This window comes from Pigmentiphaga litoralis, from assembly GCF_014651835.1.
In the GTDB taxonomy this organism is placed as follows: Bacteria; Pseudomonadota; Gammaproteobacteria; order Burkholderiales; family Burkholderiaceae_B; genus Pigmentiphaga; species Pigmentiphaga litoralis.
This window is the reverse complement of the sequence record NZ_BMXQ01000001.1, coordinates 3217474-3633029: the sequence shown is the minus strand read 5'-3', so window position 1 is coordinate 3633029 and position 415556 is coordinate 3217474. Positions and strand designations below refer to the sequence as shown.

General features: G+C 65.1%; 393 protein-coding genes, 3 pseudogenes, 1 riboswitch and 1 other annotated feature (1 of these 398 running past the window's edge). Of the genes and pseudogenes, 206 read left to right on the top strand and 190 right to left on the bottom strand.

Going from position 1 to position 415556, the window contains the following annotated elements; translation table 11 throughout:
- Positions 1–132: 132 nt before the first annotated feature.
- The 5 genes from IE116_RS16595 to IE116_RS16575 form a co-directional block, all read right to left on the bottom strand.
- Positions 133–1128 (bottom strand): Bug family tripartite tricarboxylate transporter substrate binding protein, encoded by a 996-nt coding sequence (locus tag IE116_RS16595; protein WP_189614043.1) that lies wholly within the window; start codon positions 1126–1128, stop codon positions 133–135.
- 30 nt (positions 1129–1158) lie between these two features.
- On the bottom strand, positions 1159–1965 hold the full coding sequence (locus IE116_RS16590) for an aspartate dehydrogenase (RefSeq protein ID WP_189614042.1): 807 nt from the start codon (positions 1963–1965) through the stop codon (positions 1159–1161).
- Between the two features lie 47 nt (positions 1966–2012).
- Positions 2013–2864, bottom strand: a complete 852-nt coding sequence (locus tag IE116_RS16585; RefSeq protein WP_189614041.1) for an IclR family transcriptional regulator — start codon at positions 2862–2864, stop codon at positions 2013–2015.
- Complete coding sequence (locus IE116_RS16580) at positions 2861–3793, bottom strand: alpha/beta fold hydrolase (RefSeq protein ID WP_229828228.1); 933 nt, start codon at positions 3791–3793, stop codon at positions 2861–2863. Before IE116_RS16580 ends, IE116_RS16585 begins: the two co-directional genes overlap by 4 nt.
- A gap of 90 nt (positions 3794–3883) precedes the next feature.
- Positions 3884–4432 (bottom strand): cupin domain-containing protein, encoded by a 549-nt coding sequence (locus IE116_RS16575; protein WP_179582960.1) that lies wholly within the window; start codon positions 4430–4432, stop codon positions 3884–3886.
- A gap of 381 nt (positions 4433–4813) precedes the next feature.
- Here IE116_RS16575 and IE116_RS16570 point away from each other — a divergent pair, with 381 nt between their 5' ends.
- Both IE116_RS16570 and otnI read left to right on the top strand, forming a co-directional pair.
- Entirely contained in the window at positions 4814–6262 is a 1449-nt protein-coding gene (locus tag IE116_RS16570) for a DEAD/DEAH box helicase (protein WP_189614709.1), read from the top strand.
- Between the two features lie 164 nt (positions 6263–6426).
- The gene (otnI, locus tag IE116_RS16565; protein ID WP_189614040.1) at positions 6427–7248 is read left to right on the top strand and encodes a 2-oxo-tetronate isomerase; all 822 of its coding nucleotides are present in this window, start codon (positions 6427–6429) and stop codon (positions 7246–7248) included.
- Positions 7249–7325: 77 nt separating this feature from the next.
- Here the strand turns inward: otnI and IE116_RS16560 are convergent, their stop codons facing one another.
- Both IE116_RS16560 and IE116_RS16555 read right to left on the bottom strand, forming a co-directional pair.
- The gene (locus IE116_RS16560; protein ID WP_189614039.1) at positions 7326–8009 is read right to left on the bottom strand and encodes an RES family NAD+ phosphorylase; all 684 of its coding nucleotides are present in this window, start codon (positions 8007–8009) and stop codon (positions 7326–7328) included.
- Positions 8006–8416, bottom strand: coding sequence for an MbcA/ParS/Xre antitoxin family protein (locus IE116_RS16555; protein WP_373303048.1), 411 nt, complete (start codon positions 8414–8416; stop codon positions 8006–8008). Before IE116_RS16555 ends, IE116_RS16560 begins: the two co-directional genes overlap by 4 nt.
- Positions 8417–8612: 196 nt before the next feature.
- On the opposite strand from IE116_RS16555, the gene IE116_RS16550 reads away from it, so the two are divergent.
- A complete protein-coding gene (locus IE116_RS16550; RefSeq protein WP_189614038.1) occupies positions 8613–10238 on the top strand; it encodes a peptide chain release factor 3 in 1626 nt (541 codons plus the stop codon).
- Between the two features lie 71 nt (positions 10239–10309).
- Entirely contained in the window at positions 10310–11005 is a 696-nt protein-coding gene (locus IE116_RS16545) for a hypothetical protein (RefSeq protein ID WP_189614037.1), read from the top strand.
- Between the two features lie 99 nt (positions 11006–11104).
- Here IE116_RS16545 and bfr read toward each other — a convergent pair whose 3' ends face one another.
- The 3 genes from bfr to IE116_RS16530 form a co-directional block, all read right to left on the bottom strand.
- Positions 11105–11584: a bacterioferritin gene (bfr, locus tag IE116_RS16540; protein ID WP_179582979.1), complete on the bottom strand. Its 480-nt coding sequence runs from the start codon at positions 11582–11584 to the stop codon at positions 11105–11107.
- A 166-nt stretch (positions 11585–11750) separates the two neighbouring features.
- Positions 11751–12053, bottom strand: a complete 303-nt coding sequence (locus tag IE116_RS16535) for a (2Fe-2S)-binding protein (RefSeq protein ID WP_189614036.1) — start codon at positions 12051–12053, stop codon at positions 11751–11753.
- A 306-nt stretch (positions 12054–12359) separates the two neighbouring features.
- A complete protein-coding gene (locus IE116_RS16530) occupies positions 12360–13133 on the bottom strand; it encodes an SDR family oxidoreductase (protein ID WP_229828227.1) in 774 nt (257 codons plus the stop codon).
- A gap of 457 nt (positions 13134–13590) precedes the next feature.
- Here IE116_RS16530 and IE116_RS16525 point away from each other — a divergent pair, with 457 nt between their 5' ends.
- A complete protein-coding gene (locus IE116_RS16525) occupies positions 13591–14499 on the top strand; it encodes an AraC family transcriptional regulator (protein WP_189614707.1) in 909 nt (302 codons plus the stop codon).
- A 73-nt stretch (positions 14500–14572) separates the two neighbouring features.
- Positions 14573–15421, top strand: a complete 849-nt coding sequence (locus tag IE116_RS16520; RefSeq protein ID WP_229828226.1) for an NUDIX hydrolase — start codon at positions 14573–14575, stop codon at positions 15419–15421.
- Between the two features lie 23 nt (positions 15422–15444).
- On the opposite strand, the gene IE116_RS16515 is transcribed toward IE116_RS16520, so the two are convergent.
- Positions 15445–15681 (bottom strand): DUF3717 domain-containing protein, encoded by a 237-nt coding sequence (locus IE116_RS16515; RefSeq protein WP_373303016.1) that lies wholly within the window; start codon positions 15679–15681, stop codon positions 15445–15447.
- A 161-nt stretch (positions 15682–15842) separates the two neighbouring features.
- On the opposite strand from IE116_RS16515, the gene IE116_RS16510 reads away from it, so the two are divergent.
- A complete protein-coding gene (locus IE116_RS16510) occupies positions 15843–16586 on the top strand; it encodes a glycine zipper 2TM domain-containing protein (RefSeq protein ID WP_189614033.1) in 744 nt (247 codons plus the stop codon).
- Positions 16587–16712: 126 nt separating this feature from the next.
- Here the strand turns inward: IE116_RS16510 and IE116_RS16505 are convergent, their stop codons facing one another.
- The 6 genes and pseudogenes from IE116_RS16505 to dprA form a co-directional block, all read right to left on the bottom strand.
- Positions 16713–17303 carry an SET domain-containing protein gene (locus tag IE116_RS16505; RefSeq protein ID WP_189614032.1) on the bottom strand — a complete coding sequence of 197 codons (591 nt, stop codon included), beginning with the start codon at positions 17301–17303 and terminating at the stop codon, positions 16713–16715.
- A gap of 151 nt (positions 17304–17454) precedes the next feature.
- On the bottom strand, positions 17455–18003 hold the full coding sequence (locus tag IE116_RS16500) for a hypothetical protein (protein ID WP_229828225.1): 549 nt from the start codon (positions 18001–18003) through the stop codon (positions 17455–17457).
- Positions 18000–18578, bottom strand: a complete 579-nt coding sequence (locus IE116_RS16495) for a hypothetical protein (RefSeq protein ID WP_189614031.1) — start codon at positions 18576–18578, stop codon at positions 18000–18002. Before IE116_RS16495 ends, IE116_RS16500 begins: the two co-directional genes overlap by 4 nt.
- A gap of 320 nt (positions 18579–18898) precedes the next feature.
- Positions 18899–21580, bottom strand: coding sequence for a DNA topoisomerase III (locus IE116_RS16490; RefSeq protein ID WP_189614030.1), 2682 nt, complete (start codon positions 21578–21580; stop codon positions 18899–18901).
- A gap of 132 nt (positions 21581–21712) precedes the next feature.
- A complete protein-coding gene (locus tag IE116_RS16485; protein ID WP_189614029.1) occupies positions 21713–22171 on the bottom strand; it encodes a Smg family protein in 459 nt (152 codons plus the stop codon).
- Positions 22172–22449: 278 nt separating this feature from the next.
- Positions 22450–23621: pseudogene (gene dprA / locus IE116_RS16480) on the bottom strand (DNA-processing protein DprA); the annotation flags it as partial.
- A 230-nt stretch (positions 23622–23851) separates the two neighbouring features.
- Between dprA and IE116_RS16475 the strand changes: the two are divergent.
- The 13 genes from IE116_RS16475 (at position 23852) to metH (ending at position 41855) form a co-directional block, all read left to right on the top strand.
- The gene (locus IE116_RS16475; protein ID WP_229828224.1) at positions 23852–24823 is read left to right on the top strand and encodes a helix-turn-helix domain-containing protein; all 972 of its coding nucleotides are present in this window, start codon (positions 23852–23854) and stop codon (positions 24821–24823) included.
- A 60-nt stretch (positions 24824–24883) separates the two neighbouring features.
- Positions 24884–25576: a fumarylacetoacetate hydrolase family protein gene (locus IE116_RS16470; protein WP_189614028.1), complete on the top strand. Its 693-nt coding sequence runs from the start codon at positions 24884–24886 to the stop codon at positions 25574–25576.
- Positions 25577–25767: 191 nt separating this feature from the next.
- Entirely contained in the window at positions 25768–26274 is a 507-nt protein-coding gene (gene def / locus IE116_RS16465) for a peptide deformylase (protein WP_189614027.1), read from the top strand.
- Positions 26275–26297: 23 nt separating this feature from the next.
- Positions 26298–27260 (top strand): methionyl-tRNA formyltransferase, encoded by a 963-nt coding sequence (gene fmt / locus IE116_RS16460; protein ID WP_189614026.1) that lies wholly within the window; start codon positions 26298–26300, stop codon positions 27258–27260.
- A complete protein-coding gene (gene rsmB / locus IE116_RS16455; RefSeq protein ID WP_189614025.1) occupies positions 27260–28606 on the top strand; it encodes a 16S rRNA (cytosine(967)-C(5))-methyltransferase RsmB in 1347 nt (448 codons plus the stop codon). Before fmt ends, rsmB begins: the two co-directional genes overlap by 1 nt.
- The gene (locus IE116_RS16450) at positions 28603–29511 is read left to right on the top strand and encodes a DUF4390 domain-containing protein (RefSeq protein ID WP_229828223.1); all 909 of its coding nucleotides are present in this window, start codon (positions 28603–28605) and stop codon (positions 29509–29511) included. The genes rsmB and IE116_RS16450 overlap by 4 nt, the downstream gene beginning before the upstream one ends.
- Positions 29508–31961 (top strand): sensor histidine kinase, encoded by a 2454-nt coding sequence (locus tag IE116_RS16445; RefSeq protein WP_189614024.1) that lies wholly within the window; start codon positions 29508–29510, stop codon positions 31959–31961. The genes IE116_RS16450 and IE116_RS16445 overlap by 4 nt, the downstream gene beginning before the upstream one ends.
- Before the next feature lie 17 nt (positions 31962–31978).
- Positions 31979–32728: a response regulator gene (locus IE116_RS16440; protein ID WP_189614023.1), complete on the top strand. Its 750-nt coding sequence runs from the start codon at positions 31979–31981 to the stop codon at positions 32726–32728.
- Positions 32725–34101, top strand: coding sequence for a Trk system potassium transporter TrkA (gene trkA / locus IE116_RS16435; RefSeq protein WP_189614022.1), 1377 nt, complete (start codon positions 32725–32727; stop codon positions 34099–34101). Before IE116_RS16440 ends, trkA begins: the two co-directional genes overlap by 4 nt.
- 16 nt (positions 34102–34117) lie before the next feature.
- On the top strand, positions 34118–35590 hold the full coding sequence (locus IE116_RS16430; RefSeq protein WP_189614021.1) for a TrkH family potassium uptake protein: 1473 nt from the start codon (positions 34118–34120) through the stop codon (positions 35588–35590).
- Positions 35591–36066: 476 nt separating this feature from the next.
- The gene (locus tag IE116_RS16425) at positions 36067–36321 is read left to right on the top strand and encodes a BTH_I0359 family protein (RefSeq protein WP_179583036.1); all 255 of its coding nucleotides are present in this window, start codon (positions 36067–36069) and stop codon (positions 36319–36321) included.
- A 359-nt stretch (positions 36322–36680) separates the two neighbouring features.
- The gene (locus tag IE116_RS16420) at positions 36681–37925 is read left to right on the top strand and encodes a YbdK family carboxylate-amine ligase (protein ID WP_189614020.1); all 1245 of its coding nucleotides are present in this window, start codon (positions 36681–36683) and stop codon (positions 37923–37925) included.
- Positions 37926–38081: 156 nt separating this feature from the next.
- Positions 38082–41855: a methionine synthase gene (gene metH / locus IE116_RS16415; protein ID WP_189614019.1), complete on the top strand. Its 3774-nt coding sequence runs from the start codon at positions 38082–38084 to the stop codon at positions 41853–41855.
- Positions 41856–41910: 55 nt separating this feature from the next.
- Here metH and IE116_RS16410 read toward each other — a convergent pair whose 3' ends face one another.
- The 4 genes from IE116_RS16410 to IE116_RS16395 form a co-directional block, all read right to left on the bottom strand.
- Complete coding sequence (locus tag IE116_RS16410) at positions 41911–42222, bottom strand: hypothetical protein (RefSeq protein ID WP_189614018.1); 312 nt, start codon at positions 42220–42222, stop codon at positions 41911–41913.
- Positions 42223–42255: 33 nt separating this feature from the next.
- Entirely contained in the window at positions 42256–43620 is a 1365-nt protein-coding gene (locus IE116_RS16405; RefSeq protein WP_189614017.1) for an MFS transporter, read from the bottom strand.
- A gap of 68 nt (positions 43621–43688) precedes the next feature.
- The gene (locus tag IE116_RS16400) at positions 43689–44171 is read right to left on the bottom strand and encodes an aromatic-ring-hydroxylating dioxygenase subunit beta (RefSeq protein ID WP_229828489.1); all 483 of its coding nucleotides are present in this window, start codon (positions 44169–44171) and stop codon (positions 43689–43691) included.
- Positions 44172–44176: 5 nt separating this feature from the next.
- Positions 44177–45763, bottom strand: a complete 1587-nt coding sequence (locus tag IE116_RS16395) for an aromatic ring-hydroxylating oxygenase subunit alpha (protein ID WP_189614015.1) — start codon at positions 45761–45763, stop codon at positions 44177–44179.
- Here IE116_RS16395 and IE116_RS16390 point away from each other — a divergent pair.
- Positions 45762–46730, top strand: coding sequence for a Bug family tripartite tricarboxylate transporter substrate binding protein (locus IE116_RS16390; RefSeq protein ID WP_189614014.1), 969 nt, complete (start codon positions 45762–45764; stop codon positions 46728–46730). The genes IE116_RS16395 and IE116_RS16390 overlap by 2 nt on opposite strands.
- 49 nt (positions 46731–46779) lie before the next feature.
- Here the strand turns inward: IE116_RS16390 and IE116_RS16385 are convergent, their stop codons facing one another.
- From IE116_RS16385 to IE116_RS16375, 3 genes are read right to left on the bottom strand one after another with little or no spacing between them, the layout of a single operon-like run.
- Complete coding sequence (locus IE116_RS16385) at positions 46780–47097, bottom strand: non-heme iron oxygenase ferredoxin subunit (protein ID WP_189614013.1); 318 nt, start codon at positions 47095–47097, stop codon at positions 46780–46782.
- A complete protein-coding gene (locus IE116_RS16380) occupies positions 47094–48551 on the bottom strand; it encodes an MmgE/PrpD family protein (protein WP_189614012.1) in 1458 nt (485 codons plus the stop codon). The genes IE116_RS16385 and IE116_RS16380 overlap by 4 nt, the downstream gene beginning before the upstream one ends.
- Entirely contained in the window at positions 48548–49345 is a 798-nt protein-coding gene (locus tag IE116_RS16375; protein WP_189614011.1) for an HpcH/HpaI aldolase family protein, read from the bottom strand. Before IE116_RS16375 ends, IE116_RS16380 begins: the two co-directional genes overlap by 4 nt.
- A gap of 184 nt (positions 49346–49529) precedes the next feature.
- On the opposite strand from IE116_RS16375, the gene IE116_RS16370 reads away from it, so the two are divergent.
- On the top strand, positions 49530–50369 hold the full coding sequence (locus tag IE116_RS16370; protein WP_229828488.1) for a GntR family transcriptional regulator: 840 nt from the start codon (positions 49530–49532) through the stop codon (positions 50367–50369).
- Here the strand turns inward: IE116_RS16370 and IE116_RS16365 are convergent.
- The 6 genes from IE116_RS16365 to prpE form a co-directional block, all read right to left on the bottom strand.
- Positions 50366–51223 carry a fumarylacetoacetate hydrolase family protein gene (locus IE116_RS16365; RefSeq protein WP_189614009.1) on the bottom strand — a complete coding sequence of 286 codons (858 nt, stop codon included), beginning with the start codon at positions 51221–51223 and terminating at the stop codon, positions 50366–50368. The genes IE116_RS16370 and IE116_RS16365 overlap by 4 nt on opposite strands.
- 6 nt (positions 51224–51229) lie before the next feature.
- On the bottom strand, positions 51230–51691 hold the full coding sequence (locus IE116_RS16360; RefSeq protein WP_189614008.1) for an aromatic-ring-hydroxylating dioxygenase subunit beta: 462 nt from the start codon (positions 51689–51691) through the stop codon (positions 51230–51232).
- 73 nt (positions 51692–51764) lie between these two features.
- Positions 51765–53084 (bottom strand): aromatic ring-hydroxylating oxygenase subunit alpha, encoded by a 1320-nt coding sequence (locus tag IE116_RS16355; protein ID WP_189614007.1) that lies wholly within the window; start codon positions 53082–53084, stop codon positions 51765–51767.
- An 89-nt stretch (positions 53085–53173) separates the two neighbouring features.
- Entirely contained in the window at positions 53174–53923 is a 750-nt protein-coding gene (locus IE116_RS16350) for an SDR family NAD(P)-dependent oxidoreductase (protein ID WP_189614006.1), read from the bottom strand.
- Between the two features lie 38 nt (positions 53924–53961).
- Positions 53962–54927: a Bug family tripartite tricarboxylate transporter substrate binding protein gene (locus IE116_RS16345; RefSeq protein ID WP_189614005.1), complete on the bottom strand. Its 966-nt coding sequence runs from the start codon at positions 54925–54927 to the stop codon at positions 53962–53964.
- Between the two features lie 429 nt (positions 54928–55356).
- Positions 55357–57252: a propionate--CoA ligase gene (prpE, locus tag IE116_RS16340; protein WP_189614004.1), complete on the bottom strand. Its 1896-nt coding sequence runs from the start codon at positions 57250–57252 to the stop codon at positions 55357–55359.
- A gap of 126 nt (positions 57253–57378) precedes the next feature.
- Here prpE and IE116_RS16335 point away from each other — a divergent pair, with 126 nt between their 5' ends.
- Together IE116_RS16335 and IE116_RS16330 are read left to right on the top strand one after the other, a co-directional pair.
- Entirely contained in the window at positions 57379–57990 is a 612-nt protein-coding gene (locus tag IE116_RS16335; RefSeq protein ID WP_189614003.1) for a TetR/AcrR family transcriptional regulator, read from the top strand.
- A gap of 104 nt (positions 57991–58094) precedes the next feature.
- Positions 58095–58964 carry a DMT family transporter gene (locus IE116_RS16330; RefSeq protein WP_189614002.1) on the top strand — a complete coding sequence of 290 codons (870 nt, stop codon included), beginning with the start codon at positions 58095–58097 and terminating at the stop codon, positions 58962–58964.
- A gap of 8 nt (positions 58965–58972) precedes the next feature.
- Here IE116_RS16330 and IE116_RS16325 read toward each other — a convergent pair whose 3' ends face one another.
- Genes IE116_RS16325 through IE116_RS16305 form a run of 5 tightly spaced genes read right to left on the bottom strand, consistent with a single transcriptional unit; the run spans position 58973 to position 63554 of the window.
- The gene (locus IE116_RS16325) at positions 58973–59791 is read right to left on the bottom strand and encodes an SDR family oxidoreductase (RefSeq protein WP_189614001.1); all 819 of its coding nucleotides are present in this window, start codon (positions 59789–59791) and stop codon (positions 58973–58975) included.
- The gene (locus tag IE116_RS16320) at positions 59778–60464 is read right to left on the bottom strand and encodes a cysteine hydrolase family protein (protein ID WP_189614000.1); all 687 of its coding nucleotides are present in this window, start codon (positions 60462–60464) and stop codon (positions 59778–59780) included. The genes IE116_RS16325 and IE116_RS16320 overlap by 14 nt, the downstream gene beginning before the upstream one ends.
- Positions 60464–60991, bottom strand: a complete 528-nt coding sequence (locus IE116_RS16315; protein ID WP_189613999.1) for an aromatic-ring-hydroxylating dioxygenase subunit beta — start codon at positions 60989–60991, stop codon at positions 60464–60466. Before IE116_RS16315 ends, IE116_RS16320 begins: the two co-directional genes overlap by 1 nt.
- A complete protein-coding gene (locus tag IE116_RS16310; protein ID WP_189613998.1) occupies positions 60988–62322 on the bottom strand; it encodes an aromatic ring-hydroxylating dioxygenase subunit alpha in 1335 nt (444 codons plus the stop codon). The genes IE116_RS16315 and IE116_RS16310 overlap by 4 nt, the downstream gene beginning before the upstream one ends.
- On the bottom strand, positions 62319–63554 hold the full coding sequence (locus IE116_RS16305) for a dienelactone hydrolase family protein (RefSeq protein WP_189613997.1): 1236 nt from the start codon (positions 63552–63554) through the stop codon (positions 62319–62321). The genes IE116_RS16310 and IE116_RS16305 overlap by 4 nt, the downstream gene beginning before the upstream one ends.
- A 262-nt stretch (positions 63555–63816) precedes the next feature.
- On the opposite strand from IE116_RS16305, the gene IE116_RS16300 reads away from it, so the two are divergent.
- The gene (locus IE116_RS16300; RefSeq protein ID WP_189613996.1) at positions 63817–64785 is read left to right on the top strand and encodes an AraC family transcriptional regulator; all 969 of its coding nucleotides are present in this window, start codon (positions 63817–63819) and stop codon (positions 64783–64785) included.
- 11 nt (positions 64786–64796) lie between these two features.
- Here the strand turns inward: IE116_RS16300 and IE116_RS16295 are convergent, their stop codons facing one another.
- The 4 genes from IE116_RS16295 to IE116_RS16280 form a co-directional block, all read right to left on the bottom strand.
- Positions 64797–65981: an ABC transporter substrate-binding protein gene (locus IE116_RS16295; RefSeq protein ID WP_189613995.1), complete on the bottom strand. Its 1185-nt coding sequence runs from the start codon at positions 65979–65981 to the stop codon at positions 64797–64799.
- 161 nt (positions 65982–66142) lie between these two features.
- On the bottom strand, positions 66143–67426 hold the full coding sequence (locus IE116_RS16290; RefSeq protein ID WP_189613994.1) for an arsenic transporter: 1284 nt from the start codon (positions 67424–67426) through the stop codon (positions 66143–66145).
- A 69-nt stretch (positions 67427–67495) separates the two neighbouring features.
- Positions 67496–68002, bottom strand: a complete 507-nt coding sequence (locus IE116_RS16285) for an arsenate reductase ArsC (RefSeq protein ID WP_189613993.1) — start codon at positions 68000–68002, stop codon at positions 67496–67498.
- Positions 68003–68039: 37 nt separating this feature from the next.
- The gene (locus IE116_RS16280; RefSeq protein ID WP_189613992.1) at positions 68040–68381 is read right to left on the bottom strand and encodes an ArsR/SmtB family transcription factor; all 342 of its coding nucleotides are present in this window, start codon (positions 68379–68381) and stop codon (positions 68040–68042) included.
- Between the two features lie 44 nt (positions 68382–68425).
- Between IE116_RS16280 and arsC the strand changes: the two genes are divergently transcribed.
- Positions 68426–68851, top strand: a complete 426-nt coding sequence (gene arsC / locus IE116_RS16275; protein ID WP_189613991.1) for an arsenate reductase (glutaredoxin) — start codon at positions 68426–68428, stop codon at positions 68849–68851.
- 9 nt (positions 68852–68860) lie between these two features.
- The gene (gene arsH, locus IE116_RS16270) at positions 68861–69604 is read left to right on the top strand and encodes an arsenical resistance protein ArsH (RefSeq protein ID WP_189613990.1); all 744 of its coding nucleotides are present in this window, start codon (positions 68861–68863) and stop codon (positions 69602–69604) included.
- 257 nt (positions 69605–69861) lie between these two features.
- Here arsH and IE116_RS16265 read toward each other — a convergent pair whose 3' ends face one another.
- Positions 69862–70017 (bottom strand): small membrane protein YohP, encoded by a 156-nt coding sequence (locus IE116_RS16265; RefSeq protein ID WP_189614767.1) that lies wholly within the window; start codon positions 70015–70017, stop codon positions 69862–69864.
- 147 nt (positions 70018–70164) lie between these two features.
- Positions 70165–70217: a sequence feature (sul1 is cis-regulatory element that is thought to sense ions involved in sulfur or methionine metabolism; They are found in Alphaproteobacteria), on the top strand.
- Between the two features lie 87 nt (positions 70218–70304).
- On the opposite strand from IE116_RS16265, the gene IE116_RS16260 reads away from it, so the two are divergent.
- From IE116_RS16260 to IE116_RS16225, 8 genes are all read left to right on the top strand, one after another.
- Entirely contained in the window at positions 70305–71792 is a 1488-nt protein-coding gene (locus IE116_RS16260; RefSeq protein ID WP_189613989.1) for a SulP family inorganic anion transporter, read from the top strand.
- Positions 71773–72657 (top strand): universal stress protein, encoded by an 885-nt coding sequence (locus tag IE116_RS16255; protein ID WP_229828222.1) that lies wholly within the window; start codon positions 71773–71775, stop codon positions 72655–72657. Before IE116_RS16260 ends, IE116_RS16255 begins: the two co-directional genes overlap by 20 nt.
- 172 nt (positions 72658–72829) lie before the next feature.
- Positions 72830–73372, top strand: a complete 543-nt coding sequence (locus IE116_RS16250; RefSeq protein WP_229828221.1) for a sigma-70 family RNA polymerase sigma factor — start codon at positions 72830–72832, stop codon at positions 73370–73372.
- The gene (locus IE116_RS16245; protein ID WP_189613987.1) at positions 73362–74138 is read left to right on the top strand and encodes an anti-sigma factor family protein; all 777 of its coding nucleotides are present in this window, start codon (positions 73362–73364) and stop codon (positions 74136–74138) included. Before IE116_RS16250 ends, IE116_RS16245 begins: the two co-directional genes overlap by 11 nt.
- A 49-nt stretch (positions 74139–74187) precedes the next feature.
- A complete protein-coding gene (locus tag IE116_RS16240) occupies positions 74188–74793 on the top strand; it encodes a DUF2076 domain-containing protein (RefSeq protein ID WP_189613986.1) in 606 nt (201 codons plus the stop codon).
- Between the two features lie 143 nt (positions 74794–74936).
- On the top strand, positions 74937–76502 hold the full coding sequence (locus tag IE116_RS16235) for a TerC family protein (RefSeq protein WP_189613985.1): 1566 nt from the start codon (positions 74937–74939) through the stop codon (positions 76500–76502).
- 285 nt (positions 76503–76787) lie between these two features.
- Positions 76788–77882, top strand: coding sequence for a 2Fe-2S iron-sulfur cluster-binding protein (locus tag IE116_RS16230; RefSeq protein WP_189613984.1), 1095 nt, complete (start codon positions 76788–76790; stop codon positions 77880–77882).
- Between the two features lie 107 nt (positions 77883–77989).
- On the top strand, positions 77990–78871 hold the full coding sequence (locus tag IE116_RS16225; protein WP_189613983.1) for a manganese catalase family protein: 882 nt from the start codon (positions 77990–77992) through the stop codon (positions 78869–78871).
- A gap of 31 nt (positions 78872–78902) precedes the next feature.
- Here IE116_RS16225 and IE116_RS26190 read toward each other — a convergent pair whose 3' ends face one another.
- Entirely contained in the window at positions 78903–79265 is a 363-nt protein-coding gene (locus tag IE116_RS26190) for a chemotaxis protein CheB (protein WP_373303013.1), read from the bottom strand.
- On the opposite strand from IE116_RS26190, the gene IE116_RS16215 reads away from it, so the two are divergent.
- Positions 79146–79442, top strand: a complete 297-nt coding sequence (locus IE116_RS16215; RefSeq protein ID WP_189613981.1) for a hypothetical protein — start codon at positions 79146–79148, stop codon at positions 79440–79442. The two genes, IE116_RS26190 and IE116_RS16215, sit on opposite strands and share 120 nt — an antisense overlap.
- A 142-nt stretch (positions 79443–79584) precedes the next feature.
- A complete protein-coding gene (locus tag IE116_RS16210; RefSeq protein ID WP_189613980.1) occupies positions 79585–80700 on the top strand; it encodes a sensor histidine kinase in 1116 nt (371 codons plus the stop codon).
- Positions 80701–80746: 46 nt separating this feature from the next.
- Here the strand turns inward: IE116_RS16210 and pdxR are convergent, their stop codons facing one another.
- Positions 80747–82174: a MocR-like pyridoxine biosynthesis transcription factor PdxR gene (gene pdxR / locus IE116_RS16205; RefSeq protein WP_189613979.1), complete on the bottom strand. Its 1428-nt coding sequence runs from the start codon at positions 82172–82174 to the stop codon at positions 80747–80749.
- Between the two features lie 89 nt (positions 82175–82263).
- Between pdxR and IE116_RS16200 the strand changes: the two genes are divergently transcribed.
- From IE116_RS16200 to IE116_RS16190, 3 genes and pseudogenes are all read left to right on the top strand, one after another.
- The gene (locus IE116_RS16200; RefSeq protein ID WP_189613978.1) at positions 82264–82695 is read left to right on the top strand and encodes a GNAT family N-acetyltransferase; all 432 of its coding nucleotides are present in this window, start codon (positions 82264–82266) and stop codon (positions 82693–82695) included.
- A gap of 66 nt (positions 82696–82761) precedes the next feature.
- The gene (locus tag IE116_RS16195; protein ID WP_189613977.1) at positions 82762–83196 is read left to right on the top strand and encodes a carboxymuconolactone decarboxylase family protein; all 435 of its coding nucleotides are present in this window, start codon (positions 82762–82764) and stop codon (positions 83194–83196) included.
- 45 nt (positions 83197–83241) lie between these two features.
- Positions 83242–83637 (top strand): annotated as a pseudogene (locus IE116_RS16190) (FMN-dependent NADH-azoreductase); the annotation flags it as partial.
- 31 nt (positions 83638–83668) lie between these two features.
- Here IE116_RS16190 and IE116_RS16185 read toward each other — a convergent pair.
- From IE116_RS16185 to IE116_RS16175, 3 genes are read right to left on the bottom strand one after another with little or no spacing between them, the layout of a single operon-like run.
- A complete protein-coding gene (locus tag IE116_RS16185) occupies positions 83669–85081 on the bottom strand; it encodes an MmgE/PrpD family protein (RefSeq protein ID WP_189613975.1) in 1413 nt (470 codons plus the stop codon).
- Between the two features lie 12 nt (positions 85082–85093).
- Positions 85094–86467: an MmgE/PrpD family protein gene (locus tag IE116_RS16180; protein WP_189613974.1), complete on the bottom strand. Its 1374-nt coding sequence runs from the start codon at positions 86465–86467 to the stop codon at positions 85094–85096.
- 35 nt (positions 86468–86502) lie between these two features.
- Complete coding sequence (locus IE116_RS16175) at positions 86503–87480, bottom strand: Bug family tripartite tricarboxylate transporter substrate binding protein (protein ID WP_189613973.1); 978 nt, start codon at positions 87478–87480, stop codon at positions 86503–86505.
- A 180-nt stretch (positions 87481–87660) separates the two neighbouring features.
- On the opposite strand from IE116_RS16175, the gene IE116_RS16170 reads away from it, so the two are divergent.
- The 4 genes from IE116_RS16170 to map all read left to right on the top strand — a co-directional run bounded on the left by IE116_RS16170 (position 87661) and on the right by map (position 90151).
- Complete coding sequence (locus IE116_RS16170; protein ID WP_189613972.1) at positions 87661–88260, top strand: TetR/AcrR family transcriptional regulator; 600 nt, start codon at positions 87661–87663, stop codon at positions 88258–88260.
- 106 nt (positions 88261–88366) lie between these two features.
- Positions 88367–89050, top strand: a complete 684-nt coding sequence (locus tag IE116_RS16165) for a type 1 glutamine amidotransferase domain-containing protein (RefSeq protein WP_189613971.1) — start codon at positions 88367–88369, stop codon at positions 89048–89050.
- Positions 89051–89079: 29 nt separating this feature from the next.
- On the top strand, positions 89080–89361 hold the full coding sequence (locus tag IE116_RS16160; protein ID WP_189613970.1) for a ParD-like family protein: 282 nt from the start codon (positions 89080–89082) through the stop codon (positions 89359–89361).
- A gap of 1 nt (position 89362) precedes the next feature.
- Positions 89363–90151, top strand: coding sequence for a type I methionyl aminopeptidase (gene map / locus IE116_RS16155; RefSeq protein WP_373303012.1), 789 nt, complete (start codon positions 89363–89365; stop codon positions 90149–90151).
- Between the two features lie 24 nt (positions 90152–90175).
- Here the strand turns inward: map and IE116_RS16150 are convergent, their stop codons facing one another.
- Positions 90176–90928, bottom strand: coding sequence for a sulfite exporter TauE/SafE family protein (locus IE116_RS16150; RefSeq protein WP_189613969.1), 753 nt, complete (start codon positions 90926–90928; stop codon positions 90176–90178).
- A 5-nt stretch (positions 90929–90933) separates the two neighbouring features.
- A complete protein-coding gene (locus tag IE116_RS16145; protein WP_189613968.1) occupies positions 90934–91485 on the bottom strand; it encodes a MarR family winged helix-turn-helix transcriptional regulator in 552 nt (183 codons plus the stop codon).
- Positions 91486–91783: 298 nt separating this feature from the next.
- Here IE116_RS16145 and IE116_RS16140 point away from each other — a divergent pair, with 298 nt between their 5' ends.
- The 6 genes and pseudogenes from IE116_RS16140 to IE116_RS16115 all read left to right on the top strand — a co-directional run bounded on the left by IE116_RS16140 (position 91784) and on the right by IE116_RS16115 (position 97918).
- Entirely contained in the window at positions 91784–92773 is a 990-nt protein-coding gene (locus IE116_RS16140; protein ID WP_189613967.1) for a Bug family tripartite tricarboxylate transporter substrate binding protein, read from the top strand.
- A 32-nt stretch (positions 92774–92805) separates the two neighbouring features.
- A complete protein-coding gene (locus tag IE116_RS16135) occupies positions 92806–95100 on the top strand; it encodes a xanthine dehydrogenase family protein molybdopterin-binding subunit (protein ID WP_189613966.1) in 2295 nt (764 codons plus the stop codon).
- Positions 95093–95974, top strand: coding sequence for an FAD binding domain-containing protein (locus IE116_RS16130; RefSeq protein ID WP_189613965.1), 882 nt, complete (start codon positions 95093–95095; stop codon positions 95972–95974). Before IE116_RS16135 ends, IE116_RS16130 begins: the two co-directional genes overlap by 8 nt.
- Positions 95971–96447, top strand: coding sequence for a (2Fe-2S)-binding protein (locus IE116_RS16125; RefSeq protein WP_189613964.1), 477 nt, complete (start codon positions 95971–95973; stop codon positions 96445–96447). Before IE116_RS16130 ends, IE116_RS16125 begins: the two co-directional genes overlap by 4 nt.
- Positions 96437–96875, top strand: a pseudogene (locus tag IE116_RS26230) (SRPBCC family protein); the annotation flags it as partial. The gene IE116_RS16125 and the pseudogene IE116_RS26230, both read left to right, overlap by 11 nt.
- A gap of 650 nt (positions 96876–97525) precedes the next feature.
- The gene (locus IE116_RS16115; RefSeq protein ID WP_229828219.1) at positions 97526–97918 is read left to right on the top strand and encodes a winged helix-turn-helix domain-containing protein; all 393 of its coding nucleotides are present in this window, start codon (positions 97526–97528) and stop codon (positions 97916–97918) included.
- A 12-nt stretch (positions 97919–97930) separates the two neighbouring features.
- Here IE116_RS16115 and modC read toward each other — a convergent pair whose 3' ends face one another.
- From modC to modA, 3 genes are read right to left on the bottom strand one after another with little or no spacing between them, the layout of a single operon-like run.
- On the bottom strand, positions 97931–99028 hold the full coding sequence (gene modC, locus IE116_RS16110) for a molybdenum ABC transporter ATP-binding protein (RefSeq protein WP_189613963.1): 1098 nt from the start codon (positions 99026–99028) through the stop codon (positions 97931–97933).
- Positions 99025–99705, bottom strand: a complete 681-nt coding sequence (modB, locus tag IE116_RS16105) for a molybdate ABC transporter permease subunit (protein ID WP_229828218.1) — start codon at positions 99703–99705, stop codon at positions 99025–99027. The genes modC and modB overlap by 4 nt, the downstream gene beginning before the upstream one ends.
- 12 nt (positions 99706–99717) lie before the next feature.
- A complete protein-coding gene (gene modA / locus IE116_RS16100) occupies positions 99718–100482 on the bottom strand; it encodes a molybdate ABC transporter substrate-binding protein (protein WP_189613962.1) in 765 nt (254 codons plus the stop codon).
- A gap of 308 nt (positions 100483–100790) precedes the next feature.
- On the opposite strand from modA, the gene IE116_RS16095 reads away from it, so the two are divergent.
- The 3 genes from IE116_RS16095 to leuA all read left to right on the top strand — a co-directional run bounded on the left by IE116_RS16095 (position 100791) and on the right by leuA (position 105307).
- Positions 100791–101984 carry a multidrug effflux MFS transporter gene (locus IE116_RS16095; RefSeq protein ID WP_189613961.1) on the top strand — a complete coding sequence of 398 codons (1194 nt, stop codon included), beginning with the start codon at positions 100791–100793 and terminating at the stop codon, positions 101982–101984.
- Between the two features lie 148 nt (positions 101985–102132).
- Complete coding sequence (locus IE116_RS16090) at positions 102133–103218, top strand: hemin-degrading factor (protein ID WP_373303008.1); 1086 nt, start codon at positions 102133–102135, stop codon at positions 103216–103218.
- Between the two features lie 397 nt (positions 103219–103615).
- Positions 103616–105307 (top strand): 2-isopropylmalate synthase, encoded by a 1692-nt coding sequence (gene leuA / locus IE116_RS16085; RefSeq protein WP_189613960.1) that lies wholly within the window; start codon positions 103616–103618, stop codon positions 105305–105307.
- Between the two features lie 115 nt (positions 105308–105422).
- On the opposite strand, the gene IE116_RS16080 is transcribed toward leuA, so the two are convergent.
- The 3 genes from IE116_RS16080 to IE116_RS16070 form a co-directional block, all read right to left on the bottom strand.
- Positions 105423–106007, bottom strand: a complete 585-nt coding sequence (locus IE116_RS16080; RefSeq protein WP_229828217.1) for a DUF924 family protein — start codon at positions 106005–106007, stop codon at positions 105423–105425.
- A 6-nt stretch (positions 106008–106013) separates the two neighbouring features.
- Positions 106014–106337 (bottom strand): DUF1840 domain-containing protein, encoded by a 324-nt coding sequence (locus tag IE116_RS16075; RefSeq protein ID WP_189613959.1) that lies wholly within the window; start codon positions 106335–106337, stop codon positions 106014–106016.
- A gap of 160 nt (positions 106338–106497) precedes the next feature.
- Positions 106498–106791 (bottom strand): DsrE family protein, encoded by a 294-nt coding sequence (locus IE116_RS16070; RefSeq protein ID WP_189613958.1) that lies wholly within the window; start codon positions 106789–106791, stop codon positions 106498–106500.
- Positions 106792–106980: 189 nt separating this feature from the next.
- Between IE116_RS16070 and IE116_RS16065 the strand changes: the two genes are divergently transcribed.
- Entirely contained in the window at positions 106981–108711 is a 1731-nt protein-coding gene (locus IE116_RS16065) for a tannase/feruloyl esterase family alpha/beta hydrolase (RefSeq protein WP_189613957.1), read from the top strand.
- A 115-nt stretch (positions 108712–108826) separates the two neighbouring features.
- Here IE116_RS16065 and IE116_RS16060 read toward each other — a convergent pair whose 3' ends face one another.
- Genes IE116_RS16060 through IE116_RS16050 form a run of 3 tightly spaced genes read right to left on the bottom strand, consistent with a single transcriptional unit; the run spans position 108827 to position 111405 of the window.
- Positions 108827–109567 carry an ABC transporter ATP-binding protein gene (locus IE116_RS16060; RefSeq protein ID WP_189613956.1) on the bottom strand — a complete coding sequence of 247 codons (741 nt, stop codon included), beginning with the start codon at positions 109565–109567 and terminating at the stop codon, positions 108827–108829.
- Positions 109555–110331, bottom strand: a complete 777-nt coding sequence (locus IE116_RS16055; protein WP_189613955.1) for an ABC transporter permease — start codon at positions 110329–110331, stop codon at positions 109555–109557. The genes IE116_RS16060 and IE116_RS16055 overlap by 13 nt, the downstream gene beginning before the upstream one ends.
- Before the next feature lie 6 nt (positions 110332–110337).
- Positions 110338–111405, bottom strand: coding sequence for an ABC transporter substrate-binding protein (locus tag IE116_RS16050; RefSeq protein ID WP_189613954.1), 1068 nt, complete (start codon positions 111403–111405; stop codon positions 110338–110340).
- Between the two features lie 268 nt (positions 111406–111673).
- Between IE116_RS16050 and argS the strand changes: the two genes are divergently transcribed.
- The 5 genes from argS to IE116_RS16025 all read left to right on the top strand — a co-directional run bounded on the left by argS (position 111674) and on the right by IE116_RS16025 (position 115966).
- Positions 111674–113359 (top strand): arginine--tRNA ligase, encoded by a 1686-nt coding sequence (gene argS / locus IE116_RS16045; protein WP_189613953.1) that lies wholly within the window; start codon positions 111674–111676, stop codon positions 113357–113359.
- A gap of 7 nt (positions 113360–113366) precedes the next feature.
- A complete protein-coding gene (locus IE116_RS16040; protein ID WP_229828216.1) occupies positions 113367–114014 on the top strand; it encodes an SPOR domain-containing protein in 648 nt (215 codons plus the stop codon).
- Positions 114015–114175: 161 nt separating this feature from the next.
- Entirely contained in the window at positions 114176–114778 is a 603-nt protein-coding gene (locus IE116_RS16035) for a thiol:disulfide interchange protein DsbA/DsbL (protein WP_229828215.1), read from the top strand.
- A gap of 375 nt (positions 114779–115153) precedes the next feature.
- Entirely contained in the window at positions 115154–115525 is a 372-nt protein-coding gene (locus IE116_RS16030) for a hypothetical protein (RefSeq protein ID WP_189613951.1), read from the top strand.
- Between the two features lie 162 nt (positions 115526–115687).
- Positions 115688–115966 carry a hypothetical protein gene (locus tag IE116_RS16025; RefSeq protein WP_189613950.1) on the top strand — a complete coding sequence of 93 codons (279 nt, stop codon included), beginning with the start codon at positions 115688–115690 and terminating at the stop codon, positions 115964–115966.
- Between the two features lie 30 nt (positions 115967–115996).
- Here IE116_RS16025 and IE116_RS16020 read toward each other — a convergent pair whose 3' ends face one another.
- A complete protein-coding gene (locus IE116_RS16020; protein ID WP_189613949.1) occupies positions 115997–116899 on the bottom strand; it encodes a LysR family transcriptional regulator in 903 nt (300 codons plus the stop codon).
- A gap of 89 nt (positions 116900–116988) precedes the next feature.
- Between IE116_RS16020 and IE116_RS16015 the strand changes: the two genes are divergently transcribed.
- A complete protein-coding gene (locus IE116_RS16015) occupies positions 116989–117780 on the top strand; it encodes an NAD(P)H-dependent oxidoreductase (protein ID WP_189613948.1) in 792 nt (263 codons plus the stop codon).
- 137 nt (positions 117781–117917) lie between these two features.
- Here the strand turns inward: IE116_RS16015 and IE116_RS16010 are convergent, their stop codons facing one another.
- Positions 117918–119387: an FAD-binding oxidoreductase gene (locus IE116_RS16010; protein ID WP_189613947.1), complete on the bottom strand. Its 1470-nt coding sequence runs from the start codon at positions 119385–119387 to the stop codon at positions 117918–117920.
- 151 nt (positions 119388–119538) lie between these two features.
- Between IE116_RS16010 and IE116_RS16005 the strand changes: the two genes are divergently transcribed.
- Together IE116_RS16005 and IE116_RS16000 are read left to right on the top strand one after the other, a co-directional pair.
- Positions 119539–120303 (top strand): SDR family oxidoreductase, encoded by a 765-nt coding sequence (locus IE116_RS16005; RefSeq protein WP_373303007.1) that lies wholly within the window; start codon positions 119539–119541, stop codon positions 120301–120303.
- 30 nt (positions 120304–120333) lie between these two features.
- Positions 120334–122034 (top strand): SulP family inorganic anion transporter, encoded by a 1701-nt coding sequence (locus IE116_RS16000; protein ID WP_189613945.1) that lies wholly within the window; start codon positions 120334–120336, stop codon positions 122032–122034.
- Between the two features lie 121 nt (positions 122035–122155).
- On the opposite strand, the gene IE116_RS15995 is transcribed toward IE116_RS16000, so the two are convergent.
- Positions 122156–123208: an MBL fold metallo-hydrolase gene (locus IE116_RS15995; RefSeq protein ID WP_189613944.1), complete on the bottom strand. Its 1053-nt coding sequence runs from the start codon at positions 123206–123208 to the stop codon at positions 122156–122158.
- Positions 123209–123279: 71 nt separating this feature from the next.
- Here IE116_RS15995 and IE116_RS15990 point away from each other — a divergent pair, with 71 nt between their 5' ends.
- From IE116_RS15990 to def (IE116_RS15955), 8 genes are all read left to right on the top strand, one after another.
- The gene (locus IE116_RS15990) at positions 123280–123720 is read left to right on the top strand and encodes a MerR family transcriptional regulator (protein ID WP_189613943.1); all 441 of its coding nucleotides are present in this window, start codon (positions 123280–123282) and stop codon (positions 123718–123720) included.
- A gap of 32 nt (positions 123721–123752) precedes the next feature.
- Positions 123753–124934: an acetyl-CoA C-acetyltransferase gene (locus IE116_RS15985; protein ID WP_189613942.1), complete on the top strand. Its 1182-nt coding sequence runs from the start codon at positions 123753–123755 to the stop codon at positions 124932–124934.
- Positions 124935–125068: 134 nt separating this feature from the next.
- A complete protein-coding gene (locus tag IE116_RS15980) occupies positions 125069–126055 on the top strand; it encodes an NAD(P)H-dependent flavin oxidoreductase (RefSeq protein ID WP_189613941.1) in 987 nt (328 codons plus the stop codon).
- Positions 126056–126060: 5 nt separating this feature from the next.
- The gene (locus tag IE116_RS15975; RefSeq protein WP_189614696.1) at positions 126061–126858 is read left to right on the top strand and encodes an IclR family transcriptional regulator; all 798 of its coding nucleotides are present in this window, start codon (positions 126061–126063) and stop codon (positions 126856–126858) included.
- A 55-nt stretch (positions 126859–126913) separates the two neighbouring features.
- On the top strand, positions 126914–127930 hold the full coding sequence (gene ybiB / locus IE116_RS15970) for a DNA-binding protein YbiB (RefSeq protein WP_189613940.1): 1017 nt from the start codon (positions 126914–126916) through the stop codon (positions 127928–127930).
- 68 nt (positions 127931–127998) lie between these two features.
- Complete coding sequence (locus IE116_RS15965; protein WP_229828214.1) at positions 127999–128424, top strand: CbiX/SirB N-terminal domain-containing protein; 426 nt, start codon at positions 127999–128001, stop codon at positions 128422–128424.
- 31 nt (positions 128425–128455) lie between these two features.
- The gene (locus tag IE116_RS15960) at positions 128456–129076 is read left to right on the top strand and encodes a glutathione S-transferase family protein (protein ID WP_189613939.1); all 621 of its coding nucleotides are present in this window, start codon (positions 128456–128458) and stop codon (positions 129074–129076) included.
- A gap of 13 nt (positions 129077–129089) precedes the next feature.
- Positions 129090–129620 (top strand): peptide deformylase, encoded by a 531-nt coding sequence (gene def, locus IE116_RS15955; RefSeq protein ID WP_189613938.1) that lies wholly within the window; start codon positions 129090–129092, stop codon positions 129618–129620.
- Positions 129621–129722: 102 nt separating this feature from the next.
- On the opposite strand, the gene IE116_RS15950 is transcribed toward def (IE116_RS15955), so the two are convergent.
- Positions 129723–130106 carry a hypothetical protein gene (locus IE116_RS15950; RefSeq protein WP_189613937.1) on the bottom strand — a complete coding sequence of 128 codons (384 nt, stop codon included), beginning with the start codon at positions 130104–130106 and terminating at the stop codon, positions 129723–129725.
- A gap of 269 nt (positions 130107–130375) precedes the next feature.
- Here IE116_RS15950 and prpF point away from each other — a divergent pair, with 269 nt between their 5' ends.
- Positions 130376–131545, top strand: coding sequence for a 2-methylaconitate cis-trans isomerase PrpF (prpF, locus tag IE116_RS15945; protein ID WP_189613936.1), 1170 nt, complete (start codon positions 130376–130378; stop codon positions 131543–131545).
- Positions 131546–131585: 40 nt separating this feature from the next.
- Here the strand turns inward: prpF and IE116_RS15940 are convergent, their stop codons facing one another.
- Both IE116_RS15940 and IE116_RS15935 read right to left on the bottom strand, forming a co-directional pair.
- Positions 131586–132809, bottom strand: coding sequence for an alpha-hydroxy acid oxidase (locus IE116_RS15940; RefSeq protein ID WP_189614694.1), 1224 nt, complete (start codon positions 132807–132809; stop codon positions 131586–131588).
- Positions 132810–132873: 64 nt separating this feature from the next.
- Positions 132874–133869: a Bug family tripartite tricarboxylate transporter substrate binding protein gene (locus IE116_RS15935; protein ID WP_229828213.1), complete on the bottom strand. Its 996-nt coding sequence runs from the start codon at positions 133867–133869 to the stop codon at positions 132874–132876.
- A gap of 161 nt (positions 133870–134030) precedes the next feature.
- Between IE116_RS15935 and IE116_RS15930 the strand changes: the two genes are divergently transcribed.
- Complete coding sequence (locus IE116_RS15930; protein WP_189613935.1) at positions 134031–134900, top strand: LysR family transcriptional regulator; 870 nt, start codon at positions 134031–134033, stop codon at positions 134898–134900.
- Positions 134901–134948: 48 nt separating this feature from the next.
- On the opposite strand, the gene IE116_RS15925 is transcribed toward IE116_RS15930, so the two are convergent.
- Both IE116_RS15925 and aspT read right to left on the bottom strand, forming a co-directional pair.
- Positions 134949–136565, bottom strand: a complete 1617-nt coding sequence (locus IE116_RS15925; protein WP_189613934.1) for a bifunctional aspartate transaminase/aspartate 4-decarboxylase — start codon at positions 136563–136565, stop codon at positions 134949–134951.
- A gap of 60 nt (positions 136566–136625) precedes the next feature.
- Positions 136626–138317 carry an aspartate-alanine antiporter gene (aspT, locus tag IE116_RS15920; protein WP_189613933.1) on the bottom strand — a complete coding sequence of 564 codons (1692 nt, stop codon included), beginning with the start codon at positions 138315–138317 and terminating at the stop codon, positions 136626–136628.
- Between the two features lie 269 nt (positions 138318–138586).
- Here aspT and IE116_RS15915 point away from each other — a divergent pair, with 269 nt between their 5' ends.
- From IE116_RS15915 to cls, 9 genes are all read left to right on the top strand, one after another.
- A complete protein-coding gene (locus tag IE116_RS15915; protein WP_229828212.1) occupies positions 138587–139306 on the top strand; it encodes a Crp/Fnr family transcriptional regulator in 720 nt (239 codons plus the stop codon).
- Between the two features lie 328 nt (positions 139307–139634).
- Complete coding sequence (locus IE116_RS15910; RefSeq protein WP_189613931.1) at positions 139635–140366, top strand: DUF4198 domain-containing protein; 732 nt, start codon at positions 139635–139637, stop codon at positions 140364–140366.
- A 1-nt stretch (position 140367) separates the two neighbouring features.
- Positions 140368–140652, top strand: a complete 285-nt coding sequence (locus tag IE116_RS15905) for a DUF3649 domain-containing protein (RefSeq protein WP_189613930.1) — start codon at positions 140368–140370, stop codon at positions 140650–140652.
- 8 nt (positions 140653–140660) lie between these two features.
- Positions 140661–142472 (top strand): PepSY-associated TM helix domain-containing protein, encoded by a 1812-nt coding sequence (locus IE116_RS15900; protein ID WP_229828211.1) that lies wholly within the window; start codon positions 140661–140663, stop codon positions 142470–142472.
- Positions 142469–142771, top strand: a complete 303-nt coding sequence (locus IE116_RS15895; protein ID WP_189613928.1) for a DUF3325 domain-containing protein — start codon at positions 142469–142471, stop codon at positions 142769–142771. The genes IE116_RS15900 and IE116_RS15895 overlap by 4 nt, the downstream gene beginning before the upstream one ends.
- Before the next feature lie 321 nt (positions 142772–143092).
- Positions 143093–144100, top strand: coding sequence for a Bug family tripartite tricarboxylate transporter substrate binding protein (locus IE116_RS15890; protein ID WP_189613927.1), 1008 nt, complete (start codon positions 143093–143095; stop codon positions 144098–144100).
- An 11-nt stretch (positions 144101–144111) separates the two neighbouring features.
- Positions 144112–145323 (top strand): amidohydrolase family protein, encoded by a 1212-nt coding sequence (locus IE116_RS15885; protein ID WP_189613926.1) that lies wholly within the window; start codon positions 144112–144114, stop codon positions 145321–145323.
- Between the two features lie 10 nt (positions 145324–145333).
- Positions 145334–146065, top strand: a complete 732-nt coding sequence (locus IE116_RS15880; RefSeq protein WP_189613925.1) for a class II aldolase/adducin family protein — start codon at positions 145334–145336, stop codon at positions 146063–146065.
- A 106-nt stretch (positions 146066–146171) separates the two neighbouring features.
- On the top strand, positions 146172–147608 hold the full coding sequence (gene cls / locus IE116_RS15875) for a cardiolipin synthase (RefSeq protein ID WP_189613924.1): 1437 nt from the start codon (positions 146172–146174) through the stop codon (positions 147606–147608).
- 111 nt (positions 147609–147719) lie between these two features.
- Here the strand turns inward: cls and IE116_RS15870 are convergent, their stop codons facing one another.
- Positions 147720–148904 carry a glycerophosphodiester phosphodiesterase gene (locus IE116_RS15870; protein ID WP_189613923.1) on the bottom strand — a complete coding sequence of 395 codons (1185 nt, stop codon included), beginning with the start codon at positions 148902–148904 and terminating at the stop codon, positions 147720–147722.
- 497 nt (positions 148905–149401) lie between these two features.
- On the opposite strand from IE116_RS15870, the gene IE116_RS15865 reads away from it, so the two are divergent.
- From IE116_RS15865 to IE116_RS15855, 3 genes are all read left to right on the top strand, one after another.
- Positions 149402–150631, top strand: a complete 1230-nt coding sequence (locus IE116_RS15865; RefSeq protein WP_189613922.1) for a LysR family transcriptional regulator — start codon at positions 149402–149404, stop codon at positions 150629–150631.
- Between the two features lie 174 nt (positions 150632–150805).
- The gene (locus IE116_RS15860; protein WP_229828210.1) at positions 150806–151663 is read left to right on the top strand and encodes a metal-dependent hydrolase; all 858 of its coding nucleotides are present in this window, start codon (positions 150806–150808) and stop codon (positions 151661–151663) included.
- 78 nt (positions 151664–151741) lie between these two features.
- Positions 151742–152743, top strand: a complete 1002-nt coding sequence (locus IE116_RS15855) for a Bug family tripartite tricarboxylate transporter substrate binding protein (protein WP_189613921.1) — start codon at positions 151742–151744, stop codon at positions 152741–152743.
- A gap of 31 nt (positions 152744–152774) precedes the next feature.
- Here IE116_RS15855 and IE116_RS15850 read toward each other — a convergent pair whose 3' ends face one another.
- Positions 152775–153797 carry an aromatic ring-hydroxylating dioxygenase subunit alpha gene (locus tag IE116_RS15850; protein WP_189613920.1) on the bottom strand — a complete coding sequence of 341 codons (1023 nt, stop codon included), beginning with the start codon at positions 153795–153797 and terminating at the stop codon, positions 152775–152777.
- On the bottom strand, positions 153794–154852 hold the full coding sequence (locus tag IE116_RS15845) for an ABC transporter substrate-binding protein (RefSeq protein ID WP_229828209.1): 1059 nt from the start codon (positions 154850–154852) through the stop codon (positions 153794–153796). Before IE116_RS15845 ends, IE116_RS15850 begins: the two co-directional genes overlap by 4 nt.
- Before the next feature lie 135 nt (positions 154853–154987).
- Between IE116_RS15845 and IE116_RS15840 the strand changes: the two genes are divergently transcribed.
- Positions 154988–155896, top strand: coding sequence for a LysR family transcriptional regulator (locus IE116_RS15840; protein WP_189613919.1), 909 nt, complete (start codon positions 154988–154990; stop codon positions 155894–155896).
- A 23-nt stretch (positions 155897–155919) separates the two neighbouring features.
- On the opposite strand, the gene IE116_RS15835 is transcribed toward IE116_RS15840, so the two are convergent.
- Positions 155920–157074, bottom strand: coding sequence for an alpha-hydroxy acid oxidase (locus tag IE116_RS15835; protein WP_189613918.1), 1155 nt, complete (start codon positions 157072–157074; stop codon positions 155920–155922).
- Between the two features lie 131 nt (positions 157075–157205).
- Between IE116_RS15835 and IE116_RS15830 the strand changes: the two genes are divergently transcribed.
- From IE116_RS15830 to IE116_RS15820, 3 genes are all read left to right on the top strand, one after another.
- A complete protein-coding gene (locus IE116_RS15830) occupies positions 157206–157706 on the top strand; it encodes an acyl-CoA thioesterase (RefSeq protein WP_189613917.1) in 501 nt (166 codons plus the stop codon).
- 107 nt (positions 157707–157813) lie between these two features.
- On the top strand, positions 157814–158755 hold the full coding sequence (locus IE116_RS15825) for a LysR family transcriptional regulator (RefSeq protein ID WP_189613916.1): 942 nt from the start codon (positions 157814–157816) through the stop codon (positions 158753–158755).
- Positions 158756–158862: 107 nt separating this feature from the next.
- The gene (locus tag IE116_RS15820; protein ID WP_189614690.1) at positions 158863–160431 is read left to right on the top strand and encodes a gamma-glutamyltransferase family protein; all 1569 of its coding nucleotides are present in this window, start codon (positions 158863–158865) and stop codon (positions 160429–160431) included.
- Between the two features lie 93 nt (positions 160432–160524).
- Here IE116_RS15820 and IE116_RS15815 read toward each other — a convergent pair whose 3' ends face one another.
- Entirely contained in the window at positions 160525–161511 is a 987-nt protein-coding gene (locus tag IE116_RS15815; RefSeq protein WP_189613915.1) for a Bug family tripartite tricarboxylate transporter substrate binding protein, read from the bottom strand.
- 234 nt (positions 161512–161745) lie between these two features.
- Between IE116_RS15815 and IE116_RS15810 the strand changes: the two genes are divergently transcribed.
- Positions 161746–162399, top strand: a complete 654-nt coding sequence (locus IE116_RS15810) for a YbhB/YbcL family Raf kinase inhibitor-like protein (protein WP_189613914.1) — start codon at positions 161746–161748, stop codon at positions 162397–162399.
- Between the two features lie 114 nt (positions 162400–162513).
- Positions 162514–163416, top strand: a complete 903-nt coding sequence (locus IE116_RS15805; protein WP_189613913.1) for a LysR family transcriptional regulator — start codon at positions 162514–162516, stop codon at positions 163414–163416.
- Between the two features lie 62 nt (positions 163417–163478).
- On the opposite strand, the gene IE116_RS15800 is transcribed toward IE116_RS15805, so the two are convergent.
- Both IE116_RS15800 and IE116_RS15795 read right to left on the bottom strand, forming a co-directional pair.
- Positions 163479–164330, bottom strand: a complete 852-nt coding sequence (locus IE116_RS15800; RefSeq protein ID WP_189613912.1) for a PA4780 family RIO1-like protein kinase — start codon at positions 164328–164330, stop codon at positions 163479–163481.
- A 61-nt stretch (positions 164331–164391) separates the two neighbouring features.
- Positions 164392–164748, bottom strand: a complete 357-nt coding sequence (locus IE116_RS15795) for a winged helix-turn-helix transcriptional regulator (protein WP_189613911.1) — start codon at positions 164746–164748, stop codon at positions 164392–164394.
- Positions 164749–164853: 105 nt separating this feature from the next.
- Here IE116_RS15795 and IE116_RS15790 point away from each other — a divergent pair, with 105 nt between their 5' ends.
- Positions 164854–165867: a zinc-binding alcohol dehydrogenase family protein gene (locus IE116_RS15790; protein ID WP_189613910.1), complete on the top strand. Its 1014-nt coding sequence runs from the start codon at positions 164854–164856 to the stop codon at positions 165865–165867.
- Here IE116_RS15790 and IE116_RS15785 read toward each other — a convergent pair.
- The 3 genes from IE116_RS15785 to IE116_RS15775 form a co-directional block, all read right to left on the bottom strand.
- Positions 165864–166853: an isopenicillin N synthase family dioxygenase gene (locus IE116_RS15785; protein WP_189613909.1), complete on the bottom strand. Its 990-nt coding sequence runs from the start codon at positions 166851–166853 to the stop codon at positions 165864–165866. The genes IE116_RS15790 and IE116_RS15785 overlap by 4 nt on opposite strands.
- A 12-nt stretch (positions 166854–166865) precedes the next feature.
- Positions 166866–167930: an ABC transporter substrate-binding protein gene (locus tag IE116_RS15780; protein WP_189613908.1), complete on the bottom strand. Its 1065-nt coding sequence runs from the start codon at positions 167928–167930 to the stop codon at positions 166866–166868.
- Between the two features lie 138 nt (positions 167931–168068).
- Complete coding sequence (locus tag IE116_RS15775) at positions 168069–169001, bottom strand: LysR family transcriptional regulator (RefSeq protein WP_189613907.1); 933 nt, start codon at positions 168999–169001, stop codon at positions 168069–168071.
- A gap of 142 nt (positions 169002–169143) precedes the next feature.
- On the opposite strand from IE116_RS15775, the gene IE116_RS15770 reads away from it, so the two are divergent.
- Together IE116_RS15770 and ppk2 are read left to right on the top strand one after the other, a co-directional pair.
- Positions 169144–169836, top strand: coding sequence for an MBL fold metallo-hydrolase (locus tag IE116_RS15770; RefSeq protein ID WP_189613906.1), 693 nt, complete (start codon positions 169144–169146; stop codon positions 169834–169836).
- A 75-nt stretch (positions 169837–169911) separates the two neighbouring features.
- A complete protein-coding gene (gene ppk2 / locus IE116_RS15765) occupies positions 169912–170829 on the top strand; it encodes a polyphosphate kinase 2 (RefSeq protein ID WP_189613905.1) in 918 nt (305 codons plus the stop codon).
- Positions 170830–170889: 60 nt separating this feature from the next.
- On the opposite strand, the gene IE116_RS15760 is transcribed toward ppk2, so the two are convergent.
- Positions 170890–171543 (bottom strand): glutathione S-transferase, encoded by a 654-nt coding sequence (locus IE116_RS15760; protein WP_189613904.1) that lies wholly within the window; start codon positions 171541–171543, stop codon positions 170890–170892.
- Positions 171540–172490 (bottom strand): oxygen-dependent tRNA uridine(34) hydroxylase TrhO, encoded by a 951-nt coding sequence (gene trhO, locus IE116_RS15755; protein WP_189614689.1) that lies wholly within the window; start codon positions 172488–172490, stop codon positions 171540–171542. The genes IE116_RS15760 and trhO overlap by 4 nt, the downstream gene beginning before the upstream one ends.
- Before the next feature lie 223 nt (positions 172491–172713).
- Between trhO and IE116_RS15750 the strand changes: the two genes are divergently transcribed.
- Positions 172714–173553 carry a hypothetical protein gene (locus IE116_RS15750; protein ID WP_189613903.1) on the top strand — a complete coding sequence of 280 codons (840 nt, stop codon included), beginning with the start codon at positions 172714–172716 and terminating at the stop codon, positions 173551–173553.
- Here the strand turns inward: IE116_RS15750 and IE116_RS15745 are convergent.
- The 4 genes from IE116_RS15745 to IE116_RS15730 all read right to left on the bottom strand — a co-directional run bounded on the left by IE116_RS15745 (position 173532) and on the right by IE116_RS15730 (position 179541).
- Positions 173532–175466, bottom strand: coding sequence for a sensor domain-containing diguanylate cyclase (locus IE116_RS15745; RefSeq protein WP_189613902.1), 1935 nt, complete (start codon positions 175464–175466; stop codon positions 173532–173534). The genes IE116_RS15750 and IE116_RS15745 overlap by 22 nt on opposite strands.
- A gap of 139 nt (positions 175467–175605) precedes the next feature.
- Positions 175606–176886, bottom strand: coding sequence for a Zn-dependent hydrolase (locus IE116_RS15740; RefSeq protein ID WP_189613901.1), 1281 nt, complete (start codon positions 176884–176886; stop codon positions 175606–175608).
- A gap of 72 nt (positions 176887–176958) precedes the next feature.
- The gene (locus IE116_RS15735) at positions 176959–178215 is read right to left on the bottom strand and encodes a voltage-gated chloride channel family protein (protein ID WP_189613900.1); all 1257 of its coding nucleotides are present in this window, start codon (positions 178213–178215) and stop codon (positions 176959–176961) included.
- A 63-nt stretch (positions 178216–178278) separates the two neighbouring features.
- On the bottom strand, positions 178279–179541 hold the full coding sequence (locus IE116_RS15730; RefSeq protein WP_229828208.1) for a lytic murein transglycosylase: 1263 nt from the start codon (positions 179539–179541) through the stop codon (positions 178279–178281).
- A gap of 228 nt (positions 179542–179769) precedes the next feature.
- On the opposite strand from IE116_RS15730, the gene IE116_RS15725 reads away from it, so the two are divergent.
- The 3 genes from IE116_RS15725 to IE116_RS15715 all read left to right on the top strand — a co-directional run bounded on the left by IE116_RS15725 (position 179770) and on the right by IE116_RS15715 (position 184658).
- Entirely contained in the window at positions 179770–181038 is a 1269-nt protein-coding gene (locus IE116_RS15725) for a calcium:cation antiporter (protein ID WP_189613898.1), read from the top strand.
- 221 nt (positions 181039–181259) lie between these two features.
- Positions 181260–182027, top strand: coding sequence for a hypothetical protein (locus IE116_RS15720; protein ID WP_189613897.1), 768 nt, complete (start codon positions 181260–181262; stop codon positions 182025–182027).
- Positions 182028–182261: 234 nt separating this feature from the next.
- Positions 182262–184658 carry a DUF3772 domain-containing protein gene (locus tag IE116_RS15715; RefSeq protein WP_189614688.1) on the top strand — a complete coding sequence of 799 codons (2397 nt, stop codon included), beginning with the start codon at positions 182262–182264 and terminating at the stop codon, positions 184656–184658.
- 6 nt (positions 184659–184664) lie between these two features.
- On the opposite strand, the gene IE116_RS15710 is transcribed toward IE116_RS15715, so the two are convergent.
- Both IE116_RS15710 and IE116_RS15705 read right to left on the bottom strand, forming a co-directional pair.
- Positions 184665–185291, bottom strand: coding sequence for a glutathione S-transferase family protein (locus tag IE116_RS15710; RefSeq protein ID WP_189613896.1), 627 nt, complete (start codon positions 185289–185291; stop codon positions 184665–184667).
- A 77-nt stretch (positions 185292–185368) separates the two neighbouring features.
- Complete coding sequence (locus tag IE116_RS15705; protein ID WP_189613895.1) at positions 185369–185650, bottom strand: DUF427 domain-containing protein; 282 nt, start codon at positions 185648–185650, stop codon at positions 185369–185371.
- A gap of 217 nt (positions 185651–185867) precedes the next feature.
- On the opposite strand from IE116_RS15705, the gene IE116_RS15700 reads away from it, so the two are divergent.
- The 9 genes from IE116_RS15700 to IE116_RS15660 all read left to right on the top strand — a co-directional run bounded on the left by IE116_RS15700 (position 185868) and on the right by IE116_RS15660 (position 195400).
- A complete protein-coding gene (locus IE116_RS15700) occupies positions 185868–187403 on the top strand; it encodes an ATP-binding protein (protein WP_189613894.1) in 1536 nt (511 codons plus the stop codon).
- A 58-nt stretch (positions 187404–187461) separates the two neighbouring features.
- Complete coding sequence (locus tag IE116_RS15695; protein ID WP_229828207.1) at positions 187462–188148, top strand: response regulator; 687 nt, start codon at positions 187462–187464, stop codon at positions 188146–188148.
- A 132-nt stretch (positions 188149–188280) separates the two neighbouring features.
- Positions 188281–190161, top strand: coding sequence for a potassium transporter Kup (locus IE116_RS15690; protein WP_189613892.1), 1881 nt, complete (start codon positions 188281–188283; stop codon positions 190159–190161).
- Positions 190162–190252: 91 nt separating this feature from the next.
- On the top strand, positions 190253–190759 hold the full coding sequence (locus IE116_RS15685; protein WP_189613891.1) for an LEA/WHy family protein: 507 nt from the start codon (positions 190253–190255) through the stop codon (positions 190757–190759).
- Positions 190760–190847: 88 nt separating this feature from the next.
- Positions 190848–191699 (top strand): tellurite resistance TerB family protein, encoded by an 852-nt coding sequence (locus tag IE116_RS15680; protein ID WP_189613890.1) that lies wholly within the window; start codon positions 190848–190850, stop codon positions 191697–191699.
- A gap of 87 nt (positions 191700–191786) precedes the next feature.
- Positions 191787–192422, top strand: a complete 636-nt coding sequence (locus tag IE116_RS15675; protein WP_189613889.1) for a CDP-alcohol phosphatidyltransferase family protein — start codon at positions 191787–191789, stop codon at positions 192420–192422.
- 41 nt (positions 192423–192463) lie between these two features.
- On the top strand, positions 192464–193579 hold the full coding sequence (locus IE116_RS15670; protein ID WP_189613888.1) for a hypothetical protein: 1116 nt from the start codon (positions 192464–192466) through the stop codon (positions 193577–193579).
- Between the two features lie 59 nt (positions 193580–193638).
- A complete protein-coding gene (locus tag IE116_RS15665) occupies positions 193639–193854 on the top strand; it encodes a VF530 family protein (protein ID WP_189613887.1) in 216 nt (71 codons plus the stop codon).
- 82 nt (positions 193855–193936) lie between these two features.
- Complete coding sequence (locus IE116_RS15660; RefSeq protein WP_189613886.1) at positions 193937–195400, top strand: CoA transferase; 1464 nt, start codon at positions 193937–193939, stop codon at positions 195398–195400.
- A 5-nt stretch (positions 195401–195405) separates the two neighbouring features.
- On the opposite strand, the gene IE116_RS15655 is transcribed toward IE116_RS15660, so the two are convergent.
- Positions 195406–196155 carry an SDR family oxidoreductase gene (locus IE116_RS15655; RefSeq protein ID WP_189613885.1) on the bottom strand — a complete coding sequence of 250 codons (750 nt, stop codon included), beginning with the start codon at positions 196153–196155 and terminating at the stop codon, positions 195406–195408.
- Positions 196156–196253: 98 nt separating this feature from the next.
- On the opposite strand from IE116_RS15655, the gene IE116_RS15650 reads away from it, so the two are divergent.
- From IE116_RS15650 to IE116_RS15625, 6 genes are all read left to right on the top strand, one after another.
- Positions 196254–197192, top strand: coding sequence for an AraC family transcriptional regulator (locus IE116_RS15650; protein ID WP_189613884.1), 939 nt, complete (start codon positions 196254–196256; stop codon positions 197190–197192).
- 111 nt (positions 197193–197303) lie between these two features.
- Positions 197304–197681, top strand: a complete 378-nt coding sequence (locus IE116_RS15645) for a COG4315 family predicted lipoprotein (RefSeq protein ID WP_189613883.1) — start codon at positions 197304–197306, stop codon at positions 197679–197681.
- Between the two features lie 41 nt (positions 197682–197722).
- Positions 197723–198235 carry an RNA polymerase sigma factor gene (locus IE116_RS15640; protein ID WP_189613882.1) on the top strand — a complete coding sequence of 171 codons (513 nt, stop codon included), beginning with the start codon at positions 197723–197725 and terminating at the stop codon, positions 198233–198235.
- Between the two features lie 2 nt (positions 198236–198237).
- A complete protein-coding gene (locus IE116_RS15635) occupies positions 198238–199089 on the top strand; it encodes an anti-sigma factor family protein (protein ID WP_229828206.1) in 852 nt (283 codons plus the stop codon).
- A 144-nt stretch (positions 199090–199233) separates the two neighbouring features.
- On the top strand, positions 199234–200340 hold the full coding sequence (locus IE116_RS15630) for an NADH:flavin oxidoreductase/NADH oxidase (RefSeq protein WP_189613881.1): 1107 nt from the start codon (positions 199234–199236) through the stop codon (positions 200338–200340).
- Between the two features lie 14 nt (positions 200341–200354).
- Entirely contained in the window at positions 200355–201224 is an 870-nt protein-coding gene (locus IE116_RS15625) for an oxygenase MpaB family protein (protein ID WP_189613880.1), read from the top strand.
- Between the two features lie 32 nt (positions 201225–201256).
- Here IE116_RS15625 and IE116_RS15620 read toward each other — a convergent pair whose 3' ends face one another.
- Both IE116_RS15620 and IE116_RS15615 read right to left on the bottom strand, forming a co-directional pair.
- On the bottom strand, positions 201257–202183 hold the full coding sequence (locus tag IE116_RS15620; RefSeq protein WP_229828487.1) for a DUF2145 domain-containing protein: 927 nt from the start codon (positions 202181–202183) through the stop codon (positions 201257–201259).
- Between the two features lie 14 nt (positions 202184–202197).
- Positions 202198–202659: a hypothetical protein gene (locus IE116_RS15615; protein ID WP_189613879.1), complete on the bottom strand. Its 462-nt coding sequence runs from the start codon at positions 202657–202659 to the stop codon at positions 202198–202200.
- Between the two features lie 332 nt (positions 202660–202991).
- On the opposite strand from IE116_RS15615, the gene IE116_RS15610 reads away from it, so the two are divergent.
- The 4 genes from IE116_RS15610 to IE116_RS15595 are packed head-to-tail and all read left to right on the top strand — an operon-like array spanning position 202992 to position 208304.
- On the top strand, positions 202992–203987 hold the full coding sequence (locus IE116_RS15610) for a tripartite tricarboxylate transporter substrate binding protein (protein ID WP_189613878.1): 996 nt from the start codon (positions 202992–202994) through the stop codon (positions 203985–203987).
- A gap of 39 nt (positions 203988–204026) precedes the next feature.
- Positions 204027–204845 (top strand): enoyl-CoA hydratase/isomerase family protein, encoded by an 819-nt coding sequence (locus IE116_RS15605; RefSeq protein ID WP_189613877.1) that lies wholly within the window; start codon positions 204027–204029, stop codon positions 204843–204845.
- 4 nt (positions 204846–204849) lie between these two features.
- The gene (locus tag IE116_RS15600) at positions 204850–206964 is read left to right on the top strand and encodes an acetate--CoA ligase family protein (RefSeq protein ID WP_189613876.1); all 2115 of its coding nucleotides are present in this window, start codon (positions 204850–204852) and stop codon (positions 206962–206964) included.
- On the top strand, positions 206961–208304 hold the full coding sequence (locus IE116_RS15595; RefSeq protein WP_189613875.1) for an MmgE/PrpD family protein: 1344 nt from the start codon (positions 206961–206963) through the stop codon (positions 208302–208304). The genes IE116_RS15600 and IE116_RS15595 overlap by 4 nt, the downstream gene beginning before the upstream one ends.
- Before the next feature lie 36 nt (positions 208305–208340).
- On the opposite strand, the gene IE116_RS15590 is transcribed toward IE116_RS15595, so the two are convergent.
- The gene (locus IE116_RS15590) at positions 208341–209135 is read right to left on the bottom strand and encodes an IclR family transcriptional regulator (RefSeq protein ID WP_189613873.1); all 795 of its coding nucleotides are present in this window, start codon (positions 209133–209135) and stop codon (positions 208341–208343) included.
- A gap of 188 nt (positions 209136–209323) precedes the next feature.
- On the opposite strand from IE116_RS15590, the gene IE116_RS15585 reads away from it, so the two are divergent.
- Together IE116_RS15585 and IE116_RS15580 are read left to right on the top strand one after the other, a co-directional pair.
- On the top strand, positions 209324–210322 hold the full coding sequence (locus IE116_RS15585) for a Bug family tripartite tricarboxylate transporter substrate binding protein (RefSeq protein ID WP_229828205.1): 999 nt from the start codon (positions 209324–209326) through the stop codon (positions 210320–210322).
- Between the two features lie 15 nt (positions 210323–210337).
- The gene (locus IE116_RS15580; RefSeq protein ID WP_189613871.1) at positions 210338–211714 is read left to right on the top strand and encodes an MmgE/PrpD family protein; all 1377 of its coding nucleotides are present in this window, start codon (positions 210338–210340) and stop codon (positions 211712–211714) included.
- Here IE116_RS15580 and IE116_RS15575 read toward each other — a convergent pair.
- Entirely contained in the window at positions 211674–212576 is a 903-nt protein-coding gene (locus IE116_RS15575) for a LysR family transcriptional regulator (protein WP_189613868.1), read from the bottom strand. The two genes, IE116_RS15580 and IE116_RS15575, sit on opposite strands and share 41 nt — an antisense overlap.
- A 98-nt stretch (positions 212577–212674) precedes the next feature.
- On the opposite strand from IE116_RS15575, the gene IE116_RS15570 reads away from it, so the two are divergent.
- Entirely contained in the window at positions 212675–213547 is an 873-nt protein-coding gene (locus IE116_RS15570) for an alpha/beta fold hydrolase (protein WP_189613866.1), read from the top strand.
- A gap of 74 nt (positions 213548–213621) precedes the next feature.
- Here the strand turns inward: IE116_RS15570 and IE116_RS15565 are convergent, their stop codons facing one another.
- Positions 213622–214554, bottom strand: coding sequence for a pirin family protein (locus IE116_RS15565; RefSeq protein WP_189613865.1), 933 nt, complete (start codon positions 214552–214554; stop codon positions 213622–213624).
- 164 nt (positions 214555–214718) lie between these two features.
- Here IE116_RS15565 and IE116_RS15560 point away from each other — a divergent pair, with 164 nt between their 5' ends.
- On the top strand, positions 214719–214952 hold the full coding sequence (locus IE116_RS15560) for a LysR family transcriptional regulator (protein ID WP_189613863.1): 234 nt from the start codon (positions 214719–214721) through the stop codon (positions 214950–214952).
- On the opposite strand, the gene IE116_RS15555 is transcribed toward IE116_RS15560, so the two are convergent.
- Entirely contained in the window at positions 214915–215322 is a 408-nt protein-coding gene (locus tag IE116_RS15555) for a RidA family protein (RefSeq protein ID WP_189613861.1), read from the bottom strand. The two genes, IE116_RS15560 and IE116_RS15555, sit on opposite strands and share 38 nt — an antisense overlap.
- 141 nt (positions 215323–215463) lie before the next feature.
- Between IE116_RS15555 and IE116_RS15550 the strand changes: the two genes are divergently transcribed.
- Positions 215464–216408, top strand: coding sequence for a LysR family transcriptional regulator (locus IE116_RS15550; protein ID WP_189613859.1), 945 nt, complete (start codon positions 215464–215466; stop codon positions 216406–216408).
- A gap of 202 nt (positions 216409–216610) precedes the next feature.
- Positions 216611–216943, top strand: a complete 333-nt coding sequence (locus tag IE116_RS15545) for a hypothetical protein (RefSeq protein WP_189613857.1) — start codon at positions 216611–216613, stop codon at positions 216941–216943.
- 152 nt (positions 216944–217095) lie between these two features.
- Here IE116_RS15545 and IE116_RS15540 read toward each other — a convergent pair whose 3' ends face one another.
- From IE116_RS15540 to mdtD, 4 genes are all read right to left on the bottom strand, one after another.
- Positions 217096–217731, bottom strand: coding sequence for a ribonuclease T2 family protein (locus tag IE116_RS15540; protein WP_229828204.1), 636 nt, complete (start codon positions 217729–217731; stop codon positions 217096–217098).
- Between the two features lie 370 nt (positions 217732–218101).
- On the bottom strand, positions 218102–218446 hold the full coding sequence (locus IE116_RS15535) for a DUF4148 domain-containing protein (protein WP_189613853.1): 345 nt from the start codon (positions 218444–218446) through the stop codon (positions 218102–218104).
- Positions 218447–218652: 206 nt separating this feature from the next.
- On the bottom strand, positions 218653–218958 hold the full coding sequence (locus tag IE116_RS15530; RefSeq protein WP_189613851.1) for an SDR family NAD(P)-dependent oxidoreductase: 306 nt from the start codon (positions 218956–218958) through the stop codon (positions 218653–218655).
- 120 nt (positions 218959–219078) lie between these two features.
- Positions 219079–220479 (bottom strand): multidrug transporter subunit MdtD, encoded by a 1401-nt coding sequence (gene mdtD / locus IE116_RS15525; protein WP_189613849.1) that lies wholly within the window; start codon positions 220477–220479, stop codon positions 219079–219081.
- Positions 220480–220603: 124 nt separating this feature from the next.
- Here mdtD and IE116_RS15520 point away from each other — a divergent pair, with 124 nt between their 5' ends.
- From IE116_RS15520 to IE116_RS15475, 10 genes are all read left to right on the top strand, one after another.
- Positions 220604–222055, top strand: coding sequence for a M81 family metallopeptidase (locus IE116_RS15520; RefSeq protein ID WP_189613848.1), 1452 nt, complete (start codon positions 220604–220606; stop codon positions 222053–222055).
- Positions 222043–223269: a LysR family transcriptional regulator gene (locus IE116_RS15515; protein ID WP_189613846.1), complete on the top strand. Its 1227-nt coding sequence runs from the start codon at positions 222043–222045 to the stop codon at positions 223267–223269. The genes IE116_RS15520 and IE116_RS15515 overlap by 13 nt, the downstream gene beginning before the upstream one ends.
- 168 nt (positions 223270–223437) lie before the next feature.
- Positions 223438–224637 carry an ABC transporter substrate-binding protein gene (locus IE116_RS15510; protein WP_189613844.1) on the top strand — a complete coding sequence of 400 codons (1200 nt, stop codon included), beginning with the start codon at positions 223438–223440 and terminating at the stop codon, positions 224635–224637.
- Between the two features lie 9 nt (positions 224638–224646).
- The gene (locus IE116_RS15505; RefSeq protein WP_189613842.1) at positions 224647–225519 is read left to right on the top strand and encodes a branched-chain amino acid ABC transporter permease; all 873 of its coding nucleotides are present in this window, start codon (positions 224647–224649) and stop codon (positions 225517–225519) included.
- Positions 225520–225548: 29 nt separating this feature from the next.
- Positions 225549–226550 (top strand): branched-chain amino acid ABC transporter permease, encoded by a 1002-nt coding sequence (locus tag IE116_RS15500; protein WP_189613840.1) that lies wholly within the window; start codon positions 225549–225551, stop codon positions 226548–226550.
- Positions 226547–227299 (top strand): ABC transporter ATP-binding protein, encoded by a 753-nt coding sequence (locus IE116_RS15495; RefSeq protein WP_189613838.1) that lies wholly within the window; start codon positions 226547–226549, stop codon positions 227297–227299. The genes IE116_RS15500 and IE116_RS15495 overlap by 4 nt, the downstream gene beginning before the upstream one ends.
- Positions 227296–228009, top strand: a complete 714-nt coding sequence (locus IE116_RS15490; protein ID WP_189613836.1) for an ABC transporter ATP-binding protein — start codon at positions 227296–227298, stop codon at positions 228007–228009. The genes IE116_RS15495 and IE116_RS15490 overlap by 4 nt, the downstream gene beginning before the upstream one ends.
- A 39-nt stretch (positions 228010–228048) precedes the next feature.
- Positions 228049–228768 carry an alpha/beta fold hydrolase gene (locus IE116_RS15485; RefSeq protein ID WP_189613834.1) on the top strand — a complete coding sequence of 240 codons (720 nt, stop codon included), beginning with the start codon at positions 228049–228051 and terminating at the stop codon, positions 228766–228768.
- Positions 228769–228853: 85 nt separating this feature from the next.
- The gene (locus tag IE116_RS15480) at positions 228854–229858 is read left to right on the top strand and encodes a 2-hydroxyacid dehydrogenase (protein WP_189613832.1); all 1005 of its coding nucleotides are present in this window, start codon (positions 228854–228856) and stop codon (positions 229856–229858) included.
- The gene (locus tag IE116_RS15475) at positions 229855–231498 is read left to right on the top strand and encodes an L-lactate permease (RefSeq protein WP_229828203.1); all 1644 of its coding nucleotides are present in this window, start codon (positions 229855–229857) and stop codon (positions 231496–231498) included. Before IE116_RS15480 ends, IE116_RS15475 begins: the two co-directional genes overlap by 4 nt.
- Before the next feature lie 98 nt (positions 231499–231596).
- Here IE116_RS15475 and IE116_RS15470 read toward each other — a convergent pair whose 3' ends face one another.
- On the bottom strand, positions 231597–233369 hold the full coding sequence (locus tag IE116_RS15470) for a tannase/feruloyl esterase family alpha/beta hydrolase (protein ID WP_189613831.1): 1773 nt from the start codon (positions 233367–233369) through the stop codon (positions 231597–231599).
- Positions 233370–233498: 129 nt separating this feature from the next.
- Entirely contained in the window at positions 233499–234380 is an 882-nt protein-coding gene (locus IE116_RS15465; RefSeq protein ID WP_189613828.1) for a LysR substrate-binding domain-containing protein, read from the bottom strand.
- Positions 234381–234506: 126 nt separating this feature from the next.
- Here IE116_RS15465 and IE116_RS15460 point away from each other — a divergent pair, with 126 nt between their 5' ends.
- The 6 genes from IE116_RS15460 to IE116_RS15435 all read left to right on the top strand — a co-directional run bounded on the left by IE116_RS15460 (position 234507) and on the right by IE116_RS15435 (position 239908).
- Positions 234507–235055 (top strand): carboxymuconolactone decarboxylase family protein, encoded by a 549-nt coding sequence (locus tag IE116_RS15460; protein ID WP_189613826.1) that lies wholly within the window; start codon positions 234507–234509, stop codon positions 235053–235055.
- Positions 235056–235089: 34 nt separating this feature from the next.
- Positions 235090–235890, top strand: a complete 801-nt coding sequence (locus IE116_RS15455; RefSeq protein WP_189613824.1) for an SDR family NAD(P)-dependent oxidoreductase — start codon at positions 235090–235092, stop codon at positions 235888–235890.
- 72 nt (positions 235891–235962) lie between these two features.
- Complete coding sequence (locus tag IE116_RS15450; protein ID WP_229828202.1) at positions 235963–237027, top strand: Bug family tripartite tricarboxylate transporter substrate binding protein; 1065 nt, start codon at positions 235963–235965, stop codon at positions 237025–237027.
- A gap of 43 nt (positions 237028–237070) precedes the next feature.
- Entirely contained in the window at positions 237071–237883 is an 813-nt protein-coding gene (locus tag IE116_RS15445) for an amidohydrolase family protein (protein WP_189613822.1), read from the top strand.
- 50 nt (positions 237884–237933) lie between these two features.
- Complete coding sequence (locus IE116_RS15440; protein WP_189613820.1) at positions 237934–238872, top strand: SMP-30/gluconolactonase/LRE family protein; 939 nt, start codon at positions 237934–237936, stop codon at positions 238870–238872.
- 67 nt (positions 238873–238939) lie between these two features.
- Complete coding sequence (locus IE116_RS15435; protein ID WP_189613818.1) at positions 238940–239908, top strand: Bug family tripartite tricarboxylate transporter substrate binding protein; 969 nt, start codon at positions 238940–238942, stop codon at positions 239906–239908.
- A 111-nt stretch (positions 239909–240019) separates the two neighbouring features.
- Here the strand turns inward: IE116_RS15435 and IE116_RS15430 are convergent, their stop codons facing one another.
- The 4 genes from IE116_RS15430 to IE116_RS15415 form a co-directional block, all read right to left on the bottom strand.
- A complete protein-coding gene (locus tag IE116_RS15430) occupies positions 240020–240997 on the bottom strand; it encodes a Bug family tripartite tricarboxylate transporter substrate binding protein (protein WP_189613816.1) in 978 nt (325 codons plus the stop codon).
- Positions 240998–241134: 137 nt separating this feature from the next.
- Positions 241135–242328 (bottom strand): formaldehyde dehydrogenase, glutathione-independent, encoded by a 1194-nt coding sequence (gene fdhA, locus IE116_RS15425; protein WP_189613814.1) that lies wholly within the window; start codon positions 242326–242328, stop codon positions 241135–241137.
- Between the two features lie 90 nt (positions 242329–242418).
- The gene (locus IE116_RS15420; protein ID WP_189613811.1) at positions 242419–243513 is read right to left on the bottom strand and encodes a Rieske 2Fe-2S domain-containing protein; all 1095 of its coding nucleotides are present in this window, start codon (positions 243511–243513) and stop codon (positions 242419–242421) included.
- Between the two features lie 54 nt (positions 243514–243567).
- A complete protein-coding gene (locus IE116_RS15415; RefSeq protein WP_189613810.1) occupies positions 243568–244545 on the bottom strand; it encodes a PDR/VanB family oxidoreductase in 978 nt (325 codons plus the stop codon).
- Positions 244546–244816: 271 nt separating this feature from the next.
- Between IE116_RS15415 and IE116_RS15410 the strand changes: the two genes are divergently transcribed.
- From IE116_RS15410 to IE116_RS15375, 8 genes are all read left to right on the top strand, one after another.
- Positions 244817–245545, top strand: a complete 729-nt coding sequence (locus tag IE116_RS15410; protein WP_189613808.1) for a GntR family transcriptional regulator — start codon at positions 244817–244819, stop codon at positions 245543–245545.
- 31 nt (positions 245546–245576) lie between these two features.
- Entirely contained in the window at positions 245577–246461 is an 885-nt protein-coding gene (locus tag IE116_RS15405) for a gallate dioxygenase (RefSeq protein ID WP_189613806.1), read from the top strand.
- The gene (locus IE116_RS15400) at positions 246458–246850 is read left to right on the top strand and encodes a protocatechuate 3,4-dioxygenase (protein ID WP_189613803.1); all 393 of its coding nucleotides are present in this window, start codon (positions 246458–246460) and stop codon (positions 246848–246850) included. Before IE116_RS15405 ends, IE116_RS15400 begins: the two co-directional genes overlap by 4 nt.
- A 98-nt stretch (positions 246851–246948) precedes the next feature.
- Complete coding sequence (locus tag IE116_RS15395) at positions 246949–247614, top strand: response regulator (RefSeq protein ID WP_189613801.1); 666 nt, start codon at positions 246949–246951, stop codon at positions 247612–247614.
- Positions 247595–249076, top strand: a complete 1482-nt coding sequence (locus IE116_RS15390; protein ID WP_189613799.1) for a sensor histidine kinase — start codon at positions 247595–247597, stop codon at positions 249074–249076. Before IE116_RS15395 ends, IE116_RS15390 begins: the two co-directional genes overlap by 20 nt.
- Positions 249077–249084: 8 nt before the next feature.
- On the top strand, positions 249085–250251 hold the full coding sequence (locus IE116_RS15385; RefSeq protein WP_189613797.1) for a Bug family tripartite tricarboxylate transporter substrate binding protein: 1167 nt from the start codon (positions 249085–249087) through the stop codon (positions 250249–250251).
- Between the two features lie 107 nt (positions 250252–250358).
- The gene (locus IE116_RS15380; protein WP_189613796.1) at positions 250359–251369 is read left to right on the top strand and encodes a Bug family tripartite tricarboxylate transporter substrate binding protein; all 1011 of its coding nucleotides are present in this window, start codon (positions 250359–250361) and stop codon (positions 251367–251369) included.
- Positions 251370–251446: 77 nt separating this feature from the next.
- The gene (locus tag IE116_RS15375) at positions 251447–251806 is read left to right on the top strand and encodes a hypothetical protein (protein ID WP_189613794.1); all 360 of its coding nucleotides are present in this window, start codon (positions 251447–251449) and stop codon (positions 251804–251806) included.
- A 56-nt stretch (positions 251807–251862) separates the two neighbouring features.
- Here the strand turns inward: IE116_RS15375 and IE116_RS15370 are convergent, their stop codons facing one another.
- On the bottom strand, positions 251863–252570 hold the full coding sequence (locus IE116_RS15370; RefSeq protein ID WP_229828201.1) for a GntR family transcriptional regulator: 708 nt from the start codon (positions 252568–252570) through the stop codon (positions 251863–251865).
- Between the two features lie 60 nt (positions 252571–252630).
- On the opposite strand from IE116_RS15370, the gene IE116_RS15365 reads away from it, so the two are divergent.
- From IE116_RS15365 to IE116_RS15325, 9 genes are all read left to right on the top strand, one after another.
- Positions 252631–253488: a fumarylacetoacetate hydrolase family protein gene (locus IE116_RS15365; protein ID WP_189613792.1), complete on the top strand. Its 858-nt coding sequence runs from the start codon at positions 252631–252633 to the stop codon at positions 253486–253488.
- 1 nt (position 253489) lies between these two features.
- Positions 253490–254338, top strand: a complete 849-nt coding sequence (locus IE116_RS15360) for a polysaccharide deacetylase family protein (protein ID WP_189613790.1) — start codon at positions 253490–253492, stop codon at positions 254336–254338.
- A 127-nt stretch (positions 254339–254465) separates the two neighbouring features.
- Complete coding sequence (locus IE116_RS15355) at positions 254466–255437, top strand: tripartite tricarboxylate transporter substrate binding protein (RefSeq protein ID WP_189613788.1); 972 nt, start codon at positions 254466–254468, stop codon at positions 255435–255437.
- A gap of 75 nt (positions 255438–255512) precedes the next feature.
- A complete protein-coding gene (locus IE116_RS15350; RefSeq protein ID WP_189613787.1) occupies positions 255513–256493 on the top strand; it encodes a Bug family tripartite tricarboxylate transporter substrate binding protein in 981 nt (326 codons plus the stop codon).
- A 44-nt stretch (positions 256494–256537) separates the two neighbouring features.
- Positions 256538–258238, top strand: a complete 1701-nt coding sequence (locus tag IE116_RS15345; protein ID WP_229828200.1) for a CocE/NonD family hydrolase — start codon at positions 256538–256540, stop codon at positions 258236–258238.
- A 93-nt stretch (positions 258239–258331) separates the two neighbouring features.
- Positions 258332–259474, top strand: a complete 1143-nt coding sequence (locus IE116_RS15340) for a protein NO VEIN domain-containing protein (protein ID WP_189613785.1) — start codon at positions 258332–258334, stop codon at positions 259472–259474.
- Positions 259475–259585: 111 nt separating this feature from the next.
- The gene (locus tag IE116_RS15335; protein WP_229828199.1) at positions 259586–260581 is read left to right on the top strand and encodes a Bug family tripartite tricarboxylate transporter substrate binding protein; all 996 of its coding nucleotides are present in this window, start codon (positions 259586–259588) and stop codon (positions 260579–260581) included.
- Between the two features lie 34 nt (positions 260582–260615).
- Positions 260616–261458, top strand: a complete 843-nt coding sequence (locus IE116_RS15330) for a transporter substrate-binding domain-containing protein (protein WP_189613782.1) — start codon at positions 260616–260618, stop codon at positions 261456–261458.
- A gap of 97 nt (positions 261459–261555) precedes the next feature.
- Complete coding sequence (locus tag IE116_RS15325; protein WP_189613780.1) at positions 261556–262077, top strand: cupin domain-containing protein; 522 nt, start codon at positions 261556–261558, stop codon at positions 262075–262077.
- A gap of 83 nt (positions 262078–262160) precedes the next feature.
- Here IE116_RS15325 and IE116_RS15320 read toward each other — a convergent pair whose 3' ends face one another.
- On the bottom strand, positions 262161–263261 hold the full coding sequence (locus tag IE116_RS15320; RefSeq protein WP_189613778.1) for a DNA alkylation repair protein: 1101 nt from the start codon (positions 263259–263261) through the stop codon (positions 262161–262163).
- A gap of 196 nt (positions 263262–263457) precedes the next feature.
- Between IE116_RS15320 and IE116_RS15315 the strand changes: the two genes are divergently transcribed.
- Positions 263458–263832 carry a glutaredoxin family protein gene (locus tag IE116_RS15315; protein WP_189613775.1) on the top strand — a complete coding sequence of 125 codons (375 nt, stop codon included), beginning with the start codon at positions 263458–263460 and terminating at the stop codon, positions 263830–263832.
- A 176-nt stretch (positions 263833–264008) separates the two neighbouring features.
- Here IE116_RS15315 and IE116_RS15310 read toward each other — a convergent pair whose 3' ends face one another.
- The gene (locus IE116_RS15310; RefSeq protein WP_189613773.1) at positions 264009–264962 is read right to left on the bottom strand and encodes a LysR family transcriptional regulator; all 954 of its coding nucleotides are present in this window, start codon (positions 264960–264962) and stop codon (positions 264009–264011) included.
- Between the two features lie 231 nt (positions 264963–265193).
- Between IE116_RS15310 and IE116_RS15305 the strand changes: the two genes are divergently transcribed.
- The gene (locus tag IE116_RS15305; protein ID WP_229828198.1) at positions 265194–266534 is read left to right on the top strand and encodes an MFS transporter; all 1341 of its coding nucleotides are present in this window, start codon (positions 265194–265196) and stop codon (positions 266532–266534) included.
- Positions 266535–266620: 86 nt separating this feature from the next.
- Positions 266621–268636 (top strand): AsmA family protein, encoded by a 2016-nt coding sequence (locus IE116_RS15300; RefSeq protein WP_189613771.1) that lies wholly within the window; start codon positions 266621–266623, stop codon positions 268634–268636.
- Positions 268637–268670: 34 nt separating this feature from the next.
- Here IE116_RS15300 and IE116_RS15295 read toward each other — a convergent pair whose 3' ends face one another.
- The 6 genes from IE116_RS15295 to IE116_RS15270 all read right to left on the bottom strand — a co-directional run bounded on the left by IE116_RS15295 (position 268671) and on the right by IE116_RS15270 (position 275728).
- Positions 268671–269651: a Bug family tripartite tricarboxylate transporter substrate binding protein gene (locus IE116_RS15295; protein ID WP_189613769.1), complete on the bottom strand. Its 981-nt coding sequence runs from the start codon at positions 269649–269651 to the stop codon at positions 268671–268673.
- Between the two features lie 38 nt (positions 269652–269689).
- Positions 269690–270874 carry an FAD-dependent monooxygenase gene (locus IE116_RS15290; RefSeq protein WP_189613766.1) on the bottom strand — a complete coding sequence of 395 codons (1185 nt, stop codon included), beginning with the start codon at positions 270872–270874 and terminating at the stop codon, positions 269690–269692.
- Positions 270875–270883: 9 nt separating this feature from the next.
- Positions 270884–272602, bottom strand: coding sequence for an AMP-binding protein (locus tag IE116_RS15285; protein WP_189613764.1), 1719 nt, complete (start codon positions 272600–272602; stop codon positions 270884–270886).
- A gap of 21 nt (positions 272603–272623) precedes the next feature.
- Entirely contained in the window at positions 272624–273514 is an 891-nt protein-coding gene (locus IE116_RS15280; RefSeq protein ID WP_189613762.1) for a VOC family protein, read from the bottom strand.
- A 23-nt stretch (positions 273515–273537) separates the two neighbouring features.
- Positions 273538–274815: an alpha/beta fold hydrolase gene (locus tag IE116_RS15275; protein WP_189613760.1), complete on the bottom strand. Its 1278-nt coding sequence runs from the start codon at positions 274813–274815 to the stop codon at positions 273538–273540.
- A 178-nt stretch (positions 274816–274993) separates the two neighbouring features.
- Positions 274994–275728 carry a TetR/AcrR family transcriptional regulator gene (locus tag IE116_RS15270; protein WP_189613759.1) on the bottom strand — a complete coding sequence of 245 codons (735 nt, stop codon included), beginning with the start codon at positions 275726–275728 and terminating at the stop codon, positions 274994–274996.
- Positions 275729–275969: 241 nt separating this feature from the next.
- Between IE116_RS15270 and IE116_RS15265 the strand changes: the two genes are divergently transcribed.
- The 3 genes from IE116_RS15265 to IE116_RS15255 are packed head-to-tail and all read left to right on the top strand — an operon-like array spanning position 275970 to position 278777.
- Positions 275970–276437 (top strand): DUF4126 family protein, encoded by a 468-nt coding sequence (locus tag IE116_RS15265; RefSeq protein WP_229828197.1) that lies wholly within the window; start codon positions 275970–275972, stop codon positions 276435–276437.
- Entirely contained in the window at positions 276434–277810 is a 1377-nt protein-coding gene (locus IE116_RS15260) for an FAD-containing oxidoreductase (RefSeq protein ID WP_189613755.1), read from the top strand. Before IE116_RS15265 ends, IE116_RS15260 begins: the two co-directional genes overlap by 4 nt.
- A 7-nt stretch (positions 277811–277817) precedes the next feature.
- Positions 277818–278777 carry a LysR family transcriptional regulator gene (locus tag IE116_RS15255; RefSeq protein WP_189613753.1) on the top strand — a complete coding sequence of 320 codons (960 nt, stop codon included), beginning with the start codon at positions 277818–277820 and terminating at the stop codon, positions 278775–278777.
- Between the two features lie 8 nt (positions 278778–278785).
- Here IE116_RS15255 and IE116_RS15250 read toward each other — a convergent pair whose 3' ends face one another.
- From IE116_RS15250 to IE116_RS15235, 4 genes are all read right to left on the bottom strand, one after another.
- Positions 278786–278998: a hypothetical protein gene (locus IE116_RS15250; RefSeq protein WP_189613752.1), complete on the bottom strand. Its 213-nt coding sequence runs from the start codon at positions 278996–278998 to the stop codon at positions 278786–278788.
- A gap of 3 nt (positions 278999–279001) precedes the next feature.
- Positions 279002–279982 carry a Bug family tripartite tricarboxylate transporter substrate binding protein gene (locus IE116_RS15245; RefSeq protein WP_189613750.1) on the bottom strand — a complete coding sequence of 327 codons (981 nt, stop codon included), beginning with the start codon at positions 279980–279982 and terminating at the stop codon, positions 279002–279004.
- 120 nt (positions 279983–280102) lie between these two features.
- Positions 280103–280978 (bottom strand): PhzF family phenazine biosynthesis protein, encoded by an 876-nt coding sequence (locus tag IE116_RS15240; protein ID WP_189614678.1) that lies wholly within the window; start codon positions 280976–280978, stop codon positions 280103–280105.
- A gap of 1 nt (position 280979) precedes the next feature.
- On the bottom strand, positions 280980–282014 hold the full coding sequence (locus IE116_RS15235) for a Bug family tripartite tricarboxylate transporter substrate binding protein (RefSeq protein ID WP_229828196.1): 1035 nt from the start codon (positions 282012–282014) through the stop codon (positions 280980–280982).
- A gap of 135 nt (positions 282015–282149) precedes the next feature.
- Here IE116_RS15235 and IE116_RS15230 point away from each other — a divergent pair, with 135 nt between their 5' ends.
- The gene (locus tag IE116_RS15230) at positions 282150–283001 is read left to right on the top strand and encodes an AraC family transcriptional regulator (protein ID WP_189613747.1); all 852 of its coding nucleotides are present in this window, start codon (positions 282150–282152) and stop codon (positions 282999–283001) included.
- Here IE116_RS15230 and IE116_RS15225 read toward each other — a convergent pair.
- Positions 282998–283807, bottom strand: coding sequence for an IclR family transcriptional regulator (locus IE116_RS15225; RefSeq protein ID WP_189613746.1), 810 nt, complete (start codon positions 283805–283807; stop codon positions 282998–283000). The two genes, IE116_RS15230 and IE116_RS15225, sit on opposite strands and share 4 nt — an antisense overlap.
- Positions 283808–283979: 172 nt before the next feature.
- Between IE116_RS15225 and IE116_RS15220 the strand changes: the two genes are divergently transcribed.
- The 4 genes from IE116_RS15220 (at position 283980) to IE116_RS15205 (ending at position 289007) form a co-directional block, all read left to right on the top strand.
- Positions 283980–285224, top strand: coding sequence for a cytochrome P450 (locus tag IE116_RS15220; protein ID WP_189613744.1), 1245 nt, complete (start codon positions 283980–283982; stop codon positions 285222–285224).
- A gap of 97 nt (positions 285225–285321) precedes the next feature.
- Positions 285322–286668 (top strand): homogentisate 1,2-dioxygenase, encoded by a 1347-nt coding sequence (gene hmgA, locus IE116_RS15215; protein WP_189613743.1) that lies wholly within the window; start codon positions 285322–285324, stop codon positions 286666–286668.
- Entirely contained in the window at positions 286665–287954 is a 1290-nt protein-coding gene (gene fahA, locus IE116_RS15210) for a fumarylacetoacetase (protein ID WP_189613741.1), read from the top strand. Before hmgA ends, fahA begins: the two co-directional genes overlap by 4 nt.
- Positions 287955–288026: 72 nt before the next feature.
- Positions 288027–289007 (top strand): Bug family tripartite tricarboxylate transporter substrate binding protein, encoded by a 981-nt coding sequence (locus tag IE116_RS15205; RefSeq protein WP_189613739.1) that lies wholly within the window; start codon positions 288027–288029, stop codon positions 289005–289007.
- A 76-nt stretch (positions 289008–289083) separates the two neighbouring features.
- On the opposite strand, the gene IE116_RS15200 is transcribed toward IE116_RS15205, so the two are convergent.
- Positions 289084–289725 (bottom strand): TetR/AcrR family transcriptional regulator, encoded by a 642-nt coding sequence (locus IE116_RS15200; RefSeq protein WP_189613737.1) that lies wholly within the window; start codon positions 289723–289725, stop codon positions 289084–289086.
- A 176-nt stretch (positions 289726–289901) separates the two neighbouring features.
- Here IE116_RS15200 and IE116_RS15195 point away from each other — a divergent pair, with 176 nt between their 5' ends.
- Positions 289902–290918 carry an MBL fold metallo-hydrolase gene (locus tag IE116_RS15195; RefSeq protein WP_189613735.1) on the top strand — a complete coding sequence of 339 codons (1017 nt, stop codon included), beginning with the start codon at positions 289902–289904 and terminating at the stop codon, positions 290916–290918.
- 19 nt (positions 290919–290937) lie between these two features.
- Here the strand turns inward: IE116_RS15195 and IE116_RS15190 are convergent, their stop codons facing one another.
- From IE116_RS15190 to IE116_RS15175, 4 genes are read right to left on the bottom strand one after another with little or no spacing between them, the layout of a single operon-like run.
- The gene (locus tag IE116_RS15190) at positions 290938–291264 is read right to left on the bottom strand and encodes a DUF3325 domain-containing protein (protein ID WP_189613734.1); all 327 of its coding nucleotides are present in this window, start codon (positions 291262–291264) and stop codon (positions 290938–290940) included.
- Entirely contained in the window at positions 291261–293000 is a 1740-nt protein-coding gene (locus tag IE116_RS15185) for a PepSY-associated TM helix domain-containing protein (RefSeq protein WP_189613732.1), read from the bottom strand. The genes IE116_RS15190 and IE116_RS15185 overlap by 4 nt, the downstream gene beginning before the upstream one ends.
- A gap of 12 nt (positions 293001–293012) precedes the next feature.
- The gene (locus tag IE116_RS15180) at positions 293013–293384 is read right to left on the bottom strand and encodes an iron transporter (RefSeq protein WP_229828195.1); all 372 of its coding nucleotides are present in this window, start codon (positions 293382–293384) and stop codon (positions 293013–293015) included.
- A gap of 1 nt (position 293385) precedes the next feature.
- Complete coding sequence (locus IE116_RS15175; protein WP_189613730.1) at positions 293386–295500, bottom strand: TonB-dependent receptor domain-containing protein; 2115 nt, start codon at positions 295498–295500, stop codon at positions 293386–293388.
- Positions 295501–295691: 191 nt separating this feature from the next.
- On the opposite strand from IE116_RS15175, the gene IE116_RS15170 reads away from it, so the two are divergent.
- Both IE116_RS15170 and IE116_RS15165 read left to right on the top strand, forming a co-directional pair.
- The gene (locus IE116_RS15170) at positions 295692–296510 is read left to right on the top strand and encodes a response regulator transcription factor (protein WP_189613728.1); all 819 of its coding nucleotides are present in this window, start codon (positions 295692–295694) and stop codon (positions 296508–296510) included.
- Positions 296507–298045, top strand: coding sequence for an ATP-binding protein (locus IE116_RS15165; RefSeq protein ID WP_189613725.1), 1539 nt, complete (start codon positions 296507–296509; stop codon positions 298043–298045). Before IE116_RS15170 ends, IE116_RS15165 begins: the two co-directional genes overlap by 4 nt.
- Here IE116_RS15165 and IE116_RS15160 read toward each other — a convergent pair.
- The gene (locus IE116_RS15160; protein ID WP_189613723.1) at positions 297991–298719 is read right to left on the bottom strand and encodes a UdgX family uracil-DNA binding protein; all 729 of its coding nucleotides are present in this window, start codon (positions 298717–298719) and stop codon (positions 297991–297993) included. The genes IE116_RS15165 and IE116_RS15160 overlap by 55 nt on opposite strands.
- A 233-nt stretch (positions 298720–298952) precedes the next feature.
- Between IE116_RS15160 and IE116_RS15155 the strand changes: the two genes are divergently transcribed.
- The 3 genes from IE116_RS15155 to IE116_RS15145 all read left to right on the top strand — a co-directional run bounded on the left by IE116_RS15155 (position 298953) and on the right by IE116_RS15145 (position 303053).
- The gene (locus IE116_RS15155) at positions 298953–299360 is read left to right on the top strand and encodes an Hsp20/alpha crystallin family protein (protein ID WP_189613721.1); all 408 of its coding nucleotides are present in this window, start codon (positions 298953–298955) and stop codon (positions 299358–299360) included.
- Positions 299357–301783 carry an endopeptidase La gene (gene lon / locus IE116_RS15150; RefSeq protein ID WP_189613718.1) on the top strand — a complete coding sequence of 809 codons (2427 nt, stop codon included), beginning with the start codon at positions 299357–299359 and terminating at the stop codon, positions 301781–301783. Before IE116_RS15155 ends, lon begins: the two co-directional genes overlap by 4 nt.
- Before the next feature lie 145 nt (positions 301784–301928).
- Complete coding sequence (locus IE116_RS15145; RefSeq protein ID WP_189613717.1) at positions 301929–303053, top strand: catalase family protein; 1125 nt, start codon at positions 301929–301931, stop codon at positions 303051–303053.
- 9 nt (positions 303054–303062) lie between these two features.
- Here the strand turns inward: IE116_RS15145 and IE116_RS15140 are convergent, their stop codons facing one another.
- From IE116_RS15140 to glmS, 3 genes are all read right to left on the bottom strand, one after another.
- A complete protein-coding gene (locus IE116_RS15140) occupies positions 303063–303782 on the bottom strand; it encodes a GNAT family N-acetyltransferase (RefSeq protein ID WP_189613714.1) in 720 nt (239 codons plus the stop codon).
- A 425-nt stretch (positions 303783–304207) separates the two neighbouring features.
- A complete protein-coding gene (locus IE116_RS26080) occupies positions 304208–304477 on the bottom strand; it encodes a helix-turn-helix domain-containing protein (protein WP_189613712.1) in 270 nt (89 codons plus the stop codon).
- A gap of 33 nt (positions 304478–304510) precedes the next feature.
- Positions 304511–306343, bottom strand: a complete 1833-nt coding sequence (gene glmS / locus IE116_RS15130) for a glutamine--fructose-6-phosphate transaminase (isomerizing) (protein ID WP_189613710.1) — start codon at positions 306341–306343, stop codon at positions 304511–304513.
- A 142-nt stretch (positions 306344–306485) separates the two neighbouring features.
- Between glmS and IE116_RS15125 the strand changes: the two genes are divergently transcribed.
- Positions 306486–306986, top strand: coding sequence for an Lrp/AsnC family transcriptional regulator (locus IE116_RS15125; protein ID WP_189613708.1), 501 nt, complete (start codon positions 306486–306488; stop codon positions 306984–306986).
- Between the two features lie 36 nt (positions 306987–307022).
- Here the strand turns inward: IE116_RS15125 and glmU are convergent, their stop codons facing one another.
- Entirely contained in the window at positions 307023–308408 is a 1386-nt protein-coding gene (glmU, locus tag IE116_RS15120) for a bifunctional UDP-N-acetylglucosamine diphosphorylase/glucosamine-1-phosphate N-acetyltransferase GlmU (RefSeq protein ID WP_189613706.1), read from the bottom strand.
- A gap of 60 nt (positions 308409–308468) precedes the next feature.
- On the opposite strand from glmU, the gene IE116_RS15115 reads away from it, so the two are divergent.
- Both IE116_RS15115 and IE116_RS15110 read left to right on the top strand, forming a co-directional pair.
- The gene (locus tag IE116_RS15115; RefSeq protein WP_189613703.1) at positions 308469–309323 is read left to right on the top strand and encodes a DUF6279 family lipoprotein; all 855 of its coding nucleotides are present in this window, start codon (positions 308469–308471) and stop codon (positions 309321–309323) included.
- Between the two features lie 66 nt (positions 309324–309389).
- A complete protein-coding gene (locus IE116_RS15110) occupies positions 309390–310247 on the top strand; it encodes a DUF3014 domain-containing protein (RefSeq protein WP_189613701.1) in 858 nt (285 codons plus the stop codon).
- Positions 310248–310293: 46 nt separating this feature from the next.
- On the opposite strand, the gene IE116_RS15105 is transcribed toward IE116_RS15110, so the two are convergent.
- The 6 genes from IE116_RS15105 to IE116_RS15080 all read right to left on the bottom strand — a co-directional run bounded on the left by IE116_RS15105 (position 310294) and on the right by IE116_RS15080 (position 316797).
- Positions 310294–310821: a chalcone isomerase family protein gene (locus IE116_RS15105; RefSeq protein WP_189613700.1), complete on the bottom strand. Its 528-nt coding sequence runs from the start codon at positions 310819–310821 to the stop codon at positions 310294–310296.
- Positions 310818–311480: a glutathione peroxidase gene (locus tag IE116_RS15100; protein WP_189613698.1), complete on the bottom strand. Its 663-nt coding sequence runs from the start codon at positions 311478–311480 to the stop codon at positions 310818–310820. The genes IE116_RS15105 and IE116_RS15100 overlap by 4 nt, the downstream gene beginning before the upstream one ends.
- Before the next feature lie 102 nt (positions 311481–311582).
- Positions 311583–313298 (bottom strand): DUF4394 domain-containing protein, encoded by a 1716-nt coding sequence (locus tag IE116_RS15095; protein WP_229828193.1) that lies wholly within the window; start codon positions 313296–313298, stop codon positions 311583–311585.
- 162 nt (positions 313299–313460) lie between these two features.
- Positions 313461–314669, bottom strand: coding sequence for an FIST signal transduction protein (locus tag IE116_RS15090; protein WP_189613696.1), 1209 nt, complete (start codon positions 314667–314669; stop codon positions 313461–313463).
- Positions 314666–315778, bottom strand: coding sequence for a PhaM family polyhydroxyalkanoate granule multifunctional regulatory protein (locus IE116_RS15085; RefSeq protein WP_189613694.1), 1113 nt, complete (start codon positions 315776–315778; stop codon positions 314666–314668). The genes IE116_RS15090 and IE116_RS15085 overlap by 4 nt, the downstream gene beginning before the upstream one ends.
- Before the next feature lie 29 nt (positions 315779–315807).
- On the bottom strand, positions 315808–316797 hold the full coding sequence (locus IE116_RS15080; RefSeq protein ID WP_189613692.1) for a fumarylacetoacetate hydrolase family protein: 990 nt from the start codon (positions 316795–316797) through the stop codon (positions 315808–315810).
- A gap of 343 nt (positions 316798–317140) precedes the next feature.
- Between IE116_RS15080 and IE116_RS15075 the strand changes: the two genes are divergently transcribed.
- From IE116_RS15075 to IE116_RS15040, 8 genes are all read left to right on the top strand, one after another.
- The gene (locus IE116_RS15075) at positions 317141–317926 is read left to right on the top strand and encodes a DUF3108 domain-containing protein (RefSeq protein WP_189613690.1); all 786 of its coding nucleotides are present in this window, start codon (positions 317141–317143) and stop codon (positions 317924–317926) included.
- 144 nt (positions 317927–318070) lie between these two features.
- Entirely contained in the window at positions 318071–318622 is a 552-nt protein-coding gene (locus IE116_RS15070; protein ID WP_189613688.1) for a sigma-70 family RNA polymerase sigma factor, read from the top strand.
- A complete protein-coding gene (locus IE116_RS15065) occupies positions 318619–319674 on the top strand; it encodes a FecR family protein (RefSeq protein ID WP_189613686.1) in 1056 nt (351 codons plus the stop codon). The genes IE116_RS15070 and IE116_RS15065 overlap by 4 nt, the downstream gene beginning before the upstream one ends.
- A gap of 77 nt (positions 319675–319751) precedes the next feature.
- Positions 319752–322148 (top strand): TonB-dependent siderophore receptor, encoded by a 2397-nt coding sequence (locus tag IE116_RS15060; protein ID WP_189613685.1) that lies wholly within the window; start codon positions 319752–319754, stop codon positions 322146–322148.
- A 224-nt stretch (positions 322149–322372) separates the two neighbouring features.
- Positions 322373–323521, top strand: coding sequence for an efflux RND transporter periplasmic adaptor subunit (locus IE116_RS15055; RefSeq protein WP_189613683.1), 1149 nt, complete (start codon positions 322373–322375; stop codon positions 323519–323521).
- Positions 323522–323595: 74 nt separating this feature from the next.
- Complete coding sequence (locus tag IE116_RS15050) at positions 323596–325662, top strand: ABC transporter permease (protein ID WP_229828483.1); 2067 nt, start codon at positions 323596–323598, stop codon at positions 325660–325662.
- 2 nt (positions 325663–325664) lie between these two features.
- Positions 325665–327110 (top strand): efflux transporter outer membrane subunit, encoded by a 1446-nt coding sequence (locus tag IE116_RS15045; RefSeq protein WP_229828192.1) that lies wholly within the window; start codon positions 325665–325667, stop codon positions 327108–327110.
- Between the two features lie 57 nt (positions 327111–327167).
- Positions 327168–327755, top strand: coding sequence for a flavin reductase family protein (locus IE116_RS15040; RefSeq protein WP_189613678.1), 588 nt, complete (start codon positions 327168–327170; stop codon positions 327753–327755).
- 93 nt (positions 327756–327848) lie between these two features.
- Here the strand turns inward: IE116_RS15040 and IE116_RS15035 are convergent, their stop codons facing one another.
- The 8 genes from IE116_RS15035 to IE116_RS15000 all read right to left on the bottom strand — a co-directional run bounded on the left by IE116_RS15035 (position 327849) and on the right by IE116_RS15000 (position 335587).
- The gene (locus IE116_RS15035) at positions 327849–329021 is read right to left on the bottom strand and encodes an HPP family protein (protein ID WP_189613676.1); all 1173 of its coding nucleotides are present in this window, start codon (positions 329019–329021) and stop codon (positions 327849–327851) included.
- Positions 329022–329188: 167 nt separating this feature from the next.
- Entirely contained in the window at positions 329189–329872 is a 684-nt protein-coding gene (locus tag IE116_RS15030; RefSeq protein WP_189613675.1) for an SOS response-associated peptidase family protein, read from the bottom strand.
- Between the two features lie 94 nt (positions 329873–329966).
- Entirely contained in the window at positions 329967–331226 is a 1260-nt protein-coding gene (locus IE116_RS15025) for a cystathionine gamma-synthase family protein (protein WP_189613673.1), read from the bottom strand.
- Positions 331227–331288: 62 nt separating this feature from the next.
- Positions 331289–331978, bottom strand: coding sequence for a GntR family transcriptional regulator (locus IE116_RS15020; protein ID WP_229828191.1), 690 nt, complete (start codon positions 331976–331978; stop codon positions 331289–331291).
- Complete coding sequence (locus IE116_RS15015; RefSeq protein ID WP_189613672.1) at positions 331959–332822, bottom strand: alpha/beta fold hydrolase; 864 nt, start codon at positions 332820–332822, stop codon at positions 331959–331961. Before IE116_RS15015 ends, IE116_RS15020 begins: the two co-directional genes overlap by 20 nt.
- The gene (locus tag IE116_RS15010; protein ID WP_189613670.1) at positions 332815–333402 is read right to left on the bottom strand and encodes an amino acid synthesis family protein; all 588 of its coding nucleotides are present in this window, start codon (positions 333400–333402) and stop codon (positions 332815–332817) included. The genes IE116_RS15015 and IE116_RS15010 overlap by 8 nt, the downstream gene beginning before the upstream one ends.
- A gap of 45 nt (positions 333403–333447) precedes the next feature.
- Complete coding sequence (locus IE116_RS15005; RefSeq protein WP_229828190.1) at positions 333448–334452, bottom strand: Bug family tripartite tricarboxylate transporter substrate binding protein; 1005 nt, start codon at positions 334450–334452, stop codon at positions 333448–333450.
- Between the two features lie 217 nt (positions 334453–334669).
- The gene (locus tag IE116_RS15000) at positions 334670–335587 is read right to left on the bottom strand and encodes a LysR family transcriptional regulator (protein WP_189613668.1); all 918 of its coding nucleotides are present in this window, start codon (positions 335585–335587) and stop codon (positions 334670–334672) included.
- A gap of 192 nt (positions 335588–335779) precedes the next feature.
- On the opposite strand from IE116_RS15000, the gene IE116_RS14995 reads away from it, so the two are divergent.
- Positions 335780–336817 carry a Bug family tripartite tricarboxylate transporter substrate binding protein gene (locus IE116_RS14995; protein ID WP_189613666.1) on the top strand — a complete coding sequence of 346 codons (1038 nt, stop codon included), beginning with the start codon at positions 335780–335782 and terminating at the stop codon, positions 336815–336817.
- A 77-nt stretch (positions 336818–336894) separates the two neighbouring features.
- Here IE116_RS14995 and IE116_RS14990 read toward each other — a convergent pair whose 3' ends face one another.
- From IE116_RS14990 to IE116_RS14955, 8 genes are all read right to left on the bottom strand, one after another.
- Entirely contained in the window at positions 336895–337728 is an 834-nt protein-coding gene (locus tag IE116_RS14990; protein WP_229828189.1) for an NADPH-dependent oxidoreductase, read from the bottom strand.
- Between the two features lie 35 nt (positions 337729–337763).
- Positions 337764–338804 carry a Bug family tripartite tricarboxylate transporter substrate binding protein gene (locus IE116_RS14985; RefSeq protein WP_189613665.1) on the bottom strand — a complete coding sequence of 347 codons (1041 nt, stop codon included), beginning with the start codon at positions 338802–338804 and terminating at the stop codon, positions 337764–337766.
- Between the two features lie 96 nt (positions 338805–338900).
- Positions 338901–339338: a nuclear transport factor 2 family protein gene (locus tag IE116_RS14980; protein WP_189613662.1), complete on the bottom strand. Its 438-nt coding sequence runs from the start codon at positions 339336–339338 to the stop codon at positions 338901–338903.
- Between the two features lie 7 nt (positions 339339–339345).
- The gene (locus tag IE116_RS14975) at positions 339346–340125 is read right to left on the bottom strand and encodes a fumarylacetoacetate hydrolase family protein (RefSeq protein ID WP_189613661.1); all 780 of its coding nucleotides are present in this window, start codon (positions 340123–340125) and stop codon (positions 339346–339348) included.
- A complete protein-coding gene (locus tag IE116_RS14970; protein WP_189613659.1) occupies positions 340113–341336 on the bottom strand; it encodes an alpha-hydroxy acid oxidase in 1224 nt (407 codons plus the stop codon). Before IE116_RS14970 ends, IE116_RS14975 begins: the two co-directional genes overlap by 13 nt.
- Before the next feature lie 7 nt (positions 341337–341343).
- Entirely contained in the window at positions 341344–342279 is a 936-nt protein-coding gene (locus tag IE116_RS14965; protein ID WP_189613657.1) for a TauD/TfdA dioxygenase family protein, read from the bottom strand.
- 115 nt (positions 342280–342394) lie between these two features.
- Positions 342395–344599: a putative bifunctional diguanylate cyclase/phosphodiesterase gene (locus IE116_RS14960; protein WP_229828481.1), complete on the bottom strand. Its 2205-nt coding sequence runs from the start codon at positions 344597–344599 to the stop codon at positions 342395–342397.
- Positions 344600–344933: 334 nt separating this feature from the next.
- A complete protein-coding gene (locus IE116_RS14955; RefSeq protein WP_189613652.1) occupies positions 344934–345359 on the bottom strand; it encodes a hypothetical protein in 426 nt (141 codons plus the stop codon).
- Positions 345360–345656: 297 nt separating this feature from the next.
- Between IE116_RS14955 and IE116_RS14950 the strand changes: the two genes are divergently transcribed.
- The 3 genes from IE116_RS14950 (at position 345657) to IE116_RS14940 (ending at position 348872) form a co-directional block, all read left to right on the top strand.
- Entirely contained in the window at positions 345657–346610 is a 954-nt protein-coding gene (locus IE116_RS14950) for a LysR substrate-binding domain-containing protein (RefSeq protein ID WP_229828188.1), read from the top strand.
- Between the two features lie 107 nt (positions 346611–346717).
- Entirely contained in the window at positions 346718–347785 is a 1068-nt protein-coding gene (locus IE116_RS14945; RefSeq protein ID WP_189613650.1) for an aromatic ring-hydroxylating dioxygenase subunit alpha, read from the top strand.
- A gap of 88 nt (positions 347786–347873) precedes the next feature.
- A complete protein-coding gene (locus tag IE116_RS14940; RefSeq protein WP_189613649.1) occupies positions 347874–348872 on the top strand; it encodes a Bug family tripartite tricarboxylate transporter substrate binding protein in 999 nt (332 codons plus the stop codon).
- 15 nt (positions 348873–348887) lie between these two features.
- On the opposite strand, the gene IE116_RS14935 is transcribed toward IE116_RS14940, so the two are convergent.
- From IE116_RS14935 to IE116_RS14885, 11 genes are all read right to left on the bottom strand, one after another.
- On the bottom strand, positions 348888–351116 hold the full coding sequence (locus tag IE116_RS14935; RefSeq protein ID WP_189613647.1) for a phosphocholine-specific phospholipase C: 2229 nt from the start codon (positions 351114–351116) through the stop codon (positions 348888–348890).
- 19 nt (positions 351117–351135) lie between these two features.
- Complete coding sequence (locus IE116_RS14930; protein ID WP_189613645.1) at positions 351136–351279, bottom strand: hypothetical protein; 144 nt, start codon at positions 351277–351279, stop codon at positions 351136–351138.
- Between the two features lie 222 nt (positions 351280–351501).
- Positions 351502–352380 (bottom strand): hypothetical protein, encoded by an 879-nt coding sequence (locus tag IE116_RS14925; protein ID WP_189613643.1) that lies wholly within the window; start codon positions 352378–352380, stop codon positions 351502–351504.
- 173 nt (positions 352381–352553) lie between these two features.
- A complete protein-coding gene (locus IE116_RS14920) occupies positions 352554–353993 on the bottom strand; it encodes a DUF2254 domain-containing protein (protein ID WP_189613635.1) in 1440 nt (479 codons plus the stop codon).
- Between the two features lie 198 nt (positions 353994–354191).
- On the bottom strand, positions 354192–354419 hold the full coding sequence (locus tag IE116_RS14915) for a hypothetical protein (RefSeq protein WP_189613633.1): 228 nt from the start codon (positions 354417–354419) through the stop codon (positions 354192–354194).
- A gap of 72 nt (positions 354420–354491) precedes the next feature.
- Positions 354492–355514 carry an ABC transporter substrate-binding protein gene (locus tag IE116_RS14910; RefSeq protein ID WP_189613631.1) on the bottom strand — a complete coding sequence of 341 codons (1023 nt, stop codon included), beginning with the start codon at positions 355512–355514 and terminating at the stop codon, positions 354492–354494.
- A gap of 37 nt (positions 355515–355551) precedes the next feature.
- Entirely contained in the window at positions 355552–356328 is a 777-nt protein-coding gene (locus IE116_RS14905; RefSeq protein ID WP_189613629.1) for an ABC transporter permease, read from the bottom strand.
- Positions 356325–357125, bottom strand: a complete 801-nt coding sequence (locus tag IE116_RS14900) for an ABC transporter ATP-binding protein (protein ID WP_373303003.1) — start codon at positions 357123–357125, stop codon at positions 356325–356327. The genes IE116_RS14905 and IE116_RS14900 overlap by 4 nt, the downstream gene beginning before the upstream one ends.
- A gap of 1 nt (position 357126) precedes the next feature.
- Positions 357127–358122 (bottom strand): tRNA 2-thiocytidine(32) synthetase TtcA, encoded by a 996-nt coding sequence (ttcA, locus tag IE116_RS14895; protein WP_229828476.1) that lies wholly within the window; start codon positions 358120–358122, stop codon positions 357127–357129.
- Positions 358123–358190: 68 nt separating this feature from the next.
- A complete protein-coding gene (folB, locus tag IE116_RS14890) occupies positions 358191–358562 on the bottom strand; it encodes a dihydroneopterin aldolase (RefSeq protein WP_189613622.1) in 372 nt (123 codons plus the stop codon).
- A gap of 12 nt (positions 358563–358574) precedes the next feature.
- On the bottom strand, positions 358575–359384 hold the full coding sequence (locus tag IE116_RS14885) for an SDR family oxidoreductase (RefSeq protein WP_189613621.1): 810 nt from the start codon (positions 359382–359384) through the stop codon (positions 358575–358577).
- A 130-nt stretch (positions 359385–359514) separates the two neighbouring features.
- On the opposite strand from IE116_RS14885, the gene IE116_RS14880 reads away from it, so the two are divergent.
- Complete coding sequence (locus IE116_RS14880; RefSeq protein WP_189613619.1) at positions 359515–360699, top strand: class I SAM-dependent methyltransferase; 1185 nt, start codon at positions 359515–359517, stop codon at positions 360697–360699.
- A 54-nt stretch (positions 360700–360753) separates the two neighbouring features.
- On the opposite strand, the gene IE116_RS14875 is transcribed toward IE116_RS14880, so the two are convergent.
- On the bottom strand, positions 360754–361617 hold the full coding sequence (locus tag IE116_RS14875) for an HpcH/HpaI aldolase/citrate lyase family protein (RefSeq protein ID WP_189613617.1): 864 nt from the start codon (positions 361615–361617) through the stop codon (positions 360754–360756).
- Positions 361618–361900: 283 nt separating this feature from the next.
- Here IE116_RS14875 and IE116_RS14870 point away from each other — a divergent pair, with 283 nt between their 5' ends.
- The gene (locus IE116_RS14870; RefSeq protein WP_189613615.1) at positions 361901–362938 is read left to right on the top strand and encodes a LysR family transcriptional regulator; all 1038 of its coding nucleotides are present in this window, start codon (positions 361901–361903) and stop codon (positions 362936–362938) included.
- 9 nt (positions 362939–362947) lie between these two features.
- On the opposite strand, the gene IE116_RS14865 is transcribed toward IE116_RS14870, so the two are convergent.
- The gene (locus tag IE116_RS14865) at positions 362948–363427 is read right to left on the bottom strand and encodes a carboxymuconolactone decarboxylase family protein (protein ID WP_189613613.1); all 480 of its coding nucleotides are present in this window, start codon (positions 363425–363427) and stop codon (positions 362948–362950) included.
- Between the two features lie 241 nt (positions 363428–363668).
- Here IE116_RS14865 and IE116_RS14860 point away from each other — a divergent pair, with 241 nt between their 5' ends.
- Positions 363669–364361: a pentapeptide repeat-containing protein gene (locus IE116_RS14860; protein ID WP_189613611.1), complete on the top strand. Its 693-nt coding sequence runs from the start codon at positions 363669–363671 to the stop codon at positions 364359–364361.
- Positions 364362–364431: 70 nt separating this feature from the next.
- Here the strand turns inward: IE116_RS14860 and IE116_RS14855 are convergent, their stop codons facing one another.
- On the bottom strand, positions 364432–365646 hold the full coding sequence (locus IE116_RS14855) for an MFS transporter (protein ID WP_189613609.1): 1215 nt from the start codon (positions 365644–365646) through the stop codon (positions 364432–364434).
- Positions 365647–365790: 144 nt separating this feature from the next.
- Between IE116_RS14855 and IE116_RS14850 the strand changes: the two genes are divergently transcribed.
- Complete coding sequence (locus tag IE116_RS14850) at positions 365791–366720, top strand: LysR family transcriptional regulator (RefSeq protein WP_189613607.1); 930 nt, start codon at positions 365791–365793, stop codon at positions 366718–366720.
- A 47-nt stretch (positions 366721–366767) separates the two neighbouring features.
- Here the strand turns inward: IE116_RS14850 and IE116_RS14845 are convergent, their stop codons facing one another.
- A complete protein-coding gene (locus IE116_RS14845; RefSeq protein WP_189613606.1) occupies positions 366768–367769 on the bottom strand; it encodes a Bug family tripartite tricarboxylate transporter substrate binding protein in 1002 nt (333 codons plus the stop codon).
- A 97-nt stretch (positions 367770–367866) separates the two neighbouring features.
- On the opposite strand from IE116_RS14845, the gene IE116_RS14840 reads away from it, so the two are divergent.
- The gene (locus IE116_RS14840) at positions 367867–368724 is read left to right on the top strand and encodes a LysR family transcriptional regulator (protein ID WP_189613604.1); all 858 of its coding nucleotides are present in this window, start codon (positions 367867–367869) and stop codon (positions 368722–368724) included.
- Here the strand turns inward: IE116_RS14840 and IE116_RS14835 are convergent.
- From IE116_RS14835 to IE116_RS14820, 4 genes are read right to left on the bottom strand one after another with little or no spacing between them, the layout of a single operon-like run.
- A complete protein-coding gene (locus tag IE116_RS14835; RefSeq protein WP_189613602.1) occupies positions 368714–369115 on the bottom strand; it encodes a YkvA family protein in 402 nt (133 codons plus the stop codon). The two genes, IE116_RS14840 and IE116_RS14835, sit on opposite strands and share 11 nt — an antisense overlap.
- The gene (locus IE116_RS14830; RefSeq protein ID WP_308428236.1) at positions 369112–370284 is read right to left on the bottom strand and encodes a tRNA nucleotidyltransferase/poly(A) polymerase-related protein; all 1173 of its coding nucleotides are present in this window, start codon (positions 370282–370284) and stop codon (positions 369112–369114) included. The genes IE116_RS14835 and IE116_RS14830 overlap by 4 nt, the downstream gene beginning before the upstream one ends.
- A gap of 6 nt (positions 370285–370290) precedes the next feature.
- The gene (locus IE116_RS14825; protein ID WP_189613599.1) at positions 370291–371268 is read right to left on the bottom strand and encodes a complex I NDUFA9 subunit family protein; all 978 of its coding nucleotides are present in this window, start codon (positions 371266–371268) and stop codon (positions 370291–370293) included.
- 21 nt (positions 371269–371289) lie between these two features.
- On the bottom strand, positions 371290–373269 hold the full coding sequence (locus IE116_RS14820) for a lytic transglycosylase domain-containing protein (RefSeq protein WP_229828187.1): 1980 nt from the start codon (positions 373267–373269) through the stop codon (positions 371290–371292).
- Between IE116_RS14820 and IE116_RS14815 the strand changes: the two genes are divergently transcribed.
- The gene (locus IE116_RS14815; RefSeq protein ID WP_268249237.1) at positions 373268–374002 is read left to right on the top strand and encodes a 5-formyltetrahydrofolate cyclo-ligase; all 735 of its coding nucleotides are present in this window, start codon (positions 373268–373270) and stop codon (positions 374000–374002) included. The two genes, IE116_RS14820 and IE116_RS14815, sit on opposite strands and share 2 nt — an antisense overlap.
- On the opposite strand, the gene IE116_RS14810 is transcribed toward IE116_RS14815, so the two are convergent.
- The gene (locus IE116_RS14810) at positions 373971–374987 is read right to left on the bottom strand and encodes a LysR family transcriptional regulator (protein WP_189613595.1); all 1017 of its coding nucleotides are present in this window, start codon (positions 374985–374987) and stop codon (positions 373971–373973) included. The two genes, IE116_RS14815 and IE116_RS14810, sit on opposite strands and share 32 nt — an antisense overlap.
- A 232-nt stretch (positions 374988–375219) precedes the next feature.
- On the opposite strand from IE116_RS14810, the gene IE116_RS14805 reads away from it, so the two are divergent.
- Complete coding sequence (locus IE116_RS14805) at positions 375220–376206, top strand: tripartite tricarboxylate transporter substrate-binding protein (RefSeq protein ID WP_189613593.1); 987 nt, start codon at positions 375220–375222, stop codon at positions 376204–376206.
- Positions 376207–376278: 72 nt separating this feature from the next.
- On the opposite strand, the gene IE116_RS14800 is transcribed toward IE116_RS14805, so the two are convergent.
- From IE116_RS14800 to IE116_RS14775, 6 genes are all read right to left on the bottom strand, one after another.
- A complete protein-coding gene (locus IE116_RS14800) occupies positions 376279–377517 on the bottom strand; it encodes a type II toxin-antitoxin system HipA family toxin (protein WP_189613590.1) in 1239 nt (412 codons plus the stop codon).
- Positions 377514–377885 carry a helix-turn-helix domain-containing protein gene (locus IE116_RS14795; protein ID WP_189613588.1) on the bottom strand — a complete coding sequence of 124 codons (372 nt, stop codon included), beginning with the start codon at positions 377883–377885 and terminating at the stop codon, positions 377514–377516. Before IE116_RS14795 ends, IE116_RS14800 begins: the two co-directional genes overlap by 4 nt.
- Positions 377886–378087: 202 nt before the next feature.
- Positions 378088–378960 (bottom strand): methylenetetrahydrofolate reductase [NAD(P)H], encoded by an 873-nt coding sequence (gene metF, locus IE116_RS14790; protein ID WP_229828186.1) that lies wholly within the window; start codon positions 378958–378960, stop codon positions 378088–378090.
- Positions 378961–379002: 42 nt separating this feature from the next.
- Positions 379003–379341, bottom strand: a complete 339-nt coding sequence (locus IE116_RS14785) for a phage holin family protein (RefSeq protein ID WP_189613586.1) — start codon at positions 379339–379341, stop codon at positions 379003–379005.
- A gap of 85 nt (positions 379342–379426) precedes the next feature.
- Positions 379427–380845 carry an adenosylhomocysteinase gene (ahcY, locus tag IE116_RS14780; protein ID WP_189613584.1) on the bottom strand — a complete coding sequence of 473 codons (1419 nt, stop codon included), beginning with the start codon at positions 380843–380845 and terminating at the stop codon, positions 379427–379429.
- A gap of 124 nt (positions 380846–380969) precedes the next feature.
- A riboswitch (S-adenosyl-L-homocysteine riboswitch) is annotated at positions 380970–381071 on the bottom strand.
- Positions 381064–382152 carry a glycosyltransferase family 4 protein gene (locus tag IE116_RS14775; protein WP_189613582.1) on the bottom strand — a complete coding sequence of 363 codons (1089 nt, stop codon included), beginning with the start codon at positions 382150–382152 and terminating at the stop codon, positions 381064–381066. It overlaps the preceding riboswitch by 8 nt.
- A gap of 182 nt (positions 382153–382334) precedes the next feature.
- On the opposite strand from IE116_RS14775, the gene IE116_RS14770 reads away from it, so the two are divergent.
- Positions 382335–383186, top strand: coding sequence for a DNA-binding transcriptional regulator (locus IE116_RS14770; RefSeq protein ID WP_189613580.1), 852 nt, complete (start codon positions 382335–382337; stop codon positions 383184–383186).
- Here the strand turns inward: IE116_RS14770 and IE116_RS14765 are convergent.
- The 10 genes from IE116_RS14765 to IE116_RS14720 all read right to left on the bottom strand — a co-directional run bounded on the left by IE116_RS14765 (position 383159) and on the right by IE116_RS14720 (position 392353).
- Complete coding sequence (locus tag IE116_RS14765) at positions 383159–384028, bottom strand: cupin domain-containing protein (RefSeq protein WP_189613577.1); 870 nt, start codon at positions 384026–384028, stop codon at positions 383159–383161. The two genes, IE116_RS14770 and IE116_RS14765, sit on opposite strands and share 28 nt — an antisense overlap.
- A gap of 46 nt (positions 384029–384074) precedes the next feature.
- Positions 384075–384953, bottom strand: a complete 879-nt coding sequence (locus IE116_RS14760) for an amidohydrolase family protein (protein WP_189613575.1) — start codon at positions 384951–384953, stop codon at positions 384075–384077.
- 14 nt (positions 384954–384967) lie between these two features.
- Positions 384968–385924 carry a tripartite tricarboxylate transporter substrate binding protein gene (locus IE116_RS14755; protein WP_189613574.1) on the bottom strand — a complete coding sequence of 319 codons (957 nt, stop codon included), beginning with the start codon at positions 385922–385924 and terminating at the stop codon, positions 384968–384970.
- Positions 385925–385941: 17 nt separating this feature from the next.
- On the bottom strand, positions 385942–386931 hold the full coding sequence (locus IE116_RS14750) for a Bug family tripartite tricarboxylate transporter substrate binding protein (RefSeq protein ID WP_189613572.1): 990 nt from the start codon (positions 386929–386931) through the stop codon (positions 385942–385944).
- On the bottom strand, positions 386928–387986 hold the full coding sequence (locus tag IE116_RS14745; protein ID WP_189613570.1) for an ABC transporter substrate-binding protein: 1059 nt from the start codon (positions 387984–387986) through the stop codon (positions 386928–386930). Before IE116_RS14745 ends, IE116_RS14750 begins: the two co-directional genes overlap by 4 nt.
- An 8-nt stretch (positions 387987–387994) precedes the next feature.
- Positions 387995–389011: a Bug family tripartite tricarboxylate transporter substrate binding protein gene (locus IE116_RS14740; RefSeq protein WP_189613568.1), complete on the bottom strand. Its 1017-nt coding sequence runs from the start codon at positions 389009–389011 to the stop codon at positions 387995–387997.
- 114 nt (positions 389012–389125) lie between these two features.
- Entirely contained in the window at positions 389126–390229 is a 1104-nt protein-coding gene (locus IE116_RS14735) for a porin (protein ID WP_189613566.1), read from the bottom strand.
- A 188-nt stretch (positions 390230–390417) separates the two neighbouring features.
- Positions 390418–391047, bottom strand: a complete 630-nt coding sequence (locus tag IE116_RS14730) for a flavin reductase family protein (RefSeq protein WP_189613564.1) — start codon at positions 391045–391047, stop codon at positions 390418–390420.
- Positions 391048–391098: 51 nt separating this feature from the next.
- The gene (locus tag IE116_RS14725; RefSeq protein WP_189613562.1) at positions 391099–391539 is read right to left on the bottom strand and encodes a YybH family protein; all 441 of its coding nucleotides are present in this window, start codon (positions 391537–391539) and stop codon (positions 391099–391101) included.
- Positions 391526–392353 (bottom strand): amidohydrolase family protein, encoded by an 828-nt coding sequence (locus tag IE116_RS14720; RefSeq protein WP_189613560.1) that lies wholly within the window; start codon positions 392351–392353, stop codon positions 391526–391528. The genes IE116_RS14725 and IE116_RS14720 overlap by 14 nt, the downstream gene beginning before the upstream one ends.
- Positions 392354–392524: 171 nt before the next feature.
- Here IE116_RS14720 and IE116_RS14715 point away from each other — a divergent pair, with 171 nt between their 5' ends.
- The 3 genes from IE116_RS14715 to IE116_RS14705 are packed head-to-tail and all read left to right on the top strand — an operon-like array spanning position 392525 to position 395747.
- Positions 392525–393388, top strand: a complete 864-nt coding sequence (locus tag IE116_RS14715) for a DNA-binding transcriptional regulator (protein ID WP_189613558.1) — start codon at positions 392525–392527, stop codon at positions 393386–393388.
- Positions 393385–394974 carry a class I adenylate-forming enzyme family protein gene (locus tag IE116_RS14710; RefSeq protein ID WP_189613556.1) on the top strand — a complete coding sequence of 530 codons (1590 nt, stop codon included), beginning with the start codon at positions 393385–393387 and terminating at the stop codon, positions 394972–394974. The genes IE116_RS14715 and IE116_RS14710 overlap by 4 nt, the downstream gene beginning before the upstream one ends.
- Positions 394971–395747 (top strand): SDR family NAD(P)-dependent oxidoreductase, encoded by a 777-nt coding sequence (locus IE116_RS14705; protein ID WP_189613554.1) that lies wholly within the window; start codon positions 394971–394973, stop codon positions 395745–395747. Before IE116_RS14710 ends, IE116_RS14705 begins: the two co-directional genes overlap by 4 nt.
- 23 nt (positions 395748–395770) lie before the next feature.
- Here the strand turns inward: IE116_RS14705 and IE116_RS14700 are convergent, their stop codons facing one another.
- Both IE116_RS14700 and metK read right to left on the bottom strand, forming a co-directional pair.
- Positions 395771–395995 (bottom strand): DUF1289 domain-containing protein, encoded by a 225-nt coding sequence (locus tag IE116_RS14700; RefSeq protein WP_189613552.1) that lies wholly within the window; start codon positions 395993–395995, stop codon positions 395771–395773.
- Positions 395996–396015: 20 nt separating this feature from the next.
- Positions 396016–397185 (bottom strand): methionine adenosyltransferase, encoded by a 1170-nt coding sequence (gene metK / locus IE116_RS14695; RefSeq protein WP_189613550.1) that lies wholly within the window; start codon positions 397183–397185, stop codon positions 396016–396018.
- 281 nt (positions 397186–397466) lie between these two features.
- Between metK and IE116_RS14690 the strand changes: the two genes are divergently transcribed.
- The gene (locus IE116_RS14690; RefSeq protein WP_189613548.1) at positions 397467–398318 is read left to right on the top strand and encodes a lysophospholipid acyltransferase family protein; all 852 of its coding nucleotides are present in this window, start codon (positions 397467–397469) and stop codon (positions 398316–398318) included.
- Between the two features lie 38 nt (positions 398319–398356).
- On the opposite strand, the gene IE116_RS14685 is transcribed toward IE116_RS14690, so the two are convergent.
- The 7 genes from IE116_RS14685 to IE116_RS14655 form a co-directional block, all read right to left on the bottom strand.
- Positions 398357–401593, bottom strand: a complete 3237-nt coding sequence (locus IE116_RS14685) for a PAS domain S-box protein (RefSeq protein ID WP_189613546.1) — start codon at positions 401591–401593, stop codon at positions 398357–398359.
- Positions 401594–401807: 214 nt separating this feature from the next.
- Entirely contained in the window at positions 401808–404039 is a 2232-nt protein-coding gene (locus IE116_RS14680) for a xanthine dehydrogenase family protein molybdopterin-binding subunit (RefSeq protein WP_189613544.1), read from the bottom strand.
- Positions 404040–404048: 9 nt separating this feature from the next.
- Positions 404049–404501, bottom strand: a complete 453-nt coding sequence (locus tag IE116_RS14675) for a (2Fe-2S)-binding protein (RefSeq protein ID WP_189613542.1) — start codon at positions 404499–404501, stop codon at positions 404049–404051.
- 104 nt (positions 404502–404605) lie between these two features.
- Positions 404606–405877: a cytochrome P450 gene (locus tag IE116_RS14670; RefSeq protein WP_229828185.1), complete on the bottom strand. Its 1272-nt coding sequence runs from the start codon at positions 405875–405877 to the stop codon at positions 404606–404608.
- Between the two features lie 90 nt (positions 405878–405967).
- Positions 405968–406585, bottom strand: coding sequence for a DUF4142 domain-containing protein (locus IE116_RS14665; RefSeq protein WP_229828184.1), 618 nt, complete (start codon positions 406583–406585; stop codon positions 405968–405970).
- A 58-nt stretch (positions 406586–406643) separates the two neighbouring features.
- Positions 406644–407549 carry an NAD(P)/FAD-dependent oxidoreductase gene (locus IE116_RS14660; protein ID WP_189613539.1) on the bottom strand — a complete coding sequence of 302 codons (906 nt, stop codon included), beginning with the start codon at positions 407547–407549 and terminating at the stop codon, positions 406644–406646.
- Between the two features lie 72 nt (positions 407550–407621).
- The gene (locus tag IE116_RS14655; protein WP_189613538.1) at positions 407622–409250 is read right to left on the bottom strand and encodes an ATP-binding domain-containing protein; all 1629 of its coding nucleotides are present in this window, start codon (positions 409248–409250) and stop codon (positions 407622–407624) included.
- 140 nt (positions 409251–409390) lie between these two features.
- Here IE116_RS14655 and dapF point away from each other — a divergent pair, with 140 nt between their 5' ends.
- The 7 genes from dapF to IE116_RS14620 all read left to right on the top strand — a co-directional run.
- The gene (gene dapF / locus IE116_RS14650) at positions 409391–410266 is read left to right on the top strand and encodes a diaminopimelate epimerase (RefSeq protein ID WP_189613536.1); all 876 of its coding nucleotides are present in this window, start codon (positions 409391–409393) and stop codon (positions 410264–410266) included.
- Positions 410267–410318: 52 nt separating this feature from the next.
- Positions 410319–411011 (top strand): DUF484 family protein, encoded by a 693-nt coding sequence (locus IE116_RS14645; RefSeq protein ID WP_229828183.1) that lies wholly within the window; start codon positions 410319–410321, stop codon positions 411009–411011.
- Between the two features lies 1 nt (position 411012).
- Complete coding sequence (gene xerC / locus IE116_RS14640; RefSeq protein WP_189613534.1) at positions 411013–412050, top strand: tyrosine recombinase XerC; 1038 nt, start codon at positions 411013–411015, stop codon at positions 412048–412050.
- Positions 412051–412166: 116 nt separating this feature from the next.
- Positions 412167–413180, top strand: a complete 1014-nt coding sequence (locus IE116_RS14635; RefSeq protein ID WP_229828475.1) for an asparaginase — start codon at positions 412167–412169, stop codon at positions 413178–413180.
- 111 nt (positions 413181–413291) lie between these two features.
- Entirely contained in the window at positions 413292–414485 is a 1194-nt protein-coding gene (locus IE116_RS14630; RefSeq protein ID WP_189613530.1) for a class I SAM-dependent rRNA methyltransferase, read from the top strand.
- 293 nt (positions 414486–414778) lie between these two features.
- On the top strand, positions 414779–415309 hold the full coding sequence (locus tag IE116_RS14625) for a Fur family transcriptional regulator (RefSeq protein WP_189613529.1): 531 nt from the start codon (positions 414779–414781) through the stop codon (positions 415307–415309).
- A 3-nt stretch (positions 415310–415312) separates the two neighbouring features.
- Positions 415313–415556: the start of a CobW family GTP-binding protein gene (locus IE116_RS14620; RefSeq protein WP_189613528.1), read on the top strand. Its footprint extends 902 nt past the window's final position; only the first 244 of its 1146 coding nucleotides appear in the window; the start codon lies at positions 415313–415315; its stop codon lies off the right edge, out of view.

Genomic DNA, 415556 nt, shown 5'->3' with positions numbered 1-415556 from the left:
TGCCCGGCTGCATTGCGGGCGATCAGATCGCCAGCTGGTTATAGGGGCGGCCCGGACGGTCGACGTAAAAAAGCCGGCCCCCGCGTGAGAGAGACGCGCGGGGCCGGCTGGCAGCGGAACGGAAAGGGCCGTTTATTCCGCCGTGATGTTGCGTTCCTTGATGACCTTGGCCCAGGTGGCCGTCTCGACACGGATCGCCTGGCTGAAATCGTTCAGGCGCAGTGGCGACACGCTCAGGGCCTGCGCCGTCAGCGTATCCAGGGTGGCGGGTTCGCTCATGATCGCGGTCACGTCACGTGCCAGTTGCGCCGCAATCGCCGGCGGCGTGGCCTTGGGGGCGAAGAGGCCATACCACGACGTCACTTCCACACCCTTGATGCCCGTCTCGCCCAGCGTGGGCAGGTCGGGCATGAGCGGGGTGCGGGTCGCGTCGGTCACGGCCAGGGCGCGCAGCTTGCCGGACTTGATGTGCGGCATCAGGGTCGGCAGGTTCGCGAAAATGACCTGGATCTGGCCGCCCAGCACGTCGTTCAGCGCCTGGGTCGTGCCCTTGTACGGCACGTGCAGGATGTCGGCGCCGCTGGCCTGCTTGAACAGTTCACCGGCCAGGTGCAGGCCGCTGCCCACGCCGGGCGATCCGTACGACACGGTGCCCTTGTTGGCCTTGCTGTAGGTGACCAGGTCGGCAATCGACTTGACCGGCACCGACGGGTTCACCGCGATCACGTTCGGGGCCTTGGCGATCATGCCGATCGGCAGGAAGTCCGCTTCGACGTTGTAGGGCAGGTCCTTGAGCAGCGTCGGGTTGATCGTCATGTTGCCGGCCGGCACGACCAGCAGCGTGTGACCATCGCCCGCCGCGCGCTTGACGATGTCGATGCCGATGTTGCCCGCGGCGCCCGGCTTGTTCTCCACCACGGCGCTCTGGCCGTATTTGGCCTGCAGACCGGTCGCGAAGATGCGCGCCAGCACGTCGATCGGACCGCCGGGCGGGAAGGGCGCCACGACACGGAAGGGCGCCGACTTGAGCGCGGTCACGGCGGCGGCGTCATCGCCCTGCTGGGCGTGGACGGTGGTGGTGGCCAGGGCCGCGACGACGGCGGCAACGAAAGTGCGACGGGTAAACATGGGAAACAGACTCCTGGCAGACAAAAAAAATCAGATGGCGACGGCGTGGGCCATGTTGCCGATGGCGCGCACGACGCTGTAGACCGTCAGGGCAGAGGTCTTGGGATTGGCGGCAAGCGGGCGGCCACGCATGGTCAGTTCGAAGCTGCCGAAGGCGCCGCTGGCCTGCACGTGATGCACGTTTTCCTTGCTGGTGGGATCGGCGATCAGGCGGACCTGGGTCTTGTCCAGGCCTACGCCAGCCAGCGACAGGGTCGCGGCCACGTTGGCGTTCTTGGGATACAGGCGGGCGGCTTCGCCGGCCGAGCCTTCAAAGATCACGGTGGGCTGGGTCAGCGCGTCCAGATCGAAAGCGCCGTCAGCCGGCGTGTCCTTCCAGGCATTGGCAGGCTTGCGGCCCGTGTAGACCACGGAATCCAGACCGCCGATCCGGGCTGCGGCCAGGGCGTCGATCCCGCCGATGGCGCCCGACAGCAATTGCACCTGCGTCTTGCCTTCCCGCGCGGCAACTTCGAGCTTCGCGGCAATGTCGGTGTCCGACAGCGCGCCGATCGACACCACGACGCAAGGAATGCCCTGCTGCAAGGCCGGAATGACGTGCTCGGCCAGCGCGCTATGACCGGCGCACTCCACCAGCAGATCCGGCCGCTCGCCGGCTTCGGCCAGACGGGTCACGACCTTGGCCTGGGGCGCCACGCGCGCCAGGGTGTCCTGCGCGGCGGCGCGGAACGCTTCGCCCACGATCACACACGAGACCGAGATCTCGGCGTCATTTTTCAGGATTTCGAGGACGCTGGTGCCGATGGCACCGCATCCGATCATCGCGACTTTCAACATGGTCAGGGCTCCTGGACAGCGACGGCTGTCCGCTACAAGGGGTAAGGCTAATTGGGGTGCGGCGAGTAATCCAGCAGCCGCGACAGGTCGTCGGCGGTGCCGCGCACTTTCTGGATCAGTTCGGTCAGGCGGCCCTGTTCGACGCGGGCCGACGGCAGCGCGGCGCCCATGGCGGCGATGATCTGGCCGCTGTGGTTGCGCACGGGTGCGCCGATACTGGTAATGCTGGGCTCGTAGAAGCCCGATCCCATCGCATAGCCTTGGCGGCGGTCCTGCTGCAGCAGGTCATGCAGCGCCGACACCGTGGTGGGCGTGCTGGGCGAAAACTGCTCCAGTTCGTCGGAGCGGTACAGGTCGCGCAGTTCGGCCAGCGTCAGGTCCCACAAGGCCACGCGGCCCAGCACGGTGGCATGGGCGGGCAGGCGGGTACCCAGACTGACCGCGCTGGGGAAGAGGGTGGGCGCCGACACCTTGGCCACGTACACAATCGACCGCGCGTCGCGCACCACCAGGTTGCACGAATAGCCGATGTCGTCGCGCAGCCGCTGCAGCAACGGCGTGCCCAGCTCGGTCAGTTCCAGCGAGGCAAGATATTCGAAGCCGAGGCTCAATACCGCCATGCCCAGGCGATAGCTGCGGCCGCCTTCGGCGCGTTCCACGAAGCCCAGGCTTTCCAGGGTCGTGAGCAGGCGGAAAATGGTGGAGCGGGGCAGGCCCAGCCGGCGCGCAAATTCCGGCGCCGACAGGGTCTTTTCCTGGCGGCTGAACTGGCACAGCAGGCGCAGGCCGCGTTCCAGTCCCGGAACGATATAGCGGTCGGCGTTGGCGGTGTCGTCGGTACTGTCGTCCGCGCCGTTGTCGCCCGGCAGGGATTCGACGTGCAGCGATTGTTCGGTCATGGCCGGGCCTGCAGGTCGGCAAACGCCTGGCCCAGGATCGCGGCAACCGCCTCGGGCCGCTCGATGTGGCAGGCGTGGCCCGACCGCGCAATGCCCGCGTACGGTGCGCCGAACTGGTCGGCAATGGCGCGGCAGCCGGCAGGCGGCGTCACGCTGTCTTCGTCACCGGAATGCACCTGCACCGGCAGGCCGGCGGGCAGGTCGGTGTAGCGGCCGATGTCGTCGCCGCACAGCAGCTCGACGGCCTGGCGGTAGCCGGCCAGGTTCAGCCGTTCCATGTTCCAGCGCACCCAGGCCAGCGCCTCGGGTTCCTGCGCTGGCGAAAGCATCTTGTTGGCGCGTTTGAGCGCCATCTGTTCGATGCCAAGCTCATCCAGCGCGCGCAGCCTTTCGCTGCGCACCACCGGCTGGCGCTCGGCCATGGCCGGATTGCCATAGCCCCACGCGGGGCTCAGCAACACCAGGCTTTTTACGATGTCCTTGCCCAGGCCGTGGGCGTAACAACTGGCCATGATGGCGCCAAGGGAATGGCCCGCCAGAATGCAGCGGTCCACCTTCAGCGCCTGCAGCAGCGCGTGCACCTGCGCCGCGTAGTCCGCGGCGACAGGGGCGGCGGGCGACAGCGGTGTCGATGCCCCATACCCCGGCGCGTCCCACGCAATCACGCGGGTCGTGTCCGACAGCCCCACCGCGGCGCGCAGCCACGAGCCGGCGCCCGAACCGATGCCGTGTAGCAGAACGATCGCCGTGCCGTCCGCGCTCAATGTTCCCGCCTCTCTATAACAGAGCGTGCCGCCGGCGGTGACCACGGAACGTTCCGGAAAGCGGTTGTCGAGCAGATCCAGGGTCTCGCGCGAGGGCAGGCCTGGCGCGGGGGGACTACCGGCAGGTCCCGGCTTCTGGGCGTCATTCTGGGCGGCGTTCGACACAGCGTATTCCTGATGAGGTTTCGCGCGGGATGGACAGCTGCCAGCAACTTGCGGATGGCAAGTGACTGGCGGCACGCAACGGGCAGTGGATTACTTGCCCAGGTTGCGCTTGATGGCCGCGAGCGGGTGCTCGGGCGGATACGTCGGGGTGACCGGCTTCTTGGCGCCGAGCATCACGCACATCAGGGCATCTTCGTCGCCAATGTTGATTTCTTCGCGATACACGCCTGGCGGCACGGACACGAGGTCACGGTCGGTCAGGATGGTTTCGAAGCGCTCGCCGTCCTTTTCCAGCACGACCTTCAGCTTGCCGCGGATCACGAAAAAGATTTCTTCGACGTCGGTATGGATATGCGAAGGGCCTTCATGGCCGGCCGGGATCACCATGGTCGAGAACGTGAAATGTTCCGACGGCACGGTGTTGGCGTCGGCGGCCACGCCGGTGCCGCCCGTGCCCACGTAGCGCATTTGCGCCCGGCGGTACTTGGGATCGAAGTCGGCCTGGAACTTGAGCGCGTCCCAGTCATATTTGCGCGTCGAGAACCGCGCAACGCGCGAGTTCATCCAGGATGCGAAATCCGTGCCTTCCGGCTGGGTCAGCGTGCTGGCGACCTGGCCTTGTTCCGACATGTCCGTCATGGTGTTCTCCAAGGGGTATGAGTACTGTGAGGCGCAGCGGCTAACCCGCGCCACGTGTTTTATATGTAAAACACGGATTTAATAGTGAAACAACAGTGCTGAATATACTGCCGTCCCCTGTCCAAGTCACTAGGGTAAACACTTAAAAAGCGTTCCCAGGTACAATGGTCAGAACGGCATGCGGCTCCAATCCGCATACGAGCTTCCAGTTTCGCCACGGCTGTGGTCACCCCGGCGGTCATCTTTCCCCGCGGTTCACCCACACGGTCGGCGCCTCCACTGGCTCACCTCCCTATTCCCCTTCCGGCTGCCTTGATTGGAGTCGCTTGCCTCGTCAAGCGACCGGCTGTCGCTGGAGTTGCTTTGAACACAACAGACATCATGTTTGCCGATCTCGGATTGGCCGACTCGCTGCTGCGCGCGATTACCGAAGCGGGCTATACCAGCCCGACCCCGATCCAGGCCCAGGCCATCCCCCAGGTGCTGCAAGGCGGCGACCTGCTCGCGGCCGCGCAGACCGGTACCGGCAAGACGGCCGGCTTCACGCTGCCCATCCTGCACCTGCTGTCCACCCGCAAGCCCGCCAACGTCAAGCCGGGCCGTCCGCGCTGCCTGATCCTGACGCCCACGCGTGAACTCACCGCGCAGGTCGAAGAGTCGGTCAAGACCTACGGCAAGTACCTGCCCCTGACCTCGATGGTCATGTTCGGCGGCGTCAACATCAATCCGCAGATCTCGGCGCTGCGCAAGCCGCTCGACATCCTGGTGGCCACGCCCGGCCGCCTGCTCGATCACGTCGGCCAGCGCACGCTGGACCTGTCGGGCGTCGAAATCCTGGTGCTGGACGAAGCCGACCGCATGCTCGACATGGGCTTCATCCGCGACATCCGCAAGATCCTGCAGCACCTGCCCAAGCAGCGTCAGACGCTGCTGTTCTCGGCCACGTTCTCGGACGAGATCCGCACCCTGGCCAAGGGTGTGTTGCACAACGCTGGCGAAGTGTCGGTCGCTCGCCGCAACACCACGACCGAACTGGTCGAACAAAGCGTGTTGATGGTGCCGAAGGAACAGAAGCGCGACCTGCTCAGCCACCTGATCCGCACCCACAAGTGGGAACAGGTGCTGGTGTTCACGCGCACCAAGCACGGCGCCAACCGCCTGGCCGAAAAGCTGGCGAAAGACGGCATTACCGCCGCCGCCATCCACGGCAACAAGAGCCAGTCGGCGCGCACCAAGGCGCTGGCCGGCTTCAAGGAAGGCAATGTCACGGTGCTGGTCGCGACCGACATCGCTGCGCGTGGCCTGGACATCGACCAGCTGCCGCAGGTGGTCAACTTCGAACTGCCCAACGTGCCGGAAGACTACGTGCACCGCATCGGCCGTACCGGCCGCGCCGGTTCGTCGGGCGCTGCCGTGTCGCTGGTGGATAACGGTGAAGAAGGCAAGTTCCTGGCCGACATCGAACGCCTGATCAAGCGCAAGATCGACCGCATGGACCTTCCCGAATTCGTGGTCGGCGCCCCCGACAACGACGAGCGTCCCCCGCGTCCGCAAGGCCAGCGTCATGGCCGTCCATCGGGTGGTTCGTCGCGCAGCGGCGCGCCAGGCGGTCGTTCGGGTGCACCGGGCGGCTCGCGCTCGGGCGCACCCAGCGGCGCGCCGCGCAACGCGTCGGGCGCTGCTCCACGCGGCGGCAATGGCGTTGCGCCCTCGCGCAGCCCGTCGGCCCAGCCGGCCCGTGCGCCGCAAGGCCAGGCGCCGCGCAATGCCAACGGCAACGCCGCGGCCGCACGCCGCCCGGCGCTGTTCAGCAAGACGCCCTCGCGGTAATGCGCAAGGGGTGACGGCATCGTGGTAGCGGTGGTCGTCAGGGTGTAGAAAAACAGGCCGCGATTGCGGCCTGTTTGTATTTGGGCGGGTGTCTTGGCCGCGGTCCGTCTGCAATCGGCTATCGTGCTGCGGATCGATCCCCGATGCGCATACCAGGACCGCCCATGCCCCGCTTTGCCGCCAACCTGTCCATGATGTATGCCGAGCACGCCTTTCCCGACCGTTTCGCCGCGGCGGCGCACGACGGATTCGAGGCGGTCGAATTCATGTTCCCCTATGACTGGCCACAGGCCGCGCTGGCCTTGCGCCTGCAGGATGCCAGCCTGACGAACGTGTTGATGAACGCGCCGCCGGGCGATTGGGTCGCGGGTGAACGCGGCCTGGCCGCCTTGCCCGGCCGGCAGGACGACTTTCGCGGCAGCATCGATGCGGCCCTGACCTATGCCGAAGCGTTCGCTTGCCCGCGTATCCATGTGATGGCGGGCGTCGCCCCGGCCGGCATCGACCGGTCCCTGTGTCTCGACACCTATCGAGAAAACCTGGCGTGGGCTGCCGACCAGGCGCGCACGGCGGGCCGCACGCTGCTGATCGAACCGATCAACACCCGCGACATGCCCGGCTACCTGCTCAATCGCCAGGCCGAAGCCCACGGCATTGTGTCCGATATCGATTCCCCCCACCTGCGCGTGCAGATGGACCTGTACCACTGCCAGATCATGGAAGGCGACCTGACCACGCGCCTGCGCGCCCTGCTGCCGACCGGCCGCGTGGGACACCTGCAGATCGCAGGCGTGCCCGACCGGCATGAACCGGATCAGGGCGAAGTCAATTACGCGCACCTGTTCGAGGTGATCGACACCCTGTCGGCCGAGTGCGGATGGGACGGCTGGATCGGCGCCGAATACCGGCCGCGGTATGGAGCGGAAACCGGGGGGACGACGCGGGGGTTGGGGTGGGTGCGGCCCTGGCTGAAACGAACGGGTTGATGTCGAACGCTGTTGCCGACGCCTGCCGATTGATCCTGCGTGTATCGGCGGCCAGGGCGGTGCCGGCCGCATCGGCATTACACCGGCGTGATCGCCGACTTCGAATACCAGCCGCTCATCTTGCTGCCGTCCCACACAAAGGCCACGTGCTGCGACTGGCGGCAGTTCGCCAGGGCCTTGGGCCGGAACACGGCGACGCACTGGCCTTCGGGCCGCCGCACGCTGTCGTACACGATGCCCCAGCTGTTGTCGGTGCGCAGCGTACGCGCAAAACGCTGAGCCACCGAATAATTCACGGGGTCGTACAGGCCGGGCAATTCCGCCTGCTTGCCCCGCACGTCGTGCAGGGACGCCGACAGGTTCGCCAGGTAATGGCGCATGTCGATTTCCATGGCCGGTTCGCTGGTCGCGGCCAGGAAGCGGGCGCGGTGGTACATGGTTTCGGCAATCGCGGTTTCGAGCGACTCGCCGGCGTAATACACGCCCCACGAACCATCGGTAAAGCGGCTTCCCGCCGGATTCAGATGGGTGAACGCCGCCATGATCGGTGTGGTGCCTTCACCGCTCACCCGGTCGGCCGCCGGCACCAGTTGCAGCGCGCCCACTTCGTCCCGCACCCGGGGATTGGTCAGGTTTTCGATCGCAAAAATAATGTCCAGGTCGGCCGGGTCGGCCACGCGGTCGTACAGGCTGGTGGGCGGAAAACGGCTGGGGACCAGTCGATGGCAGGTCCACCGGATACGGGTGGTCTTGACGGTCATGTCCAGCCCCCGCGTTGCGCGTCCAGATAGGCGCGGACCACATACAGATCACTTGTCATGCCACTGAGCAGCCGGTCCAGCGCCGGGCTGCCGCTGAACAGCGGCGCGGTGTTCGGCCGGCGCAGCCACGCGTCGGCACGTTCAGGTTCAGGCAGCAGCACCTGCAGCGCCTTGTAGATCCCGAAAATCAAGGACAGGCGTTCCAGGGTGTCGCGCGGCAGGGGCGCCGGCGGGCCGTCTTTTTTCCACCGGTACAGCGTCGAGCGCGGCACGCCCAGCAGGGTCGCGGACGCGTCCGGATCCAGCTGCCAGGCGTCGGCAATACGCAGGAAGGTACGCAGCGCCGCGGCCGAAGCGGGCAGGGTGTCAAGAGCGGCGGGCTTGGGGGCGATGGCAGGCATGGCGATCACTAAAGGTGAGCCGGGGATCAATCGGCCGATTCATGAACGCCCTCAGCATATTCTTATTCGAGACAAAAATCAAATATCAGTCTCACTTGAGAATAATGGTGTGGTGGCCGCCACAGTGCCCGCTCCCGTGGGAAGGCCACCTCCCCGGTCCGTTCGGACGAGGCGAGCGTGGGCAGGGTAAAATGGATACCAAATGAGCCTCTCCAATGAAGTCGCCCGGCGACGCACCTTCGCCATCATTTCCCACCCCGACGCGGGCAAGACCACGCTGACCGAAAAGCTGTTGCTGTTCGCCGGCGCGATCCAGATCGCCGGTAGCGTCAAGGCGCGCAAGGCATCACGCCACGCGTCGTCCGACTGGATGGAAATCGAAAAACAACGCGGCATCTCGGTCGCGTCGTCCGTCATGCAGGTCGAATATCGCGACACCGTGATCAACCTGCTCGACACCCCGGGTCACCAGGACTTTTCCGAAGACACCTATCGGGTGCTGACGGCCGTCGACGCGGCGCTGATGGTGATCGACGCCGCCAACGGTATCGAACCGCAAACGATCCGCCTGCTGCAGGTCTGCCGCGCGCGCAACACGCCCATCATCACCTTCGTGAACAAGATGGACCGCGAAGTGCGCGAGCCACTGGACCTGCTGGCCGAAATCGAATCGCACATCGGCATGGATGCCGTGCCGTTCTCGTGGCCGGTCGGCATGGGCAAGTCCTTCGGCGGCGTGTTCGACATCCGCCGTGACCGCATGCGGGTGTTTCGCCCCGGTAGCGACCGTATTGCGCAAAAAGACGAAGACGTCATCGACGGCATCGACAATCCGGAAATCGCGCAGCGTTTCAACTCGGCGTGGTCGCAGGCCAAAGACGAAATCGAATTGATCTCGTCGGCCTCCCAGCCGTTCGACAAGGCCGCGTTTCTTGACGCACGCCAGACGCCGGTGTTTTTCGGATCGGCCATCAACAACTTCGGCGTGCACGAAATTTTGGACGCGCTGGTCGATCTGGCGCCTTCTCCGGGTCCGCGTCATGCGCTCGAACGCGAAGTCATTCCCGATGAAGCCAAGTTCAGCGGCGTTGTGTTCAAGGTGCAGGCCAATATGGACCCGGCCCACCGCGACCGCGTCGCCTTCGTGCGCGTGTGTTCCGGACGCTTCGAGCGCGGCATGCGCCTGAAGGTCAGCCGCACCGGCAAGGAAACCCGCCCGAATAACGTGGTGTCATTCCTGTCGCAGCGGCGCGAACTGCTCGAAGAGGCCTTTGCGGGCGATATCATCGGCATTCCTAACCACGGCGTCCTCCATTTGGGCGATGTCCTGACCGAAGGCGAGACCCTGACCTTCACTGGTCTGCCCTTCTTCGCGCCGGAGTTGTTTCAGGCCGTAGAAGTCGCGGACCCCCTGCGGACCAAACAATTGCGCATCGGTTTGACGCAGTTGGGCGAAGAAGGCGCAATCCAGGTGTTCAAACCTGTTGCCGGCGGCGCGTTGTTGTTGGGCGCTGTCGGGCAGTTGCAATTTGAAGTGGTCGCGCATCGCTTGAAAAGCGAATATGGCGTGGCTGCACGGATGATGTCGACCCGATATTCGCTGGCGCGGTGGATCACGGCGGATGACCCCAAGGATTTGAAGAAATTCATGGATGCCAACGCCCAGAACATCGCTTATGACGTGGTCGATGCGCCCGCATTCCTGTCGGGATCGTCGGCACAATTGCGGGTGGCGCAAGAGCTCTATCCCAAGGTGCAGTTCCATGCGCTGCGCGAACACGGCGGCCAGGTATTCAAGACCCGGGTGGGCGATTCCGCGTTCGCCTGAGAGGCCGATTAGAAGGATGGCGTGACGACGGCAGGCTTGCCCGTCGCCCGCCATCGAAAGAGGTGAACGACATGCAACGCAAGCACATCTACATGGCGCTCGGCGGTCTGGGCGCAGTGGTGCTGGCCGGTTTCCTTCTGGGACTATGGTTGTCGTGGCACGCACCGGCCGACATCGTCACCGCTGCGGGCGCGCCGATTCCCGAAAACCGGCCCGGCTCCGCCGAAGCCCCGATCGCACAGATCGACGCCAGCCGGTTTGTTCCCGAGCCGCCGCAGCCCCGTCTGGACGGCACCCGCGGCGTTCCTCGCCGCCCCGTGCAGCCGGCCGCGCCGATTCCGATGGTGTCCGCCCTGAGCACGCCGCCGCGCGACACGGTGCTGTCGACCCAGGCGCCCGACCTGACCAGGCTGCAGCAGCAATACGACGAAGACAAGACCAGCGTGGCGCCGCCGGTCGTGGTGCAGTCCATCCCTCAGGCCCCCATGGCACCGATCGCCACCGTCGACGCCACCGACATGTCGCCCCCCGTCGCCCAGGGCCCGGTGACGCCGCCAACCCCCATGCCCGCGTCAGCTGCGGCAGCGTCGTCGTCAGGTTCGGGATCCGAAGGCTGGATCGTGGCGCTGCGCAGCGATCTTCAACGCTGTTCGGAACAGGGTTTCGTCAGCCGCGCGATCTGTGTCGAGCAGGCCAAGTGGCGGCATTGCGGCCCCAACGATGGCTGGGGCAAGATTGGCGAGTGCCCGCGCACGGGCAACAACTAAGGCGTTCCTGAACGAAAAAAAGGCCGCGTGCACCTTGTGCATCGCGGCCTTGTTTTTTCTGGCGACTGCGCGTGACTGCTGCCGCCGACGTAACAGGGATCAGTCGCCCTGTTCGTCCATCTGCGATTGCAGGTAGTTCTGGATGCCGACCTGGTCGATCAGGCCGATCTGCGTTTCCAGATAGTCGATATGCTCTTCCGTGTCGTCCAGGATCTTCTGGAACAGGTCGCGCGAGACATAGTCACGGACGCTTTCACAGTAAGCCATCGCTTCCTTGACGGTGGCCTGCGACAGCGTTTCCAGCTGCAGGTCGCAGTCCAGGATTTCCGGCACGTTTTCGCCGATCAACAGTTTGTGCAGATCCTGCAGGTTGGGCAGGCCATCCAGCATGAAAATACGCTTGATCAGCAGGTCGGCGTGCTTCATTTCGCCGATCGACTCGTCGTATTCGTGCTTGCCCAGGCGGCCGAAACCCCAGTGGTTCAACATGCGGGCATGCAGGAAGTACTGGTTGATCGCCGTCAGCTCGTTGGTGAGCTGCTTGTTCAGATGTTGGATAACGGTCTTGTCGCCTTTCATGATGCACCCCGCAGTATTCGTGAAGAACGAGAGGTTAGCACCGAAGACGCAAAAACCCGGCGACCGTACGTCACCGGGTGATTCGCACCGCGACTAACAAGCGAAATGGATATGAGACGAGGTCTCAACTACCCTGGCAGAACTGCGAGGGCAGGGACGGCTACGTTCAGGCCGCCTTGGCAATGCGGTGCACCGGGAACCGGCGCGTGGTGACGCTGGACCGCGTCGGGGCAGCAGCAACCGGCGCCACGTCGGGAGCTGGCCGATTTGCGACGACCATGTCGGCTTCAAACGCGGCATTGCATGCGCCCGCGCCAGCCGGCAGGTACTGCCGCGCCGTGTCGGCACAGCAACCGCAACACGTGGCCACGCCCAGATCGAACTGCAGATCGGACAGGGTATTCGCGCCGGCAGCTACGCTGTCGCGGACTTGACGTTCTGTAATGGCATTGCAGACACAGACGTACATAGGGCGTTACCGTTGCGGGGCTGGCAGGACCAGCCGCGTTATCGATGTGAATGAGAGTAATTATTAATAAGTTTTCGAGTGAATGCAAGTGGCCTTACATCGTAGATGCAACGGTGGACGCGGGCGGGACCCGCGTAGATGCTCGCGTTCCCGAGGGTGACGGCTCACTTTTCTAGGGGAAATCGCCTAGCGGGCGGCCACCGGCAGGGCGTTGCGCCAGCCCCACCCGGTGCCTTGAACCGGTTCGGGGCACCAGGGAGGGCGGCGTGGCAGCAGCCTTCACCTTATCTTGCGGACCCGCGTGGCTCAATACGGGCTGGCAGTCGGACGAACGATGATCTCGCTCACGTCCACGTCGGCCGGCTGGTTGATCGCGTATTCCATGGCGCGCGCAATGGCGTCGGCAGGAATGGCGATGCGGCGGAACGTGCGCATTTCTTCGCGGCCGCCTTCGTCCGAAATGCTTTCGGCCAATTCGGATTCCGTCACCCCGGGAGAAATGACAGTGACGCGCAGGTCGGCGCCGGCTTCCTGGCGCAGTCCTTCCGACAGCGCGGCCACCGCGAACTTGGTCGCGCAGTACACCGCCGCGGTCGGGCTGACCGTGTGGCCGCCGATCGACGACACATTGATCACGTGGCCGCTGCGCTGCGCCTGCATGATGGGCAAGACGGCTGCAATACCATGCAGCACGCCGCGGATGTTGACGTCGATCATGCGATTCCATTCATCGATCTTGAGTGCGTCGAGGCGGGACAGCGGCATCACGCCTGCATTGTTGACGATCACATCGATCCGGCCAAAGCGGCGCTGGGCCTCGGTAGCAAAGGCCTGGACGCTATCGAGCTGCGTCACGTCCAGCGCCTGAATGTGCACCGATACGCCGGTGGCACGCAGTTCTTCGGCCAGTGCGTTCAGGCGGTCGACGCGGCGGGCGCCCAGCACCAGCGTGTGGCCGGCTTGCGCCAGGCGGCGTGCGGTCGCTTCGCCAATTCCGCTGCTGGCGCCGGTGATCAGGACAACCTTGCGATCGGGTGCCATAGCGGTCTGGACAGGGGTGGTGGTGGCGGTCGAGGTCATGGTTCGGTTCCTTGGTTAGATGCATACAGCCAGGCATACAGCCGGTGCAGGAGGAGAACGGCACCCCGCCGTTCACCCAGGCCTCCATGCTAGGTTCGCCACGCCCCTGTGCGAATGGCCAGGGCTATGCGAGTCTTGCCTATTGCTATTCGACACACGGGCCGTATGGCGATTTGGCGCGGATTCATGGCACATTTCCATTTCGGCGGCATTGCAGCATGGCGGCTTGGCAGCACGTACCGCGCACCTGTCCGGCGATGTCACGCAGCAACGATCGTCCCGTGCCGCTCCACCACACTCCCTACCCCCTGGCAGATGCACCATGACCTCTTCGTCCGACGTCCGGAAGCCCGTGGCCCCGAACCCGCCTGAGCGCGAAGCCAGGCCGGTGTCCGGCAGCGTGCCCGACCCCGAGCCTGCATCCTCGCCGTCGCTGCCGCATACCCGTCAGCAACGCATGATCGACCTGCTGAAAGAACTCGCGCCGTCCGAGGGCTACACGCAGTCGCCGCTGGACAGCGTGCGCTACATGCGCGCCAACGGGCCGCTGGGGCGCACGCCCGTGCTGTACGAACCCAGCATCGTCATCGTCTGCCAGGGCCGCAAACGCGGCTTTTTCGGGGACCAGGTGTACGTGTATGACGCGCAGCATTACCTGGTGCTGTCCGTGCCCCTGCCGTTTTCGACCGAGACCGAAGCGACAGTGGACGAGCCCATGCTGGGCATCGCGCTGCGCATCGACCTGGCCATGTTGTCCGACCTGTTGCTGACGCTGGAACATGCGGACGTGGCGATTGCCGAGGCGCCCCGCGGCATGGTCGCGACGCGGCTTGACGACAGGCTGGCGGCCGCGGCGCTGCGCCTCCTCGAAGCCCTGCACTCTCCCGTCGAAACGCGGGTGCTCGGTCCCGCCATTGTCAGAGAAGTCGCCTACCTGGTACTGATGGGCGAGCAGGGCGGGGCGCTGCGTGCCGCGCTCACGAGCCAGGGCCAGTTCGGCAAGGTCGCGAAGGCACTACGCCGCATCCATGCGGACTACGCGTCGTCGCTCGATGTCGGGCAGCTGGCGCGCGAGGCCGGCATGAGCGGACCGGCGTTTCACGCGCACTTCAAGGCCGTCACGCATACGTCGCCCATTCAGTACCTGAAGTCGACGCGGTTGCATCAGGCGCGGCTGCTCATGATTCGGCAAGGACTGACAGCCGCCGCGGCCTCGGCGCGCGTCGGCTACGAAAGCCCGTCGCAGTTCAGCCGGGAATTCAAACGATTCTTCGGCCGCAGTCCGGTGGAAGAAGCCGGGTATATGAAAACGCTGTTTGCATTGACCCCGGCAAGGTCCGAAGGAAGGTATGTGACGGCGCATTGACATTACGTTTGGACAGACCCCGGCAGCGCCCTTTGCGGCACAATCTCTCCCACTTCATGAGGTGCCAAACAGCGTGCTGGATTTTCTTCTCGACCGGGCCCGGGTGCCGGTCCCACCGACTTCCCTGGAATTGCGCATTGCCGGCCGCGCCTGCGGCTGGGTCGCGGCCGACGTCCCTGCATTGCTGACCGATCTGTCCGCCGACTTTACGCTGGACCCCACCACGCTGCACTTCCTGCCGTCGCAGGCCCAACTGGTGCAAGCCCTGGGCTGGCCCACCGCGACCGTCAGTGCACTGATGGAACGCGTGGCCAAGGCCCTGTATGCGGCGGGCCGCCTGAACGGCTGGCGCAACGAATTGCTCGATGTGGTCGATGACAAAGGGCAGGTGTGCGGCGTCATCGAACGCGCCGCCGTGCGCCCCCTGGGCATTGCCACGCACGCCGTGCATCTGGATGCGTGGACGCCCGAGGGCGAGCTGTGGATTGCCCAGCGCGCCTTGACCAAGAACACCGACCCGGGCATGTGGGACACCTTGGTCGGCGGGCTCATCAGCGCGGGGGAAACGCCCGAATTTGCGCTGGAGCGCGAGAGTTGGGAAGAGGCCGGCCTGCCCGCATCGGCATTGGCCACAGGCCATCGCGTGGGCCAGTTCCGGGTCGAGCGCGTCTTGCCCGAGGGCTATCAGGTCGAGATCGTGACCGTCGTGGATTGTGTGCTCGACAGCAGCATCCAGCCAGACAACCAGGATGGCGAAGTCGTGGCCATCCGGGCCGCGTCCGTGCAGGAAGTGCTGAGCATGCTGGCCGACAGCGCCTTTACGCTGGAGGCGTCCCTGTCATTGTTGTTGAGCCTGGACGCGCGCGGGATCGAGACAGGCGTTGGTCGGGATGCGCTGAGGCGGCTGGCGCTGCCGCGTTGACCGGGTGACGACTTCGACGCGTTTTACTGCTGCGCCTGCTGCTGCGCCTGGCGCGTCCGATGTTCGAACCACACGGCCAGCGCACGTTGCGCGGTTTTCGGCAACGTCTCCAGGTCGATCTCGCGCTGATGCGCCATGATCATTAGCGCGTACGGGGTCGCCAGCGCGTTGGCTTCGGCGCATAGCCGCTGCTCTTCACCGGTCGATGGATGGCGCTGCCGCCAGAAGTTGATGGCTTGCTCGATGTCGTTCAAGGTCATGTGCATGTTCCTATTCTGGCCCATCCACGCGGCACCCGCGCAACAGCCCGTCACATTTGGACATGCTCGAAACACAAACCTGCCGAGCTTGTGCGTGCCGGAAACAGCCTTGGAACAGGCTTGGATGTACCTTACGTGAATCTTACGTGCGGAGCATCATCATGTCCCCATTCAAACGCCTTGGCGCCCCATTCCCCGTCCTGAAGCGCGAACGCGGCGCAGTGTCCCTGCACCCGCTGATCGCCGCTGCAGCGGTCTGCCTCATCATCATGTCGGGCGTGGCCGTTGCCGTCATGACGGGCGTGCTGCCTTCGCCCATGGCCAAGTCCGGTCCGGAAACGCAGCTCAGCGCCGATGCGCGCGAACGCGAAGCCGATACCGTGGCCAGCCGCTTCGGCAAGAGTCCCACCACAACTGCCGCCGCGCCGGTGCGCAGCGCAGCACCGGTAGACCGTGCACCCATCGAGCGCGCACCTGTTGAACGTGCACCCGAGCCGGCCCCTCAACGGCTTGCTGCCGTGAACCGTTGCTCGGATTGCGGCGTCGTCACCAGCGTGCGCGCCGTCAAGGTTGAAGGCCAGGGCAGCGGCGTGGGTGCAGTGGGCGGTGGTGTGGTCGGCGGTCTGGTCGGTAACCAGTTCGGTGGCGGTAACGGCCGCACGGCACTGACGCTGCTGGGCGCCGCTGGTGGCGCATTGGCCGGTCACGAAGCTGAAAAGCACGTGCGCAGCACGACCAGCTATCAGATGACCGTTCGCATGGACAACGGCACGACGCGCACCTTCCGCAGCGCCTCGCCCTACAACTGGCGCGAAGGCGATGCCGTGCGGGTGAACAACGGCCGTGTCAGTGCGCGCAATGTCGAGTCCGGCATGCAGTCGGTGCGCGTGAACGACGCCGGATAAGGTCCGCGCCTTGCGTCTTCCCGAAAGGCAGACATCGGTCAGTGCCTGTTGCCGCGACGCCAGCTGACGCGGGGCGCCTTCGTCTGATCAATCCGTGCACTGACTTGATCCGTCAGTGCACGGATGTCATTTGCGCTTGCGCGCCTTGGGCGCGAGCATCGTGCCGCGGCAATGCGCCGAGCCGCACAGGCACTTGTACTCGTCCTTCAGCTTCTGCGTGTAGCGCGCGTCGATCACCAGGCCGTAGTCGTAGAACAATTCTTCACCGCGCGGGATCGGCTGCAGGGACACCACGAAGATGCGGCCATCGTCCGTCTCTTCGGTCTCGCAGTTGGGCTCGCAGGAATGGTTGATCCAGCGCGCATCGTTGCCGCCCCGGCTGCCATCGATCACCTTGCCGGTACCCAGCGCAAAAAAGAACGTGTGGAAAGGATCGTCCGGATTGACCGGGTGACGGCGGTCCGCTTCGGCGCTGCTGATCAGCTCGCCGATGTACTCCATGATCCGCACGCCCGCCGGGATCTTGCGTTTGGCATAGATACCGTTTCCGTGAATGCGAGAGCGCTTGACCACATGCCAGGTCTTGGGCGGGATGCCGTTCGCGTCGAACGTGTCGTTGGCGTCGTCGGCTAAAACATCGAGCGCAGCGTCGGTGGACGTGTCAGCCGGCCTCTTGGAGGACGGCTTGCGGGAAGAAGTGGCGGGCTGGCTTGTCATTGACGCATCAAGAAAAAAAGCGCTGAAGGACGAAAGAGTGCAAACCCTGGCGGCTCGATGGTCGGTCGATGCGCCGGGTTCGCGGATTGTCGCATGGCATGCTGCCTGGGCAGTCGTGTATGCGGTCAGGATGGGCGATCAGGACAGGCTATCAGTGCAACGATCCCCACCGCTCGACGGCCGGTTCGGCCGCGGCCCACTGCCAGGCGCCGTTCGAATGCTGGCAGACCTGCGTCGTGAACCACTGCCACGTGACCGCATCCTTCTTGCCGCCCTCGACCGATACCGCGACTTCCTTGCACGCAGACAGCGCGTTGTCGATGTTGCGCAAGACCGTGACTTCGCCTCGCGCGTCGTTGTACGAAAAGCGGTGATGCACCGACCACAGCCGGCTTTCACCCACGGCCATCTGGCCGGCGGCCTGCGCGACCTGGTCCTGCTCGGCCCGCTGCATGTCGCGGAACACCTTGGCCATGCCCGCATCGGTCGCGGAACGCACGGCCACACCCACGCCGATACCGATGGCCGGGTTGCCCGTCGCCGCGCCGGTCACGATGCCGGCCGCCGCGCCCGTAAAGCCCCCGACCGATCCGCAGCCGCTCATCACCACCGCAACGGCCGACATCGACGCTGTCATGACGGCAACGCGCAGCCAGCGGCGGGGCTGCGCCTGCGCGGTACACGCTACGGCGGGGATCACTGCAAGGCTCCCCAACGCTGGGTCGCCGGTTCAGCCGACGCCCACTTCCACGCGTTCACATCGCGGCAGATCGTCGCCACGTAAAAGCCACTGCGCGGCACTTCGTCTTTCACGTCATCGACGGAAAAGACGATCTCCTTGCACATCAGCGCGCCGGATCCCATCTCGCGATTGACGGTCACGCGGCCACGCACGTTGGGTTCTATCTCCAGGCGGTGATAGCTTTCCCACTGCGCGACCTGGCCCACCGACAAGCCGCCGGCGACTTGCGCGATGCGGTCCTGCTGATTGCGGTGATAACGTCGTTCGACATGTTTTACGCCTGCTTCGGCAGCGGCCAGCACACCCAGGCCAATGCCCGATGCAACGGTGGCGTTGGTCGTGACCTGCGACGCAATCGCCGCACCGCCGATACCGGCTGCGGTCGATGCGCCTTCATGGAAGAGGGAACTGCACGCACTGGTCGACAGCGCGGCGATCAATGTCAGGGCAAGCAGCGGGACGGACGGCATACGACGCGTGTCGGCGTTGCGGGCCGCCAGCAGGGCGGTGATGGGGGGGGCATTGAACGACATGCTGACCTCGTGGGTAACGGGTGAAGACGCGCGGGTGGAACGTGCGGCGAGAAACGTGCGTGGGCAAAGCTTGCAGCAGGAAACGGGCGCGTACGAGCGCATTGAGTCTACCCCGTGCCTTCCGGTTGGACTGTGGTGTGCAACCGTTCAAGGCGCTCCGGGGTTGTAAGGAGAACGGGGGGAGTTGTTGCTGATGGTTAGAGCGCTCAGGGTCGTGCTCTGCCATGCGAAAAAAAGCCCATGCATGGGCATGGGCTTTTGACTTCTGCGGCTTGAAGGTCGAGACCTGGAACGGCGCCGGTCCTGGGTCTCAAGCCGTCTCAGGCTGCGGCTTTCTTGACTGCCGCTTTCTTGGCGGCTGCCTTCTTGGCCGGTGCTTTCTTTGCAGCGGTCTTCGTTGCAGCGGTCTTCGTTGTGGCGGCTTTCTTTGCTGCGGTCTTTTTCACCGCAGTCTTTTTTGCGGCTGCCTTCTTCGCTGGCGCCTTCTTGGCCGGCGCGCGGCTTGTGCCAGCTTCGGCTGCGTCGCCCGTCGCGGTCTTGGCAGGCGCCTTGCCCGGCTTGGCTGGACGTGGCTCGAATTCGAAGCCGACCTTGCCGTCCGGACCCCGCGTCAGGAAGGCCTTGAACTTGCGGTTGGTGCGGCTGGACACGAAGTTCTGCAGCAGGTCGGTGCGGCCTTCGTTCAGGAGCTTGCCCATCTGCTCGGCCGAGATGTCCTGCTGCAGGATGACCTTGCCCGACTTGAAGTCGCAACTGCGTTCCGGCCCGACCGACTTTTCGCACAGATAGCTCATGCCCCATTCGAACACCCGATGCGAGCATTTCGGGCACGGGCCGACCGGTGTGTGGCCTGAGAAATCGATGGCTTCAGCCGCTTCATCATCGGCTTGGCCAAAGTCGAATTCCAGCTTGAATTCGTCGGTGATGCGCAAGATCGCCGAGAAGGGCCGGCCCATCTTGCTGATGAACCCATTGAGCGGACCGATCTCTTTCTTGGCCAGCAGTTCTTCGACCTCGGATTGCTCGAACGTCCGGCCGCCCGGGTGCTTGCCGATCGAAAAATCGCACGCCGTGCAGGCATAACGGCGGTAGTTTTCTTTCACGACCTTGCTGCACTTGGGGCAGGGCGTCGTCAACGTCGCGTAGTCGCCGGGCACGGTGTCGCGGTCGTATTCCTTCGCGCGCTTGACGATCACTTCCGTCATCCGCGCGATTTCCTGCATGAAGGCTTCGCGCGCCAGCTGGCCTTGCTCGATCTGGCTGAGCTTGTGTTCCCACTCGCCCGTCAGTTCGGGCGACGTCAGTTCGTCCACGTCCAGACCCGACAGCAGCGTCATCAATTGACGCGCCTTGGCGGTCGGCACCAGTTCGCGGCCTTCGCGGCGCAGGTACACCTCGTTGATCAAGCCTTCGATGATGCCTGCCCGTGTTGCCGGCGTACCCAGTCCGCGTGCCGACATGGCCTCGCGCAATTCTTCGTCTTCCACCAGCTTGCCGGCGCCTTCCATGGCGGACAGCAGCGTGGCTTCGGTGTAGCGCGCCGGCGGCTTGGTCGCCAGGCCTACGGCTTCGACGTTCTGCGTCCTGACCTTCTCATCGGGCGCCACGGCCGTCAGCGTTGCGTCCTCGCCGACCGTATCGCGGCCATACACCGCCATCCAGCCGGCATTGACGAGTACCTTGCCTTCGGTCTTGAACCGATGCGTATTCACTTCCGTGATGCGGGTCGTCAGCAGGAATTCCGCGGCCGGGAAGAACACGGCCAGGAAGCGCTTGACGATCATGTCGTACAGCTTGGCTTCGGCCTCGCTCAGTTCGCGCGGGGCCTGCAGGGTCGGGATGATCGCAAAGTGATCCGACACCTTCTTGTTGTCGAAGATGCGGCGATTGGGCCGCACCCACTGATTCTTGATGATCGTGGACGCATGCTGCGCATAGGCCGGCTTGCTTTCGGTCAGCGTCTGCATGGTCTGCTGGACCGTCTGGATATAGTCTTCCGGCAGATAACGCGAATCGGTCCGCGGGTAGGTCAGGGCCTTGTGGCGTTCGTACAGCGTCTGCGCCAGCGACAGCGTGGTCTTTGCCGAAAAGCCGAACCGCGAGTTGGCTTCGCGCTGCAGCGTGGTCAGGTCATACAGCAGGCCGGAAAGCTGGCTGGACGGCTTGGATTCTTCCGTGACACTGCCCACGCCATCGCGGCATGCCGCCACGATTTCGTCGGCCGCCGCCTGCGTCCAGACGCGCGAGTCGCGCTTTTCCGGGTCGAGGGGGTCTTTCGTGTGCTTGGGGTCGAACCAGCGCCCGTCATAGGTGCCAGCGGCTGCCGCGAACTGCGCCCGGACTTCCCAGAAGTCGCGCGACACGAATTTGCGGATGCGTTCCTCTCGCTCGGCCACGATGGCCAGCGTCGGCGTCTGCACGCGCCCGACCGGCGTCTTGAAGAAGCCGCCGTCCTTGCTGTTGAACGCGGTCATGGCCCGCGTGCCATTGATGCCGACCAGCCAGTCGGCCTCGGCGCGCGACCGTGCTGCCGCTTCGAGCGGCTGCATGATGGCGTCGCTGCGCAGGTCGTTGAACGCGTCGCGGATCGCCTGCTGCGTCATGGACTGCAGCCACAGGCGCTGGATCGGCTTGTTCGTCTTGGCGTACTGGACGATGTAGCGGAAGATCAGTTCGCCTTCACGTCCCGCATCGCAGGCGTTGATGACGGCGTCGACATCCTTGCGCTTCAACAGGCGCACCAGCAGGCGCAGGCGTTCTTCCGAACGCTTGTCGGCAGGACCCAGTCCGAATTCGGGCGGAATCACCGGCAGATGGGTAAAGCTCCACTTGCCCTTGACCGGGTCGTTGGGTGCGACAAGCGTCAGCAGGTGGCCAACGCTCGAGGAAAGGACGTGTTCGTCGCTTTCGAAGTATTCGCCCTCGCGCTTGAAGCCGCCCAGGGCTCGCGAAATATCCAGCGCTACCGAGGGTTTCTCGGCGATGATCAGTGTCTTGCCCATTGAAATCCAGTTGAACAGAGCCGACGCCAAATAAAGTGCGTCGAAGCGCCGGATGATACGGGGGGATTTTTAAGCAGTGCAAGTCGGGGGTGCTCGGCATGGCCGGCAACGCAAGACTGCGAGTGCGGAAAATCAGTGGATTTGGCGCGCGCTGCCGTCTTCGAGCAGCTCTTCCAGGATCAGGTTGTCGATCTCGGTTTCCTGGCTCCACAGTACCATCAGCACAATAATTTTGAGTTTTTCGATGGGTACCGGGGATTCGATGAGCGCAGTTGCCCGATCGATGATGATCTCGCGCAAGGGGGCCGACAGGACGCCGGCAGACTCGAGAAAACTCACGAAGCCGATCGCTTCCGAACCGAGCGCGCTGTATTCCGCATCGGCGTAGATGCGGGTACTTTGGCTTGGAACCAGGGCAAGATCGACGCAACGATGCGTGGTTTCTGCCAGGCCGGACAGCCACGACAGAGCATCGTCGATTTCGTCGTCTTCGAATCCGGCAGCGGCGAGTTTTCGCGCCAGCGTATCCGGGTCCGGACAGGCTTCCGGCGTGAAGTAGTTCTCGAAGAGGTAGACGAGAATATCGAACATATATCACAGTAAAGGCTCGCTTAACTCTACGCTGAAACGCCGCCCTAGGCAAATATGCACCAAAGCGTTGCGTGGTTTGCACGACGGGTGTGGCGTTTTGGACGTCAGGCATGGAAGTCCGCCTTGATCGGCCGGGCAATCGGGTTCGAGTCCGTGGCCGGTACCCCGTCATCACCCGTCAATCCCGGGTCCTGCTCGCCGTCGTCACCCTCGGGTCGCATGGCTTGAGCTTCCTGCGCCATCTGCGCTGCCAGTGCCTTGGCCACCTGGCTGTCGACCTGGTAGCTGCCGCCGGACAGCCGGTCCACCCGGTTCTTCAACTCCAGCGGCAGCAGCCGCGCCTGCACCTCCTGGATGGGTACGCCCAGGCGCTGCGCAAGCATGTCAGGGCTGATCGCGCGAAAGCCCATCGCCCGCAGCAGGGCCAGGTCCTCAGTTGAAAGCGGGGGCAGCGCCACCGACGCGTTCCGGCTGCCCGCGCCGCTGCCCCGGGGCGCCGCCCCCGCGTCGAGTTGCGGGTCGAGCGGCAACGATCCTTGCGCGCCAGGCGGCTGGTCAGCCAGCTCATCCACGATGTCCTGCGAACATTCCACCAGCTTGGCACCTTGACGCAGCAGGACATGGCAGCCGCGGGACAGCGGCGAATGGATCGATCCCGGGATGGCGAACACGTCACGGCCGATGTCGGCGGCGATCCGGGCGGTGATCAACGATCCGCTATGGACGGCGGCTTCGACCACCAGCACGCCCTTTGACAGCCCGGCCACCAGCCGGTTGCGGCGGGGAAAGTGGTGCGCGAGGGCGCGCGTTCCCAGCGGCAGTTCGGACACGATCGCGCCCTGGTCGGCGATCCGCTGGGCAAGCCCGCGGTGCTGCGTGGGTAGACGACATCGGCGCCGGTGCCGACGACGGCGAGCGTGCCCCCGCCGTCGGCGCCTGCTGCAAGCGCGCCTTCGTGCGCGGCGGCATCGATGCCCAGCGCCAGCCCGCTTACGATCGTATAGCCCAGGCCCGCCAGGTGCTGGGCGAACTCGCGCGCATGGCCCAGGCCGTCCGGCGTGGCATTGCGCGAGCCGACAATGGCCAGCCCGTGGCGTCCCAGCAGCGGCGGCAGCCCTTTTACATACAGCAGGGTCGGGGGATCGTGGGTGGCCAGCAGCGCGGGCGGGTAGTGGCGGTCGTTCAGCGTCATGAGGTAGTTTCCGGGCCGGTCGGCCCACGCAAGGGCGTCGTCGATGCGCCGCCGGGTCGCATCGTCGGCAGGCGCCGCCAGCTGGCGCGCCAAGGGCAATGGCAGCTTGGCGGACAGGGCGTCGAGGCCCTGCGCGTACAACTGGTCGGGCGGCCCGAACTCCTGCAGCAGGCCATAGGCGGTGATCGGACCGACGCCAGGTTCGAAAGACAGCCGCAGCCAGGCGGCGAGGGACTTGGAAGCAGAAAGGGAAGGCATGGCAGGACAGACGCCGCAAAGTCGTGAAAGGTCGTGATGACCGTGTTCGTCACTAGACCACGGCAGGGCAGCCGGGCAGGGCGGTTCCGGACAGAAGTGTCCAAGGCCATTTCTACGCATGGACATAAACGTCCGTGGACGACGGGAGGCGGTGTCGAAGTGGCTATACTTTTTCTGTCTGGCCACGGTGTGCGTGCGCCGGCACCAGGACACAAGGACAAGGAAACAGCATGGGCCACATGGCCGCCGGGATCCGGACCTACACGATGCAGGAACGGGCGCAGCACCTGGATTTCGACATCCGGCGCGAAAACGCCCGCGACCCGCTTGCCGCGCCGCATCGTCATGCGTATTTCCAGATCCAGATCAACCTGGCGGGCGATACGCAGCAGCATATCGGCGCCACCGTGCGGCCATTCCGCCCGGGCATGCTCTCGTTCGTGCTGCCGTATCGCATGCATTGCGTGCCGCATCCGCCGGGGTCGCTCTATTACATCCTCAGCTTCGGCCAGCGCTTCCTGCGCAGCGATCTCGACGTCGATCCGCTCGACCTGGAAGACGTTCCCCTGGCCCGCGCGCCGGAACTGGCGCCGTTTCTTGCCCAAGAATCCATGGATTTCGAGCTTGATGGCGACGACCGGGCCGAGATGCTGCGCCTGTGCGAGCAAATGAGCGCCGACAACGCCCAGCGCGGCTTCTACACGCTCGAAACGCTGCGCGCGCGCCTGCTCCTGCTGATCGGCCTGGTCTGCCGGAAGTATGCCGGCCAGATCGAACAGGCAGCAGGCGCAGGCACGTCGCATCATGGCCGGCGCGAGGCCATGGCCCGCGTGATCCGGCATATCCGCGAGCATCTGGCCGAACGATTGACGCTGGACAGCGCGGCCGCCGCGGCTTGCCTGTCGCCGAACTATCTGGCCCACCTCATCAAGAAGGAAACCGGCCGCACCTTTGTCGATCTGGTCACGGAACGGCGGATCGAACAGTCCAAGGAATTGCTCATGCAGACGTCGCTGCGCGTCTCCGACATCGCGCGCCAGGTGGGATTCACGGACGAGGCCTATTTCTCCCGCCGATTCCGCCAGGTCTGCGGCGCAAGCCCGGTCGCGTTCCGCGCCACGGCCCGCCAGGCGGTCGAGCCCCCGGTTTTGTCCAAGCGAATCACACATGCGTCCCTGTCGCTGTCTTCCGAAGACCGATAAGCTGGCGCCCACATTCAACGCCCGGGTGGCAGGCCGCCCGGCAGTCCTACAGGAAATGTCATGAATTTCGTCATCCCCCAGCCGTCCATCGCCGCGATTCCCGTGGAAGGGACCGACGCCGTGTTCCCGGTCCGGCGGATCTGGTGCGTCGGCCGCAACTTTGCCGACCACGCACGCGAAATGGGTCACGACCCCGATCGTGAACCGCCGTTCTTTTTCTCCAAACCGTCTGATGCCGTGGTGCCGAACGGTGGCGACCTGCCCTTCCCGGTGCAGACACAAGACCTTCACCACGAAGTCGAACTGGTGGTGGCATTGGGCAAGGGCGGCACGGACATCGACGAGGCAGACGCCCTGTCGCACGTGTTCGGCTACGGCGTCGGCATCGACATGACCCGCCGCGACATCCAGTCGGTCGCCAAGAAAATGCAGCGCCCGTGGGAACTGGCCAAGGGCTTCGATCAGTCGTGCCCCGTGTCCGCCCTGAAGCCGGCCAGCGAGATCGGCCATCCGGACGCCGGTCCGATCTGGCTCAAGATCAACGGCGACATCCGCCAGGAAGGCGACCTGAACCAGCAGATCTGGCGCGTCGAGGAAACCATCGCCTACCTGTCGCGCTTCGTGACGCTGGAAGCCGGCGACATCATCCTGAACGGCACGCCCGCTGGCGTCGGCCCCTGCGTAGCGGGTGACACCCTGCATGCGCACATCGATGGCGTCGGTGACCTGACCGTGCACTATGTAGCACGCTGAAGCGGCACGCGGTATCGCCGCAGCGACTCGCTTTGACGCGCCCTGCAGCGTGCCCGCCCCGGACCCGCCATGGCGTCCGGGGCGCCAACTCGCGACGACTCGGACGCTTGTGGTATCTTGGGCTTGCATTCATGGGGCCCTGACCCCATTTTCCCTGTATCAAAGATCCCTGCGAATTCGTTGTTGTTGCCATGGCCCTGCTTCCTATCCTGACCTATCCCGACCCGCGCCTGCACAAGAAAGCCAAGCCGGTGGCCGTCGTGGATGACCGAATCCGCCGCATCGTGCGCGACATGGCCGAGACCATGTATGACGCCCCGGGCGTTGGCCTGGCCGCGACGCAAGTGGACGTGCATGAACGGATCGTCGTGATCGACGTGTCCGAAGACAAAAGCGATCTGCTGGTCCTCATCAATCCGGAAATCACCTGGAAGAGCGACGACACGAAGGTCTATGAAGAAGGCTGCCTGTCGGTGCCTGGCATCTACGATGAAGTGGCACGGTCTTCCCAGATCACGGTCCGGGCGCTGAACGAAAAAGGCGAACCCTACGAATTCGACGCCGAAGGCCTGCTCGCCGTCTGTGTCCAGCATGAGCTCGATCACCTGGAAGGCAAGGTGTTCGTGGAATATCTGTCGAACCTGAAGCAGACGCGCATCAAGACGAAAATGCGCAAACTCGAGCGGCTACCCGCTTAATTTCTTTCAGATTCAGGATTCAGATGCGCCTGGTTTTTGCCGGTACGCCGGAGTTCGCCAGGGTGGCGTTGCGAGCCCTGATCGACGCCGGTCATGACGTCGCCTTGGTGCTGACCCAACCCGACCGTCCGTCCGGTCGCGGGCTCAAGCTCACTCCTTCCCCAGTCAAAGCCGCCGCGCTCGACGCCGGCATTGCCGTGGCGCAGCCGCGCAGCCTGCGGCTGGACGGCAAATATCCCGATGAAGCCCGCGCCGCGCACGAGACGCTCAAGGAAGTGAACGCCGACGCCATGATCGTGGCCGCCTACGGCCTGATCCTTCCGCAATCGGTGCTGGACCTGCAGCGCCTGGGCTGCCTGAACATCCACGCGAGCCTGCTGCCGCGCTGGCGCGGCGCGGCGCCCATCCAGCGCGCGATCGAAGCAGGCGATGCCGAAACCGGCATCACCATCATGCAGATGGACGCCGGCCTGGATACTGGCGACATGCTGCTGGTGGCCGCGACGCCCATCCTGCCGACGCAATCGGCCGGGCAATTGCACGATGTGCTCGCCACCCTGGGCGGCACGGCCATTGTCGATGCCTTGGCGCGGCGCGAGGCGGGCGATCTGCCCGCCACCCCGCAGCCTGCCGACGGCGTGACCTACGCGGCCAAGCTGGACAAGGCCGAAGCGCCGCTGGACTGCACGCAGCCCGCCGCCGTCCTGGCGCGCCGCGTCCGCGCCTTCGATCCGGTCCCTGGCGCAACGCTGCGGCTGCCGATGCTGCCCGATCCCGTCAAGGTGTGGAAGGCCGCGGCAGTGCCCGGCCAAGCCCCTGTATCTGAAACCGATCCCACCCCCGGCACGGTCGTGCGCCTGGCGCCCGATGGCATTGACATCGCGACCGCCGATGGCACGCTGCGCCTGCTCGAATTGCAAAAAGCTGGCGGCAAACGCCAGCCCGTCGACGTGTTCGTCCGCGGCCTTGGTGGAGGAACCCCCTGATGTCGTCTACCCCTCCCCGGCCTGGTCCGGCCACGACCGGTCAATCCGCTCCCCTGTCCGACATTCTGCTGGGCGCCGCCAAAGCGCTGCAGGCGGTGCTGGCCGGCACGTCGCTGACGGACGCCATCGCCAGGACCCCCGCTGCCAACCGGCCGGCGGTGCAGGCCGTGTCCTTTCACGTCATGCGGCAGCTGGGCCGCGCGCGCGCAGTCAAGCAGGCACTGATTCCCCGCAATCCGACCGACCCCCTGCTCGACGCGCTGCTGCTGGTCGCCTTCGCGCTGGTGGTGCCGGGGGACGGCATGGAGCAGGCTGCCGGGTCAGCGGGCGCTCACTATGCGCCGCATACCGTGGTGGACCAGGCGGTTCGCGCCGCGTCCGGTCAGCCATCGCTGGCGTCCTACAAGGGACTCGTCAACGGCAGCCTGCGCCGCTTCTTGCGGGAACGCGACGCGATCATGGATGGCCTGGCCAATAATGGCGAAGCCACCTGGAATCACCCATCCTGGTGGGTGCGCCGCCTGCGCATCGATTATCCGGACAACTGGCAGGACCTGCTGCGCACCGCCAACCGGCAGGCGCCGCTGACCTTGCGCGCGAACCGCCGCAAGATGTCGCGCGATGCGGTGCTGGCCGCGTTCAACGAACAGGGCATTGCTGTCGCTCCGGCCGGGGACGACGGCATCGTCGTGCTGCAGCCGCGTCCGGTCCAGCAGCTGCCCGGCTTTGCCGAAGGCTGGTGGTCGGTGCAGGATGCCGGCGCGCAGCTGGCGGCGCCGCTGCTGCAGGTCAAGGACGGCATGCGGGTGCTTGACGCCTGCGCCGCGCCGGGCGGCAAGACCGCCCACCTGCTCGAACAGGCCGATATCGACCTGCTGGCCATCGACGTCGATGCGACCCGCCTGCGCCGAGTGGATGAAAACCTGGCGCGACTCGGGCTGACGGCACGTACGATGGCTGCCGACATCGCCGATGTGGACGCCTGGTGGGACGGCAAGCCGTTCGACGCCGTGCTGGCTGACGTGCCGTGCAGCGCATCGGGTATCGTGCGCCGGCATCCGGACATCCGCTGGCTGCGCCGTGAAGAAGATGTCACCCGCACCGCCGTCCTGCAGGCCAGACTGGCCGATGCGCTGTGGCGGGTGGTGGCCCCCGGTGGTAAATTGCTCTACGTGACGTGCTCGATCTTTCCTGCCGAGGGCGCGCGTCAGGCCGAAGCCTTCCTGACCCGTCACTCCGATGCCACCCGATTGCCCGCACCCGGTCAATTGCTGCCCAGCCCAGTGTCCGCACCGCCTGGCGAGCAGCACGACGGTTTCTTCTACGCGTTGTTCGCCAAGGTGTGACACTGCTACGCATCGTTCGCTTCCTGCTGGTGGCCGCTGCCGTCATGCTGCTTCTGGGCGGCAGGGTAAGCGCCGCCGATGCACCCATGGTCCAGGCCGTCTCGCTGGCCGAACGCGGCCGCGACCTGGTCCTGAACGCCGACGTCTCGCTCAACCTCAATAACCAGCTCGAAGACGCGGCCGAACGGGGGCTCCCCCTCTTCTTTACGGTCGAAGTCGAGATCAACCGGCCGCGCTGGTACTGGTTCGACGAAACGGTGCTCAGCGCCACGCAGACCTGGCGGATCGCCCACAACCCCCTTACCCATCAATGGCGGGTCAGCAGCGGCAGCCTGGCGTTGCCGGTCAGTTCGTTGTCCGAAGCGCTGTCGGTGGTCCGGCATGTCCGCAACTGGCGAATTGCAGACAAGGACGCGTTCAAGCCCGGGGCCAATCACGAAGGCCGTATGCGGGTGCGCTTTGACGTCTCGCAACTGTCCAAGGCCTTCCAGGTCAACGCGCTCAACAGCAGCGACTGGTCGTTGGCCACGCCGTGGACGGAATTTTCGGTACAGGTTGTGCGCGAAACGCTGCCGCCCGTGCCCGTCGCGCCGCCAACGCCCCCGCCCCCGCCCCCCGTGCCGGACCGGCCCGCGGACAAACCTGCCGACAAACCCGCCGACAAGCCCAACGGCACGACGCCGTCCAACGGCACGTCCCCTGGCATGACCCCGACCCCCGGCGGGTCGATGGGGGCACCGTCGCTGTCCAATGGATCGTCCAGCCTGGGCCTGGCCTTGCCTGACGGCACCCGCGGGAGCGCCAGCGGCAGCACGGTGCTGCCCAACGCCAGCAGCCCGGCGCCCGCCGGTACCCACAATGGCAACGCCGCCCCTTCCGGCACGCCGCCGGCCGAGGCGCCATGAGCCGGCTGATGCGCATCCTGCTCGGCATCGCCGCGGTCAGCGCCCTGGCGCTGCTGTTCCTGCTTGCCTGGTCCACGGGCAACTCCAGCCGCCTGGAGCAGCAGTACAACGTGCTGCTGGGCCTGAACGGCGTCGTTGCCCTGATCCTGTTCCTGTGGGTCGCGGCACTGGCCTTGCGGCTCAAGGGCCAGTTGCGCAAGCGTCAGTTCGGCGCCCGGCTCACGGCGCGGTTTGCGCTTGCCTTCGCCCTGGTGGGCGTGGTGCCCGGCGTGCTCATCTACATGCTGTCGGTGCAGTTCCTGTCGCGGTCGATCGAATCGTGGTTCAACGTCAGGGTCGATGCCGCGCTGGAATCCGGCTTGAATCTGGGCCGCGCGGCACTCGACTCCCAGTTGCAGGACCTGAACGCCCGTGCGCGGACCATGTCGCTGGAACTGGGCGACACGGCCGATGCGAGCATGTCGATGGCATTGACCCGCCTGCGCGAGCAGGTCGGCGCGCAAGACGCCATGGTGTTCACCGCCAGCGGCCGCATCATCGCCTGGTCCACCAGTGTGTACGGCACCCTGGTGCCCGACAGCCCGCCGCCGCAGATCCTGCGCCAGTTGCGCATCTCGCGCGGCTACAGCGCCGCTGAAGCAAACAGCGCCCCCAGCACCCTGACCCTGGAAAGCGAGCAGGGCCCGATGGGCACCACCCGCGACGCGCAGAACACCGACGCCTTGCGGCTGCGCGTGATCATCCAGATCGCGCCGCAAAGCTCGCTCGACCTGCCCACCGTGTCGCCGGCCGAGTCGCGCTATCTGCAACTGTTGCAGCCAGTGCCCGAGCAGATCGCGCTCAACGCCGAGGAAGTCCAGGCGGGCTACCGCGACTATCAGGAACTGTCCCTGTCGCGCACGGGCCTGCGCAAGCTCTACGGCATCACCCTCACGCTGGCGCTGCTGCTGGCCGTGTTCTCGGCCATCGGCGCGGCGTTTGCGCTCTCGTCCCGCCTGGTTCGCCCGCTGTTGCGGCTGGCCGAAGGCACGCAAGCCGTCGGCGTGGGCGACTTCCGGCCGATTCCCGAGCCGCCATCCAAAGATGAAGTCGGCCAGCTGACTCGCTCGTTCAACGCCATGACGCGCCAGCTCGACGACGCGCGGCATATGGTGGAAACCAACCGCCGCCAGCTCGAACGCACCAACGTCTACCTCGAAAGCATCCTGTCGAACCTGTCGTCAGGCGTGCTGGTCTTCGACGAAGGCTTCCGCGTCGCGACCGTCAACCACGGCGCGCAGCGCATCCTGCGGGTGGACCTGCGCGCGGTGACCGGGCGTCCCCTGGAAACCGTCGACGGCCTGACGACCTTTGCCAATGTGATCCGTACGGCGTTCGCCGAACATGCCGCGGCCGACACCGGTCGCACGCATTGGCAGCAGCAGTTCGAAATCGTGCGCGCGCCCGCGGGCGAGACCCCGTCGGGCGGGGCTGGCGAAGGTAACATGTCGTTCGCGCGGCCTGACGACAATACGATTACTCTGCTGGCTCGAGGATCGCATCTGCCGGTCAACGGCGGAAGTGGGGGCTATGTGGTGGTGTTCGACGACATTACCGAAGTGATTTCCGCCAACCGGGCCGTCGCGTGGGGAGAAGTGGCGCGGCGCCTGGCGCACGAAATCAAGAATCCGCTGACACCGATCCAGCTCTCGGCCGAGCGCATTGCGATGAAGCTGGCCGACAAGCTGGAAACGACCGACGCGCAGATGCTGCGTCGCTCGACCACGACGATCATCAATCAGGTCAGTTCGATGCAGCGGATGGTGGACGACTTCCGCGAATACGCGCGGACGCCGCCAGCGCAGATGCAGCAACTCGACCTGAACGAACTCGTGGCCGAAGTCCTGACGCTGTACGGCTGGGACAGCACCGACGGCATGCTGCGCGATGGCGCGCGCCCGACATTGATGTCCGTTGACCTCGCACCCGGGCTGCCAAAGATCGAAGGGGATGCGACCCAGCTGAGGCAGGTGATACATAATCTGATTGCCAATGCCAAGGACGCCATAGAAGATAGGGCAAAGGACATGGCCAAGGCTGAGGAGGCGGGGCAGCCAAAGCAGGTCCTGGAAGAGCGGGTGGGCGTCAGCACGCGGCTGATCCATAAGCGGCTGCCGGATGGCCGGGAGCACGCGACGGTGCGGTTGATGGTGACGGACACAGGCGCGGGATTCGCGCCACGCATACTCCAGCGGGCCTTCGAGCCCTATGTAACGACCAAGGCACGGGGGACGGGACTTGGCCTGGCCATCGTGAAAAAAATTGTCGAAGAGCACGGCGGTCGCATCGATCTGGCCAATCGGCCAGAAGGTGGAGCGATGGTCTCTATACTTCTTACCAAGCTGGTGGATGAGCCGGCAGCGCCGGGGTCTGCCCGGTTGGCCGTAGCAGCAGGGTCGCAATCCGCGTAACAGAGGTTTCTAAAAATATGGCCAGAATTCTAGTGGTCGACGACGAAGTCGGCATTCGCGAGCTCCTGTCGGAGATCCTCTACGACGAGGGTCACACGGTGGATCTCGCAGAAAACGCCGCCGCTGCGCGCGCGCTGCGCAACCAGCATCGGCCTGACGTGGTATTGCTCGATATCTGGATGCCTGATACGGACGGCGTGACCCTGCTCAAAGAATGGGCGTCACAAGGTCTGCTCGACATGCCGGTCATCATGATGAGCGGCCACGCGACCATCGATACCGCCGTCGAAGCGACCCGTATCGGCGCAACCGACTTCCTTGAAAAGCCGATCACCATGGCGCGGCTGCTCAAGACGATTGCGTCAGCGCTCGACCGAGGCCGCGCGGGCCCCAAGCCCGTTGCACAGCCGGTCACCGCGATCCGCAGCAGCAGCCCGCCGCCGTCGTACGTGCAGCCGCCCATGCTGACCACCGGGTCGGAATACGGCCGCGCGCCCATCGGTGCATCCAGCGCCGCCGAATCGCTGGCCGAGATGGGGCAGGTCGGGGGCGATACCCGTCCGCGCCAGCCGCTGCATGAACTGTCTCTGGATCTACCGCTGCGTGAAGCACGCGATGCCTTCGAGCGCGTGTACTTCGAGCACCATCTGGCGCGCGAAGGCGGCAGCATGACCCGGGTCGCCGACAAGACCGGCCTGGAGCGCACCCACCTGTATCGCAAGCTCAAGCAACTGGGCATCGAGCTGTCCCGCAAACGCAGTCTATGAAGATCCTGATCCTCGGCGCGGGCCGGGTGGGAACGAGCGTCGCCGAAAACCTGGTGTCCGAACACAACGACATCACGGTGATCGATACCGACGGTCCTCGCCTGGCCCTGCTGCAGGAACGGTTCGACCTGCGGGTCGTGGTCGGCAGCGGCATCCACATGTCCACCCTGGAGCAAGCCGGCGCGCGTGACGCCGACATGCTCATCTCGTGCGCCACGGCCGACGAAACCAATCTGGTCGCCTGCAAGATCGCCAAGCAGGTCTTCAATGTCCCGCGCCGCATCGCGCGGGTGCGCTCCCCGGAATTCCTCGATAACGCCACGCTGATGGGCGACGACGGCTTCTGTGTCGACAACCTCATCTGCCCGGAACGCAGCGTCACCAGCTACCTGACCAACCTGATCGCGATTCCTGAAGCGCTGCAAGTGGTGGAATTTGCCGATGGCCGCGTCAGTGCCGTGACGGTCCGCGCGCACGCAGGCAGCCCGCTGTGCCAGCATCCGATCGAAAGCCTGCGCGAGCACATGCCGGGCGCCGATATCCGCATCATTTCCATCTTCCGGCAGGGCGAACTGATCACGCCCGAGGGCCGCACGGTGATCCAGCCCGGCGACGAGGTCGTCTGCCTGGCCGCGACCCATGAAGTGCGGCGACTGGTGCGCGAACTGCGCGAGCGCGACAAGCCCGTGCGGCGGCTGATGATCGCCGGGGGCGGCAACATCGGTCTGCGGCTGGCGCGTGAAATCGGCCACCTGTACGAGGTCAAGCTGATCGAGCAGAACCGTCGCCGCTGCGAATACCTGGCCTCCCAGGTACCCAGCAAGACGCTCGTGCTCAACGGGGATGCAACCGACGAAGACCTGCTGGAAGACGAAAACGTCGGCGACATGGACCTGTTCCTGGCGCTGACCAGCGACGACGAGGACAACATCATGTCGTCGCTGCTCGCCAAACGCATGGGCGCGCGCCGGGTGATTGCGCTCATCGGCCGCAAAAGCTACGCCGAGCTCATGGAAGGCGGCCGGATCGACATCGCGATCTCGCCGTCCGAAGCGACCATCGGCGAGCTGCTGCGGCACGTGCGCCGCGGCGACGTGGTGGCCGTGCACCGGCTGCGTCACGGCGTGACCGAGGCCATCGAAGCCATTGCCCATGGCGACGCCAAGTCGTCCAGGGTGGTGGGCCGGCGCATCGAGCAGATCAAGCTGCCCGAAGGCGCCATCATCGGCGCCATCGCCCGGTCTGATGCCGTTCTGATGGCGCATCATGACACCGTCGTCCAGTCCGGTGACCATGTCATCGTGTTCGTCACGCACCAGCGCCTGGTCTCCCAGGTCGAAAAGCTGTTCCAGGTGTCGGTCTCCTTTTTCTGAGCGGCTTGCCCGTCCCATGCGCCAACTTTTCCCGGTCCTGAATGTGCTCGGCGTGGTCATTGCGCTGTTTTCGCTGACCTTCGCCATCCCGATCGGAACGTCGCTATACACGGCCGACGCTGCGTTGATGGCCTTCGTGCATGCCTTCGCGATCTCCTTCGGTTCCGGCGCGCTGCTGTACGTGGCCACGCGCCGGCAGCGCCGCGAACTGGCGCCGCGGGACGGCTTTCTGCTGGTCTCGCTGGTATGGAGCGTGCTGCCCGTCGTGGCGGCGATCCCGCTGGTGCTGTACTTCCGGGGCGTTGGCGTCGACCTGAGCCTGACCGATGCCTATTTCGAGGCCATGTCCGGCCTGACGACCACTGGCGCAACCGTCCTGACGGGCCTGGACACGATGCCGTACTCGATCAATGTCTGGCGTTGCACGTTGGTCTGGATCGGCGGCATGGGGATCCTGGTGCTGGCCGTGGCCATCCTGCCGATGCTCGGTGTTGGGGGCAGCCAGGTGTTCCGCGCCGAGACGGCCGGCCCCATGAAAGACGAGAAGCTCACGCCGCGCATTACCGGCACGGCCAAGGGGCTGTACGCCATCTACGTGGTGGCGTCCTTGCTTTGCGCGATCGCCTACCGCCTGACCGGCATGAGCTGGTACGACGCGTATTGCCACATGGCCGCCACGATCGGGCTTGGCGGCTTTTCGAACCGTGACGCGGGCTTCCTGGCCTTCGACTCCATTTCGACCGAGTTTGTCGCCATCGTCTTCATGACGATCGCCGGCATCAACTTCGCCACGCATTTCCGGGCCTACCGTGCCAAAAGCATGCGCACGTACTGGAACTGCTTTGAAGCCAAGTACTACCTGACGGTGATGTTCGGGTCGGGCATCGTCATCGGCTTTCTGCTGTACGCCGAACAGGTGTACCCGACCCTGTCCGAAGCCATGCGCCACGCCGTGTTCAATACCGTATCGGTGGCGACCACGACAGGGTTTGCAAGCACTGACTACGCCAAATGGCCCCTGTTCGCGCCAATACTGATGCTGGCACTGTCTTCTTTCGTGACATCGGCTGGCTCAACCGGTGGCGGCATGAAAATGATCCGCATGGTGATCCTGGTCAAGCAGGCGCGGCGCGAATTCACCCGGCTCCTGCACCCCCGCGCGATCAACCCGGTGCGGATCGGCGGGCAGATGATCGCCAATCAGGTCGTGTTCTCGGTTCTGGCCTTCGTGCTCCTTTACGGGGCGTCGCTGGTCATTCTTACCATGGTCATGCTGTCGACCGGGCTGGAGCCGCTGACCGCGTTCACCGCCGTGCTGGCCACCCTGAACAACACCGGCCCTGGCCTGGGCGATGTGATCGGGCCCATGGGCAGCTACAAGGGCCTGACGGACGTCCAGACATGGATCTGCTCGTTCGCGATGCTCATCGGTCGCCTGGAACTGTTCACGGTTCTGGTGTTGTTTACGCGTGCATTCTGGCGCAAATGAATACAAAGACACCCGTCGTAGTGATGGTAGGCTGTTATCTCAGGCAGGGCCGAAGCGTGGCGCTCGAGGCCGCGGCACGGTCCTTGCAGGAAGAGCAGGGCAAGCAGGCTGTGATAGTCGAAGGGGGGCCGGGAACATTGACGGCTCCACCGGGCGTCGAACTCGTCCAGTTGGCGCCAGGTTGTGTGTGCTGTGTCGGGCAGCTGCCGTTGCGAGTCACGGTGGCAAGGATGCTCAGGCTGGTCAAACCGGCCAGGCTATGGATCGAAGTGTCCCAGGCCGAGCATCTCCCGGAGTTGCGCAAGCAACTGGACGGCCCAGGCTTCGCGGGGGCAATCGATCTGCAGGATGCGCCAACGAGCAGGTAAGACTGTTTATTTAATGCGCGTTATAGATTGCCTCTTGATTTCCGGATGTGGGCACCACATTTACAGATCAGGCGGTCTTACGACCCCTGTGACTTCAGGAGCCAGGCCATGGAAATGATTTACAACAGCTCGAACTACGTCGTCGTTGAATTTGCTGAAATCGAAGGCGCGACCGCCTATGGTGGCGGGTTCGAGATCGTGGACAAGCAGTCGCGCCGCGAACTGTATATCGCAGGCGAATCGGCTGACCAGTTCCGTAACCAGGTCCAGGAGTTGATCGCTTCCGAACCGTCGATGGAAGACGTCGATGAATTCCTCAGCCAGTTCGACGACTACATGAACCACCCGGTCACGCTCCACTGATCGTTCCGCAGTTCCCTTGCCCCCGATCACGGTGATCGGGGCGCATCAGCCCTTCCTCTCCCCCTCTCCGAAAGCCCGCCGCCTTGCTGCAGCGGGCTTTCGCGCGTCTGAAGGCATTGCGCCGCGGCTCCGCAAGGGCGTGCGCGCATCAGCACGGGCTTAGGTCTTTCCCCATGCGGGTTCCTAGGGGATAACCTGAACTGTCATCTATTTCTGGCAATCTGCTCAGAACTTGTGGCTAAACTCCAGCATTCCTTACGCATGTTTCTGCCTGGACGTGGCATGGAAGGTGCAGTCTCCACCTTCTTGAACGTCCGCGGGCCCGACGCCCGCCAGGCCTCACCTTCAAGGAGACCTCGATGGAATCCATCGCATTCACGCCGTCGGCTGCGCATACCCTGGGTATCGAACTGGAACTGCAGATCGTCGATCCGCATTCGTTCGACCTTCGCGGTTCCGCTGAAGACCTGCTCGCCCAACTTGCCAACCATCCCATCGCCGATCGCGTCAAGCCCGAGATCACGCGCGCGATGATCGAACTCAATTCCTCTGTCCATACCGATCCGATCGCCCTGCTCGAAGAAATGCGCCATATGCGCGACGTGCTGGGCGACGCCGCCGACACGGTGGGTGTCCGGATTGCCGGAGGGGGTACCCATCCGTTCATGCGCTGGCAGGACCGGACCATCTTTGATTCGCCACGCTTTCAGTACCTGTCCGAGATGTACGGCTATCTCGCCCGGCAGTTCACCGTGTTCGGCCAGCACATCCATCTGGGCGTGGAATCGGGTGACGACGCCGTCGCCATGACGCATCGGCTGTCGCCCTACGTGCCGCACTTCATCGCGCTGTCGGCCTCGTCGCCGTACTTTGAAGGCGTCGACACGCTGTTTTCGTGCAGCCGCCTGAACGCGCTCAACGCGTTCCCGATGGCCGGGCACATGCCGCCGTCGGTCAATGACTGGTATGGCTTCGAGGCCTATTTCTACCAGCTTCAAAGTTCCGGCCTGGTGGACAGCATCAAGGATCTGTACTGGGATGTGCGCCCCAAGCCGGAATTCGGCACGGTGGAAATCCGCGTCTGCGATACGCCGCTGACCGTCGAAAAAGCCTGCCAGCTGGCGGCATTCGCGCAGGCGCTGGGCGTGGCGCTCAGCCGCCGGCCGCTGCCCGCGCCCGAGGCGTGGCTGGGCTACAGCACCAACCGCTTCCAGGCCTGCCGTTTCGGGCTGCAGGGCAATTATGTGGATCCGGCCCACGGGCGGATGCGCCTGATGGATCACCTGCGCATGACGCTGGAGCAGCTTGCGCCGATCGCCGCCGAACTGGGCACGACCCAGCTGCTGCAGGCGCTGAGCGAGGGCGCCCTGAAGCAGGGGTGCGACGCGCGGTGGCTGCGCACGCAGTTTCATCGCAGCCGCGAACTGCCGTCCGTGGTGCAGGCGTCGGTGGCGGCGTGGCGCGGCCATGTGCCGCAATGCATCGACATGCCGCCGCTGTCCGTCATCCCGCGTCGGCGGGTGCGGGCCGGCGCCGAGACGCTCATGCCGGTGGACGGGCTGGCGCTGCCGCAACCGGGGCAGGCGCCCGAAGCGCTGCACTGAAGCCGGCGCGCCGCTGGCCAAGGGGCGCGGGCAGGCCGCCTGCCTGCTCCCCAGTCACCGCGCCGCCGCGCTGCAGCAAGGGAAAGCCGGTTTGTTGGTAACATAGCCGATTCCCTTTTGCAGATTGCGCCGGTGGGTTTGCCCGGTTGCCCGCCCATGTCCTTCCCTACGCTGCCCTATCCGCCCGAGTCTTACACCCGGGGCGCCGAATTCGCTCGTTTGCTGACGCAGCGCATCCTGATCCTGGATGGCGCCATGGGGACCATGATCCAGCAGGTCAAGCTGGGCGAGGCCGACTATCGCGGCGCGCGGTTTGCCGGCCACGGCAAGGACGTGAAGGGCAACAACGAACTGCTGAGCCTGACGCGGCCCGACGTGATCAAGACGATCCACGAGGACTACCTGCGCGCAGGCGCCGACGTGATCGAGACCAACACCTTCGGCGCGACCAGCATCGCCCAGGGCGACTACGACCTGCCCGAACTGGCTTACGAGCTGAACGTGGAGTCGGCCCGCCTGGCGCGCGCCGCCTGTGATGCCTTCTCGACTTCTGATCGTCCGCGCTTCGTGGCCGGCGCGCTCGGCCCCCAGCCCAAGACGGCGTCCATCTCGCCCGACGTGAACGACCCGGCGGCGCGCAACGTCACCTTCGACGAACTGCACGACGCCTATGTCGAGCAATTGAACGGGCTGATCGACGGTGGCATCGACCTCGTGCTGATTGAAACGGTGTTCGACACCCTGAACGCCAAGGCCGCCGTGTTCGCGGTCGAAGACGTGTTCGAGCAGCGCGGCATCCGCCTGCCCGTCATGATCTCGGGCACGGTGACCGATGCGTCCGGCCGGATCCTGTCGGGCCAGACCGTCGAGGCCTTCTGGAACTCGATGCGTCATGCCCGGCCCATCACCATCGGCCTGAACTGCGCGCTGGGCGCTGCCTTGATGCGGCCCTACGTGGCCGAGCTGGCCAAGATCTGCGACACCTTTGTCTGCGTGTATCCCAATGCCGGCCTGCCCAATCCGCTCAGCGACACCGGCTTTGACGAAACGCCGGAAGACACCTCGCGCCTGCTCGAAGAGTTCGCGCGCTCGGGCTTCGTCAACATGGTCGGCGGCTGCTGCGGCACGACGCCCGAGCACATCGCGGCGATTGCCAACAAGGTCGGCAAGCTGCCCCTGCGTGTCGTGCCCGAGGTGCCGCGCAAGATGCGCCTGTCGGGGCTGGAAGCACTCAACATCGACGAGACCAGTCTGTTCGTGAACGTGGGTGAACGCACCAACGTGACGGGCAGCAAGATGTTCGCGCGCCTGATCCGCGAAGAAAAGTTCGACGAGGCGCTGACGGTCGCGCGCCAGCAGGTCGAAAACGGCGCGCAGATCATCGACATCAACATGGACGAGGCCATGCTGGATTCGCAGGCCAGCATGGCGCGATTCCTGAACCTGATTGCGTCCGAACCGGACATCTCCCGCGTGCCGGTCATGATCGACAGCAGCAAATGGAGCGTGATCGAAGCCGGGCTCAAGTGCGTGCAGGGCAAGCCGGTCGTCAATTCGATTTCGATGAAGGAAGGTGAAGAGCCCTTCCTGCGCCAGGCGCGCCTATGCCGCCGCTACGGCGCCGCCGTCGTTGTCATGGCGTTCGATGAACAGGGCCAGGCCGACACGCTCGAACGCCGCAAGGTCATCTGCGAACGCGCCTATCGCCTGCTGGTCGATCAAGTCGGCTTCCCGCCCGAAGACATCATCTTCGATCCCAACGTGTTCGCCATCGCGACCGGTATCGACGAACACAACCACTACGCCGTCGACTTCATCGAAGGCACGAAGTGGATCCGCGAGAACCTGCCCTACGCCAAGATATCGGGCGGCATCTCGAACGTCAGCTTCTCGTTCCGCGGCAACGAGCCGATGCGCGAAGCCATCCACACCGTCTTTCTGTATTACGCGATCCGCGAAGGCCTGACGATGGGTATCGTCAACGCCGGCCAGCTGGGCGTGTATGCGAACCTGGACCCGGTGCTGCGTGACCTGGTCGAAGACGTGGTGCTGGATCGTCCGGAGCCGGTGGGCCGCAAGGACCCCGCCGACGATCGCACGCCGACCGAGCGGCTGGTGCAGTTTGCCGACCAGGTGAAAAGTTCGGGCGTGAAGCGCGAAGAAGACCTGGCCTGGCGCGATGCGCCGTTCGGCGAGCGGCTCTCGCATGCGTTGGTGCACGGCATCAACACCTACATCACGCAAGACACCGAAGACGCACGCCAAGCCATCGAAGCCCGCGGCGGCCGGCCCATCGAGGTGATCGAAGGACCGCTGATGGACGGCATGAACGTCGTTGGCGATCTGTTCGGCTCGGGCAAGATGTTCCTGCCGCAGGTCGTGAAATCGGCGCGCGTCATGAAGCAGGCCGTGGCCCACCTGATCCCGTACATCGAAGAAGAAAAACGCCAGATCGAAGCGGCCGGCGGCGACGTGCGCGCCAAGGGCAAGATCGTGATCGCGACCGTGAAGGGCGACGTGCACGACATCGGCAAGAACATCGTCAGTGTCGTGCTCCAGTGCAACAACTTTGAAGTCGTGAACATGGGCGTCATGGTGCCCGCCGCCGAAATCCTTGCGCGGGCAAAAGCCGAAAACGCCGATATCGTCGGCCTGTCCGGCCTGATCACGCCCAGCCTGGAAGAGATGGCCTATGTGGCCGCCGAAATGCAGCGCGACGACTACTTCCGCAGCCGCAACACGCCCCTGCTGATTGGCGGCGCCACCACCAGCCGCGTGCACACGGCCGTCAAGATCGCGCCGCACTACGACGGCCCGGTCATCTACGTGACCGACGCGTCGCGTTCGGTAGGTGTTGCGCAGAACCTGGTATCGGAAACGGCCAACGCCTTCCTGGACGATCTCAAGACCGAATACGCGCGGGTGCGCGAGCAGTACGCGAACCGCAAGGCCACGCCGCTGATCACGCTGGCACAGGCGCGCGCCAACAAGCCGCCGATCGACTGGAACGGCTATGTGCCGCGCCAGCCCAAGTTCATCGGCCGCCGTCTGTTCAAGAATTTTGATCTGGCCGAGATCGCGCAGTACATCGACTGGCAACCCTTCTTCCAGACATGGGACCTGCACGGCCCGTTCCCCGCGATCCTGACCGACCCGGTCGTGGGCGATTCCGCCACCAAGGTCTACGCCGACGGCCAGGCACTGCTCAAGCGCGTGATCGACGGCCGCTGGCTCAGCGCCAACGCGGTGGTGTCCTTCTACCCGGCCAACACGGTCAACGATGACGACATCGAGGTCTATACCGACGAGTCGCGCACCCAGACGCTGTTCACCTGGAACAACCTGCGCCAGCAGACCGTCAAGCGCGAAGGCGTCGACAACAAGTGCCTGGCCGACTTCATCGCGCCCAAGTCCACCGGCATCAAGGACTACATCGGCATGTTTGCCGTGACGGCCGGCCTGGGCATCGAGAAGTGGGAAGCGCAGTTCGAGAAAGACAACGACGATTACACGAGCATCATGCTCAAGGCGATCGCGGACCGCCTGGCCGAAGCCTTTGCCGAATGCATGCACGTGCGCGTGCGGCAGGACCTGTGGGGCTATGTGCCCGACGAGACCCTGAACAACGAGGCGCTGATCCGTGAAGAGTATGTCGGCATCCGGCCCGCGCCGGGCTATCCGGCCTGCCCGGAACACACGGTCAAGCGCGCCATGTTCGACGTGCTGGCCGCCGACGACATCGGCATGGTGCTGACCGACAGCTACGCCATGCACCCGGCGTCATCGGTCTCGGGCTTTTACTTCAGCCATCCGCAGTCGCAGTACTTTGCAGTGGGCAAGATCGGCGACGACCAGGTCGACGACTACGCGCGCCGCAGCGGCCGGTCCGAGGACGACCTGCGCCGCGCGTTGATGCCCAACCTGCATTGAACCAGCGGGCGCGGGCCTGAGCCGGCGCGTGTAAAGGCGCTGCGAAGGCGCGAGCTCAGCTCGCGGTGTAGCCGAAGTCCTTCAGGCGCTTTACCGCGATGGCGCGTTCCTGGTCGCTGAACAGCGGCGCCCACTGCGCTTCAAGGATCAGCACCTCCATCGACAGGTCCAGCCGCTTGGCCAGACTCAGGTGCGTCAGATCTTCCGACAGCGTTCTGGACGCCAGCATCTGCTTGGCCGCGGCCTTGCCGCCCAGCCGCCCTACCAGTTGGTGGAAGCGGTTGGCCGAGTAGCTGGCCTCTTTTTTCGCGCGCTCGAAAATGCCGAGCATCGCGTCGTGAAATTCCTGTTCCAGTGCTGCGTTCATTCTTGGACTTGCTTGGTGGCCGGGGGTGGGATTCTACGCCGGTTGACGGGCAAGCGTAATGGGCGGCAGCGCGCGCAGCAGCAATAGCGCTGCCAAGACAAGCACCCCAAGCACCAGGAATCCTTGCCTTAGCGCGTCGACCAGATGTGCTGCCGTATCTGCGTTCGATGCGACCCACGCGCCCATGGCGGCGCTCCCGAGCATGCCGCCTGTCATGCGCGTGGATTGGAGCAGCGCCGTAAAAATGCCATACCGCGATTTGCCTACGACCTGCTGACCGAACACATTGAGGTTGTTGAGCAGGAAACCGAGCCCCAGACCACCGCAGGCCAAAGGCATGCCAAGGACCCATCCGGCCGTGCCTGCCTGGACCTGATGCAGCCCGGCAAAGCATGCGAGCAGCAGCGCGAAGCCGAGTACCAGCATGAGGACGGGGCGCTGCAGCCTGACCACGATGGCGCTGTTCACGATACTGCCCACGGCGCTGCAGACAGGCATGGGCGTAATGGCAAATCCTGCTTGCTGCGGCGTCATCGACAAGCCGTCCTGCAGCAGCAGCGGCACGAAAAAGATCAACGAAAAAAGCGCCGCGCCGCAGACCAGTGACAGTGCAAAGAAGACGACGTACCGACGCTCTGTGACCAGGTCCAGGGGCAACATGGGTTGGCGTGCTCGTTTTTCGGTGCGTATCAGCGCGAGGGTACCCAACAGCGTCATGGCTAAAAGCGCTGCCGTGAGCGCGTCGACGCCATGCCGCGGAACCCGATGGACGGCCAACTGCATCGCGGACAGCACGGCAACCATCCAGGCTGCGCCCGACCAGTCCAGCAAGGCGCCCGCCCCGCGCAGACTGGGCAGCGTGCCCGGAACACGGGGCATATGACGGACAGTACAGACCAGGCCGAACAGACCCACTGGAAGATTGACCAGAAACGTTGCACGCCAGCCGACCTGCTGGCTGAGCAGGCCTCCCAGCGTTGGGCCGGCTGCTGTTGCCACCCCGTACGACACGGCAAGAACCATCTGCCAGCGCAACCTGGCTTTCGGGTCGGGAAACAGGTCAGCAAGCGCCGCATAGGCCGTCCCGACCATCATGCCGCCGGCGACGCCTTGCAGCAGCCGTGCGCCGATCAACGCGAATACGGTGGGAGCGGCCGCGCACAACAACGACGTGATCGTGAATAGCGCAATCGACGCCACGATGAAAGGCTTGCGTCCAAAGAAGTCGCCGAGCCTTCCAAAAATGGGGATGGAGACCGCGGAACCCATCAAATACGCGATGGCTACCCACGCGTACCCATCGACGCCATTCAGCTCTGCAACGATCGAAGGCAGTGCCGTACTGATGACCGTCTGGTCGAGCGCGATCAGCAGGTTCACCGACGCGATACCCAGCATTGCAAAAAGCGATCGACGGAAGGCAGGGCGCGCCGCGGTGTCTGCCGGTTGACTAAGCAGGCCAGCCTTCACAGCATGAACGTCAGGTTGCCCAATGCCGCATTCCGTTGCAGCAACACGATCTTCTTGGTCAGGATGCGGAAGTCGTCGCCGTCGTGCTGCAAGGTGAATTGCACCGCGGCCACATGGGCAGCCATCTGTCCAAGCCCGACCTGAGTCGCGTCACCGCCGCGAATTTCATGAATGACCTGGTTGGTGTCGACAACGAGCGTGCTTCCGTCACGGCTTGCCACACGAATGTTGCTGACCTGATGCAGCGTGCGCGAGCGCGGCGTCTGGGCAGGAAACGAGAGTTCGAGGTAGTGGTGCACCCGCTCTTCGCGACTGATCGTATCGTCGTAGATGATGGATGCACTTGCGCCGCGGGGCAGGTCTTCTGCAATCGGGACCCAATACACACCTTCGGGTGCGAACAGGGCAAGCCACGCTTCCAGCTGGCAGGTGTCCAGCAGATGCGCTTCCTTGTAGAGGAAGGCCTCGATACGTTCCATCTCCGTCAAGGCTGGCCTCCGTCTGGATGGTCCATCAGGTCCCGCCATCGGCGCCAGAAGGCCCGATGCACCGTTTCGCTGGATGGCTTGCCTTCGATCTCGCCGGAATCCAGCCGGGTCTCGGCGTGCATGCCCCGCTCCATGATCAACCAGTCGTCCAGTGACGCCCGCAGGCCCTGTTGCGCCATCGCGAACACTTCAACGTCATCGGCTGCGCCATATCCCGCGGGCCCGTAGAAGCGCTCATGGCTGCGCATCAGCCCCTGGTTAAAGCTGTCGGGAACGTCTTCCAGCACATAGGGGAAGACCGTCACCTCGGTCAGGCCCGGCGCCAGGGGGCGCCACACACGAAGCTGGTTGTGGATCATGCCGAAGTTCGGAAAGATGCAGGCCGCCCCTGCGCCGACGATCCATTGCGTCTCCTCGAGACCGTGGCGGGATGTCAGCCTGGCGTAATAGTCGGCGTAAGGGCCTTCGAACAAGGCATCGAAGCCGACCGCGGGTTTCTGGTTGATGCCATGGCCATATGGCGAGCCGAGCACGTTGCCCGACAGGCGGTTGCGCCGCATGTCGGCCGTGCTGCCGCCCTTGTGGACGCCAAAGTCGCCCGTGGTATCGCCGTACTTGTTCTGGAGACTGACGAAGGCACGATGCGTGTGCATGAAGTGGTAGCCGTCAACGATGTTCTCGGACTGGAATTTCCAGTTGCCCTGATACACACCGATGAACGGTTCGCCCTGCAATCGGATGCGTCCCACAGGAGACTGCTGAAGCTTGCGGTCGATCAATTGCGCCGCGCCGCCTGCCAGGAATACGTCGATGGGCACCACGTCTGGCGAAGCGCTTGCGAATACGAAGCCGCGGTAGTTGGCTACGCTGGGCAGCTTGAACAAGCCTTCCGGCTGCTGGAAGCCCTCGGCATAACCGCCCGCGTCGTCACGGCCCGGAATGCCGGTCAGCTTGCCGGTCAGGTCGTAGCTCCACGAATGATAGGGACACACAAATGCACGCGTATGTCCCGCCCGCTCGCGGCACACCGCAACACCCCGATGCGCACATCGGTTGGACAGAACGTTGATGGCGCCGGCCGCATCGCGCACGACGATGACGGGCTGCGAACCCAGGTGCGCCGTTTTGAAGTCCCCAGGTGCCTGCAACTCGCTTTCATGGGCGACATAGATCCAGGTCTTTTCAAAGATCCGCTTCTGTTCGAGGTCGAACACCGCCTGACTTGTGTAGGCCCGTCCATTGACCCGGAACGCATCCGGCGCTTCGAGTACGAATTCGCTGCTGTCGAGGACGGCATGCGGCATGGCGCGGAACTCCTCTCTCAAAAAATCCGTCTCCACCGGCAACGCAGCGAAACGCAGAAATGAATACATTTTTAATCTAAGCGGCTTTCCCAGCCGTGTCAAGAATCTCGGGGTGAACCCCGCCTCAAGCGGCCGCTGATCAGGAAGAAAAGAAATTTCTAGTCCTGCGTTGACACCGCAAACGCTGTGACTTAGCCTAAAAATGTATCCTCTTTTGGTTTGTCGCAGGTTGGCAGGCCTGACTTGGACTAACGGTTCATCCTCGTTGGAGCACGTCATGAAGCTTCTTTGCTTTCTTGCGGCGGGCCTTGTCGGTGCAAGCGCATCGTCGGCGCTTGCGCAAACCGCGGCACCGTTTCCCTCGCGGCCTGTCACGTTGGTGGTGCCGTTTGCGCCGGGTGGTGCGTCCGACGGCATGGGTCGACTGTTCGCACAGGGTTTGACCGAGATCTGGAAGGTGCCCGTCATTGTCGAGAACCGGCCTGGGGCGAGCGGCACCATCGGCGGGGAATTCGTCCGGCGTGCCGCGCCCGATGGCCACACGCTACTGCTGGCCGGGCCCGCCACGCTCACCATCCTCGCGGCAGTCAACCCCAAGATTCCCTACGATCCGGTCAGGGATTTCGCGCCGGTTTCCGTGGCGGTGTCCTATTCTTATGTGCTGACGGTCAACACGTCCGTCGCGAAGACGCTGCCCGACCTGCTGGACCGGCTCAAGCAGCAGCCCGGCAAGCTGACCTACGCCAGTTCCGGCGTCGGAACGACGACGCACTTCATGGCCGAGCTGTTCAAGGTCATGGCGGGCGTCGACATGATGAACGTGCCTTACCAGGGCGTGGGCCCGGGCATGAATGCGGTCATGGCCAATCACGTGTCGATGCTGTTTGCGCCCGTCAACGAAGTCGGGCCGGCGCTGCAGTCAGGCAAACTGACGGCACTCGGCGTGACATCGGCACAGCGCATCCCCGAGTTGCCCGACGTGCCGGCGATCACCGAGTTTGTGAAGGGGTATACGGCCGACAGCTGGCTCAGCGTGCTGGCGCCTGCGTCGACGCCGCCGGCTCTGCTCGAGAAAATGTCGAGTGACTTGCGGCTTGCGTTGACCCTGCCCGATATCTCAAGGAAGCTGAAAGAGATGGGCCTGACCCAGGTGCTGAATCGTCCAGCTGAGGCACGAGCCGCCATCGAAGCCGACGCTGCGACGTGGCGGACCCTTGCCAAACAAATGAATATCAAAGCGCAATGATGGGCTGCGAAGTGTAGGCAGCCAGTGGGCCTGCACCTCGCAGCAGGCTCTAGCCCACTGCCGCGTCGTCCACACTGATCTGCCCGTCATCGACCCTTACCGGATAGATCCGCAGCGGAACCGAAACAGGTCCTGACAACGCTTTGCCTGTCGGGATATGGAACACGCCTTCATGCAGCGGACATTCCACGCAGTCACCCTCCACGTACCCGTCTGCAAGACTGGCCTTGCCGTGCGTGCAACGATTGTGGGTGGCATGGACGGTGCCATTGAGGTTGAACAGCGCAACGGGTTCGCCATCGACCGTAACGCGCATGGATTCACCCGGCGGCAGCTCTTGCAGCGACGCAACGATGTGCCAGGTCATGCACCCACCTTTGGTGTGATGGCGATCGGCTCTTGTGCCAGCAGAGCCGTCAGTTCGCGCACGCTGGACGCATCGGCAAGGCCAAGAATGGCTTCGTGTATCTTTGCGCTGTGCGCCCCGCCCAGCACCGGCGCCACGTTCTCGGCAAACTTTGCGTCCAGATCCGAGCGCGTGAAACGCTGACGGGCATGCCCAGGCGGTGCTGCCGCGTCGCCGACGTGCAACCGGCCTGCGTCGTCGATCAGTTCGACGCTTGCGAGAAAACCGCCGCTTGCACCCTGACTGAGCGTCTGGCTGGCTGTTACCTTGACCGTGGCATTCAGGAAAGCCTGTCGCGCTGGATCGGTGACTCGCTCCATCGCGAACGAGTCCGTGTCGATCGTGCCATCCAGAACCGCAGCGGCCACGATGTATGGCAGCGAGTGATCCGCCGTTTCCCGCGATATCGGATGCCACGGGTCGGCGCGTCGAGCCAGCAGATGCTCGTAGACTTCCTGGTCGCACGTGACACGAATTTCCTTGACCTGCGAAGGTGCTGCGACGGTTGCCCGCGCGTGCAGCGCGGCCTGGATGGCACTTTGCCCGCGTGACCCGACCGGCCACCGCTTGAATTGCGTTTCGCGGATGCGCGCGGGTGCCGTGCGCGTCTGCAGCCGCTCTTCAAGGTCCGCGATGGCATCTGGCGACGTCGTGACGTTGGACAGGAAGCCGCTCCGGCCTTCGAACGGACGCACTGCACCTTCGACACCTGCCTCGGCCAGCAGTGCGGCGTAGATGCCGTGCCGGACAGCGTGGCTTCCATTGAATCGTTTCCACATCGTCAGATCGCCACGCGCATTGAGGTCGCCGGATTCGACTTCGTCGGTCACAAAGTGCGAGATGACCGCAATGGCCACGGCCTCGGCGGTTTGCGTTTCGCTCAGGGACAGCAGTCGCGCTGCCCCGCATGTCGCGCCAATGGCCGTCAGGACGGGATAGTCCCAACGGGTGGTGTGGATGTCGATGGCATCGAGCACCATCATGTTGACTTCATAGCCAACGGCGATGGCAGTGAACAGATCGGCGCCCGATACGCTTCTGACTTCGGCAAGCGCGATCAGGCCGGGAATGATGTCGCTGGGATGTCCGCCACTTTTCTTGCCCATGTACAGGTCGTTGTAGTCGTAGCCCCGCAGGGGGACGCCGTTGACCAGCGCGGCGGTTTCCACGGTGGTCTTCTGATGCGTTCCCCACAACGTTGCGCCGTTGGCAAGCGGGTGGTTGCGGGCATAGCGCTGGGCCGGGCCGACGGCCGGATGCCGCAACGCTCCCAGCGCCACGGCAAGGGTGTCGGTCACGGCATTGCAGACATCATCGCAGGTCGCTTCGGTCAGCGTGCCCGACACGTTTGCCGTGTAGGCCGCCAGCGCCGCAAGCAGGGCGTCGTTGCGGGCGTGTTCCTGCGCGCCGTTCATGTGTAGCCCCCTTGGGCGACGGCCGCCGTGGGCGCAATGGCGCCCATCGCAACGCGGATCTCATGACGTGCAGCAGCCTGCAGCAACGACGTGTCCTTGCCCACCGTGATCAGCCCGAAGCCAAGCTCGGCATACCGTCTGCCTGCCTGGCCCGATGCGCACTGTATTCCTGCAACGATCCCGTGCCGACGGCATGCATCCAGGATGCTCTGCACGGCGGCAATGTGTTCGGGTTCGGTCTTGTCCAGGTCCGGGGGCAGGCCCAGTCCCAACGCCAGATCGGCAGGCCCGACGTAAATGCCATCCAGCCCCGGCGTGCTGGCAATCGCATCGATGTTGGCCAGACCTTCGCGTGTCTCCACCATGACAAAACACACGACCGAGTTGCCCAGCGAGTCGGCATCGCGCTTGTCGCTGACGACAGCGGCGCGGATCGGTCCGAATGAACGGTTGCCATGTGGCGGATACCGGCAGGCAGCAACCGCGATCTCTGCTTCGGCGCGCGTGCTGACCATCGGGACGACGACTCCCTGGGCGCCCGCGTCCAGGCTTTTGCCTATCATCCACGCCTGGTTCGCCGGCACGCGAGTCAGCGCGACGGTGCCGCGCGCCTCGATCGCCGTGAACATCGGAAGCGCCTGGGCGTAATCGATCAGGCCATGCTGCTGGTCAACACAAATGTATCCAACGTCAGGCGCAGCCATCAGTTCGGCTGCAAAGGGAGACGGCAGGGCTGCCCACATGCCGAATACGGGTTTGCCTGCCGTCCAGGCAGCGCGGAGTGTTGAAGCCATGGCCATCTTGATCCCCTTCACAGTTAAAAATGTATGCACTTATGGAGTAGATTCTATTCATCGTTGCCAGTGGATGCAATCTGTTCGTGAAAATGTATGCACTATCGGATGCAAGGTGTAGCGCATTCAGGCCGGTCAGCGGCACGTTAGAATGCGGCTTTAGCCAGAACAAAATGTGGACACTATGTCGGCGGGACGGACGGTAAAGACAAAGGCGACCTCGGTCGATGCGCCTGCAGATCCAGGCGCTGCGGCGGGCACGGCGGCTGGCGGCGGCCTACATGACGTCTACCGGCGGCTGCGTCAAAGCATCATCACGGGTGAATTGCCTCCGGGCGCGATCATCAATCAGGTGCACATCGCCCGCATGTACGGCATGAGCCGGACGCCTGTGCGTGAAGCGCTACGCATGCTGCAAGCCGAGAATCTGGTGGAAGCGCAATTCCAGCACCGCATGCGAGTAACCGACGTCACGCCTAGCGAAGTCGATGCGGTGTACGCCAATTGGATCCTGGTGCAATCACTTGGCACCGCGCTGACGGTGCCGCGCGTCACACCCGACGAAGTGCAGGTGATCAAGGACGCGCTGCGCGCCATGAACGAGCACAGCCCGACACGGGGTGGCGACCCTGCTCAATGGTCGCAGGCCCACTCCGTATTCCATCGCAGCCTCATGCAGCATGCCAATCCGGTCATCAGGGAAGCGATCGACAATTGCTGGTCGCGACTCGAGCGTGCTCGCCGAGCCTACATGCGCAACGCGCCTCAGTCCTGGCAGGATTCGGAAGAAGAACACATCGGTCTCGTCGCCGCGTATGAAGCCGGCGATACCGACAGGGCGGTCTATCTGGCCACGCGTCAGTTGAGCCGCATTGCCCGCATCGTCATCAGCAACATCGATCCCATGTATGAAGTCGTGGCGATACGCGAAGCCCTGCGCTTCGTTACCGGTGCGGCCGCATCGCCGGTCGTCGCAGCTCCGCTCAAAAGCGTTCGCAAGCCTCCGGCCCGCAAGACGGCCTAGTGCGATCCGGCAACGAAGGGCACGACGCGCTGGCGTTGTGTCCCCAGGCCTTCGATGCCAAGCGTCATTTCGTCGCCTGCCTGCAGGTAGCGCGGCGGTTTCATCCCCATGCCCACGCCGGGCGGCGTGCCTGTCGTAATGATGTCGCCGGGGTACAAGGTCATGACTTCACTGACGTAGCTGACCAACTGCGCGCAGCGAAAAATCATGGTGGATGTCGTGCCCTGCTGCATGCGTTCCCCGTTGACGTCCAGCCACATGCTCAGCGCGTGGACGTCGGCGACCTCATCGCGGGTCACCAACCACGGGCCGACCGGCCCGAAGGTGTCGAAGCTCTTGCCCTTGTCCCAGGTGCCACCCCGTTCGAGTTGAAATTCCCGTTCCGACACGTCGTTGACCAGGCAATACCCTGCGACATGCGCCAACGCGTCGGCTTCGGTCACCGAGCGAGCGGTACTGCCGATGACGATGCCGAGCTCGACTTCCCAATCCATTTTGGTGGATCGGCGCGGCTGGACGACGTCATCGTCCGGACCGACCAGGCATGATGTCGCCTTCATGAATACAACGGGCTCGGCAGGCACCGCCATGCCCGCTTCCTTGGCGTGATCGCTGAAGTTCAAGCCGATCGCAATGAATTTGCCAACGCGCGCAACCGGCACACCCATCCGCACCGGGGCCGGAACGATGGGCAGCACGGCCGGGTCCAGATGTCGCAAGCGGTCAAGGTTGGCGGGAGATAGTTGATCCGGACCGAGGTCGTCAATGATGCCGCTCAGGTCGCGGATATCGCCATGCAGGTCGATCAGGCCAGGGCGCTCTTTCCCTGGCGGGCCATGTCGAAGCAGTTTCATGATTGACTAGATGATGAAGGTAAGGTTGCCGTGCCATGCGTCACGGTTGATGAAGAGAATCTTCTTGCATGCGATCTTCAAGGCCCCATCCACGGAGCGGAACGTATGCTCCATTCTGGCGACCAGCGGCCGGATGTCACCCAGACCCACCTGCGCGAAGTCACCGGTCCGCATTTCATAGACGACCTGGCTGGAGCTGACGACGACGCTGTCATGGCCAGGCATCACCCGGACGTTGGAGATGCAGTGCAGAAGACGCGATCGGGGAGACTGGGCCGGGAACTCATTGTGCAGAAGGTGGTAGACCCGTTCTTCACGGCGCAGTGGCGTGTCGTACACCAGCGAGACATGGGTGGCGATATCGTCGTTCTCGTCGATCGGCGCCCAGTACAGGCCGTCATCGGTAAACAGCGTCAGCCACTCGTCAAGCTTCAGTTCGTCCAGCAAATGCGCTTCGTGGATCAGCATGTCCTCGGCCTGTGCGCGCGACAGGGACAAGGCAGGGGACGGCGTTGTAAATACGGCATTCATAAACCTGACCTCATACAGACATCAAACGGTTCCACTCACGCCAGAGTGCGCGTTGGGGCGCTTCGCTGGCCGGGAGTCCACGAAAATCCTGGCCTTCCGCTACGTCGGTATCCAGACCGCGTTCAAGGATCAGCCATTCGACTGCGTCGCCTGCCAACCCTTGCTGATTCCGCGCAAAGATGTCGACATCGTCGGCAGCGCCATGGCCGGCCGGTCCATAGAACCGTTCCTGGCTGCGCAGCATGCCCTCGTTGAACGCTGCGGGTGCGCCTTCCAATTCATAGGGGTAGATGGCGACCTCAGTCATGTCCGGTGCGATCGGCCGCCAGGTGCGGATTTGCTGGTGGATGAGGCCGAGATTGGGAAAGATGGAGGCCGCGCCTTTGCCGGCAATCCAGGCCAGCTCGTCCGCGCCGTGCTGTGCCTGCAGCGACTGGTAGAAGTCGCCAAACTCGCCGTTCAGATACCCATCCATGTCGCCTGCCGGGTTCTCCAGAATGCCGTGACCGTATTGGCAATTCCAGGTGGATCCGGCGAACCGCAGCTTTCGCATTGCCTTGATCGACCCACCCTTGTGCACGCCAAAGTCACCGGTCGAATCTCCGAACTTTGCCTGCAGCTGCACAAAGCCTTTATGCGTATGAAGAAAGTGGTAAGCGTCAACGATGTTCTCCGCCTGGAATTTCCAGTTGCCCTGGTAGCGGACGACGAACGGGCGCGAACGCAGAACGATGCGGCCAGTGGGAGACAGGTTCAGCTTGCGATCGATCACGGTTTTGGCGTGACCAAGGAAGTCAGTCAGCGCGGGTACATCCGGATTGAAGCTTGCAAAGATGAAGCCGCGGTAGGTCTCGACGCGTGGCAGCCTGAACAGGCCTTCCGGCGCGTCGAAGTCCGGCGAATAGCCGCCGGGCTCTCGCCGTTCCGACACCGCGATCAGCTTGCCGTCCGTGCCGTAGATCCAGCCGTGATAGGGGCACGCAAATTCCTGCGCGTTGCCGCGCGCTTCGCGGCACACCACGGCGCCGCGGTGTACGCAGCGGTTGACGAATACGTTGATCGCATCGTCGGCCCCGCGGGTGATGACGACAGGTTGCATGCCGACATGGCTGGTCTTGAAGTCGCCAACGGCAGGGACCTCGCTGTCGTGACCGACATAGATCCAGGTCCTGCCAAAGACCTTCTTCATCTCGTCGGCAAAGACGCCGGGGTCGGTATAGGCACGCGTATGGACGCGGAAACGATGGTCTGCGCAGTGCGTGAGCATCGATGCGTCGGGGGCGGACGCCGGCACGAAGTGTAGTGGGCTTTCGCAAGCGGATAAGGACATGAAGCACTCTCAAGCAGAGGGAAGCAGGCGTAACGCGTGGCCTGGACGGACCGGTCGCTGGGACGGCCACGCACCAGGCAGGACGGGAATCAATCCATGAAGCGGCCACCAGACAGGTTCAGGGTTTCGCCCGTGACGTATCCGGCGTCCTGGGACGCCAGGAAGAGGGCAGCATGGGCGGCCTCGCGCGACTTGCCGACGCGTCCGACCGGGATGCCCTTGACCACTTGGGATGTGTCCGCCATCGCAGCGACCTGCACATCGAACAATGCGGTAGCGATCACATTGACGGTGACGCCCGTCGGCGCCAGCTCGGCTGCAAGGGTGCGCGAAAAGGTGATCAGGCCGCCCTTCGCCGCGGCATACGGTGCGACATGGGGATGCACGCCGGTCTTGCCTGACATGGATGAAAACGAAATCAGCCGGCCGTAGCTTCGCCCTGCCATGCGGCGGCCGGCTTCGCGAAGGCACAGTATCGGGCCGACCAGTTCGGTGTCGATCACTCGCCGGAACTCGGCCTCCGGAATGTCCATGACTGGCGCGGTCTTGACGGGTGGCGCAATCATGACCAGCACGGCCGCAGGGCCGACCCTGTCTTCGCACTCGTCCAGGAATGCGGCGATCGCGGTGTCGCTCGACAGGTCAGCCACCACGTTGTGGCTGCCTGGCAGTGGTTCCTTGCCTGCAAGCTGCGCGGACAATCCATGCGTCAGCACGCCGACCGCCACCTTCGCACCTTGCGCCACGAAAGCAGAAACGACGGCCGGCCCGGTGCCGAGATGACCTCCGACGATGATCACGGCAGCGCCGGCAAATTCATTGGGTTCTTGATGTGTCAATGTTGACTCCTGGGGATGATCGCGGCGTCGGTGCCACGTTACTCCGCGGCGATGTTGTTCTGTTTGATGACGGCGGCGTAGCGTTCGTATTCGGCACGGACGATCTGCCGCATCTCGTCCTGCGTCGATGGCTTCACGTTCAGCCCGAACTTCTGCAGGTCGCCTTTGATGGCGGGCTTGTGGAGTGCGGCGGCAATGCCTTCGTATAACTTCCTGGCGACATCGGGGGGTGTCTTGGCAGGGACCATGAACCCGTACCAGGCCTCGGTCGAAATATCGTTGACGCCCTCATCGGCAAAGGAAGGAATGTTCGGGGTCAGCGGGTTGCGCTTCGGGGCAGCCACGGCGATGGCTTTCAATTGCCCGGCGGTCACATACGGCATGACGGTATGGGTTGCGACAAACATCATGTCGACCTGGCCGCCGATCAGGTCCGTGATGGCAGGCGCCGTCCCCTTGTAGGGAATGTGCAGGAATTTGACGCCGGCCACCTGTTCGAACAGGGCCATCTGGATATGCATTGGCGAGCCTGTGCCGGGCGTGGCGAACGTCAGCTTGCCGGGGTTGGCGCGGGCATACTGAAGCACGTCGGCCAGGCTGTTGAATCTGGCTTTGGAAGACACGACCAGCGTCGAGTCTCCGTACCCGGCGATCAGCAAGGGTGCAAGATCGTTCATCGCGTCGAAACTTGGCGATCGCAGCAGCGTGGCGGTAATCGAGATATTGCTGGCGGTGACCAGCACCGTGTAGCCATCGGCGGCCGATTGCGCGACGGTCTGTGCACCGATATGCCCCGCAGCGCCCAGACGGTTTTCGACCACCACGGGCTGTCCCCACTTGGCCGTCAGGTCCTCTCCAACGAGTCGTGCAATACGATCCATGCCCGTGCCGGGCGAGAAGGGCACCACGAATCGCAGACCGTGCGTCGGAAAGTCGGCAGCTTGCGCTCCAACGGAACAGAACATCCACAACGAAATCAGGCATAGCTTCCAAACGCGTCCCATCTCACAGCTCCTTGATAGTCGGGGCATCAGCCCGCAAAAGAAAAGGCGGTCGTCATCGTCGTCGCGGATGAACGGCATCCGAGGCCTGTCTCCCCCGGCAACACAAGAAATGAATACATTTTTCAAATAAGTATAGATACGCTACGCGTCAAGTCAACGAGTTTTTACGCGAGGTGTATGCACTTTCGGGTGATCGGGAAGATGAGCATGCGGGGGGCAGCCGAGCAGGCGCAGGGATTGCCGCCAACTGGACTGGGGCGTGCGGGGGGACAAAGCGGGGATTCTTAGGCGGTGGCGGAGCGGTCGGTGTCGGGCGGGCGCGCACACCGATGCGTGCATGCAGGAGCTGTCACGGCGGACGCCTGGGACAGGCGCCGACTGATAGCGAAGAAAATGTCTACATTACGTCGTGCAGCCCGTTGCGGGCCATCACGACCTCTGCATCGCATCCTTCAATTGATCGAGCGCTGTCGTGTCCTCGATCGTCGTCAGGTCGCCCGGGTCGCGGCCCTCGGCCACGGCCTGGATCGCGCGGCGCAGCAGCTTGCCCGATCGGGTCTTGGGCAGCACCGGCACGAAGATCACGCGGCTGGGGCGGGCGAGGGCGCCCAGCTGATGTTCCACCGTGCGCATCAATTCGCCTTCCAATGCAAAGCGTGCATCGGTGGTGGCGATCACGTCGGTGTTCCGGACGATGGCGAAGGCCAGCGCGACCTGGCCCTTCAAGGTATCGGCCACGCCAACGACGGCGACTTCGGCAATGGCCGGGTGGCTCGACAGGCTCTCTTCGATCTCGCGCGTGCCCAGGCGGTGGCCGGCCACGTTGATGACGTCGTCGGTGCGGCCCAGGATGAACACATAGCCGTCTTCGTCCTGCACGCCCCAGTCGAAGCTGGAATAGAGCATCTTGCCCTCGAAGCCGGACCAGTAGGTCGACACGTAGCGCGCGTCGTCGTGCCAGATGCTGATCATGCAGCCGGGTGGCAGGGGCGCCGCCACGGCCACCACGCCTTTCACGCCGGGCGGGCAGGTCTCGCCAGTGGCTTCGTCCACCACCCGCAGGTCGTAGCCGACCACGGGCAGGCCGGGGGATCCGAACTTGATGGGCAGGTCTTCAATGCCGCGCGCAATGGCGAGCATGGGCCAGCCGCTTTCGGTCTGCCAGTAGTTGTCGACCACGGGCTTGCCAATCGCATCGGCGATCCAGGTAGCCGTGGGTTCGTCCAGCGGTTCGCCCGCCAGGAACAAGGTGCGCAGGCTGGACAGGTCGTGCCGCCGCAGTGTTTCGGGGTCCTGTTTCTTCAGTACACGGATGGCCGTGGGCGCCGTGAACAGCTGCGTCACGCCATATTGCTCGACCAACCGCCACCAGATCGCGCCGTCGGGGCGGATGGGCGTGCCTTCGTACATCAGCGTCGTCACGCCCCGGATCAAGGGGCCATATACGATAAAGCTATGACCGACCACCCAGCCGATGTCGGACGCGGTGAACATGACGTCGCCCGGCCGGCCCTGAAAGATCAGGTCCATGGCAGTGGCCAGTGCCACCGCATAGCCGCCCACATCCCGCACGATGCCTTTGGGTTTGCCGGTGGTGCCCGACGTGTACAGGATGTAGGACGGAAAGTTGGAATCGAGCCAGACGCAGGGCACCTGCGCGTCAAGGTGTGCCGCGCGCAGCGGTGCGTAGTCCACATCCCGGCCGGGGGTGCGCGCCATCTCGGCCAGGCCGCGGTCGATCAGCAGCACGTGTTTGGGCGGCTGGCGGCACAGGGCGATGGCCTCGTCCAGCAGCGGCTTGTAAGGCAGCACCTTGCCCGCGCGCGACCCGGCGTCGGCCGAGATGATCAGGGTCGGCGTCGCGTCGTCGATGCGCGATGCCAGCGCCACCGAGGCAAAGCCGCCGAACACTACCGAATGAATCGCGCCGATGCGCGCGCAGGCCAGCATGGCAAACGCCGCTTCGGGAATCATGGGCAGGTAGATCAGCACACGATGGCGCTTGGTGACGCCCAGCGACTGCATGATCGCGGCAAAGCGGTTCACCTCGGCATGCAGTTCGGCAAAGGTGTAGCGGGTCTCGATGCCCGTTTCGGTCGACACGTAGATCAATGCCGTATCGCCGGCCCGCTCGGGCAGGTGGCGGTCGATGGCGTTGTGGCAGAGGTTGGTGCGCCCGCCCACGAACCACTGCGTGAAGGGCAGCCGGTCGGCATCCAGGATGCGGCCGGGCGGCGTATGCCAGTCGATGCGGGTGGCCCGGTCGCCCCAGAAGCCTTCCGGATCGTTGATGGATTGCTGATGAAGCGCAACATAACTCGCCACGGTGGTCTCCCCGCACGATGTTCAGCCTGCTAGTTTCTGCCGCCCGAGCCGGCGGGGGAATACCGGTTTACCCGTTGGCGGAAGGTCACGCTTGCATTTCGGGAACGATCAATCCAGAATTCCAGCATGATCACGCCATCCCCCCGCCTGCCGAAAGGCCGCCCCCGCGAATTCGACCCCGAGCAGGTAGTGCAGGGCGCCATGGACATCTTCTGGTCCAACGGCTACCAGGGCACGTCGCTGCCCGACCTGTTAAAGGCGACCGGGCTGTCGCGCAGCAGCCTGTATGCGGCATTCGGCGACAAGCATGGACTCTTTTTGCTTGCGCTGGATCGCTACATTGCCGAGGCCATGGCGCGGATCGACCAGGAAATGGATGCGCAGTGCGATCCCTTGGACGGACTGCGGATGTTCCTGTCCGGCTATGTGCAGCGGAACAGTGGCGCGAAGGGGCGCAAGGGCTGCCTGGTGGTGGCCACCGCCATGGAACTGGCGGGCAAGGACGCCGATGTCGAAAAGCGCGTTCGCGGGTTTTTCCAGGCGGTGGAAGGGCGGCTGGCCCACTCCTTCGAACGGGCCCGTGCACAGGGCACCCTGGCCGATGGCCTGGCGCCACAAGACGCCGCACGTGCCGTGCTGGCGATGGTGGAAGGGTTGCGGGTGATTGCCAAGACAGGTGTGGATGGCAAGGTCTGGCAGGCGAGCGTCGACGCGTTGCTCGGACGGTTGATCAAATAAGTTTTTGATAGTCGAGCGAGCATCGTGCAGCCTGTGTGGTGCCACACGCCTTGCCTCTTTGCACGTTCATTTTTGGACCTTTCAGTCTTGAATGAGGATGTTCCATGTCCCTCCTGCAGGTCATTTGCGCCATCCTCGTGCCCCTGCTGTGGGGATGCCAGTTCGTGGTGATCAAGATCGCGGTCGCCGACTTCCCGCCCCTGTTCCTGCTCGCGCTGCGGTTTACGGTGATCGCAGCGGTGTTGCTGCCTTTCGTCGGCCTGCCGCGCCGCCAGGAACTGAAACCGGTGCTGCTGATATCGCTGTTCATGGGCGGCCTGAACTTTTCGTTCGCGTTCATTGGCCTGGCGCATGGCGCGGCCAGTGTGGCCGGCGTCGCCATGCAATTGACCACGCCATTTGCCGTACTGCTGGCCTGGCCCATGCTGGGCGAGCGGCTGTCCTTGCGGGTCATTGCCGGAATCATGATCGCCTTCGTGGGCGTGATGCTGACCGCTGCGGGGCCAGGACCGGTCGCCCTTCTGCCGGTGCTGCTGATCACCGGATCGGCGCTGTCTCTGGCGATCGGCAGCATCCTGGTGAAACGGTCCGGACCGTTCGAGCCCATGAAGCTGCTGGCGTGGATGTCGGTGCTGACCGTGCCGCAGGTGCTGCTGATGTCCGTGCTGTTCGAAGGCGGCCAGCTGGCGTCCCTGCACACGGCAACCGCGCCCGGCTGGCTGGCCTTGCTCTACACGATCGCGCTGGGCGGCATCGCCGGCTTCGGCATCTGGTTCTGGCTGATCGCCCAGTGTTCGATTGCGCGGGTCGCGCCCTATGCCTTGCTGCAGACAGTGTTCGCGGTGGCGTCGGGCGTGCTGTTCCTGCATGAACCGCTGACGGCGACGCTGGTCATCGGGATGCTGGCGTGCATCGTGGGGGTGGCGATGACGCAGCGGCTTGGGCGGGCAGGCGTAGCGGCGGTGGGGAAATGACTGCCGCGCTATCCCCCGTCAGTCCCTGCCTTGGCCGCCAACGCAAACCAGTGCCTGGGTGACAGTCCCTGATCCGGCCCCAGCGACGAAAAGCCGCCATCAACCGGCACATCCACACCCGTCATGAACCGCGCGCCGTCGCTGCACAGGAACGCGACCACCTGTCCCACATCGTCCCCCCGGCCCGCACGGCCCACCGGATGAAACGGCGCTGCCACTGCATCGGCATGCGCCATCGTGCCGGCCAATGACGCCAAGGTCGGCGACCAGGTCCAGCCCGGCGACACGGACAGCACCCGTATGCCCTGCGGCGCCAGGGTCACCGCCTCGTTACGCGTCAGCTGCAGAATGCCGGCCTTGCTGGCGGGGTACAGCGCGCGTTGCGCGGCGCCGAACTTGCCGCCCGTGCTGCCCAGATTGATGACGACGCCACCCGGCTGCGTCATGAACGGGACGGCCTTCTGCACGAACACCGCGCCGCTCACCAGGTTCACATTGAGCGTGTTCAACCATTCTTCACGTGTCGACGCGATGCCTTTGTCGGCATAGATGCAGGCATTGTTCACCAGCACATCCAGCCGGCCAAACGCCGCGTGCGTCGCCGCCAGGCAGGCGTCGATGTCGGCATCCACCGTAACGTCAGTGTGCTGATAGATGACACCATCATCGAACGATGCGGCCATCGCACGGCCCGCCTCGTCATCGATTCCGGCCAGCACGACCCGGCAGCCCGCCTCGCGCAAGGCGCGTGCAATGTCGGCGCCAATGCCGCTGGTGGACCCGGTCACGATTGCGACCTTGTCGTGCAGGGATTCAATGGCGGGCATGGGCAGACTCCTCGGCAAGCACGGCCACGGCCTGTGCCGTGGTCAGGATGGTGGCGATCAGGGACATGCTGGCCAGCGACGCCTCATGCGTGGCGCGGGCGGCCGAACAGCACGCGTCTTCGGCCACGATCACGTCAAAGCCGATGTCCGCCGCGTGGCGCGCGGCATGCTCCACGGCCGAATGGGTGGATATCCCCGCGATGATCAGGCGCGTCGCGCCCAGCAGCCGCAGCACCTCTTCCAGCGGCGATCCATAAAAGGCATTGACCCGCGTGTGCTTCACGATGAACTCGCCGTCGACCGGGCCCAGCCCATCATGAAACGCGCAGCCCCACGTACCCTCACGCAGCACGCCGCTGGTGACGACATTGCGAAAGATGGCGCAGTTCTGGATCACATCCGCTCCGTCTTCGCGATAGGCGGCCCGTGCGGACACGACGGCAATGCCGCACGCGCGGGCCTCGGTCAGCAGCATGCCGGCACGCTTGACGACACCTGCCCGTTCCTCGTCCATGTCCGCGCTCAAGCCTACCCGCACTTTGCCGTCACGATGCAGCACGTCGTTCTGGTAGTGCACGGCCAGCACGACCGTGCGGGGTGTTGGCGTGGGGCGGGGCGCAGTCCCGCGAGCAATGCCGGGCGCGGCCCCGGGCGCACTCGTCACCGAAGACATCAGATGAACACCTGCAGAATGTCGTGCACCGACTCGCTGTTGATCAGGTCGACGCGCTTCAGGCGAATGCGGTAGCTCGCGCCGTCTGGAATCAGATGGTGGCGGCATGATCCGGCCAGTGACCGGTGTTCGCCCTTGCGCCACTCTGCAAAATGGAAACGCGAACTCACCACCAGGTCGCCGGTGTCGGGATCACGCCCGTCCACTATCACGTTGCCCACCACGCGCGCGCACCGCGACCGCGGCTGCTGCGACCAGTTGCGTGGATTGGTGATGCGCTTGACGCGCACTTCGCGCAGCAAGGCGTTTTCCCAGAACAAGGACACGTGGCCCAAGGGATCGGCCTGGCCCGCAGCCAGTGGCGCCCAGTACATGCCGTCGTCCGAGAACAGCGCCAGCCATTCGTCCCACCGGTCTTCATCCAGCAGGCGGGCCTCGCGATACAGATACTGCTCGATCGCCGTCACGTCGTCGCGCGACAGGTCGGTGGCCGTCAGCGAATCAAAGGAAGCTAGAGGAAATTTCATGCGGCGTCTCCGGCAAGCATGTAGCGCCGCCAAGCAGCGAACTGGTTGCGCATCGGCAATTCACTGGTGCCATTGATCGACACCGAACCATCGTCCAGCTTGCGATCAGTGCCGTGATAGCGGTGCATGCTGACCCACTCCCCACCCACCTTGTTCTGGTTGCCCAGCTGCACGCGGTTGTAGACCTCGATGTCGTCAGGCATCACGTTCGACGAAGGCGAGTTGATCACGTTCGCGTACAGCAGCGCCCGTTCGAACACGGCGGGCGGCGCCCCCTTCAAGCGGAATGTGTAGATCTCTATCAGGGTGCGGTCGACCGCCACCGGGCGGATCACGCGAAACTGCTGGAATACGGTATGGGGCGATCCGCTGCCGTAGATCACGGTGTTGTGGCGGTTCATGCCCAGGATCTCGGCCGTGCGCGCCTCGCCATAGGCGGCGTGCATCGCGGCCTTGTACTCCTGCATGGCCGGATCATTGCCCGCGTTCGGGTTGAAGATGGCTTCCATGTAGCCGTGGCCATTGTCGAACCCACGCAGCTCCAGGCTTTCCCAGAACGGATACGGTTCGCCATTGCCGTCCATCACCAGCAGTTCCAGCGGCATGGGCGATCCTTCGGGCAGCGCGCGGTACTGCTGGCGTGCTGCCACGACCGACGACTCGTGCGTCACCATCGGGTGCATGGTGTCGTGCAGGTTTTCGTAGAACACCTTCCAGTTCGACTGCTGCATCACCCGAAACACGCCACCCGCCACTTCCACTTCGCCTACCGGCGAACGGTCGCACAGGTTGTCGATCGACGTGATCGCACCCCCCAGGAACTCCTTCAGCGTCGGGCCTTCGGCAGCCATGCTCGCAAACACGAAGCCGCGATAGCGCTCCACACGCGCCAGCCGGGTCATGTGGAATTCCGGATTGGCCGGATCAAAGCAGGTGCCTTCGTATCCGTTCTTCAGCGGGGCCGTCATCATGGTGCCGTCCAGGTGGAAGGTCCACCCGTGGTAGGGGCAACGGAACAGCTTGCGGGTATTGCCCGTGCCTTCCGGCACCAGCATCGCGCCCTTGTGCGGACAGCGGTTGTAGACCACGTTCACGCTGTCGTCCGCGCCGCGCACCATCACCACCTGGTGGCCTGCGATCTGGCTGGCCACGTAATCGCCGGTATAGGGCACCTGGCTGTCGTGGCCGATATAGATCCAGATGTGGCCGTAGATGCGTTCCATCTCCAGCGCAAAAATGTCGGGGTCGACGTACACCTTGCGATGCACCTTGTCGGGCCGGACCAGGGCGTCCAGCTCGGCGTCCTGAAGCCGTGAAGTTGCTTGCGTCATGCCTGTGCCTCCCGCTTGCCCCACGCCGTCATCAGCGTGTTGGACGGCTGCGTTTCATCCAGCAGCTTGCGCGCCGTTTCCGCGCCAGCCACGGGCAGCCCGGCCGGATCGATCAGGCCCACCTGCGCCAGCACCGATGCCTGGTCCCAGTAGATGTGCTCGTGGTACAGCTTGTCGCCGCGAAACTTGACGATCGCAACCAACGGGATCTCGACCGTCTTGCCCGTGGGCGCAACGCCCGGCAGCATCCAGTCCACTTCCGTGTCGTGCGTGAAGCAGAACACCATCTCGTCCACGATCTGCGTCAGGCCGATGGTGCGCGAAATCGGGATCAGCCGCGTGTCCTTCGGCGTGCGCGGAATGAAGTGGTGCTGGTAGAAGTAATGCAGTTGCTCGTGCCCCACGCCGCCCGTCATGGTCGGAATGTGATTCACATAGGGCTCGGCCACCATCGTTGCCATCGTCTTGTCGGCATCGCGGATCGCAAATTCGTATTCGGTATGTTTATCCCACAAAGCAGACAGGTTGTAGCGCGGGCCGATCGCTTCGCGCAGCAGCTCGATCGATCGCTGGTGCGCCATCAGGGCCGACGCCTTGTCGTAGTGGTCGCCGCCGTTGCGGGCAAACGCATGGTCCACGTCGGCGTAGTCATACACGCGCACCAGGTCCGAATCGGCAAAAGCCGCGCGGATGCGTTCCTGCGCGTCAGGCGGACAAAAGGCGTCTTTCCCGGCCACATGCAGCACGGTCGGGCAGGCGATGTCGTCGGCTTCGGCCAGATAGGCATCGATGCCCACACCGTAGTACGAGATGGCTGCGTCCACCCCGCATCGCGTTGCCGCCAGGTAAGACAGCGTGCCGCCCAGGCAGAAGCCCAGTGCGCCTACCTTGCCCGTGCACTCGGGCAGGTCGCGCAAGGCGGCCACGGTGGTCGCGATGTCCTTCATGCCCAGGTCCACGTCGAACGCCTTGTACAACTCGAACGCACGCTGCCAGCTGGCCTCGTCGTAGCCCAGTTCAATGCCCGGCTCGATCCGCCAGAACAGGTCCGGCGCCAGCACCACGTAGCCTTCCTCGGCGTAGTAGTCGGCCACCTCACGCATGCTTTCGTTGATCCCGAAAATTTCCTGGCACAGCACGACGCCCGGTCCGCTGCCCGACGCCGGGACGGCAAGGTAAGCGCGGAAGGTCGCGCCCGAGGCATCCGATAGATCGATGTAACGGCCAGTCATGGCAACTCCTGTGTGGCGGTGCTGGTGCAGCACGAATGAGTAAGACGCATGGGTCAATGCTTAGGGTTGATTCTAGGTATCGCCCCATGCCCCGGCTCTCCGAGAATGGCAGCGCTTGTCCGCTAATGGCGGATATCGGCGCTCGGCAATGGCACGCAACGTGCTTGCTCCGCGGGGATAGCTGCAACGCACCCCCGTACCCCAGGCATTACTGCCCACTCTTCCCAGGGAGCCCACCGTGGCCAGCTTCAATGCTCCGCACATGGATCTCGGAACGCTCAACCACAGTGCGGCGTTCCGCTCCAAAGACGCCCAGGAAATGCACCGCTATGTGGCGGGCCAGCTCACCGATCACCGGCTGGACCTGTGCAGCGGCGGCTTCAGCGCCGTCATGCATCATGCAGCGATCGGATCGCTGGGCTTGCATCAGCTGGAGTACGGCGCCACGGTCACCATCGACCCCGGCAGCCTCGACGAATTCCTGCTGGTCCAGATGCCGCAGTCCGGCTTCGGCCGCGTCTTTCACTCACAAGGCGAGACCATCGTCTCGCGCGATATCGCCGGCGTCATCGCCCCCACTGCACCGTTCAGGATCCGATGGGAACGCGACTGCCGCCAGCTGCTGCTCAAGATCCCGCGCCGCAAGCTCGAACAGGCCTGTACGACCTATATGGGCGCGACGGTGCGCGACCCCATCGAATTCCAGTTCGACATGGACCTGCGCACGCCTGCCGGCCAGAACTGGCGGCATCTCATGGAGTATCTGCTGAACACGCTGGCGCTGGGTGACACGCAGCGGCTCAGCCCGCTGGCGCACGCGCACATGGAAGAAATGGTGGTGGCGCATCTGCTCACCCACCAGCCGCACAACTATTCGCACCACGCGGATCACGCAGCGGATGCGCGCGGCGTGGCGCCGCGCTGCGTCAAACGTGCCGAAGACTACATGGTCGAGCACGTGTCCGACCCGATCTCGCTATCGGACATCGCCGAACATGCAGGCGTCAAGGTGCGCACCCTGTGCCAGAGCTTCCAGCGCTTTCGCCAGACCAGCCCCATGTCCGCGCTGCGGGACCTGCGTCTGGAAGGCGCCCACAAGGATCTGGTGGCCGGTGCAGGCGAGTCGGTCACCGACATCGCCTACCACTGGGGCTTCAATCACCTGGGCCGGTTTTCACTGATGTACAAGGCGCGCTTTGGCGAGCGGCCGCACGAAACGCTGCGGCGCTAGCCTTTGCTGCTTCAGCTCGCTTTGAGCGGGCACTGATCCGCATACGAATCCTGATAGTTTTTCAGGATGGTGCTGACCAGCTTGTTGGTGACCTGGCCATTGGCATCCGTATCCACGACGCGCAGGTAGAAATTCTCGATCGGGAACTGGTTGTTTCCGTAAACGAACTTGCCCCGCACCGACTCGAAATCCGCCTTGCGCAGCGCCGCCAGCAAGGCTTCGCGATCATCCACCTTGCCGCCGATCTGCTTGACCGCCGCATTCATCGCCATGATCACGTCGTAGGCCTGCGCCGCGTAGCCCGACGGGTAACGGCCATACTCCTTGCGGTAAGCCGCCACGAACGCCTTGTTCGCGGGCACGTCCAGATCATGCGCCCAGTGCGACGTGTTGTAGATGCCCAGCATGGGCTTGCCCACTGCCTGAACGATATCCTCGTCCGCCGAAAAGCCGGTGGAAATGAGCGTGATCGATTTGTCGAGTCCCGCTGCCACGAACTGCTTGATGAAGCCGATCCCCATCGCGCCCGGCAGGAAAAAATACACCGCGTCTGGCTTGTCCGATCGCAGCTGAGCCAGCTCGGCCGCGTAATCGATCTGCCCCACCTTGGTATAGATTTCGTTGGTCGCGCCCTTCTCGTAGAAATGCTTGAAGCCGTTCACCGCATCCTTGCCGCCCGGGTAGTTGGGCGCGATCAGCACGACCTTCTTGAATTCTTTCTGCGTCGCAAACCGGCCCGCCGCCTCGTGGTACGCATCGTTCTGGTAAGCCGTCCCGAAAAAGTAGGCGTTGCACCCCTTGCCCGACAGCGCACTTGGCCCCGTGTTGTGCGACAGGTAAGGCACCTTCTTGCCAAACAGCAATGGCCCTACCGCCAGGGCGACGTTGGACGCCACCGGCCCGGTGAACAGATCGATATCGTCCCGCTGCAGCATGCGTTCGACCTGCTGCCGCGCGTTATCGGGATTGCCGGCCGTATCGGTCTGGATGTACTCGACCGGAAAGCCCCCCAGCTTGCCATTCAACTGCTTCATGGCCAACGCGTACCCGGTCCGCGAATCCGTGCCGTTCGCACTGAACGGACCGGAGATATCCATGGCCATGCCGACCTTGATGGTCTGGGCCACGGCGGCATGCAAAGGCGACAGGGCGAGACAGGCAAGAGCAAGACAGCGTGCAGCGGAACGCAGGCGCATGGAAATCTCCAGGGGGTCGACCAGTGGCTGCGCGTGCGCGCAGGGATGGATCGATTCTGGGGGAATGCGCCTCAAGAGCTATCCGAATCAGGCGGGGAAGGGCGGGGCTTATCCGATTCGTGCGGGAATCGGCCCGCGGCGCTCGCGTGACCCTTTGCTCATCACAGCGACAGCCGCGCCGCCAACGCCGCCAGCGTCACCAGCAACACCGGCACGGTCAGCACGACCCCGACCTTGAAGTAGTACCCCCAGCTGATGCGGATCTGCTTGCGCGCCAGCACGTGCAACCACAGCAGCGTCGCCAGGCTGCCGATCGGCGTGATCTTGGGGCCCAGGTCGCTGCCGATCACGTTCGCGTACACCATCGCTTCCTTGACGACGCCACCGGCCTGGCTGGCGTCGATGGACAATGCGCCGATCAAGACCGTCGGCATGTTGTTCATGATCGAGGACAGCACTGCGGCGATGACGCCGGTCCCGATGGTTGCGATCCACAACCCCTGGCCGGCAAGCCAGGACAACACCTGCGCCAGCCCATCGGTCAGACCTGCATTGCGCAGCCCGTAGACGACCAGGTACATGCCTAGCGAAAAGATCACGATCTGCCATGGCGCACCGCGCAGCACCTTGCGTGTATCGATCACGTGGCCGCGCGCCGCAACGGCAAGAAGGATGGCCGCGCCCACCGCGGCGACCGCACTGACGGGCACACCCAATGGCTCCAGGCCGAAAAAGCCGACCAGCAGCAGACCCAGCACCCCCCAGCCGGCGCGAAAGGTTGCACTGTCGCGAATCGCCTTGGACGGGACCGCGAGCTGCGTGACGTCGTACCGTGCCGGGATCGACGATCGGAAGTAGATGAGCAGCACAACCAGTGTTGCCAGAACGGAGACGACGTTGACCGGCGCCATGACCGATGCATAACGGTTGAATCCGATGCCAAAAAAATCCGCCGACACGATGTTGACCAGGTTGGACACGACCAGAGGCAGGCTGGCGGTGTCGGCAATGAAGCCGGCGGCCATCACAAAGGCCAGCGTTGCGGCTGCCGAGAACCCGAGCGCTGACAGCATGGCGATCACGATCGGTGTCAGGATGAGCGCCGCGCCATCATTGGCAAACAGCGCGCTGACTGCGGCGCCAAGCAGCACGATCAGTGCAAACAATGCCGTGCCACGGCCCTTGCCCCACCGTGCAACGTGCAGGGCCGCCCATTCGAAAAAGCCGGCTTCGTCCAGCAGCAGGCTGATCAGGATCACTGCAATGAACGTTGCGGTGGCGTTCCAGACGATGTCCCAGACGACAGGAATATCGGACAGCTGGATCACGCCGCACAGCAGCGCGACGATGGCCCCACCCAGTGCGCTCCAACCGATGCCCAGCCCCTTGGGCTGCCAGATGACGAGGACAAGCGTGGCGACGAAGATGGCAAAGGCAAGGATCATGGGGGTGGCAGGCGAAGCGGAAGGAACACGAAAAAGGGGCCGTAGGGCCCCTGCGCAGAACAGGTACGGTCAGGCGTCGACGGGCCGGTCGCCAATGGCGGTCAATTCTTGACGCATTGCTGTCTTGTCGAGCGTGGCGACGGGCAGGTTCACGAAGATCTTGATGCGATTGGCGATCTGCTTGAAGACCTTGTCGAACGCGCGCTGTTTTTCAGCATCGGTGCCTTGGACCGCAGCCGGATCTTCGAAGCCCCAATGTGCCGATATCGGCTGACCCGGCCAGACGGGGCACACTTCACCCGCAGCGTTGTCGCAAACCGTGATGATGAAGTCCATCTTGGGAGCGTCGGGGGCGGCAAACTCGTCCCAACTCTTGCTGCGGAGCGCGTCGGTCGGGTAACCCGCGATCCGGGCTTTTTCGACGGCAAAAGGGTTCACTTCGCCCCCTGGGTGACTACCTGCGCTGAAGCCTTTGAAGCGCCCGTCTCCCATCGTGCTGACAAGGGCTTCAGCCATGATGCTGCGCGCGGAATTACCCGTGCAAAGGAAGAGGACGTTGTAAACCTTGTCAGTCATGGAAGTTCCTTGAAAGCGTAGAGGTAAACAGAACAGGTCAATCCTGCGACGTACTTTCACTGTCACAACATGGGGCAGCCACAGGCATGCAGGGGTTGCCGCCGCAGCAGTTGTCGGTCAAAAAGCCGATCAGGTCTGTCATGGTCTGGTACTTGGCGGCATAAATCACAAAGCGGCCTTCGTGGCGCGCCTCGAGCAGATCCGCGTGCACCAGCTCTTTCAGGTGGAATGAGAGTGACGAAGGGGGCATGCCCGCGAGTTCTGCCAGCTTGCCAGCGGGCAAGCCCGCCGGGCCTGCCTCGATGAGCATGCGATAGACAAGAAGGCGGGACTCGTTGCCGATGGCAGTCAATGCCCGGGCTGCTGTTTTCATTTCCATATTTCCAGTATATTCGAATTATTGTGCAAAGAGGCAAGCTCGACATGACATCCACCACGATCTATCACAACCCCAACTGCGAAACGTCGCGCAATACGTTGGCGCTGATCCGCAACGCCGGTACCGAACCGCAAGTGATCGAGTATCTGACAACGCCGCCTGATCGGGCCACACTGGTGTCGCTGATACAGCGCGCCGGCCTGGGTGTGCGGGACGCGCTGCGCGAGAAAGGCACGCCGTATCACGAGCTTGGCCTGGGCGATCCGACCCTGACCGATGACATGCTGCTCGATGCCATGCTGGCCCACCCCATCCTGATCAATCGCCCGTTCGTCGTCACGTCCGAAGGCGTGTGCCTGTGCCGCCCTTCTGAAAAGGTGCTCGACATCCTTCCGCAGGCGCAGAACGGTGCCTTCACGAAAGAAGACGGGCAGCCTGTGATCGATGCACAGGGCAATCGTATAGGCTGATCCCTCACCATGACCGACATTGATTCTGATCTGACATTGCCCGCGCTGGACGAAGCGTTTCTTGCCGTCCCGACGTTGGAAGACCTGGAGCTGGAGCGTGGGTCGCGCCATGCGCCGCGTATCCTGCTGCTCTATGGCTCATTGCGAGAGCGCTCTTTCAGCCGCCTGCTGGTGGAAGAAGCCGCGCGGATCCTGATCCGGCTTGGCGCCGAGGTGCGTATCTACAACCCTGCCGGCCTGCCGCAACCGGATAGCGTGCCCGGGGAGCATCCCAAGGTGGCCGAACTGCGCGCCTTGTCCTTGTGGTCGGAAGGCCAGGTGTGGTGCAGCCCGGAACGGCACGGCACCCTGACAGGCATCTTCAAGAGCCAGATCGACTGGCTGCCGCTGGAGACGGGCAGCGTGCGTCCGACGCAGGGCCGCACCCTGGCCGTCATGCAGGTGTCTGGCGGCTCGCAATCCTTCAATGCCGTCAACGCGCTGCGCGTGCTTGGGCGCTGGATGCGGATGGTCACGATCCCGAATCAGTCGTCAGTCGCGAAGGCGTTTCAGGAATTCGATGCCGACGGCCGCATGAAGCCGTCCGCGTATTACGACCGCGTGGTCGACGTCATGGAAGAACTGGTCAAGTTCACTCTGCTGATTCGTGACCGCAGCGATTACCTGACCGACCGCTACAGCGAACGCAAGGGCATTGCCGCGGAAACCGCCAGGCCGGCGGCCGAGGCGATGCGCGCGGAATCAGGCAAGTGACGTGTCGGATCGAGCGACGATCGAACACCGCCGGGCGACGAAACCAATGCAGCGGGTCACGCGACGCGGCGGCGCGTGCGAAGGGGTCGATCCTGAAAAAGGATGGAGAGCAAGTAATCGATTCAAAGAATGCCCGGCGTCTCCTGAAGCGCCGGGGCACAAATGAACGCGTGATTCATGCACTTCCGGTTCCGATCGAACGCGCGCCATGGGGCGATCATTCATGATGCTGGCGTGCACTACGACTCGATGAAAGATCAGAAGAGCAGGCTGAATACACCGGTGATGGTCAACAGACCCACAACGAAGATGATCCCGATAATCCACAACAATATTTTCATTCGTCTTCCTTTGCAAAAAATGGTGGTTCCTCCGCTCAGCAAGACGCGCACCTGGACGCGTTGCACGTTCATGCTGTCGCCGAAGTTTGCTTGAGTCCATGGCTGTACATTCGAAATGTGCCCGGGGACCTCTGCAACCAGGCTTGGCAGATCGGAGTTTCGCTCATACAATCCTCATTCGACGTCCGCAATGGACGTGCATCGCAACCTGCGATGACTCGTGGACCCGGACTACCGGGTGGCTCGGCCGGGCGCCTATCCCCCGGAGAACTCCAAGCAATTCGGTCTCGTACCATTCCACGCAGTGCTCGTCATTTGGTGCGGCGACGCGTTTGCTAGCCTTGGGTTAGCTCTCTCACATGTTTTCAAACTCTTCCATTCGTCGAGAATGGATCGGCAATCCGCGTGCCGAAATTCTTGCGGGCATCGTTGTCGCCCTTGCATTGATCCCTGAAGCCATCGGCTTTTCCATCATCGCAGGCGTTGATCCCAGCATCGGGCTCTACGCTTCGTTTTCCATTGCGGTGATCATCGCATTCACTGGTGGCCGGCCCGGCATGATCTCGGCCGCGACCGCAGCCATTGCCGTGCTGCTGCTTCCGTTGATCCGCGACCATGGCGTCGAATACCTTTTCGCTGCCACGGTCGTGATGGGCGTCTTGCAGATATTGGCGTCAGTATTGCGCCTGCATCTCCTGATGCAGTATGTCTCGCGTTCGGTCGTGACGGGATTCGTCAACGCGCTCGCCATCCTGATTTTCCTCGCTCAAGTGCCGCAGCTCACGGGCGTGACGTGGGAAACCTATGCCATGGTCGCGGCCGGGCTGGCGGTCATCTACCTGTTCCCGCTGCTGACCAAGGCGGTGCCTTCTCCGCTCGTTGCCATTGTCCTGCTGACATTGTTTGCAGTGTTTGTGGGTGCACCGGTGCGCACGGTCGGCGACATGGGCACGCTGCCATCGACGCTGCCAATGTTCCACTTGCCGAACGTGCCCTTCACATTCGAGACGATCAGGATCGTCCTTCCCTACTCGCTGACGATGGCGGCGGTCGGCCTGCTTGAGTCGATGATGACCACGCAGATCGTGGAAGATCTGACCGACACGCCGAGCGATCGCAAGCGCGAGTGCCGCGGACAAGGCATCGCGAACCTGGTCACGGGCTTCTTTGGCGGCATGGGCGGCTGCGCGATGATCGGCCAGTCGGTCATCAACGTGAAGTCGGGCGGATCGAGCCGTCTGTCGACCTTCGTTGCGGGCGCGTTTCTGCTGTTCCTGATCGTCGTGCTGGGGCCCGTCGTCGCCATGATTCCCATGCCCGCGTTGGTGGCGGTAATGATCATGGTGTCGTTGGGGACGTTCAACTGGGGATCGATCAGGAACCTCAAGCGGCATCCGTGGCAGTCATCGGCTGTCATGCTGGTTACGGTCGTCGTGGTCGTGTGGACGCACGACCTGGCCAAGGGCGTGCTGGCCGGCGTGTTGCTCAGCGGTTTGTTCTTCGCTGGCAAGGTTCGCCAGATGTTCACGGTCAGTTCGTCGCTTTCGGACGATGGACGGACGCGGACCTATGTGTACGCCGGTCAGATCTTTTTCGGGTCCACCGAACGATTCGTTGATTCCATCAACTTCAAGGAAGTGCTGGATCGCGTCGTGATCGATGTGTCGAGCGCGCACTTCTGGGACATCTCGGCCATTGGCGCCTTGGACAAGGCGATCCTGAAACTGCGCCGTGAAGGAACGGAAGTGGACGTGGTGGGACTGAACGCGCCAAGCGCCGACATGGTCGGCCGCTTCGCCATCTACGACAAGACCGACGCCGACAAACATGCCGTTGGCGGCCACTGAGGAGAGCGACATGACCACCATACTTGCTTGTATCGATGCATCGCAGTATGCGAATGGCGTGTGTGACCTGGCGGCGTGGGTCGCCCGGTCCGGCAAGACGAAGCTGGAGATTCTTCACGTCGTTCAGCGCGTCGATAGCATTGCGGCGCGCAATGACCTGAGCGGCGCGATCGGACCCGATGACGGTAACGAACTGCTGGAGGAGCTGACCCGTTTTGACGAGCTTCAGGCCAAGCTGATGGTGCAGCGTGGACGGGCATTGCTTGAGACGGCCGAAGCGCGTGCGCGTGCGGCCGGCGTCAACGATGTCACCACGGTGCACCGGCACGGCGGTATCGTCGAGACGATCCTGGAATGTGAAGCGCAGGCCGATTGGGTGGTGCTGGGCAAGCGCGGCGCATCCGGGCAGTACGCGCCGCGTCACCTGGGTTCGAAATTCGAGCGTGTCGTTCGAAGCAGCGACAAGCCGATCTGGGTGGCACCGGCGGAGCTCACCACGATCGACTCGGTGGTGATTGCGTTCGACGGGGGGCCTGCATCGCAGCGCGCTGTGGCATTGGTCGCATCGTCGCCCGAGTTCTCGGGCCTGAAGGCCCGGCTGGTCATGGTCGGTGCGGCAAAGTCATCATCGACAGTGTCGATCGACGATGCAGCAGCGGTCCTTCAGCACGCTGATCGATTCGGCGGCAGCAGCGTGATTGAGGGCGATCCGGAGCAGGTCATCCCCGAGTACATGAATCAGGCCGGTGCGGGCCTGCTGGTCATGGGCGCGTACAGCCATTCGCGGCTCAAGACCTTCGTCTTCGGCAGCACCACGGCGGCGTTGGTCAGGGCAGTCGCGCAGCCGATGCTGCTGGTTCGCTGAGGCCTAGTGCTCGTATTGATTCCGTCCTTGCAACTCAAGACGACGCAACCGCGCTGATCGTAGCCTGTCGCAAGGCTTCGTTCAGCAGTTTGTAAGAGTTGTTAGCCGCATGGATTAAAGGCGCCGCACAGGCGTCTACTCTTCCATGACCCTACAGCCCGACTCATTCAACGTGGTGGCGCAGATCTCTGCGCTGCGCGCCTATGCGCACACGTTGACCCGCAATCGTCAGGATGCTGAAGATCTCGTCCAGGAGACGATGACCTTGGCCTACGAGCAGCGCAACGCGCTGCGCGCGCCTGGCCAGTTGCGCGGCTGGCTGTTGTCCATCCTGCATAACGTGTTCTCGACGAACTGGCGCCGGCAGAAGCATCATCACGACATGCACGCGCAGCAGGATCCCTTCGACGAGCCGCAGGTTGCCTCGAATCAGGAAGCGACGGTGCGGCTTGCACAGATCCATCAAGCGTTTCTGCAATTGCCCGACGATCAGCGGGCTGCGCTCCATCTGGTGTCGGTCGAAGGCCTGTCGTATCGCGAAGCTGCGACGGCGCTTGGGGTGCCGACGGGCACGCTGATGTCGCGCCTGGGTCGCGCCCGCGCGGCATTGCGGGCGTTCGAGGACGCGGGTGCGTCGGCCACGCCGTCCGCATCTGCGGCACCCGTAAAACGCGTGCAGCGTCTCAAGGTAGTGGGAGGTTCCGATGCGATCTGACGACGTGGTTTCTGAAGACGATCTGCTGGCATATGTCGATGACCAGCTTGATGCCCGCAGGCGCGCCGATATGGACCAGTATCTGTCGCGGCATCCTGCAGCGGCGCAGCGCGTCGAGGCTGACCTGCGTATCCGCGACGCGCTGCGCGTGACGGCCGCTTCGGCACCGCCCGGCGACAACGCCCAGTCCACGAAGTTGGCGCGGCGCCTGCAGCGCGAGCTGACGGCGCGCAACGGGCGTTCGCGATGGGCCAGCCTGGCGTTGGCCGCAACGGTGTTCGGCGTGGGCTGGATGACCCACATCGCCTACATGCAGGTCACCACGCCGTCGTCGATCATGCAGCCATCGGCCGCTTTTCTGGATGACGCCGTCATGGCCCATCGCACCTCGCTGCTCAGGGCAAACATGAATTCGCAGCCCGAGGTTCCGTATTTCGATGCCGACGAAATCCTGCATCTGGTCGGCATTCCCATGCCGCCGATCCCGCCGAACTGGGTGGTTCGGGATGTGCAGGTCTACCCGTCCAGTCTCGGACCCAGCGTGGAAATGGTCATCGATACCGACAGGTTCGGGTCGCTGTCCCTTTTTGCGGCGCGTGCCAAGGAAGGCGGGCGCGTCCAGGGCGTGATCACGTCACGCAAGGACGTCGCGGCGATCGCCTATTGGCAGGAAGGCACGTCGACATACGCATTGACCGGTCATCTGACCGACGTGGCGCTGGCGCAGCTTGCCAAGCGGCTGACCAGGCAGCTGGATCCGCAGTGACTATTGTCGCTCGTCATTTTTCATTCACCTGTTTTCAGGAGTACCGACCATGAATCCACAAGACCGTGCCGCCATTGATGGCATTTTTGACCGTCTCGGGCAGGTCGCCACGCAAGGCAATCGTGACAGCGAAGCCGAAGCGGTGATCCGCAGCCGGATGGATGCCCAGCCGGGCGCTGCCTACTACCTGGCGCAGACCGTCGTCGTGCAGGACCAGGCGCTGCAGGCTGCACAGACGCGCATCCAGGAACTCGAGCAGCGTGCATCCGGTGGCGCGGGTTCGCAGGCCACACGGGCCAGTGCCGGCGGCGGTGCCTTTGGGGACACCACTCCCTTGCGCGCCCCCGCGGGCGCGGCAGCCGGCTCGGCCGCGGCGGCGGAAACGGCCAAGCCTGGCTTGCTCAGCAAGGCAGGCTTTGGCCGCTCCGCGCCATCAGGCGGTGGCGGCTTCCTGGCCGGCGCCGCACAGACTGCCATGGGCGTCGCAGGCGGCATGATGCTGGGCAGCATGCTTGGCGGCCTTTTCGGTGGCAAAGACGCGGAGGCGGCTCCCGCGCCTGAGCCGCAGGCTGCCGCCGATGAGCCCGCAGCAGATGACGCCAGCTACGACGACGGCGGTGGTTTCGATGATGGCGGCGGCTTCGACGACATCTGATCGCCAGGTTGTAGATCGTTGCATGACGCAGTAGGTACGCCAGCAGGCCGACGCGGTCTGGCTGGCGTTTTTCGTGGTCGAATACAAAGCGGGCCGCGGGCCGCGGTCAGGACAGGGCGCGGCGATGCGCACAAGGAAGCTTGATGTTTTTTGAATGGATGTCGGATCCGACGGCGTGGGCTGGCCTGGCCACGCTGGTCGTACTCGAAGTCGTGCTGGGTATCGACAATCTCGTATTCATCGCGATTCTTGCGGACAAGCTGCCCGCGCACCAACGCAATCGTGCGCGGCTGATCGGCCTGTCGCTGGCCATGGTGATGCGCCTGGTATTGCTTGCCAGTATCGCGTGGGTGGTCACGCTGACCGAGCCGCTGTTCCACCTGTCCGGCTGGGGCGTGTCCGGGCGCGATCTGATACTGATACTGGGCGGCGTGTTCCTTCTGTTCAAGGGCACGATGGAACTGCATGAACGGCTGGAAGGGTCGGCAAGTGTTGCAAGCGGATCGCAGACCCGGCATGCCGTCTTCTGGCAAGTGCTGGTGCAGATCGTCGTGCTGGATGCCGTGTTTTCGCTGGACTCGGTGATCACCGCCGTGGGCATGGTCGATGACGTCAGCATCATGATGACGGCCGTGGTGATCGCCATGGGTGTGATGATGCTGGCGAGCAAGCCATTGATGGGTTTTGTCGCGCGTCATCCTACCGTCGTCATTCTGTGTCTGGGCCTGCTGCTGATGATCGGCTTCAGCCTGGTTGCCGAAGGCGTGGGATTCCATGTGCCCAAGGGCTATCTGTATGCCGCCATCGGATTCTCGATTCTGATCGAGGCATTCAATCAGATGGCCCAGCGCAACAGCTTGAAGGCCAGCGGCGCTGCGGCGTTGAGTGGACGGGATCGGACGGCACAGGCGGTACTTCGATTGCTGCGTGCCCGGAAGCTGGAAGACCAGGGAAGCGTGTCGTCGCCGGCTGACCCGGGCGACACGGACGAAGCGGCGTTCGGTCCGGAAGAAAGCTCCATGGTCGAACGCGTGCTGTCGATCGGCACGCAAGACGTGCGGGCCATCATGGTGCCTCGCTACGACATGACCTGGCTGGATGTTCGCGACGACCCGCACAAGGTCGAGGAGAAGTTTTCGCGCGGCCACAGTCGCCTGCCTTTGTGCGATGGGGATCCCGGCAATGTGGTCGGCGTCGTGCACTTCAAGGACGTGCTCGAACCGTTGCAACAGCGAGGCGCCCTGGACCTGGTCGCCCTGTCGAGGGAACCCAGGTATGTCAGCGAGAAGACGCCGGTGCTGCGAGTCCTTGAGCAGATGCGTGTGTCGCGTGATCACCTGCTGATCGTCGTGGATGAGCATGGCACCTGCGAAGGCCTGGTCACGCCGATGGACGTGCTGACCGCCGTCGCGGGCGACCTTCCGGAACACGGTGACGAGCAGCTTGCCCACGCGACGCAACTGCCCGATGGCACCTGGCTTCTGGACGGCCGGCTGCCCATCAACGAGGCGAGCCGTATCCTGCAGACCCCCGCACTGGCTCGCAAGGACATCCACGCCACCTTGGCGGGCAGCCTGCTCAGCGCATCCGGGCGCATCCCCCGTGCCGGCGAACGGGTGGACTGGATGGGCTGGGAATTCGAGATCACGCGCCTGGATGGCCGCCGGATTGACCAGGTGCGCGCCACCAGGCTGCCGACGTCACTTTGACGGCAAGGTGTGAGGCGCACCCAGCCCGGCAAACGGATGGTGATTGGCGTTGCTCCGACACTCAACCATCCAGGATGGGGGGCATGTTTGCGCGTCAGAAGAAGTAGCGGACGGACGCGCCCACCTGCGCATGCGTCTGGGTCGTGAGCCATCTGTCGATGTCGCTCCGCCATCCTCCAGACACCCGACGCGGAAACCCTTCCAGCAAGTCAGACTACGGGATGTTCCATTGGAGCGGGGCATCGGGTTTCCTTTGCCGCCAAGATGCTTGAGAAGGCAAAGTAGATGCAGGTTTCAACGACCTCCAGTGTCACCATCCAACCAAGTGGCCGCCAATTCAACGCCGCGCCAGGCCAGACCCTGTTGCAGGCCGCGCTCGATGCGGGTGTGAACCTGCCGTACAACTGCCGTGCCGGTCACTGCGGCGTATGCCGTGGGCGGGTGACCGCAGGCGCCATCCGGGTGGATGCCTTCACGCCGGGCGTGAACGATCAACAGCGCGCCGAAGGCCATGTGCTGCTGTGCAGGACGCATGCGGCAGCCGACTTGGTCGTCATCGAGATCCAGGAAACCGGATCGGCCTTGGCGCCTCCAAGGACCATTGCGTGCCAGATCACGTCCGTGGAGCAGCTTTCCGAGACGGTTGCAGTCGTCAAGCTTCGCCTGCCGATGCATGGCAATGCGTTCTTCTTGCGCGGGGAAGGCATCGACGTGCTGTTCGATGACGGACAGACGCGCAGCTATTCGATGGCTCAGCCGCCCAGGCCGCACGGCATGGTGGCTTTCGAGTTGCACCTGCAGCACCGCCCCGGCGCGCGCTTTGCCGATTCGGAATTTCACGCCGAGCTGACCGGCAAGACACTGCGAATCCACGCGCCCCCGGGCACCTACTTCTTGCGGGAGGCGTCCGCCAAGCCGCTCGTGCTGCTTGCCGGCGGAACAGGGTTTGCGTCGATCAAGGCGGCCCTGCGCTACCTGCAGGAAACCGGCGTGAAGCGGTCGGCCACCCTGTACTGGCAAGGACATGCGCCCAGTGATTTCCGCATGCGGGAGATCGTTGAACAGTGGGCGGCGGAACACAGCAACTTCCATTTCGTGCCGGTGCTTTCTGGGCAGGCATCTTCGCTGGACTTGCAAGCGTGGGCCGGCCGCACCGGCAGCATTCACGACGTTGCGCAGCAGGATCTGATCGACCTGTCGGGGCATCAGGTCTATGCCTGCGGTTCGCCCGCGATGGTGTCGGCGGCGCGGCGCACGTTCATCGAAGAATGCGGCCTTGGCGCGGGGGATTTTTTCTCGAAAACCATTGTTCCGACCCCGCGCATTCTGCGCGCCATCAGTGCACTGACGACCCTCTTTGCTCATCCATCAGCGCCTTGACGTTTCCGTTGTGCCATCTCCTGCCCGGTACAGCAAAAAAATCCTCATCAGGAACAGCCCTTGCGTGAGTCTCAGGGACAAATCAGTCACTCACCAGGAGAGTACGAATGTTCGCTCACAACAAGCGATTGCAATACACGGTCAGGGTTTCGGAAAGCAACCCGGCGTTGGCGAACCTGATGCTCGAACAGTTTGGTGGTCCCCAAGGCGAACTGGCAGCGGCCTGTCGTTACTTCGGTCAGTCCCTCGGCGAAGAGGATCCAGGCCGCCGCGACATGCTGATGGACATTGCCACGGAAGAGCTGAGCCACCTTGAAGTGATTGGCAACATCGTTGTCATGCTCAACAAGGGCAACAAGGGCCGGCTGTCGGAAGGCATCGAAGAAGAAGGCGAGATGTATCGCGCCATCAGCGGCGGCGGCAACAGCTCGCATGTCACCCAGGTTCTGTATGGTGGCGGCCCGGCCTACACCAACTCGGGCGGTCAGCTCTGGACCGCGGCGTACATCGACAACATCGGTGATCCGTCGGCCGACCTGCGGTCGAACATCGCCGCCGAGGCTCGCGCCAAGATCGTCTACGAACGACTGATCAATCTGACCGATGATCCGGGCGTGAAGGATGCGCTGACGTTCCTGATGACGCGTGAAATTGCGCACCAGCAGTCGTTTGAAAAAGCGCTTTACTCGATGACGCCGAATTTCCCGCCCGGAAAGTTGCCAGGCGACGCCCGCTTCACCAATGTGTACTTCAACATGTCGCAAGGTGAAGGCGATACGACGGGTCCGTGGAACAGCGAAGAAAACTTCACGGTGGTGTCGGACTTCGAAGCCCAAGGCGGCTTTGACGGCGACGGCTTTGCATCGACCCGCCTGAATGCGGCCGAAACCGAAGCCGTGCAGGCGATGGCCCTGCGCACGGCATCCGATCCGGCAAGCAATCCTGTGACTGGCGCCGAGCTTGGCTCGGGCAAGGTCAGCGCAGAATAAGGCAAGTCATACGCCCCCGGGCGTACGCAGTTCAAGACTTCCGGGTGGTCCGCAAATTGTTGTGGTCCGCCCGGACGACTTCAATGATGGCATGGACGATCTCATCGGTAGTGCCGATGCAGTCGATTGGTCCGCCAAATTCAGCCGCATGCTCAGGCATACCTTTCTCGGTATCGTCGCTGCGCCTGATCACCATGACATGACCGCCCGCCTGGTGGATCGCTGCCAGGCCGCGCGACCCATCATCCAGCTGACCTGACACTACGACGCCAAGGTGGTTGCCCCGTGGGGAACGCTTGAAGGCGTGCTCACCGGTGTCGCTGCACCCGCGGTCGGTTCCGCAGTGGCGCCAACCGTCGATGCGCCCTGGGCGCTCGCAGCGGAGGACGGTCATCGGATACTCATCGACCCGGACAATCCGGCCATGGAAATCTATGTGGACGGTGAGCGGCTGGTGCGACCGTCGGTACCGCCGTCTTCCGAATGGCATGGCCGGGTGAACCAACTGATGGGCAGCTACGACGAATTTCTTGCCCAGTTAAGGGAGGCTGCGCTGCGTCATCGCCGGTAGAAGTGCGGCAATAGATGCATCTCCAAGATGCATGAGCAGACAGTGAACCGGACAAGTAACCTTGCAATTGAAGAGCAAGCCGTCTCACAATGACGTGCGGTGACACTGCGTCGCCATACGAATTCATTGAAGGTAGCCTCGCATGTCGCTTGCTGATTTCATCGAGGCCAACCTCGACTCGCTCGTTGCCGACTGGGCAGAGTTTGCCAGTCAGATCGGCCTGGAAGGCACCTCCCTGACCGATCACGAACTGCAGGATTCCGCTCGGATGATGTTGACCCGCATCGCCGCGGACATGCGAACGCCCCAGAGCGAGGCGGCTCGCAAGGCCAAATCGCGGGGTGAAGGCGCCAACCCGGAGGGCGATGTGACCGATGCCGCGCAGATCCACGCGGACGACCGGCTTGCCCAAGGGTTCAAGCTGAACGACCTGGTCGCCGAATTTCGGGCGCTGCGCGCCACTGTCCTGCGGCGGTGGGCCGAACAGTCCGCGCCCAGCGCGGCGCGGATCGAGGACGTCATCCGTTTCAATGAATCCATTGACCAGACATTGTCGGACTCGATCCGGCAGTATTCGATGCAGGTCGAAGCGATCCGCGACCGTTTCGCCGGTGTGCTTGCGCACGACCTGCGCTCCCCGCTGGGCGCCATCGCCAATTCCGCCGAGTTTCTCCTGCAAGGTGACGACGTCACGGCATCGCGCATGAAGGCCGCTGCCAATGTGCAGCGAAGCGCGGCGCGGATGAAGCGGATGATCGACGACTTGCTGGATTACACGCGGACCCGGCTCGGCGATGCGCTTCCCGTCACCCTGGCTCCGCAGGACATCGGCCGGCTCTGCCTGTTTGCGGCCGATGAAGTCGGTGCTGCCTATCCCCAGGCGCAGATCGACGTGGTCCTGACCGGTGACCTGGCGGGCGCATGGGACGGCGATCGCATCAGTCAGTTGATGGGGAATCTTCTGGTCAATGCCATCCAGCATGGCAGCGGCGACATCCGCGTCGTCGCCATAGGCCGGGACAAGGTTGTCGAAGTGTCGGTCTGTAATGAGGGCGGTCCGATACCCAAGGAAGCCCTGCCTACGCTGTTCGATCCGTTGACCCGTACCCATTCCCCGCCCGAAAAACGCGGCATCGCCGCCGGGATCGGACTGGGGCTGTATATCTGCCGGCGCATTGCGCTGGCGCATGGTGGGCAGATCCACGTGGCGTCCAGTGCCGAGGCAACGACCTTCACCGTCACGCTGCCGCGCCCCTGACCGAGGCGGGCAGGGGCTCTCGTCAGGGCTCTAACCGGGTTGCAGGTCAGGCGGGCGAATCCTTGATCACCCGCAACAGCCGCTTCACCGCCTTTACCGCGTCATCTTCGCTCGCAAAGTTGGCATAGCCCATCAACAGGCCGCCCTGCGACGCCTTGCGGATCCGCCATCGGCCCAAGGCCTCGACTGCCAAGCCTTTGGCGTTGGCCGCGGTGGTCAGGGCGATATCGTCCTGGCGACTCGCGAGCCCGGCCGATACGTGGATGCCACCCGCCTGCGGTTGCACGCGCAACCAATCCGCGCCATAGCGCTCGAGCGCATCCACGAGATAACCGCGCCGTTCCGCGTAGAGCGTCCGCATCTTTCGCAGATGCCTGGCGAAGTGTCCTTCTTCCATGAAGCTTGCAACCGTCGCTTGCGGAGAGATCGACCCTGGGCCAGGAAAGATGGTGACCGCATCCTTGAACCGGCCCACCTGCGCTTGCGGCACAACCAGATAGGCCAGGCGCAAGCCAGGAAACAGCACCTTGCTGAAGGTGCCGGTGTACAGCACGCGGCCATGACCATCCAGGCTTTTCAGTGCCGGCAACGGGCGGCCTTGATAGCGGAACTCACTGTCGTAGTCATCTTCGATGATCCACGCGCGGCGCTGTGCGGCCCAGTCGAGTAGTTCAAGCCGCCTGGGCAAGGACAGGGCCATCCCTAAAGGACTCTGGTGCGTGGGCGTGACCACGGCGAAGCTCGCGTGGGAGGCGCGTTGCAGTCCTGCGGTCACATTCAGACCTTCGGCATCCACCGGCACCGGCGTGAGCCGCACGCCGATGCGTTCCAGAAACTGCCGCGCGTGCACATAGCCCGGGTCTTCGAACCAACCTGTATCGGCGGGCTTCAGCAAGGTCTGGCAGATGAGGTCCAGGGCGCCGCGATACCCCGACGTCACAAAGACCTGGTCGTGCGTGCACGTGATGCCGCGCGAGATGCCCAGGTAGGTCGCGATGGCACGGCGCAGCGGTTCGTAGCCCGCCGGGTCGGGATAGGCCATCGCAACCGTTTCCAGGGTGCGCAGACTGCGGCCGGCCAGGCGGGCCCAGGCCTTTCGGGGGAACGCATCCAGCGCCGGCAGGCCAAGCTGGAAGGGAAGGGCGGCACTGGATGCCATCCGGGCGTTGGACGGCGCGGACGCAGCGCGCGCGGGTGGGGTCTGCCCCGGGCCCGCCAGGTGTTCCAGCCGGGGCGACACGACGGTGCCTGCCGCGCCGCGCGCCACGAAATAGCCTTCGCTGACCAGCATCTGATAGGCCGCTTCGACCGTGCCGCGCGCGACGTTCAGTTCGCTTGCAAGACTGCGCACGGACGGCACGCGGTCGCCCGGCCGAAGCTTTCCCTCTGATATGGCTTCGCGATAGCGGCGATACAACTGAAGGTAAATCGGCGCGCCGTCGGTCCGATGCAGTGCCAGATGCTGCAAGTCCATATTCGATGTCCCAGTAATTCAGTGCATTCTTGCACCTATCGTATAGGACATGATTTTCCTACAGTGGATCCATTCCACGGGAAGATGTCATGACCGCCATTGCACTACGCCTAATCAACAGCGAGCCGGACTACCAGGCCGCGTTCCCGATCATGCAGGAACTGCGGCCGCATCTGGCGGACGTGGCGTCCTTCGTTGCGCAGCTGGCCCGGCAGACACAGCAGGGGTATCACCTGCTTGCAGCCTGGCGGGACAGTCGAGTGATCGGTCTGGCGGGCTATCGCTTTCAAGAGAACCTGATCTACGGGAAGTTTCTGTACGTCGACGATCTGATCACGACCGCGCACGCCCGCAGCGACGGCATCGGCGCTGCGCTGATCGAGGCCGTGCGCGAAGAAGCCAGAGGAATGGGATGCGCGCATCTTGTCCTGGATACCGGCCTGGGCAACGCCTTGGGCCAACGCTTCTACTTCCGTCAGGGCCTCCTGGCGGCTGGCCTGCACTTTCGTCAGGCGCTGTAGTTTGCTTGCCTTGCGCAACCTTTTGCGTTGCACCCCTACCGTCAATCGCTTTTCAGGAGATTCCCCTTGACCACCCCGCAACGTCTGCCGTACTACACCCTTTCGCCAGAGGCCTATCGCGGCTTTGGCGCGACCAAGGCGGCACTGGAAAAAAGCAGCCTGGGCAAACCGCTGATCGAACTGATCTGGCTGCGCATGTCGCAGATCAACGGCTGCGCGTTCTGCCTCGAGATGCACGCCAAGGCCCTGCGTGCTGGCGGAGTGCCAGATGCCACCTTGGACGGTCTGGCCGGATGGCGCGTGTCCGAGCGCTTTTCGCCGAAAGAACGCGCGGCCCTGGCCTGGACGGAAGCGCTGACCCATGTCGATCGGACGCACGCGCCTGACGAAGACTACGATCCGCTCAAGGAACACTTCAGCGACGTCGAGATCTCGGATCTGACATTCGCCATTGCATTGATGAGCGCGTTCAATCGTCTGGCCATCGGAATGCGGCAATGAGGCAACGGGGAATGAACGAGGATGACATCGCATGAAGCGGCGCAGGCCACTCGCATTTCCGAAGCGTTGATCCTTGAGGTCGAAGCCGCCGACCTGCTCGTCATCGGCACACCCATGAACAACTTCACGGTACCGTCGGTGCTCAAGGCATGGATCGACCAGATCCTGCGGATGGGACGGACCATGGGTGTCACCCCCACTGGCGACAAAGTGGGATTGCTGCGCGACAAACCGGTGTATGTCGGCGTTGCATCGGGCGGCGTGTTTACGGGTGATCGCGCAAGGCAGCCCGACTTTCCGACGCCGTACCTGAAGGCGGCGTTTGCGTGTGTCGGGCTGACCTCATTGCATTTTCTGCCGTTGCAGGCGACGGCGTTCCTGCAATTGGAACAGCTGAACGAGAACCTGCATGGACTCATCGCGGCTACACCCTGGCCTTAGGCCCCTGTTCCTGACCCACACAAACGTAGCGTCAGGCAAGGTGCTTGGACAATTCGCTCACATCCTCCATGTCCGCAAAGTTATCGAGCGCCGTCATCAGTGGATCCAGCTTGCCCACTTGATACCGCCTGCCCAGTTCCGCGCGCGCCCGGGCCTCGTGATCGGCCATCGAGAAAGGCCGCGAAGCACTGCCTTTGGGCGCGAGCACGAAGGTCGAAAACTCGTTGCCATCGTCAAGCATCACGGTCACGCGTGCGCTGACGGATTCACTGGTGCTGGTGCGTTCGACCTCTTCGTCGACAACGCACTCGACCTTGGCGGCAAGCGCCATGACCGTCGTGTCGGCCAGGCCCGCTTCGAAGTCATCGACATTCAACGCGGCGCCGGGTCCGCCTTGCTTGTGCAAGGCGAGCGCGACGCTGAAGGGGGCGCTCATCTGGGCTGCCTGAAGGTCGCCAGGCCGGTTCGATGTCAATCGCCCCTGAATCACTCTTGGGATGCCCAGCCGGATGCGGCGGACACGGCCCGCGGCAATCGTATGGTCACGGCACACCGTGCTTGCAGCTTCGATGGCGGACTGCACGCGTGCGCTGCAGGCATGCGGTTTGATCGCCACTTCGAGCAGACGAAAGTCGCGGCCAAGACCGTCGCTGACGCGGTCGAAGTCGACGGCATCGGCGTAGGCACGCGCAAAGCCATCCTGGCCTTCAAGGATGTCGGTGGGACCCGAGAATCCGCTGTCGACCAGCATGGCTGCACGCACGCCTGAACTGGCTGCCTGCGCGGCATGAATGCGTTTGACGGTCGAACCCGAGTGGTAGAACTGGGTGAGTCCGCCGCAGAACGAGGCGCCCAGGCCGATGGCTTCGGCGATACGCGTGGCGCGTTGCGGACCGTTCGACAACAAGGCCGATGCCGCGACGGCCGCACCAAAGACGCCGCAGGTCGACGTGCTTTGAAAGCCGCGCTTGAAGTGGCTGGGTTGAATCGCCAGCGCGATGCGGATCATGGCTTCGTAGCCCGCTGCCACGGCGGCGAGTACCCGGCTGCCCGGCAGATGGTGCGCCTGACCTACGGCCAGCGCTGCGGAAAACACGATGCAGCCCGGGTGCAACATGGCGCCAACGTGGACGTCATCGGCATCCAGGCTGCCGGCATACACGGTGTTCATGAACGCGGCGCTGACCGGGTCGACGGGAGCCGATGCGAACAGGACCGGCGCATGGCCCGGGGCCGCCGTCTGCTGCGCATACGTGCGCGCCCAATCGCTCCAGCCCATGCGTTCGCCGACCGACGCGACGCGCAGATAGTCGAGCAGGAATGCCTGCAGCGCGCCTTGGACTTGCGCCGGCAAGTGCCGGTACTCCAGGTCGCCAGCAAACTCGGCGATGCGCCGTGTGGGGCCGGTCGCGGTGGGTCCAGTCGGGGTGGATCCTGTCGTCATGCATGACTCCGTTCAGTGTCGCAAGGTAAACAAGGCCGTGACGTCGGGCAGGTGCTCAATGCGGCGGGCATGGACAAGCCAGTCCTGGCATGCGGCGTCACCGAGCGACGGTCCGGCAATGGCCATGAAGCGCGCGCCGACCTCGTCGGCGGTCATCGGGTTCTGCGGGCAACCCTTGGGATGTTCGATAAAGGCTTCCTGGCGGCTGCCGTCTTTCAAGGTGCAGACGACCCGTGCAGGCACTGCCTCGGCTGTCGTCAGGCGCTCCACGTCGGCGTCGACAAAGCACTGCGTGCGGCTCGACAGATCCATGATGCGTGCATCGCCCATGCTGGCTTCGAAGTCGTCAATGGACAAAGCCAGCGGGCCGCTTCGTGATGGCGCGAGTGCAATGGCCATGGCGACGGCAAAGGGCGTGCTCAGCTGAGCCTGCTGATGGTCGACCGGCTGATTCGCGGTCAGCTTGCCGACCATCGCGCCGTGCACGCCAATGTCGATGCTGACGACCTGGTCCATCGTGACGCCTTGCCTGGCCAGCACGGCCGCGGCTTCGATGGCCGATTGCATGCGCACGCTGCCCGCATGCGGCTTCAAGGAAATCCATTCGGTAGGAAAGTGCCGCCCGAGTCCGTCGAGTGTCGTTGCCGGATCGTAGCGATCCGAAAAGGCACGGGAGAATCCCTGCTTGCCTTCGATGGCGTCGTGCGGTCCGGTCAGGCCGCTGTGCGCCAGCAACGCAGCTTCAACGCCATTGGCCGCCGCCTTGCCGGCGTGCAGTCGTTTGATGTCCGAACCTGACACGAAGAACTGCGAGATGCCGCAAGCGAAGGTGGCCGCGATGCCCAGGGCGTTGCGGCACCCTTCGGGCGACAGTCCCAGCAGCCGGGCGCACGCTGCGGCGGCGCCGAATGCGCCGCAGGTGGGCGTGCCCTGGAAGCCGCGCAGGGAATGTTCGGGCTGTATGGCCATGCCGATGCGTATCGCCGTTTCGTAGCCGACCAGCACCGCAGTCAGCAGGTCGCGGCCGCTGGCCCCGGTGGCTTGCGCCATCGCCAGAGCGGCAGGCCAGATGACGACGCCGGGGTGGATGATGGCGGCAACGTGCGAGTCGTCCCAGTCAAGACTGCCGCAGGCCACGCCGTTGACGAATGCTGCCCTCGACACGTCCACCATGGTGCTTGCGAAGAACAGTTGCGCCTGCCGGTCGGACCGATGATCGCCATACAGAGCGGTTGCAGCGCGTGTCCAGGGACGGTCCTTGCCGGCGGCCGCGGCGCGGAACATGTCGATCAACAGGACAGGCATCAATTCCCTGATGTGACGCGGTACATCGTGCCAGGCCAAGGTGGCGACAAAACGGCCAAGGGCATCGGTGACGGGCGGCATGGCCGAAGTATCCGTTGCGGAATTGAGCGTGCTCATCATTCCGCCTTGATGTTGCCGTCGCGGATAACCTTGCCCCACTTGTCGTAGTCCGCGCGCAGGTAAGCGGTCAGATCGGCCGGCGTGCCACCGCCAAGCACGATGGCCTCTTCGGCAAAACGTGCCCGGTTTTCAGGCGAGGCAAGGATCTTGTTCATTTCGGCATTGAGTCGGGCGGTGATCTCGGCGGGCATGCCCGCCGGGCCGTAGAGGCCCCACCATTGGTTGGACTCGAAGCCGGGCAGGCCTGACGCTGCGATGGTCGGCACGTCTGGCGCGATGTCGATCGGATTGACGCTGGTCACACCCAGCGCACGCAACCTGCCCGACTTCATCATGCTGTTGACGCTCGCGTACGCAGCGAACAAGGCCGTGACCTGACCGCCCGCGGTGTCCGCAACCGCCGGCGCCGCGCCCTTGTAGGGCACGTGCAGCAGGTTGATTCCCGCCGATTGTTTGAACAGTTCGCCGGTCAGATGGCTGAGGGTGCCGATCCCGTTGGACCCGAAGTTGTACTTGCCTGGGGATGCCTTGGCGGCTGCGATCAGGTCGGAAACGGACTTGATCGGCGCCGATGCCGTGACGACAAGCACGTTGGGCGAGTAGCCGATGAAGACCACCGGCGTGAAGTCGGTGAACGGGTCATAAGGAGACTTGGGACCAAGGTGGGGATTGATCGACATCGTGCTGCTCGAGGTGAGCAGCAAGGTATAGCCGTCGGGCGCCGCGCGCGCCACATACTCCGTCCCGATGGCGCCGCCTGCACCGGCCTTGTTGTCGACCACGAAGGTGGTCTTGAAGGATTCCGTCAGCCGTTGGGTAACCAGGCGCAGAACGACATCGGCTGCGCCGCCTGGCGGGAAAGGCGTGACCACATGCACCGGCTTGTTGGGATAGCCCTGCGCGGATGCCCCCGCGCTGACTGCCATGGCGAGCGCGCACGTCGCTGCCTTCAGGACCAGATCTTGAATTGCCATCGTCGTCTCCTCCAAGCGGGTGTCTCCCGCGATGGGGGGCATGTCTTGCCCCGGTTTTCGGCCAATATATATACGCGTCGACATTTGCATACAACGGCGTTACGTATGGATGCATCTAGCTTGGCTGGAGGCGACATCGTTTCATAGACGACCGGTCTATTTCATATTACAGTCCACTTCATGACGACCGCAACAGTCCCCCTCGACACCCGCGAACACATCCTCGCCAACGGCCAACGCATCATGGCCGGCAAGGGCTTTTCCGCTGTCGGGATCAACGAGATCCTGACAGCGGCGGGTGTCCCGAAGGGCTCGTTCTATCACTACTTCGGTTCAAAAGATGCGTTCGGCGTAGCGTTGCTGGACACCTATTTCGACGACTACCTTGCCGAACTCGACGCCACGTTGCAGGACGGCACGCAGGCGGCCGCGCAGCGCCTGATGGCCTACTTTGCCCACTGGCAGGACACGCAGTCTTTCTTCGATTGCCAGGGCAAGTGCCTGGCTGTGAAGCTGGGGGCCGAAGTGGCCGACCTGTCGGAAGCCATGCGGCTGTCGCTCAAGCGCGGCACGGCGGGCATCGTGGACCGGCTCACCCAGGCGATCGATGCAGGGGTTGCCGACACGTCACTATCAGTGGACGGCGCGGCGCATGACGTGGCCCAGAGCCTGTATCAGCTGTGGCTGGGCGCCAGCCTGATGGTGAAGATTTCACGCACGACCCAACCGTTCGAGACGGCCATGGCCACCACGCGCCAGATGCTGCATCTTCCTCGCTGACTCGATCGGCGCGAGGGCACGAAGGGCACTTTGACCAAAGTGCTTTTTTTGCGGATAAGTTGTAGACGACCGGTCTATTCATATCAACTTTGATTAGGGCACTGCCATGAAAATCCTGATGGTTCTTACCTCACACGACAAACTGGGCAACACGGGCCGCAAGACCGGCTTCTGGCTGGAAGAACTGGCCGCGCCGTACTACGCGTTCAAGGACGCTGGCGCCGAGATCGTGCTGGCCTCGCCCAGGGGCGGACAACCGCCGCTTGACCCCAAGAGCAATGAGCCATCGTTTCAGACCGAAGCGACGCACCGTTTCGAAGCCGATGCGGAAGCGACGGCGCAACTGGCCGCCACGGTCCGGCTCGATAGCGTGTCGCAAGCCGACTTCGACACGGTGTTCTATCCCGGCGGCCATGGACCGTTGTGGGACCTGGCCGAAGACGCGCATTCGATCGCGCTGATCGAGTCCTTCCTTGCTGCCAGCAAGCCTGTCGCGCTGGTGTGCCATGCGCCGGGCGTGCTGCGGCATGTGAAGACGCCGGCGGGACGGCCTCTGGTGGAAGGCAAGCAGGTGACCGGCTTTGCCAATTCGGAAGAAGCGGGCGTGGGACTGACCGACATCGTGCCTTTCCTGGTCGAAGACGAACTGAAGGCCAAGGGCGGCGTGTATTCAAAGGGTCCTGACTGGGGTTCGTACGTGGTCAGCGACGGTCTGTTGATCACTGGCCAGAACCCGGCGTCGTCCGCCGCTGCCGCTGCCCGCTTGCTGGAACATATGTCACGTATATAATGCATATACGTTTCATATAAAGGTAGGCCATGGGCATCGTCAAAATTTCAGACCTGATGCACGAGAACCTGCGGTTGGCCGGGAACGCCCTCAGCAGGTCCATCAATGCGCAGGCGGAACACTGGATGCGGGTCGGCATGTTGACTGAAATGCATCCGGACCTCGATTACCGCGACATCTGCCAGATGTTGATCCGCGCGGAACTGGCGGGCGGGCTGGACATCGCCGCGGCGGTGTCCGACCAGGCCGCCAAGCCCAACATCGGGTCGAAGGCGGCATCGACAGCGGCACCAAAAACTGCGGGGCATTAAGGTGGGCCCGACTCCGATCCGCACGGCGGAAGAACTGAATCTTTCGCGGCGCGCGGCACGATTGGCTGCCGACGTCCTGGCCATGATCGAGCCGTTTGTCGTGCCGGGTGTCAGCACCGAGCGCCTCGACCAGCTCTGCCATGACTACATCGTTGATGTGCAGGGCGCGATTCCTGCGAACGTCGGCTACCAGGGCTATCCGAAAACCATCCTGACGTCGGTGAACCAGGTGGTGTGTCACGGCATTCCATCGCCTGACAAGATTTTGAAGGACGGCGACATCGTCAACATCGATGTGGCGGTCAAAAAAGACGGCTGGTTCGGCGACACCAGCCGCATGTATCTGGTCGGCACGCCCAGCATCCTGGCGCGCCGTCTGGTCGAAACGACGTACGAGGCATTGGTGGCGGCGATCCACCAGGTCAGGCCCGGCGCAACGCTTGGCGATGTCGGCCACGCGATCCAGTCCGTCGCGCAGCGCGAGCACTTCAGCGTGGTGCGCGAGTACTGCGGCCATGGCATTGGCGACATCTATCACGACGAGCCGCAGGTGCTGCACTTCGGGCAGCGCGGCCAGGGTCTCAAGCTGAAACCCGGCATGGTGTTCACCATCGAGCCGATGTTGAATGCGGGCAAGCGCGACACCAAGACCTTGCCGGATGGATGGACCGTGGTCACGAAAGATCGGTCCTTGTCCGCGCAGTGGGAACACATGGTGGCCGTGACCGAAGACGGGTACGAGGTGCTGACGGCCTGGCCGGGCGGGACAGGAAGCTATCCGGCGGTGTGATGCGGCCGGGTCAACCCCGTGGCGTTAAACACGCGCCAGCAACTGCGGCAATGCCGACGCGAGCAACGCCACGCCCGACGCCGTCAGCAGGCCCAGCACCACGCGCTTGAACGCGACATCGCTGATCCCGATATACAGCCTCGACCCGAGCAACGAAGGGATCAGCATGGCCGGCGCCACGATCGCGAACATGGGCCACATGTCGTGGGTGACGATGCCGCTGGCCAGGTAGGTGACCATCGTCACTGCCAACATCGACAGATTGAAGTTCTGGATGATGCTGCGCTGCGTGTCGCGGTCATAACCACGCAGGGTGCACCACAGGGTTGGAATCACGCCGGTAAAGCCACCGATGCCGCCCATGATGCCGCCCAGCGTGCCCGACACGCCGTCGGCAACGCGGCCACCGCGGTGGATGTGGGGGATCTGGCCGATCAGCAGCATGACCGGGCACCAGGTGACCAGGAAGGCGCCCAGGAAGACCTTGAAGATGACGGGGTCGAGCATGGGCAGCAGCGTGACGCCGATCGGGATGCCGACCAGGCCGCCAATGATGAAAGGCAGCAGCCGTTGCATGTCGAAGCCGCGGCGCACCGTCACGGCGGCGATGACCTGGCCGGTCAGTGCGCCAAACACCGAGAGCACCGCGGCCAGTTGCGGGTCGAGCACCCAGGCCCAGATGGCCATGGCGGTCATGCCGAAGCCGAAGCCCGACAGTCCCTGCACGAAGCCCGCCACGATGGCGCCCCCGATGATGACCGCGAGCTGCATGTCCATGCTGTCTACTTTTCCGGATGGTCGAGATCGTCGTCGCCGCAGGCATGCCGCAGCTTCTGTAGCGTCCTGTACAAGACCTTGCGTTCATTGTTCGTCAGTACACGGATCATGTCGGCTTGGGCTTTCTGCGCGACCGGCATTGCCTTTCTGTACAGCGCCGCGCCCGCCTCGGTCATGCGGCATTCCAGGCCTTGCCGGTAAGACCCGTTGACGGCTTCGAGGGCGACAAGGTTGCGCGTTTCCAACAGACGCAGGGTGCGGCTGACCAGGGATTTATCCGTGGCAGACAGACGCACCATTTCGGAGAATGGCAGCGATCCGGCCTCGGCCAGGACCGACAGCATGCGCCATTCGGCCATCGTCAGATCGAAGCTTTCGGCGTATGGCAAGGTGACCGTGCGGCGCAGGGCGTTGGCCGTGCGAACCACCAGGGTAGTAATGAAATTGTCGACGGTCAGGCCGGCGCCGTCCTCGCCCAGACCGACCCAGGGGTGGTCGTCTGCCGTGGCGAGAGAAGTAGGGGATGCGGTGGGCGGCGACGGTTTTTTGGCGGGCATGGGTGAACAAGTGGGATGCCCCAGCGTGGGGCGTATCGGCAAGCGATTATTCCATAGGGCGGCGCATGCCGCGCGCCGTGACGGTGCATGGCCCGGGGGCGAGCGCGACGGCGCGCCATCCAAGGGAAACTTCCTGTTGATGCATCAACAATAAAAGCGCATGATCTCGCCGTTCCACCAAGCCGCGTCTGTGCTGTGCTTGGCGGCACGCCACCCACTTTGATTCGTGAACCCCATGGGCTTGCCATTGCGATGCAATGTCGAAGCAAGCCCCGCCGCCGCCCCTCGGAGCACCGTGATGAATGTGAATCGCCGCCAGATCCTCGCCGCCGCCATGGCGCTGTCGTGTTCGCTGGGCCTGGGCACTGCCCATGCCGCCGCCGCGAACTATCCCGTCAAGCCGATCACCGTGATCGTGTCCTATCCCCCGGGTGGCGACACCGACGCCATTGCGCGCCTCTTCGCCGAAAAGCTCAGCGAGCGCATGAAGCAGACGGTCGTCGTCGAGAACAAGGGCGGCGCCGGTGGCGTGCTGGGCAACTCGTTTGTCAGCCGCGCGCCGGCCGATGGCTACACGCTGCTGTTCACACCCAACCCATTCACCACCGCACCCATGGTGCTGCGCCTGGCGCCCAGCGCGAGCTATGACGTGTTGAACGGATTCGAGCCGATCATCCAGACGGCCACGCAGCCGCTGATCCTGGTGGCCAACCCGAACGCCGGCTTCAAGACCGTTGCGGAAATGATTGCCGCGGCCAAGGGCGGCAAGCCCGTGACCTACGCCAGCCCGGGGGCGGGTTCGCCCATGCACGTGGTCGCCGAATGGCTGAATCGCAGCGCCGGCGTCAAGATCCAGCACGTGCCGTATCGCGGCGTGGGCCCTTCGGTGACCGATGTGGTTGCCGGTCATGTGAACACCGCATGGGTGACCATTGGCGCCGTGTCGCAGTACCTGGCCAACGGCCGCCTGGTGCCGCTCGCTATCGGCGATGCCAAGCGCACGCCGCTGGCGCCGAACGTGCCGACGCTGGTCGAGCTTGGCTACAAGGATGTGATCGTTGGCGCATGGAACGGATTTTTTGCGCCCAAGGGCACACCGGTTGACATCGTCAACCTGTTGAACAGCCACCTGAACGAGATCGTGAAGCAGCCGGAAGTCGTGACCAAGCTGGGCGTGTTCGGCGCCTTGCCCGCTGGCGGCGCGCCCTCCGTGCTGCGCAACACCAACGCGTCCGACTTTGAAGTGATGGGCAAGATCATCAAGGACCTTGGCATTACCGCCGAGTAAGTGCACTGCATGACAAGAACAAGGAGACCAGGATGAAGGTATCCACGATCGGTACGCCCGTCCCGCAAGTGACGGCGCGATCGAAAGTACTGGGCCGCGCGGTGTATGCCGGCGACATGAAAATCGCCGGCATGCTGCACGGCAAGGTCCTGCGCAGTCCCTATCCCCACGCGCGTATCGTCAGCATCGATGTCTCGGCGGCCCTCGCGCTGCCGGGCGTCAAGGCGGTGCTGACGGGCGCCGATGCGCCGCGTGCGAAGTGGGGCGTGCATCACAAGGAACGCCGCATCCTGGCAGAAGGCAAGGTGCGCTTTGCGGGCGAAGAAGTGGCTGCGGTCGCCGCGATCACGGAAGAGATCGCGCGCGACGCCCTGGACCTGATCGTGGTCGAATATGAAGAGCTGCCCGCGATCCTGACGCCCGAAGAAGGCCTGGATGACGAAGCGCCCGGCGTGCATGACGGACGCAACAATGTGTCGCACGAGATCAAGGTTGAGCATGGCGATGTCGACGCCGCGTTTGCGTCGGCCGACCTGGTGCACGAGGCCACCTACCGTTGCCACGCGCAGTATCCAGGGTATCTGGAGCCGATGGCCACCGTGGCCACCATCGATCCCGATGGGCGTCTGCAGGTATGGACGTCCACGCAGTCGGCCTTTCTGGCGCGCGCGCGGCTGTCGATGGCGCTGGAAATCCCGGTGTCGCAGATCCGCGTGATCCAGGCGACCACCGGTGGCGGCTTTGGCGGCAAGATGGTTGAAGATGCCAACAATCTGATCGCCGGTCTGTTGGCCCTGCGCACCGGCAAGCCCGTGCGTGTCGTGAACAACCGGCTGGAAGACTTCCTGGCGTGTTGTTCGAGCGTGCCGGAACAGGTCACCCTGAAGCTGGGCATGCGCAGCGACGGCACGATTGTCGGCAAGGAAGTGCGCATCATTGCCGAGTGCGGCGCCTATAGCGGCTTGTCGGCCGAGGTCATGCACGTGTCGGCCATGCGCAGCGACAACATGCACCAACTGAAGAACCTGCGGTCGCACTCGACCCTGGTGTACACGAACAATCCGCCGCATGGCGCCTTCCGGGGCTTCGGCGGCGCGCAGATGCAGTTCGCGCTCAACAGCCACATTGACACCATGGCGCGCACGCTGAATCTGGACCCGGTGGACGTGCACAAGATCAATGCGATCAACGCGGGCGACGTGTCGATCCACGGCTGGAAGATCGGCAGCACCGGTTTGAAGGAATGCCTGGATCAGTGCGTGGATGCCATTCAGTGGCACGCCAAACGGTCGGCGCCGCGCGTGGCCGGGACGGTGCGCCGCGGCGTCGGCATTGCTGCCGCCATGCACGTCAGTGGCAACCGGACGATCGGCAACTGGGACGGGTCGACCGTCATGCTCAAGGTCAATGAAGACGGCCGCGTCATGATCCACAGCGCCGAAGCCGAGATCGGCCAGGGCTCGAACACCATGCTGAGCCAGATCGTTGCGCACGAATTGAACATCCCGATATCGCACACCCATGTGGTTGCGCCTGACACCGATCTGTCGCCTTACGCCATCGGGTCGCTGGCGTCGCGCGTCACCATCGCGGCGGGCAATGCGGCGATCCTGGCTGCGCGTGCGGCGCGCGAAAAATTGCTGGCACTGGCCGCCACGACCTTGAAGACGACGCCCGATCAGCTCGAGATCGCCGAAGGCACCATCCGTATCCGTGAGCAACCCGAGAAGAAGGCGACGCTGGCGCAGATCGCCGCGCTGCATATCTGGCGCCACGATGGCGAGGGCCTGCAGGTCAGCGCCACGTGGGACGCCAAGACCGAGATGCATGCCGATGTGCATGGCAACGTGGCGCCCGCGCATTCGTTCGCGGCCCAGGCAGTCGAGGTTGAAGTGGACATCGAGACGGGCCGCGTGACCGTCGTCGACAGCTTTGTGTCCGACGATTGCGGCAAGGCGCTGAACCCGCTCGCCATTCATGGCCAGACCAACGGCGCATCGGTCCAGGCCATGGGCTGGGCGCTGTACGAAGAACTGCAGCTGGAAAACGGCCGGCTGATGAACGGGAACTTTGCCGACTACACCATGCCAACGGCCGATGCGGTGCCGATGCTGCGGTCGGGCCTTGTCGAGTCGAACGATCCGAATGGTCCGTATGGCGCGAAGGGTGCGAGCGAAACGGCCATTCTGCCGGGCGCGCCCGCCATTGCCAATGCGGTGTTCGATGCGATTGGCGTGCGCATTACCGACCTGCCGATCACACCCGAAAAAGTGCTGGCTGGCCTGCGCGCCAAGCGGGCCGCCGAAGGAGACGCCGTCCATGCGTGATTTCGAATTCCTGGAACCCACGAGTGTGGAAGAGGCGAGCCGCCTGCTGGCCGACCTGGGCGAGGACTGCCGCGTGATGGCGGGCGGATCGGCGCTGATGCTGGCCATGCGCCAGCGCATGCTGATGCCGACGCATGTCATTTCGGTGGCCAAAGTGGACGCACTGCGCGGTATCCGTTTCGATCCGCAGCAGGGTCTGCGCGTTGGCGCGCTGTCGCGGCATATCGACGTGGCGGACTCGCCCGTGGTGCGCCAGCATTACCCGATGCTGGCGTCGATGGCCGCCCGTGTTGCCAACCCGCAGGTGCGCCACCAGGGCACCCTGGGCGGCAACCTGTGTTACGCCGACCCGGCGACCGATCCCCCGACCTGCCTCATGGCACTGGATGCGCAGGTGGTGCTGGGTAGCGTGCGGGGCGAACGTGTGTTGTCGATGGAAGCCTTTCTGGTCGACTACTACGTGACCGCCATCGAACCCGACGAGATCGTGGTCGAGATCCGCGTGCCCGTGCTGCCGACCGGCTTTGCGGGCCGCTATACGCGCTACCTGCGCACGGCCGCCGAACATCGGCCGCTGGTGAACGTGGGCGTGGGCAGCCGCCGCGAGGGCAATGGCTACGCCGACCTGCGTGTCGTGGTGGGCGCATCGACACCCGTGCCGTGCCGGGTGCCGCGTGCCGAGGCCTTTCTGGCTGGCAGGGCAATCAATGCCGATGTCGTGCGCGAGGCGGCCGATATCGTTGCCGCTGACATCGATCCGATTTCCGACCAGCGCGGCGCGGCGGACTTTCGTCGCGACATGGTGCGCGTGGTCATGCGCCGCACCTTGGCGGGTGCGTTCGGTGTGGTCCTGCATGACGAGGAGACAGTATGAGCAAACACCTGATCGAGGTCACCGTGAACGGCGACACGCAGCAGGTCGAAGTACCCGCGCGGCGCATGTTGTCGGACCTGCTGCGCGACGACCTGAACCTGACGGGCACCAAGCGCGGCTGCGAAACCGGCACCTGCGGCGCGTGTTCGGTCCTGGTCGACGGCGAAGTGGTGAAGTCCTGCCTGTCTCTGGCGGTGCAGGCCAACGGCCGCAGCATCACCACGATCGAAGGCCTGGCCAAGGGCGATGTGCTGCACCCGCTGCAGGAAAGCTTCGTGCAGTGCGGCGGGTTGCAATGCGGTTACTGCACGCCCGGCATGATCATGACGGCCTGCCACATGCTGGCCAAGAATCCGAACCCGACCGAGCACGAGGTGCGCGAAGGACTCAGTGGCAATCTGTGCCGCTGCACCGGGTACACCCAGATCGTCGAGTCCATCCTTAACGCTGCGGAGAACATGCGTGGAAATTGAAAAAGTATTGGTGGTGGATGCGCCGGCAGACCGCGTCTGGAGCATGCTGCTGGACCCGAATGTGATGGGCGGCTGCGTGCCCGGCATGAAGTCGATCCAGGTGGTGAGCGATGTCGAATACATCGCGGTGATCCACGTCAAGATCAGCTTCATCAGCGCGAAGTTCAAGCTGAACACGAAGATCGTCGAGCAACGCGCGCCGCACTATTTACGCACCGAAGGCACGGGCGAAGACGCGTCGGTGGCCAGCTCGCTCAAGCAGCAAAGCGAGATCTTCCTGACCCCGCTGGATGACGGCAAGACGGAACTGCGCATCAAGGTCAAGGTCGATGTGCTGGGCCGTCTGGGCTCGTTCGGCCTGAGCGTCATGAAGACCAAGGCCGATCGCATGTGGGACGAGTTCGGCCAGAATCTGGTGAACCGCCTGAATGGCGTGGCCGGGCCGGAGAGCGTGGTGTCGGGTGGCGCGGCGACGCCTTCGCAGGTGAAGGCTGCGCCTGCCAAGGCATTGGGCACACCGGCCGATGCGACGTCCGCCGCTGTCGGTGCGGCGGATACGGCAACGACCGTGGCATCGGAAGACGGGTCTGCGCCCGCGCCCCGCCCCGCGCCCACGCAGCAGGTGGCCGGGCATGGGGTGCCGGCCGAGTCGGCCATGGCGGCAGGGCAGGCCGCCACCGGCGCGGCCTCGCGGTCGTCAGCGGCTGCCGCCGCTTCGGCATCCGCGACATCGTCCACGGTCCCGCCGCAGTCCGCCACCGCGGCCACACTGCGCGCCACGGTTGATGGCCAGCAGGCTTCCCGCGCGGTCGTTGACGATGGCAACTGGTGGACACGGCTGCTGCGTGGCAAGAATGCGGCGGCGGCATCGTCGGGCGCGGTTGCAGGTGGCCCGTTCATCCACGTTGAACTGCGTCGGGGGGACACGACCGTCAACGTGGACTGGCCGATCGAAGGGTCGCGTGACTGCGCTGCCTGGCTGACCGATGTGTTGAAGTAGGGGCTTCACGTCAGCCACCGGGCCGGCGCGCACGGGTCGGCTCGGGTAACATCGGCTCGTTCTTTCGAGTTCTTGCCGATGTCCGATCTTCCTGCTTGCCTTCCTGCCACTGATCCTGACGACCTTCCGGTCGACGTGCGCTTTCGCATGCGTGTGCGCAAGGGCGACACCGTCGCACTTGGACCGGGCAAGATCGCCTTGCTCGAAGCCATTGCCGAACACGGTTCGATTTCCGCTGCCGCCCGCAGCCTGAACATGTCGTACCGGCGCGCATGGATGCTGGTCGAAGAAACGAACCTGTCCTTGAAGACGCCGGCCACCACGTCAGAGCATGGCGGCAAGGCGGGCGGGCGCAGTGTGGTCACGCCCTCGGGTGCGGCCTTGATTGCGCTGTATCGAGAGATCGAAGCCCGCTCGTACGCCGCCGCGCAGAACGAAATCCGCACACTGGCCGATCTGTTCAAGCCCTGATCGGGCTCCTGATCACGCCAGCAGCGACACCGCCTTGATCTGCGCCCACGCCCGCATGCCGGGCGCCAGAGCCAACCGATCGCACGAATACTGCGTGATCCGCGCCAGCAGCGGCGTGCCGTCCGCATCCAGCCGCAACAGCCGCTGCGCCGTCGTGGCGCCCGGCGCGATCTCGGCCACCGTCACCGGCAGGATGTTCAGCATGCTGCCGTCCTGCTGCGGGGTGAGCGCGAGGCTGACGTCGCGCGCCATTACGACCAGCCGCGCCCGTTGCCCGATTGCCATCGGCGGGCGCACCATCCGGAAGGTCGACGCACTGCCAGGCAAGGTCATGGTGACCAGCTGATAGGCCGGGTCGTAGGCCGTGACCACGCCGTCGACCACCACCGACGCGTCATCACCCATCGCCGGGGGCAAGTCGACCCGCGACAGCAGATCGTTGATGGGGCCGCTGGCGACCACGTGGCCGTCTTTCAGCAGCACCAGGTGATCGGCCAGCCGCGCGACTTCATCCGGCGAGTGCGTGACGTACACGACCGGTATGTCCAGCTCGTCATGCAGCCGTTGCAGGTAGGGCAGGATTTCCTGCTTGCGCTGCGTGTCGAGCGCCGCCAGGGGTTCGTCCATCAACAGCAGACGCGGACTGGTCAGCAGGGCGCGCGCGATGCCCACACGCTGGCGTTCACCGCCCGACAAACGCGCCGGCATGCGGTCCAGCAGGTGCCCGATGCCGAGCATGGCCGCCGCGTCATCCAGCTGCACGCGGCGCTGCGCCGGGGCAATCCGCTTCAAGCCGAAAGCCAGGTTGGCGCGCACATTCAGATGCGGAAACAGACTGGCTTCCTGGAAGACGTACCCGATAGGGCGGCGATGCGTGGGCATGTTCAAACCGCGCGTCGTGTCGAGCCAGGTCTCGCCCGCGACCCGCAGATGGCCGCGCGCCGGGGCTTCCAGGCCGGCCAGGCAACGCAGCACGGTTGTCTTGCCCGACCCCGATGGCCCGAACAGGGCGGTCACCCCGCGGCCTGGCAAGGCAAGGTCCACGTCCAGCGTGAAGCCGTCGTAGGCCAAGTGGAAGCCCGCGTCGATGGAAGATGCGTCGCCGGTCATGGATGGAACGGCGTATGCCGCCGGCGCGCGTACAGCCACAGCAGGATCGCGAACGAAAACAGCAGCATGCCGCCCGCCAGCCAATGCGCCTGCGCGTATTCCATTGCTTCAACGTGCGAGTAGATCTGCGTCGAGACCACGCGTGTCTTGCCCGGGATGTTGCCGCCTATCATCAGCACCACGCCGAATTCCCCCACCGTATGCGCAAAACCCAGAATGGCTGCGGTGATGAAACCCGGCCGCGCCAGGGGCAGCACGATGGTCAGGAAGGTGTCCCACGGGCTTGCCCGCAAGGTGGCGGCCGCTTCAAGCGGACGCGAGCCGATTGCCTCGAACGCGTTCTGCAAAGGCTGCACCACGAACGGCAACGAATAGAACACCGACCCCACCACCAACCCTGCAAAACTGAACGACAGCGTGCCCAGCCCAAGCTGCTGCGTGAGTTGCCCGAGCGGGCCATTCGGTCCCATCACCACCAGCAGATAGAAGCCGATCACGGTGGGCGGCAGCACCAGGGGCAGCGCCACGATGGCGCCGACCGGCCCCTTCCACGCCGACTGCGTGCGCGACAGCCACCAGGCGATCGGCGTGCCAACCAGCAGCAGCAACAGCGTGGTCAGGCCGGCCAGCTGGATCGTCAGCCAGATGGCGGACAGGTCGGACGCGTCAAGGGGCATGCGGATACGTGCTCAGTTCTGGTAGCCGTAGGCGCGGATCACGGCGGCGGCGGCCGGGCTTTTCAGATAGTCGATCAACGCGCGCGCGGCAGGGTTGCCGTCGGCCTTGCGCAGCATGACGGCATCCTGCCGGATCGGATCATGCATGGACGCAGGCACCTTCCACGCCGAGCCGCTGGTGATCGCGCCGTCCTTGTAGACCTGCGACAGCGCAACGAAGCCCAGCTCGGCATTGCCGGTCGACACGAACTGGTGGGCTTGCGCAATGCTCTGGCCTTCAACAATCTTGCCGGCCATCGCCTGCGTCAGCCCGAGCTTGCTCAAGACCTGGGTGGCCGCCAGGCCATAGGGCGCGGTCTTGGGATTGGCGATGGACAGATGCGCGAATCGATTGGCTTTCAACACATCGCCACTGGCATCGACATAGCCCGGCCTGGCGGACCACAAGGCGAGGGCACCCGTTGCGTACGTGAAGCGCGAGCCGGCCACCGTCAGGCCTTCCCTGTCGAGCTTGTCGGGCGTGGTGTCGTCCGCAGCCAGGAACACGTCGAAGGGCGCGCCGTTGCGGATCTGCGCATAGAACTGGCCGGTCGCACCAAAGGCGGCCACCACCTTGTGGCCGGTCGCCTTTTCAAAGCCTGCGGCAAGCGCCTGCATCGGCGCCGTGAAATTCGCGGCGACCGCGACCTGGACGTCGGCTGCGTGTGCGGTACTGCCCACTCCCAGCAAGCAGAGGATCAGGGCGCAGAAATAACGCGGTATCGAGAGCGTGGACATCGGGCCTTTCTCTCCAGGACACGGGCGGCAATCGATGCTGCCAGCGGCGGGTTCGTTATGTTCGTCAATATACAACGACTGGCGCCGGGCGTGTCACACCGATCCGATACACTTGCCGGTGGCTCATGTGTGCCGGAGCGCGTTGGCCACCTGCTGGCCGGGGCAGCTTCCCGGCAAGGGGCCGTGTCCGCAATAACCGCCCCGCACGAACCAGCGACACCGCTGCGCTTTTGCCCTTCCCGTTCCGCCGTTCCCGTCTTCAAAGGCTTGCCGTCTTGCCCCACGCTGCGCTTCCCCGTTATCCCGTCATGGTTCTGATCCTGGGCGCGCTCGCCTGTCTGGGTCCCATGTCGATCGACGCCTACTTGCCTGCCTTTGGCGCCATCGGCCGCGACTTTCGGCTGCCGGCCGAAGTCGTGCATCTGACGCTGGGCATGTACATGGTGGCCTATGCCTTCATGACCCTGATGCATGGCACCTTGTCCGATTCCTTCGGCCGCCGCCGCGTCATCCTGACGTCGCTGCTGGTGTACGCCGCCGGATCGGTCATCGCGGCCATCGGGCTGGACTTCAACTGGCTGCTGACCGGGCGCGTGCTGCAAGGCCTGTCGGCCGGCGCCGGCATGGTGGTGGGGCAGGCCATCGTCAACGATTGTTATGAAGGCGCGACCGCGCAAAAGACCATGTCGTACATCATCATGGTGTTCGGCGTGTCGCCCGCGTTCGCGCCCATCATTGGCGGGTATGTGGCGTCGCACTCCGGATGGCGCGGCATCTTTGTCATGCTTGCGATCCTGGCCGCGCTCAGTGCAGCCTTGTGCGCATGGCGTCTGCCGGAAACCTTGCCGCCCGCGCGGCGCCAGCGTTTTGCGGTGAGGGTCCTGCTGCGCAATTACGGACGTGTACTGAAAGATCGCCAGTTCGTCGCCATGGCCATCGCCTTCGGCACCTTGTTCGCGGGCTTTGCGTTCCTGATCGGCGCGGCGCCCGACTTCGTGACGCAGGTGCTGCGTCTGCCCGAGACGGCGTTTGCCTACCTGTTCATTCCGTTGGTAGTTGGCATGATGAGCGGGTCCTTCCTGGCCGCGCGCATGGCGTCGCGCTGGTCGGCGTCAGGCATGATCGGCCTGGCCTACGCGATGATGGGGCTGAGCTGCCTGATCAACGTGACGTACACCGCGCTGGCCGACGTGCCCAGCGTGCCCTGGGCCGTCGTGCCGCTGGGCTTGTTTTCGTTTGGCCTGTCGATCGCGATCCCCAGCATGACCTTGCGCATCCTGCGCCGCATTCCCGAACTGGCAGGCACGGCGGCATCGGTGCTTGGCTTCATCCAGATGGTGTTCTTCTCGGCCGTCAGCGGCTGGTTCGTGCCACTGGTGTATGGCAGCGCGCTGAAGCTGGCCGTGGCGCTGGCCGCGGGCGTGGTGGTGAGCGGCGCGGCCTGGTGCGTGCTCGGGTGGTGGTTCCGCGAGCGGGAAGTGGCGGCGCCGGCCGCGGGGTAGGGGATGAATCGTCCAGCGGCAGCAGTGTCGCGCGGCCAAGCGACTGTCCGCGCTTGAGAACGACCCGGCCCGCTAGAATGAGCGTTCCGGTTCCTGGCCCAGGGCGCGGCTCGGAATTTCCCGCATTTTCCTTTCCTTCCGGACTTCCATGGACATCACCTCCACCTTCTCTTCCCGCCGCGACGAACTGCGCGCTCGCCACGATGCGCTGGCGGCGGCCGAGCCGAAGCTGCGTGCGCGGGACCGCGCCATGCGCCTGGGCGTGTCGGAAGCGGAGTTGGTGGCGGCCGAGTGTGGTGGCCTGTCGGTCATGCCGCTTGCCGGTGCGCCCAAGGACATCTTTCAAGAACTGGGATCGCTGGGCGAAGTGATGGCCCTGTCGCGCAACGATGCCTGCGTGCATGAACGCCACGGCCGGTATGAAGACATTCAGCTGGGCCATGGACATGTCGGTCTGGTGCTCGGTCCGGACATCGACCTGCGCGTGTTTTTCGATAGCTGGCGCACGACTTTTGCGGTGACGGAAAACGGCCGCCGCAGCCTGCAATTCTTTGATCGCCACGGAATGGCGGTGCACAAGGTGTACGTGACCGATGCCACCGATGCCGCCGCCTATGACGCACTGGTGGCCAGGTTCGCCACGTCGGCGCCAGCATGGCCGGACGTCGAGCCGGTGGTTGCGGCTGTCAACGTTGAGCAAAGCAACGATGTCACCCGCAACGTTGACAACGTCAACGATCCGCAGGGTTTGCGTGCCGCATGGCAGTCCCTGAAAGACACGCACGACTTCTTCCCCATGCTGCGCAAGTTCAAGGCAACCCGCCTGGGCGCCCTGCGCGCGGCAGGCACCGATCTGGCCCAGCAAGTGCCGCTGGATACGGCGGAAACCGTACTGACCCGCGCAGCCGAAAGCGGGTTGCCTGTCATGGTGTTCGTCAGCAACAAGGGCATCGTGCAGATCCACACCGGCCCGGTTCACAAGCTGCTGCGAACGGGGCCGTGGTTCAACGTGCTCGATCCCCGCTTCAACCTGCACCTGAACACCACCGCGATCACGTCGACCTGGGTCGTCAACAAGCCCACGGTGGACGGCTGGGTGACGTCGGTCGAGGTGTACGCCGCCACTGGCGACCTGATCGTGCAGATGTTCGGCGCGCGCAAGCCGGGCAACCCCGAACTGCCTGCCTGGCGAAAGCTGCTGGTCGGCCTGTGCAGCAACCCGTTGGCGTCGTAAGCGGCCCACGCAGGTTTGCAGTTTGGCCGGATTTATGTTTGACTAACGACTTGTCTGCTGCGCCTGGCGCGGTGGACCACTCAAGAAAGCATCCCTTCCGAATCGCATCATGGCCCACGCCTGTCACGCCATCTCGAGCATTTCCGCCGCACGCTGCCCAGCGTCGATGGCGGCTGCCCGTGCGATTCGCGTGTCGGCCGTCGTCTCGATCGCCCTGATCTCCTCGCTGCTACTACCGACCGGCTGCCGGGCCTAGTGTCCCGTGGTAGTTCGGCAGCCCCCGGCCACGCTCTCGGTCTAACCGTTCCCGGTTTAACCGCTCGGTCTACCCGATCAGACAGCCAGCGACTCAGCTGCACCTAGCGCCAGCCGATCGCACCCCTAGCAGGAGACTTACATGTTGAAGAACCCAGAGGCGAAATACCGCCCTTTCCCGGCGTACGACTTTTCTGAACGCACCTGGCCCAACAAGCGCATCACGACGCCGCCGATCTGGATGAGCACCGACTTGCGCGACGGCAACCAGTCGCTCATCGAGCCGATGAACGCCGAACGCAAGATGCGTCTGTTCGAAAAGCTCGTCGATATCGGTTTCAAGGAAATCGAAGTCGGCTTTCCTTCGGCATCGCAGACCGACTTCGACTTCATCCGCAAGCTTGTCGACGAAAACCGCATTCCTGATGATGTGACCGTCGAGGTGTTGACGCAGTCCCGCGAAGATCTGATCCGTCGGTCGATCGAGTCCGTCATCGGCGCCCGCCGCGTCATCGTCCACATGTACAACGCCATCGCGCCGGACTTCCGCCGCATCGTGTTCAACATGTCCAAAGACGAAGTCAAGCAGATCGCCCTTGACGGCACGCGCCTGATCCGCGAATTGACCGCGCAGCATCCGGAAACCGAATGGGTCTACCAGTATTCGCCTGAAGTCTTCAGCTCCGCCGAACTCGATTTCGCGAAAGAGGTGTGCGATGCCGTGTCGGCCGAATGGGGCGTGGGCCCGGGCCGCAAGATCATCTTCAATTTGCCCGCCACCGTCGAATGCGCGACACCCAACGTGTACGCGGACCAGATCGAGTGGATGCACCGCAACTTGAACAGCCGCGAGCACATCGTGCTCAGCGTGCACCCGCACAATGACCGCGGCACCGCCGTGGCCGCCGCCGAACTCGGCGTGATGGCCGGCGCCGACCGCGTGGAAGGCTGCCTGTTCGGCAACGGCGAGCGCACCGGCAACGTCGACCTCGTCACCCTTGCCTTGAACCTGTACAGCCAGGGCGTGCATCCGGGCCTCGACTTTTCGGATATCGATGACGTGCGCCGCTGCGTCGAGTACTGCAACCAGTTGCCCGTGCACCCGCGCCATCCGTATGTGGGCGACCTGGTGTTCACGGCGTTTTCGGGTTCGCACCAGGACGCGATCAAGAAGGGCTTTGCACAGCGCCAGCCCGACACGATCTGGGACGTGCCGTACTTGCCCATCGACCCGGCCGACGTGGGCCGCAGCTACGACGCCGTGATTCGCGTGAACAGCCAGTCGGGCAAGGGTGGCGTGGCGTACCTCTTGCAGCAGGAACACGGGCTGGACTTGCCGCGCCGCTTGCAGATCGAATACAGCCGCGCGATTCAGCGCGTGACCGACGAGACCGGCCGCGAAGTCACGGCCACCGACGTGTACGCGATCTTCCGCCGCGAGTACCTCGATATCGCCGTGCCATACAAGTTCGTGCGTCACCGTATCGCGAGCACCGATGACGGCATTCGTGTCGATGTCGACGTGATTTATGAAGGCCAGGCGCGCACTTTGTCCGGCAACGGCAATGGCCCGATCGACGCCTTCGTGAATGCACTCGACCTGCCGATCCGCGTGATGGATTACCACGAGCATTCGATTGGCATCGGCGCCGACGCGTCGGCCGCCAGCTATGTCGAATTGCGCATCGGTGAATCGCCCACGGGCTTTGGCGTCGGTATCGACCACGACATCGTCACCGCCAGCTTCAAGGCGGTGCTGAGCGCAGTCAACCGCCACATGCAAAGCACGGACACGGCCGACGAAGAGACCGCGGACGAACCCGTCGAAGTGTGAGGGTGAGACGGGGCGCCACGCCGCCTCGTGTTGAATACAAAAGCCTGCCGGATCGCATGGATCCGGCAGGCTTTTTTTCGTCTTTAGCTAACAGGCAAGGCCGACATGCGCGGACTCAAAACCCCGACCCGGGCTGCTTCAAAAACGCCTGTTCCTGCGACGTGCTTCCGCGCGCCAGCACCGCATTGCGATGGGGGAAGCGGCCGAACCTGGCGATGATGTCGCGGTGGCGGATCGCGAAGTCCAGGGAATTCTGCGACGCCGGGTGTTCCTGCGCCAGCGTCGTGTACAGCGCGACGGCGCGCTCCTGGATGTCAATGTTTTCGCTGTGCATCAACGGCAGGTACACGAACTCGCGCTGCACGTGCGGCAGGCGCAGGTACTGGCCGCTGTCGATCAGGCCAAGCGCGTGGGTCAAAGCCTTGGCGTCACCCGAAAACGCCGCGGGTGTGTCACGCCAGATGTTGCGGGTGAACTGATCCAGCAGCACGATCAGCGCAAGTTCGCCTTCAAGCTCGGCAGTCCACGTGTCGAGGTCACCCGCAATGGCGCGCTGGACCGAACGTTCGAAACGCGCCCGCATCTGCGCGTCCAGGGCGGGGTTCTTCTGAAACCAGACGTGGCGTGGCTTGAGGTAGCCGGGATCGTCCTTGGACAGGAACCAGAAATCAATGACAGATTGCCAGGGATGCATCGCCATGAACGATCAGCTCTCCCAGGTGACGTTGACCTTCTTCTGCTCCGACCGGCGCAGCAGGTCGAGCAGCGGGAAGGCGCGCTGGCGCAGGCCGACATATTGCGCGGCGCGGGCGGCCTGGGCAGGGTCGTCCTCGTCGAAGTCCGGGTCTTTTTCGGCGTTCAGCGCGCGTTCGATGCGGGCGATGGCGTCGGGCAATTGCTCGGGCGTAAAGACGCCGCGCTTTTCCAGGGTGTCGCCGACCGCCTTGCCCGCAAGTTCCAGCAGCGGTTTGGCATGCTCACCAAGCATGATGACTTCACCGGCAGCCTTGGATCGAAAGGTGATGATCATGGACGACTCCTTGTTGTTGTAGGTGGATTCATTATGACGGTAACAGGCACACCCACCTAACGTGGGTGAGCCCCGGTAACGGTTTGCGCGAACCGTAACGTCGGCCCTCCCCCTGATGATGGAGCGCCGGGCTGGCGGACTAGATCGGCCGGGGTCAGCCTCAGGCGCGCAGGTAGCTCCAGCCTTCGGCCTGACGTTCTGCCAGGTGCAGCACGGCGGCCGGCACGGTGGCAATGCCTTCAGGAACGGTGCGTTGAGTCGCAGCCAGCGTGTTGAGGCAGACGCGAAGGTGGGCGTCGAGAACATGCGGGGTGTCGAGCGCCGCAGCCACACCGCCTGCGTTGACGACCAGTTCGACCTGCGCGTCGGGCGCGAGCTTGAGCAGGTTGGCCAGATTGCGGCGACCGCGTTCCAGGGCGGCCGGGGTGGGGGCGTGGATGAGCAGACGGACCATAGGGAGGATTCCTGAAAGGGCGGGCGGGTGGCCGGTCAATTGTAGAAGGCGCACGTAGAAGGCGCACCCGCGCCAAGGGTAAGGCCCTAGCGACGGCAGCATGCAACTTAATGCACTATCTGCCTGCCGGATTGAGCACTAACTTGCATGCTCGGCCGTGACATTGTTAACGTTACCGAGGAGACTGCCATGTTGATCCACCCTGATGCCCTTCGTCGATGGGCCGCGCTTGCCGCCGTCGTAAGCGTGCCGGCATTGCTTGCCGGATGCGGCGGCGATGACGATGACACGACGCCCACTGCGCGTCCGGTGCCGGACGCCGCGTCGCTGCGCACGGCATGCCCGACGCTGACCGGCAGGACCGTGGCGGCTGCCGACATCGGCCTGCCCAGCGCGCCCGCGACCGTCACGGCCGCCGCAGTCGTGGCTGCCACGACAGGCGCTGCGCCAACGCCGGAATATTGCCGGGTGTCGGGGTCGATTGCGCCGACGGCGGCGGGCGCCGATCCCATCGTTTTCCAGGTCAACCTGCCGCTGACCTGGAACGAAAAGGCGGTCATGGTAGGTGGGGGTGGTTTCAATGGCAGCCTGGTGAACAGCCTGGCGCCCCTGCGCGACGCACCGGCCGGGCAGCCCCTGCCGATCACGCAGGGCTATGCCATGTTCGGCACGGATTCGGGGCACGACGCTGCGGCCTACAACGCGACCGACCCCGGCCGGTTCGCGTTGAACGACGAAATGTTCGTGAACTTCGCGCATGCGTCGTACAAGAAGGTCAAGGACGTGGCGCATAGCCTGATGGGAAGCTATTACCTGCGCAAGCCCGCCAAGCAGTACTACTACGGCGGGTCTGAAGGCGGGCGCGAAGGCTTGATGATGGCGCAGCGATATCCGGCGGACTTCGACGGCATCGTGTCGGTCGTGCCGGTCATTTATTGGACCGGGCTGTTCAATGGCTTCATCAACTTCAGCAAGCCGCAATTTACGGGCGGCGCGCTCAGCACCGCCAAGATCAGCGCCTTTGCCAAAGCCGTGAATGACACGTGCGACGCACTGGATGGCGCGGCCGATGGGGTTGTGAGCAACTATCTGGCGTGCGCATCGAAGATGAATCTGCAAAGCCTGCGCTGCGTGGCGGGCGCCGATACCGGACCGGGCTGTCTGTCGGATCCTCAATTGGCGACCTTGCAGGCGACCTACGGTCCGACCGTGTTGCCGTTCGCCGTTGCCAATGGCAGCACGACCTATCCGGGTCGCCTGTTCGGCGGTGAGATCCAGCTGGGCGGTGAGGGCCTGGGCCGGTGGATTTCCACAGGTGTGGTGCCGACGGTGCCCACACCATTGGCGACGGACGCCCGCGGTGTGATCTACGGCAGCAGCTACGCTCGGTATGTGATTGCGCGCGATGCCAATTTCGATGTGCGCACCTTCAACCCGTCCGCCTTTGAAGCGCGGATCAAGGCGGTGTCGGAACTGATGGATGCCAGCAATCCCAACCTGGCGGCGTTTCGCGCACGGGGCGGCAAGCTGATCATTCGCGAAAACACTGGCGACATGGCGCAGAGCCCGATGGCGGGCATCAACTATGTGCAGAACGTGGTGAGCACGATGGGGCAGGCCAACGTCGACAGTTTCCTGCGCCTGTACGTGTCGCCCGCGTCATCGCACGGCGGTACCGCGGCCAGCCTGACGACCGGCGCCGAAGTCCCGACCACGTATGACCTGCTGGGTGCGCTGGATGGCTGGGTGACGTCCGGTCAGCCGCCGGCCGATGCGCTGGTGCAGGTGCGCAACGCGACGACCGCGCCGTTCACGACGCTGGCATCGCGGCCAATGTGCCGCTACCCCAACTACCCGCAATATGTGTCGGGGGACGCCAGCAAGGCAGAAAGCTATCGGTGCGCGGTGTCGGCACCGTAAGCTGAAGCAGGAAAAGTCGATGCGCGGTGGACCCTTGAACGGAGGGATCCGCCGCGCCGCCAATCAATGATCCCGCCGGCCGGCATGCGATGTTTGCGTGCCGGCCGTTTTCTGTCTATTCGACGCCCAGCCGCGCCGACAAATGCGCCACGGCATCCGCAAAGGCCGGGTTCGTTCGGTCGCGTGGCCGTGGCAGGTCGATCGCCAGGTTTTCGACGACCGACGCCGGCTGTCCGCCCAACACCACCACGCGGTCCGCCAGAAACACGGCTTCATCGATGTCGTGCGTCACGAACATGACGGCCGACTGGCTCGCTTGCCACAGGCGTATGAGTTCGGCCTGCAGCTTGCGGCGGGTCAATGCATCCACCGCGCTGAAGGGTTCGTCCATCAACAGGATGTCGGGTTTGACGGCCAGCGCGCGGGCGATACCCACACGCTGCGCCTGACCGCCCGACAACTGGTGCGGCCAGCGATCGCCGTACTCGGCCAGGCCTGTCAGCGCCAGGGCTTCGGCCACGCGTTCGCGTTTCTGCGCCGCGTCGATATCCAGTGTTTCCAGTCCGTAGGCGACGTTGTCGGCCACGGTGCGCCAGGGCAGCAGGCGGCCGTCCTGGAAGACCACGGCGCGGCGCCGGCGGCCAGGGCGCTGCGGCAGCGTAAATCGCATGGTGCCGCCACCGGGTTCGATCAGGCCGGCCGCCGTGCGCAGCAAAGTGGACTTGCCGACGCCCGAGCCCCCCACCACGGCCACGAAGCTGCCGGCTTCGATGGCCAGCGACAGGTCCTGGATGACAGGGCCCGCAGCACCCGGATGGGTGTAGCTGAGGCGGTCGAATTCCATTACGGACGCCATGCGAGCACCCTCCGTTCGATCAGTCCGTACACCAGGTCGCACAGCGCATAGACCAGCGAGATGGCCAGCATGTAGATCACGACGGCTTCGTACGCGCCGACGCCGGCTGCCGCGTTCATTTCCTGGCCCATGCCGGGCACGCCCAGCAATTCGGCAGCGATCAGCGTCATCCACGCCTGGCCAATGCCAGTCCGCACACCGGCCAGCGTGCCGGGCGCAATCGCAGGCAGCGTGATGCTGCGGGCGCGGCGCCAGTAGCTGCCCTGGCCGAAACTGCGGGCCAGTTCATAAAAGCGGGGATCGATGTTGCGCACCGCGCTATAGGTTGCAAAGTAGTTGACCCAGAACACGCCAATGGCGATCACGAAGGCCGCGCCGGCATGGCTGACCTTGAACCACGCGATGGCAAACACTACCCACGCCAGCGGCGGGATCGGCCGCAGGATGCGCGCCAGATAGGCCTGCAGCATGTCAAAGCGGTGTACCGTCGCCGCTGCCATGCCGACCAGGATGCCGAACAGCGTACCCAGCCCCAGCCCCCAGAAGTAATGGATCAGGCTGGAGCCGACAGCGGGCAGCAGGCGGTCGGATTGCCATTCCTGCAGGAAGGCGTCAGGCAGCAGGAACGGGTCGGGCAGGGTGCCGGGGCGCACCCAGGCGAACACGCCGGCGGCCTTCCACAGCAGGACGAAAAGGACGACTCCGGCGACGCCATACACGATGCGCGTCACGGCGCCCGAAGAACGGGAAACAGACAAGGCCATCGCGCTTTATCGGACTGTCGCAGGCTTGGCGGCCGAGGGAGCGGCCTTTGCCGGGGCGGCCGCGGATTTGACGGCCGCATCATAGAACTGCGTGTCGAACAGCTTGGTCACGTCGACCGGGGGGCCTTCCAGCGTGCCAGTCTCGGCCTGGAACTTCTGCAGCACCAGGGTGGCCGCGATGATGGTGTTCGGGTCCGCCACGAACTGTCCCTTGGAATTGCGGATGGCCTTCTCGACGATATCGACCGGCAGACGTCCACCGCCTACGTACTTCTGCACGGCCGGTGCGGCTTTGGCGGGTTGCGTGTCCAGCAACCGGGTCGCGGCAATGTGGCGGGTCACCAGTGCCTGCACCACGGCCGGCTGTTCGCGAATCAGCTTTTCACGCACCAGCAGCACGGCGCCGGGCTGGCGCGGGAACAGATCGTTGCCTCGGGCAACCACACGCGCTTGCGGCGCGCGCGTCAGTACCGTCGTGACGGTCGGTTCCAGAATCGCGGCGCCGTCGATCGCGCCGGTCAGCAGCGCCTGCTGGATCTGCGATTCACCCTGCGTGATCAGCTTGAGGCTGTTCGGATCGGCGTTGATGCGGTTGCGAAGCCAGTATTGCAGGGCCGCTTCGGGCACGGCGCCCTTGGGATAGCTGGCGATGACCGGCTGGCGGCCCTTGTCCTTGGCGAAGCGTGCGAACGCGGTGCCGGCGTCGCCCGACGCAAAGTAGGGCGCCAGATCGCCCATCGCCACGAAGCTGACCTGCTCGACGATGTTGGACGCGACGACCTTGACGTCGGCACCCTTGCCACGCGCGACCAGCGCGGGGCCGATGCCCACGTACGCAATGTCGAGCTGGCCGGCCAGCAGCGCCTGGACCAGCGCCGGGCCGCTCTGGAACTGCACGAGCTTGGGCGCACCGCCTTCGGCCGGCAGCGTGCCCTCTTCGCGCGCAATGAATAGCTGCGCCGCGGGAATGATTGGCAGATAGCCGATTTCGAGGGGCGCGGCCGCGGCGGTCGCGCTGAAAGCGCCCAGTCCCAAGCCCAGGGCCAGCGTTGCCGACGCGAAGAATCGCTTCATGATCGTTAGAGCCTCAAGTGATATGGCGAAGTGTTTTTATGACTTTATATATTGTATTTGCCTTGATTCGACTCGTTTAATTACTAAAAGCTATATGCTTAAGACGTCGCTTTCCTGTGTCAGGCAGGGTCTGACAAGCGGTTTACACCTGGCATGAGCCACCTGGAATCCGTCCGCCAAAACACCACACCGGCGCCTCGCGCGTTAGTCCCCGACGCCTGCGGCTGTTAAGATTGCCCTCTTACTTACCCCCGCGATGTCCTATTCCATGCTCCCCGAGCAACAGGTACAACTTCTCAGCCTGATCGGCGCCGCCGTTCAGGCCGTTGCCCCCGAGGCGACTCCCACGCTGCTCCTGGAACGCCCCAAGGCTGCCTCTCATGGCGACGTGGCGACCAACGTGGCGATGCAGATCGCCAAACCGCTCAAGCGCAATCCCCGAGACCTCGCACAGCAGATCGTCGAATCCCTGATGGCCCAGCCGGGCGCCACCGCGTTGATCGCGAGCGCCGAGATCGCGGGTCCGGGCTTCATCAACCTGCGGATCGCCCCCGCCGCCAAACAGGCCGTGATCGACGCCATCCGCGTGCGCGGCGCTGAATTTGGCCGCGCGCCGTCCATCGGCCGCAAGGTCATCGTCGAATTCGTTTCCGCCAATCCGACCGGTCCGCTGCATGTGGGCCATGCCCGCCAGGCCGCCTTGGGCGACGCGCTGTGCCGCCTGTTCGGCGCCGGCGGCTGGGATGTGCATCGCGAGTTCTATTACAACGACGCTGGCAACCAGATCCATAACCTGGCCGTCAGCGTGCAGGCACGCGCGCGCGGTATCGACACCACGCACCCGGACTTCCCGGCTGACGGCTATCGCGGCGAATACATTGCCGAGATCGCCCAAGACTTCAAGGCCGGCAAGACGGTGCAGGCGGCCGATGCCGAACCGGTCACCGCGTCGGGCGATGTCGAGAACATGGAAGACATCCGGCGCTTTGCGGTGGCCTACCTGCGCCGCGAGCAGGACCTGGACCTGGCCGCGTTCGACCTGAAGTTCGACAACTATTACCTGGAAAGCTCGCTGTACACGTCGGGCCGTGTCGACAACACGGTGCAGCGGCTGATCGACAGCGGTCACACCTACGAGAATGAAGGCGCGCTGTGGCTGCGCACGACCGAGCTTGGCGAAGGGGACGACAAGGACCGCGTCATGCGCAAGTCCGAAGGCGGCTACACCTACTTCGTGCCCGACGTGGCCTACCACGTCACCAAATGGGAACGTGGCTACACCAAGGCCATCAACATCCAGGGCTCCGACCACCACGGCACCATTGCGCGCGTGCGGTCGGGCCTGCAGGCGCTGGGCGTGGGCATCCCCAAGGGCTACCCCGACTACATCCTGCACAAGATGGTCAAGGTGATGCGCGGCGGAGAAGAGGTCAAGATCTCCAAGCGGGCGGGCAGTTATGTCACCCTGCGCGACCTGATCGACTGGGTCGGCCGTGACGCCGTGCGCTTCTTTCTGATCCAGCGCCGCGCCGACACCGAATTCGTGTTCGACGTCGACCTGGCGCTCAAGCAGACCGACGAAAACCCGGTGTATTACATCCAGTACGCGCACGCCCGCATCTGCTCTATCCTGAACAGCTGGGGCGGCGATGTGGCCACGCTGGCCCAGGCCGACGCATCGCTGCTGGTGGCCGAACGCGAATTCCTGCTGATGCAGCGCCTGGCCGAATTCCCCGGCATGCTCGGCATGGCCGCGAACGACCTGGCGCCGCACCACGTGGCCTTCTGGCTCAAGGACTGCGCGGCTGACTTCCATGCCTACTACAACGCCGAACGCGTGCTGGTGGACGACGAAGCGCTCAAGCTGGCGCGCCTGTCGCTGCTGGCCGCCACCCGCCAGGTACTGGCCAACGGCCTGAGCCTGCTGGGCGTGACCGCGCCCGAACGGATGTGATCTCTCGATGCCCCTGAACTCTCCTCGCCTGCGCAGGCAACACGGCGGCACCATGTTCGGCCTGATCGCCGGGCTGCTGGTCGGCCTGGTGGTTGCGGTGCTGGTGGCGGTCTATGTGAACAAGGCGCCCGTGCCTTTCGTGAACAAGAGCGCACGCGTTCCGCCCACCAGCCAGCAGCCGGTCGACCCCGCCAACGCGCCCGACCCCAACCGCAGCCTGTATGGCAAGGACGCGCCGGCCGGTTCCGTGCCGCCATCGAGCGGCCCGCCAGCCATCTCGGCCCCGCCACCGGCGCCGGTCCCCAACGCACGCCGCAACGACGACCCCATTGCCAGTTTCTATACCGGTCCGGGATCGTCCAGCCAGACGCCGCCGGCCGCCCGTACGCCGTCCTCGCCGTCAACGCCCGCGGTTCCGGAAAGCACGGGCACGTACTATCTGCAGGTCGGCGCATTCCGCGTGATCGAAGATGCCGAAGCGCTCAAGGCGCGGCTGGCGTTCATGGGCTTCGAGGCCCGGCTGGAAACGGCCGACGTCCCGAAAGGCACCGTCAACCGCGTGCGGCTCGGCCCGTTCGCCAAGCTCGATGACATGAACCGCTCGCGCGCGCGCCTGGCCGAAAACGGCATCGAAGCGGCGGTGGTGAAAAAGTAGGAAGGAACTCGGGCCTGCCAAGGCGGGTCCGACTTACACGCGCCCATGTGGCGGCACAAGGGTGCCGCCCGGGCCGGCACTTGCATACATAGGGAAATTCCATGATCGGTCGTCGTTCTGTTAGCCGTCTTCTGACGGGTCTTGCGTTTGCCGCGGCTTCCGTGGCCCTTCTGCCGTCGATGGCTTCGGCCCAGCAATTCCGTGAAGGCACGGAATACACCCGCCTGGCGCAGCCGCAGCAGACCGAGTCGCAGGGCAAGATCGAAGTCACCGAGTTCTTCTGGTACAGCTGCCCGCACTGCAATGCGCTGGAACCCAGTCTTGAAACCTGGATCAAGAAGCAGCCTGCCGACGTCGTGATCAAGCGCGTGCCGGTCAAGTTCAACGCCGGCATGGAACCGCAACAGCGCCTGTACTACACGCTGGAAGCGCTAGGCAAGGTCGACCAGCTGCACCGCATGGTCTTCAGCGCGATTCACGAGCAGCGCCAGCCTTTGAACACGGCCGACCGCATCGCCGACTGGGCGCAAAAGAACGGCCTGGACAAGGCGCAGTTCACCGCCGCGTATAACTCGTTTGGCGTGCAGTCCAAGGTGCAGCGCGCCGCAAAGCTGTCGGAGTCGTACAAGATCGACGGCGTGCCGACCCTGGCCATCAACGGCAAGTATCTGACGTCCCCGGCGCAGGCAGGCAGCAATGCCGCGGCGCTGCAAGTGGCGGACTTCCTGATTGCGCAGGCGCGCAAGGAAGGCGGCGCAAAGTAAGACGGGTTGCGTCTCCCGGCTGTGTGCCGGGAGGTGGGGCTGACCTGCGTGTGCACAACACCTCGAAGGTGGGACGGATGTCCTCGCTTTCGGGGTGTTTTGTTTTGGGGGGACGGGGAACAGGGGGATCAGCACAGGAGTACCAGCACAGGGACTCGGGCGATACGCAGGGGCGGGCGTACGGGGATGTACGGATGCGGGCATGGCGTTACATGCAGGGCTTGGGGTGCCGGCGCACCGCGCGCTGCAGGCGCCTGACGTAGTTCCCCGCATTTACCGGATTGGGCACGTCTCTATCATCGACGCGCTGTCGCCGCCCACCAGACTGCGGCGGCGCATCCACGTGCTTATCTCCCCTCTCTGAAAGGTCCGCCCATGAGCGAAGTCATCAGCCCCACCCTGCGGCGTTCCCTTGATCAACTGATTGCGATCGACGCGCGCAAGCATGCCGCGGATTCGGGCGCTCTTGCGTCTGCGGCATCGTCGGCACACGTCGCGGTCGATTCCGGCGTTGCCGGCCCCCGCACCACCCTGGACGTGCTGGACGCCCTGCCCAACGACGATGCGTGCCGTGTGGCGGCGCTGATGAGGTTGGGTCGCGGCGACTTTCCGACCTTTGCCGAAGCCTACGATTACGCCAAGCTGGACATGCAGATCCGCGGCAAGGGCACGCTGATCGCCACGATCGTGCAGAAGCCGTTGTTCGAACTGGTGCCGGCGGCATTGCGGAAGCTGAAGCTGGTTTGAGGCGGCGGCATGTACTAAGGGAGTCGCCGATGGCGGGAACAGACGGCGGGCGCAGACAGGTGCCATCCGATCCGCCGAGTTCGAACGATCGAGTCGGTTTCCGCGCATTTCTGACGTGCTTCTTTGTCCGCAAAATCGAGTTTCACTTACTGGGACGCGGACATGGCAAACGACGATACGGCTGCAGAATCAATGGCGCGCGCGCAGGCAATTGCTGAAACGGTGGTTGCCGATCCCCAGGGCGACCTGGTGATGATGCTCTTTCAACGACTCTATCTTTCCGGCGAGTCCGAGGACACTGTGCGAAACCGGCTGATTCGCGCCGTGACGCTGGCCCGGTCGATCATGGACGAGCCACCCCAGCGGGCGATCATCGCGATTTTTGGCAAGACGTGTATCGAGGCGGACGTACGGGCGGATCCTCTGTCCCGCAGGCGGTGATCGGGGCATGGCTGCGGGGCGCGGCGCGGATCAGGGGACGGATGTGCACGTCGCCACGAGCTCGCGCAACCAGACATGCGCCGGATCGCGGTGACACCGGTCGTGCCACAACATCGCCATCTCGTACCCCGGTACGTCTACCGGGGCGTCCACCACGGTCAGTCCCGGCTCGTTGCGCACCAGCCGCCAGGGCACCATGGCAACCAGGTCGGTCTGTGCCAATACTGACCGCATGAACAAAAAATGCGGCACCGACAGCGCCACCCGCCGGGCCAACCCTGCGGCGGCCAGCACGTCGTCGGTCACGCCGTGGAAGCCACCGCCATAGGTCGACACCAGGACGTGCTCGAGCTTGCAGAATTGCGCAATGGTGGGCCGGCGCTTCAGCTTGGGATGACCGGCACGGCCGGCCAGTACATACCGCTCTTCAAACAAGGTGCGACGATGCAGGCCGGCCGGGCTGTCGGCGGTCGTGTGGAACGCCAGGTCGATCGTGCCTTGTTCCGCGCGCGAAACGACCAGCGGTATCGACAGGGGCAGGACGGCAACCCGGGTGTCCGGCGCCGCCTTCCGCAATGGACCGAGGGTGGGCAGGACGATGGTGGATTCGGCATAGTCCGACGCGGCCATGCGCCATGTGTGCGTGGCCGTCGACGGATCAAAGGGTCGGGTCGGAAGCACCGCGCGTTCCAGCGCCGCCAGCGCTTCGCGCAAGGGTTCGCGCAATTCGTCGGCCCGTGCTGTCGGACGCATCCCGCGGGGTCCGGGAAGCAGCAACGGGTCGTTGAACACGTGCCGCAACTTGGCCAGGTGCACGCTGATCGACGGCTGTGAAAAGCCTAGACGTTCGGCCGCGCGCGTGACGTTGTGCTCTGCCAGCAGCGCGTCCAGCGTCAACAGCAGATTCATGTCCAGCCGACGCAAATTAATCATGGCAATACCTGGAATGTCAGCAATTCATTTCCACTATACCGACAACGCGCCTACGCTGCCTGCTTTCGTCGTCTTCTGGAAGCCGCATCATGAATGTTCTTATCGTCTACGCCCACCCCGAACCCCGGTCGCTGAACGGTTCGCTCAAGGACTTTGCCGTGGCCCATTTGCACGCAGCGGGCCATGAAGTACAGGTGTCCGACCTGTACGCCATGCAATGGAAACCGGAACTGGATGCGCGGGACAGCCTGGATCCGCCGGTGGACGGCCGGTTCGATGCGTCAGTCGATTCGCGGCGTGCTTTTGATGCGGATCGTCAGAGTGCCGATATCAAATGGGAGCAGGACAAGCTCCGCTGGGCCGACGTGCTGATCCTGCAATTTCCGCTGTGGTGGTATTCGATGCCGGCGATCATGAAAGGATGGGTCGACCGGGTCTACGCCAACGGCTTTGCGTACGGAGTCGGCGAACACTCGGACGCACGGTGGGGCGAGCGTTTCGGCGAAGGCGTGATGTCAGGCAAACGCGCCATGGTGATGGTGTCGACCGGTGGCTGGGAATCCCACTACGCACCGCGGGGTATCGGCGGGCCGATCGACGACATCCTGTTCCCGATTCAGCATGGCATCCTGTTCTACCCCGGCTTCGCGGTCCTGCCGCCTTTCGTGACCTACCGAACCGGCAAGATTGACGATGCCAAGTTCGCAGCGCTGTGCACTTCGCTGGGCGATCGGCTGGATACATTGTCGACGACACCGCCGATTCCCTTCCGCCCCCAGAACGCCGGCGATTACGACATTCCGGCGTTAACGCTGAAGGCAGACATTGCGCCGGGAGTGGAAGGGTTTGGCGCGCATCGTGCGGCGGTCGACGAGGGGTGAAGGTGTCTTGGCAGTCTGCTCAAGCAGCAAGACCAGGACGCATCATGCCCCTGGATCCGTGTGTGTCGCCCCTGCAATTTTCAGACGCAGAACGGGCAAGTCGCGCTTGTTATACAACATGCACTGCAGCAACCCGCTTACCGCTCCGGCCCGAACCACACCTGCCCCAGCACATGCCTGGGGTCGATCGCGGACTGCACGCGGCCGGCAAATGCCTGGACGGTGTCGGCCGTGTAGCGGTGGTAGAAACGTTCGTTGTAGGGGCCGACGCCGTGTTCGGCGCTGAAGCTGCCGCCGTAGCTGCGCACGACCAGGTCGTAGATCGCGATGCGCAGGGATTCGATGGTGGCGTCGTCGGGTTTCGGGTCCGCTTCCTTGGGCCAGACGATGTTGAAGTGGCAACCGCCGTCCGCCCAGTGGCCGAAGTCGTACAGGCGCAGGAACGGGAAGCGGGCGTCCATCATCGCGATGGCTTCGGCGCGGAAGGCGACCATGGCCGAGCGGGGCACGGCGATGTCGAACGCGATCAGCTTGCCCTGGTGACGGATGGATTCGCTGATGGAATGGCGGATCTTCCAGAGGTCGGGGCCGCCGTCCAGCAGGGCGTTGGCGACCAGCACATCGAAGTGCTGCTCCAGGAAGCCATTCAGCGCTTCCTGCAGGTCCATGCCCAGGGTGTCGCGGGACGCAGTGGCGCTCAATTCCACCAGCAGCATGTAGTCGGGTATCGGTTCAGGCGCAAAGGGGTTGGACACCGACGGCATGTGATCCAGGACGGCTTCGATGCAGGTCTTGGAGATACCTTCGTAGGCTGTCAGGAAGTCGCCGAATTCGCCTTCCAGGGCAATCAGCAAGTCCAGGATGGCATCCTGGCCGGTCGGCACGATCAGCGCGGTGGCCGTCTGGCGGGGCAGGGGATGCACCTGCAGGACGGCGCGCGTGATGATGCCGCCCGCGCCGCCGGTACCCACAAACAGCTGCTTCAGGTCGTAGCCGGTGTTGTTCTTGCGCAGGCCGGTCATCAAGTCGAGCACCTGACCCGGGGGATCCGCCAGCACGACTTCCAGGCCCAGCAGGTTGTGCCGCACGTCGCCATACCGCACCAGGCGCGAGCCGCCCGTATTGGTCGCGATCATGCCGCCCACCGACGGGTTGGCGCCCAGATCGATCGGAAAGCACAGGTTGTCGGCGGCCAGCTTCTCGTTCAGGTCCTGCAGCGTGACGCCAGCGCCCACGGTGGCGGTGCGGTTGGCGCGGTCCACGATGATGTCGCCGCGCAGTCGTTCCAGGCTCATCACCACCTGAAGACCCGTTTCGTTGGGCGTGCTGGCGGCGACCAGGCCGGTATTGGCGCCCTGGGCAATGAGCGGGGTGCCGGTGCGCAGGCACAGCGCGAGCACCTCGCCGATTTCGGTGGCTGACGACGGCCGCACCACGAAACCTGCCTTGCCTTCGCCATAGCGGGCGCCGATTTCGTACCGGAGCTTGTCCGCCGCTTCGGCAAAGACGTGTTCTTGCCCGACAATACGGACGAGTTCGGTGGCAAGTTCGGGGTGCAGACGCCCCGGGGCGCCAAGTGCGGAGGTATCGATCGTGTCGTTGGGCATGGCGTATTCGTGCAGGACAGCAACTGGGTCTTCGACTATACCTCGCGATGCCTCCGCTCGCAGGCAGCGAGCCTGGACGCTTTCGTCCAGGTCACCGCACGCAACGCCGATGCGGGCGGCTATCCTTGCTTCACATCCGGGAGACAGATTGATGTTCGTATTCATTACCGGCGCCAGCAGCGGCATAGGCGAGGCGCTGGCCCGCCAGTACGCGGCCCAGGGCGCCACCATCGGCCTGGTCGGGCGGCGCCAGCAGGCGCTCGACGCGCTGGCCGCCAGCTTGCCCGGCACGCATCATTGCTACGCCCTGGATGTACGCGATCGGAACGCGCTGCACCAGGCCGCCGCCGATTTCCAGGCGGCGTGCGGGCGTGTCGATCTGGTGATCGCCAACGCCGGGATCAGTGTCGGCACCCTGACCGAAGAGATGGATGACTTCGATGGCTTCAAAACCGTGATCGACACCAATCTGGTGGCCATGGTCGCCACCTTCGAGCCTTTTATTGCCGGCATGAAGGCGCGGCGGGCCGGGCAGCTCGTCGGGATCGCCAGCGTGGCGGGCATTCGTGGCCTGCCGGGCGCCGGCGCCTACAGTGCTTCCAAGGCGGCCGTGATCGCCTATTGCGAAAGCGTGCGCAACGAACTGGTGCATTACGGCATACGCGTGTCCACGGTGGCGCCGGGCTACATCCGCACGCCCCTGACCGCGCACAATCCGTACAAAATGCCATTCCTGATGGAGCCGGACGTGTTTGCCGAGAAGGCGGCGCGCGCGATTGCCCGTGGCACCCGCTACACCGTCATTCCATGGCAGATGGGTGTCGTGGCGCGGCTGCTGCGGCTGCTTCCGGCGGTGGTGTACGATCACTTCGCTTCCAGGGCGCCGCGCAAGCCGCGCGCCTCGCGTCCTTCCTGACGCGCCTGTCCGCTTCCTCCTCGCTGGTCTATGCACGCTTCCCTGCTTCGTTGGCTTCCTTTCCTGGCGTGGCCGCGCCCCACGTCCGACACGCTGGTGGCCGATGCGCGCGCGGGCTTCACGCTCGGGCTGATCCTGGTGCCGCAAGCCGTGGCCTACGCAATGCTGGCGGGCATGCCGCCCATCACGGGGCTGTACGCGGCGTTGATTCCGCCGGTCATCAGCGTGCTGTTCGGGTCGTGCCAATTGCTGGGCGCGGGCCCGGTGGCGCTGACGAGCATGCTGGTCGCGGGATCCCTGTCCGGGCTGGCCTGGGCGGGATCGCCGCGCTGGGTCGAATTGGCGATCTGGCTGTCCCTGATTGCCGGCGCCATCCAGATCCTGGTCGGCATGCTCCGCCTGGGCATGATCGTCAACTTCCTGCCGGCAACCGTCGTGGGCGCCTTTACGCAGGCGGCGGCGGTGCTGATCGTGCTGTCGCAGCTGCCCGCCATGCTGGGACTGGACGGGCGGGCCGTGGCCGACCTGTACCAGTCCGCACGATATGCCGACATCGCGTTTTCGGTCGACTGGGCAGGCTTTGCCTTTGGCGTCGGAACGCTTGTCTTCCTGCTGGCGCTTAAAAAGTACAGCAAGCGCATGCCGGTGGTGCTGGGCGCGGCGCTGGTCTGCGGGATCGTCAGCTGGTTGACCGGGTACGGAGCCAAGGGGGGCGCGGTGGTGGGTGCCCTTCCCGCCGGGTTGCCCGACTTTGCCGTGCCGGCCTTCTTGTCCTGGGAAGACTACCGGGCGTTGTTGCCCGCCGCGGCGGTGATCGCCATCGTCAGCTTTGTGGAAGCGCTCTCAAGCGCCAAGACCATCTCGCGCAGCAACCGCCAGCGGTGGGATGAAGACCAGGAATTCATCGGGCAGGGTCTGGCCAAGCTGACGAGCGCCTTCAGTGGTGCGTTTCCGGTCAGCGCGTCCTTCTCACGCTCGGCGCTCAACTTGTATGTGGGTGCTCGCACCGGCTGGTCGGCACTGTTTGCCTTCGTCTGCGTGCTGGTCAGCCTGCTGTTCCTGACGCCGGCCATTGCGCACCTGCCCAAGGCCTTTCTGGCTGCGGTGATCGTCGTCCCGGTCATGAACTTGGTTCAGCCCGCGTTTTTCGTGCGGCTGTGGCGCACGTCGCGGCCCGAGGCGGTCATTGCGGTCATCACCGCCATCGCCACCCTGATTTCTGCCCCGCAACTGCAGTGGGGCGTGCTGGTCGGCTTCATCCTGTCGCTGAGCTACTTCATGTACGGCCGCGCGCATCCCCGCATCATTGAAGTGGGGGTGCACGAAGACGGTACCTTGCGCGATCGGGCGCGGTTTGCACTCGGCGCGCTGGCGCCCGACGTGCTGGCCGTGCGGATGGATGCCGCACTGAGTTTCGTGACCGCCACGCCGCTGGAACACTTCATCATGACGCGAGTGCGCGCCGATCCGTCCATCAAACGCGTGCTGATCTATGCCGGGCCGATCAACAGTATCGACACCACCGGTGTGGACACACTGAGCTATCTGGTGGGGAATCTGCGGGAGCAGGGCGTCGAGGTCTATCTGGCGGGGCTGAAGAAGCAGGTGGAAGACGTGCTGGTCGCGTCAGGGGCCATGGCGATAATTGCGCCGGGCAATCTGTTTCGGACCGAACGGGAGGCGATTCACAGCCTGGTGCTGCCGGCGGGCGCGGCCGCGCAGGCGCATTGACATATCGCGATCGATAGCCAGGCGGACTGCGTCCTGACCGTGGGCGGACTGCGGCAACGCTATGGCGCCGCGCCCGCTGACGTGCGGCCGCTCCCTTCGACGCATCAAGCGGTCAACGCTCTCAAGCCGCCTGAAAGCGGATGACGCCGTCCTCACCCGTGATCCGCTTGACCTTTCCCGAATACATCAGCATGTGCAGATGAGCAATTGATTCGCCCAGGGCAAACGTCATCTGGTGCAGGTCCAGCTTGCGCCTGAACAGCACCGGGACGATATCAAACGCACTCTTGGGCTCGGCACAGGCTTTCACCACGCGCGCCAGATGCTCGGCATGATGATCATGCTGCTGCTGGATGCGGGTGTGGATGCCGACAAACGGCCGGCCATGGGACGGCAGGGTCAGCGCGTCATCGGGCACGTCAACATAACGTGACAATGAATCCAGGTAATCCTGCAGCGCGTTGCCCTGCGGCTCTTCGCTGTTCACGCTGACGTTGGTCGAAATGCGCGGCAGGACCATGTCGCCCGAGATCACGACGTTCAGAGACTTGCTGTAGAACGACGCATGTTCCGGGGCGTGGCCGTAGCCGATGATGACCTGCCAGTCGTGGCCGCCGATCGGCACGATGTCGTTGTCGACGATACGGATGAAGCTGGACGGTACCTTGGGCACCAGTTGCGAGTAGTAGCTCTTGCGCTTGCGCACGCCGTCCAGGTCTTCCGGATGGGTCATGCCATGGCGTTCGAAATGCCGGGCGAGCCGCTCGCCGCCGCCGCCCGAATCGGCGCCGCAATACAGCTGCGCAACCACGAAATCCGTCATGGTCATCTGCAGCGGTGCATTCCATTTTTCGGTCAGCCAGTGCGCCAGGCCGATGTGGTCCGGATGCATGTGGGTGACGATCACGCGCACCACCGGCAGCCCGTCCAGCTCGTTGGCGAACACCTGTTCCCACATGCCCATGACTTCGTCGCGGGACACGCCGCAGTCCACCACGGTCCAGCCATCGCGGCCTTCGTAGGTGTCGCGCATCAGCCAGACGTTGATGTGGTCGAGCGCGAACGGCAAGGGCAGGCGCACCCACCGGATACCCGGGGCAACCTCAATGGACGTGCCGGCGGCAGGGAGGGTATCGTTGAACGGATACTGCAGTTGGTGTTCGAGAGGGTTCATGCCGTCGATTGCTCCTGGACGCCTGGCCGCCTAGAATGGGGTTTACGTTTACGTAAAGTGCAAGTGTACCTATGTCGGCGCCCACCTACACGATTTCCGACCTGGCGCGCGAATTCGGCGCCACGGCCCGGGCCATCCGTTTCTACGAAGACGAAGGCATTCTCTCGCCCACCCGGGAAGCCTCGCAGCGCGTCTATTCCGCGCGCGATCGCACCCGCCTCAAGCTCATCCTGCGGGGTCGGCGGCTTGGCCTGTCCCTGGCCGAAATCCGCAACCTGCTCGACATGTACGATGAGCCCAAAGACACTGTCCCGCAATTGAAGGAGTTCCTGTCGGTGCTGAGTCAGCATCGGCAGATTCTCGAGCGCCGCCGCGAAGATATCGATCTCACCCTGGCCGAGATCGATGCCCAGGAAGCCATGGGTCGGCGAATGCTGGACCAGTTGAAGGAAGGTCCGTCGGAATACGGAAGCAAGAAGAAGAAGGCGGGTTCCCGCTCAGTTACCGCATAAGTGCATACCCTCTATCGAATCAGGAGTTTTCCATGTCCGATCCCGTCGTCATCGTTTCCATCGCACGCACGCCCATGGGTGGCATGCTCGGCGAGTTGTCCGCTCTGTCCGCCAACGAGCTTGGCTCGGTCGCCATCAAGGCCGCGGTCGAGCGCGCCGGATTGAAGCCGGAACAGGTCCAGGAAGTCATCATGGGCAACGTGCTGCAGGCCGGCCAGGGCCAGGCGCCCGCCCGCCAGGCCGCGCTGGGCGCAGGCCTGCCGCAGACCACCGCGTGCAGCACCATCAACAAGATCTGCGGCTCGGGCATGAAGGCCGCGATGATCGCGCACGATGCCCTGGTGGCGGGCAGCATCGACATCGCCGTGGCCGGTGGCATGGAAAGCATGACCAACGCGCCGCACCTGCTGCCCAAGGCCCGCCAGGGCATCCGCTTCGGTCACGCCACGATCTATGACCACATGGCCATGGACGGCCTGGAAGATGCGTACGACAAAGGCCGCGCCATGGGCGTGTTCGCCGAAGACTGCGCCGACAAGTACGCCTTCACCCGCGAGCAGCAGGACGCCTACTCGCTCGAATCCCTGAAGCGCGCCCGCGCCGCCATCGAAGACGGCAGCTTCGAATGGGAAATCGCTCCCGTCACCGTGCAGGGCCGCAAGGGTGAAGTCGTGGTCGCCAAGGACGAAGCGCCGGGCAAGGCCATGCCGGAAAAGATCCCGACCCTGAAGCCGGCGTTCAAGAAGGACGGTTCCATCACGGCCGCCAACTCGTCGTCGATTTCGGACGGCGCGGCCGCCATGGTCATGATGCGCGAATCGACCGCCAAGGAACTGGGCCTGAAGCCGCTGGCACGCGTCGTCGGCCACGCCTCGCATTCGCAGGAACCGAAGTGGTTCACGACCGCCCCGGTCGGCGCCCTGAAGAACCTGTTCAATAAAACCGGCTGGAAGGCGGATGACGTGGACCTGTTCGAGGTCAACGAGGCCTTTGCGGTCGTGGCGATGGCTGCCATCGAAGACCACAAGCTGGACGCCTCCAAGGTCAATATCCACGGCGGCGCCACCGCGCTGGGTCACCCGATCGGCGCCAGCGGCGCCCGTCTGTTGGCAACGTTGATCGGCGGTCTGCGCAAGACCGGCGGCAAGCGTGGCGTGGCCACCCTGTGCATCGGCGGCGGCGAAGCCGTAGCCATGGCCGTGGAAATGGTCTGATCGTTACGGTCCAGACCATCCGGCGCACAGCGCCGCGCGTCATGCCATGCTGATCTTCAGGGGATGACGCGCACTACCGGGCCGCGTCAGTTCCTGCGCGGCCCGGCCTTGTCTTTACGCCTCCGGGTATCCCCATGTCATTGCCTTCCGTACTCAGCCGCCTGCGGCTGCCTGTCGTCAGTGCTCCCATGTTCATCGCCAGCGGGCCCGAGCTGGTCGTGGCGCAGTGCCTGTCGGGCGTCGTGGGGTCATTTCCCGCACTGAACGCCCGCCCGCAAGCCGAGCTGGACCGCTGGCTGACGGCGATCGACGCCCAGTTGGCCGCGCACCGGCAGACGCATCCCGATGCCGTGATCGGCCCGGTGGCCGTGAACCAGATCGTGCATGCGTCCAACACCCGGCTCGAGGCGGACCTGGACGTGTGTATCGCGCACCGGGTGCCCATCATCATCTCCAGCCTGCGCGCGCCGGAATCGTCGTGGATCTCGCGGGTGCATGCCTATGGCGGCATCGTGCTGCACGACGTGATCAATGTGCGGCATGCCCAGAAGGCGCTGGAAGCCGGCGTGGACGGGCTGATCGCGGTCGCGGCGGGGGCGGGCGGGCATGCCGGCACCTTGTCGCCGTTTGCCTTGCTGGGCGAGATCCGCGCGTTTTTCGACGGTCCGCTGGTGCTGTCGGGCGCAATCGCGTCGGGCAATGCGATACTTGCCGCCCAGGCCGCAGGGGCCGACCTGGCGTATGTCGGCACCCGATGGCTGGCGACGCCCGAGGCGCGCATCAGCGACGACCATCGGCAGGCGCTGGTCGACGCGCGGGCCGCAGACGTCGTCTACAGTGACTTCTTCACGGGGGTAAGCGGCAACTACCTGCGTGCGTCCATCGTGGCCGCCGGCCTGGATCCCGATCATCTTCCCAAGGCGGACAAGAGCAAATTGAACACGCTGACGAAAACCGCTGACGCCGATCCCGCCAGCGGCGCAAAAGCCTGGCGCGACATCTGGGGCGCGGGGCAGGGCGTCGGCCAGATCGATGCCGTCATCCCGGCCGCGCAGGTGGCGGACCGGCTCGAACGCGAATATCTTGCGGCCCGCGCACGCCTGCTTGGAGGCGCCGCGTGACGCGCATGCATGCCTTGACGTCAGACGCGCCGGAAGATGTTCGCCCCGGCGACGCCTACGTGCAATCCTTTGCGCGCGGGCTGTCGGTGATTCGTGCGTTCAATGCGCGCCGCGCCGCCATGACGCTGACCGAGGTGGCCGAGGTATCGGGGCTGACTCGCGCGGGCGCCCGGCGCATCCTGCTGACCCTGGTGCAGTTGGGCTACATGACGAACGAGGGGCGGCTGTTCCGGTTGACCCCCCGTATCCTGGAACTGGGTTTTGCCTATCTGACGTCGATGCCTTTCTGGGATCTGGCCGAGCCGATCATGGAAGCATTGGCTGCCGAGGTGCACGAGTCGTGCTCGGCCACCGTGCTTGACGACGTCGATATCGTTTACGTATTGCGCATTCCGACCGGCAAGATCATGTCGATCAACCTGGGCATTGGCAGCCGCCTGCCGGCCTATTGTTCGGCGATGGGGCGTGTACTGCTGGCCGGCCTGCCTGATGAGCAGATCGACGCCGTGCTGAAACGGTCAGACCTGCGAGCCCATACGCCGCTGACGCTGGTGGACCCCGTGCAGCTCAAACAGGCGATACTGGACGTGCGCAAGCAGGGCTGGTCGCTGGTGAACCAGGAACTGGAAACCGGCCTGGTTGCGATCAGCGTGCCCATCCTGGACCGAAACGGCCGGACGGTGGCCGCGCTGAACCTGAGCGGGCAGGCCCACCGGATCACCGCCGACCAGATGCGCGAGCGCCTGTTGCCTCCCTTGCTGGCGGCGGCCGACCGCATCAACGCGTTGATGAAACGGGTGTGATGCCGGCGGTGTCCTTGCCGCGATTGAATGACGAACCCTTGGGAACCCAGTGAACATGAGCGCCACCCCCTTTTCCTGCGCCGCGCTGATGCGCGAGATCGGCCGTGGCAAAGACGGATCGCGCGCACTGTCGCGTGAACAGGCGCACAGCCTGATGGCAGCCATCTTCGACGGCGGCGTGAGCGACCTGGAGCTGGGCGCCGTGCTGATCGCCCTGCGCATGAAGGGCGAAGTCGCGGCCGAGATCGCCGGCTTTCTGGATGCGGTCGATACGCGATGCGTGGCCGTCACGTCGGGCAGCGACACACCCGTGGTCGTGCTGCCCACCTATAACGGATCGCGTCACGCCCCCAACCTGGTCCCGCTGCTGGCGCTGACGCTGGCGAAGGCAGGCATTCCGGTGATCATGCACGGCCAGGCGTCCGACCCGGCTGCGCAGGGTGCCGGGTCCAACAAGACGCGCATCACCACGCTCGAAATTCTGCAGCGCCTGGGCGTGTCCCCCGCCAGCAGCGCGGCCGAGGCGTCATCCCAACTGGCCGCCAACCGCCTGGCCTATCTGCCGCTGGGTACCGCGTGCCCGGGGCTGGCCCGGCTGGTCGGCCTGCGGCGGGTGCTGGGCGTGCGCAATGTCTCGCACACCCTGGCCAAGTTGCTGCGGCCGGTGGCCGGGCCCAGCCTGCTGCTGTCGGCCTACACGCATCCGGAATTTGGCGACATGCTGGGCGAGCTGTTCACGCTCAAACCGCAAGCCAGCCTGCTGATGCGCGGCACCGAAGGCGAAGCCGTGGCCAATGTGCGGCGACCGCAGGCCGTGGTGCAATGGCTGGGCGGCGTGCCAACAACCGTCATCGACGCCGCCGCCGGCAGTCCTGCCGAATTGCCTGCGCTGCCCGATCGCGATGCCGGCGCCACGGCCAACTGGATCCGCGCGGTGCAGATGGGCGAACAGCCCTTGCCAGACGCGATCGCGCGGCAACGCGATGCGATCGTGGCGACGGTCGGGCGGATCAAGGCGGGGGAGGCAGGCGGCGCGTTGCCCGAGATGGGTCTGTCCGGGGGCGCAGCATGAGCGGCCGGCCTGATACGCGTGATGAGATGGATGTCACCGCAGGGCTTGACGTCGCTGCGGCAAACGACATGAGCGACGTTTCCGATGCCGCCACCGCCCAGGGTGCCAACCCTCGCGCGATGATTCTGTTCGCCCACGGCGCACGCGACCCCCGGTGGGCCGAACCGCTGCATCGGCTGGCCGACTCGGTCCGCGCCCGTGAACCCGGACTGCCGGTGGCCGTCGCCTTCCTTGAGCTGATGACGCCGACCCTGCAGGACGCGGTCGACCTGCTGGCCGCCCAGGGCGCCCGGCAGGTCGACCTGCTGCCCGTGTTCTGGTCGGGCGCCGGCCACGTCGTGCGCGACCTGCCCGACATGTTGCGCGCGGCGCAATCCCGTCACCCCGGCATGCGCGTGCGCGTGCTGCCGGTGCTGTCCGACTTACCTGGCGTGCTCGATGCGGTGGCCGCGGCGGCGATCGATCTGGCACGAACCGACATCCACGACGCCTGACGCGTCCACCGCTACGTTTCGGAGACACTCAATGATCAAGATCTGGGGCCGCATCACATCGATCAACGTACGCAAGGTCGTGTGGGCCGCGCGCGAGTTGGGACTGGAGTTCGACCGCATCGACGTGGGCGGGGCCTTCGGCGGCCTCGACACGCCTGAATACATCGGCATGAATCCCAACAGCAAGATTCCCACCCTGGATGACAATGGCTACATCCTGTCCGAATCCAATGCCATCGTCCGCTACCTGGCTGCCCAGTACGGCAGCGGCAGCCTGTGGCCCGACGACACCCGCAAGCGCGGCGAAGCCGACCGCTGGATGGACTGGCAGGCCACCGAATTTGGCCCCGCCTCCACCCCCGTGTTCTGGCAACTGATCCGCACCCCTGAAGACAAGCGTGACCCCAAGGTCATCGCCGACTCCATCGCCGCGTGCGCCCGCCTGGGGCGCATCCTGGACCACGCGCTGGAAGGCCGCAAGCATGTGGCCGGCGACACCTTCACCATGGCCGACATCATCGTCGGCTGTGTGGCCGACCGCTGGCTCAACCTGCCGATCGACCGCCCCGACACCCCCAACGTGCGCCGCTGGTTCGACACCCTGGCCGCCCGCCCCGCCGCGCAGGGCATCCTCAACCAGCCCCTGGTCTGATTCCGGTACGCCCATGATTCGCGAGATCCTGAAGATGGGCGACGAGCGCCTGCTGCGCGTCGCCGCCCCCGTCACCGAATTCGGCACCCCCGAGCTGCGCGAGCTGATCGCCGACATGTTCGACACCATGCGCGCCGCCGGCGGCGTCGGCCTGGCCGCGCCGCAGATCGGCGTGGATCTGCAACTGGTGATCTTCGGGTTCGAGCGCAGCGAACGCTATCCCGACGCCCCGGCTGTACCGTTCACGATCCTGCTGAACCCGGTGATCACGCCGTTGTCGGCGGATGAGGAAGAGGGCTGGGAAGGGTGTCTGTCGGTACCAGGGCTGCGCGGTTCCGTGCCACGGTGGACGTCGATCCGCTATCAGGGCGTGGACCCGGATGGCGGGGTGATCGATCGCGTGGCGGACGGGTTTCATGCAAGGGTGGTGCAGCATGAATGCGATCATTTGATCGGGCGGCTGTATCCGTCACGGATCCGGGATTTCGGGAAGTTCGGGTTTACGGAAGTGCTGTTTCCGGGGTTGGATGTGGCGGACGACTGAACGGCAGCGTCGTTGACGCTCGTGCGGCCGGCATGTATGGACCTGCATTAATGGGCCTGCATTAATGGACCTGCGTGCATTGGCCGGCTTGAACGGACTACCTTACTTTGGCGGATAGGCGGAGGTGGGTGTACCGATCGGGCGCGGGCCGGCAAATTCCACGCCGCGTGCGCAGTCCACCATGGCAATCCAGACTTCATCGGGTTGATGCGTCCTGCGCACCACCACCTCTCGCAACCGCAGCCCGGTTTGTTTCATCGCAGGCCCCTGTTGGGGCTGGACCGGCGCGAACACGGGTCCGGTAAAGCCCGCCCATTTCGCAGGTTGGCGCTGCGCCATGCGCATCATGCTGTCGGTGATGAGGCCGTCGACCTCGGCCTGCGACCATGGCCCGCAATCGCGCGGAATGGTGGCCACGTCGTGATACCGCACGGCCATGAATGCCCCGACCACAATAAAGGGTGCCAGCATGACCAGCAGAGCCACCGTCCCAGCCAGCCACCACAAGCGTCGTTTCTGCTTCGTTGTAAAAGCCATTGATGTCTCGTGCGGAATATTGAGCAACGTTTAGAAAAGGCGTCGCCCAGATCGTAAGCCAGCCGTCGCCATCCGCACAGAGGGACCACCGTACAGACAGGCCGAGCATGGCCCGCCGCACAGGGGCAGGTCATTTGAACAAGCCTGTCACTTAGCTCTCATCGCCATCTCGTTGTACGATTCTTAGCTGCCTATCCATTGTCTTCAGTGAGTCCCGCATGACTGCCTTCGTTGCCCAACGTCCCATCCGTGCCCTGTACATGCGGGGCGGCACCAGCAAAGGCGTGTTCTTTCTGCCCGAAGACCTTCCCGCAGACCAGAACGCGCGGGACGCAGTGTTGCAGCGGGTGATGGGCAGCCCGGATCCCTACGACAAGCAGATCGATGGCATGGGCGGGGCGTCGTCCAGTACGAGCAAGGTGGTGATCGTGGGCCGCAGCGCGCGGCCGGACTGCGATGTGGATTACTGGTTCGGGCAGGTGGCGGTGACGGCGCCGCTGGTGGACTGGAGCGGCAATTGCGGCAACCTGACCTCGGCGGTGGGGCCGTTCGCGATCCATCGCGGGTTGATCGAGGCGCCGGCCGATGGCGTCGCCACCGTGCGGATCTGGCAGGCCAACATCCAGAAGCGGATCATTGCGCATGTGCCAATGCGGGGTGGGCAGGTACAGGAGCTGGGTGATTTCGAGCTGGATGGCGTAACGTTTCCCGCGGCCGAAATCCGCATCGAGTTCCTGGATCCCGGTGCCGACGATGGCGAGTCGGGGGCGATGTTCCCGACCGGCAATGTCGTGGACACCATGCAGGTGCCGGGTGTGGGCGAGGTGGTCGCAACGCTGATCAATGCCGGCAACCCGACGATCTTTGTGCACGCCGCGGCGATGGATCTGCATGGCGTGGAATTGCAGCCCGACGTGAACGGCAATGCCGGCTTGCTGCAGCGCTTCGAAGCGATCCGTGCGCACAGCGCGGTCGTGATGGGCCTGGCCGAGACGGCGGCGTATGCCACCGAAAAACGTCAGCACACGCCCAAGATTGCGTTTGTGGGCAAGCCTGCGCCGTACACGTCGTCCAGCGGCAAGGCCGTGGCCGCCAATGATATGGATGTGGCGGTACGGATCCTTTCAATGGGCAAGCTGCACCATGCCATGACGGGCACCGGCGCGGTCGCCATTGCCGCGGCAGCGGCGATTCCTGGCACGGTGGTGGCGGACGTGTTGGGCGGCGCACGCACCGGCATCCGCTTCGGACATCCGTCGGGCGTCTTGGCCGTAGGCGCCGAAGCGCAAGAGGGTGATGACGGGTGGGTCGTCACCAAGGTGACGATGAGCCGTAGCGCACGCCGGCTGATGGAAGGCACGGTGTGGGTGCCTGAAGATATCGGTTAAAGCAGCGGCGGGATCCTGCGCGCCTTGCACCCGCCCGCCTTCAACCCCGCCCCGGCATCCTCACCAGATGCCGTTCCGCGCGCAGTTCCGTGACGCTATTGACCCCCAGCATCGCCATGTTGCGCGAGACTTCTGCGGTCAGCAGCTTGACGCCGTGCTGCACGCCCGGCACGCCGCCGACTGCCGCCGCGTAGCCAAACGGCCGTCCGACAAACGCCATCCTGGCACCCAGTGCCAATGCCTTCAGCACATCCGTTCCGCGCCGCACGCCGCTGTCGATCATGACGGGCATATCCGGACACGCGGCCACGACCGCGGGCAGGGCGCGCAAGGGCGCGATGGCGCCGTCCAGCTGCCGCCCGCCATGGTTCGACACGATGATGCCGTCGGCACCGCAGTCACGCGCCATCCGGGCATCGTCGGCGCGCAGGATGCCTTTGACGATCAACCGGCCGCGCCATTGTTTGCGTATGGTGCGCAGGTCGTCCCATGCCAGGTGCCCACGTTCCGAAAAATCGCGCAGCACCGACGGCGACAGGATGGGGGCGCCGCGTGTCGCGTAGTTGTTTTCGAAGTGCGGCATGCCGTGGCCGGCCAGGGTGCGCAGGAACGTGCCGAGCAGCCAGCGCGGATGGCTGATGCCCTGCCAGGCCAGGCTCAGCGACGGCCGCAGCGGGGCGGAAAAGCCCATGCGGGCCGTGTTCTCGCTGTTGGGGGGAACCGGCGTGTCGACCGTGATCACCAGCGTCTTGAACGCGGTGCGCGCCACCCGGTCGATCAGCGCTTCGATCGCCCCCCGGTCCCCCGGCAGATACGCCTGGAACCACGCGCCCGGGTGCAAGGCCGCCACGTCTTCGAGCGGGATCAGGGACGATCCACTCATGATCATGGGCAGGCGTGATTCCAGCGCGGCGCGCGCCAGCACCAGGTCGCCCCGGTAGCTCGACAGCGCCGTCAGGCCCACGGGCGCAAAGCCAAAAGGCGCCGCGTAGGTTTCGCCGAACAGCTCCGTTTGCGTGCTGCGTTTGGACACGTCCACCATGACCTGCGGCATGAAGCCGTAGTCGGCATACGCATCGCGGTTGGCATCGAAAGCGGCGCCAGTTTCGGCGTACGAACACATGTAGCCAAAGACCGGACGCGGCAGGTGGCGGCGCGCGGCGGCTTCGAAGTCGTCCAGCGCAAGCACCTTGCGCAGCGCGCGCGGGGGGCGTGCAACGGTCTTTGCCCCCGAAGCCGGGGACCGCTGGGTAGCCGGAACCATGGGCGATAGTGCCGCGCTGTCTTTCATTGCCATTCCTTCGATCTCTTTGATTGCGTGACGCCGCTTATTCCGGCTTGATGCCGGCGCTCTTGATCAGACCCGCCCACTTGGTGCTTTCGGCGTCCATGTACTTGGCAAAGTCGCGGCTGCCGCGGCCTTCCAGCGTCATGCCCTGGTCGGTCATCTTGGCGCGCAGGTCGGTGTCGCTCAGCGCCTGCTTGACGCCTTGCTCCAGCTTGCCGACGACGTCTGGCGGGGTGCCGGCCGGTGCGTACAGACCGAACCAGGTCAGGGCTTCGAAGCCTTTCAGGCCGGACTCGTTCACGGTCGGAATGGTGGGGGCGCTGGCCGCGCGTTCCAGGCTCGACACGGCAATGGCGCGCAGCTTGCCGCTCTTGATGTAGGGCAGCAGGGTCGGCAGGTTGCTGAACATCAGCGGCACCTGGTTGCCCAGCACGTCGCTGATCGCATTGGCTTCGCCCTTGTAGGGAATGTGGACCATCTTGACGCCGGCCATCGACGCAAACAGCTCGGCGGCCACATGCTGCGGACCGCCCAGCCCTGACGAGGCGTAGCTCAGATCACCCTTCTTGTCTTTGGCGTACTTGATGACGTCCTGCACGGTGTGCAGCGGCAGGGACGGGTGCACCACCAGGACAAGCGGCACCGATGCCACCAGCGAAACCGGCACGAAGTCCTTTTTTGGGTCGACCTTCATGGTGGGGTACAGGCTGGGCGCCACCACCATGGTGGACTGCGTGCCAAGCAGCAGACTGTAGCCGTCGGGCTTGGCTTGCGCGACCGCTTCCGCTGCAATGATGCCGGTGGCGCCGGGGCGGTTCTCGATCACGAAGGGCTGGTGGAACGACTTGCCAAGCGCCTGGCCCAGCTGGCGGGCCACGATGTCCACGGCGCCACCGGCCGAGAACCCGACGCCCAGGGTGACCGGGCGGGTGGGGTAGGACGTGGCGGACTGGGCGAACGCGCCCGGTGCGGCCATGACGGCGCCCGTGGCGACAAGGGCGGCAAGCACGCGGCGGCGGGGGAAGCTGGGGGTCATGGTGTCTCCTGAGGGGTTGTCGATGCAAGGCGGTGCGGGGACTCTGTGGTCTTGTGCAGCCGCTGGACGATTCGATTGTCGGACCGACAGGAATCCAGCACAATTTCATTTTTATGGATTCAGAGTCCAGTTTTTATTCATTCCCAAACTTCAGGATCCCCATGGACACCCGCTTCCTGGACAGCTTCCTGATCGCCGCCGAATGCGGTTCCCTGGCCGAAGCCGCGCGGCGCATGAGCATCACGCCCACCGCCATGGCCCAGCGCATCAAGGCGCTGGAGCGCGAACTGGGCGTGCCGCTGCTGGTGCGGTCGGGCCGAGTGGTCCGCATCACCGAGGGCGGCGCACGCCTGCTGGATCGCGCGCGGGACTTCCAGCGCAATCTGCGGGACCTCAAGGCGACCGTGTCGGCCGATGGGCTGCCTGGCGGCCTGCGCATCGGTACCGTACGAACGGCCCTGTCGACCGTCATGCCTGACCTGTTGGAATACATCGCGCAGCGTTACCCGGCGCTCGACGCCAAGTTGGAAATCGGTGTGTCGCACGAGCTGTTTCATCAGTTGGGCGCCAACAAGGTCGACGCCGCCTTGGTCGTAGACCCGCCTTTCGCCTTGGCCAAATCCTTCACCTGGCGCACCTTGCGTGTGGAGCCGCTGGTATTGCTCGCGCCCGCCCACCTTGCCCACGAAGACCACGCGACTTTGCTTGCCCGCGAGCCCTTCATCCGCTACGACCGCCGCACGTGGGGCGGCGCGCTGGCCGAGCGGTACCTGCAGCAGAAAGGCTTGCGGCCGCACGAACGGTTCGAACTCGATTCGCCCGATGGCATCCGCGCCCTGGTGGCGCGCGGGCTGGGCGTGGCGCTGGTGCCCAACTGTTTCCGGCCCGAAACGACCCCGTCAAACGTGTCGTTGATCCATTTGCCCAGAAACCGGCTGGCGCGCCGGCTGGGGCTGATCTGGGCCACGCACTCGGTGTACGGGCGGCTGTTCAGCGAGATGACACTGCGAAACAGCCCGGCGGAGAGCTGAGCTTCACGGCCAGAAAGGCAAGCATACGCCTGGCGCCCCTGCCTGTGATCAGTGGTCGGTCGACAGGGTTTTTGCCTTGTCCCCTTCCATGACGTATTGCGCGTGGAATTCGGATGCAAGCTTGCGGATCGACAGGCCAATGTTCGCGTAGTCATACTCGTTCAGATTCGCCAGCGAGATGCGGGCGGATTGATGCGCGGTGCCAAAGCCTCGGCCTGGCAGCAAGATCACACCGGTTTCCTCGGCGAGCCGGAACAGCGCTTCGTTGGGCTTCAGGCGGCCCAACATCCAGCGCGCAAAGTCGGCGTCATACATCCGCGTCGCGAGTATCTCCAGGTCGAGCAGATGGTAGTACCGCACCGAGTTGGCGTCATGAGGCAGTTCCAACCCCAAGGCCTTGTACAAGGCCTGTTTGCGACGCAGGAAAATCTGCTTCATCGACTTCTGGTACGAGTCGGATTCATTCATCAGCGAGAACAGCGCAAAAAGCGTCATCTGCGCTTGCACCGGCGTCGACAGCCCCGCCGTGTGATTCAGCGCGACGGTGCGGCTGTCGGCAACGACCCGGTCGATGAACTTGAGCTTGCGCGGCTCCGTAGTGATGGAGTGGTAGCGCGCATCGAGCGAGGCCAGGACGTCTTCGGGCAGGCTTGCGATGCGTTCGTCGAGCACATTGCTTTCGTGGGTCGCGATGACACCCATGCGCCAACCCGTCGCGCCGAAATACTTCGAGAACGAATAGACCAGGATCGTGTTGTGGGGACACATCGCGAACAAGGAAACGAAATTGTCCGCGAACGTGCCATATACATCGTCGGTCAGGATGATCAGGTCGGGCCGTTGCCTGACGATCTCGGCGATGCGCGCCATCGATTCGTCATTGATCTTGACCGAAGCCGGGTTGCTCGGGTTGACGAGGAAGAACGCCTTGATCTTCGGGTCCAGAAGCTTGTTCAGCTCGCTCGCCGTGAACTGCCAGTTGTTTTCGGGTGGCGCATCGATCATGACTTCCACGAGCTCGTAGTCGTTGAGCAGTGGAATCTCGATATAGGGCGTGAAGATGGGCATGCCCAGCGCAATCGAGTCTCCCGCTTCAAGAATGTGGTTCTCGCGCAAGCTATTGAACAGATACGTCATGGCGGCCGTGCCGCCTTCGACCGCGTAGGTATCGAATTGCCCGACGAAGGGATGCGTGCCGATCATCTCGCGGTGGATGTAGTGACCGACGATTTCTTCCGTCAGCCGCAGCATCCGGACCGGCACCGGATAGTTGCATCCCAGAATCGCTTCACACATCTCGTACAGGAAGTCGCCGGCCGACAGGCCCAGCTGGTCGCGAACGTAGGACACGGCGGCCTCCAGGAAGCGGACACCGGGCCGGCCGGCGTTTGCCGTGGCAAAGATCTCGAAACGGGCTTCGATGCCTTCGCGTTTCGGGAAACCACCCACATCTTCCATATAGATGTACGAGCGTTCGGATTCGCTCATGGCAAAGCTGCCCAACTGCAGGAAACCGTGACGCGGAAGCGTCGCCAGGAAATTCGGATTGCCACGCCCGGCGTTCAGCATCAGCCGGTCACGCTGCGTCTGCGCGGTCTGGATCAATGCATCCTTCAGTTCGAAAGGGCTCAGCAATGCCAGCTTGTCAGGGTTACTCAAATCCATGGTCGATGATCCTTGATGATGTTGCATCTGATTGAAGAGAGTCTGGCGGCGTCAGCGCGCTCAGACCAGGCCCACGATGAGTGGGCCGAGCAAGGTCAGGAATACGTTGGCAAGCGCATAGGTGATTGCGAAAGGTACGGTGGGCACCGAGTTGCCTGCCTTGTCCAACACTTCGCCGAAGGCGGGGTTGGCGCTGCGCGAGCCGCTCAATGCGCCAGCGAAGACGGCAGCGTTGTCGTAGCGCAATAGATAGCGGCCCACCAGCATCGTGAGCAGCAGGGGCACGACGGTCACGACCACGCCCACGCCCACGCCGAAAATGGTGAAGCCCTGCTGGCGTACGGTGTCCACGGCCTGCAGGCCTGAGGACAGGCCGACAACCACGACGAAGCCGGCAAGCCCCAGGTCCTTCAGGATCTGCAAGGCAGGCACGGGCATGGCGCCGAACGAGGGGTGCTTCGAGTGGTACCAGCCAAACAGAAGGCCGGACAACAGCGCCCCGCCGCCGGCGCCAAGAGAAAGCGGGATGGCGCCGATCTTCGCGGTCAGCAGACCCAGCAACAGTCCGACCACGAGTCCGGCGCCCATGTAGACGAAGTCCGTCTTGGATGTGGGAATCAGGACATAGCCCACAATGGCCGAGACACGCTTCACGTCCTGCTCGGCGCCATAGATGGAGACGACGTCGCCGGCCTGTATGACCAGGTCCGCGGCGATCGGCAGTGCGATGCCGGCGCGGCGGATCTGCGTCACATAGATGCCATGACGCACGCCGGGCGCCGTACCGCTGCGGATCGCGCTGACCGTTTTCTTGTCGAACGCGTCGTTCGTCAGCACGACGTCGTGGTGTTGCATCGTGAGCTCCATTCCGGCCACGGCTTGAACCTCCGTGCCGAGACGTCCCGCCGCGTCGACAAATCCGCTGCGGCGCCCGACGACCAGTATCAGATCGTCCTTGTTCAACACCAGTGCAGGAGTGGCCTCGATCATCTTGCCCGCGCGCTGAATCTTTTCCACAGTAAGCGCCGTGCCCGGCAAGGTGCCCTCGAGCTTTTCAACCGTGGCGCCTGCTGCCGAAACACGGTAGAGCCTGCCCACGAGATCGGGCATGGCCGCCTCTTCGCCGTCGCCCAGCAACTTGACGCCGGATTGGAGTTCGGTCTCCTTGCGGATGGCATCTTCGCGAATGCCGCGCTTCATCAGGCGCGGCAGGACATTGACGCAAAGGATGATGGCGCCGAACGAACCAAACACATAGGTCACCGCGTAGCCGATCGCCACGTTGCCCTGAAGCCGCGTCACTTCGTCTGCCGCAAGCCCGAGCTTGGTCAGCGCGTCACCTGCCGTGCCGATGATGGCGGACTGCGTCAGGCCCCCCGCCGCGATGCCCGCCGCGATTCCTTTGTCGAGTCCAAAGATCTTTGCCATGACGACGACCGTCGCCAGACCCGTCAGCGCCAGCACACCCGCAAGGACGATCTCCTTGAAGGACTGCCTGCCAAGTGAACTGAAAAACTGCGGGCCGCTCTCGTAGCCCACGGCGTAGATGAACAGGGCGAACAGAATGGCTTTGACGCCAGGGTCGACGGTCACGCCCACCTGGCTTACGACCACGGCGACCAGCAGCGAGCCTGCGACCCCGCCAAGCTGGAAGGTTCCGAACTTGAGCTTGCCGACGTAGTACCCCAATCCCAGCGATAGAAACAAAGCGATCTCTGGAGATCGCTTGAACAGTTCGTGCAGACTATCCATTGCATATACCTTGAATGCGCGCAGAAGCGAGATGTTCGGTCCGGACACGAGAAGGCGCGGCCAGACACGGAACGCAGCGTGCAAGGTACGCGGCAAGCCCCGCGCCGTCGGTACGCTGGGCAACATAGGGCGAAGATGACGGCGTGATCGCGACGGCCGCGTCGCTGCGGGTATGTGCGGTAGCGGACCCTGGCGCCACGATGCGCGTAAGATGCATCGCCAGCGACCATTCTGTCCTGTCTCATGATCGACTCAACGAGGTTGCCGCCGTGTCCAATGCCATCGAGGTGATCTACAACCATCTGCTGGCCTCGCTGCCCCCGGAACAATGGCAACGCTGGAAGCCGGATCTGGAACTGGTCGAGCTGGCGCTTGGTCAGGTGGTGTATGAGTCAGGCGGGGCCATGACGCACGTCTACTTTCCCACCACCGCCATCGTGTCGTTGCTGTATGTGATGGAAAACGGTGCGTCAGCCGAAATTGCGGTCGTGGGCAACGAGGGCATCGTGGGCGTGTCGCTGTTCATGGGTGGCGGGTCCACGCCAAGCCGCGGCGTGGTGCAGTCGGCGGGCCAGGCATATCGACTGAACGCAAGCGCCATGCAGGCGGAGTTCGACCGGGGCGGACCGGTGCTGCATCTGCTGTTGCGATACACCCAGGCGCTGATCACGCAGATGGCGCAGACCGCCGTGTGCAACCGCCACCACTCCCTGGACCAGCAACTGTGCCGCTGGCTGCTTCTGAGTCTGGACCGTCTGCACGGCGCTGAATTGCTCATGACCCAGGAACTGATCTCCAACATGCTTGGGGTGCGGCGGGAGGGGGTCACCGAAGCTGCGCTGAAGCTTCAGAAGGCAGGGCTGATCAAGTATTCCCGTGGTCACATTACCGTGCTCGACCGCGCTGGCATGGAAGAACGCAGCTGCGAATGCTATGCCGTCGTGAAAAAAGAATACGACCGCCTGCTGCCCGCCGTGCTGGCGACCTGACCCGGATCCGGACCCGAGTCCAGGCCCAGGCCCGGGCCGGTTTCGGTGCTGGCAGCCGGAGCAAGGCGACGCGACGTTGCAGAATGGGCCTCTCCCCGCCAGTCCGTCGCGTCAGTGTGACCATCGAAGCGGGCGCCCTGGCGGCCCGCGATGCGCCCGGCACACGCAAAACCATCGAATTCGCAGTTATAGTGATACTGTTTCTCATTTAGTTTTTCCAAGATGCGATGACTTCGGCCGTCGCCCGTACCGCGCGCAGTGCGTTTTCAACGCGTGCTGCCGAGGTGGCAGGCGGCTGCCTGCACGCGAACTTTTTTACGAGATACCCATGATCCTGAAACCGATTCTTGCCTCCCTTCTGCTGGCGCTTGGCGCCGGCGCCGCCCAGGCCCACCAGGTCTGGATCGAACAGCCCGCCGGTGGTTCGGCTGTGCTGCGCTTTGGCGAGTTCGGCGAGAACCTGCGCGAAACCTCTCCCGGCCTGCTCGACAAGTTCGGCAAGCCCACGGCGCTGCGTATCTCGGCGCAAGGCCAGCAGCCGCTGACGGCCACCAAGTCCGCCAACGGCTTCGTGCTGTCGGGCCGTGCCGCCGCTGGGGAAAGCCTGGTCGCCGAAGACGCGCGCTACCCGCTCTACACCATGAAGCAGGGCGACAAGGAGATCAAGGGTTGGTATCACCCGGCCGCGCGCTACCTGACGAACACCAACGAGCAGGCCCCGTCGCTGACGTTCGACGTGGTCCCGACCGGCAAGGCCGGCGAGTTCAAGGTGGTCTTCAAGGGCCAGCCCCTGCCGAAAGCCAAGGTGTCGGCGGTCGTCCAGTCGGGCTGGATGAAGGAAGCCGTGTCCGACGAACAGGGTCTCGTCAGCTTCGACATGCCCTGGAAGGGCACCTACGTGCTGGAAGCCAGCCACAACGACCGCACCGCGGGTGAACGCATGGGCGACGCCGGCGCCGAGAAATATGACGTCGTCAACTATGTGACGTCGGTCACGTATGCCAAACCCACGGGCGCCGCCGCGGTCCCGGCCGGTCCTGCCGCCAAGCCGGGCAAGTGACATGAACGCACGGCTTCGCAAGGTGATCGGCGTCGGGCCGCTGCTGTCACGCATCGTCGCCGCGCTGTTCGGCGGCTACGCGCTGGCTGCGCTGTGTAGCGTGGCGGCCGTGGCCCTGCCGATGGCGCCGACCGAAGCCGTGCTGACCGGCATGCTCGCAAGCTTTGTGGTGTATGTCTGCGCAGTCGTATGGGTGTTCGCGGTGCGGTCGGCAACGCGCGCCTGGGTCGGCCTGGCGATTGCGGCATTGCCGTTGTCGCTCGCCGCGTGGTCCGTCTGGAAATGAGCAGCACGATGTCGACAGATTCGAACGTCGCCCCGATGGGTGACGCAGCCGCCGCGGCGGCCAAGGCCGTCAAGCCGGCCAAGGCAGCCAAGGCGCCCGGCATCCGGCAGACCATGTCGGACCTGCATACCTGGACGGGGCTGCTCGCCGGGTGGATCCTGTATGCGATGTTCCTGACCGGCACGGTCAGCTACTTCAAGGACGAAATATCACAGTGGATGCGGCCCGACGTGCCGCCCCAGGCGCAGGTGGCCAACCCGGCCGAACTGGCGCCACGTCTGGTCGAGACCATGGCCAGGCTGGCGCCGGCCAGTCCGCAGTGGAGCATCGGGTTTCCCGATGAACGCAGTCCGACCGCCAATGCCTTCTGGCGGGGCGGCAAACGGTTCGAAAGCGCGACCTTCGATCCCGTCACCGCGCAACCGATTGAGGTGCGAGACACCACGGGGGGCGAATTCTTTTACCGCTTCCACTTCCAGCTGCATTACATGCCCGTGCTGTGGGGCCGGTGGATCGCGTCGATCTGCGCGATGTTCATGCTGGTGGCGATCGTGACGGGCGTCATCACGCACAAAAAAATCTTTGTCGACTTCTTCACCTTCCGCTGGGGCAAGGGGCAGCGGTCGTGGCTCGATGCGCACAACGCGCTGTCGGTGTTCGGGCTGCCCTTCCACCTGATGATCACGTACACGGGGCTGGTCACGCTGATGCTGATGCTGATGCCGTGGGGTGGGGATGCGGCCTTCAAGGACCGCGGGGCGCGCCAGTCGCTGCAAAGCGAGCTGAGCGCCTTCGTGCCCGCCGGCAAGCCCAGCGGCGAGAAGGCGCCCATTGCGCCCGTGGCCGACATGATCCGGCAGGCGCAGGATCGCTGGGGCCAGCACGGCGTGGGCCGTATCACCATCAACAATCCGGGCGACACCGCGTCGCGCGTGATGGTGGTGCGCGCCGACAACCAGCGCGTGTCGGTCAGCCCGCAATACCTGCTGTTCAACGGCACCAGCGGCCAGCTGCTCGACACCAAGGACTCGGTGGGCTGGGCGGCCGAAACGCGGGGCGTGATGTATGCGCTGCACCTGGGCCGCTTCGGTGACCTGCCGCTGCGCTCGCTGTACTTCCTTGTCAGCCTGGCCGGGACGGCCATGGTGGGGTCGGGCCTGGTGATGTGGACGGTCAAGCGCCGCGCCAAGCTGGCCAACCCCGACAAGCCCTACTTTGGATTCCGGCTCGTGGAACGCTTGAACATCGCATCGGTGGCCGGACTGTCGGTGGCGATGGTGGCGTTTTTCTACGGCAACCGTCTGCTGTCCGAAACCCTGGCCGACCGCAAGGATTGGGAGGTCCACGTCTTCTTCATGGTGTGGGGCGCAACCCTGCTGTACGCCATGGTGCGGCCCGCCAAGCGCGGCTGGATCGAACTGCTGTGGCTGGCGGCAGCCTTGCTGCTGGCCCTGCCGGTGCTCAATGCCATCGTGACCGACCGCGGCCTGTGGAACAATCTGGCGGCGGGCGACTGGGTGTTTGCGGGCTTTGACCTGGCCATGCTTGCGTTCGCCGCGTTGCATGCCTGGCTTGCGATCCGCACGGCGCGCCATCGTCCCAAGGTCAAGCCGGTGCGCAAGACGGCAGCGGTTACGGGTGGGACTGCGGCGCCTGCACAACGCAAGGCGGCGTTGCCGGTGGGAGCCGAGGTGGCCGCTGCGGTGTCGGCGTCGCCCGTCGGCGCGTTGACCGGCAGTACCTCGGGCGCCGCTTCGGGGCCCTTGTCTTCTTCCAGGTCGCCGCGGTCGGGCATGCCTGGCGTCGAGGGCGCGCGATGAACCAGGTGTGGGTATTGATCTTTTGCCTGCTGGCCTTCGCCTGCCTGGCGCTGGGCATGGAACGGCCGCAAGAAGACCTGTTCGGGCGTCATCTGTCCCGCCGGTCGATCACCTGGCTGCGGATCGCCGGGTGGGTGCTGCTGGCGCTGTCGCTGGGTGTCACGCTGGACCAGGAACGCTGGGCTGTCGGCCTTGTCGCCTGGTTCGGCTACCTCAGCGCGGGGGCAGGCATCGTCTTTGTGGCGCTGGTCGCCTGGAACCGCCTGCGTCAGCCCGACGCCAAGGCCGCGCGCCGCTAGGTCATTGCCGGCCTGCCGGGTGGGCTGCCCACCCCGGCGGGCCTGCTGTCCAGCCGGATCGGGCTTTGCCCAACCGGTTGTCGACGTCAACCATCAGAAACCGCTAGATCGCTGAACCGGCTTGGACTATCCTCGATCGGGTGGAATGCGCTCGTCCGTGCACAATGGTTGTCGCGCGCAATCATGTGATCTCTCAGCTTTCTCCTCACCTGCTTTCGTCTCACCCGCTTTCGTCTCACCGCTTACGACAAACAATAAAAACCAGATTTGGGGACTCAGTGCCAGAAGTGTTTCACCCTCTTTTTCGGCAAGGAGTATTCGATGTCTCGTATTGTGTCCCGACCCGTGGCGCGTGCCGCGGTAGTGTTGTCCTGTCTGGCGTGGGGCGCGGCGGCGGCCGTGCTGCCCTCGTTCGCTGCCGCAGCTGACGCGTATCCGGTCCGGCCCGTCACCATCCTGGTCGGCACGGCTGCAGGAGGTCCGGTGGACGTGTCCGCACGCATCGCCGCCGAAGGCCTGGCCAAGCGCTGGGGCCAGCCTGTCGTCATCGAAAACAAGGTAGGCGCCAGCGAAGGCATTGCCGCCTCGCAGGTGTCGCGCGCGGCGCCTGACGGCTACACGCTGTATGTCTCGTCCACCAACCCTTTCACCAACAACCCCTTCCTGTTCACCAAGCTGGGCTACGACCCGGCCAAGGGCTTTGCCAGCATTGGCGGGATCAGCGAGATCCCGATGGCCTTCGTCTCCAATCCCAAGGCGCCGTTCCAGTCCATGGCGTCCCTGGTGGCCTACGCCAAGGCGCATCCGGGCGAGCTGTCCTGGGCCAGCGCAGGCGTGGGCACCATGAACCACGTTGCCGGGGAATGGGCCGCGGCCGACGCAGGCATCAAGGTGGTGCAGGTCCCCTACAAGGGCAGCGGTCCGGCACTGACCGCGGTGGTGTCGGGCGATACACCCTACGGCGTGGTCTCGCTGGTGCAGGCGCTGCCCTTCGTCAAAAACGGCGCGGTGCGCATGCTGGCGGTCACCACCGGCAAACGCACGTCGATGGCGCCCGACGTGTCGACGGTGGCGGAGTCGGGTGTGCCCGGGTTCGACCTGGCCATCCGCACGGTCATGACGGCTCCGGCCGGCACGCCCGCAGCCATCATCGACAAGCTCAACGCTGACCTGAACGCGGTCCTGCAATCGCCCGAAATCAAGGCCAAGTTCGTCGGCCTGGGTGCGGACGTGATCGTGACCAGCCCGGCTGAACTGACGGCGCTGCTCGAGAAGGGGCGTGCCGACATTGGCCGCGTGATCACCAACGCGGGCATCAAGCCCGAGTAAGGCCCGCTCGCATGCCGCGCATTCTGATCACGAACATTGGCGAGTTCTTTACCGGCGATCTGGCCGAGCCGATCCAGGCAGTGCAATCCATTGCGATTGCCGATGGGCGCATCGAAGCGTTCGACCCCCCGCAAGACGGGTACAACGTGGTCATCGATGCCGGGGGCAGCGCCGTCGTGCCTGGCCTGATCGACGGCCACGTGCACCCGGTGCTAGGCGAGTGGACGCCCGCGCAGGACGCCATTGGCTGGGTCGGCAACTACCTGCATGGCGGCACGACCACCATGCTGTCCGCAGGCGAACTCCACGCGCCCGGACTCGATTACGGGGCGCTTACGCCCGACCTTGTGACCTCGCTCGCGGTGGTGACCGCGTCCACCTTCGGGTCTCAGCGATGGAGCGGCGTGAAGGTCCATGCCGGCACCGTGCTGCTGGTGCCGGGCATGACCGAAGCGCACTTCGACCGGCTGGCCGCAGTCGGTGCGCGGCTGGTCAAGTTCCTGTTCTATCCGCTGGAAAGCCATCGTGACGAAGCAAGCCGCTACGTGGCCTGGGCGCGTGCACGCGGCTTGCGCAGCAAAGTGCATACGGGCGGGGTGTCACGGTCGGGGCTGAGCCAGATCTGTGGTTACGACACGCTGTCGTGGCTGCAGCCGGACATTGCCGCGCACGTGTCGGGCGGTCCGATCCCAATGAGCGATCACGACATCGACCGCGTGGTCGACGATCTGTCGATGACGCTGGAGATGTGCTCGTCAGGCAATTATGGCTCGGGCGTGCGGCTGGTGAACCGCCTGCGCGAGTCGGGGCAACTGCATCGCCTGACGCTGGGCAGCGACACGCCCGGCGGCACCGGCATCATCCCGCGCGGCATGTGGCGCAACATCCTTTTCCTGGCGTCGGTGTGCGGCGTGCCGGCAGCCGAAGCCGTCGCGATCGGCACCGGCAACACCGCGCGGGCGCATGGGCTGGACGTTGGCATCCTGGCGCCCGGGCGGCCTGCCGACCTGCTGATCTGCGGGCCGGTGGAAGGATCGGCCGGCACGACCTTGAGCGATGCCATCACGCATGGCGACCTGCCTGGCATCAGCCACGTGCTGACGGCGGGCGAGATCATCGTGGCAGGCCGCAGCCGGCAGACGCCGCCGTCGCGGCTCAAGCCCGTCATGACGTGTTGCGGGCAGGGCATGCCTGCCGCCGGCACCCCAACCACTCAACCGTAAGAGACTGTCCATGTCCGAAGACGAACGCGCTACCCGGATCGCCCTTGCCGCCTGTTATCGCCTGCTTGCCCATCACGGCGTGGACGACCTGACCTACAACCACCTGTCGGCGCGGGTGCCGGGCGCACCCGACACGCTGCTGATCAAACCCACCGACATGATGTTTGGTGAAGTCACCGCGTCGTCGCTTGGGCAGTATTACTTCGACGGCCGGCCGGTCAAGGACGATCGTCCGCCGCTGGCAGGGGGCGCCCTGGTGATCCACGCGGGGCTGATGCAGGCGCGGCCCGACCTCAATGCCGTGTTCCATACCCACACCACGGCCAACATCGGCGTGGCGTCGCAGGCGCACGGGCTGCTGATGATCAATCAGCATGCTGTCAAATTCCACAAGCGGCTCGGGTATCACACGTTCGGCGGTTACGAATTCAACATGTCGCAGCGCGAACCGCTCATCAAGAGCCTGGAAGGCTACCGCGCCATGCTGTTGCGCAATCATGGCGCGCTGGTCTGCGGCCGCACCTTGCCCGAGGCCTTCGTGGACAACCACTACCTGGAATTCGCGTGCCGCGGCCAGATCGCGGCACTGGCCGGTGGCGCGACCTACACCCTGATTCCCGATGACGTCGCTGCGTTCGGCGCATCGCAGGTCAACTTCGACGACCCCGAAAAAACAGGCGCCAAGGACTGGGCGGCCTGCATGCGCCTGGCCTACAAGCTGGACCCGACGTTCGCCGATTGACCGACTGGCCCGATTCGTCCCGACTGGCCCCATTGCCCGGCCTTGCCCGGGCGCTTGGGTTACGCTTGCCATTCACGCGTAGACGCCACGGGGAGACGTTCGGTCCATGACCTTGGAATGGCTTTCGGTCGGCCTGGAAGTGGCCGCCATCCACATTGCAGGCATTTTCGCGGCAGGTCACGCGATCATGCACACACGCACATCGCAGGGGGCGATCGCCTGGGCCGTTTCGCTGGTGGCGGTGCCTTACCTGACGCTGATCCCCTATCTGTTCCTTGGCCGCACGCATTTTGCGGGCTACGTGGATGAAGCCACCTTCGAGATTGCCCGCCGGTCCGCGCGCAGCGTCAGCGCCACGGAACCGGTGCTGCTGTCGTTTCGCGAGCAGCAGCACCCCGCGATGGACCCGTCCTTGCATCGCTATCGCGCGGTCGAAAAGCTGGTCGGCCAGACCTTTGTCGCGGGCAACGATCTGCGTCTGCTGAAAGATGGCGACGCCACGTTCTCGGCCATTCTTGATGCCATCGGCACGGCGCGCGACTACATCCTGATCCAGTTCTTCGTGGTGCGCAGCGACCGGCTCGGCATGGCGCTGCAGGCGGCGCTGCTGGCGCGCGCGGAGGCAGGGGTCAAGGTCTACTTTCTGTATGACGGCATCGGCAGCCATTCGCTGGATCGCGGCTATATCGAAACCCTGCGGCGCGGTGGGGTCGAGATCCAGGCGTTTTCGATCCGGCGCTTTCGCAACCGCTTCCAACTCAATTTCCGGAACCATCGCAAGATCGTGGTGGTGGACGGCCGCCAGGCGTTCGTGGGCGGCCACAATGTCGGCGTCGAATACCTGGGCGAAAAGCCGCCGCTCGCACCCTGGCGTGACACCCATGTCGCGATTCGCGGCCCGGTCATCGGCCAGATCCAGCGCACCTTCAGTGAAGACTGGTATTGGGTGACGCAGCAATTGCCCACCGTGCGCCCGGCCATGGAACAGGCCGGCGACATGCTGTGCCTGGGCCTGGCCTGCGGCCCGGCAGACGCGCAGGAAACGTGTTCGCTATTCTTCGTGCAGGCCATTCATGCGGCCAAACGCCGGGTGTGGCTGGCCTCACCGTATTTCGTGCCGGACTCGGCCGTCAGCGCGGCCTTGCGGCTGGCCGTGCTGCGCGGTGTGGATGTGCGCGTGCTGGTGCCGTCGCGCCCCGACCACCTCACGGTGTTCCAGGCGTCGTTGTTCCACACGTATGAAGCGGTGCATGCGGGCGTGAAGGTGTATCGCTACCAGCCCGGGTTCATGCACCAGAAGGTCATGCTGATCGACGACGACACGGCATCGGTGGGCAGCGCGAATCTTGATAACCGGTCATTCCGGTTGAACTTCGAATTGAACGTGCTCACCGTCAGCCCGTCGTTTGCGTCGCAGGTCGAAGCCATGTTGCTGGTGGACTTCGCCCATGCGACGCAAGTATCCGCCGAAGAGTTCGCGGGCCTGACGCGGCTGCGCAAGGTGGCCATGCACGTTGCCCGGCTGTTCGCTCCGATCCTGTAGGCCGGATAACTGGATAACTGGATAACTGGACAACCGGACATCAGGACAACCGGACAACAAGCCGGTCTGGCGGCCGGCCTGCTGTCCTCTTACCTCTTACCTCTCACCCACTTACTTCTTCAGGAACGCGTCCACGGCCTGACGTCCCACCGCCGGGTCATCGGTAAAGATGCCATCGACGCCCGCCCGCAGGTACGCCGTGATCTCGCCCGCGCTGTCGCCACGCACGGTCGCATCGGCCACTGGCGCTTTCTTGAAGCTCGTGGGCAGGAAGCTGTTTTCCGGACGCAGCGTCCAGATATGCATGGGCAGGCCGGCGGCCTTGGCATTCGCCACCAGCGAGGTTGGCGCTCCCAGTGCGCCATTGACCACCGGGATCACAAGCGTCTTGTACGGGCCGATGCCATTGGCATACGACTTGATCGCCTGCAGGCCGGCCGGGGTGATCAGGTCGGCATACGAGCGGGTTTCGGCCGCGCCGCGTGCGATGAAGTCATAGGGCCGGCCGCTTTCCGAAATCAGCTGGGCCAGGCGCACGTTGGTCATCGTGCGCAGCTGCTGCAGGTTCGCCACTTCGAACGACTGCACGAACACAGGCGCATCACGCGTCGTCAGCTTGTTGGCATTCAGCACTGCGACCAACGGCGCTTCCAGCGGCTTGCCGATGCTCTGGAAAAAGGTCGGGTGCTTGGTTTCCGGATACACGCCAATGGTGCGGCCGCGCTTTTGCGACTCGCTGCGCGCCAGATCGATCACTTCCTGGAAGGTCGGGATGGCGAACTGATTGTCGTAACGGACGTTGCCCGGACGGATCGCCGGAATACGTTCGCGGGCGCGCAGGGTCTTGATTTCGGCCAGCGTGAAGTCTTCGGTGAACCAGCCCGTGATCGCGGTGCCGTCGATGGTCTTGGTGGTCTTGCGCGACGCGAATTCCGGGCGGTCGACCACATCGGTCGTGGCTTCGCGCACCGTGCCGTCGGCATTCAGAATGGCGATCGCATTTTCGTGGCGGGCGATCAGCACGCCGTCGCGGGTGATGACGAGGTCGGGCTCGATGATGTCGGCGCCGTCTTCGATGGCCTGGCGATAGGCTTCCAGCGTGTGTTCCGGACGCAGGGCCGACGCGCCGCGGTGGGCCACCACGGTTGGCACCGGAGGCCAGTTGCCGCCGCCGCTGGTTTCCCAGTTCTTGCTGTCGTCGTTATCGTCGCCGCCGCAGGCGGTCAGGGTAATCAGGGAAGCGCCAAGGCCGAGCGCAAACCTGCTGGTGGAGCCGAAAGAGGAAAAGAAGGTCATGGAGCCGCCTGTTCGAGATGTTGTAGGGACGTCAGGTGCGTGATCCGATGGATTCGCGAGCAGGTCGAGTGTGACCGCCCCATATGACAGGCAGGTGGCATGACATGCGGTCGATATGCAACCAGACACCACGACATCGCTTCTACGCCCCCCGGTGTACCCCGTCTGCGACGAAGCCGCTGCGGATGCCGCGGCGCTGGACGGCATCGCGCTGGACCGGTCGTCGTCGCCTTGTGCGTGACGCGGAGGATCGCGTTCGCTGTGTCATGCACGGCAGCTCCTTCCCAAGCGGGGCGGCGCAACTCGGCGCAAGGCTGAGCAGGGCCAGTTGGACGCACGGAGGACACCTCCAAAATCGTGTCAGCCTGATAGATAAGCGCCAGCTTATGTGTTTTAGATAAGCTGGTGCTTATCTATTGGCGCGGTCGACCTCGATAGATAAGTACCGGCGGTCATCTGCGGCCGTCGTCCGGGTCGCGCTCGGCAATAATGCCCCCATGACAGACACCGTTCCGCTGCGCGTCCTGCGCACCCTTGCTTCCGTCGCCGAAACCGGCAGCGTGACGCGTGCCGCGCGTGCCTTGCATCAATCGTCATCATCAGTCTCACGCGCGGTGCAAAGTGCAGAGGCCACGCTGGGCATCCGTCTGTTCGATCGCGGCGCGCGCGGTGTCCTGCCGACCGCGGCGGGCGAGGTGCTGGCGATGCGCGTGGCGCGCGCCATGCAATTGCTGCGTGCGGCGGCGGATGGCTTGCAGGTGCGGGGGGCGCCGGCGTCGGTGGCGGCATTGCCGCGACTGGTCAGCGATACCTCGTTGCAAGCCCTGGCGGCGCGGTCGGCGCACCTGACCGAGAGCGCGGCGGCGGTGGCCCTGGGCATGTCGCAGCCGGCGCTGCATCAGGCTTTGGGGCGGCTGGAGCATCTGGCCAAGGTGCAGTTGTTCGAACGCACCCGGATTGGCACGCGGCTGAATGAATCGGGGCGCTGGCTGCTGCTGCACACGCAGCAGGCGCTGGCCGAAATCCGCATCGGGCATGAAGAGCTTGCCCGGTGGCGAGGCTTGACGGGCCGGCATGTGTCGATCGGATCCCTGCCGATGGCGGGCGATGTGCTGGTGCCGCGCGCGGCGGCCTTGGCCCTCGCGGCGCAGCCAGACCTGCGCCTGGCCGTGAAGGACGGTACGTATGACGCACTGATCGACATGCTGCGGGCGGCGGATATCGACTTTGTCGTCGGGCCGCTGCGGGGGGCGGCGGCCGCGCCGGACCTGGTGGAAGAAGTCCTGTTCGTGGACCGGTTCGTGGCCGTGGTGCGGGCGGGGCACCCACTGCTGAGCAAGCTCCGGCGTAAAGGTGTCGCGGCCCAACTCAAACAGATGGTGGCGTATCCGTGGATCGGGGCCTTGCCCGGCACCCCAGCGCAGATGGCGTTCGACGGCCTGTTTGCCGCCGCCGGGATTGAACCGCCGCAGGTATCCCTGCAGGCGCACAGTACCGCCGTCGTCCGGTCGGTGTTGCTCTCCGGGGACCACATTGCTCTTGTCTCGCCCTTGCAGGTGCGGGCCGAGGTGGACGGCGGCCTGCTCGTGCATGCGGGCGGCCCGTTTGTCGGGACGGAGCGCGCCATCGGCATTTCCCAGCGGCGGGACGCCCTGGCGTCGTCGGCGTGCGCGCACGTCCTGGCCTGCCTGCGTCAGGCGACAGTCGAAGCCACCGGCAATAAGTAGAACGCAACGCTTGCGCCTCAGCATGCAAGGCTGGACCCGCGTTGGCGCAACCTATGCTCCGTATACTGAGTTCCCGACAGCAAGGTGCAGTTGCCCGACAGTGGGCGCTCGAAAAGCGACCCCCAAAGCAGCATCGCTGCCGACGCACGGACACGACATCCATAGGGGACAGGCATGAAGCATTGGATAAACGCAACGATCGCCATGGCGGCTGCCGGACTGATGGCGGGCTGTGCTGCCCCGACGCAGACAGCGGTGCCCACCATCCCGACCACGCCAACGATGTCCGGCTCCGTCGAAGTCGTCTGGCTCGGGCAAGCCGGCTTCAAGATCACGTCGCCGGGCGGCAAGGTCATCGTGACCGATCCGTGGTTGCGGACCAACCCCAGCGCGCCTTTGCCGTACAAGGAACTGGATGGCTTTGGCAAGATCGACGTGCTGCTGGTCAGTCACGGCCACTTTGATCACATCGCCGATGCGCCCGCGCTGTCCCAGCGCTACAACGTGCCGCTGCGCGCGCCGGGGGATCTGAGCCAGGCGCTGACGACCTTGGGTGTGCTCCCGCCTGCCATGCTGCCCCGCATGAACAAGGGCGGCACCGTGCAGCCGGCGCCCGGCATCAAGGTGACCGCCGTACGTGCCGAACATTCGTCGGTCTATGTGTGGCGCAATCCGGGATCGGGCAAGGACGAGACGCATCCGGGCGGTGAACCCGTCGGCTGGATCATCGAGCTTGAGAACGGCTTCCGGATCTATCACGCGGGGGACACGGCCGCCTTTGGCGACATGCGCCTGATCAATGAACGCTACAAGCCGGACCTGGCATTGGTGCCGATCGGCGGTAATTTCACGATGGACCCGGTCGATGCGGCGTGGGCCGTCAAGGACATGATCCGTCCGAAGGCGGTGATCCCCATCCACTACGGCACGAACCCGCTGGCGCTGGGCACTGCCGCGCAATTCCAGGAAGCGATGGGGCAGAGCGACATCCGCGTCATTGTCGCCAAGCCCGGCCAGCCGCTGACGTTCTGATACGGCCCTGGGTCGGGGAAGCTGGACCCTGCTAGATGCGCACGATCATTGATTTTGACAACAACATGCGAGACACCCATGACCTTACTTCCGCGCGCACGCCAACGCCACGTGTTGCAGACACTGGCCGCTACGTCCCTGGCGTTGATCACCGGCACCGCCCTTGCGCAGGACGCCGCCAGTTATCCCGACAAGCCGCTGCGCATGATCGTGCCCTTCACGCCGGGGGGATCCACCGACATTTTGGGTCGCACCATCGCCCAGCAACTGAGCCTCGCGTGGGGCAAGTCGGTCGTCGTGGAGAACATTCCAGGTGCGGGCGGCAGCATCGGCGCGGACAAGGTCGCCAAGGCGCCTGCGGACGGCTACACGCTCTTGATGGGGCACATCGGCACCCTGGCCGTCACGCCGTCGCTCTATTCGAAGCTGCCGTATGACCCGATCAAGTCTTTCGCGGCCGTAGCATGGGTGGCGCGTGTGCCGAACGTGCTGGTCGTGCATCCGTCGGTGCCCGCAAAGACCTTGAAGGAACTGGTCGACTATGCCAAGGCCAACCCCAACCAGCTCAACTATGGGTCTGGCGGCAATGGCAGTGCGGCGCACATTGCCACCGAATACCTGAAGCTGCAGAGCGGCGCGCAGATCCAGCACGTGCCGTACAAGGGCACGGGCCCGGCGGTGAACGATCTGCTGGCAGGGCACATCAAGATGATGTTCACGGGTGTGCCGGCGGTCAATGCGCAGATCAAGGCAGGCCAGCTGCGCGCGATCGCCGTGTCGTCTCCGCACCGCGTCAAGCTCATGCCCGACGTGCCGACCGTGGCCGAAAGCGGCTATGCGGGCTTCGAAGCCGACCAGTGGTACGGCGTCGTCGCGCCCGCCAACACGCCCCGGGCGATCGTTGAAAAGCTCAACAAACAGATCAACCAGTCGCTGTCATCGCCCGATATCGAAACGCGTCTGGCCAGCGAAGGCGCCGAGGCCACCCCCAACACGCCAGAGGTCTTTTCCAAGCTGATCGTGACCGAGATCGCGCGGTGGCGCACGGTGATCGAAAAGGGCGGGGTGAAGGTCGAGTAACGTCGAGGGACCCGCAGGCCAGCCGGATCAATCACGCGCCGCGCTGGCCCAGCAGGCGCCGCAGCCGCGCCACCCCGGCGTCGCTCGCCAGCATGATTGGCGCCGCGTCGGGGTCGGCAATCTCCTCTCGTTCAATGGCTTCGAGCAGGACCCGGTCTTCATCGAAGGTCGCCTGGTACAAGGCCTCGAACTCGCGCGTGACCTCGGCATCGTCCACTGCGATATTGCGCAGCTGGAACGAAAAGTAGTGCGTGGAATGCGCCGTCTCGGGCGTCAGGAACGCATACGAAATGGTGCGATAGGGCGCCGCATCCATCGCCGCATCGTCATGCGGCTGCCCGGCTTCCACGGCGCCAAAGTCCACTGACGACACGCAAGGCAAAGCCAACCGGTAGACCTGCCACCGGTCCATCGGCCGGTCGTGTCCCAGGAACCGCTGCATCATCGGCACAGGCGGCTCGCCATTCACCCATCGCCGGCACACCACGTCTCCGTTTTCTTCCGTTGCCGTGATCGGCGCGTCATCAGACCCCTTGCCCCCGATCGTGCGCCGATGCACGAAGCCGGTATGCGCCGGGTCCACCAGGTTGTCCAGGATGTTGGTCCAGCGGGCGGCAAACCGCAGGTAGCCGCGTGACACCGTCCAGCCCGGCGCGTCGTACTGTGAAATCGACACCAACCGCGATGGATCGGCCGGCACCGATTCGTCCATCCACGCAAACACCAGGCCATACCGTTCAAGCGTCGTGTAGCTCGTGACGCGCGCAACGGGCGGGATCCGCGATTGACCCGGTACCCGTACACACACGCCATCGGGGGCGTAGCGCATGCCGTGATAGGGACACTCGACCGTGTCGCCGACCCGCTCGCCCATCGAGAGCGGCGCAAAGCGGTGCGCGCAGCGATCGCGCAGCACAACGGGTTGCCCTGCCGCGGTTCGATAGATCACCACTCGCAGGCCAAGGATCTCGCGCGCCAGCAGGGCATTACCTACTTCGGCCGACGCCGCCACGGCGTACCAGGCATCCCGGATGAAAGCGTTCGAAGCTGTCACAGCTTGCGCTCCGCGTCGACTGGCAGGAAGGCGTCGTTGAACACCTCTTCTGGGCTCACGTAGCGTTTCAAGCCGTAGGCGTCGACGATCTGCACGATGTTGGTCCGCAGCCGGGCCTTGTCCACCCCGCCCAGCCCGGTCAGACGCACCTGCGGGGTGGCCAGGAAATTGTCGAGGAAGAAACGCAGCCGGCGCTCTTCCACGGCAGGATCGATGATGCCTTCGCGTTGCTTGACGTAGCGGATGCCTTCCTTGGGATCCCTGACCGTGTCCTTGATCCCGCGATTGAGCGCGCGCACGAAAGCGGCGACGGCTTGCGGGTTCTCCTTGATCATGCGTTGCGATGCGACCACCACGTTGCCATATAGATTCACCCCGTAATCGGCGTACTTGAAATAGGTGATGTCGGAGGCCTTGACGCCGCGCGCTTCAAGATTGAGCAAGCTTGTATAAAAGAACCCGGTAATGCCATCGACTTCGCCGCGTGCCATGAGCGTTTCGCGAAGGGCGGGATCCACGTTCAGCCAAGTCACGCTGGCGGGATCGATGCGATTGGCCTTTGCGAACAGCGGCCACGCTTTGCGGCCCGCATCGAACACCGGTGCTGCCAGCTTGCGCCCGGCCAGGCCGGCCGGGGTGTCGATGCCGGACTTCTTCATGACGAAGATCGTCGACGGCGCCCGCTCGAGCAGGACATACACGGCCTGCAGCTTGTCGCCGGAGGGATTCGATGCCAGATACTCGACCACTGAACTGATGTCGGCAAACCCGATGTCATGCGTGCCCGAGACGATACGCTGCACGGCCGCGCCTGACCCGGCGCCCGCATCGATCGACACGTCCAGTTTCTCTTGCTTGAAGTATCCCTTGCCTTCAGTCAGCAGGGCAATCGCGCCGGGACCATCGACACGCCAGTCCAGCGTGAACCGCACGCGTGTCGTTTGCGCGTGTGCGGCGGGGGGCAAGGCCCCGACACTTGCCGCGCAGACCAGGGCGGCGGTGACACGCACGGCCATGCGGCGGCGCCAGGGGGCGGAAAACAGAGCAGAGATCATGCGTCGTTCCTGTGGATGACGGCGGGCGTCAGGGAAGGGTTTGACCAAGGCTACCGGTGCGATGACAATCGGTGAAGGCGCACAATCCGATTAATCAATCGCTTTTATCGATGGTGCCCATGTCCTGGAACTGCAATGACGCATCCATTACCTAGCTCGCCAACGCTGTCGGAGCTTCGTGCCTTTGTCGCCGTGGCCGACGCGGGTCACTTCACCAAGGCGGCCGAACGGCTGGGCCTGTCGCAGTCGTCCCTCAGCGCCGCCATCGGCAGGCTGGAAGCCGCCCTCGGCACGCGCGTGTTCGACCGCCACACGCGGGGCTGCCGGCTGACCGATACAGGGAGCGAGATGCTGCCCGCGGCGCGGCGGCTGTTGCATGATCTGGATACCCTGGTCGATGGCGCGCGCAGCGCGGCCACCCTGCAGCGTGGCCGCGTCACGATTGCTGCGCCCAGCGCACAGTGCACGCTAATGTTGCCGCCGCTCGTGCGCGAGTTCACGCAGCAGCATCCGGGCGTGCGCGTCGCGGTGCATGACATTGCCGAAGAGCACGTGCGCGAGCAGGTCCGCACTGGCGCCGCCGACCTGGGAATCGCGACCCAGACCGACGAACGCACCGAGCTGATCGCCACCCCGTTCTACTCCGATCAGTACATCGTTGCGATGCGCAAGGATCACCCCCTGGCTGCGCGCAAGTCAGTGGAATGGAGCCATGTGTGCAAGGAGCCGATCATCGGGCCCTTGCCGGGCAACCCCGTAAGACGCCACCTGGACCAACGGCTTGCCCGCGAGGGTCTGCAACTCGAGTACCGGTACGAGGTGTCCCTGCCCTGGACGATGGTGGGACTGGCGCGCGAAGGGCTGGGGGTGTCGGTGCTGACGCTGGCGGTCAAGCCCCTGGTCGACTGGCTGGGTCTGGCGATGAAGCCCATCGGGCGTCCGTCGATCGCACGTACTCTGGTGGTGCTAAGGCCGCCAGGACGGGTGCTGCCGCCCGTCGCCGCCGCCTTTCGCGACCTGTTGCTGGGCAGCAAGGCCAAGTAATTGCGTGCCGGAACGCAATAGCTTCACGCCCCCAGTTGCCGCGTATCCACCAGCAAATGCCGGCCCACGTCCTGAATGTTCTTGGTTCCGGTCAGCGCCATGCTCACGTCCAGTTCCCTGCGCATCACATTCAGCATGGTGGTGACGCCTTCCTGGCCCATCGCGCCCAGCGCATACAGGAAGGCGCGGCCGATCATGACGCCGCGCGCGCCCACGGCGCAGGCTTTGAGCACGTCCTGGCCACTGCGCACGCCGCCGTCGAACATGACTTCGATATCGTTGCCAACCGCATCGACAATGGCAGGCAGGGCGGAAATGCTGGAAAGCGCGCCGTCCAGCTGGCGGCCGCCGTGGTTGCTGACGACGATGGCATCCGCGCCGCACGACGCTGCGATCCGCGCATCTTCCACATCCAGGATGCCCTTCAGGATCAGCTTGCCGCCCCACTGCGACTTGATCCAGGCCACGTCGTCCCACGACAGGGTCGGGTCGAACTGGCTGGCGGTCCACTGGCCCAGGCTGTTGATGCCGGTCGTGTCTTTCACGAAGCCGTCCAGATTGCCGAAGGTCTTGCGTTTGGCGCCGGCCATGCGCAGCGCCCAGCCCGGCTTGCTCATGACGTCCAGGATGTTGGCCATAGTGATCTTGAGCGGCACGGTCATGCCGTTCTTGATGTCCTTGTGGCGCTGGCCCAGGATCTGCAAGTCCAGCGTCAGCACCAGCGCGGAACACTTGGCAGCCTTGGCGCGCTGGATCAGCGACGCCACGAATTCGCGGTCGCGCATCACGTACAGCTGGAACCAGAAGGGCTTGGTCGTTGCGGCGGCCACGTCTTCGATCGAGCAGATGCTCATGGTCGACAGCGTGAACGGAATGCCGAAGGCTTCCGCGGCCCGGGCCCCCAGGATTTCGCCGTCGGCCCACTGCATGCCGGTCAGGCCGGTCGGCGCGATGGCGACCGGCATGGTCACGGGCTGGCCGAGAAGGGTGGTGGCGACCGAACGTTCGTCGACGTTGATGGCCACCCGCTGGCGAAGCTTGAGCGCGCTCAAATCGGCGGTGTTGGCGCGATAGGTGCCCTCGGTGTACGAGCCGCTGTCGGCATAGTCGTAAAACGCGCGGGGGACGCGCTTCTTGGCCAGCAGGCGCAGGTCTTCGATACAGGTAATGGCGGGCATGGCGATTCCAGATTGATGCGTGTTGCGAGGAGGCCGGGCGCCTCCATCCGCTATTTTGCAACAGTCCGGCATCCGCACGCGAATCGCGTCATTACAATCGCGCCACGTCCCTCTCTTTTGCGTGGCTCGCAATGAACGATCTCCAGCACCAGCTTTCGATGTCCATCCTGATGACGCCCGACATGGCGAACTTCTCGGGCAACGTCCATGGCGGCACGATTCTGAAGTACCTGGACCAGGTGGCCTATGCCTGTGCCAGCCGCTACGCGGGGCGTTATGTCGTGACCCTGTCGGTCGACCAGGTGGTGTTCCGGCAGGCGATCCACGTCGGCGAACTGGTCACCTTTTATGCATCCGTCAACTACACCGGCCGCACGTCCATGGAGATCGGCATCAAGGTCGTGACGGAAAACATCCGCGAAAAGACGGTCCGGCACACCAACAGCTGCTATTTCACGATGGTGGCGGTGGACGATGACGGGGTGCCGGCGGTCGTGCCACCGCGGGAGCCGCAGACCGAGGAAGAAAAACAACGGTTTGAAGCGGCCGGGCTGCGCCGCGAACTGCGCCAGGAAATGGAGCGCCGCCAGAAGGTGATCAAGGTCCGCACGACGGGCGCCCAGGACGGCTGATACCGCCAACGTTGTATTGACAGCAAGACCCCCGGCTGTCGTGGCGCTCCGCCGAAGTGTTTGCTATCGTCGCCGACACATTGGACCTTAAGAAAAAAGGCGCGGGGATGAGGCACGTCGGGGAGTCCGGGTTATCCAACCTGCGTATTCGTCACCTTCAACTGGTGGAGTCACTGGTCGATTCCGGGGCGCTGCACCAGGCCGCGAAAGCCATGAACATGACGGAATCGACAGCCAGCGCCATGCTGCGCGAGGTCGAGGCCGCCTTCGACATCCCTTTGTTCGACCGTACCGCCCAGGGCATGACGCTGACCAGGGCCGGCGAAATCGCCATTGGCCGGCTGCGCGGGGTGTCGAGCGAACTGGCCATGCTGACGCAGGAACTGGTGCAGCCCGAGGCGACGCCTGTGCTGCGTATCGGCGCCGTCCAGCACACCTTTTTCGGCGTTCTGCAAAAGGTCGTGCCCCAGCTGCTGGCGGAAATTCCCTGCCGTCTGGAACTGTGCGACGCCACGTCGTCCGAACTGGCGGCGTGCCTGCAGCAGGACGAACTCGACTGCATCCTGGGCCGGATGCCCGAAGACTGGATCGAATCCTTCCAGAGCCCGGCGTTCTTCTACAGCCCGCTGTATGACGAAGAAATCTGCGTTGTCGCCTCGCCCGATCACCCCTTTGCCCGCTGCGACGCCGTCCTCCTTGAAGACCTGGTGAAGGAATCGTGGGTGCTGCCCAAGGCGGGGTCGCACCTGCGGCATGTGCTGATCACGGCGTTCGTCTCCGAAGGCCTGCCGCCGCCGGAAGCGTTGATCGAGACCTCGTCGTTCGTGTTCACCCTGCCGCTGCTGACCGGGTCCAAGCTGCTGACGGTCGCCACGCGCGACCACGGCGTCAGCTACGAATGGGCGGGGCAGGTGCGGGTGCTGCCGATCAAGTTGCCGCAGCTGTCACCGCCGGTCGCCTTTGTCGCCAAGAAGCGGTCGATGAAGAATCCCGCCGTGCTGACCTTCTGGGAACTGCTGCGCCGGGCTGAATCGCCGCCATTGATCTGACGTAAAGTTGAGGTTTGCGCGCGACGTGGTCGCGCCGTCTCAGTTCAGCATTGGCAAAAGGAATCCCCGTGAATTTCACCCCGAACCCCGCCCGCGGCACGCGTGGCATGGCCGTTGCGCCCAACGCCCTGGCTTCGCAAAGCGCGATGGCCGTTCTGCGCGAGGGCGGCAACGCCGTCGAAGCCATGATTGCCGCGGCCGCCACCATTGCCGTGGTGTACCCGCACATGAACAGTATCGGTGGGGACGGGTTCTGGCTGATCTCGCGTCCAGGCGAAGCGCCTCGCGGCCTGGAAGCCTGCGGCGCGTCGGCCGCGGCGGCCAGCATCGATAGCTACCGCGCCGAGGGCATCTCGGCCATCCCGTTCCGGGGCCGCCTGGCCGCGAACACGGTGGCCGGCACCATTTCGGGCTGGGACGCTGCCTACCACTATTCGCAGCAGTCCCTGGGCGGCCGCCTGCCCCTGACCCGCCTGCTCGGCGACGCGATCGACTACGGTCGCGACGGCATTCCCGTCACCCGCAGCCAGGCTCTGTGCACCGCCGGCAAGCGCGACGAGCTGATCGACGTGCCCGGCTTTGCACGCACCTTTCTGCCCGATGGCGCCGCGCCGCAGGCCGGCTCCCGCTTTGTGCAAGCCCGCCTGGCCGCGACGCTGGACCACCTGGCCCGCAACGGTCTTGATGATTTTTATCGTGGCGAACTCGCGCAAAGCATGGCGAGCGACCTGGCCGCCGTGGGCTCGCCCGTGACGCTGGCCGACCTGAACCGGCACGAAGCCGTCTGGAAGACGCCGCTGGCGCTGCAGCATTCGCTGGGCAAGATCTACAACATGCCGCCGCCAACGCAAGGCGTGGTGTCGCTCATGATCCTGGGCCAGCTCGACCGCCTGTTCAAGGCCGACATGGACCCGCTGGGCGCGTCGTACGTGCATGCCTGCGTCGAAGCCACCAAGCAGGCCTTCAAGATCCGTGACCGCGAAATCACCGACCCCGCCCACATGCGGATCGATCCGCAAAGCCTGCTCGATCCCGCTGCGCTCGACGCCATGGCCCGGACCCTGTCAGCCGATCGCGCGCTGCCGTGGGGCCAGGGCAAGGGCCCGGCCGATACCGTATGGATGGGCGTGATCGACAAGGACGGCGTGGCCGTCAGCTTCATCCAGAGCATCTATCACGAGTTCGGCAGCGGCATCGTCCTCGACCAGTCCGGCGTGAACTGGCAGAACCGCGGCTGCAGCTTCTCGCTGGACCCGGCCGCGCGCAACCCGCTTATGGGCGGCCGCAAGCCCTTCCACACCCTCAACCCGGCCATGGCGCACTTCGACGACGGCCGGATCATGGTCTACGGCAACATGGGCGGCGATGGCCAGCCGCAATCGCAAAGCGCGGTCTTCAGCCGGATCGCCAATTTCGGCATGAATCCGCAGGCCGCCATCGACGCGCCCCGCTGGCTGCTCGGCCGCACCTGGGGTCAGGTCAGCGACACGCTCAAACTTGAAGCGCGGTTCCCGCAAGCCACGGTCGACGCGCTGCGTGCCCTGGGCCATGAAGTGGATGTGCTGCTGCCGTACGACGAAACCATGGGTCATGCGGGTGCGGTGGTGATGCACCCCGGTGGTCTGTTCGAAGGCGGTTCGGACCCCCGCAGCGATGGGGCATGCGTGGGCTGGTAAGCCTTTGATCGGCGGCTGAACCGCCGCCGATGCGAAGTTTCCTGGCAGGGGCCGGCGGGTTCAAGCGATTGAATCGACCGGCCCCTTCTGCATTCACTCGGGCCGAATGTTGGCGTTCTTGATCACTTCCGCCCAGCGCTTCTGGTCGGCCGCCATCGTGGCCGTAAAGGCCTCCGGCGTGCTCGTTTCCGTAAAGATGCCTTGCTCGGCCAGCTTGTCCTTCACTTCCGGCAAGGCCAGCGCGCGGCGCAGTTCGGCATTGAGCTTGGCAATCACCGGCGCCGGTGTCTTGGCCGGCGCAATCATCCCGATCCAGATATCGCTTTCATAGCCCGGCAACGTCTCGGCGATTGTCGGCACGTCCGGCAGCAGCGGCAGGCGCTTTTCGCCCGTGATGCCCAGTGCCCGCAGCTTGCCGCTGCGGATATAGGGCAGGGCGGAATTGATCGGGCAGAACATCATGTCCACCGTGCCCGCCAGCACGTCCACCAGCGCCGGCACCGACCCGCGATACGGCACCTGCGTCATCCGCACGCCCGTCATCGACTTGAAAATCTCGGCCGACATGTGCTGCGGACTGCCCGACCCGGCCGTTGCAAACGTCAACTTGTCGGGCGACGCCTTCGCCATCGCAATCACGTCCGCCACCGAATTGGCCTTGACCTGCGGCGGCACCACCAGCACCAGCGGCACACGTCCCATCATCGTCACGCCGGTCAGATCCCGCGACGCATCGAACGGCAGCTTCGGATACAGCACCGGATTGACCGCCACCGTCTGGTTCGGCGCAATCGCAATGGTGTAGCCATCGGGGGCCGACTTGGCGATGTAGTCGGTCGCAATATTGCCGGCCGCACCCGGCTTGTTTTCCACGATCACCGGTTGCCCGAAGGTTTTGGACATTTCCTGCCCCACGATGCGCGCGAGCACGTCGTTCGACCCGCCAGGCGGCAAGGGCACGATGATGTGGATGGGTTTGTCGGGGAAGGTCTGGGCCTGGGCGATCACAGGGGCGAGCGCCGAGGCGCCCGCCAGCACGACGCCGGCAAGGGCCAGCGCGGCGGGACGAAGGTTGGACATGGTGTCTCCAGTCTGCTTTTGTCGTTATGTAGACGCATCCTAAGAGCCGGCCACCAACTATTCAATCTTGAACCTTGAATCAACCTGTGCGCGGAAGCGCCGCGACGCGCTAGCCCCCACCGTCGAGTCTCGTAGCAACTTATCGCGCCGTGTTACGCCGCAAGCTCCTACGATGAGGATTGCCCTTGGGCGCCATACGCGCGTCTAGGGCGAGCCACGCAAGGGAGAACCATCATGTTGGAAAAACTGCCCGACAGTATCGGCCACGCGCTGCACAACCAGCGGGCCGGGCTCGACAAGATTGCTTTCAACCAGATCGGCACCGGGGCCGGCAGCGCGTCGCTGACCGTGCATAGCATGGCCTTCGTCGATCATGCGCCGATTCCCGAGCTGTATACGGCCGACGGTGTCGGGCTCTCGCCACCCGTTCAGTGGTCGGGCGTGCCGTCCAATGCGGCCGCCGTCGTGCTGATCGTTGAAGATGCCGATGCGCCGACCCCCCGGCCTCTGGTCCACGCCATTGTGGTGGACCTGCCCGTGGGCAGTGATGGCGCACTGGAAGCCGGCGCATTGGAAAGCCCCGATCACGAAGGCGATGACGGTCTGCACACCGGCCGCAATTCCTACCTGACCGCCAAGTGGCTGCCACCCGACCCGCCACCGGGCCACGGCCCGCATCGGTACGCGTTCCAGGTATTCGCGCTGGCTGCGGGCGAGCCGTTCTCGTCGACGCCTGGCCGCGACGAAGTGCTGGATGCGCTGCGCGAACGCGCGGTGGCCAGCGGTTGCCTGATCGGCACGTATGAGCGGCCCGATGGCAGCATCAAGATCGGCGCCCCGGAAGAGACCGCCGTACCCATCGCGCCGGATCGCAGTGCGTTGATCTGACCCGTATCTTTGGGGACATTGACGCCTGACAACAAGGCGGCAGCAGGTCAAGTCAGGCGCCCTGCGTTCAAGGCTTCAGGTTAATGTCTGAAGATCTTTGACGCAGGATCAAGAATGAAAACCACGCTCGACGAACTGCTCGCCTTCTGCACCGTGATCGACACCGGGTCCATCACGGCCGCGGCCAATGAACTCGGGCAGACGATTTCAGGTGTGAGCCGGGCGCTGAGCCGCCTCGAAAAGAAGCTGAGCACCGCCCTCATGAACCGCACCACGCGGCGCATTGAACTGACGGAAGAGGGCACGGCGTTTCTGGCGCAGGCCCGGCAGATCATTGCGTCGGTCGAAGATGCCGAAGAGCAGGTCGCGATCCGGCAGCAGAAGCCGTCGGGACGCTTGCGCGTCAATGCGGCGCCTGCGTTCATGTTCCATGTGATCGTGCCGCTGGTGGGCGAGTTTCGCGCACGCTATCCCGACATCACGCTGGAACTGGACAGCAGCGAAGCCATCATCGACCTGCTCGAACACCGTACCGACGTCGCCATCCGGATCGGCACCCTGCAGGATTCCACCTTGCGTGCCCGGCATCTGTTCATGAGTCGCGTGCGCTTGCTGGCCAGCCGGGAATATCTGCGCCAGCGCGGCAAGCCGCGCAACGTGGCGGCGCTGGGCGGGCATGACTTGCTGGGATTCAATCAATTGCCGGGGCTGAACCGGTGGCCGGTGCTCGATGAGTCGGGCCACCCGTTCGTGGTCGAACCGCGCATTGCCGCATCGAACGGCGAGACCCTGCGGCTGCTGGCCCTGGCCGGGCAGGGCATTGCGAGCCTGGCGGATTACCTGACCGAGGCGGACCGGGAACGCGGCGACCTGGTGCAGGTGCTGGCGAAGGACACGGTGGATTCCTTCCAGTCGATCAACGCGGTGTATTACCGGAACACGCAGATCGCGCTGCGGATCGCGTGCTTCCTGGATTTCCTGGGCGAAATGGTGGTGGACGGCAAGCGGCGGGGATAGTCAGCGGCGGGGCCCGCTGTCGCAGCACACGCTCAATATCGAGCGTGCTCAGTCCCGCGTGCTCAGTCCCGCATTTCCTGCAGGGCGCGCAGCCGCTCTTCCTCTTCGCGCCGCACCGCTTCGATATCGCGCAGCACCGCGCCCACATCGGCCGGACGGTGGTCGACTTCGACCTTGCCGGTCAGCGTCATGCCGGGCCGCAATTCGCCCGCCTCGTACGCCTTCCAGATTTCCTTGCCGTATTGCGTGTCGGCCAGTTCCGGCGCCGTCTGTGCAAAGAAGGTCGCCAGGTTCTCGACGTCGCGCTCCAGCATCACGCCCGCGTTGTTGTTGGCCGCCGCATCGATGGCCTGCGGCAGGTCGATGATGACCGGGCCGTTGGCATCGACCAGGATGTTGTATTCGGACAGGTCGCCGTGCACCACGCCTGCACACAGCATCAGCACGACCTGCTCGATCAGCATCGCGTGATAGCGGCGGGCCAGTTCGGGCGTCAGCTCGATATCGTTCAGGCGCGGCGCGGCATTGCCGTCGGCGTCCGTCACCAGTTCCATCAGGAGCACGCCCTCGTGGCACAGATAGGGCTGCGGTACACGCACACCGGCGTTCGCCAGGCGATACAGCGCGTCGACCTCGGCGGTCTGCCAGGTCTCTTCCTGCATCTTGCGGCCATAGCGGGTGCCTTTTTCCATGGCGCGCGCCTGTCGGCTGTTCTTGACCTTGCGGCCCTCGGTATACGAGACGGCCTGGTGGAACGCGCGCTGGTTGGCCTCTTTGTAGACCTTTGCGCAGCGCACGTCGTCGCCGCAGCGGACCACGTACACGGTCGCTTCCTTGCCGCTCATCAACTGACGCAGGACGTCATCGACGAGGCCTTCTTCAACGAGGGGTAGGATTCTTTTGGGTGTCTTCATCGGCCGCTGTGAATGGCGTCCGGCAAGGGCGCCGGACCGTGTGCATAGTACAACTGCAGAGCTAGGCTGCGTGCAGGGCGAGGCCTTCGTTCACGCGCGCGATCCGCGCCGTGCCCCAGGTCGCCAGCGCCGCGATCACCGGCCGCAGGCTTTCGCCTTCCGCCGACAGGGTGTACTCGACCTTGGGCGGCACCTGCGCATAGACCTTGCGCACGACCAGCCCGCACTCTTCCAGTTCGCGCAGCTGTTTGGTCAGCATGCGCTGGGTGATGCCGGCCAGCGCCTTGCGCAGCTGGTTGAAGCGCAAGGTGCCGTCGCACAAGTGGTACAGGATCACGCCTTTCCACTTGCCGTCGATCAGGTCCAGGGTGGCTTCGACCGGGCAGCCTGCCGCGCAGTCGTAGGTTTTGGGTGTCATGGGACAGTATCCAAAAGGGTACTAGATACACAAAATTGGCGTATTTACCGAAACGTCGGTATGGCCTAATTTAGCGGTTCGTCCTCTCTCTCGCAAGGCAACGCCATGAAAGCCGTCGGCTACCGCACCCCCTTTCCGATCAACGATCCCGCCGCGCTGGTGGACCTGGACCTGCCCAAACCGCAGGCCACGGGCCGCGATCTGCTGGTGGCCGTGCAGGCCATCTCGGTCAACCCGGTCGATACCAAGGTGCGCAAAAGCGCCGCGCCGCCCGAAGGCGAGGCCAAGGTATTGGGGTGGGATGCGGTGGGCATCGTCGAAGCCGTCGGGCCTGACGTGACCCTGTTCAAGGTGGGCGACGCGGTGTACTACGCCGGCTCGATTGCACGGCCCGGCGCCAACGCAGAATTCCATCTGGTCGACGAACGCATCGTTGGCCGCAAGCCCTCCACCCTGAGCAACGCCGAAGCCGCCGCCTTGCCTCTGACCGCCATCACCGCCTGGGAACTGCTGTTCGACCGGCTGGGCGCCGTGGTGGGCAAGAAGCGCGACGCGGGCCACCTGCTGATCATTGGCGGCGCAGGCGGCGTGGGGTCGATCCTGATCCAGCTGGCGCGGCGCCTGACCGGACTGACGGTGATCGCGACGGCATCACGCCCCGAGACGCGCGAGTGGTGCCTGTCCTTGGGCGCCCATCACGTCATCGATCACAGCAAGCCCTTCCTGCCGCAATTGCAGGCGCTGGGCATTCCGCATGTGGAAAAGATCGCCAGCCTGACCAACACGTCGGATCACTTCGACGGCATCGTCGACGTTGTGGCCCCGCAAGGCAAGCTGCTGCTGATCGACGATCCCAAGACGCTGGACATCATGCCGCTTAAACGCAAGGCTGTGTCGGTGCACTGGGAACTGATGTTCACGCGCTCGCTGTTCCAGACGCCCGACATGATCGAGCAGCACCACCTGCTGAACGAAGTGGCCGACCTGATCGACGCGGGCATCCTGCGCACTACCCTGGGCGAGCAGTTCGGCACGATCAACGCCGACAACCTGAAACGCGCGCACGCGCTGATCGAGTCAGGCAAGGCAAAAGGCAAGGTGGTGCTGGAAGGGTTTTAAGCGGTCTTCCAGGACGCGCGGTCGGCGCCGAATCCCTTTGCGACGAAGTCGCCGGCCACCACCGCATCGAAGGCCGGTTCGTCCGTCAACGGCAGGTCGCGGGGATCCACCACCGTGTGATAGTCGGGGTGGTGGAACTGCGGGATCGAATACCGCTCGCGTCCTGACGCATTGATGACGCGATGCACGGCCGACCGCAGCCTTCCATTGGTCCAGCGCGTCATCAACTGCCCGACGTTGACGATCAGGGCATCTTCCTTCGGCGGCACGGCGATCCACGTGCCGTCCAGCGACTGCACTTCCAGGCCGGCCTCATTGTCATTGAGCAACAGGGTGATCAGGCCGCGATCGGTATGGGCGCCCGCGCCCTTGTCGGTACGGCCCGCGATCTGGACTTGCGGCGGGTAGTGCACCAGCCGCATGTTGGTGGACGGCCGCTGGCATTGCCCGGCGAACAGCTCCGGGTCGGCTCCCAGGCCCACGGCCATGGCACGCAGCACGTCATGGCCGGTGGTCAGCAGGCGGGTGTACAGGCCTTCGATCGTGTCCCGGAAGCCCGGCATGTCTGGCCAGGTATTGCGGCCGTGGAAGGGCAGGCCTGCCACCACGCCTGGGTCGTCCGCCGGAAACGGAAACCCCATGTCGAACGATTCCTTGCCGTCAGGCGTGGCTTCGGCACGCTGTTGCGTGTCGAACATGGGCTGGTAGCCCCGGTTCTGGCGTTTTTCGCCGGCGCGGCAGGCCATGCGCTCGGCCAGGGGCAGGGCAAAGAACGCCCGTGCCGCATCGAACGCCGCGTCGATCTGCGCGCGCGGCACGCCGTTGTCCGACAGGTAGAAGAAGCCATAGGTTTCCCCGGCCGCGATGATCCGCGCCGCGATGGCCTGGCGGGTGGCCGCATCGCCATCCCGGAAGTCGCCAAAGGCAATGGTCGGAACGGTAAGCGGCGTCGCCGTTGTCAGGGAGGAAGATTTCGTGCCGGTCATGATGGCGCCTGCTCAGGGTGCGATGACGGCGCGCTCGGCGCGGGACGGCAGGAAGCGCATGTCGATCAGACTGGCGGCGTCCGGACGGGTCTTCAGCTTCATTTCGGGCGCAAGCCGGTCGATGTTTTCCAGCAGGCGCCGGGGATCGATTTCTCCGATGCCGTTGCGGCGGGACAGCGGCGTATCCACCTGCCGGTCAAGGAAGATGTTGAGGCGTGTCGTTTCCACCGGCACTTCGATCAAGGGCTCGAAAGCCTTCAGTGCACGGACGGCTTCGGCACGGTCGGCATAGATGTCCTTGAACGCACGCGCCACGGCTTTCAGAAAACCGCGGACCGCATCAGGATGCGATTGCAGAAACGCGGTACTGGCAAGCACGGCATTGCCGTAGATCTGCACGCCGTTGTCGGCATAGGGCAGGATCTGGATCTGATCGGCGGGCACGCCGAGTTTTTCGAGCGACATCAGGCCCGACGCCAGGTAGGCCGCGATGGCATCGACCTGGCCGCGGACCAGCATGGTCTCGCGCATGGCAGGCTCGATCGACATCCACGTCACATCGTTCGGCGCCAGTCCATTGGCGGCAGCCAGCAGGGGAAACACCTTGCGTGCACCGTCGTTGACCGGGCTGCCGATGGTCTTGCCTTTCAGGTCGGCCACGCGGCGGATGCCTGTCTTTTTCAAGGACATGATGGCGGCGGGCGAATTCTCGTACACCAGGAAAACCGCGCGCGCAGGCAGTTGCGGATTGTTGGCGGCAAACTCGATCACCGACGACATGTCGCCCACACCCATGTCGACCGTACCTGTCGCCAGACGCGTGACGGTGGCCGATGCGCCGGATCCGACGTTGATGCTGACATCCAGGCCTTCCTGCGCAAAGTAGCCTTTGCGCTGCGCAAGGATGTAGGGGATCGCGCTGGCTTCGAAGCGCCAGTCCAGCTGGAAGCGGATCTTGACGGGGGACGCCGTCGCGGCTTGTGCGCTGGCCACATCGGGAACGGTAACCCCGGCCGCGGACAGGGCAAGCAGGCCGAGCAGCACGGCCCGGCGGGGTAAAGAGAACAGTGACCGCATTGGAGTGGCCTTCGACGATGACTGGAGGAAGGCTGCACTCTACTATCGGCGTCCGGTGCCAACCAGCATCGTTTTTCGATGCCTGCGTTCACTTGAAAGCAACGCAGAATCCGGCCTGCCTTGACGCCGCGATCACCGTCAGCGCGCCGTTGCCCGCCCGGTGTCGTGGCCCACATAGCCGTTGAAGCGGCTTTCAAGCAGCTCGAGCAGCATGGCCGCCGCGACCGACAGGTTGCGTTCGCTGCGAACCAGCAACGCGAAGTGGAAGGACTTCACACCCTTGTCCGACAGCGGAACATGCACCAGTCGTCCTTCGCGGATATCGCGCACGATGTTGATGCGCGCCATGATGGCGACGCCCGTGCCCAGCAGCGTCAGTTGCCGCAAAGTGGCAATCGAATTGGTCTCGGTCATGGGATCCAGCCGTTCCGCCGCGCCGTGCAGCGTGCTGTCCAGCACGCGGCGCAGTTCCATGTCGTCAGTCGGCAGGATCAGCGGAAGGCGCGCGCATTCGCGCAGCCGCACGCTCTTGCGGGTGGCATACGGATGATCGGGCCGCACCACCAGGCCGATCGCCATGGCGGCGGTGCGCACGCGCCGGACGGGTGCGGAGGCCGGTGGCTCCCAGCACAGGCCGATGTCGAGTTCACCCTTGGCGATCCGATCGACGATGTCGTCCGAATTGCCGACGAATACGGTAAAGACGATGCCCGGGTATTGCGCATTGAGCTCGGTGATCAGGTCCGGAATCACCTGGTCGCTGAAATGTTGCATCACCCCGATCGAGATGCGGCCGCGGCGCAGGCCCTTCAACGCATCGACCTGCGTGATGGCGCTGTCGAAGTCGCGTTGCAGCCGATGCACCGACGCCAGCAGCAATTCGCCCGCCGAGGTCAGCCTGACGCCGCGCGGCAACCGGTCAAAGAGCTGCATGTCGAGCGCCTCTTCCAGCTTCAGGATTTGACGTGTGACCGCCGACGGCGAGATATGCAGGCGCTCGGCGGCGCGGCGCACCGAGCCTTGGGTGGCGACTTCTTCGAAGTAACGGATCAGAGGGGAAAAGGCATGCATCGAGGGGATTACACCACCGGCACCAACATGTACGCCACGGTATTGATGTCGGGTGCAACGATCCGCAGGGCTATATCCCTGCAAGTTATTTGCTTATACTCGGAGGTAATAAAGTGCGACGCCTTCCCATTGGAGTGCCTTCATGCTCTTTCGCCAACTGTTCGATGCCACCTCCAGCACCTACACGTATCTGCTTGCGTCCCGTGTCGGCGGCGAAGCGCTGCTGATCGACCCGGTCAAGGAACAGATGCCGACGTACAGCACGCTGTTGCGTGACCTGGACGTGCGTCTCGTGCACGCGATCGACACGCACACGCATGCCGACCATGTGACCGCGCTGGGTGACCTGCGCGATGACACGGGCTGCGTGACGGTCATGGGGGAGTTCTCGCAAGCGACCTGCGTGTCCCGCAGGGTGCAGGATGGCGAGCGCCTGCGCGTCGACGGCGTGGTGCTGGAGGCGCGCTACACGCCGGGGCACACCAACGAGTCCTTCAGTTTCGTACTGGACCCGGATCACCCGCGCGCGGTGTTCACCGGCGATGCGCTGCTGATCCGGGGGACTGGTCGAACCGATTTCCAGGGCGGCGATGCGGGGCGGTCCTGGGATTCGATCCAGCAACTGTTCACGTTGCCGGACGACACCACGCTGTATCCCGGGCACGACTACAAGGGCTGGACGGCGTCGAGCATTGGCGAGGAAAAGCGCTGCAATCCGCGTCTGGCGGGCAAGACGCGCGAGGCCTACATTGCGATCATGCAGGGTCTGCACCTGCCGCATCCGCGCCTGATGGACATTGCCGTCCCTGCGAACCTGGCGTGCGGTCAGCCTTGACCAAAACCTGTCACACGGTTGCAGCGCGGCGGGTGTAGCGTCGGGGTCCAACCGCCTTTTAGTCCGGACCTCGACATGTTAAGCAACGACGATGATTTGATCCGGCGCATCCGCCTGGACTTGGCCGACAGCTACGACGAAGAGCTGGAACTGGAGCTGGAAGACCGGCCGCTGGACGGGCTGTCGGACAGCCTGGCGCCGAACGCCTCCGACGAAGAACGTGCCGAACGCCGCCAGTACTTTCGCGAGCTGTTCCGCTTGCAGGGCGAACTGGTCAAGCTGCAGGACTGGGTGGTCAAGGCGCGCCACAAGGTCGTCATCATTTTTGAAGGGCGCGACGCCGCCGGCAAGGGGGGCGTGATCAAGCGCATCACGCAGCGCCTGAATCCCCGCGTGGCGCGCGTCGCCGCGCTGCCGGCGCCCAACGATCGCGAGCGCACGCAGTGGTATTTCCAGCGCTATGTCTCGCACCTGCCGGCCGCGGGCGAAATGGTGCTGTTCGATCGCAGCTGGTACAACCGCGCCGGGGTCGAGCGGGTGATGGGTTTCTGCTCCGAAGACGAGGTCGAAGAGTTCTTCCGGTCGGTGCCCGAGTTCGAAAAGATGCTGGTGCGATCGGGCATCCAGGTCATCAAATACTGGTTTTCGATCTCGGACGAAGAACAGCATTTGCGCTTTCTGGGGCGGATCCACGACCCGCTCAAGCAGTGGAAGCTGAGCCCCATGGATCTGGAATCGCGCCGCCGCTGGGAGGACTACACCAAGGCCAAGGAAGTGATGCTGGAGCGCACGCACATTCCCGAAGCGCCGTGGTGGGTGGTGCAGGCGGTGGACAAGAAGAAGGCGCGCCTGAACTGCATCCACCACCTGCTGTCGCAGATGCCTTATGAAGAAGTGGAGCATGCGCCCATCGTGCTGCCGCCGCGGGTGCGGCACGACGATTACGTGCGCAACCCGGTGCCCGACAGCATCATCGTGCCCGAGGTGTACTGACCGTCAGCGGGCTGATCATCCGGGTGCTGATGATCCGCGTGCTGATGATCCGTGCACGGATCATCCGGGAAAGGCGATGCCTTCCGTGCCCGATGCCCATGGCGTCCATTTCTGCATGACGTGGGCAAAGGCGTCGCTGTCCAGGATGCGGGCCAGCCAGGCCTGTAGCGCAGGCCAGTCCTGCTCGGCAAACCATGCGGCATCGGTATGCGCGAACTGCCGAACGAACGGTGCGATCGCCATGTCGGCCAGGCACGGGCGGCTGCCGAACAACCACGGGTGCGCCCGCAGCCGGGCGTCCAGCCCGCGCAGCCACGTGGCGCCGCCCTCGCGTTCCGCCATGGCATCGATGCCCTCATACCGATCCGGATACTTGTAGCGGTCCAGATGCCGTTTGAAGGCGCCATCGTTCTCGGCGATAAGCGCAAACATCGCGTCGGCTGTTTCCCGTTCCGGGCATAACCACTGCGCCGGATCATTGCGTCGCAAGGCCCACTGCATGATGTCCAGGCTCTGGTCCACGATGGAGCCATAGGTATCGACAAGCACCGGCACGGTACCCTTGGGCGAGGCCTGCAGCATCTCGGCGGGCTTGTTGCGCAGCACGACTTCACGCAGCTCGCAGGGCTGTCCGCTTGCCGCGATCGCCAGCCGCGCACGCATGGCGTACGGGCAGCGGCGGAAGGAATACAGCACGGGAAGGGGTGGGCTCACGATGCGTCGTCCGCATCTTTGGCGGGCACCGCCGGAAAGCGCGCGCCAATGTGCCGCTGGTTGCGCTGTCTGGCCAGTTCCACCTGCCGGTGGCGCTCGGCAATGCTGCGCTGCTGGGCGTCTGTTTTGGTGCCGTGGCAGTGCGGGCAACTGACGCCCGCTTCAAACAGTGGCGACGCCAGGTCCTCTTTGGTCAGCGGGTGGCGGCAGGCCCGGCACAGAACGGCTTCGCCCACCTTCAGCCCATGGCCCACCGATACGCGCTCGTCAAAGACGAAACATTCGCCTTCCCACAGGCTGCTCGCTTCCGGCACGGTTTCCAGGTATTTGAGGATGCCGCCTTCCAGGTGATAGACCTCGTCGAAGCCCTGCGCGCGCAGCAATGCCGTCGATTTTTCGCAGCGGATGCCGCCCGTGCAGAACATGGCCACCTTGGGTTTCGTCTTGAGCACGTCCTGCCCTTCCACCCATTCCGGCAGGTCGCTGAAGTGACGGGTGCGCGGATCGATCGCGCCCTTGAACGTTCCCAGCGACACTTCGTAATCGTTGCGAACGTCAATCACCACCACGTCGGGGTCGCTGATCAGCGCATTCCAGTCTTCGGGTTTGACATACGTGCCGGCCATGCGGGTCGGGCTGATGCCGGGCACGCCCAGGGTCACGATCTCTTTCTTCAGCCGGACTTTCATGCGATAGAACGGGGCGGTGTCGGCGAACGATTCCTTGTGCACCAGACCGGCCATGCCGGGAAAGGCGCGCAGGTGGTCCAGCACGGCATGCACGCCTGCCGGAGGGCCGGCGATGGTGCCATTCACGCCTTCTTCGGCGAGCAGGATCATGCCAAGCACGTCGTTGGCTTCACAACAGGCAAGCAGCGCCGGCTTGCGCTCGACAAAATCGGGCAGGTCAACGAATTGATAGAAGGCGGCAATCAGGTAAGCGGACATCGGGGTGGGCAGTGGGAAACGGGCAGATAGGGCGGCCATGCTTTGCTGGCAACAAGAGTGAAGTGTAGGCGACGCGGCAGGTCCGGCGCTGGCGCCAGGGCCGATTGCAGGGTGTATCGGTGCCTGCATCGGGCCAGAACCCCCGGTTATGATGAGCAGCCGTGCAGGGCCGGGTGCTGGCGCTACGCCAGCCGCCGGCGCAGCGACTGACAAGGACGACAAGATGGTGCGTGGACTTCAAGCAACGACGAACGCGATGCTGCTGGCGGCGATGATGGGCATGGCGCCACTGGCGGCAATTGCAGCCACTCCCGCGGATGCGGACGCGCCGGCGACGATGGCCCCCGGTACCGCGGCGGCGGGCGCGGCAGCTCCAGCAGCCAATCCCGCCGTCGCCGTCCAGCAGATCTTCGAGAGCGGCATGCGTGCCCTCGACGCCGGCCGATACGACCTTGCGATCCAGGAAGGCCAGCGGTTCAACGCCGACATTGCCCGCCTGATGGGCGAAGGCAACGTCAACCAGGCCTATGGCTATACCTTGATGGCGACCGGCCATTCGTATCGCGGTGACAGCGCCGAAGCGGTCAGGTACGGCGTCATTGCCTACGGTGGATTCCTGAAGGCACTGGGCCCGACTGACATCAACACCCTTGCGGCAGGTGTGCTGCTGGCCGGCGACCTGGCCAAGACAGGCGCTGCAGGCCGCGGGGCCATCCTGCTCGACGAGCTGAAAAAGAACGGCGTGGAATCCAGCCCCGCAGCCGCCGACTACTTCGTGTCGCGAGCCGTCGTGAGCCGCTTCCAGGGCCGCGCAGCCGAGGCCGAGGGGGCCGCGCGTGAAGCCATCAAACGCACGTCACCGTCGTCGGCTCCCTCGGGCGAGAGCGACGCCATTGCGTCGCGCACCTTCGTCCTTGCGCAGGTGCTGGCCATGCAGCCCACCAAACGCGCCGATGCCGAACGCACCCTGGCTGAAGCGCGGGGCCTGGCGCGCCGCACCTATGGTCCCGAGCATCCCCGCACGCGTGAGATGGAGCGCTATCAGCTGCCGGCCGCGCGGTGATGCGGGTCCGTCAAACCGGGCTGCGTGTGCACCACCACACGATCTCGCCCCCCGCGCTTGGCTTCGTATAGCAGCCGATCCGCCGCGGCGTACAGCACCTCGGGCGTCAGGTCGTCCAGCGCTTCGCCGCCCCACCATGCCACGCCGAAACTGGCGGTCACGATGCCGCGCGGACTGTCCGCATGTGGCACGGCCAGCGCATTGACCGTCTCACGCAGCCGGTGCGCCAGCGCATCGGCCTCTGCTGCGGTTGGCGTGGTGAACACTGTTGCGAACTCTTCGCCGCCCAGCCGGAAAAAGGGATGGCCTTCCGGATGCAGCACCGACAGCACGGCGTGACTGAAGCGCCGCAGCACGGCATCGCCTGCGACGTGGCCATAGCGATCGTTGTATTGCTTGAAGAAATCGATATCGAAAATGCACAGTGCGATCGGCTCGCCCCGTCCACGGTGCGCCAGGCGCTGCGCGCACTGCTGATCGAAATGCCGCCGGTTGTAGGCGCCGGTCAGCTCATCCGTGATCGACAGGGTACTGAGCTGCCGGTTGGCCTCGGCCAGTTCCAGCGTGCGCTCCACCACCCGCTTTTCCAGGCGCAGCGCCATGGCTTCCTGGTTCTCGCGCGCAGAGCGTTCGGCCTGCAACTTCTGCGTCTTGAGCGTGTTCATGGCATCAGCCAGCCCGAAACCCAGCACCATCAATTCAATCCAGGACCCCGCCAGCATGGCCCAGAAGCTGACCCGGGTCGCGGGCAGGACATCCAGCAGCTGCAGGTAATAGAGGACGGCGCTGCAGATCAGCGCCGTGAAGGCCATGACCACGTAACGCGCTTCGCGCACGTCGCGCATTGCCAGCACGGCCGCGGTCACGTACAGGAACAGCACCAGCGCCAGTCCGAAGATCGCGGCAAAACCCGCGGCCAAGGTGTAGAAGTCGAACAGGCCCAGCAGCGCGCCGCCCAGATTGGCCGCGACCAGCGCCGCCGCCACCTGCCATACCCACGGCGCGGCGGTGCGGCGCAGATGCAGATACGCCATCGTGAACGCGCCACCACTGGCGAAGATCAGGCTGGCGCTGACGCCGACCACAATGTTGTGCAGGCGCGGCGAGTTCGGCCACAAATGTTCCATGTCGAATCCGCGGAACGCGAAGCTGTTGACCAGGAACACGACCAGGTACACGACATACAGCCCGAAGTTCTTTTCACGCGTCGACACGAACAGGAACAGGTTGTAGAGCACCAGCACGATGAGCCCGCCGTGGAACAGGCTGATCAGCAGGTTCTCGTCATGCGTATGTTCGACAAAACCCTTGATGCTGAACACCCGCAGCGGCATCAACTCGAACAGCCCGTCATGCGTCGCCACCCGCAGGTACACGTCCACGGTTTCGTTGCCGTTCAGGGTATGGGCGAAGGCCAAGGTGCGGTCATGGATGCCGCGGGTCGAAAACGGCAGGCGGTCCCCGGTATGCACCTGCTGGCGCACCTGCCCATCGGACGCGACCACATAGGCATCCACATAGTCCATATTGGGCGTGCCCAGGTCGACCACCATCCGCAGCGGACCCGCTGTCACGTTGTGGATGCGGGTGCGCACCCACCACACCGACTTCGATACCCCGAAATTGAACGTGTCCGACGGCCCCGCGCGCCAGCCGGTCGTGGTCGATCGCAACTGGGTGAAGGCCAGGTCACCGCGGGTATCTTCGAAGATCTGCGCGTGTGGGCCGACGCGCATGGCGTCACCACCGCCATCAAAGGGAAGGGGCGTGATGTCCGCCGCAGCGGGCGCGGCGGCCACCGCGGCAACGGCCGTCACGGACACCCATAGCCACATGGCCAGCAGGGCACACCACCCGCCGGCCCACCGTCGCCACCCCGTCCTGCCGCCTTTCTTGTTGTCCTGTCGCACCATGCCCCGCCACACTGCCGCACTCGCATGCCGCGAGCCGTTCAGTATGGTAGCGGGTCACCCGTCAGGACGGGCGGGCCAGTGGTGACAGGATGACACGGCGCAACAGTGGCGCGGCGACGGCGGTCAGACGGTGCAGGTCCTATTCGGGCCTGGCCGGCCAGGACGGGCACAAGGCGTGGGCAAGCAGCCGCGCACCCATCGCAAAGTCATTCATATCCATGGCTTCCTCGGGATTGTGCGAGCCCCGATCGTTCCGCACGAAGATCATTCCGGTCGGTATGCCGTTCTGCGCGAACACGGCGGCATCGTGTCCGGCGCCGCTGGCAATGCGCATGGCAGGGATCCCGAGCGCTTTCGCGGCGTCTGACAGCTGCGCGATGATCGCCACGTCCATCACGGCTGGCGCCGACCCCGTGCGTTCGCCCAGAACAAACTGGACCCGGGCGCGGTCGGCAATTTCGGCGGCGCGACGCGCCAGCAGCGCATCGACCTCGATCAGCGTTTCCGGCTCCAGGCTGCGGATGTCCATGCAGATGTCGATCTCGCCGGCAACCTTGCTGAACGCGTGCTGCGCCGGATTGGTGGACAGCTTGCCGAAGGTAATGACCAGATCTCGGCCGGCATCTTCGAGCCGTTCCCAATCCTGGTCGATGGCGGCAATGAATAAAGCGGCGGCGCGGACCGCGTCGTGACGGCTGCGACGGGGCACTGCGCCCGAATGCGCATACGTACCGACGGCGCGGGCATCACGATAGCGGATTGCGCCGCGAATGCCGGTCACCACGCCCACCGGCAGGCCGGCTTCGATCAACACCGGACCCTGCTCGATATGCAGTTCGACAAAGCGCGCGATACGGTCGGGCGACAACCACGCCTGGCCAAAGGTGGCCGGGTCGCCACCGCATTCGGTCAGGTGGCTGGCCAGGCTGCGGCCCGTGTCGCTGCGCGGCAGGGCCAGCACGGCCGCGCTGTCGATCTGGCCGAATGCGCCTTTGCTGCCCAGGTACGAATAGGGAAACCAGGTGCTTTCTTCGGCGCGAACGCCCATCACGGTCATGTCGTGCGGCGGCGTCAGGCCCGCGGCGCGCCACCCTGCCAGCACGGCCATGCCAGCCACCACGCCTGCCGCGCCGTCGTAATTGCCGCCAGCCGGGACCGAGTCCAGATGGGATCCGGTCATGGTGCAGGGTGCAGAGCGATCCACCCCGGGCAGCGTCACGTACAAGTTGCGGGTGCCATCGATCGCGACTTCCAGATCCAGCGATTGCGCGGTGCGGATGATCAGGTCGTGCGCGGCCTGTTCACCTTTGCCGTAACTGTCGCGCGTGATGCCGGTGCCATCCAAGCTGTTCTGCCGCAAGGTGTCGAACAGCGTGCCGGCCAGGGTGATGTCGGGAAGGGGTAAGGAAGGTGGGGTCATGCAGCCTCGAGAAAAAGAGGGGTGGCGATGCGGGCGGCGGATCGATAGCCTGGCGCGCCCGGATGTAAAAGATCAGTCGCGTGGACCCGGGCCGTCCTGGTTCAGCCCCAACTTGCCATCGCCCATCCGCTGCGCACGATAGATCCCGCCCTGGCCGGAAAAGAGATACGCCATGATGCACGCCAGCGCCGCGAACGGCCCGATCTGCGGTCCGAACAGTTCAATCGCCATGACGGTGCCGGCAAGGGGGGTGTTGGCCGCGCCAGCGAACACGGCAACGAAGCCCAGGCCGGCCAGCATGGCAAAGGGCAGGTCGAGCAGGGGCGCCATGGCGTTGCCCAGGGTCGCGCCGATGAAGAACAGCGGCGTGACTTCGCCGCCCTTGAAGCCGCTGCCCAGGGACAGCACGGTGGCGGCCATCTTTTCAAGGAAGAGGCCCGGCGCGACGGGTTCATGGAAGGTCTGGACGATCGTGGGTATGCCCAGGCCGATGACGTCATAGGCGCCGGTCGCCCACACCGCCACGGCGAGCACCAGGCCTCCGATCACGGGCCGCAGCGGTCCATAGTGGATATGGCGTTTGAAGAGGGCGCCGGTGGCATGCGTGGCCGCGCCAAATGCGCGGCTGACCAGACCGAACACCGCGCCGGCTAGCAAGACGGCAGCCAGTGGGCCCAGGCCAAGGGCGACGACCTGGCCTATCGGGTAGTGAGTATGCTGAACACCCCAGTACCGGCCGACCATTTCTGCCAGGATGGCGGCCAGAAAGCAGGGCAGCAGGGCGTCGTATCGCAGGCGTCCGATCACCAGCACTTCGAGCCCGAACACGGCGCCGGCAAGCGGTGTGCCGAAGACGGAGGCAAAGCCGGCGCTCATGCCGGCCATGAGCAGGATGCGGCGATCGGCAGGCGACAGCCGAAACACGCGTCGCACCTGGTCGGCCAGCGCGCCACCCATCTGCACGGCGGTGCCTTCCCGGCCGACCGATGCGCCGACCAGATGCGAGACGACCGTGCCGCCAAAGATGAGCGGGACCATGCGGAAGGGCACGGGGCGGTCCGGATCGTGGATCGCTTCGATCAGCAAATTGTTGCCAGCTTCAACCGGTTGTCCGACCTGCATGTACACCCAGCCGACCACGAAGCCGGCAACGGGCAGCAGCCAGATCAGCCACAGGTTGGCGCCGCGGGTGGCCGTGACGGTGTCGAGCGCAAACAGAAAGGCGGCCGATGCGCTGCCAGCCAGGACCGCCACCACGGCCGACAGCAGCAGCCACTTGCCAAGATAGGGCAGCAGCGCGAGTCGGGCGGGAAGGCGGATCGGTGGCATCGATGGTCAGGGCAGAGCGGGCAGGCCGCGCGCGGCGGCGCACGCGCGGTCAAAACGCGAGGATCAGTTGGCGGGCGACGGCGCCACGGGGGCGCCAACCGGCGGCATGGCCGACGTGGGCGCTGGCATGACTGGCGAGGTTCCCGGCTGCGTCGGCGCAGGCATCGACGCCCGCTGACGCAAGGCCAGCAGCATCTTCATGCCGACGCGGCCATCGGTCGGCACGCCCATGGCTTCCTGTTCCTGCCGAACGGCGGTCCGGGTCATGGTGCCCGGAATGCCGTCGGGTGTGCCGATAGCGTAACCGCGTCCAACCAGCAGCGTTTGCAGTTCACGAATCTCGGCGCGCGACAGTCCGGGATCGTCCGTCGGCCAGGGCGTGACCAGCGGTGGCTCGCCCTTTAGCTGATTCAACAGCAGGCTGACGGACAAACCGTACTTGCGCGACTGGTTGTAATGCAGGATCGCTTCGAAGTTTTCGGTGGCCAGGAAAATCGGGCCTTGCGAGCCGGTTGGCGCGAACACGAACGCATTGGTATCGGCAAAGGCGGCATCGCTCAGCGGCTGGCCGTTCACGCGGGTCACGCCTTGGGCGGCCCATGTGCGCAGGCTGCGGCGATCAGCCGAATTGCTGTATTCGGCGTCGACGGCCGACGGCACGGTCGACTGGATCGCCGGCGGCACGCGCACTTCAATAATGCTGTCGAGCCCGCGCGTCCAGCGTGCGCGGCGCTTGAGCAGGTGGTTGGCGGTGGACGCCAGCGCATCGGGCAGGGACTGGTACAGATCGATGCGGCCATCGCCATCGCCGTCTGCCGCCAATTCATAGAACGAGGTCGGGATGAACTGCGTCATGCCGAAGGCGCCGCTCCACGAGCCGACGAAGGTGTCCGGGGCGACCGTGCCGTCGCGCAGCAGGCGAATGGATGCGTAGGCATTCTTTGCCCAGAGCGGATTGCGCTCGGTGCACGCGCGGGTGATCCACGCATCGACCACGCGCACCTTGCCAAGCTGCGTGCCGTAGTTGGTCTCGATACCAAAGATCGCGACCAAGGCTTCCTTGTCCACGCTGTAGTTGCGGCCAATGGCTTCGAGCTGCGCGCCATACTGTTGCAGGATCGCCTTGCCTTCGTTCACGCGCTGCGCATCGACCGTCTTGGCAATGTAGTCCCACCAGGTCTCGCGCCCTTCGGGCTGCGCCTTGGCCGACGCGACCGTGGCTTCGAGCACTTGCGCATCGGACGTGTAACGGTCGAAGTCAGCCACCGACACCCCATTGGCCACGGCCGAGCGGCGCAGGTTGCTCAGGCAGCTGGCCGTGTCCATCTGCGCGAAGGCCGGCGCGGCGGTCGCGGCAAGGCATATGGCTGATGCGGCCGAGAGGAAGAAGGAGCGAGGCGGGACGAAGCGAGGCATAGGTGGGATTCGACACTTGAGCAAGGGTCGAGGTTAGCAGCTTTGTGTTTTTGGCCCGGCGGCGCGCAATGTTTTGTTTCCGCCTCGGCTGCCTGCGGAACCCATAATGCAGGACCCCCGCACTCACATCGGATCGTCATGGTCGCCCTGCTCTTGCGAGAAAAATTCCTGTTGCTCGCGGTGTTTGCCACCGTCCTTGCCTATGCGTTCGAGCACACGGTGCTCGGGCATGGCGAGGGCACGGCACTGGTCGTTTCCGGACTGCTCATCGGCGCGATCCTGTGCGCGTCGATCCGTGTCGCGCACCATGCCGAACTGCTGGCCGAAAAGGTCGGCGATCCCTATGGCACCATGATCCTGACGCTGTCTGCCGTGCTAGTCGAGGTCATCATCCTTGCGATCATGATGCAGCACAGCGAGTCGCCTACCCTGGTGCGCGACACGATCTATTCGGCGGTCATGCTCGACATCAACGGCATTCTTGGATTGGCCGCATTGATGGGCGGGCTCAAGCATGGCGAGCAGGCCTATAACGACGACTCGAGCCGCACCTACAGCGTCATGATCCTGACGGCCATGGGGATATCGATGGTCGTGCCCGAGTTCATTCCCGTAGCACGGTGGCAGCTGTACTCGGGCTTCACCATCGTGGTCATGCTGGTCCTGTATTCGCTGTTCCTGAGGATGCAGACAGGGCCCCACAGCTACTTCTTCAGCTACAGCTATCCCGAAAAGCGCAAGCGTCGCGGGAGCGCGGCGGGTGCGTCCCGCAGCCTGCCGGCCGGTGCAATCGGCGCGTCCACTGCAACGGTCCCGGCAACGGGCAGTGCCGCCACGGCATCCAGGACCACCGCATCGGCCACCGACAAGGTCGCCGCCACCACATCGGCTGCTGCGCCGCAGGACCTGGCTGCAGACGGCGCACCGGTCGTGGCGCACGAGGCCGAGCCGACAAGCATCAAGGAATCGATCAGCGTGCTGGTGTTTGGCGTGATCGTGATCGGCGCGCTGGCCGAGGTCATGAGCAAGACCCTGCAACTGGGCCTGTCGTCCACCGGCGCCCCGCCCATCGTGACGGCGTTGCTGGTAGCAACCATTTCTGCCGGCCCGGAAATTTTGACGGCCTTGCGCGCCGCACTTGCCAACCGCATGCAGTCGGTGGTGAACATCGCGCTGGGTGCATCGCTGTCCACCGTGATCCTGACCGTGCCGGTCATGGAGGCCATGGCCCTGTACACGGGCCACCCCTTCCAGATGGCCATGACCCCCGTCCAGACGGTCATGGTCGCCATCACGCTGATCGCCGCCGCCATCAACCTGAACGACGGGCAGACCAACGCCATCGAAGGCATGACGCACTTCGTGCTGTTTGCGACGTTTCTGATGTTGTCGGTGATGGGGTTGTAGGAGGAGCGATGGGACGTTTTGGTCCACGCACTGGCTTGTTGCCCATTGCCGCCCGCGATACAAACGACAACGCCCCGTAAGGGGCGTTGGGCACTACGGGTAAGCCCAGCGTCCGCCATCAAGTGGCTGCCGACACAACCCGGGCCTTTCGCCTTCATTTTCCCCCAACGATGTTTGCCTCGTCAAGCAACCAGGGCCGCCTCGACGACAGTCAGCAGCTCGTGAAACTGCTTTCCGCCGAGCGCCTTGCGCCTTTGCTTGCGCTCACCGGCGCCTACCCAGCCGCGATCGATTTACACCTGGACATCCTCAGATTGGGCGGTACGCTGCTGACCGTCACTGGGGTCATCGAGGTGGCGCTGCGCAACGCGGTTTGCGAATGTATGGAACAGCACTTCGGCCGTCCCGATTGGCTCAGTACGCCGTTCCCGACCTTTCAATGGCTCCCGTCAGAACGACAAAGAATCCGGCTTGCCGAAAGCAACGCCCGGAAGGCCATGTATGCCAAGCTGTCGCCTGCGGCCCGGGCGGCTTTCAAAAACCTGGCGTCTGTGCCTGCCGTGTCCGGAGATGTAAGCCAGCCGGGTACGCCTGATCACGCGAGTGTTCCAAGTGGCCAGGTCGTCGCGCAGCTGACGCTCTTTTTTTGGAAGCGCCTCTATTCGGACGACTACGACAAGCGACTCTGGCGTCGAATGCTGAAATCGACGTTTCCGAACAAAGCGTTGTCGCGCGCGGACGTCGCGTCGAAGCTCGAGATTCTGTATCAGAACCGAAATAGAGTGGCTCACCACGAGCCTGTGCACGGCCGTCGCCTGCGAGAGGCGCTTCAAGCCATCGACTTCGTCGTCAATGAATTTGGGGATACGGACGCGGAAGGAAAACGGTATCTGTCCCGCCTGCTGGACCGCGATATTCAGCGCCTGAAAGCCGACGCGCGTATATTGCAGGCGACCCTGACCGGGTTCAAGAGATCCGGATCCGGTTAACCCGCACACCTTTGGCGGTTTACGACGGTTGCAAACGACCGCCCCGCTGTGGTCGACAATAGGCTGTAATCCGAAAGTTGCTCGACCTGCCACGGGGCTCAATTGCGCTCCCTGGTTGTCGCCTGCATCCTTTCTCCGCTTTCGAGTATCAATGTGCCGCACCTGAAATCCCGTTTTCGCTCCCTTACCGCAGCGTCCTGGTCATCGCTCGCCGCGCGCATCCTGCTGTGCCTGATGCTGGCCGTGACGCTGGCGCCGGCCTACGCGCAGCAGCCGACCAGCGCCGAGACGGACGTGGCGCTCGATGACGCCCGCAAGCAGATCGACGCCGTGCAGACCGGCGTGGCCGACGTCACGGACGACGCGGAACTGATCCGGCGGCGGACCACGGCGCTGGACGTGCAGACCAAGGCCGATGCGATTGCCGAAGCCCTGGCGCCGCAGTTGACCAGCGTCCAGGCGCGCCTTGGCGAGCTTGGACCGTTGGCGGCGGGGGCCAAGGAAGCGGCCGACGTGGCCGCGCAGCGGGCGCAACTGGAAAAGAGCCGGGTGGCGCTGGACGCGCAGGTCAAGCTGGCACGCCTGCTGTCGGTCGAAGGCGGGCAGGCGGCCGAACAGATTTCGGGTTTGCGGCGATCGCAGTTCCAGGCTCGCCTGGGCGAGCGGCGCGCTTCGGTGGTCGGGGCGCTGTTCTGGCGGGAATTTCGCAGCGACGCGCCGCGCGACGCCAATCGCCTGATGGCGCTGGGCGCGGAATTGGGTGCTGCGGCGGTGGCCACGCCGTACTGGGTGTGGATTGCCATTGCGCTGGCGATCGTGGTCCTGCTGGCGCTGCGGCTGGCCATCGTGCGGTTGATCCTGCGGCTGACGGCGACACGCGTGCCGCCGGGCCGCTTGCGGCGTTCCTTGTTGGCGCTTGCATTGGTCATGCTGGCGACGGCGACGCCCGGCCTGGTGGCTGCACTGATCACGCTGGGCCTGAACTGGGGCACGCCGCTGGCCAGCGACACGGAGGCGTTCATGATCGGGCTAGTCGGCATGGCCTGCTTTGGCGGCTATATCGCCGGGCTGGGCAAGGCCTTGCTGTCGCCGTTCCGGTCGTCCTGGCGCCTGTTGCCCATCCCCGACCTCGTTGCCCTGCGCATGCGCTGGTTTCCGCTGGTGCTGGCGATTGTCATCGTGCTGGCCTGGGTGGGCGAGCGGGTGCCGGTCATGCTCAATGCCAGCCTGACCATCACCATCGCGGCCAATGCCGTGGTGGCCCTGGTGCTGGGCGTCACGATCGGCATTGCCATGCTGCGGGCCGAGCGCATGCGGCGCAACGCGCTGCGCGATCCCGAAACGTTGATCGTGCCGCCGCGGCCATTCTGGCTGTCGTTGCTGATGGCCGCCACCTGGCTGGTGTTTGCCGTCAGCTTCGTCAGTGTGCTGATCGGCTATGTCGCCTTTGCCGGCTTTGTCGTCAAACAGGTGGTGTGGACGCTGGTGGTGGTGTGCTCGGGGTATCTGCTGTCGGTGCTGATCGAAGACGGCTTTACCACGCTGCTAACGTCGCCCGGCAAGGAGACCAAGGAGGGCGAGGACACCAAGAACGATCTGGCCAGCCCGCGCGTGCGCGATCAGGCCGCGGTGCTGCTGTCCGGTCTGGGACGATTGTTCGTGCTGTTGTTCGCCCTGGTCCTGCTGCTGGCGCCGTTTGGCGAAGGGCCGCTGGAACTGGTCCATCGCGCCGATCAGTTGCACAACGGCCTGTCGATCGGTGAAGTGCAGATCCGTCCGGGCGCGGTGCTGCAGGCGGTGCTGGTGCTGTTCGGATCCTTGCTGGCGGTGCGCATCTTCAAAGGCTGGCTGCAGAACCGCTATCTGCCGACCACCACGTTCGACCCGGGCATGCAGTTGTCCGCCACCACGTTGTTCGGCTACTTCGGTGTCGTGGTGTCGATCGCGCTGGCGATGTCGGCGGTGGGTGTCGGCCTGGAGCGCGTGGCGTGGGTGGCCAGCGCCTTGTCGGTGGGGATCGGCTTTGGCTTGCAGGCCGTGGTGCAGAACTTTGTGTCGGGCCTGATCCTGCTGGCGGAACGCCCGGTCAAGGTCGGCGACTGGGTGTCACTGGGCGGCGTCGAAGGCGACATCCTGCGGATCAATGTGCGAGCCACTGAAATCCAGATGGGCGACCGGTCGACGGTGATCGTGCCGAATTCCGAATTCATTACCAAGACCGTGCGCAACGTCACGCATTCGAATCCGCTGGGCCTGGTGCAGATCAAGCTGCCGATGCCGCTGGGCACCGACGCGCAAAAGGTGCGCAAGCTGATGCAGGAGGCGTTCGAGGCGCATGAAGACGTGCTCGACACCCCGGCTCCCAGCGTGGCCCTCGATGGCATCGATGGCAGCAACCTGATGTTCAACGCCAGTGGTTTCGTGAGTTCGCCGCGCGCGGCTTACGGCGTGCGCAGCGCCCTGCTGTTCGACGTGTTGAGCAGGCTCAATGCGGAGGGCATGGCCATGGCCAAGCAGAACACCACCATGTTGATCAGCGCGCCGCTGACCGGTGGCCTGCCCGGCCAGCCGGGTCTGCCCGTGCAGACGCCGCAAGCCGTCCCCCCGCCCCCGGTCGGCCCGGGCGCGTAAGGGCAGTCAGTCCAGCTTGACCTCGAACCCGCGCTTGACGGCGGGTCGAGCCATCAGGCTGTCGTACCAGCGTTGCACATTCGGAAAGTCGGCCAGGTCCACCTTGTGACGCTCGTGGCGCCAGGCCCAGCCCAGGATTGCAAAATCGGCCACCGACAGCGCATCGGCCACATATTCGCGGCCGGCCAGGCGCCGATCGAGCACGCCATACAGGCGGCGCGTTTCGTCGGAATACCGCTTCAGGCCGTACTTCTGGTCCGCTTCGTTCGCCACGCCCAGGAAGTGATGCACCTGGCCGGGCATCGGGCCGAAGCCGCCCATCTGCCACATCAGCCATTCCAGGACCGGGATCCGCTCCAGCAGGCTCGCGGGCAGGAAACGGCCGGTTTTCTCGCCCAGATACAGCAGGATCGCCCCGGATTCAAAGATGCTGACCGTCTGCCCGTCTGGGCCGTCGGTATCGACCAGGGCCGGAATGCGGTTGTTCGGACTGATGCGAAGAAACGCTTCAGCATGCTGTTCGCCTTTGCCGATGTTCACCGGAACGACGTCATAGGGCAGATCCATTTCTTCGAGCGCCACGCTGATCTTGCGACCATTGGGCGTATTCCATGCGTACAGAGTGATGGCCACGGGCGATTCCAGAGGGGTGGAAGGTCAGGGGTCGACAACGTCAGGCGTCGACAAGGTCAGGGTATGGCCAACCGGCGTCAGGCCTGGACCTGCACGCCCTTCCAGAAGGCGACACGGTCCTTGATCTCGGCGGCCGCGCTTTTGGGCTGCGGGTAGTACCAGGCGGCATTGGCATTGACCTTGCCGTCGACCACCACATCGTAATAGCTTGCAGTGCCTTTCCAGGGGCAGACCGTGGTGTGGCTGCTTTCGCGGAACAGGTCCCGGTTCAATGATGACAGCGGGAAATAATGGTTGTTTTCGACCACGACCGTGTCATCGGTCTCGGCCAGGACAGTGTCATTCCACAGGGCGCGCATGGGCGTCTCCGGTTCTTGAGGCGTAGGGGGAAAGTCTGCCTCGCACGCTACGCCTGCGACGTGGCGCTGCCTACCCCCATTTGCGATTGGTAACCGAGACGAGGGCGCGGCATACGGCGGTTTGCGCCCGGTGCCGTGCTATCGTCAGCCAGCTTTTTTCGCTCCTTCTTTGTTGCCATCCCGTCCCGTGCCCTTGCCGATCTCCGCGCCGCCCTCCATGCCGGCGCCTTCCACGATGCAACGCCTGCGGCGCCGGTCGGGGCATGGCCTGCTCCCGTTCCTGGCCACCGTCGGCGCGGTCGGGGCAGCCACGGCGGTCGCGGCCATCCTGGATCCCCACGTTTCGCTGACCGTGGTCGCGATGATCTATCTGGTCGGCGTGATGGTGGTCAGCTACCGGTTTTCGCCCGCCTTGTCGGCCATCAGCGCGGTGCTGTCGGTACTGGGGCTGAACGTCTTCTTCGTGCATCCGCGCGGCACCCTGGCCGTCGAATCGACCGAACATTTCCTGACCCTTGCCGCCATGCTGGGCGCCGCGCTGTTGATCAGCGGGCTGTCATCGCGGCTGCGGGGCACCACCGAGCAGGCCGTCTGGCGCGAACAGCGGGCCCGCAACCTTCAGGGCTTGGCCGCAAGGCTGGCCGGCTCGGATGACGAAGGCGAGATCATCGATGCGGTCGGCGCCGCGTTGAAAGAAGCCTTCGGCGATGACATCGCCCTTGCGCTGGACGATCGCGCAGGCGTGCTGAAGGGCCGGGTGCCAGGACAGGACGTGCTCGATCGCGGCCAACCGCATGCCGATGCGCTGGTGCATTGCCGGCAGTCGGGACAGGTGCTGGGCCCCGGGACCGGTCGGTGGGACGGCCTGTCGGTGCTGTATGTGCCGGTGCGCGCCGGCGCCAGTGTGATGGGCGCGCTGGCCATTCCGTCGCCCGCGTTGTTGCGCGAAGACCGCGAGCACGCCCAGGCCATCGCCGACCTGCTGGCGGGCGCCATGCAGCGCATCCGTCATGCCAGCGAAGCCGTCGCGGCGCGTGCTGCCGCCCAGTCGCAGCAGCTGCGCAATACCTTGCTGGCCGCGGTATCGCATGACTTTCGGACGCCGCTGGCCTCGATCATCGGCGCGGCGTCGTCCTTGCAGCGACAGCGTGAACTGCTGCCGCCCGGCGAACAGGACAAGCTGATCGGCCTGATCGAAGACGAGGCCTTGCACCTGACCGCCATGACCGACAACACGCTGCAGTGGGTGCGTCTCAATGCCGATACGGCCACGCTGCGGCTCGATTGGGAGTCGGTGGAGGAAATCGTCGGCAGCACGCTGTTGCGGATCCGCCGCCGCGATCCGGCCCGCCGCATCCAGGCCCGCGTTGCCACGGGCCTGCCGCTGGTGCGTGCCGATGCGGTGCTGGTGGCGCAACTGCTCACCAACCTGCTCGATAACGCCCTCAAGTATTCCGACGGCCCGGTGCAGGTCGATGCCGACGCCGTGGGCCAGTGGCTGCAGATCGATGTGCGTGACCGCGGCATCGGCATCGATCCTGCGGAACTCGATCAACTGTTCGACACATTTTTCCGGGGCGCGGGCGCTCGCAAGGTGCGCGGTGCGGGCCTGGGCCTGGCCGTCAGCCGGGCCATTGCCGTGGCGCATGGCGGCACGCTGGATGCCGAGCCGCGCGAAGGCGGCGGCAGCCTGTTCCGGCTGCGTCTGCCACTGGCCGCGGCGCCAGCCATGCCGGTGCAAGAGACCGCATGATGTCCTGTACCCCATCGCGACGCGGCCCCGTCCTCAACCCCATTCTGGAGACCATCCGGTGGCTATCAAGGTATTGATCGTCGAAGACGACAGCCAGATCCGCGGCCTGCTTGGCGCGGTGCTCACGGTCGAGGGCTTTGAAGTATCGACCGCCGTCAGCCTGAGCGAAGCGCGGGCTCTGCTTGCCCACACTGCGCCGCAATTGGTCATTCTCGACCTGGGACTTCCCGACGGCGACGGTGGCGAACTGCTGCCCGCGCTGCGGGCCGAATCCGCCATTCCGGTCCTGGTCGTATCCGCCCGCCATGACGAAGCGCAAAAGATCGCGCTGCTCGATGCCGGCGCCGACGATTACCTGGTCAAGCCGTTCGGCGTGGGGGAATTGCTGGCGCGCATCCGCGTGGCGCTGCGCCATCGCGGCACGGCGGTTGCGCCGGCGCAGGTCGCGTATCGGGTCGATGGCCTGTCCATCGACCTGGAACAGCACCGCGTCGAGCGCGATGGCGTGCCCGTGCACCTGACGCCGACCGAATTCGAGCTGCTGGCGCACCTGGTGCGCAAGGCCGGCAAGGTGATCACGCATCGCCAGATGCTGACCGACATATGGGGCGCCGATTACGCCGAGCACACCCATTACCTGCGGATCTACATGGGTACGTTGCGGGCCAAGCTGGAAAAGGATCCGGCCGAACCCCGCTATCTGCTCACGGAACCGGGCATCGGGTACAGGCTGGCCGCCGAATAAAGCAGGCGCGGGGCCAGGAAGGGGGCCGCAGCGCAAGAACGGCTGTGGTGTAAAGACCGCAGCACGGCATATTTATGCGTTCTTTACACCGCCCCTTCTATAAACCGGACATCGCAAGAATCCGGATCCACAATGCAAACGAACGATAGCCGCAAGAATCTTGCGGCGCTGTCGCTGGGCGCCCTGGGCGTCGTCTACGGCGACATCGGCACCAGCCCGCTCTACACCATGAAAGAAGTGTTTGCCGAACACACCGGCGTGCCGCTCGATCCGCAGCACATCATCGGTGTCGTCTCGGTCATTTTCTGGGCGCTCCTTCTTATCGTCACCCTGAAATATGTCGTGCTGATCCTGCGGGCCAACAACCGCGGCGAAGGCGGCATCATGGCCATGACCGCGCTGGCGGCCCAGGCCATGCACCAGCATCCGCGCCGCCGCAAGGTGCTGCTGCTGGTGGGCGTGCTGGGTGCGGCGCTGTTCTACGGCGACAGCCTGATCACGCCCGCCATTTCGGTGCTGAGCGCGATCGAAGGCATCAAGGTCGTTGCGCCGGGCCTGGACAGCTTCGTGCTGCCGATCTGCGTCGCCATTCTCGTGGCGCTGTTCCTGGTCCAGCGCTTCGGCACGTCGGCGGTGGGCAAGCTGTTCGGTCCGATCATCGGCCTGTGGTTCGGTACCCTGGCGGTGACCGGGCTGTTCCACATCTTCGACAACCCCATCATCCTGGCTGCGCTCAATCCGCTGGAGGCCATCCGCTTCATCGATGACCGGGGGCTGAGCATGTTCCTGGCCTTCGGGTCTGTGGTGCTGGCGCTGACCGGCGCCGAGGCGCTGTATGCGGACATGGGTCACTTCGGCAAAGCCCCGATCCGCCTGGCCTGGTTCAGTTTCGTGCTGCCCGCGCTGGCCTTGAACTACCTGGGACAGGGCGCCCTGCTGATCGGCGATCCGGGGGCATTGGCCAATCCCTTTTTCCACATGTTTTCGGAGGCCACGCTGATTCCGGCCGTGGTGCTGGCCACGCTGTCGTCGATCATCGCGTCGCAGGCCGTCATTTCGGGGGCGTACTCGATGACACGCCAAGCCATGCAACTGGGCTTTTTGCCCCGCATGCAGGTCTGTTTCACCTCGGCCCGCGAAGCCGGCCAGATCTACATGCCGCAGGTCAACCGCGCGCTGCTGGTCGGCGTGCTGCTGGTGACGCTGGGCTTTGGCAGTTCGTCGGCGCTGGCGTCGGCCTACGGCATTGCCGTGACCGTCACGATGCTGATGACAACCATCCTGACCTACTTCGTGGTGCGCCATGGCTGGGGCTACCCGCCCATCGTGGCCATCGGGGCCACCGGTCTGTTCCTGATCATCGACGTCGTACTGGTCACGTCCTGCAGCCTGAAGCTGATGGACGGCGGCTGGTTCCCCCTGGTGCTGGGCGCCGCCATCTTCACCATGATGGCGACCTGGAAGAAGGGCCGCGAACTGCTCTTGGTGCGGATCCGCAAGGACGATCCGGAATTGATTCCCTTCGTGCAGATGCTGTGCAACGACAGTTGCCTGCAACGCGTGCCGCGCACGGCCGTCTACACCGTGGCCAATCCCGACACCGTGCCGCAGGCGCTGACCCACAACCTGAAGCACAACCGGGTGCTGCACGAGCAGAACGTCATCCTGACCGTGGTGTTCGACGAAGTGCCCTGGGTGGCCGAAGAAAATCGCGTCGAAGTGGAAATGCTCGATCACGGCTTCTGGCGGGTGCGTGTGAACTACGGCTTCAAGGACTCGCCCGATATCCCCTATGCATTGGAGCTGTGCAAGGCGAAGGGGCTGGAGATCAACCAGTTCGAGACCAGTTATTTCCTGAGCCGCGAGACGGTGGTGCCGGCATCCGGCAACGCCATGCCGGCCTGGCAGGAACATCTGTTCGCAGCCATGTCGCGCAATGCAGGCAGCGTGATCGAGTTCTTCGGCCTGCCGAACAACGCCGTGATCGAACTGGGCACGCGCGTGCAGATCTAGGGTGCGCAAGAAGACGTGACAACGCTTGCCCGTCTCGGCTCACCGGTTGCACCATGACCGGCTACGCCGATTCGTGAGTGTGATCCTGCCGATGCTCCCTTCTTCCTTCCGCACCGGGCTTGCGCTGTTGCTGGCCGTGTCCACCCTGGCCCTGGCCGGGTGCGCCGGCCTGCGTGGCGGCGACCCGGTCCGCCTGAACGTGGTCGGCATCGAGCCTATCGACGGCGAGGGGCTCGAGATGCGCATGGCCGTGCGCCTGCGCGCGCAGAATCCCAACGACAGGTCCATCGACTACGACGGCATCAGTGTGGAACTGGACCTGAACAACCGGCCGTTCGCGACCGGGGTCAGTCCGGCCCGCGGCAGCATCCCCCGCTTTGGCGAAACGGTGCTGAGTGTGCCGGTCTCGGTCTCGGCGTTTTCCGTCATGCGCCAGGCCTGGGGCATCGTGGGCGGCATGTCCGGCGCCTCAACCGGTATGTCGGCCGGCGCAGCCATGGAGCCGATCCCGTATGTGCTTCGTGGCAAGCTGGGAAGCAGCTTCGGCAGCACGCGTTTCCTGGACCGCGGCACCCTGAGCCTGCCGGAACTGCGGTAGCGGACGGTCACCACTCGCCTGACAGCAAGCTGAACTTGTGCCGTCCAGCCCCGTCTGACTCCTTATCTTGTATGAACTGGAGGATGCCGTGAGCGCTCGTCAATTGCTGGACCAACTGTTGCAGTCAGGCCAGAGCCTGGTCAAGGAAGCCACCGGACACCTGCAGGGATCGAACGGCGGCCAGCCCGCGCGCACGCAGGATGGCGGTGCGGGGGGCGGCGCCCTTGGGGGGCTGGGAAGTCTGCTGGGGTCGGGATCGGGCTCTGGCGGCGGGCTGGGCTCATTGCTGTCGGGTTTTGGTGGCGGCGCCCTGAGCGGCAGCGCGCTGACCATGCTGCTGAGTAACAAAAAGATGCGGAAGATGGGCGGGTCGGTCGCAATGATGGGCGGCATGGCGGCGCTCGGCGCGGTGGCCTACCGTGCGTACACCGACTGGCAGCGCAACCAGCAGGCCGCAGCCGCAGGCACGCCGGGCGGCCCGGTCCATGGAACGGCCACCGTCGAGCCGCATGGCGCCGCAGCGGGTCAGGGAGCGCCCTTGAGCCTGCCCGAGCCGCAAACGCTCGATCGCGTGACAGGCGCGCAGGCCGAAGAACACAGCAACGCCGTGCTGGTCGCCATGATCGGCGCGTCGAAAGCCGACGGACACATCGGGGCCGACGAACGGCAATTGCTCGAAGCCGGGTTGCACAAGCTGTCGACCGATCCGGCCGACCGCGCGTGGCTGGAGGCCGAATTGGCCAAGCCACTGGACCCGGCCGCCGTGGCCAAGGCCGCGACCACACCGGAGATCGCGGCCGAGATGTACCTGGCCAGCCTGCTGATCGTCGACGATGAAAGCTATATGGAACGGGCCTACCTGGACGAACTGGCACGTCAGATGAAACTGGATCCGGGCCTGAAAGCGTCGCTTGAAGCGCAGCTGGCCCAGCCGGTCTGATGTCCGTCGGATGACAATCGTTACAGTGCGCAGGGCGTGTCAATGCGACACTCCCCCTCCGCCCCGACGTGCATCGCAAGGATTTTCATGAGTTCCGTCCCGCCCCGTCCTCGCAAGCATTTTTCGATGATCCGCGACTTCCGCCTGGCGGATTTCTTTACGCTGGGCAACGCGGCCTGCGGCGTCGCGGGTGTGCTGCTGGCCATGGCCTTTGTCGGCCGCGCCGACATGCTGCACTTTTACGTTGCGGCGCTGATGGCGCCGTTCGCGTTCGCCTTTGACGTCGCCGATGGCCGCATCGCGCGCTGGCAGCAGACCCACTCGGCATTCGGCCGCGAGCTCGATTCCCTGGCCGACGTGATCTCTTTCGGCGTCGCGCCCGCCGCCTTGGGGTATGCCGCCGGCATGACGGGCGGCTGGGATGCGGCAGCGCTGATCTACTTTGTCTGCTGCGGCGTGGGCCGCCTGGCCCGCTACAACGTCACCGCCGAAACGCTGTCTGAAGGCGCCGACAAAGTCCCGTATTTCGAAGGCACGCCCATTCCCACCAGCGTCGTGCTGACCGCCGTGCTTGCGTTCGCAGCGTGGCAGGGCCGGATCGGCGACCAGCTCTATTTTGGCGCGTGGACAATCGGCCCCTGGCAGTTTCACCCCCTGGCACTGCTGTTCGTGCTGTCGGGCTCGCTGATGATCAGCAAGACGCTGCGCATCCCGAAGTTGTGATTCGCAACCTGTTCTCGTCGGGGCGCGCGGGAGTCGGGCCGGTGGCGGGACCGGTTCCCGGGTCGTTGACGGGCACCGTGCTTCGTGGCCTTGGGCTGACGGCAGCTGCGGGTATCGTGCTGGCGCTGGCTGCCTGTGGCCGAGGTCCGGAAGGAACAGCCGACGTCAACGTGGACGAGACCGCTGCGGCGGGCGCGACCAAGGCGACCGCCGCCGTATCGGGTGCCGGGGCCTCGGGCGCCCCATCCGGTGCCATTTCGGGATCGTCGGCCGTCCCCGCCAACGCGTCCGGGCTGGCGGGCTCGTCCGGCACGAAGCCTGCAGCCAAGCCTGCGCCGGCCGAGCGCCATGCGCCGTTGCAACTGACAACGATCGCGCCGCCGGTCGTCATGAAGGGCGAGATCTTTCCGCTGGACTTCACCCTCAACGCGCTGCCCGATGCCGGCACCTTCGTGCCGCCCTCGGTCGACGGCCTGGAGATCACGACGGGATTGGGCGAGTTCGCCACCCTGACCGACGCCCAGGGCGAGCATGCCTCGCTGCGTACCCATGCCCGGTTCATGAAGACCGGCGTCATTACCTTGCCGCGTGCGAAGATCGACGTGCAAGGCGCGCCGGTGTATGCGGGCGAGATCAAGCTGGAAGTGATCGACAAGGTCACCGTCGCTCCTGGCGACATCCGCCTCGAATGGAAAGCGGACCGCACCCGCGTCAAGGCAGGCGATCCTGTCACCTTGCGGCTGATGCTGTACTCGCGTCACAGCGTGCGCCCGGTCAACAAGCCGGCGCCACGCCCGGCCGACGGGCAGGCTGATGCGCTTGCCGGTGGCGCGGACATCGACACGGCATCCGGCGTGCCGGGGCTGGCGAAGGCGCTGTCGGCGCACTTCGATATCGTTGACAGTGACATCGATCCGATGGCCGACAAGACCCTGACGCAGGTGGCCGGCAAGCGCTACTACGAACGCACCATGCTGGTCCTGTCGCTCAAGGCGGCACGCAAAGGCAAGGCGGTCGTGACGCCCGGCCAGATGCCGCTGATGGTGGTGACCGCGCAAAGCGGCTATTTCGCGGCCCTGCGTGGCGATCCCCAGGCCATGGCGCGCTTTCCCACGGTCAATGTCAAGACGGCCGGCCTGACCCTGCGGGTCGAGTAGCACCGTCCCGGACGGTGCGTGGTGCTAGCATGCCGGCTTGACGTTCTTCAGATCCGACCATGAGCTTGCAACCCAAGAATCCGATGCATGGCGTGACCCTCGAAGCCATGCTGGTCGCGCTGCAGGCCCACCATGGCTGGGAGGGCCTGGCCCAGCGCGTGGACATTCGCTGCTTTCGCAACGATCCCAGCATCAAGTCCAGCCTGACCTTTCTGCGCCGCACGCCGTGGGCGCGCGAGAAGGTCGAAAGCCTCTATCTCGACTTGATGCGCTGAAGGGATCGTTCCCCACTTGCGCGCCATCGGCGGCAGGCCGCCAGCCCTGGCGCCGTCTTCCTCCGACAAGGACCGCCTCGCCATGTCTCGCCCGACCGACCCTCACGCCACGCCTTTCGATCACTTCGTTTCGCAGTTGTGGACGGGTGCCGGGGGTGACTCGGCGTGGCTCGCCAAGGTCCAGGCCACGGGCGATCAACGGATGCCGTCAGCGTTTCACGCAACCGACTTCGCGGCAGCAGCGGTCGGCACCGCGGGCCTTGCGCTTGCAGAATGGCAGGCCGCGCGGGCCGGCATCCCGGTCGATGCGGCATCGTCTGTCAGCGTCGACCGTCGTCTTGCCTCCTTGTGGTTCACCGTGTCCGTCGACCCGATCGGCTGGGACCTGCCGCCGTCATGGGATGCCGTGGCGGGGGACTACCGCACGAACGACGGCTGGATCCGCCTGCATACCAACGCCGCGCATCATCGCGCAGCGGCCATGGCAGTGCTTGGCGTGACCGATACGGCAGGCGAGCCGGCGGATCGGGCGCAGGTCGCCGCCGCGGTCGCGACATGGTCTGCTGACGATCTGGAAGCCGCCGTCGTTGCACGCGGCGGGTGCGCCGCGACCATGCGGTCGGTGGCGCAATGGGGAGCGCATCCCCAAGGCCAGGCCGTCGCCAACGAGCCCTTGCTGCATTGGCATCCAGGCAGTCAGCGTGACCCCGCGCGGCCCTTGCCCACTGCGGGTGCTGCTCGCCCCCTGGCGGGCATCCGCGTCCTTGATCTGACCCGTGTGCTGGCCGGTCCGATTGCAACGCGCTTTCTGGCAGCGTATGGCGCCGACGTCTTGCGGCTCGACCCGCCCTGGTGGACGGAGCCGACCCACGAGCCCGACGTCACGCCCGGCAAACGCTGCGCGCGCCTGGACCTGTCCGATGCGGCAGGCCGGAAACGCTTCGAGAAACTGTTGTCCCAGGCCGACGTACTGGTGCATGGCTACCGGTCGGACGCGCTCAGCCACCTTGGCCTTGATGCCGCCACACGCGCGCGGCTGTGTCCCGGGCTGATCGACGTGTCGCTCGATGCCTACGGATGGACCGGTCCGTGGCAGCATCGCCGCGGCTTCGACAGCCTGGTGCAAATGAGCAGCGGCATTGCGCACGCCGGCATGATCGCGGCCGGCGCCGAGAAACCCGTGCCGCTGCCCATGCAGGCCCTGGACCATGGCACGGGCTATCTCATGGCCGCCGCCGCACTGCGTGGCCTGACGACGCGGCTGCACACGGGACGCGGGGCCGAGATCCATGCCTCGCTCGCGCGTACGGCAAAGCTGCTGGTGGACGCAACAGTGGCGGCTGGGGGAAGTGACGCGGTGTCCGCGCCGGTGACCTCGGCTGCGTTTTCCGAGCGCAGTCCGGCCGACCTTGACCCGGCTGCGATCGATACCGTGTGGGGGCCGCTGCAGCGCCTGCGCGCGCCCGTCGTGGTCGCCGGCGCCCCCATGGCGTGGGATACCGCGCCCGTGCCTTTGGGCAGTTCGGACGCGGCCTGGCGCGAGTAGGGCGATCAGCCCGCTTCCGCAGCCCACTGCACCGCGTCCGCGCCCGCCGGAATGCGCAGGGGTGAGGCAGGATCCGTCGCCGCCTGCCATACCGCTTCGGCGACGTCCCTGGCATGCGTGCCGGGACCATTGGACGCCATCATGCGGGCAATCGTCTGCTTCATGAAGTCGCCATAGACCGGATCGTCCGCGCCCTTCAGATATTGGTAAGCGGTCTCACGAAATCGCGTCTCGCCCGACGATCCCGGTAGCACCAGGTGCACCCGGACGCCGAACGGCGCGACTTCACTTGCCATCGATTCGGTCAGCGCGTTGACCGCTGCCTTCGCAGCCCGATACATGCTCACCAAGGGCAAGGGCTTGAGCGTCACACTCGACGTCACGTTCACGATCACGCCCGACTGGCGTTCACGCATCTGTGGCAGCACCGCCTGCGTGACCGCGATCGTCCCGAAGGTGTTGGTCTCGAACAGCTGGCGCACCGTTTCCATCGGAGTGAGCTCGAACGGCGCGGGAGCGCCGAAACCCGCATTGTTGACAACTACATCTATCGGACCGGCCGCCGCAATCGCCTTTTGCACGCTGTCGGAATCCGTCACGTCGAGCGCAATCACCTGCAGGCGGTCCGACGCAGGCAACAGATCTTCGCGCGGCGTGCGCATCGTCGCGATGACCCGCCAGTTGCGATCCAGGAACAGGCGCGCGGTATCCAGGCCGAAGCCCGAGGAGCAGCCGGTAATCAGAACGGTCTTCATGAAGCCACCTTCGTATCGTTGGAGTGACGTCACGATAGGCGGTCAGCGCCGTACTCGCTACAATCCACAGTCCATATATCATTTGCGAGAGTCCGGTCATGGTGGACCCGCTTGCCGAGGTCGTCACGCTGTTGCAGCCAGCGGCGCGGTTTTCCAAACATGTGGTGGGGGCAGGCGCCTGGCAGATTCGGCGCTCGGACGCCGGGCAACCCTTCTACTGCGTCGTGCTCGAAGGCGAATGCCGGCTGGCGCTGGATGGCGCCGAACCCGTCGTGCTGCAGGCAGGCGACTTCGTGCTGGTCCCGGCGGCTTTCGGCATCGCCATGTCCAGCCTCGTGCCGCCGCCCGTGCGTGGCGACACCGTGCCGGTCGCCCTGGGCAACGGGCACTTTCGCATCGGCGATCCCCAGGGGCCGGCTGACCTGCGCATCCTGGCGGGGCACTGCAGCTTCGGGTCGCCCGATGCGGCACTGCTGGTGGCGCTGTTGCCCCAGCTCGTGCATGTTCGCGGTGAACCCCGTCTGGCCACCCTGGTGCAACTGGTGGGGGACGAAACGCGCGAGCAACGGCCCGCGCGTGAGGTCGTCCTGTCGCGCCTGCTCGAAGTGCTGCTGATCGAAGCGCTGCGATCGGCAGCTGGCACGGCAGCATCACCGGGCCTGGTGCGCGGGCTGGCCGACGTGCGCCTGTCGGCGGCGATCCGCGCCATGCATGCAGCGCCCGCACGGGACTGGTCGGTGGTGGCGCTGGCCCACGAAGCCGCGCTGTCCCGCTCGGCTTTTTTCGAGCGTTTCAGCAAGACGGTCGGCGTCGCGCCGATGGCGTATCTTCTTGCCTGGCGCATGGCACTCGCCAAGGACATGCTGCGCCGCAAGCCGGCCAGCGGCATTGCGGAGGTCGCCGAGCGCGTCGGTTACAGTTCGGCAAGCACCTTCAGCGTGGCCTTTACCCGTTATGCAGGAATGCCACCCAGCCAGTATGCGCGGGGGCAGGGCGCCGAAGAGGGTGAGGTATCGGACCTGGAAACCTTGTCCTGAGTTTTTTTTTCAAATGAATGGAATAAGTGGGCATCGGCATCCGTCCATGCCCCGTACTCCCCGGTTTCAACGCGCTTTTCCACGCACGAACCACTTCATAAAGAGACCATCATGCGTATCCGTCTGCTCCCCGCCCTGACGCTGGCCATCGCGTCGTCGTTCGTCTCGCTCGCCCATGCCCAGGTGCCCGTCAAGGTGGCCGATGGCGTCCTCGTGACGTCGGCCGGCATGACGCTCTATACCTTCGACAAAGATGTCGCGAACAGCGGCAAGAGCTCGTGCAATGGCCCGTGCGCCACGTTGTGGCCGCCTGCCATGGCTGCCGCCAATGCCAAGCCCGAAGGTGACATGACCATCATCACGCGTGACGATGGCGCCAAGCAGTGGGCCGTCAAGGGCATGCCGCTCTACACCTACGCCAACGACAAGAAGGCCGGTGACAAGACGGGCGACAACTTCAAGGAAGTCTGGCACGTCGTCAAGAAGTAAGCCCCGCAAGCCCGGGATCGCGGCTTCGGTTGCGCCGTCTCATGCGTGCTCAGGACGAGGCCAATCTTGTCGCGTGCATCCCCAGCCTGCGCCGCTATGCGCGCGGGCTGACGGCTGACCGCGACCGGGCCGACGACCTCGTCCAGGACACGCTCGAACGCGCCTGGACCCGCTTTCCGCTCTGGCAGAAACGCGGGGACCTGCGCGCCTGGATCTTCGGCATCATGCACAACCAGTTCATCGACCAGTTGCGCGCGCAGCGCAGCCGCCCCGACGAAGTGGCCAAGGATGATCTGCCCGAGCAGGCCGCGCGCGCGACCCAGTCCGATGGCCTGGAAGTGCGCGACCTGGATCGCCTGTTGCAGCGCTTGCCGCCGGACCAGCGCGAAGTGCTGCTGCTGGTGGCCGTCGAGGCGCTCAGTTACCAGGAAGTCGCACAGGTACTCGGCGTGCCGATCGGCACGGTCATGTCGCGGTTGTCCCGCGCGCGCGAGCGCCTGGGCACCGCATTGAAAGACCGCGATGCGCCGGGCCGGCTGCACCGGATCAAATAACGATGAAGCACGTTCCTCCTCCTTCTTCTTCCGACACCACGGCATCGGGGCCGGCATCCGGTCACCCGGTGGCGCCCATCACCGAGGCCGATCTGCACGCCTGGGTCGATGGCCAGTTGCCGCCTGCACGTCGTGCCCAGGTCGATGCATGGCTGGCCGACCAGCCCGAGGCGCGTGCGCGTGTCGAAGGCTGGCAGCGGCAAAACACATTGCTGTGCGACCTGCTCAATCCCGTCCTGCATGAACCCTTGCCGTTACGACTGCCGCTGCGTCGCGATGCGTCGACCTTTGCGTGGCGCGGGCTGGCTGCCGGTGTGGCGATTGCGGTGGCCAGCGCCAGCATGGCCTGGTTCGCACGGGGATGGATGGACGCGGCACCGGCGGCCGATGGTGTGGCCGCATCGACCCCGGCGCCCTTGGCCGGCTTTGCCCACCGCGCGGCGATCGCGCATGCGGTGTATAGCCCCGATGCACGCCGTCCGGTCGAGATCGGCGGTGACCAGGAACAGGCGCTGGTGACCTGGCTGACCAAACGCATGGGGGCCGAGGTCAAGGCGCCAACATTGAGCACTCTCGGTTATTCACTGGTCGGCGGCCGCCTGTTGCCCGGTGGCAGCGGCCCCGTCGCGCAGTTCATGTATGGGTCCGAAGCAGGCCAGCGGCTGACCTTGTATGTGACGCCGGAAGGGGCAGGCCAGGCTTCGTCCTTCCGCTTCGGGCGCGAAGGCAACGTCAACCAGTTCTACTGGGTCGATGCCCAATTCGGATACGCGCTGTCGGGCGCAGCGGATCGCGCCGAGCTGATGCGGGTGTCGCAAGAGGTGTATCGGCAGCTGGCAAGCCCTACCCGGTAGCACTCGGTCGCATTCCGACGCATGCGGTGGCGCGGGAAATCCCGGGGTTTGACGTATCCTTTTTGGCTTGAGGGCAGCTGCATCAGCGCGCGCCCGACGTCCTTGCCGGCGCCTGGCGCCGGACGCCCACAGGAATCCCCCCGCATGAGCCAACTCTTCTCGCCCCATACCCTGGGCCGACTGCCCCTGAAGAACCGCATCATCGTCTCTCCCATGTGCCAGTACTCGTCCGTCGATGGGCTGGCCAACGATTGGCACATGATCCATCTGGGCCACCTTGCACTGTCGGGCGCGGCCGCCATGTTTACCGAAGCCGCGGCCGTCGAGCCCGACGGCCGCATCACCCCGGGGGACCTCGGCCTGTACGACGACGCCACGCAAGCGGCGCTGGGCCGTGTGATCGACGTGCTGCGCCGCCAGACCGACATGCGCCTGGGTGTGCAACTGAACCACGCCGGCCGCAAGGCATCGACGGCCGCCCCCTGGGAGGGCGGCAAACGCATCGGCGCCGATGCCGGTGGCTGGCTGCCCTGCGCACCATCGGCCGAATCGTTCACGCAGGGCGATCCGGTACCGACGGAACTCGACGACGTCGCCATGCTGCGCATCAAGGACGCCTTCGCGGCATCGGCCCGCCGCGCCCACGCCCTTGGCCTCGACATGGTCGAAGTCCACGCTGCGCACGGGTACCTGCTGCACCAGTTCCTGTCGCCCTTGTCGAACCATCGCACCGACCATTACGGCGGCTCGCTGGCCAACCGCCTGCGCTATCCGCTCGAAGTCTTCGCTGCCGTGCGCGAAGCCTTCCCGCAAGACAAGGCCGTGGGCGTACGCGTGTCGGCCACCGACTGGGTCGATGGCGGCTGGGACCTGACGCAGACGCTGGTGTTTGCCGAACAACTGCGCAAGCTGGGCTGCGACTTCATCGACGTATCCAGCGGCGGCCTGAGCCCGCACCAGCAGATCGTTGCGGGTCCCAACTATCAGGTGCCCTTCGCGGCCAAGATCAAGGAAACGACAGGCCTGCCCACCATTGCCGTCGGCCTGATCACCGAGCCCGAACAGGCCGAAGCCATCATCGCCACCGGCCAGGCCGACGCCATCGCGCTGGCCCGCGCCATGCTCTACGATCCGCGCTGGCCGTGGCACGCCGCCGCCAGACTGGGCGCGCAGGTCGATGCGCCCAAGCAATACCACCGGTCGCAGCCGCGCCAATACAAGCACCTGTTCAAGGATCTGCCAGAGTCGTAAGCCTGGCCGCCGACATGGAATTTGTCAGGACGCGCATCGAAGCGGCCGTGCTGGGCATCACCATGCCCGGCCAGACCATCGACTATCTCAACCCACCCGGCGACCCTGGCCTGTTCGGCCCGCAGTCCATGGCCTGGCAGGTGCATGGCGACTTCACCGCCATGCTCGCTGGCGGCGTCTCGGCATTGATGTTGCAGATGCTCCATCCGGCCGCGCTGGCCGGTGTCTGGGACCATTCGAATTTTCGTGTGGACATGCTCGGCCGCCTGCGCCGCACGGCCCGCTTCGTCGCGGCCACGACCTATGCAAGTCGCCAGGATGCGGATTATCTGATCGACCACGTCCGCCGCATCCACGCGTCGGTCAGCGGCCTCACGCCCGCAGGCACGCCCTACGCCGCGTCCGACCCGCATTTGCTGACGTGGGTGCATGTGGCCGAGGTGTCTTCGTTCCTGGAGTCGTTTCTGGTGTACCGGCAACCGGACTTTCCGCTCGCTGCGCAAAACCAGTATCTGGACGAGATAGCGCTGATCGCCGAGCGGCTGGGCGCGCAGAACGTGCCGCGCAACGTCGTGGACATGCGCAACTATCTGGAAAGCATGCGAGGTGAACTGGTCAACGATGCGCGCACGCAAGAAACGCTGCGGCTAGTGCTGACCGCGCCGGCTCCCGGGCCGTTGGCCGTGCCCTTCGTCAGGCTGATGATGCGGGCAGGGATTGATCTGCTACCCGGGTTCGCGCAAGACATGCTGGGCGTACGGCAACTGGGGTCGGTGCGTCAGGCAGCGCTGCGGCAGTCCGTCCGGTTGGCGGCACAGCCGCTGCGGTGGGCGGTGCGTAACGGGACGGTGCATCGGGCGAAGCGAAGGGTGGGTGTGCCGTGAATGGCTTCAATGGCTTGAATGGCTTGAATGGCTCAGTGCATCGACATCGTCGTGTCACCCGCGCCCGCCACACACCCTTCCGCCATTGGCGTCCACCCCTGATGCGTCACCACCTGCTTGCCGCTGTGGCACAACTCCGTCCGCTTCGCATCCGGATACCGTTCGCGCACAAACCCTTCAATACTTGCCGGCAAGCTGATTTTCAATTGCAGCGCATGCCGGTCTTCCATCGGGTGGTCATCCAGATGCAGCAGCGGCACAAAACCGGATGCAAACATCAACCAGTGGGATCCGACGTTGACAGGCTCGGGCGCGTAGCCCGCTGACCGCAACCAGTCCTGCGTGCGCTCCCGCAGCCCCTGTCCCCAGGCCAGCCCACCCCACGTCGCGCCCAGCATCTCGATCACCCACTGATTGCAGTTCTGATAGCGCGTGCTGTACGCGTAGGCGTTGGCGCTGTATTGCGCGGCCAGCAATTGCAACGCCAGCGGCGTGTTGCGTGCCGCGTCGCGCAAGGTGTCGGCCGCGCCTTTGGGCAGGCTGACGATGGAGATGTAGCCCACGGCCGGATCGTCGGTGCCCATGACGAAGCCGGCAATGCCTTGGTCGAAGATCCGCGGAAAGCCTTCATTGCACGCGTAGTACAGCTGGCGCGCGGACCAGACGCCGGTGTCGCTGCGCCAGGCGATGGCGGAGTGCGAGTATCGAATGCCGAAGCCCGACAGGTCCAGCCCGGACCGGCTGATCAGGACGGCGTCGTCGCCGGTGGCGGCCAGGGCTTCGCGGACGACCGCGGAAAAGCGCAGCAGGGTGTCCTGCTCGGCGGCGGTCAGTTCATGGCCGCGGTCGCAGAAGGCCGATGCGCCGAACAGCGCGTCGGTGGGGCCTGCCGTTGCGGCAGCGCTCCAGACACTGCCCGCACACGCCATCGCCAGCAGCACCGCGGCGCGGGCCGCGATACGACGCACTGCTTTCACAGAATGACGACGGGGCGCGGGGCCAGTTCGTCGAACCAGTCGTCGGCCAGCACCAGGTAGAACGCTTCCTGCGTGTCGCCGCGCGCGAACTCATAGCCATAGACGCGCTTGTGCGCGCTGACGATGTCGCCCTCGCCAAGGTTCTGCTTGGCGAAGGTTGCTGCGGGCAGCTCGAGCGTCAGGCGCTTGGTGGGCTCGACAGCCTGCATGGTAATGCGCACGTAGTCGGGCCGTGCAGGTGCCTGCGCGACGTCGACGATGCGGTAGTCGCCCTCGGCGGATTTCTTCTTGTCGTCGGACGAGCTGTCGCTTGAGCCTTCGGACGAATCGGAAACGCTGCCGCTCGACGCCGACCCGGCGCTCGATGCGGACGAGGCAAAGCTTTCGGCGTGAGCGTGGAAGGTGGCAGCAAGGCCGACCGTGAGGGCGGCAAGGCGCAGGGCAAGGTGCAGGGTCATGGTGGGGAGTGTCTGTGGTGAGGGCGTCGGTGGGCATCGAAAGGATGAGTTCCTTGCGGCCCCTGGCATTATGCCCGGCGAAACGCGAGCAGTGCGACCGGTGCGTTGTGCGGGCCACGAAACCGCGTCATACGAACGACATCTGGCGACTTTCGCCCGCGGGCAAGTCGCCCCGGCGAATCCGGGAAACCCCGGGCGGCTTGCACCACAATTCCACAGAGTGGAATTGGACCGATGCCAAGCCACACCGTCTTCCCTACAGTGACGCACCAGAAGCGAGAGCGGCAGCGCCGCGACTCGCAGGCATCCCGCCCCGTCACAAGGAGACAGACATGTTCATTTCCCGTCAAAGCGCCCGTTGGAAACACGTTGCCGGCATCGCTGCCGTCCTCATCGGCGCTACCGCAATCGCCCCAGCCGCCGTCGCCGCCTACCCCGACAAACCCATCAAGATCGTCGTGCCCTTCGCTCCTGGCGGCGGCACGGACATGGTGGCGCGCGGCATGGGGCAACCCATGGCTGAAATGCTGGGGCAGCCGGTCATCATCGAGAACAAGCCGGGCGGCGGCACCCTGATCGGCACCGATCAGGTCGCGCGCAGCGCGCCGGACGGCTACACCCTGGTGATGGCAACGCTGGCGCACGTGGTCAATCCCAGCCTCCATCCCAAGATGCCATATAGCAACGATGCGTTCGCGGGCGTCATGCTCGTGGGCCGGTCACCCAATGTGCTGGTAGTGCGTGCCGAGAGCCCGTACAAGTCGGTCAAGGATGTGCTGGATGCCGCGCGGGCCAATCCCGGCAAGTTGACGTTCGCCTCGCAGGGTGCGGGCACGTCGGCGCACCTGGCGGGTGAACTGTTCAAGAGCCTGGCGAAAGTTGACATCGTCCACATCCCCTATCGCGGCGCCGGTCCGGCGATCAATGACCTGATGGGCGGGCAGGTCGACATCATGTTTGCGACGGCGGCGTCGGTCGGCACGTCGATCGAAAGCGGCCGCCTGCGTCCGCTGGCCGTGACGACGGCGCAGCGATCGCCGGCGCCGGTGCTGGCCAAGGTGCCGACGATTGCCGAAAGCGGGGTGCCCGGGTACGTGGCCGACAGCTGGTATGGCCTGTTTGCGCCGGCCGGTACGCCGCCCGCGGTGATTGCCAAACTGAACGCCGCCGCGACACGCGCGGTGCAGACCGACGCCTTTCGCAAGCGCGTCGAAAACGAAGGCCTGGTCATCAGTGCCGGGACGCCCGAAGACTTCGACAAGTACGCCAAACAGGAAGAAGAGCGCTGGCGCAAAGTGGTGAAAGCCGCGGGCATCACCGCCGAATGAACCCCCTGACGACCTTCTGATTCCAAAGGACTGACCATCATGACGCCCTCTTCATTGATCGAACTCGAGGTGACCGCCGGCATCGCGACCTTGAGCCTGAACCGTCCCGACAAGCGCAATGCCATCAGCGACGACATGCGCACCGCGTTGATCGAGGCGCTGGAACACGTCGCCGCCACGCCCGCCATCCGCGCGCTGATCCTGACGGGCAAGGGCAAAGGCTTTTGCGCGGGCGGTGACGTGGCCGGCATGGAACGCCGCATGAACGCGCCGACCGGCGAGATCGCCTTCAACGGCTGGACGCGGCAGCAGCGCGTGCATCACACGCAGGCCTTGTTGTTCAACATGCCCAAGCCAACGATCGCAGCCGTGAATGGTGCGGCATCGGGCCTGGGCGCGGATACGGCCCTGGCCTGCGACTTCGTGCTGGCGTCCGAGGCAGCGACCTTTACCTGGTCGTATATCCATCGGGGCATCGTGCCGGATGGCGGCGGCATGTATTTCCTGCCGCGACGCGTGGGGTTGGCCAAGGCCAAGGACCTGATCTTTACCGGCCGCAAGGTCGAGCTGGACGAAGCGGTAGCACTGGGTATCGTGGACCGTACCGCGACGTCCGAGACCTTGCTGCAGGAAGCACAGGCCTGGGCAACTGCGCTGACGCACGGGTCGGCAACGGCCCTGGCGCTGAGCAAGGGCATCCTGAACCAGAGCTTCGAATCGTCAGCCCACGACGTATTTGCGCAGGGCAGCCAGGCACAGGGCATCTGCTACACCAGCACCGAGCACCGCGAGTCGGTCACGGCATTCCTGGCGAAGCGGGATGCCGCACGGGATGCCGCCCGCGCCAGCAAGGAGTAAGTCGATGAACCCCTTATCCAGACTCATCTCCCCCAAGCGTGTTGCCGTCATCGGCGCTTCCGCCGACCCGGCCAAGACCGCGAGCCGGCCCGTAGCCTACCTGCGCAAGCATGGCTTCACGGGCGATATCTACCCAGTCAATCCGAAGGCCGACACGATAGACGGGCTGCGCTGCTATCCCGACGTCGCGTCGCTGCCCGAGGTGCCCGACGTGGGCATCGTTTTGCTGGGCGCGCAGCATGCGCATCTGGCGGTGCGCGACCTGGCGGCGCGCGGCGCGGCGGCGGCCATCGTGCTGGCCAGTGGCTATTCGGAAACGGGTGAGCGGGGCGCCAGCCGGCAGCAGCAATTGCTGGGTGCGGCAGGTTCCATGCGTATCCTGGGGCCCAATACGATCGGCCTTGTCAACGTGACGGACAACATTCCGCTGTCGGCCAGCGGCGCCCTCGAAATGGATCATTTCCCGGCGGGCAATATCGGTGTCGTGTCGCAAAGTGGCGGCATCCTGGGATCGCTGCTGTCCCGCGCCGCGGCGCGCGGCATCGGCCTGTCCAAACTGGTTTCCACCAGCAACGAAGTGGACCTGGACCTGGCCGACTTCGTCGACTACCTTGCCGACGATCCGGCCACGCAGGTCATCGCCTTGTATGTCGAAAGCGTGCGCAACACAGCCACCTTCCGCGCGGCGGCACTGAAGGCTGCGCAGGCTGGCAAGCCGCTGGTGGTCTACAAGATCGGCCGGTCGGAGGCGGGCGCCCGTGCCGCGGTGTCGCACACCGGCGCGCTGGCCGGCGCGGACCGCATGTACGACGCGCTATTCAGGCAGGTGGGGGCGATCCGCGCGCAAAGCTTCAGTGATCTGCTCGACATCCCCGCGGCTTTGTCGACGGCGCGGGTACTGAAGGGACGGCGCGTGGCGATCCTGACGTCCACGGGCGGTGCAGGCACGCTGGTGTCCGACAGCCTGGGCGTAGCGGGCTTCGATACGCCCCCGCCTGACGAGGCCACGGCCGCGTCCTTGCGTGCACTGCAGACCGGCGACCATGCGGCGCTGGACCGGAATCCGATCGACGTCACGCTGGCGGGTCTGCAACCCGACTTGCTGCGCGGGGCAATCCGCACATTGCTGGCCAGCCGGAGCTACGACGCCCTGGCGATCATCGTCGGATCGTCCAGCCTGGCCATGCCGGCGCTGATGGCCGGGGCCATTGCAGACTGCCTGCCCGATAGCGACAAGCCGGTCATCGCCTATGTCAGCCCGCACGCTCCCGACGTGGCTGCCTTGCTGACGCAGCGTGGCGTGCCGGCCTTTGCCGCGCCGGAAAGTTGCACGGTGGCTTTGCAGGCGATGTGGCATGCGGCCAACCTGAAGCCGCAGGGTGGCCCGATCGAAGCCAGGCAGATCGCCATCGACGATCTGCCTGTTGGATCACTGAATGAGGCGCAGGCCAAACAGGTGTTCGCGCGCTTCGGCGTGCCGGGCGTGAAAGAGATTGTCGTGACCGATGGGGCCGGGGCCGAGCGTGCCGCGCGAGAGCTCGGCGGCAATGTCGTCCTCAAGATCCTGTCGGGCGAGATCACGCACAAAAGCGATGTGGGCGGCGTGGCGGTCAACGTGGCGCCCGACCGTATCGCGGCGCGGGTCGACCGGATGGAAGGCGATGTGCGTGAAAAGACGGGCGCCGCGCCCACCCGCTATGTCGTGCAGGAAATGGTTGCGGGTGGCACCGAGTTGATCCTGGGCATGCATCGCGATCCGCTCGGCACGGCCATTCTGTTGGGCATGGGCGGGGTGACCGCCGAGCTGCTCAATGACACGACGCTGACGATGCTGCCTGCCGCCGGCGGCTTGAGTCAGGCCGACGCGTTGGCCATGGTCCAAAGCCTGAAAACCTGGCCCTTGCTCGATGGCTTTCGCGGCCGCCCCAAGGCTGATGTGGATGCTCTGGTCGAGGCCGTGGTCGCGTTCTCGACCCTGGCGGCACAATTGGGGGATCGCATCATTGAAGCCGAGATCAACCCGCTGTTCGTGCTGCCGCAAGGGCAGGGCGTACGTGCTGCCGATGGCGTGCTCGTGCTGGGCGGCAGGGACACCTCAGTTCAGGGACAGGGATCATGACCACTACGCAAGCCTTCGGCCAATACGCCGACACGTTCGCTCGGACGCCCCTGTCCGACGAGGTCCTGCACCACGCCAAGCGGGCGGTAGTGGACTGGTATGCATCGTTGTTTCCCGGCTTCAACACGGTGCCTGTCCAGCGGCTCATGACGGTGCTTGCCGACGAGATCGGTCAGGGCTCGGCGAAACTGGCGATGGGGCAGGCTGCGTCGCCACGCACCGCGGCATTGATCCACGGCGCCGCCGCGCACGCTGCCGAAGTCGATGACAGTTTTCGCGACGCGATGTACCACCCAGGCGCCGCCACGATCGCCGCGGCGCTGGCCTCGGCGCAATCCGCCCAGGCCAGCGGCCTGGACTTTTTGCGCGGCATCGTGCTTGGCTACGAAATATCGACGCGCATCGGCGTCACGCTGGGCAGGCCGCACTACCGGTTCTGGCACAGCACAGGCACGGTCGGCACCTTTGGCGCCGCGGCCTCGGCAGGTGGCTTGATGAAGCTGGACGGCGACGCCTTCGCGCATGCGCTTGCCACGGCCGCGACCTTTGCCGCGGGACTGCAACAGGCCTTCCGTATGGACTCGATGTCCAAGCCCTTGCACGCGGGCCGCGCGGCAGAAGGCGGACTGCTGGCCGCCATGGCGGCGCGTCATGGCATGACGGGATCGCTGGACGTGCTGGAAGGGGACGCGGGCATGGGCCAGGCCATGAGCAGCGGCCCGGACTGGAGCGACACGCACGCCACGCTGGGCGAGGTCTTCAATATCTGCCGGTTGACGTTCAAGAACCATATCGGTTGCGGCCACACCTTTGCCGCAGTCGATGGCGCCTTGGCCTTGCAGCAGCAACTTGGCGTGAAGGCCGAAGACATTGTCGGCCTGGACATCGGTACCTACCGGCCCGCCCTGGACATTGCCTGCTACGACACCCCCGCCACGGACAACGAAGCGCGCTTCAGCCTGCGTTACATGGTGGCTTGCGCGCTGAATCACGGCAGCGTGCGGCTGTCCGCCTACACCCCGGAACGGCTGGCCGACCCGGTCACGCGTGGATTGATGGCACGCATGCAGGTGTCCGTCGATCCGGCCATCGATGCCGCGTTCCCCGGCCGCCGCGCGGCGCGGGTGGTGATGCGGACCGCGGATGGGCGTGTCGGCGAGTTCTTCCAGCCCGACCGGCGCGGCGACCCGGAACTGCCACTGTCGGATGCGGACCTGGGCGACAAGCTGTGTGAGCTTGCCGCGCCAGTCATTGGCGAGGCGAAGGCCAAAGCCTTGCTGGAGCGTATCTGGGAACTGGAGTCGGCAAGCGACCTGCGGGGGCTGACGATCGCGATGTGATGGCGGCACTGTTGGCTGGTCTTGTCATTGCTTCTGTTACTCCAGCCGCTGCATCGCGGCAACCAGTTGCGCAGCCAGCGCCATCAAGGCTGGCGCCAGCTCATTGGCGATCGCGTCTGGCGCCTGGGTCGTGGTCACGCTGGCATTCATCACGTGTATCGGGTACCCCTCGATCTGCACAGGCGTCGCCATGGCGACGACCTCAGGCTGCCACGACGCGACGCAATACCCACGGGTCTCCACCTGGATGATCGCGTGCCGGATTTCCGTGTCGAGCGCAGGCCAGCCACGCCCCCGTTGCTTGCGGAACCGTTCCATCAGGTCGCGCCGGCGGTCGGCAGGCGCCACGGCCAGATAGGCCCGCCCCAACGACGTCAGTTCGATCGGCACCCGCTGTCCGGCCACCACATTGCGCAGCGCCACCTTCCGGTTGTAGCGCACCGATTCCAGATAGACCATGTCGTCGCGATCGCAAATCGCCAGTCCCACATTGATCTTCAGCTTCTCGGCCACCTTGCGCATCATGGGGGCGGCGATCTGCAGGATGGGCGACCCCGAGCGCATTGCGTGCGCAAGACTCAGTACGGGCGCGGCCAGGCGATAGGCCCGCCGGCTCGCGTCGTGATCGAGCATGCCGGTTCCCACCAGGGTTTGCGTCAGCCGGCTGACCGTGGCGCGCGACAACCCGGTGCGCTCCGCGAGTTCGCCATTGCCCAGCAGATCCGACCCTTGCCTGAACGCGCGAAGAATCTCGATGCCGCGTTCAAGCGACCGGTTTTGCGCGGGCAGGTCGAGGCGGCCGGGTCGGTCGGAAGCAAGGGGAAGGGGCATCACGGGGTACCGCGCAAAAGGTCTATCGGTCGGTCACTGTCGGCCATTCTAGACACGGATCGGCGCGCCGTCTGCCTTGATCGGCCGACCCTATAACTGTGGGAGGAAGACGGTATTAGACGCCACCGACGGCGGTCCATACAGTGCACGGATCGTATCGAAGCATCCAACAAGAACACGGAGACAGCATGACAATGACCTCTTCCGCACAGCCTATTTTTCGCATTGCCGTCCTCACGCTGTGCGTGCTGGGCGCGCACCTGGGCGCCACCGCAGTCCACGCGCAAAGCTACCCGAACAAGCCGATCAAGATGGTGATCCCGTACACGCCGGGCGGGTCGATCGACACCGTGGGCCGTCTTGTGGCGGAACAGCTGCAGAAGCAGCTTGGCCAGACCATCGTGATCGAGAATCACCCTGGCGCGTCGGGCCTGATCGGTTCGGCCAATGTGCAGCGCGCCAAGGCGGACGGCTACACGCTGCTCTTCAACGCGTCCAGCCAAGTCTACATGCCGCTGGTCGTGGCCAAGAAGACCTACGATGCCGAGCGCGATTTCACGCCGGTCGCGCAGATCGGCTTCGTGCCGCTGGTTGTTGCGGTCAACAACGATGTGCCGGCCAGGACCTTGATTGAACTTGCGGCATTGGCGAGGGCCAACCCTGGCAAGTACACCTGGGCGACCTCGGGCCTGGGCACCACCAGCCACCTGAGCGAAGAGATGATCAATCGCGCGCTCAAGCTGAACATGGAGATCATCCCGTACAAGGGCGCCGTGCCGCAGTTGACGGACGTCGTGGGCGGGCACGTTTCGGCCGCGATTTCACCGATGCCGGGGGTGCATTCGTTCGTTGAAGCGGGGCGCCTCAAGCCTATCGCCGTGACCAGCAAAACCCGCGTTGAAAAGATGCCGAACGTGCCGACCGTGGCGGAGAGCGGCATGCCGGACTTTGAGTTGCTGTCGTGGTACGGCATCTGGGGCCCGGCCAACCTGCCGCCCGAGATCGTCAGCAGGCTGAACACCGAGGTCGGCAAGGCCGTCAGGGTGGCGTCATTGAAAGCACGCTTCGACGAACTCTCCTTCGTGCCGACGCAAAGCACGCCTGACGAATTCAAGGCCTTGATCCGCAAGGACATTGTCACCATCGGCAAGTCGGTCAAGGAAGCCGACATCAAAATCGACTTCTGACCCGGAGCGGCAACCATGATCACACGCACATTGGCAGGATGGGTCGCCGGGCTGACGCATGACGCCATCCCCGAAGACGTGCTGAAGACTTTGCGGTTCTTGAGCCTGGACACCTTCGGGTCGGCGCTGGCTGGCCGCGGGCTTGCATGGACCGATGCGATCGAGGCATGGGCCAAGGCGGGCGGCACGCCGCCGGCTGGCCGTGCGGCCACGGTGTGGGGCGAAGCTACCCCCTGCCTGCGTGCCGCCGATGCGGCCCTGGTCAACGGCGCGGCCGCGCATGGTTTCGAGCTCGACGACTTTCACAACGCCAAGCTGCACCTGGGCGCGGTCATGTTGCCCACCGTCTTTGCATTGGCCGAAACCTTGCCCGCAGACAGCCGCCGGATTGAAGTGGCGCTGGCAGCGGGCTACGAGGTCGCGATCCGCAGTTCGCTCGCGCTGGGTCCCGCCCAGGCACGCCTGCGCGGCTGGCATCTGACGGCGGTGTGCGGGCCGCTGGGTGCGGCGGCCGCGGCGTCGGTCATGCTCGGCCTTGATGCCGAACGCACGGCCTGGGCCCTGGGCCTGGCTGGCACCCAGTCCAGTGGTCTCTATGCGTTTTCATCCGACGGCACGGACACCAAACGCTTCCATCCGGGCCGCGCGGCGCAGGCCGGCCTTATGTCTGCCGAACTGGCCTGGCATGGCCTCACCGGGCCAACCGAGATCTACGAAGCAGCCGACGGTGGGCTGCTCAAAGCCTTTGTCGACCAGCCGCATCCCGACAGGCTAGTTGCCGACCTGGGCAATCATTGGCACGCGCCGCGCACCAACTTCAAGCCGTATGGCTGCTGCGGCAGCGTGCATGCGCACGTGGATGCGGCGCTGGCGCTACGGCCGGACTGGACCGGGTCCGGGGCGATCCGCGTCGGCATGCCCCGTGTGGTCGACGTGCAATGCGGTTATCCGTATCGCCCAGGATCGGCACTGAATGCGCAGATGAGCGGCCGGTATGCGATCGCCGTGGCCCTGCTGGATGGCGCAGTGTTGCCCGCGCAGTTCAACGACGCGCGTCTGGCCGCTGAGGATGTGACGGCCCTGGCCAACCGGATCGAGATCGTGGCCGATGCCGACCTGGACGCCCGCTATCCGGCGCAGTTCTGTGGATGGGTCGAAGTCGAGACACGGCAGGGTGGCCGGTCCAGGATAGACATCGATAACCCGTCGGGGTCCGCCGACAATCCGCGCCGCGCGGACGGCATCCTGTCGAAGTTCGAAGCGCTTGCCACGCCAGGTCTCGGGGCGGATGCCGTGGCGCGCCTGCAGGCGTGCTTCCAGTCCTTGCCCGACAGTTCGGTGCAAGAGATCCTTATGCTTGCGGCGCCGGCAGTCGCGCGGCGGGCAGGATGACCTCGGCGATCACCCGTTGGACCAGTTCCGACGGGTGGTTGTCGTGCCAGATAGCCTCGATACGAATATGACCCGAGTCCCCCTCCAGATGCCGGAAGCGCACGCCGCCAAAGGCGGTATGCGCAAAGGAATGCGGCACCAGGGCCACGCCCAGTCCGACGCTGACCATCTGCAGCACGGTCAACGGGTGGCGCGCCGTGTGGGCGATGTTGGGATGAAAGCCTGCGTTCAGACACGTAGCGATCAAGGCGTCGGACAAGGCGGGCGCATGCTCGCGCGAGAACGCCACCATGGGCACGTCCGCCAGGTCGGCCAGGGTCAAGGGTTCGCGATCCGCCAGCGGATGCCCCGCCGGCAGCACGGCTGCGTAGGGCTCCGAAAAGAGTTCGGCATGCTGCATGCCGGCACCCTGCGGGGTCGCATGGATGAAGCCGATGTCGAGCTTGTCCTGCGCCACGTGGCGAATCTGTTCCTTCGATTCCATGTCGGCCACGATCACTTCCACCGACGGGAACCGTGTGCGGATCGCATCGAGCATCTGCGGCATGACGTTGAACACGGCCGACGTCGCCATGCCCAGACGCAGCACGCCGGTGTCTCCGGCCGCGGCCTTGACCGTGCTTTTGACGGCGACGTCCACCTGGTCGAACAGCGACCGGGCGTGCTTGAGCAGCACACGTCCCGCGTCGGTCAGCTTCACTTCACGCCGTGTGCGATACAGCAGCTCGACACCCAATTCGTCTTCGAGCGCCTTGATCTGATGCGACAGCGGCGGCTGCGACATGTGCAGCTTTTCGGCGGCCCGGCTGAAGTTCAGTTCGTCGGCGACCGTGACGAAGTAGCGCAGTTGCCGCAGGTCCATGACGTGGTGTCTCGCTTTTTTTTGATGGTGTCCGGGTCGCGCGAAAGTCGCCTTGCCGAACCCGCCATCCGTTTCTTTTTCAGGTAGAGGAACTTAGCATGCCCATGCACAACACTGTGCGTCAACACGCCTTGCCCGATGCAAGCGCGCCACCCGAACTGCGCCACATGGTTGATCGTGGCAACGGTGTCACCATCGAATGCTGGGCGCGGGGCGAGGGGCCACTGGTTGTCTTGTTGCCGTCCCTGGGGCGCGGCGCACGCGACATGGACGAACTGGCTGCGCCACTGAGTGCGGCAGGCCTGCGCACGATATGCCCCGAACCGCGAGGCAATGCGGGCAGCACCGGTCCGCTTGAAGATAAGACACTGCACGACTGGGCGCAGGATATCGCCGCGGTGATCGAGCATGAAGCGCGCGGTCCGGCGTTCGTGATCGGCCATGCGCACGGCAACTGGATCGCGCGCACGCTGGCGTCCGACCGGCCCGACCTGGTGCGGGGCTTGATCCTGCTGGCCGGGTCGGCCGGCAAGGTGCCGCGCGGCATGACGGCGGCGCCCATCCCCCCGGACATTCGCGCGTCGATTGAAGGCAGCGGCAACATGGACCTGCCTGATGCCGAACGGCTGAAGCATCTGCAGCGTGTGTTCTTTGCGCCTGGCAACGACGCCCGCCCGTGGTTGCAGGGTTTCAATACGCGCCTGATGACCCAGCAGACCCTGGCGCAGAAGCGCACGCCTGTCGACGAGTTCTTTGCAGGCGGCACGGCGCCCATCTTCAATGTGCAGGCCGAATTCGATGTGGTGGCGCCGCCAAGCTACGCCACCGTGCTGAGCGACGAACTGGGCGACCGGGTCACGAACCTGACGATCCGCAACGCCGCGCACGCCCTGATTCCCGAGCAACCCGAGGCGGTCCTGCGGTGCATCCTGGCGTATCTGCGAACGACGTTCGGTATTGATGTGGGATGATGCGTGAGAGTGTGAGCACAGGGCGCCGCGCCATTGCGGCGCCCTGTTACAGCTTGCGGCATCCGGCTTGCGGGTCAGCGCAGCACCGGCACCGTTCCCGAAGCCGTGCGCCGGTCACCCAGCGCCTTGAGCGTGCGGCCGAGTTCCTTGATGCGGTTCTCGCCGATCTCCAGTGCCTTGGCCGATGTGTGCACCGAGTAGTTGCCCAAATGCAGCGGGTGCGGATGCGGCACCGCCGAACCAAGCACGAACACGACAGCCGCGTCGCCACTCGCCCGCACCTGCACGGAATCGCCGCTGTCATCGAACACCACCATGTCGCCCGCAGTGGCGCCCGGCTGCGTGGCGCCGGTGCTCAGCGTGCCTTGCGACACCGCCAGCCATCCCACCGTATGCGCGGCTGGCGGCCGATAGGTAAAGGTCTCGCCCGCCGCCAGGGTCACGAGCAGGTAGTTGATGCCTTCAGGCGCGGGCACCGGGCTGCGCACGCCGTCGTACTCGCCCACGATCACCCGTGCCGGACCGGTTTGTGGCATGTCCGCTGCTTCGATATAGCGGCTTTCCGACGGACCGTTTTCCAGTGCTTCCGGCAGCGCCAGCCACAGCTGGAAGCCTTCGATCAGCGGCACGTCGTCGGTCGTCACTTCCTTGCCGTGCCAGACGCCGCCGCCGGCGCGCATCCATTCCACGCCGCCGTAGCCGATGGTGCCTTTGCCGGCATCCGGATCCTCATACCGCATGCGCCCTTTGGTGATGACGGTCACGGTGGCCACGCCAGAGTGCGGGTGGATCGGCATGCCGCCCCGTGCTTCCATCGCGCGTTGCGTCGCCTCGTCGGCGCGAAAGAGGTCCAGGAACACGAAGGGCTTGAGCACTTCACCCAGGTCCGACGGGCTCATCAGCCGGGTGATGAAACCGCCGCCGTGGCCGCGGGTACGGTGGACGATCTTGCGCGGCGCCTGAATGGGCGCGACTTGGGTGGGGGCATAGGTAGCGGTCTGGTTCATGGCGGTCATCCTCGATAGGGTCGTGCTGGCAGCGGTCGGGAACGACACGCTGATTGCACTGTTGTCTCTATGCTAGAGGCCCGCATTCCGCCACGCTAGCCCCGGAAAAGCGACTTCAGTGTTGCGTGAACAGGAACGCTCGTGGACCTTGAAGATGTGAAAACGTGTCGCGCACGGAACGGGGTTCGACCCTGACCGAAGCCGGGGCGACCTTTCGCGAGCATGCAACCCGGGTGGTGACCGAACTGGCTGTCGCACAAGACGCGCTGTCGCCCGAAGGCGAGTTGCGCGGCCAATTGCGTATTGCCGCGCCGCTGTCGTTCGGCACCGTGTCGCTGGCGCCGGTGCTGGCGGGGCACTTCAGTGAGCAGTGTCCGCCGCCGGCACCTTCGCAATGACCTTGATCTCGAAGTCGAAGCCGTACAGCCATGTCACGCCCACGCAGGTGATGTTGGGGTAGGGTGCGTTGCCCCAGTAAGTCGGCACGACTTCCCAGATGGTGTCGAACTTGGAAGCGGGGTCGACGATGAACACGGTGACGTCGACCACATCGTCGAACGTGCAGCCGCCCGCTTTCAGCACGGCGTTCAGGTTCTCGAATGCCAGGGCCACCTGCTTGCGCAGATCGGGCTCGGGCGACCCGTCCTCGCGGCTTCCGACCTGGCCGGACACGAACAGAAGGCCATCGGACCGCACGGCGGGTGAATAACGATTGCGCTCATACAGGGCGTGGCGGCCAGGGGGAAAAACGACGTCGCGCTTGGTCATGGTGGTGCTCCAACAAGGGGTCGCGGGGAATCCGTATCGACCATGGCCGCACTGTATCGACGCCCTTGCAGCCGATAAACAGGCAAGCGCACCAAGCACTGTTTGTAGAATCCAAACAATCAATCAACGGCGGGAGACGCCATGGACCGTTTCGATGCGATGCAGGCCTTTGCCCGGGTCGTGGAAACCGGCAGCTTCACCAAGGCAGCCGATACGTTGCACATGAGCAAGACCACCGTCACGCAACTGGTGCAACAACTGGAAGCGCGGCTGCGCGTGCGCCTGCTCAATCGCACGACGCGGCAGGTCAACGTGACCGCCGATGGCGCCGCGTACTACGAGCGGGTGCTGCAACTGCTGGCGGACATGGACGACGCCGAGACCAGCCTGTCGGTCGCGGCCGCATCGCCCCGTGGCCGCCTGCGTGTCGATGTGCCGAGTCCGTTCGCGCAGATGATCCTGATCCCGGCCCTGCCCGAGTTCTACGCGCGGTATCCCGACATCCAGCTCGACATGGGCGTCAGCGACCGGATCGTGGACCTGATCAACGAAAACGTGGACTGCGTGGTGCGCGGCGGTGAATTGAAGGACCAGTCCTTGATCGGGCGGCACGTGGGTGACCTGCAATTGCGCGTGTTCGCCGCGCCGTCCTATCTGGAACGCTGCGGCACACCCGCGCACCCCAAGGCGCTGGAAGACGCCCCGCACCGCATCGTCGGCTTTCTATGGTCACGCACCGGCAAGCCCTTGCCTTACGCCATGCACCGCGGCGATGAAAGGGTGACCGTGCACGGCCGCCATGCCTTGGCGGTGGATGACGGCAATGCCTACCTGGCGGCCGGGTTGGCCGGACTTGGGGTGATGTGGCTGCCCGATTACATGTCGGTCGCGCATGTGGCCCGCGGCGCGCTCGTGCCGCTGTTCGCAGACTGGCGGCTGGATTCGATGCCCATGTATATCGCCTATCCGCCCAACCGCCACGTCAGCGCCAAGCTGCGCGTGTTCATCGACTGGATCGTGGCCTTGATGAACCTGCATGCGCCTTTGGACATGCGGCGGGACGCGCAATCTTCCAGGCAACAGTAAAACGCTGCTGACAGTTGGGATCCGCCCTGAACGACACGTTGCGATGCGCACCGCGCTGCCATGCCTTCATCTGTCACATAGCTGCTATAGCTTTCCTGTTTGACAGAAGACGTCTAGCATCTCTGTAGGATTAGTTCTTAGGTGGTAACCCTGGGCCGAAGGTCGTTGGCAGGTGGGCCGAACCAATCAGGAAGGAGCAAAAATGCTTATCGCAACGAATAATAAGATCTCCATGCACCAGCCGCCTTGGTACCCAAGTCGTTTACGAGGCGTGCAAGCCATAGAGCGCCAACTGAGCTCGCTCGCGAGCGGCGGTGCCGCCATCGTGCGTCTTGGCTTCGTGTCCGGAAGAGACCAGGCCGCCTTCCTGTTTGATGTGTTGAGAGGCAAGGGTGTACCGGCCCGGATCGAGGTCAATGGCAGTCAGGTCGAAGTGTGCGCAGAACTGAGACCGCGGAGCATGAGCGTAAGTAACGACGCAATGTTCAGAGGCGTCGTCGACATTTTCTGGAACGTGAAGTCGAAGGACTTTTGATTCCGGCGCCAAGCGGCGTCTCCTGCATGCACCGTGTCAAAGCGGTTGTCCCCGGCGCGCGTGGGCAGACAAGTCCATCACGGCGGCTGACGGCTTGCACCAAGCTGCCTTGATCGAGCCAGATGCCCATTCGCACCTTCCTGCATGGCGGCCTACCGGGACGGCGCTCTCACCCTGACCTGCTGGCTGTCGGGCGTTCCCTTGACCGGACACGCCATCGGCTTGAGGCCCTTGTCCAGGCAGATCCACAGCTCTTTGAGCCGGTTGCCCGATGCCACGTTGACCCGCAGGCTGTCAGGGGGCAACGCCGGGTTGCGCGTCAGGAATGCCTGCTTGATGTCGGCCACCTTGGCATACACCAGTTGATTCGGGCCGGGTTGGCTGCCGACCATCTCTTGCGTGGTGGGGCGACGAAGCGAGCTGTACACGTCCTGGATGTCAGCAAAGTAGCTATCCGGAGATGACCAACCGCACGTCCCGTGGGCTTGCCACTCGTTCTGCATCAGGTCGGTGCCCGGCATCATGCAGAGGTGTTGCTTGACTAACGGAGACGGCAGCGACCCGACGGTCTGGCAGTTCCGAGGATGGTCCTGATTGGACCGGGCCTTCCCGTTCTGGGGCCACAGACCATGCACCACCCATTCGAATCGGTTGTCGGAAAAGCACTGGAAGGCGTGTTTCTGTCGGGTGGCCTTGGGCTTGTTGCGCTGTGCCTCGCAATGTTCCGGCGACCACGACAGAACCATGGCCAGGTAGTCGGTGGGGAGGTCCTTGTTGACGTAGTCCACGGGCCTCGGCGGAGCGGGTTTGACCGCGCCGGGCAAGGCGCAGGTCTCCTGCGCGGATAGTGCCGTCGAGGCAGTTGCCAACAGTCCCCAGAGCAGTGTTCGCCCCCAACCCGTATTCAGTAAACCGCGTCCCATATGACCTCCCGATTCCGCGCAGTACGCCCTGCGCGCGATGTTAGTGTGCAAGCCTTGTCATTCTGTCGTCAAAGCATGACGGGAAGGCGTCCGGGATCCGTATGGCGCGTCGATCAACGACCGCGCGTGCGGACGGCACCCATAAAAAACCCGGCGATCAGGCCGGGTGGAGGGGATGCAGGTGCTTGCCAGAGGCCAAGCGCCTCCAGGGGATGCCTGGACGTTCCGCGGGTCATCAACCTTTGCGTGCCGTACGGCCGGGAACGGGGTAGGTCGCGTTGTTGAAGTAGTAGCCTTGCGCCTTCGACTGCAGCAGTTGTTGCTTGGTCTGGGCGTACGAGGTGTCGCTCTCGGTGCTCATGGGCAGCAGGCCATACAGATCGCCGTCGACCACGTCGCCGCGGGCCTTGGCTTGCACCAGATCCTGGCGAACCTGGGCGGCGCTGACGTCGCTGCTTTGCGAAGTGGACGATGCGTAGGGGTATTCGCCGGTGCGGTTGATGTCCTGGGCTTGGGCGCCGAAAGCGGCAAGGCCGATCAGGGCGGCGGAAAGGGCGCTGATGACGGTAGTCGTGTTCATGATGTATCTCGCTAAGTGGTTGAAGTGGTCGGTGCAGAAAGCTGCTTGGTGACCGTGAAACAATGATCTGCCTGTTCGCGGTATATGTGAAATCGATCCTTGGTATTCCCGCTATATATCCAGGTGATACCAGAAGCATGCGTGACCCCGGAAGCCTGCATGGGCACCAGGCAGGTGAGCGTAACGATGCCTTCCGAAACCCAGGATCACTTCAGGAACGGATTGATCGCCGATAGGGTGTCGTCGAAGCGATGCTCGACCTCGGCGGTGCGCATGAAGTCGACACCTTCGACCAGATTTCCTTGGGCGTGAGCTGCAACGTTGGCGGGATCGTCCATATCCAGCGTCAATGCGTGCATGCGTGGCCGGCTGGCCGCTGCGGTTTTCAACGTTTCCATCCGCCGGCCAGCGATGATGACGGTATTGCCGAGGCCATGGAAGCGGTGCGCAAGCGCCTCGCCAATGCCCGTGCCGCCGCCGGTAATCAGGATCGTGTTGCTCGTGGTTTGCATGATGTTTCCCTGAGAGTTGATTGCACGCCCTCACTATGGCTGGTTCAAATTCGAACCGATAGCCCATAGATTGGTACGTTGCGTCTCAGAGGTGGAACACCTGACCTGCGGGCCGTCGCCCTAACGCGCGGCCCCCGCGCTGCGCGCATCCGGAGCCGGCTTGGTGGTCGTGGCGGGATCCAGCTTGCGAAAGATCCATGCCGACACCAGCGTGATGGCGCCCACCACCAGGAAAGTGAGCGCGAAGCCCGCACCCGTGCCGGTCGGCTGGCCCGAGAACAGCGTGACCAGACCGCCGCCCAGCGTGACGCCCAGGCCCACGGCCAGCATCTGCACCATGGAAAACAGGCTGTTGCCCGCGCCGGCATCGTGAGGCTTGAGGCCCTTGAGCGTGACGCTGTTCATGGCCGCGAACTGCATGGAATTGCCTGCGCCAAAGATCGCGAGCTGGATGATTTCCAGCGCCAGCGGCCAGCCCGGCGAGATGACGGCAAAGGACATGATGGCCAGGCCTGTCACCAGGGTGTTCACGAGCAGGAAGGTCTCATAGCCGTAGCGGCGCACCAGCGGCCCGATGCAGGGCTTGGCAATCACCCCCGCAATTGCGGCGGGCAGCATCATCAGGCCGGATTGCAGCGGTGAATAGCCCAGCTGCAACTGCATCAGCAGAGGCAACAGGAACGGCACCGCGGCGCAACCGATCCGGCACACCAGATTGCCAATCAAACCCACCGAAAAGTTCGGCTCGCGAAACAGGCCCAGGCGGAACAAAGGGTGCGGACGGCGCTTGGCATGCGCCACATACAGCAGCGCCGAGATCGCGCTGATACCGATGCCAACCATCCACCACAGCGCGCGGTGCGCACCGGGCGGCGCGTCCATGGCAAGCGAAAACGCCACCATGCACACCGACAGCAGCACACAGCCGACGATGTCGAAGGGCAGCGGTTCCGGCAGGGCATCGGACTTGAGGTAGCGCCGCACCGCCAGCAGCCCGACGATGCCGATCGGCACATTGATCAGGAAAATCCAGTGCCACGATACGGCCTGCACCAGGAACCCGCCCAGGGTCGGACCGAATAACGGGCCAACCTGTCCGGCAATCGAGATGAAGGACAAGGCAGTGATGTACTGCTCGCTCGACACGCTGCGCAGCACGGCCAGCCGGCCAATCGGCAACAGCATCGACCCGCCGATGCCCTGGATCACCCGCGCCGCGATCAGCTGATTCAAGGACCCGGCTGCCGCACAGAAGACCGAGCCCAGCACGAAGATCAGGATGGCGTAGAAATAGACCTGCCGCGTGCCGAAGCGGTCGGCGAGCCAGCCGGACGCGGGAATCAGCATCGCCATCGTCAGGCTGTAGGCCACGATCACCGGTTGCATCGACAGGGGCGACACCCCCAGGTTCTGCGCCATGGCGGGCAGCGCCGTATTGACGATGGTGGTGTCCAGGGTCTGCATGAAAAACGCAGACGCAACGATCCACAGCAAGGCTTTCTGTGGCGAAGAAGAAGTCATGGGATCTCGGGGCGGAAGACGGCCGGCGGGGCGGACATGCCGGCGCGCAAAGGCGACATTGTATGTCCGGCCGTACAAGTTGGCCGGATCTGCGACAATCCGCCGAACACTCCTGGCGCCTTCCATGAAACTCTTCGTTGCCGCGCTTGGCGCGGAAACCAATACGTTCTCGCCTTTGCCCACGGGCACCGCGTCGTATCGCGGCGACCTGTATTTTGCGGCAGGCCAGCACCCCGACGAGGTCACGTTCTTTGGCGGACCCCTGATCGCTGCGCGCCGCCGCGGCAAGGCGCAAGGCTGGCAGGTGATCGAAGGCATGGTCGCCTCGGCGGCCCCCGGCGGCATCACCACCCGCGACGCGTACGAAAGCCTGCGCGACGAACTGCTGGCGGATCTGGATGCGGCCTTGCCCGTGGACATGGTGTTGCTGGGCCTGCATGGCGCGATGGTGGCCGACGGCTATGAAGACTGCGAAGGCGATCTGCTGCGCCGGGCCCGCGAGCGGGTCGGCCCGGGTGTGATCCTGGGCGCCACGCTGGACCCGCATGCGCATCTGAGCGACGCCATGGTGGCGCAGGCGGATCTGCTGATCGCGTTCAAGGAATATCCGCATACTGACATTCTTGAGCGGGCCGACGAATTGGTGGATCGTTGCATCGATCTGTATGAAGGGCGGTTGCATGCGTGTCCCGCGGTCATCGACTGCGAAATGATCGTCCCCATCCACACGACCCGCGAGCCGGCCAGGGGATATATGGCTCGCGTCCGGGCTCTGGAAGGGCAGGGTGGCATCTTCTCTATTTCCGTAGTGCAAGGCTTTGCGACCGGCGACGTGCCCGACATGGGCACCAAGGTGCTCGTCTATCACGATGGGGATGCCGTGGCGGCGACGCACCAGGCACGGCAACTGGCGGATGAATTGATCGCCCTGCGCGATGGCCTGCAGGTGGCCTTTCGCAGCATCGACGATGCCATCGATGACGCCCTTGCCGCGCCTCCCGGGCTGGTGGTGATGGCGGACCGCCCCGACAATCCCGGCAGCGGGGCGCCGGGTGATGCCACCTTCATCTTGCGGCGGTTGATCGAGCGGGGCGTGCGCGACGTCGCGCTGGGTCCGCTATGGGACCCGGGCGCGGTGCGCATTGCGTTCGAAGCCGGGGTGGGCGCGCGCTTGCCGCTGCGCATCGGCGGCAAGATCGGTCCGCTGTCGGGCGATCCGGTGGATCGGTCCTGTGTGGTGGAAGCGCTGCGCCCCGGGTACACCATGACGGGCTTGACCGGCAGCCCCGTGCCATTGGGTGACGCCGCCCTGGTGCACGCAAATGGCATCCGCATCGTGCTGGTGTCGATGCGCGATCAAGCCATGCACACCGACCTGTTCACCGGCATTGGCTGCGAGCTGGAATCCCTGCGCATCGTGGTCGTGAAGTCCGCGCAGCATTTTCATGCGGCGTTTGCACCCCTGGCCTGCCGTGTGATCTATGTGGGCGGGCCGGGCGTTGCCACGCCCGATTGGAAGACCCTGACCTACACGCGGATCCGGCGGCCGCGCTGGCCGATATCATGCGCACGCTGACACCGCATCTGAAAAAGCTGCGCGCGGTGCGCGCCGTGGCCGAACACGGCAGCACGGCGCGGGCCGCGGCGTCGCTGTTCCTGTCGCAGCCCGCTGTGGCGCGGGCCGTGCGCGATGTGGAATCCCTGCTGGACATGACACTGTTCGATCGCAGCGCGCGCGGCATGGACCTGACCGAGCTTGGCCAGGTGCTGGACGCCCGCCTGAAGCGTGCCTTTGCGCAGTTGCGCGCGGTTGACCGCGGCGTGACGCAGCTGGCGGCGGGCCACCGGCTCGCGCATCACCGCAGCGAATCGCAGCTGGAAACGCATGCGGGGTATCGACACCTCAGCACACTGATGGCCCTGGACGCGGCCGGCAGCGAAAGCCGCTGCGCCGAAGCGCTCGGCATCAGCCAGCCCGCCGTCACGCAGGCGATCGCGCAACTGGAACACCTGGCCGGAGTGCGGCTGTTTCATCGGTCCGCGCGCGGCATGCGCCTGACCGAGCCGGGCGATGCGCTGCTGCGGCATGCGCGTCTGCTGTGGTTCGAACTGGATAGCGCGAGCGCCGACCTGGCGTCGCGGGTCGGCCGATTGCAGGGCCGCGTCGTGATCGGCACCTTGCCGTTTTCCACCGGCCTATTCGTGCCCCGTGCGGTGGAACGGCTGCTGGCCAGCCACCCGGCCGTCAACGTCACCATCGTCGATGGCACCTACGAAACGCTGCTGCACCGGCTGCGTCACGCCGAACTCGACATGGTAATCGGCGCCTTGCGCCAGCCACCGCCCGCCGACGACCTGCACCAGGAACCCCTGTTCGATGATGAACTGGCCGTGGTGGTGCGGCAGGGCCATCCTTTGCAGGGCCGGCCCTTGCGTGGCCTGGCCGATCTGGTCGATGCGTCGTGGATCCTGCCCATGCCCAACACCCCGGCGCAGTCCGCGTTCGAGCGCGCATTTGTCAGCGATGGCCTGGCGCCGCCCACCAGTGGCCTGCAGGTCAACAGTCCGGCATTGACGCAGGCCCTGCTGATGGAAAGCGACCGCGTCGTGCTGATGTCGCCGCGGCAGATCAGCCGCGAGGTCAAGGCGGGTCTGCTGGCGCTTCTGCCCATCACGGTGCGCATGACCACGCGCGCCATCGGGCTGACAACCCGCACGGATTACCTGCCGTCCCCGGGGGTCGCCTTCTTGCTCGATGCCCTGCGCGATACCGCTGCTGACCTAGGGTAATCCCCCTCCGCCGCCTGGCCGGCGCTGACCAGGGGTATAAGCAAAACGCATTGCCTGCCGCTGCTTTGGCATTGGCAGCGGAGGCGTCGTGCTGGCATGCTGACGGCGGGTGGTGACACCATCGTGCACCCCCGCCAACGATGCCAGAGAGCGTCACAGGAGACGACCATGACCCCCTTTCCTTACGCCATTCCGCGCGCCCTCGGGCGATGCCTGCTTGCCGGCGCGACGCTGTTCGCCGGAAGCGCCGCCCATGCCGACGACATCAAGATCGGACTCATGTCGCAATTCTCGGGCGTGTATTCCTGGTGGGGCCAGGAGTACCAGCGCGGCGTTGACATGTACCTTGCCCAGAACGGCAACAAGGTCGGCAACCACACCCTGACCGTGCTGCCCCGCGACGAAGCCGGCACCAGCCCGCAGCGCACGCGCCAGCTCGCCCAGGAACTGACGGTGCGCGATCGCGCGCAATACCTGATCGGCGGCGTGTTCACACCCACCGTGCTCGGGACCGTTGACATCGTCAACCAGACCAAGACGCCGTACGTAGTGCTGAACTCGGGAACGTCCAGCGTGACCGACAAGTCGCCGTACTTCGTGCGCCTGGGCTTCACGCAGTGGGCCGTGAGCGTACCGCTCGTGACCTGGGCCGTGCAGCAGGGCGCAAAGAAAGCCGCGATCGTGGCCGCCGACTACGCGCCGGGCTATGACGCGCTCGAAGCGTTCGGATCCACCTTTAAGAAGCAGGGCGGCGAGGTCGCGGCCGAGATCAAGGTGCCGCTGGGCACCACCGACTTCTCGACCTACCTGCAGCGCGTGCGCGACGCGGGTGTCCAGTACGTGTTCATGTTCATGCCGGTGGGTCCGATGTCGGCCGGCTTCATCAAGGCATTCAAGGATCGCGGGCTGGACAAGGCGGGCGTCACGCTGCTGGCCACCAACGAGTCGCAGGAGTCTGATCTGCCCGTGGTGGGTGACGCTGCGCTGGGCCTGGTGACCGCGCTGCACTACACCCCCTACCTGGACAATCCGGTCAACAAGGCCTTCGTTGCGGCCTACAAGCAGAAGTTTGGCGCCGATGCGCTGCCCAGCATTGCGTCGGTGGCGGCCTATGACGGCATGCGGCTGATCGCGCAGATGGTCAAGGCGACCGACGGCAAGAAGGATGGCGACAAGGCCATGGCCGCCGCCAAGACCGCGAAATGGGACAGCCCGCGCGGCCCGATCTCCATCGATGCGGACACGCGTGAAGTCGTGCAGAACATCTACATGCGCAAGGTCGAAAAGGTCGACGGCAAACTGGGCAACGTGGCGTTCAGCACCTTCCCGGCCGTAAAAGATCCCTGGCACGAACTCAACCGCAAGTAGGCCGATTCCATGCCGAATGCTCTTGCCACGCTGATCTCGCTGCTAATCGACAGCCTGGCCTACGGGATGACGCTGTTTCTCATCTCGGTCGGCCTGACGATCACGCTGGGGGTCATGCGGGTGGTGAACCTTGCCCACTCGACCTTCGCGATGATCGGCGGCTACCTGGCGCTGTACCTGATGCAGGCGCAGGGCGTGAACTTCTATGCCGCCGTGCCGCTTGCGGTGCTCGGCACCATGCTGGTGGGGGCGCTGCTTGAACGCACGCTGTATCGCTGGGTGTATCGCAGCAACGATCTGGGCCAGTTGCTGATGACGATCGGGATGGCCTTCATTGCCACCGCCATCATCAAGAACCTGGCAGGCCCGCAGATCCAGAGCCTGTCATTGCCGGCCTCGCTGGCCGGCAACTGGCAGCTCGGGCCGATCGACGTGTCCATCTACCGTGTGTTCCTGATGGCCGTCAGCGGCATCGTGGCTGCGTTGCTGTGGTTCAGTCTGGAACACACGACCTTCGGCGCCAGCCTGCGCGCCGCCGTCGACAACCCGCGCATGGCGCGCTGCGTCGGCATCAATGTGCCCGTGGTGTTCGCCAGCACGTTTGCGATCGGCTGCGGCCTGGCTGCGCTGGGCGGCGCGCTGGGGGCGCAACTGCTTCCGCTCGAACCCTACTACGGCCTCAAATACCTGGTCCTGGTGCTGATCGTGGTGGCGGTGGGTGGCCTCGGCAGCCTGCGCGGTTCGTTCTATGCGGCGCTGCTGCTGGGCGTGCTGGATACGCTGGGCCGCTACTACGTGCCGGCCATCGGCGGCTTCGTGATCTACATCAGCGTGCTGGTCATCCTGCTTTTGCGGCCGCGCGGACTGGTGGCGCCAGCATGAGCGCGCTCAACATTCGAAAGGAGGGCGCAATGCCTGACGTCACCGCCCGGTCGTTCCGCCGGCAACGGTTCACGTGGGTCGATCTTGGCCTGCTGGCCGCTGCGGCCGCGACCTGGTTCCTGGGCGATCTGTACCTGGTCCTTGCGACCACGGTATTGATCATGATCATTTTTGCACTGTCGCTGGATCTGTCCTTGGGCTATGGCGGCATCGAGTCGCTGGGCCATGCGGCGTTCTTTGGTGTCGGCGCCTACAGCGCGGGGCTGTTCGCCTTGCATGTCAGCCCCGAACCGCTGACCGGGCTGCTGGTGGCTGCGGCCATCGCAGCGCTGGTCGGGCTGGTCTCGGGCATGGCCATCCTGCGCACGCAGGGGCTGACGCAGATCATGCTGACGCTCACGGTCGCCACTGTCTTGCTGGAACTGGCCAACGTGGCAAAGACCGTGACGGCGGGGGACGACGGCCTGACGGGCTATTCGGTGTCGTCGGTGCTCGGCCTGTTCGAGTTCGACGTGTATGGCAAGGTGGGCTTCCTGTACGCCGGCGTCGTGCTGGTGCTGGTCTACGCGCTGCTGATGTGGATCGTGAACTCGCCGTTCGGCCTGACCGTGCAGGGCATTCGCGAGAACCCGGTGCGCATGCGCATGCTCGGGGTCCCTGTGCGTGCGCGCCTGCTGGCGGTGTATGCGCTGTCGGCCGCGATCGCGGGTGTTGCCGGCGCCTTGTCGGCGCAGATCAATCGTATCGTCGGGCTCGACACGCTGTCGTTCACGTTGTCGGCCAACGTGCTGGTGATGCTGGCGCTGGGCGGCACGGGGCGGCTCTACGGTGCGTTCTTTGGCGCGATCATTTTCGTGCTGCTGTCCGACCGGGCGGCCGCGATCGACCCGACCAACTGGCTGGCCGCATTGGGCGTGCTGCTGATCCTGGTGGTGCGGTATGCGCCGCGCGGGCTGAGCGGCTGGACCGAACGCTTCCAGACGACCCGGACGCCCGACGAAGTCGCCGCAGCCAAGCGGGGTGGGGCATGACCGCGGCGCTGCAACTGCAAGGCATCAACAAGCGTTACGGGGCGCTGCATGTCACGCGCGACGTCAACCTGGAACTGCAACCCGGCGCGCGCCATGCGCTGATTGGTCCGAACGGTGCGGGCAAGAGCACGCTCGTGCATCTGATCACCGGGCTCGTCCCGCCCAGCAGCGGCAAGATGTGGCTGGGGGGTGAACTGCTGACCGGCCGCACGCCCGAGCGCCGCGTCAAGCTGGGGCTGGGCCGCACCTTCCAGATCAATTCGCTGTTCGGCAAGCTGACCGTGGGCGAAAACGTGGGCCTGGCGCTGGCCGCGGCCCATGGCGTGGATGGCAGCATGGGACGGCCTTTGCAGCATCGGCCTGAACTGATGGACGAAGCCGCGCAACTGTTGGCCTCGCTCGGCCTGATCGATCTGGTGGGCCGCACCGTCAATGACCTGGCCTACGGACAACGCAGGCTGGTCGAAATCGCGCTGGCGCTGGCCCTGCGTCCCAAGGTGCTGCTGCTGGATGAGCCCGTGGCGGGGGTGCCATCGACCGAAGGCAAACGTCTGTTCGAACTGCTGGAACGGCTGCCGCCCGATGTCGCCACCCTGGTCATCGAACACGACATGGAGCTGGTCTTTCGCTTTGCAAAGCAGATCACCGTGCTGGTGGAAGGCGCCGTGCTGCTGGAAGGCCCGGTCGACGAAGTGCGCAGCAGCAAGCTGGTGCGCGATGTGTATCTGGGCGGAGGGCGTCATCCATGAGCGATCTCTTGAACGTCGACAACGTGTTTGCCGGCTATGGCGATATCGCCATCCTGGAAGGCGTGTCGATCACCCTTCGCCAGGGCGAGGCAGTGGCGCTGCTGGGCCGCAACGGGGTGGGCAAATCCACCTTGATCAGTACACTGATGGGCTTGACCGACGTGCGCAGCGGCACCGTGCGCTATCGCGGCGAAGACATCGGAAAATGGCCCAGCCATGTGCGGGCGCGGCGTGGACTGGGCCTGGTGTCGCAGGAACGGGAAATTTTCCCGTCGCTCAGCGTCGAAGAAAACCTGGTGGTGGCCACCCGCCCCGGCGCGTGGACGCTTGCGCGCATCTACGAACTGTTTCCACGCCTGTTTGAACGCCGACGCAACATGGGCAACCAGTTGTCGGGCGGGGAACAGCAGATGCTGGCCATCGGACGCGCCTTGATCGGCAACCCGGCGGTGCTGCTGCTCGATGAGCCCTTCGAGGGCCTGGCGCCCATCATCGTCGATGGCCTGGTCGATGCCTTTCGCCGCCTGCATCAGGAAGGGGAACTGGGCATCATTCTGGTCGAGCAGCATGCGGCGCTGGCGCTGGAATTGACCGAGCGCGCCACCGTGCTGGATCGTGGGCGCGTGAGCTGGTCGGGTGACAGCCGCGAACTGCTGGCGCATCCCGAGCAACTGTCGGCGCTGATCGGGCTGGCCGAAGCCGCTGCCTGACCCTTTATTTATTCGAAGTCTTTTTAGGAGCCGGCGATCGTGAGCGCCCAACCCCTACTTTTGTTGCCCGGGCTGCTGTGCGATGCGGCCGTCTGGGAACCGCAGATTGCCGCATTGGGCGATCAGGCGGCGTGCATCGTTGCCGACTACGGCAGCGCGTCCTCGATTACCGAGATGGCGCAGGTCGCGTTGTCGCTCGCGCCGGCCGGGCCGCTGGCCGTCGCCGGCCACAGCATGGGTGGCCGCGTCGCGCTGGAAGTCATCCGGCTGGCGCCCGAACGTGTCACCCGCCTGGCGCTGATGGACACGGGCTATCAGGCCCTGGTGCCCGGCTTTGTGGGCGAAGGCGAAAAGAAAGGGCGCTATGCCCTGCTCGACACGGCACGCTCGCAGGGCATGCGGGCGCTGGGCCTGAAGTGGGCGCCCGGCATGGTGCACCCGTCGCGCGTCAATGGGCCTTTGTTCGAAGCCGTGCTGCAGATGATCGAACGCAAGACGCCCGAGATCTTTGCCGCGCAGATCCATGCGCTGATCAACCGGCCGGACGCAAGCGGGCAACTGGCAGGCATTGCCGTGCCGACGCTGGTGCTGTGCGGGCGCGACGACAGCTGGAGCCCGCTGTCGCGCCATGAAGAGATGCACGCGGTGCTGCCCCGCTCAACATTGAGCGTGATCGAAAACTCCGGCCACATGAGCACGATGGAGGAACCGGAGCAGGTAACCGCGGCCATGAAGGCGTGGTTGGTCGCGCCCGTGTAACGTCGCCGACCGGTGCGTGCTGTATGGTGTCCGTCAGGCGGCTATGGACTCTTTCCGTGGCTGTCCTGTCGAACCCGAGGTCGCCATGAAAGTTGCTGTCTTCAGCGCCCGCTCCTATGACCGCCGGTTTCTCGATGAAGCCAACGCCGCATCACCGACAACCCCCGCGACCGACATCGTTTACTTCGACGTTGCGCTCGACGCCGACACGGCTGCGCTGGCGCAGGGGTGCCAGGCCGTTTGCGTATTCGTGAATGACCGCCTCGACGCGCCGGCGCTGCATGCCCTGGAGGGACTCGGCGTCGGCGCCGTTCTGCTGCGATGTGCCGGTTTCAATAATGTCGATCTGACGGTGGCGCTCGAGCTTGGCTTGTTCGTAGCCCGCGTTCCGTCCTACTCCCCCGAAGCGGTGGCGGAACATACGCTGGCCTTGGTCATGACGCTCAACCGCCAGACCCATCGTGCCTACGCCCGCGTGCGGGATGGCAACTTCATGCTTGAAGGCCTGCTTGGCAGCACCCTGCATGGCAAGACGGTGGGGATCGTCGGCACCGGCAAGATTGGCCTGGCGACTGCCCGGATCTTTCATGGCATGGGATGCACGGTGCTCGGATGCGATCCGTATCCGTCGCCGCTGTTCGAGCCCCTTGGTCACATGGTGTCCCTGGAGGAACTGCTGGCTCGCTCGGACATCGTGACCTTGCATTGCCCCCTGACGGAGACGTCGCGGCACATGATCGATGCCGATGCGCTGGCGCGCATGAAGCCAGGCGCCATGCTCGTCAACACGTCGCGGGGGGCGCTGATCGACACGGCCGCAGTGATCAAGGCGCTCAAGTCCCGGCATCTTGGCCACCTTGCCATCGACGTGTATGAACAGGAAAGCGCGCTGTTCTTCCAGGACCGCTCGGGCCAGATCATCGATGATGACGTTTTCCAACGCCTGATGACCTTCCCGAATGTACTGGTGACCGGACATCAGGGCTTTTTCACAGTGGAAGCGCTGCAGGAGATTTCGACCGCGACCCTTCTCAATCTGCGCCATTTCATTGATAAGACGCCCTGCCCCAACCGGGTGAACGCAGCGTGAGCGGCGCACCGCCGCTGTTCTGGCAACAGATCTACGATCCTCTGGGCAGCCCCAACCTGTCGGCGCTGCTGGCCGCACTGCCGGTCGTGTTTTTCCTGCTGGCGTTGACCGTATTCAAACTCAAGGGACTGACCGCCGCGCTGCTTGCCATCCTGGTGTCGGCGGCAGTTTCCTTCCTTGTATTCGGCATGCCCCTGGACATGATCGTTGGCGCCGCTGTGCTCGGCATCGCCAATGGCGTCTTCCCCATCGGATTCATTGTCTTGATGGCGGTGTGGCTCTACAAGCTTGCGCAGCGTAGCGGCAAATTCCAGGTGATACGCAACAGCATCGCCACGGTGTCCGAAGACCAGCGCATCCAGGTGTTGCTGATCGCGTTCTGCTTTGGTGGCTTCCTGGAAGGCGCGGCGGGTTTTGGCGTGCCGATCGCGATCTGCGCGGCGCTGCTTGTCGAACTGGGCTTCAGGCCGCTGAAGGCGGCCATGCTGTGCCTGCTCGCCAACGCCGCGGCGGGCGCGTATGGGGCCATCGGCGTTCCGGTACTGGTGGGCGCGCAGCAAGGCGGCGTCAGCCTGGCAGAGATGTCGCTGATGCTGATCGCCATTGTGCAAGTCTGCACTGTGTTCGTTCCGGCCGGGCTGGTATGGGTGCTCGATGGCTGGCGTGGCGTGCGCGAAACCTGGCCGGTGCTGCTGTTCGTGGGTGTCGTGTTCAGCGGCGTGCAGACGCTGACCTTGATCTTCCTGGGACCCGAACTCACCGATATCCTTGCGCCGCTGGTGACGATGGCAGGCCTGGGGGCCTTCATGCAGTTCTGGCGGCCAAAGCGCATCTATCGCGAGGCCGACGCACCGCCGTCGGCAGCCGGAACCGAGTCCTTGAAAGACGTGCTGCTGGCGTGGTCGCCGTTCTACTTCCTGACCGGCGTCATCCGGGTGTGGAGCCTGCCTGCCTTCAAGGCGCTGTTCGCGCCCGGCGGCAGGTTGGCCGGCAGCGTCATGCACCTGCCGATCGGCCTGCTGGACCAGCGCGTGCAAGAACTTCCGCCGCTGGTTGCAGCGGTGCATACCTTACCGGCCGTCTGGCATGTGGGCCTGCTCAATGCGTCGGGCATGGCGATCCTGATCGCGGCGGTGCTGACGACCGTGTTTTCGAAAAAGCTCGGTTTGGCAGCGGCGGCAAGTGAGTTGAAATTGGCCGCGAAGGACATGTGGAAGCCGCTGGCCACGGTGTCGCTGGTGATGGCCGTGGCGTACATCACCAACTTCTCTGGCGCGTCATCGACGATCGGCTTTGCGCTGGCACAGGCCGGCGCAGCGTTCCCGCTGCTGTCGCCCGTGATTGGCTGGCTGGGTGTCTTCATGACGGGGTCGGTGGTCAACAGCAACACGCTGTTTGCGCATTTGCAGGCCGTGACGGCATCGCAGATCGGTATCGATCAGGCGCTGCTGGTGGCGGCCAACACGGCCGGTGGCGTCATGGCCAAGCTGGTGTCTCCGCAATCGATTGCCATCGCTGCGGCGGCGGTCAAGCTGGTCGGCCAGGAATCGGCCATCATGCGGTCGACGCTGACCAGCAGCCTTGGTCTGCTCGCTTACGTGTGTCTGTGCACCTTGTTGTGGTCGATGGTGCTGGCGTAAACGACGACGCCTCATGCAGACGGGGGTCCGCATGAGGCGTGCTGACACGTGTCGCCACGCGGGGTCGATCAGGTCCGGCCCGTATCAGCCTGGCCGGGTCACCCCGCCACGCATTGGTAGTTTGCCGCCACATTCCCACCCGCAGGCGTTGCACCCGTGTAGCGCGGGAACAGCGGATAGCGGCACATCGGCTTGGACGCCGTGACGGCGTAGGGCGGCAGCGCATCGCGGTTGGTCAGCGTCATGCTGTCCGCCGGCTTCACGCCGCGTTCCACCCACGCTTCCAGCGGCGCGAGCAAATCCACGCGTCCGGGAATGCCGTAGGTCGGGGCATAGGCCGAGCCGGCGGGAACGCCGCCCGACGTATGCGGCAGGCCCGTGGCCACATAGGCTGCAAAGAACTGCTCGGTCCTGTCCTTGCCCATCTTTGCGCCCACCGCGTTCCAGTAGTCCAGGCCGGTCTGCGGACTCTGGCCCTTGTCGCCCAGGTCTTCCCGCAGGATGATCTTGCCACCGCGGTTGAAGAACGCCGTCAGGTCCGGATTGGTCGCATCGATCATGGCGGACACGGCCTGCACCCGCGCCTGGAAGGCGGCCGGGTTGTACGTCAGCGCATTGAACGACGGGTTCTTGGCAATGAAGTAGCGGACGTAGTAGCTGCCGAAAAGATAGCTGCGCCCGATGCCCGCAAGGGTGTCGGGATCGCCCGCCGTGGGGGGCACCGTGCCCGTCACCCAGTTCGAAAAGTTGCCCGGCACCAGTTCCGAACCGTACACATAGCCGGCATACGACGTGATGCCATTGGCCAGCGCGAACGGGAAGGTGTAACCCGCATAGGCCCACTTCACGGCGGCCAGCTGACCGTCCGAAAAGCAGGCCGGGCCTTCGTCGGCGCCCGACGGGCAGCGCTTGGCGGCAATCGCCGCATCGGCAAGCGGCTTGCAGGTCAGGTAGTTGCTGACCACATTGTCGGCAATGCCGTCCTGCGCGTCGCAGGCCGCCGCGATGGTGTCATGGATCAGGGGGTTCTTGTTGCCCAGCCAACTGCCCGGCGCGCTTTGCACGGCGCCGAAACTGTTCTGGAAGGTCCACAGCGCCGTCGCGTTGATGACCGGATCGATGGTGATGATGCCGTCGAAATCGGCCGGGTAGCGCTGCGCCATCATCAGCCCCTCGCGCCCGCCTTGCGAGCCGCCCAGGTAATAGCTTTTGAGCGGGCGGTTCGCGTAGTAGGCCGAGCCAAGCTGCACCGCCACGTCATGCGTCTTCTTGTAGGACGCATACGCAAAGTTGGCGAGCGCCTCGTCGTTCAAGGCGAACGCGGCCGGGTGCACGGTGGCGGAGTTCTGATGGCCCGAGTCGGTCCGGGCCGTCATGTAGCCCTGGTTCAGCGGAAAGGGCGTTTCCGGACCGGCATTGCGGCTTTGCTGCACGCCGGTGTTCAACACGCCGTTGTACCCGCCGCCGCCGAACTGCAGCTTCTTGCCGTTCCAGCGGGTCGGCAGATTGACCTGCGACTTGATCAGCGGCGCGGTGGGATCCACGGGCCTGATGTCGATCAGGACTTCGCAATAGTCGGGCGTGGCCTGGTCGATGCCGGTGCCGGCAGCGTTCGGGCGATCGGGCAGGGCGGTGCGATACGCGGCCGACGTCACGACCGCGCCGGTCGTTGGCTCGCCAATGGCGGATGCGGCAACGGTCCTGCCGCTCAGGGCGGTGCAGGCCGTGGCGGCATTGGCCACCACCACGGGCGTTGCGAAGCCGGAACCGGCAGAAGGGGTGTCATCGTCGTCGTTGCCACCGCAACCGGCAAGTGCCGTCAGGGCAATCAGGGCAGTCGTACCCGACCGCAATATCAAGCGCGTAGTCATGCTGTCTCCTTATGCCAATCACCGGGTGGCGCTGGCGTTCTTGTAAGTCGTCATACAAGACAGCTTGGCACCATGCAGGCGCGCGGACCAATGCTTAAAGGCCGGGGAGTGATACGTTTTGCTTATTCGTCATATGTCCTGCGCGCCCAGCACCTGCAGGACCCGGGGAAGCACAGGCAAGGTGCTGCGCGGATTCCAGACCACCGAAAACTCCGCGCGCGCATCGCACCCGTGAATGGGCTTGAAGCACACACCCGGCACGGCCGCGCGCGAGAACGACTCAGGCACGAGCGACACGCCCCGTCCCATCGCCACCAGGCTCACGATCGACACCAGGTGCTTGGCCGAGTGCAGTATGTTGGGACTGAAGCCAGCTGCCATGCAGACCGATACGGACAGGTCATGAAACGTTGGCGCGCTCTGGCGGGGAATCGCAATGAACGCGTCGTCGACAAGTGCGGACAGGTCGATCTCGGGCTTGTCTGCCAGCCGATGCGTATCCGGCAGCGCCACGACCAGGGGCACGCGTGCGACGACATGCGATCGCATCTCTCCGACCTGCGACATCTGGCCAAAGCCAAGGTCCAGGCGGTCTTGCTGCAGGGCTTCCAGCTGTTCGTGGGATCCCATCTCTTCCCAAGCGCTTTCCACGCCGGGCAGGTCATGCTCGATCCGTTGCACGAGCCGCTCGATGCCCATGAACAGCACGGCGGCGACAAAACCGATACGAATGCGGCCGATCTCACCCCGCTCCGCCCGTTGCACCGCGCGCAGCGACCGTTCGGCGGCGGTGATCAGGCGGCGCGCTTCCTGGACCAGTTCTCGCCCCGCAGGGGTCAGCCGCACGCTGCGCTTATTGCGCTCGAACACCTGCACGCCCAGGCGAGCTTCCAGTTGTTGGATGTGTTTGGTCAGGGACGGTTGCGACATGTGCAGGCGCTGCGCCGCCCGCCCGTAATGCAGTTCTTCAGCCAGTACCAGGAAGAGTTTGAGCGACTTCAGGTCCAGCATCCGCGTCTCCACACAGTTATTCGATTCGAGTATTACTGAGTGTCCAAAAAACGATTGGACCGCTATTACCGAGGTGCGCAGAATACCGGAGCCGATACAACAACGACAACACCTCTGGAGATACGCATGCCGCGCGTGCCCGACCTCGATCCCGGTGCCATGACAGACCACCAACGCAAGGTCCACGACATGATCGCGGGCGGTCCGCGCGGGCAGGTGCGCGGGCCGCTGGCCGTCTGGCTCAACCGTCCGGGACTCGCGGAGCCGGCTCAGGCACTGGGCCAGTACTGCCGGTACGACAGCAGCCTGTCGACGCGGTTGTCGGAGCTGGCCATCCTGGTCATCGCCCGGCATTGGAATTCCGAATTCGAGTGGTGGGCGCACAAGACCCACGCCCTCAAAGCAGGCCTGCCCATCGAGATCATCGACGCCATTCGCGACCGTCAGCCGCCGCCCTTCACGACCGACACCGAAGCCGTCGTCGTCGAATTCATCAGTGTGCTGCATGCTCAGCGTCGCGTGCCGGATGAACTGTACGCACGCGCGCTTGCCTTGCTCGGGCAGGATGGCGTGATCGATCTGGTCGGCCTTGCCGGCTACTACACCCTAATTTCGATGACCATCAACGTGTTCGACGTGCAGCCGCCGGAAGGCGACCCACGCGAAATGGGTTGATGCCCTCGCATCCAACACAGACACAGGAGACACCATGACAGGACGACTCGAAGGCAAGGTTGCCATCATTACCGGCGCAGGGTGCGTCGGTCCGGGCTGGGGAAATGGCCGCGCCGCGGCGGTGCGATTCGCGCAGGAAGGCGCGCGTATTTTCGCGGTCGACCGCGACCTGGACGCAACGCAGGAAACGCTGGCGCGCATTGCCGAATTTGGCGGTGACGTCACGCCGTGGACCTGCGATGTGATGTCGGCGGACGACGTGGCCGCGATGGTCCAGAAGTGCCAGGACACCTATGGACGCATCGACATCCTGGTGAACAACGTGGGCGGATCGGCCAAGGGCGGTCCAGTGGAGCTGAGCGAAGCGGACTGGGACCGCCAGATGGACTTCAACCTGAAGAGCGTGTTCCTGACTTGCAAACACGTGCTGCCCATCATGGAAGCGCAAGGCGGCGGCTCGATCGTGAACATGTCGTCCACGTCCGGCACGCGGTGGACCGGCGCGGCGCAGATCGGATATGCCAGCGCCAAGGCCGGGATCATCCAGTTCTCGAAAGTGGTCGCCGTGCAGTACGCAAAAAAGAACATCCGTGTGAACACCGTCGTGCCGGGGCAGATGCATACGCCTATGGTCGAAGTGCGCCTGGCGGGTCAACGCGCAGGGGGCGATGTCGATGCGCTGCTGCAGCAACGGCAGGCGCGCATCCCGATGGGCTGGATGGGTGATGGGCGCGACACGGCCAACGCGGCGCTGTTCCTGGCGTCCGATGAAGCGCGCTTCATCACGGCCACCGAGATCGTGGTCGACGGCGGCATGAGCGCACGCTGCGATTGAGAAGGGTACGCGCTGTCTGCGGGTTGGTAGCCAGTGCGACATGCCCTCGATAAAAACATCAAGGAGACAAGCATGACTGTGGCCATCCACGACGGCGCGCGCGCGGCCGTCCTCCCGGCATCGCGCCGGGTCCCTCGCACGATGTCGTTTGGCCGACTGGGGTGGGCTCGACTGTCGCTGCTCGCCGTGACCGCGGCCCTGTTATCGGCCGGCGCCATGCCGGGTGCGGCGCAGGCTGCCTACCCCGACAAGCCCCTGCGCATGGTGGTGGCGTTTTCTCCGGGTGGCCCGACCGATGTGCTGGCTCGGCTGTTCGCACAGAAACTTGGCGAACAACTCGGGCAATCCGTGGTCGTGGAAAACCGTCCGGGCGCGGGCGGCAATCTGGCGTCTGACCTGGTAGCCGGCGCGCCGGCCGACGGCTACACGCTGCTCTATAACAGCTCGTCCATCACGATTTCGCCCGCGCTGTTCAATACAGCGCGGTTGGATCCGCGCAAGGTGTTCACGCCGGTGGCGTACGTTGCGACGGTGCCGCTGGTGCTGATCGTGAACCCGTCGGTCGACGCGAAGACGCCCAGGGAATTCGTTGACCTTCTCAAGCGTCGCCCGGGCGCGCTTAACTTCGGGTCGTCGGGGAACGGAACGATCGACCACCTGACGGCCGTGCTGTTCGGCAAGCAGGCCGGCGTCAGCTTTGCGCACGTGCCGTACAAGGGCAATGCGGCTGCGCTGCCGGATCTGCTAGCCGGTCGCATCGACTTCATGATGTCGGGCAGCCTCAACGCGTTCCTGCCCTTCGTCAAGGAGGGCAAGCTCCGCGCGATCGCGGCGACCACCGCGCAGCGGGTGTCGGTACTGCCCGACACCCCCACGCTTGCCGACACCGTGGCGCCCGGCTTTGACTCTGGCACGTGGCAGGGCATTGTCGGGCCGGCCGGGTTGCCCGCCCCGGTCGTTGCAAAACTCAACGATGCCGTCAACCGGGTGCTGGCACAGTCGGACACGCGTGACAGCCTGGTTGCGCAGGGTGCCATCGGAACCGGTGGCACCGCGGCCGACTACGGCAAGCTGATCGGTGCGGAATACGAACGCTGGACTCGCATCATCAAGGAAACCGGCACCCGGTCGGATTGACGATCGTGATTGCCGACCCTTTGACAGCCTTGATCGGAAACATATGACGAACACCTCCATTTGCTGGGATTGCCACACGCATGTCTTCGGCCCGTGGTCTCGTTTCCCCTTGCCCGACGCGCCGGCCTATCGTCCCGAGGCCGCGCCGTTCGACGCCTTGCGCGCCGTCCACCGCGCTTGCGGGATCACCCATGGGGTGCTGGTGCAGGCCGCCTGCTATGGCGCTGACCATGCTGCACTGTTGGATGCGCTGTCTACCGGAGACGGCCGTTACCGCGGCATTGCGTTGATCGATCCCGATGTCGATGAGGCCGTGCTGGCCGACATGCATGACCGCGGCGTGCGCGGGGTCCGGCTCGGTCTGATGCCGCATCTGCCCGCGGCGCAGGGTACGTCGCGCCTGCGTGATGTGCTTGCGCGCATCCAGCCGTATGGGTGGCATGCACTGCTGCACGCGCCCATCGATACAGCGGTGGCGACGTTGACGACACTGGCCGATCCTGGCGTGCCACTGGTTGTGGATCACATGGGTCGCCCGGCGGCGGAGGCCCGTGACAGTCGTGCGGTCGATGCGCTGGTCGATCATCTGGCGCGGCCCGACGTCTGGATCAAAGTCTCGGGGGCCGATCGGGTCTCGGCAGGCCGCCGCCCCTTCAACGACGCGTTGCCGCTGATGCGGCGCCTGTTGCGGGCCGCCCCCTCGCGCGCAATCTGGGGCACCGACTGGCCGCACGTCAACATCACGTCCGACCGCCCCGATGTGGCCGAACTGCTTGGCCTGCTGACCCAGGCCTGCGACGGCATGGCATCGTTGGACGACGTTCTTCACACCAATCCCGCGCGTCTGTACGCCTGAGGGCATCGGCCCCTCGTGCATGCGCGCCACCGACGGCAGGAGCATTCCTCATGTGGCAACCTACCCAACGTTTTCCGGACCCGGCTTATCGCGTGCTGGCACCCGCCTTCGAGAAATACCATCTGGCCTCCGCGTTCGTCGAACGACTCGCCACCGGCAGCCGATGGGCCGAAGGCCCCGTGTGGTTTGGCGATGGCCGCTACCTGCTCTGGAGCGATGTCCCCAACGACCGGATCATGCGCTGGGATGAAATCACCGGTCAGACGTCGGTGTGGCGTGCGGCGTCGTCGCATGCCAATGGCAACACGCGAGATCGACAGGGACGCCTGATCACCTGCGAACATCTGGGGCGGCGCGTCACCCGTACCGAACACGATGGATGCATCACGGTGTTGATGGACCGCTTCGAAGGCAAGCGGCTCAACTCGCCCAACGACGTGGTCGTGAAATCCGACGGCTCGATCTGGTTCACCGACCCGCCCTTCGGGATCGTCGGGTACTACCAGGGCGAAAAGGCAGAGCAGGAATTGCCGTCCAACATCTATCGATTGGATCCGGACACCGGAGCCGCGACGGTGGTCGCTGGCGACGTGCAGGGTCCGAACGGGCTGGCGTTTTCCCCCGACGAATCGATCCTGTATGTAATCGAGTCCCGCGCCCGGCCCCGACGGGTCCGGCGATTTGCCGTCAAGGCCGATGGGTCCAGCCTGCAGGACACCGGACTGTTCATCGATGCAGGGGATGGAACGCCCGACGGATTCAGGGTCGATGTCGACGGCAACCTTTGGTGCGGCTGGGGGATGGGCACGGACGAACTTGATGGCGTGCGGGTCTTCGATCCGGAGGGGCAGGCCATCGGTCACATTGCCCTGCCGGAACGCTGCGCCAATCTGTGCTTTGGCGGCAAGCACCGCAACCGCCTGTTCATGGCGTCATGCACGTCCATCTATTCCATCTACGTCAACACGCAGGGCGCGATCGGCGGCTGAGGGCTGCACGTGCCAGGGCGCAGCCCGTGACCGATCCGGCTTCGGCATCCATCACCAGGAGACATACATGTTCATTCCCTTCCCCGTCGTGCTTCGTACCGCGGCGGCTTTCGCGGTTGCGTCGGTGCTTGCCACGGCCCACGCGGCGGACCCCGTGCGGCTGGTCGTCGCCTTTCCGCCGGGTGGCCCCGCCGATTCGCTGGCCCGCGTGCTGGCCAGGCAGCTCGACACCGAACTCAAGACCAATGTCATCGTGGAAAACAAGCCGGGCGGCAATGGCGCAATCGCGGCGGCGCACGTCAAGAACTCGCCCAAGGACGGTACCGTACTGTTCCTGAGCTCGGCGGGTGCGATTGCCATCAACCCGGGCTTGTACCCAAAGCTGACCTATCACCCCACCACGGATTTCGTGCCCGTGTCGCTGGTGGTGCACACGCCTGAAGTGCTTGTCGTTGCACCAGGCAGCCCTGACGCCACCGCCGCCGATTTCATTGCGGCCGCGAACAAGAGCAAAAAGCCGCGCACGCTCGCCTCATCCGGCATCGGCAGCATGCCGCACATGGCCATGGCCTTGTTCCAGACCTCCACCAAGGCTGACCTGTTGCACGTCGCCTACAAAGGCGCGGCACCGGCGATCACCGACACCATTGGGGGCCATGTAGATGGCTTCTTCGGAGATATCTCCGGACTGCTCGGTTTCATCGCCGAAAAGCGCCTGAAGGCCATCGGCGTTGCGGCACCTCAGCGCCTGCGCGCGTTGCCCGACGTGCCGACGCTGGCCGAGCTGGGTATCAAGAATGTGGAGGCCAGCAACTGGTACGGCGTTTTCGCGCCTGCCGGCACACCCGCCTCGGTCGTCACCACGGTCAACGCCGCGGTCCACCGCGCGCTCAAGGCTCCGTCCGTCGTGGAAAGCCTGGCGGCAATGGGCATCGAACCTTCGCCTGGTACGCCCGAACAATTTGCGGCCTTGATCAAAAGCGATACGGCAAAGTGGACCAAGGTGATCAAGGACGGCAACATTCAGCCGGAATGATTGCGGCTGACGTCGTCGACTGCCCATGCGATTCGTTGACGTCCGCAAGCAATAGCGTGGCGCCTTCTTGCGCAACGCATTGCGCGCAAGTCGGGCGCCGGTCGGCTTGCCTTACTCCGGCTTGATATCCAGCTTCTTCACGATCGCGCCCCATACGCCGATTTCTTTCTGGATCGTGTCGCGAAACTGGGCTGGCGTGCCGCCTGCCGGCTCGGCGCCATCAGCCAGCAGCTTTTCTTTCGCCCCGTCGGTCTTCAGGATCACGTTGACCTCTTTGTTGAGACGATCAACGATGTCTTGGGGCATGCCCTTTGGGCCGATCAGGCCGTACCACAGCGTGGCGTCATAGCCCGGCAGGCCGCTTTCCGCCACGGTGGGCACCTGTGGCAAGGCAGCGATACGTTTGGGCGTGGTAACGGCAACGGCGCGCATCTTGCCGGACGCGACGTGGGGCAGGGCGCTCGCCGTCGCGGCGAAATAGACGTCGACCTGTCCGGCCATCAGGTCGGTCTGGGCGTTGCCGCCACCCTTGTACGGGATGTGCGTCATGCGGATGCCCGCCATGCTGTCGAAGCGTTCCGTGGCAAGGTGGATGATGCTGCCGAGACCGGACGATGCATAGTTGATGTCGCCCGGCTTGGACTTGGCGAGCGCGATCAGTTCCGGCACGGTCCGTGCCGGGAAGTTCGGGGGTGTCACGATCAGCAGCGGACCGGACGATGCCTGCACGATCGGCGTGATGCCAGTCACGGGATCGAACTTGAGCTTGTACAAGCTGGGGTTGACCGTATAGCTCGACGAGATCAGCGTGAGCGTATAGCCATCGGGCGCAGCGGCAAGCCCTGCGTCAATGCCGATCAGGCCCCCTGCGCCGGGCTTGTTTTCCACGACCACGGGTTGCTTGAGCGAGGCAGACAACTCCTTGGCCAGGTAGCGCGCCAGCAGGTCCGCGCCGCCGCCGGGCACGAAGGTCACGATCAGCTTGACTGGCTTGTCGGGGTAAGCGGCATGGAGTGCCGTCGCGGCCCCAAGCGAGAGCACGATGGCGGCGCCTTGCAAGACAGGGCGAAAGGAAGAAGTCAACGACATGATGTCTCCGGGGAATTGTTGGTTTCCCCGGAGTGTGAGAACGTTGGCCGCCTACGTCCAATACGCATTTCGTCGGTCGGTGATACCCGATTGGAATGAGTCGCGGCGGCCGCGTCCTTCCCTTAAGCCACCACGATCTAAGCCAGCATGCCGTGCGGGTCGATCACAAACTTCTTGGGCGCGCCGGAATCGAATTCGGCGTACCCCTTGGGCGCTTCATCGAGCGAGATGACTTCGACGCCGACGGTGTCGGCGATCTTGATGCGATCCCACAGAATGGCCTGCATCAGCGCACGGTTGTATTTCATGACCGGGGTCTGCCCCGTGAAAAACGAATGGGACTTGGCCCAGCCCAGCCCGAAACGCACGCTGAGCGCGCCCTTGCGCGCGGCGCTGTCGGTGGCGCCAGGGTCGTCGGTCACGTACAGGCCCGGAATCCCGATGCGGCCGGCGGCGCGCGTGACTTCCATCAGGGAATTGAGCACGGTCGCGGGGGCTTCGTGCTGCGCGCCGCTGTGGCCGTGGCCGCGCGCTTCGAAGCCGACGGCATCGACGGCGCTGTCGACTTCGGGCTCGCCCAGGATCTGCGCGATCTGGTCGGCCAAAGACACGTCCAGCGACAGGTCGACCGTTTCGTAGCCCAGGCGCTTGGGGTGTTCCAGCCGCACGGGGTTGACGTCGCCTATGATGACAACGGCCGCACCCAGCAGGCGTGCGGAGGCCGCGGCGGCCAGCCCGACGGGCCCGGCGCCGGCCACATACACCGTGCTGCCCGGCCCGACGCCTGCAGTGACCGCGCCGTGGTAGCCGGTCGGCAGGATGTCGGACAGGCATGTCAGGTCGCGGATCTTCGACATGGCCTGGTCCTTGTCGGGAAAGCGCAGCAGGTTGAAGTCGGCATACGGCACCATGACGAACTCGGCCTGGCCGCCGACCCAGCCGCCCATGTCCACATACCCATAAGCCCCGCCGGCGCGTGACGGATTGACCGTCAGGCAGACGCCGGTGTGCTGTTCCTTGCACGTGCGGCAGCGGCCGCATGCCACGTTGAACGGGACCGAGACCAGGTCGCCGATCTTGAGCATTTCGACATCCTTGCCGGCTTCGATGACTTCGCCGGTGATCTCGTGCCCGAGGATCAGTCCTTCTTCGGCGGTGGTGCGGCCGCGCACCATGTGCTGGTCAGACCCGCAAATGTTGGTCGACACGACTTTCAGGATCACGCCGTGGTCGATGCGCCGGCCGCGTGGGTCCTCGAGTTTGGGATAGGGGATGTGCTGGACTTCGACCTTGCCTTGCCCGATATAGGCAACGCCTCGATTGGATGTCATGGATCTGTCTCCTCGGTGGTGGCCCGGTGTCGGTGCCTGGCCAGGCGTGTCACGCCGGGCTCAGGCACGTGGCCGGATGGGCGGTCGGGGTCAGGCCGGGTAGCCTGCTTCCCCGGCCGCGCGTCGGTGCAGGATCCTGCGCATGAGCAGGCCCGGCTTGTCGGGGGCAAAGTTCAGGTCGAATTGCGGTTCGTCTTCCGACGTGACCACGTCCAGGATGGCTTCGAGTGCATCGACGTCTTCCAGATAGGCCTGCTCGGATGCGGCCTTGAGGAAGGTGTCGGCCTCGGCGTCACCAAGCTTGAAGTCGCGCGAGTTGAACCACCAGTAATGGATCGCGCCTTCGCTTTCGGGGGTGATCAGATGGGTGATGGTGAAGCGGTATTGCGATGGGCGCCCTTCATCGGGCTCCGGATCCACGATGCGGGCAAAGGCCACGTGCATGGCGGGCGACGCGAATTGCGAGTCCGAATAGCGGTCGACCTGTTTGTGCATGATCCCGGCCGGCACGCCGTAGATGCCTGGCGGCGGCGAGTTGCGCAGCGCACGATGGATGATGACGCGGTCGTCTTCTTCGCGTACGTCCAGCTTGGACCGCGCGTATTCCGGCGTGCCGACCGTGCCCGGATGCAAAAAAGGGAAGTGCGTCTGGTCCAGCAGGTTTTCGTGCATGGACACGTAGTCGGACTTCATGTGGAAGTCGCCGGTCACGCTGGCCCAGCCCGGATCGCTGAGCCAATGCGTATCGGGGATCAACGCGGGGTCGGCCAAGTCGGGATTGCCCATCCATATCCACACCAGCGGGCCGCGCTCCACACAGGGATAGGTGCGTACGCTGGCATGCGTGGGCGTGGTGGGCATCGATGGCATGTTCACGCACTGCCCCGACGGATCGAATTGCATGCCGTGATAGCCGCACACCAGGATGTCGCCGTCGAGCTTGCCCTTGGCTAGCGGAAACGAACGGTGCGGGCAACGGTTGCGAACCGCAACCGGGTCGCCGGCCAGGGTGCGATACAGGGCAACGTCCACGCCGAGCAGCTTGCGGCGCATCAGCTCGCGGCTGATCTCGGTGCTGCGGCCGGCCACGTACCAGCAGTTGCGCACGGCAGGCGTCGCATGGTTGGCAAAGCCGCCCGCATCGAAGGCGGGTTCGGCTCGGCGCAGGGGAATGACGGCAGGCATGGCAACTCCTTCAGACAGGGGATTCGGGCGGACGGGCGGTCGCGACACGACGCCTTACGCGTCGAGCACCAGCAGTTCGCCCTGCATGCGCGATACGCAGATACAAAGGCTCTTGCCAGCCGCGCGTTCGTCGGCCGACAAGTAGCTGTCGCGGTGGCGCAGCGGACCGTCGGCCGCCACCACCGGCATCGGGCAGAGCCCGCATTCGCCGCGGCGGCAGTCGTACAGCGGGTGCAGGCCCGCAGCAGTCAGCGTGTCGAGAATGGTCGCGCCCGCGGGCACGCGCAGCGTGCGTCCGGATGCGCGCAATTCCACGGCGAAGGCCACGTCGTCCACGGACGGCGCGGCGGCAAACACTTCGCTGCGGACGCGGGCGGGATCCCAGCCCAGCGCGGCGGCGGCGTCTTTCACGGCCTGCGTCAGCGTTGCCGGGCCGCATACGTAGGCGGTTGCGCCGGCGGGCTGGGTAGACAGGTACCCCGCCACATCGAGCCTGCCATGGGTGCTGGTTTCATGCAGGCGTCCGCGCGCGCCGGCCAGGGTTGCGACCTCATGCCGATAGGCCATGCGTTCCGCCGTCCGCGCGGTGTAGATCATGTCGAAGCTGCATCCGCGCCGCACGACACTGCGCAGCATGGACAGAATGGGCGTGATGCCGATGCCGCCGGCGATCAGCACGCTGTGGGTATCGCGGCGGTCCATGCGGAAGTGATGAATGGGGTGGGAGCACGTCAGCGCCATGCCCGCGATATAGCGGCGGTGCAGGTCGGCCGACCCGCGCGCACGGTCTTCGCGCTGCACGGCAATGCGCCAGACGCCTGGCGGATCGTCACGGGTGGCGTCGCCGCCGATCAGGGAATAGTGGCGCAGCATGGGCTCGCCGTCGGGCATCGTCCAATGCAATTCGATGTGGGCGCCGGCCTCGTACGCGGGCAGGGGGCCACCATCGGCAGCGCGCAGCAGGTATTCGTTGACCTGGGGCGTCAGGGGCCGCAACGCGGCAACGTGAACGTCAAATAAACGTGGCCGCACCGGGTGTCTCCTGAGGGCGGGATGCCCGGTCGCTGCATGGCGCCGGGTCATGATGAGTCGTTACGTGGGATCCATGAGCGGGATCCTTCAGCGGATCCCCTGGCGGGATTCTGCCTGGTCTTCTGCCTGAACATGCCGGATGGATCACGCTGGTGACAGCCTATTCGGGATCCCGAGCTTCGTCAACGGGGAGTGTTTACCCGAATGGATGCCGGTATTACGTGCTTCAGCTTACGGGTACAATCGATTCGGGATCCCAAATGGCCAAATCATGCTTCGACCGACGTCCACCACCCTGCAGTTGCGGGAGATGATCCTGAACGGCGAACTCGCGCCCGACGAACGCCTGCGCGAGGCCGAACTTGCGCTGCGCCTGGGCACCTCGCGCATGCCGATCCGGCAGGCCTTGCCGGTGCTCGCCCAGGAAGGCCTGCTGGTTCGTTCCGGCCAGCGCGGCTACGCGGTCCGCGCCTTTACGCCCGACGAATCCCTGGACGCGCTGCGTCTTCGCGCGTCGCTGGAAGGCATGGCGGCTCGGACCCTGGCCGAACGGGGCGCGTCGCCCGAGATCCTGGATGGCCTGCGCGCCTGCCTGGCCGAAGGCGATGCCTTGTTTACCCAACGGGAAATCACCGTCGATGAAGAACTGCGCTACGGCGAAATGAACGCGCGCTTTCATGCGCTGGTGCTGGCCGGCGCACGGATCCCGTTGCTGGAAGAACTGGCAGCGCGCTGCAACCTGGTGCCGTTCGCGGCGCCGCGCGCGATTGCCTTCGCGCATCTGGACAAGCGAACGGTGTTCGACCTGCTGTTCTATGCGCACCGCCAGCATCATTCGATCGTCGAGGCGATCGCGGCGGGCAAGGGCGATCGGGCGGAATTCCTGTTCCGCGATCATGCCGTCACCCAAGAAAACAGCATGCACATGGAGCGGACCGGCCAGGTTGCGGTTCGCATAGAAGAATTTCCCGAAGCCGCACGCGCGGCATCGGGCCACTGATCGTCCGCACGGCGGCACGAGGAGACCTGAAATGGCAAGAATCATCGGCGCAATCGGCACCTCGCACGTGCCCACCATCGGCGTCGCCTACGACAAGGGCAAGCAGGCGGATCCCGATTGGGCCCCCCTGTTCGAGGGCTACAAACCGGTCGCGGCCTGGCTGGCCGAAAAGCAGGCCGACGTGCTGGTCTTCTTCTACAACGACCACTGCACCACCTTCTTTTTCGACGTGTACCCGACCTTTGCGCTGGGCGTGGCCGATCGCTTTCCGGTGGCCGATGAAGGCGCGGGCTTGCGCAACCTGCCCGCGATCAAGGGCAACGTCGACTTCCAGGCGCACATTGCCGAGTCGCTGGTGAACGATGAGTTCGACCTGACTGTCTTCCAGGACAAACCGCTCGATCACGGCTGCGCGTCGCCGCTGCCGCTGCTGTGGCCGCATGATCCGGACTGGCCCGGTGCGGTGGTGCCGATTGCGATCAACGTGCTGCAGTACCCGTTGCCGACCGCGCGCCGCTGTTATCGGCTGGGCCAGGCCGTGCGCCGCGCCATCGAGTCCTATCCCGAAGACCTGAAGGTCGTGGTGGTGGGCACGGGCGGCTTGTCGCACCAGATCCATGGCGAGCGCACCGGCTTCAACAATACCGAATGGGATATGGAATTCCTTCGCCTGCTGGAAGAAGATCCTGAACAGCTGACGAAGATGACGCACGCCGATTACGTGCGGCTCGGCGGCGCCGAGAGCGTCGAGCAGATCATGTGGCTGGCCATGCGCGGCGCCATCGAAGGCCCGATCCGCAAGCTGCACCAGAACTACTATCTGGCCACCACGACCGCCATGACGGTCGTGCTGTACGAGTCGGCCGGCAGCGCCGACATTGCCGAAACCCGCGCAGCCTCGGAGGTGGCGTCATGAGCTCACCCGCGTTCACCCAACCCGTCTTCACCAATCCGCAACTGGCGGGGCTGGAAGACCTGGCGGGCACCTATGTGTTCGACATCCGGACCAGCCACCGCGTGCTCAAGCTGAACCGCTTTTTCTGGAACATGATCGGCGCCGAGGTACGCAAGGCGTTCGTGGACGATCCGGAAGCGAGCATGACAGCGGCCGGACTGACCGACGAAGAAAAGGCGATGATCCGCGCGCAGGACTGGATCGGCCTGGTGCGTCATGGCGCCAACTTCTTTGTGCTCGAAAAGTTCGCCCGGGTTGTCAGCATGCCCAACCTTAAGGTCTATGCAGCCATGCGCGGGGAAAGCTTCGAGGACTTCATGAATACCCGCAACGTTCCGACGATGCGCTAGGTATCGGTCAGGCAACTGCTGTGCCGCAATTCGGAGTCCGGGATATTCGGGACTAGAATCGCGGCTCCGACAGCTCTAGCGCGTTTGCCGCGCCCGCCATGCGCATCCTTCTAGCCGAAGACGAACGAGAACTGGGCCAGTGGCTATGCAAGGCGCTGGAGGAACTGAGCTGGCGCGTCGACTGGGTCGACGATGGGCGGCTCGTGGAGACCTCGCTCGACACCCAGACCTACGACGTACTGGTTCTCGATCTGGGCCTGCCCGGCATGGCAGGCCATACCGTTCTGCAACGCCTGCGTGCTCGCGATCTGCGGATGCCGGTGCTGATCCTGACCGCCCGCGACTCCCTTGCCGAAAGAGTGAGCACGCTCAACGAAGGCGCCGATGATTTCCTGGCCAAGCCCTTTGCGCTGGCTGAACTCGAGGCGCGCCTGACGGCCCTGGTGCGCCGCGCGCGCGGTATCAGCCACCCGCGCTTTGCGTGCGGCCCGTTGGCCTTCGATACGGTCACCCGACAATTCACCCTGCAGCAGCAACAGCTGGCCTTGCCCCCGCGCGAGTACGGCGTGCTGCGCGCGTTGATCCTGCGTAGTGGCGAACCGGTGTCCAAGCAGGACCTGGTGGACCGGGTGTTTGGCGACGACGAGCACGTTGCCCCCGAACTGGTCGAGGTCGTGGTGCACCGGCTGCGCAAGCGGCTGGAGAACAGCGGCGTGCGTATCGTTACCCTGCGAGGACTGGGCTATGTCCTGGAGCCGGTTTAGGCGGCTGAGCCTGACGGCGCAGTTGCTGTCCTTGCTGCTGCCGGCCATGTTGCTGGTGGTGGGCGCGGAACTGGTGGCAACGCGGGTGGACGCCCTGGCATCGGCCGATGCGGCGTATGACCGGTCGTTGTCGGGGGCGCTGCGGTCGCTCGATGCCAATGTCTCGACCGCATCGGGCGGGCTGTCCATTGAATTGCCGTACCGGCTGTTCGAGTTCTTCCAGCTGACGGCCAACGGTGCGGTCTACTTTCGTGTCGCCACGGCCGACGGTGTGATTGAGATCGGCAGCCCCGACCTGCCGTTGCCGCCCGAGCCGCTGCGCGACAACGTGCCGGTGTTCTACGACGCCGAATACTTTGGCGAGTCCTTGCGGCTGGGCGCCTATACCCGGCCATTGGCACAGCCGCTGAGCGGCAGCCCGGCACAGCGGCTGATCATCCAGGTGGCCGAAAACACCGTGTCGCGCCAGCAGTTCTCGCGCAACTTCGTGGTGCGCGCGGCCACGCGCGATGGCCTGGTATTGCTGGCGGTCATGGTGGCGCTGGCGCTGATCGTAGCCGTGGCGCTGCGGCCGCTGGCCCGCCTGGCGCAGCAGGTGCGCACGCGTTCACCGGCCGACATGGCGCCGCTCGATAGCGAGGGGCTGCCCGCCGACGTGGTGCCATTGGTTGGCGCCATCAACCATCAGCTGCAGCGCACGCAAAGCGTGATGGCCCAGCAACGCATCTTTCTGGATGACGCGTCGCACCAGCTTCGCACGTCGCTGGCAACGCTGCGCACGCAGATCGACTACGCCCTGCTGACCAAGGACAAGCTGGATACAGACGCGACGCTGCACGCACTGGCGCGTCAGGTCAGCCATGCCACGCGCAGCACCAACCAGTTGCTGGCGCTGGCGCGCAGCGACACCGCGACGCTGCGGTTGGGCGATTTCGATGCGGGCGAACTGCTGCGCGAGGTGGCGCTGGCCCTGCTGCCGCGCGCACGGGAACGGCGCATCGACCTGGGTGTCGACGTCGTGGACAATCTCAACTTGTTTGGCGATCGCGGCATGCTGCGCGAGGCATTGGCCAACCTGGCCGACAACGCGATCCGGCATGCGCCTGAAGAAGGTGTGGTCACGCTGCACGGCGAAGTGGTCGATGGCGAGCAACGATTGAGCGTGCTTGATAATGGACCGGGCATGGATCCGGAATTGATGGCGCGGGTAGGGGAACGGTTTCTTCGCGCGGCGCCGTCGGTGGGATCTGGCGCAGGCTCGAGTTCCGGGTCGGGGTCGGGGTCAGTATCCACCGCCAACGCGCATAGTGGCGCAGGATTGGGCCTGGCGATCGCGCGATCGATTGCCGAGCGGCATCATGGCGGCCTGACGCTGGCCGAGGCGGGCGACGCCCCCGCGCCAGGGCCGGGGCTCGTGGTCAGCATCCGCTGGCCCGCGCCGCTGGCAAAGGAAGAGACATGACAACAAGAATGAGCACGTTGAGTTTGGCCCACAGGCTGGCCGGAGCGCCAAAGGCTGCCACGGTGGGCCTGCCGGCGAAGGAGGCCAAGTCGGCCGAGGAGTCCACGGTGGCAAGGCAGGTTGCGGCCGCACCCGCACTGGCATCGGCCCCGGCCCCAGCCGCGGCCTTTGTCCTGGTACTTGCACTTGCCCTGACCTTCGCGGGGGCCACGACCGCCTGGGCCCAGGCCTCGCCCGCCGCACCCCCGGTCGCGCAGCCCGAATGCATTGCCCCGGCGAAATCCGGCGGCGGCTTCGACGTGACCTGCCGCCTGGTCCGCACGATGTTCGACGACGCGCGGCTGGTGGCATCGCCTGTCCGCATCACGCATTTGCTGGGTGGCATCGGCGCGGTCGCCTTCCACAGCATCGTTGCAACAAGACCCGCCGACCCCAGCGCATTGGTGGCCTTTTCGGCAGGGTCCCTGCTCAATCTGGCGCAGGGCAAGTTCGGGCCTTACACCGAGAAGGATGTGCGCTGGGTCGCCTCGCTGGGCATGGACTATGGCGTGGTCGTGGTGCGCAAGGACGCGCGCTACCAGACCCTCAAGGATCTCGTCAGTGCACTGAAGGCCAATCCCAACGGCGTCGTGTTCGGTGCGGGCGGCACCCTGGGCAGCCAGGACTGGCTCAAATCCGCCAAGGTGTCGCGCGCGGCCGGCGTCGATTTCAAGCTGATGCGTTTCGTCGCGTTCGAAGGGGGCGGCGAGGCCTTGACCGCGCTGACGGGCGGACACGTCCAAGTGGTTGCGGGCGATGCATCCGAGGCCGCGCAATTGCTGGCGGCCGGGGCGCCTATCCGCGTGCTGGCGGTGCTGGCATCGGAACGGCTGCCCGGTGCGCTGGCCACCGTGCCCACCGCCATGGAGCAGGGCTATGACATTCGCTGGCCCATCGTGCGCGGGGTGTATGTGGGCGGCAAGGTCAGCGACGCCGACTACCGCGCCTGGGTCGAATCCTTTCGGCAGTTGATGGCGCGTCCGACCTACCCCAAACAACGCGCGGCGGCCGGCCTGTTTCCGCAGACCCTGGTGGGCGATGCATTGACCGACTACGTGCGCAGCACCATGGCGGACTACCGGCAACTGGCCGGCGAATATGCCTTGCGCGTGCCGCGCGCGGCGCCCATACCCTGACGACTAGGCGTTTTCCACAGGTACGGCGCCGCGAAAATGAAAGGCATTTGAAAGCCTGGGGCTGCCAGCATGGCGTATCCATAACGATAAGTCCGACCGGAGACGCCATGACTTCTTCCCTGACCACCCGCCGTGCGCTGCTGAAAGCCGGGCTCGCCATGCCCGCAGCCGGCATGGGCCTTGGCAGCCTGCTCTCGACCCGCGCCTTTGCCGCCGATGCCGCCTGGCCTACCCGGGCCATCCGTTTCGTCGTGCCCTTTGCACCGGGCGGCAGTTCGGAAATTGTGGCGCGCGCCACGTCGATCGAGCTGACGAAGTTCGTTGGCCAGAACGTTTACGTCGACAACAAACCGGGCGCCGGTGGCAACCTGGCGATGGCCGACGTGGCCCGTGCCGAAGACCAGCACACGCTGGTGCTGGGGCACATCGGCACCCTGGCCGTGAACCCGTACATCTATGCCAAGCTTCCTTACGACCCGATCAAGGATTTCAAGCCCATCTCGCTGCTGGCCAAGGTGCCCAGCCTGTACGTGGTGAACGCCGATCTGCCCGTCAAGAACCTGAAGGATTTCGTTGCGCTGATGAAGTCCAAGCCGGGCAAGCTGAACTACGGTTCGGCCGGCAACGGCAGCGCGGGCCACCTGGCCATGGAATACCTGAAGATGGCGTCCGAGACGTTCATCGTGCATGTGCCGTATCGCGGTACGGGCCCGCAGTTGACCGACCTGATGGCCGGACGTCTGGACGCTGCTGCGGTGGGCGCACCGGCTGTCATGCAGTACATCAAGTCCGGCAAGCTGCGCTGCATCGCTACCGGCACATCGACCCGCATTCCGCAATTGCCGGACGTGCCCACCGTGGCCGAGCAGGGCTTCCCGGGCTTTGAAATGACGCAGTGGTACGGCCTGATGGCGCCCGCCAATCTGGCCCCTGCCGCGACCGACAAATTGGCCGCCGCGGCGGCCAAAGCGATCAAGTCACCGGAAGCGCTCGAGCGCCTGAGTGGTGACGCCGCCATCGCCGTGGGCAGCACGCCGGCTGAATTCGCGGCCTTCATTGCCGTGGAACAGAAAAGGTGGCAGACGGTGATCGCGCGGGCAGGCATCAAACCCGATTGATCGTCGGTATGCTGACGATTGCGCAAGTTGCAAGGTGTGCGTTCCGACCCGCACGGCGCGCTCGCCTGGCGCGGGCCGTGGCCTTGTCATCGTCCCTGCTGTGCTCGCTGGCGCTTGCCCATGGCGACTGGCCCGCACAGCACGCCGGCGTCATGAACGAGGGCGGTGAGACCTCGTTCGAACTGATCCAGAAAGGCCAGGCCACCACGGTCTGCCTGTCGGATCACGGCAAGCCCGTTGCCACGCGGGGCGCGAACGGCACCTTGCAGGTGTCGCGGTCCGGCAAGGAAACGCGTCATGACCTCAAAGCCGTTGCGGATGGCAACTGTCTGGCGGCCAGCGGCGCGGTGGTCAAGCTGCGCGCGGGCGACACGGCCATGACCCGCGTGCAGCAGGCCGATGGCAGCGTCGTGATCGGGCGATTCGCGGTCAGGTAAACGTTGCCGGCTGAACCGGCCGACGCTTGTCCGGTTCAATGCCCGACGGCGTTGTCTTACGACACCGCCTGCTCAAAAATGCTGGCCGTCTTGCGGTAGTGCCCGGCCAGCATCTCCTTTGCGTCCTCCAGACGCCCTTCCAGAATCGCCTCGTAGATCGCTCGATGTTCATCGAGCTCATTGCGTTGCTTGTACGCCTTCTTTGCCGCCAATTGCCGGAAGCGATAGGCGCGGTCGTACAGCTGATCGCAAAAATTCATCAGCAGTTCCGACTGGCAGCCACTGAGCATGGCGCGGTGGAATTCGCGATGCTGCCTTTCCCACTCGGGATTCTCTTCGTACGAATCCGGCGCCACCGACCGCGGCGTGCGTGACAGGCGGTGGAAGGCCAGCACCAGCTGCTCTTCCCACTGCGGGGTGCGCCGCGCGAACGCCTGCGTGATCGCCAGCGACTCCAGTTCCACCCGCGTGTTGACCAGGTCATCCAGTTCGGCCTGCGTGGCCTGCGCCACCATGAAGCCGCGCTGGTCGTTGTGCACGACCCATTCCTCGCTTGCCAGTCGGTTCAACGCTTCGCGCAGCGGGCTGGCGCCGACCTGATACCGGTCCCGCAATTCGTGCATTAACAGCTTGCGACCGGGCTTCCAGTGACCCGCCAGCACGTCGGACCGCAGACGTTCATAGGTCAGCCGCGCCAGGGTGGGCGCGGCCGCCGCGTCGACAGGCAACGGTCGGGTAATTCCTAGCTCGAGTTTTGTCGACATTTTCTAGCTCACGTACGTAATATCGCCAAAACACAATCAGCGACAGGAGACGTCGAAATTATGACCAAGTTTGCACGGGTTACGCCAGCAGGAGGTAATCCCCAGTGGGCCATGGAACACAAAGGCGAATTGCTGGGTCTGGGCGATCAGGTCCCGGCAGGCACGCATGACACTGCCTGGGTGGACCTGATGACGCAGGCGCCCAGTGACGCCATGCTGGCCAAGGCCACGCCGCTGGACCGCAGCGCCGTGCGCTGGGAAATGCCCGTCGCGCGTCCCGGCAAGATCATCTGCCTGGGCCTGAACTACGCGGCGCACGCGGCAGAAGGCGGCAATGCCGCGCCTGAATATCCGAGTTTCTTCTTTCGCGGCGCAACGTCGTTGATCGCGCATGACGCGCCGCTGATTCGGCCGCCCGTGTCCGACAAGCTGGATTTCGAGGCTGAACTGGCCGTGGTCATTGGCCGCAACGCGCATCGGCTGACCGAGTCGAATGCGCTGGATGCGGTGGCGGGCTACGCCTGCTTCAACGACGGCACCTTGCGCGACTATCAGCGCAAGACAAGCCAGTGGACCATCGGCAAGAACTTTGATGGCACGGGCGCATTCGGTCCGTGGCTGGTGCCTGCAGCGGCCCTGCCGCCGGGAGCGCACGGCCTGAAGATCGAGTCGCGCCTGAATGGCGAGGTCATGCAGAGCGACAACACTGCGCACATGATCGTGACGGTGGCGCAGGCCCTGGTGCTGCTGTCGGAGGTGCTGACGCTGGAACCCGGCGACGTGATCGCGATGGGCACGCCGTCGGGAGTCGGCTATGCACGCAAGCCACCGGTGTGGATGAAGCCCGGCGACCGTATCGAGATCGATATCGAAGGCGTCGGCGTGCTGTCCAATCCGATCCAGGACGAGGAGGCCTGACATGGAACCCGTCATCACCCGCTTGCCCGACGATTTTCGCTGGCCCGGTGGCAAGCGCCTGGCTGTCATCTTCAACATCGCGTATGAAGCCTGGTCGGATGGCCAGGCGCCCGGCATCGGGCCGATGGGCAACGTGCTCAAGCCCGGCTTCTTCGACACCAATGCGCATTCGTGGGCGTCGTTTGGCCTGGTGCGCGGCATCCATCGCCTGCAGGCGATCGCCGACAAGCATGGCGTGCGCACCAGCGTCATGGTCAACGGCGTCATCTGCGAACGCGACCCCGCCACCGTGCGGCGGCTGGCCGACGCCGGTCACGAGATCATCAATCACTCGTGGGGCATGGACGTCATTCCCGTGTACTTCGACGAAGCCGGCGAACTGGCCAATCTGAAGCGCAATCACGACCTGCTGAGCGAGACGGCGGGCGTGGCGCCGATCGGCTGGATCAGCCCCCGCGGCACGGGCAGTCCGATCAGTTCACGCTTGCTGGCCGAAGCAGGCTATCTGCACCATGGCGACGTCAACGACGACGACCGGCCCTACGTGATGGACTTTGGCGGCCAGCGCATCGTGGGCATTCCGCTGACCATGGACGTCAACGACCTGCCTACCTGCATCCGTTACGGACAGGGACCACGCCATATGCTGGACACCTTCGAAGACACCTTTGCCGCGATGCGCGCGGAAGACGCGCCCTTGATGCTGGACGTGACCGCGCATACCCATGTGATGGGTCGACCGTCGGGTGCATGGGTGTATGAGGCCATCATGGCTCGCGTCAAAGAAACCGACGACGTATGGATCTGCACGCGCGAAGAGATGGCGCGGTACGTGCTGGATTCGATCTGATGGCGATGGATCGTTTATCGCGTTGAACGGTGGTGACGTTGTGACGACGTCGACCCGTTGATGTTGCTGTTCCAGGCAGGGCCGCCACCAGAGCGGCCCGCCCATTCCTATAAAAATGGAGACAAGTATGCCTCGCCGTTTATTGCCGTGCGTGACGATGGCTGCCGCCCTGGCAGCCGTTCCGCTGACCGGCTCTGCCCAGGATGGTTGGCCAAAACAACCCGTCCGTTTTGTTGTGGCGTTTGCGCCGGCGGGACCGGCCGACATCATCGCGCGCCTGGTGGCGCAGCGCCTGACGACCAGCCTGGGCCAGAGCGTGGTGGTCGAGAACAAGCCCGGCGCGGGCGGCAGCATCGCGTCTGCCTATGTCGCGCGCGCCGATCCCGATGGCTACACGCTCATGGTCAATACCAGTTCGTACGCCGTGAACCCGTACATGCAGCGCAACCTGGGCTTCGATTCGGCCAAGGACCTGACGCTGGCGGCGCTGGTGGCATCGAGCCCCAACCTGATCGTGACCGCGCCGAACCTGAAGGCGCATACGGTCAAGGAAGTCATGGCCGATGCGAAGAACGGCGCCTACAACTACGGCACGGCAGGGGCTGGCACCACGCCACATCTGACCGCGGAATATCTGTTCAAAGTGCTCGGCAAGGTGCCGGTCACCCACATTCCGTTCCAGGGGGCCGGGCCGGCATTGAACGCCGTCATGGCCGGGCAGACCCAGCTGGCCAGCGTCGCGTTGCCCGCGGCAGTCGAACTGGTCAAGGCGGGCCGTGTGCGTGGCCTCGCTGTGACGGCCAGTGCACGTTCGTCCGCGCTGCCTGATGTGCCCACGGTGGCCGAGTCCGGCTTTCCGGGATTTGAAGACGTGACCTGGGTCGGCATCTTCGCGCCGGCCCGCACGCCCGACGCGATCCTTGAACGCATCAATGCCGAGATCACGCGCCTGCAGAAGGACCAGGATTTCCTGGCCAAGTTGTCGGCCGCCGGCTTCGAGCCATTGGGGGGAAGCGTCGCGCAGGCGAAGGACTATCTGGGCAAAGAGCTCGTGAAGTGGGAACGCGTCGTGAAGGAAACCGGGGCGCAGCAGAACTGAGCGTGCTCATTGTTGAGCCGAACGCACGCTGCTTCGCCCCGTTGATAACCGCTCTTCTACGATGGAGTCCTATCCATGATCTCTCGCAGACTTTTTCTGGCAGCCACCGGCGCCTTGGCCGGCAGCTATGGACTGCCCGCTATCGCGCAATCCGACTTTCCCACGCGCCCCATCAAGTTGCTCGTGCCGTTTTCGGCCGGGGGATCGCCTGATGTATTGGCCCGTGTGATCGGCGCGCAGGCCGGCAAGCAGATGGGCCAGAGCATGGTGATCGAGAACCGCCTTGGCGCCAACGGCATCGTGGCTGCTGAAGCGGTGGCCCGCGCGACGCCCGATGGCTACACCTTGCTGGTGACCACCGGATCGCAAGCCATCAACCCGGGCATCTACAAAACGCTGCCCTACGACACGCTGGCCGACTTCGCGCCAGTGGCGCTGTTCACCGTGGCGCCGGCGCTGACGCTGGTCGTACATCCGGACTCGCCGCTGACCACTTTCCAGCAGTTCCTGGACCAGGCCCGCAAGCCCGACGGCAACGTCAGCTTCGGGTCGCCGGGCACCGGCAACACGCTGCACCTTGCAGGCGAGCTGCTCAATGCTACGGCGGGTACCCGCATGCTGCATGTGCCGTACAAAGGCGCCGCGCCCGCCCTGGTCGCAGTAATGGGCAAGGAAGTCACCGCTTGCTTCCTGAGCACCACGGCGGCAGTCATGGCTGTCAAGGCAGGGCAGGTGCGCCCGATCGCGGTGACGAGCGCCAAGCGGATTGCCGCCTTTCCGGACGTGCCGACCATGGCCGAAAGCGGGGTGCCCGACATGGACTACAACGGCGGGTGGGTAGGCGTGTTCGCGCCCGGCAAGACACCCCCGGCCATCGTCAACAAGCTGTCTGGCGAGATCAACAGGGCGATGCAGACCACGGAAGTGAAGGACAAGATGGTGGCCTGGGACAGTCCGCCCATGAACGTGACGCCTGATGAATTTGGCCGCTTCTTCCGCCAGGAGATGGAGAAGTTTGCGCGCATTACCAAGCTGGCGAACGTGCAGGCGACATGATGGCGGGCATGCAGATGAGCAGCAACACGTCACAGGACAACAAGATGATTTCGACAACTACCACCGTGGAAGACGGCATGGTGTTCGAGCGCGACGTGGCGCTGACCATGTCGGATGGGGCTGTGTTGCGCGCCAATGTGTTCCGGCCCGAGGCGCCCGGGCAGTACCCGGTCGTCATGGCCATGGGCGCCTACGGCAAGGACGTGCATTTCGAAGATGCCTTCAATCCGCAGTGGCAGGTATTGAAGCGCATCTATCCCGAACTGGACAGCAACGGATCCACCGGCCGGTTCCTTCGGTGGGAAGTCGTTGACCCGGAACGCTGGGTACCTGACGGTTTCGTCGTGATCCAGATCGACTCGCGCGGCACGGGCCGGTCGGAGGGCTACCTGGATCCCTTCGGTCCGGTCGAAACGCGCGATTATTACGAGTGGATCGAGTGGGCCGGCGTCCAGCCATGGAGCAACGGCAAGGTGGGCCTGATCGGCGTGTCCTACCTGGCGATCAAGCAGTGGCAGGTAGCGGCATTGAACCCGCCGCATCTGGCGGCCATCGTGCCGTGGGAAGGGTCCAGCGAGTTCTTCCGTGATGGCGGCCACCATGGCGGCATCCTGAGCAACAGCTTTACCTTCGAGTGGTGGCCGCGGCAGGTGCTGTCCAACCAGTACGGCAGCGGCGACAGCAAACATAGAGATCGAATCACCGGCGAGCGCACGACCGGGCCTGCGCTGCCGACCGCCATTCTGGAAGGCAGCCGGGCCGATCACCCGAATGACCGGCTGACGCATTCGCTCGACGATGCGTGGAACCGCGCGCGCGCCGCCAACCTGCCTGCCATTACCGTGCCCCTGCTGTCGGCCGCCAACTGGGGCGGTGCGGGCATGCATCTGCGCGGCAATGTCGAAGGCTTTCTGCGAACCGGCTCCACGCAGAAATGGCTGTTTGCCCACATCGGTACGCATTACGAAAGCTTTTACTTGCCGCACTACGTGGCGATCCAGAAGCGGTTCTTTAATCACTTCTTGCGGGGGGACGACAACGGCTGGGACCGCGAACCGCCCGTTCAACTGGCGATCCGAAACACCGATGGCACGGCCGAGATCCGCAAGGAACAGGAATGGCCGCTGGCCCGCACGCAGCGCATGCCGCTGTATCTGGATGCGCGCGAAGGCGGTCTGTTGGCGACCACGCCGTCTGCATCAGGCAGCGTCACATTCGAAGCCATGAGGGGCGCCGTCAGCTTTACCACCGCGCCGTTCGATGCCGCCACGGAATTTACCGGGCCGGTCACGCTGCGGCTCTGGATCAGTTCCACCACGCGCGATGCCGACATCTTTGCGGTGCTGCGGGTGCTGGATCCGGCGGGCGAAGAGGTCACCTTCATTGGCGCGCATGAACGCGTACCGATGGCGCAGGGATGGCTGCGCGCGTCGCGCCGCAAGACCGACCCGGAACGCAGCACTGCATGGCGCCCCTGGCACACCCATGACCACGTTCAGAAGCTGGAGCCGGGCCAGGTCTATCCGCTGGATGTGGAAATCTGGCCGACGTCGATGGTGTTCCCCAAGGGATGGCGGCTGTCGCTGACGGTGCAGGGACACGACTACATCGTGACCGCGCCGGGCCGCATGCGGCACGATCATCCGGTGGATCGGCCGGCCGAGGAGTTTTGGGGGGTGACGACGATCCATACCGGCGGCGACCATGCCAGCCATCTGGTGATGCCGGTGATACCGCGGGGGTAAAAGCGATGAGCTTGAGTGGTCGCGGACTCGTGACGGTAGTAGGTATTTAAACGTAGACTGCCGTTTCCCCTTTCTAGTCGGTGAGACAGTCAATTGGCATCGAACTTTGCGGGACTGAGCAGTCCTGCGGCTGTGCAGGCCGCTTTGGACCAGTACGAATTTCTTGGCCGTACTGCATTCCTTGAGCGGCATGGCTTTGGAAAGTCGCGAGACTTCCTTGTTCGCAATCCGCGTAACGGTGAGCTCGCCGACTCAAAGGCAATCGTCGGCGCTGCGTTCAGCTTTGAATATCCCGACGCCGAACCGTTGAGGGCCGCTGATTTCTCTGGCGGTGTAGCGACCGTTGTAGCAAAACTGCGCTCGTTAGGCTTTGACGTGGTAAAGATTGGAGAGGACTGGTCGGCTGACGAAGTTCGCGCGACTGTCGCCGCGTACTTTGACATGCTTTTATTGGAAGCCAATCGACAGCCTTTCAACAAATCTGACCGCAACGCGCAACTGCGTCAAACGCTAACAAATCGGAGTAAAGGCTCGGTTGAGATGAAACACCAGAACGTCAGCGCTGTGTTGAGTGCGCTGGGCCTGCCGTTCATTTCGGGATACAAGCCGCGGGTCAATGCCCAACTGTTGCTACGGAAGATAGTTCAGGAATTCGTTCGCGCAAATACCGGCATCGTTCAACGCATTGTCGACTCAATGGAAGATTTTGAAGCACCAAGTGCGCGTATGTTCACAGCCGTTCTGGTTGATGCGCCTGCCTTAGAAGAGGTTGCGAACGTCGAAGCAATGGACGGTCGGCTCCGGCTGCCGCGTAAGGTGAACTACGCCGCACGTGATGAAAACAACCGCAGACTGGGACGCGCTGGCGAAGAGTGGGTCTTAGGCTATGAGCAACATCGGCTGCAAGCCGAAGGGTTGGCTGACTTGTACGGCCGTGTTGATTGGGTTGCGGATTCAATTGGCGATGGACTCGGCTATGACATATTGTCTTTCGATTCCTCCGAGAAAAAACGCTATATCGAGGTCAAAACGACGAATGGCTCGTATTCGTCGTCTTTTATCGTGAGCCGCAATGAACTCGACTTTGCGAAAGAGGTGGGACCTGCCTTTTATCTCTATCGGGTCTTCCAGTTCCGCGAACAGCCAAAGCTGTACATGCTTCAGGGCGATCTATCCGACAAACTGCATCTTGAGCCAATGGACTATCGAGCTTCTTTCCGGCGGCTGAGTTTATGAGGTCTGCCCCCCGGCCGTCAGTTTGGACATAACTGCTATATCGGCGGCACCGGCTTCGCAGCGGTCGGCGTGACTAGAATGGGTGCAACAAAAAACCCTCTGGAGACCGTTGTGACCATCCGCCTTTCCCGTCGTGCCTTCACCGTCACTGCCGCCGCCGCATGGTCGGCAGCGCTGGTGGCGAGCCTGCCGCTGACCGCCCTTGCCCAGGCCTATCCGTCCAAGCCCATCTCGATAGTCGTGCCATATGCGGCCGGTGGGGGCGTGGATATCGTGACCCGCGTGGTCGCGCAAGACCTTGGCACGGCGCTCGGGCAAACCGTTGTCGTTGACAACAAACCGGGCGCGTCGACCAACATCGGCATGGCGGCGGTGGCGAAGGCCGCGCCGGATGGCTATACCCTGCTGACCGCGTCGCCCACCCTGGCCAGCAACGGCGCGCTCTTCAAGCAGCTGGGCTTCGATCCCGCATCCGACTTCACGCCCATTGGCAAGATCGGCTATTCGCCGCTCGTGATCGTGGTGCCGGCCAACTCGCGCTTCAAGTCGCTCAAGGAACTGATCGAGTACAGCAAGGCGCATCCGGAAGAGCTGTCTTACGGGTCGGCCGGCAGCGGCAGTTCGGGCCACCTGGCCAGCGCGCTGCTGATCCAGGAAACGGGCGCCAAGGCGATTCATGTCCCGTACAAGGGCGGCAGTCCGGCCATTACCGATCTGATCGGTGGCCGTCTGTCGTTCATGTCGATCAACCCACTGGAAGTGCTGGCCCATGTGCAGGCCGGCAAGCTGCGCGCGCTGGCGGTCTATGGCACCAAGCCGACCGATGCACTGCCTGAATTGCCGACGACCGCGTCGCTGGGTTGGCCCAAGCTGGATGCGACGGTGTGGTGGGGGCTGATGGGTCCGAAGGGCATGCCCAAGGACGTCGTGCAGCGCTTGAACAGCGATCTGCAGAAGACGCTGGCCCGCAAGGACGTGCAGGAAAAACTGGCGGCGCGCGGCGCGATCGTCGAGACCGGTACGCCGGAGCAGTTCGCCGCGTTCAACACAGCGGAGATCACCAAGTGGCACAAGGTGATCAAGGACGCCGGCATCCAGGCCGATTGAGTCCCGTCTTGCACAACGCGTTCAGGAGAAAAGCATGAAGCGGCATCTGTTCGTTGCGGGGCTGGTCGGGGCGGTGTTGGCGGGCTGCGGTCAGTCCCCGGTGGGATCGGGCGCCAACAGCGTTCCGGTTGGTGCAGTCAGTGCGGCCGGACCGGCTGCCTCGTCATTGGCGGGCGAGCGCGCCTCGCTGGCGCCCACCGGCGCCTTGCGGGTGGGCGTGTACCGGGGCAGCCCGACGTCCATGCTGGTTGACGGCGCAGGGCAGCGGACCGGCGTGTCGTATGAGCTGGGACAGCTGCTTGGCCAGCGCCTGCAGGTGCCGGTGCAGGTCGTGGAGTACAGCCGTGTTGCGGAAGTGATCGATGGCTTGAAGGCCAATCAGGTCGACTTTACGGTCACGAATGCGTCGGCCGCGCGCGCGCAGATCGTGGACTTCAGCAAACCCTTGATCAGCCTGGAGCTCGGGTACCTGGTCCCTGCACTGAGCCCGGTGCAAACCGTGGCCGACGTGGATCGATCGGGAGTCCGCGTGGGCGTGACCGAAGGCAGTTCATCGCAAGGCGTGCTGGGCCGGCAGTTCAGGGCCGCCAAAGTCGTACCGGTGCCGTCGCTGAAGGTGGCGGCCGACATGCTGCAGGCCGGTCAGCTGGATGCGTTTGCCACCAACAAGGCGATCCTGAACGAGCTGGCCGACACCGTGCCTGGCGCGCGGATTCTTGAGGGGCGCTGGGGGCTGGAACACATGGCGATCGCCATCCCCAAAGGCCGCGAAGGCAGCCTGCCGCAACTCGATACGTTCGCGCAGCAGTTGCAGAAGGATGGCACGCTGGCAGCGGTGATCCGGCGGGCAGGGCTGCGGGGGACGGCGGCGCCTTGAACTCGGTGGCGGTGTAATCGGCACTGGCATTGGGCCACGCCGCCACAGCGGGCATGCCGCTTGCAGTCTTGCGGCGTGCCCCTTTTCCGGATCTGCCATGACTCCCCCCGACGCCTTCCTGCTGGCCGCCAATGACTGGGTCCCTAACAACGCCCGACTGCCCGTGCTGCTTTATCGCGCCGCCATCGAACCGGACAACGACGATCCTGCCGCGGCGTTCGAGCGGGCGTTCGCGGCCAACGGCTGGCCGCCCGAATGGCGCGATGGCATCTTCGACTATCACCACTTCCATTCCACCGCGCATGAAGTGCTGGGCGTATCAAAAGGCCGGGCCACCGTGATCCTGGGCGGGCCCGACGGCCGCAAGGTCGATCTTGCCGCAGGCGATGTGGTGGTGTTGCCTGCCGGAACAGGCCATTGCCTGGACCATGCGGACGACGATTTTGAAGTCGTCGGCGCGTATCCCGCAGGGCAGAAGTGGGATATCTGCCGTCATGCGCTGACGCCGGATGCCTTGCGCAAGATGCTGGCGCTGCCCGTGCCGGATCAGGATCCGGTCAGTGGGAAGGCTGGGCCCTTGTGCCAGGAATGGGACGAGCGCGGCAAGCAGATGTTGTGAGCGGGCGCGCGTGCCAGGGCGGGAAGCCTGGCCAGTAAGTAAAACGGCAAAAGGTTGCGTATCGGTGACCGAAGCGCCTTGAATTAAGGGGGCGTAAGTTCGAACCCCTCGCGCGCCAGACTCTCGCCATTCACCAGCAGTTCCAGTTCATGCCGGCCCGGCTGGTGCGTGCGGGTCGACAGGTCGCGAAACGCTTGCTTGCGGGTAATGCGCACCGATCCTTTGGCCGGCAGGGTCAGCGACTTCAGCTTGAACACCTTGCCCGACGCCACCCCAGATTTCTTCACGTAGTGGACGCGGTAGTCGATCACCAGCGTTTGCGGCCGGTCTACCTGCGACGTCAACAGGAAGTCCATGGTGACCGCGCCGCCGATCGCAATGGTTGCTGGCGTCAACGAAAAGTCGTGTACCGCGACCTCGGGTGGGTCGCCCGCGCCGATCACCGCCAACGCACGCCGGTCCCCTTGTTTGATAAGTGTGCGCAGGGCATGCCGCGCAATCCATGCCGTGCATGCATCGTCCAGCGGCCAGCTTTCGATAGTGTCGAGCACCCAGGTGGGATGAAGCTTGGTCACGTCGTTCAGATGATTGGCCACCGACTTGCGCACATACAGGCTGTCGTCGGCACGCAGCGCCTCAAGAATAGGCGCGGCCAGTTCCGGATCGTTGACGATCGCATCCAATCGGAACGACCATGGCAGGCGCGGGCGGCAGCCTTCGCTGGCCAGCCGCCTGACATGCGGGTTGTCGTCATGCGCCCAGGTCTGCATGATCGCCAGCGCGCGCTGCGGGTCCGCACGCAGGAAGGGGCGGATGCCGAATTCGGAAGACCCGAAAGGCGTGAAGAAACGCAGCGCATCCATCGATACATCGAAGTGATCCAGGCCGTGACACGCGACATAGTCGGGCAGGATCATCGAGACGAAGGCATGGTCGATGCAGGGCGCGACCGCTTTCAGGATCTTCAGTGCGCTGATGAAATCCTGCGGCAGGGTGGCGTGAAGGCTGGTGCTTGTCTGCCGCAACCTTTCCATCAGGCTGAGCGCGTCCAGGTTCGCGGTGGCCAGCGACAGAAATCGCAGGGTGTCGAAGCGCGGATACACCGCCTTGACCTGCGCCGCGATGTGCTCGAGGCGGGCTGGATCGAACATGGCCTTGAGTGCGGGCGCAGGCGTGTCGGACATGGAATGGACCCTGGAAAAGCAGCAGGTAAAGGCACGGTTGAAACAGCGGTTGCGACAGCCGTCGAATCGCAGGTCGGGACGGCGGTCGGTGACCACACGGGCTTGCGGCCGGCCCTGCAGTGTAGACGCGGGTTATCCATGAGGCCGCTGCCAGCGGGTAGACTGGCGACCTTTCAGTGCTTTCGAGGGCGCCATCATGTTTGTCAAAGCCTTGCGTGTCGGTCTGGGTCAGTTGATTGTCATCGGCGACGCACTATCGCGCCCGCGCCCCCAGAAGCGCTCGGCGCAGGGCCAGGCGCAGGTCGAAGCCGAAGCGGCCCGGCTCTCCTTGTATCAACTGCATGCCTGCCCCTTCTGCGTGAAGACCCGGCGCGCCGCGCACCGGCTGAACGTGCCGATCACCCTGCGGGACGTAAAACGCGATCCGCAAGCGCGCCTGGAACTGCAGGCGGGGGGCGGCAAGGTCAAGAGCCCGTGCCTGCGCATCGACGATCCCAAGGGCACGCGCTGGATGTACGAGTCCAAGGACATCATTGCGTACCTTGAACAGCGGTTTGGCCAGGTCGCCTGATGGGCAGCCTGCCGGGCCGGGTCCCGGTTGACCGCGGAAACCCTGGCCACCAACGAGACGGCGCAGGCGGCTGCTGCCCCGGCCGTCCGACCTGCCGGACACGCGATGGAGTGACCTGGACGCAGTGACGGGAAGGCGCCGGGGCGCGGCCAGGGGAAGGGCGACCCGCAGGCCGGCTACGTCCCTGGCGGGACGTCGATCGACAGCATGCGGTCGGGCCGCCCATACGACTGCAGCCGCTGGTGCAGCGCATCGATGAACAGCCTTCCGCCTGGGGTCAGATGCCGGCGCGACGGATAGATGGCGTACATGCCGATGGCCGGTGGCGTCCAGGCTTCCAGCACGCGGCACAGCGCGCCGTCGGCCAGATGCGTGATGCACGCGCCGGCCGGCAGCTGCGCGATGCCCAGGCTGCGCAGCGCGGCATCGGCCACCAACGCCAGGCTGTCGGCCTTGAAGCGGATGTCGACCCGCGCGTGGCCGCGTTCGCCGGTGGCGCTTTCGAACGACCATTCGTCGGGCGCATCGTGAAAGGTCCACCCGATGGCGGGCGCGCCGTCCAGGTCACGCGGTAAGGTCGCCTGCCGATACGTCTCGGCAATGGCCGGCGCAGCGACCACGATGTACGGAAAGTCGACCAGCTTGCGCGCGACGAAGCCGGCGTCCTTCAGCGGCCCGATGGCGGGCAGGATGACGATGTCGGCCGACGCCTGCTGGGCTTCCGGGCGGCCGCTGTAGGTCGAAATGCAGATGTGCAGGCGCGGGTGCAGCGCGGCCAATTCGATCGCCAGCGGGCCGACTTCGGCTACCGCCAGGGCGATGGGACACGACACCTGCAAGGTGCCGCCGGGCGATTCCAGGCTGTGCGCGGCAAAGGCGAACGCGGCCTGTGCCTCGCCGCGGATGGCGCGTGCGTGTTCGACCAGCTGCTGCCCCACCGCGGTCACGTCGAAACGCCTTGAATTGCGCACCAGCAGGCTCACGCCCAGGCGTTCTTCAAGCGCCTGCACGCGCCGGCTCATGACGGATTTGGAGCGCCCCGGCGTGCGGCTGGCGGCGCTGAAGCCGCCGGCTTCAACCACTTCCAGCAGGATCATCAGGTCGTCAATATGCTCGACGGGTGGGGTCATGGGCGGCTCGTGGGGAAAGGCGCGGGATGCAGGCATCGAAGCACGGCAGCGTATCGGCTGGCGCGGGCTTTGTCCAAGTCCGCGATCGGCACGGCATGAAATCCATTCATGGACATCCTCAACGAATGTCGTTTGCGGCGCTCAGCCATGGCTCGCACACTTCGCTGGCATGCTCGCTGACAGGACCGCAGAGCCAGTCGACTGGCCGGGTCAGGTACGCAAGGAAATTACGTGCAATCCGCAACGATCTCCACCTCCGTGGACACGCCCTGGTATCGGGCCTTGAGCAAGAAGCAGTGGCAGATTTTGATCGCATCCAACCTTGGGTGGATGTTCGACGGCTTCGAGAATTACGCCCTCATCCTGACCGCCGGCACGGTCATGCTGCAGTTGCTGCCGCCCGAGCAGCACGCGTCGCTATCGCTCTACGTGGGCGCGGCGATTGGCATCAATCTGCTGGGGTGGGGTGTCGGCGGCATGCTGGGCGGCATTCTTGCGGACTACATCGGCCGCAAGCGCATGATGGTGATCGCCATCCTGGCCTATTCGGTCATGACGGGACTCTCAGCGTTCGCGTGGAATTTCTGGTCCTTTGTGGTGCTGCGCTTTCTGGTTGGCGTGGCCGTGGGATCGGAGTGGGCCACCGGTAGTTCAATGATGGCCGAGCTGTGGCCCGACCGCGCGCGCGGCAAGGGAGCCGGACTGATGCAATGCGGCCTGGGGCTCGGTTTCTTTTTGGCGGCCCTGGCGTGGTTATTCATTGCACCCATCGGTGAACATGCCTGGCGCGCGATGTATCTGCTGGGCGTGCTGCCCGCCTTGCTGACCCTGTGGATCCGCCGCGCCATTCCTGAGTCCGCGTTGTGGGAGGCGGTAAAGGCCAAGCGTGATGCGGCGCGCGAACGCCAGCGCAGCGGCAGTGCGCTATCGGCGTCCGACGAGCAGCTGACCCGCTTCACGCTGACCGATCTGTTTACCGACACGACGGTACGGCGCCGCACGATCCTCGTGTTCCTGATGTCGCTTGCGACCACGGTGGGTTTCTGGAGCGTATCGACCTGGGTACCCCCTTTCATCGCGTCCGTGGCGGGCCGCGCCGGGTTGCCCGCGGCCAAATGGGCAAGTTATGCAGGTATGGCGTACACGCTGGGGTCCATCACGGGCTACGTGCTGCTTGGGTTTCTTGCGGATGCCCTGGGCAGAAAGCCGGTGACGATCGCCTTCTTTGTGCTTGCCTTCGTGACGACGCCTGTCCTGTTCTTTACGACCACCCATCCCTATTGGCTGCTGGTGCTGGCGTTCGTCAGCGCCATTTTTTCAAATGGCCAGTACACGTGGATGCCGGTCTGGCTGCCCGAGCTGTACCCGACGCGCATGCGGGCCACGGCGCTGGCGTTCGCCTTCAACGCACCGCGCTTCCTGGCTTTTCTGGGCCCGCTGCTGGCGGGTGCGATGATCGTGTCTTTCGGGGGCTACGGCCAGGCGGCGATGGTGCTGGTCTCGGTCTATGCGCTGGGCATCCTGGCCGCGCCTTTCCTGCCCGAGACCCGCGGCAAGCCGTTGCCCGAATAGCGCAATGAGAAGGCCGACCCCGGCCGTCTTGATGCTTCGGCATGTTTGTTGCTACATGCAAGAAAAAACTGCGAGGCTGGACTGTCATGACGACCGCTGTATCCCGCTCGCTGAAGCGGCATCCCATTGCGCTGGGCGTGCTGCTGTTCCTGATCCTGTTCGTCCTGGTGTTCGACTGGAATTGGCTGCGCCACCCGGTCGAACGCTACATCTCGAACAAGACCGAGCGCACCTTTACCCTTGGCCATCTGGATGTCGACCTGGGTTTTCCCACGGTCGTGCGTCTGCAGGACGTCTACTTCAGCAACGCCGACTGGGGCCGCAAGGAACCCATGGCCAAGGTAGGCCAGGTCGATTTCTCGGTGTCCCTGCCCAGTCTGTTTGCCGACAAGATCCTGATCCCGCGCCTTGCGGTGACGAATGCCGACGCGGTCATGGAGATGGACAAGGAAGGGCGGCGCAACTGGCGCCTGTCCGAACCGGACGACACCGAGCCTGGTCGCGTGCGTATCGGCTCGTTGGCGGTGAGCGATACCCGCTTGCGGTTCTATCAGTACGCCAAGAATCTGGAAGTGGCGGTCGATGCCAATACCTTTGATCCCAAGGCCGCGGACCAGGCGCGCGAGGGCGATGCCAAGCCCGATAACGCCGCGTTCACGACGAGGTATGCGATCCGCGGGAAATACAACGATGCCGAATTTTCGGGCGAGGCGATCGCCGGTGACACGCTGACATTCCAGGAATCCGGAACGCCGTTCCCGCTGAAGGGATACCTGGAAGCAGGCACGACGCGGTTCGATGTCGATGGGCAGATCGCCGATGTGGTCAACCTGTCGGCGATCGACGCGCGCATGAAAATCCGCGGCGAAACCCTGGCCAATCTGTACCCGTTCCTGTTGCTGCCCTTGCCGGCGTCCCCTCCGTACGCCCTGGAGGGACATCTGAAGCTGAACGGCAATCTTTACACCATGGACGAGTTGCGCGGAAAGATCGGTTCATCGGATGTCACGGGAAGTGGCACCTACGAGAATCGCGAACCTCGCCCGTTATTGACGGCCAAGCTCAGCAGTGCGCTGCTCAATGTGACCGACCTCGGACCCTTGATCGGGGTCAGCAAGAAGCACGATGGGGCGGCGCCGCCCGTCAGTCAGTCGGAAACGAAGAATCGGGCCAGCGCCAAGGCGAAGGACGCGGAAACCGACAAACGGGTGCTGCCGACCCAACAGTTCCAGCCGGAACGGTTCAAGGCGATCGACGCTGCCTTCGATCTGGATGCGACCAAGCTGGAAGTGCCGGGCAAGCTGCCGCTGGATAGCCTGAACGTGTCGCTGCGCCTGAAAGACGGCGTGCTCAAGCTCGAGCCCTTCAATGTGGGCATGGGAGACGGTGCGCTGATCGCACGCATTACGCTGGATGCCAGCGGCGAGCCGATGCGCGCCGATGCCGTGGTCGATATCAAGCAGGTGCGCCTTTCGCGGCTCCTGCCGGCGTCGAACAAAGTGGCCCCCAGCACCGGAACGTTGGGCGGACGGATCAGCCTGCGCGGCACGGGCAGTTCGGTGGCGGAACTGGCGGCAAAGGCCGACGGGCAGGTCAGCATGGCCGTGTCGCGCGGCAGGGTGTCCAACCTGATCGATGCCGCCAGCGGCCTGAACGGCGGCAAGGTCATTGCCTTGCTGGCCGGCGGTGATGAGCAGATCACCCTGCGTTGCGGCGCGGCCCTGTTCGACGTGAAGCAGGGGAAGGGCAGCTCCAGCCTGTTCGTGATCGATACCGAAGACACGCAGGTGCTGGGAGAGGGCGGTTTTGACCTGGCGGCGGAGCGCATCAACTTCACGCTGGCGCCCGAGCCCAAGAACCCGGGCTTTTTGTCGGCGCGCACCCCGCTGAACATCCACGGCAGTTTCGTGTCGCCGCAGTTCGATCTGGAAAAGAAGCCCCTGGTGGCGCGTGCCGTGGGGGCCGCGGCGTTGGCGGTCATTGCCGCGCCCCTGGCGGCGCTGATCCCGTTCATTGAAACCGGCCCGGGCGAGGACACCGATTGCAGTAAGGTGTGGGGCAAGGTGCCGGCCGCCCGGGCCGGGACCACGGGCGGCAAGTAGGCGCGGGCGACGGCCGACGTGCGCCGCGTGGGGGTCAGTCGAGCGTGATGCCCGATTCCGCCACGATTTTTGAAAACCGGGTCGAGTCCGCCGCTGCCGCCTTGGTGATGTCGGCAGGCGTGCCACGCCACGACTCGAAGCCGAAGTTCGCCATGCGCGCCAGCACGTCCGGCTCGTTCAGCGCCTGGTTGACGCCCGCATTGATCTTGTCGACAGCGGCCTTGGGCATGCCGCGTGGGCCAAACAGCGCCACCCAGGTCTTCACTTCGAAATTCGCGGGCCCGCCTGCCTCGCTCACGGTCGGGATGTCGCCATACTCGGCCAGGCGCCTGGGGGCGGCCAGCGCCAGCAGCTTCACCTTCTTTGCCTTGTAGAGCGGGCCCGCGGTGGCGGCGCTGCCAAAGGCCCAGCCCACTTCGCCATTGGCCACGGCCGTATACAGCTGCGGCAGTTCCTTGAAAGGCACATGCGTCATGCGGGCGCCGGTAGCGGTTTCGAGCATGGCGCTGCCCACATGCGCCACGCTGCCGATGCCCCAGGTGCCGTACGTCATCCTTCCGGGATTGGCCTTGGCCGCGGCCACCAGATCGGCCACTGAGTTCCACGGCGAATTGGCAGGCACCACGATAAAGAAATGCGTCCAGTACAACGGCGCGACAGGTTCGAAATCCTTGGCGGGATCAAATGGCAGCTGCTTGTACAGGTGCGGCTGCAAGGCCATGTGGGTGTTGTCGACTTCGAGCAGCGTGTAGCCGTCGGCCGCCGCGCGTTTGACCGCATCGATCGCCAGCCAGCCGTTGGCCCCCGGCTTGTTCTCGATCACCACTTGCATGCCCGCCGACTGGCTGAGCTTTTCGCCCACGTGGCGCAGGACGGCATCGGGGCCGCTGCCGGCCGAGTACGGAAGGACGGCGCGGATGGAACGGCTTGGGTAGGCCTGCTGGGCCACGGCGGGATGCAGTCCCGACGCGACGAGCAGGCAGGCGGCGGCAAGGCCGCGCAGGCTGAAGGTCATGGTTGTCTCCGGAATTATTGTGGTGTGGGGTGGGGCGATCAGGACACCGGCAGGGCGTCCGCCGGGGCGGCAACGGCAGGTGCGGTGGGGGCGGCGCCGGCCTGGGCTTCCCAGGCGCGGGTAAAGCGGGGGTCGCGCTGGCGCAGGTCGTCGTGGCTGACCTGGCCGGTGCGGCGCATGTAGTCGTAGGCAAAGGCCACCGGGTCCAGTGGCAGCTTGTCGGCAACGTTTTCGTACCAGTCGAGGCTGCGCGCCGCCGCCTGCTGGAAGCTGGACGAGGCCGGCCGGCGGGTCGCTTCGAACGCCGCAAACGCGGCGGGCACATCGCCCGGATGCGCCACCAGTCCACGGTGCAGGGCGATCGCATCCTGCATGGCCATGCGGGTGCCCGACCCCAGCGAAAAGTGCACGGTGCGCAAGGCGTCACCCAGCAGCACGATATTGCGATGGGTCCAGCGTTCGTTGCGCACGATATTGGCTTCGAACCAGAGCGACCGGTTGGTCAGCAGGTCGTTGCTGCCCAGGTCGGCACGGAACACGTCCGCGCAATAGTTGCGGCTGTCTTCTTCCGTGGCCTGGTCCAGGCCGGCCCGGCGCCAGGTGTCGGGATCGACCTCGACCAGAAAGGTGCTCAGGTCCGGGCTGTACTGGTAGGCGTGGGCAATGAACACGCCGGCCGGTGTGTCGCGAAAGATGAGCGAGACCGGGTGGAAGCGCTGATGCGTGCCGTACCACGCGAACTTGTTGCGGCGCTTGTCGAAGGTAGGCTGGAAGTGTTCAGCGTACTGAGTTCGTACCGCGCTGTTGCCGCCGTCGCTGGCGATCAGCAGGTCGCAGTCGGCGGCCAGGGCCTCGACATCGTCGATTCGCTTGCCATACACGATGCGCACGCCTTCGGCTTCGCAAGCCTGCGACAGCACGTTGAGCATGTCGATGCGCGCGGTGCGCGAAAAGTGATTGCCGTGCAGTTGCACATGCGTGTCCTGATGCACCACTTCCATGTAGTCGCAGCGTTCGTGGCGCGCAATGAACTGCTCGAAGAAGACGGGGTCGGCGTCCTTCAGGAACGCCAGGCCCACGTCCGAGAACACGACGCCCCATCCGTAGGTGGCGCCGCGCAGGTTCTGCTCGAAAATCTGGATGTCGTGCGACGGGTCATGCTTCTTGGCGAGCAGGGCGAAGTACAGGCCGGCCGGGCCGGCGCCAATGATGGTGATCTTCATGGGGCACCTTCAGGTCGTGAGTGCGGTGTGGGAAGCCGCCGGGGGCGGGGCGATGGCGGCCGGGTGCAGGGCGCCTTCCGCGTCCAGCAGCGCCGTGATGCGGGCCTTGAGCGCGGGCTTGTCGACCTTGCCGACGCGGGTCAACGGAAAGGCGTCGATGGTCTCGATACGTTCCGGGCATTTGTATCGGGCCAGTCCCTGCGCGACCAGGAATGCGCCCAGCGCCTTGACGTCCGGCGCGGCATGGCCGGGCCGCAGCACCACGTACACGCATCCCTTCTCGCCATAGAAGGCGTCGGGCATGGGCACCAGCTTGGCGTCGGCAATGGCCGGGTGCATGCTGACGAAGCCTTCGACTTCTTCGCAGCCGATCTTTTCGCCACCGCGATTGACGTTGTCGCGCAGGCGGCCTTCGAACGCGTAATAGGTGACGCCGTCAACGATATGGGCGGTCATCATGTCGCCAGTGCGGTAGTAGCCGTCGGACGTGAATGCCTTGGCGTTGGCGTCGGGCGCCTTGTAGAAACCCGGGATGGCCGACGGGCCGCGAAAGCACAGTTCGCCCATCTGTCCGGGTTCCACCGGCGTTTCGGTATCCGGCACCAGCAGCCGGATGTCGTCCAGCGGGCAGCCCGAGGCGCCTTGTGTGTGGTGGCGCGCAAACGCAGGGGCATCGGGCCCGCTGCCCAGCAACAGGCCTTCGGTGATGCCGAACAGGTTGGAGCAGGGCACGCCCAGATGCGCTTCGAGTTGCTCGGACCGGCTCATGGTGGCGAAGAGCCGCAGCGACGACAGGTCATGCGTGCCGATGTCGCCATAAGCCATGATCTGCGGCGCGATCGGCCCGATCGACAAGGCATGGGTCACCCGGTGCGTGGCGATCAGTTCGAGCATGTGCGGGACGTCGACCTTGGGCATGAGCACGGTCGTGACACCCATGGCCACGGGCGGGATGAGCGCATACAGCTGGCCGGCGTTGTGCAGCAGCGGCAGCGACCAGATGACGCGGCTGTCGGCGGAGATGCCATAGACCTTGGCCCAGCCGACGGAATGGCCGAGGTATTCGCCATGAAAGCGGGGAATGATCTTGGGCACGCCGGTCGTGCCGCCCGACAGCTGGAAGCTCAGCACGTCGCGCGGGCTCAGGCGCAGCTGCGCCAGGCGTTGGCGCGCGGAAGCCAGCGGCATGGCATCGATCAGTGTATCGAGTGACGTTTGCGCACCGGTATCGTTGCCACGCGCAACGATCAGGTGCTGGAGCGAGGCATGCCGCTCGCACATCCTGCTCGCGAATGCCACGAGGTCGAAGGCCCCGATGTCCGCCTGCACGAAGTAGCCGCGCGCGTCCGATTGTTCGGTCAATTGACCGATCTCCACGTCGCGGTGCTGCGGCACGGAACAGACCGGAATGATGCCGGCCTTGTAGCAGCCCAGCAGCGCAAGCACGGTGTCTATCGTGGTGCCCATCTGGAAGATGGCGCGATCGCCGCTGTGCAGGCCCAGGTCGAGCAGGGCGGCGGCCAGCCGCTCGGTGGCGTCATCCAGTTCGCGAAAGGTCAGGGTGCGTTCATCGCTGATGAAGGCGGGGCGGTCGGGGTACACGGCCGCCGTGTCACGCAGGGCGTCGCCCACCGTGCGGCCCTGCCAGGCGCCAGCGGCGACCCAATCTTTTGCCCGCTGCTCATTGGGGTAGACGATCCCTTCAAGGGGATTCTGTATCGGCAACATGTGTGTCTCCTGCCAGCCGCGTCAAGCGGCCAGCGGTACGATCCGCACGACATCGCGGTCGAAGGTTTCGATCGTGCCCTGCAGCCCGCCGGTGAACAGGCCATACCAGACGGCCGGCTTGAGCCCGAGCGTCTTGCGGCGAAATTCCACCGGGGCGTCGGCTTCGATCACCGTGTAGTCCGGACCCTGCTCGACGCGGCAGTCCGGGCGGCGGGCGGCATCGTCCACCAGCGACGCAAATTCGTCGACACGTGGCACGAAGATCCGCACGCTCCTGCCCTGCGGCAGGGACTGTCGGGCCGCCACCAGCTCGCCCTTGCGCGCCCAGATGTCGTCGATGTGCGTGACCCGGTCGCCACGCCGGGCGGCTTCCTCTTCGGCCTGCAGGGCGGCATCGAGCGTCAGCGCCGCATCGGTCGCATCGATGCTGTCCAGCGGGCGCAGCTTGCGGGTGAACTCCACGAAGTAGCCATTGGGATCGCGCACATAGATCGACTCGATCACTTCGTGCCGGGTCTCGACCGATACGGTCAGGCCGTGGCTTTCCAGTCGCGTCTTCCAGGCCTGCAGGGCCTCGGCGCTGTCCACCAGCCAGGCGGTATGGGTTGCGTCGGCCACGTGGTCTTCGGGCAGCGGCGCATGAAATTCGCGGCCGGTCATGGATGCCGGCGCATCCGATCCCAGGTAGTAGAAGAAGGCGATGGTGCTGCCCTGGCCGCTGTCGAAAAAGAAGTGCAGGAAGTCGGGATGCGTGGCCGGTCCCCAGCCGCGCGCCGAAATCACATGCACCAGCGGCAGGCCGAGCTTGTCGCGATAAAAGGCAATGGTTTCGCGCAACTTCCAGGTGGGACGCGCCGTGTGGTCGACGCCATGCAAGAGCAGGCGGGTCGCCGAAAGATCCATGTCGGACATGCGGAACTCCAGAAAGAAGGGCTTTAAAGGGAAAGGGGGAACGTGGCGCGCAGCCAGTCGGCCAGCAGCCGTCCGGCTTCCAGCCGGCCCGGCGATTCGCCGTCCTTGAGCGCTCGTCCGTGGTGATCGCCGCGGATGCGTTCATGGCGTTTGTCGTCCGAGCCGATGGCATCGACGATGGTGCGTACGTCACTGGGAAAGCAGGCCTGATCGCCGGTGTACTCGACCACCAGAACCGGTTGCGTGATGGCAGGCGCGGTCTTGGCCAGCGTGGCGTTTGAGCTGAGGCCCGACCACGTCGACAGCCAGCTTTCGGGCGTGCACTGCCGCGCAAAGCCGACCGCGCCGTAGTTGGAGGCGTACGGATCGCGGCCCCACAACGACCCGAAGGCGCGGTCGGACGGGTCTTTGCTCAGGTCGAAACAGCGCAGGTCGCCATCGGTGCGCCACACGTTGATGATGGGCGTGTGGGCAGCTGCGCGGCGGTCTTCGGCCGTCGCATCCAGGCCTGCCGCCTTGACTCGCTTGCGGGCCGCCAGGCGGGTGTCGATCAGCTGATGCGCGAGCCGGTCCAGCCGTTCGACGCGGCGGCGCTGGGCCACGCGATAGCGTTCGACGAATTCGTCCGCGTACTGCGTTCCCTTGGCGCCCCGATAGCCGTTGGCCGGCGACAGGGGATCGAGCGACGCGTCGACTGACAGCGGATCGCTTTCATCCACGACCGACGGATCGATGCAGTTCATGAGCAGCGCGCCCTGGCCGGGGTGGGGGCCGACCAGCACCAGGCCATCGACCCGCGGCATGTCGAGGTCGGCCAGGCCGGTCGGCCGGCCGGCCGGTGTGCGGGCAATACGCTCGGCGCCGGGCAGTGCGGACTGCTGCGTGTAGAGCGCATACAGGCCGGCGCCGCCCGAATTGCCGAGCAGCACGATCCGCGTGTACCCGCGCCGCCGGAGTTCGGCCAGGCCGGTGGCGACATCGTGCAGCGCGATTTCGTGTTCGAGCCGCAGGTCGTTGCCGACCGACCGGGGCGATTGCGACCAGGCGGCGTAGCCGGCGCCGACGGTGTCGGGGATCAGGTAATGGCACGCCATGAACTCGCGAGGGTGCATGACGCAGACCACGGTGTCGGTTGGCGTGGCCGGGGTGTACAGCGATCCGCCGGTGGCCGCGCCGTCGTCAGTGCGCAGCACGACATTGGTGGTCGTGACGCCATCGGGCAGGCCGCGCGGATTCCAGTCGGTATTGAGCAGGCCGGCGGTGGCTTGCGCGGCGGGGGCAGAGGTGTCTTGGGAGGTCATGATCGACAGCCGGCAGGCGGCGCCCGTGATTGAACTGGAGTCAATCATAGGTCGGTTTTGACACTTGTGTGAATTAATTTACGTAAGTGTCAACCCGCATAGGGCGGTCCCGGATGGGCGGGTGTGCAGGCCCTGGTCTGCGCATCGGCGGGGGCCGCCCCCTTCGATCCGGTATGGCTCAGCGGCGGCGCGTGCTGGCGTCGACCTGCTCGGCCAGCCGGGCCAACCCTTCCTGCAACATGCCGATCGATTCCGCCACGGTGGCCGGCTGCGGGGTTCGCGCGTCGTCGCGCAGCAGCGACCGCATGGCGAATTCCGCCAACGACTTGGCCACGTCTTCGGCAGGCATGCCCGCATCGGGCTTGAACCACCACGCCGACCAGTTGCACATGCCCAGGATCGCAAAGGCGGCAACGCGTGCGTCGGGCGCCCGGAAATCTCCGCTGGCCACGCCCCGTTCAATCACGTCGACGAAGTGTTCGAGCAGGGCGCGCCGTGCCGCCTGGGCAGCGGCACGGCGTTCGGCGGGCAGGTCTTTTTCGCTGCGCTCGACCACGCGAAACTGCAGGGTGTGGGTCAGGATCAGCGTGGCGTGCTGGGTCACCAGCTGGCGCAGCGCCGCTTCGGGCGGCATGCCGTCGCGCACCGACACCGAACTGGCCAGCGCGCTTGCGGCCTCGGTCACATCTTCGGTCAGCGCTTCAAGGATCGCTTCCTTGCTGCGGAAGTAGTAGTAGAGGGCCGTGCGGCTGACGCCCAGGACATCGGCAATGTCATTCAGATTCGTGCCGCCGAAGCCCTTTTCGATGAACAGCCGCGAGGCCGCATCCAGGATGGATTGGCGCTGCAGTTCGCTGCGGGGGCTGGCACGGCGACGCGCCGACGACTGCGGCGCGGGGTTGTCTTGGCTCATGATCTTCTAAGGCAGGAAGGGGGCAACACGCCCGGGCCCAAGCTTACGCTAGTCGACCGGGCCGATTGATCGCGGCCCATGGCGCGAGCGCCTGCCGCTGCACGGCGGGTACCGCCCCGCACCCGCCCCGCGCCTTGCCTGCACCCAGCCCATGCCCAGCCCACCCCGAGCCCGTCCGGCCGATGGCCGACCCTCCGATAATCGGCTAATGTCGTGGTTACCCCTTATTCGCGGAGCAGGCATGTTGAATATCTATGTGCTGGCCGGGCTGATCGGCATCGTGTGCGGTCTGCGCGCGATGACCGGTCCTGCCGTGGTCAGTTGGGCGGCCTACCTGGGCCTGCTGCCGGTGGCCGACACCTGGCTCGACTTTCTGCGCTATCCCGCGACGCCTTACATCCTGACCGCGCTTGCCGTCATGGAACTGATCGCCGATCAGTTGCCGAAGACGCCGCCACGCATCGTGCCGGTGCAGTTCGGCACCCGCATCCTGACGGGCGCCGTCTGCGGCGCGGCGCTTGCGTTTGGAGTGGCCCCGATCACCGGGCTGGTGCTGGGCGCGGTCGGCGCCATCATCGGCACGCTGGTGGGCTACACCGCGCGACGCCGTCTGGTGGCCGCCAATGGCGGGCGCGACTTTCCGGTGGCGCTGGCGGAGGACTTCATCGCCATCGCCGCTGCCATCGCCATCGTGGCCATGGCGTCATGAGCCGCGCCTTCGACGCAATCATCATCGGGGCCGGGCAGGCCGGGCCGCCGCTGGCCGGCCGGCTCAGCGCGGCGGGCATGACGGTCGCCGTGATCGAACGGCATCTGCTGGGGGGCACGTGCGTGAACGATGGCTGCATGCCCACCAAGGCGCTGGTGGCCAGTGCCTATGCGGCCCACATGGCGCGGCGGGCGGCGGACTTCGGGGTGGCGGTCGAAGGCGATGTGTCGGTGGACATGACGCGGATCCGCGCGCGTCGCGACACGATTTCGACCAACGCCCGCAACGGCGTCGAAAAGTGGCTGGCGGGCATGGCGCACTGCACGCTGATCCGCGGCCACGCACGGTTCGAATCGCCGACGTCGGTGCGCGTGGACGACGAACTGCTGACCTCGAACCGCATCTTCATCAACGTGGGGGCGCGCGCGCTGGTGCCCGACATGCCGGGCGTGAACGACGTGCCCACGTTGAACAACACCGGCATCCTCGACCTGGACATCTTGCCGCCGCATCTGGTGGTGATCGGCGGCAGCTATATCGGGCTGGAGTTTGCGCAGATGTACCGACGCTTCGGCAGCCAGGTGACCGTGGTCGAAAAGGGCCCGCGCCTGGTGTCGCGCGAAGACCCCGATGTGTCGGATGCGATCCGCGACATTCTCGAAGCTGAAGGCATCGACGTGCGCACCGAGGCGGAGTGCATTCACTTCACGCCGCAGGGCGACAAGGTCGAAGTGGGCCTGCATTGCGGCAGCGATCCGGCACTGATCGCCACCCATGTGCTGCTGGCCGTGGGGCGCGTGCCAAACACCGACGACCTGGGGCTGGACGCCGCCGGGATTGCCGTCGACAAGCGTGGCTATATCGAGGTGGATGACCAACTTCGCACCAACGTGCCGGGCATCTGGGCGATGGGCGATTGCAATGGCAAGGGCGCCTTTACGCACACCTCGTACAACGATTACGAGATCGTCGCGGCCAACCTGCTCGACAACGATACGCGCAAGGTCAGCGATCGCCTGTCGGTGTACGCGCTGTATATCGACCCGCCGCTGGGCCGCGTGGGCATGAGCGAGACGGCGGCGCGAGCATCGGGCCGCAAGGTGCTGGTCGGCAAACGGCCCATGACCCGCGTCGGGCGCGCGGTTGAAAAGTCGGAAACCCAGGGCTTCATGAAGGTGGTGGTCGATGCCGAGACGCAGGCCATTCTTGGCGCGGCGATCCTGGGCACGAGTGGCGACGAGGCCATCCACGGCATCATCGACATCATGTCGGCCGGGGCGCCGTACACGACGCTGCAGCGCACGGTGCACATCCATCCCACCGTTTCGGAACTGATCCCCACCGTGCTGGGCGATCTCAAACCGCTGGAGTGATACGCGCATGGCTATCGTCGACGCGCACAAGCTGGACCTGAATCTGCTGCTGGTGTTCGAGGCGCTGTACCTGGAACGCAATGTGACGCGCGCCGGGCAGCGCGTCGGCCTGTCACAACCGTCGATGAGCAATGCGCTGGTGCGGCTGCGCGCGCAATGCGGCGACGCGCTGTTCGTGCGCACGCCATCGGGGATGGAGCCCACGGCGTATGCCACGGCGCTGTCGGGCAATGTGCTGCGGGCGCTGGATCTGATGCGCACAACCTTCGAGCAGTCGGCCGCCTTTGATCCGATGACGGCGCGGCGGACCTTTACGCTGCTGATGTCGGACTTTTCCCAGTTCCTGGTGTTGCCGCCCTTGATGGCGCGGCTCAAGGAAGTCGCGCCGCGCGTGCGGCTGGATGTGAGCGCAATGGACCGCGATCAGTACCGGTCCGCGCTGGAAAGCGGCCAAGCCGACCTGGCGGTGGGGCACCTGCAGGAACTGCAAAGCGGCTTCTACCAGACCGGCTTGTTCGTGGACCAGCACGTGTGCGTGATGGGGCGCGACTTTCGTATGGCTGGCGACACCATCACCATGGACGAATACCTGGCGGCCAACCACCTGGTTGTCACCAACAACAAAACGGATCTGCAGATCGAGCGCGACCTGGCGCGGCAGGGCCATCGCCGCCGCGTGGCGCTGAGCGTGCCGCGTTACCTGGTGCTGCCGCCGTTGCTGGCGCAGACGGATTTCATCGTGACCGTGACCGAAGCCATTGCGCAGGCCATCGACGATGCGATCGGGGTGCGCTGGTGTCCTTTGCCGTTCCCGACGCCGCTGACGCGCATCCGCCAGTTCTGGCACGCCCGCTACCACCACGACCCGGGCAACAGCTGGTTGCGCCAACAGATTGCCGAACTGCAGATCGGGGCCACCCTGCGCAAGATCGGCAGCCCCTGTCCGCGCGTGGAGCCCGTGTCATGACGCGGGTGTCATGAATCCGCCAGACCCACGATGTCCTGTGCAAACACCGGCTGCTCGACATCCGACACCGAGTCCGGGTCGGCCGCGTTTTCCAGTGTCTTGCAGATGAGCCACACGCCGTCGCGCGGATTTTCGACCAGTTCGACGACCGCGCCTTCATTGGTTTTCAGGCGGGTACCCGGGGTCAGGTCCACGACGTTCAATGCATTGTGTCCGCTCATCGCTCAGCTTTCCGGTTGGATGTTGGCGCGCCGGGCAACGTCTTTCCAGCGCGCAAGTTCGTCTCGATTGAAGTCCGCATAGGCGGCACTGTCCTTTACGGCCAACTGAAAGCCGGCCGTCTCCAGGCGCTGCACAATCTCGGGCTGCTGCGCGCCCTTGACGATGACATCGCCCAGTTTTTTCACGATGTCGGGCGGCGTGCCGACAGGCGCATAGGCGCCCAGCCAGCTCGTCACCACGAATTCGGTCAGGCCCGATTCGACCATGGTTGGCACGTTGGGCAGGGCCTTGCTGCGCTGCGCACTGGTGACGGCCAGCGCGCGCAGCGTGCCGCCTTGCACCAGGCTGTTCACCGTGGGGGCGTTGGCAAACGCGATATGCACGTCGCCGTTGCGCAGGCCGGAAATAATTTCGCTGCTGGACCGATAGGGGATGTGCACGAACTGCGTGCCGGCCTGCAGGTTCAGCAGTTCGGACGTGAAGTGGGCTGATGTCCCTACGCCGTTGGTTGCGTAATTCAACTTTCCGGGCCGCGACTTTGCGTACTCGATCAGCTCGGCCACGCTCTGGGCCTTGATGTCCTTGCCAACGACCAGCACGTTCACGAACTCGGCAAGCTGCGCCACCGGCACGAAGCTGGTCTGCGGGTTGACCGGCAGGTTCGGGTTCAGGATGACCGGCAGCACCTGGCCGCCCAGCCCGCCCGACAGCAGCACATGGCCATCGGCCGGCTGCTGCAGAATGTACTGCTGCGCCACGGTGCCGGTGCCGCCGCCCTTGTTCTCGACGATGGCCGGCTTGCCGTATTCCTTGGTCAGGATCTCGGCGATCATGCGCGCCGCCAGATCGGTCACGCCGCCCGGCGGATAGGCCACGACGACCTTTATCATCTTGTTGGGAAACGCGTCTTGCGCGCCTGCCTTGCCCGCCAGCCCCAGGGCCGAACAGGCCATCCCAAAACGCAATACATCTCGACGTTCCATGCTTGTGACTCCTGGTGCCGTGCGGAGTCTTCAAGGTAGGATTTCGCCCCCTGCGCTGTCCATCCTTTCCCAGCCATACCGGATATGGCTGGTGCGCATGATGGCAGTGTCAGCAGGGGATCAGGCTTGCCGCAGCCAACGCACGTCGCCACTGAGCCAGCAACCCGGGGCATCGCTGCGGGCCCGGATCCGGATGGCCGACGGCGCGCCCATCGCCACGCCTTGCCTGACCGTGAACGGAGCGTCGGCGTTCGATGTCGCGGGCAGGTCGCCCTGGGCATGCAGATAGCCCCACAGCGCCGCGGCGGCAATGCCGGTGGCTGCGTCTTCGGGATAGCCCGACTTTTTGGGAAACTGCCGCGCGGTGGCGCCGCCGGCTTCCACCGCATAGGGATAGAGGCCGGTCGAACCGATGGCCTCGCATAGCGCTTCGATGGCGCTGAAGTCCGGCACGATGGCGTCGAGCGCCGCGGCGTCGGGCACGCGCACCAGGGTCTTGACGCGGCTCGTGCTGGCATTGACGACGTGCAGTCCGGGCAGGGCGGGATCGATGTTCAGTGCACGGGCAATCGCGTCGCGTTGATCATCGGCCAGGGCCTCGATGGTGACCGCGGGTTGCGACACCCAGGCCCAGCCGCGGGCGTCGTCCCACGACACGTCCACGCTGCCGCTCAGGGTCTGCACGCGCGCCTGCGGGGTGGTCCAGCGTCCCCACTGGCGCAGCGCCCACAAGGTGCCCACGGCGGCATGGCCGCACATTTCCATTTCGTGTCCGGGCACGAAAAAGCGCAGTCGCCAATCGTGTGTGGCGGGATTGTCAGGCGGCAGCACGAAAGACGATTCGTGACCATGATGCGCGGCCAGTTCGCGCATGGCGTCGGCGCTCAGGCCGGTGGCGTCCAGCACCAGGGGCACCGGATTGCCGCCGCGGTCGCCATGCGCCGGGTCCACAAAAACGCGGAGCAGGGCAGCTTCGCCTGCCAGGGGTTCGGGCATATCAGTCAAGCTGGACTCCAATCGATCGGACGAGTTTGCCCCAGAAGGGGACGTCATGCGCCACGGCGCTTGTCAGCGCATCAGGCGTGTCGGCGCGCACGGCCACGCCCTTGGCGGCCAGATCCTGCGCCACCGCCGGATCGTTCAGCACGGCGTTGAGCGCGGCGTTGGTACGCGTCACGATCTCGGCCGGCGTGCCTTTCGGAAAGGCCAGACCGTACCAGAGTTGCTGCGTGTAGGCCGGCATGCCCTGCTGCGCGAAGGTCGGCACATCGGGCAGGATGGGGGTGGGCGCAGTCGTGGCCAGCGCCGTCATCTTGCCGCTGCGCACGAAGGGCGCAAGCCCCACGGGATTGTCGAACAGAATGTCCACCTGGCTGCCGATCAGGTCCGTGTAGGCCGGCGCGGCGCCGCGGTAGGGTATGTGGGTCAAGGCCAGCGCGCGGTCCTTCGCGAACATCTCGCCCAGCAGATGCGACACGGTGCCCGCGCCGACCGACGCATAGCTGCCGCTGCCCTTGGCCTTCAGGATCCGGGCAATGTCCGCGACCGAGTTGGCCTTCAACGACGCGTTGGCGACCAGCACGTAAGGCGACGTGCCGATGAAGCCGGCGTAGCTGAAGTCGGAAACCGGGTCATAGGGCAACTGCTTGTACAGGCTGGCAGCCACGGCATGCGTGCTGGTGGTGACGGCCAGCGCGGTGTAGCCGTCCGGCCGCGCCCTGGCGGCCTGCGCCGAGCCGATAGTGCCGCCCGCGCCGCCCACGTTGCTGATGACCACGGTCTGGCCCAGCCGCTGGCTCATGCCTGCCTGCAGCAACCGGACCACCAGGTCGGTGCCCCCGCCGGGCGGGAAGGGCACGATCAGCGTGATCGGTTTGTCGGGCCAGGCGGCATGGGCGGGAAGGGGCACTGCGGCAAGGGTGAAGATAGCTGCCAGTGCCAGGGCGGCGGCCGGGACAAGCGGGGTCGATCCAAGGGACGTCAGGGCGGACGTGCTGGCGGACGGCGACATGTGGGGCGAGGTGTGGGCCATGTGGACCTCCTGTTCGATGGCCTCATGCTAGGTGTCCGTGTCGTGACGTGCCAACCTGGACGCGACAGGCGGCGATCCGAAACACGACAGGCAGCCGATCTTGCATGAATCCACCCGTGCGCCGATACTGGCCCGATGACCCTGCTTTCTTCCAAGCTCGACCTGATTGCTCGTGACGGCTACGCGCTCGCGGCCAGCCGGCAGCCGGGCTATGCCTTCCGGTGGCACACGCACGATTGCGCGATGCTGCTGTGGCCGCGCGCAGGCGCGTTGCTGACGGCGTGGGGCGGGCAGGAAGACGGCAGCGCGGGATTCGGCAGCGTGGAACAAGGCCCCCTGCAAGACCGGCTGGTCAAAGGTCAGGCCTTGCTGCTGCCTGCGCATGTCGCGCATCGCACGCGATCGGGCAGCGCCCTGCAGCAGCATGGCGAGCTGTACCTGGCGCCCGAATGGGTGCAGGCATGGAAGGCCGGTGGCGTGCTGCAACTGGACGGCGCGGCGCAGGCCATGCTCGATGCCTTGTGGATGCCCGCCCTGTCGGCCCGTGCCGCACCCGGGCTGGTGCATGCGCTGATCGCCCAACTGGCGGGCAGCCGGATCAAGCCTGCCGTGGCCGCGCCGCCCGCCGGGTTGGCGCAGCGCTGGCACAGCCTGCTGCAAGCCAGGCTGGCGGACGGCGGTGCCTTGCCCACCGTTGCCGAGTCGGCATCCTGGCTGGGGGTGACGATGCGCACCCTGCAACGTGCCTGCCTGGCGCAATTCGGCCAGACGCCGGTGGCCTTGCGGCGGTCCATGCTTGCCGCCGTCGCCCGCACGCACCTGGCCGCCGGCGCGTCGCTGGCGCAGGTCAGCGCGGAACTGGGCTTTGCCAACAGCGGTCACCTGGGCCGCTTGCTGCGGGACGTGCCGGTGGCGGCGGCGCAAGCGCCCGATGTGCCCCATGCACCCGACGCAGACGAACGCCCGCCCGCCTCCTCGCCGGACTAAGCGCCCGGCAGCACCCCATGCCCCAGCCGGTCTGACAGCGTGCGCGCTGCCTGCCGGACGGCATCGGCAATGGGGCCTGCCGGGTCCGCATTGAACACGGCATCGTTGCCCAACGCGGTAATGGCCAGCACCAGGCGGCCGTCGTGGTCGAACACCGGCGCGCTGACGGAATTGATCCCGGGCACCAGATCCCCGACCACCACGCCCACGTAGTTGTCGCGCACGGTGCGCGCCAGTTCCTTCACATCTTTGGCGGTTTCCGGAAAACGCTTCACCCTCGCGGCCTTGCGTTCCTTGAGTTCGTCGGCGATCAGCGACGCCGTCAGGGCAGGGTCCAGGAACGCGGTGAACACGCGCCCCGTGGCCGATGCCAGCAAGGGCATGACGGACCCGGGCCGCACATTGACGGTGACCGGGTGCGGCGAGTCCCGCCACTGCACGACCGTCGGCCCGCGATTGCCCCACACCGCCGCCAGCACCGTTTCGCCAACCGTGACGCTGAGTTCGTCCAGCAGGGGCGTGACGAGTCGGATGGCATCGACCTGCGCCAGCCCCGCCAGTCCCATGCGCAGGGCATTGCGGCCCAGGCTGTAGCGGCCGTGCGCATCCTGCTCGACATACCCGAACTTGATGAAGCTGACCAGGTAGCGGTGCGCCTTGGCCGGGTGCATGGCCGCGGCATGGGCGATGTCCTTGAGCATGGCCGGGCGAACGAAACCGGCAAAGGCATCGAGCACGGACAGGCCTGTCTCCAGGGCTTGCACGCCGCCCGCGCCGCGCAGATCGGAGCTGGTGTCGGAGGTCATGGATCGGCTCTTGATGATTACGTCTGGCGTAACTCTAGCACGCCACGCGTAATGCGCCTTGACGTCGCAACCCGTCTGAAATTACTCTTGCCGTAAACCGATTACGTCAGAAGTAACCTGCTGCCACGCAGCGGCGCACCCATCGACGAACACCAGGACGTGGTGACGAGACATGCACAGCACTGCCCCCAGCCTGGCCGCGGATCCTCGCGCACTGGCCGATACCTTCGACCTGGCCCACCTGCCGGCCGAGTTCTATGACGACCCCTTCCCGACCTATCATGCCTTGCGCGAACACGCGCCGGTCAAGCGATTGCCGGGTGGAGGCGTCTTCCTGACACGCTACGCCGACCTGATCGCGGCCTACAAAAGCACGCGGGTCTACAGCAGCGACAAGAAGGTCGAATTCAAACCCAAGTTTGGCGACTCGCTGCTGTTCGAGCATCACACCACCAGCCTGGTCTTCAACGATCCGCCCCTGCACACGCGCGTGCGCCGGCTGATCGCGGGTGCACTGACGCCGCGCGCCATCGCGGGCATGGAGCCCGGCTTGATCCGCCTGGTCGATACGCTGCTGGACCGCATGGCCGACAAGGGCGACGTCGACCTGATCGAAGACTTTGCGGCGGCCATTCCGGTCGAAGTGATTGGCAACCTGCTCGACGTGCCGCACGATGAACGCGAGCCGCTGCGCGACTGGTCGCTCGCGATCCTGGGCGCACTCGAACCGGTGGTCACGCCGGCGGCCGCGGACGAAGGCAACGCGGCCCTGCGCCAGTTCCTGGATTACCTGGACGGCCTGATCGCGCAGCGCCGCGCATCGCCCGGCGATCCGGACCACGATGTGCTGACCCGCTTGCTGCAAGGCGAGCCCGATGGCGAGCGGCTGACGTCGGCCGAGCTGCTGCACAACTGTGTGTTCCTGCTCAATGCCGGTCATGAAACGACGACCAACCTGATCGGCAACGGCTTGGTCGCGCTGGCGCAGTTTCCGGACCAGAAAGCACGGTTGATTGCCGAGCCGGACCTGATCAAGACCGCGATCGAAGAAGTGCTGCGATATGAGAGTTCTAACCAACTGGGCAACCGCATGACGACGGAGACGGTCGAGATCGGCGGTGTGACCTTGCCACCTGGTACGTCGGTCACGCTCTGTATCGGCGCGGCCAACCGCGACCCCGAACAATTTCCCGATCCCGACCGCTTCGACATTGCGCGCTCGCCCAACCGGCACCTGGCCTTTGGCAGCGGCATTCATCAGTGTGCTGGCATGTCGCTGGCCCGCCTGGAAGGCGCGATCGCGATCTCGCGCTTCCTGGCCCGTTTTCCCGACTACACGCTGACCGTGCCACCGGTGCGCGGTGGCCGCGCCCGTTTCCGCGGCTTCCTGCATGTGCCAGCCCGGGTGCGCGGCTGATCGTGGATGTCGTCAACCCATGCATGACGGCGCGATGCAAGATGCGGCAGTCGACGTATCCAGCCATGCAGGTCGTCACTTTTCTTTCAGGATGCTCATGAACTCGTCAGCCACTCCGCCCAGCCAGCCCGCGGCCGGCTTTGCGTCCGACGCCGGATACATGTCGGGCTTCGCCAATGAATTCGCGACCGAGGCCTTGCCGGGCGCTTTGCCCGAAGGCCGCAACTCGCCGCAACGCGCGCCCTATGGCCTGTATGCGGAGCAGCTGTCCGGCACCGCATTCACGGCGCCGCGCAGTCATAACCGCCGGTCCTGGCTGTACCGGATCCGGCCGGCCGCGGTGCACCTGCCGTTCGAGCCTGTGCCGGACGACGGCCGCCTGGTCAGCGAGTTTGGCCGCGTGCCCCCCACGCCACCCAATCAGTTGCGGTGGGACCCGCTGCCCATGCCCGATGCGCCCACGGACTTTGTCGATGGGCTGGTCACCATGGCAGGCAACGGGTCGGCGGACGCGATGGAGGGCTGCGCCATTCACCTGTATGCCGCCAATCAATCCATGACGCGCTTCTTCTACAGCGCGGATGGCGAACTGCTGATCGTGCCGCAGCAGGGGCGCCTGGTGCTGGATACCGAGATGGGCCGCATTACCCTGGAGCCGCAGGAGATCGCCGTGATTCCGCGCGGGTGCCGCTTCAGGGTGACACTGCCCGACGGTGACGCGCGCGGCTATGTGTGCGAAAACTTCGGCGCCTTGCTGCGCCTGCCCGACCTGGGCGTGATCGGGTCCAACGGGCTTGCCAATCCGCGGGACTTCCTGACACCCAACGCGGCCTACGAAGACGTGGAAGGCGAGTTCGACCTGATCGCCAAATTCGGCGGTGGCCTGTGGCGCGCGCGGATGGGGCATTCGCCGCTGGACGTGGTGGCCTGGCATGGCAACTACGCGCCCTACAAGTATGATCTCCGCCGCTTCAATGCGATCGGCTCGATCACCTACGACCATCCGGATCCATCGATTTTTCTGGTGCTGCATGCGCCTACCGACACGCCCGGGGTCGACAGCCTGGACTTCGTCATCTTCCCGCCGCGCTGGCTGACGGCCGAAGACACCTTCCGGCCGCCCTGGTTCCACCGCAACGTGGCCAGTGAATTCATGGGCCTGGTGCATGGCGCCTACGATGCCAAGGCCGAAGGTTTCGTGCCCGGCGGCGCCAGCCTGCACAACTGCATGTCGGGCCATGGTCCGGATGCCGGCACGTTTGAAAAGGCCTCGAACGCCGACACCCGTTCTCCCCACAAGGTGGGCGACACCATGGCTTTCATGTTCGAGACCCGCACCATCATCAAGCCGACGCAGCGCGCGCTGGCGTCATCGCAATTGCAAGCCAACTACTTCCAGTGCTGGCAGGACCTGACACGGCACTTTTCCCCGGAGACCCCATGACCCCAGCGACCCCCACAACCCCTCACAAAAGCTGGGTGCCGTCCGCCAATCGCGCGGACTCGCACTTCCCGATCCAGAACCTGCCGTTCGGTGTGTTCACCCCCGCAGCGTCGACCGAGCCGCGCGTGGGCGTGGCGATCGGTGACGAGATCCTCGATCTGTCGGTACTGGAGGCGCGTGGCCTGTTGAATGCGCCGGCGGGGCTGTTTGCCCAGCGCACGCTCAATCCGTTCATGGCGGCGGGACGCGACACATGGCGCAGCGTGCGCAGCCAGCTGACGCAACTGCTGTCCGACGACACCGCGACCCTGCGTGACGACGTGGCCTTGCGGCAGTCGGCGCTGGTGCCGCAGGCTCAGGCCACGATGCATCTGCCGGTCGACATTCCCGGCTACACCGACTTCTATTCGTCGCGCGAACACGCCACCAATGTGGGCGCGTTGTTTCGCGATCCCAAGAACGCGTTGATGCCCAACTGGCTCGAGATCCCGATCGGCTACAACGGCCGCGCCTCGTCGGTGATCGTGAGCGGCACGCCCGTGCGCCGGCCCAATGGGCAGATCAAGAAACCCGACCAGGAACGGCCGGTGTTTTCGCCCTGCCTGCGGCTCGACATCGAACTCGAGACCGGCTTCTTCGTGGGTGTGCCGAGCGGCCTGGGTGACCCGATCGCCTGCGAAGACGCCGAGTCGCACATCTTCGGCATGGTGCTATTGAACGACTGGAGCGCGCGTGACCTGCAGGCCTGGGAATACGTGCCGCTCGGTCCCTTCAACGCCAAGGGATTCGCAACGACGATCTCGCCCTGGGTCGTGACGATGGACGCGCTGGAACCGTTCCGCTGCGCCCAGCCGCCGCAGGACCCGGTGCCGCTGTCCTACCTGCAGCATGAAGGGCACCACGCCTTCGACCTGCACCTGGAAGCCGCGATCCGCCCGGCCAGTCAGGACAAGGCCACGACCTTGTCGCGCACCAATTTCAAGTTCATGTACTGGACGATGGCGCAGCAACTGGCGCACCACACAGTGTCGGGCACCAACACCCGCGTCGGGGATCTGATGGGATCGGGCACGATCAGCGGATCGACCCCGGACTCGCTGGGATCCTTGCTGGAAATGACCGCCGGCGGAAAGACGCCGATCACGTTGAACGGTGGCGAAACCCGCACGTTCATTGAAGATGGCGACGAACTGATCCTGACCGGCTGGTGCCAGGGCGATGGGTATCGCGTCGGCTTCGGCACCTGCACTGGAACCATCCTGCCTGCGCATCCGATCAAGGGTTGACGCGTTGGGCCGCCCATCACGATAGTTCGATCAAGAAAATAATTCGATCCATAACGATATCCGGAGACACCTTTGAAAAGCTTCATCAAGCTGGCGCTGTCGGCGTCGATACTCGCGTCCGGGCTGGTCCTGGCCGGCAGCGCCGCGGCGCAATCGCCCAGTGGCAAACCCCTGCGCTGGATCGTGCCCTACGCCGTTGGCGGCGGGTCGGACTTCCTGGCCCGGACCATCGGCGCGCAACTGGCCGAGAACACCGGCCAGACCGTTGTCGTCGACAACCGTCCGGGCGGCAACACAGCGATTGGCGCCGTCGAAACCGTGCGGGCCCCGCACGATGGCACGACGGTGCTGTCGGCCGACAACGGCACGCTGATCTTCAATCCGGCGCTGTACAAGTCGCTCAGCTATGACCCGCTGCGCGACCTGGCGCCGGTCAGCCTGATGGGCCGCTTCCCGATGATCCTGGTCGTGGGACAGACCACCGACATCAAGGACGCCAAGGACTTCATGGCCAAGGTCAAGGCCGCGCCCGGCAAGTTCAGTTATGCGTCGGCAGGAGCGGGCAGCCCGCATCACCTAGCCATGGAATTGCTGAAGGAACGCGCCGGCTTGCGCATGCTGCACATTGCCTATCGGGGCGCCGCGCCGGCATTGGTCGACGTGGCCGGGGGTCAGCTGGCCGCGATGATGACCGACCTTGCCGCCGGCAATGCCTTCATCAAGGGCGGCAAGGTGCGCGCGATCGCCGTGGCCAACGCCACGCGCCTGCCGCAGCTGCCTGATGTGCCGACCTTTGCCGAACTGGGCGTGGCCAACGTCGAGGCCGCCGCGCTGGTCGGCATGGTCGCCCCGGCCGGCACCCCGCCCGAGGTGATCGCGACGCTGCAGAAGAACGTGGCCGCCGCGATCCACACCCCCGCGGTCAGCAAGAAGCTGGTGGAATTCGGCGTCGAGCCCGTGGGTGGCACACCGCAGGAATACGCTGCGCTGATCCAGAAAGAGACGGCCGTCTGGCACAAGCTGATCAAGGATCTGAAGATCAGCCTGGATTGATAAGCAGCTGCTTATCAATCAAAGATAAGCTGGCGCTTATGTATTGAGGGCTTATGGATGAAAGATAAGCCGGCGCTCAGGTATCGAGCCGGCCGGGTCCGTCGGGGTCCGGCCGGTCGTACCTGGCCAGGAACATATCTATCGTCGCCGCAACGATGTGTTCCTGCCGTCCCGCCGACAGGGGCGCCTCGCCCATCGTGACCTGCGGCCAGAAGCCGAAGGTCTTGAGCATGCCGTGCAACTGCTGCGCGGCAAATACCGGATCGGCGCCGCGCAGCTTGCCATCGTCCTGCGCCGCGCGCAGCCACACCAGCAGGCCTTCTTCCTTTTCGCCCAGTCGCGCGACCATGTTCTGCGCCCGCTCGGGCGAATGAATGGCGGCGGCAATGGCCACCCGCGCCAAATCGAGCAGATGCGTGTCATTGAGCATGCGCAGCTTGGCAGCCAGCAGTTCACGCAGCTGATCGCGCAGTGGCACGTCGCTGCGATAAGCCAGTTCCCGTTCGGACGCGCTCACGTTCCAGAGTTGCACCAGAATGTCCGCAAACAGCACTTCCTTGCTCGGAAAGTGGTTGTACACAGTGCGCTTGGAGACTTCCGCCCGGGTGGCGATCCGGTCCATGCTGGTCGCCTCGAACCCGTTCGCGCGGAACTCGGCAATGGCTGCCGCAAGAATGGCGTCGCGCTTGCGGTCGGTCAGGCGGGGGGCATCGGTCATTGGGAACGTTCGCTTCGCAAAGGAGGTCAGTCACACTCAGGCCGCAAATTTTACACTGGCCAGTTTACTTTTTGATCGCGACTCCCTACACTGGATAAACTACACCGTACAGTGTACTTATCAGTGTGCTTATGGCGCCACCGTTTGGTCGCGCCCATTCCGGAGCTGTCCTGTCCATGTCCGATACCCCGTCTTCCGCCGTTTCCCCGCTGGCCGGATTGCGCGCGCGAGTCCCGCAGCGCCCCGTGCAGGCGGGCCTCTTCAACACGCTCAAATTGATGTGGAAGGTGTTCTTCGCCAAGCCACGCACCACCCGGCCGTCGGGCCGGATTCCCGTGCACACGTTGACCGCGGCCGCTTTGCTGGCTGCGCCGGACCACACGGTGTATCGGCTCGGGCACTCCACGCTGCTGCTGAAACTGCGGGGCGGCTTCTGGCTGACCGACCCGGTGTTTTCCAAGCGCGCATCGCCTGTTCAATGGGCCGGACCCAAGCGCTTTCATGCGCCGCCCATTGCGATCAAGGACCTGCCGCCGCTGCGCGGCGTGATCCTGTCGCACGACCATTACGATCATCTGGATTACGCCAGCATCCAGGCGCTCGCCCCCAAGACGGATGTGTTCCTGACGCCGCGTGGCGTGGGTGACCGGCTGATTGCCTGGGGCGTGCCGGCAGACAAGGTGCGTCAGTTGTCCTGGTGGGAAGAGTCCGAGGTCGATGGCATCCGCTTCGTGCCGGGGCCGGCCAAGCACTTTTCCGGCCGCACCCTGCGGGATGGCAATCGCACGCAGTGGGCGTCGTGGATCATCGTGGATGGCGATACGCGGGTGTTCTTCAGCGGCGATACCGGCTATTCGGCGGGCTTTCGCCAGATTGGCGAGCGCTACGGGCCGTTTGACCTGACGCTGATGGAGACGGGCGCCTACGACGCCCGGTGGCCGGGGGTGCACATGCAGCCTGAGGAAAGCCTGCAGGCGCATCTGGACTTGCGTGGCAAGTGGATGCTGCCCATCCACAACGGCACGTTCGATCTGGCCTTCCATGACTGGCACGAGCCGTACGACCGGATCGTTGCGCTCGGCAAGCAGCATGGCGTGCAGGTCACGACGCCACGCATGGGTGAAGCCGTCGCCATTGCCAAGCCGCATGCGGGCGAAGCGTGGTGGGTCGGTGTGGATGCGGTCACCGCGTGAGGGATGGGCGTCGGCGTCATCAGACCAGCCAGGCCAGCAATCCCGCTCCGCCAATGACCGCCGCCGACGACAGCACCCGACGCGGCGCATAGCTGAACATCAAGGCGCACGCGATGCCGGCAATGCTGAGCATGCCAAGCCAGAAGCTGATGCCGACCGACGTGCCTTCGGTCTGGATCGCGGCCATCAGCGCCAGCACCAAAAGTACAGAGCCAAGCACGCGCCAGCCTAGCTTGCGGCGGTTGTCGAGGGTTGGCAGTTCCGCCTGTTCCTGATGCCGTTCCATCGCCAATGCCAGGCCGACGAAACCCGAGTAGGACAGCAGCAGGGTCGCCAGGCCGCTCATGATGTCGCTCCGGACAATGGCGCGGCGCGGCCGGGCCGGCTGCCTTCTTTGTTGCCGCCCTCGGCCTTGCGTCCGGGCGTCCTGGCCGCGACCGCGCCCGTGTCGCCGCCACGCAGGCGATACGCAGCAAAGGCCAGCAACGCACCCATCACCAGGCAGGCCGCATCGACGCCCGCTACCGCCCACAAGCCGGCGGGAACACTGACCATCAACCCCGCGCCGCCGGTGAGCGCGTTCAATATTGGCAGGAAGACAAAAAGTCCTGCCGCCAATGCCAGCTGTTCGCGCCAGGCGCTGCGATGCGGCCGGACCGCAGCATGCACCAGGCAAGCCAGCCACACGATGAACAGTGTGTTGACCTCCCATGCGCTGCGCTGCGCGAAGGTGGCGGCTATCAAACGGTTGGCGTGGAAGTAGGCGCCAATGGCCACCGGCAAGCATGCAATGCCGGCCACGTTCAGCACTTCCACGAGGCGATGGCCCTTTGGCGTCGCGCCCAGCTTGCGGCGCTCGGGCAGGCGTTTGACGACCCACAACACCATGCCGGTGGCAACCATCAGCGTACCGATGATTCCGCCGATGAACAGCGCCCATCGCATGGCCGGTCCGGCAAAGCGGCCCAGGTGCAGGCTGGTCATGACGTTGTAGGTGGCGCGGATGGCGGAAGGCGGGGGCGGAGTGTCCTGCTCGAGCAGCGCGCCGTTGCGGCCATCGAATACCAGCTTGCGGCTGCCGCCGCGCTCGGTCAGCTTGCGACCGCCGTCTTCACGCAGCTCGATGCGCGCGCCGGGGGCGCCGGGGCGCGTGACCACAATGGTGCCGACTTCGCGGTCGGGCCATGCCGCGCGAGCCTGCGCCAACAGCGGCGCGATCGGGGTCAATGGCACCGGGCCGTCAGCTACGGCCGCGTTGCCACGCCGGCCACCGCCGCTACGGCCCTCGCCACCACGCACTTCGCCGCCTTCTGCTTGGCCTGCACCACCTTGCCCACCCTGTCCCTGCGCGGCCGGCGCCTGGCCGCGGAACTCCGCAAAGAACGCCGCGTTGTCGCCCTTGTAGACCGCATCTTTCGGGAAGGGCATGAGCATGTTCATCAACAACAGCAAGCCACTGAACGTGATGACGATATGCAAGGGCAACGCAAGCACGGCGGTGGCGTTGTGCGCATCCAGCCACGATCGCTGGCCCTTGTTGCGGCGGAAGGTGAAGAAGTCGATGAAGATCTTCTTGTGCGTCACGACCCCGCTCAGGATCGCGGCGAACATGACCAGGGTCGCGATGCCCACGATCCATCGGCCCCACACGCGCGGCATGGCGTGCAGTTCGAAATGGAAGCGATACAGGAAGCTGCCGGCGCGGGTATCGCGCACCGTGATCGGATCACCGGTGGCGGCGTCGAGCATGGCGCGTTCGGTGCCTGCGCGCCCGGCGGCGGCGCCGGGCTTGCGCCACGACGCTTCGACCGCGTTCTGCCGTTCATTGGGCAGGGTCAGTGTCCAGGTCGTTGCGTCCGGCGCCAGCCGCGCCATGCCATCCACGGCGCGTTGCGCGGTGTCGGGCTGCGGCACCGACCGATGCAATTCGGGCCGCATCCAGGCATTGATCTCATCCACAAAAAAGCTCAGGGTGCCGGTCAGGAAAACGGCGTACAGCAGCCATCCCAAAAGCAGGCCCGACCACGTGTGGAACCACGACATGGCCTGCCGCAGACCTTCGGATTTACCATCGATGCGCATGGCGCGACCCTGTCAGAGAAAGTAGTGGGCAATGGCCCAGCACGCGGCGGACGGGGCCAGCAGGCCCGTCCACAGGCGCGTCAGGCTGGCGCAGCGAAAGGCCCACATCGCGGCAACGGCGTGCACGATGAAGGCCAGCATCGTGGTCAGCAGGACAGCGTCGACGCGCGGCAGGGGCAGCACGGCGGCCAGCACGGTGGCGGTGCTGGCGCCCAGCGCATAGCCGCCAAAGATCGCCGCCGCGGCGCGCGACGCGATCTGCAGGCGGTACCGAAGGATCGACGGCGCAGGGGCTTGGGCCGGCGTGGCCCGCCTGGCATCCGCCGTGGCAGTAGCAAGCAGGACCGGTGCAACGCCGTCGTCGATAGCAGTGCGCGTCGTCATGTCAGAAGGTCATGTTCATGGCCAGCCACAGGCGGCGGCCGTCGATGTATTGATTCGCGATGTCGTAGTCCAGGCGCTTGTCGCCCAGGTTGTAGATCGCGGCGCTCAAGGTCGTTGCCTTCGTCAACTTGTACGATCCGCCCAGGTCCGCTTGCGCATAGCCTGGCGAGATTGTCGGCACGGCGCTGGTGCGGTTCAGCTTCATCTGCTGGTCATAGGCCAGCAGGCGGGTCCAGCCGGTGGCGCGGTCGTTCGGCTTCCATTCCACCGTGGCGCTCAGCACCTGCTTGGGTGTGCCCGCCAGCTGCAGACCCGTCTGTCCGTTGACCGGATCATCGGTGATCTTGGACCGGATGAACGTGTAGGTACCGCGCAGCGACACGGTGCGTGTCACCGGCCATTTCAGGTTGGCTTCGACGCCGCGCATCACGGCCGCGCCGACATTGACGCGCGACCGGATGGTGGCGCCCGGGAAGTTGGGATCCACCACGCCTGGCAAGGTCATCTCGGTAATCTTGTTCTTGAAGTCGTTGTTGAACAGCGTGACGCCACCCGAGATGCCGCCGCGCTTGCCGTACTGCAGGCCGATCTCCTGGTTGATGCTGGTCTCTGGCTGCAGATCGGGATTGGAGCGGATCACGATGGACCCGCCGCCATTGCCGCCGCCCGACGACAACGCATAGCCCGGCAGAATGTCGCGCGCGGACGGCGCCTTGTAGCCCTTCGAGACGCCGCCCTTCACGGTCCATTCGTCGCTCAGGTTGTAGACCACGTAGGCACGCGGCGAGACTTCGCGGCCAAAGATTTCGTGGTCATCGAGCCGCACGCCGCCCGTCAGGATCAGCTTGTCGGTCAGGCGCCATTCGTCTTCCAGGAAAACCGCCTTGATCACCGTCGACAGCTTCGAGTCGGCCACATTGATCGCGCGATACGAACTGCTGTTGTTGGGTGTTCCCGGGGCAACGCAGTTAAAGAACGGGTCGGCGGGATTGTTGCGGATGCATTCGCGGCCCACGTAGTTGTTGGCGGCGAAGGCTTCCTTGCGGTACTGGCCGCCCACGGTCATCAGGTGGTTGCCCAGGGGCAGGGTCCACTTGCCGTCGAGCACGGTGTTGCGCAGCTTGTTGGGCGATGCAGGCACTGCGCCGGTTTCGAGGTCGAAATTGCGGCGATAGGATTCTTCCTGGTAGATCGACACGGTCGACGTACCCAGGTCACCGTACCGGCCCGTATGCGTCAGTGCGATGTTGTCGCGCTGGTTCAGGCTGCGTCCGGACGCGGTGGTCGCGGTGACCGACTCGCCGCGGTGGTAGGAGACGTCCTGCCGGCTGCGGCCCAGGTCCAGCACGATGTCATGGTTCTTGTTCGGCGTGAGCGACAGGCGGCCATTCAGGTTCGTGTTTTCCGCGCGGTTAAAGCCATACAGAATGTCGTCTTCGGCGCGGTTGAAGTAGCCGCCGAACAAGGCCAGGCCCAGCAGATCGTTTTTGATCGGGCCGCTCAGGTAGAAGTTGGTGCCGCCGGAATTGCCGGACGCCGACCGTTCCTGCAGCGTGCCTTCGACGCGGACCGAGCCGCCCCATTTCTTGGCGACCTTGCGCGTGATGATGTTGACCACGCCGCCCATGGCGTCCGACCCGTACAACGACGACATGGCGCCGCGGATCACTTCGATCCGCTCGATGGCTTCGAGCGGCGGAATCCAGCCGGCTTCATAGCCGGCATTGCCATTGGTGCGTGCTTCCCGCGTGTTCTGCCGGCGGCCATCGACCAGGATCAGGGTGTAGGCGCCCGGCATGCCGCGAATGCTGATGTCGTACCCGCCACCGCCTTGCTGCGCGGCCGCGCCGGTCACGCTGACGCCTTCGACGTTGCGCAACGCGTCCGTCAGGTCACGAAAGGCGCCACTGTCCAGTTCTTCCTTGGTCACCACGGTGATCGACGCAGGGGCTTCCTTGATGTCCTGCTCGAAGCCGGACGCCGACACTACCACGCTGTCGAGCGTGACCGGGTTCGGAGAGGCGGTCTGGGCCAGTGCGGCAGGCGTAGCGAAGGCGCCGATCAGCGCGACAGTCAGGAACGAAGGAACAGGAAAACGGAACGCAGGGGATGGCATGCGACAACTCATGAAAAGGACGGCGTGACTCAAGGATCTAAATGAGAATGGTTGCTAACCTGATTTACTATACGGTTTCACGCGCGTCGGCTGACCGGCTGGTTCCCCAACTTTGGCTATCTTTTGACTTCTTGATGTTCATTCCCGCTTCCGTTCCCCATCCCGTCGCCCACAGGCCACATTCCGCATCGATGGCCGGACCGCAGGCCCCTGCCGGCGGCCTGGCCGCAAGCCCGTATGTATCGCAGGACGGCGTGCCGGCGCCGGCCGCCCGGCTGTCCATCCTGCTGGTGGAAGACGACGTTGACCTGGCGCAGATGCTGGTCGAGTTCATGAGCGACGACGCGCACGCCATCACGCTGGCGCACGATGGCGTGGCGGCACTGGCGCTGCTGCTCGAGCAGCCCTTCGATCTGGTGGTGCTCGATGTGATGCTGCCGCGCGCCGATGGCTTCGAATTGCTGCAGGCCTTGCGGCGGCGGTCGCACGTGCCGGTGATCATGATGACGGCGCGCACCGCGGCGGCCGATCGCATCTCGGGCCTGGAACTGGGCGCCGACGACTACCTGTGCAAGCCGGTGGATCCGCTGGAATTGATGGCCCGCATCCGCGCGGTGCTGCGACGCACGCAGGTGCCGTCCCGCGAGACCCCTGTCGAACCCGATGCCACGGCGCTGGGCCCCTTGCGGGTGGTGCCGTCGTCGCAGCGTGCGACCTTGTCTGGCGTGGACCTGGGCCTGACGGCTGCGGAACTGCGTGTGCTGGATATGCTGGTTCGGCAAGCTGGCACCCCGGTCAGCCGCGAGCAACTGACCGAGCTTGCGCTGGGCCGCAGCCTGGAAGCCTACGACCGCAGCCTGGATACCCACGTCAGCAATCTGCGGCGCAAGCTGCGCCGTGCCGGCGAATTCGCCAACGCACCCGAGGCATCGCTTCCCGAGATCCGCGGCTTGCGCAGCTTCGGCTATGTGCTGACGGCGGGGGCATCCACACCAGGGCCGTTTGCGTGAACTCCTTGTTCCTTCGCATCGTCGTCTGCTTCTGGCTGGCAATGGGGCTGATCGTGACGGGCGTGATCGTCGTCATGTCGCGCGCCGAGGCAGGCCGCAGCCAAGCGCTGGCCGCCATCGACCCGTCGGCGCTGGCCACCGAGGCGCGCGCAATCGCGTTGGCCGATGGCCTGCCCGGGCTGCGGACCTGGATCCGCGAAACCGAAAACGAATACCCGATGCTGTCGGTGTACATCGTTGATCGCCGCAACGAGGATGTGCTGTCGCGCGACCTGTCGGAACTTGCCGAAGACCGCATCAAGGCCTATCGCGCGCGGACCGTGCGGCGCTATGTCGATGATCCCGGCTACGTCGAAGGCATGGAGCCCGAGTCGACCTTGCGTGCCGCGCACCGCCAGGCCTGGTGGAATATCCGCCGGCTCTACCTGACCGACTCGACGCGCTACGAGCTCATCTTCGATCCCCTTTTCACACCCGGCTTCGGCGACTTCGGGCATCCGAACCTGCCATGGCTGCTGCTGGCCTTTGCGCTGACCGTAAGCGGGCTGGTCTGCTATGGACTTGCCCGGTACCTGGTGCTGCCGCTGCGCGATCTGCAGGCCGGCGTCCGGCGGCTGGCCACCGGCGACCTGACGCCGCAGTCGATGGGCAGCGCGTCGAAACGGCGCGATGACGTCGGTGTGCTGGCGCGGGATGTCGAGACCATGGCCGCGCGCATCCGCGACCTGCTCACCATGAAAGAGACGCTGCTGCGCGACGTGTCGCACGAACTGCGATCCCCGCTGGCGCGCCTGCAGGTGGCGCTGGGCCTGGCGCGCCGGGGCGGCGAACGTCTGCCCCTGCAACTGGACCGTATCGAGCGCGAGTGCGCGTTCCTGGAAGAAATGACACGCCGCATCCTGGAGTCGGCCAGCCTGGAGGCACGCAGCGGCGCCCTGCATGCGCTGGTGCTCGACCCGATCGTGGATCGGGTGGTCGATGACGCGCGCTTTGAAGCCAGCACGCGGCAGGTGGGCGTGCGCGTGGTGCGCGCATCCAGGCCCTTGTGCCTGCGAGGCGATCCGGTTGCCCTGCACAGCGCCATCGAAAACGTGCTGCGCAACGCGCTGCGCTTTGCGCCGTCGGGATCGGCAGTGGTGGTGACATTGAAGGATGAACCGGGCGCGGCCCATGATGCGCAAGGGCGCTTCGTTGCGGATACCCGTGTCGATGCAGATGACTGGGTCTGCGTCGACATTGCCGACTGCGGACCCGGCGTGCCGCAAGCCGATCTGGACCGCATCTTTGCACCCTTCTTTCGCGTGGCGGCGGCCAGGGATCGCAACTCAGGCGGCGTCGGCCTGGGCCTGGCGATCGTGGCCGAGGCGGTGCGGCGGCATGGCGGGCGCGTGTCGGCGCGCAACCGCGACGACGGCCCTGGCCTGATCGTCAGTCTGTGCCTGCCTGTCACGGGACAGGACGACAGCACGTCGGCCCAAGCTCATTTGCCCGCGGCCCGATACGCCACCTTGAGCGCTTCCACGATCGCGCCATAGGCGCGCTTGCGGGTGTCTTCATCCGGCGCACGAAGCACGAATGATGGGTGGTAGGTCGGCACCACGTGTCGCCCGTCGTGCTCGATGACGGTGCCGATCACGCTCTGCAAGGTGGCGGTGCGCTGCGACAGCACCGACTTCAGGGCAGTTGCGCCCAGGGCCACGACCACCTGCGGGCCGACGCTTTCCAGTTCCTGCTCGAGCCAGTAATGACAGGCGGCGATTTCTTTCTGCGCGGGTGTCTTGTGCATGCGGCGCTTGCCGCGCGGTTCCCACTTGAAATGTTTGACCGCGTTCGTCACATAGACATCGTGGCGCGGAACGCCGGCTTCTTTCAACGCCGCATCCAGCATGGCGCCAGCGGGGCCGACGAAGGGCTCGCCCGCCAGGTCTTCCTTGTCGCCCGGCTGCTCGCCCACCATCATGATCGGCGCATGTTTCGGCCCGGCACCGGCCACGCCCTGCGTCGCGTCGTGCCACAGGCCGCAGCGCCGGCAGTCGTCCAGCCGAACCGGTTGCTGATCGGGAAGGATCTCGATCGGGGTGCCGTCATTGGCGGTGCCGGCCGTGCCTGAGCCGGCCCGTAACGTCCCTCCATCAGGCGCGTGATTTGCGACACCCTTCGCGTTCGAAGCGTGAGGGACTGCGTGGGGCGTTGCGGTGGTGCGGGTCATGGCGGGTCTCCGGCGGTGCCGACGCTCAGTGTGCTGATCGGCAAGGTGCTGACTGACAGGGTGCTGATCCATAGCGTGCTTATTGTCAGCACACTGCGGTCCAGCACACGGCATGCCCGGCAAGCCGCCCGTCTAGCACCGCCCTGTGGCGCTTTTGCCTCATCCGTCGGCCGCCACTTGAAAGCCCCCCGCGCATCGCCATGTAGTGCCTATACGCAAGAGGTACGAGCGCCATGAGATCACGAGACCTGGGTTCCTGGATGTGGGGCGATGCCCTGTCACTGCTTGAGCAGGCCGACCGCCTGCACCGGCAGTTTTTCCAGAACGGGCCGGCCGAAGGCCGCTGTTGGGAACCCCCAGTCGATGTCGTGGAAACCGCCGACGAAGTGTTGATCCATATCGCCCTGCCGGGCGTACCGTCATCCGCCATCGTCGTCGGTTTCGATCCCGACGGGATCACCGTGTCGGGCGTGCGCCGGTTTCCGGCGCCCCGTTCGGCGCGCATTCACCGCATCGAAATTCCTTACGGCCGTTTCGAGCGACGCATCGCATTGCCTCTCCACGCACTGAACCCTTCTCCCCCTGAATGGGCCGACGGGTGCCTGCTGCTGACGCTGACCAAGGTAAAGGTAAATCCATGATCCATGTTTCCCCGATGCAGGACCTGCGGACCGGTGAAGATGGCCCCCACACCGGGGGTTCAGCCGCCGCACCCACCCCAGCCCACGGCGCCTACAAGCGCCTGCCCACGGACGCGATCGCCATCGTGCCGCTGCGCGCGTCCGTGCTCTTTCCGGGCGTGCTCTCGCCGGTGACCGTGCATTGTGCGACCGCGGTCGCTGCGGCGCAAGAAGCCGTCAAAAACGAACATCAGGTGGGTTTCCTGCTGCAGCGCGACCCCATGACCACCGACGTGTCGCCGTCCGACCTGTACTGGGTCGGCACGGCCGGCCCGATCGTGCGCTACATCACTGGCCAGGACGACACCCATCACCTCGTGGTGCAGGGGCAGTCGCGCTTTCGTGTGCTCGAATTCCTGGAAGGCTGGCCTTTCCTGGTGGCGCGCGTCGCCATGATTGACCAGCCCAAGGGCGAGGGCAAGGACATCGATGCCCGCTTCCTGCAACTGAAAGAACGGTCGATCGAAGCGATCAGCCTGCTGCCGCACATTCCGGATGAGCTGGCCGGTGTCGTGCGCAACATCGACTCGCCGGCCGCGCTGGCCGACATGGTCGCGAACCTGGTCGACGTCAAAAGCGAAGAGAAACAGGACATCCTGGAAACCTTCGATCTGGAACGTCGCCTGGACAAGGTGATCGCGGCGCTGTCGGCACGCGTCGAAGTGCTCAAGCTGTCCAAGGAAATCGGCGACAAGACGCGCGCGCAGTTCGATGAGCGCCAGCGTGAACACATGCTGCGCGAACAGCTCAAGCAGATTCAGATGGCGCTGGGCGAAGGCAATGAATCGGCGCAGGAAGTCGAAGCGCTGCGTGCGGCCATCGATACCGCCGGCATGCCCGAAGACATCCACAAGCACGCCGAAAAGGAATTGAAGCGGCTGCAGCGGATGGCCGATGGCAGCGGCGAAGCCTCGTCGGTGCGCACCTATCTGGAGTGGCTGACCGAACTGCCGTGGAAGGTCGAGCCGCAGGAACCGATCGACATCGGCCAAGCGCGCCAGGTGCTGGACGACGATCACTTCGGCCTGCCCAAGATCAAGCGCCGCATCCTGGAATACCTGGCGGTGCGCAAGCTCAATCCGGAAGGCAAGAGCCCGGTGCTGTGCTTCTCGGGGCCTCCAGGGGTGGGCAAGACTTCGCTCGGGCAATCCATCGCCCGAGCGACCGGTCGCGCCTTCCAGCGGGTGGCCATGGGCGGCCTGCACGATGAAGCCGAAATCCGTGGCCATCGCCGCACCTACGTGGGCGCCTTGCCAGGCAACATCATCCAGGCCATGCGTCGCGCCGGGACCAGCAACGTCGTGCTGATGCTGGACGAGATCGACAAGCTGGGAGCCGGTGGCTTCCATGGCGATCCGGCCAGCGCGCTGCTCGAAGTGCTCGATCCGGAACAGAACCACAAGTTTCGCGACAACTACCTGGGCGTCGACTTCGACCTGTCACGGGTCATGTTCATCTGCACCGCGAACGTGCTCGACACGATTCCCGGCCCGCTGCGCGACCGGATGGAAATCATCCAGCTGCCCGGCTACACCGAGGAAGAGAAGATCCAGATCGCCAAGCGCTATCTGGTCGAGCGGCAATTGAAGGCCAATGGCCTGACCTCGGAACAGGTGACGGTTACGGACGATGCGATCGCCTCGCTCGTGGGCGACTACACCCGGGAAGCCGGTGTGCGGGGCCTGGAGCGCGAGATCGGTGCGGTGCTGCGTCGTACGGCCATGCAAGTGGCCGAAGGCGAGGGCGCGGCCGTGACGATCACGGCGGACGACCTGCCGGGCATTCTGGGGGGCAAGCGCTTCGAAAACGAAGTGGCCCTGCGCACTAGTGTGCCGGGCGTGGCGACCGGGTTGGCATGGACACCGGTGGGGGGCGACATTCTGTTCATCGAAGCCAGCAAGGTGCCGGGCACCGGGCGCTTGATCCTGACCGGTCAACTGGGCGACGTGATGAAGGAATCGGTGCAGGCGGCACTGACGCTGGTGAAAGCCGCGCGCGGCGATTCGATGGACACCATCGACATCCATGTGCACGTGCCGGCGGGCGCCACGCCCAAGGACGGCCCCAGTGCCGGCGTCGCAATGTACCTGGCGCTGGCGTCTCTGATGAGTGACAAGCCGATCCGTTCGGATGTCGCGATGACGGGCGAGATCAGCCTGCGCGGACAGGTGCTGCCGATCGGCGGCCTGAAGGAAAAGACGTTGGCCGCGCTGCGTGCCGGCATCAAGACCGTCATGCTGCCCCGGCGCAACGCGAAGGACCTGGAAGACGTGCCGGCCGAAGCCCGCGAGAAGCTCGAATTCGTGCTGCTCGACACGGTGGACGATGCCGTGCGCTGCGCCATCGGGGAGGGCGTGTTGACGCCCGACGCGGCCACGCACTGAGTCGTTCGAACGCCCCGCACCATGGGCTGAGGCAAGCAGAAAGGCGATCGGCAACGATCGCCTTTTTTTGCGCGTGCGGCGGTTGGCTCAACCGGGCACGGCGATTGCGTTTTTGCGTGGACTCAACCTTTATAGAGAACCTGCCATGACCGCTGCCACCTTTCCGCAATCGCTGACGGCCGCCGATCCGGTCCGCTATCGCGCGGACCTGGAACAACCTGAAGCCGACGAAGCGGAGACCATCCAGGGGTTGACCGACGCCCTGCATAAAGTCAGCGCCACCGTGTATGAAGACAGTGGTCATGCCGAGCGCAGCGTTCACGCCAAGAGCCATGCGCTGCTGCGTGGCGTGCTTCAGGTTGATGCGGGTCTGCCGACGACGCTGGCCCAAGGCATCTTCAAGACACCCGGATCGTACGAGGTCGTCATGCGCTTTTCGACCAATCCCGGCGACATCCTGAACGACAAGGTGTCCACGCCGCGCGGCCTGGCGGTCAAGGTGCTGGGTGTCGACGGCGATCGCCTGCCCGGGTCGGAAAACGAGACCTCGCAGGACTTCGTGATGCAGAACGCCAAGGCGTTCACCGTGCCCACACCCAAGGCCTTTTTGAAGAACCTGAAGATGCTGGCTGGCACCACCGACAAGGCGCCGGGCATGAAGCAGGCGCTGTCTGCGGTGCTGCGCGGGTTGGAAAAGGGCATCGAGGCCGTGGGGGGCGAAAGCGCCACCCTCAAGAGCCTGGGCGGCCATCCACTGACCCACTTGCTGGGCGAAACCTATACGACGGTGCTGCCGCTGCGCTATGGCGACTACGTGGCCAAGATTGCCGTGGTGCCGGTGTCAGCGGGGCTGGTGCCCTTGAAGGATGCGCCCGTGGACCTGGACGACAAGCCCGATGGCCTGCGCGAAGCCATGCAGACCTTCTTTGCGACCCAGTCGGCCGAATGGGAGATCCAGGTCCAGTTGTGCACGAACCTGGAATCCATGCCGATCGAAGATGCGTCCAAGGAATGGCCTGAAGAGCAAAGCCCCTTTGTGCGCGTCGCCACGATACGCGTCGACCCGCAGCCTGCCTGGACCGACGCGCGCCATGCGCTGGTTGACGACAGCATGGCCTTCGGCCCGTGGAAAGGCGTGGTCGAACATCAACCGCTGGGCGGCGTGATGCGCGCCCGCAAGTCGACTTATACGCATTCAGTGGATTTTCGGAGTCAGGCCAATGGCTGCCCGATGCGCCGTCTTGGAAAGACGGCGGACCTGCCGGACTAGGACGTCATTTCAGGGGTAAGGATCGCGCCCGCGGCGGCGGCGGATGGCGGCGGCTTGTGGCGCCATGTTGTCGCTGCGATGGCGGCGCTGCCCCGACGAATGGCCGCTGCAGACCACCACGCGTGCGGTGCAAGGCACGGCCACGCGACGGGCGCGGCGCATGCCCGACGGCGCGGGCAGGCTGGCCCACGGCGACATGGCATGGCTGCCATTCATGACCATGCGGTCATCGGCCGGTGCGCCAAGGCGTTTGTACATGATGTGGGCGTCAACGAAGCCCAGGGAAGCGTGGCGGAAAGCGTCGGGCAGGGTGCCGATGATTTCGAAGCCCAGGCGCTGCCACAACTGCACCGCGGCCAGATTGGTCGCCACGACCATGTTGAACTGCATGGCGCGAAAACCCAGGCGCATGCTCATCTGCTGCGAGTGTTCGCACATCAGGCTGGCGATGCCCTGACCCTTGGCGCGGTCGGAAACCACGTAGGCGCAGCTGGCGACGTGGGAACCGAGGCCAGGCTGATTGGCCGTCATGTAGTAGGTACCGAGTACGTCACCACGTTCGTTCTTGGCTACGTAGGTTGCCACCGGCTGGTCGACCCAAAGCTTGCGTGCTTCGGTTTCGCTGATCTCGGGGGAGTACGCAAACGTCTCACCGGCGCGGATCACGGGTCCGATGATGGCCCACACGGCGGACCAGTCGTCGGCGTCGAATTTTTGAATGGCAATCATTTTTCTCATTTATCCGTCAGCGGAACAGGGGAAGTGTTCGCCGAAGTGATATGACGTTCACGGAATGTAGATTAGCTCCTGTTCTTGCGACTGTCCCTCCACCTCCCCTCCCAGCTCTTCAGGATCGTCCCACAATTGCGGTAATCGCAACGTCGCTTGCTAGGAGAGACCGCCAAATGCTCTCCGTCGAACTATATCTGCGGTGCGACGATGCCCTGCGTTCTGTCAGAATCGTTCTTACAACCTAATAACTAGTCCAGTAGGGCTAAAAACTCATCCTTCCAGCCGATGTCAGACGTTGGAAACCGCGAAAGCTGTGCCGAGGCTGTCATAAGTATGTCAAGGCTTACATGTATGACGGTACGAGAAGGGGGTCGTAAACCGACTCGGAACCCGTCAAAAACCCGTTTATGCCTGACACCGGATCATTGCAGTCGGCGCCACGTTGCGGGGCCTGTCCCGACCAGCCGGGTGAACACCCGCGTGAAGTGGCTTTGGTCGGCAAAGCCGCACACCGCCGCGATCTGGGACAAGGGCAGATCCGACTGCCGCAGATGCTCCTTGGCGCGGTCCACGCGCGCGCGCATCAGCCACCGGTGCGGCGGCAGTCCCGTCGTCTGCGCGGCGCCGCCCGCAAGGCGTGGCTGGTCAATGTCTGAATCACCTCGGCGGGCATGTGCGCCGAGGCTTCGCAAGTGGCAGTGCGGTTTTCCATCAGTCCTTGCGGATCACTCCACCGTCACGCTCTTGGCCAGGTTGCGCGGCTTGTCGACATCGGTGCCCCGTGCACACGCCGTGTGATACGCCAGCAACTGCATCGGCACGACGTGCAGGATGGGCGACAGCGAGCCGTAGTGCTCGGGCATGCGGATCACGTGCACGCCGGGTTCGTTGCGGATGTCGCTGCCTGCATCGGCAAACACATACAGCTGGCCGCCGCGCGCCCGCACTTCCTGCATGTTGGACTTCAATTTCTTGAGCAGCTGGTCTTGGGGCGCGACGGTGACCACGGGCATCTGATCGGTCACCAGCGCCAGCGGGCCATGCTTGAGTTCGCCAGCGGGATAGGCCTCGGCGTGGATGTAGCTGATTTCCTTGAGCTTGAGTGCGCCTTCCAGCGCGATCGGGTAGTGCATGCCGCGGCCCAGGAACAGCGCGTGTTCCTTGCGCACGAATTCTTCGGCCCAGGAAATGATCTGCGGCTCAAGCGCCAGCACCGATTGCACGGCCACGGGCAGGTGGCGCAGTGCCTTGATCGCTTCGGCTTCTTGTTCGGCGTTCAGGCGGCCCTTGAGCTTGGCCAGCGTCAGTGTCAGCAGGTACAGCCCGATCAACTGGGTCGAGAATGCCTTGGTCGATGCAACACCGATTTCGACGCCGGCACGCGTCAGGAAGGCCAGGGTGCATTCGCGGACCATGGCGCTGGTCGCGACGTTGCAGATGGTCAGGGTCTTGTCCATGCCCAGCGAGCGGGCATGCTTGAGTGCGGCCAGGGTGTCGGCCGTTTCGCCCGACTGTGAAATGGTGACGACCAGCGAACGCGGGTTCGGCACGCTGGTGCGGTAGCGGTATTCGCTGGCGATTTCGACGTTGCACGGGATCGATGCAATCGACTCGATCCAGTATTTGGCGGTCAGGCCGGCGTAGTAGCTCGTGCCGCAAGCCAGGATCAGCACCGAGTCAATGTCGCCCAGGACGGCGCCAGCGCCTTCGCCGAACAGTTCGGGCGTGATGGCTTCCACGCCCTGCAGCGTGTCGCCGATCGCGCGTGGCTGCTCGAAGATTTCCTTCTGCATGTAGTGGCGATAGGGGCCGAGTTCAGCGGCAGCGGTGTAGGCCATTACGACACGCACGGGGCGCTCGACCGGGTTGCCGTCGATGTCGACGATCCAGGTGCGCGACAGTTGCAGGTCGACGACGTCGCCGTCTTCCAGGTACACGATACGGTCGGTGGTCCCGGTCAGCGCCATGGCGTCGGACGCCAGGAAGTTTTCACCGTCACCCAGGCCCACGATCAGCGGCGAGCCGTGACGCGCGCCGACGACCCGATGCGGTTCGTCGCGGCAGAACGCGGCGATGGCATACGCGCCCTGCAGGCGTTTGACGGTCTGCTGGACAGCCACGAACAAGTCGCCGTCGTACACGTGGTTGATCAGGTGGGCGATGACTTCGGTATCGGTCTGGCTTTCGAACACGTAGCCCGCAGCCTCGAGTTCGGTGCGCAGTTCATCATGGTTTTCGATGATGCCGTTGTGCACGATGCCGATCCGGTTGTGGCCGGTGCGGTCTTTCGAGAAATGCGGGTGGGCATTGTGCGTGGCGGGCTCGCCATGCGTGGCCCAGCGGGTGTGGGCGATGCCCGTGTAGCCACCCAGGTGTTCCTTCTCGATCAAGGCTTCCAGCTCGGCAACGCGCGACGTGCTGCGCGTGCGTTTGAGTTCGCCGTCGGTATAGACCGCGACGCCGCAGGAGTCATAGCCCCGGTACTCGAGCCGCTTCAGGCCTTCAACGAGGATGGGGGTGATATCGCGCTGGGCGACCGCGCCGACGATGCCGCACATAGAGGTCTCACTTGATGAGGAGTAATCGTTGCCGCTATTCTCTTCTTTTCAGCGTGAAATATGCTTTCTGAAAACGGCTGAAAATAGTTGTAGATTTCATGGCCGATATCGATAGACCAAAAATTTCAATATCATCGAACAAATGAAAGAAAAAGGAGCTTTCGTGGACGACAAGGCCACTTCGACTCCGCTGGACGACGTAGATCGTGCCATCCTCATGCTGCTTCAGGATGATGCGGGAATCACGAATCACGAGCTTGCCCGACGCGTCGCGGTCTCGCCGCCTACCTGCTTGCGCCGCGTGCGGCGGCTGATGGAGCAGGGCATCATCGAAAAGCAGGTGGTGATCGTCTCGCCCGAAAAGGTCGGCGCCGGACTGACGGGCATCGTCGAGGTCACCCTGGACGTGCAGGCGGCCGAAGCCCTGACGACCTTCGAACGCGCCATGGGCAAAGAGACGACCGTCACGCAGTGCTATCGCGTGTCGCAGGGGCCGGACTTCGTCCTGATGGTGCAGGTCCCCGACATGGAGGCCTATCACGCCCTGGTGCACCGGGCGTTCACCGCACAGAACAACGTCCGCAATGTGCGGACGTTTTTCTCGATTCATCGAAGCAAGTTCGATACGCGGGTGGTGGTGTAGCCCGGCATCAGGCCGGCATCAGGCATCACGCCGGCATCACACCGGCTTTTTCACCGGCCGTTTCCACCCCGGCACGCTCACCTGCTTGGCGCGCGACACGGTCAGCGTATCCGCCGGCGCGTCGCGCGTCAGCGTCGTTCCGGCGGCAATGGTGGCGCCACGGCCCACGCGGATCGGGGCGATGAGCTGGCTGTCGGACCCAATGAAGGCGTCGTCTTCGATGACCGTGCGGTGCTTGTTCACGCCGTCGTAATTGCAGGTGATGGTGCCGGCGCCGATGTTCACGCGTGCGCCCACGGTCGCATCGCCGATGTAGCTGAGGTGATTGGCCTTGGCGCCGGTATCGAGCGTGGCGTTCTTGATCTCGACGAAGTTGCCCACGTGCGTGTCGTTGCCCAGGCGGGCGCCCGGGCGCAGCCGTGCGTAGGGGCCGACGCGGGAGACTTCACCGACTTCGGCGTCATGCAGGTGGCTGAAGGCTTCGATGCGCGTGCCGGCGCCGATCTTGACGTTGCGCAGCACACAGTACGGGCCGATGGTGACGCCATTGCCAAGTTCGACCACGCCTTCAAAGATGCAGCCCACGTCGATCGCGACGTCGCTGCCACAGGTCAGCTGGCCGCGCAGGTCGAAGCGCGCGGGGTCGGCCAGGGTCACGCCGGCTTCGAGCAGCCGGGTCGCCTGCGCCTGTTGATACACCCGTTCCAGTTCGGCCTGCTGCACGCGGCTGTTGACGCCCAGCGTTTCCCAGTCGTGCGTCGGCTGGGCGGTCGCGACGGGCAGGCCCTCGGCCACGGCCATCGACACGATATCGGTCAGGTAGTACTCGCCTTGCGCGTTGTCGTTCCTGAGCGCGCTCAGCCAGCGCTTGAGGGCCGCCGTGGGTGCGGCCAGGATGCCGGTGTTGACTTCGCGGATGGCGAGCTGATCGGCCGACGCATCCTTGTGTTCGACGATGGCGGTGACGGCGCCGGCTGTATCGCGAACGATGCGGCCGTAACCGGTTGCATCCGGCATTGTCACAGTCAGAATGCCCAGACCACTGCCTTGCCCTGCACGGGCGTCGAGCAAGGTGCGCAGGGTGGCAGACGCCACTAACGGAACGTCACCATAGAGAACCAGTGTCACGTCGTCGTCACTGCCGCTTTCCAGTAGAGTGGGGACAGCCTGTTGCACTGCATGACCGGTGCCGAGCTGGGGCGATTGCATCGCAAACGCCAGGCCGGCGTCACCGGCGTAGCGGGCTTCGACAATGGCCGCGCCGTGTCCGACCACCAGCGTGATGCGGGCCGGATCCAGCGCGCGGGCGCTGGCGAGCACGTGGCTCAACATCGGCTGGCCGGCCAGCGTGTGCAGTACCTTGGGCAGGTCCGACTTCATGCGTTTGCCCAGGCCGGCTGCAAGAATGACGATGTTGAGCATGAAGCGCTTATCCAAGTGGGAGTGACGAGCGTCGCAGTTTAAGGCATTGGAGAAGGGAAAATGATACGTTGGGTACTCGTCGCTTTGACCGTGTTGACTTTGAGTGCCTGCACCACGATGCGGCTTGGCTACAACTCGGCCGACACGCTCATCGCCTACCGCATGAACGATTGGTTCGATACGTCGGGCGAACTCGAGGCGCCCGCGCGGGAACGTCTCGACTCGGTGATCGCCTGGCATCGCCGTGAAGAACTGCCCGAGTACTCGCGCCTGCTGCTCAGCGCCCGCGAGCGCTTTGCCGACCCCACGCCGTTAACGCCCGAGCAGGTGCTTGCCATGCAGAAGCAGGTCACCCAGCGACTGGTGCGCACGGGGGACAAGGCAGCCGATGCCTTTGCCGACCTGTTCCCGCGCTTTGGCCTGCCCCAGCGCAAACGGCTTATCGCCCGGATGGACGAGAGCAATGCCGAATTCACCGAAAAGAACATCGATATCTCGCCTGCAAAGTTGCGCAAGCGCCGCATCGACGACATGGAAGACCGCTTTGCCTTCTGGTTTGGCAAGCTGGACGGCGCCCAGCGGGAACGGATCGAGAAGTGGGCCGATGAGGCCGAGCCGTCAGGCACCGAGCGCCTGGCCGTGCGGCGGATGCGCCAGACCGCGTTCCTGAACATCATGGACACCGGCAAGACCGCCACCGTGCCCGAGACCAGCCGCAAGCTCAAGGCCTTCTTTGCCGACCTGGAAACGCCTGCCGATGCCGGCGTGCGCGAGCGCCAGCGCAAGCAACTGCAGCACTGGGCGACGCTGACAGCCGATCTCATCAATAGCGCATCGCCTGCACAACGGGCGCGCATCCAGGAGAAGATCAAGACCATGTCGGACGATTTCCTGACACTTTCGCGTCAGAAATAGGGCGAATGGCCCAAGTCGTCCTCCGGGCCGCGATGCTAGGATAGGCACTTACTGACTGGAGTCCCTATGAGCAAGCTTCCCGGAATCGTGATTGCGCTGCTGCTGGCGGTGGTTGCGGCCGGCGCCTACCTCTGGTGGCGCCAGCCTCCCGAGCTTCCGCCCATCGAACAGGCGGTCGACGCCCCGCCCCTGGCCGATGCCCCGATCGAGGCGCCGCCCCCCGGCCCCGAAACCCGATACCCGATCGAACTGGTACCGCCCACGACCGACACCGCGATCGCCGATCCGGGCAACGATTTCAGCGCGGCCATGGCCCAGCTGATCGGTCGCGACGCCGTCGCCAAGTTCCTGCAATTGGCCGATTTTCCTCGCCGCGTGGTGGCGACGGTCGACAACCTGGCACGCGCGCACGCCGCGCCGGTGCTGTGGCCCGTCCACCCGACGGCCGGCCGTTTCACGGTCGAAGGCGTGGGCGATGACCAGTCCATTGCGTCGGCCAGCAATGCGCCGCGCTATCAGCCGTTGGTGTCGGTGATCCAGGGCGTGTCCACGGACAAGGCCGTGGCGCTGTATGTGCGCATGTACCCGCAGTTCCAGAGCGCCTATGAAGAGCTGGGTTATCCGCGTGGGTATTTCAATGATCGCCTGATCGCGGTCATCGACAGCCTGCTGTCCACGCCGGAACCCGACCAGCCGCCCAGGCTGCAGCTGACCGAGGTCAAGGGCGATGTGAAATCGCAGCGGCCCTGGGTGCGCTACCAGTATGTCGATGCCAACCTCGAGGCCTTGCCGTCGGGTCAGAAAATGCTGCTGCGGATGTCGCCCGCCCAGCGCAAGGCCGTCAAGGCCAAGCTGGGGGACTTCCGTGGCCGTCTGACGGGTGAGGCATCGAACCTGTCGCTGTCGCCTGGGTCGGCTCGCTAGATCTTTGAATCGCCTGTGCCCGGGGGCCGGCGGCAATGCCGCCGCTTCAATTCGGGCGGCTACGTTCCAGCAACGCCGAGCGCAGCGCGGGCGCGCGCGTTCGCGCATCCAGCCAGATCGAAAACAGGGCCTGCGCCAGCGCCGCATCATGGCTGCTGGCCTGCGGCTCGCCATTGAGCACCAGGCACACCCCCGCGCCTGGCCGGTGGATGCCGATCATGACGTCACCTGCTTCAATGTCCGGTAACGCTGCCGAGAGCCACCGCAACCATTCGGCGCGTTGCGCGGGCGTACCCCGGCCGATGAGTCCGATTTCTTCCAGAATGCGGCGGGCAAGATGCGGGCCGGAAAACTCCCGCGCGAAGCGCAGCGCCAGGGCAAACGGCTGCGCCAGCGTTGCCGTGTCGATCCCCTGGCTGCCGGTCCACAGCCACGCGTCGTAAATGTAATAACCCCAATGGGTGTAACGCGACGCGCCCGACAGCCGGGGCGTGTCGAAGCACGCCTGAACGTTGGCGGGCAGCGCAAGGGTGGCGGGGGCGACCGCGCGGGCCTTGCCCCAAAGCGTGATCACGTTGTCGGCCGGGCCAGCAGGCGTTCGATCTCGCGCGTCAGTCGCGGATCTTCGGGTTCGACGTTGCTTGGGAAAGCCGCCACGGGCTGGCCGTTGCGATCGACCAGGTATTTGTGGAAATTCCATGCGGGCGCTTGCCCGGTGCTTTTGATCAGGGTGCGGAACAAGGGATTGGCGCCATTGCCCGTCACGGGTGTGGGCGTGAAGATCGGAAACTTCACGCCGTAGGTATTGAAGCAGAGCGTTTCGATCTTGCTCTTGTCGGCCGCTTCCTGGCCAAAATCATTGGACGGGAAGGCCAGCACGACCAGCCCGCGGTTGCGGTATTTGCCGTACAGCTTTTCCAGCCCTTCGTACTGCCGCGTATAGCCGCAATAACTGGCAGTGTTCACGACCAGCAGTACCTTGCCGGCGTACTGGCACAGGTTCTGCACCGATTCGTCCTGCAGTTTGTGCATGTCGACATTGAGTGAGCCCGGGCACGCGGCTGCCTTGTCGGCCGTGGCCATCGGGCGCGCAGCGCCTGGTGTCCCCGACTCTGCTGCCATGGCCTGGAACGCAAGCAATGACGCCGCCACCAGTGCAGTCATCATCCAGGCCGTTCGAAGGCGGCGGGGATCGATACGCAGTGCATGCGTTGGGCGGGCAGGGTGGGTCATGTCTCGTTCCTATTTGTGCGAATGGCCCGCCCGACGCCAAAGCATCGAGCGGGCCATCCTCTATCTTGCGTCAGAACGCGGCGGCGTCAAAGCCCGACGCGATCAGAACACCACAGCGATGTCCGTCAGCAACGGTCCGGCTGCGCCACCGACCAGGCCGGTGCTCGCATCGGGGGCCGCTGGCGTGATCGCAGTCAACGCGCCGGTGGCGATGTTGACCGAGAACAGCTTCGACGGGCCGGTTGCGGTAGTCGACGACGTGGCGACCGCCAGGCCGTTGGCGCCGCCGCCAATGTCGAATCCGACGCGGGTGCCGATCGTCGTGCCCAGCGGGCCCACGTCGACCAGCGTGCCATCGTTGGGCGGGTTCTGCAGCGACAGTACGTTCGACGTGCGTTCCATGTCGTACAGCGCCGTGGCCGTCGTGCCCGCAAAGCTGTTGGTATAGGCCGCCGCGGCCACGACCGGTGCGCCGCCCGCGCGGTTGATGTTGCCGTCGGTGGTGGTTGCACCCGTGGCCACATTGATGCGCAGGCTGGCGCCGGTGCTGGTGATCACGCGCAGGCGATCGGCCACCGGGTTGAAGTCGACCGAGAACGTCGTGCCGGCTGCCGGGAAGGTGGTGTACGGCGCGGTGGTGTCGGCCGGGTCCGCCGCAAGCGTGGCGACAACGGTGGCGACGCCGGTGGCTGGCAAAACGGTGAACAGGCGGCCCGTGCTGCTCAGGCCATACACCTTGCCGTCGGCAGGACGCTGGTCGATGCCGACCACGGTTTCGCCGGCTGCCAGGCCGGTGATTGCCACGTTGCTGGTCAGGGTGCCCGGCGTGGCGGGCTTGAAGCTCACCAGGCGGCTGTCGGACGTCAGGCCCACCATGGTCGGACCGGCCTTCTGGCGCATGGCCAGGCCGCCGACGGCGGTGCCGGTGCCGATCGGGTTGATCAGGGTGGCGGCTCGGACGGCGGCGCCCGGGGTGGCAGGCACGGGCGCCAGATTGATCGCGTACAGGCCGGTCACGCCGCCGACGGTCAGCGCGGCAAACCCTTGGTTGGTCGTTGCATCGATGTCGAAGCCGTTGGCGGCCGACGCGTCGACGCCCAGCGGCACCGGGGTGGTCAGCGTGCCGTCGTTCGGCGGGTTCTGCAGATACACCAGGTCATTGACGGTATCGATGTCGTACAGCGCGGTGCCGACGGTGCCCGCGAACGAATTGGTGTACGCCGCGGCAGTGACGGCTGCGGTTGCTGCGCCTGCAGGCGCCGTGACAATGCCGTCGACGATGGTGGCGCCGGTGTCCACATTGATGCGCAGGCTTTGGCCCGTATTGCTGATCACGCGCAGGCGATCGGCTGCGGGGTTGAAGTCGACGCCGAAGCTCGTGCCGTTCAGGACAACCGCGGCACCGCCGGCGGTGGCGGGCGCCAGCGCCGACTTGCGCGTCGCCACGCCCGTAACGGGATTGATCGTGTAGATCACGCCGGTGGTCGAGATGCCATACAGCAGATTGTCGGCAGGGCGAAAGTCCATGCCGACCAGGGTTTCGGTAGTCGTGGCCAGGCCGGACAACGCCACGGAAGACAGGAAGGTCTGGGGAGCGGTGCGATTGAAGCTGGCGAGCTGGCCGGCTGCCGTCAACACCACGACGTCGCCGGGAGCGGTCGCCGCAGGAGGAACATTGCCGTTGTTGTTGTCGTGGTCGTCGTCGCTGCCGCCGCAGGCGACCAGCGCCAGGCACAGCATGCCGGCGCCAGCCAGCTTGAATGGGGTTGCCGATGCCAGGCCCGTCTTACGGCCTGTTTGCTTGAAACTCTTCGCCATCTTCCCGCTCCTTTGTCTTTGTCATTAGTGACGTTTGCACGCGTCGCAGTACGCGTTGGCGAACACTAACCGTGGGGTCAGCTTTCAGATGCAAGCCGAACGCGGTATCTCTGACAAAAGGTAAGGAAGCGAAGAAAGGAGTGTGACCAGTCTTAGTCAATACTATTGAAAAGTCACCAGAACCCCGGTGTACCACGACATTCGGTCCCCATAAATCTCGCCGTTTGCGAATAAGCCGATCAGGGGGACATCGCCCAGTTGCTGCTGGACGAGCTGCATTTCGGCAGACGGACCCCCGAACAGCGTGCCGGTGCGGCCCAGGCAGGAGATGTACAGCGCCCCCCGGATCCGGTCCATGCTGCCATAACGGGTTTCGATGGTTTCGCGCAATTCGGTGCAGGCGCGGATCAGGTCGACCTGCGCGGCATGGCGGTCCCGGCGACAGAACACGACGTGGTCCGCGGCGTCCAGCTCGGCGCCCAGCGCCAGGGCCCGTTCGTGCGGATCCACGCCAACCAGCGGCCGTACCGGGTAGTTGCCACGCAGGAAGGCATCGCCTTCCCCGAAGCCGATGAAGGTGCCCTGCAACATCTGAACAGTGGATGCCGCCTGCTGCTTGCGCGCAGCGGCTGGCACCGGCACGCCCTGAACCGTGCTCGGCGACCATTCGGTCGGCGCGCCCATGTCACGCAGCAGCACGTCCAGCGCGGGCGCGTCATCGAGCCGGTTCAGCAGCCGCCCGGCCGAGGCCGTTACCCGGTGCACGGGACCGATCGGCTGGCAGCCCTGGCTGATGCGGCTTTCAACCTGAATGTTCTCGGATAGCACCACGCCCGACAGGCCGCCGGCAAAAATGCCGTCGGCAATCAGCGCATTGGCATGCCGACTGCTGGAGACGCCGCCGAACAGTGTGTCGCCGGCAATCTTGCCCGCCATGTCCTGCAGCAATTCAGGCAGGTCGGGCGTCGACGCATCGGCATGGACCAGCGCGGTCCAGGATGCCGACCGGCCATTCGGCGTCAGCGCATCCCGCGCTGGCGGGCGCGACTTGCCCGAAAACACCTGGAAATCATCCGGCGAAAAATCCGCCAGCATGAAGGCCATGGCGGGTTCGTCGATGTATTCGGCCATCCCGGCCGCCACGCCCACACCGATCGCGCCGGTCCAGTGCGTGATGCCGGTGCGTTCGCGCAGAAAGGCCAGGATGTCTGTCGATGCTTCGGCAAAGTGGTCCGTCAGGTACAAAAAGCCCAGCGTGGCCTGGCGTCCGGTTCCGGTGCGGCTGGCGTGTTCGATCTGGGCCAGGCACAAGGACGCCGCCATCCGCCAATCCGGATGGGTGGCATGCGCCCAGGGAAACTGCGTGGTCATGCCTTGCCTCGGGCTCCGCGCGCGGGCGCCTTCTTGGCCGGTGCCTTGCTGGCTGCGGGCGCCCGCTTGGCTGCGGTCTTGCCGGCAGCCTTCCTGGCGGGGGACTTGGAGGCAGGGGACTTGGACGAAGACGGCTTGGATGCCGCACCGTTGCGGCCCGACGAGGTCTTGCGGGCAGGTGGCGAGGTGCGTTCAGCAGGCGCTGCCTTGGGGGCAGGCGCATCAGGCGCGCGCGACGGTTCGAACACGGTGCGCGCGGCGGCAGCGGCCTTGGCCAGGTCCATGTGCGGCATCGTCGGCATCTGCGGAATTTGCGGCATCGCCGGGACTGCCGGCACGGCTTGTGAGGCGGCCGTCGTGATCTTGTTGAACTGGTCCTGCAGCATCGACCACCAGGCACTGGCCTGTGGCGACCCCGGCGCTGCGCCCGTGCTCCCGTCAGCGGACGGCGCCTCAGCCGCGGGGGATGCAGGCGGTGACGGCGGTTGGGCGGGCGCGGCAGCCTGGGGTGACGGTTGCGGCGCAGGGGGCTGCATCGACGCCGGCATGGAAGGCGGCATGTGCGCGGGCATATGCGGCCAGCCCGTTGGCTGCGCGGCAGGCGCGGCGGCGGCAGGTGTCGGCGACGAAGCGGGCGGCGTGGCGTTGGTTGAGAATCCGAAGGGTGACGCGTCCGCCGCCGCACCCGGCGCCTTGCGCAGGCCCAGCACGATTTCCAGCGGTGACGGTGGCGGCAGGTCGGACGCGTCGGTGTCGGACGCGCCCGACGGGGTGTGTGCCTGATAAGCGCTGCTGACGGTCTGGGCGAAATTGCGCAACGTGGAAATCGTGGCGCGCTGCACTTCCAGCCCCTGGATGGTGCCACGCAGCATGGTCAGGTTCAGGTTCAACCAGTTTTCGATCGCGCGCAGGTCGGTGATCCGCTTGTCCAGTTCGTCCAGTCCCGGCACGTTGCCGCCAGGCGCCGCCGAGGCCATGGATCCCAGGTTGCCCCACACCTGCCGCATCATGTCCAGGCTCTGCATGACCGGATTGGCCGCGCCTGGATCGAACGACGGGGCCGCGCCAGGCATGCCGGGGAACGCAAAAGGATTGCCGCTGGGGATCATCGCTCTTCCTTGTCTCGATAGGGGCAGGGTCAGGCCGCGCCGGAGGGCGCGATCACCTGGTCAATGGCGCCGAAAATGCTGGCGCCCTTTTCGTCGAGCATCTCGATGCGGATGCTGTCGCCGAACTTCATGAATTCGGTCACCGGCGCACCGGTCTCGATGGTTTCCAGGCAGCGCTTTTCGGCGATGCAGGCATAGCCCACCGAGCTGTCCTTGTTCGATACCGTGCCCGAGCCCACGATGCTGCCGGCCCGGCAGTTGCGCGTCTTGCAGATGTGGGCGATCAAGGCCGGGAAGTTGAAGACCATGTCTTCGCCTGCCAGCGGCTTGCCCACCACCTTGCCATTCCATTCCACGGTCAACGGGCGATGGACCTTGCCGTCGCGCCATGCCGAACCCAGTTCATCGGGCGTCACGGCCACCGGCGAAAACGCCGTGGCAGGCTTGCTCTGGAAAAAGCCGAAGCCCTTGCCCAGTTCGCCCGGAATCAGATTGCGCAGCGACACATCGTTCACCAGCATCAGCAGGCGGATGGCGTCGCTCGCGCCGTTGGGCGGCGTGCCCAGGGCGACGTCACCGGTAATCACCGCGATCTCGCCTTCGAAGTCGATGCCGAACGCTTCGGAGGGCACCACGATGTCGTCATGCGGCCCGAGAAAATCGTCGCTGCCGCCCTGATAGATCAGGGGATCCGTCCAGAAGGTTTCCGGCATCTCGGCATTGCGCGCCTTGCGCACCAGCTCCACATGATTGACGTACGCCGATCCGTCAGCCCACTGATAGGCGCGCGGCAAGGGCGCGGCGCACTTGGTCGGATCGAACGGGAAGGGATGGCGGGCGCGGCCGGTATTCAGCGCGTCGGCCAGGTCCTGCAATTGGGAGACGACGAAGTTCCAGTCGTCCAGCGCGCGTTGCAGCGTGGGAGCGATTTCGGTGGCGAAGTGCGCGGTCTTGAGGTCGCGCGACACCACCATCAATTGACCGTCGCGCGAACCGTCGCGCAAGGAGGCGAGTTTCATAAGACGTAAGCGAAAGAGTATGGCGTCAGTCTGGCCTGCCGATGCACGTGAGTGCCAGGGATCCGGCAGGGAGCGACAGGATGCGCTTACAGTAACATGCGCCGCCCGGCGTTTTCGCCGGGGCAGGTGGCCGTCGGCTGGGCTGGAAAGGTCGCCCGCCGGCTAGCCGTAAAGCTTGCCGCCGCCTTCCCGGGAAGACTGCCCGCCGCCCCCACGGGGAACTCCGTTGCTGCGCCAGCCCTCTACCTGGCAGACTCGCGGCTAGAACGGCAGCCGACGCCGCGCCGCGTCCGGTACGATCAACATCTCGCTTACAGGCGGCGCCGGGTCAACCGGCGCCTTCATGCCCATGACCGCTATTTTCAAGAACGCGTCCTTTTCTTTGGCGCGCCGGACGTTTGCGCGCCACGGTGCCGCGCTGGCCGCCGCGCTGGTGCTGGCGCCCGGCGTGTCGCTGGTCGCCGCCCGCACGGCCTCCGCGGCTGCGCCCGCCGTCAGCGTGCCGGGCTCCTCGTCCATGACCTACACACTGAAAGCGTCGGCCAAGGGGTTCAAGATCAACGTCGACAGCCACTTCGACTGGATGCGGGAAGGCGATGCCTACCGGATCGTCAACAGCGGCCGCTTCACGCTGTTCAGCTTCAATTTCGAAAGCAGCGGCGTCATCACCCCCGACGGCCTGCAGCCCGCCCGCTACCAGGAAACGCGCAACAAGCGCATCAAGGCGGTCACCTTCGATCCGGAAGCCAAAAAGATTACGTTCGCCGGCGGCGAATCCGAACCCTTGCAGGCCGGCACGCAAGACCGCATGTCGGTCCTGGTGCAACTGGCCGCCATGGGCCGCAAGAATCCTGATGTGTTTGCGTCGGGCAAGGTTGTTCCCTTCCGCGTCGCCGGCTCCAGCCGCACTGGCATGTGGCGGTTCCGGGTGGCCGGTACCGACACGCTCGATACGCCCCTGGGTCCCGTCAAGGCAGTCCATCTGGTCCGCGAGCGGGATGAGGACGACGGCCAGAAAGTGGAAGTGTGGCTCTCGGCCGACTATGACTGGATGCCGGTTCGGGTGCTGTCCAATGAATCGGACGGGGATTTTCTGGATCAGGTGCTGAGCAAGTTCGAGCGGAAATAGACTCGGGCCACAGCGGGGATTGCGTCATCGCAGACTGGCAGGCAATCGACTAGAATAAGAATCATTATCAAGTCGTCCTGCTGCCTGAAACTTGGGGTGGCACAGGCGGCAACCGCCTGCCGGGCGGGACTTTCGAGCCTTGCCGTGCCTCTGTCTTATTACCGAGAATTGCTGAATTTCTGCGCGCGCGCGCTCAGCGATCGGGACGCTGCGGCCGACACGGTGCAGGAAACCTATGCCCGGGTACTGTCGGCAGGACGCTCGGGCGAAGCCATTGCCGATCCCCGCGCCTTCCTCTATCGCACCGCCCGCAACGTCATGACCGACGATTTCCGCCGGGCCGACGTGCGTCAGCACGCCAGCCTCGACGACCTGGCGATCGAAGATGAACCGGCTGGCGCATTCAACCGCCAGCCGGAAGAGCGCTGCGCATCGTCGCAGTACGCGACGGCGGTGGTGGCGGTGATAGACGCCTTGCCTCCGCGGTGCCGCGAGGCCTTCGTGATGTTCAAGTTCGACGGGATGTCGTATGCGCAGATTGCCGAGGCCATGGGAATTTCGGTGCGCACGGTCGAAATGCATTTGAAGCTGGCCATGGATGCGTGTTGGCAATGCGCGGACGAGGTGGCCGGCAACCCGGGGGCATCCGGCTCGGGGCGACCGGCCATGCGGCGCCGGTCGGGAGCCCGCCGATGACCGCCTTGCGCGAACAGGTGCTCGACTGGTTCGTGCGCAGGCAGCGCGAGGACTGGTCTTCCGAAGACGAACACGCCCTGAACGATTGGCTGGATGCCGATCGCGCGCACCGGTCCGCGTACGACCGGTTCGATCGGCACTGGACGGCGCTGGACAGGCTTCCGGCCGATGCGGTCGCGCGCTTGCGCGCTCGCAACGCAAGCACGGCAGCCACGATGGCTCGCACCGCAAGAAATGCGGTGTCCCGTCCCTCGAGTCAGTCCTGGTTCGGCGTGCGCTGGGTGGCGGCTGGCATTGCTGTGGCTTGCGTGGCCGCCGTTTCGATTGTCGGTGCCCTGGTCTGGCGTGATCAACAACCCGTCTTTCTTCAGCAACTGGCTACCGGTCGTGGAGAACAGATCGATGTCCGCCTGCCCGACGGCAGCCAGTTGCGGCTGGACAGCGCAACGCGACTGTCGGTCGTCTTCTACCGGAGCCGCCGTGAAGTGATCCTTGCCAATGGGCAGGCGCTTTTTTCGGTGCACGCGGACACCGATCGTCCCTTCCAGGTGACCGCCGGGCCATCGCGCGTGACGGTAGTCGGCACGCGTTTTACCGTCCGTTATCTGCCTGGTTTTGCGGGCGAGAGCGGACCGGTGGTTGCGGTGGAAGAGGGCAAGGTACGCGTCGGCCGAAGCGATGGCGCCACGTCATCCGGCAGGTCGGCCAACGGATCGCGGGGTGCCGACGCCTTGCTGACCGCCTGCCAGCAACTGGCCTTCCGCAGCGATGGATGGCCCGGTACGGCGTCGCCTATCCCGCCCGAGGGCATCGCGCCGTGGCGCGACCGACAGCTCAGTTTCATCGACATGCCCTTGTCGCGTGTCCTGGCCGAACTGGAACGCTATGCCGATTCCGGCCTCGTGCTGCGCGATCCCGGTGTCGCAGCCTTGCGGCTCAGCGGCACTTTCGACACGACCGACCCCGCCAGCTTCCGGCGCCTGCTGCCCCGCGCCTTGCCGGTGCGTCTGCAGCCAACGGCCGATGGCCTGGAAATTCGCCCGGTCAAATAATTTCCTGTCGGGTACGGGAATCCGACGCGCCCGTGCGTCTTCATGAATAGGAATCATTTCTATTCATTGGAGTTTTCATGGTCTGCGTCAACTTGCGTCCGGTATCGATCGCTGTGGCCCTGCTAGTGGCGATCACGTCGCCAGCGGCATCCGCCCAGTCTGGCGGGAACGTGCTCGCATCCGCAGCGCCGATGCAGTTCGACATTGGCGCGCAGACGCTGGCGCAGGCGCTGAACGAGTGGGCGCGCCAGAGCCGGGTGCAACTGATCGTGCGGCAAGGCCTGGTCGCCGGCAAAATGGCGCCCGCGATCTCGGGCGCGTACCGCCCGCGTGACGTGCTGGACCGCCTGCTGGCCGGCAGCGGCCTCGAAGCCGTCAGCGAAGGCGGATCGGTGGTCGTGCAGACGGCCACGCCCACGGCCATACGCGCTCCCGGCAGCACCACGCTCTCGACCATCGACGTCACGGCCACCAGCGCCGCGCAGGCCACCAGCCTGCGCCGCACGGCAACATCGGGCGCCCTGGGCCGCCGCAGCGTGCTCGACACGCCGTTCTCCATCACCAGTGTCGGCAGTGAAGAGATGGAAACGCGCCTGGTCACCACGCTGGAGCAGGCCTTGCGTTACGACCCGGCCGTGCAACTGACCGGCAGCGAGTATGGGCATGGCGCGTCGATTTCCGTACGGGGACTTGGCCTGGACACCAGCAACGGCTTCAAGGTGGACGGCCTGCCGATCACGGCGTGGGGCACCGGCTTGCCGATGGAACTGTTCGACCGCGTCGACCTGCAGAAAGGCATTACCGGGTTCATGAACGGTTTCGGGTCTCCAGGCGGCGTTGCCAACTACGTGTTGAAGCGCCCAACCGATGAACGCCTGCTGACCGCGTCGGTCGGGTTCAAGTCGAAGTCGCTGTTCTCGCAAAGCGTGGATGCCGGCGGCCGATTCGGCAATGACGACCGCTTCGGCTATCGCGCAAATGTGCTGCGCGAAGAGGGCGATACGTTCATACGCGGCGGCAGCATGCGGCGCACGGGGGCGTCGATTGCCCTGGATGCCCGACTGACGAAGGATCTGACGGCCAGCGTCGATTTTCTGTACGCCGACCGCGCGTCCCGCGGCAACAGTTTCTGGGGGCTGGACCTGAACCGCCTTTACGCGAGCCGCCCAGGTGTGGTGCCGACACCCAACGATCCCAAGATCCAGTCGCAGCCGGACGGCGCCTTCTACAACACCAATGATCGCGTCGCCACGGCCGGCTTGCAATGGAGGATCGCGCCCGGCTGGAATGCCAGCGCGACCTATCGCAACGCACGCCGGGAATCCGACTACAACTACAGCACCTTGTACGTGACCAGCCTGGCGGGCGATTACACGGCGGATCGCAGCACCACCAAGTTCGTGCAGGAATTCGACCACGCGCAAGCCATGGTCGACGGCGAATTGAGCACCGGTCCCGTGTCGCATCGGGTCGTCGTTGGCGCGTCGCGTCAGCGGTTCCAGAATCGGGCCAATGCCGTCTCGAATTACGCAGGCGACATCGGCGGCGGCAATATCTATCGCGATTCGCCATTGACCATCACCGGGTCGTCAGACGGCGTTCGTATGTACCGTTCCAGCGTCATCGAACAGACCGCGGCATTTATCAGCGACACTTTGAGCTTGGGCGAGCAATGGTCGCTGATCGCCGGCCTGCGCTACAACCGCTACGACCAGACCGGTGCGGACGCGGCTGGTACACCCACCACGCCCTACAAGCGCAATCCGCTTACGCCGACGCTGGCGCTCATGTTCAAGCCCACGCCCGCATCCACGCTGTATGTCAGCGCGGTCGAAGCCCTGGAGCGCGGCGGCACGGCCCCCGCGAACGTGGTCAACCGCTTCGAGGTGCTCGGCCCGATCAAGAGCAAGCAGTATGAAGCCGGCTACAAGTTCGAACAGGGCGCATGGAGTGGCACGGCCGCCTTGTTCCGCCTGGACCGGACCGCCGGTTATACCAACGCCGCGAACTACTACGTGCAGGACGGCATTACCCGCTACCAGGGCGCCGACATCAGCGGCCGATACCGGTTCGACAGCCAGCTGTCGGTGATCGCCGGCGTGATGCTGCTCGATGCCAAGTACGAAGAAGCGGCGGCAGCCTTGAACGGCAAGCGCACCACCGGCACGCCGCGTGTGCAGGCGGCGCTTGCCGCGAACTACAACGTGGCGGCGCTGCCGGGCCTGAGCCTGAACGGCGGTCTCAAATACATCGGGGCGTCGTATCTGGATACTGCCAATACCTATCGGCTGTCCCCTTATACCGTCGTCGACGCGGGCGCCAGCTACAGCACCCGGCTGGTCGGCAAGGACGTCACCTTCACTGCCGCCATCCACAACCTGGCAGGACGCCGCTACTGGATCTACAACGGATCCAACTACATCGCGTCCGGCGCCCCGCGCACCGTCAGCCTGAACGCGCGCATGGCCTTCTGATGGCCTTGTCGCTGTCCTGCCCCTGCCTGCGTTGGTTTACCTGATGTCTTTTCGAGTTGCTGCATGACGCTTTTCAGCCCGGTACCCCGTCTTGACGCCCGATGGCGCGACGCCAAGTGCGCCTCTCTTTGCGCCCCTCTTTGCGACGCTGCTTCTGACGCCCTTGCACCAGCGGGCCGGTCATGAGCCCCGCCGCACGCAACACAAGGCGCTGGAAGGGCGGGATGGCGATCGCCCTGCTGGCGGCCGCCATCGGCGTGGGCGTGTGGTCCCTGCGCGAACGGATCGACTACACGACCGAGGTGCTCGCACGACGATCGGTCGAGTCCACGGTGACGGCCATCGGCAGCCTGCAGCCCCGGCGCTACGTCGATGTCGGCGCGCAGGTGTCGGGGCTGATCAACCGCTTGCATGTCAAGCCGGGCGATGAGGTCCGGAAAGGGCAGTTGCTGGTCGAGATCGATCCCAGCGTGCAGCAGGCCACGGTCGATGCCGGCCGGGCACGGCTGGCCGGACTGCGCGCGCAAGTGAACGAACAGCAGGCCTTGCTGCGGCTGGCGCAGCAACAACTGACGCGGCAGCGGCAGATGGCTGCCGACGGCGCGACCCGTGAAGAAGACTTGCATATCGCCGAAGCCGACTTTGCGGCGGCGGGCGCCAAGATCGACTATCTGCACGCACAGATCGCCCAATCGCAAGCGAGCCAGCGGGCCGAGGAAGCGCGTCTGGGCTACACGCGCATCTATGCGTCCATGGCCGGAACGGTGGTGTCAGTCGACGCGCGCGAAGGCCAGACCTTGAACGCCACCTACCAGACACCGAACATTTTGCGAGTGGCCGACCTGTCGGGCATGACCGTCTGGACCGATGTCTCCGAAGCCGACGTGCGCCGCGTCAAGCCGCGCATGCCGGTGTACTTCACGACCCTGGGCGACGATGGTCAGGCAACCGCCCGACGCTGGCAGGGAACGGTCAGACAGGTGTTGCCGGCGCCACCGGTGGCCGAGGCCAAGTCGAGCGCATCGGCCACGCCCGCGCCCGCCACCAAGGCCGTTGTCTACACGGTGCTGTTCGACGTGGACAATGCCGATGGCGAACTCATGCCCCAGATGACGGCGCTGGTGTCCTTCGTGACAGCGCGCGCGCCCGACGCCGTGGCCGTTCCGCTGGCGTCGCTGGCAGAGAACGAGAGTGAACCGGGCACCTACACCGCGCGCGTGTTGCGGGCCGACGGTCAGCCGGAAACACGACAGGTGCGCCTGGGCGCGCGCAGCCGGCATCTGGCCGAAGTGCTGGAAGGGCTGCAGGAGGGCGATCGACTCATTACTGCAGAAACGCGCGTGGGCGGACGGCCGCGGTGGATCCAATGGTGAACGCCAATGTGAGCGGGAGTACTCCTGGCCGCGGGAGCCGGAACACGGGCCGCAGCGGGGACACCAGCGCCACTATCCACGCTGCCGACACGCCGCCGTTGATCGCCCTGCGTGGCATCCGCAAGCGGTACGGCGGCGGCACGCAGCCCGAAGTGGGAGTCCTGCACGGCATCGACCTGACCATACGCGCCGGCGAATTCGTCGCACTGGTCGGCGCATCGGGGTCGGGCAAGTCAACGTTGATGCACGTGCTGGGCTGCCTGGACCGCGCCACGGCGGGCACGTATCACATCAACGGGCACGACGTGACGACGCTGGACGCGGATGCGCTGGCCTGGCTGCGGCGTGAGGCATTCGGTTTCGTTTTCCAGGGCTATCACCTGATCGCCAGCGAGACGGCCTCGGAAAACGTGCAGGTGCCGGCGATCTACGCCGGCATGCCCGACGTCGAACGCGCCGCGCGGGCGGCCGCGCTGCTGGACCGCCTGGGTCTGGCTGACAAGCAAGGCAATCGGCCCAACCAGCTATCGGGCGGCCAGCAGCAGCGCGTATCGATTGCCCGTGCACTGATGAACGGCGGCCGCATCCTGCTGGCCGACGAGCCCACCGGTGCATTGGACACACGCAGCGGCGCGGAAGTCATGGCGCTGCTGCACGAACTGGCCGACGCGGGCCACACCATCATCCTGATCACCCATGACCGGGACGTGGCGGCGCAGGCGCGCCGCGTGATCGAGATCCGGGACGGGGTGATCGTTGCGGACAGCAACGAATCGGTGGACGCTGGCAACGAAACGGTGGACGGTAGCAACCATACGGTGGACGCCGGCAACGACACGGTCGCGTATCACAACGAGCGCCCCCTGGACCCCGCGTCGTCCCCCACCCGCCGCACCTTGCCCGACCTTGATCTGCGCGACGCAGCAACCACCTCAGGCGCCAGTCTGCAAGCAGACCTGCGTGAAGCGCTTCGCACCGCTTGGCGCGGCATGCGCATGAACCGCGGTCGAACCGGGCTGACCCTGCTCGGGATCATCATCGGGGTTGCGTCTGTCATCGTCATGCTCGCGATCGGCGAAGGCGCCCGGCAGAAAGTCGTCGAGCAGATGGGATCGATGGGTACCACGATCATGTATCTGAACAGCCAGCCGCCAGCTACTGGCGGACCGGCCGGGCAGCTGACGCCCGACGACCTTGAAGCGGTTCAAGCGCTGCCCGAGATTCGCAGGGTCATGCCAGTGATCGGCGATCCGATCACCGTGCGCCGGGGCAATGCCGAACGGCAGAACTATGTATTCGCCGCCAATCAGGACATGCCGGCCATCCACCACTGGAAGCTGGTGGCGGGCCGTTACTTTACCGATGCCGAAGACCGTGCGCTGGCGCCACTGGTTGTCCTGGGCATAGGCGCCAAAAACCATTTCTTTCGCGACACGCCCGACCCCCTGGGCCGGCAGGTCTTGATCGGCAACTCGCCGTTCGAAGTCATCGGCGTGCTCGCCGAACGCGGCGCGGATTCCGGCGCGCAATACTACGACGACATGGTCTTCATTCCTTACCGCAGCGGGCGGGCCCGCGTCTACCAGGCGCAGACCCAGCCGGACTATGTCGTGGTCGAAGCCATGTCGTCGCAAGACGTGCTTCCGGCGGAAAAAGCCATGAACGACCTGTTGATCGCACGGCACGGCGGGCGCAAGGATTTCGCCATCGGCAACGCGGCGGCGCGCCTGCAGGCCGAAGCCGCCACACGCAACAGCATGACGATGATGCTGGGGTTGATTGCTGCAGTGTCACTGTTGGTTGGCGGTATCGGCGTCATGAACGTCATGCTGATGACCGTGCGTGAACGTACGCGGGAGATCGGGATCCGCGTGGCCACGGGGGCACGGCAGCGCGACATCCTGCGTCAGTTCCTGACCGAGGCTGTCCTGCTGACGGTGACCGGAGGGGTCATGGGTCTGATTGCCGGGCTGGCCATCGGCGCCGGACTGATTGCGCTGGGCATGCAACTGGTGTTCTCCGTCCTGGCCATGCTCGGCGCCTTCCTGTGCGCGGTGATCACGGGGCTGGTGTTCGGCTTCATGCCGGCGCGCACGGCAGCCCGGCTCGACCCGGTCATTGCGTTGGCGGGGGAGGCTTGAGCATGCACGACGCATTCAAGCGATGGCCACTGCGCCAGGGCCTGGCGATGATCCTGGCGGGTCTGGGCCTGGGCCTGTTGGGCGGATGCGCCTTGCCCGTTACCACACTGCCCGGCAGGGCGCCTGCGCTGCCCGAAGCGTGGTCCAGGGCGGCGCCTGACATTCGAGCCAATGGCGTAGAGGCTGCATTGCCGGGGCTGGTTGCGCCCGATCTCTGGTGGGACCGCTTTTCGAGTGCCGAACTGCGCGACGTGGTCAGAGCCGCCGCCGCCGACAGCCAGGACCTGGCCGCTGCAATGGCGCGCGTGCGGCAGGCCGACGCCCGGGCGCAGGCCGCGGGCGCACCGCTGCTGCCTCAGGTTGTCGGGACTGCCTCGGCAAGCCGGCAGGCGCGGATTGGCAGTGGATCGAATGCCGGCAGCACTGTCTCGGGCAATGCCTATTCGACCGGGATCGCGGCCAGTTACGAAGTCGACTTCTGGGGCCGTCATCACGCGGTGCGCGACAGTGCGCGGGCCCTGCAGCGCGCCAGTCGTCACGATCGCGATACGGTCCGCATCACGATCACCACCGGCGTGGCGCGCCTCTGGCTGCGGACCGTGGCGGCGCGCGAGCGCACCGCGATTGCCCTCCAAAACCTGGCTACCGCCAACCGTTTGCTCGACACGGTCACGGCGCGGGCGCGTGCAGGCGCAGCCGGGCCACTCGAGGTCGCGCAGCAGCGCGGTCTGGTCGCGGCCTTGCAGCGCAACGTCGACGCCTTGCGGCAAGAGTCCGACGATGCGCGGATTGTGCTTGGCGTGCTGGTGGGGCGCCCCGGGCTCGAGGTATCGACAGCGCAAATCACCGGCATTCTGGCGCCCTCGGTCGATACCGGTATTCCATCGCAACTGATGGCGCGCCGGCCCGACATTGCGCGCGCCGAAGCGCAACTGCTTGCCGCAGACGCCAACGTCGCAGCTGCCCGGGCCGCCCTGTTCCCGCGGCTGACCTTGCAGGCTGGCCTGGGCGTAGGGGGAAGCTGGCCCAGTGCCCTGCTCGACAGTCCGCTGTACAGCCTGGCGGCGGGCCTGGCCGCCCCTATTTTTGATGCCGGCTTTCTGGCTGCCCAACACGACCTGGCGCTGGCGGAACGGGAAGCCCTGCTTGCCGCCTACCGGCAGGCGGTCATCGCCGGCTTTGGTGATGTCGAGGTCAGCCTCAACGCGCTCGCCGGGGTTGCTGCGCAGTCCCGCGCGCAAGCGACCGTGGTTGCGGAAGCCTCGCGCGCCCTGGCTTTTGCCGAATCGCGCTTCCGTGCGGGGGCCGATACGTTGCTGGTGCTGCTCGACGCGCAGCGCACGCTTTACGCCGCGCAGGACCTGGCCGTGCAACTGGACCTTGCCCGCCTTCTGGCGACGGTGGACCTGCATCGCGCGCTGGGGGGAGGGTGGACGGCGGCGTCGTGAGCCTGCCCTGTGGCACCATTTGCCTATCGCACGCAACGCGCAACGCAAAGGCACCGCATGGACAGTCACATCGCCCCCGTCGAATTACCCAAGGCCTACCGGCTGCTCAACCACGGTCCGACCGTGCTGGTCTCCGCCCGTCATGACGGTGTCGACGACGTCATGTCCGCGGCCTGGGCCTGCGCGTTGGACTTCGCGCCCCCCAAGGTCACGGTCGTGCTGGACAAGGCCACGCGCACGCGGGGGCTGGTCGACGCCAGCGGGCATTTCGTGTTGCAGGTGCCGACGTTCGCGCAACTGCAGCTGACCTACGACGTCGGCAACCTCAGCCTGGCGGACGCACCCGACAAACTGGCGCGCTGCGGGGTGTCGACCTTCAACGCACCCGGATTCGAGATCCCGCTGGTCGAAGGGTGCGCGGCCTGGCTGGTCTGCAAGGTATTGCCCGAGCCGCACAATCAGCAGGCCTACGATCTGTTCATCGGCGAGGTGGTCGGCGCCTGGGCCGACACCCGCGTGTTCCGCAACGGGCACTGGGAATTCGAGTCGGCAGGCCCCGCGTTCAGAAGCCTGCACTACATCGCGGGCGGCACCTTCTACGCCATCGGCGATCAGGCGCTAGCAAAGACAGCCACGGAAAAATAAGGCACGGCATCACCACACAGGACACCGCGGATCCGGCTCTGCCGGTCCGCAGGTGTCGCCCCTGGGGGAGGCGCGAAGCGCCTAGGGGGGCTATCAGTTCTCGTCGAACGGCAGCTGGAAATGCCGGGACGTCGTCTTCAATTCCTCGCGATGCAACGCGGCAAGCCGCAGCAGCACGGTCTCGCCATGCGGCGTCAGGTGGATGCGCACCTGGCGTTTGTCTTCCGGCGCGGGCTCGCGGCGCACCAGGCCGAGCGCCACGCAGCGATTCACCAACGCAACGGTGCCGTGATGCACCGACACCATCCGCTCGGCAAGCTCCCCCACCGTCGCCCACTCGCGGCCTGGAAAGCCCTTGATATGCAGCAGCAACAGGTACTGCAGCGGCGTGATGCCTTCGGCCTGCACGGCCTCTTCCGAAAAGTGCAGGAAGCGGCGCAGCTGATGCCGGAATTCTGAGAGCACTTCGAAATCGGACTTCTTCAGGGGCTTGGGCGATCGCGAGGTCATGTCGGCATGGGCGTGGAAAGGCGGGGAGGGGGTGGCAGTCGTGCCCACGGCGCTTGCGGCGCGACGGCGATAAGCGCGTTGTTCAGCCTCATCCACCAGGGTGACGAGGTCGTCCGCATCGATGGTCAACAATTCATCGCGGTCATCCAGCACCGCCACGATGTCGTCTTCGGTCACGCCCGACCGGGTGGTGCGTGACGCATGCGGCACACTGGCATGGTGAGGATAACGATGACGCGTTGCCCAGTGGAAGAGCATCGCACATGCAAGCAGGATCGCGGTGTTGATCGCCACCGGCATGACAACAAAACCATAGCCGGCTGCCTTGATGCCCGGCCCGCCAAAGACCGCGGTCAGCGCCACCGCGCCAGACGGCGGGTGCAGGCACCGGCACGCAAACATCAAGCCGATCGCCAGCGCGACTGCCACCGCAGCTGCCAGAATCGGCACCGGGATCCATCGTGCGCAGGTTACCCCGACTGCGGCGGCCAGCAGATTGCCGCCCATCATGGGCCACGGCTGCGCCAGCGGGCTGGCGGGCGCCGCGAACAGCAGGACCGCCGTCGCGCCCATCGGCGCAATCAGCAAGGGCAGATCGGCATGGTCACCCATCGTCCAGACCGACATGACGCCCGTCAGGGCAATGCCGATCAAGGCGCCCAGCACCGCGCGAAGGCGCTCGGCGCGGCTCACGTGCAGCGGTTCGGGCACACAGGCGCTCAACCAGGACGCAATGGAAAGGGTGGAAAAAGACATGGGATGCGACAGCAGAAAATGAGACGACGCCGGTCGAGACCCGAACCGGCACAGCCCGGCATTGTGCCATGTATATCATGACGTGATGTATGTAGTGGATGTCGTCAACAGGTTGCAAGTGGCAACTGGCAACGGGCGATTGGCAACCGGCAACTGCCGGCGGTCAGTCAGCCGGCCGGCTGCGGCGCGTCCTCGCCCAGTGGGGCCACGGCGTCCGCCGCCTGATAGGTCACATTGCCCATGGCGCGCGTCACCGCATGCCACGCAAACGCCGCCTCGCCCAGGGCCTGGGTCGCGGTGACCAGCAACGCGTCTTCCGAACTCGTCTCCGGCGACAGCCACGCCTGCGCGCCATCGGCCGTCAACGCCACCGGGCGGCGGTCATGCACATCCAGCAGCCCCGCATCCGCCGAACTGGTCACGATGGCAAATCCGTCCGCCCCCAAGATGGCCGCCAGCAGCAGCGGCTCGTCATCGGCGCGATGGATGAAATGGGGCTGGCGGTTCGGCTTGGCGCCTGTCCATTCGAACCAGCCATCGGCCGGCACCAGAATGCGGCCGCGCTCCCACAAGGGCCGCCAGTAGCCCGACGTTGCAGCACTTTCTACACGCGCGTTCACATACATGCGCGGCGCGCGGCCGCGATAGCCCCAATGCGCCTCCGCCGCCTCGGGCCCATCGCCACCCGCCTTGATGGTCATCGGGTGCGTGCCCGGCGACACGTTGTAGACCGGCGCATGCGCGAAGGCGGTAGGTGCAAACGGGGAAGGTGCAAACGGCGCCGCCGGATTGGCGCGCAGCAACTCGAAATAGCGTTCGGCGTCGCGATACTGGGCAAGTCGTCCGCACATGGTGGCCTCCTGGACACGGAATGGTCAAGGTGTAGCAGGAGTCGCGCCCGGAGCGCGCTACGACTCCCAGCACGGGGGCGGCCCGTGACGGCAGTCAGCCCTTCCCAGCCACCTTGTCCAGGCAGCGCGCAAAGTCCGCCAGCAGATCCTCCGCTTCTTCCAGGCCCACCGAGACGCGGATGAAGCCGTCAGGAATATGCATCTCTTTGCGCTTTTCCGGGCCGGCTTCCCAGAAAATCGTGGCGGCGACCGGAATGACGAGCGTGCGGGTATCGCCCAGGCCTGTCGCCTTGATCGGAATGGTCAGATCATTCATGAACGCCACGGTCTGGCTGGCGTCGCGCAGCTCGAACGACAGTAGCCAGGCGTTGGCGCGGAACAATTCCTTGGCGCGGGCGTGCTGCGGATGGTCGGGCAAGCCGGGGTAGGACACGCGGCCGACGGCGGGATGCGATACCAGGTATTCAGCCAGTGCCTGCGCGGTCTCGCTGCTCTGGCGCACGCGCAGCGTCAACGTTTCCATGCCGATCGAAATCTGGTTCGCATGCTCGGACGATAGCGATGCGCCCATGTCGCGCAGCCCCTTCTTGCGGATCTGCTGCAGCCCTTGCTGCGCGGGCGCCACGTCCCGATACGTGTTGGAGATGTTGGGATAGCTTGCCCAATCAAACAAGCCGGTGTCGGTGACCGCGCCACCCAAGGCGGCGCCGTGGCCCGACAGCGTCTTGGTCAACGAGTTGATGACCAGCGTGGCGCCCACGCGCTTGGGCTTGAACAGGGCGGGCGACGTGATGGTGTTGTCGACCACGTAGACCAGGCCCTTGTCGCGGCAGATGTCGCCGATGCCTTGGAGGTCGACGATCTGGGTGCCGGGGTTGGCGATGGTCTCGACGAACACCATGCGGGTTGCCGGCGTGATGGCATCGGCCACGCGCTGTGCGTCGGTCAGGTCGTCCATGGTGACCGAGATGCCGTACTGGCGCAGCGTGCCGAACAGGCTGTTGGTGTTGCCAAAGACGTGCTGGCTGGCAACGATGTGATCCCCGGCCTTGAGCAAGGTCAGGAAGACGGCGGTGATCGCGGCCATGCCGGTGGCGAAACAGACGGTGCCGACACCTTCTTCAAGCTCGTTGATCTTCGCTTCGAGCATGGCCGACGTGGGCGTGCCTTGCCGGGCGTAGTTGAACGCGCCTTTCTTGGTGCCCTGGAACATGCCGATCAGGTCTTCGACTTTCTCGAAACCATACTGGACCGACATATGCACGGGGGAGCGCAGCGCGCCGAATTCCACGCCGACGCGGCGGTCGCGGTGGACGATGGTGGTGGTGATGCCCTGCTTGTCTGTCTTGTCCATATCGATGGCGTTCCTTGAATGTCGTTCGCCGGCCCAGGGAGCCGGTCTGGCAGTCTGCAACGTTAACCCAACTCGGCCAGGCGTTTGGCTGCAATCGCCGCCACATGACGGACATGGGCCTGGGACGCCTCTTGCGCCGCGTCCGGATCCCGGTCTTTCAGGGCCTTGACCAGCTTTGCCATTTCGGCGGCGGCGTCGGCCCGGCGGCCGGCGGACGATATGGTCACGGCGCGCAGGCGGTTGATGCGGGCATTGAGCGACTGGACGACGCCCCACGCCACGGTCATGCCGCTGCCCGCGAACATGGCCTCATAGAAGTCGGCGGTGCGCGCCATGACTTGGGCAAAGTCGTTGCGGCCGAACGCGGCATGGATGTGATCATTGAGCTCGCTCAATCTTGCAATCATGTCATCGCTGGCTTTCTCGGCGCAGAGACGCGCCGCGTGGCCTTCGAGCAGCGCGCGGATCTCGTAGATCTGCGCGGCCTGCCCGCTGTCCAGCCGGGCGACCACCGGGCCCTGATAGGGAATCGACTCGACCAGGCCTTCGGTTTCAAGGTGCCGCAACACTTCCCGGACGATCGACCGGCTGACGTCCAGCTGCGCGCACAGCGTGCGCTCGACCAGGCGTTCGCCGGGCTTGAAGTGATCGTTGAGAATGGCGTCGCGCATTTTCTCCAGCGACAGCTCTCGCAAGGTCTTGGCGCTGCGATCGACCTTGAGGGAAGCGGCGTTAGGGACTGACATCGTCATGGACTTCCTGATTCTTCGATTCGATATCGAAGTATTCCACGTCTCGCGGCATGGCCAGGAAGGTTCGCAACGCGGCGTTGACATCGCCCGGATGCGTCAGGTTCATCATGTGGCGGGCATCGGGCAGCACCTTGACCACCGCATTCGGCGCCAGCTGGCCCATCGCGTGCGACATGGCCGGGCTGGAATTCGCATCGAATTCGCCGGTCAGGAACAGCGCAGGCATGGCCAGGGTGGGCAAGCGGCTGGCATGCACCGCATCGCTGCTGGCGAACAGGCGATAGGTGCGCGCGTAACCGGTCGGGCTGACCCGGGTCAGCAGCCCGGCCACCAGGTCCGCCGCGTTGCGCAGGTCAGGCGGCACCGGCGTGCCGAACCACCGGTCGATGGTCGGCCCGATCGTGGCCGCAAAGCCGCTCTGCGTCAGGGCTTGCGCACGTGCCTGCACCGCCGCGCGTTGTTCCGGCGTGCGCTGGAACACGGCGTTCAATGCCGCCACACGCAAGGTGCGCTCGGGCCGCGTCAACGCAAATTCAAGCGCGATCAGCGCGCCCATCGAATGACCCACGATGTTCGCGGCAGCCATGCCCAGGTGGTCCATGAGGTCCGCCAGCTGCGCGGCATAGTCGGCCAGCGTCGCCCCTTCCGCAGGCAAGGTGCTGTCGCCATGGCCCAGCATGTCGTAGACGATGACCTCGTGGTCGCGCGACAGGTCATCGACCTGCGGCTGCCACACCGACTGCGCCATGCCTACGCCGTGGATCAGAATGACAGGCTCGCCTTGTCCGGTCCGGCGCCAGGCGGTCTGCGGCAACGTGCCTTTGACAGGAAGACGTTCAGGCATGATTGCTGCCCAGGTCGGCCAGGTCCTGATAGCGGTCGCCAATGCGGTGATGCGGCCGGCCGCCGATCGATGCGCCCAGCGCCACCACGATCTCATCCGGTCCCGGGGCATCGTTGATCGCGAACTGCAGCGTCAGATAGTGCGACCGCATGCCTTCATCGTGCTTGTGCATCATCGGGATCGAGATCGCGCAGTTCGGGCCGCCGCGCACATTGGTAAAGCTCAGGTAGCTTTTGGCGCCCACGGCCTTGCGATAGAAGTTGCCGAAGCGCAGCGTGTGGATCAGCGCCGACGCATGTTCGATCTCGCCATTGCTGCCCACCACCGCAGCCTTGCCATACGCCTCGATCGCATCGCCGCCGCCCGTCAGGCCCAGCAACGTGTTGGTGATCTGCTCGCCCAGGATCGGGGCAACCGCATGGATCTGCGGCTTCAGGTCGTCGACGAAGCCTTCACCGGCCCAGGGATTCTTGAGCACGGCGGCGACTGCGAACAGGCGCAGCGGGACAGGGGCTTCCTTGCCGCCTTCGATAAAGGTGTCTTCGGTATAGGTAACGATCTTGCGAATTCCGTGGGTCATGGCGTTCCAGTCAGACAGTAAGGAAGAAGCGGTGCGCGCGTGGCGTCATTCCGCGGTGATGTTGGCGGCCTTCACGACGGCCCGGTACTTCTCGACCTCGGCCGCCATGAACGTGCGCAGCTCGTCGGCCGACGCACCCGATGCCGTGATGCCCTGATCGGCCAGGTTTTCGCGGATGGTCGGATCGCGCAGCACATCCTGCGAGGCGGCCTGCACCTTCTGCACGATGTCGCCAGGCGTCTTGACCGGCAGGAACAGCCCGAACCACACACCCAGGTCGAAGCCTTCCAGCCCGGGTTGCTGACCCATTGCCGGAATGCCGGGCGCCAGGTCGGACGGCTTGGCACTGGTCACCGCCAGCGCCTTCAACTTGCCCGACTTGATATGGACCTGCGCCGCGCTGAGCGTCGACACGCCCAGGTCGATCTGCCCGCCCAACAGGTCCACCAACGCCGGCGCCGCGCCGCGATAGGGCACATGCGTCATGTCGATCTTGGCGCGCATCTTGAGCAGCTCGCCGGCCACATGCATGGGCGTGCCATTGCCGGCCGACGCATAGCTCAGCTTGCCTGGCTCCGCGCGCGCCAGCTGCAGCAGTTCCGGCACCGTCCTGGCGGCCAGGGTCGGCTTGCCCAGCAGCACCATCGGACCCGTGCCGATGAACACGGCCGGCGCCAGATCCTTCATGCCGTCATAGCCCACCGCCGGATTGATGAGCTTGTTGATCAGGATCTCGGATCCCGACCCCAACAGGATCGTGTAGCCATCGGCCGAGGCGCGCACCGCGCGCTGCGTGCCCAGCATGCCGCCCGCGCCCGCAACGTTCTCGACCACGATGGTCTGCCCCAGCTTGGCGCTCAGCGCAGGCGCAATGTTGCGCGCAATGATGTCCGAGCTGCCACCCGGCGCGAAGGGCACGACCAGCGTGATGGTCTTGTCGGGGTACGCGGCATGCGCCATGAACGGCGTGGCGCTTGCGAACATGGCGGCCACTGCCATGAGGGCGAGGCGGCGCGACGGGCGGGCGGGAAGGGTGGCGAAATGGGTCATGGTGTCCTTCTACTGTGGAGTGTCATGAGGCGCCAGAGAGCTGGCGGACCGAGGGCGCACGCGGTCTCTGCGCGTGCGGCACCGGGTGGAAAATGATCTGTTGGTATGATGGTATACCAACATACATAAAGTTGTCGAGCCGGAGAATCGCACTTCGGAGCCGCTATCGGCGGTATCGGCGGGCTGGCGCTTTACCCAGTCCGGGCGACGTTGCTGCTTACCCCGACTTGCTCCACGCCTTCGGCGTTTTCGCCCATTCCTTCAGGAATTCAACAAACAGCTGCACCCGCATCGGCATGTTCTTGCGCGACGAGTGGATCGCATAGACATCCAGGGCCGACGGTTCGTAGTCGGGCAGCACCACCTTGAGCAGACCCTGTTCGATCTCTTCGGCGATCATGTAGTACGGGTGCATGGAGACGCCCAGTCCGGCGAGCGCGGCCTCTTTGAGCGCGTCGCCAAAGTCGGATCGCAGGGAGCCGTGCGCGCGGACGGACACGGGGCCGTCGGGGCCGGTGAAGTTCCAGATGCCGGTGGGGGACTTGTTCCAGTTGACCAGGCAGTTGTGATCGACCAGGTCCTGGGGCGTGCGGATGCGGCCGTGGCGCTTCAGGTAGGCGGGTGACGCGACAAGGGCTTGCGGCGCGCCGGCCAGCGGGATGGCGACGTAGCTGGCGTCCTTGAGCACCGGCACGATGATGATGCCGACATCGAGTCCCTGTTCGACAAACGTTTCCTGCTTGCGCACGGTGAGCAGGCTCAACGCGATCTGGATGTCGGGGTAGCGGGCGTAGAAGTCGCGGATCACCGGCAGCAGGCGCCGCGTGCCAAAGGACGGCGGTACGCCCACGCGGACGATGCCGGAGACGTCGCCCGACAGATTGTTGACGGACTCACGCAGTTCATCGTATTGCTGGAGCAGGGCGCTGCCGTTCTCCACGACTTCCAGCCCGGCGCGCGTCAGGCCAAGTTGTTTGGTCGTGCGGTTCAGCAGTTTGGCGCCGAATGATTTTTCCAGCCAGGCGACCTGCTTGGTGCTGGTGGCGCGTGACACGCCAAAGTGCTGCGCGGCGCCCGAAAAGCTGTTGCGTCGCGCCACCTCCAGAAACATGCGCAGGCAGCTCAGTTCGTCCACATCCTCTCCTTGTCGCCCTGTCGGTTTCTTATCTGGAAATTATCAATTTAGCACTGTCATCTTGATGGGGCTGGCCCCACGCCGAATAATGACCGCTCGGCATTGTTTCGGGGAAGGGTGCATTCCGTCCGCGAGCCGTCCTCATAACAGTCAGGCTTTCAAGCCGGCGTATCGACCCTTGCGGAGACATCCATGGTCCCTTTCAGCCCACGCGTTCGTTGTGTCCCGGCGCCCGTTGCCCATCGCGCTTCAACTTTGAACCTGCTCAAGATTGCTGGCACCGTCGTTCTCCTGGCTGGCGCGGCCGTGTTTGCCCGGCAGGTCCAGGCACAGGCGTTTCCGTCGCATTCGATCCGCATGGTGGTTGCGTACGCACCGGGCGGCGCGACCGATATCGTTGGCCGGATGCTGGCGCAGGAGATGTCGGCCGACCTGGGCCAGACCGTCGTCCTGGAAAACCGCGCGGGTGGCGGAACGCTGGTGGGGACGGAGTCGGTGCGCCGGTCGCCGGCCGACGGCTACACCCTGCTCTTCGGCACTAACGCCTTCGTGATCACGCCGCTGCTGCATGACAAGCCGACCTACGACCCGGTCAAGGATTTCCAGCCGGTGTCGCTGACCACTGTGCAGTCGCTGGGCATTCTTGTCACGCCGGGGCTCAAGCTGCGCACGGTGCAGGACTTGATAGCCTATGCCAGGGCCAATCCGGGCAAGGTCAACTTTGCGTCGTCGGGGAACGGATCGGCGCAGCATCTGGCGGGCGAGGCCTTCCGCACGGCGGCCAAGATCGAGATGGTGCACGTGCCGTACAAGGGCACCGGGCCCGCCATGACGGATCTGCTGGCGGGCCGTGTCGACGTGATGTTCAGTTCGCTGGTCGGCAACATGGAACATGTGAACGAAGGCCGCCTGAACCTGATCGCCACGACGGGCGCCAGGCGCAATCCCGCGACCCCCAATGTGCCGACCGTGGCCGAGAGCGGATTGCCGGGTTTCGAAGCGGGCACATGGCAAGCCGTGCTGGCGCCGGCCGGCACGCCTGCACCGGTGGTGGAGCGGCTGAACGCCGCCATCGCCAAGGCGGCCAAGTCGCCGCGCATTGTCGAGACCCTGGCCGCGCAAGGCATGGAGGTGCGCACGTCGACCCCCGACGCACTGCGCGAGATGCTGAAGAAGGACTCTGGCGACTACCAGGTGCTGCTCAAGCACACCAAGACGACGCTGCAATAAGGCCAGGCAGCAGGCAAAAAAAACGGGCGCTGAACAAGCGCCCGTTTTCATTCCGCCGATGCCAGCGCATCAGGCCATCATTTCAGCGCGAAGCCCATCCGGTTGAGCACCTCAACCAATTGGTCACGGCCTTTCATGGCTTCCGGACCCCGCACGCGTTGCAGCGAGTGCTGATCCCATTCGCCCTTGGGCTTCATGCCCTGGCTCTGATAGAACTGCGCCATGACGGCGTTGTAGCTGTCGGTGGCGGTTTCCAGGGTGGTGGCGTCGTATTGCTCGCGGAACAGCACGGCCGCCTGCGGCAGGCGCGGTTTGACGGCGGCGGGGCGTGTGGCGTCGGGGTAGCCGATGCACATGCCGAAGACGCCAAAGGTGTTCGGCGGCAGGTTCAGTTCCGCGGCGACCTCTTCGGGCCGGTCGCGGATGCCGCCGATGTACACCACGCCCAGGTCCAGCGATTCGGCGGCGACGGCGGCGTTCTGCGCAGCCAGCGCGGCATCGATGGTCGCGACCAGGAACATTTCGAGGTGATCGAGGCTGGCGTGCGGCATGCCGCGGCGCAGTCCCAGGCTGCGCAGGCGCGCCAGGTCGGCGATCCACACCAGGAACAGCGGGCAGTCTTCAACGTGTTTCTGGTCGCCCACCAGATGGGCCAGGCGCTGCTTGCGCGCGGGGTCGGTTACGGCCACCACGCTCCAGGCCTGCAGGTTCGAGGACGACGATGCCGATTGGGCCGCCGCCACCAGCAGTTCCAGCGTGCCCTCGGGCACGGGGGCGTCGGTGTAGGTGCGCACGGAGCGGTGCCCCAGCAAGGTGGCCAGGGTGCCGTTGAGATCATCGGCCCCCGCCGCCGCCGCGCCGTATCGGGCGGCAAGCATCTGGGTCAACGTGGTCTGTGGGACGGAGTTCATGGGCGGTTCGCTATTCGGGCAAAGGGGTTGAGACGTCACTTCTTGATGCGGTCGACGATGCCGGCCAGCTGGCGCCGGTCCCTGACGATGAAGTCATGCAAGGCTTGCGGGGTCGAGACCCGCACGTCCATGCCTTCGTCCTTGAACCGGTCGGCAAGGCGGCCTGCCTGGCCGACCTGCTGCAGCGCCTGGCTGAGCCTGTCGATGACGGCTTGCGGCGTGCCGGCGGGTGCAAAGATGGCCTGCCAGGAGTCGACGGCGTAATCGGGAATGCCGGCGGCTTCCGATACGGACGGCACGTCGGGCGTGGCCGGCGTGCGGGACTGGCCGGTCGTCGCCAACAGAATCATACGCTTTGCCGCGATGTGATCCTTAAGGCCGAGCAAGCCGGTGAACATCATGTCGACGCGCCCGGCGATCAGATCCTGGATGGCAGGGCCCGCACCCTTGTAGGGGACGTGCACGATGTCGATGCCGGTCGCGGCAGCAAAGGCCTCTCCGGCAACGTGCTGCGCATTGCCATGACCCGACGACGCGAAATTGAGTTTGCCGGGCCGTGCCTTGGCGTAGGCGATCAAGTCCTTGACCGAGTGGATGTTCAGCCCGGGCCGGACGATCAGCGCCAGCGATTGCACCGTCACCATGCCGACGGGCGCAAAGTCCTTGACGACGTCATACGGCGCCGGATCCTTGAGCAGGCTATTGATCACCATGCCGTTGGTCGCAAAGAACAGGGTGTAGCCGTCGGCGGGTGCACGCGCCACGTACTCGGTGGCGATCAGGGTGCCGGCACCGGCTTTGTTGTCGACCACAACCGGTTGTCCAAGCACGTTTTCCAGTTCGCGCGCGAGCACCCGGCCAACGATGTCCGTGCCCCCGCCTGGCGCATACCCGATCACCAGCGTGATGGGGCGTGTCGGGAAGGCGGAGCCTTTCGGTGCCCCTGACGACACAGGCGGCGTGGTCTGTGCGTGCGCAGTGGTCAGCCCGGCGGCGGCCAGGACCGCGGCAGCGGCCGCGCAGGTGACGGCGCGCAAAGCGCGGCGACGAGGGAAGGTAAAGGTTTGCGGGGTCATGCGTGTCTCCTTGGAAGCCCGCATGCCGGGTGTATCCCCGGCTAGGCGGGTAGTGCGGATCGGGGCGGTCACATCGACGGCGGTGCCGTCCTGACATCAGGAAGCGAAGCGCCGCTCCGAGCGTTTTTCAACGAATTGCCAGACGCCGCTGTCGCCGCGCACCAGGCGTTCGCGGTGAAACGAGATCGACAATGGCGCACCCAGTGGCGCGGCGCCAGTCACGGGCGCATCCGCATCGTGCCGATACACCAGCGTCATGAACTGCGCCTGCGCCTGGCCCGGATCGATGACATCGACAACCAGGTTCTGCACCAGATGGGCAGTGCGCCGGCCGGCGGGGCGCTGCGCCAGGGCGGCCCTGACGGACGCCGGACCGCGCAGCGCTTGGCCCTGGCGGTGCCACACGCCGTCTTCGGCCATCGCCAGACTGACGGCATCCATATCGGACGCATCGAGCGCGGCATAAAAGCGGTGGATGGCCTGCTGGCAGCCAATCACGGCTTGCAGTTCACTGAACGCATGCGGGATGTCCATGGCCATCTCACTCCCCCTGCACGAATCGATTGCTCAACGTGCCCAATCCGCTGATCGTCACGTCGACGACATCGCCTGCACTCAGGTCGGGCGACGATCCATCCGTGCCCATCCAGATCACATCCCCCGGCCACAGCGTCATGTACTGGCTCATGGCGCACAGAAAGGTCGTGACGCCGAACAGCATGTCGTTGGTGGCAAAGGTGGTGCTGACCTGGCCGTTCACGCTGACCGTGGTGGTGGCCTGCGCCGGGTCGAAGTCGGTGTCGATCCACGGCCCCATGGGTTTGAACGTGTCGGTGTTCTTGGCCCGCCACAAGGTGCGATCGGACCGCTGCCACACCCGTTCGCTGACGTCGTTGCCGATGGTGTAGCCCAGCACGCAATCCAGCGCCGTGTCGGGTGTCAGGTGCTTGGCTTGCTTGCCGATCACAACGACCAGTTCACCCTCGTATTGCATCTTCTGCGCGTCGGGCGGGATCACGACGGCGTCGCCGTGCGCGATCAGCGCGTTGTTCGCGCGGTAGCCGATGTCGGCCTGCTTCGGCAGATTGGGTTCGACCCCACGTTTGCGGGCAGCCTCGATCGCGTGCGCCGCGTAGTTCAGGCCAGCGCAATAAAAAGTGCGGGGGATTACCGGGACCTCGATCCTGACCTCGGCAAGCGGGTGCCAGTCGTCTTCCGCGATATAGCCCGTAAAGGGATCGCCCGTCACACGCTGTACCCGGTCGCCTTGGGCGATGCCGTAGTGCGTCCTTCCGCCCGCGGTGTATCTCATCCAGCGCATGCGCTGCTCCTTGTCATGAATGTGGATGCCGCGCGGGAAGCTGCGCCGGCAGGCGGTGCAAGCAGGTCGGGGCCGATCGCGTCGACGCGCGGGGTGCCGCACAACTTCATGGCGCGCACCAGTTCGCTGGTCAGTATCTGCAGTGCGCGTTCCGCGCCGGCATCCCCGGCCGCAACGGCGCCCCACAAGGTGGCGCGCCCGACCAGGACGGCCTGCGCCCCCAGGGCGCGGGCCTTCACGATGTCGACGCCGCGCCGCACACCGCCATCGATCAGCACCGGCACGCGTCCGGCCACCGCGGCCACCACTTCCGGCAAGGCGTCGAGCGTTGCGCTGGCGCCATCCAGCTGCCGGCCGCCATGGTTGGACACGATGATGGCGTCGCAGCCCAGCCGCACCAGCCGGTCGGCGTCATCGCCCCGCAGCACGCCTTTGACGATCAATTTGCGCGGCCACAAGGCGCGGATCTCGGCAAGCCGATCCCAATCGAAGGAGGGGTCGTAGTTGCGGCCGACGGCTGCGGCCACGCCTGCCACGCTCGACACGTCGCGTTGCAGGCCGATCAGGTTTTCATTGACCGGAAAGCCATGCCGCAATACGGCCAGGGCCCATCCCGGGTGGCGCGCGACGTCGCCAAGGCTTTTCGGACCGAGCCGGAACGGCGTACGAAAGCCGTTGCGCAGATCGCGCTCGCGATTGCCGCCCACGGCCAGATCGACCGTGATCACCAGCGCTTCGTAGTCGGCCACGCGTGCGCGCTCGATCAGCTTGAGCAGGAATTCGCGGTTCTTGAGCACATAGGCCTGGAACCACAGCCGGCCGGGCGCTTCGCGCGCGATGCGTTCGATCGATGCGGTCGCGCTGGTCGACAGGGTGTAGGGAATGCCGATGCGCGCCGCCGCCTTCGCGATCGCGACGTCCCCGCCCAGGCGTCCATAACCCACGCCGCCCGTGGGCGCGATGGCCATGGGGAAACCTGCGGGCGCGCCCAGTACCTCGCAGTCGGTCGAAACGTTGCTGACGTCAACCAGTACCTTGGGGCGCAGCCGCACGCGTTCGAAGGCCAAGCGGTTGTCGTCCAGCGTCGATTCGCTTTCGGCGCCGCCGTCAAAGAAGTCGAACACCAGACGCGGCAGGCGGCGTCTGGCCATCTGCCGCAGGTCTTCGATGGAGCTGGCGCGGGCCAGCCGGGTTTCCAGAGAGGCAAACATGGCGGGCTCAGGCCCGGCCGGCAACGCGTGACTCGCCGCGCGTTGCGGCCAGCGCCCGCACCGACGGCGGCAGGAAGTCCGGTTCAAAAATGCGGTCGGCCATGACCTGGCAGCGCTTGATCAGGCGGTGTTCATGCGGAAGGTAGTCCGGCCACGCGGTATGCAGGGTGCCAAGGTGATCCCACATCAGCACGTCGCCTTCGGTCCATTGATGCGTGTACTGATACTTTTCCTGCAACTGATGCGTGGTCAGCATATCCAGCACGGCATCGCTTTCGGCTTGCGAAAGTTCGTTGATCCGGATGGCATAGCCCGGATTGCAGTACAGCACCTTGCGACCGGTGATCGGATGCGTCAGGAACAGCGGGTGCGCCGATGGCGGCCGTTTGGCGCGCTGCTCGGGCGTCAGTGGCGGCCGTTCGCTACCCGGCCGCGACCGCATGTTTTCCCAGAACTTGTTGAAGTCGTGCAGCACGGTCGCGCCATGAAGCCGTTCCCGGATGTCGGCCGGCAGGTCGTCGTACGCGGCGTGCATGTTGGCAAAGCTGGTGGCGCCGAGCGCCTTGCCGTCGCGGCGGGGCACCTTGATGGCATAGAGCACGTTCACAAAGCCAACCGTCGCGTTGTAGGACATGTCGGTATGCCAGTCCTGGCCCGCGTCCGACAGGCCAATCGGCTTGCCGTTCTCGACGATGTTCGACAGGATGCTGACTTCCGGAAAACCTGGCTCGTTCACCGGAGAGAGTGTCGTCTGCAGCCCGCCGAAATGGGCCGAGAACGCCTTGAGCGCCGCGGCATCAATGGTCTGCGCGGGAAAACGCAGCACGCCATGCTGACCGAGTGCGGCAAGAATGCCGGCGAAGGCATCGGGGGACAATGCGCGCGACAGATCCAGCCCCTGAATGGTGGCGCCGAGGATCTGGCCGGATGGCTCGATGACCATGGTCTTTGCTCCTTGCTTGAACATGCGCCCATGGTAGGCGTCGACAAGAAGCTTGATAACTACACAGCCGCAAACTTGTTGTTTCGCAAAAGGAAACCAGCCGCCGGTTGCAGGCTTACGGCAAGGAGGCCGCCAACGCCACTTCGCGCTCCTTGAACAGCGCCGCCAGGCAACTGGCAGGCACGGCGCGCGAGAACAGGAAACCTTGAAGCTCGTCGCATCCGGCGTCCACCAGCGCAGTCATCTGGTGCGTGGTTTCAACGCCTTCCGCCGTCACGGTGATGCCCATGGCGCGGCCCAGCGCGACCACCGATCCGACGATGGCTGCGGAGTTGGCGTCGGAACACAGGTTCTGCGTGAATGATCGGTCGATCTTTATCTTGTCGACTTCAAAGCGGCGCAGATAGCTGAGGCTGGAATAGCCGGTGCCAAAGTCATCGAGCGCCACCTTGAAGCCGGCACGGCGCAGGCGGGCCAGCGCCAGGTTCGACACCGGATCGTCGCCCACCAGAATGCCTTCGGTGACCTCCAGTTCGATCTGTGAAGGATTGCAATGGCCGGCTTCGACGATCTCGATCGCGCGCAGGGCGAAGTCGGGCGATCGCAACTGGACGGGTGACAGGTTGACAGCCATGAACAGCCCGGGCCACTGTCGAGCGGTGCCGCAGGCCTGACGCAGGATCCATTCGCCAAGCGGCACGATCAGCCCGGTCTCTTCGGCCACCGGAATGAATTCGTCGGGGGTGATCGCCCCGCGCACCGGATGGGTCCAGCGCACCAGGGCTTCCAGTCCGACGATGGCTCCGCTCGGGTTCACCTGCGGCTGGTAGTGGACGTCCAGGCCCTTGGCGTCGAGCAAGGCGATGCGCAGTTCATCCGCGATCACCTGCCGCTTCTTGACCGTCTCGTCCATGTCCGGCTCGAAACAACGAAACCGGTCGCGGCCTTCGCGCTTGGCGGCGTACATCGCAATGTCGGCACGGCGCATCAAATCGACACGGTCCTGGGCGTCGTCAGGCGCGACCGCGATACCGATGCTGGTCGACCCAAAGATCTCATTGCCGCGCAGGTGGAAGGGCTTGCGGATGGCGGCGGCGACGGCGCACGCCAGGTCTTCGGCGTCGGTGCGCTCGGCCATGCCGGGCCGGATCAACACGAACTCATCGCCGCCCAGGCGCGCCACCGTGTCACCGGGTCGCGCCAGAGCGGACAGGCGCATGGCCGCCTGCTTCAGATACGCGTCGCCGGCATGATGACCCAGCGTGTCGTTGACTTGCTTGAAGCGATCCAGATCAAGCAGCAACAGCCCGACGCGCTCGCCCGGCTGCGTGGCCGCCAGCGCCTCGGCCAGCCGCTGATCGAACAGTGCGCGGTTGGGCAGGCCAGTCAGCACGTCATGGAAGGCAAGGTGCTGGGCCTGGGCCTCGCTTGCGCGCAACTCGATCACCGATTGCGACAGGCGCAATGCCGACTTCCACAGCCGGCGCGCAAGCAACCCCATTGCAAGCACAAGCACCGCCAGTACGGCGAGCATGAACGGCATGATGGCGGCGCGCATCTTGGTGCCCGGCAGATCGGGGCGCCACACCAGATACCCGATCGACTCGCCCGACGCCTGGCGCAGCGCGATGCTGCGCTCCGCGTCGCTGGCGTCATCGACCGCCGAAAACCTGAGATCGCTCAGCATGCTGTCGCGTGACAGATCCGCCAGATAGCCATCGTCGAGCATCTTCAGATTGACGAGCAGGCGACTCGGGCGATCGGCATTGTCGTGGCCTGGCCTGCCGGGCAAATCGACATGGCCGATCCGGGCGACCGCGACGGCCGCGGGTTGGGCCCCGAATCTGAGCAGACCGACATGCTGTTCACCCGATGCGCCGACCTCCGCCACCGTGTTGCGCAGGTACGCACCCAGATCGCCATACCGGGTGGCGGCGACCTGGGCACCCTGGATGGCTGCGTACAGCGCTTCGCCCGATCCGTCGACAATGAATACCCGGTCATGGCGAAACATGTCGTGCAGCCATGTGCCCACGTTCTCGTTCAACCAGGCCGCATCAAGGGAAGCATCCGCGGCCGCGCGGGCGACCGGCCGCGACAAGGCCACGCTGCGCTGCTGGGCGCCAAGGTCGCGCAGGCTCCCGGCAATCGCTACCTGGATGATGGCGCGCTCTTCGTTGATGGAATCGGTGTCGGTCCGGGTCGTGGTGGAAACGACGACGAAGGTGAGCGCGGCGGTGATCGCGACAAGCAGCCCTGAAAGCGGGACCAGCACATGAAGCGCGAAGCGGCGCCGGAAATCCGGTGACACGCCGACCATGCGATTCACCGGGTGCCTCCGACAGTACGACAGTGCGCGCTGCGCGCAGTGGCGCGCGCAGGGTAAAGACGCCAGACAAATAGGATCACGACACTCCTCTCTTCTGTCCATGTCGGGCGGCGTCTGCCAGACACGGGTGAGCCCCTCGCAGGGTGCCCGACCATGATCGTCGGCCAGCGTCCCAGAAAGGTCCCACTTTTGAGAGTCATGCCGCGTTCAGGCGCCAGAGTGTGGCGTGCACGCGACCCGAGTGCAGTCCACAGGCAAGCCTTGCTCATCCATGGCGGTGCAATCGGCGTACAGAAAACGGGGTGCGCGGCCGCGCACCCACGAATTACTTCAGGCCGAACATGGCCCGGATGTCTTCACCGGCGTTGCTTTCGCCGCTGTCGTAGCGGTCGCCGGCTGCCGCGCAACGCGCCGCCACCATCAATGCAAAGGTGATGTGGGCTTCGTTGATGCGCATGCCTTCACGCAGCAGGCCGGCTTCGCGTGCCCAGCGCTCGACGTCTTCCCGGTCGTAGCTTTGCGAGGTCGTGTTGGGCGCAAGGTCGATCACCTCGATATCGACGCTCTCGACACTTGGATCGAAATAGACGGACCCATCCGGCGTCGCAAGCATCCAGGGCGGCGCGCCGCATGCTACCGAGCGGAACGGGTTGACGCCGATCACGGTCCCGACGTGGCGCGCGCCGCCGACTGTCGCGATGACGTCCTTGTCCACCAGTTGTTTCCAGTCTCCGTATTTTACTTTTGGCATGTCGATTCCCTAGGACCGCGCTGTGTGATGCCCGGTGTCGCTTCGCGGTACGCAACCCGGACTGTTATATCCGCGAGGTCATTGTGCTGCGGCGTTTGGCCTGCGCCCATCAGCCTTTGGTGAGAATGACATGACAGTGATGGACTAGTCCACCTCGTGCGCAGGACGGTGTAGAACGCCGGGGTATCGGGGAAGAGAATGACCCGTGGCGAACGCTCCACCCCTGCCGGGCTAGACTGGAACGTGGTCCGGCCCCCTGGCAGCCGGGTTTATTTGCCGACCTGCATGAGACACCCCATGACTTCGCAGACCCCGCGTGCACCGTCACACCCTTTGAACCTGAATCACCTGCCGCTCAATCATCTGCGCAGTTTCCTGGTCATCGGGCGTCACCAGAGCCTGATGCGCGCGGCCGAAGACATGCATCTGACGGCGTCGGCGCTGAGTCATCAGTTGAGCGCGCTTGAAGAGCGGCTGGGCGCCAAGCTGTTTCTGCGGCATGGCCGCGGGCTGGCGTTCACGGACGTTGGCCGGCGGCTGCACGCGCGGGTCGAGACCTGCCTGGCCGAGCTGGACGATGCGCTGCAGGAAGCGGCCCGGCCCGCGCCCGAACGCGACCTGGTCGTCAGTGCACTGCATACCTTCGCCACCCGATGGCTCTTGCCGCGCTTCACGCGGTTTCCCGCGCAGGTTGCCAATACCGAGATCCGCATTTCGCGTATCGACACCAATTTCGATCACGACAACGTCGACTGCGCGGTGTTCTACGGCGACGGGTGCTGGCCCGGCCTGACCGCCGAATTCCTGCAGGACGAATACCTGGTGCTGGTCTGTGATCCGTCGGTGCGCGCGCGTCACGCGCTCGAGCATTACACCGATGTGCTGCGGCACGACCTGCTGGCCGCCAAGGCGCGTCCCGAAGACTGGGCGCTGTGGTGTGCGGCGGCTGGCATCACGCGGGATCCGTCGCAGCGTCAGCTGACCCTGGAAAGCCGCAATCTGGTCATCGAGGCCGCCGAGTCGGGACTGGGGCTGGCCGTGGTCGATCCTCGCATGGTGGTCAAGGAACTGGCCGCCGGCCGGCTCGTGTCGCCGTGGGACTTGCGGGTGCAAGGGCCGGGCGCCTATTACCTGGTGTACCCCGACGATCGCCCGCTGAGCAGCAAGGCGATGGCCTTTCGCGCTTGGCTGATCGATGAGTTTCGCAACGATATCGATGCGCTTGGCAACGATCCAGCCGCGCTGGCATGAAAATCCGTCAACTCTGAACTTAGGAAGTTTCGTTTGTGCGGCCTGCCTGCGCTGCCTAGCATGGGGTCCTGTTTTCCACCCGCCGGGTGGCTTCATAAGGATCTTGCATGGCTTACTTGCGCAACGCCTGGTATGTCGCGGCCTGGGGACACGAAGTCGCCCGGGTGCTGCGGCCCCGCACGCTTCTTGACGAACCCGTGCTGCTGTACCGGCAGCTCGACGGCAAGCCGGTCGCGATTGCCGACCGATGTCCGCACCGGTTTGCACCACTGCACCTGGGTCAGCTCATCGGCGACACGGTGGAATGCGGCTATCACGGGCTCAAGTTCGATTGCTCGGGCGCCTGTGTCGAAAATCCGCATGGCGACCAGCGCATTCCGAGCGCCGCCCGCGTGCGCGCCTACCCGCTGGTCGAACAGGACGGGCTGGTCTGGATATGGATGGGCGACCCCGCCCGCGCCGATGCCAGCGAGGTGCCCGAGTATCGCCACCTGGCCGACCCGGCATTCAAGACGATCGGCAATGTCATGCTGCAACAGGCCAACTACCAACTGGTGGTCGATAACCTGATGGACCTGACACACGTCAACTTCCTGCACGCGCCCTACCAGAAGACCGATGAGCTGCTGGTTGCGCCGCACGACGTCACGCAGACCGGCCACACCCTGGACAGCCGCCGAACGATCCCGTCCACGCGGGCGCCGCAGTCATTCACGCCATTCCTGGCGGATCCTGCCGCGCCGGTGTCGTACTGGCTGGACATGCACTGGCGTGCACCGGGTGCATGCCAGCTGGAAGTCGGCGTGACGCCGGTCGGCCAGCCGCGCACCGCCGGCATCCTGCGCCGCGGCACCCACATCGTCACCCCCGCTACCGACACCACGACCCATTATTTCTACGCGAGTTCGCGCAACTATCTGCTCGACGATCCCAAGGCCGATCAGGAGACGACGAACTGGCAGCAGGTGGGTTTCCATGAGCAGGACAAGCCCATGCTCGAAGCGGTGCAGCAGCGCATGGGGACGACGGACCTGGATTCGCTCAAGCCGGTGCTGCTGTCGTCAGACCTTGCGGCGATCCGGGTGCGACGCATACTGAAGGATTTGATCGCGGACGAAGCAAGCGGCCATGCCGACCGCTTGCCGGCCGACAGCCTGCTGACCCAGGACGCGTGACCCGCGTCGAGCTGGCCTGCGTGCACCTGACCGACTGCGGACGCAAGAAAAGCCGCAGCGAGACAAACGATAAAGAGAGACGACAACCATGACCCGACTCCCGTTGACCTTTCCCTGTGCGGCCCTGGCTGCCGTAGCCGCCATGACGGCCTTGACACTGGCGACAAGCGCCACCGCGGCCGATGCGCCGTACCCGTCCCGTCCGGTCAAGCTGATCGTGGCGCAGGCCGCCGGCGGCGGGCCCGATGTGCTGGCGCGGCTGATTGCGCAGGAACTGGGCGACACCTGGAAACAGCCGGTGATCGTCGAGAACAAGCTGGGCGCGGCCGGCGCCATTGCGGCCGAGTACGCCGCGCGTGCCCCCGCCGACGGTTACACCCTGTTCGTGGCCAGCGCCGGCATCATGACGATTGCGCCCGCCATGGACGCCAAGTTGCCCTACACGCCTGCCGAGTTCTCGCCCTTGATCCATCTGGCGTCCTTGTCGAACGTGTTCGTGGTCAACAGCCAGTCCCCCATCAAGACCATGCCTGCCCTGGTCGACAAGGCCAGGCAGGCGCCGACCGGCTTCAGCTTTGCGTCGATGGGCCCGGGATCGACCGGGCAGATCTCGGGCGAGATGCTGGTGCGCAGCGCAGGCGTCAAGATCGTGCAGGTGGCGTACAAGGGCGAGGCGCAGGCCGTGACCGACATCCGCGGTGGCCATCTGGACTTCATGGCCGCGGGCTTGCCGGTGGCCTTGCCACAGGTCAAGGCGGGCGTGCTGACGCCTCTGGCCGTGACAGGTTCGAAGCGGACCGCTGCACTGCCCGAGGTGCCCACCATGCAGGAGCTTGGCTACACCGGGTATGACGTGTCGCAGTGGTATGCGTTGTATGCCCCGGTGGCCACCCCGCGTCCGATCCAGGACGCGGTCACCCGCGCCGTGCAGACGGTGCTTGCCAAGCCGGCCGTGCAGAAGCAGGTGGTGGAACTGGGCATGGACCTGACCAACGACGCGCAAAAGGACTTTGCGGCGTTCGACCGTGCCGAACGCGCCAAGTGGGCCGCCTTCATGAAAGCGGGCGGTGACGTGGCGGCCCGGTAAGGTCTCAGTCCGGCATCACCCCATGGCCGGATCGCTGACAGAGTGTTCGCCGGTTTCCACGCGGCCCGCAAAGCGGCGGTAGAAGGCAGGGTCGGTGTCGCAGGTGACCGCAAAGTCATACCAGCGGCCACTGTCGGTCAGGGACCAGTTCTGGGTCGACGTCGCGCCGCCCGCCACCGTGGCCGTCCAAGGGCCATCCTTGCGGTAAGCCATCGACACGATGCTGAACCGTACCGGGTTCGTGCCGCCGTTCATCATCTCGGCATACACATGGCCGTTGGCGATGTCGTAGCAGACACGGATCTCGGGCGTTGCCTTGCTCACGGCAAGACGGGTGGTGTCGCCCTTGAAGTGGCGGTGGAAGCCGTTCGGGCCGAGCACCCACAGGTCGTAGCGGCCGGCGTCGGCGGCTTGCGGGGCCCACGTGTCATCCAGCGTCTTGCCGGCTTCCACGACATAGCGGCGCGGGATGCGATCCAGGTGCAGCGAGTCGTACACATGAAAGACCGCGGCGCGTTGCCCCGTATTGGCGAACAGCAACTGGACCGATCCGTTGGCATTGGCGCGCGCGCTGGTGTGCAGCTCGTAGGCCAGCGCCCGTGATGGCCGCACGCCGCTGGCCTGCAGCGGCAACTGCATGTCGGTCGGCACCGGCACGGCGGGCAAGGCCTGCTGCGCCGTGCGCAACTGGTCGGCCGCATCGCGCGTCGTGCGGCCCTTGAACGTCGGCAGCGTTTCGGTGTTGGGTGTCTTGAAATTGAACGCGCTCAACAGATCGCCACAGACCGCGCGGCGATAGGGACTGATGTTCGGTTCCTGCACGCCGAAGCGCGCTTCCAGGAAACGCAGCACCGACGTGTGATCAAAGACGTCGGAATTGACCCAGCCGCCGCGGCTCCATGGCGAAATCACATACAGCGGCACACGCGGACCCGGGCCGTAGACACGGTTGTCCGGTGCAGGCTGGCCCTTGCTGCCTTGCGGAGCAGGATGACGGTAATACTCGGCGGCCATGGCCGCATCGCCCAATGTGGACTTGCCGGCCAGCGTGTTGTCGGCGTTCAAGGACGGCGCGGAAGGCGACGGCACGTGATCGAAGTAGCCGTCGTTCTCGTCGAAGTTGACGATCAGCACGGTCTTGCTCCAGACGTCCGGATTGGCCGTCAGTGCGTCCAGCACTTCCTGCAGGAACCAGGCGCCCTGTACCGGGCTCGACGGGCCAGGATGCTCGCAATAGATCGATGGCGCATTGACCCACGACACCTGCGGCAGCTTGCCTTCCTTGATATCGCGCTTGAACGCGTCCAGGTATTCCTCGGGCCTGGTGCCAGGCAAGGTGTTGGCGACGCCCTTGTACAGCGGGTTGCGGGGATCGTCCCTGGCCGCGTCGTACGCCTTGTAGGGCAGGGTCTGCGCGGTCAGGTCGTACGGCTTGCCGGGCGATCCACCGCTCGACACCGGATAGCCCGACGCCAGGTTGGCTTTGCGAAACTGCTGGAACGCGCCCAGCATGTTGTCGCCCCATTCGTCGGGCATGTTCTGGTACGAGATCCAGCTGACACCTGCCGCTTCCAGGCGTTCGGCATAGGTGGTCCACGTGTAGCCGATGTTGGCCGACGCCGGCAGCCCGTCTATCGCATCCCATTCGTTGTTCACGAAGGCCGTGCCCTGCGCCGTTGGACCATTGGTCCCGGTGATATGGAAGGCCCGGTTCGCATCCGTACCCGTATGCATGGAGCAGTGGTAGGCATCGCAGATCGTGAAGGCATTGGCGAGGGCGAACTGGAAAGGAATCTCGCTTTCCTTGAAGTAGCCCATCGAAATGTCTTTCTTCTGCGTCGGCCAATCGGTCATGCGACCGTTGTCCCAGGCCTTCTGGCTATCGACCCAGGAATGGTTGGCGCCCGCCGCGCGCTGCGCGTTGTTCTTGCTGCCATCCAGGTGATAGGGCGGCAGTACCGTGCCGTTGGCACGCTGCTGTTGCCAGACATTGCGACCATTGGGCAGCGGAATCGTGATCCGGTCACCAAAGCCGCGCACACCATTGAGCGTGCCGAAGTAATGGTCGAAAGACCGGTTTTCCTGCATCAGGATCACGACGTGTTCGACGTCCTTGATCGTGCCGGTGGCGTTGTTCGCCTCGATGGCGAGTGCTTTGCGAATGCTGGGCGGGAAGGCGGCAAGCGCGGCCGAGGCGAACCCGGCGGTGCTGGCGGCTTTGATGAATTGGCGGCGTGAGGTCATGGCGAGTGGCGACTCAGGTTCAGGGCGCGCAGCGCATGACAGGCTGCGGCTGGGACGGGGTGGAATCGTTGCCACCGGACGCATCGTCACCGCCACAGGCGGACAGACAGGCGGCCAGCAGCGCCATCGCGGCAAGGCGCGAGGCAAACAGGGCGGAGGGCATGGAGGAGGGGACTGCGCACGTTGGGATCGGCTACGACGCGGCTTCCCGATGGGTAGCCACTATCGTGAGAATGTGCGCGAATGGTAGAGGCGCGTCATGACGGTCGAGTGACACGACCCTGACGGGAACATGAAAAGGGGGCGGACAAACTGGCGGCGAACCACCGACCCATGTATCTGGCTCACACCCCTCGGCGCGGGGACGGCTGCTGCCGCCCCCTGCTCACGAGCCGGCCTTGGCCCGGGAGTGCGGGCTCGTCGGCAATCCGGAAACCGGGTAAGGCGAATCCGAGAAGAGGCATTGCTGCTGCTCGAAGAGCCAGCGCAGCGCGTTGGCATCCCGGTCGAACAGGTATTGCCATCCGCGCACGAGCTCCACAAGGAGCTCTTCCGGGGTAAGCGAGGCGTCGCGCAGGTCGGGCCTTACCCCGGCGAACGTCACCAGGCGCTGACCGCACTCGAACCTGGCCAGGATGTCCTCCGATTCCTGCATCACGCGGCGGCGCAGATCCGGATCCTTGAACGTCCCGACAGGACGCGTGTGCACGACGGACACCTCGTCGATGATGCCGATGTGCTCGTAGCCCAGCATCTTCGGCCAGGCCGCATCAAGGCCAAAGCCCCATCCTGTGGCTGACAGCGCGAAGGTGGGCAGCAAGCCCTCGAGCGTCGCACGTTGAAAGCACGGAATCATGATCTCGACAAAGCCGACCCGCCTGGCCAAAAAGCTCGGGTTGCGCATGGCGATGAAGTGGGCATAGTGCGAGGTCTCGTGCAGGGCCGGCGCGAAGAGATGGAAGTCGAGCGCACGCCCAAGCTCGAACATCCTCGTTATCGCGTCCTGGCTGGCCAGAATGTCGTCGTCGGGAAGCCAGATCTGGTCGTATGCACGCCAGCCGTGCCATCCGTTCAGCAATTTGGCCAGGCCCGTCCATTTCGGGCCGGGGATGATCTCGCCCACCTGGCAGTCCAGGTCCGCCTGCGAGCCGATCTCCTCGAAGGGAGAGAGATAAAGGTCCCAATCGCGCGGCTTGGTCGCATCGGTCCAGCACCGGTGAAGCGATGTGCGACCCACCCGGGCGATGACAAGAGAGCGCTTCATGAAGCCTCCAACGGCATGGCCGTGCTTTTCATGTGAGAACGCGGCTGTCACGCATCCCATGTGCCCGCTCGTCACCCGGACCTTCGCACTGCGATCTTTCGGCCAACGGCGCATGCTGTAGCGCCGTCTTGCGCAGTAGCTGGCGCTCATCGGCGGCGCAGGTCCTGACAGGGCTACTCGTCTGTGGCATCAAGCCTTTCGCCCTTGTTGAGGCCGTCCAACGACAACGCCGTGGCGATCTTGCGCAGGGCGGCGTCCCGCTTGCGTTCAATGTCCGCCCGGTCGCGCGGCGCATCCGCCTTGCGAAGACCGGCTTCCGCGATAAGCGTCAGATGCTCTGTCAGCGGCGCTTTCTGTTCAGGTATCTGGATATGTTCTGCCAGTCGGTCGATGGCGCCCAGAAGATGAATGACGATAGCCGGTTGCGCCGCGCCGACTTGCCGAATCTGATTGAATGCCTCGTCCAGCAGGGCGGCGAAGGTCGTATCGATTCCCTGTACGCGGACTGTGCCGTCGGGGCCACAACGCCGCGTGGACCTGATTTCCCGAGTCATCAGGCGCGCGAGTGTCGCGCGCAGATGGTCAATCACCACGGTCGCCGTCCTCGGGTCATTGATGCCTGGCGACAGCGCACGAAGCGCGACGTCCACAAGGTGTCTTACCAAAAATTCAATGTCCTGGGTCGGCGTGCGTCGCGCGCCGATTTCCACGCTGCCTTCAATGGCGGCGGCTAGGCTGGAGCCCATGGCCGACGCCGGGCTCACCTCAGCGAGCCAGTCGCCGGGGCACACGAATGCGCCCGCCTTGCAGTGGATCTGCACCTTGATGTTGCGGTCGCAAGCAACTGCGCACAGGGCTTCATAGTCGATCGTCTGAACGTACCCTTCTCTGCCTGCGCGGACAATTCGAACCGGTCCATCGTGCTCCAACGGTGCTGCCAGAGGCCGTGTCTCGCTATCCCGCTTGGGCAACTGCGCAAGGGACGCCGCCAGCTCTCCTGCGACGCGGCGGATGACGTCATCGGCGACCATGGACCTGGCAATCACATGCAGGAACAGAAGCAGCGTCAGCACGCACACCAGCGCCAGTGCAAGGCCCAGGGTGACGGCAACATGGGGTACCTCCTCTGGCGGCAGGTCCGTGTAGACGGTACGCAGAATGAGAAGGCAGTAAACGATCGTCAGAACGAACCAACCCAGCGACACCTTTGTCCGGGTGTCGGCCATATACGTGCGTATCAGGCGGGAGCCGAACTGATTGGCGGCGAGTGAAAGCACGACCATCGTGATTGAAAACATCACGCTGGCCATCGTGATCAATGCGCCGACCAGCGTCGACAGCAGGTTGCGCGCATCATCGCCGCTTCCGGAATGCAGCCACCACAAGGACAGGGCCACCTCGTTGTCGACGCGCGCATCGATCAGGGCGGCAGCCTCCCTGAGCGCCACAGCCAGCACCAGCATGGCAACCGGTACCGGCCAGATGCTAGTCCTCACGAACTCCCAGGAAATCCTGAGGCGGTTTCGGAAACGCCCGCGAGAGCGTTGATCGCGTCGTCGAAAAAGCGGCATGTTGATCATGTCGGCGATTGTTCCAGTCAGAAGCGCGACCATGCGATTTCCGCATGTAACGACACTTTGACGCACCGGCAGCGCGCAACTTTGCTCTGGCGTTGCCAGTTGTGCCGACGCATCGTGTGCCCAATTGCCGCTGCCAGCTCGCGTTCCGCTTTCAGGCCATCATACTGCCGAGGTATGTACGGTTACCAAGCGCCATCAATCGTCCCGCACAGTGTGAATTGGATGGGTGGATCACGGCTCTTTATAAGCGCTGCGCCCTTCGTGCAGGAGCTGCTCATGCACGTCTTCCAAGGATTTGCCGGTAGCGGTAAGGAAACGTCCAACGATCGACCCATCCGGCCGGGTGACGGTTGCTCTGCCGATGAAGAAGAGTCCCACTCGCCAAGCCGCAGCTTCTACCACCGCCCCATTGGGTAGCGTGTGATGTCTGTATTCAATCGGGCCGGTGCTGTTGCTCATGCGTCTTCAAACGCACGACCCGTGCCCGTGCTCCTGCGATGGCGTCCCTGTATTTGCGCAGCAGCGCGCCCCTCACGGCAACACGTTGACCTTATCCACCAGTTCCGTCGTAAAGGCCTTGCGGTAGTCAACGCTGGGCGCGAGCAACTTTTCCTGCACCATGAAGTCGTACGTCGCCTTCCAGCGCGCATCGGTCATCGTCAACAGGCCACGCTTGGCCGCATCGCCGCCGTCCACCAGCTTGGCCTGCTTCAGGGCCTTTACGCCGTAATCGAGCAGCGTCGGTGTCATTTGCGGGTTGTCCTTCAGGATCAGGGCGTTGCCGGCGGCGGGGTTGGCGAGGTAGCTCTTCCAGCCTTCGGCGCTGGCTTGCACGAAGCGCTGCAGGGCATCGCGCTTGGCGTTCAACGCGGTGCGTGTGGTGACCAGGGTTTGCGCATAGGGCGGGTAGCCGTATTCGCCCAGCAGAAAGACCGTGGGCTTCTGTTTGGTCTGCTGTTCGATCGTGTATGGCTCGGACGCCAGGTAGCCTTGGGTGGCCGATTGTTTGTCGACCAGGAAGGGCTGGACCGAAAAGGTGTAGGGCTTTTTTTGCGCGTCGGTAAAGCCGTACCGGGTCTTGAGCCAGGGCCAGAAGGTGGTCTCGCTGGCCTGGCCAATGAACAGGGTGCGGCCTTTCAGGTCGGCCAGGGTCTTGGGGCCGGGGTGCGATACCAGGACCGTGGGCGATTGCTGGAAGGTGGTGGCGATGGTGACCAGCGGCAGGCCCTGCTCCACGCCTTTGAACGTTTGCAGGTCATCGCCCATGGCCACGTCGTATTGGCCGGCCAGCAGCAACTGCATGCCGTTGACTTGCGGGCCGCCCATCTTGATGGTGACGTCCAGGCCGTGCTTGCGATAGATGCCATCCGCAACCGCTTGGTAGAAGCCGCCGTGTTCGGCCTGCGCGTACCAGTTCGAGCCGAAGGTGAGCTTGGTGGGGGCAGATTGGGCGTGCGAGGCAGCCGGGACGAGGGTCGCAGTGAGCACGCCCAGTGCGAGTGCAACCATGGAGGGCAGGGGCAGGCGGGCGAAGGGCAGACGGGCAGAGGACATGGGGACTCCGGGCGGGGGCCGTGGTGCGGGCAGTCGATCAATCGGTCGTTTCGCTGTCGTGCCAGCGCGCGAGCACCACGCGCGACAGCAGCGTCATCAAGGCGAACAGGATGACGCCGGCCAGGGTAATGAGCAAGAGGGCGGCGAACAGGCGCGGGATGTTGATCTGGTACCCGGCCTGCAGGATCTGATAGGCCAGGCCCGTCTGCGTGCCGCCGGTGCCCGCCACGAATTCGGCTACCACCGCGCCGATCAGGGCCAGGCCGCAGGCGATGCGCAGCCCACCAAAGAACGCGGGCAAGGCCGAGGGCAGGCGCAGGCGCCACAGGATCTGCCAGCGCGACGCGCGCTTGAGCCGGAAAAAGTCGAGCAGGCCGGGATCGACGCTGCGCAGGCCCAGCACCGTGTTGCTGATGATGGGAAATACCGCAACGATGGTGGCGCAGAAGGTGAGCGCGGCCGTGGTGTTCTGGATCCAGATGATGATCAGGGGCGCGATGGCGACGATGGGTGTCACTTGCAACAACACGGCGTACGGAAACAGGCTGGCTTCGATCCAGCGGCTCTGCACGAACAGGAAGGCCAGCAGCACGCCCATGAAGGTTGCGGCCACCAGCGCCAGGCCGGTGATCTTGAGCGTGAACCACAGGGACTGGGCAAGCAAGGCCCAGTCGGCAGCCAGGGCGTGCGCCACATCGGTTGGCGCGGGCACCAGGTAGATCGGCACGTCCAGCGCGCGGACCAGCCCTTGCCAGATCAGCAGCAGGACGATGGCAACGATGACCGGCGCGGACCAGCGCAGCGCGGGGTTCATGTCTGCACGTTCCCGATGCCCGCGGCGCTGACGGCGCCCGGTTGCTGCCCTTTCAACAGGGCGGCCTGCAGGCGCGCGGCCCGCAGCGCAAAATCGGGCGACCCGCGAAATGCCGCATCGCGCACCGGCACGTCATTCTTGACATCGTCAACGATACGTCCGGGCCGCGCCGACATGACCACGACCCGGGTCGACAGGTAGACGGCTTCGAATACGTTGTGGGTCACAAACACCACCGTCAGCTTGTGACGGCGCGCGAGGGTCAGCAGTTCGTCATCGAGGTGCTGGCGCGTGATGTCATCGAGCGCGCCGAAGGGCTCGTCCATCAGCAGCAGCTTCGGTTCGGTGACCAGCGCGCGGGCGATCGATACGCGCATGCGCATGCCCCCCGACAGTTCGCGGGGGAAGGCGTCACCGAAGTCGCTCAGCCCGACCCGTTCCAGTGCGGCTTCGACCGCCTGGGCTGCGTCCGCCGTGAACCGCTTGCCCGCGCCTCGTTGTAGATCGAGCGGCAGGCGCACGTTGGTGCGTACCGAGGCCCACGGCATCAGGGTGGCATCCTGGAAGACATACGACAGGCCGTCCTCGTCAACGGCCCGGGTCAGGGTGCCGGTGCTTGGCGTATCAAGGCCGGACATCAACCGCAGCAGGGTGGTCTTGCCGCAGCCAGACGGGCCCAGCAGGGTCACGAACTCGCCTTCGTGCACCGTCAGGTCCACCGGTGACAGCGCCGTCACGCCCTTGGCGAAACGGCGCGATACGCCTTGCGCATGCAGGACAACCGGCGCCTCGGGCAAGTCAGTTGCCCTGCGGCCGGATGAACGTGACGGCGTGTTCGGTGATGGGGCTGCCGTTGCCTGCCATGCCATCTTCTGCCTCGTCGCTGCTGCCACAGGCCGAAGCCGCCGCTGTGGGGCTGACCGGATCCACGGCATCGAAGGCCGTATCGCCATTCGCGTCGGGCACGCCGGTCGGCTTCAAGTTGACGAAGTCAAACAAGTCGCGGTCCATGAGATGGGACGGCGTGACCCGCGACAGCGCATTGAAGATGTTGTCGATGCGGCCCGGGAACTGCTTTTCCCACGTGGCGATCAGCCGGCTGGATTCCTTGCGCTTGAGATTTTCCTGCGAGCCGCACAGGTTGCAAGGAATGATCGGAAAGCCCTTCCAGTCCGCATAGGCAATCAGGTCCGCCTCCTTCACATAGGCCAGCGGGCGGATCACCGTGTGCCGGCCGTCGTCGGAAACGAGCTTGGGGGGCATGCTTTTCAGCGTGCCGCCGTAGAACATGTTCAGGAAGAAGGTGGCGACGATGTCGTCGCGATGGTGGCCGAGCGCAATCTTGGTCGCGCCAAGTTCATCGGCCACGCGATACAAAATGCCGCGGCGCAGGCGCGAGCACAACGAGCACATCGTCTTGCCTTCTTCGATCACGCGCGTGACGATCGAATAGGTGTCCTGTGTCTCGATATGGAAGGGGACGCCCAGTTCGGTCAGGTAGCGCGGCAGGATGTCGTCCGGAAACCCGGGCTGCTTCTGGTCCAGGTTGACGGCGATGATGTCGAAATGGATAGGCGCCCGTTCGCGCAGCTTGAGCAGGATGTCCAGCATGCCGTACGAATCCTTGCCGCCCGACAGGCACACCATGACCTTGTCGCCTTCTTCGATCATGTTGAAGTCGCCGATCGCGCGGCCCACTTCGCGCGTCAGGCGCTTGTCGAGCTTGTTGCGTTCACGTTCGCGCTTGAGGCGGGCGCGCGCGGATTCGGCGGCCTTGGTGTCGGCACCCTGCATGTCGACAGCTGGCGTGTCGTTGACATCGGCAACGACTTGGCCGGGGATCATCATTGAAGGGACGGCGTTCATGCCAGGTCTCCACGGGAGGCCGAGATTTCGATGCCGACCGCCACGCAGTCGGCAAAGGCCTGGGGTTTGCTCACACGCAGCTTGACGTGCTGCACGTCGGCAAACTGGGTTACCAGCCGCGCCGCAAGCCGGTCTACCAGGGTCTCGAGCAGGTTCACATGGGTGCGGGTGCACTCGTCGATGATGGCCTGGCGCAGATGACGGTAGTCCAGCACTTCCTGGATGCCGTCATGGCGAGGGATGTCGATCATCGCGACGTCGATTTCGGCATCGATATGCAGCGGCTGCGTGGCGCCGCGCTCATGGTCGAGAATGCCGATCTGGGCATCGATGGCCAGGCGGGTAAAGAAGATACGGCGGGTGCGCATGGCGTGTCGTGCTCAGGGAGTCGCCGCAGGCGGCGCTGCGGACGGGTTCATCATGCTGAAATCGCGGGAAAAGCCGACCAGGTGCTGGCCGCCGTCGACCATCAGGGTGGTGCCCGTCATGGATCCGTTTTCGGCGGCGAACACCACGGCGCTCGCGATGTCATCGGGGGTACTGGCCTGGCCAAGGGGCGACATGGCGTGGGTCTGCGCGAACTGCTCGGGCGTCTGCAGGTGGCTGATCATGGTCAGTCCGGGCGCGACGCCCACCACCCGCACCGCGGGCGCAAGCGCCTGGGCCAGCATGGTGGTGGCGGCTTCCAGTGCGGCCTTGCTCAGGGTGTATGAAAGGAAGTCGGGGTTGTAGTTCCAGAGCTTCTGGTCGAGCAGGTTCACGACCACGCCCCGCGCGTTGCCGCCGCGATCCGCGACCGCGTGCGCCAGGCCGCGCGCGAGCACGATGGGCGCCACCAGATTGGGCATCAGATGTTGGGTTAGCGATGCGGCATCAAAGGTCTCGACATCATCGAACTCGAAGCACGACGCATTGTTGACGACCGCATCGATCCGCCCGAAGCGCGCCACCACCGAGGGCACCAGATAGCCGACTTCGGCTTCGATGGCCAGATCGCAACTGAAGGCGGCGGCTTCGACGCCCAAGGCATGCAGATCGTCCAGTGTCTGCTGCGCTTCCCGTTGCGAGGTGGCGTAGTGGATCGCGACATGCCAGCCGCGGCGGGCGAACGCAAGCGCGATCTCCCGACCGATGCGGCGGGCAGCGCCAGTGACGAGGACGACTTTGCTGTCGGAACGCGCGTCGTTCATGGGGAAAGAGGTAACCGTAAGGGCGAATCCCGCAGTTTACCAAGGGCAGGCCGACAAAGGCGGCTGGCGGCGCGAGGTGCCAAGCCGCTTCCATGGGAAAATGCGCGTCATGCCTTCTGCGTCGCCATTCATGTCTCCGTCCGCTCTCCCTCAGGGCCTGCCGTCCCTCGACCCCCTTTCGCAACGCCACTCCGATGCCGTGGCCGACCACCTGCGCGCGCAGATTGACGCGGCTGGAGGCTGGCTGGCCTTCGACCAGTGGATGGGCGACGCCCTGTATGCGCCCGGCCTGGGCTACTACGCGGCCGGCAGTGAAAAGCTGGGGTCCCCCGGCACGGCCACGCTGGCCGGCGACTTCGTGACCGCTCCGGAACTGACGCCGCTGTTCGGCGCCGCGCTGGCCCGCCAGGTGGCCGAGGTGCTGGCCGACTGCGGATCCGTCGAGGTGATGGAAGTCGGCGCCGGCACGGGCGCACTGGCGCGATCGTTGCTGGACGCGCTCGATGGCCTGGGCATCGCGGCCCGCTATCGGATCCTGGAAGTATCGGCCGACCTGCGCGAGCGGCAGCAGGCCACGCTGGCCGCCTACGGCGATCGCGTGACCTGGCTCGATGCCCTGCCCGAATCCTTTACGGGCTGCGTGGTTGCCAATGAATTGCTCGACGCCATGCCCGTGCGCCTGTTCCATTGGCCGGACAATGAAGGCAGCCTGGAAGAGCGCGGCGTATCGGTCGACGCCGATGGCGCATTCCTGTGGGTCGACCGCCCGGCGCCCGATGACCTGACACAGGCCGTGTCCGCCCGCATGCCCGCCTTGCCCGGCTACACGTCCGAGATCAACCTGCAGGCCGAAGCCTTTGTGCGCGGCATGGGCGACTGGCTGACGCGCGGCGCGGCATTGCTGATCGACTATGGCTTTCCGCAGGCCGAGTACTACCACCCCCAACGCGCGGCCGGCACCCTGATGTGCCATCTGCGCCATGTGGCCCATGCCGATCCATTCGTGGCGCCAGGTGTGCAGGACATTACGGCGCATGTGGACTTCACCGCGATGGCCGACGCCGCGCTCGATGGTGGCCTGGAGGTGCTGGGCTACACGTCGCAGTCGACCTTCCTGATGAACGCCGGGCTGGCCGACATTCTGGGCGACCTGGATCCGTCCGATGCCAGGACTTACGCCCAGACGGTCGCGCCTGTGCAGAAGCTGCTGTCACCCGCCGAGATGGGCGAGCTGTTCAAGGTGCTGGCGGTAGGCCGCAATATGGACGTCAGCCTGCGCGGGTTCGCGCAGGGGGATCGGCGGCATCGCTTGTAAGCGCAGGGCAGGCGCCTTCTGCGGTCGCGCATCGCTAACGCAAACCGTTTCCGCTTATGCCAGGCCCAGTTCCTTCGCCGCCTTCACGATCTGCCGCGCGCGGCGGCTGAAGGGCGGGTCGATCATCTGGCCGTCGACCGTGTACGCGCCGACGCCGTCCTTCTCGGCCTGATCGGCCGCCGCCACGACGCGCAGTGCATGCGCGATCTCTTTGTCCGACGGACGGAACACTTCGTTTGCGATTGCGATCTGGCTGGGGTGGATGCAGGTCTTGCCCAGAAAGCCCAGCCGCCGCGCGGCTTCGGCTTCGGCGCGGTAACCGTCGGGATTGGCAATCGCCGCATACGCGCCGTCGTAGGCCCAGATACCCGCCGTGCCCGCCGCCATGCGCAGCGCGAACTGCACATGATGCACGGCCAGGGTGTCGGTGCGGTCGATGCCAAGGTCTTCGAACAGATCGCCCAAGCCCACCTGCAAGCCGACGACACGCGGGCTGGCCTTGGCGATGGCGGACGCATTGGCCAGCGCCGTGGGCGTCTCGATGTTGGCGAGCAGGCCGATCGGCGTGGTGATGCCGCGTTCGGTCTCGAAGCGTTGCAGCACCTCGGTGGCAGCCAGGATGTCGTCGGCCGATTCCGGTTTGGGCAGGTTCACGATGTGCAGCGCGGGGCAGATGATGGCGTCCAGGTCGGCCTCGAAGTGACCGGAGTCGAGCGCGTTGCTGCGCACGATCAGTGTCTTGGTCACTTCGTCAGGCGACAGTCCGCGCAGGAAGGCGCCGATGGCTGCACGGGCTTCCTGCTTGCGGCCTTCCTGGACGGCATCTTCGAGATCGAACGATAAGGAGTCCGCCGCGCTGGCCAGCGCTTTCGGAAACAGTTCAGGACGGGAGCACGGGACGAAGAGTTTGCTGCGCATGGATGTCTGGATCGAAGAGGGGAACGGTGCCGGAAGGAGGTCGGCGGAACAGCTTCGCAGGATACAGGACGGGGCTAGAGGACGGGTTCACCCGCCTGTGGCGAAGCATTGCCACGGTGGTGGGGTATGGCATCTCGTTCTACGCCTAGTGATCACCATGAAGAGGATACCGACCTGGGGAGTTGTGGTGATCAACCTCTTTTCGAAGACACACGCACACTGAGCAGGCAATCGCCCGGGTCGAGTAGCATGCAAGCACGCTGACAACGAGAAGCCTGCCGACATGACGACCCGCGTTGATCGCGCTCTGACACAAGACCCTGCCAGCGGTGAAGTTGACGGTGGCAACAATCCGGCCGCTGGCGCGGCGCCCGACCTGCTCGCCGCCAGTTTCGCCACCAGCTATGCAGGCGTCGTGGCCTTTCTGACCGTCGCGGCTGAAGGCAGCTTTGCCAAGGCCGGCGACCGCCTGGGGATTGGCCGGTCGGCCGTCAGCCGCAGCGTGCAGAAGCTGGAAACGCAACTGGGCGTGCGGCTGTTTCTTCGTACCACGCGCAGCACCTCGCTGACACGCGAGGGCGAACTGTTCTACGCCAATTGCCATCCGGGCATGGCGCGCATTGAAAAAGCGCTGGAAGAGATGCGTGACCTGCGCGAAGGGCCGCCGCGCGGACCGCTGCGGGTGTGCGCCACGGTGGGCTTCGGGCGCAAGGTGGTCGCACCGCTGCTCAAGGAATTCTGCGCCGTCTATCCCGACATTTCGCTGGATCTGTTGCTCGATGACGGCCCGACCGACTTTACGTCCGACCGGGTGGACGTGTCGTTCCGGAATGGACGCATGGAAGACAGCCAGGTGATTGCCAAGCAACTGATCCCGATGCAGATGGTGGTGTGCGCGTCAGCCGATTACGTGCGCGATCATGGCGTGCCATTGACGCCCGCCGACCTGGAGCAGCACCTGTGCGTGAACTTCCGCTTTGCGTCGGGCCGCATCTACGAATGGGAATTCAAGGTGGACGGGCGCCTGCAGCGGGTGCTGCCCCACGCGCGCTTCACTATCAACGACGCCGATCTGGTGCTGCGCGCCGTGCGTGACGGCCAGGGCTTTGCACAGATGGCGGCGTACCAGGTGAGCGAGCTGCTGCAGTCGGGGGAACTGGTGTCCTGCCTGGACGCCTTCGCCCCCGACGACCGCGGCCACTGGATCTGCTACCAAAGCCGCCAGCATCTGCCCGCCCGCATCCGCGTGTTCATCGACTTCATGACCGAGAAGATTCGCGGACTGGGCCTGGAGCGTCTGCGTGTGCACACGCCACGCTGAACTGGCTCGTCAAGACAGCTCGGCCTTGTCCAGTCCATACGCCTTGTCGAGCGAACCCGGCAGGCTCTGGAAGCCGACGTTGATGCGGTTCCACGCGTTGATGGTCATGACGACATAGCTCAGGTCCACGATTTCCTGTTCCGACAGTTCGGTGCGCACGCGTTCATAGACGGCGTCGGGCACGCCGTGCGGGGGCAGTTGGGTCAGGGCTTCGGTCCAGGCCAGCGCGGCGCGTTCACGTGGCGAGAAGAGGGTGGACTCGCGCCAGATGGCAACGTGGTGCAGGCGCAAGGGGCGTTCGCCGTGCAGGGTGGCCTGCTTGATGTGCATGTCGAGGCAAAAGCTGCAGCCATTCATTTGCGAGGCGCGGATGTCGACGAGGTCGACAATGGCCGTCTCGATGCTGCCTTGTTTGAGATGGTTGCCGAAGTCAGCGAAGCGCTTGAAGAGTTCAGGGGATTGTTTGACGTAGTCGATGCGTTGGGTCATGACAGACTCCTTGTGTTGGGGTGGATGGGACAGGTCCATCGTAGGAGTCGCCGGCCGATGCCGGAAGCCATGTGGACGGGCTCACGGTGTTGACCTGGATGCACCAATCGCGGCCGCGGGCGGGCGGGGCAGCGGTGCTGGAGCAGGCCAGGGAGCACGTGACCAGGACGCCTTGGCGCGGGCAGTGTGTGGGACTGCGATAATGCAGCCCCGCCGACCCTGACCCTGCCTGCGTTCATCCATGATTCCCCAACACCCGTTCCCCATCACCGGTCGCACCCTGTCGCGCGCCGATGTCCAGTCGTTGCTATCGTCAACCGATGGCGCACTGACCTTCGTGCAGTGCGACTTCGATGACGCCGACCTGACCCGCCTGGATCTGCGCGGCGCAAGCTTCATCGAATGTTCTTTTGTTGAAGCGGCGCTGAGCCGCGCCCAGCTGGCCGACACGCGGTGGCGTCAGTGCAAGGGCCGGCAGGCGGACTTTGAACTGGCCGACCTGACCGATGCGCAGTTCGAACGCTGTGATCTGAACAACACGCAGTGGCGGCGTGCGCGTCTGGCGTCGGCCCGCTTCAACAACGTGAAGCTGACAGGTGCGCGGCTGGCCGAAGTGGCGGGCTTGGGCTTGGTGTTTGAAGAGTCGCTGCTAATCAGCACCGACTTGCGCGGACTGTCGTTCCGCAAGCAGCGGCTGGTGCAGCTGGACTTGTCGGACGCGGATCTGACCGGATGCGACTTTACCGATGTGGTGTTCGACGGTGGCAGCTTGCGCAATGCCAACCTGACCAAGACCCGGTTCGCGGGGGCGGACCTGCGGCAGGTGGACCTGGGCGGCCTGAAGCTGCCGGATACGTCGGTGCTGAAGGGCGCCACCATTTCGTATCACCAGGCTGCCGAGTTGCTGGCGGAACTGGGGCTGCACGTGGCGTGAGCCCCAGCTCGTCAGTGTGCTGAAGAAACGGAACCGGCCTGACATCTGCCGGTCAATCCGCCGTCCGTGCTTACCTGGCCGAAGCAGCCACCTTCGGATCGATCAGGAACTTGACGAGCGCCACCACCGCGAACAGGGCGCCGGCAATACCGACCCAGGCCCAGCCGCCGTGGTCGTATAACGCGCTGGCCACCGCGGCGCCGACTGCACCGCCAATGAAGATGGCGGTCATGTAGATGCTGTTCAGACGGCTGCGCGCCTTGGCGTCCAGCGCATAGACTTCGCGTTGACCGATCACCATCGACATCTGCATGCACAGGTCCAGCACCACGGCGGTGACCGCCAGCCCGAACACACCGAACGCCGGATGGATCAGGGTGGGCAGAAAGCTGAGCGCGGCGCCGGCCAGGGCGATCAGGGTGCCAATGCGGCCATGGCCCGCGTCAGCCAGCCGGCCGGTGAAGGGCGCCGCGAAGGCACCGGCGGCGCCGACCAAGGCGAACAGCGCGATCTGGCTTTGCGAAAAACCATGCTGCCGCGACAGTTCCACCGGCACCGCCGTCCAGAACAGGGCAACGGCGGCGAACATGCAGGCCTGGTAGAAAGCCCGCTGACGCAGCACGGGCTGGGTACGCAGCAGCACCAGCAGGGAGCGGATCAGTTGGCCATAACTGGCGGTGTGAGCCGGCCGGCGTTGCGGCATGGTCAGTCCGAGCAGGACGACGATGGCGAGCATGAGCACGGCCGCGGCGGCGAACACGGTGCGCCAGCCGAAGTGATCGGCGACCAGGCCCGACAGCGGCCGCGACAGCAGGATGCCGAACAGCAGCCCGCTCATGACGCTGCCCACCACCCGGCCCCGTGTCTCGTCAGTCGCCATGTGCGCGGCCAGCGGAACCATCATCTGGACCGACACCGAACTGAAGCCGATCAGCATGGAAAACACCAGGAAGGTGCTGGGCTGGCCGGACATGGCTGCACCCACCAGGCTTGCCGCCGACACCAGCAACGTGACGATCATGAGGCGGCGGTTCTCGGTCAGGTCACCCAGTGGAACCAGGAAAAGCAGTCCGATGGCATAGCCCACCTGCGTCAAGGACACGATGAAGCTGGCGGCATGGCTGGACAGCCCGACGTCGGGCGCGATCAGTTCGATCAGGGGCTGCGCGTAGTAGATGTTGGCGACGATGGCGCCGCAGCAGAAGGCGAACAGCAAGACCAGGCTGTTCGGGATGCCGGCCGGGACGGCGGGGCGGGGAGTCGCAGTGGCGACGGTGGTGGTCATGGTGGACTCACGTATAGGGGTTACCGAGGGGTCCATAGTGGATGTTTGCGGGTTTTGCGTAAATCCCTTACAACGCAAAGGATCTTTGCGAAATGCGCAAAGTACGCCGCAGTCGTCACCCCAACCCCCTCCCATATCCCCACCATGATCGAAGCCTTGCGTGATTTCGTCAGCGTCGCAACGCTGGGCAGTTTTTCAGGCGCGGCCCGCCAGCAGAACGTGGCCGTGTCGTCCATCACCCGCCGCATTGAAGGGCTGGAAGCCGAGTTGCGCGCCAAGCTGTTCAACCGCAGCACGCGGGTGCTGACCCTGACCGAGGCCGGGCAGGAACTGCTGCCCCGGGCGCGCGACATCCTGGCCGAGGTCGACGACGCGCGCGACGCGGTGTCGGCTTTGCACGCCGAGCCGCGCGGCACCTTGCGGGTCACGGCGCCCACGGCGTTCGCACGCCTGCATATCGCCCCGGCGCTGGGAAGTTTCCTGGCCCGGTATCCCTTGTTGAATGTGGAGCTGGCGACGAGCGACGAGATGTTCGACCTGGCCACTGACCGGATCGACGTGGCGATCCGTGTCGGCATCCTGCCCGACAGCGATCTGATTGCCGCCCACCTGGCGCCGCAGCACCGCATCGTGTGCGCCAGCCCGGCCTACCTGGCGCGGCGGGGCACGCCCAAGACCCCGGACGACCTGCTGCAGCACGATTGCCTGAACAAACACTTCGGGCCCGTGCCGTCGGGATGGTGGACGTTTGCGGGGATCAATGGCTATCGGCCGCTGCCCGTGCAGGGCAGCTTCCGTTCCAATGACACCCCCAGCCTGCTGCAGGCGGCCGTAGCCGGTGTGGGCATCGTGCACCTGACAAGCTGGCTGGTCAGCACCGAGATCGCGTCAGGCGCGCTGGTGCCCCTGTTCAAGGACCTGCCGGGCTATTCGACCCGGCAGTCCGCCATCTATGCCGTGCGGCTGTCGGGCCGGTCGCAGGCGACCAAGACCACGCTGTTCATCGAACATCTGCGCGAGAAGATCGGATCGCCGCCGTACTGGGATGCGGTGTTCGGCCCGGCGCTGCGCTGACTGCACGCATGCACCGGGCCGAAGCCTGAGGCTGCAGACGACAGCCCTTATTCCGCGCGAATGTCGGCGTCCTTGGCGACCTTTGCCCACTGGCGGATTTCCTGGTGGAACTGGGCGGCAAAGGCCGGAGCCGACTGGGGCGCCGCCTCGGCGCCTTCACGCAGCAGCAGTTCCTTCATCTCGGGTTTGGCCAGCGCCTTGTTGATTTCGGCATTGAGCTTGGTCACGACTGCGGCAGGTGTGCCGGCCGGTGCAAGCACGCCCCACCACAATTCCATGTTGTAGCCAGGCGCGCCGTTCTTGGCGAGCGGCGGAATGCCGGGGGCCACCGCCGACGGCTCGGCGCTGGTGATACCGAGTGCGCGGACCTTGCCGGCGCGCACCTGAGGCATGATCGACGGACCGCTCGCGATCAGGACCTGTACCTGGTTGCCGATCAGGTCGTTGATGGCCGGGCCCATGCCCTTGTACGGCACATGGGTCATCTGGATGCCGGCCGCCTGCGCGTACTGGTGGGTTGCAAAGTGGTTGATGCTGCCGATGCCCGAGCTGACGTAATTGAGCTTGCCCGGCTGCGCCTTGGCCAGCGCGATCAGGTCCTGTGCGGTCTTGACGGGCAGGCTGTTGGTGACGGTCAGGATCAGCGGACCCTTGGCGACCATGGCAATCGGAGTAAAAGCCTTGTCGGGATCGAACTGGGTGTTGGGCTGCACAGCGGCGTTGGTCGTGAAGGTCGACGACACGAACAGCAGGGTGTAGCCGTCGGCCGGGGCGCGCGCGACCGACGCAGCGCCGATGGTGCCGGTGGCGCCTGCGCGGTTGTCGACCACCACGGGCTGGCCCAGGGCGTCGCCCAGGTGCTTGCCCATGGCACGCGCAAAGACGTCATTGGATCCGCCCGGCGGGTTAGGCACGATGAGGGCGATCGGCTTGTTCGGCCAGGCGCCTTGCGCCAGGGCAGCGGTACTGAAGGCGGAGCCCAGGGCGGCCACGGCAATAAGGCAGACGGCGCGGCCGCGGTGGGCCAGTGGACGGGGCGTACGAGCCATTCAAGTCTCCAGAAGTGTTGTTGTGATCCGGCGATTTTTCATGAGCGGATAAACTTAGGCCAGCTATTTTTTATCGTCTGGCCCTTTAGGATCCCTAATGAAAGTCGAGTTCCTCCACACCCTGTGCGCGGTGATCCGTCGCGGCACCTTTGCCGCGGCTGCGGAGGACGTGCATGTGACCCCTGGCGCGGTCAGCCAGCACATCAAATACCTCGAACAGCACTTCGGCCAGTTGCTGTTCGACCGGTCGTCCCGCCGGGCGCATCCCACGCCGTTTGCGCTGGAACTGGCCGAGACGGTGCAGGGCACGCTGGACGCACTCGAATCCCTGCGGACGCGGGACGAAACCGACGTCTCGGGCCGGACGCGGCTGGGCACCATCGATACGGTGCAGGCCACCTTGCTGCCCGGCGCGCTGAAGTGGCTGCGCGACCAGTATCCCAAGCTGGACGTGGAACTGGCGCGCGGCCGATCCGACCATCTGCTGGGTGAGCTGAATGCCGGCACCCTGGATGCCGCCGTCGTGGTGCGACCCCTGACGGGCGGGTCAAGCCGGCTGTTCTGGCAGGTTTTGCGCGAAGAAAAGATGGTGCTGGTGGCGCCACCCGACGCCACGGGCAAGACCGTGCAGGAATTGCTGCAGCAGCACGACTGGATCCGCTTTGACAAGACGTCGACGGGCGGCATGATCGCCGCGCAGTTCGTGGAGCGGCTGCAGCCGCGCATGCGTGCGCGCATCGACCTGCTGTCCAGCCATGCCATCGTGGCCATGGTGTCGGCAGGTCTGGGAGTGTCGGTGATTCCGCAGCCTTACGAGCCGCTGCGCCGGGCCTATGCGTTTCGCGAAGTGGACCTGGGAACAAAGGGACCGACGCGGCAGGTCGCGTTTGTCTGCCGGCAGGCGGACAAAGACAAACGCAGCATTGGCGCGCTGCAGGAAGCGTTCAGGCTTTGAACCCGTCAACCTTCGCGCCGTCGGCGGTGGCCGCGTCGATCGTGGCCGCGGGGTCGGCGCCGAACCAGCTGTCGACCTTGTTGCGCGCCTGTTCCTTGACTGCGCCCGTGATGTACATGGACGTGACCACCAGGGCCGCCGCCATCACGCTCAGGTCGTCGGTGTAGCCGACCAGCGGCGCAAAGTCAGGTATCGCATCCAGCGGCAGAACGAAGTAGCCCAGCGCGCTGTACATGGCCGCCTTGGCCCACTTGGGTGTGGCCGGGTCTTGCGCTGCGTAGTGCAGCCACAAGGCCTTTTCGACCACTTCGCGACCCGCCTTCTTGGCATATCGCGTCAGCTTTTCACGAAAGCTTTCGTCGGAATAATGCGTTTCGTACGTCTTGTTCATGCTTCATCCTCGTGCCCGTCCAGCGGGGGTTCGATTGACTGCTGCGTCTGCTGCGCCAGATGCCGGGCCAGCGCATCCCGCCGGGCGGTCCTGACCGCGTCCTTGATCGACGCCGGCGTCTTGGCATGCTGCGCGGCGATCGCGCCGGCATCGACGGCGCGAGCCACGTCCAGCCAGCCCATCCACCGGGCGCGCCATGGCTCGCGATCCACCGGCAGGATCATTGCCGCGCTGTCCAGCAGCTGCGCCAGCCGGTCCGGCTTGCGCAAGGCATCGGTCATCTCGAACAGGCTGATGACCTGTTCCGCCGAGGGCGATGCGCCGATGCCGTCCAATGCCTGCAGCAAACTCTGCAACAAACGCGCCTGATCGGCGCATTCCGTCGGCGTGCGCAGCCGCTTGGCCAGCGACGCAGTATCGGCGGACTCGACGCACAGCAGGGCATAACGTCCGGCCAGGGGCAGCTCGTGCTGCGCGGCCCGGTCGATCAGGGCGGCCACGCGCGGCGTCCAGACCAGGCCGGGCGCAACGCGGGGCAAGGCATGGGTGTCGGCAAGCACATCCAGCATGCGGGACGGACGATCGAGCATCAGTCCCCGGGACACTTCCTTCCACACGCGTTCGGGCACCAGCGCATCGACCTCGCCGTCGTCGACCATGTGGCGGCACAGGGCCAGCGTTTCCGGCGCAATGGAAAAGTCCGTGAAGCGCGCCGCAAAGCGCGCCAGGCGCAGCACACGCACAGGGTCTTCCGAAAACGCCGGGCCCACGTGACGGAAGATCCGGTCGGCCAGATCGCGCTGGCCGCCGTAGGGATCGACCAGCCGGCCGTCGGCATGGCGGGCAATCGCGTTGACCGTCAGGTCGCGGCGCCCCAGGTCGTCTTCCAGCGTGACTTCCGGACCGGTATGAAAGGTAAAGCCCTTGTAGCCGCGGCCGGACTTGCGTTCGGTGCGGGCAAGCGCGTACTCCTCACGCGTGGTGGGATGCAGGAAGACAGGAAAGTCACCGCCAACCGGCAAAAAGCCCCGGTCGGACATCTGTTCGGGCGTGGCGCCGACCACGACCCAGTCCTGGTCGCCCGCCGGCAGGCCCAGCAAGGCGTCGCGCACGGCGCCGCCCACCACATACACGTCCAGCCCGTCGAGGGCGGGGTCGGCTGCCGCCATGCCGCGTTACGTATTGCGGCCGTGGCGCGCGCGAACGTCGTCGAAACGCGTGCGCGGATGCTGGCCGGAAAGGTAGTCGGGCGCCACCGCGTCGAGCGAGGTCGGATGCAGGTCCAGTTCAGGCGCCAGTGCGTCGTTCATCACGTTGTCGGTCGCGAGCGAGTCCAGATTGTCGCGCGACATGATGGGCTCGCCGGGCAACATTTCCATGAAGCCGGCCTGCAGCTTGCCCAGACCCATCGGGATCTTCACGACCGGACGTTTGTGTCCACTCCACAGCGCAGCCAGCCGGACCAGTTCGCCCAGCGTAAAGACCTGCGGGCCGGCCAGCGAATAGGTCTTGCCGTAGGTGCGGGGATCATCCAGTGCATTCGTCATGGCCTGCGCCACGTCGCCCACGTAGATGGGCTGCAGCTTGGCATCGGCGCCGGCGATCGGCAGGACCGGGAAGAAGCGGGCCAACCGCGCGAACAGGTTCATGAAGCGGTCGTGGGGACCGAACACGACCGATGGCCGGAACACCGTCAGGGCGTTGCCTTCCACGGCATCGAACGTACGATGCACGGCGGCTTCGCCGTCGCCGCGCGAGCGCTGGTACATGCTCTTGCCAGCCGGATCGGCGCCCAGCGCGCTCATGTGCAGCAGGCGGGTCACGCCGTGGCGGACGCATGCCCGGGCGATCCGGTCGGGCAGGTCGACGTGCATCTTGCGAAAGGCAGTGCCATACGGCGTGCCGCGGTCGCCGTGCAGCACGCCCACCAGATTGATGACGGCGTCCTGTCCGGCGATCAGGGTATCCAGGTCGCGATCGTCGTGGATGTCGGCTTCGATCGCGCTGACCGTCGGCAACAGGATCAGATGGCGCGCACGGATGTAGCGGCGTGTCGGGATGACGATGCGTTTGCCTTGCGCGGCCAGTTGGGCAACCAGATGGCTGCCGATAAAGCCCGAGCCGCCGATCACGAGGACACGTTGGTGTTTCATGGAGTGATGTCTTCTTCTAATCTAGGGAATCAGGGTCGCGTCGACCGCTTGTTGGGGCGCCACCGTACCCAGGCGTGCTTTCAGGGACTGCGGCTGCCCCGTGAAGAGGGCGGCGTAATAGGTGGCGTTGGACAGGACTTTCTTGACGTAATCCCGCGTCTCGGTGAACGGGATGGTCTCGGCGAAGATGGCGCCTTCGACCGGACCGGGCAGCGTCGAGCGCCAGGCCACCGGGCGGCGCGGGCCGGCGTTGTAGCCAGCCGACGCAAGCAGCGGCGAGCCGCCCAGGTCGTCGAGCACGATGCGCAGGTAGCTCGTGCCCAGCATCAGGTTGACGTCCAGGTCGTTGACGCGCGATGGCGAGAAGTCCGCCATGCCAATCTTGCCGGCGACCCATTTGGCGGTGGCGGGCATCAATTGCATGAAGCCCGATGCGCCCACGCTGGACCGCGCGTTCATGATGAAGCGCGATTCCTGGCGGATCAGCCCGTACACCCAGCTTTCGTCGACACCGACGCCGCGCGTGGTCCGGACCAGCTGATCCCGGAAGGGCGTCACGAAACGCAGGTTGAAGTCATGCTGGCGCACCGTGCGGTCCGCCGTGTTGACTGCGCGATCGTAGATGTTTTCCAGATGGGCCAGCTTGGCGGCGGCGATCAGCTCGCGGTCGTCCATCGTGCGCAGCGCGTAGTTCCACTCGCGGGTGGCCTCGGTGCGCCAGTTCAGCTTGAACAGGGCCAGGGCGCGCTGCAGCGCCGGGTTATATTGCGCGGCGGCCAGTTCCTGCGGCGTGATCGGGGGGGCCGTCGTCGGGATGGTGGTCGGCACGCCCAGTTCTTCGGCGGCCAGCTGACCGTAAAAATTGAACTGTTCGGCGATGCTGCGGAACGCCGCCTGGCCTTCGGGCACGGCGCCCGTGGCGATCAGCGCGCGGCCGCGCCAGTAGACCCAGCTGGCCGGGTCTTCTTTCATGCCTGATGGCATTTCGTCCAGATAGCGCAGCACCAGCCGCCAGTCGACCGGCTGCTGGCGCAAGGCGGTTCGCACCCGCCATGCATGGTTGTATTCCGTCAGCTCGGCGCCTTCGCCGGCGCGATACCAGTCGATCGCCACCGGATCGAGCTTGATGGCGGCGGACAGCGCGAACTGATTGCGCAGCCAGGCCACGTCGGCCGGCGGCAATTGCCGCATCCAGTTGCGTTCGAAATAGGCATAGCCGACCTGCGGGTCGGTCCGGGCAAGCCGGCTCAACGCGTCGACGATCAGTTCGCGGCTGGCGCGGTCGCGCGGCGGATCCGCCTGTTTGACCAGCCAGGGCATGGGCGCATCGACCAGCGTGTTGAAGGCCTTGAGCTGGACCGGGTTGTAGACGTAGCGTGCCACCCGGCGCGCGTTGGGCAGCGAATTGTTTTCAAGCTGGCCGCGCAGCTGGACGATGAAGTCTTCGGTCTGCATCACGCCGTCGGCCTGCAGGCGGTCGTACAAGGACCAGCAGACATCGCCCGGCGAGAACAGCTCATTGACCCGCTTGAGCGACACTTTTTCGCCGCGGGCATGCTGTGCGAGCAGAATGCCGCAATCGACCTGCGGGGTCGTGACGGTGGTGTCGGCATAACTGCGGATGGCGTCATAGTCGCCCGTGCGCGCGGCGGCCAGCACCAGGTCGCCCCGCAGCCGTTCGGCCAGGTAGGTGCCACGGTGCACGGTCAGAAAGGCATCGATCTCGGTGACCGGCGTCGGCTTGCGGGGATCCAGCGTCTGCTGGCGCAGCCACCAGTATTCGGGATACGCCGCCAGCACGTTGCCCTGCACCTGCGGAATCAGCGCCCGCACCGTCTCCCAGTTGCCGCTCTGGCTGGCCGAGTAGGCGGCCATGAGGGCGGCGTCGGTGCGCGGCGCGGACGTCTGCGCCTGCGCGCAGCCACTCAGGCCGGCGGCCGTGAAGGTGACCGCGGCAAGCGCGATAATCCGGGATGTGATGAAACGAGCGAAGTGAGCCATGGCGGGTAGGATAGCATCGGGAAAACCGCAAGACGGTGACCCTGCGGAAGAGGACAGGAACGGCGCGCCGGCGCAACAGAAGGCGGGCAGCGCGGCATCCGACACGGCGGCCGCGACAGCACCCGGCTTGCGTGCCGGATTGCGCGCTGCGCGGACTGCCATGGGCCCGGCCGCCCGTGCTGCTGCCGACGCCCGGCTGGCGCAGTCCCTGGCCATCTGGACGGACGCGTGGCTTGCCAACCGGCGCGCCAGGGGTTTGACTCGTCATGCCGTGGCTGCGTTCTGGCCGATCGGCAGCGAACCCGATCTGCGCGGTCTGTATACGCATTTGGCGTCTCTGGACGGCGTCACGCTGGCGCTGCCGGTGGTCGCGCGCCAGGCCGCGCCGCTCCTGTTCCGCCGCTGGTCGGCGGGGGGACCCATGGCATCCGGCGCCTACGGCATTCCGGAACCCGATGGCGACGCCGTTCCCGCGCCTGACCTGGTCCTGGTGCCGCTGCTGGGCTTTACCGACGAGGCAGACCGGATCGGGTACGGCGGTGGCTATTACGACCGCACGCTGGCGGACTGGCGCGCCCGGGGACTGACCGTCACGACCATCGGCGTCGCCTATGCCTGCGGCCGGCTCGCCCCGGGCACGCATGCGCCCGAACCGCACGACGTCAGGCTCGACGCGGTTGCAACCGATGCAGGGTGGGTGCCTACGGCGCCGCCGGTGCCGCCCGCGGGATGATCGTCGTAGGGGCGGTCGCGCCGGTCGTGGCATGGGTGGACTGGGCGGCGAGCGCCAGCAGGTTCTGCAGCGGCTCGGCGGTATTGGTTTCGCGATAGGCCACGCCCAGCGGTGACAGCGGCGGCAGTCGCGCCGGCAAGGTCACGTCCAGCAGACAGATCCGTGGATTGGCCAGCATGCCCTTGGCCACGCTTCGCGGACAGATCGTGGCGGCGTCGCCCTGCTGCAGCAAGCCTTCAAGCACCGGAACCGACACGGTCGACACCATCAGGAACCGCGCATCGGGAAAGTTGCGCAGCACCACCGCATCGAAAATGGCGCGCACTTCGATGTTGACGGTCGGCATGATCCATCGGCTGTCCGCCAGGCTTTCCAGCGACACGTCGGCCTTTCCCGCCATGGGGTGGCTGGCCGCGCCGATCACCACGACGTCGTCCGCCAGCAGGGGGGTGAACGCAAAGTCCGCCGGCAGGCTGGGCGGCGCGCGGCAGAACACCGCGTCCAGATGGCCGGCCAGCAGCAGCGGAAGCAGGGCGTTGCCGGCGTTTTCTTTCACTTCGAGGTGGACCCCGGGGTAGTCCGCACAGAACAGCTCGAGCAGCGCAGGCAACACGGTGTAGGACGCGGCCGGGATCGCGCCCAGCCTGAGGGTGCCCGTGGCCCCGCGCTGGAGCGCGGAGAGCGATTCGACCGCGCCCAACAGTCCGGCCATCGCGCCGCGCGCTGCGGCAATCAGCGCTTGCCCCGCGGTCGTGGCACGAATGCCGCGCGCGTGGCGATCGAACAGCTTCACATCCAGCAGGCGTTCGAGGTCGCCAACCGCCTGCGTGGCGGCGGACTGGCTGAGGTGGATGCTGGCGGCGGCCCGGGCAATGCTGCCATGGTCGTCCATGGCCACGAGGAGTCGCAATTGACGCAGTCGACCATGTGTCATCAGCCGGGCAAAGAGGACCTTTGCATGGGCCGACGTCGTTAAGTCGGACATTCGATTCCTGGAGTGGGCTGGCGGATGAGTGAACACTGACTTCACGGTACGCGCATGTCCACGCATCGACAAAGGAGATATCTGCTAGCAAACGTTGCCTGTCGAGCTATCGGTGCAACCGATAGCTGAGCGCGAAAATCCATTGGTGCGTCGCACTGTAAGTTCCTACAGTAGCGCCTCTTCGGTAGGGCGTACGCCGGCGTACGTTCAATCCCTGACTCAGGAGGATCCCGTGTCTGTTGCTGTGACGGCCTTCTTGCGCCGTGTCGTTCTGGTTGCGTGCGGGGCGTTGTCCACGCACGCCTTCGCCGACGCCGACTTTCCCGTGCGGCCCGTCAAGCTGGTGGTGCCTTACGCCGCGGGTGGCCCGACCGACCGTATCGCGCGGGTGGTGGCCGACGCGCTGCGGCTTGAGCTGGGCCAGCCGGTCGTGGTGGACAACCGGGGCGGCGCAGGCGGCATGGTGGGCAGCGAGGCGGTGGCCAACGCGGCGCCCGACGGCTACACCGTCGGCATTGCCACTGTCAGCACCCTGACCGTCAACCCCCTGTTCAACCCCCGCGCGGCGGCCATCAACCGACAGCTGACGCCGCTGGTCCAGCTGGTCAGCGTTCCGGGCGTGATTTCGGTGCATCCGTCCATGCAGGTGACGGATTTCGCCGGCTTCGTCGCGGCGCTGAAGCGCGCCCCCGACACGTACAGCGCCGCGGTCGCCGGGGCAGGCACCATGAGCCACCTGCTGATCGAGGCGCTGGCCCACACCCTGCGCGTGAAGATGCTGACCGTGCCCTACCAGGGCCAGGCATCGGCGGTGGGCGATGCGCTGTCCGGAGTCGTGCAGATCATGCCCGACCAGTTGCCGACCGCCCTTGCCCACATCCGTTCGGGCAAGCTGATTCCGGTGGTCGTGGCCAACGATCGACGACTGTCCGAACTTCCCGGCGTGCCGACTTTCAAGGAACTGGGATACCCGGATCTGAATGACCTGGCGACCAGCTGGTTCGGCCTGGTCGTCCCGGTCGGCACGCCGCCCGCCATTGCCGCGCGCCTGCAGTCGGCGGCCCGCAAGGCTGTGCAGCGCCCGGACAGCAGCGCCCGGCTGCATGCCATGGGCGCCCGGGTCATCAACGGCGACGCGGCGTCATTCGCCGCGTCGGTCGACGCGCAGCTCAAACGCAATCAGGCGATCGTGCAGCGGGCGCATATCCGGCTGGATTAACGCCAGGGGCTGGCGGGCGGGCAGTTGAACCTGCGCGTTCTGCCAGCTGGAAGACGGTGGTTTGTCGTCGGGTCATGGGTGCTGCAGCGCCCGGCGACGCTGATCGAGCAAAAATGGCCGGTCAATCTGGTCCGCGTAGCGTGCGATCACGGCAGAGGGGATTCCGGCTGCCGCGAAATGGGGCTGCCATCCCTCCACCACCCGTGCGACCACGGCCATGTCGGCCTGTGCCTGCGCCGTCGTCAATCCGTAGGCTTTGCACAGCGACATGGCGTTGTCCAAGGTTGATGACGCGCCGTCTTCGCCCACGTCCATAGACTGATACCCCAGGGCCTGACCGGTAGGCAACACATCGAATGCAGGCGACAGGACGTAGTGCTGCGCATCCGTCATCAGCAGCGCGTGATTCTTTTCGTGGTCGTCGGTGTTGTCGACCAGGATGTTGAACACCAGCCGACGGAACAGTTCGCGCATCTGCGCGCGGTGTCTGCCGCCTGTCGGGTCGCCGCGCCGCCGAAGCAGTTGGGCCAGATCGGGGTAGGCCAGTTGTGCACCGGCCGCGCGCAGGGCGACGTTGGCAGACAGGGCATGCAAGCGCATCGCGCCCTCGCGGTCGAAACGGCGCACCGCGACAGCCGTGCCGCGTGCAAGCTGGACCGCACGCGTATCGGCGACAACGATACCGGCGTGCGCCGCCAGGGTCATCGTGGCGTGTTCAACCCAGGGCTCGAACGAAAAAGCTTCTTCCGCAAACTTGAGCACCCACTGTTCACCGTCAATATCGATCAGCGCCTTGGGCCGCGCGCCGCCCATTGTGGCGCCCGGCGCGATCAACCGGCGATACCGTTCGTCAACGGCTTCGCCCTTCAGGATTTGCTGGGTCAGCGAATGCAGTTGATCGATGTCGGCCAAGGTCGGCAACGCGCCGCGTGGATGCGGCAGGTATGCCGTTGCCGATGACGACACGCCCAGCGCCCCGAAACGATCGTCGCCGGCAAGGAAAAGGTAATCGAGCAAGGCAAGACGGGGCGGGCGATCAAGCAGGCGTATGACGCGCTCTCCCCAGCGATCGGGGCGAGCGTCATCAACCGCGCCAGCCGCGGTTTCCCTTACGCTGGGCAAGTGTTCGATATCGATCAGCGGAAGGTCTTCGCTTAGCGGGAAGCCTTGCTTCAACCAGGGGGCGGCATAGCGCAGGCTCACACCCCGGGACTGGACCAGCAGCCGAAGTTCGCCGATCGGAAGCGGCGCAGAGGGAAGCCCCAGGTACCAGAGGAAACGCGTATCGGCAGCCTGGATAGGTGCGTTCATGACGTTTTCGCTCTGTCGCGTCCAAGCTTTGCCTGAACTGATGCCGCCGTCCGAACGGCCCGTCGTCGGGTCGCGCCTCGAATGTCGAGTTCGAGCGCGCCAACGTCATGAACGGGGTCAGCCAGTTCGGCCAGCTGGTTTGATCGGCCCATCATCCAGAGTGCCGTGGCGTAGATGCCCATGCTGACGCCGGGATCACCGCGCTCCATACGGACGAGCGTCGGCACCGAAATGCCGATGCGTTCGGCCCACTGCCGCTGCGATTCTTTGCGGCGCACGCGGGCCAGCGCCAGGTGTTCGCCAAGGCGCGCCAGGGAACTGGTCACCTGAGGTGGCAGCGCCGTCAAGCTGGGGGAGGCTTTGGACATACATAAACTTTATCGTCTTGGCCAGGAACGAGCAAGTTTATATTGCTTCAGAATGGGTGGCGCCTTGTGGAGACGGACGGCCCAGCCTGTATGGGACACCCGTCCATCCGGCCATATACAACATAAAGCTTCTTGAAGCTGACGATTCAAGAAGCTTTATTTGGCTTTGGCAAGGTATCGGCTTGCCAGCCATGCCCCGCCCCTACAGTTCCAGCTGCTTCCAGATGCCCAGCGTCGCTTCCGCCGAGTTCATCGTGTAGAAGTGCAGGCCGGGGGCGCCGCTGTCCAGCAGGGTCTGGCACAGCTCGACCATGACATCCTGGCCGAAAGCGCGGATGGACGCCTTGTCGTCGCCGTACGAGGCCAGGCGCAGGCGGATCCAGCGGGGGATTTCCGCGCCGCACATGTCCGAGAAACGGGCCAGCTGGCTGTGGTTGGTGATCGGCATGATGCCGGGCACGATGGGCGCAAGCACGCCCTTGGCCGTCGCGCGATCCAGGAAATCGAAGTACGCGTCGGCGTTGAAGAAATACTGGGTGATGGCGCCGTTCGCGCCAGCCTTCATCTTGTTCACGAAGTGCGTCAGGTCGGCATCGGGGCCGGCGGCCTGGGGATGCATTTCCGGGTAGGCCGCGACTTCGATGTGGAACCAGTCGCCGCTTTCTTCGCGGATGAAACGCACCAGGTCGCTGGCGTACCGCAATTCGCCCATGTCGCCCATGCCCGAGGGCATGTCGCCGCGCAGCGCCACCAGGCGGCGGATGCCGGCCTTGCGGTAGCTGGCAAGGGTCTCGCTCAAGCTGTCCAGCGTCGAACCGACGCAGGACAGGTGGGGCGCCACTTCGTAGCCGAGGCCCTGCAGGGTGCGCACCGTGTTGAGCGTGCCTTCACGGGTGGAGCCGCCTGCGCCGAACGTCACGCTGACATAGCTGGGGCCGACGGCATACAGCTGCTTGGCGGTCCGGACGAGCCGTTCCTGGGCAGCGTTGTCGCGCGGCGGAAAAAACTCCAGGCTGATGGCAGCGGGAGCCTCTGCCTGGCTGGCAGAGTTCGGAGAAGAGACATCGGAGATCACGAAGGGCGCCTGAGAAATGAAGTAAGAGCCAGGAGGCAAGGGTCAGCCGGGAACGATGGACGACAACAAGCCGGAAATCAGGCTGTACAGCAATGCGCCGATCACGGCCCACCAGAAACCGTTGACCTGGAAGCCCTTCAGGATGGACCCGGCAAACCAGAACAGCAGGGCGTTGAGCACGATCAGGAACAGGCCGAGCGTCACGATGGTGATGGGCAGCGTAAGCAGCACCAGCAGCGGCTTGACGAGCATGTTCAGCAGGCCGAGCACCAGCGCGGCGATCAGCGCCGAGCCGAAGCTGGCGACGGTGATGCCGGGAAGCAGATAGGCGACGACAAGCAGGGCAACCGCATTCAACAACCAGACAAGCAGCAGGGTCATGGCAAGGACCTCCTAGGGTGTGGGTGACCCCGGCGCGTGCACGCCGGGGCGGGTGGTGAGCCGTGACGGCCGATCGGGCGAACGATCAGTAGCGGTAGGTTTCCGGCTTGTACGGGCCGGCGACCGGGACGTTGATGTACGACGCCTGGTCATCACGCAGTTCGCTGAGCATCGCGCCGAGCTTCTTCAGGTGCAGACGCGCCACCTTTTCGTCCAGGTGCTTGGGCAACACATAGACCTGGCCCGACGTGTACTTGTCGTTGTGGCGCCAGAGTTCGATCTGGGCGATGGTCTGGTTGGCGAACGACGACGACATCACGAACGACGGATGGCCCGTGGCGCAGCCCAGGTTCACCAGGCGGCCCTGCGCGAGCAGGATGATGCGCTTGCCGTCGGGGAAAATGATGTGGTCGACCTGCGGCTTGATTTCTTCCCAGGTGTACTGCTTGAGCGACGCGACATCGATTTCGTTGTCGAAGTGGCCGATGTTGCAGACGATGGCCTGGTCCTTCATGGCCTTGGCGTGCTCATGCGTGATCACGTGGTAGTTGCCGGTCGCGGTCACGAAGATGTCGGCCTTGTCGGCGGCATATTCCATGGTGACGACCTTGAAACCTTCCATCGCGGCCTGCAGGGCGCAGATCGGGTCGATCTCGGTCACCCACACTTGCGCGCTCAGGGCGCGCATGGCCTGGGCGCAGCCCTTGCCCACGTCGCCGTAGCCGCAGATCACGGCAACCTTGCCGGCGATCATGACGTCGGTGGCGCGCTTGATGCCGTCGACCAGCGATTCACGGCAACCGTACAGGTTGTCGAACTTCGACTTGGTGACGGAGTCGTTGACGTTGATGGCCGCAAAGGCAAGCTCGCCCTTCTGCGACATCTGGTACAGGCGATGCACGCCGGTGGTGGTTTCTTCGGTCACGCCACGCACTTGCGCCAGGCGGGTCGAATACCACTTCGGATCGCGCTTGAGCTGTTCCTTGATCGAGGCGTACAGGAATTCTTCTTCTTCGCTGGTCGGCTTGTCGAGGATGGACGCGTCGCTTTCGGCGCGCGTGCCCAGGTGCAGCAGCAGCGTGGCGTCGCCGCCATCGTCCAGGATCATGTTGGCCTGGCCTTCACCTGGCCATTCGAAGATCTTGTGGGTGTATTCCCAATACTGGGCCAGCGATTCGCCCTTGACCGCGAACACCGGCGTGCCGCTGTCGGCGATGGCGGCGGCGGCATGGTCCTGCGTCGAGTAGATGTTGCACGAGGCCCAGCGCACGTCGGCGCCGAGCGCCTTGAGCGTCTCGATCAGCACGGCGGTCTGGATGGTCATGTGCAGGCTGCCGGCGATGCGGGCGCCCTTGAGCGGCTGCTCTGCGGCGAACTCGTCACGGATGGCCATCAGGCCAGGCATTTCGGTTTCGGCGATGCGGATTTCGCGGCGGCCCCAGCCGGCAAGGCCGATGTCGGCAATGATGTAATCGTTGGTCTTGATGTTCTGGACAGCGTTCATGGAAGCTCCAATGAACCTGCGCAGCGGAAAGGAGGGGTGACGGCAACGGGGCAGGCGGCGCGCGGACAAACCGGCGTCGACATGACCTGGAACGTGCTCACCATACCGCCCGCGTGTTGCAGGATATGGGTGAGCGCCGTTGCGGCAGACCGCAACGGCAAGGACGCCGGGGTCTGATCGATTCCTGAGCCTGGCGGATGGACCCGTCGCAGCGCTCCTCAGGAGGCGAGATTGTAGCCGGTCCGCGGCGCAATTGCAGCCCCTTGCGTGTCGGATGTCCGGTCCCAGGGTGGGGGCAGCGGGCGAGATGGATCCGCGGCCACCTGGGCATGCAGCAGCTCGCGGGCAATCTGTGCCCAACTGTGACCCAGCGCCTGCTGGCGGACCGCGGCGCGGTCCAGCTTGAGGGCGTCAAGGCAGGCCACGCGCAGGTCGTCGGACAGCACGCCGGTCAGGCGAGGGCGCAGCACGGCGCGCGGCGCAGCGTCCGGAAAGGCGGCCACGGGCGTGCCGCAGGCAATCGACTCCAGCATGACCAGCCCGAAGGTATCGGTGCGGCTGGGGAACACGAACACGTCAGCCGACCGGTAGTAGGGCGCCAGCGCCGAATGCGGCTGGCTGCCCAGAAACACTGCATCGGGCCAGGTCCGGCGCAGCCGCGCCTCGTCCGGACCGCCGCCCACCACGACCTTGGTGCCGGGCAGGTCGAGCGACAGGAAGGCGTCCAGGTTCTTTTCCCGGGCGGCCCGGCCGACGCTCAGGAAAATGGGGCGCTTGTACGGCAGCGCGTCGCGTTCGCCCGGCGCAAAGTGGACCGTGTCGACACCACGCGCCCACACCTGCAATTTGCCCAGGCCGCGCTCTGCCAGCAGGTCGCGCACGGTGGGCGTTGGCACCAGCACCCGCTGGGAGGGCTGATGGAACCACTTCATGAAGCGCCACGTAATCCCGACCGGCACGCCCATGCGCGCTTTCAGGTAATCGGGAAACATGGTGTGAAAGCCGGTGGTGAAGCGCCAGCCGCGTTGTTTTGCCAGCCTGCGCGCGGCCAGGCCGAGCGGGCCTTCGGTAGCGATATGCAGCGAATCGGGCAGGCGGCCGTCCAGCACGCGCAGCAGGTGGCGCATCGGTTCGATGCACAGGCGCACGTCCGGTTCGGACGGCGCCGCGATCGTGCGGCTGCCTTGCGGGCTGACGATCACGACTTCGTGCCCCCAGGCCGTCAGTGTCTTGACCATATAGGTCCAGGTATGGACCACACCGTTGACTTGGGGATGCCAGGCATCCGTGACGAGGACGATGCGCATGCGGGCGACTACAAGGATGGGGTGCCGTCATTTGGCCTGCGGCCGATGACAGGGCCAAGACAGCCCGCCGGCTTCCGGGCGTGTCCGGGATAATTCGCTACCGCGTCGCAGCAGCGGGACGATAGAATGGGCAGGGTTCTCCGAGCGTCTTTCTTCCTTGTATTTGCTTCGGCAAATCCTGCATGCCTTCCTTTCCTCCTGTTGAAGCGGTCGTCCGGGCCGTGACCCTGCTGGAATGCCTGAACCGGCATCCGGTGTCCAGCATCGCGCAACTGCACTTCCAGACTGAAATCCCCAAGCCGTCGCTGGTCCGCCTGCTCCAGACGCTGGAGGGCATGGGCTACGTGCGCCGGGGTCCGAAGGCGGGCGGCTACATGCTGACGTCCAAGGTGCAATTGCTGGCCTGCGGCTATCACAGCCAGCCGCGCCTGGTCGAAGTCGTGGCGCCCTTGTTGGACGCCGTGACCGAGGCCATCAAGTGGCCGGCCGCACTGGCCGTGCCCAGCAACGGCGCCGCCGTGATCTGCTACAGCACCATCCCGAATTCACCGCTGGCGCTGCTGCACAACAGCATCGACATGCGCCTGAGCCTGTTCACGCGTGCCCTGGGCCGCGCGTATCTGGCCTTTTGTGACGACGACGAACGCGAGGCGCTGATCTCGATGGCCGACGTGGCCGACAACCCCGAGAACGTCGCGTTGCAGGACCGGCGTTCGCTGGACGCGACACTGGAACTGATCCGCCGGCAGGGGTACGCCTTGCGCGACCCCAAGGTGCGGCCGGTGTCCAAGACACTGGCGGTGCCGCTGTTCGATGGCCAGGGCGTGGTCGGCAGCATCGGCGTGACGTGGTTCACGTCGACCTTGAGCGACGACGAAGGCGTGAAGCGGTTTCTGGCGCTGCTGCAGGAAGTGGCGGCCGAGGCCAAGACGGCGCTGTCGGCCGCCACGGATCAGGAAGCTGCGTCTGGCGCCGAAGGTCAAGCGGCTGCGTCAAGCCCCAACGGTCAGGAAGCCGCGTCAGGTGCCGCGTAGTCGCCGGCATTCGCCACCCACCCCTTGGCGATGAAGTCGGCGCGTGGCGGCGAAAACACATCGATCAGCAGATGTTTGCCCGGCCCCACACCTTCGCTGGTGTGGATGATCTGCACCGGCACCACCATCAAGGACGGCGAGCCCAGCCTGACATGGCGATCTTCCTGCCAGGCATCGGCATCCGGACCCCATTCCACCCGCAGGTGATGCACGAAGTCCCCGGCCAAGGCCAGCGACCCCTGCTCGAACGATGTGTGCGAATGCGGACTGAGGGCCTGCCGGTTCCGGGGGCCGTCGTACTCGACCCAGTTGATCGACATCGTGGCGCTCTGGAGCATTTTCAGGCGTGGCTTGTCGGGGGACGCGGCGACCTTGTCGATCGACAGGATGCGGATCCGGTCGGCATCGCGTATCGGACGATAGGGCGCGCCCACCGGGGCGATGCGCGGGTCGGGATCGGCATAGGCCGCTTCGTTCGACGCGCCGGCGCTTTGGCCTGCGGCCAATGACGAGAGCACGACACAGGTTGCGCCTGCAGCGAGCTCAAGCGTCCACGCGCCCGGGGGCACCAGGCAAATGCTGCGCGGCGGCGCCTCGGCGCGTTGCCCGTCGCCATTGATGGCGACAGCGGCGTCAAGCACCAGCACCATGGTCTCGAACGCGGAATCGATGTGTGCGGCATCACCCTCGGCACCGGCACGAGTCCAGGTGACGGCAAAGTTCTGGCCGCGGCCAGTCCAATGGCCCGTGCCGTCGGCCAGTGCTGCAGCCGGAGCAGAACCACTGCGGGTCGGGTCCAGCAGGCTGGGTTGACGTACTGCGTCGTGCATTGACGGGGGCATGGGCATCCTTGTCTGAAATGAGGGGAGGGCGGGGACCGGATGGCGGTCAGCCAGGCGCAAAACCGAAGAGCCGCGCAGGTGTCTCGCCCAATACTTTACGGCGGTCGGCTTCTAAGGGCAGCCAGCGGTGCAATGCCTGCAGCAAGGTGGCGTGGTCCGTGCGCTGCGGTGCGTGCAGATACGGCCAGTCCGATCCCCAGATGCACCGGTCCGGCGTGAAGGCGTCGATCAGGGCATGCACATAGGGGTCGACATCGTCGAAAGGGAACCCCTGCTTCGAAAAGCGGAAGACGCTGGCGAGCTTGATGATGGCCTCGCCCTCGCGCCCGAGTTCAAGCAGGGCCTTGAAGCCCGGCTGGTCCAGGCCGGCAGACAGGTCGGGGCGGCCGCAATGGTCGATCACGATCGGCAGTCGCGCGCGGCGCAGCACCGGCAGTGCGCCGATCAAGGTATCGCCCTCGTAATGCACCTGCGCGAACCACCCCAGGTCGCGCGCGATGGCCAGCGAACGTTGCGCCTCGGGAACGAACAGCGATGGACTGGCCGCAAAGTTCAGGTTGAATCGCAGCCCCACGACGCCCGCGTCTGCCATCCGCGCGAAGTCGGCCTCGGGCGTGTCGTGGGCAATGACCGCGACACCTTTGAAGCGCCCCTGGAAGCGCGTCAGCGTGCTGACCAGGCAGCTGTTGTCGGTGCCGTATCCGCCCAGGGGATTGATCAGGACGCCATGGGTGAAACCGTGCGCATCGAGCACGCACGCGAATTGATCGGCGCTGCCGATTTCGTTGGCGAGCAGGTCAAAGCCGCTGCTGTGGTGCAGGGGATGGCGCGCCAGGTCGTACACATGCGCATGGCAGTCGATCTGCCAGGTCGTTGCGGGTGTCAACGATGTGCCGGCAGGCGCGGATGAGGGCAGGGAATGCATGGCACGATTCTCTTTCAAGTCGTGATGGCGGACATCATCGCGCCAAAGCGCGAGGTCTCATCGGCAAGAGTGCGCGCCAGCACGTCTGCCGGCATCAGGTTGACCCGCGTCCGCACACCTTCCATGGCCTTGGTATAGGACGGGTCGCTGGCCGCTTCCTGGAATGCCCGTGCCAGCGTGGCCACCACCTGCGCAGGGGTGCCCCGGGGCGCATAGACCGCAAAATGCGTCGAGACGTCCAGATCGATGCCGGCCTCGGCCAGCGACGGGATGTCCGGCGCGAGCGGAAAGCGGTTCTTGCCGACCAGCGCAATCCCTTGAATCGCTTTGGCCTCGATCTGCGGCATGAGCGTGCTGGGCGCGCCGATCACGGCTTCAAGGTGACCACCCAGCAGTCCCTGGATGGCGGTGGCGATGCCCGAATACGGAATGTGCGTGACGCTGCTGCCCAGCATGCGGGCCAGCGATTCCATGCCCAGGTGCGGTGACGTGCTGATGCCTGGAGATCCATAGGTCAGGACGCCCGGCCGCCGCTTGATGAAGTCGATCAGGCCGGGCAGGTCGGTGATCGGTGATCCCTTGCGGGTCGCAATGATGTACGGCACGGTCACCAGGTTGATGATCGGAATGAAGTCCGCAAGCACCGGCGCTGCTGGCTGCACGCGCGGCGCGATCGACATCAATCCCGAACCGCAGAACAGCAAGGTATAGCCATCGGGCGTGCTGCGCTTCACGCGCGACGCCCCCACGGTGCCGCCTGCGCCATTGACCGACTCGATCACGAGCCGGATGCCATGCGCCTGTTCGAGCGCCGGCTGCAAGGGCCGCAGATAGGTATCGGCGCCGCCCACCGCATAGGGGACGATCGCCAGCACGGGCCGCGCGGGATACGCGTCGGCCGCGAGCGCGGCGCGCCAGCTCACGGGCAATGCCGAGCATGCGGCGGCGATCGCAAAAGTTCGTCTTTTCATGGCGATATTCCTGGCGGTCAGTTAAGGGTGAGATGGCCTTTGTCGACCACCTGCTTCCATCGCTCGAATTCGACGCGCGTCATGTCGCGATAGCCGGCCGAGGTGGACGTCAGGGCCGTTCCGCCGATCTTGCCCATCTCGGCCTGCATCTCCGGCCTGCCGACCGCGCGGCGCACCGCATCCACGATGCGGGCCTGCACATCGGAAGGGATTCCCTTGGGGCCGACGATGCCGTAGTTCGCGTCCATCAGGACGCCTGGAAAGCCAAGCTCCCGCGTCGTCGGCACGTCGGGCAGGCTGGGCACGCGCCGGTCGCTGACGATGGCCAGGATCTTGAGCCGGCCGCTGGCGGCAAGCGGAATCACGGGCAGCAGATCGACCATCATCATCTGCACGTCGCCGGCCATGAGCGCGGCCAAGGCAGGAGCGGCGCCTTTGTACGGTACGTGGACGAGGTCGACCTTGGCTTCCTGCTTGAACAGCTCGGCGCCCAGGTGGGGCGTCGTGCCTGCGCCGGCCGATCCGTAGTTCATCGTGCCGGGATGTCGCCTGGCCTGCTCGATCAGGGCCGCAAGGCTGTCAATGCCCGACTGGCTGCGCACGACGATGACGGACGGCGTGCGCGCGGCCAGCGTCAGGTAGGCGATGTCATCCGGTGCATAGGGCAGCTTCATCAGGTTGGGCATGCCTGCGATGGGTCCGGGGGCCACCAGGGCAAGCGTGTAGCCATCGGGCTCGGCCTGGAGCGCCTGGCTCAGGCCAATGGTCCCGCCCGCGCCCGCACGGTTGTCGACGACAACCGGTTTGCCCAGGGCCTCACCCGCGAACCGGGCAACCAGCCGTCCGATGATGTCGGTCGGTCCACCCGGCGCGTACGGAACGATGAGCCGCAGTGGCCGGGTCGGCCACGCATCGGGCGCGGCGCCGACCGCAGCCAGCGGCAGGCCAGCCAGCGCAGCGACGCACAGTCCCCGCCCGATTGCCCGCATTGCCGCGCCCGGTCTCATGACTGCAGCACTTGATGCAATACCGACGCGTCGATCAGGGGCGCCAGCTGCGCGTGCGTGCGCGGCGCCCGCCCGGTTTCTTTCGCAACCCAGACGTCTTCTTCGACCATGGTGTCGAGCAGGCTGGACAGGAGGGTGCCAGGGTAGGTGTTGTGTGGCCAGGCCCGTTCGACGGACGGCAGGTCAAGGCGGGCGGCCTTGGCCACCAGTTTGGCCGCATCGCGGGGATCGCGCCGGATCTGCTCCGACGCGATCATCAAGGACCGCACCAGCGACACGATCTTTGGACGCAAAACCGGATCCGCCAGATTGCCCCGCGTGCTGTACAGACTGAACTGCTCGCGATAAGCGGCCGCATCGAAAAACGATATGGCATCCGCGCCAAGCGCATCGGCGCAGCGCTGCATTTCGGGTTCCCAGATCGTGACGGCGTCGATCTGCCCGCTGAGCAAGGCGTCCTTCATCATCGCCAAGGGGCGGGCGGTGCCCGACACAAAGGGCTCGACGCGCACCTCGTTGTCGTTGACGCCCGCGCTTTTGAGCATGCAATGCAGGTAATACGCCGACGAGGTTTTGGGCATGGTGCCGATGCGCTTGCCGCGCAGGTCGGCCAGCGACGCAATGCCTGCGGACCTGCGCGCAATGATGCGGTAGACACCCTCTGAAATCGTAAAGATGATGCGCAGGTCGGGGTTGTCGATGGAGTACCGCAGGCCCTGCGTTTCGGAATTGGTGGCAACGTGCGATCGCCCCGACGCCTTCAGGTTGGGCAGATCACCTTGCTTGTCGAACAGGCTGAGGATGCCGCCTTGCGCGATCTCGATCCGTCCGGCTTCGCGGGTGGCGCCCGCCAGCAGGACCGGCGCGAATTCGAGCGTGTCCAGATTGCCGAACACTTTCAGGGCGGCGGTATTCGCCGCGGCGGTATCGGTCGACGCAGCGCCCTGCGTGGACGGCGCTGCGCATCCACTGATCAGGGTGCCAAGGCCAAGGGCGGCGCCATAGCCCAGGACATGACGGCGCGAGGGAACGGGCACAACGGGTGGGGTCTGCATGGGGTGGCTCATTCCATGATGGTGGCGGCGATGGGTTCGACGATCGGACGCCATTTGTCCGTCTCGGTGCGCATCAACGTTTTCAGTGCGTCGGGCGAACCGCCGATGGCGCGCATGGCATACACGTCCAGTTGCTTGCGGCCTTCGGGGCTGGCCAGGAACGCATTGGTTGCGGCGTTTACCTTTTGCACGATGTCGGCCGGCAGGCCCTTGGGTCCGGCCAGTCCGTACCACCCGGTTGCATCGACATCGATCCCCAGTTCCTTGAGCGTGGGCACCGCGGGCAAGCTGGACGAGCGTTGTGGGCCCAGGACCGCCAGCGGCTTGAGCTTGCCTGCAGCAATGTGCTGAAGGTAGGTCGGGACCAGGTCGAAGCTGAGGTTCACCACCCCGCCAAGCAGGTCATTGAGCGCACCCGCCGATCCCTTGTACGGGACGTGCACGAGCGACGTGCCGGTGGCCCGTTGCATGAGCATGGCCGCCAGATGCCCCATCGATCCGTTGCCACCCGTCGAGTACGCCACCTTGCCGGGATTCGTCCGAAGGTAGGCAAGCAACTGCTTGACGTCATTGGCCGGAAACGAGGGGTGCGCGGCAAGCAGCAGCGGAACGTCGGCCAGCAATGAAATCGGCGTGAAGTCGGACAGCGGGTCGAATGGGGTATTGCGATACAGCAGCTTGTTGATCGACAGCGGGCCCGTGGTTGAAAAGAACAGGGTGTAGCCATCGGGCGCCGCAGTAGTCACCGCGGTCGCACCCAGGTTGCCGTTGGCGCCACCCCGGTTCTCGACGATGAAGGGCTGGCCAAAGCTGTCGTGCAGTTTCTGCGCCAGCAGGCGGGCGAGCGCGTCGGTCGATCCGCCAGCGGCGAACGGCACAACCAGCCGGACGCGCTGCGTGGGCCAGGCCGCGGCCGCCGCATGGGCGCGGGCCTGGAAGAGTCCGCCAACGCCGACAGACGCGCTTGCCGCAAGCCACTGCAACGCTTTGCGGCGGCCGGGATTGTCCGTGCGATCAAGGGTCATGCGTCTTGTCTCCTGGTCTTGTTCTTCATTGTTGAATCGATGGTAATGAGCGATCGAACGATTCGCGCGTGAACCGACGCGACATTTCGCTGAACGAAAACACGGTCATGTCGATCAGAAGAAGTGGGTGATGCCCAGATCGATGACACGTGACGCGCCATTGAGCGCAACGCCGGTGTAGGCGCCGCTGCCGTCCGACGCTCCGTAGTTCGACGCGTGGCGATTCTTGAGCCGCGTCAGGCCGCCATACAGCGTCGTGCGTTTGGACAAGGTGTGCCGGTAGACGACGCTCCAGATGTCGGCATCGAAGTTCGACACGGTCCGATCGTCATACCGTTTGTAGGACCCCGAGACGGTGTCGGCCCCCAGGTTGACCGTGCCGCCGACCATGTAGCTGTTGAATCGCCGGCTCCAGATGCTCGAGGCGCTGGCGGGGGCGGCGGCGCTGCGGGTGCCCTCCCATCCACCGAACTGGCCTGCGGCTGCCAGCGAAAACGTGCCGAAGTCGTAGCGCGCGGCAATCGTCGTGGCCCGGTCATCGCCTGCATCCGCGGCGTTGCCGACCTTGGCATAGGTCATGCCCGCAAGCAGCTTCTGGCTGCGATACGTGACCCCCAGGCCTTTCGTGTCGCCGCCGCGGGAAGGCAACGGCGCCACCTGTTCGCCCGGCGCGAACAGCAGCCTTGCGTTGAAGCCGCTGTAGGTGGGCGTCTGGTAGCTGATGGTGTTGTCGGTCCGGCCCCCCGCCGTGCCGGGCGAGCCGGACCACAGGGTGGCGATGACCGAGCCGATCCCCAGCCGCATTGGATCGATGGCGGTCAGCAGATCGAATGCCGGTGCGTAGGCGCGGCCTGCTTCGATGGCGCCGAACTTTCCGCTCAGGCCGACAATGGCTTTGCGGCCGAACAGGCGGCCGCTCTGTGCAAGGACGCCCGTATCGATGCCGAATCCGCTTTCAAGCTGGAAGTAGGCCTTGTAGCCGTCGCCAAGATCTTCGGTGCCACGCAACCCGAAGCGCGAGCCGAAACTGCAGCCCCCGCCGTTGACCTGGAAATTGGACCCGGCATTGCCGTGATGCATGGCAAGGCAGGCGTCGGCAACGCCATACAAAGTCAGGCTGGCAGTTGACGCCGCGTTCTGTGCGTGGGCCGCCGGCGCCATCAATAAGGCGGCCGTGGCAAGCAGGCCCAGTCTGATGCGGGGGGTGTCCTGAGTCATCGTGTCTCCTCTCGTTCGTGACTTCTTGTGGTCGTGGCTTCTTGTGAAGGCGAGCGGAGTCTAGGAGGGCGGCGAACGCGGCGCAACGGATCGTTTCACGCTTTCCGAGTGCCGGAATTTTCCGTTGTCTCAGGCGAAAAAAAAGCCCCACGGCGTGGGGCGTTTGAAGGGGTTGGAACGGGACGGCGTCAGCCGCCGGCCCTGACGAATGGCGCGCGCATTTCCACGATCTCGCCCACCGTCGCGTACTGGAAACCGCCAAGCCGGGTCAATGGTTGCGCCTTGACGGTATCGAAGCGGCCATCCGCGTCCACGCAATCTTCCCGCAAATGCAGGCCGACCACCCGGCCAAAGATGACCGTGCTTGGCGTCTCGCCCGGGTAGTCGGGCGCGATGTCGACACGCTGGATCATGCGGCATTCCAGGCTGGCGGGAGACGCGGCCACCCTGGGCGGCCTGACATGGGTCGACGGCGCCTTTTCAAGAGCGGCGTGCTCGAATTCGTCGGTGCCATGGGGCAGCGGCATCGACGTCAGATTCATGGCTTCGCGCAGGTCCCACGAAACCAGGTTCACGACGAATTCGCCAAGGGCGATCACGTTGGCGATGGTGTCCTTCTGTTCGCGGTCTTCTGGCGTGTTGCACGCGAACATGACCACGGGCGGCGCCGTCGACACCAGGTTGAACTGCGAGAACGGCGCGAGGTTGACGCGCCCGTCGAGAGCCATGGTGCTGATCCAGCCGATCGGCCGGGGCGCCACGATGGCATTGAAGATCGAGCGCTTGAAGCCGGGGAAGGTCAGGGGGTCGATGAACATGGAATGGCAGCAACGTGGAGGGCAGGGAAGGGAAATCCGCGTCGGCGGGCTTCAGCCCGTGGTCGGCGTCTCATCGCGAAACTGGGGAAAGACGCGGCGCGATGCATAACGCCAGGCGCCGTCCGCCTGCTTGACCACCACCTCTTCGACCAGCGCAAGCATGATCGCAGGCCGTGACGGCAGGACCGGCACCCCATCGGCGGCGTACAGATTCAGAATGTACTGGCAACGCACCTGGGTGTCGCTGTCCGGTTCGATGCGAAAGTTCTGGACCACATGCAGCGAGACGCGGGCGCCGCGGTCACGACGCCGTTCGTAGAACGCTTCGATGGCCGCGCGGCCGCGGTATTCGCGCACGCTCGACGCAAAGACGGCGTCCTCGACATAGTAGCTGGCGGCCTTGCCGCCTCCCGCGATGTCGACTTCGTGCCAGAAATCGATGGTCAGGGCTTCAAGTTCGTAGCGCAGGGAAAGCAGTTCAGTCTTGGTCATGGCGGGGTCGGTAGAAAAGGTTGGGCGTATCAAAGGCAATGCGGTGGCGGGTGACGGAATCCGGCACCCAGGTGCACAGGTCGTTCAGGACCTGTGTGTACGTGACGCGGGATTCGAAGGCGGCGAACGGCCAGTCGCTGCCCCACATGAGGCGCTGGGGCCCGGCGCATGCGATCAGTGCGGTGGCCGCCTGCATGACGAGGTCGTCTGAACCCACGCGGAACGCGGACGACAGCTTGACCCAGGTACGGCCGCCATCGATGGACCGCAGCAGGCGTTGGAAGCCTGCGCCGCCAATGCCGTCTTCCAGATCCGGACGACCGAAATGATCGACGACAACGTCCACGCCCGCCGCTTCCAGCGCAGGCAGGTAGTCCGGCAGGCGGCGCGCGTCATCGTGCAGTTGCACATGCCAGCCCAGTTCGGCGATGTGTCGCAGCAGGCCCCGGTATTCCACCGACGCAAAGTCCGGCACGCGAGCAACATTGCGCAGCTGGAAGCGCACGCCAACGGCGCCGCGGCGGGCCATGTCCTGCAAAGCCGGCAGGGGACAGTCGGGCGCGACGATCACCGTCGTCCTGAGTCGCGGATGACGGTCGCATGCCGCGAGCGGATAGTCGTTGTTGGTACCCGAGATGCTTGCGCCAGCCAGCACGCCCGACTCGACTCCATGTTCGTCCAGCGTGCGCAGGTACTGCTCCGCGTCGGCTTCAGCGGCCGGCGTGTGCCAGGCGCCTTCGGCCAATGGCATCGTCATGCTGAAGACATGGGCGTGCGTGTCGATGATGCGCGGGGCAGGGCGGGGTGGGGTCATGCATTCATCTCCATGCGGGTATCTCAGTGCGTCGATCGATGGGGCGATCTTACGGAGGGTGGTCGCGATTGCGATGCTGGCGATGGTCGATTTCGCTGAGCGAAAACGTCCGGGTAATTCAAGAGTCCGCGTCGAGCGCCTTCCTATACTCGAAAAAAAGGAGACCGCCGTATGCGTTCGACATCATGCGAAACCACTGCCGTCAGGTCCGTCGTTCGCGCGATCGATCTGTTGCGGACACTGAACCAGCGCTCGATATCCACGATCGACATGCTGCATTGCCAGACGCGCCTGCCCAAGGCAACGATCATGCGAATGATGCGGACACTGGAAGAATGCGGCCTGGTCAAGCACGCCCCGCAGCATGGCGCCTACTACCTGACGTCGGGCGTGCTGGCCCTCAGTCACGGTTATCACAGCGAACCGCTGGTGGTCGAGGCCGCCAAGCCCTGCATGGATGAACTGACCCGCCGCATCAAGTGGCCCGTGGCCGTCGCGATGCTCGATGAGCTGTCGATGGTGGTGCGCTACAGCACCATTCCCCTGTCGCCACTGGCGCTTCGACACTCGACCCTCAATGTGCGTCTGAGCCTCGCGAGCCGCGCCATCGGCCGCGCGTATCTGGCGCATTGTTCGGCCGAACAACAGGACGTGCTCATTACCGCGCTGGCGTCGTCGGACCGTGATGAAGACGCGCCTGCCAAGGATGGCGTTGCAATCCGGAACGTGCTTGATGACGTGCGCGCCCATGGCTTTGCGACCCGCGACACGCGGTACTGGCCCGCCACCAATACGCTTGCGGTGCCGGTTTTTGATCGGCACGGCGTCGCCTGTGCGGTGGGCTTGACCTACTTCGCATCGACCATGACCCCGGCGCAGGCCATTGCCCGGCATCTGGACGATCTGCAGGGTACCGCCGCCGACATCGGCACCCGCCTGCAGGCCATGCAGGCGATGCAGGCAAGTACGGCAGGTGGATACGGCACGCGCCCCGCGACATCCGACTTGAACCCTGTCCACAGGACTTCCCCATGAACGACACGTCCACCGACCCGTCCCGTTTCCAACCTTTCATCGAGATGATCGCCCGGCATGCGGCGGTCATGCCTGCAAATGTTGCATTCAGGATGGATGACGCCACGTTGAGGTGGCAGACACTGTTCGAGCGCGTCCAGCGTGTGGGGCGGGCGCTGGTGGCGGCGGGCGTGCAGCCCGGCGACCGCGTCGCGCTGCTCGGGTTGCCGTCGCTGGCCTATGTGGAGTGCCTGTTCGGCATCGTGGCGGCGCGCGCATGCGTGGTGCCGCTGCCGGCATCGGCAAGCGCGGACACGCTGGCCACGATGCTGGCCGACTGCGATGCCCGAATGCTGTTCGTTGATCCGGCGGTTGGCGACCTGCCTTGGACAGGCACTTCCGGTGCGGCGGCGCCGACATCGTGGACGACCGTGCGGTTTGGCGATGCGGGCGCACAGGCCACGGAATACGGCGCATGGCGCGACCAGCCCACTGGCGACCTGCCGCTGCCTGCCGCATCGCCCGACGACGCCTTCAACATCATCTATAGCTCTGGCACCACCGGCACGCCCAAGGGCATCGTGCACCTGCACGGCATGCGCCAGCGCCAGGCGCAGCGCAACGGCTTCGGCTTTGGCGCCCATAGCCGGGTTCTGCTGTCGACGCCGATGTACTCGAACACGACACTGACGCCCTTGCTGGGGTCGCTGGCGCATGGCGGGGAATGCGTGCTGATGCGCAAGTTCGACGCCGCGCGCTTCCTGTCGCTGGCCAGCCAGTTCAGGGCAACGCACACCATGCTGGTGCCGGTGCAATACAAGCGGCTTCTGGCGAGTCCGGAATTTGCCGCATCGGATCTGTCGGCGTTCGAATTGAGCCAGTCCACGGGCGCCCCGATGGATGCAGGACTGAAGCGCGACATCCTGGATCGGTGGCCCGGGCGTTTTCTCGAGGTCTATGGCATGACCGAAGGCGGGGTCTCGTGCTTTCTCGACGGGCGCGCCCATCCGGACAAGTTGCGCACGGTGGGCGTGCCGGTGCATGACACCGACATCCTGCTGATCGATGAGGCGGGCCGGCGCCTGCCGGGCCAGGCCAAGGACGCCGACGAGCCGGTGGTCGGCGAAATCGTCGGCCGCTCGCCTTTCATGATGGCGGGCTATCACAACCGGCCCGAAGCCACGGCCGAGATCCGCTGGTACGACGAAGACGGGGGCCTGTTCCATCGCACGGGCGACATCGGGCATATCGATGCCGATGGTTTCGTGACGCTGCTGGATCGCAGCAAGGACGTCATCATCTCGGGCGGCAACAACGTGTATGCCGCCGATCTGGAGGCGGTGCTGGTGCGGCACGAGGACGTCCAGGACTGCGCCGTCATTGGCGTGCCAAGCGCGCAGTGGGACGAGACGCCGCTTGCGCTGGTCGTGCTGCGTCCGGGTGCGCGCATTGACGAAGCCACCCTGCGTGACTGGGTCAACGCACGGCTGGGCAAGACGCAGCGGGTGTCGATCGTGGAGTTTCGCAACGATCTGGCGCGCTCCGAGCTGGGCAAGCTGTCAAAGAAAGTCTTGCGTGCGCCCTACTGGGCCAAGGCCAGCGCATGATCGATGAGGGCGCGCAGCGCCGCGTGTGCGTGATTACCGGATCGTCGACCGGCATCGGTGCGGCCACGGCGCGCCACTTCGCGCGGCAGGGTCACGATGTGGTCATCAACTATTCGCGCAGGCGCGACGCGGCCGATGCGGTCGCGCAGCAATGCCAGGCCGAAGGCGCGCAAGTGCTGGTCATCCGCGCAGACGTAGCCGACGACGCGCAGTGCCGGGCGCTGGCGCAGGAAGTCGGCCACCGGTGGGGGCGGGTCGATACGCTGGTCAACAATGCGGGAGCATCGGCCGGCGTCGTCAATCCGAAAGATCTCGACGCCCTGTCGGCCGATATGTTCCAGACCATCCATGCGGTCAATGTCGTGGGCGCGTTCCAGATGTCGCGGGCATTGCTGCCCCATATGCGCGGCCAGGCCGGCGCCAGCATCGTGAACGTGTCGTCGATGGCAGCGATCATGGGCACGGGTTCATCCATCGCCTATGCCGTGTCCAAGGGTGCCCTGAACACGCTGACCCTGGCGCTGGCGCGATCCTTGGCGCCCGACATTCGGGTCAATGCCGTGTTGCCCGGCCTGGTGGACAGCGATTGGTTGGCGGGTAGCCTGTCGCCGGAGCAACTGGCGGTGCGCAGGTCGCGCTACACCTCGCGCGCCCTGCTCAAGGACGTGATCACCCCGGACGACGTCGCGCAGACGGTCCACTGGCTGGCCGTCGATGCAAACAAAGTGACAGGGCAACTGATCCCGCTGGACGCAGGATTCAAGCTGGGGTGATGCCGCCTGCGTGGCGCAGCGCGTCAGCCGCGCCGCCGAGGATAGCCCTGGGCGCGGATGCGTTGCCACACCACCTGCTTTTCCTCGTCGGTCATGAACACCCAGTTGGAGACTTCCATGGCGGTCCGTCCGCACCCTCTGCAAATGTCATCGAAGAGGGTGGAACACACGGCCACGCACGGAGAGTCCGTGGCCGTGAAGGAAGCGGAGCTGACCGTTTTTGCGTAGTCGTTATCGTTGGAAGCCATGGAATCCAGGAAGGTGACGCTTAGCGGCCGGCCGAGGCGCGCAGCGCGGCAGCCTTGTCGGTCGCTTCCCAGCTGAACTCCGGTTCCGACCGGCCAAAGTGACCATACGCGGCCGACTTGGTGTAGATCGGGCGCAGCAGGTCCAGCATGGCCACGATGCCTTTCGGACGCAGGTCGAAGTGTTCCTGCACGAGGGCAACGATCTGGTCATCGGGGATCACGCCGGTGCCGTTGGTGTCGACGGTGATGTTGATCGGGGCGGCCACGCCAATGGCGTAGCTGACCTGGATCTGGCATTGCGTGGCCAGGCCGGCCGCGACCACGTTCTTGGCGACATACCGGGCCGCATACGCGGCCGAGCGGTCGACCTTGGACGGGTCCTTGCCCGAGAACGCGCCGCCACCGTGCGGGCATGCGCCGCCGTAGGTGTCGACGATGATCTTGCGGCCGGTCAGGCCGGCGTCGCCCTGCGGGCCACCGATCACAAAACGCCCGGTCGGATTCACCAGGTACTTGGTGTTCGCGGTCAGCATGCCTTCCGGGAAGCTTTTCTTGATGATCTCTTCGATCACGGCTTCGCGGATGGTTTCCTGGGAGACTTCAGGCGCGTGCTGGGTCGAGAGCACCACGGTGTGCACTTCGACCGGCTTGCCATCGACATAACGGAAAGTGACCTGCGACTTGGCGTCCGGACGCAGCCAGGACAGGCGGCCGTCCTTGCGCAGTTCGCTCTGGCGCTGCACCAGGCGGTGCGCGTACCAGATCGGCGCGGGCATCAGGTCGGGGGTTTCGGAGCAGGCAAAACCGAACATCAGGCCCTGGTCGCCAGCGCCCTGGTTCAGGTAGTCGTCGGACGCGCGGTCCACGCCCTGGGCGATGTCGGGAGACTGCTTGTCGTAGGCCACCAGCACGGCGCAGCCCTTGTAGTCGATCCCGTAGTCGGTGTTGTCGTAGCCGATGCGCTTGATGGTGTCGCGCGCGACCTGGATGTAGTCGACGTTGGCGCGGCTGGTGATCTCGCCTGCCAGCACCACCAGACCGGTGTTGCACAGCGTTTCGGCGGCGACCCGCGACGTGGGATCCTGTTCCAGCAACGCGTCCAGGATCGCATCGGAGATCTGGTCGGCGACCTTGTCCGGATGCCCTTCGGAAACGGATTCGGAGGTGAAGAGGTAGTCTTTGTTGGCCACTCGATGGTCCTTTTATCAACTGCCGGGAGTCTGCAACCGGCCCGGCATATCGGTTATGCGGCGCGTTGCACGGCAGGGTCAAGACCTTGTACGAGCAGCGACGCTTTAGCGGAATGTGGCGGTCGCGCATGCGCAAACGCCCGATCGCCCCGCAAGTTGTCGTGTTAACTCGGCGATCACAGTCATTTTAGGGGAAAATCGGGGATCGGGCCGCAGTGGCCCTACCGTCCTGTCGGTCTTCCCGGACCGGCGCGGCGCCCGTTTTCTCTATTTCGAGTCCGATGCTTACATTTTATCGACTGCTGGCCTGCCTGCCGCTTTCCTGGCTCCACTTCCTGGGTCGCCGCCTGGGCCTTCTCGTCTACCGGCTGTCGCCCACCTACGCCGCGCGCCTGCGCGAAAACGCCGCGCTGGCAGGCTTCACGGGCGAAAAGTTTGCCCGCGCGTCGGCCGCGTCGGCAGGGGAAGGCGCCCTGGAAGTGCCCAAGTGCTGGTTCCGGCCCGACGAAGCGTTGTCCAAGGTGCAGGCCGAAGGTTGGGACGATGTTGCGGCGGCGATCGCCGAAGGCAAGGGCATCCTGTTCATGACGCCGCACATTGGCTGCTTTGAAATCGCGGCGCGCTATTACGCGTATCGGGGCGGCCCGATCACCGTGCTCTACCGTCCGCCGCGCAAGCAATGGCTGTCGACCCTGGTTGAAGCCGGACGCGCGGGACCGAACCTGGATACGGCGCCCGCCAACCTGCAAGGAGTGCGACGATTGGTAAGGGCGTTGCGCAAGGGCGACGCGATCGGCATCCTGCCTGACCAGGTGCCGGGCAATGGCGAAGGCGTGTGGGCGCCGTTTTTTGGTCGCGATGCGTTTTCGATGGTGCTGCCCGGTCGCCTGGCCACGCAGACTGGCGCGGCCGTGGTGCTGGCAGCCGGCGAACGGCTGCCAGGCGGCAAGGGCTGGCGCGTGCACTATTTGCGGCTTCCGGGTCCGGTTCCGGAAGGCACCGACGCCCAGGCCGCCTGGGTGAATGCGGCCATGGAACGCATTATCCAGCGTGCGCCAGAACAATATCTGTGGGGCTACAACCGGTACAAGAAGCCGCGTGCGGCGGAAGCCCCGATAGCTGACGCGCAGTAAAGGCTGTTTGGCTGGTCGCTCACTGTTTGGCTTGTCGCTCACCTCACCCGCCGCAGCACCGCCTCGATCGCCACCGTGTCGTACGGTTTGCGCAGCACTTCAAAGCCTGAGGGCAGGGGATCGGGTTCGGTGCCGGTGGCAAAGATGATCCCGAGTCCGGGTGACCCTTTCTTGGCCGCGTGGGCCAGCGCTTCGCCCGACTCGCCAGGCAAGCCCAGGTCGGTGATCAGCACATCGATCGCTTCGCGGCTCAGGGTCGCCAAAGCGTCGCGCGCGTTGCCTGCCACGAACACGGTGTGTCCCAGTTCCTGCAGCAGTTCACGGGTGTTCTCGCGAATCAGCGCATCGTCTTCGACAAACAGGATGCGGCGGGCGCAGGTCGCGGGGCGGTGGTCGTCCAAGGGGGCTGGCGTGCCGGGAGGGCCGGCGGATCCGGCGCCGCGTCTGCCTTCGGCGGCCAATACCTGGCGAATTTTTCGCGCCAGTGCCTCGCGTGTGTAGGGCTTGCTCAGAAGGTCCACGCCCGCGTCGAGCCGGCCGCCATGCACGATGGAATTTTCGGTATAGCCGGACGTGAACAGCACGGCCAGCCCGGGCAGGCGTTCGCGGGCGCGGCGGGCCAGTTCCGGGCTGCGCATGGGGCCGGGCATGACGACGTCGGTGAACAGCACATCGATCGAGATCCCGCTCTCGATAATGGCCAGTGCGCTGGCCGCATCCGACGCTTTCAGGACGCGGTAGCCCAGCTCGGACAGTGTCTCGACCACCGTGGTGCGCACCTGGTCGTCGTCTTCGGCCACCAGAATGGTTTCGCGGCCGCCTTCGACCGCGGCAGTTTCGACCACCACGCCGACTTCTTCGACGTCATGTGAGCGCGGCAGATACAGCTTGACCGTCGTGCCCATGCCGGGTTCGCTGTAGATCTTGATGTGTCCGCCCGACTGCTTCACGAAGCCGTACACCATCGATAGACCAAGCCCGGTGCCCTTGCCTTCGGGCTTGGTCGAAAAGAAGGGTTCGTAGGCCTGTGCGAGCACCTCGGGCGTCATGCCGCAACCGGTGTCGGTCACGGCCAGCATCACGTATTGGCCGGGCGTGACTTCGACGTGCTGACGCGCATACGCGTCGTCCAGGAAGGCATTGCCGGCTTCAAGGGTGAGCCTGCCCGTCCCGTCCATGGCGTCGCGCGCGTTGATGGCCAGGTTCAGGATGGCGTTTTCCACCTGCGTGGGATCGACCAGCGTGTTCCACAGGCCGCCCGACACCAGTGTTTCGATTTCGACCGCCTCGCCCAGGCTGCGGCGCAGCATGTCTTCCATGCCCCCGATCAGCCGGCCGATCTTGATGGTCTTGGGTTCGAGCGGCTGGCGCCTGCCGAACGCAAGCAACTGGCTGGCCAGCTTGGCGCCGCGCTGCACGCCGCCCAATGCATTGGCCAGCCGGCGTTCGGCGCGGCCATTGCCGGCCACATCGGTCGCCAGCAGTTGCAGGTTGCCCGAGATCACCTGCAGCAGGTTGTTGAAGTCGTGGGCCACACCGCCGGTCAGCTTGCCGATGGTCTCCATCTTTTGCGACTGCTGCAACGCGAGTTCGGTGCGGCGCAATGCATCGGCGGCTTCGCGGTCGGCGGTAATGTCGCGGCCCACGGCGTGGATGAATCGGGCGTCGGGCACCGCTGTCCACGACAGCACCACGTAGTGACCGTCGCGGCAGCGGTAGCGGTTCACGAACTTGAAGGTGCGCTTGCCGGCGCTCAGGTCGCCCACTTCGGCAAGGGTGTCGATGCGGTCGTCGGGATGCACCAGGTCCATGAAGGACCGCCCTACCAATGCGTTGGCGTCCCAGCCCAGCAGTTCGGTCCAGGCTGGGTTGATGGCGACGATGTTGGCCTCGAAGTCGGCCACCAGCATCACGTCAGTTGACAGCCGCCACATGCGATCGCGGTCGGCCTGGCTCTCGGCCACCTGTTGTTCCAACGTTTTGTTCAGGCGTTCCAGCGCGCGTGCGGCCGACTTCTGGTCTTCGATATCGGTGTTGCTGCCGACCCACCGCACGATATCGCCCGCCGCATCGCGAATCGGCAAGGCACGCGACAGATGCCAGCGATAGATGCCATCGGCCCGGCAGATGCGGAATTCGCACTCGAAGGTGCCCCCGGTCTCGACCGCGCGCTGCCACCGGTTCAGCGCATGGGGCACGTCGTCCGGATGCAGCGCGCGGTGCCACCAGGCGTTGCCGCCAAGCGTGCCGGGCTGCCGGCCGCTGAACGCGTAGACCTTGTCGTTGAACCAGTCGAGCGCGCCGCGGCTGTCGGCGGACCACACCTGGTTCGGCATGGCCTGCGCAAAGGTGCGGAACTTTGCCTCGCTCTCGGCAACGGCGCTTTCGGCCAGCAGGCGGTCCGTGACGTCGGTACCCTGGATGAAGATGCCGATGACGTCGCCGTCTTCGCTGCGCACCGGCTGGTAGATGAAGTCCACGTGGCGCAGTTCCGTCGCGGCGCCGGGCGTGCGCGTCAGGTGCATGGGATGCGCCGCCCCCGCGTCCGATCGGCCCAGCGTGTACACCTGATCGAGCCGCTCGAAGAAGCCCTGGCCGGCCAGTTCCGGCATGCAATCGCGAATGCTGGATCCAAGGAGTTCGCGATGGCCGACCAGGGACATGAACGCCGCGTTGGCCATGTCGAATACGTGGGTCGGCCCGGTCAGCATGGCCATGAAGCCCGGCGCCTGCTCGAACAGGCGGCGCAGGCGTTCGCGTTCGCCGCTGAGCCAGCGTTCCGCGCGCACTTTCGCCGTCGTCTCCACCACGATCGCAATGACGCCAACAGGCACGCCGTCGGGGCCGGGAATGGGCGAATAGTCCAGGTTCATCCACACCGGTTCGCCGACCCCGTTGCGATACAGGGTCAGTTCCTGGTCTTCGTATCGCAGCGTCTTTCCAGCCAGGCCGACCTTCATTACGTTGTCATTGAAGTCAGCAATTTCGGCCCAGCCTTCCCGCACGTTGGACCCGAGCAGTTCGGGATGGCGCCCGCCCGCGAATACCGAATAGGCATCGTTATAGAGCATCACGCCTGCGTCGCCCCACAGCGTCACGATGGGCAGCGGCGCGCGCAGGATCAGTGCAAGGGTGGTGGTGAGCGTGCCGGGCCAGGTGTCGATCGGCCCGATCGGCGTGGCCGACCAGTCACGTGTGGCAATGATGTTGGCGACATCGCCGCCTTGGGCAAGAAAGGGAAAGGATGACGAGGGCGGCGTGAGCGAGTCGGTCATGAGTGCGGTGACTGCACTGCACGGGCAGGCGTCACGTCGAAGTGCAGTGAGGGATGGGCGGGCGCAGCCCATGCATGTTACCCGCCGACGGCCGGCATGATGCCGGGCTTGCAACCAGATGTAGCGTCGAGCTGCCCACGGCACATCGAGAAACAGAAAAGCCCGGACGACGCTTGAAGAAAGCGTCGTCCGGGCCTTGAGCTACTGCAGGGTGTCACGCCGATTTCAGTTGCGCACTCGACACCGGCAGTTTGCGGATGCGTTGACCGGTCGCGGCAAAGATCGCGTTGGTCAAGGCAGGCGCCGTGGCGGCAGTGCCTGGCTCGCCGATGCCGCCCGGGTCATCGGTGCTCTTGGCCAGATACACCTCGATCCTGGGCGCTTCATTCAGCCGCATCATCCGGTAATCGCCAAAGTTGGATTGCTGCACCCGCCCCTTGTCGAAGGTGATCTCGTTCCACAAGGCTGCCGTCAGGCCGAACACCACGCCGCTTTCGATCTGCGCCATGACGGTGTCCGGATTGATCAACTGGCCGCAGTCGACGGCGCACACGACGCGGGTCACCTTTACTTCGCCCGCGGGGTCGACTGCCACGTCGATGACCTGGGCGATATAGCTGCCGAAGGCAAACTGCGCGGACACGCCGCGGCCCACGCGATGGCCTTCGACAGCCGGCGCAGGCGTACCCCAGTTGGCTTTCTGGGCCGCCAGGTTCAGCACTTCGCGCAGGCGGGGCGACTTGTCGAGGAGTTCACGGCGGTAGGCGACCGGATCCTGCTTCGCGGTGGCGGCGAGCTCGTCGATGAAGCTTTCGACCACCCAGATGTTGTGCGTCGGGCCGACGCCGCGCCAGAACGCGGTGGGCACCGGCGGTTCATGACGCACGTAGTCCACATGCACGTTCGGGATGGCATAGGGCATGTCGCGCGCGCCTTCCACGGCGTCGGGGTCCAGCCCGTCCTTCATGGCGGCCGGCGCAAAACGCGCCATGATCGACGATCCGGTAATGCGGTGCGACCAGCTTTGCGGCTGGCCCTTGTCGTCCAGCGTGGCCGACAACCGGTCATAGTAATAAGGCCGATACATGTCGTGCTGGATGTCTTCTTCGCGGGTCCAGACGAACTTGACCGGTTGCTTCAGCTGCTTGGCGAACGCGACAGCCTGCGTGACCATGTCCACCTCCAGCCGCCGTCCAAAGCCGCCGCCAATGAAATGGTTGTGGACCCTGACCTGGTCGTTGGTCAGGCCGGTCAGCTTGGCCGCCGCGCCCTGCGCCAGGGCCGGCACCTGGGTGCCCAGCCACAGGTCGCAGCCATCGGCGCGCAGATCGACGGTGCAGTTCATGGGCTCCATCGTGGCATGGGCCAGGAAAGGCATCTCGTAGACGGCTTCCAGGCGCTTGCCGCCCTTGGGCGCGTCCTTGTTTGCGTCGCCGTCGTTGCGCGCCACGACGCCCGCAGTGTTCGATGCCGTCTTCATGTCGGCAATGATGGTGGCCGTGGTCATGGACGCGTTCGGACCGTCCGACCAGGTCGGCTCGAGCGCGGCCAGGCCTTGCTTGGCGGCCCACATGTGGTCCCCTACCACGGCCACGGCGTTGTCCAGCTTGAGCACGTGACGCACGCCCTTGACCGCCATGGCCTTGGCGTCATCGGCGGCCTGCAGCTTGCCGCCCGGCACCGGGCAGGCCGCGACCGTGGCGACCAGCATATTCGGCAGGCGGACATCGATCCCGAACTTGGCCTGGCCGTTCACCTTGTCGGCGGAGTCCAGCCGCTTCATGGACTTGCCGATCACCGTGAAGTCGTCGGCCTTTTTGAGCTTGATCGTTTTTGGCGTGTCCATCTTTGCCGCCGAGTCGACCAGTTCGCCGTAATGCATGCTGCGGCCGCTGGCGGTATGGGTGACCTTGCCATTGCGGGCCTGGCATTCGCCCGCGTCAACCTTCCACGTTTGCGCGGCGGCATCGATCAGTACCATGCGCGCCGCGGCGCCCGCTTCGCGCATGGGTTGCCAGCCGCCGCGGATCGACGTCGATCCGCCGGTGACCTGGCCCCCCAGCAGCGGGTCGCTGTACAGGGTGTTGTCGGCGGGCGCGTGTTCAAGCCTGACCTGCGACAGGTCCACTTCCAGCTCTTCGGCGATCAGCATGGGCATCGACGTGTAGGTGCCCTGGCCCATCTCGACCTTGTGCACGATCAGGGTTACGACGCCCTGCCGGTCGATGCGGATGAAGGCCCGCTGCGCCAGCGCGGGGGCGTCGCCCGTCACGTTGGTGGTGGCGTGGCCGACCGCCGCTTCGGGGGGTGTGGCGTTGCGGTCTTTGCGGTTGCATGCCGTCAGGCCAAAGCCGATCAGCAGGCCACCTCCGGCGGCGGCGCCGACCTGCAGAAAGCGGCGGCGGGTGGGGGAGGCTACGGCTGCGGGAGTCGAGAGATCGGTCATGTCGGCTCCTTACGTCGCGGCCGCGATCTTGATCGCGGCGCGAATGCGGCCGTAGGTACCGCAACGGCAGATGTTGCCCGACATGGCGCCATCGATATCGGCATCCGACGGGGTCGGCGTGGTCTTGAGCAGCGCCGTCGCCGCCATGATCTGGCCGGACTGGCAGTAGCCGCACTGTACGACGTCGATCTGCCGCCAGGCCGCCTGCACCTTCTTGCCGACCGGGTCCTGGTCCATGGCTTCAATGGTGGTAATGGCCTTGCCTTCAGCGACCGACACCGGCGTCACGCACGACCGGATGGCGGCGCCGTCCATGTGCACCGTACAGGCGCCGCACATCGAAATGCCACAGCCGAACTTGGTGCCGGTCAGGCCGGCCACATCGCGAATGGCCCACAGCAGGGGCATGTCATCAGGGACATCGAGCGTGGTCGGCTGTCCATTGAGTGTGAAGGAAGGCATAGGTGGGCTCCGTACGAAAACGACAGCGTACCGCTGGCCTGGCAGGCAAGGCGGGAGTAGCCGGCAAGGTTCTGGGGGAATTGAGCGGGGGGTTCAGGAAGGCGTCAGGCAGTGCCCATGCCGACGTCGGCCAGACCGGCCTGACGGATGCCGGCGCGTGCCTTGACCAGGATGCGGCCGCGCGGCAAGGCGGGCAGCCGGCGCCAGTCCAGTTCGGTATCGCCAGGGATGACTTCGCTGCGCAGCAGATGGTCAACAAAGAGGCCCATCAGCGCGGTGGTGACATCTTCGCCGGGACACCGGTGATGCGTGCGGACATCGGCGCCGCCTTGGGGCACCAGGTCGAAGGGACCGATCGTCCGGTCAAGAAAACGGGTCGGGTCGAAGCGCTCCGGCATGTCCCAGGTGCGGGGATCATGATTGGTTCCATACAGGTCGAGCATGGCGCGGCGACCACGTTCGATACGCATGCCCTTCCATTCGAAGTCCTGCGTGGCGCGCGCCACCACGGCCGGAAAAAAGGGATAGTGCCGTCGGATCTCCTGGACGAACGCGAGCTTGAATCGGCGATCGCCATCGGCAAGCCGTCGGGCACATGCCGGATGCATTGCCAACGCATGGGCAACGAAGACGATATAGACCGACACCGCCACCACCGGCCGCAATACGTTCAGCAATTCGGCGGCAGCCACGTGCGAGGACAGCACCTGTCCGTCGGCGTCATGATGACGCGCGATCGCAGCGAGCACGCTGTCGGCGGGGGGCGTATGGCGCCCCGCACGGACATCGTCAATCACGCCTGCCAGCCAGCGTTCCGCCTGGCCCCGTGCCGCGCGCGCGCGAAAGTGGCTGGCGACATTGCGTGCGGCATCATCGAACAGGGCCACCAGCTGGCCTTGCCGGCGCGGCGCGTCTTCTCGGGACAGCGGCACGCCTGCCCAGCGGCATACCGCGCGCGTCAGCACGCAGTGGGTCAGCTCATACAGGGGCTGCGCGGTACCGCCCGACAAGGCGGCATGCCATTCGCGCGAGGTGTGCTGAACCAGCGACTGCACGGCGGCAGCATTCAGCACATCGACGAACATGGCCTTGCGCACGCGGTGGGCAGCGGCGTCCAGATTCTGCACCGTCACCTTGCCAAACAGCGTGGCCCGGACGGGCTCGGGTGCGGCCGTGGCGCGCTGGAAGCGGTCGGTGTCGTAGAACACCGCCGCGGCCTGCGCGCCGCTCAGGCAAAGGGTCGGCTGCAACATGATCCGGGCCTCGAAAGCCTCGGTGCCCAGGCGCCTGCACTGGCTGGAAATGTAGCGATAGGGATCGGCCAGCATGGCCAGCGTACTTTCCAGCCGGCCGTCCCTGGGCATCGTTGCAACCATCAACCTTCCTTGAAACGGATGAGCGGGATTTGCTTGCGGCGGCAGAGCCTGCTCAGGCATGCCGCCGCATCCTCCCGGTCAACGGGGCGCTCAGTCCTTGCCGAGCTTGGTCTGCAGCGTCTTGGCCATCTTCAGATGGTGTTCGAGCGACGGCAGCGTCTTTGCAGCAAATGCCTTGACCTGGGGATCGCGGGCGCTGCGCGAGGCTTCGCGGAACTGCTTGATGGTGGCTTCGTGCGAAGCGACGCCGATCCGGCGCATGAACATCTTGTCGAAGTTGTCGCCATCGAGCACGCCCAGCGCGCGAAGTTCGGTCCGTTGCACCACCGAAGGCTCGGTAGGCGGCGTGTAGCCCTTGGACGAGGCCAGGGTCGCCAGTTCCTGGTTCACCTTGGTGTGTTCGTCGATCAGCATCTGGCCAAAGGCCTTGACTTCAGCGTTGCTGGCCTTGGTCTGGGCCATCTTGCCCGCCTCGACTTCGGCAAAACCTCCCTGCGCCGCGTTCTCCAGGAACGCAGTGTCCGCCTTCTGCAGGTTGGAACGCGATCCCTTCGACGACGGCATCGACGTATCGGGCGATGTCGCCGGCGCGGCGCGGACGGTCGGGCCATCCGGAGGCGTCTTCGAGCCGGTCTGTGCGACCGCGGCCGTGCTGGCCATGACGAAACATGCGGCTACGGCGCTCAAGGTTGCGGTGCGAATGCTCATGGAGGACTCCTAGTGGGTTTTCTTTGGGAGATTCCGGTACAGCAAGTGTCGCGCCCGGTCAGGCGAACACCAGCGACTGATGCACCGCGACGCCCGCCTGGAAGCCATCGCCCACTGCCGAGGCCAGGCTGTGCGTGGCCCGAGCCGCATCGCCGCAGGCGTACACGCCGGGCACGTCGGTCGCCTTGCAGGAATCGGTGCGGATGAAGCTGCCGAAGGGGCCTTCTTCCAGGGTGCAGCCCAGCTGTTCGGGCAGTGCACTGGTCATGCGTTGACGCGGCGCCACGAACAGGCCGCGCAAGGCCAGGCGCCGGCCATCGTCCAGCACGACCGTTGCGTGCTCATCAATGGATGCCACGACGCCGTCCACGATCGTCACGCCGCGCGCCTGCAGTTGTGCGGCCTGGTCGGCATCCAAATCCACACAGGCATTCGTGAACAGCGAGACCGTGCCCCAGTCGGTCAGCATCATGGATTCGTGCACCGACAACGCGCCGGTTCCGATCACGCCCACCTCCCCCAGGTCCAGTTCGTAGCCATCGCAGTAAGGGCAGTTGAAAACCGTCTTGCCCCAGCGCTGCGCCAGTCCGGGAATGTCGGGAAGGTCATCGGTCAGGCCGGTGGCCAGCACCAGCCGGTCGGCGGCGACCGACACCCCATCGTTGCAGGTGACAACGAAGCGCTCGCCATCCGGCTGCGTCTCGCGCCGGACCTGTTCGGCCAACGCGTCGCGCCATTGCACATTGGGATAGGCCAGCAATTGTTCGCGGCCCAGCGCCGCGATGGCGGCGGGATCCTTGCCGTCATGGCCCAGGAAACCGTGCGCCCGCTCGACCGTGCGATTGCGGCGCTGGCCCGCGTCGATCATCAGTATGCTGCGCCGGGCGCGGGCGAGCGGCATCGCCGCGGACAGGCCGGCATAACTGCCGCCAACGACAATGACATCGAAGTGCTGCGGGGACATGCAAGTTTCCTGAAGTCGGGAGCCCGATCCAAGCAAGCAGCGCGCCCGCGCAGTGATCACATGAACCGACTGTCAGCTTTCCAGCCAGTCCTTGGGCGACCGCTTCGACACCACCAGCACCAGCTTGATCATTGCCCGCGTCGCCCCCACGAACAGCTTGCGCTTGGTCTTGGTATCGAGCGTTTCGAAATCGATCTCGGTAAACACCACGGCCGCCGCGGCCTGGCCCTTGAAGCGATAAATCGACTCCATCAGCACGTCGCCTTCCGAGAATTCCGGCTTGCCGAACAGGTCGTAGGTGCCAGTGAAGGTGCGCATGGCATGCGGCCCGAACTGCGACTGGCGCAGCAAGGCCGAGTGCTCGCGGCCACGAAATCCGATCACGGCAATATCGCTGCGCTTGAAGCCCGCCGCCAGGCAGTGCGAGATCGCCTTCTTGGTGTGATCGATCAGCTGCGCGTCGTCGTCATACACCATGACTTCCACGTCAGATGTCGCGATGGGCCCGCAGGGTTCAATGTTGACCGTATCCGGCAACAGGTTCTGCAGCAGCTTCACGACGCTGCGCGGGCTGCGGTAGTTGGCGGTGGCGTGCAGCGTCACCCACTCGGGCAACTGCACGGGTGGCTTGTCGTACAGGTTCTGCATGGGGTCTTCCAGCCACACGATGCGCGCATCGGGCGCCGCATGGCGCAGCACGATGTCGCGCCAGTGGTCGGTGAAGTCCTGGCCTTCATCCACGATGACCGTGTCGAACACCATCGACGGCGGCACCGGAATCCTGGCGGCCTGCTCGACCAGATCGTCGAACACGCTGGCGCGCGAAAAGTCGGCCTGCGTGCCGATCGTGCGCAGCATGGCGCCGCACAAGGTATGGAAGGTGCAGGCCATGCCGCCTTCGGGCGCGACCTCGGCAAAGTGGTCGGCCAGCGGACGGTTGAAGCACACATACAAGGGCCGCTTGCCGGCATCGATCGCATTGCGGTATTCGGCCTGGGCCAGCAGCGTCTTGCCCGACCCGGCCGTGCCGATCACGTGCAGGCGGAAGGGCTCGAATTCGAGTTGATGCGCCCAATGCGTCAAGCCGCCCGAAATCCGGGTGACCATGGCCTGCGCGCGGCCCACCATGACACTGGTGTCCGGATGCAGCTGGATGACGTCGCTCAGGAACCGGTGCACGTGCGCGCCCTGGCCGTTTGGCGGGCCCGGCGGAATGGCGGCCTGGATGATGGCGCACAACTGGTCGCGGCGGTCGGCGTCGACGATGCGTTCCGGCGCCAGCCCGGCCGTGTCGGGAAAACGGACCAGGTAATCGGGGCAATAGAGCAGGTACTCGACCCGCACCGTGCCGATGTTGGGCCGCTTCGACAGCCGGCTCTGCAGCACCGACACCTGGCGCGCCAGCTGCACCCGCACGTTCTTGGCGCCGTCAGGGTATTTCTTGAAGATGCCTTCGGGCGTCTCTTCCAGGAAGCCGGCCTGCTGTTCGATCAGGAGCAGTTCGCCGGCCGGGCTGACCACGGCAAAGTCGATGTCGCCATAGATCGAAAAGCCCTGCTCGACGTTGGTCCAGTGGACGGCGTGATAGACGGTGTAGCCCTCGGGCAGCCCGCGCGCGAGCAGCGCCAGGGTTTCGATTTCGCGCTGGGCGGCGCCGGTGGCGCTGACTTCGCGCCAGCCGTCGGGAACGATACGGGCCATGGTCAACCGGGAAGAAGAGGGCAAGTGCGCAGAATAGCAAGCCCGGCGCGCTGCCTGCCCCCTTCGTTGGAAACCTGCTGTTGCGGCGGCCGGGTCACCCGCGCGCGGCCGGAAGTGCAACAAGGTGCGATAATCCGACAATGGACTGGCACTTCACCAAAATGCACGGCGCAGGCAACGACTTTGTCGTTCTCGATGGCGTTCGGCAAAACATCACGCTTACCCCCGAGCGCGCGCGCAAGCTCGCCCATCGTCAATTCGGTGTCGGGGCCGATCAAATCCTGTTGGTGGAACCTGCGACGCGGGCCGACGCCGACTTCCGGTATCGCATCTTCAATGCCGACGGTGGCGAGGTTGAACACTGTGGCAACGGCGCCCGCTGCTTCGTCCGCTTCGTGCATGAGCAGGGCCTGACCGACCGCAACCCGATCCGCGCCGAGATCTGCACGGGCATCATCGTGCTCAGCGAGCAGGACGACGGCGAGGTCAACGTCGAAATGGGCCGCACCAGCTTCGAGCCGGCGGCGGTTCCGTTCGACAGCGCCGGCCTGGTGCCGCGCATCGAAGGCAACGACCAGCTTTGGCCGCTCGACCTGCCGTCGGATGACGGCGCCGACCGCCAGGTCTGGGTGTCGGTGGTTGGCATCTCCAATCCGCATGCGGTGCAGGTGGTGGACGATGTCGATACCGCCCCGGTCGCCACCGTCGGCCCGCGGGTCGAAAGCCATCGCCGCTTCCCGCGCCGCGTCAACGCGGGCTTCATGCAGATCGTTGACCGGCGCAACATCCGGCTGCGCGTGTTCGAGCGCGGGTCGGGCGAAACGCTGGCCTGCGGCACGGGCGCCTGCGCCGCCGTGGCAGCCGGCATCCGCCGTGGCCTGCTCGATTCGCCGGTACGTGTCCAGACACGTGGCGGCGTGCTCACGATCGCGTGGGACGGTGAACAATTGGTCATGACCGGCCCGGTCGTGACGGTCTTCCAGGGCGTGATCGACGTCGACACCCTGCTGGGCTGAACGCGGTCGCCCGGCGCTTCCCCGCCGGGCACTCCCTGGAAGAAGGTAATCAATGGATCTAGAAAAGCACACGATGGACGCCAACGCAGTCGCGCAATACTTGCAGGACCACTCCGATTTCTTTGAACAGCATGCCGAGCTCTTCAGTACGCTGAAGGTGCCTCATCCCCACGAAGGCCGCGCGATTCCGCTGGCCGAACGCCAGGTGCTGGCGCTGCGCGAACGCGTGCGCGGCATGGAACTGCGGGTGGCGGAACTGGTTCGCAACGCCGCCGAGAACGAACATATCGCCGACAACCTGCAGCGCTGGAGCCGCGCGCTGCTCAAGGAACCGTCGGCGCGCAAGCTGCCCGACGTGCTGACCACCGGCCTGGCCGATATCTTCAGCGTGCCCGATGTGGCTCTGCGGGTGTGGGGCCTGCCGGTCAAGGCCGACGGCGCCGGCGCGGGCGACGCCCCTGCCTGGCAAGGCAGCGTGACCGACGACGTGCGCAGCTTCACCAACAGCCTCATGTCGCCGTACTGCGGCCCGAATTCGGGCTTTGAGGCGGCCACGTGGCTGGAGCGGTCGGTCGGCTCGATTGCGCTGATCCCGCTGCGCGTGGGCCTGTCGCCCCAGGCCTTCGGCCTGCTGGTGCTGGCGTCGCCGGATCCGGATCGCTTTTCGCCGTCGATGGGCACGGCCTTCCTGGCGCGCATCGGCGAAGTCGCCAGCGCGTCGCTTTCGCGCCTGCTGGCGGACTGACATGACAGGCGCGCCAGCCGACACCGTTCCCCTGGCGCCGCAGATGCTGCAGTGGTTGCAGCATCTGGAAACCGCCCGCCGCTATTCGGCCCACACCCTGTCCGCCTACCGGCGCGACCTGCAGCAATTGATCACGCTGGCAGGCAGCCTGCCGCTGGCCGACATCTCGTCCGGCCATATCCGCCGGTATCTGGGGCAGTTGCACGCCCGCGGCATGGGGCCGCGCAGCCTGGCCCGCATGCTGGCGTCCTGGCGCGGCTTCTACCAATGGTGGGCGCCGCAGGCGGGCCTGCCCGGCAACCCGGTGGCCGGGCTGCGTGCGCCCAAGGCGCCGCGCGGACTGCCCAAGGCGCTGTCGGTCGAGCAGACCCAGGCTTTGCTGGACCATGTGCCCGGCACGGTGGGTGGCGTGGCCGCGCTCCTGTCCGAACCCGACCGGCTGGTGGCCAGCCGCGACCGCGCCATGTTCGAGCTGTTCTATTCCAGCGGGCTTCGCCTGTCGGAATTGACAGGACTGGACGTGCGTTACCTGAAGACGGCACAGTACGAATCGGCCGGCTGGATCGACCTGGAAGCCGGCGAAGTCAGCGTGCTGGGCAAGGGCGGCAAGCGCCGCACGGTGCCCGTGGGCGAGGCCGCCCGGACCGCGTTGACCGCCTGGCTGGCCGACCGGCCGTCCTTGGCGAAAGACGACGCGTCCCGGCTGGCGGCCCATCCCGCCGACGCCAATGCCTTGTTCGTGGGTGTCCGTGGCGCCCGCATTGCCCCCCGCGTCGTGCAGACGCAGTTGTCCCGGTGGGCGCAGGCGGCTGGCGTGCCGGCGCATGTCCACCCGCACGTGCTGCGCCACAGTTTTGCCAGCCATGTGCTGCAGTCCGCCGAAGACCTGCGCGCCGTGCAGGAAATGTTGGGTCATGCCAGTATTTCCACGACGCAGATCTACACCCGGCTCGACTTCCAGCACCTGGCCAAGGTGTATGACAAGGCCCATCCGCGTGCGGCGCGGGCGGCGCCCGACGACAAGAAAACGTCGTCCTGACCCAACGCCGGCCTGCCGACGACCAGGACGACACACCGTTTTTTCAGGGGGAAATGTCCATGACCATTCAGCACCTTGCCCGCCGTTCCACCGGCGCCGTCTTCCTTTTCGTCGCCATGACGTGCTGCGCGATGGCGCAGAACCTGGCAAATGTCGTCATTCTGGGCACCGGCGGCACCATTGCCGGCGCGGGGGCGGCGGCGACCAATACGTCGGCGTATCGCTCGGCCGTCGTGCCGGTCGACGCCATCATCGAAGCCGTGCCCGACATCAAGAAACTTGCCAACGTCCGCGGCGAGCAGGTCTTCCAGATCGGCAGCGAAAGCTTCAATGACGAACGCCTGTTGACACTGGGCCGCCGCGTGGCCGACCTGGTCAAGCGCGATGACGTCGATGGCGTGGTCATCACCCACGGCACCGATACCATCGAAGAGACCGCCTACTTCCTGAACTTGGTCATCCGCAGCACCAAGCCGGTGGTGATAGTCGGGTCGATGCGTCCGGGCACGGCCTTGAGCGCCGATGGGTCGCTCAATCTGTACAGCGCCGTGCTGGTGGCGGCCACCCGGGAAGCGGGCGGCAAGGGCGTGCTGGTCGTGCTGAACGACGAAATCCATTCGGGTCGCGACGTGAGCAAGACCAACACCTTCAAGCTCGAGACCTTCAAGTCGCCCTACGGTCCGCTGGGTTATGTAGTTGAGGGCCAGGCGCAGTTCTACCGCCTGCCGGCGCGCGCGCACACCGTCAACAGCGAATTCGATATCGCGCAATTGACGGCCCTGCCCAAGGTCGGCATCGCCTATGCCTACGGCAACGTGGATCGCGCGGCGGTCGACGCGATCGTGGGCGGCGGCGCCAAGGCCCTGGTCTATGCGGGCACGGGCAACGGCAGCGTGTCGGAATTCATGGTGCCTGCGCTGCAGGATGCCCGCGGCAAGGGCCTGCAGGTGCTGCGCGCATCGCGTACGGGCAGCGGCGTGGTGGTCCGCAATGGCGAGCAGCCCGATGACAAGTACGGCTGGGTCGTCGCCGGGGACCAGAACCCGCAAAAGGCGCGCATCCTGATGGCGCTGGCGTTGACCCGCACCAACGATGCTGCGGCGATCCAGCAGATCTTCTGGAAGTATTGAACCCGGGGGCACGGTCCCCAACGGCGCCCGGCTGTCAGCACGCCGGGCGCCGATCGCATAACATCCCCGCTTTCGTGAATCCGGGCGCCCGCCGCCCGCAAGAGAACCCCCATGAGTGAAGTCGTCCTGAAGTCCGGCAAAGAACGGTCGCTGCTGCGCCGCCATCCCTGGGTGTATGCCACCGGCATCGCCCAGACCGTGGGCCGCCCCCTGTCGGGCGATACCGTGCGGGTGGTGGACGACAAGGGACGCTTCCTGGCGTGGGGCGCCTTCAGTCCCGAATCGCAGATCCGCGTGCGCTGCTGGAGCTTCAACGAGCAAGACACCATCGATGCGGCCTGGATGGCGCAGCGGGTGCACGAAGCCGTGGCACGGCGCAGTTCGCTGGCCGCGCGCAGCAACGGCGCGCGCGTCGTGTTTGGCGAGGCCGACGGCCTGCCGGGTTTCGTGGCCGACCGGTATGCCGGCCAGCTGGTGGTGCAGTTCCTGGCGGCCGGCGTCGAACGCTGGCGCGAGGCCCTGGTCGACGGACTGGTTGCCGCAACGGGCTGCACGCAGGTGTATGAACGGTCGGACGCCGCGGTGCGCGAACGCGAAGGCCTCGAATCGCGCGTCGGCCCGATGCGGGGCGACGCGCCTTCCGCGCCGATAGAGATCGTTGAAGACGGCGTGCGCTACGGCGTGGACGTCCTGCACGGTCACAAGACCGGTTTCTACCTGGACCAGCGTGAAAGCCGCAAGCGCGTGGCCGAACTGGCGGCGCAGATCGGCCCGTCGGCCACCATCCTGAATTGCTTTTCGTACACCGGGGGCTTTTCCTTGGCCGCCATGAAGGCCGGAGCGGCCCGCGCGATATCGGTGGACTCGTCGGCCGACGCCCTGGCAGCCGCAGCGCAGAACGCGGCCCGCAACGACATCGATCCGGCCGCATTCGAGTGCCGCATCAGCAAGGTGGCCGACGCCCAGCGCGCCCTGGCCGCCGAAGGCCAGCAGTTCGACATCGTGGTGCTGGACCCGCCCAAGTTCGCCCCATCCGCCCACCACGTGGACAAGGCCGCGCGCGCCTACAAGGACGTCAACCTGAAGGGCATGCGTCTGGTCAAGCCGGGCGGCTACCTGCTGACCTTTTCATGCTCGGGCGCCATCACCGTCGATTTGTTTCAAAAGATCGTCGCCGGCGCCGTGACCGACTCGCACCTGGAATTCGTCCTGCTGGAACGCCTGGCCGCCGGCATCGACCACCCGATGCGCATGACGCACCCCGAAGGCGAGTACCTGAAAGGCCTTCTACTCCAACGTGTGTGAGCGCTCGCAACAGCACATCCGGGTGATAAAAGCGCTGCTGCACACAGGAGGGAACAGCGGATCTGGCTCCGCCAGTCCGCCAGTTCCGCCCCTGGGGGAGGCGCGCAGCGCCCAGGGGGGGCTTGAATATTGAGTGTTTGGACATACATGTAGCGCCTGTTGACGGCGATTCGTGTTACACCGTCCGCTGCTTTTTTCGCGGTATCAGGGTGGGTAAGTTCGGGTTTGCGGGTTGATTGCAGCATGTGCTGTAATCCGGCGCCCTCATTACCCGCCGCTCACAGGAGGAATGCGTGGAGGAACAAGCTCGCGAAGCGATTCGCACTCAGGGCGCGCGGGTGACTGCGACCCGGGTGCGGGTGCTGGCGACCCTGTTGGACGCAGTCAGCGCCCTCACGCATCAGGAAGTGTTCGACCGGATCGGCAAGGCAGTGTCCGTCGATCGGGTCACGGTCTATCGCGTACTGGAATGGCTGGTGCAATCGGGCCTGGCGCACCGGATTGCCGGTGAAGACCGGGTCTGGCGCTTCAGCGCGCTGCACCAGTCCGACCACGATCACCCGACGCACGACGGTCATGACGGCGAGGCGCATACCCATGCCCAGCACGGTCATTTCCAGTGCGATACATGCCGGCGCATGTTTTGTATCGACGCCCCGGTGGGCATCGAGCAGACATTGCAGCGCCTGCCCGCCGGATTCGAAGGGCGCGACGTGGAGATGGTCGTGCGAGGTTTGTGCCCCGCCTGCGGCAAGCAGGCCGTGCAGGCCGCCGCCCCATCCACACGTCGACGCAGTAAAGACGCATTGCGCAAGGAGCTCTAATTCATGTCGTCCGCCAAGAAAAGCACTACCGCACAGATTCCGGTCACCATCCTGACCGGCTTCCTGGGTGCGGGCAAGACCACGCTGCTCAATCGCATCCTGACCGAATTCCATGGCCGCCGCGTCGCCGTCATTGAAAACGAGTTCGGACCGGAAGGGATCGACAACGATCTGCTGATCCAGCACAACGACGAAGAAATCGTCGAGATGAACAACGGCTGCATCTGCTGCACGGTGCGTGGCGATC

Bases quoted from the DNA above. Each gene is read 5' to 3' on its own strand.
- IE116_RS16595 (WP_189614043.1), bottom strand. From the start codon at position 1,128: ATGTTTACCCGTCGCACTTTCGTTGCCGCCGTCGTCGCGGCCCTGGCC.
- IE116_RS16590 (WP_189614042.1), bottom strand. From the start codon at position 1,965: ATGTTGAAAGTCGCGATGATCGGATGCGGTGCCATCGGCACCAGCGTC.
- IE116_RS16585 (WP_189614041.1), bottom strand. From the start codon at position 2,864: ATGACCGAACAATCGCTGCACGTCGAATCCCTGCCGGGCGACAACGGC.
- IE116_RS16575 (WP_179582960.1), bottom strand. From the start codon at position 4,432: ATGACGGACATGTCGGAACAAGGCCAGGTCGCCAGCACGCTGACCCAG.
- IE116_RS16570 (WP_189614709.1), top strand. From the start codon at position 4,814: ATGTTTGCCGATCTCGGATTGGCCGACTCGCTGCTGCGCGCGATTACC.
- otnI (WP_189614040.1), top strand. From the start codon at position 6,427: ATGCCCCGCTTTGCCGCCAACCTGTCCATGATGTATGCCGAGCACGCC.
- IE116_RS16560 (WP_189614039.1), bottom strand. From the start codon at position 8,009: ATGACCGTCAAGACCACCCGTATCCGGTGGACCTGCCATCGACTGGTC.
- IE116_RS16550 (WP_189614038.1), top strand. From the start codon at position 8,613: ATGAGCCTCTCCAATGAAGTCGCCCGGCGACGCACCTTCGCCATCATT.
- IE116_RS16545 (WP_189614037.1), top strand. From the start codon at position 10,310: ATGCAACGCAAGCACATCTACATGGCGCTCGGCGGTCTGGGCGCAGTG.
- bfr (WP_179582979.1), bottom strand. From the start codon at position 11,584: ATGAAAGGCGACAAGACCGTTATCCAACATCTGAACAAGCAGCTCACC.
- IE116_RS16535 (WP_189614036.1), bottom strand. From the start codon at position 12,053: ATGTACGTCTGTGTCTGCAATGCCATTACAGAACGTCAAGTCCGCGAC.
- IE116_RS16530 (WP_229828227.1), bottom strand. From the start codon at position 13,133: ATGACCTCGACCGCCACCACCACCCCTGTCCAGACCGCTATGGCACCC.
- IE116_RS16525 (WP_189614707.1), top strand. From the start codon at position 13,591: ATGATCGACCTGCTGAAAGAACTCGCGCCGTCCGAGGGCTACACGCAG.
- IE116_RS16515 (WP_373303016.1), bottom strand. From the start codon at position 15,681: ATGACCTTGAACGACATCGAGCAAGCCATCAACTTCTGGCGGCAGCGC.
- IE116_RS16510 (WP_189614033.1), top strand. From the start codon at position 15,843: ATGTCCCCATTCAAACGCCTTGGCGCCCCATTCCCCGTCCTGAAGCGC.
- IE116_RS16505 (WP_189614032.1), bottom strand. From the start codon at position 17,303: ATGACAAGCCAGCCCGCCACTTCTTCCCGCAAGCCGTCCTCCAAGAGG.
- IE116_RS16495 (WP_189614031.1), bottom strand. From the start codon at position 18,578: ATGTCGTTCAATGCCCCCCCCATCACCGCCCTGCTGGCGGCCCGCAAC.
- IE116_RS16490 (WP_189614030.1), bottom strand. From the start codon at position 21,580: ATGGGCAAGACACTGATCATCGCCGAGAAACCCTCGGTAGCGCTGGAT.
- IE116_RS16485 (WP_189614029.1), bottom strand. From the start codon at position 22,171: ATGTTCGATATTCTCGTCTACCTCTTCGAGAACTACTTCACGCCGGAA.
- IE116_RS16475 (WP_229828224.1), top strand. From the start codon at position 23,852: ATGGGCCACATGGCCGCCGGGATCCGGACCTACACGATGCAGGAACGG.
- IE116_RS16470 (WP_189614028.1), top strand. From the start codon at position 24,884: ATGAATTTCGTCATCCCCCAGCCGTCCATCGCCGCGATTCCCGTGGAA.
- def (WP_189614027.1), top strand. From the start codon at position 25,768: ATGGCCCTGCTTCCTATCCTGACCTATCCCGACCCGCGCCTGCACAAG.
- fmt (WP_189614026.1), top strand. From the start codon at position 26,298: ATGCGCCTGGTTTTTGCCGGTACGCCGGAGTTCGCCAGGGTGGCGTTG.
- rsmB (WP_189614025.1), top strand. From the start codon at position 27,260: ATGTCGTCTACCCCTCCCCGGCCTGGTCCGGCCACGACCGGTCAATCC.
- IE116_RS16445 (WP_189614024.1), top strand. From the start codon at position 29,508: ATGAGCCGGCTGATGCGCATCCTGCTCGGCATCGCCGCGGTCAGCGCC.
- IE116_RS16440 (WP_189614023.1), top strand. From the start codon at position 31,979: ATGGCCAGAATTCTAGTGGTCGACGACGAAGTCGGCATTCGCGAGCTC.
- trkA (WP_189614022.1), top strand. From the start codon at position 32,725: ATGAAGATCCTGATCCTCGGCGCGGGCCGGGTGGGAACGAGCGTCGCC.
- IE116_RS16430 (WP_189614021.1), top strand. From the start codon at position 34,118: ATGCGCCAACTTTTCCCGGTCCTGAATGTGCTCGGCGTGGTCATTGCG.
- IE116_RS16425 (WP_179583036.1), top strand. From the start codon at position 36,067: ATGGAAATGATTTACAACAGCTCGAACTACGTCGTCGTTGAATTTGCT.
- IE116_RS16420 (WP_189614020.1), top strand. From the start codon at position 36,681: ATGGAATCCATCGCATTCACGCCGTCGGCTGCGCATACCCTGGGTATC.
- metH (WP_189614019.1), top strand. From the start codon at position 38,082: ATGTCCTTCCCTACGCTGCCCTATCCGCCCGAGTCTTACACCCGGGGC.
- IE116_RS16410 (WP_189614018.1), bottom strand. From the start codon at position 42,222: ATGAACGCAGCACTGGAACAGGAATTTCACGACGCGATGCTCGGCATT.
- IE116_RS16405 (WP_189614017.1), bottom strand. From the start codon at position 43,620: ATGCTGGGTATCGCGTCGGTGAACCTGCTGATCGCGCTCGACCAGACG.
- IE116_RS16400 (WP_229828489.1), bottom strand. From the start codon at position 44,171: ATGGAACGTATCGAGGCCTTCCTCTACAAGGAAGCGCATCTGCTGGAC.
- IE116_RS16390 (WP_189614014.1), top strand. From the start codon at position 45,762: ATGAAGCTTCTTTGCTTTCTTGCGGCGGGCCTTGTCGGTGCAAGCGCA.
- IE116_RS16395 (WP_189614015.1), bottom strand. From the start codon at position 45,763: ATGACGTGCTCCAACGAGGATGAACCGTTAGTCCAAGTCAGGCCTGCC.
- IE116_RS16385 (WP_189614013.1), bottom strand. From the start codon at position 47,097: ATGACCTGGCACATCGTTGCGTCGCTGCAAGAGCTGCCGCCGGGTGAA.
- IE116_RS16380 (WP_189614012.1), bottom strand. From the start codon at position 48,551: ATGAACGGCGCGCAGGAACACGCCCGCAACGACGCCCTGCTTGCGGCG.
- IE116_RS16375 (WP_189614011.1), bottom strand. From the start codon at position 49,345: ATGGCTTCAACACTCCGCGCTGCCTGGACGGCAGGCAAACCCGTATTC.
- IE116_RS16370 (WP_229828488.1), top strand. From the start codon at position 49,530: ATGTCGGCGGGACGGACGGTAAAGACAAAGGCGACCTCGGTCGATGCG.
- IE116_RS16365 (WP_189614009.1), bottom strand. From the start codon at position 51,223: ATGAAACTGCTTCGACATGGCCCGCCAGGGAAAGAGCGCCCTGGCCTG.
- IE116_RS16360 (WP_189614008.1), bottom strand. From the start codon at position 51,691: ATGCTGATCCACGAAGCGCATTTGCTGGACGAACTGAAGCTTGACGAG.
- IE116_RS16355 (WP_189614007.1), bottom strand. From the start codon at position 53,084: ATGTCCTTATCCGCTTGCGAAAGCCCACTACACTTCGTGCCGGCGTCC.
- IE116_RS16345 (WP_189614005.1), bottom strand. From the start codon at position 54,927: ATGGGACGCGTTTGGAAGCTATGCCTGATTTCGTTGTGGATGTTCTGT.
- IE116_RS16335 (WP_189614003.1), top strand. From the start codon at position 57,379: ATGATCACGCCATCCCCCCGCCTGCCGAAAGGCCGCCCCCGCGAATTC.
- IE116_RS16330 (WP_189614002.1), top strand. From the start codon at position 58,095: ATGTCCCTCCTGCAGGTCATTTGCGCCATCCTCGTGCCCCTGCTGTGG.
- IE116_RS16325 (WP_189614001.1), bottom strand. From the start codon at position 59,791: ATGCCCGCCATTGAATCCCTGCACGACAAGGTCGCAATCGTGACCGGG.
- IE116_RS16320 (WP_189614000.1), bottom strand. From the start codon at position 60,464: ATGTCTTCGGTGACGAGTGCGCCCGGGGCCGCGCCCGGCATTGCTCGC.
- IE116_RS16315 (WP_189613999.1), bottom strand. From the start codon at position 60,991: ATGAAATTTCCTCTAGCTTCCTTTGATTCGCTGACGGCCACCGACCTG.
- IE116_RS16310 (WP_189613998.1), bottom strand. From the start codon at position 62,322: ATGACGCAAGCAACTTCACGGCTTCAGGACGCCGAGCTGGACGCCCTG.
- IE116_RS16305 (WP_189613997.1), bottom strand. From the start codon at position 63,554: ATGACTGGCCGTTACATCGATCTATCGGATGCCTCGGGCGCGACCTTC.
- IE116_RS16300 (WP_189613996.1), top strand. From the start codon at position 63,817: ATGGATCTCGGAACGCTCAACCACAGTGCGGCGTTCCGCTCCAAAGAC.
- IE116_RS16295 (WP_189613995.1), bottom strand. From the start codon at position 65,981: ATGCGCCTGCGTTCCGCTGCACGCTGTCTTGCTCTTGCCTGTCTCGCC.
- IE116_RS16290 (WP_189613994.1), bottom strand. From the start codon at position 67,426: ATGATCCTTGCCTTTGCCATCTTCGTCGCCACGCTTGTCCTCGTCATC.
- IE116_RS16285 (WP_189613993.1), bottom strand. From the start codon at position 68,002: ATGACTGACAAGGTTTACAACGTCCTCTTCCTTTGCACGGGTAATTCC.
- IE116_RS16280 (WP_189613992.1), bottom strand. From the start codon at position 68,381: ATGGAAATGAAAACAGCAGCCCGGGCATTGACTGCCATCGGCAACGAG.
- arsC (WP_189613991.1), top strand. From the start codon at position 68,426: ATGACATCCACCACGATCTATCACAACCCCAACTGCGAAACGTCGCGC.
- arsH (WP_189613990.1), top strand. From the start codon at position 68,861: ATGACCGACATTGATTCTGATCTGACATTGCCCGCGCTGGACGAAGCG.
- IE116_RS16265 (WP_189614767.1), bottom strand. From the start codon at position 70,017: ATGAACGTGCAACGCGTCCAGGTGCGCGTCTTGCTGAGCGGAGGAACC.
- IE116_RS16260 (WP_189613989.1), top strand. From the start codon at position 70,305: ATGTTTTCAAACTCTTCCATTCGTCGAGAATGGATCGGCAATCCGCGT.
- IE116_RS16255 (WP_229828222.1), top strand. From the start codon at position 71,773: ATGCCGTTGGCGGCCACTGAGGAGAGCGACATGACCACCATACTTGCT.
- IE116_RS16245 (WP_189613987.1), top strand. From the start codon at position 73,362: ATGCGATCTGACGACGTGGTTTCTGAAGACGATCTGCTGGCATATGTC.
- IE116_RS16240 (WP_189613986.1), top strand. From the start codon at position 74,188: ATGAATCCACAAGACCGTGCCGCCATTGATGGCATTTTTGACCGTCTC.
- IE116_RS16235 (WP_189613985.1), top strand. From the start codon at position 74,937: ATGTTTTTTGAATGGATGTCGGATCCGACGGCGTGGGCTGGCCTGGCC.
- IE116_RS16230 (WP_189613984.1), top strand. From the start codon at position 76,788: ATGCAGGTTTCAACGACCTCCAGTGTCACCATCCAACCAAGTGGCCGC.
- IE116_RS16225 (WP_189613983.1), top strand. From the start codon at position 77,990: ATGTTCGCTCACAACAAGCGATTGCAATACACGGTCAGGGTTTCGGAA.
- IE116_RS26190 (WP_373303013.1), bottom strand. From the start codon at position 79,265: ATGACCGTCCTCCGCTGCGAGCGCCCAGGGCGCATCGACGGTTGGCGC.
- IE116_RS16210 (WP_189613980.1), top strand. From the start codon at position 79,585: ATGTCGCTTGCTGATTTCATCGAGGCCAACCTCGACTCGCTCGTTGCC.
- pdxR (WP_189613979.1), bottom strand. From the start codon at position 82,174: ATGGACTTGCAGCATCTGGCACTGCATCGGACCGACGGCGCGCCGATT.
- IE116_RS16200 (WP_189613978.1), top strand. From the start codon at position 82,264: ATGACCGCCATTGCACTACGCCTAATCAACAGCGAGCCGGACTACCAG.
- IE116_RS16185 (WP_189613975.1), bottom strand. From the start codon at position 85,081: ATGACGACAGGATCCACCCCGACTGGACCCACCGCGACCGGCCCCACA.
- IE116_RS16180 (WP_189613974.1), bottom strand. From the start codon at position 86,467: ATGCCGCCCGTCACCGATGCCCTTGGCCGTTTTGTCGCCACCTTGGCC.
- IE116_RS16175 (WP_189613973.1), bottom strand. From the start codon at position 87,480: ATGGCAATTCAAGATCTGGTCCTGAAGGCAGCGACGTGCGCGCTCGCC.
- IE116_RS16170 (WP_189613972.1), top strand. From the start codon at position 87,661: ATGACGACCGCAACAGTCCCCCTCGACACCCGCGAACACATCCTCGCC.
- IE116_RS16165 (WP_189613971.1), top strand. From the start codon at position 88,367: ATGAAAATCCTGATGGTTCTTACCTCACACGACAAACTGGGCAACACG.
- IE116_RS16160 (WP_189613970.1), top strand. From the start codon at position 89,080: ATGGGCATCGTCAAAATTTCAGACCTGATGCACGAGAACCTGCGGTTG.
- IE116_RS16150 (WP_189613969.1), bottom strand. From the start codon at position 90,928: ATGGACATGCAGCTCGCGGTCATCATCGGGGGCGCCATCGTGGCGGGC.
- IE116_RS16145 (WP_189613968.1), bottom strand. From the start codon at position 91,485: ATGCCCGCCAAAAAACCGTCGCCGCCCACCGCATCCCCTACTTCTCTC.
- IE116_RS16140 (WP_189613967.1), top strand. From the start codon at position 91,784: ATGAATGTGAATCGCCGCCAGATCCTCGCCGCCGCCATGGCGCTGTCG.
- IE116_RS16135 (WP_189613966.1), top strand. From the start codon at position 92,806: ATGAAGGTATCCACGATCGGTACGCCCGTCCCGCAAGTGACGGCGCGA.
- IE116_RS16130 (WP_189613965.1), top strand. From the start codon at position 95,093: ATGCGTGATTTCGAATTCCTGGAACCCACGAGTGTGGAAGAGGCGAGC.
- IE116_RS16125 (WP_189613964.1), top strand. From the start codon at position 95,971: ATGAGCAAACACCTGATCGAGGTCACCGTGAACGGCGACACGCAGCAG.
- IE116_RS16115 (WP_229828219.1), top strand. From the start codon at position 97,526: ATGTCCGATCTTCCTGCTTGCCTTCCTGCCACTGATCCTGACGACCTT.
- modC (WP_189613963.1), bottom strand. From the start codon at position 99,028: ATGACCGGCGACGCATCTTCCATCGACGCGGGCTTCCACTTGGCCTAC.
- modB (WP_229828218.1), bottom strand. From the start codon at position 99,705: ATGCCCCTTGACGCGTCCGACCTGTCCGCCATCTGGCTGACGATCCAG.
- modA (WP_189613962.1), bottom strand. From the start codon at position 100,482: ATGTCCACGCTCTCGATACCGCGTTATTTCTGCGCCCTGATCCTCTGC.
- IE116_RS16095 (WP_189613961.1), top strand. From the start codon at position 100,791: ATGGTTCTGATCCTGGGCGCGCTCGCCTGTCTGGGTCCCATGTCGATC.
- IE116_RS16090 (WP_373303008.1), top strand. From the start codon at position 102,133: ATGGACATCACCTCCACCTTCTCTTCCCGCCGCGACGAACTGCGCGCT.
- leuA (WP_189613960.1), top strand. From the start codon at position 103,616: ATGTTGAAGAACCCAGAGGCGAAATACCGCCCTTTCCCGGCGTACGAC.
- IE116_RS16080 (WP_229828217.1), bottom strand. From the start codon at position 106,007: ATGGCGATGCATCCCTGGCAATCTGTCATTGATTTCTGGTTCCTGTCC.
- IE116_RS16075 (WP_189613959.1), bottom strand. From the start codon at position 106,337: ATGATCATCACCTTTCGATCCAAGGCTGCCGGTGAAGTCATCATGCTT.
- IE116_RS16070 (WP_189613958.1), bottom strand. From the start codon at position 106,791: ATGGTCCGTCTGCTCATCCACGCCCCCACCCCGGCCGCCCTGGAACGC.
- IE116_RS16065 (WP_189613957.1), top strand. From the start codon at position 106,981: ATGTTGATCCACCCTGATGCCCTTCGTCGATGGGCCGCGCTTGCCGCC.
- IE116_RS16060 (WP_189613956.1), bottom strand. From the start codon at position 109,567: ATGGCGTCCGTAATGGAATTCGACCGCCTCAGCTACACCCATCCGGGT.
- IE116_RS16055 (WP_189613955.1), bottom strand. From the start codon at position 110,331: ATGGCCTTGTCTGTTTCCCGTTCTTCGGGCGCCGTGACGCGCATCGTG.
- IE116_RS16050 (WP_189613954.1), bottom strand. From the start codon at position 111,405: ATGAAGCGATTCTTCGCGTCGGCAACGCTGGCCCTGGGCTTGGGACTG.
- argS (WP_189613953.1), top strand. From the start codon at position 111,674: ATGCTCCCCGAGCAACAGGTACAACTTCTCAGCCTGATCGGCGCCGCC.
- IE116_RS16040 (WP_229828216.1), top strand. From the start codon at position 113,367: ATGCCCCTGAACTCTCCTCGCCTGCGCAGGCAACACGGCGGCACCATG.
- IE116_RS16030 (WP_189613951.1), top strand. From the start codon at position 115,154: ATGAGCGAAGTCATCAGCCCCACCCTGCGGCGTTCCCTTGATCAACTG.
- IE116_RS16025 (WP_189613950.1), top strand. From the start codon at position 115,688: ATGGCAAACGACGATACGGCTGCAGAATCAATGGCGCGCGCGCAGGCA.
- IE116_RS16020 (WP_189613949.1), bottom strand. From the start codon at position 116,899: ATGATTAATTTGCGTCGGCTGGACATGAATCTGCTGTTGACGCTGGAC.
- IE116_RS16015 (WP_189613948.1), top strand. From the start codon at position 116,989: ATGAATGTTCTTATCGTCTACGCCCACCCCGAACCCCGGTCGCTGAAC.
- IE116_RS16010 (WP_189613947.1), bottom strand. From the start codon at position 119,387: ATGCCCAACGACACGATCGATACCTCCGCACTTGGCGCCCCGGGGCGT.
- IE116_RS16005 (WP_373303007.1), top strand. From the start codon at position 119,539: ATGTTCGTATTCATTACCGGCGCCAGCAGCGGCATAGGCGAGGCGCTG.
- IE116_RS16000 (WP_189613945.1), top strand. From the start codon at position 120,334: ATGCACGCTTCCCTGCTTCGTTGGCTTCCTTTCCTGGCGTGGCCGCGC.
- IE116_RS15995 (WP_189613944.1), bottom strand. From the start codon at position 123,208: ATGAACCCTCTCGAACACCAACTGCAGTATCCGTTCAACGATACCCTC.
- IE116_RS15990 (WP_189613943.1), top strand. From the start codon at position 123,280: ATGTCGGCGCCCACCTACACGATTTCCGACCTGGCGCGCGAATTCGGC.
- IE116_RS15985 (WP_189613942.1), top strand. From the start codon at position 123,753: ATGTCCGATCCCGTCGTCATCGTTTCCATCGCACGCACGCCCATGGGT.
- IE116_RS15980 (WP_189613941.1), top strand. From the start codon at position 125,069: ATGTCATTGCCTTCCGTACTCAGCCGCCTGCGGCTGCCTGTCGTCAGT.
- IE116_RS15975 (WP_189614696.1), top strand. From the start codon at position 126,061: ATGCATGCCTTGACGTCAGACGCGCCGGAAGATGTTCGCCCCGGCGAC.
- ybiB (WP_189613940.1), top strand. From the start codon at position 126,914: ATGAGCGCCACCCCCTTTTCCTGCGCCGCGCTGATGCGCGAGATCGGC.
- IE116_RS15965 (WP_229828214.1), top strand. From the start codon at position 127,999: ATGAGCGACGTTTCCGATGCCGCCACCGCCCAGGGTGCCAACCCTCGC.
- IE116_RS15960 (WP_189613939.1), top strand. From the start codon at position 128,456: ATGATCAAGATCTGGGGCCGCATCACATCGATCAACGTACGCAAGGTC.
- def (WP_189613938.1), top strand. From the start codon at position 129,090: ATGATTCGCGAGATCCTGAAGATGGGCGACGAGCGCCTGCTGCGCGTC.
- prpF (WP_189613936.1), top strand. From the start codon at position 130,376: ATGACTGCCTTCGTTGCCCAACGTCCCATCCGTGCCCTGTACATGCGG.
- IE116_RS15940 (WP_189614694.1), bottom strand. From the start codon at position 132,809: ATGGTTCCGGCTACCCAGCGGTCCCCGGCTTCGGGGGCAAAGACCGTT.
- IE116_RS15935 (WP_229828213.1), bottom strand. From the start codon at position 133,869: ATGACCCCCAGCTTCCCCCGCCGCCGCGTGCTTGCCGCCCTTGTCGCC.
- IE116_RS15930 (WP_189613935.1), top strand. From the start codon at position 134,031: ATGGACACCCGCTTCCTGGACAGCTTCCTGATCGCCGCCGAATGCGGT.
- IE116_RS15925 (WP_189613934.1), bottom strand. From the start codon at position 136,565: ATGGATTTGAGTAACCCTGACAAGCTGGCATTGCTGAGCCCTTTCGAA.
- aspT (WP_189613933.1), bottom strand. From the start codon at position 138,317: ATGGATAGTCTGCACGAACTGTTCAAGCGATCTCCAGAGATCGCTTTG.
- IE116_RS15910 (WP_189613931.1), top strand. From the start codon at position 139,635: ATGATCCTGAAACCGATTCTTGCCTCCCTTCTGCTGGCGCTTGGCGCC.
- IE116_RS15905 (WP_189613930.1), top strand. From the start codon at position 140,368: ATGAACGCACGGCTTCGCAAGGTGATCGGCGTCGGGCCGCTGCTGTCA.
- IE116_RS15900 (WP_229828211.1), top strand. From the start codon at position 140,661: ATGTCGACAGATTCGAACGTCGCCCCGATGGGTGACGCAGCCGCCGCG.
- IE116_RS15895 (WP_189613928.1), top strand. From the start codon at position 142,469: ATGAACCAGGTGTGGGTATTGATCTTTTGCCTGCTGGCCTTCGCCTGC.
- IE116_RS15890 (WP_189613927.1), top strand. From the start codon at position 143,093: ATGTCTCGTATTGTGTCCCGACCCGTGGCGCGTGCCGCGGTAGTGTTG.
- IE116_RS15885 (WP_189613926.1), top strand. From the start codon at position 144,112: ATGCCGCGCATTCTGATCACGAACATTGGCGAGTTCTTTACCGGCGAT.
- IE116_RS15880 (WP_189613925.1), top strand. From the start codon at position 145,334: ATGTCCGAAGACGAACGCGCTACCCGGATCGCCCTTGCCGCCTGTTAT.
- cls (WP_189613924.1), top strand. From the start codon at position 146,172: ATGACCTTGGAATGGCTTTCGGTCGGCCTGGAAGTGGCCGCCATCCAC.
- IE116_RS15870 (WP_189613923.1), bottom strand. From the start codon at position 148,904: ATGACCTTCTTTTCCTCTTTCGGCTCCACCAGCAGGTTTGCGCTCGGC.
- IE116_RS15865 (WP_189613922.1), top strand. From the start codon at position 149,402: ATGACAGACACCGTTCCGCTGCGCGTCCTGCGCACCCTTGCTTCCGTC.
- IE116_RS15860 (WP_229828210.1), top strand. From the start codon at position 150,806: ATGAAGCATTGGATAAACGCAACGATCGCCATGGCGGCTGCCGGACTG.
- IE116_RS15855 (WP_189613921.1), top strand. From the start codon at position 151,742: ATGACCTTACTTCCGCGCGCACGCCAACGCCACGTGTTGCAGACACTG.
- IE116_RS15845 (WP_229828209.1), bottom strand. From the start codon at position 154,852: ATGATCTCTGCTCTGTTTTCCGCCCCCTGGCGCCGCCGCATGGCCGTG.
- IE116_RS15840 (WP_189613919.1), top strand. From the start codon at position 154,988: ATGACGCATCCATTACCTAGCTCGCCAACGCTGTCGGAGCTTCGTGCC.
- IE116_RS15835 (WP_189613918.1), bottom strand. From the start codon at position 157,074: ATGCCCGCCATTACCTGTATCGAAGACCTGCGCCTGCTGGCCAAGAAG.
- IE116_RS15830 (WP_189613917.1), top strand. From the start codon at position 157,206: ATGAACGATCTCCAGCACCAGCTTTCGATGTCCATCCTGATGACGCCC.
- IE116_RS15825 (WP_189613916.1), top strand. From the start codon at position 157,814: ATGAGGCACGTCGGGGAGTCCGGGTTATCCAACCTGCGTATTCGTCAC.
- IE116_RS15820 (WP_189614690.1), top strand. From the start codon at position 158,863: ATGGCCGTTGCGCCCAACGCCCTGGCTTCGCAAAGCGCGATGGCCGTT.
- IE116_RS15815 (WP_189613915.1), bottom strand. From the start codon at position 161,511: ATGTCCAACCTTCGTCCCGCCGCGCTGGCCCTTGCCGGCGTCGTGCTG.
- IE116_RS15810 (WP_189613914.1), top strand. From the start codon at position 161,746: ATGTTGGAAAAACTGCCCGACAGTATCGGCCACGCGCTGCACAACCAG.
- IE116_RS15805 (WP_189613913.1), top strand. From the start codon at position 162,514: ATGAAAACCACGCTCGACGAACTGCTCGCCTTCTGCACCGTGATCGAC.
- IE116_RS15800 (WP_189613912.1), bottom strand. From the start codon at position 164,330: ATGAAGACACCCAAAAGAATCCTACCCCTCGTTGAAGAAGGCCTCGTC.
- IE116_RS15795 (WP_189613911.1), bottom strand. From the start codon at position 164,748: ATGACACCCAAAACCTACGACTGCGCGGCAGGCTGCCCGGTCGAAGCC.
- IE116_RS15790 (WP_189613910.1), top strand. From the start codon at position 164,854: ATGAAAGCCGTCGGCTACCGCACCCCCTTTCCGATCAACGATCCCGCC.
- IE116_RS15785 (WP_189613909.1), bottom strand. From the start codon at position 166,853: ATGACCGGCACGAAATCTTCCTCCCTGACAACGGCGACGCCGCTTACC.
- IE116_RS15780 (WP_189613908.1), bottom strand. From the start codon at position 167,930: ATGCGGTCACTGTTCTCTTTACCCCGCCGGGCCGTGCTGCTCGGCCTG.
- IE116_RS15775 (WP_189613907.1), bottom strand. From the start codon at position 169,001: ATGCATGCCTTTTCCCCTCTGATCCGTTACTTCGAAGAAGTCGCCACC.
- IE116_RS15770 (WP_189613906.1), top strand. From the start codon at position 169,144: ATGCTCTTTCGCCAACTGTTCGATGCCACCTCCAGCACCTACACGTAT.
- ppk2 (WP_189613905.1), top strand. From the start codon at position 169,912: ATGTTAAGCAACGACGATGATTTGATCCGGCGCATCCGCCTGGACTTG.
- trhO (WP_189614689.1), bottom strand. From the start codon at position 172,490: ATGTCCGCTTACCTGATTGCCGCCTTCTATCAATTCGTTGACCTGCCC.
- IE116_RS15750 (WP_189613903.1), top strand. From the start codon at position 172,714: ATGGTGCGTGGACTTCAAGCAACGACGAACGCGATGCTGCTGGCGGCG.
- IE116_RS15745 (WP_189613902.1), bottom strand. From the start codon at position 175,466: ATGGTGCGACAGGACAACAAGAAAGGCGGCAGGACGGGGTGGCGACGG.
- IE116_RS15740 (WP_189613901.1), bottom strand. From the start codon at position 176,886: ATGACCCCACCTTCCTTACCCCTTCCCGACATCACCCTGGCCGGCACG.
- IE116_RS15735 (WP_189613900.1), bottom strand. From the start codon at position 178,215: ATGCCACCGATCCGCCTTCCCGCCCGACTCGCGCTGCTGCCCTATCTT.
- IE116_RS15730 (WP_229828208.1), bottom strand. From the start codon at position 179,541: ATGGACACGGCCAGCTGCCTGAGCAACCTGCGCCGCTCGGCCGTGGCC.
- IE116_RS15725 (WP_189613898.1), top strand. From the start codon at position 179,770: ATGGTCGCCCTGCTCTTGCGAGAAAAATTCCTGTTGCTCGCGGTGTTT.
- IE116_RS15715 (WP_189614688.1), top strand. From the start codon at position 182,262: ATGCTGGCCGTGACGCTGGCGCCGGCCTACGCGCAGCAGCCGACCAGC.
- IE116_RS15705 (WP_189613895.1), bottom strand. From the start codon at position 185,650: ATGCGCGCCCTGTGGAATGACACTGTCCTGGCCGAGACCGATGACACG.
- IE116_RS15700 (WP_189613894.1), top strand. From the start codon at position 185,868: ATGCCGGCGCCTTCCACGATGCAACGCCTGCGGCGCCGGTCGGGGCAT.
- IE116_RS15690 (WP_189613892.1), top strand. From the start codon at position 188,281: ATGCAAACGAACGATAGCCGCAAGAATCTTGCGGCGCTGTCGCTGGGC.
- IE116_RS15685 (WP_189613891.1), top strand. From the start codon at position 190,253: ATGCTCCCTTCTTCCTTCCGCACCGGGCTTGCGCTGTTGCTGGCCGTG.
- IE116_RS15675 (WP_189613889.1), top strand. From the start codon at position 191,787: ATGAGTTCCGTCCCGCCCCGTCCTCGCAAGCATTTTTCGATGATCCGC.
- IE116_RS15665 (WP_189613887.1), top strand. From the start codon at position 193,639: ATGAGCTTGCAACCCAAGAATCCGATGCATGGCGTGACCCTCGAAGCC.
- IE116_RS15660 (WP_189613886.1), top strand. From the start codon at position 193,937: ATGTCTCGCCCGACCGACCCTCACGCCACGCCTTTCGATCACTTCGTT.
- IE116_RS15655 (WP_189613885.1), bottom strand. From the start codon at position 196,155: ATGAAGACCGTTCTGATTACCGGCTGCTCCTCGGGCTTCGGCCTGGAT.
- IE116_RS15650 (WP_189613884.1), top strand. From the start codon at position 196,254: ATGGTGGACCCGCTTGCCGAGGTCGTCACGCTGTTGCAGCCAGCGGCG.
- IE116_RS15645 (WP_189613883.1), top strand. From the start codon at position 197,304: ATGCGTATCCGTCTGCTCCCCGCCCTGACGCTGGCCATCGCGTCGTCG.
- IE116_RS15640 (WP_189613882.1), top strand. From the start codon at position 197,723: ATGCGTGCTCAGGACGAGGCCAATCTTGTCGCGTGCATCCCCAGCCTG.
- IE116_RS15635 (WP_229828206.1), top strand. From the start codon at position 198,238: ATGAAGCACGTTCCTCCTCCTTCTTCTTCCGACACCACGGCATCGGGG.
- IE116_RS15630 (WP_189613881.1), top strand. From the start codon at position 199,234: ATGAGCCAACTCTTCTCGCCCCATACCCTGGGCCGACTGCCCCTGAAG.
- IE116_RS15625 (WP_189613880.1), top strand. From the start codon at position 200,355: ATGGAATTTGTCAGGACGCGCATCGAAGCGGCCGTGCTGGGCATCACC.
- IE116_RS15615 (WP_189613879.1), bottom strand. From the start codon at position 202,659: ATGACCCTGCACCTTGCCCTGCGCCTTGCCGCCCTCACGGTCGGCCTT.
- IE116_RS15610 (WP_189613878.1), top strand. From the start codon at position 202,992: ATGTTCATTTCCCGTCAAAGCGCCCGTTGGAAACACGTTGCCGGCATC.
- IE116_RS15605 (WP_189613877.1), top strand. From the start codon at position 204,027: ATGACGCCCTCTTCATTGATCGAACTCGAGGTGACCGCCGGCATCGCG.
- IE116_RS15600 (WP_189613876.1), top strand. From the start codon at position 204,850: ATGAACCCCTTATCCAGACTCATCTCCCCCAAGCGTGTTGCCGTCATC.
- IE116_RS15595 (WP_189613875.1), top strand. From the start codon at position 206,961: ATGACCACTACGCAAGCCTTCGGCCAATACGCCGACACGTTCGCTCGG.
- IE116_RS15590 (WP_189613873.1), bottom strand. From the start codon at position 209,135: ATGCCCCTTCCCCTTGCTTCCGACCGACCCGGCCGCCTCGACCTGCCC.
- IE116_RS15585 (WP_229828205.1), top strand. From the start codon at position 209,324: ATGACAATGACCTCTTCCGCACAGCCTATTTTTCGCATTGCCGTCCTC.
- IE116_RS15580 (WP_189613871.1), top strand. From the start codon at position 210,338: ATGATCACACGCACATTGGCAGGATGGGTCGCCGGGCTGACGCATGAC.
- IE116_RS15575 (WP_189613868.1), bottom strand. From the start codon at position 212,576: ATGGACCTGCGGCAACTGCGCTACTTCGTCACGGTCGCCGACGAACTG.
- IE116_RS15570 (WP_189613866.1), top strand. From the start codon at position 212,675: ATGCCCATGCACAACACTGTGCGTCAACACGCCTTGCCCGATGCAAGC.
- IE116_RS15565 (WP_189613865.1), bottom strand. From the start codon at position 214,554: ATGAACCAGACCGCTACCTATGCCCCCACCCAAGTCGCGCCCATTCAG.
- IE116_RS15555 (WP_189613861.1), bottom strand. From the start codon at position 215,322: ATGACCAAGCGCGACGTCGTTTTTCCCCCTGGCCGCCACGCCCTGTAT.
- IE116_RS15550 (WP_189613859.1), top strand. From the start codon at position 215,464: ATGGACCGTTTCGATGCGATGCAGGCCTTTGCCCGGGTCGTGGAAACC.
- IE116_RS15545 (WP_189613857.1), top strand. From the start codon at position 216,611: ATGCTTATCGCAACGAATAATAAGATCTCCATGCACCAGCCGCCTTGG.
- IE116_RS15535 (WP_189613853.1), bottom strand. From the start codon at position 218,446: ATGAACACGACTACCGTCATCAGCGCCCTTTCCGCCGCCCTGATCGGC.
- IE116_RS15530 (WP_189613851.1), bottom strand. From the start codon at position 218,958: ATGCAAACCACGAGCAACACGATCCTGATTACCGGCGGCGGCACGGGC.
- mdtD (WP_189613849.1), bottom strand. From the start codon at position 220,479: ATGACTTCTTCTTCGCCACAGAAAGCCTTGCTGTGGATCGTTGCGTCT.
- IE116_RS15520 (WP_189613848.1), top strand. From the start codon at position 220,604: ATGAAACTCTTCGTTGCCGCGCTTGGCGCGGAAACCAATACGTTCTCG.
- IE116_RS15515 (WP_189613846.1), top strand. From the start codon at position 222,043: ATGCGCACGCTGACACCGCATCTGAAAAAGCTGCGCGCGGTGCGCGCC.
- IE116_RS15510 (WP_189613844.1), top strand. From the start codon at position 223,438: ATGACCCCCTTTCCTTACGCCATTCCGCGCGCCCTCGGGCGATGCCTG.
- IE116_RS15505 (WP_189613842.1), top strand. From the start codon at position 224,647: ATGCCGAATGCTCTTGCCACGCTGATCTCGCTGCTAATCGACAGCCTG.
- IE116_RS15500 (WP_189613840.1), top strand. From the start codon at position 225,549: ATGCCTGACGTCACCGCCCGGTCGTTCCGCCGGCAACGGTTCACGTGG.
- IE116_RS15495 (WP_189613838.1), top strand. From the start codon at position 226,547: ATGACCGCGGCGCTGCAACTGCAAGGCATCAACAAGCGTTACGGGGCG.
- IE116_RS15490 (WP_189613836.1), top strand. From the start codon at position 227,296: ATGAGCGATCTCTTGAACGTCGACAACGTGTTTGCCGGCTATGGCGAT.
- IE116_RS15480 (WP_189613832.1), top strand. From the start codon at position 228,854: ATGAAAGTTGCTGTCTTCAGCGCCCGCTCCTATGACCGCCGGTTTCTC.
- IE116_RS15470 (WP_189613831.1), bottom strand. From the start codon at position 233,369: ATGACTACGCGCTTGATATTGCGGTCGGGTACGACTGCCCTGATTGCC.
- IE116_RS15465 (WP_189613828.1), bottom strand. From the start codon at position 234,380: ATGCTGGACCTGAAGTCGCTCAAACTCTTCCTGGTACTGGCTGAAGAA.
- IE116_RS15460 (WP_189613826.1), top strand. From the start codon at position 234,507: ATGCCGCGCGTGCCCGACCTCGATCCCGGTGCCATGACAGACCACCAA.
- IE116_RS15455 (WP_189613824.1), top strand. From the start codon at position 235,090: ATGACAGGACGACTCGAAGGCAAGGTTGCCATCATTACCGGCGCAGGG.
- IE116_RS15450 (WP_229828202.1), top strand. From the start codon at position 235,963: ATGACTGTGGCCATCCACGACGGCGCGCGCGCGGCCGTCCTCCCGGCA.
- IE116_RS15445 (WP_189613822.1), top strand. From the start codon at position 237,071: ATGACGAACACCTCCATTTGCTGGGATTGCCACACGCATGTCTTCGGC.
- IE116_RS15440 (WP_189613820.1), top strand. From the start codon at position 237,934: ATGTGGCAACCTACCCAACGTTTTCCGGACCCGGCTTATCGCGTGCTG.
- IE116_RS15435 (WP_189613818.1), top strand. From the start codon at position 238,940: ATGTTCATTCCCTTCCCCGTCGTGCTTCGTACCGCGGCGGCTTTCGCG.
- IE116_RS15430 (WP_189613816.1), bottom strand. From the start codon at position 240,997: ATGTCGTTGACTTCTTCCTTTCGCCCTGTCTTGCAAGGCGCCGCCATC.
- fdhA (WP_189613814.1), bottom strand. From the start codon at position 242,328: ATGACATCCAATCGAGGCGTTGCCTATATCGGGCAAGGCAAGGTCGAA.
- IE116_RS15420 (WP_189613811.1), bottom strand. From the start codon at position 243,513: ATGCCTGCCGTCATTCCCCTGCGCCGAGCCGAACCCGCCTTCGATGCG.
- IE116_RS15410 (WP_189613808.1), top strand. From the start codon at position 244,817: ATGCTTCGACCGACGTCCACCACCCTGCAGTTGCGGGAGATGATCCTG.
- IE116_RS15405 (WP_189613806.1), top strand. From the start codon at position 245,577: ATGGCAAGAATCATCGGCGCAATCGGCACCTCGCACGTGCCCACCATC.
- IE116_RS15400 (WP_189613803.1), top strand. From the start codon at position 246,458: ATGAGCTCACCCGCGTTCACCCAACCCGTCTTCACCAATCCGCAACTG.
- IE116_RS15395 (WP_189613801.1), top strand. From the start codon at position 246,949: ATGCGCATCCTTCTAGCCGAAGACGAACGAGAACTGGGCCAGTGGCTA.
- IE116_RS15390 (WP_189613799.1), top strand. From the start codon at position 247,595: ATGTCCTGGAGCCGGTTTAGGCGGCTGAGCCTGACGGCGCAGTTGCTG.
- IE116_RS15385 (WP_189613797.1), top strand. From the start codon at position 249,085: ATGAGCACGTTGAGTTTGGCCCACAGGCTGGCCGGAGCGCCAAAGGCT.
- IE116_RS15380 (WP_189613796.1), top strand. From the start codon at position 250,359: ATGACTTCTTCCCTGACCACCCGCCGTGCGCTGCTGAAAGCCGGGCTC.
- IE116_RS15370 (WP_229828201.1), bottom strand. From the start codon at position 252,570: ATGTCGACAAAACTCGAGCTAGGAATTACCCGACCGTTGCCTGTCGAC.
- IE116_RS15365 (WP_189613792.1), top strand. From the start codon at position 252,631: ATGACCAAGTTTGCACGGGTTACGCCAGCAGGAGGTAATCCCCAGTGG.
- IE116_RS15360 (WP_189613790.1), top strand. From the start codon at position 253,490: ATGGAACCCGTCATCACCCGCTTGCCCGACGATTTTCGCTGGCCCGGT.
- IE116_RS15355 (WP_189613788.1), top strand. From the start codon at position 254,466: ATGCCTCGCCGTTTATTGCCGTGCGTGACGATGGCTGCCGCCCTGGCA.
- IE116_RS15350 (WP_189613787.1), top strand. From the start codon at position 255,513: ATGATCTCTCGCAGACTTTTTCTGGCAGCCACCGGCGCCTTGGCCGGC.
- IE116_RS15345 (WP_229828200.1), top strand. From the start codon at position 256,538: ATGATTTCGACAACTACCACCGTGGAAGACGGCATGGTGTTCGAGCGC.
- IE116_RS15330 (WP_189613782.1), top strand. From the start codon at position 260,616: ATGAAGCGGCATCTGTTCGTTGCGGGGCTGGTCGGGGCGGTGTTGGCG.
- IE116_RS15325 (WP_189613780.1), top strand. From the start codon at position 261,556: ATGACTCCCCCCGACGCCTTCCTGCTGGCCGCCAATGACTGGGTCCCT.
- IE116_RS15320 (WP_189613778.1), bottom strand. From the start codon at position 263,261: ATGTCCGACACGCCTGCGCCCGCACTCAAGGCCATGTTCGATCCAGCC.
- IE116_RS15315 (WP_189613775.1), top strand. From the start codon at position 263,458: ATGTTTGTCAAAGCCTTGCGTGTCGGTCTGGGTCAGTTGATTGTCATC.
- IE116_RS15310 (WP_189613773.1), bottom strand. From the start codon at position 264,962: ATGACCCCACCCGTCGAGCATATTGACGACCTGATGATCCTGCTGGAA.
- IE116_RS15300 (WP_189613771.1), top strand. From the start codon at position 266,621: ATGACGACCGCTGTATCCCGCTCGCTGAAGCGGCATCCCATTGCGCTG.
- IE116_RS15295 (WP_189613769.1), bottom strand. From the start codon at position 269,651: ATGACCTTCAGCCTGCGCGGCCTTGCCGCCGCCTGCCTGCTCGTCGCG.
- IE116_RS15290 (WP_189613766.1), bottom strand. From the start codon at position 270,874: ATGAAGATCACCATCATTGGCGCCGGCCCGGCCGGCCTGTACTTCGCC.
- IE116_RS15285 (WP_189613764.1), bottom strand. From the start codon at position 272,602: ATGTTGCCGATACAGAATCCCCTTGAAGGGATCGTCTACCCCAATGAG.
- IE116_RS15280 (WP_189613762.1), bottom strand. From the start codon at position 273,514: ATGTCCGACATGGATCTTTCGGCGACCCGCCTGCTCTTGCATGGCGTC.
- IE116_RS15275 (WP_189613760.1), bottom strand. From the start codon at position 274,815: ATGACCTCCCAAGACACCTCTGCCCCCGCCGCGCAAGCCACCGCCGGC.
- IE116_RS15270 (WP_189613759.1), bottom strand. From the start codon at position 275,728: ATGAGCCAAGACAACCCCGCGCCGCAGTCGTCGGCGCGTCGCCGTGCC.
- IE116_RS15265 (WP_229828197.1), top strand. From the start codon at position 275,970: ATGTTGAATATCTATGTGCTGGCCGGGCTGATCGGCATCGTGTGCGGT.
- IE116_RS15260 (WP_189613755.1), top strand. From the start codon at position 276,434: ATGAGCCGCGCCTTCGACGCAATCATCATCGGGGCCGGGCAGGCCGGG.
- IE116_RS15255 (WP_189613753.1), top strand. From the start codon at position 277,818: ATGGCTATCGTCGACGCGCACAAGCTGGACCTGAATCTGCTGCTGGTG.
- IE116_RS15250 (WP_189613752.1), bottom strand. From the start codon at position 278,998: ATGAGCGGACACAATGCATTGAACGTCGTGGACCTGACCCCGGGTACC.
- IE116_RS15245 (WP_189613750.1), bottom strand. From the start codon at position 279,982: ATGGAACGTCGAGATGTATTGCGTTTTGGGATGGCCTGTTCGGCCCTG.
- IE116_RS15240 (WP_189614678.1), bottom strand. From the start codon at position 280,978: ATGCCCGAACCCCTGGCAGGCGAAGCTGCCCTGCTCCGCGTTTTTGTG.
- IE116_RS15235 (WP_229828196.1), bottom strand. From the start codon at position 282,014: ATGGCCCACACCTCGCCCCACATGTCGCCGTCCGCCAGCACGTCCGCC.
- IE116_RS15230 (WP_189613747.1), top strand. From the start codon at position 282,150: ATGACCCTGCTTTCTTCCAAGCTCGACCTGATTGCTCGTGACGGCTAC.
- IE116_RS15225 (WP_189613746.1), bottom strand. From the start codon at position 283,807: ATGACCTCCGACACCAGCTCCGATCTGCGCGGCGCGGGCGGCGTGCAA.
- IE116_RS15220 (WP_189613744.1), top strand. From the start codon at position 283,980: ATGCACAGCACTGCCCCCAGCCTGGCCGCGGATCCTCGCGCACTGGCC.
- hmgA (WP_189613743.1), top strand. From the start codon at position 285,322: ATGAACTCGTCAGCCACTCCGCCCAGCCAGCCCGCGGCCGGCTTTGCG.
- fahA (WP_189613741.1), top strand. From the start codon at position 286,665: ATGACCCCAGCGACCCCCACAACCCCTCACAAAAGCTGGGTGCCGTCC.
- IE116_RS15200 (WP_189613737.1), bottom strand. From the start codon at position 289,725: ATGACCGATGCCCCCCGCCTGACCGACCGCAAGCGCGACGCCATTCTT.
- IE116_RS15195 (WP_189613735.1), top strand. From the start codon at position 289,902: ATGTCCGATACCCCGTCTTCCGCCGTTTCCCCGCTGGCCGGATTGCGC.
- IE116_RS15190 (WP_189613734.1), bottom strand. From the start codon at position 291,264: ATGAGCGGCCTGGCGACCCTGCTGCTGTCCTACTCGGGTTTCGTCGGC.
- IE116_RS15185 (WP_189613732.1), bottom strand. From the start codon at position 293,000: ATGCGCATCGATGGTAAATCCGAAGGTCTGCGGCAGGCCATGTCGTGG.
- IE116_RS15180 (WP_229828195.1), bottom strand. From the start codon at position 293,384: ATGACGACGCGCACTGCTATCGACGACGGCGTTGCACCGGTCCTGCTT.
- IE116_RS15175 (WP_189613730.1), bottom strand. From the start codon at position 295,500: ATGCCATCCCCTGCGTTCCGTTTTCCTGTTCCTTCGTTCCTGACTGTC.
- IE116_RS15170 (WP_189613728.1), top strand. From the start codon at position 295,692: ATGGCCGGACCGCAGGCCCCTGCCGGCGGCCTGGCCGCAAGCCCGTAT.
- IE116_RS15160 (WP_189613723.1), bottom strand. From the start codon at position 298,719: ATGACCCGCACCACCGCAACGCCCCACGCAGTCCCTCACGCTTCGAAC.
- IE116_RS15155 (WP_189613721.1), top strand. From the start codon at position 298,953: ATGAGATCACGAGACCTGGGTTCCTGGATGTGGGGCGATGCCCTGTCA.
- lon (WP_189613718.1), top strand. From the start codon at position 299,357: ATGATCCATGTTTCCCCGATGCAGGACCTGCGGACCGGTGAAGATGGC.
- IE116_RS15145 (WP_189613717.1), top strand. From the start codon at position 301,929: ATGACCGCTGCCACCTTTCCGCAATCGCTGACGGCCGCCGATCCGGTC.
- IE116_RS15140 (WP_189613714.1), bottom strand. From the start codon at position 303,782: ATGATTGCCATTCAAAAATTCGACGCCGACGACTGGTCCGCCGTGTGG.
- glmS (WP_189613710.1), bottom strand. From the start codon at position 306,343: ATGTGCGGCATCGTCGGCGCGGTCGCCCAGCGCGATATCACCCCCATC.
- IE116_RS15125 (WP_189613708.1), top strand. From the start codon at position 306,486: ATGAAAGAAAAAGGAGCTTTCGTGGACGACAAGGCCACTTCGACTCCG.
- glmU (WP_189613706.1), bottom strand. From the start codon at position 308,408: ATGCTCAACATCGTCATTCTTGCAGCCGGCCTGGGCAAACGCATGAAG.
- IE116_RS15115 (WP_189613703.1), top strand. From the start codon at position 308,469: ATGATACGTTGGGTACTCGTCGCTTTGACCGTGTTGACTTTGAGTGCC.
- IE116_RS15110 (WP_189613701.1), top strand. From the start codon at position 309,390: ATGAGCAAGCTTCCCGGAATCGTGATTGCGCTGCTGCTGGCGGTGGTT.
- IE116_RS15100 (WP_189613698.1), bottom strand. From the start codon at position 311,480: ATGACCCACCCTGCCCGCCCAACGCATGCACTGCGTATCGATCCCCGC.
- IE116_RS15095 (WP_229828193.1), bottom strand. From the start codon at position 313,298: ATGGCGAAGAGTTTCAAGCAAACAGGCCGTAAGACGGGCCTGGCATCG.
- IE116_RS15090 (WP_189613696.1), bottom strand. From the start codon at position 314,669: ATGACCACGCAGTTTCCCTGGGCGCATGCCACCCATCCGGATTGGCGG.
- IE116_RS15085 (WP_189613694.1), bottom strand. From the start codon at position 315,778: ATGATCCCCAGCGGCAATCCTTTTGCGTTCCCCGGCATGCCTGGCGCG.
- IE116_RS15080 (WP_189613692.1), bottom strand. From the start codon at position 316,797: ATGAAACTCGCCTCCTTGCGCGACGGTTCGCGCGACGGTCAATTGATG.
- IE116_RS15075 (WP_189613690.1), top strand. From the start codon at position 317,141: ATGCCCATGACCGCTATTTTCAAGAACGCGTCCTTTTCTTTGGCGCGC.
- IE116_RS15065 (WP_189613686.1), top strand. From the start codon at position 318,619: ATGACCGCCTTGCGCGAACAGGTGCTCGACTGGTTCGTGCGCAGGCAG.
- IE116_RS15060 (WP_189613685.1), top strand. From the start codon at position 319,752: ATGGTCTGCGTCAACTTGCGTCCGGTATCGATCGCTGTGGCCCTGCTA.
- IE116_RS15055 (WP_189613683.1), top strand. From the start codon at position 322,373: ATGGCGATCGCCCTGCTGGCGGCCGCCATCGGCGTGGGCGTGTGGTCC.
- IE116_RS15045 (WP_229828192.1), top strand. From the start codon at position 325,665: ATGCACGACGCATTCAAGCGATGGCCACTGCGCCAGGGCCTGGCGATG.
- IE116_RS15040 (WP_189613678.1), top strand. From the start codon at position 327,168: ATGGACAGTCACATCGCCCCCGTCGAATTACCCAAGGCCTACCGGCTG.
- IE116_RS15035 (WP_189613676.1), bottom strand. From the start codon at position 329,021: ATGTCTTTTTCCACCCTTTCCATTGCGTCCTGGTTGAGCGCCTGTGTG.
- IE116_RS15030 (WP_189613675.1), bottom strand. From the start codon at position 329,872: ATGTGCGGACGACTTGCCCAGTATCGCGACGCCGAACGCTATTTCGAG.
- IE116_RS15025 (WP_189613673.1), bottom strand. From the start codon at position 331,226: ATGGACAAGACAGACAAGCAGGGCATCACCACCACCATCGTCCACCGC.
- IE116_RS15020 (WP_229828191.1), bottom strand. From the start codon at position 331,978: ATGACGATGTCAGTCCCTAACGCCGCTTCCCTCAAGGTCGATCGCAGC.
- IE116_RS15015 (WP_189613672.1), bottom strand. From the start codon at position 332,822: ATGCCTGAACGTCTTCCTGTCAAAGGCACGTTGCCGCAGACCGCCTGG.
- IE116_RS15010 (WP_189613670.1), bottom strand. From the start codon at position 333,402: ATGACCCACGGAATTCGCAAGATCGTTACCTATACCGAAGACACCTTT.
- IE116_RS15005 (WP_229828190.1), bottom strand. From the start codon at position 334,452: ATGACCCATTTCGCCACCCTTCCCGCCCGCCCGTCGCGCCGCCTCGCC.
- IE116_RS14995 (WP_189613666.1), top strand. From the start codon at position 335,780: ATGGTCCCTTTCAGCCCACGCGTTCGTTGTGTCCCGGCGCCCGTTGCC.
- IE116_RS14990 (WP_229828189.1), bottom strand. From the start codon at position 337,728: ATGAACTCCGTCCCACAGACCACGTTGACCCAGATGCTTGCCGCCCGA.
- IE116_RS14985 (WP_189613665.1), bottom strand. From the start codon at position 338,804: ATGACCCCGCAAACCTTTACCTTCCCTCGTCGCCGCGCTTTGCGCGCC.
- IE116_RS14980 (WP_189613662.1), bottom strand. From the start codon at position 339,338: ATGGACATCCCGCATGCGTTCAGTGAACTGCAAGCCGTGATTGGCTGC.
- IE116_RS14975 (WP_189613661.1), bottom strand. From the start codon at position 340,125: ATGCGCTGGATGAGATACACCGCGGGCGGAAGGACGCACTACGGCATC.
- IE116_RS14970 (WP_189613659.1), bottom strand. From the start codon at position 341,336: ATGTTTGCCTCTCTGGAAACCCGGCTGGCCCGCGCCAGCTCCATCGAA.
- IE116_RS14965 (WP_189613657.1), bottom strand. From the start codon at position 342,279: ATGGTCATCGAGCCATCCGGCCAGATCCTCGGCGCCACCATTCAGGGG.
- IE116_RS14960 (WP_229828481.1), bottom strand. From the start codon at position 344,599: ATGGTCGGCGTGTCACCGGATTTCCGGCGCCGCTTCGCGCTTCATGTG.
- IE116_RS14955 (WP_189613652.1), bottom strand. From the start codon at position 345,359: ATGCCAAAAGTAAAATACGGAGACTGGAAACAACTGGTGGACAAGGAC.
- IE116_RS14950 (WP_229828188.1), top strand. From the start codon at position 345,657: ATGACTTCGCAGACCCCGCGTGCACCGTCACACCCTTTGAACCTGAAT.
- IE116_RS14945 (WP_189613650.1), top strand. From the start codon at position 346,718: ATGGCTTACTTGCGCAACGCCTGGTATGTCGCGGCCTGGGGACACGAA.
- IE116_RS14940 (WP_189613649.1), top strand. From the start codon at position 347,874: ATGACCCGACTCCCGTTGACCTTTCCCTGTGCGGCCCTGGCTGCCGTA.
- IE116_RS14935 (WP_189613647.1), bottom strand. From the start codon at position 351,116: ATGACCTCACGCCGCCAATTCATCAAAGCCGCCAGCACCGCCGGGTTC.
- IE116_RS14930 (WP_189613645.1), bottom strand. From the start codon at position 351,279: ATGCCCTCCGCCCTGTTTGCCTCGCGCCTTGCCGCGATGGCGCTGCTG.
- IE116_RS14925 (WP_189613643.1), bottom strand. From the start codon at position 352,380: ATGAAGCGCTCTCTTGTCATCGCCCGGGTGGGTCGCACATCGCTTCAC.
- IE116_RS14920 (WP_189613635.1), bottom strand. From the start codon at position 353,993: ATGGTCGCGCTTCTGACTGGAACAATCGCCGACATGATCAACATGCCG.
- IE116_RS14915 (WP_189613633.1), bottom strand. From the start codon at position 354,419: ATGAGCAACAGCACCGGCCCGATTGAATACAGACATCACACGCTACCC.
- IE116_RS14910 (WP_189613631.1), bottom strand. From the start codon at position 355,514: ATGTCCTCTGCCCGTCTGCCCTTCGCCCGCCTGCCCCTGCCCTCCATG.
- IE116_RS14905 (WP_189613629.1), bottom strand. From the start codon at position 356,328: ATGAACCCCGCGCTGCGCTGGTCCGCGCCGGTCATCGTTGCCATCGTC.
- ttcA (WP_229828476.1), bottom strand. From the start codon at position 358,122: ATGCAGGGTGCCGACACCAAGGCCGCCGAATCCGCGCGCGCCCGCCTC.
- folB (WP_189613622.1), bottom strand. From the start codon at position 358,562: ATGCGCACCCGCCGTATCTTCTTTACCCGCCTGGCCATCGATGCCCAG.
- IE116_RS14885 (WP_189613621.1), bottom strand. From the start codon at position 359,384: ATGAACGACGCGCGTTCCGACAGCAAAGTCGTCCTCGTCACTGGCGCT.
- IE116_RS14880 (WP_189613619.1), top strand. From the start codon at position 359,515: ATGTCTCCGTCCGCTCTCCCTCAGGGCCTGCCGTCCCTCGACCCCCTT.
- IE116_RS14875 (WP_189613617.1), bottom strand. From the start codon at position 361,617: ATGCGCAGCAAACTCTTCGTCCCGTGCTCCCGTCCTGAACTGTTTCCG.
- IE116_RS14870 (WP_189613615.1), top strand. From the start codon at position 361,901: ATGACGACCCGCGTTGATCGCGCTCTGACACAAGACCCTGCCAGCGGT.
- IE116_RS14865 (WP_189613613.1), bottom strand. From the start codon at position 363,427: ATGACCCAACGCATCGACTACGTCAAACAATCCCCTGAACTCTTCAAG.
- IE116_RS14860 (WP_189613611.1), top strand. From the start codon at position 363,669: ATGATTCCCCAACACCCGTTCCCCATCACCGGTCGCACCCTGTCGCGC.
- IE116_RS14855 (WP_189613609.1), bottom strand. From the start codon at position 365,646: ATGACCACCACCGTCGCCACTGCGACTCCCCGCCCCGCCGTCCCGGCC.
- IE116_RS14850 (WP_189613607.1), top strand. From the start codon at position 365,791: ATGATCGAAGCCTTGCGTGATTTCGTCAGCGTCGCAACGCTGGGCAGT.
- IE116_RS14845 (WP_189613606.1), bottom strand. From the start codon at position 367,769: ATGGCTCGTACGCCCCGTCCACTGGCCCACCGCGGCCGCGCCGTCTGC.
- IE116_RS14840 (WP_189613604.1), top strand. From the start codon at position 367,867: ATGAAAGTCGAGTTCCTCCACACCCTGTGCGCGGTGATCCGTCGCGGC.
- IE116_RS14835 (WP_189613602.1), bottom strand. From the start codon at position 369,115: ATGAACAAGACGTACGAAACGCATTATTCCGACGAAAGCTTTCGTGAA.
- IE116_RS14830 (WP_308428236.1), bottom strand. From the start codon at position 370,284: ATGGCGGCAGCCGACCCCGCCCTCGACGGGCTGGACGTGTATGTGGTG.
- IE116_RS14825 (WP_189613599.1), bottom strand. From the start codon at position 371,268: ATGAAACACCAACGTGTCCTCGTGATCGGCGGCTCGGGCTTTATCGGC.
- IE116_RS14815 (WP_268249237.1), top strand. From the start codon at position 373,268: ATGGCGGGTAGGATAGCATCGGGAAAACCGCAAGACGGTGACCCTGCG.
- IE116_RS14820 (WP_229828187.1), bottom strand. From the start codon at position 373,269: ATGGCTCACTTCGCTCGTTTCATCACATCCCGGATTATCGCGCTTGCC.
- IE116_RS14810 (WP_189613595.1), bottom strand. From the start codon at position 374,987: ATGTCCGACTTAACGACGTCGGCCCATGCAAAGGTCCTCTTTGCCCGG.
- IE116_RS14800 (WP_189613590.1), bottom strand. From the start codon at position 377,517: ATGAACGCACCTATCCAGGCTGCCGATACGCGTTTCCTCTGGTACCTG.
- IE116_RS14795 (WP_189613588.1), bottom strand. From the start codon at position 377,885: ATGTCCAAAGCCTCCCCCAGCTTGACGGCGCTGCCACCTCAGGTGACC.
- IE116_RS14785 (WP_189613586.1), bottom strand. From the start codon at position 379,341: ATGACCCTGCTGCTTGTCTGGTTGTTGAATGCGGTTGCCCTGCTTGTC.
- ahcY (WP_189613584.1), bottom strand. From the start codon at position 380,845: ATGAACGCTGTCCAGAACATCAAGACCAACGATTACATCATTGCCGAC.
- IE116_RS14775 (WP_189613582.1), bottom strand. From the start codon at position 382,152: ATGCGCATCGTCCTCGTCACGGATGCCTGGCATCCCCAAGTCAACGGT.
- IE116_RS14770 (WP_189613580.1), top strand. From the start codon at position 382,335: ATGCCTTCCTTTCCTCCTGTTGAAGCGGTCGTCCGGGCCGTGACCCTG.
- IE116_RS14765 (WP_189613577.1), bottom strand. From the start codon at position 384,028: ATGCCCCCGTCAATGCACGACGCAGTACGTCAACCCAGCCTGCTGGAC.
- IE116_RS14760 (WP_189613575.1), bottom strand. From the start codon at position 384,953: ATGCATTCCCTGCCCTCATCCGCGCCTGCCGGCACATCGTTGACACCC.
- IE116_RS14755 (WP_189613574.1), bottom strand. From the start codon at position 385,924: ATGAAAAGACGAACTTTTGCGATCGCCGCCGCATGCTCGGCATTGCCC.
- IE116_RS14750 (WP_189613572.1), bottom strand. From the start codon at position 386,931: ATGAGACCGGGCGCGGCAATGCGGGCAATCGGGCGGGGACTGTGCGTC.
- IE116_RS14745 (WP_189613570.1), bottom strand. From the start codon at position 387,986: ATGCAGACCCCACCCGTTGTGCCCGTTCCCTCGCGCCGTCATGTCCTG.
- IE116_RS14740 (WP_189613568.1), bottom strand. From the start codon at position 389,011: ATGACCCTTGATCGCACGGACAATCCCGGCCGCCGCAAAGCGTTGCAG.
- IE116_RS14735 (WP_189613566.1), bottom strand. From the start codon at position 390,229: ATGACTCAGGACACCCCCCGCATCAGACTGGGCCTGCTTGCCACGGCC.
- IE116_RS14730 (WP_189613564.1), bottom strand. From the start codon at position 391,047: ATGTTCATCGACCCCCTGACCTTCCCCGGCTTCAAGCGCTCGATCTTC.
- IE116_RS14725 (WP_189613562.1), bottom strand. From the start codon at position 391,539: ATGACCAAGACTGAACTGCTTTCCCTGCGCTACGAACTTGAAGCCCTG.
- IE116_RS14720 (WP_189613560.1), bottom strand. From the start codon at position 392,353: ATGACCCCACCCCGCCCTGCCCCGCGCATCATCGACACGCACGCCCAT.
- IE116_RS14715 (WP_189613558.1), top strand. From the start codon at position 392,525: ATGCGTTCGACATCATGCGAAACCACTGCCGTCAGGTCCGTCGTTCGC.
- IE116_RS14710 (WP_189613556.1), top strand. From the start codon at position 393,385: ATGAACGACACGTCCACCGACCCGTCCCGTTTCCAACCTTTCATCGAG.
- IE116_RS14705 (WP_189613554.1), top strand. From the start codon at position 394,971: ATGATCGATGAGGGCGCGCAGCGCCGCGTGTGCGTGATTACCGGATCG.
- IE116_RS14700 (WP_189613552.1), bottom strand. From the start codon at position 395,995: ATGGCTTCCAACGATAACGACTACGCAAAAACGGTCAGCTCCGCTTCC.
- IE116_RS14690 (WP_189613548.1), top strand. From the start codon at position 397,467: ATGCTTACATTTTATCGACTGCTGGCCTGCCTGCCGCTTTCCTGGCTC.
- IE116_RS14685 (WP_189613546.1), bottom strand. From the start codon at position 401,593: ATGACCGACTCGCTCACGCCGCCCTCGTCATCCTTTCCCTTTCTTGCC.
- IE116_RS14680 (WP_189613544.1), bottom strand. From the start codon at position 404,039: ATGACCGATCTCTCGACTCCCGCAGCCGTAGCCTCCCCCACCCGCCGC.
- IE116_RS14675 (WP_189613542.1), bottom strand. From the start codon at position 404,501: ATGCCTTCCTTCACACTCAATGGACAGCCGACCACGCTCGATGTCCCT.
- IE116_RS14670 (WP_229828185.1), bottom strand. From the start codon at position 405,877: ATGGTTGCAACGATGCCCAGGGACGGCCGGCTGGAAAGTACGCTGGCC.
- IE116_RS14665 (WP_229828184.1), bottom strand. From the start codon at position 406,585: ATGAGCATTCGCACCGCAACCTTGAGCGCCGTAGCCGCATGTTTCGTC.
- IE116_RS14660 (WP_189613539.1), bottom strand. From the start codon at position 407,549: ATGTCCCCGCAGCACTTCGATGTCATTGTCGTTGGCGGCAGTTATGCC.
- IE116_RS14655 (WP_189613538.1), bottom strand. From the start codon at position 409,250: ATGGCCCGTATCGTTCCCGACGGCTGGCGCGAAGTCAGCGCCACCGGC.
- dapF (WP_189613536.1), top strand. From the start codon at position 409,391: ATGGACTGGCACTTCACCAAAATGCACGGCGCAGGCAACGACTTTGTC.
- IE116_RS14645 (WP_229828183.1), top strand. From the start codon at position 410,319: ATGGATCTAGAAAAGCACACGATGGACGCCAACGCAGTCGCGCAATAC.
- xerC (WP_189613534.1), top strand. From the start codon at position 411,013: ATGACAGGCGCGCCAGCCGACACCGTTCCCCTGGCGCCGCAGATGCTG.
- IE116_RS14635 (WP_229828475.1), top strand. From the start codon at position 412,167: ATGACGTGCTGCGCGATGGCGCAGAACCTGGCAAATGTCGTCATTCTG.
- IE116_RS14630 (WP_189613530.1), top strand. From the start codon at position 413,292: ATGAGTGAAGTCGTCCTGAAGTCCGGCAAAGAACGGTCGCTGCTGCGC.